At 63.1% G+C, this 449967-nt stretch carries 413 protein-coding genes, 4 tRNA genes, 3 rRNA genes, 6 pseudogenes and 1 riboswitch (2 of these 427 running past the window's edge); of the genes and pseudogenes, 195 read left to right on the forward strand and 231 right to left on the reverse strand.

Annotated elements, in window-relative coordinates:
• From LOY22_RS08915 to gloB, 5 genes are all read right to left on the reverse strand, one after another.
• Window positions 1-185, reverse strand: the 5' end (the start) of a protein-coding gene (locus LOY22_RS08915) for a microcin C ABC transporter permease YejB (protein ID WP_045202116.1). 889 nt of this gene lie to the left of the window's left edge; only the first 185 of its 1074 coding nucleotides appear in the window; its start codon is at window positions 183-185; its stop codon lies off the left edge, out of view.
• Between the two features lies 1 nt (window position 186).
• Window positions 187-2040 carry an extracellular solute-binding protein gene (locus LOY22_RS08920; protein ID WP_093385230.1) on the reverse strand — a complete coding sequence of 618 codons (1854 nt, stop codon included), beginning with the start codon at window positions 2038-2040 and terminating at the stop codon, window positions 187-189.
• The gene (locus LOY22_RS08925; protein WP_195885971.1) at window positions 2037-3866 is read right to left on the reverse strand and encodes an extracellular solute-binding protein; all 1830 of its coding nucleotides are present in this window, start codon (window positions 3864-3866) and stop codon (window positions 2037-2039) included. The genes LOY22_RS08920 and LOY22_RS08925 overlap by 4 nt, the downstream gene beginning before the upstream one ends.
• A gap of 126 nt (window positions 3867-3992) precedes the next feature.
• Window positions 3993-5417 (reverse strand): LysM peptidoglycan-binding domain-containing protein, encoded by a 1425-nt coding sequence (locus LOY22_RS08930; protein WP_093385225.1) that lies wholly within the window; start codon window positions 5415-5417, stop codon window positions 3993-3995.
• A 99-nt stretch (window positions 5418-5516) separates the two neighbouring features.
• On the reverse strand, window positions 5517-6296 hold the full coding sequence (gene gloB / locus LOY22_RS08935) for a hydroxyacylglutathione hydrolase (protein WP_045202110.1): 780 nt from the start codon (window positions 6294-6296) through the stop codon (window positions 5517-5519).
• Between the two features lie 79 nt (window positions 6297-6375).
• Here gloB and LOY22_RS08940 point away from each other — a divergent pair, with 79 nt between their 5' ends.
• The 4 genes from LOY22_RS08940 to LOY22_RS08955 all read left to right on the forward strand — a co-directional run bounded on the left by LOY22_RS08940 (window position 6376) and on the right by LOY22_RS08955 (window position 10801).
• The gene (locus LOY22_RS08940) at window positions 6376-7134 is read left to right on the forward strand and encodes a class I SAM-dependent methyltransferase (protein WP_045202108.1); all 759 of its coding nucleotides are present in this window, start codon (window positions 6376-6378) and stop codon (window positions 7132-7134) included.
• Between the two features lie 51 nt (window positions 7135-7185).
• Window positions 7186-7632, forward strand: coding sequence for a ribonuclease HI (gene rnhA, locus LOY22_RS08945; RefSeq protein ID WP_045202106.1), 447 nt, complete (start codon window positions 7186-7188; stop codon window positions 7630-7632).
• Between the two features lie 37 nt (window positions 7633-7669).
• A complete protein-coding gene (gene dnaQ, locus LOY22_RS08950; RefSeq protein ID WP_082075525.1) occupies window positions 7670-8467 on the forward strand; it encodes a DNA polymerase III subunit epsilon in 798 nt (265 codons plus the stop codon).
• 78 nt (window positions 8468-8545) lie between these two features.
• A complete protein-coding gene (locus tag LOY22_RS08955) occupies window positions 8546-10801 on the forward strand; it encodes an Orn/Lys/Arg decarboxylase N-terminal domain-containing protein (protein WP_258597125.1) in 2256 nt (751 codons plus the stop codon).
• 6 nt (window positions 10802-10807) lie between these two features.
• Here LOY22_RS08955 and LOY22_RS08960 read toward each other — a convergent pair whose 3' ends face one another.
• Window positions 10808-11026, reverse strand: a complete 219-nt coding sequence (locus LOY22_RS08960; protein ID WP_038996154.1) for a hypothetical protein — start codon at window positions 11024-11026, stop codon at window positions 10808-10810.
• 150 nt (window positions 11027-11176) lie between these two features.
• On the opposite strand from LOY22_RS08960, the gene LOY22_RS08965 reads away from it, so the two are divergent.
• Window positions 11177-11731: an NADPH-dependent FMN reductase gene (locus tag LOY22_RS08965; RefSeq protein WP_093385206.1), complete on the forward strand. Its 555-nt coding sequence runs from the start codon at window positions 11177-11179 to the stop codon at window positions 11729-11731.
• 49 nt (window positions 11732-11780) lie between these two features.
• Here LOY22_RS08965 and LOY22_RS08970 read toward each other — a convergent pair whose 3' ends face one another.
• The 3 genes from LOY22_RS08970 to LOY22_RS08980 form a co-directional block, all read right to left on the reverse strand.
• Window positions 11781-17657: an NEL-type E3 ubiquitin ligase domain-containing protein gene (locus tag LOY22_RS08970; RefSeq protein ID WP_258597128.1), complete on the reverse strand. Its 5877-nt coding sequence runs from the start codon at window positions 17655-17657 to the stop codon at window positions 11781-11783.
• Between the two features lie 236 nt (window positions 17658-17893).
• Window positions 17894-18721, reverse strand: a complete 828-nt coding sequence (phnX, locus tag LOY22_RS08975; protein ID WP_258597130.1) for a phosphonoacetaldehyde hydrolase — start codon at window positions 18719-18721, stop codon at window positions 17894-17896.
• 56 nt (window positions 18722-18777) lie between these two features.
• Entirely contained in the window at window positions 18778-19884 is a 1107-nt protein-coding gene (locus tag LOY22_RS08980) for a 2-aminoethylphosphonate--pyruvate transaminase (protein WP_258597132.1), read from the reverse strand.
• Between the two features lie 112 nt (window positions 19885-19996).
• Here LOY22_RS08980 and LOY22_RS08985 point away from each other — a divergent pair, with 112 nt between their 5' ends.
• The 8 genes from LOY22_RS08985 to LOY22_RS09020 all read left to right on the forward strand — a co-directional run bounded on the left by LOY22_RS08985 (window position 19997) and on the right by LOY22_RS09020 (window position 32094).
• A complete protein-coding gene (locus tag LOY22_RS08985; RefSeq protein ID WP_045202095.1) occupies window positions 19997-20860 on the forward strand; it encodes a LysR substrate-binding domain-containing protein in 864 nt (287 codons plus the stop codon).
• 73 nt (window positions 20861-20933) lie between these two features.
• A complete protein-coding gene (locus LOY22_RS08990) occupies window positions 20934-21971 on the forward strand; it encodes an AraC family transcriptional regulator (protein ID WP_093387621.1) in 1038 nt (345 codons plus the stop codon).
• Window positions 21972-22015: 44 nt separating this feature from the next.
• Window positions 22016-26395 carry an NEL-type E3 ubiquitin ligase domain-containing protein gene (locus LOY22_RS08995; RefSeq protein WP_258597135.1) on the forward strand — a complete coding sequence of 1460 codons (4380 nt, stop codon included), beginning with the start codon at window positions 22016-22018 and terminating at the stop codon, window positions 26393-26395.
• 130 nt (window positions 26396-26525) lie between these two features.
• Window positions 26526-28178 (forward strand): AMP-binding protein, encoded by a 1653-nt coding sequence (locus LOY22_RS09000; RefSeq protein ID WP_258597137.1) that lies wholly within the window; start codon window positions 26526-26528, stop codon window positions 28176-28178.
• 12 nt (window positions 28179-28190) lie between these two features.
• Window positions 28191-28958 (forward strand): SDR family NAD(P)-dependent oxidoreductase, encoded by a 768-nt coding sequence (locus LOY22_RS09005; RefSeq protein WP_258597139.1) that lies wholly within the window; start codon window positions 28191-28193, stop codon window positions 28956-28958.
• 18 nt (window positions 28959-28976) lie between these two features.
• Entirely contained in the window at window positions 28977-30170 is a 1194-nt protein-coding gene (locus LOY22_RS09010; RefSeq protein ID WP_093385163.1) for an acetyl-CoA C-acyltransferase, read from the forward strand.
• A gap of 8 nt (window positions 30171-30178) precedes the next feature.
• Entirely contained in the window at window positions 30179-31306 is a 1128-nt protein-coding gene (locus LOY22_RS09015; protein ID WP_093385159.1) for an acyl-CoA dehydrogenase, read from the forward strand.
• Between the two features lie 14 nt (window positions 31307-31320).
• Window positions 31321-32094 (forward strand): enoyl-CoA hydratase, encoded by a 774-nt coding sequence (locus tag LOY22_RS09020; protein ID WP_010224326.1) that lies wholly within the window; start codon window positions 31321-31323, stop codon window positions 32092-32094.
• A 41-nt stretch (window positions 32095-32135) separates the two neighbouring features.
• On the opposite strand, the gene LOY22_RS09025 is transcribed toward LOY22_RS09020, so the two are convergent.
• Entirely contained in the window at window positions 32136-36647 is a 4512-nt protein-coding gene (locus LOY22_RS09025; RefSeq protein ID WP_258597142.1) for a hypothetical protein, read from the reverse strand.
• 201 nt (window positions 36648-36848) lie between these two features.
• Here LOY22_RS09025 and LOY22_RS09030 point away from each other — a divergent pair, with 201 nt between their 5' ends.
• The 7 genes from LOY22_RS09030 (at window position 36849) to LOY22_RS09060 (ending at window position 44272) form a co-directional block, all read left to right on the forward strand.
• Window positions 36849-38369: an aldehyde dehydrogenase family protein gene (locus tag LOY22_RS09030; RefSeq protein ID WP_093385145.1), complete on the forward strand. Its 1521-nt coding sequence runs from the start codon at window positions 36849-36851 to the stop codon at window positions 38367-38369.
• 110 nt (window positions 38370-38479) lie between these two features.
• Entirely contained in the window at window positions 38480-38551 is a 72-nt protein-coding gene (pqqA, locus tag LOY22_RS09035; RefSeq protein WP_009394664.1) for a pyrroloquinoline quinone precursor peptide PqqA, read from the forward strand.
• A 124-nt stretch (window positions 38552-38675) separates the two neighbouring features.
• The gene (gene ercA / locus LOY22_RS09040) at window positions 38676-39839 is read left to right on the forward strand and encodes an alcohol dehydrogenase-like regulatory protein ErcA (RefSeq protein ID WP_045202081.1); all 1164 of its coding nucleotides are present in this window, start codon (window positions 38676-38678) and stop codon (window positions 39837-39839) included.
• Entirely contained in the window at window positions 39823-41490 is a 1668-nt protein-coding gene (locus tag LOY22_RS09045) for a hybrid sensor histidine kinase/response regulator (protein WP_258597144.1), read from the forward strand. Before ercA ends, LOY22_RS09045 begins: the two co-directional genes overlap by 17 nt.
• Window positions 41491-41773: 283 nt before the next feature.
• Window positions 41774-42178: a TraR/DksA C4-type zinc finger protein gene (locus tag LOY22_RS09050; protein WP_045202077.1), complete on the forward strand. Its 405-nt coding sequence runs from the start codon at window positions 41774-41776 to the stop codon at window positions 42176-42178.
• 543 nt (window positions 42179-42721) lie between these two features.
• Window positions 42722-43942 carry a methyl-accepting chemotaxis protein gene (locus tag LOY22_RS09055; RefSeq protein ID WP_408980947.1) on the forward strand — a complete coding sequence of 407 codons (1221 nt, stop codon included), beginning with the start codon at window positions 42722-42724 and terminating at the stop codon, window positions 43940-43942.
• Window positions 43943-44056: 114 nt separating this feature from the next.
• Entirely contained in the window at window positions 44057-44272 is a 216-nt protein-coding gene (locus LOY22_RS09060) for a hypothetical protein (RefSeq protein ID WP_045202073.1), read from the forward strand.
• Between the two features lie 12 nt (window positions 44273-44284).
• Here the strand turns inward: LOY22_RS09060 and LOY22_RS09065 are convergent, their stop codons facing one another.
• Window positions 44285-44494 (reverse strand): hypothetical protein, encoded by a 210-nt coding sequence (locus LOY22_RS09065; RefSeq protein WP_045202071.1) that lies wholly within the window; start codon window positions 44492-44494, stop codon window positions 44285-44287.
• 319 nt (window positions 44495-44813) lie between these two features.
• On the opposite strand from LOY22_RS09065, the gene LOY22_RS09070 reads away from it, so the two are divergent.
• Together LOY22_RS09070 and LOY22_RS09075 are read left to right on the forward strand one after the other, a co-directional pair.
• Window positions 44814-45284: a hypothetical protein gene (locus LOY22_RS09070; protein ID WP_045202070.1), complete on the forward strand. Its 471-nt coding sequence runs from the start codon at window positions 44814-44816 to the stop codon at window positions 45282-45284.
• Window positions 45281-45487, forward strand: a complete 207-nt coding sequence (locus LOY22_RS09075) for a hypothetical protein (protein ID WP_045202068.1) — start codon at window positions 45281-45283, stop codon at window positions 45485-45487. The genes LOY22_RS09070 and LOY22_RS09075 overlap by 4 nt, the downstream gene beginning before the upstream one ends.
• A 2-nt stretch (window positions 45488-45489) precedes the next feature.
• Here the strand turns inward: LOY22_RS09075 and LOY22_RS09080 are convergent, their stop codons facing one another.
• From LOY22_RS09080 to LOY22_RS09110, 7 genes are all read right to left on the reverse strand, one after another.
• Complete coding sequence (locus LOY22_RS09080; protein ID WP_045202065.1) at window positions 45490-45855, reverse strand: Na+/H+ antiporter subunit G; 366 nt, start codon at window positions 45853-45855, stop codon at window positions 45490-45492.
• Entirely contained in the window at window positions 45852-46130 is a 279-nt protein-coding gene (locus LOY22_RS09085) for a K+/H+ antiporter subunit F (RefSeq protein ID WP_038996132.1), read from the reverse strand. The genes LOY22_RS09080 and LOY22_RS09085 overlap by 4 nt, the downstream gene beginning before the upstream one ends.
• Window positions 46127-46615, reverse strand: coding sequence for a Na+/H+ antiporter subunit E (locus LOY22_RS09090; RefSeq protein WP_045202063.1), 489 nt, complete (start codon window positions 46613-46615; stop codon window positions 46127-46129). The genes LOY22_RS09085 and LOY22_RS09090 overlap by 4 nt, the downstream gene beginning before the upstream one ends.
• Entirely contained in the window at window positions 46612-48297 is a 1686-nt protein-coding gene (locus LOY22_RS09095) for a monovalent cation/H+ antiporter subunit D (protein ID WP_045202061.1), read from the reverse strand. Before LOY22_RS09095 ends, LOY22_RS09090 begins: the two co-directional genes overlap by 4 nt.
• Window positions 48294-48638, reverse strand: coding sequence for a Na+/H+ antiporter subunit C (locus LOY22_RS09100; protein WP_010224297.1), 345 nt, complete (start codon window positions 48636-48638; stop codon window positions 48294-48296). Before LOY22_RS09100 ends, LOY22_RS09095 begins: the two co-directional genes overlap by 4 nt.
• Window positions 48638-51553 (reverse strand): monovalent cation/H+ antiporter subunit A, encoded by a 2916-nt coding sequence (locus LOY22_RS09105; protein WP_213601946.1) that lies wholly within the window; start codon window positions 51551-51553, stop codon window positions 48638-48640. Before LOY22_RS09105 ends, LOY22_RS09100 begins: the two co-directional genes overlap by 1 nt.
• 149 nt (window positions 51554-51702) lie before the next feature.
• Window positions 51703-52650, reverse strand: coding sequence for a DMT family transporter (locus LOY22_RS09110; RefSeq protein WP_258597151.1), 948 nt, complete (start codon window positions 52648-52650; stop codon window positions 51703-51705).
• 84 nt (window positions 52651-52734) lie between these two features.
• On the opposite strand from LOY22_RS09110, the gene LOY22_RS09115 reads away from it, so the two are divergent.
• Window positions 52735-53298: a helix-turn-helix domain-containing protein gene (locus tag LOY22_RS09115; protein ID WP_093385117.1), complete on the forward strand. Its 564-nt coding sequence runs from the start codon at window positions 52735-52737 to the stop codon at window positions 53296-53298.
• Window positions 53299-53319: 21 nt separating this feature from the next.
• Here the strand turns inward: LOY22_RS09115 and LOY22_RS09120 are convergent, their stop codons facing one another.
• Window positions 53320-53877, reverse strand: a complete 558-nt coding sequence (locus LOY22_RS09120) for a cysteine hydrolase family protein (RefSeq protein WP_258597154.1) — start codon at window positions 53875-53877, stop codon at window positions 53320-53322.
• 107 nt (window positions 53878-53984) lie between these two features.
• Here LOY22_RS09120 and LOY22_RS09125 point away from each other — a divergent pair, with 107 nt between their 5' ends.
• Window positions 53985-54965, forward strand: coding sequence for a GlxA family transcriptional regulator (locus tag LOY22_RS09125; protein ID WP_258597156.1), 981 nt, complete (start codon window positions 53985-53987; stop codon window positions 54963-54965).
• A 78-nt stretch (window positions 54966-55043) separates the two neighbouring features.
• The gene (locus LOY22_RS09130) at window positions 55044-56468 is read left to right on the forward strand and encodes an FAD/NAD(P)-binding protein (protein WP_093385103.1); all 1425 of its coding nucleotides are present in this window, start codon (window positions 55044-55046) and stop codon (window positions 56466-56468) included.
• Here the strand turns inward: LOY22_RS09130 and soxR are convergent.
• Window positions 56465-56929: a redox-sensitive transcriptional activator SoxR gene (soxR, locus tag LOY22_RS09135; protein WP_093385099.1), complete on the reverse strand. Its 465-nt coding sequence runs from the start codon at window positions 56927-56929 to the stop codon at window positions 56465-56467. The two genes, LOY22_RS09130 and soxR, sit on opposite strands and share 4 nt — an antisense overlap.
• 88 nt (window positions 56930-57017) lie before the next feature.
• Here soxR and LOY22_RS09140 point away from each other — a divergent pair, with 88 nt between their 5' ends.
• Complete coding sequence (locus tag LOY22_RS09140) at window positions 57018-57395, forward strand: antibiotic biosynthesis monooxygenase (RefSeq protein WP_093385094.1); 378 nt, start codon at window positions 57018-57020, stop codon at window positions 57393-57395.
• Here the strand turns inward: LOY22_RS09140 and LOY22_RS09145 are convergent.
• Both LOY22_RS09145 and LOY22_RS09150 read right to left on the reverse strand, forming a co-directional pair.
• Complete coding sequence (locus LOY22_RS09145; RefSeq protein ID WP_045202044.1) at window positions 57378-58148, reverse strand: S9 family peptidase; 771 nt, start codon at window positions 58146-58148, stop codon at window positions 57378-57380. The two genes, LOY22_RS09140 and LOY22_RS09145, sit on opposite strands and share 18 nt — an antisense overlap.
• Window positions 58135-59244, reverse strand: coding sequence for a DUF3182 family protein (locus tag LOY22_RS09150; RefSeq protein ID WP_258597161.1), 1110 nt, complete (start codon window positions 59242-59244; stop codon window positions 58135-58137). The genes LOY22_RS09145 and LOY22_RS09150 overlap by 14 nt, the downstream gene beginning before the upstream one ends.
• Window positions 59245-59464: 220 nt before the next feature.
• Here LOY22_RS09150 and LOY22_RS09155 point away from each other — a divergent pair, with 220 nt between their 5' ends.
• Complete coding sequence (locus tag LOY22_RS09155) at window positions 59465-60625, forward strand: cysteine desulfurase family protein (RefSeq protein WP_213601941.1); 1161 nt, start codon at window positions 59465-59467, stop codon at window positions 60623-60625.
• 56 nt (window positions 60626-60681) lie between these two features.
• Window positions 60682-62493, forward strand: a complete 1812-nt coding sequence (locus LOY22_RS09160; RefSeq protein ID WP_258597164.1) for an aminopeptidase P family protein — start codon at window positions 60682-60684, stop codon at window positions 62491-62493.
• 59 nt (window positions 62494-62552) lie between these two features.
• Here the strand turns inward: LOY22_RS09160 and LOY22_RS09165 are convergent, their stop codons facing one another.
• Both LOY22_RS09165 and rhtA read right to left on the reverse strand, forming a co-directional pair.
• Window positions 62553-62834, reverse strand: a complete 282-nt coding sequence (locus LOY22_RS09165; protein ID WP_045202036.1) for a hypothetical protein — start codon at window positions 62832-62834, stop codon at window positions 62553-62555.
• Between the two features lie 185 nt (window positions 62835-63019).
• Window positions 63020-63907, reverse strand: a complete 888-nt coding sequence (gene rhtA / locus LOY22_RS09170) for a threonine/homoserine exporter RhtA (protein WP_258597166.1) — start codon at window positions 63905-63907, stop codon at window positions 63020-63022.
• A gap of 596 nt (window positions 63908-64503) precedes the next feature.
• Between rhtA and LOY22_RS09175 the strand changes: the two genes are divergently transcribed.
• The 5 genes from LOY22_RS09175 (at window position 64504) to rrf (ending at window position 69650) form a co-directional block, all read left to right on the forward strand.
• Window positions 64504-66040 (forward strand): 16S ribosomal RNA (locus LOY22_RS09175).
• A gap of 85 nt (window positions 66041-66125) precedes the next feature.
• Window positions 66126-66202: transfer RNA gene (locus tag LOY22_RS09180), tRNA-Ile, on the forward strand.
• Between the two features lie 10 nt (window positions 66203-66212).
• Window positions 66213-66288, forward strand: a tRNA-Ala gene (locus tag LOY22_RS09185).
• A gap of 222 nt (window positions 66289-66510) precedes the next feature.
• Window positions 66511-69400 (forward strand): 23S ribosomal RNA (locus tag LOY22_RS09190).
• Window positions 69401-69534: 134 nt separating this feature from the next.
• Window positions 69535-69650: ribosomal RNA gene (gene rrf / locus LOY22_RS09195) — 5S ribosomal RNA — on the forward strand.
• Together the 16S, 23S and 5S rRNA genes with 2 tRNA genes alongside form the textbook arrangement of a ribosomal RNA operon.
• Before the next feature lie 124 nt (window positions 69651-69774).
• Here rrf and queD read toward each other — a convergent pair.
• Together queD and LOY22_RS09205 are read right to left on the reverse strand one after the other, a co-directional pair.
• Window positions 69775-70131, reverse strand: coding sequence for a 6-carboxytetrahydropterin synthase QueD (gene queD, locus LOY22_RS09200; RefSeq protein WP_010226613.1), 357 nt, complete (start codon window positions 70129-70131; stop codon window positions 69775-69777).
• Window positions 70132-70180: 49 nt separating this feature from the next.
• Window positions 70181-71263: a patatin-like phospholipase family protein gene (locus tag LOY22_RS09205; protein ID WP_258597168.1), complete on the reverse strand. Its 1083-nt coding sequence runs from the start codon at window positions 71261-71263 to the stop codon at window positions 70181-70183.
• A 159-nt stretch (window positions 71264-71422) separates the two neighbouring features.
• Here LOY22_RS09205 and LOY22_RS09210 point away from each other — a divergent pair, with 159 nt between their 5' ends.
• From LOY22_RS09210 to LOY22_RS09225, 4 genes are read left to right on the forward strand one after another with little or no spacing between them, the layout of a single operon-like run.
• Window positions 71423-71731: a PepSY domain-containing protein gene (locus tag LOY22_RS09210; RefSeq protein ID WP_093385069.1), complete on the forward strand. Its 309-nt coding sequence runs from the start codon at window positions 71423-71425 to the stop codon at window positions 71729-71731.
• Window positions 71731-72045 carry a PepSY domain-containing protein gene (locus LOY22_RS09215; protein ID WP_093385064.1) on the forward strand — a complete coding sequence of 105 codons (315 nt, stop codon included), beginning with the start codon at window positions 71731-71733 and terminating at the stop codon, window positions 72043-72045. The genes LOY22_RS09210 and LOY22_RS09215 overlap by 1 nt, the downstream gene beginning before the upstream one ends.
• Entirely contained in the window at window positions 72045-72713 is a 669-nt protein-coding gene (locus tag LOY22_RS09220) for a response regulator transcription factor (protein WP_045201340.1), read from the forward strand. The genes LOY22_RS09215 and LOY22_RS09220 overlap by 1 nt, the downstream gene beginning before the upstream one ends.
• Entirely contained in the window at window positions 72710-74029 is a 1320-nt protein-coding gene (locus tag LOY22_RS09225) for a sensor histidine kinase (protein ID WP_093385059.1), read from the forward strand. The genes LOY22_RS09220 and LOY22_RS09225 overlap by 4 nt, the downstream gene beginning before the upstream one ends.
• Window positions 74030-74034: 5 nt before the next feature.
• Here the strand turns inward: LOY22_RS09225 and LOY22_RS09230 are convergent, their stop codons facing one another.
• The 4 genes and pseudogenes from LOY22_RS09230 to LOY22_RS27040 form a co-directional block, all read right to left on the reverse strand.
• Complete coding sequence (locus LOY22_RS09230) at window positions 74035-74886, reverse strand: proline/glycine betaine ABC transporter permease (protein WP_093385054.1); 852 nt, start codon at window positions 74884-74886, stop codon at window positions 74035-74037.
• Window positions 74883-75869: an ABC transporter substrate-binding protein gene (locus LOY22_RS09235; protein WP_093385051.1), complete on the reverse strand. Its 987-nt coding sequence runs from the start codon at window positions 75867-75869 to the stop codon at window positions 74883-74885. The genes LOY22_RS09230 and LOY22_RS09235 overlap by 4 nt, the downstream gene beginning before the upstream one ends.
• A 104-nt stretch (window positions 75870-75973) precedes the next feature.
• The gene (locus LOY22_RS27035; protein ID WP_371128684.1) at window positions 75974-76729 is read right to left on the reverse strand and encodes a methyl-accepting chemotaxis protein; all 756 of its coding nucleotides are present in this window, start codon (window positions 76727-76729) and stop codon (window positions 75974-75976) included.
• 102 nt (window positions 76730-76831) lie between these two features.
• Window positions 76832-78121 (reverse strand): annotated as a pseudogene (locus LOY22_RS27040) (HAMP domain-containing protein); the annotation flags it as partial.
• A 269-nt stretch (window positions 78122-78390) separates the two neighbouring features.
• Here LOY22_RS27040 and LOY22_RS09245 point away from each other — a divergent pair.
• Window positions 78391-79710 carry a Na+/H+ antiporter family protein gene (locus tag LOY22_RS09245; RefSeq protein ID WP_093385043.1) on the forward strand — a complete coding sequence of 440 codons (1320 nt, stop codon included), beginning with the start codon at window positions 78391-78393 and terminating at the stop codon, window positions 79708-79710.
• 26 nt (window positions 79711-79736) lie between these two features.
• On the opposite strand, the gene LOY22_RS09250 is transcribed toward LOY22_RS09245, so the two are convergent.
• The 3 genes from LOY22_RS09250 to LOY22_RS09260 all read right to left on the reverse strand — a co-directional run bounded on the left by LOY22_RS09250 (window position 79737) and on the right by LOY22_RS09260 (window position 84348).
• The gene (locus LOY22_RS09250) at window positions 79737-80741 is read right to left on the reverse strand and encodes a FecR family protein (RefSeq protein ID WP_093385040.1); all 1005 of its coding nucleotides are present in this window, start codon (window positions 80739-80741) and stop codon (window positions 79737-79739) included.
• 190 nt (window positions 80742-80931) lie between these two features.
• Entirely contained in the window at window positions 80932-82701 is a 1770-nt protein-coding gene (locus tag LOY22_RS09255) for an acyl-CoA dehydrogenase C-terminal domain-containing protein (RefSeq protein WP_258597173.1), read from the reverse strand.
• 24 nt (window positions 82702-82725) lie between these two features.
• The gene (locus tag LOY22_RS09260) at window positions 82726-84348 is read right to left on the reverse strand and encodes an acyl-CoA synthetase (RefSeq protein ID WP_045201348.1); all 1623 of its coding nucleotides are present in this window, start codon (window positions 84346-84348) and stop codon (window positions 82726-82728) included.
• 193 nt (window positions 84349-84541) lie between these two features.
• Between LOY22_RS09260 and LOY22_RS09265 the strand changes: the two genes are divergently transcribed.
• Together LOY22_RS09265 and LOY22_RS09270 are read left to right on the forward strand one after the other, a co-directional pair.
• On the forward strand, window positions 84542-86341 hold the full coding sequence (locus LOY22_RS09265; RefSeq protein ID WP_309475570.1) for a PAS domain S-box protein: 1800 nt from the start codon (window positions 84542-84544) through the stop codon (window positions 86339-86341).
• A 1-nt stretch (window position 86342) separates the two neighbouring features.
• Entirely contained in the window at window positions 86343-86957 is a 615-nt protein-coding gene (locus tag LOY22_RS09270; RefSeq protein WP_093385032.1) for a response regulator transcription factor, read from the forward strand.
• Between the two features lie 54 nt (window positions 86958-87011).
• On the opposite strand, the gene LOY22_RS09275 is transcribed toward LOY22_RS09270, so the two are convergent.
• A complete protein-coding gene (locus LOY22_RS09275) occupies window positions 87012-87332 on the reverse strand; it encodes a YqjD family protein (RefSeq protein ID WP_045201351.1) in 321 nt (106 codons plus the stop codon).
• 131 nt (window positions 87333-87463) lie between these two features.
• On the opposite strand from LOY22_RS09275, the gene LOY22_RS09280 reads away from it, so the two are divergent.
• Complete coding sequence (locus LOY22_RS09280) at window positions 87464-87718, forward strand: hypothetical protein (protein WP_045201352.1); 255 nt, start codon at window positions 87464-87466, stop codon at window positions 87716-87718.
• 21 nt (window positions 87719-87739) lie between these two features.
• Here the strand turns inward: LOY22_RS09280 and LOY22_RS09285 are convergent, their stop codons facing one another.
• The 4 genes from LOY22_RS09285 to LOY22_RS09300 form a co-directional block, all read right to left on the reverse strand.
• Window positions 87740-88216 carry an LEA type 2 family protein gene (locus LOY22_RS09285; protein WP_258597176.1) on the reverse strand — a complete coding sequence of 159 codons (477 nt, stop codon included), beginning with the start codon at window positions 88214-88216 and terminating at the stop codon, window positions 87740-87742.
• 74 nt (window positions 88217-88290) lie between these two features.
• On the reverse strand, window positions 88291-89544 hold the full coding sequence (locus tag LOY22_RS09290; RefSeq protein WP_258597178.1) for a HAMP domain-containing sensor histidine kinase: 1254 nt from the start codon (window positions 89542-89544) through the stop codon (window positions 88291-88293).
• On the reverse strand, window positions 89489-90166 hold the full coding sequence (locus tag LOY22_RS09295; RefSeq protein WP_256326751.1) for a response regulator transcription factor: 678 nt from the start codon (window positions 90164-90166) through the stop codon (window positions 89489-89491). Before LOY22_RS09295 ends, LOY22_RS09290 begins: the two co-directional genes overlap by 56 nt.
• The gene (locus LOY22_RS09300; protein ID WP_093385019.1) at window positions 90163-90693 is read right to left on the reverse strand and encodes a heme-binding protein; all 531 of its coding nucleotides are present in this window, start codon (window positions 90691-90693) and stop codon (window positions 90163-90165) included. Before LOY22_RS09300 ends, LOY22_RS09295 begins: the two co-directional genes overlap by 4 nt.
• Window positions 90694-90799: 106 nt before the next feature.
• Between LOY22_RS09300 and LOY22_RS09305 the strand changes: the two genes are divergently transcribed.
• The 7 genes and pseudogenes from LOY22_RS09305 (at window position 90800) to LOY22_RS09335 (ending at window position 98576) form a co-directional block, all read left to right on the forward strand.
• Window positions 90800-91225, forward strand: coding sequence for a GtrA family protein (locus LOY22_RS09305; RefSeq protein ID WP_176794280.1), 426 nt, complete (start codon window positions 90800-90802; stop codon window positions 91223-91225).
• Window positions 91191-92171 (forward strand): glycosyltransferase family 2 protein, encoded by a 981-nt coding sequence (locus LOY22_RS09310; RefSeq protein WP_093385010.1) that lies wholly within the window; start codon window positions 91191-91193, stop codon window positions 92169-92171. Before LOY22_RS09305 ends, LOY22_RS09310 begins: the two co-directional genes overlap by 35 nt.
• Window positions 92168-93601 carry a glycosyltransferase family 39 protein gene (locus LOY22_RS09315; RefSeq protein ID WP_093385006.1) on the forward strand — a complete coding sequence of 478 codons (1434 nt, stop codon included), beginning with the start codon at window positions 92168-92170 and terminating at the stop codon, window positions 93599-93601. The genes LOY22_RS09310 and LOY22_RS09315 overlap by 4 nt, the downstream gene beginning before the upstream one ends.
• Window positions 93598-94530, forward strand: coding sequence for an SdiA-regulated domain-containing protein (locus tag LOY22_RS09320; RefSeq protein ID WP_093385003.1), 933 nt, complete (start codon window positions 93598-93600; stop codon window positions 94528-94530). The genes LOY22_RS09315 and LOY22_RS09320 overlap by 4 nt, the downstream gene beginning before the upstream one ends.
• 101 nt (window positions 94531-94631) lie before the next feature.
• Window positions 94632-95138 (forward strand): annotated as a pseudogene (locus tag LOY22_RS09325) (RNA polymerase sigma factor); the annotation flags it as partial.
• 4 nt (window positions 95139-95142) lie between these two features.
• On the forward strand, window positions 95143-96021 hold the full coding sequence (locus tag LOY22_RS09330; RefSeq protein WP_230090831.1) for a FecR domain-containing protein: 879 nt from the start codon (window positions 95143-95145) through the stop codon (window positions 96019-96021).
• A 119-nt stretch (window positions 96022-96140) separates the two neighbouring features.
• Window positions 96141-98576 (forward strand): TonB-dependent receptor, encoded by a 2436-nt coding sequence (locus LOY22_RS09335; RefSeq protein WP_258597180.1) that lies wholly within the window; start codon window positions 96141-96143, stop codon window positions 98574-98576.
• Window position 98577: 1 nt separating this feature from the next.
• Here the strand turns inward: LOY22_RS09335 and LOY22_RS09340 are convergent, their stop codons facing one another.
• Window positions 98578-99468, reverse strand: a complete 891-nt coding sequence (locus LOY22_RS09340) for a LysR family transcriptional regulator (RefSeq protein WP_258597182.1) — start codon at window positions 99466-99468, stop codon at window positions 98578-98580.
• Between the two features lie 100 nt (window positions 99469-99568).
• On the opposite strand from LOY22_RS09340, the gene LOY22_RS09345 reads away from it, so the two are divergent.
• The 6 genes from LOY22_RS09345 (at window position 99569) to LOY22_RS09370 (ending at window position 105145) form a co-directional block, all read left to right on the forward strand.
• The gene (locus LOY22_RS09345) at window positions 99569-100648 is read left to right on the forward strand and encodes a polyamine ABC transporter substrate-binding protein (RefSeq protein ID WP_258597184.1); all 1080 of its coding nucleotides are present in this window, start codon (window positions 99569-99571) and stop codon (window positions 100646-100648) included.
• 21 nt (window positions 100649-100669) lie between these two features.
• On the forward strand, window positions 100670-101629 hold the full coding sequence (gene speB / locus LOY22_RS09350) for an agmatinase (protein ID WP_045201358.1): 960 nt from the start codon (window positions 100670-100672) through the stop codon (window positions 101627-101629).
• Between the two features lie 152 nt (window positions 101630-101781).
• The gene (locus LOY22_RS09355; RefSeq protein WP_408980948.1) at window positions 101782-102069 is read left to right on the forward strand and encodes a hypothetical protein; all 288 of its coding nucleotides are present in this window, start codon (window positions 101782-101784) and stop codon (window positions 102067-102069) included.
• 30 nt (window positions 102070-102099) lie between these two features.
• Entirely contained in the window at window positions 102100-103248 is a 1149-nt protein-coding gene (locus LOY22_RS09360) for a PQQ-dependent sugar dehydrogenase (RefSeq protein WP_258597188.1), read from the forward strand.
• 183 nt (window positions 103249-103431) lie between these two features.
• Window positions 103432-104550 carry a cell division protein ZapE gene (zapE, locus tag LOY22_RS09365; protein WP_093384982.1) on the forward strand — a complete coding sequence of 373 codons (1119 nt, stop codon included), beginning with the start codon at window positions 103432-103434 and terminating at the stop codon, window positions 104548-104550.
• A 10-nt stretch (window positions 104551-104560) separates the two neighbouring features.
• Window positions 104561-105145 (forward strand): DinB family protein, encoded by a 585-nt coding sequence (locus LOY22_RS09370; protein ID WP_213601912.1) that lies wholly within the window; start codon window positions 104561-104563, stop codon window positions 105143-105145.
• Here the strand turns inward: LOY22_RS09370 and LOY22_RS09375 are convergent.
• The 4 genes from LOY22_RS09375 to LOY22_RS09390 are packed head-to-tail and all read right to left on the reverse strand — an operon-like array spanning window position 105142 to window position 108598.
• Window positions 105142-105576, reverse strand: a complete 435-nt coding sequence (locus tag LOY22_RS09375; protein WP_195883493.1) for a YqaA family protein — start codon at window positions 105574-105576, stop codon at window positions 105142-105144. The two genes, LOY22_RS09370 and LOY22_RS09375, sit on opposite strands and share 4 nt — an antisense overlap.
• A gap of 10 nt (window positions 105577-105586) precedes the next feature.
• On the reverse strand, window positions 105587-106015 hold the full coding sequence (locus LOY22_RS09380; protein ID WP_045201363.1) for a DUF411 domain-containing protein: 429 nt from the start codon (window positions 106013-106015) through the stop codon (window positions 105587-105589).
• A 14-nt stretch (window positions 106016-106029) separates the two neighbouring features.
• Complete coding sequence (locus LOY22_RS09385; RefSeq protein WP_258597193.1) at window positions 106030-106896, reverse strand: copper resistance protein B; 867 nt, start codon at window positions 106894-106896, stop codon at window positions 106030-106032.
• Window positions 106889-108598 carry a copper resistance system multicopper oxidase gene (locus LOY22_RS09390; protein ID WP_258597194.1) on the reverse strand — a complete coding sequence of 570 codons (1710 nt, stop codon included), beginning with the start codon at window positions 108596-108598 and terminating at the stop codon, window positions 106889-106891. Before LOY22_RS09390 ends, LOY22_RS09385 begins: the two co-directional genes overlap by 8 nt.
• Window positions 108599-108754: 156 nt before the next feature.
• Between LOY22_RS09390 and LOY22_RS09395 the strand changes: the two genes are divergently transcribed.
• Together LOY22_RS09395 and LOY22_RS09400 are read left to right on the forward strand one after the other, a co-directional pair.
• Window positions 108755-109930, forward strand: coding sequence for a sterol desaturase family protein (locus LOY22_RS09395; protein WP_256326750.1), 1176 nt, complete (start codon window positions 108755-108757; stop codon window positions 109928-109930).
• A 71-nt stretch (window positions 109931-110001) separates the two neighbouring features.
• Window positions 110002-110748, forward strand: a complete 747-nt coding sequence (locus LOY22_RS09400) for an SDR family oxidoreductase (RefSeq protein WP_045201367.1) — start codon at window positions 110002-110004, stop codon at window positions 110746-110748.
• On the opposite strand, the gene LOY22_RS09405 is transcribed toward LOY22_RS09400, so the two are convergent.
• The 5 genes from LOY22_RS09405 to LOY22_RS09425 all read right to left on the reverse strand — a co-directional run bounded on the left by LOY22_RS09405 (window position 110749) and on the right by LOY22_RS09425 (window position 118156).
• A complete protein-coding gene (locus LOY22_RS09405) occupies window positions 110749-112842 on the reverse strand; it encodes an ATP-binding protein (protein ID WP_213601906.1) in 2094 nt (697 codons plus the stop codon). It abuts the gene before it with no gap.
• 82 nt (window positions 112843-112924) lie between these two features.
• A complete protein-coding gene (locus LOY22_RS09410; protein WP_256326749.1) occupies window positions 112925-114865 on the reverse strand; it encodes a PoNe immunity protein domain-containing protein in 1941 nt (646 codons plus the stop codon).
• A gap of 66 nt (window positions 114866-114931) precedes the next feature.
• Complete coding sequence (gene mapR, locus LOY22_RS09415) at window positions 114932-116341, reverse strand: GntR family transcriptional regulator MpaR (RefSeq protein WP_045201498.1); 1410 nt, start codon at window positions 116339-116341, stop codon at window positions 114932-114934.
• Window positions 116342-116382: 41 nt separating this feature from the next.
• Window positions 116383-117795, reverse strand: coding sequence for a cytochrome c oxidase accessory protein CcoG (ccoG, locus tag LOY22_RS09420; protein WP_045201369.1), 1413 nt, complete (start codon window positions 117793-117795; stop codon window positions 116383-116385).
• Window positions 117796-117916: 121 nt separating this feature from the next.
• A complete protein-coding gene (locus tag LOY22_RS09425; RefSeq protein WP_045201370.1) occupies window positions 117917-118156 on the reverse strand; it encodes a DUF3203 family protein in 240 nt (79 codons plus the stop codon).
• Window positions 118157-118298: 142 nt separating this feature from the next.
• On the opposite strand from LOY22_RS09425, the gene LOY22_RS09430 reads away from it, so the two are divergent.
• Window positions 118299-118823: an MgtC/SapB family protein gene (locus LOY22_RS09430; protein ID WP_258597199.1), complete on the forward strand. Its 525-nt coding sequence runs from the start codon at window positions 118299-118301 to the stop codon at window positions 118821-118823.
• A 536-nt stretch (window positions 118824-119359) separates the two neighbouring features.
• Here the strand turns inward: LOY22_RS09430 and LOY22_RS09435 are convergent.
• The 3 genes from LOY22_RS09435 to LOY22_RS09445 form a co-directional block, all read right to left on the reverse strand.
• Window positions 119360-120259: a hydroxymethylglutaryl-CoA lyase gene (locus LOY22_RS09435; RefSeq protein ID WP_045201372.1), complete on the reverse strand. Its 900-nt coding sequence runs from the start codon at window positions 120257-120259 to the stop codon at window positions 119360-119362.
• Window positions 120260-120278: 19 nt separating this feature from the next.
• Window positions 120279-120680, reverse strand: coding sequence for a MerR family DNA-binding transcriptional regulator (locus LOY22_RS09440; protein ID WP_010226535.1), 402 nt, complete (start codon window positions 120678-120680; stop codon window positions 120279-120281).
• A 95-nt stretch (window positions 120681-120775) separates the two neighbouring features.
• On the reverse strand, window positions 120776-121705 hold the full coding sequence (locus tag LOY22_RS09445; RefSeq protein ID WP_045201373.1) for a LysR family transcriptional regulator: 930 nt from the start codon (window positions 121703-121705) through the stop codon (window positions 120776-120778).
• Window positions 121706-121843: 138 nt separating this feature from the next.
• Here LOY22_RS09445 and LOY22_RS09450 point away from each other — a divergent pair, with 138 nt between their 5' ends.
• The gene (locus tag LOY22_RS09450; RefSeq protein ID WP_093384950.1) at window positions 121844-123073 is read left to right on the forward strand and encodes an acyl-CoA dehydrogenase; all 1230 of its coding nucleotides are present in this window, start codon (window positions 121844-121846) and stop codon (window positions 123071-123073) included.
• Here LOY22_RS09450 and LOY22_RS09455 read toward each other — a convergent pair.
• The 3 genes from LOY22_RS09455 to xthA form a co-directional block, all read right to left on the reverse strand.
• The gene (locus LOY22_RS09455; protein ID WP_213601900.1) at window positions 123067-124089 is read right to left on the reverse strand and encodes a TerC family protein; all 1023 of its coding nucleotides are present in this window, start codon (window positions 124087-124089) and stop codon (window positions 123067-123069) included. The two genes, LOY22_RS09450 and LOY22_RS09455, sit on opposite strands and share 7 nt — an antisense overlap.
• A gap of 165 nt (window positions 124090-124254) precedes the next feature.
• Window positions 124255-125571 carry a substrate-binding domain-containing protein gene (locus tag LOY22_RS09460; protein ID WP_093384943.1) on the reverse strand — a complete coding sequence of 439 codons (1317 nt, stop codon included), beginning with the start codon at window positions 125569-125571 and terminating at the stop codon, window positions 124255-124257.
• 165 nt (window positions 125572-125736) lie between these two features.
• A complete protein-coding gene (xthA, locus tag LOY22_RS09465) occupies window positions 125737-126549 on the reverse strand; it encodes an exodeoxyribonuclease III (RefSeq protein ID WP_123567403.1) in 813 nt (270 codons plus the stop codon).
• A gap of 162 nt (window positions 126550-126711) precedes the next feature.
• On the opposite strand from xthA, the gene LOY22_RS09470 reads away from it, so the two are divergent.
• The 3 genes from LOY22_RS09470 (at window position 126712) to LOY22_RS09480 (ending at window position 132842) form a co-directional block, all read left to right on the forward strand.
• A complete protein-coding gene (locus LOY22_RS09470; protein ID WP_093384937.1) occupies window positions 126712-127362 on the forward strand; it encodes an N-acetyltransferase in 651 nt (216 codons plus the stop codon).
• A 66-nt stretch (window positions 127363-127428) separates the two neighbouring features.
• Window positions 127429-129171, forward strand: coding sequence for an autotransporter assembly complex family protein (locus LOY22_RS09475; protein WP_258597201.1), 1743 nt, complete (start codon window positions 127429-127431; stop codon window positions 129169-129171).
• Window positions 129168-132842: a translocation/assembly module TamB domain-containing protein gene (locus tag LOY22_RS09480; protein WP_258597203.1), complete on the forward strand. Its 3675-nt coding sequence runs from the start codon at window positions 129168-129170 to the stop codon at window positions 132840-132842. The genes LOY22_RS09475 and LOY22_RS09480 overlap by 4 nt, the downstream gene beginning before the upstream one ends.
• Window positions 132843-132854: 12 nt before the next feature.
• Here LOY22_RS09480 and LOY22_RS09485 read toward each other — a convergent pair whose 3' ends face one another.
• The 4 genes and pseudogenes from LOY22_RS09485 to LOY22_RS09500 all read right to left on the reverse strand — a co-directional run bounded on the left by LOY22_RS09485 (window position 132855) and on the right by LOY22_RS09500 (window position 135369).
• Complete coding sequence (locus tag LOY22_RS09485; protein WP_093387610.1) at window positions 132855-133388, reverse strand: DUF2589 domain-containing protein; 534 nt, start codon at window positions 133386-133388, stop codon at window positions 132855-132857.
• Window positions 133389-133492: 104 nt separating this feature from the next.
• A pseudogene (locus LOY22_RS09490) lies at window positions 133493-134146 on the reverse strand (DUF2589 domain-containing protein).
• An 81-nt stretch (window positions 134147-134227) separates the two neighbouring features.
• On the reverse strand, window positions 134228-134608 hold the full coding sequence (locus LOY22_RS09495; protein ID WP_045201382.1) for a Mor transcription activator family protein: 381 nt from the start codon (window positions 134606-134608) through the stop codon (window positions 134228-134230).
• A 299-nt stretch (window positions 134609-134907) separates the two neighbouring features.
• Complete coding sequence (locus LOY22_RS09500) at window positions 134908-135369, reverse strand: hypothetical protein (protein WP_230090834.1); 462 nt, start codon at window positions 135367-135369, stop codon at window positions 134908-134910.
• 158 nt (window positions 135370-135527) lie between these two features.
• Between LOY22_RS09500 and LOY22_RS09505 the strand changes: the two genes are divergently transcribed.
• Complete coding sequence (locus tag LOY22_RS09505; RefSeq protein ID WP_093384931.1) at window positions 135528-135716, forward strand: hypothetical protein; 189 nt, start codon at window positions 135528-135530, stop codon at window positions 135714-135716.
• A 37-nt stretch (window positions 135717-135753) separates the two neighbouring features.
• Here the strand turns inward: LOY22_RS09505 and LOY22_RS09510 are convergent, their stop codons facing one another.
• Window positions 135754-136140: a fe2+ zn2+ uptake regulation protein gene (locus LOY22_RS09510; RefSeq protein ID WP_045201383.1), complete on the reverse strand. Its 387-nt coding sequence runs from the start codon at window positions 136138-136140 to the stop codon at window positions 135754-135756.
• Between the two features lie 243 nt (window positions 136141-136383).
• Here LOY22_RS09510 and LOY22_RS09515 point away from each other — a divergent pair, with 243 nt between their 5' ends.
• Window positions 136384-138675, forward strand: a complete 2292-nt coding sequence (locus LOY22_RS09515; protein WP_258597206.1) for an acylase — start codon at window positions 136384-136386, stop codon at window positions 138673-138675.
• Between the two features lies 1 nt (window position 138676).
• Here LOY22_RS09515 and yegQ read toward each other — a convergent pair whose 3' ends face one another.
• Window positions 138677-139996 (reverse strand): tRNA 5-hydroxyuridine modification protein YegQ, encoded by a 1320-nt coding sequence (gene yegQ / locus LOY22_RS09520; protein ID WP_258597207.1) that lies wholly within the window; start codon window positions 139994-139996, stop codon window positions 138677-138679.
• 122 nt (window positions 139997-140118) lie between these two features.
• Between yegQ and LOY22_RS09525 the strand changes: the two genes are divergently transcribed.
• Window positions 140119-141183 carry an AI-2E family transporter gene (locus tag LOY22_RS09525; RefSeq protein ID WP_093384922.1) on the forward strand — a complete coding sequence of 355 codons (1065 nt, stop codon included), beginning with the start codon at window positions 140119-140121 and terminating at the stop codon, window positions 141181-141183.
• On the opposite strand, the gene LOY22_RS09530 is transcribed toward LOY22_RS09525, so the two are convergent.
• The 24 genes from LOY22_RS09530 to LOY22_RS09645 all read right to left on the reverse strand — a co-directional run bounded on the left by LOY22_RS09530 (window position 141180) and on the right by LOY22_RS09645 (window position 170168).
• Window positions 141180-143234, reverse strand: coding sequence for a TonB-dependent receptor domain-containing protein (locus tag LOY22_RS09530; protein ID WP_258597209.1), 2055 nt, complete (start codon window positions 143232-143234; stop codon window positions 141180-141182). The genes LOY22_RS09525 and LOY22_RS09530 overlap by 4 nt on opposite strands.
• Before the next feature lie 203 nt (window positions 143235-143437).
• Entirely contained in the window at window positions 143438-144907 is a 1470-nt protein-coding gene (gene nuoN / locus LOY22_RS09535) for an NADH-quinone oxidoreductase subunit NuoN (protein WP_045201388.1), read from the reverse strand.
• Between the two features lie 7 nt (window positions 144908-144914).
• A complete protein-coding gene (gene nuoM / locus LOY22_RS09540) occupies window positions 144915-146447 on the reverse strand; it encodes an NADH-quinone oxidoreductase subunit M (protein WP_045201389.1) in 1533 nt (510 codons plus the stop codon).
• 39 nt (window positions 146448-146486) lie between these two features.
• The gene (nuoL, locus tag LOY22_RS09545; RefSeq protein WP_258597211.1) at window positions 146487-148340 is read right to left on the reverse strand and encodes an NADH-quinone oxidoreductase subunit L; all 1854 of its coding nucleotides are present in this window, start codon (window positions 148338-148340) and stop codon (window positions 146487-146489) included.
• A complete protein-coding gene (gene nuoK / locus LOY22_RS09550) occupies window positions 148337-148645 on the reverse strand; it encodes an NADH-quinone oxidoreductase subunit NuoK (RefSeq protein ID WP_028944232.1) in 309 nt (102 codons plus the stop codon). Before nuoK ends, nuoL begins: the two co-directional genes overlap by 4 nt.
• 4 nt (window positions 148646-148649) lie before the next feature.
• On the reverse strand, window positions 148650-149150 hold the full coding sequence (nuoJ, locus tag LOY22_RS09555; RefSeq protein WP_038996050.1) for an NADH-quinone oxidoreductase subunit J: 501 nt from the start codon (window positions 149148-149150) through the stop codon (window positions 148650-148652).
• A 9-nt stretch (window positions 149151-149159) separates the two neighbouring features.
• The gene (gene nuoI, locus LOY22_RS09560; RefSeq protein WP_009400993.1) at window positions 149160-149708 is read right to left on the reverse strand and encodes an NADH-quinone oxidoreductase subunit NuoI; all 549 of its coding nucleotides are present in this window, start codon (window positions 149706-149708) and stop codon (window positions 149160-149162) included.
• An 11-nt stretch (window positions 149709-149719) separates the two neighbouring features.
• Window positions 149720-150727 (reverse strand): NADH-quinone oxidoreductase subunit NuoH, encoded by a 1008-nt coding sequence (nuoH, locus tag LOY22_RS09565; protein WP_038996049.1) that lies wholly within the window; start codon window positions 150725-150727, stop codon window positions 149720-149722.
• Entirely contained in the window at window positions 150724-153438 is a 2715-nt protein-coding gene (gene nuoG / locus LOY22_RS09570) for an NADH-quinone oxidoreductase subunit NuoG (protein WP_258597214.1), read from the reverse strand. Before nuoG ends, nuoH begins: the two co-directional genes overlap by 4 nt.
• A gap of 133 nt (window positions 153439-153571) precedes the next feature.
• Window positions 153572-154945, reverse strand: coding sequence for an NADH-quinone oxidoreductase subunit NuoF (gene nuoF / locus LOY22_RS09575; RefSeq protein WP_045201391.1), 1374 nt, complete (start codon window positions 154943-154945; stop codon window positions 153572-153574).
• Entirely contained in the window at window positions 154942-155439 is a 498-nt protein-coding gene (nuoE, locus tag LOY22_RS09580) for an NADH-quinone oxidoreductase subunit NuoE (RefSeq protein WP_012313767.1), read from the reverse strand. The genes nuoF and nuoE overlap by 4 nt, the downstream gene beginning before the upstream one ends.
• A gap of 2 nt (window positions 155440-155441) precedes the next feature.
• The gene (nuoC, locus tag LOY22_RS09585) at window positions 155442-157223 is read right to left on the reverse strand and encodes an NADH-quinone oxidoreductase subunit C/D (RefSeq protein ID WP_195883506.1); all 1782 of its coding nucleotides are present in this window, start codon (window positions 157221-157223) and stop codon (window positions 155442-155444) included.
• Between the two features lie 78 nt (window positions 157224-157301).
• Window positions 157302-157979 (reverse strand): NADH-quinone oxidoreductase subunit B, encoded by a 678-nt coding sequence (locus LOY22_RS09590; protein WP_010220398.1) that lies wholly within the window; start codon window positions 157977-157979, stop codon window positions 157302-157304.
• Between the two features lie 10 nt (window positions 157980-157989).
• On the reverse strand, window positions 157990-158403 hold the full coding sequence (locus tag LOY22_RS09595) for an NADH-quinone oxidoreductase subunit A (RefSeq protein WP_010220397.1): 414 nt from the start codon (window positions 158401-158403) through the stop codon (window positions 157990-157992).
• Between the two features lie 358 nt (window positions 158404-158761).
• Entirely contained in the window at window positions 158762-159424 is a 663-nt protein-coding gene (locus LOY22_RS09600) for a lysoplasmalogenase (RefSeq protein WP_045201393.1), read from the reverse strand.
• Between the two features lie 184 nt (window positions 159425-159608).
• Complete coding sequence (gene aceA, locus LOY22_RS09605) at window positions 159609-160934, reverse strand: isocitrate lyase (protein ID WP_038996041.1); 1326 nt, start codon at window positions 160932-160934, stop codon at window positions 159609-159611.
• A 488-nt stretch (window positions 160935-161422) separates the two neighbouring features.
• Window positions 161423-162187: a secretin N-terminal domain-containing protein gene (locus tag LOY22_RS09610; RefSeq protein ID WP_093384911.1), complete on the reverse strand. Its 765-nt coding sequence runs from the start codon at window positions 162185-162187 to the stop codon at window positions 161423-161425.
• A gap of 124 nt (window positions 162188-162311) precedes the next feature.
• Entirely contained in the window at window positions 162312-162746 is a 435-nt protein-coding gene (locus LOY22_RS09615; protein WP_038996039.1) for a GNAT family N-acetyltransferase, read from the reverse strand.
• Window positions 162739-163905, reverse strand: coding sequence for a cupin domain-containing protein (locus tag LOY22_RS09620; protein ID WP_045201394.1), 1167 nt, complete (start codon window positions 163903-163905; stop codon window positions 162739-162741). Before LOY22_RS09620 ends, LOY22_RS09615 begins: the two co-directional genes overlap by 8 nt.
• An 82-nt stretch (window positions 163906-163987) precedes the next feature.
• Window positions 163988-165358, reverse strand: coding sequence for an adenylosuccinate lyase (purB, locus tag LOY22_RS09625; RefSeq protein WP_010226761.1), 1371 nt, complete (start codon window positions 165356-165358; stop codon window positions 163988-163990).
• Between the two features lie 179 nt (window positions 165359-165537).
• A complete protein-coding gene (hflD, locus tag LOY22_RS09630) occupies window positions 165538-166158 on the reverse strand; it encodes a high frequency lysogenization protein HflD (RefSeq protein WP_045201395.1) in 621 nt (206 codons plus the stop codon).
• Entirely contained in the window at window positions 166155-167279 is a 1125-nt protein-coding gene (mnmA, locus tag LOY22_RS09635) for a tRNA 2-thiouridine(34) synthase MnmA (protein ID WP_258597221.1), read from the reverse strand. The genes hflD and mnmA overlap by 4 nt, the downstream gene beginning before the upstream one ends.
• A gap of 70 nt (window positions 167280-167349) precedes the next feature.
• Entirely contained in the window at window positions 167350-167784 is a 435-nt protein-coding gene (locus tag LOY22_RS09640) for an NUDIX hydrolase (RefSeq protein ID WP_082075505.1), read from the reverse strand.
• A gap of 158 nt (window positions 167785-167942) precedes the next feature.
• Window positions 167943-170168 (reverse strand): NADP-dependent isocitrate dehydrogenase, encoded by a 2226-nt coding sequence (locus LOY22_RS09645; RefSeq protein ID WP_258597223.1) that lies wholly within the window; start codon window positions 170166-170168, stop codon window positions 167943-167945.
• 414 nt (window positions 170169-170582) lie between these two features.
• Between LOY22_RS09645 and icd the strand changes: the two genes are divergently transcribed.
• Window positions 170583-171839, forward strand: a complete 1257-nt coding sequence (icd, locus tag LOY22_RS09650) for an NADP-dependent isocitrate dehydrogenase (RefSeq protein WP_045201398.1) — start codon at window positions 170583-170585, stop codon at window positions 171837-171839.
• Window positions 171840-171902: 63 nt separating this feature from the next.
• On the opposite strand, the gene cspD is transcribed toward icd, so the two are convergent.
• The gene (gene cspD, locus LOY22_RS09655) at window positions 171903-172157 is read right to left on the reverse strand and encodes a cold shock domain-containing protein CspD (RefSeq protein ID WP_093384904.1); all 255 of its coding nucleotides are present in this window, start codon (window positions 172155-172157) and stop codon (window positions 171903-171905) included.
• Window positions 172158-172382: 225 nt separating this feature from the next.
• Between cspD and clpS the strand changes: the two genes are divergently transcribed.
• Both clpS and clpA read left to right on the forward strand, forming a co-directional pair.
• Window positions 172383-172745 carry an ATP-dependent Clp protease adapter ClpS gene (gene clpS / locus LOY22_RS09660; protein ID WP_009400967.1) on the forward strand — a complete coding sequence of 121 codons (363 nt, stop codon included), beginning with the start codon at window positions 172383-172385 and terminating at the stop codon, window positions 172743-172745.
• Window positions 172746-172775: 30 nt separating this feature from the next.
• Entirely contained in the window at window positions 172776-175046 is a 2271-nt protein-coding gene (gene clpA, locus LOY22_RS09665) for an ATP-dependent Clp protease ATP-binding subunit ClpA (protein ID WP_045201400.1), read from the forward strand.
• A gap of 145 nt (window positions 175047-175191) precedes the next feature.
• Here the strand turns inward: clpA and infA are convergent, their stop codons facing one another.
• The 3 genes from infA to aat all read right to left on the reverse strand — a co-directional run bounded on the left by infA (window position 175192) and on the right by aat (window position 176960).
• Entirely contained in the window at window positions 175192-175410 is a 219-nt protein-coding gene (gene infA / locus LOY22_RS09670) for a translation initiation factor IF-1 (protein WP_002553999.1), read from the reverse strand.
• A gap of 104 nt (window positions 175411-175514) precedes the next feature.
• On the reverse strand, window positions 175515-176222 hold the full coding sequence (locus tag LOY22_RS09675) for an arginyltransferase (protein ID WP_045201401.1): 708 nt from the start codon (window positions 176220-176222) through the stop codon (window positions 175515-175517).
• Window positions 176223-176279: 57 nt separating this feature from the next.
• Entirely contained in the window at window positions 176280-176960 is a 681-nt protein-coding gene (gene aat / locus LOY22_RS09680) for a leucyl/phenylalanyl-tRNA--protein transferase (protein ID WP_093384897.1), read from the reverse strand.
• Between the two features lie 325 nt (window positions 176961-177285).
• Between aat and ftsK the strand changes: the two genes are divergently transcribed.
• From ftsK to cysG, 6 genes are all read left to right on the forward strand, one after another.
• Entirely contained in the window at window positions 177286-179697 is a 2412-nt protein-coding gene (ftsK, locus tag LOY22_RS09685; RefSeq protein WP_045201403.1) for a DNA translocase FtsK, read from the forward strand.
• 63 nt (window positions 179698-179760) lie between these two features.
• Window positions 179761-180384 carry an outer membrane lipoprotein chaperone LolA gene (gene lolA, locus LOY22_RS09690; RefSeq protein WP_045201404.1) on the forward strand — a complete coding sequence of 208 codons (624 nt, stop codon included), beginning with the start codon at window positions 179761-179763 and terminating at the stop codon, window positions 180382-180384.
• An 18-nt stretch (window positions 180385-180402) separates the two neighbouring features.
• Entirely contained in the window at window positions 180403-181728 is a 1326-nt protein-coding gene (locus LOY22_RS09695; RefSeq protein WP_258597230.1) for a replication-associated recombination protein A, read from the forward strand.
• A complete protein-coding gene (crcB, locus tag LOY22_RS09700) occupies window positions 181725-182099 on the forward strand; it encodes a fluoride efflux transporter CrcB (protein ID WP_045201406.1) in 375 nt (124 codons plus the stop codon). The genes LOY22_RS09695 and crcB overlap by 4 nt, the downstream gene beginning before the upstream one ends.
• Window positions 182100-182116: 17 nt before the next feature.
• A complete protein-coding gene (gene serS, locus LOY22_RS09705; protein ID WP_045201407.1) occupies window positions 182117-183397 on the forward strand; it encodes a serine--tRNA ligase in 1281 nt (426 codons plus the stop codon).
• On the forward strand, window positions 183398-184786 hold the full coding sequence (cysG, locus tag LOY22_RS09710) for a siroheme synthase CysG (RefSeq protein WP_093384891.1): 1389 nt from the start codon (window positions 183398-183400) through the stop codon (window positions 184784-184786).
• A gap of 99 nt (window positions 184787-184885) precedes the next feature.
• Here cysG and LOY22_RS09715 read toward each other — a convergent pair whose 3' ends face one another.
• The 8 genes from LOY22_RS09715 to LOY22_RS09750 form a co-directional block, all read right to left on the reverse strand.
• Window positions 184886-185854, reverse strand: a complete 969-nt coding sequence (locus LOY22_RS09715) for a glutathione S-transferase family protein (protein WP_258597233.1) — start codon at window positions 185852-185854, stop codon at window positions 184886-184888.
• 101 nt (window positions 185855-185955) lie between these two features.
• The gene (locus LOY22_RS09720) at window positions 185956-186948 is read right to left on the reverse strand and encodes a glycosyl transferase family protein (RefSeq protein ID WP_195883512.1); all 993 of its coding nucleotides are present in this window, start codon (window positions 186946-186948) and stop codon (window positions 185956-185958) included.
• Window positions 186945-187280: a TusE/DsrC/DsvC family sulfur relay protein gene (locus LOY22_RS09725; RefSeq protein ID WP_258597235.1), complete on the reverse strand. Its 336-nt coding sequence runs from the start codon at window positions 187278-187280 to the stop codon at window positions 186945-186947. The genes LOY22_RS09720 and LOY22_RS09725 overlap by 4 nt, the downstream gene beginning before the upstream one ends.
• On the reverse strand, window positions 187277-187576 hold the full coding sequence (gene tusB, locus LOY22_RS09730) for a sulfurtransferase complex subunit TusB (RefSeq protein ID WP_258597237.1): 300 nt from the start codon (window positions 187574-187576) through the stop codon (window positions 187277-187279). The genes LOY22_RS09725 and tusB overlap by 4 nt, the downstream gene beginning before the upstream one ends.
• Entirely contained in the window at window positions 187576-187935 is a 360-nt protein-coding gene (gene tusC, locus LOY22_RS09735) for a sulfurtransferase complex subunit TusC (RefSeq protein WP_045201413.1), read from the reverse strand. Before tusC ends, tusB begins: the two co-directional genes overlap by 1 nt.
• A 1-nt stretch (window position 187936) precedes the next feature.
• Window positions 187937-188329, reverse strand: coding sequence for a sulfurtransferase complex subunit TusD (tusD, locus tag LOY22_RS09740; RefSeq protein WP_258597239.1), 393 nt, complete (start codon window positions 188327-188329; stop codon window positions 187937-187939).
• A 93-nt stretch (window positions 188330-188422) separates the two neighbouring features.
• A complete protein-coding gene (locus LOY22_RS09745) occupies window positions 188423-189802 on the reverse strand; it encodes a nucleobase:cation symporter-2 family protein (protein ID WP_038996017.1) in 1380 nt (459 codons plus the stop codon).
• A gap of 170 nt (window positions 189803-189972) precedes the next feature.
• On the reverse strand, window positions 189973-190644 hold the full coding sequence (locus LOY22_RS09750) for a Bax inhibitor-1/YccA family protein (RefSeq protein ID WP_045201416.1): 672 nt from the start codon (window positions 190642-190644) through the stop codon (window positions 189973-189975).
• A 121-nt stretch (window positions 190645-190765) separates the two neighbouring features.
• Between LOY22_RS09750 and LOY22_RS09755 the strand changes: the two genes are divergently transcribed.
• A tRNA-Ser gene (locus LOY22_RS09755) sits at window positions 190766-190853 on the forward strand.
• A 496-nt stretch (window positions 190854-191349) separates the two neighbouring features.
• Here the strand turns inward: LOY22_RS09755 and LOY22_RS09760 are convergent.
• On the reverse strand, window positions 191350-191601 hold the full coding sequence (locus LOY22_RS09760; protein WP_093384870.1) for a hypothetical protein: 252 nt from the start codon (window positions 191599-191601) through the stop codon (window positions 191350-191352).
• A gap of 194 nt (window positions 191602-191795) precedes the next feature.
• On the opposite strand from LOY22_RS09760, the gene LOY22_RS09765 reads away from it, so the two are divergent.
• Window positions 191796-192191, forward strand: a complete 396-nt coding sequence (locus LOY22_RS09765; RefSeq protein ID WP_258597241.1) for an SMI1/KNR4 family protein — start codon at window positions 191796-191798, stop codon at window positions 192189-192191.
• 29 nt (window positions 192192-192220) lie between these two features.
• Here the strand turns inward: LOY22_RS09765 and LOY22_RS09770 are convergent, their stop codons facing one another.
• Genes LOY22_RS09770 through LOY22_RS09780 form a run of 3 tightly spaced genes read right to left on the reverse strand, consistent with a single transcriptional unit; the run spans window position 192221 to window position 193702 of the window.
• Window positions 192221-192697 (reverse strand): GNAT family N-acetyltransferase, encoded by a 477-nt coding sequence (locus tag LOY22_RS09770; protein ID WP_258597242.1) that lies wholly within the window; start codon window positions 192695-192697, stop codon window positions 192221-192223.
• A gap of 58 nt (window positions 192698-192755) precedes the next feature.
• The gene (locus LOY22_RS09775; RefSeq protein ID WP_213601853.1) at window positions 192756-193010 is read right to left on the reverse strand and encodes a helix-hairpin-helix domain-containing protein; all 255 of its coding nucleotides are present in this window, start codon (window positions 193008-193010) and stop codon (window positions 192756-192758) included.
• A gap of 35 nt (window positions 193011-193045) precedes the next feature.
• Entirely contained in the window at window positions 193046-193702 is a 657-nt protein-coding gene (locus LOY22_RS09780; RefSeq protein WP_213601851.1) for a histidine phosphatase family protein, read from the reverse strand.
• Window positions 193703-193822: 120 nt separating this feature from the next.
• Here LOY22_RS09780 and LOY22_RS09785 point away from each other — a divergent pair, with 120 nt between their 5' ends.
• Window positions 193823-194005: a hypothetical protein gene (locus LOY22_RS09785; RefSeq protein WP_045201655.1), complete on the forward strand. Its 183-nt coding sequence runs from the start codon at window positions 193823-193825 to the stop codon at window positions 194003-194005.
• 35 nt (window positions 194006-194040) lie between these two features.
• Window positions 194041-194721: a hypothetical protein gene (locus tag LOY22_RS09790; protein ID WP_258597243.1), complete on the forward strand. Its 681-nt coding sequence runs from the start codon at window positions 194041-194043 to the stop codon at window positions 194719-194721.
• Window positions 194722-194816: 95 nt separating this feature from the next.
• Here LOY22_RS09790 and LOY22_RS09795 read toward each other — a convergent pair whose 3' ends face one another.
• Window positions 194817-197249: a membrane-bound PQQ-dependent dehydrogenase, glucose/quinate/shikimate family gene (locus LOY22_RS09795; protein WP_258597245.1), complete on the reverse strand. Its 2433-nt coding sequence runs from the start codon at window positions 197247-197249 to the stop codon at window positions 194817-194819.
• Between the two features lie 307 nt (window positions 197250-197556).
• On the opposite strand from LOY22_RS09795, the gene LOY22_RS09800 reads away from it, so the two are divergent.
• The 3 genes from LOY22_RS09800 to LOY22_RS09810 all read left to right on the forward strand — a co-directional run bounded on the left by LOY22_RS09800 (window position 197557) and on the right by LOY22_RS09810 (window position 199488).
• The gene (locus LOY22_RS09800) at window positions 197557-198555 is read left to right on the forward strand and encodes a hypothetical protein (RefSeq protein ID WP_258597247.1); all 999 of its coding nucleotides are present in this window, start codon (window positions 197557-197559) and stop codon (window positions 198553-198555) included.
• 55 nt (window positions 198556-198610) lie between these two features.
• Entirely contained in the window at window positions 198611-199075 is a 465-nt protein-coding gene (locus LOY22_RS09805; protein ID WP_052676574.1) for a hypothetical protein, read from the forward strand.
• Between the two features lie 80 nt (window positions 199076-199155).
• Complete coding sequence (locus LOY22_RS09810) at window positions 199156-199488, forward strand: hypothetical protein (RefSeq protein ID WP_045201648.1); 333 nt, start codon at window positions 199156-199158, stop codon at window positions 199486-199488.
• On the opposite strand, the gene LOY22_RS09815 is transcribed toward LOY22_RS09810, so the two are convergent.
• The 3 genes from LOY22_RS09815 to LOY22_RS09825 form a co-directional block, all read right to left on the reverse strand.
• Window positions 199485-199820: a hypothetical protein gene (locus LOY22_RS09815; protein ID WP_143013296.1), complete on the reverse strand. Its 336-nt coding sequence runs from the start codon at window positions 199818-199820 to the stop codon at window positions 199485-199487. The genes LOY22_RS09810 and LOY22_RS09815 overlap by 4 nt on opposite strands.
• Window positions 199821-199959: 139 nt before the next feature.
• Window positions 199960-201339: a DUF1329 domain-containing protein gene (locus LOY22_RS09820; protein WP_093384833.1), complete on the reverse strand. Its 1380-nt coding sequence runs from the start codon at window positions 201337-201339 to the stop codon at window positions 199960-199962.
• A gap of 23 nt (window positions 201340-201362) precedes the next feature.
• On the reverse strand, window positions 201363-202940 hold the full coding sequence (locus tag LOY22_RS09825) for a DUF1302 domain-containing protein (RefSeq protein WP_258597251.1): 1578 nt from the start codon (window positions 202938-202940) through the stop codon (window positions 201363-201365).
• Window positions 202941-203197: 257 nt separating this feature from the next.
• On the opposite strand from LOY22_RS09825, the gene LOY22_RS09830 reads away from it, so the two are divergent.
• Together LOY22_RS09830 and LOY22_RS09835 are read left to right on the forward strand one after the other, a co-directional pair.
• Complete coding sequence (locus LOY22_RS09830) at window positions 203198-204934, forward strand: FAD-binding protein (protein ID WP_258597253.1); 1737 nt, start codon at window positions 203198-203200, stop codon at window positions 204932-204934.
• 11 nt (window positions 204935-204945) lie between these two features.
• On the forward strand, window positions 204946-205824 hold the full coding sequence (locus tag LOY22_RS09835) for an SDR family NAD(P)-dependent oxidoreductase (protein WP_258597255.1): 879 nt from the start codon (window positions 204946-204948) through the stop codon (window positions 205822-205824).
• 120 nt (window positions 205825-205944) lie between these two features.
• Here LOY22_RS09835 and LOY22_RS09840 read toward each other — a convergent pair whose 3' ends face one another.
• The 8 genes from LOY22_RS09840 to LOY22_RS09875 all read right to left on the reverse strand — a co-directional run bounded on the left by LOY22_RS09840 (window position 205945) and on the right by LOY22_RS09875 (window position 214137).
• Window positions 205945-206337, reverse strand: a complete 393-nt coding sequence (locus LOY22_RS09840) for a hypothetical protein (protein WP_258597257.1) — start codon at window positions 206335-206337, stop codon at window positions 205945-205947.
• Window positions 206334-207398, reverse strand: a complete 1065-nt coding sequence (locus tag LOY22_RS09845) for a hypothetical protein (RefSeq protein ID WP_258597259.1) — start codon at window positions 207396-207398, stop codon at window positions 206334-206336. Before LOY22_RS09845 ends, LOY22_RS09840 begins: the two co-directional genes overlap by 4 nt.
• 202 nt (window positions 207399-207600) lie before the next feature.
• The gene (locus LOY22_RS09850; RefSeq protein ID WP_258597261.1) at window positions 207601-209172 is read right to left on the reverse strand and encodes a FadD3 family acyl-CoA ligase; all 1572 of its coding nucleotides are present in this window, start codon (window positions 209170-209172) and stop codon (window positions 207601-207603) included.
• 66 nt (window positions 209173-209238) lie between these two features.
• The gene (locus LOY22_RS09855) at window positions 209239-209985 is read right to left on the reverse strand and encodes an SDR family NAD(P)-dependent oxidoreductase (protein WP_093384815.1); all 747 of its coding nucleotides are present in this window, start codon (window positions 209983-209985) and stop codon (window positions 209239-209241) included.
• 99 nt (window positions 209986-210084) lie between these two features.
• A complete protein-coding gene (locus tag LOY22_RS09860) occupies window positions 210085-211170 on the reverse strand; it encodes a ferredoxin--NADP reductase (protein WP_258597263.1) in 1086 nt (361 codons plus the stop codon).
• Between the two features lie 19 nt (window positions 211171-211189).
• On the reverse strand, window positions 211190-211945 hold the full coding sequence (locus LOY22_RS09865) for a glucose 1-dehydrogenase (protein ID WP_093384811.1): 756 nt from the start codon (window positions 211943-211945) through the stop codon (window positions 211190-211192).
• Complete coding sequence (locus LOY22_RS09870) at window positions 211933-213612, reverse strand: FAD-binding protein (RefSeq protein ID WP_258597266.1); 1680 nt, start codon at window positions 213610-213612, stop codon at window positions 211933-211935. Before LOY22_RS09870 ends, LOY22_RS09865 begins: the two co-directional genes overlap by 13 nt.
• Before the next feature lie 9 nt (window positions 213613-213621).
• Window positions 213622-214137, reverse strand: coding sequence for a flavin reductase family protein (locus LOY22_RS09875; protein ID WP_195883615.1), 516 nt, complete (start codon window positions 214135-214137; stop codon window positions 213622-213624).
• A gap of 218 nt (window positions 214138-214355) precedes the next feature.
• Between LOY22_RS09875 and LOY22_RS09880 the strand changes: the two genes are divergently transcribed.
• The 17 genes from LOY22_RS09880 to LOY22_RS09960 all read left to right on the forward strand — a co-directional run bounded on the left by LOY22_RS09880 (window position 214356) and on the right by LOY22_RS09960 (window position 231687).
• A complete protein-coding gene (locus tag LOY22_RS09880; protein WP_258597269.1) occupies window positions 214356-215540 on the forward strand; it encodes a flavin-dependent monooxygenase in 1185 nt (394 codons plus the stop codon).
• 126 nt (window positions 215541-215666) lie between these two features.
• Window positions 215667-216788 (forward strand): LLM class flavin-dependent oxidoreductase, encoded by a 1122-nt coding sequence (locus LOY22_RS09885; RefSeq protein ID WP_045201622.1) that lies wholly within the window; start codon window positions 215667-215669, stop codon window positions 216786-216788.
• Between the two features lie 141 nt (window positions 216789-216929).
• Complete coding sequence (locus LOY22_RS09890; protein WP_093384794.1) at window positions 216930-217829, forward strand: VOC family protein; 900 nt, start codon at window positions 216930-216932, stop codon at window positions 217827-217829.
• A gap of 11 nt (window positions 217830-217840) precedes the next feature.
• On the forward strand, window positions 217841-218722 hold the full coding sequence (locus LOY22_RS09895; protein ID WP_258597795.1) for a CoA transferase subunit A: 882 nt from the start codon (window positions 217841-217843) through the stop codon (window positions 218720-218722).
• Between the two features lie 11 nt (window positions 218723-218733).
• Complete coding sequence (locus LOY22_RS09900; protein WP_093384790.1) at window positions 218734-219537, forward strand: CoA-transferase subunit beta; 804 nt, start codon at window positions 218734-218736, stop codon at window positions 219535-219537.
• 39 nt (window positions 219538-219576) lie between these two features.
• The gene (locus tag LOY22_RS09905) at window positions 219577-220449 is read left to right on the forward strand and encodes an enoyl-CoA hydratase (protein WP_045201616.1); all 873 of its coding nucleotides are present in this window, start codon (window positions 219577-219579) and stop codon (window positions 220447-220449) included.
• A 2-nt stretch (window positions 220450-220451) separates the two neighbouring features.
• Window positions 220452-221519, forward strand: coding sequence for a nitronate monooxygenase family protein (locus tag LOY22_RS09910; RefSeq protein ID WP_258597272.1), 1068 nt, complete (start codon window positions 220452-220454; stop codon window positions 221517-221519).
• Window positions 221520-221530: 11 nt separating this feature from the next.
• Window positions 221531-222286 (forward strand): enoyl-CoA hydratase family protein, encoded by a 756-nt coding sequence (locus tag LOY22_RS09915; protein WP_093384780.1) that lies wholly within the window; start codon window positions 221531-221533, stop codon window positions 222284-222286.
• Window positions 222287-222296: 10 nt separating this feature from the next.
• A complete protein-coding gene (locus LOY22_RS09920; protein ID WP_045201610.1) occupies window positions 222297-223463 on the forward strand; it encodes an acyl-CoA dehydrogenase family protein in 1167 nt (388 codons plus the stop codon).
• A 10-nt stretch (window positions 223464-223473) separates the two neighbouring features.
• Window positions 223474-224520: an acyl-CoA dehydrogenase family protein gene (locus LOY22_RS09925; RefSeq protein WP_258597275.1), complete on the forward strand. Its 1047-nt coding sequence runs from the start codon at window positions 223474-223476 to the stop codon at window positions 224518-224520.
• 24 nt (window positions 224521-224544) lie between these two features.
• Window positions 224545-225693 (forward strand): acetyl-CoA C-acetyltransferase, encoded by a 1149-nt coding sequence (locus tag LOY22_RS09930; protein ID WP_258597277.1) that lies wholly within the window; start codon window positions 224545-224547, stop codon window positions 225691-225693.
• A gap of 30 nt (window positions 225694-225723) precedes the next feature.
• Window positions 225724-226599, forward strand: coding sequence for an SDR family oxidoreductase (locus tag LOY22_RS09935; RefSeq protein WP_195883624.1), 876 nt, complete (start codon window positions 225724-225726; stop codon window positions 226597-226599).
• 244 nt (window positions 226600-226843) lie between these two features.
• Window positions 226844-228016 carry an acyl-CoA dehydrogenase family protein gene (locus LOY22_RS09940; RefSeq protein WP_045201602.1) on the forward strand — a complete coding sequence of 391 codons (1173 nt, stop codon included), beginning with the start codon at window positions 226844-226846 and terminating at the stop codon, window positions 228014-228016.
• Entirely contained in the window at window positions 228013-229200 is a 1188-nt protein-coding gene (locus LOY22_RS09945) for an acyl-CoA dehydrogenase family protein (RefSeq protein ID WP_093384760.1), read from the forward strand. The genes LOY22_RS09940 and LOY22_RS09945 overlap by 4 nt, the downstream gene beginning before the upstream one ends.
• Window positions 229201-229216: 16 nt before the next feature.
• Window positions 229217-229999 (forward strand): SDR family oxidoreductase, encoded by a 783-nt coding sequence (locus LOY22_RS09950; RefSeq protein ID WP_213601818.1) that lies wholly within the window; start codon window positions 229217-229219, stop codon window positions 229997-229999.
• A gap of 2 nt (window positions 230000-230001) precedes the next feature.
• On the forward strand, window positions 230002-230460 hold the full coding sequence (locus LOY22_RS09955; protein ID WP_093384752.1) for a MaoC family dehydratase: 459 nt from the start codon (window positions 230002-230004) through the stop codon (window positions 230458-230460).
• Window positions 230461-230484: 24 nt separating this feature from the next.
• On the forward strand, window positions 230485-231687 hold the full coding sequence (locus LOY22_RS09960) for an acetyl-CoA C-acyltransferase (protein ID WP_258597281.1): 1203 nt from the start codon (window positions 230485-230487) through the stop codon (window positions 231685-231687).
• 142 nt (window positions 231688-231829) lie between these two features.
• Here LOY22_RS09960 and LOY22_RS09965 read toward each other — a convergent pair whose 3' ends face one another.
• The gene (locus tag LOY22_RS09965) at window positions 231830-232603 is read right to left on the reverse strand and encodes an SDR family oxidoreductase (protein ID WP_045201592.1); all 774 of its coding nucleotides are present in this window, start codon (window positions 232601-232603) and stop codon (window positions 231830-231832) included.
• Between the two features lie 154 nt (window positions 232604-232757).
• Here LOY22_RS09965 and LOY22_RS09970 point away from each other — a divergent pair, with 154 nt between their 5' ends.
• Genes LOY22_RS09970 through dmpG form a run of 4 tightly spaced genes read left to right on the forward strand, consistent with a single transcriptional unit; the run spans window position 232758 to window position 236348 of the window.
• Entirely contained in the window at window positions 232758-233585 is an 828-nt protein-coding gene (locus LOY22_RS09970) for an alpha/beta fold hydrolase (RefSeq protein ID WP_213601816.1), read from the forward strand.
• On the forward strand, window positions 233582-234373 hold the full coding sequence (locus LOY22_RS09975; RefSeq protein WP_258597284.1) for a fumarylacetoacetate hydrolase family protein: 792 nt from the start codon (window positions 233582-233584) through the stop codon (window positions 234371-234373). The genes LOY22_RS09970 and LOY22_RS09975 overlap by 4 nt, the downstream gene beginning before the upstream one ends.
• A gap of 18 nt (window positions 234374-234391) precedes the next feature.
• Window positions 234392-235300 carry an acetaldehyde dehydrogenase (acetylating) gene (locus LOY22_RS09980; RefSeq protein WP_045201586.1) on the forward strand — a complete coding sequence of 303 codons (909 nt, stop codon included), beginning with the start codon at window positions 234392-234394 and terminating at the stop codon, window positions 235298-235300.
• A 13-nt stretch (window positions 235301-235313) separates the two neighbouring features.
• Window positions 235314-236348, forward strand: coding sequence for a 4-hydroxy-2-oxovalerate aldolase (gene dmpG, locus LOY22_RS09985; protein WP_045201585.1), 1035 nt, complete (start codon window positions 235314-235316; stop codon window positions 236346-236348).
• Between the two features lie 114 nt (window positions 236349-236462).
• Here dmpG and nudE read toward each other — a convergent pair whose 3' ends face one another.
• The 3 genes from nudE to LOY22_RS10000 all read right to left on the reverse strand — a co-directional run bounded on the left by nudE (window position 236463) and on the right by LOY22_RS10000 (window position 239413).
• Entirely contained in the window at window positions 236463-237020 is a 558-nt protein-coding gene (gene nudE / locus LOY22_RS09990; RefSeq protein WP_093384731.1) for an ADP compounds hydrolase NudE, read from the reverse strand.
• Between the two features lie 87 nt (window positions 237021-237107).
• On the reverse strand, window positions 237108-238238 hold the full coding sequence (locus LOY22_RS09995; RefSeq protein WP_195883632.1) for a helix-turn-helix transcriptional regulator: 1131 nt from the start codon (window positions 238236-238238) through the stop codon (window positions 237108-237110).
• A gap of 131 nt (window positions 238239-238369) precedes the next feature.
• Entirely contained in the window at window positions 238370-239413 is a 1044-nt protein-coding gene (locus LOY22_RS10000; RefSeq protein ID WP_258597289.1) for a Rieske 2Fe-2S domain-containing protein, read from the reverse strand.
• 144 nt (window positions 239414-239557) lie between these two features.
• On the opposite strand from LOY22_RS10000, the gene LOY22_RS10005 reads away from it, so the two are divergent.
• The 3 genes from LOY22_RS10005 (at window position 239558) to LOY22_RS10015 (ending at window position 241578) form a co-directional block, all read left to right on the forward strand.
• The gene (locus tag LOY22_RS10005) at window positions 239558-240394 is read left to right on the forward strand and encodes an SDR family NAD(P)-dependent oxidoreductase (protein WP_093384723.1); all 837 of its coding nucleotides are present in this window, start codon (window positions 239558-239560) and stop codon (window positions 240392-240394) included.
• The gene (locus LOY22_RS10010; RefSeq protein ID WP_258597291.1) at window positions 240381-241307 is read left to right on the forward strand and encodes an alpha/beta hydrolase; all 927 of its coding nucleotides are present in this window, start codon (window positions 240381-240383) and stop codon (window positions 241305-241307) included. Before LOY22_RS10005 ends, LOY22_RS10010 begins: the two co-directional genes overlap by 14 nt.
• A 97-nt stretch (window positions 241308-241404) precedes the next feature.
• On the forward strand, window positions 241405-241578 hold the full coding sequence (locus LOY22_RS10015; protein WP_176794279.1) for a hypothetical protein: 174 nt from the start codon (window positions 241405-241407) through the stop codon (window positions 241576-241578).
• Here the strand turns inward: LOY22_RS10015 and LOY22_RS10020 are convergent.
• From LOY22_RS10020 to LOY22_RS10070, 11 genes are all read right to left on the reverse strand, one after another.
• Window positions 241575-241904: a hypothetical protein gene (locus tag LOY22_RS10020; protein ID WP_093384710.1), complete on the reverse strand. Its 330-nt coding sequence runs from the start codon at window positions 241902-241904 to the stop codon at window positions 241575-241577. The genes LOY22_RS10015 and LOY22_RS10020 overlap by 4 nt on opposite strands.
• Before the next feature lie 80 nt (window positions 241905-241984).
• Window positions 241985-242557 (reverse strand): hypothetical protein, encoded by a 573-nt coding sequence (locus tag LOY22_RS10025; protein WP_093384705.1) that lies wholly within the window; start codon window positions 242555-242557, stop codon window positions 241985-241987.
• A gap of 115 nt (window positions 242558-242672) precedes the next feature.
• A complete protein-coding gene (gene yghU, locus LOY22_RS10030) occupies window positions 242673-243512 on the reverse strand; it encodes a glutathione-dependent disulfide-bond oxidoreductase (RefSeq protein WP_093384701.1) in 840 nt (279 codons plus the stop codon).
• Between the two features lie 102 nt (window positions 243513-243614).
• Window positions 243615-244400 carry a MipA/OmpV family protein gene (locus LOY22_RS10035; protein WP_176794278.1) on the reverse strand — a complete coding sequence of 262 codons (786 nt, stop codon included), beginning with the start codon at window positions 244398-244400 and terminating at the stop codon, window positions 243615-243617.
• A gap of 339 nt (window positions 244401-244739) precedes the next feature.
• Window positions 244740-247868, reverse strand: coding sequence for an efflux RND transporter permease subunit (locus LOY22_RS10040; protein WP_093384696.1), 3129 nt, complete (start codon window positions 247866-247868; stop codon window positions 244740-244742).
• Entirely contained in the window at window positions 247865-249013 is a 1149-nt protein-coding gene (locus tag LOY22_RS10045; RefSeq protein WP_258597294.1) for an efflux RND transporter periplasmic adaptor subunit, read from the reverse strand. Before LOY22_RS10045 ends, LOY22_RS10040 begins: the two co-directional genes overlap by 4 nt.
• Window positions 249014-249091: 78 nt before the next feature.
• Complete coding sequence (locus LOY22_RS10050) at window positions 249092-249691, reverse strand: TetR/AcrR family transcriptional regulator (protein WP_093384682.1); 600 nt, start codon at window positions 249689-249691, stop codon at window positions 249092-249094.
• Between the two features lie 84 nt (window positions 249692-249775).
• Window positions 249776-250891 (reverse strand): agmatine/peptidylarginine deiminase, encoded by a 1116-nt coding sequence (locus LOY22_RS10055; RefSeq protein WP_093384678.1) that lies wholly within the window; start codon window positions 250889-250891, stop codon window positions 249776-249778.
• A gap of 24 nt (window positions 250892-250915) precedes the next feature.
• Window positions 250916-252007 (reverse strand): extracellular solute-binding protein, encoded by a 1092-nt coding sequence (locus LOY22_RS10060; protein WP_258597297.1) that lies wholly within the window; start codon window positions 252005-252007, stop codon window positions 250916-250918.
• The gene (gene aguB / locus LOY22_RS10065) at window positions 252004-252909 is read right to left on the reverse strand and encodes an N-carbamoylputrescine amidase (RefSeq protein ID WP_258597299.1); all 906 of its coding nucleotides are present in this window, start codon (window positions 252907-252909) and stop codon (window positions 252004-252006) included. The genes LOY22_RS10060 and aguB overlap by 4 nt, the downstream gene beginning before the upstream one ends.
• Entirely contained in the window at window positions 252906-253967 is a 1062-nt protein-coding gene (locus tag LOY22_RS10070; protein WP_258597301.1) for an agmatine/peptidylarginine deiminase, read from the reverse strand. Before LOY22_RS10070 ends, aguB begins: the two co-directional genes overlap by 4 nt.
• Window positions 253968-254092: 125 nt before the next feature.
• Here LOY22_RS10070 and LOY22_RS10075 point away from each other — a divergent pair, with 125 nt between their 5' ends.
• Window positions 254093-254986 (forward strand): LysR substrate-binding domain-containing protein, encoded by an 894-nt coding sequence (locus LOY22_RS10075; protein ID WP_258597303.1) that lies wholly within the window; start codon window positions 254093-254095, stop codon window positions 254984-254986.
• Here the strand turns inward: LOY22_RS10075 and LOY22_RS10080 are convergent.
• The 7 genes from LOY22_RS10080 to LOY22_RS10110 form a co-directional block, all read right to left on the reverse strand.
• On the reverse strand, window positions 254958-255632 hold the full coding sequence (locus tag LOY22_RS10080; protein ID WP_258597305.1) for a polysaccharide lyase family 7 protein: 675 nt from the start codon (window positions 255630-255632) through the stop codon (window positions 254958-254960). The genes LOY22_RS10075 and LOY22_RS10080 overlap by 29 nt on opposite strands.
• 159 nt (window positions 255633-255791) lie before the next feature.
• Window positions 255792-257144 carry a glutamine synthetase family protein gene (locus LOY22_RS10085; protein ID WP_258597307.1) on the reverse strand — a complete coding sequence of 451 codons (1353 nt, stop codon included), beginning with the start codon at window positions 257142-257144 and terminating at the stop codon, window positions 255792-255794.
• Window positions 257145-257167: 23 nt separating this feature from the next.
• The gene (locus tag LOY22_RS10090) at window positions 257168-257725 is read right to left on the reverse strand and encodes a helix-turn-helix domain-containing protein (protein WP_093384648.1); all 558 of its coding nucleotides are present in this window, start codon (window positions 257723-257725) and stop codon (window positions 257168-257170) included.
• A 12-nt stretch (window positions 257726-257737) separates the two neighbouring features.
• Entirely contained in the window at window positions 257738-259027 is a 1290-nt protein-coding gene (locus tag LOY22_RS10095) for an FAD-binding oxidoreductase (protein ID WP_258597310.1), read from the reverse strand.
• A gap of 99 nt (window positions 259028-259126) precedes the next feature.
• Window positions 259127-259420 (reverse strand): helix-turn-helix transcriptional regulator, encoded by a 294-nt coding sequence (locus LOY22_RS10100; RefSeq protein WP_045201548.1) that lies wholly within the window; start codon window positions 259418-259420, stop codon window positions 259127-259129.
• 113 nt (window positions 259421-259533) lie between these two features.
• Window positions 259534-260199: a S24 family peptidase gene (locus tag LOY22_RS10105; RefSeq protein ID WP_258597312.1), complete on the reverse strand. Its 666-nt coding sequence runs from the start codon at window positions 260197-260199 to the stop codon at window positions 259534-259536.
• Window positions 260200-260260: 61 nt separating this feature from the next.
• Complete coding sequence (locus tag LOY22_RS10110) at window positions 260261-260716, reverse strand: multidrug/biocide efflux PACE transporter (RefSeq protein ID WP_258597314.1); 456 nt, start codon at window positions 260714-260716, stop codon at window positions 260261-260263.
• Window positions 260717-260935: 219 nt separating this feature from the next.
• On the opposite strand from LOY22_RS10110, the gene LOY22_RS10115 reads away from it, so the two are divergent.
• From LOY22_RS10115 to LOY22_RS10125, 3 genes are all read left to right on the forward strand, one after another.
• The gene (locus tag LOY22_RS10115; protein WP_258597316.1) at window positions 260936-261859 is read left to right on the forward strand and encodes a carbon-nitrogen hydrolase family protein; all 924 of its coding nucleotides are present in this window, start codon (window positions 260936-260938) and stop codon (window positions 261857-261859) included.
• Between the two features lie 177 nt (window positions 261860-262036).
• The gene (locus LOY22_RS10120) at window positions 262037-263350 is read left to right on the forward strand and encodes an MFS transporter (RefSeq protein WP_258597318.1); all 1314 of its coding nucleotides are present in this window, start codon (window positions 262037-262039) and stop codon (window positions 263348-263350) included.
• 31 nt (window positions 263351-263381) lie between these two features.
• Entirely contained in the window at window positions 263382-264884 is a 1503-nt protein-coding gene (locus LOY22_RS10125) for an amino acid racemase (RefSeq protein ID WP_258597319.1), read from the forward strand.
• On the opposite strand, the gene LOY22_RS10130 is transcribed toward LOY22_RS10125, so the two are convergent.
• Window positions 264851-265762 (reverse strand): LysR family transcriptional regulator, encoded by a 912-nt coding sequence (locus LOY22_RS10130; RefSeq protein WP_045201538.1) that lies wholly within the window; start codon window positions 265760-265762, stop codon window positions 264851-264853. The two genes, LOY22_RS10125 and LOY22_RS10130, sit on opposite strands and share 34 nt — an antisense overlap.
• A 118-nt stretch (window positions 265763-265880) precedes the next feature.
• On the opposite strand from LOY22_RS10130, the gene LOY22_RS10135 reads away from it, so the two are divergent.
• Complete coding sequence (locus LOY22_RS10135) at window positions 265881-267095, forward strand: serine hydrolase (RefSeq protein ID WP_401291933.1); 1215 nt, start codon at window positions 265881-265883, stop codon at window positions 267093-267095.
• A gap of 30 nt (window positions 267096-267125) precedes the next feature.
• Window positions 267126-267659 (forward strand): OmpA family protein, encoded by a 534-nt coding sequence (locus LOY22_RS10140; RefSeq protein WP_052676571.1) that lies wholly within the window; start codon window positions 267126-267128, stop codon window positions 267657-267659.
• A gap of 13 nt (window positions 267660-267672) precedes the next feature.
• Here the strand turns inward: LOY22_RS10140 and LOY22_RS10145 are convergent, their stop codons facing one another.
• Window positions 267673-268236 carry a hypothetical protein gene (locus LOY22_RS10145; protein WP_093384588.1) on the reverse strand — a complete coding sequence of 188 codons (564 nt, stop codon included), beginning with the start codon at window positions 268234-268236 and terminating at the stop codon, window positions 267673-267675.
• Window positions 268237-268449: 213 nt separating this feature from the next.
• Between LOY22_RS10145 and LOY22_RS10150 the strand changes: the two genes are divergently transcribed.
• The 3 genes from LOY22_RS10150 to LOY22_RS10160 all read left to right on the forward strand — a co-directional run bounded on the left by LOY22_RS10150 (window position 268450) and on the right by LOY22_RS10160 (window position 272564).
• On the forward strand, window positions 268450-268968 hold the full coding sequence (locus LOY22_RS10150; protein ID WP_045201532.1) for a sigma-70 family RNA polymerase sigma factor: 519 nt from the start codon (window positions 268450-268452) through the stop codon (window positions 268966-268968).
• 71 nt (window positions 268969-269039) lie between these two features.
• On the forward strand, window positions 269040-269990 hold the full coding sequence (locus tag LOY22_RS10155; protein WP_213601785.1) for a FecR family protein: 951 nt from the start codon (window positions 269040-269042) through the stop codon (window positions 269988-269990).
• 147 nt (window positions 269991-270137) lie between these two features.
• Window positions 270138-272564, forward strand: coding sequence for a TonB-dependent receptor (locus LOY22_RS10160; protein ID WP_258597324.1), 2427 nt, complete (start codon window positions 270138-270140; stop codon window positions 272562-272564).
• Between the two features lie 35 nt (window positions 272565-272599).
• Here LOY22_RS10160 and LOY22_RS10165 read toward each other — a convergent pair whose 3' ends face one another.
• On the reverse strand, window positions 272600-272842 hold the full coding sequence (locus tag LOY22_RS10165; RefSeq protein ID WP_258597326.1) for a hypothetical protein: 243 nt from the start codon (window positions 272840-272842) through the stop codon (window positions 272600-272602).
• A gap of 45 nt (window positions 272843-272887) precedes the next feature.
• On the opposite strand from LOY22_RS10165, the gene imm45 reads away from it, so the two are divergent.
• From imm45 to LOY22_RS10195, 6 genes are all read left to right on the forward strand, one after another.
• Window positions 272888-273220: an Imm45 family immunity protein gene (gene imm45 / locus LOY22_RS10170; RefSeq protein ID WP_093384579.1), complete on the forward strand. Its 333-nt coding sequence runs from the start codon at window positions 272888-272890 to the stop codon at window positions 273218-273220.
• Window positions 273221-273548: 328 nt separating this feature from the next.
• On the forward strand, window positions 273549-273911 hold the full coding sequence (locus LOY22_RS10175; protein ID WP_258597797.1) for a DUF6632 domain-containing protein: 363 nt from the start codon (window positions 273549-273551) through the stop codon (window positions 273909-273911).
• 307 nt (window positions 273912-274218) lie between these two features.
• Window positions 274219-274800: a hypothetical protein gene (locus tag LOY22_RS10180; RefSeq protein WP_258597329.1), complete on the forward strand. Its 582-nt coding sequence runs from the start codon at window positions 274219-274221 to the stop codon at window positions 274798-274800.
• 367 nt (window positions 274801-275167) lie between these two features.
• Window positions 275168-275800, forward strand: coding sequence for a DUF2997 domain-containing protein (locus tag LOY22_RS10185; protein WP_258597331.1), 633 nt, complete (start codon window positions 275168-275170; stop codon window positions 275798-275800).
• Window positions 275801-276322 (forward strand): 4Fe-4S single cluster domain-containing protein, encoded by a 522-nt coding sequence (locus LOY22_RS10190; protein WP_010225407.1) that lies wholly within the window; start codon window positions 275801-275803, stop codon window positions 276320-276322.
• A gap of 27 nt (window positions 276323-276349) precedes the next feature.
• A complete protein-coding gene (locus tag LOY22_RS10195; RefSeq protein ID WP_258597333.1) occupies window positions 276350-277960 on the forward strand; it encodes an AAA family ATPase in 1611 nt (536 codons plus the stop codon).
• Window positions 277961-278250: 290 nt separating this feature from the next.
• Here the strand turns inward: LOY22_RS10195 and LOY22_RS10200 are convergent, their stop codons facing one another.
• A complete protein-coding gene (locus LOY22_RS10200) occupies window positions 278251-278628 on the reverse strand; it encodes a DUF4440 domain-containing protein (RefSeq protein WP_093384565.1) in 378 nt (125 codons plus the stop codon).
• A 188-nt stretch (window positions 278629-278816) separates the two neighbouring features.
• Between LOY22_RS10200 and LOY22_RS10205 the strand changes: the two genes are divergently transcribed.
• Both LOY22_RS10205 and LOY22_RS10210 read left to right on the forward strand, forming a co-directional pair.
• The gene (locus tag LOY22_RS10205; RefSeq protein ID WP_093384562.1) at window positions 278817-279257 is read left to right on the forward strand and encodes a hypothetical protein; all 441 of its coding nucleotides are present in this window, start codon (window positions 278817-278819) and stop codon (window positions 279255-279257) included.
• 33 nt (window positions 279258-279290) lie between these two features.
• Window positions 279291-280424 (forward strand): annotated as a pseudogene (locus tag LOY22_RS10210) (aminotransferase class V-fold PLP-dependent enzyme).
• Window positions 280425-280457: 33 nt separating this feature from the next.
• Here LOY22_RS10210 and LOY22_RS10215 read toward each other — a convergent pair.
• Window positions 280458-281636 carry a PLP-dependent aspartate aminotransferase family protein gene (locus tag LOY22_RS10215; protein ID WP_258597336.1) on the reverse strand — a complete coding sequence of 393 codons (1179 nt, stop codon included), beginning with the start codon at window positions 281634-281636 and terminating at the stop codon, window positions 280458-280460.
• The gene (locus LOY22_RS10220) at window positions 281633-283015 is read right to left on the reverse strand and encodes a cystathionine beta-synthase (protein WP_258597338.1); all 1383 of its coding nucleotides are present in this window, start codon (window positions 283013-283015) and stop codon (window positions 281633-281635) included. The genes LOY22_RS10215 and LOY22_RS10220 overlap by 4 nt, the downstream gene beginning before the upstream one ends.
• A 278-nt stretch (window positions 283016-283293) precedes the next feature.
• Between LOY22_RS10220 and LOY22_RS10225 the strand changes: the two genes are divergently transcribed.
• Complete coding sequence (locus LOY22_RS10225) at window positions 283294-283752, forward strand: GNAT family N-acetyltransferase (RefSeq protein ID WP_258597340.1); 459 nt, start codon at window positions 283294-283296, stop codon at window positions 283750-283752.
• A gap of 11 nt (window positions 283753-283763) precedes the next feature.
• On the opposite strand, the gene LOY22_RS10230 is transcribed toward LOY22_RS10225, so the two are convergent.
• The 4 genes from LOY22_RS10230 to LOY22_RS10245 all read right to left on the reverse strand — a co-directional run bounded on the left by LOY22_RS10230 (window position 283764) and on the right by LOY22_RS10245 (window position 288400).
• Window positions 283764-286211: a TonB-dependent receptor gene (locus LOY22_RS10230; RefSeq protein ID WP_258597342.1), complete on the reverse strand. Its 2448-nt coding sequence runs from the start codon at window positions 286209-286211 to the stop codon at window positions 283764-283766.
• 110 nt (window positions 286212-286321) lie between these two features.
• Window positions 286322-287245 (reverse strand): FecR domain-containing protein, encoded by a 924-nt coding sequence (locus tag LOY22_RS10235; protein WP_258597344.1) that lies wholly within the window; start codon window positions 287243-287245, stop codon window positions 286322-286324.
• Window positions 287242-287757 (reverse strand): sigma-70 family RNA polymerase sigma factor, encoded by a 516-nt coding sequence (locus LOY22_RS10240; RefSeq protein WP_045201214.1) that lies wholly within the window; start codon window positions 287755-287757, stop codon window positions 287242-287244. Before LOY22_RS10240 ends, LOY22_RS10235 begins: the two co-directional genes overlap by 4 nt.
• Before the next feature lie 85 nt (window positions 287758-287842).
• Window positions 287843-288400, reverse strand: a complete 558-nt coding sequence (locus LOY22_RS10245; protein ID WP_258597346.1) for a GNAT family N-acetyltransferase — start codon at window positions 288398-288400, stop codon at window positions 287843-287845.
• A gap of 156 nt (window positions 288401-288556) precedes the next feature.
• Here LOY22_RS10245 and LOY22_RS10250 point away from each other — a divergent pair, with 156 nt between their 5' ends.
• On the forward strand, window positions 288557-289444 hold the full coding sequence (locus LOY22_RS10250) for an AraC family transcriptional regulator (protein ID WP_258597348.1): 888 nt from the start codon (window positions 288557-288559) through the stop codon (window positions 289442-289444).
• Window positions 289445-289659: 215 nt separating this feature from the next.
• Here LOY22_RS10250 and LOY22_RS10255 read toward each other — a convergent pair whose 3' ends face one another.
• Both LOY22_RS10255 and LOY22_RS10260 read right to left on the reverse strand, forming a co-directional pair.
• The gene (locus LOY22_RS10255) at window positions 289660-290532 is read right to left on the reverse strand and encodes a universal stress protein (RefSeq protein ID WP_213601766.1); all 873 of its coding nucleotides are present in this window, start codon (window positions 290530-290532) and stop codon (window positions 289660-289662) included.
• A 190-nt stretch (window positions 290533-290722) separates the two neighbouring features.
• Entirely contained in the window at window positions 290723-291064 is a 342-nt protein-coding gene (locus tag LOY22_RS10260) for a DUF3077 domain-containing protein (RefSeq protein ID WP_258597351.1), read from the reverse strand.
• Window positions 291065-291440: 376 nt separating this feature from the next.
• Between LOY22_RS10260 and LOY22_RS10265 the strand changes: the two genes are divergently transcribed.
• A complete protein-coding gene (locus tag LOY22_RS10265) occupies window positions 291441-291683 on the forward strand; it encodes a hypothetical protein (RefSeq protein ID WP_258597353.1) in 243 nt (80 codons plus the stop codon).
• A gap of 204 nt (window positions 291684-291887) precedes the next feature.
• Here LOY22_RS10265 and LOY22_RS10270 read toward each other — a convergent pair whose 3' ends face one another.
• Window positions 291888-292655, reverse strand: a complete 768-nt coding sequence (locus LOY22_RS10270; protein ID WP_258597355.1) for a hypothetical protein — start codon at window positions 292653-292655, stop codon at window positions 291888-291890.
• Window positions 292656-293411: 756 nt separating this feature from the next.
• On the opposite strand from LOY22_RS10270, the gene LOY22_RS10275 reads away from it, so the two are divergent.
• Window positions 293412-294503: a DUF3616 domain-containing protein gene (locus tag LOY22_RS10275; RefSeq protein WP_093384521.1), complete on the forward strand. Its 1092-nt coding sequence runs from the start codon at window positions 293412-293414 to the stop codon at window positions 294501-294503.
• 74 nt (window positions 294504-294577) lie between these two features.
• Complete coding sequence (locus LOY22_RS10280) at window positions 294578-295438, forward strand: LysR family transcriptional regulator (protein ID WP_045201220.1); 861 nt, start codon at window positions 294578-294580, stop codon at window positions 295436-295438.
• 11 nt (window positions 295439-295449) lie between these two features.
• On the opposite strand, the gene LOY22_RS10285 is transcribed toward LOY22_RS10280, so the two are convergent.
• Together LOY22_RS10285 and LOY22_RS10290 are read right to left on the reverse strand one after the other, a co-directional pair.
• Window positions 295450-298707 carry a hypothetical protein gene (locus tag LOY22_RS10285; RefSeq protein WP_258597357.1) on the reverse strand — a complete coding sequence of 1086 codons (3258 nt, stop codon included), beginning with the start codon at window positions 298705-298707 and terminating at the stop codon, window positions 295450-295452.
• A gap of 75 nt (window positions 298708-298782) precedes the next feature.
• Window positions 298783-299415 carry an ankyrin repeat domain-containing protein gene (locus LOY22_RS10290; protein ID WP_371128682.1) on the reverse strand — a complete coding sequence of 211 codons (633 nt, stop codon included), beginning with the start codon at window positions 299413-299415 and terminating at the stop codon, window positions 298783-298785.
• 128 nt (window positions 299416-299543) lie between these two features.
• On the opposite strand from LOY22_RS10290, the gene LOY22_RS10295 reads away from it, so the two are divergent.
• Window positions 299544-300419, forward strand: a complete 876-nt coding sequence (locus LOY22_RS10295) for a LysR substrate-binding domain-containing protein (protein WP_045201224.1) — start codon at window positions 299544-299546, stop codon at window positions 300417-300419.
• Window positions 300420-300435: 16 nt separating this feature from the next.
• Here the strand turns inward: LOY22_RS10295 and LOY22_RS10300 are convergent, their stop codons facing one another.
• Window positions 300436-301614 (reverse strand): diguanylate cyclase, encoded by a 1179-nt coding sequence (locus LOY22_RS10300; RefSeq protein WP_258597359.1) that lies wholly within the window; start codon window positions 301612-301614, stop codon window positions 300436-300438.
• Window positions 301615-301776: 162 nt separating this feature from the next.
• Between LOY22_RS10300 and LOY22_RS10305 the strand changes: the two genes are divergently transcribed.
• Window positions 301777-302367 (forward strand): nucleosidase, encoded by a 591-nt coding sequence (locus LOY22_RS10305; protein WP_195883679.1) that lies wholly within the window; start codon window positions 301777-301779, stop codon window positions 302365-302367.
• Window positions 302368-302518: 151 nt separating this feature from the next.
• Entirely contained in the window at window positions 302519-303352 is an 834-nt protein-coding gene (locus LOY22_RS10310; RefSeq protein WP_258597361.1) for a 5'-nucleotidase, lipoprotein e(P4) family, read from the forward strand.
• A gap of 72 nt (window positions 303353-303424) precedes the next feature.
• Here the strand turns inward: LOY22_RS10310 and LOY22_RS10315 are convergent, their stop codons facing one another.
• From LOY22_RS10315 to LOY22_RS10325, 3 genes are all read right to left on the reverse strand, one after another.
• Window positions 303425-304261 carry a bifunctional allantoicase/(S)-ureidoglycine aminohydrolase gene (locus tag LOY22_RS10315; protein ID WP_045201227.1) on the reverse strand — a complete coding sequence of 279 codons (837 nt, stop codon included), beginning with the start codon at window positions 304259-304261 and terminating at the stop codon, window positions 303425-303427.
• Window positions 304262-304357: 96 nt separating this feature from the next.
• Window positions 304358-305557, reverse strand: a complete 1200-nt coding sequence (locus tag LOY22_RS10320; RefSeq protein ID WP_093384501.1) for an amidohydrolase family protein — start codon at window positions 305555-305557, stop codon at window positions 304358-304360.
• Window positions 305558-305678: 121 nt separating this feature from the next.
• The gene (locus tag LOY22_RS10325; RefSeq protein WP_045201229.1) at window positions 305679-306365 is read right to left on the reverse strand and encodes a GntR family transcriptional regulator; all 687 of its coding nucleotides are present in this window, start codon (window positions 306363-306365) and stop codon (window positions 305679-305681) included.
• Window positions 306366-306880: 515 nt separating this feature from the next.
• Here LOY22_RS10325 and LOY22_RS10330 point away from each other — a divergent pair.
• Together LOY22_RS10330 and LOY22_RS10335 are read left to right on the forward strand one after the other, a co-directional pair.
• Entirely contained in the window at window positions 306881-308398 is a 1518-nt protein-coding gene (locus LOY22_RS10330; RefSeq protein ID WP_258597363.1) for an NCS1 family nucleobase:cation symporter-1, read from the forward strand.
• Window positions 308399-308420: 22 nt separating this feature from the next.
• Window positions 308421-309149, forward strand: a complete 729-nt coding sequence (locus LOY22_RS10335) for an aspartate/glutamate racemase family protein (RefSeq protein ID WP_093384498.1) — start codon at window positions 308421-308423, stop codon at window positions 309147-309149.
• Window positions 309150-309200: 51 nt separating this feature from the next.
• On the opposite strand, the gene LOY22_RS10340 is transcribed toward LOY22_RS10335, so the two are convergent.
• On the reverse strand, window positions 309201-309617 hold the full coding sequence (locus LOY22_RS10340) for a glycine zipper domain-containing protein (protein ID WP_093384495.1): 417 nt from the start codon (window positions 309615-309617) through the stop codon (window positions 309201-309203).
• Window positions 309618-309663: 46 nt separating this feature from the next.
• Window positions 309664-309906, reverse strand: a complete 243-nt coding sequence (locus tag LOY22_RS10345) for a hypothetical protein (protein ID WP_052676555.1) — start codon at window positions 309904-309906, stop codon at window positions 309664-309666.
• Between the two features lie 332 nt (window positions 309907-310238).
• Between LOY22_RS10345 and LOY22_RS10350 the strand changes: the two genes are divergently transcribed.
• From LOY22_RS10350 to LOY22_RS10360, 3 genes are all read left to right on the forward strand, one after another.
• Window positions 310239-310484, forward strand: a complete 246-nt coding sequence (locus tag LOY22_RS10350; protein ID WP_093384492.1) for a DUF6021 family protein — start codon at window positions 310239-310241, stop codon at window positions 310482-310484.
• A gap of 99 nt (window positions 310485-310583) precedes the next feature.
• Window positions 310584-310769 carry a hypothetical protein gene (locus tag LOY22_RS10355; RefSeq protein ID WP_143013292.1) on the forward strand — a complete coding sequence of 62 codons (186 nt, stop codon included), beginning with the start codon at window positions 310584-310586 and terminating at the stop codon, window positions 310767-310769.
• Between the two features lie 3 nt (window positions 310770-310772).
• Window positions 310773-312038: a DUF4303 domain-containing protein gene (locus LOY22_RS10360; protein ID WP_258597366.1), complete on the forward strand. Its 1266-nt coding sequence runs from the start codon at window positions 310773-310775 to the stop codon at window positions 312036-312038.
• Window positions 312039-312202: 164 nt separating this feature from the next.
• Here the strand turns inward: LOY22_RS10360 and LOY22_RS10365 are convergent, their stop codons facing one another.
• From LOY22_RS10365 to LOY22_RS10375, 3 genes are read right to left on the reverse strand one after another with little or no spacing between them, the layout of a single operon-like run.
• A complete protein-coding gene (locus LOY22_RS10365) occupies window positions 312203-312628 on the reverse strand; it encodes a hypothetical protein (RefSeq protein WP_258597368.1) in 426 nt (141 codons plus the stop codon).
• Entirely contained in the window at window positions 312625-313956 is a 1332-nt protein-coding gene (locus LOY22_RS10370) for a cell wall metabolism sensor histidine kinase WalK (protein ID WP_258597370.1), read from the reverse strand. The genes LOY22_RS10365 and LOY22_RS10370 overlap by 4 nt, the downstream gene beginning before the upstream one ends.
• Window positions 313953-314705, reverse strand: coding sequence for a response regulator (locus LOY22_RS10375; protein WP_408980941.1), 753 nt, complete (start codon window positions 314703-314705; stop codon window positions 313953-313955). The genes LOY22_RS10370 and LOY22_RS10375 overlap by 4 nt, the downstream gene beginning before the upstream one ends.
• A 120-nt stretch (window positions 314706-314825) precedes the next feature.
• On the opposite strand from LOY22_RS10375, the gene LOY22_RS10380 reads away from it, so the two are divergent.
• Entirely contained in the window at window positions 314826-315137 is a 312-nt protein-coding gene (locus LOY22_RS10380; protein WP_093384477.1) for a hypothetical protein, read from the forward strand.
• A 2-nt stretch (window positions 315138-315139) separates the two neighbouring features.
• Window positions 315140-315847 carry a DUF3313 domain-containing protein gene (locus tag LOY22_RS10385; RefSeq protein ID WP_093384474.1) on the forward strand — a complete coding sequence of 236 codons (708 nt, stop codon included), beginning with the start codon at window positions 315140-315142 and terminating at the stop codon, window positions 315845-315847.
• Here LOY22_RS10385 and LOY22_RS10390 read toward each other — a convergent pair.
• Complete coding sequence (locus LOY22_RS10390) at window positions 315819-317648, reverse strand: SLC13 family permease (protein ID WP_258597374.1); 1830 nt, start codon at window positions 317646-317648, stop codon at window positions 315819-315821. The two genes, LOY22_RS10385 and LOY22_RS10390, sit on opposite strands and share 29 nt — an antisense overlap.
• Before the next feature lie 139 nt (window positions 317649-317787).
• Between LOY22_RS10390 and LOY22_RS10395 the strand changes: the two genes are divergently transcribed.
• Complete coding sequence (locus tag LOY22_RS10395) at window positions 317788-318186, forward strand: hypothetical protein (RefSeq protein ID WP_258597376.1); 399 nt, start codon at window positions 317788-317790, stop codon at window positions 318184-318186.
• A gap of 1 nt (window position 318187) precedes the next feature.
• Here LOY22_RS10395 and LOY22_RS10400 read toward each other — a convergent pair whose 3' ends face one another.
• Window positions 318188-318607 carry an RDD family protein gene (locus LOY22_RS10400; RefSeq protein WP_258597378.1) on the reverse strand — a complete coding sequence of 140 codons (420 nt, stop codon included), beginning with the start codon at window positions 318605-318607 and terminating at the stop codon, window positions 318188-318190.
• A gap of 199 nt (window positions 318608-318806) precedes the next feature.
• On the opposite strand from LOY22_RS10400, the gene LOY22_RS10405 reads away from it, so the two are divergent.
• The 3 genes from LOY22_RS10405 to LOY22_RS10415 are packed head-to-tail and all read left to right on the forward strand — an operon-like array spanning window position 318807 to window position 321237.
• Window positions 318807-319997 carry an FAD/NAD(P)-binding oxidoreductase gene (locus LOY22_RS10405; RefSeq protein ID WP_258597380.1) on the forward strand — a complete coding sequence of 397 codons (1191 nt, stop codon included), beginning with the start codon at window positions 318807-318809 and terminating at the stop codon, window positions 319995-319997.
• Window positions 319998-320023: 26 nt separating this feature from the next.
• Window positions 320024-320386, forward strand: coding sequence for a DUF1641 domain-containing protein (locus LOY22_RS10410; RefSeq protein ID WP_195883694.1), 363 nt, complete (start codon window positions 320024-320026; stop codon window positions 320384-320386).
• A gap of 26 nt (window positions 320387-320412) precedes the next feature.
• A complete protein-coding gene (locus LOY22_RS10415; protein ID WP_213601731.1) occupies window positions 320413-321237 on the forward strand; it encodes a methyltransferase domain-containing protein in 825 nt (274 codons plus the stop codon).
• 12 nt (window positions 321238-321249) lie between these two features.
• Here the strand turns inward: LOY22_RS10415 and LOY22_RS10420 are convergent, their stop codons facing one another.
• On the reverse strand, window positions 321250-321456 hold the full coding sequence (locus tag LOY22_RS10420; RefSeq protein ID WP_052676556.1) for a YceK/YidQ family lipoprotein: 207 nt from the start codon (window positions 321454-321456) through the stop codon (window positions 321250-321252).
• A 168-nt stretch (window positions 321457-321624) separates the two neighbouring features.
• Between LOY22_RS10420 and LOY22_RS10425 the strand changes: the two genes are divergently transcribed.
• Window positions 321625-321975, forward strand: a complete 351-nt coding sequence (locus LOY22_RS10425; protein ID WP_045201247.1) for a DUF2322 family protein — start codon at window positions 321625-321627, stop codon at window positions 321973-321975.
• A gap of 6 nt (window positions 321976-321981) precedes the next feature.
• Here LOY22_RS10425 and LOY22_RS10430 read toward each other — a convergent pair whose 3' ends face one another.
• The 7 genes from LOY22_RS10430 to LOY22_RS10460 all read right to left on the reverse strand — a co-directional run bounded on the left by LOY22_RS10430 (window position 321982) and on the right by LOY22_RS10460 (window position 330737).
• Complete coding sequence (locus LOY22_RS10430) at window positions 321982-322671, reverse strand: YoaK family protein (protein WP_093384453.1); 690 nt, start codon at window positions 322669-322671, stop codon at window positions 321982-321984.
• Window positions 322672-322702: 31 nt separating this feature from the next.
• The gene (locus tag LOY22_RS10435) at window positions 322703-323785 is read right to left on the reverse strand and encodes a helix-turn-helix transcriptional regulator (RefSeq protein WP_093384448.1); all 1083 of its coding nucleotides are present in this window, start codon (window positions 323783-323785) and stop codon (window positions 322703-322705) included.
• Window positions 323786-324028: 243 nt separating this feature from the next.
• Window positions 324029-325000, reverse strand: coding sequence for a PDR/VanB family oxidoreductase (locus LOY22_RS10440; RefSeq protein ID WP_093384445.1), 972 nt, complete (start codon window positions 324998-325000; stop codon window positions 324029-324031).
• 57 nt (window positions 325001-325057) lie between these two features.
• The gene (locus LOY22_RS10445) at window positions 325058-326506 is read right to left on the reverse strand and encodes an NAD-dependent succinate-semialdehyde dehydrogenase (RefSeq protein ID WP_093384440.1); all 1449 of its coding nucleotides are present in this window, start codon (window positions 326504-326506) and stop codon (window positions 325058-325060) included.
• Window positions 326507-326557: 51 nt separating this feature from the next.
• Window positions 326558-327679: an aromatic ring-hydroxylating dioxygenase subunit alpha gene (locus LOY22_RS10450; RefSeq protein ID WP_045201252.1), complete on the reverse strand. Its 1122-nt coding sequence runs from the start codon at window positions 327677-327679 to the stop codon at window positions 326558-326560.
• Window positions 327680-327850: 171 nt separating this feature from the next.
• The gene (locus LOY22_RS10455) at window positions 327851-329449 is read right to left on the reverse strand and encodes a BCCT family transporter (protein ID WP_052676557.1); all 1599 of its coding nucleotides are present in this window, start codon (window positions 329447-329449) and stop codon (window positions 327851-327853) included.
• Between the two features lie 196 nt (window positions 329450-329645).
• Entirely contained in the window at window positions 329646-330737 is a 1092-nt protein-coding gene (locus tag LOY22_RS10460; protein WP_123567564.1) for a tartrate dehydrogenase, read from the reverse strand.
• 99 nt (window positions 330738-330836) lie between these two features.
• Here LOY22_RS10460 and LOY22_RS10465 point away from each other — a divergent pair, with 99 nt between their 5' ends.
• Window positions 330837-331748 (forward strand): LysR substrate-binding domain-containing protein, encoded by a 912-nt coding sequence (locus LOY22_RS10465; protein ID WP_258597389.1) that lies wholly within the window; start codon window positions 330837-330839, stop codon window positions 331746-331748.
• 60 nt (window positions 331749-331808) lie between these two features.
• Here the strand turns inward: LOY22_RS10465 and LOY22_RS10470 are convergent, their stop codons facing one another.
• The 4 genes from LOY22_RS10470 to lpxO all read right to left on the reverse strand — a co-directional run bounded on the left by LOY22_RS10470 (window position 331809) and on the right by lpxO (window position 336401).
• Window positions 331809-333950, reverse strand: a complete 2142-nt coding sequence (locus tag LOY22_RS10470) for a TonB-dependent siderophore receptor (protein ID WP_258597391.1) — start codon at window positions 333948-333950, stop codon at window positions 331809-331811.
• A gap of 108 nt (window positions 333951-334058) precedes the next feature.
• Window positions 334059-334265: riboswitch (cobalamin riboswitch) on the reverse strand.
• Between the two features lie 76 nt (window positions 334266-334341).
• Window positions 334342-334899 (reverse strand): GNAT family N-acetyltransferase, encoded by a 558-nt coding sequence (locus LOY22_RS10475; RefSeq protein ID WP_045201257.1) that lies wholly within the window; start codon window positions 334897-334899, stop codon window positions 334342-334344.
• A gap of 92 nt (window positions 334900-334991) precedes the next feature.
• Window positions 334992-335336: a carboxymuconolactone decarboxylase family protein gene (locus LOY22_RS10480; RefSeq protein WP_045201258.1), complete on the reverse strand. Its 345-nt coding sequence runs from the start codon at window positions 335334-335336 to the stop codon at window positions 334992-334994.
• Between the two features lie 165 nt (window positions 335337-335501).
• Window positions 335502-336401 (reverse strand): lipid A hydroxylase LpxO, encoded by a 900-nt coding sequence (gene lpxO, locus LOY22_RS10485; RefSeq protein WP_045201333.1) that lies wholly within the window; start codon window positions 336399-336401, stop codon window positions 335502-335504.
• A gap of 245 nt (window positions 336402-336646) precedes the next feature.
• Here lpxO and thpR point away from each other — a divergent pair, with 245 nt between their 5' ends.
• The gene (thpR, locus tag LOY22_RS10490) at window positions 336647-337186 is read left to right on the forward strand and encodes an RNA 2',3'-cyclic phosphodiesterase (RefSeq protein ID WP_093384422.1); all 540 of its coding nucleotides are present in this window, start codon (window positions 336647-336649) and stop codon (window positions 337184-337186) included.
• A 90-nt stretch (window positions 337187-337276) separates the two neighbouring features.
• Here the strand turns inward: thpR and LOY22_RS10495 are convergent, their stop codons facing one another.
• The 3 genes from LOY22_RS10495 to LOY22_RS10505 all read right to left on the reverse strand — a co-directional run bounded on the left by LOY22_RS10495 (window position 337277) and on the right by LOY22_RS10505 (window position 341300).
• Window positions 337277-339727: a TonB-dependent receptor gene (locus LOY22_RS10495; RefSeq protein WP_093384417.1), complete on the reverse strand. Its 2451-nt coding sequence runs from the start codon at window positions 339725-339727 to the stop codon at window positions 337277-337279.
• 86 nt (window positions 339728-339813) lie between these two features.
• Window positions 339814-340797, reverse strand: a complete 984-nt coding sequence (locus LOY22_RS10500; protein ID WP_045201261.1) for a FecR domain-containing protein — start codon at window positions 340795-340797, stop codon at window positions 339814-339816.
• Complete coding sequence (locus LOY22_RS10505; RefSeq protein WP_045201262.1) at window positions 340794-341300, reverse strand: sigma-70 family RNA polymerase sigma factor; 507 nt, start codon at window positions 341298-341300, stop codon at window positions 340794-340796. Before LOY22_RS10505 ends, LOY22_RS10500 begins: the two co-directional genes overlap by 4 nt.
• Before the next feature lie 164 nt (window positions 341301-341464).
• Between LOY22_RS10505 and LOY22_RS10510 the strand changes: the two genes are divergently transcribed.
• Entirely contained in the window at window positions 341465-342358 is an 894-nt protein-coding gene (locus LOY22_RS10510) for a GNAT family N-acetyltransferase (protein ID WP_176794273.1), read from the forward strand.
• A gap of 5 nt (window positions 342359-342363) precedes the next feature.
• On the opposite strand, the gene LOY22_RS10515 is transcribed toward LOY22_RS10510, so the two are convergent.
• Window positions 342364-343569 (reverse strand): NAD(P)/FAD-dependent oxidoreductase, encoded by a 1206-nt coding sequence (locus LOY22_RS10515; protein WP_258597397.1) that lies wholly within the window; start codon window positions 343567-343569, stop codon window positions 342364-342366.
• Between the two features lie 192 nt (window positions 343570-343761).
• Here LOY22_RS10515 and LOY22_RS10520 point away from each other — a divergent pair, with 192 nt between their 5' ends.
• A complete protein-coding gene (locus LOY22_RS10520; protein WP_045201334.1) occupies window positions 343762-344271 on the forward strand; it encodes an Rrf2 family transcriptional regulator in 510 nt (169 codons plus the stop codon).
• A gap of 6 nt (window positions 344272-344277) precedes the next feature.
• On the opposite strand, the gene LOY22_RS10525 is transcribed toward LOY22_RS10520, so the two are convergent.
• Window positions 344278-344877, reverse strand: coding sequence for an NAD(P)H-dependent oxidoreductase (locus LOY22_RS10525; RefSeq protein WP_093384403.1), 600 nt, complete (start codon window positions 344875-344877; stop codon window positions 344278-344280).
• Between the two features lie 89 nt (window positions 344878-344966).
• Between LOY22_RS10525 and LOY22_RS10530 the strand changes: the two genes are divergently transcribed.
• The gene (locus LOY22_RS10530) at window positions 344967-345557 is read left to right on the forward strand and encodes a TetR/AcrR family transcriptional regulator (protein WP_093384399.1); all 591 of its coding nucleotides are present in this window, start codon (window positions 344967-344969) and stop codon (window positions 345555-345557) included.
• A gap of 25 nt (window positions 345558-345582) precedes the next feature.
• Window positions 345583-346278, forward strand: coding sequence for a DUF1963 domain-containing protein (locus tag LOY22_RS10535; RefSeq protein ID WP_195883704.1), 696 nt, complete (start codon window positions 345583-345585; stop codon window positions 346276-346278).
• A gap of 1 nt (window position 346279) precedes the next feature.
• Here the strand turns inward: LOY22_RS10535 and LOY22_RS10540 are convergent, their stop codons facing one another.
• Complete coding sequence (locus tag LOY22_RS10540; RefSeq protein WP_093384391.1) at window positions 346280-346894, reverse strand: cell wall hydrolase; 615 nt, start codon at window positions 346892-346894, stop codon at window positions 346280-346282.
• A 134-nt stretch (window positions 346895-347028) separates the two neighbouring features.
• Here LOY22_RS10540 and LOY22_RS10545 point away from each other — a divergent pair, with 134 nt between their 5' ends.
• Window positions 347029-347880: a CAP domain-containing protein gene (locus LOY22_RS10545; RefSeq protein ID WP_258597399.1), complete on the forward strand. Its 852-nt coding sequence runs from the start codon at window positions 347029-347031 to the stop codon at window positions 347878-347880.
• Between the two features lie 6 nt (window positions 347881-347886).
• On the opposite strand, the gene LOY22_RS10550 is transcribed toward LOY22_RS10545, so the two are convergent.
• The 3 genes from LOY22_RS10550 to argC all read right to left on the reverse strand — a co-directional run bounded on the left by LOY22_RS10550 (window position 347887) and on the right by argC (window position 353151).
• On the reverse strand, window positions 347887-349329 hold the full coding sequence (locus tag LOY22_RS10550) for a SulP family inorganic anion transporter (RefSeq protein ID WP_213601710.1): 1443 nt from the start codon (window positions 349327-349329) through the stop codon (window positions 347887-347889).
• A 58-nt stretch (window positions 349330-349387) separates the two neighbouring features.
• On the reverse strand, window positions 349388-352039 hold the full coding sequence (locus LOY22_RS10555) for an excinuclease ABC subunit UvrA (protein WP_258597401.1): 2652 nt from the start codon (window positions 352037-352039) through the stop codon (window positions 349388-349390).
• A gap of 179 nt (window positions 352040-352218) precedes the next feature.
• Window positions 352219-353151: an N-acetyl-gamma-glutamyl-phosphate reductase gene (gene argC / locus LOY22_RS10560; RefSeq protein ID WP_258597403.1), complete on the reverse strand. Its 933-nt coding sequence runs from the start codon at window positions 353149-353151 to the stop codon at window positions 352219-352221.
• A 111-nt stretch (window positions 353152-353262) separates the two neighbouring features.
• Here argC and LOY22_RS10565 point away from each other — a divergent pair, with 111 nt between their 5' ends.
• On the forward strand, window positions 353263-354150 hold the full coding sequence (locus tag LOY22_RS10565; RefSeq protein WP_093384371.1) for a LysR family transcriptional regulator: 888 nt from the start codon (window positions 353263-353265) through the stop codon (window positions 354148-354150).
• On the opposite strand, the gene LOY22_RS10570 is transcribed toward LOY22_RS10565, so the two are convergent.
• The gene (locus LOY22_RS10570; RefSeq protein WP_258597406.1) at window positions 354147-354869 is read right to left on the reverse strand and encodes a GNAT family N-acetyltransferase; all 723 of its coding nucleotides are present in this window, start codon (window positions 354867-354869) and stop codon (window positions 354147-354149) included. The two genes, LOY22_RS10565 and LOY22_RS10570, sit on opposite strands and share 4 nt — an antisense overlap.
• 158 nt (window positions 354870-355027) lie before the next feature.
• On the opposite strand from LOY22_RS10570, the gene LOY22_RS10575 reads away from it, so the two are divergent.
• Genes LOY22_RS10575 through LOY22_RS10585 form a run of 3 tightly spaced genes read left to right on the forward strand, consistent with a single transcriptional unit; the run spans window position 355028 to window position 358425 of the window.
• On the forward strand, window positions 355028-356371 hold the full coding sequence (locus LOY22_RS10575; RefSeq protein WP_408980942.1) for an iron-containing redox enzyme family protein: 1344 nt from the start codon (window positions 355028-355030) through the stop codon (window positions 356369-356371).
• 12 nt (window positions 356372-356383) lie between these two features.
• The gene (locus LOY22_RS10580; RefSeq protein ID WP_093384359.1) at window positions 356384-357334 is read left to right on the forward strand and encodes a class I SAM-dependent methyltransferase; all 951 of its coding nucleotides are present in this window, start codon (window positions 356384-356386) and stop codon (window positions 357332-357334) included.
• Window positions 357331-358425 carry a carboxylate-amine ligase gene (locus LOY22_RS10585; protein ID WP_213601699.1) on the forward strand — a complete coding sequence of 365 codons (1095 nt, stop codon included), beginning with the start codon at window positions 357331-357333 and terminating at the stop codon, window positions 358423-358425. Before LOY22_RS10580 ends, LOY22_RS10585 begins: the two co-directional genes overlap by 4 nt.
• Window positions 358426-358463: 38 nt before the next feature.
• Here LOY22_RS10585 and LOY22_RS10590 read toward each other — a convergent pair whose 3' ends face one another.
• Together LOY22_RS10590 and LOY22_RS10595 are read right to left on the reverse strand one after the other, a co-directional pair.
• The gene (locus tag LOY22_RS10590; RefSeq protein WP_093384351.1) at window positions 358464-358673 is read right to left on the reverse strand and encodes a 4-oxalocrotonate tautomerase family protein; all 210 of its coding nucleotides are present in this window, start codon (window positions 358671-358673) and stop codon (window positions 358464-358466) included.
• A gap of 19 nt (window positions 358674-358692) precedes the next feature.
• Window positions 358693-359433, reverse strand: a complete 741-nt coding sequence (locus LOY22_RS10595) for an SDR family NAD(P)-dependent oxidoreductase (RefSeq protein WP_213601695.1) — start codon at window positions 359431-359433, stop codon at window positions 358693-358695.
• Between the two features lie 126 nt (window positions 359434-359559).
• On the opposite strand from LOY22_RS10595, the gene LOY22_RS10600 reads away from it, so the two are divergent.
• A complete protein-coding gene (locus tag LOY22_RS10600; RefSeq protein WP_213601693.1) occupies window positions 359560-360471 on the forward strand; it encodes a LysR family transcriptional regulator in 912 nt (303 codons plus the stop codon).
• 4 nt (window positions 360472-360475) lie between these two features.
• Here LOY22_RS10600 and LOY22_RS10605 read toward each other — a convergent pair whose 3' ends face one another.
• From LOY22_RS10605 to LOY22_RS10615, 3 genes are all read right to left on the reverse strand, one after another.
• Complete coding sequence (locus LOY22_RS10605; RefSeq protein WP_045201277.1) at window positions 360476-360658, reverse strand: DUF1289 domain-containing protein; 183 nt, start codon at window positions 360656-360658, stop codon at window positions 360476-360478.
• A 3-nt stretch (window positions 360659-360661) separates the two neighbouring features.
• Window positions 360662-360973, reverse strand: coding sequence for a hypothetical protein (locus LOY22_RS10610; RefSeq protein ID WP_258597411.1), 312 nt, complete (start codon window positions 360971-360973; stop codon window positions 360662-360664).
• A gap of 175 nt (window positions 360974-361148) precedes the next feature.
• Window positions 361149-361484 carry a hypothetical protein gene (locus LOY22_RS10615; protein WP_038994655.1) on the reverse strand — a complete coding sequence of 112 codons (336 nt, stop codon included), beginning with the start codon at window positions 361482-361484 and terminating at the stop codon, window positions 361149-361151.
• Window positions 361485-361635: 151 nt separating this feature from the next.
• On the opposite strand from LOY22_RS10615, the gene LOY22_RS10620 reads away from it, so the two are divergent.
• Window positions 361636-362391: an SDR family oxidoreductase gene (locus tag LOY22_RS10620; protein WP_045201279.1), complete on the forward strand. Its 756-nt coding sequence runs from the start codon at window positions 361636-361638 to the stop codon at window positions 362389-362391.
• Window positions 362392-362416: 25 nt separating this feature from the next.
• On the opposite strand, the gene LOY22_RS10625 is transcribed toward LOY22_RS10620, so the two are convergent.
• Complete coding sequence (locus tag LOY22_RS10625) at window positions 362417-363652, reverse strand: DUF1835 domain-containing protein (protein WP_258597414.1); 1236 nt, start codon at window positions 363650-363652, stop codon at window positions 362417-362419.
• 153 nt (window positions 363653-363805) lie between these two features.
• A complete protein-coding gene (locus tag LOY22_RS10630; protein WP_213601689.1) occupies window positions 363806-364702 on the reverse strand; it encodes a LysR family transcriptional regulator in 897 nt (298 codons plus the stop codon).
• 123 nt (window positions 364703-364825) lie between these two features.
• On the opposite strand from LOY22_RS10630, the gene LOY22_RS10635 reads away from it, so the two are divergent.
• The 10 genes from LOY22_RS10635 to gstA all read left to right on the forward strand — a co-directional run bounded on the left by LOY22_RS10635 (window position 364826) and on the right by gstA (window position 374857).
• The gene (locus LOY22_RS10635; protein ID WP_093387591.1) at window positions 364826-366214 is read left to right on the forward strand and encodes an MFS transporter; all 1389 of its coding nucleotides are present in this window, start codon (window positions 364826-364828) and stop codon (window positions 366212-366214) included.
• Between the two features lie 55 nt (window positions 366215-366269).
• A complete protein-coding gene (locus LOY22_RS10640) occupies window positions 366270-366725 on the forward strand; it encodes a GNAT family N-acetyltransferase (RefSeq protein WP_258597416.1) in 456 nt (151 codons plus the stop codon).
• 87 nt (window positions 366726-366812) lie between these two features.
• Complete coding sequence (locus tag LOY22_RS10645) at window positions 366813-367532, forward strand: GntR family transcriptional regulator (protein ID WP_045201285.1); 720 nt, start codon at window positions 366813-366815, stop codon at window positions 367530-367532.
• Window positions 367529-368317, forward strand: a complete 789-nt coding sequence (locus LOY22_RS10650) for an SDR family oxidoreductase (RefSeq protein ID WP_045201286.1) — start codon at window positions 367529-367531, stop codon at window positions 368315-368317. Before LOY22_RS10645 ends, LOY22_RS10650 begins: the two co-directional genes overlap by 4 nt.
• A 59-nt stretch (window positions 368318-368376) precedes the next feature.
• A complete protein-coding gene (locus LOY22_RS10655) occupies window positions 368377-369309 on the forward strand; it encodes a 3-keto-5-aminohexanoate cleavage protein (protein ID WP_258597418.1) in 933 nt (310 codons plus the stop codon).
• A gap of 72 nt (window positions 369310-369381) precedes the next feature.
• On the forward strand, window positions 369382-370728 hold the full coding sequence (locus LOY22_RS10660; RefSeq protein ID WP_093384303.1) for an MFS transporter: 1347 nt from the start codon (window positions 369382-369384) through the stop codon (window positions 370726-370728).
• A 401-nt stretch (window positions 370729-371129) separates the two neighbouring features.
• Window positions 371130-371999 (forward strand): RNA ligase family protein, encoded by an 870-nt coding sequence (locus LOY22_RS10665; RefSeq protein WP_213601685.1) that lies wholly within the window; start codon window positions 371130-371132, stop codon window positions 371997-371999.
• A gap of 1 nt (window position 372000) precedes the next feature.
• Window positions 372001-373137 carry an AAA family ATPase gene (locus LOY22_RS10670; RefSeq protein ID WP_258597421.1) on the forward strand — a complete coding sequence of 379 codons (1137 nt, stop codon included), beginning with the start codon at window positions 372001-372003 and terminating at the stop codon, window positions 373135-373137.
• A 99-nt stretch (window positions 373138-373236) separates the two neighbouring features.
• On the forward strand, window positions 373237-374148 hold the full coding sequence (locus LOY22_RS10675) for a LysR family transcriptional regulator (RefSeq protein ID WP_195883724.1): 912 nt from the start codon (window positions 373237-373239) through the stop codon (window positions 374146-374148).
• Between the two features lie 97 nt (window positions 374149-374245).
• Window positions 374246-374857, forward strand: a complete 612-nt coding sequence (gene gstA, locus LOY22_RS10680) for a glutathione transferase GstA (RefSeq protein ID WP_258597424.1) — start codon at window positions 374246-374248, stop codon at window positions 374855-374857.
• 4 nt (window positions 374858-374861) lie between these two features.
• Here the strand turns inward: gstA and LOY22_RS10685 are convergent, their stop codons facing one another.
• Together LOY22_RS10685 and LOY22_RS10690 are read right to left on the reverse strand one after the other, a co-directional pair.
• Entirely contained in the window at window positions 374862-375254 is a 393-nt protein-coding gene (locus tag LOY22_RS10685; RefSeq protein WP_213601684.1) for a lysozyme inhibitor LprI family protein, read from the reverse strand.
• A gap of 31 nt (window positions 375255-375285) precedes the next feature.
• Window positions 375286-375711, reverse strand: a complete 426-nt coding sequence (locus tag LOY22_RS10690) for a GFA family protein (RefSeq protein ID WP_093384280.1) — start codon at window positions 375709-375711, stop codon at window positions 375286-375288.
• A gap of 57 nt (window positions 375712-375768) precedes the next feature.
• Here LOY22_RS10690 and LOY22_RS10695 point away from each other — a divergent pair, with 57 nt between their 5' ends.
• Entirely contained in the window at window positions 375769-376239 is a 471-nt protein-coding gene (locus tag LOY22_RS10695) for an NUDIX hydrolase (protein ID WP_093384276.1), read from the forward strand.
• On the opposite strand, the gene LOY22_RS10700 is transcribed toward LOY22_RS10695, so the two are convergent.
• Both LOY22_RS10700 and LOY22_RS10705 read right to left on the reverse strand, forming a co-directional pair.
• Complete coding sequence (locus tag LOY22_RS10700) at window positions 376214-376543, reverse strand: hypothetical protein (RefSeq protein WP_258597426.1); 330 nt, start codon at window positions 376541-376543, stop codon at window positions 376214-376216. The genes LOY22_RS10695 and LOY22_RS10700 overlap by 26 nt on opposite strands.
• A 90-nt stretch (window positions 376544-376633) precedes the next feature.
• Window positions 376634-377059 (reverse strand): SUKH-3 domain-containing protein, encoded by a 426-nt coding sequence (locus LOY22_RS10705; protein WP_213601679.1) that lies wholly within the window; start codon window positions 377057-377059, stop codon window positions 376634-376636.
• A gap of 145 nt (window positions 377060-377204) precedes the next feature.
• On the opposite strand from LOY22_RS10705, the gene LOY22_RS10710 reads away from it, so the two are divergent.
• Together LOY22_RS10710 and LOY22_RS10715 are read left to right on the forward strand one after the other, a co-directional pair.
• Entirely contained in the window at window positions 377205-377618 is a 414-nt protein-coding gene (locus LOY22_RS10710; RefSeq protein ID WP_258597428.1) for a RidA family protein, read from the forward strand.
• Between the two features lie 120 nt (window positions 377619-377738).
• Window positions 377739-378242, forward strand: a complete 504-nt coding sequence (locus LOY22_RS10715) for a GNAT family N-acetyltransferase (RefSeq protein WP_093384263.1) — start codon at window positions 377739-377741, stop codon at window positions 378240-378242.
• A gap of 25 nt (window positions 378243-378267) precedes the next feature.
• Here LOY22_RS10715 and LOY22_RS10720 read toward each other — a convergent pair whose 3' ends face one another.
• Window positions 378268-380250 (reverse strand): hypothetical protein, encoded by a 1983-nt coding sequence (locus tag LOY22_RS10720; RefSeq protein WP_093384259.1) that lies wholly within the window; start codon window positions 380248-380250, stop codon window positions 378268-378270.
• 108 nt (window positions 380251-380358) lie between these two features.
• Window positions 380359-380970 (reverse strand): hypothetical protein, encoded by a 612-nt coding sequence (locus LOY22_RS10725; protein WP_213601671.1) that lies wholly within the window; start codon window positions 380968-380970, stop codon window positions 380359-380361.
• Between the two features lie 203 nt (window positions 380971-381173).
• Here LOY22_RS10725 and katG point away from each other — a divergent pair, with 203 nt between their 5' ends.
• Window positions 381174-383444: a catalase/peroxidase HPI gene (katG, locus tag LOY22_RS10730; protein ID WP_213601669.1), complete on the forward strand. Its 2271-nt coding sequence runs from the start codon at window positions 381174-381176 to the stop codon at window positions 383442-383444.
• Window positions 383445-383537: 93 nt separating this feature from the next.
• Here katG and LOY22_RS10735 read toward each other — a convergent pair whose 3' ends face one another.
• The gene (locus LOY22_RS10735; RefSeq protein WP_258597430.1) at window positions 383538-384092 is read right to left on the reverse strand and encodes a UPF0149 family protein; all 555 of its coding nucleotides are present in this window, start codon (window positions 384090-384092) and stop codon (window positions 383538-383540) included.
• A 93-nt stretch (window positions 384093-384185) separates the two neighbouring features.
• Window positions 384186-385415 carry a hypothetical protein gene (locus tag LOY22_RS10740; protein WP_258597432.1) on the reverse strand — a complete coding sequence of 410 codons (1230 nt, stop codon included), beginning with the start codon at window positions 385413-385415 and terminating at the stop codon, window positions 384186-384188.
• Between the two features lie 333 nt (window positions 385416-385748).
• On the opposite strand from LOY22_RS10740, the gene LOY22_RS10745 reads away from it, so the two are divergent.
• The 4 genes from LOY22_RS10745 (at window position 385749) to LOY22_RS10760 (ending at window position 390780) form a co-directional block, all read left to right on the forward strand.
• Window positions 385749-387461: an amidase gene (locus LOY22_RS10745; RefSeq protein ID WP_093384240.1), complete on the forward strand. Its 1713-nt coding sequence runs from the start codon at window positions 385749-385751 to the stop codon at window positions 387459-387461.
• Between the two features lie 51 nt (window positions 387462-387512).
• On the forward strand, window positions 387513-387893 hold the full coding sequence (locus LOY22_RS10750; RefSeq protein WP_258597434.1) for a RidA family protein: 381 nt from the start codon (window positions 387513-387515) through the stop codon (window positions 387891-387893).
• Between the two features lie 172 nt (window positions 387894-388065).
• Complete coding sequence (locus LOY22_RS10755) at window positions 388066-390063, forward strand: U32 family peptidase (RefSeq protein WP_258597435.1); 1998 nt, start codon at window positions 388066-388068, stop codon at window positions 390061-390063.
• Between the two features lie 87 nt (window positions 390064-390150).
• The gene (locus LOY22_RS10760; RefSeq protein WP_213601658.1) at window positions 390151-390780 is read left to right on the forward strand and encodes a DUF3885 domain-containing protein; all 630 of its coding nucleotides are present in this window, start codon (window positions 390151-390153) and stop codon (window positions 390778-390780) included.
• Between the two features lies 1 nt (window position 390781).
• Here LOY22_RS10760 and LOY22_RS10765 read toward each other — a convergent pair whose 3' ends face one another.
• Together LOY22_RS10765 and LOY22_RS10770 are read right to left on the reverse strand one after the other, a co-directional pair.
• Window positions 390782-391927 carry a hypothetical protein gene (locus LOY22_RS10765; RefSeq protein WP_258597436.1) on the reverse strand — a complete coding sequence of 382 codons (1146 nt, stop codon included), beginning with the start codon at window positions 391925-391927 and terminating at the stop codon, window positions 390782-390784.
• 66 nt (window positions 391928-391993) lie between these two features.
• The gene (locus LOY22_RS10770; RefSeq protein WP_093384220.1) at window positions 391994-393019 is read right to left on the reverse strand and encodes a DUF1176 domain-containing protein; all 1026 of its coding nucleotides are present in this window, start codon (window positions 393017-393019) and stop codon (window positions 391994-391996) included.
• A gap of 141 nt (window positions 393020-393160) precedes the next feature.
• Between LOY22_RS10770 and LOY22_RS10775 the strand changes: the two genes are divergently transcribed.
• Entirely contained in the window at window positions 393161-393334 is a 174-nt protein-coding gene (locus LOY22_RS10775) for a hypothetical protein (protein ID WP_176794272.1), read from the forward strand.
• A gap of 73 nt (window positions 393335-393407) precedes the next feature.
• Here the strand turns inward: LOY22_RS10775 and LOY22_RS10780 are convergent, their stop codons facing one another.
• Window positions 393408-393626 carry a hypothetical protein gene (locus LOY22_RS10780; protein ID WP_093384216.1) on the reverse strand — a complete coding sequence of 73 codons (219 nt, stop codon included), beginning with the start codon at window positions 393624-393626 and terminating at the stop codon, window positions 393408-393410.
• A gap of 282 nt (window positions 393627-393908) precedes the next feature.
• Here LOY22_RS10780 and LOY22_RS10785 point away from each other — a divergent pair, with 282 nt between their 5' ends.
• The 4 genes from LOY22_RS10785 to LOY22_RS10800 all read left to right on the forward strand — a co-directional run bounded on the left by LOY22_RS10785 (window position 393909) and on the right by LOY22_RS10800 (window position 399244).
• Entirely contained in the window at window positions 393909-395162 is a 1254-nt protein-coding gene (locus tag LOY22_RS10785) for an HlyD family secretion protein (protein WP_213601652.1), read from the forward strand.
• Window positions 395163-395206: 44 nt separating this feature from the next.
• Window positions 395207-397342, forward strand: coding sequence for a peptidase domain-containing ABC transporter (locus tag LOY22_RS10790; protein ID WP_408980949.1), 2136 nt, complete (start codon window positions 395207-395209; stop codon window positions 397340-397342).
• Window positions 397339-398703, forward strand: a complete 1365-nt coding sequence (locus LOY22_RS10795) for a TolC family protein (RefSeq protein ID WP_213601648.1) — start codon at window positions 397339-397341, stop codon at window positions 398701-398703. Before LOY22_RS10790 ends, LOY22_RS10795 begins: the two co-directional genes overlap by 4 nt.
• Before the next feature lie 61 nt (window positions 398704-398764).
• Window positions 398765-399244, forward strand: a complete 480-nt coding sequence (locus LOY22_RS10800; RefSeq protein ID WP_093384203.1) for a VOC family protein — start codon at window positions 398765-398767, stop codon at window positions 399242-399244.
• 59 nt (window positions 399245-399303) lie between these two features.
• On the opposite strand, the gene LOY22_RS10805 is transcribed toward LOY22_RS10800, so the two are convergent.
• Together LOY22_RS10805 and LOY22_RS10810 are read right to left on the reverse strand one after the other, a co-directional pair.
• Window positions 399304-401721: a TonB-dependent receptor gene (locus LOY22_RS10805; RefSeq protein ID WP_258597439.1), complete on the reverse strand. Its 2418-nt coding sequence runs from the start codon at window positions 401719-401721 to the stop codon at window positions 399304-399306.
• Between the two features lie 112 nt (window positions 401722-401833).
• Window positions 401834-402961 carry an alkene reductase gene (locus tag LOY22_RS10810; protein WP_258597441.1) on the reverse strand — a complete coding sequence of 376 codons (1128 nt, stop codon included), beginning with the start codon at window positions 402959-402961 and terminating at the stop codon, window positions 401834-401836.
• 139 nt (window positions 402962-403100) lie between these two features.
• Here LOY22_RS10810 and LOY22_RS10815 point away from each other — a divergent pair, with 139 nt between their 5' ends.
• The gene (locus LOY22_RS10815) at window positions 403101-404030 is read left to right on the forward strand and encodes a LysR family transcriptional regulator (protein ID WP_045201313.1); all 930 of its coding nucleotides are present in this window, start codon (window positions 403101-403103) and stop codon (window positions 404028-404030) included.
• A gap of 1 nt (window position 404031) precedes the next feature.
• On the opposite strand, the gene LOY22_RS10820 is transcribed toward LOY22_RS10815, so the two are convergent.
• Window positions 404032-405060 carry a DUF1176 domain-containing protein gene (locus tag LOY22_RS10820; protein WP_258597442.1) on the reverse strand — a complete coding sequence of 343 codons (1029 nt, stop codon included), beginning with the start codon at window positions 405058-405060 and terminating at the stop codon, window positions 404032-404034.
• A gap of 94 nt (window positions 405061-405154) precedes the next feature.
• Here LOY22_RS10820 and LOY22_RS10825 point away from each other — a divergent pair, with 94 nt between their 5' ends.
• Entirely contained in the window at window positions 405155-405658 is a 504-nt protein-coding gene (locus LOY22_RS10825; RefSeq protein ID WP_258597444.1) for a GNAT family N-acetyltransferase, read from the forward strand.
• Here LOY22_RS10825 and LOY22_RS10830 read toward each other — a convergent pair.
• From LOY22_RS10830 to LOY22_RS10870, 9 genes are all read right to left on the reverse strand, one after another.
• Complete coding sequence (locus tag LOY22_RS10830) at window positions 405655-406047, reverse strand: GFA family protein (RefSeq protein WP_093384178.1); 393 nt, start codon at window positions 406045-406047, stop codon at window positions 405655-405657. The genes LOY22_RS10825 and LOY22_RS10830 overlap by 4 nt on opposite strands.
• Window positions 406048-406084: 37 nt before the next feature.
• Window positions 406085-406486 (reverse strand): hypothetical protein, encoded by a 402-nt coding sequence (locus LOY22_RS10835; protein WP_258597446.1) that lies wholly within the window; start codon window positions 406484-406486, stop codon window positions 406085-406087.
• Complete coding sequence (locus LOY22_RS10840; protein WP_258597448.1) at window positions 406483-407490, reverse strand: hypothetical protein; 1008 nt, start codon at window positions 407488-407490, stop codon at window positions 406483-406485. Before LOY22_RS10840 ends, LOY22_RS10835 begins: the two co-directional genes overlap by 4 nt.
• A gap of 277 nt (window positions 407491-407767) precedes the next feature.
• Window positions 407768-408832 (reverse strand): lipocalin-like domain-containing protein, encoded by a 1065-nt coding sequence (locus LOY22_RS10845; protein ID WP_258597450.1) that lies wholly within the window; start codon window positions 408830-408832, stop codon window positions 407768-407770.
• Window positions 408822-411275, reverse strand: a complete 2454-nt coding sequence (locus LOY22_RS10850; RefSeq protein WP_258597451.1) for an ABC transporter permease — start codon at window positions 411273-411275, stop codon at window positions 408822-408824. The genes LOY22_RS10845 and LOY22_RS10850 overlap by 11 nt, the downstream gene beginning before the upstream one ends.
• A complete protein-coding gene (locus LOY22_RS10855; protein WP_093384163.1) occupies window positions 411275-411940 on the reverse strand; it encodes an ABC transporter ATP-binding protein in 666 nt (221 codons plus the stop codon). The genes LOY22_RS10850 and LOY22_RS10855 overlap by 1 nt, the downstream gene beginning before the upstream one ends.
• Before the next feature lie 16 nt (window positions 411941-411956).
• Window positions 411957-412175, reverse strand: coding sequence for a DUF4287 domain-containing protein (locus tag LOY22_RS10860; RefSeq protein WP_258597452.1), 219 nt, complete (start codon window positions 412173-412175; stop codon window positions 411957-411959).
• Between the two features lie 36 nt (window positions 412176-412211).
• On the reverse strand, window positions 412212-412883 hold the full coding sequence (locus tag LOY22_RS10865; protein WP_258597453.1) for a bifunctional 2-polyprenyl-6-hydroxyphenol methylase/3-demethylubiquinol 3-O-methyltransferase UbiG: 672 nt from the start codon (window positions 412881-412883) through the stop codon (window positions 412212-412214).
• A 56-nt stretch (window positions 412884-412939) separates the two neighbouring features.
• Window positions 412940-413554 carry a dihydrofolate reductase family protein gene (locus LOY22_RS10870; RefSeq protein ID WP_093384152.1) on the reverse strand — a complete coding sequence of 205 codons (615 nt, stop codon included), beginning with the start codon at window positions 413552-413554 and terminating at the stop codon, window positions 412940-412942.
• Between the two features lie 187 nt (window positions 413555-413741).
• On the opposite strand from LOY22_RS10870, the pseudogene LOY22_RS10875 reads away from it, so the two are divergent.
• A pseudogene (locus LOY22_RS10875) lies at window positions 413742-414101 on the forward strand (glyoxalase superfamily protein); the annotation flags it as partial.
• A gap of 21 nt (window positions 414102-414122) precedes the next feature.
• On the opposite strand, the gene LOY22_RS10880 reads toward LOY22_RS10875, so the two are convergent.
• The 3 genes from LOY22_RS10880 to LOY22_RS10890 form a co-directional block, all read right to left on the reverse strand.
• Window positions 414123-414953, reverse strand: a complete 831-nt coding sequence (locus tag LOY22_RS10880) for an alpha/beta fold hydrolase (protein ID WP_258597454.1) — start codon at window positions 414951-414953, stop codon at window positions 414123-414125.
• Between the two features lie 45 nt (window positions 414954-414998).
• Window positions 414999-415523, reverse strand: coding sequence for an AAA family ATPase (locus LOY22_RS10885; protein WP_093384146.1), 525 nt, complete (start codon window positions 415521-415523; stop codon window positions 414999-415001).
• 98 nt (window positions 415524-415621) lie between these two features.
• The gene (locus tag LOY22_RS10890; protein ID WP_093384143.1) at window positions 415622-416242 is read right to left on the reverse strand and encodes a hypothetical protein; all 621 of its coding nucleotides are present in this window, start codon (window positions 416240-416242) and stop codon (window positions 415622-415624) included.
• 227 nt (window positions 416243-416469) lie between these two features.
• Between LOY22_RS10890 and LOY22_RS10895 the strand changes: the two genes are divergently transcribed.
• Together LOY22_RS10895 and LOY22_RS10900 are read left to right on the forward strand one after the other, a co-directional pair.
• Window positions 416470-417393, forward strand: a complete 924-nt coding sequence (locus LOY22_RS10895; RefSeq protein WP_258597457.1) for a hypothetical protein — start codon at window positions 416470-416472, stop codon at window positions 417391-417393.
• A gap of 285 nt (window positions 417394-417678) precedes the next feature.
• A pseudogene (locus LOY22_RS10900) lies at window positions 417679-418882 on the forward strand (HPP family protein).
• On the opposite strand, the gene LOY22_RS10905 reads toward LOY22_RS10900, so the two are convergent.
• The 4 genes from LOY22_RS10905 to LOY22_RS10920 all read right to left on the reverse strand — a co-directional run bounded on the left by LOY22_RS10905 (window position 418856) and on the right by LOY22_RS10920 (window position 423687).
• Window positions 418856-419719, reverse strand: a complete 864-nt coding sequence (locus LOY22_RS10905) for a LysR family transcriptional regulator (RefSeq protein ID WP_258597461.1) — start codon at window positions 419717-419719, stop codon at window positions 418856-418858. The pseudogene LOY22_RS10900 and the gene LOY22_RS10905 overlap by 27 nt on opposite strands.
• A gap of 80 nt (window positions 419720-419799) precedes the next feature.
• A complete protein-coding gene (locus LOY22_RS10910) occupies window positions 419800-420630 on the reverse strand; it encodes a nitrilase family protein (protein ID WP_093384109.1) in 831 nt (276 codons plus the stop codon).
• Window positions 420627-422060, reverse strand: a complete 1434-nt coding sequence (locus tag LOY22_RS10915) for a cytosine permease (RefSeq protein ID WP_258597463.1) — start codon at window positions 422058-422060, stop codon at window positions 420627-420629. The genes LOY22_RS10910 and LOY22_RS10915 overlap by 4 nt, the downstream gene beginning before the upstream one ends.
• Before the next feature lie 139 nt (window positions 422061-422199).
• Window positions 422200-423687, reverse strand: a complete 1488-nt coding sequence (locus LOY22_RS10920) for an aldehyde dehydrogenase family protein (protein WP_258597465.1) — start codon at window positions 423685-423687, stop codon at window positions 422200-422202.
• Window positions 423688-423846: 159 nt separating this feature from the next.
• Here LOY22_RS10920 and LOY22_RS10925 point away from each other — a divergent pair, with 159 nt between their 5' ends.
• The 5 genes from LOY22_RS10925 to LOY22_RS10945 all read left to right on the forward strand — a co-directional run bounded on the left by LOY22_RS10925 (window position 423847) and on the right by LOY22_RS10945 (window position 430879).
• Entirely contained in the window at window positions 423847-424791 is a 945-nt protein-coding gene (locus LOY22_RS10925; protein ID WP_045196636.1) for a LysR family transcriptional regulator, read from the forward strand.
• 84 nt (window positions 424792-424875) lie between these two features.
• Window positions 424876-426288 (forward strand): DOPA decarboxylase, encoded by a 1413-nt coding sequence (locus LOY22_RS10930; RefSeq protein ID WP_093384096.1) that lies wholly within the window; start codon window positions 424876-424878, stop codon window positions 426286-426288.
• Between the two features lie 218 nt (window positions 426289-426506).
• The gene (locus tag LOY22_RS10935) at window positions 426507-427676 is read left to right on the forward strand and encodes a p-hydroxyphenylacetate 3-hydroxylase oxygenase component (RefSeq protein WP_093384089.1); all 1170 of its coding nucleotides are present in this window, start codon (window positions 426507-426509) and stop codon (window positions 427674-427676) included.
• A 58-nt stretch (window positions 427677-427734) separates the two neighbouring features.
• Window positions 427735-428682 (forward strand): p-hydroxyphenylacetate 3-hydroxylase reductase component, encoded by a 948-nt coding sequence (locus LOY22_RS10940; RefSeq protein WP_258597467.1) that lies wholly within the window; start codon window positions 427735-427737, stop codon window positions 428680-428682.
• Between the two features lie 103 nt (window positions 428683-428785).
• A complete protein-coding gene (locus LOY22_RS10945) occupies window positions 428786-430879 on the forward strand; it encodes a TonB-dependent siderophore receptor (protein WP_093384077.1) in 2094 nt (697 codons plus the stop codon).
• 9 nt (window positions 430880-430888) lie between these two features.
• On the opposite strand, the gene LOY22_RS10950 is transcribed toward LOY22_RS10945, so the two are convergent.
• Window positions 430889-431281 (reverse strand): VOC family protein, encoded by a 393-nt coding sequence (locus LOY22_RS10950; protein WP_258597469.1) that lies wholly within the window; start codon window positions 431279-431281, stop codon window positions 430889-430891.
• A 98-nt stretch (window positions 431282-431379) separates the two neighbouring features.
• Here LOY22_RS10950 and LOY22_RS10955 point away from each other — a divergent pair, with 98 nt between their 5' ends.
• Complete coding sequence (locus tag LOY22_RS10955; protein ID WP_258597471.1) at window positions 431380-432204, forward strand: bifunctional 2-polyprenyl-6-hydroxyphenol methylase/3-demethylubiquinol 3-O-methyltransferase UbiG; 825 nt, start codon at window positions 431380-431382, stop codon at window positions 432202-432204.
• Between the two features lie 44 nt (window positions 432205-432248).
• Here the strand turns inward: LOY22_RS10955 and LOY22_RS10960 are convergent, their stop codons facing one another.
• Window positions 432249-434189: a DNA topoisomerase III gene (locus LOY22_RS10960; protein ID WP_258597473.1), complete on the reverse strand. Its 1941-nt coding sequence runs from the start codon at window positions 434187-434189 to the stop codon at window positions 432249-432251.
• Between the two features lie 252 nt (window positions 434190-434441).
• Between LOY22_RS10960 and LOY22_RS10965 the strand changes: the two genes are divergently transcribed.
• A complete protein-coding gene (locus LOY22_RS10965) occupies window positions 434442-436292 on the forward strand; it encodes a polyurethanase (protein WP_258597474.1) in 1851 nt (616 codons plus the stop codon).
• A gap of 69 nt (window positions 436293-436361) precedes the next feature.
• Here LOY22_RS10965 and LOY22_RS10970 read toward each other — a convergent pair whose 3' ends face one another.
• Together LOY22_RS10970 and alkB are read right to left on the reverse strand one after the other, a co-directional pair.
• Complete coding sequence (locus LOY22_RS10970; protein WP_258597475.1) at window positions 436362-437639, reverse strand: bifunctional O-acetylhomoserine aminocarboxypropyltransferase/cysteine synthase; 1278 nt, start codon at window positions 437637-437639, stop codon at window positions 436362-436364.
• Between the two features lie 105 nt (window positions 437640-437744).
• On the reverse strand, window positions 437745-438401 hold the full coding sequence (gene alkB, locus LOY22_RS10975; protein ID WP_258597476.1) for a DNA oxidative demethylase AlkB: 657 nt from the start codon (window positions 438399-438401) through the stop codon (window positions 437745-437747).
• Between the two features lie 309 nt (window positions 438402-438710).
• On the opposite strand from alkB, the gene LOY22_RS10980 reads away from it, so the two are divergent.
• Window positions 438711-438784 (forward strand) — tRNA-Cys (locus LOY22_RS10980).
• 64 nt (window positions 438785-438848) lie between these two features.
• The gene (locus LOY22_RS10985) at window positions 438849-439028 is read left to right on the forward strand and encodes a hypothetical protein (RefSeq protein WP_258597477.1); all 180 of its coding nucleotides are present in this window, start codon (window positions 438849-438851) and stop codon (window positions 439026-439028) included.
• Between the two features lie 88 nt (window positions 439029-439116).
• Here LOY22_RS10985 and LOY22_RS10990 read toward each other — a convergent pair whose 3' ends face one another.
• The 3 genes from LOY22_RS10990 to LOY22_RS11000 form a co-directional block, all read right to left on the reverse strand.
• Window positions 439117-439458 carry a hypothetical protein gene (locus LOY22_RS10990; protein WP_258597478.1) on the reverse strand — a complete coding sequence of 114 codons (342 nt, stop codon included), beginning with the start codon at window positions 439456-439458 and terminating at the stop codon, window positions 439117-439119.
• Between the two features lie 50 nt (window positions 439459-439508).
• Window positions 439509-440654 (reverse strand): serine hydrolase domain-containing protein, encoded by a 1146-nt coding sequence (locus LOY22_RS10995; protein ID WP_093384033.1) that lies wholly within the window; start codon window positions 440652-440654, stop codon window positions 439509-439511.
• 73 nt (window positions 440655-440727) lie between these two features.
• Window positions 440728-441795: a fatty acid desaturase gene (locus LOY22_RS11000; RefSeq protein WP_258597479.1), complete on the reverse strand. Its 1068-nt coding sequence runs from the start codon at window positions 441793-441795 to the stop codon at window positions 440728-440730.
• A gap of 289 nt (window positions 441796-442084) precedes the next feature.
• Between LOY22_RS11000 and LOY22_RS11005 the strand changes: the two genes are divergently transcribed.
• Window positions 442085-442648, forward strand: coding sequence for a recombinase family protein (locus LOY22_RS11005; RefSeq protein WP_258597480.1), 564 nt, complete (start codon window positions 442085-442087; stop codon window positions 442646-442648).
• Window positions 442649-442698: 50 nt separating this feature from the next.
• Here LOY22_RS11005 and LOY22_RS11010 read toward each other — a convergent pair whose 3' ends face one another.
• The 4 genes from LOY22_RS11010 to LOY22_RS11025 all read right to left on the reverse strand — a co-directional run bounded on the left by LOY22_RS11010 (window position 442699) and on the right by LOY22_RS11025 (window position 447757).
• On the reverse strand, window positions 442699-445548 hold the full coding sequence (locus tag LOY22_RS11010) for an HD domain-containing phosphohydrolase (RefSeq protein WP_258597481.1): 2850 nt from the start codon (window positions 445546-445548) through the stop codon (window positions 442699-442701).
• Between the two features lie 133 nt (window positions 445549-445681).
• Window positions 445682-446704, reverse strand: coding sequence for a M23 family metallopeptidase (locus tag LOY22_RS11015; RefSeq protein WP_258597482.1), 1023 nt, complete (start codon window positions 446702-446704; stop codon window positions 445682-445684).
• On the reverse strand, window positions 446701-447411 hold the full coding sequence (locus tag LOY22_RS11020) for a molecular chaperone (protein WP_258597483.1): 711 nt from the start codon (window positions 447409-447411) through the stop codon (window positions 446701-446703). The genes LOY22_RS11015 and LOY22_RS11020 overlap by 4 nt, the downstream gene beginning before the upstream one ends.
• Window positions 447412-447571: 160 nt before the next feature.
• Window positions 447572-447757 carry a hypothetical protein gene (locus LOY22_RS11025; RefSeq protein WP_258597484.1) on the reverse strand — a complete coding sequence of 62 codons (186 nt, stop codon included), beginning with the start codon at window positions 447755-447757 and terminating at the stop codon, window positions 447572-447574.
• Between the two features lie 148 nt (window positions 447758-447905).
• Between LOY22_RS11025 and LOY22_RS11030 the strand changes: the two genes are divergently transcribed.
• On the forward strand, window positions 447906-448541 hold the full coding sequence (locus LOY22_RS11030; protein WP_213601605.1) for a TetR/AcrR family transcriptional regulator: 636 nt from the start codon (window positions 447906-447908) through the stop codon (window positions 448539-448541).
• On the opposite strand, the gene LOY22_RS11035 is transcribed toward LOY22_RS11030, so the two are convergent.
• On the reverse strand, window positions 448538-449967 hold the 3' portion of the coding sequence (locus LOY22_RS11035; RefSeq protein ID WP_258597485.1) for an MFS transporter. Its footprint extends 76 nt past the window's final position; the window shows 1430 of its 1506 coding nt (coding positions 77-1506); the start codon falls outside the window, past its right edge; it ends in the stop codon at window positions 448538-448540. The two genes, LOY22_RS11030 and LOY22_RS11035, sit on opposite strands and share 4 nt — an antisense overlap.

Raw genomic sequence — 449967 nt, forward strand, 5'->3', positions numbered from 1 at the left:
GCCACCGAGACTTCGGCACCCCCTCCGGCAATCCGGCTGGTGGCGCCCTCGAAGCCTTCAAGCTTGGCAATCATCTGCTCGACCGGGCCGCCTGGGGCGGCCTGGATGATGATGAAGTTGATGATCAGGATGCCCAGCAGGGTCGGGATGATCAGCAGCAAACGGCGAAAGATATAGGCCAGCATGCTATTTCGCCCCTTCGGCCGCTTGCGCCTCGGGCGCCGGGTTCAGCGGTACCACCGGCTCGACATCCGGCTTGATCCACCAGGTGTTGATGCCGATGTCGTATTTGGGCGACACCTTGGGGTGGCCGATGTGGTTCCAGTAGGCCACGCGCCAGGTCTTGATGTGCCAGTTGGGGATCACGTAGAAGCCCCATTGCAGCACCCGGTCGAGGGCGCGCGAATGCTCGATCAGGCTTTGCCGCGAGTCGGCATTGATCAACTGCTCGACCAGGGTGTCGATGGCCGGGTCTTTAAGGCCGATGAAGTTGCGGCTGCCGGGGTTGTCGGCAGCAGCACTCTGCCAGAACTCGCGTTGCTCGTTGCCCGGCGAGTTGGACTGCGGGTAGCCGCCGACGATCATGTCGAAGTCCCGCGAGCGCAGGCGGTTGATGTACTGCGAAACATCGACCCGGCGAATCACCAGGTCGATGCCCAGGTCGGCGAGGTTGCGCTTGAACGGCAGCAGGATGCGTTCGAACTCGGTCTGGGCCAGGAGAAACTCGATCGACACTGGCTTGCCCTGAGCGTCGACCATCTTGTCGTCGACGATGCGCCAGCCGGCGTCCTGCAGCAGCTTGTAGGCTTTGCGCTGCTGTTCGCGGATCATGCCGCTGCCATCGGTGACCGGGTTGGCGAAGGGCTGGGTGAACACCTGGTCGGGGATCTTGCCGCGCAGCGGTTCGAGAATTTTCAGTTCGGCGGCGTCGGGCAGGCCGGTGGCGGCCATGTCGGAGTTCTCGAAGTAGCTGCGGGTGCGGGTGTAGGCACCGTTGAACAGCTGCTTGTTGGTCCATTCGAAGTCCAGCAGCAGGCTCAGCGCTTCACGTACCCGCACATCCTGGAACAGCGGGCGGCGGATGTTGTAGACGAAGCCCTGCATGCCGGTCGGGTTACCGTTGGGCAGCTCTTCGAGGATCAGGCGTTTCTGCCGTACGGCTGGCACGTCGTAGGCGGTGGCCCAGCTCTTGGCGGCGGTTTCCAGGCGGTAGTCGAACTGGCCGGCCTTGAGCGCTTCGAGGGTGACGGCGCTGTCGCGGTAATAGTCGGTGGTCATCTCGTCGAAGTTGTAAAAGCCGCGATTGACCGCCAGGTCCTTGCCCCAGTAGTCCTTGACCCGCTCGTAGCGAATCGAACGCCCCGGCTTGACCTCGGCGACCTTGTACGGGCCGCTGCCCAGGGGAACTTCGAGGTTGCCCTTGGTGAACTCACGGTTTTCCCAGAAGTGCTTGGGCAACACCGGCAACTGGCCGAGGATCAGCGGCAGCTCGCGGTTGTTGCTGTGCTTGAACTTGAACAATACCCGCTGCGGATCTTCGGCGATCACTTCGGCGACGTCGGCGTAGTAACCGCGGTACAGCGGTGCGCCGTGCTTGATCAGGGTGTTGAAGGTGAACACCACGTCTTCAGCCTGCATCGGCTGGCCGTCATGAAAACGTGCTTCGGGGCGCAGGTAGAAGCGTACCCAGCTGTTGTCCGGAGCTTTCTCGATCTTGCCGGCGACCAGGCCGTACTCGGTGAAGGGCTCATCCAGGCTTTGGGTCATCAGAGTGTCGTAGATCAGGCCGATGTCGTCGGCGGAAACACCCTTGTTGATGAACGGGTTGAGGCTGTCGAAGCCGCCGAAGCCGGCCTGGCGGAAGGTGCCGCCCTTGGGCGCGTCGGGGTTGACGTAGTCGAAGTGCTTGAAGCCTGCCGGGTATTTCGGCGCTTCATCGTAAAGGGTCAGGGCGTGTTGCGGTGCAGCCAGTGCCTGGCCACCGAGGCAGGCCAGCAGCAGTGCGCAGGCCTTCAGGCGCAGGCGGGACATTGGCATCATTGGGCTTTCTCCGAAGGCTTGATCCACCAGCTGTTGAGCCCCAGGGTATAGGGCGGCGTGGCCACAAAGGCAAAGCGATTGCGGTAGGCCAGGCGGTGGTTGTCGAGATACCAGTTGGGAATCATGTAGTACTGCCACAGCAGCACCCGGTCCAGGGCGCGGGCGGCGGCCACTTGGTCTTCACGGCTCTGGGCGGCCAGCAGGGTGTCGAGCAGGTGATCGACCACCGGGTCTTTCACGCCAGCATAGTTCTTGCTGCCCTTGGTCGAGGCCTGGCTTGAGTGAAAGTACAGCCATTGTTCAAGGCCCGGGCTCAGGGTCTGGTTCAGGGTCATCAGAATCATGTCGAAGTCGAACTGGTCCAGGCGTTGTTTGTACTGGGCCCGGTCTACCGTGCGCAAGCGTGCTTCGATGCCAATGCTGGCGAGATTTTCGACATAAGGTTGCAGGATCCGTTCAAGGTTCGGATTGACCAGCAACAGTTCCAGCTTCAAGGGTTGCCCGGCGCTGTTGAGCAGGCGTTGGCCATTGAGCTTCCAGCCGGCCTGGCCAAGCAGCTCGAGGGCTTGGCGCAAGGTCTGGCGGTTGATCCCTCGGCCGTCGGTGTGGCTCACCGAATAGGGCTCGGTGAACAGCGCCGCCGGCAGTTGTTTGCGGTAGGGCGCCAGCAGCAGCCATTCCTTGCCCACCGGCAGGCCGCTGGCGGCGAATTCGCTGTTGGGGTAGTAACTGGTGGCGCGCTGGTAGGCGCTGCTGAACAGGGCGCGGTTGGTCCACTCGAAGTCGAGCATCAGCCCCAGTGCCTGGCGAACCCGCGCATCGCTGAAGGTCGCCCGGCGACTGTTCATGAACAGGCCCTGGGTCTGGGTTGGGATCTTGTGCGGGATCTGTGCCTTGATCACATCGCCGCGGCGCACCGCCGGGAAGTTGTAGCCGTTGGCCCAGTTCTTCGCCTGGTGCTCGATGTAGATGTCGAACTCACCGGCCTTGAAGGCTTCGAAGGCCACTGCGCTGTCGCGATAGAACTCGTACTCGACGCGGTCGACGTTGTACTTGCCGCGGTTCACCGCCAGGTCCTTGCCCCAGTAGTTCTTCACCCGCTCGAACACCAGGCGTCGCCCGGGCTGAACCTGGGTGATGCGGTAGGGGCCACTGCCCAAAGGCGGCTCGAAGGTGGTGGCCTTGAAGTCGCGGCCTTTCCAGTAGTGTGCCGGCAGCACCGGCATCTCGCCCAGGCGCAGGATCAGCAGCGGGTTGCCGGCGCGCTTGAAGACAAAGCGGATGCGTCGCGGGTTGAGGATATCGACGCGTTTGACTTCCTGCAGGTTGGTCCGGTAGATCGGATGGCCTTCCTTGAGCAGGGTGCGATAGGAGAACGCCACGTCGCTGGCGGTAATCGGCTTGCCATCGTGAAAGCGCGCTTCGGGGCGCAGGTTGAACACCACCCAGCTGCGGTCTTCGCTGTACTCGACCGAGCCTGCGATCAGGCCATAGCTTGAAGTAGGCTCATCACCGGAGGGGTCGTACTGGCCGGTGCCGACCATCAGGGTTTCGTTCAGCTCGCTCACCCCGTACTGCAAGAAGTTCGGCGTGGTGACCGGGCTTGAGCCCTTGAAGGTGTAGGGGTTGAGGGTGTCGAAGGTGCCAAATGCCATGGCGCGCAAGGTGCCGCCCTTGGGCGCTTGCGGATTGACCCAGTCGAAGTGGGTGAATTTGGCTGGATACTTGAGCGTGCCGAACTGGGCGTAACCGTGGCTTTCGCTGATTGTTGCGCCCGCGGGAAAGCTCAAGGCCAGGCTGAGTGACAGCAACAGGAGGGGACGTATCAAGTCGAGATCCGATCCAGGCGGCTTGGGCTTTATTCCAGCTACAGTAACAGCTTGTATCGACTGGAAAAAGAGTGCCGCGTGGGGCGGGGCAGGTGGCTCCGGTCAGTGACCGGAGCACGGACCTCAATGGTTGAGGTAGACGGTCAGGGTCTGGCCTGGCTTGAGGGCGTGGCCGCTGCGTGGGTTCCAGCGCTTGAGATGCTGCATCTCGACGTTGAAGCGCTTGGCCACCAGGTACAGCGAGTCGCCTTTGCGCACCTTGTACTGGGTGGATTTCTTCTGGTTCTTGGCGCCAACCGGCTGGGCGTTCTGCATCACCAGGGTCTGGCCGGCCTTGAGGTTCTTGCCGGAAAGCTTGTTCCAGCGCTGCAAGTCCTTGACGCTGACCTTGTTGGCCTTGGCGATGCTGGCCAGGTTGTCGCCACGCTTGACCCGGTAACGGCTGTTACGGGTTGTGGTGGTGCGCGGCGCGGCTTCGGCCATGGCAGCTTCGAACACGGCCTTTTTCGGCTGCAGGGTCAGCAGTTCTTCAGGCTTCATGTTCGACAGCGAAGCGGTCAGCAGTTGCGCCTTGGCGGTCGGCACCAGCAGTTGCTGCGGGCCGTCGACGGTCATGCGCTTCTTGAAGGCCGGGTTGAGCTGGAACAGTTCGTCTTCGTCGATCTCGGCCAGGGCTGCGACCCGTGACAGGTCGAGGCGGTCCTTGATCGCCACGGCTTCGAAGTAGGGCTCGTTGGCAATCGGGTTGAGGTTGACGCCATAGGCTTGCGGCGTCATCACCACCTGCGACAGGGCCAGCAGCTTGGGCACGTAGTCGCGGGTTTCCTGCGGCAGCGGCAGGTTCCAGTAGTCGGTTGGCAGGCCGAGCTTCTCGTTGCGCTCGATGGCGCGGCTGACCGTGCCTTCGCCGGCGTTGTAGGCGGCCAGGGCCAGCAGCCAGTCGCCGTTGAACATGTCGTGCAGGCGGGTCAGGTAGTCCAGCGCGGCGTTGGTCGAGGCGGTGATATCGCGACGGCCATCGTAGAAGCGGGTCTGGCGCAGGTTGAAGTAGCGCCCGGTGGACGGGATGAACTGCCACAGCCCCACCGCATGGGCCCGGGAGTAGGCCATGGGGTTGTAGGCGCTCTCGATCGCCGGCAGCAGCGCCAGCTCCAGCGGCATGTTGCGCTCTTCGAGGCGTTCGACGATGTAGTGGATGTACAGGCTGCCACGGTCGCCGGCGGTTTCGAGGAACGAAGGATTACTGGCGAACCACAGGCGTTGCTGTTCGATGCGCGGGTTGACCGCAACTCCGTCCTGCAGCACGAAGCCCTGGCGCATGCGCTCCCAGACGTCCTGGGGGGCCTGCTCGACGACCGGCTTGACCGGTACGATCAACGGCTTCTGCTTGGCCCGGGCCTGGTAGTTGTGCGCGCGAACGCTGTCGGATTCGTCGACTTGACGGGTGCTCTGGCAGCCCACGAGGGTGGCGGCCAGGGCCAGCGCACTGGCTTGGGCCAGGCGCGTCAGGGCGACGGAATTGAAGGTTCTGCGGCTAGTGGACGACATTGGCTGGGACGAAGTTCCGGGCAAAAATGTCGGGGGATTCTAGAAAGCGGCCCCCCAACGGTCAACCTTTCAGAACTTTCCGTCACCAGCAGCGGCTGTTTAGAACGTATCTTTCCAAGCACGCAACCCAGCAAAAACAGCACTTGGCGTAGGGTTTAAGTGGTCAATCCGTTCGTCTAGTTTTTCTTTAACGGATGTTTCGGTGGTCCGCAGAAAGGGGTTGGTGAGCTTTTCCAGGGCCAGGGTTGATGGCAACGTGATGCGATCTTGTGCCCTAAGCTGGGTAACGTCGGCGAAGCGTTGGGCAATGTGCGGGTTTTCAGGCTCCACCGCCTGGGCGAAGCGCAGGTTGCTCAGGGTGTATTCGTGGGTGCAATACACCAGGGTGGCGGCGGGCAGCGCGGCCAGGCGCTGCAGGGAGTGGTGCATCTGCTCCGGCGTGCCCTCGAACAGGCGCCCGCAACCGGCGGCGAACAGGGTGTCGCCGCAGAACAGCACCGGGGTGGTTGTTTGCGGGCAATAATAGGCAATGTGTCCCAGGGTGTGTCCAGGCACCGCGATAACCTGGAAATCCAGGCCCAGAACGCGCACGCTGGCGTTGTCCTCCAGGGCCTGGTCACGGCCAGGGATGCGCTCGTGGGCCGGGCCGTAGACGGTCGCGCCGGTGTGCGACTTGAGCTGCTCGACGCCACCGACATGATCGTGGTGGTGATGGGTAATGAGGATGTCGCTCAGTTGCCAGCCGGGATGGCGCTCAAGCCAGGCCAGAACCGGCGCGGCATCGCCTGGATCGACCACCGCGCAACGCTGGTTGGCAGCATCTTGCAACAACCAGATGTAGTTATCGTTGAAAGCGGGCAGGGCATCGATCTGTATCATGGTGCGATTCGCCAAACGGTGGACATGGGTGCATCTTAGTAGCTATGCGCGCTGTCGAGAACCTTCAAGGGAGACTGCAATGACCGATCAAGCCTTCGCCCAGGCCGATCCGCAGTGGCTGGAGCTGATCAGCCTGGCCCGCGACTGGTTCGCCGGCCCGTTGGGGCAAATGATGCTCAAAGAAGAGCAACGCCTGCTCGAAGAGGAACTGGGGCGTTACTTCGGCGGTTACCTGGTGCATTACGGCCCCTGCGCCGAAGCACCGCCCAAGGCCCCGCAGGTGCAGCGTAACGTGCGCCTCGGCGCGCCGCTGCCCGGGGTCGAGATCGTCTGTGAAGAACAGGCCTGGCCACTGAGCGAACATGCCGCCGACGTCGTGGTGCTGCAACATGGCCTGGACTTCAGCCTGTCGCCCCATGGCCTGCTGCGCGAGGCCGCCAGCAGTGTGCGCCCGGGTGGTCATTTGCTGATCGTCGGCATCAACCCCTGGAGCAGTTGGGGCGTACGCCGGGTGTTCGCCCATGATGCCTTGCGCAAGGCGCGCTGCATTTCCCCGTCGCGGGTTGGCGACTGGCTCAACCTGCTGGGTTTCGCGCTGGAGAAACGCCGCTTCGGGTGCTATCGTCCGCCGCTCGCATCCCCCGCCTGGCAACAGCGCCTGGCCGGCTGGGAGCGGATCGCCGGTGGCTGGCAGAGTGCCGGTGGCGGTGTCTACCTGCTGGTGGCGCGCAAGATGGTGGTCGGCCTGCGGCCCCTGCGCCTGGAGCGCCGCGAGCCGATGGGCAAACTGCTGCCGCTGCCGATGGCCAAGGTCAACCGGCGCCATTCCGAACCCTGAGTTCCGGGCCCCAAGGGCGCGGGGCCAGATCATTGATGAAAAAGGCTGTAAATGAGCGATAGCGTCGAAATCTTCACCGATGGTGCCTGCAAGGGCAACCCCGGCCCGGGCGGCTGGGGTGTGCTGATGGTGTGCAAGGGCGTCGAAAAGGAGCTGTGGGGCGGCGAACGCGAGACCACCAACAACCGCATGGAACTGATGGCGGCGATCAAGGGCCTGGAAGCGCTCAAGCGCGAGTGCGAAGTGCTGCTGGTCACCGACTCCCAGTACGTGATGAAAGGCATCACCGAGTGGATGGTCAACTGGAAAAAACGCGGCTGGAAAACCGCCGCCAAAGAACCGGTAAAGAACGCCGACCTCTGGCAGTTGCTCGATGAACAGGTGGGCCGGCACAAAGTGACCTGGAAATGGGTCCGCGGGCATATTGGCCATCATGGCAACGAGCGTGCCGATCAACTGGCTAACCGCGGTGTTGACGAGGTCCGTGGTCTGCGTTGACTACACCGGCCGCCACTCGCCCTTGAGCTGAGGTAGAATGGCCGGCTTTTCACCAGACTGTACGCGGCAGGAGACCATCGGCGTGGAGATTCAGAACAACAGGTCGGTCGTCCTCGACACCGAAACCACCGGTATGCCGGTGACTGACGGCCACCGGGTCATCGAGATCGGTTGTGTCGAGCTGATGGGCCGGCGCCTGACCGGGCGCCATTTCCACGTCTACCTGCAGCCGGACCGCGAAAGTGACGAGGGCGCCATTGGCGTCCACGGCATCACCGACTCCTTCCTGCTCGACAAGCCGCGCTTTGCTGAAGTCGCCGATGAATTCTTCGAGTTCATTCAGGGCGCCCAGCTGATCATCCACAACGCGGCGTTCGACGTTGGCTTCATCAACAACGAATTCGCTTTGCTCGGTCAGCACGATCGCGCTGACATCTCCCAGCATTGCACTATCCTCGACACCCTGATGATGGCCCGCTCGCGTCATCCGGGGCAGCGCAACAGCCTCGATGCGTTGTGCAAACGCTATGGTGTCGACAACTCCGGCCGTGAGCTGCACGGCGCACTGCTCGACTCCGAGCTGCTGGCCGACGTCTACCTGAGCATGACCGGTGGCCAGACCAGCCTGTCGCTGGCCGGCCACGGTGCCGATGGCGAAGAGGAGGGCGACGACAACCGCGGCAGCGAAATTCGCCGCCTGCCTGCCAGTCGCCAGCCGGGGCGGATCATTCGCGCCAGCGAGCAGGAGCTCGAGCTGCACATGGCGCGTCTGGAAGCCATCGCCAAGTCCGCCGGTGGCCCGGCGCTGTGGCAGCAGTTGTCCGAAGCAAACTGAGGCAATTTGCCGCGCAGGGGCGCTGGCGACCTTCTACCCTGAGGTGACAGAGCTGTCACCCGGAGGAAGCGCCTGCCCATGTACAAGGACCTCAAGTTCCCCGTCCTCATTGTGCATCGCGACATCAAGGCCGATACGGTCGCTGGCGAGCGTGTTCGCGCAATTGCCCAGGAGCTGGCCCAGGACGGCTTCACCATCCTGCCGGCCGTCGATTACGCCGAAGGCCGCCTGGTCGCCGCCACCCATCACGGCCTGGCGTGCATGCTGATTGCTGCCGAAGGCGCTGGGGAAAACACTCACCTTTTACAGAACATGGTCGAACTGATTCGCCTGGCCCGGGTGCGTGCACCGCACCTGCCGATCTTCGCCCTGGGCGAGCAGGTGACCCTGGAGAATGCCCCTGCCGATGTCATGAGCGAGCTGAACCAGCTGCGCGGCATTCTCTACCTGTTCGAAGACACCGTGCCGTTTCTCGCCCGCCAGGTGGCGCGGGCCGCGCACAGTTATCTGGATGGCTTGCTGCCGCCCTTTTTCAAGGCGCTGGTGCAGCACACCGCGCAATCGAACTACTCATGGCACACCCCCGGCCATGGCGGTGGCGTGGCCTATCGCAAAAGCCCGGTCGGCCAGGCCTTTCACCAGTTCTTCGGCGAGAACACCCTGCGTTCGGACCTGTCGGTGTCGGTCCCTGAGCTGGGCTCGCTGCTCGATCACACCGGGCCGCTGGCGGCCGCCGAGGCGCGGGCGGCAAAGAATTTCAGTGCCGACCATACCTTTTTTGTGATCAATGGCACTTCCACCGCCAACAAGATTGTCTGGCACTCGATGGTCGGTCGAGATGACCTGGTGCTGGTCGACCGCAACTGCCACAAGTCGGTGGTCCACGCGATCATCATGACCGGGGCCATCCCTTTGTACCTGTGCCCGGAGCGCAACGAGCTGGGGATCATCGGGCCGATCCCGCTGAGCGAATTCAGCCAGGCCTCGATTGCCGCCAAGATCCACGCCAACCCCCTGGCCCGTGGCCTTCCGCCCAGGGTCAAGCTGGCGGTGGTGACCAACTCCACCTATGACGGCTTGTGCTACAACGCCGAGCTGATCAAGCAGGAACTGGGCAGCAGTGTCGAGGTGTTGCATTTTGATGAGGCCTGGTATGCCTACGCGGCGTTTCACGAGTTCTTCCGCGGGCGTTACGCCATGGGCACTTCGCGCAGTGCCGACAGCCCGCTGGTGTTCAGCACTCACTCGACCCACAAGCTGCTGGCTGCCTTCAGCCAGGCGTCGATGATCCATGTGCAGGACGGGGGCGCCCGCCAGCTGGACCGCGACCGCTTCAACGAAGCCTTCATGATGCATATTTCCACCTCGCCGCAGTACAGCATCCTCGCCTCGCTGGATGTCTCTTCGGCGATGATGGAAGGCCCGGCCGGGCGCTCCTTGCTGCAGGAAATGTTCGATGAGGCGCTGAGCTTTCGCCGGGCCATGGCCAACCTGCGTGAGCACATGGCCGCTGATGACTGGTGGTTCAGCATCTGGCAGCCGCCGCTGGCGGACGGTGCACGGCGGCTCGCCACCGAAGACTGGCTGTTGCAGCCCCAGGCCGACTGGCACGGTTTCGCTGATGTCAGTGACGATTACGTGCTGCTCGACCCGATCAAGGTCACCCTGGTGATGCCCGGGCTCAGTGCCGGCGGCGCCTTGAGCGAGCATGGCATCCCGGCCGCGGTGGTCAGCAAGTTTCTCTGGGAGCGCGGCTTGGTGGTGGAAAAGACCGGGCTCTACACCTTCCTGGTGCTGTTTTCGATGGGCATCACCAAGGGCAAATGGAGCACATTGCTGACCGAGTTGCTTGAGTTCAAGCGCAACTACGATGCCAACACCCGCCTGCTCGAATGCCTGCCTTGCGTCGCCCAGCTCGATCCAGTGCGTTACCAGGGCCTGGGCCTGCGCGACCTGTGTGACCAGTTGCACGCCTGCTACCGCAGCAATGCCACGGCCAAGCAACTCAAGCGCCTGTTCACGCGTTTGCCGGAAGTGGTGATGAAACCTGCCGATGCCTATGACCGGATGGTGCGCGGGGAGGTCGAGGCGGTGCCGATCGAGCAGTTGCTCGGGCGCATCGCTGCGGTGATGCTGGTGCCCTATCCGCCGGGCATTGCGTTGATCATGCCGGGGGAGCGCTTTACCGAGGCGACCCGTTCGATCATCGACTACCTGGCCTTTGCTGCTGCCTTCGACAGCGGCTTTCCCGGTTTTGTCGCCGATGTCCATGGGTTGCAGCATGAAACCACAGCGCAGGGACGGGTCTATACCGTCGATTGCATCAAGGCCTGAGCGGGCTCAAGGAATGCGGATGATTTCCACGCCACTCTGGACCAGCTCAAAACGGTCTTCACCCAGGTGGTTGACCCGGTCACCGATTGCCAGCTTGTAGGTGGTAATGGGCAGGGATGCGGCGCTTCCGTCGGCCTGCAGGGTGGCTTCCTGGAACTCATGAACGGGATAGATGCGGCCCTCGGCGTCCCGTGCATGAAACTGTCCGACCAGTACTGCTGTCATTTACCGTACAACCTCTGAAGAAATAAGTATCTGTCAGGCATAGACCACTGTTTTGCCTGGTAAGTTTTGCCTGTATGGAAAAAAACTTCAGGGCCGTGCCGGATCATCTATACCTACAACTCCCTTTGTTCATCACATCAGGAATTTGCCATGAGCCAGGTGTATTCAGTCGCCGTCGTCGTCGGCAGCTTGCGCAAGGAATCCCTCAACCGCAAAGTCGCCCGCGCGCTGGCCGAGCTTGCGCCATCCAGCCTCAAGCTGCACATCGTCGAAATTGGCGAGCTGGCCTTGTACAACGAGGATATCGACGTCAATCCGCCGCAGGCCTACAAAACGTTTCGCGAGCAGATTCGCGGCAGTGATGCGCTGCTGTTTGTCACCCCCGAGTACAACCGCTCGGTGCCGGGAGTGTTGAAAAATGCCATCGATGTGGGCTCGCGGCCCTATGGCCAGAGCGCCTGGAGTGGCAAGCCCGGGGCGGTGATCAGTGTGTCGCCGGGGGCGGTGGGCGGCTTTGGTGCCAACCATCACCTGCGCCAGTCGCTGGTGTTCCTTGATGTGCCGTGCATGCAGCAGCCTGAAGCGTACATCGGTGGGGCGGGAACGCTGTTTGACGACAACGGCAAGCTGTCGGAGAAGACCCGGCCGTTCCTGCAGACCTTTATCGACAAGTTCGCCGTGTGGGTCGCGCGCCACCAGAACTGAGGCATTGCACCGGCCACCTTACTCAAGGCTGGCCGGTGCAAAGGCAGGTTCAACGTTGCTGTTGCCCTGCCAGGTTGGTCAGCGCCTCGATCAGGTTGCTTTCGTTGCGCTTGAACTGTTGCTCCAGCGCGGTGATGCGTGCGGCAATCTGGTCGGGGTTGTCATCCGGATAGAGGTCGTACAGCTCCAGTACCTCGGCCTCGTAGGCAGACTTGAGCGCCATGAAACGATCGGCGTGGCTCTCGCGCAGGTAATCCACCCAGAAGTCCCGCCCCCTGGCGAAGTCGAGGAAGGCCTGGCCGCCTTCGCCCTGGCGTACCTGGTTCAACGCAGCATCCAGTTCCCCGGGGCGAATGTTGGCGGCCGTTCGGTACAACATGTTGCTCGGCGGCACCGGCAGGTCCAGCTCACGGGCCCATTGCAGGCGATAGGCCAGGCGCACTTCGGCTTCGTCGCGGCTACCGGCCTGTTCGCGGGCGGCATTGTCCAGAGCCTCCAGCCGGTACAGACGGCGAGTGAGGGCGTACAGGGAACTGCCCCGCTGTTCGGCGGCAACGCCCTGCAGCGATTGACGAATGAACACCTGAATTTCCATCTGGTTGAACGCCAGGCGTATGCCATCGGGGCAAGTGTCGCGCTGCCTGATCTGCTGCAAGGGTTCGGCACCCATGCCGTTGAGGACCAGGCGCAGCTCTGTGTCATTGGCGGCTACCTCGAGCACGCCCCAAACCCGTTCGGTAAGGCCATTGCGGCTACCAGCATCGCGATAGTCGGCGCTGTGCTGCAGATGGCTGATGACCCCCAGCAGGTCGCTGGCGTCTGCGCCGTCTTCGATCTGTTGCCAGATACCTCTGCGTATCGCACTGCGGTCCTCGGCACCGCTTAGCCAGACATCCGCACCGGATTCGGCTTCTTCAGGGGAAGAGGGGGAAGGCTCGCTTGAATAGTGTGGTTCACGCTCCAGGGCACGGATATCGGGCGGCAAGTCCATATAGAAGTCGTAGGCGCGATTGAAACCTTCGGACAAGTGTGCGCGCCGCATGCTCTCGTGGCTCAACGGGTTGCCGGTCAGGGAAATTTCAGTGTGATGTTCTTCAGTGCGTGGGTTCGCGAGAATTCGCTCGGGCAGTTCGCGCAACTGGTTGGCAACCAGCGACAGGCGTTGCATCGGACCGGGCAGCAGCGTCTCCAGCCATTGCGGCCAGGTTTGCAGGCCGACATTGTTGAGGCTCAACTGCTCGATGTTGCGCAATGCAGAGGCATCGGTAATCTCGCCGATAACATTTGCGTCAAGTTGCAGTTGAGTCAGCCCTGGCATGAGTTGCAGCGTTGCCAGCGCCGACTGATCGATGTTCAAGCCCAGGTCGATCAGGCTCAGGTGTTCCAGCATCCGCAATTGCGGCACCGCCGCATTCAAGCTGCCCAGCGGGGTGTCATGCCCTTCGATGTGCAAACTGTCCAGGTAAGGAAAGTCACTGAGAAACTGGTGCAATTCACTGGCATGGGTCCCCACGCGCAGAAGCTGCAGCCTGCGCAGGCGATGATAGAAAAACGCCGGCAATCGCCTGGGGAAGTCGTTCAAGGCAATTGCCTCGACGCGCAAGGCGCCAACGTGGCCATGTGTTGGTTCGTGGCTCCACAAGTCGTGCACCAGGCGGCCCAGGCGGCGCCTGGAGGCAATCTGTTCATCGCGTAGCGGTGCGCCTGAGTGGGACGCTTCGGCCCACTGCACAAAGGCTTCATCCAGCTCCGCACGTTCCTGGGTCATGACATCCAGGATGGCGCGAAGATTCTCTGCAATGGTCAGTTCAAAGCTGAAGCGTCTGCCTTCACCTTCACTCAGACGCATGCGGATCAGGGTGTCCCGCGAAAGCTCGTTGTTCAGTAACGAAACCCGGGTGTGATGCCCGCTACCGATGGGGTTTTCCAGCACGGCGGCGGGTACCGTGGTGATCTGGTTGTCGGCCAGGGAGACTTCGGCAATTGCATTCAGGTTGGCGCTGTCGAGCCACTGTGGCCAGCTGCGAAGGCTGGTGCGGTTCAGTCCCAGGTACTGCAGGTTCAAGCCGCTGAGGTCGATGTTGCCGAGTATGTTGAGGGTGTTGCCGCTCAGATCCAGGCGTTGAAGCTGGCTGAAACCCCGGTAGAGGTTGATTTCGGCCTGGCCGATGTACAACCGGGTATCGATCAGGCTCAGTTCGCGCAGTTGCGGGTAATGTTCCAGCACCGTCTGGCCGATGAAGGGATAGCTGGGTTGGCCAAAGCTCTGGCCGAAAAGCACTGACTTTACCTGGGGGAGGTGTTGGAAGAAGCGGCCCAGTATGTTGCGCTCGTTGTCCAGGTCGATCAGCGGATTGCCCGGCGCAACGTCAGGGTTCACGTTCCACAGTTGCAGCTCCTGCACGCGCTGCTGGATGAAATCGGGCAATTGCGCAGGGAAGTCGATCAGGTAAACGTCTGCGAGTTGCAACGCGGTGGTGGCTTGACTCAGTTCGGGCAGGTTGTTGGCGCGCCAGTGACGCCACAACGCCTCGGCGATGCGTGTGCGGCTGTTCATGCGCGTAGCGCTCAAGGGCGGCATTGAACTGGCGGCATCGGTCCAGTTGGAAAGGTGATTGCGCAGGCTTTGTTGCTCTTCAAGCAGTTGGTCCAGGCGCTGGTCGATGTCCGCACGGCTCCACTGCGCGTCGTAGAACATCTGCAGGATCTGCTCGGGAAAGGCGTGCTCGAATTCAAGCAGACGGATCTTGTCCAGCAGCGTCTCTTCAAGGATGAAGCCCGCCAGCCTGCCGCGTCCGCTCAACGGGAAACCAAGCCTGCCATCGGCCAGGCGCATCGGGGAGCGGGCGCCGGGCTTGAGCGCTTGCATCTTCAGCACGGCTCTCAAGCTGTGCCGGGCCAGTAGCGGTTGCGACTGTACGGCCTGTTTGAGCGCTGCGTGCTGGCTGACGTCGGCAAAGCCCAGGGCACTGCGTTGGGCGTCCGGCAGCGCGTGCAGGACTGTGGCATAAAGGTTGTCACGGCCATGCAATTGGCGTCCGTCGGCCTCGTAGGTGCGGTAGGTGGTGCCATCGCTGACCAGGATCTTGCGAATGGGCGCTTCGCTGCTGCCGATGCTGTCGAGTAGCGCCCCCTGGGTTGAACCCTCGCGGACCTCCAGGCGTACGTCGGTGGACCAGCCGTATAGAGTGCCCAGGGTATGCAGCGCCAGCCGCTCGCTGTCGGAACTGCTGCCAGCGTCCAGATACAGCCCTTCATACGCACGATTCAGACGCAGCTTATGCTGGTAGGCACGGGCTTCTTCGCCAATTCGTACAGGAATGCGCGCATTGACACGCAATTGTTCAAGTTCTGCCGGGCTGGCGTGGCGCAGCAGTTCCTCGACCACCACCGTGGGCAGGCCGCTGAAGGATTGCTGGACCTGCAGCACCGGGCCAGCGTCGGTTTTTTGCAGTGCCTGGTAGCGTTCATTGAACAGTCGGGTTTTGTGGGTTTTTGCCTGGGTCGCCAGTTGTTGCTGTAACTGGCGTTTCGCTGTGGTGAAGTTGGGCTCGCCTGAACCCAGCGGGTGTTGCAGCAGTCCTTCGAGCTCTGCCTTGGTCATTTGCCGCATCAGTGCATCGAGAACGTCATCACCACCGAGCCGCACCTGCAGGGGGCGGGGCAGCGCATTGCCACTTTGGCTGTGGTACTGCGCAAGCACCTTACCCTGCTCATCGAGCACGGTCAGCGCTTGGCCGTTCGGCCAGCCGTGCGCCTCGGCCAGTAGTTGCAGTTGCAGTTGCAGGGCCGGTTCGGCGTGCGGATCTCCTGCCTCCAGTAGCTGGGTGAAGCGGTCAAGCTCATGTTCCAGACGGAAGCGGTGTAGCGTGTCGCTGAACAGGGCGGGTGGGTGCAGGCCTTCGCTCAATGCGTGACGCAGTTGTGCCTGATGGGTTTCGCTGACGCGCATGATGGTGCTGGCGACTTCATCGGAGAACTCGGCGCCGGCATGTCCGAGCCGTCGAAACAGGCGGATGCCTTCCCACTCAAGCGGCTGGTCGGTAACCTGCAGCCAGGCGCCTGCCTGGTTATGGCGCAAAGGCGGCTCGTAGGCGCCCATGCGCCACGGATGTTCCAGCCGGTAGGGCGCGCTGGCAGCGGGCGGCTTGACCGCGTAGGTGCGGCCTTCGAGCACCAGCCATTGTCGGCCCTGGTAGTCGTAGAGCCCGGAGGCATTGGGTTGCAACTCGGCGGGTAGCCTGACGTCTTGGGCGAATGGCTGCAGGTCGGGTTTCCACAGGCGCGTGCTGCCATCGGCCAGTTGCACGCTCTGCATCTGCCTGACCAGCTCAGGGGCTGGTACCGCAGCGCCGCCCCCTGCCGCCGAGAGGCCTCCCAGGGCGGCGATCATCGCCAGGTTTTCGACCACATCCATCAGGTAGCCCCAGGCTTGCTGGCTCTCGCCCCTGGCCAGGCTCTCGATGCCTTCATAGACTTCGTTGCACAGTTGTACGGCGGTGACGGCCAGCATCACCTCGCCGAGCACCGGCACCACGAACGCGGCGATATTGAGCACGTTGAGCGTAGTCTGGACAAAGTACAGCAGCTTGTCTTGCAGCGACTTGTGGTCCTCGGCGGCCGTGGGCACGCCGTGAAACAGGGCATCGTCCTTGAGCTGGGTGATTTTTTGCTGGTACAGCGCGTTGAGCAGGTTGCCGAAAAAGGTACCTTCGCGCAGGTGCAGGCTGGCGTTGCGGTCGAGTTTTTCTTCGTAGTAGCCCGCGGCACTGTTCCAGACCTTGGGATAGAAAGCCTGGTGCAGGCGAGCAAACAACCGCGCGCGCTGGCGTGCAGGTACAAATCGGGCAAAGAACTGCTGGTAGTCCGGCTTCAGAAAGCTGTCACGCAGGGACGCGAAAAAGTGCGCAAGCGAGGGGTACTCCCTGAGCGGGTCGTAGGGGTCATCGGGAATGTAGACCACGACCTTTTCGCTGTGCTGGCTGGCACTGCGGTCTTTACCGAAGACAACGATGGCGCTGAGTTCGACATCCCAGAGTTTGAGAAAGTTACGGGTTATCGTTATCCCGTCCAGGGTTGCCGGTTTGTTTCGAGCGATATCCAGCAATACGCCATGCATCTGCGGGCTGATGGTTTTTTTCAACCGCGCAATGTGCGTATGCAGGAGGAACGTCGATTGCTCGAGCTGTTTGAAGTCGGCGCGCACGTTGGCGCTGGCGGCGTCGGCAGCATCACCAGCAGCGGACTCCGGGTTGAGTACGCGGTGTATCAACTGTTGGTAGGTACCGCCCAGGTCAAGTTCGCGGCACAGGGCAGCAAACTGCTCGGGAACGATTTTCAGCGGCGACTCGTCGGGGTAGCGCCCGGGCCGGTTGAGTGCCGGGTCGGAGTAGTAGATGCGCGAGGCGATCGATGTCCGCCCGCGATCGTCAGTCATGGCGCCCGGCGCGGCTTCCCAGGCTTCGAAGTTCTGCAGGGCACAGGCCAGCAGCGACTGGGTGGCAGCTTTGATCGCGGCACCAGCCTTGACCGCTGGATCCTGCGACAACGTCAGGAAAGAGCCGTCGCTGACCACGCGCCGGGCATGGAACAGATAACTGTTGTGCACATCGACATCCAGGCCGAATCGCTCCTGCAGCTTGGCTTTCAACAAGGGTTCGGCATAGGACTCGATGGCCGGAAGTGCGGCAAGTATCTCGTGGACCCGCTGCTCGTGGCGGCGATGGCGGATATACACCCTTTGCAGCTGTTCCAGTGTCTGCGCATCGGTATGCCGTGCATCAGCCAGCCAGGGCAATGTCTGCACGTCGACCTTGCGTAGCGCAGCATGAGTGGCGGCAGGGGCGCTGATCAGCCACGCGGGTAGCTTGCTTGAGATGGGTGTGAAATCGGTTGGTCGGGTAGGGGAGCTGAGGTCAACAGACATGAATTAAAACCTTCTTCCTTGAGGTGTAGGCACTGAGCGTACGGTGGAAAGCTCAAGGGAAAAAGTTTGAATGTTGGTTGGGAAAGTCGGTGAAAAGATCGTGAATTTGCGGCAATAACGACTATATCTAACACCTTTTGTCACTTGCCCGGGGCGGCATGAGCAAACAGGCAGGTCAAGTTGGGTAACTTGTCCTGCCTGTTTAGATTGCTGGGTCAATCAGCTGTGCAACGTGCTTACACGGCCTGCGGCATTTCCCCACGAGCCAGGCGCTTGTTGATATCAGCGATCACCTCTGGCAGTTCGTTGATGGTGTCGATCAGGTAGTGCGGGCGCGAGCCTGCGAACAACGCATGAATGCGCTTGCGCTCGCTATCGAGGGTGTCCGAGGCCAGGGCGCGGTAGCCTTCGTAGGTCAGGCCCAGGGCGTTGCCCGAGCACACCAGCGCTACCGTCCACATGCCGGCGCGCCGGCCTTCGAGGATGCCTGGCACGGTGTCGTCGACCTTGACGCAGGCAGCGACATCATCGATGCCCAGGGCAATTACGTTGGCCAGGGCCTGGGCCGGCCAGGGGCGGCCGTTCGGGGTTTCGTCGGTGGCCACCACGTGATCGGCGACGTAGCCGTTCTGCGCGGCCAGTGCCACCACCTTGTCCATCACCACTTTCGGATAGCCCGAGCACGAGCCGATCTTCAGACCGTCTTGGCGCAGCCCGGTGAGGGTGTCTAGGGCGCCGGGGATCAGCGCCGAGTGCACGGCGATCTTCTCGATCTGCAGTGGCATGAAGCGCTCATAGATGGCAGTGACGTCCGCGTCGGTCGGCGTGCGGCCGAACACCTTGCGGTAGCGCTCGGCGATCAGCGGCTGGTCACACAGGGTGCGGATATGGTCCCACTTGCCCATGCCCATCGGCCCGCGGGCTTCCTCGATAGACACTTCGACGTCGAACTCGGCGAACGCCTCGACAAAGATCTGGGTTGGGGCAAAGGAGCCAAAATCGACCACGGTGCCGGCCCAGTCGAGGATCGCGGCTTGCAGTTGCGTCGGGGGGTTGTAGTTCATGTTCAGGGTTCCTTGAGCGGGTGGTTGCGCTGATCGGGTAAAAAGGCTTCGGGGTATCAGATGTCCAGCACTTCCATTTCCCGCAGCACCTGAGCCACGGCATCGACCGCGGCCTGCATGCCGTCCGGGCCGACGCAGCCGATGCAGCCGACGCGGAAGGTTTCGACCTGGGTCAACTTGCCCGGGTAGAGGATGAAACCCTTGGCCTTGACCCGCTCGTAGAAGTCCTTGAACTGGTAGCGCGGATCGTTCGGGGCATGGAAGGTGACGATGATCGGCGCCTGAATCTCGGCGGGCAGGAAGCTGCGCAAGCCAATGGCGGCCATGCCGTCGAGCAGGGTCTTGCAGTTGCTGGCATAGCGCTGGTGGCGGGCCGGCAGGCCGCCTTGTTCGTTGTACTGCAGCAAGGCCTCGTGCAGCGCCGCCACCACATGAGTTGGTGGGGTGAAGCGCCACTGGCCGGTCTTGGCCATGTAGACGTGCTGGTCATGCAGGTCCATGGACAGCGACGGCGAGTTGCCTTCGGCGGCGGCCAGCGACTGTTTGTTGGCAAAGACGAAGCCCATGCCAGGCACGCCTTCCAGGCATTTACCGGAGGCGGCGATGAGGGCATCGAATGGCACCTGGCGGGCATCGATCGGCAAGGCGCCGAACGAGCTCATGGCATCGATGATCAGGCGTTTGCCGTGGCCGGCGATAACCGCGGCAATCTCTGCCAGCGGGTTGAGAATACCGGTGCTGGTTTCGCAGTGAATCAGTGCCACGTGGGTAATGCTGCTGTCGGCGCTCAGCAGACGGTCGACGTCAGCGGCAGTGGTCGGCTGGTCTTCGGCGGTTTCGAAGGTGCTGCAGGCGCGACCCAGCACCTTGCAGATCTTTGCCAGGCGCTGGCCGTAGGCGCCGTTGATCAGTACCAGGACCTTGCCGTCGCGGGGCACCAGGGTGCCGATGGCCGCTTCCACGGCAAAGGTGCCGCTGCCTTGCAGGGGCACGCAATGGTGGCTGTCGGCACCGTTGACGATGGCCAGCAGTTGCTCGCAGAGGCTGGCGGTGAGCTGGTTGAAGTCGCGGTCCCATGAACCCCAGTCGACCATCATCGCTTGGCGGGTACGGGCCGAGGTGGTCAGGGGGCCAGGGGTCAGCAGGATAGGGGCGTTACTCATTCCGGTAGTCCTCGCAAGCGGTGGGCTGAATCTACGGGGCCTACGTTGCAATTCCGTGCCTTATCAATCAAATTGTTTGTTGTTATGCCAGTCATAAGCCAGGCCGATAGATATGAACCTGTTCCAGCTCCGCGCCTTCGATGCCGTGGCCCGTGAGGGCAGTTTTACCCGCGCCGCCGCCCGCCTGTTCATCAGCCAGCCGGCGGTGACCGGGCATGTCAAGGCGCTTGAGGAGCACTACCAGATCACCTTGCTGCGCCGCACGGCGCGACGTGTCGAGCTGACCGAGGAGGGCATTCGCCTGGCGGCGATCACCCGCGCGATGTTTGGCCTTGCCGAAGAAGCCCAGGCGATGCTCGAGGCCAACCGCCAGTTGCTCACCGGGCGCCTGGAAGTGGCCGCCGACGGCCCGCACCGGGTCATGCCGATGCTTGCGCAGCTGCGCGCGCGGTATCCGGGGATCACTGTCAACCTGCGTCTGGGCAACGCCCAGGAAACCCTGGCGGCGCTGCTCAGCGAGCATGCCGATGTCGCGGTGATGACCGAGGTCGAGTCGCGCAAGGGCCTGCACCTGCAAAGCCTGGGCGATTCACGGATCTGCGCCTTGCTGCCGGCCGGGCATGCCTGGGCGGCCAGCGCCGAGGAATTGCCCCTTGGCGAGCTGGACCGGCAGATCATGGTACTGCGCGAACCCAGTTCGATTACCCGCCGCACCTTCGATCAGGCCTGCCGCGATGCCCAGGTGCAGCCGCGCGTGCTGCTGGAGCTCGACAGCCGCGAGGCGGTGACTGAAGCGGTAGCGGCCGAGCTGGGCATCGGTATCGTTTCGTCGCTGGAGATCAGCCATGACCCGCGGGTGGTGGCGCGGCCCATCGGCGCAGCGGGGCTGATCAACCAGCACATGATCGGCTGCCTGGAGCGACGCCGCGAACTGCGCCTGATCCAGGCGTTTCTCAGCCTGGCGGCAGCGGTATGAGGCGGGGCTGGTTTTTTCCCGGCGGGCCCCTAAGATGGCGGGCAAACACTACAGGCAAGGCGAACGACTGCTGATGGCGGAGAAAGACACCATCTCCATGCAACTGGTGCGCGAGGCGCTGCTGCAAAGCTGCGCCCCCGGCGCCGCGAGCCAGGCCCTGCTCAGTCGTGTGGGGATCGACCCCGAACAGTTGCAGCAGGCCGATGCGCGGGTGCCCGCCGGGGCCTACGCGCAGCTCTGGCGGCTGCTGGCTCGTCGTTGCCACGATGAGTTCTTCTGCATGGACCCGCGTGGCCTGCGCACGGGCAGCCTGGCCTTTGTGTGCCGCTCGTCCATGGCCCAGCCCACGTTGGGCGCCGGGCTTGAAAGCGCCCTGGCGTTTCTCGGGCTGATGCTCGAGCACCTGCAGCCGGCGCTGGTGCGCCAGCAAAGCCTGGCGGAGATCGTCATCGGCGAGCCCCGGGATGAGCCGCGCCGGGCCTTCACCTACTTCACCTTCTGGATGATTGTGCATGGCGTCGCCTGCTGGCTGGCCGGGCGGCGCATCCCGATCCTGGCCATTGAGCTGCGTTGTGCCGAGCCGCCGTTTTGCGACGATTACCGGGTGATGTTCTCGGAGAACCTGCAGTTTGACCGGCCACGCACGCGGATGATCCTTGCCGCCGATTGCCTGGACCTGCCGCTCAAGCGCACGCCTGAAGAGTTGCAGCGCTTTCTGGCCGAGGCGCCGGCCAATATTCTGGTCAAGTACCGCGACCCGGCGAGCCTGGCGCGGCGGATCAAGGAATCGCTGCGCCAGCTTCCCGCCGGTGATTGGCCGGAAACCGAGGCCCAGGCCCAGCAACTGTGCATATCGGCCTCGACCCTGCGTCGACGCCTGGCCGAGGAGGGCGCCACCTACCAGGGCCTCAAGGACAGTGTACGCAAGGAGCTGGCAATCGCCTGGCTGGCCCAGGAACAGATAAGCTTCGCCGAAATCGCCGAGCGCCTGGGGTTTGCTGACAGCAGCTCGTTCTACAAGGCCTTTCGCAAGTGGTATGGCTGCAATCCGGGCCACTATCGGGCATTGATCGGCCAGGGTGAAACGCCTCTCGCTGCCAGTGATGGTTAAGCGTTTCTAGGCTGGAGGATTGCCATTCCCCCAGGACCTTGAACGTGCCTAACCCTGCCGCCCGATCCCCAGCCACACCGGCTGCGATCACCCAGCCCGGGGTGACCGATGAATTCATCGGTCATATCCTGCCTGACTGGCTTAGAACCGCCTCCGTCGAGCAGATCAATGATTTGCGCGATGATTTCGCAAGGCTTCGGCACAGCCAGCAAGCCGTCCACGCAACCCTCGATGAACTCCAGGCGATTGATGCTTTCGCCCAGCCGTTGCTGGCAGACGCACTGCACGACAAGCTCAACTACCAGGGCAATCTCGATAGCGACCAGTGGCGTGAAGTACTGCGCGACTTCAAGCCTAGCCAGGGTATCGGGCTGCCTAGTGATGATACGATTCTGCTCACCCAGCCCTTGATGCAACGCCTGCTGCAAGGTTTTGGCGCTCGCCAGACAGCCGCCAGCAGCTACTATGCCGGGACAGCGATCGTCACTGCGGGCGAACTCGAGACAGTTTTGCTCGATGCGCCCGAAAAAGTGGCCAGCGTCTGCCGTGAGCTGGATGTGGGCAGGCGTTTCCAGCAGCATCTGGAGGATGTCTTCGCGCCGGCTGAGCAGGACCTGGCCGAGGAAAAGCGCCTGGCCCTGCAAGTGGCTGCGCGCCTCGCTCATTTGCGCGGGCAGATCGATGCGCTGGCCTACCAGATGCTCGAGCAAGTCGTCTCGGGCGCATCCCAGGTCAGCCATGGCGGGTTGGAAGTACGTATTTATCAACTGAGTGCGCTGAACTGCCAGGTCAGCGGTGCGGTGGTTTTCGAAGTGCGCGGCGACCCGCCGCAAGGGGCGCTGCGCTGGACCGAGGCCAGCCTGATTCGCGGGTTGTTGGTGTATTTTCCGACCGACCGGCAGCAGCCTTTGCGCAGTTACCGCTCCTGGTTTGCCTTCAACGTGGCACTGGCTGAGTCGCTCAAGGGGTCCGAGTCGTATCGCGCCTACTTCAGTGCGCTGATCGGTTTGCAGCAACGTGCCGGTTTTGCCCTGTTGCTGGCAACCAGACTCACCGACTCAAGCGTTGACCTGGACCTGGCGGGCACGCTCCTGCGTGGTGATCTGTTCACCGGTCTCTGTCAATTGCAGCTGGCACGGATCAAAGCCGATGCCCGGGTACTGGCGGTGCCGACCGCCGATGTCGACAGTGCGGCGACCCGAGCGTGGCGTTCTGATCTGGCTGCGGCCGGTTGGACGGCACTCAACCTGGTCGGCCTGTTCGTTCCCGCTGTGGGTGGGTTGTTGCTCGGGCATCTTGCACTGCAGACCTTGAGCGAGGTGTTCGAAGGGGCCGAAGACTGGCTGCGTGGGCATCGCGGCGAAGCCCTCGAGCATCTGCTCGGTGTTGCCCAGACTGTGGCGGTGACGGTAGCGCTGGGGGCGGGTATCCATAGTGTCGGCAGAGCGTTCAAGCGCAGCGATTTTGTCCAGTCACTGTTACCGGTCACCCTCGAAAGCAATCAGCCGCGCTTATGGCGCCGGGATCTGCGCCCTTACCAGCTGGGGCGCATTCCCGCCGGCTCGCGCTTGACCGATAGCGGCCTGCACCTGGCCGACGGGCGCAGTTACCTGCCGCTACGCGGCGAAGTTTACGAAGTCCGTCGGGTACCGCAGCAAGGTCCGTGGCGCCTGGTTCATCAGCAACGTGCCGGCGCGTACGGGCCGGTCGTCGAGTTCAACGGCGAACGCGCCTGGCGCTTGCGTGATGAGTGGCCGCTGGCCTGGCAGGGCCAGTCGCATCTGCTCGAACGCCTGTGGCCCGCTGCCGGGCTGATGAGCGTGAGCGAGGTGAGTGCGCTGTTGCAGGTGGCGGCTATCGATGAAGATGAACTGCGCGGGTTACTGGTGGAAAACCGCCGGATGCCGATAGGCCTGCGCGACACCCTTGAGCGCTTCGCCCAGAACCAGCACGGTGTGTCGCTTTCTACACGGTACTTGCCTGACGACCCGCTGCTGGCAACGCTCCAGCGGGACTTCCCCACCTTACCCGACGCCTATGGCCTGGCCTTGCTTGCACAGGCCAGCGATGAAGCGCGCGCACTGCTGGCAGCCCAGGCGCGCGTACCCCTTGAGCTGGCGGAACAGGCGCGGATGCTGGCTCGGGTGGCACAACTGACTCGCGCCCGTGAAGGTCTATACCTTGGCTACGGCGGTTCGCTGGACAGCGCTCACCTGGTGTTCTATGCACTCCGGCGTTTGCCGGGGTGGCCGCAAGAGGTGAACCTGGCGTTGCATGACCGCTTTCCCTACAGCCGTTTGCTCGACCGGCTGAAGCCCGAAGACAGCCCTGGGCTGCACAGGGTCATCGTCCACCAGCAAGGCGTTTACCAGCTCTACGGCGATCAGCCAGATGGCGCTGAGGACGTCGAGCTGAGCGGGGGATTGCTACAGGTGATTGCCGCTTCGTTGAATGATGCCCAGCGTGAAGGCCTGGGATGGCAGGGGCTGCATGCGCTTGGGCAAATGCGCGCGGACCTGATTGCCCAGCTGCCGGTCGCTACCAGCGAACTGGAAGGGGTTCTGGGCCTGGCGCCGGTCCGGCGCTGGTTCAACCCGGGACATCGCCTGGCAGATGGCCGCGTAGGGTATCTGCTGAGTGGCCGAGGGGCTGCTCAGGCGGTGGCGCAAAGCATCAGCAACCGCTTGTGTGCCTTGTTTCCCGGCCTTGATGCCGAGCAGCGCGAAACCTTTATCGCCCGTCTGCGCGAAAGTGGCTCTTCAGTGCTGCTGGCGTTGCAGCGGCTCGAGCAGGAGTATCAGTTGCTCGATCAGACGCTGAGCACCTGGGAGGCCGCAGCACCTGCGCAAGCAAGTGTTAGCGCTACGGTGCTGTTGTCGCCACGCAATCGCGTGGCCGAAGCGCTGCGCCACTGCTGGCGTCGTCAAAGCGAGCCGATCATTGACGCGAACGGGATTCTCCAGGGTTATCGCCTGAGCATTGTTGGCCGGCATATCCCGACCTTTCCCAATCTGCCGGGCGAGATCAGCTTTGCTCATGTGGTCGATGTGGTCATGGTCGGCATGCGTATGCGCAGGCTGCCGGCGTCGTTTTTTCGGGCGTTTTCGAACACTCGCTGGCTGAACCTGAGCAACAACTTTTTTGACCAGTTGCCGTCCGGTCTTGAGCACATGTCGGCGTTGCGCACCCTCAGGCTGGAACATAACCACATCGCCCTGCAGGCCATGGATGTCGATGCACTGGCCCGGTTGAACCAACTGCGCATGCTGGTGCTGGACAACAACCCGCTGCGGCGCAACCTCAACCTGCGGCCTTTGCACCGTTTGCGCGAACTGAGCTTGCGCAACACCGGCATGCAAGCCTTGCCGCGCGGGTTGCTCAGCCGACCGTTCCTGGAGCAGGCCGACTTGCGCAACAATCTGATCGCCACCTTGCCCGAGCGCTTTTTCCATACCCCTGGGGTGATCCGTGACGCCATCTACTTGCAGGGCAACCCCTTGGCGCAGGCGACCTGGCAACGCCTGGCCGAGCTCGATGGCATGCAACTGCCAGAAGAGGATGAGCACGAGCTGCCGGTCGATGCTCGTGCGCTTTGGCTGGCCACCCTGGATGAGCGGGTGTACGAAGTGCGTGCGGGGCAATGGGATGATCTCGCACGGTCAGAGGACAGCGCAGGTTTTCTGCGTCTGCTCGGCGAGCTGACCAGCACTGCGGACTACCGGATGAACCGCGAGGACCTGAGCTGGCGGGTCTGGGCTCTTGTCGAAGAGGCGGTAGACAGCCAGACGCTGCGTTCGACCCTGTTCAAGCTGGCCTCAGCACCGAGGACCTGCGTCGACAGCGTTTCGGATTGCTTCAGTAACCTCGAAGTGGGTTACTTCTTGTGGCAAGCCGAGCAGCAGCCTGGCTCGGAAAACCAGGCCAGCCGCTTGCTTGGGGTGGCCAGGCGCTTGTTTCGCCTTGAGCGTGTCGAGCAGGTTGCCCGGGAGGATATCCATGCGCGTCAGGCCAGCGGCCTGGGCGTCGACGAGGTGGAGGTCAGCCTGGCCTATCGGGTTGGTCTGGCCGAGACCCTGGACCTGCCCGGCCAGCCACGTTACATGCAGTTTGGCGGGGTGGCGGGGGTAACCTCGCGTCAGCTCGACGACGCGGCCAGGACAGTACGCACAGCTGAAGCCGGAGATGAACTGCTGGACTTCATCGCTTCCCGGGATTTCTGGGTCAATTACCTGCGTGACACTTATCCGCAATCGTTCGCGGAGGTTGAAGAGCCCTTCGTCGATCGGCTGCAGGAACTGACCGACATGGCAGGGGGCGACGAGGCTGCAGTGGATGTGCTGGCGGTCGAGCGTGCCGAGAAGGTAGGGGCGTTGATTGTGGCGCTGACCAAGCCTTTGCTTGTCACAAAAGCCGAGGGTCAGTAGTAGCGTCAGGGCCAGCGGCCAAACCAGTCATCCACTTTGACAGCTTTGGCCATTGTCCCGCGCCAGCTCTGGCGCGACTATCTTCAGACCAATCGTTTTATTCCAACAATAACAAACGAGGAGTCTGGCGATGCGTGATTACCGCGCCGCGGCGCAAGGGTTCGACTACCTGCACACCGCTGCGGCTGCCCTGCAAGGCAACCTTGAGGCACTCAATGCCTGCGTCGAGTGCTGCGACCGGCATGTCGGCGGCAATCGTATTGCCCTGAACTGGGAAGGCCGCGACGGCAGCAGCGCGCGCTACAGCTTCGAGCAACTGCAACAGTCTGCCGCGCGCCTGGCCAATGTGCTCAGGGCCCAGGGTGTGGGCGTCGGCGACCGGGTTGCGGGGTTGATGCCGCGTACGGCCGAGCTGCTGATCACGGTACTGGCCACCTGGCGCCTGGGGGCGGTTTATCAGCCGCTGTTTACCGCATTCGGGCCCAAGGCCATCGAGCACCGGCTGGAGCAGTCCGCAGCCAAGGTAGTCGTCACTGAACCGCATAATCGCAGCAAGCTCGACGACGTGCATGGCTGCCCGACGGTCATCTGCGTGGGTGCTGCGCCAGGCTCCGGCGATATCGACTTTCACAGCGCACTGGCGCTGGCCAGTGATCACTGCGAACCGGTGCTGCTGGGGGCCGAGGCACCGTTCCTGCTGATGTTCACCTCCGGCACCACCGGGCCGGCCAAGCCGCTGGAAGTGCCGCTGCGGGCCATCGTCGCCTTCCAGGGCTACATGCGCGATGCCATCGACCTGCGCCCTGAAGACAGCTTCTGGAACCTCGCCGATCCGGGCTGGGCCTACGGGCTTTATTACGCCGTGACCGGTCCGCTTGCCCTGGGCCATGCCACCACGTTTTTCGATGGGCCGTTCAGCGTCGAGAGCACCTGCCGGGTCATCAACAAGTACGCCATCAGCAACCTGGCCGGCTCGCCGACGGCCTACCGCCTGCTGATCGCCGCTGGTAGCGAGTTCAGCGCGCCGATCAAGGGCCGCCTGCGGGTGCTCAGCAGCGCCGGCGAGCCGCTTAATCCGCAGGTGATCCGCTGGTTTGCCGATGAGCTGGGCGTGACCATTCACGACCACTACGGGCAGACCGAACTGGGCATGGTCCTGTGCAACCACCACGGCCTGCAGCACCCGGTGCACCTGGGCTCTGCCGGCTTCGCCGTCCCCGGTCACCGCATCGTCGTGCTCGATGAACAACACAACGAACTGCCGGCCGGGCAGCCGGGCATTCTCGCTGTCGACCGCGAGCAGTCGCCGCTGTGCTGGTTTGCCGGCTACCAGGGTTTGCCGACCAAGGCGTTCGTCGGCAAGTACTACTTGAGCGGCGACACAGTCGAGCTCAACGACGACGGCAGCATCAGCTTTGTCGGCCGCAGCGATGACGTGATCACCACCTCCGGCTACCGGGTCGGCCCGTTCGATGTCGAGAGCGCGCTGATCGAACACCCGGCGGTGATCGAAGCCGCGGTGGTGGGCAAACCGGACCCGGAGCGGACCGAGCTGATCAAGGCATTCGTGGTGCTGGCCAAAGGCCAAGAGCCGAGCGAAGCACTGGCCGAGGCCCTCAAGCAGCACGTGCGTCAGCGCCTGTATGCCCACGCCTACCCACGGGAAATCGAATTTGTCAGCGAGCTGCCCAAGACGCCGAGCGGCAAGCTGCAACGTTTCATCCTGCGCAACCAGGAAATAGCCAAACAACAGGCCGCGCTGGCGTCGACCGCCAGCGCCTGAGGAACCAACATCATGCAGATTGCCAATAACAACTTCATCGTCAGCGGCGCCGCTTCCGGGCTGGGCGCTGCCACCGCGCAGATGCTCATCGAGGCCGGTGCCCAGGTCATGCTGGTCGACCTCAATGCCGAAGCGGTCGCCGCCAAAGCCCGCGAGCTGGGCGCCAGGGCGCACTTCGCGGTGGCCGACATCAGCCAGGAAGCCGCCGCCCAGGCTGCGATCGATGCGGCGGTTGCCGCCTTCGGCAAAATCCACGGGCTGATCAACTGCGCCGGTATCGTCGGCGCCGAGAAGGTCCTGGGCAAGAACGGCCCGCATGGCCTGGAAAGCTTCAGCCGGGTGATCAACGTCAACCTGATCGGCAGCTTCAACCTGCTGCGCCTGGCCGCTGCGGCCATGGCCGAAGGCGAGGCGGGCGCTGACGGCGAGCGCGGGGTAATCATCAACACTGCCTCGATTGCCGCCTATGACGGCCAGATCGGCCAGGCCGCCTATGCCGCCTCCAAGGGCGCGATTGCCAGCCTGACCTTGCCGGCGGCCCGTGAGCTGGCGCGCTTCGGCATCCGCGTGATGACCATCGCCCCGGGCATTTTCGAAACCCCGATGATGGCCGGCATGACCCAGGAAGTGCGCGACTCGCTGGCCGCCGGCGTGCCGTTCCCGCCACGCCTGGGGCGCCCGCAGGAGTACGCCGCGCTGGCCCGCCACATCATTGAAAACAGCATGCTCAACGGTGAGGTGATCCGTCTCGACGGCGCCTTGCGCATGGCCGCCAAGTAATTTCAGGAGCACTCAAACATGACCCTCGCCAATGATCCGATCGTAATTGTCAGCGCCGTGCGCACGCCCATGGGCGGCCTGCAGGGCGAGCTGAAAAGCCTTACCGCTCCGCAACTGGGTGCTGCCGCCATTCGCGCCGCCGTCGAGCGCGCAGGTGTTGCCCCCGACAGCGTCGAACAAGTGCTGTTCGGCTGCGTGCTGCCGGCAGGCCTGGGCCAGGCCCCGGCGCGCCAGGCGGCGTTGGGCGCCGGCCTGAACAAGGGCACCACCTGCACCACCCTCAACAAGATGTGCGGCTCGGGCATGCAGGCGGCAATCATGGCCCACGACCTGCTGCTGGCCGGCAGTGCCGAGGTGGTGGTGGCCGGCGGCATGGAGAGCATGTCCAACGCCCCTTACCTGCTGGACAAAGCCCGCAGCGGTTATCGCATGGGCCATGGCAAGATCATCGACCACATGTTCTTCGACGGTCTGGAAGACGCCTACGACAAGGGCCGGCTGATGGGCACCTTTGCCGAGGACTGCGCCGAAAGCAATGGCTTTACCCGCCAGCAGCAGGACGATTTCGCCATCGCCTCGCTGACCCGTGCCCAGCAAGCGATCAAGGACGGCAGCTTCGCCAGCGAGATCGTCCCGGTCGAAGTCACCGAGGGCAAGACTCAGCGCCTGATCAGCGACGACGAGCAGCCGCCCAAGGCCCGTCTGGACAAGATCCCGCAGCTCAAGCCGGCCTTTCGCGAAGGTGGCACGGTAACCGCGGCCAACTCAAGCTCCATCTCCGATGGCGCGGCGGCGCTGGTGCTGATGCGCCGCTCCCAGGCCGAGAAGCAAGGCTTGAAACCGCTGGCGGTGATCCATGGCCACGCGGCGTTCGCCGACACCCCGGCGCTGTTCCCCAGCGCCCCGATCGGCGCCATCGACAAGCTGATCAAACGCACCGGCTGGAACCTGGCCGAGGTCGATCTGTTCGAAATCAACGAAGCCTTTGCCGTGGTCACCCTGGCGGCGATGAAGCACCTGGACCTGCCCCACGACAAGGTCAACGTGCATGGCGGCGCCTGCGCCCTGGGCCACCCGATCGGCGCTTCCGGCGCGCGCATCCTGGTTACCTTGCTCGCAGCCCTGCGTCAGAAAGGCCTGCATCGCGGCATTGCCGCCATCTGCATTGGCGGCGGTGAAGCCACGGCCATGGCCGTCGAGTGTCTGTACTGAGGTGCACCATGCTAATCAATGACGAACAACAGCAAATCAGCGACGCGGTGCGTCAGTTCGCCCAGGAGCGCCTGCGCCCGTTTGCCGAGCAGTGGGACCGCGAGCACCGCTTCCCCAAAGAAGCCATCCAGGAGATGGCCGAACTGGGCCTGTTCGGCATGCTGGTGCCGGAGCAGTGGGGCGGTAGTGATACCGGCTATGTCGCCTACGCCATGGCCCTGGAAGAAATCGCCGCGGGCGACGGCGCCTGCTCGACGATCATGAGTGTGCACAACTCGGTGGGTTGCGTGCCGATTCTCAAGTTCGGCAGCGAGCAGCAGAAGCAGCAGTTCCTCACCCCGCTGGCCAGCGGCGCGATGCTCGGCGCCTTCGCCCTGACCGAGCCGCAAGCCGGCTCCGATGCCAGCAGCCTGAAGACCCGCGCCCGCCGCGATGGCGATCACTACGTGCTCAACGGCTGCAAGCAGTTCATCACCTCCGGGCAGAACGCCGGGGTGGTGATAGTGTTTGCGGTAACCGACCCCGGGGCCGGCAAGCGCGGCATCAGTGCCTTCATCGTGCCCACCGACTCGCCGGGTTACCAGGTGGCACGGGTCGAGGACAAACTCGGCCAGCACGCCTCCGACACCTGCCAGATCGTCTTTGAAAATCTGCGCGTGCCGGTGGCAAACCGCCTCGGCGAGGAGGGCGAAGGCTACAAGATCGCCCTGGCCAACCTTGAAGGCGGGCGTATCGGCATTGCCTCGCAGTCGGTGGGCATGGCCCGCGCCGCCTTCGAGGTAGCACGTGACTATGCGCGCGAGCGCGAAAGCTTCGGCAAGCCATTGATCGAACACCAGGCCGTGGCTTTTCGCCTGGCCGACATGGCCACCCGCGTTGCCGTGGCTCGGCAGATGGTGCTGCATGCCGCGGCGCTGCGCGATGCCGGGCGTCCGGCGCTGGTCGAAGCGTCGATGGCCAAGCTTTTCGCCTCGGAAATGGCCGAAAAGGTCTGTTCGGATGCCTTGCAGACCCTTGGCGGTTATGGCTATCTGAGCGACTTTCCGCTGGAGCGCATCTACCGCGATGTGCGGGTCTGCCAGATCTACGAAGGCACCAGCGATATTCAGCGCATGGTCATTGCGCGCAATCTTTGAAGGGAGCAGCTTGCATGTCATTTGAAACCATTCTGTTGGACATCCACGGCAAGGTCGGCCTGATCACCCTCAACCGACCGCAGGCGCTCAATGCCCTGAACGCGCAGATCGTCGGCGAGATCAACCAGGCCCTGGACCAGCTCGAAGCCGACCCGAACATCGGTTGCGTGGTGCTGACAGGCTCCGCCAAGGCCTTCGCCGCTGGCGCCGACATCAAGGAAATGGCCGACCTGCGCTACCCGCAGATCTACGTCGATGACCTGTTCAGCGACGCAGACCGCATTGCCAACCGGCGCAAGCCGATCATTGCCGCGGTGTCGGGTTTTGCCCTGGGCGGCGGCTGCGAGCTGGCGATGATGTGCGACTTCATCCTCGCCGCCGACAACGCCAAGTTCGGCCAGCCGGAAATCAATCTCGGTGTGCTGCCGGGCATGGGCGGTACCCAGCGCCTGACCCGCGCCGTGGGCAAGGCCAAGGCCATGGAGCTGTGCCTGAGTGGGCGTCTGATGGGCGCCGAGGAAGCCGAGCGTGCCGGACTGGTGGCGCGTGTGGTGCCGCAAGCCGAGCTGCTGGAAGAAGCGCTGAAGGTGGCGGCGACCATCGCCAGCAAGTCGATCCCGATGACCATGATGGTCAAGGAAAGCGTTAACCGCGCGTTCGAGGTCAACCTGGCCGAGGGCGTGCGCTTCGAGCGCCGGGTATTCCATGCAGCCTTCGCCACCGAAGACCAGAAGGAAGGCATGGCGGCGTTCATCGCCAAGCGTGAGGCGCAGTTCAAGGATCGCTGAGATTGATCGGGCGCTGTTGCCAGCGCCCGTTTTTTACTGCATCACTCCTTGAAGAACCATTGCCGGGCCGCCGCCAGGCTTATCGGCCCGCGGTGCACCAGCTTGTTGCTTTCGACGAACTGCCCGCGGTCATAGCGCTGACTGGCAAGCTTCAGGTGTGCGGCCTTGAAGTCGTCGATTGCGGTGTTTTCGGCCGCGTAGTGAAAGTGCGCATACCACAAGGGTTTGTTGGCGTGTAGCACCACGTATTCATCCAGGTAATCCTGAGCCCAGTCCCGGGTGCTGGCCAGCGGCTTGCGCCTGACCAGGCGCTTGAGTTTCACCTGGCCCTTGCCCAGCAGGTACTCCAGTTCGCGCATGCTCGGCGCTTGCGCCAGGGCCGCCTCTGTCCTCAGTTGCGCGCCGGTCTGCAACAGTTCATTGGCGACGTCATCCAGCAACTTGATCTGCAAGGCAGCATCGGTGTTGTCGGCGGCCTGATCGGTCTGGTTGCTTTGGGTCAGGGCGCGTTCGATGGCTTGACGCTGAGCGAGCAGTGACCGTTGTCGGCGTTCGGCGATCTCCTCAATCTCGACCGGCAGGTAGGTGCTTTTACCCTGGCGCTTGAGGCGCTGGATGTCTTGCCTGGCGAGTGCCGCAAGGCGCATGCCTTCCCTCAGCAAAGCGCTCAGCTCGGCGTCTGCGACCTGTGGCAGTAGCGCTTGTTCGACAGCCAAGGGCTCCCAGCTACCTGTCTGCGGGTCTTCTCGGTAGGACGCGCGGACGCTGTCATCCTGCGGGTTGTGAATGTCGACGATACCTTCACTGTTGCGCCGCTGTTGCCCCAGCAGCACGCCTTCATCGCGGGTTTCGATCAGCCCCGGCACTTGCCGGTGCAATTGACGCAGGCTGCTGCGCTCAAGCAGTGGCTGCGGGTATTCGGCAAGGTCGGCGCGGGTTTCCTTGAGCATCAGTGCCATGTCGGTTTCGAGCCTGGACACCAGGCTGTTGGCGGCTTGCTGCCCGGGCAGCAAACTCTTCAGGTTACCCAGCTGGCGCAGCGCGGTATCGAAGTGGCGCTGGATGTTGTCCAGCACCCGGGCATGAACTTCTATCTCCTCGCGGCTCAGTGCCAGCAAGTTCATGCGTTGCAGCATGCCCTGCTCGATATTGCGCCAACTGTGCTCGAGCCAGTAATCGCTTTCGCTGGAGTCTTCGTCTGTCTCCACCAGCCGCAAGCGATTACTCAGCACTTCGCTGCGCAGGGTGTACCAATACAGCCGCGATGCGGGGCGGATGGCTGGTTCGTCGAGGCTCAGTTCCATCACCTGGATTGTGGGTTGGCGAATGCTGGACAGCTTGTGCAGATGCTCGCGGGTGGCGGTAAGGGTTTGGTGATGGTCGATCAACTTGCCGATCAAGGGATCAACCTGGTCGAGCAGGCTGGTTTGCAATGAATGTTCGTGCGTACCTGCATCAGGCAAGGCGCCTTCGGCGTCTTTCACCGTCTGGACAAAGCGCTGGCGCAACGGTTTGTACAGTTTGCCCAGGGTCGCAATCACGGACAGTTCGCAACGCGCCCGTTCAAACAGGGCTTTTGCCCGCAGGGTTTTGTATTGATTGAGCGGGCGCTTTTCATTGCGCTCGTGCAGTGTCCGCAGGTGTTGTTCAAAGTCCTGTGACAGCGCTTCCATCTTGTCCAGGTAGCCTTGCAGGATGCGCGGGTCAGTGTCGTCGCTGATCTGCCGGGCAAAATTGTGCAGCCGCTGTTGGCTGGCCAGGGCGGCGCTTTGCTGGGTGCGTAATGTCTCATCCAGGTTGTCGATCGACTGCTGCAGGTCGGCAGACGTGAGGCGATTGCGCAGCGGCTGGCCACCGCGCAGGCGCAAACGCAGATCGAGCGTCCAGCGCCGGGCTTCGTCTCTTCTCAGCCATGGTCCGCTAACGATGCGAGGCTGCTTGACGCCGGCATCGTATTGCACGGGGTAGGCGTGAGTACCCTGGGCGAAGTACAGTTGCTCGTTGTGCAGGTAAAGGCCCTGCAGTGCGCCGTTGGCAATGGGGCTACCGAGCATGGAGGGTGCCAGCGGGCTGGCCAGGCGCTCAAGCTGGAGTTTTTGTTGCGTCGTCAGCTGGTGGTCGGGACGTGCCCAACTGAAGTTCAGTTCGGCCTGTGGCGCCGGCAGTACCTGGGTGCTGGGAACTCTGACCGGCTTTGGCCCATCGCCAGGGTGCGCCGGCGTCTCGGGTTTTATGCCCAGGCGGCGGGTGGCGTGCACGAAAAGGACCATGGCGATGTTGACCAGCAAGTCGGCGAACGCTTGGCGATGCTTGCCGGGGCTGGCCTTTTCATCGCTCTCGAGCAGGCGCTTGGCACTGTCGATGACCTGGATCATCCAGGCAACCTTGGCGACGCCACCCTCGAACAAGGGCAGTAAGGTGTTGAACATCAACCATCCCAGTTGCTTCCAGGCGTCCCAGCGCGACTGTGCGCTGCTGGTCGAGTGGCGCCTGGCCCGTTCGACCAGCTCCCGGGCGCTGGCCTGGTAGATCAGCTGGTGTACTTCGCCTTTGGCCAGGGCCATATCCAGACGGGCAGGTGCCGGTGTCTGCAGCCGTTCGAACTCGGCGCCGGGAACAAAGCGGTGGATATGCGGTTCGCGCAGGCCGCCATTGGCATAGATCGGGCGCGTATGTCCGGGCAGGCGCTCGAGCAGGTCATCCTGCAATGGGCCGCTGCAGGCAAAGGCATCGAACAGAGCAATCCGGTCGTGAAACTCCAGCAACGGTTCGCTATGCAATGGGCGATAAAGCACGCAGGGGCCCTGCCTGACGTCACTCGTTTCGATCAGCCAGGCATTGAGCAATGTATCGCCCGTAGCACCGGTTGAGCGCAACAGGGCCACGGGGCGTAGCACCCAAATGCCCGGCTCTGCCAGGCCAAACAGCGCATCCACCGCCTGGCACGCGGCCAGGCTCAGACGCTTGTCACGCAGATGCAGCTCCAGCGCCAGCAGCGGAAGCTGGGTTTTTAGCTGTGTGCAGAACAGCGTTTGCCTGGTTTGAAACTGCGCAGGTTCATCCAGAAGCTGCTGTTGCAAGGTCTGCGGATACATCGCACCCATATCCAGTTCACGTACCAGGGATCGAACATAGTGCTCGCTCATCCACTCCGGCAGTTGGGCACCGTTGACCAGGTGCACGCGCACGGTGCCTGCTGCCAGCACACCGAGGTTGTCGATGGCCAGCTGTGCAAGGGAAAAGCTGACGACCTTGATGGCGCCATCGGTGATCAGGCTGCCCTGCCCGGGGATGGCGCTGGCGATGACCTGGCGATTGCTGATCAACACGTCCTCGGCGTTAAAGCCTGTGCCGGGGTGATCCTGCGCGATCCTCGCGTCCAGGACCTTGCAGGCGAATGCTTCGGCGGTATCGATATCATCGCGCCAGGTTTTGCCGCCAGCAGTTTTGTGTGATTGGGCCTGATCGATCAACAAGGTGCTGTAGCGAATGGCCAGTTCACTGTCGAGCAGCCAGGTCGGCAGCACAAGCGCGATCTTGTTCTGGCGTTCCAGTTCCTCGGCCGTACACAGGTCCAGCATCGAGGTGGAGCGATCAAGGGTGGCATTGAGTGCTTGCGCTTGCTCATGGGTTCTTGAAGCCAGGGCGATGATTTCGATCAAACGCATTTGTTGCTTGAGAAATCCGCCTGCCTGAACTTCGAACGCCGAGGTGCTTGTCGGGGTGAATTGCGTGGGTGGCGCTGCGCTAAGCAACGATCGTGGCCAGCTTCTGGCGAGCATGTCGAGCAAGCCCTGGGGGGACTCGAAGGGCGCCAGCGCACCTACCAGGGTAAACAGGACCGTCACTTGAGGCTTTGGTGGGTCGGGGAAATCCTCGATCAGTAAAGCGCTGGACAGGTCGGCATCAATGACCTGGGCCGAGGTCAGGTCGACTGTCAGTTGCTGGACGCTGTAGCCCTGCAGGTTGGCGTAGCTGCTGCGTTGTTGCGCAGTTGGAAACGCGGTAACGACCCCGGCGCTCGCCGCTTGGTCGGCGCTCAGCGTGCCGGCGCTCAGGGCTATCTCGATAGCGTCTTTCATCAGCCTTTGCAGGTAGCCGGCATACCAGCCCCAGGGTGTTTCACCGCGCTCGTCACTCTGGCTCCAGAACTCGACCAGCGCCTGCAGGAAGGCTTCAAGGATCAACGGGCCACACTCGTTGATCAGCAGCTCTAGGGCGTGCAGGTCGACATCGAGCAGTGCGTCGTGGCCTTGTTGAGGATACCGGCTCAGACAATCTTCGTTGCTGTCCAGGTTCAAGGTACTGCCCAGGCAATAGCGCTCGATCAGCACTTGCGGCAACTGGCGGATATGCACCTGCGCGCCGTGCTGGCTGATCAGATAAAGCGTCAGCGGGTTGTGCTGCAGTGACAGCCCCCGCTGGTCCCAATGCTCAGGCAGAAGCTGCCCGGCCACTTCGAGCAGGGCGGGGCGCTTGACGAAACGCTTGGCTACCGCGCAGCTCAAGGTGGCCTGTTCGGCGATGGACTGATGGGGGGACGAGGCGGTCATCTGGCGAGGCTTCCAAAAAAGGGAGGCTCCATATGACCTGCGCACACGCATGAGCAGGCGGTATTCGGGTAGCACCCAGGCGTTACTACCAATTGACGAGACGGTACCTGCCAAGGGCCGATTCGCGCCTGCCGTGCGCCTGCTTACCATCGAGCCAGCTGCCTGTCATGCCGACAGGCCCGCACCGCACATGAGGTCCCGATGATCTACGCAGCCCCTGGCACCGCTGATGCCCTGATCAGCTTCAAGGCCGTTTACGGTAACTACATCGGCGGCGAATTCGTCGCGCCGCTGACCGGCCAGTACTTCAGCAACGGTTCGCCGGTCAATGGCCAGACGATTGCAGAGTTCCCGCGCTCGGGCGCGGCCGACATCGACCTGGCGCTGGACGCCGCCCATGGCGCCGCCGCTGCCTGGGGCCGCACCTCGGTGCAGGAACGTTCGCGCATCCTGTTGAAAATCGCCGATCGCATCGAGCAGCACCTCGAAGTGCTGGCCCTGAGTGAAACCTGGGACAACGGCAAGGCCATCCGCGAAACCCTGAATGCCGACGTGCCACTGGCCGCCGACCACTTCCGTTACTTCGCCGGCTGCATCCGCGCCCAGGAAGGCAGTGCCGCCGAGATCAACGAGCACACCGCGGCCTACCATTTTCATGAGCCGCTCGGGGTCGTCGGGCAGATCATTCCATGGAACTTCCCGCTGCTGATGGCCGCCTGGAAACTCGCCCCGGCCCTGGCCGCCGGCAACTGCGTGGTGCTCAAGCCGGCCGAGCAGACGCCGCTGTCGATTACCGTGTTCGCCGAACTGGTCGGTGACCTGCTGCCGGCAGGCGTGCTCAACATCGTTCATGGCTTGGGCCGCGAAGCCGGTGAAGCCCTGGCCACCAGCAAGCGTATCGCCAAGATTGCTTTCACCGGCTCCACCCCGGTCGGTTCGCACATCATGAAATGCGCCGCCGAGAACATCATTCCGTCGACCGTCGAGCTGGGCGGCAAGTCGCCGAACATCTTCTTCGAAGACATCATGCAGGCCGAGCCGGCCTTCATCGAGAAAGCCGCCGAAGGCCTGGTGCTGGCGTTTTTCAACCAGGGCGAAGTGTGCACCTGCCCATCGCGGGCGTTGATCCAGGAGTCGATCTACGAGCCGTTCATGGCCCAGGTCCTGAAAAAGATCAGCCAGATCAAGCGCGGCAACCCGCTGGACACCGAGACCATGGTCGGCGCCCAGGCATCCGAGCAGCAATACGACAAGATTCTCTCCTACCTGCAGATCGCCCGCGAAGAGGGCGCCCAGGTGCTGACCGGCGGTGACTGTGAGCGCCTGGGTGGCGACCTTGCCAGCGGCTATTACATCCAGCCGACCTTGCTTAAAGGCCACAACCAGATGCGCGTGTTCCAGGAAGAAATCTTCGGCCCGGTGGTCGGCGTGACCACCTTCAAGGACGAAGCCGAGGCACTGGCAATTGCCAACGACACCGAGTTCGGCCTGGGCGCCGGGGTCTGGACCCGCGACATCAACCGCGCCTACCGCATGGGCCGGGGCATCAAGGCCGGGCGCGTGTGGACCAACTGCTACCACCTGTACCCGGCCCACGCCGCGTTCGGTGGCTACAAGAAATCCGGGGTCGGCCGCGAGACCCACAAGATGATGCTCGACCATTACCAGCAGACCAAAAACCTGCTGGTCAGTTACGACGTCAACCCGCTGGGGTTCTTCTGAGGGCCCGGATAGGCTGAAAGAAACGCTTCCAAAGTAGCATTCGACCCGCACCGGCAACGGTGTATTAATAGGTGCACCGCAATCCTGTGGTGCCAGAAGAGGATGGACCTATGTGGAAAAAGCCTGCGTTCACTGATCTGCGTATCGGTTTTGAAGTGACCATGTACTTCGCCAATCGCTGATCCCTCTTGCGCCGGTCGCTGCTTGCAGCGGTCGGCGCTCCTGTTTCTGCCCGCCGATGGTCTGATTGCAATCGATGCGGGATGCTTTAGGCTGGCGCTATTACAACAAGAACAGAGGCGTCCCATGAGCCCGAAGCTGAGCCAGTTGCGCAAGTTCGTCTCCCCGGAAATCATCTTCGGCGCCGGTTGCCGGCATCATGTCGCCAACTACGCCAAGACCTTCGGCGCGCGCAAGGTCCTGCTGGTCAGTGACCCCGGCGTGATCGCCGCCGGCTGGGTCGGCGATATCGAAGCCAGCCTGCAGGGCCTGGGCATCGATTACTGCCTGTACACCGAGGTATCCCCCAACCCGCGGGTTGAAGAGGTAATGGCCGGCGCCGAGCGCTACCGCAGCGAACAGTGCGACGTGATCGTCGCCGTCGGTGGCGGCAGCCCGATGGATTGCGCCAAGGGCATCGGCATCGTGGTTGCCCATGGCCGGCACATTCTCGAGTTCGAAGGGGTCGACACCATTCGCGTGCCAAGCCCGCCGCTGATCCTGATCCCGACCACCGCCGGTACCTCCGCCGACGTTTCCCAGTTCGTGATCATCTCCAACCAGCAGGAACGCATGAAGTTTTCCATCGTCAGCAAAGCGGTGGTGCCGGATGTGTCGTTGATCGATCCTGAGACCACCCTGAGCATGGACCCGTTCCTCTCCGCCTGTACCGGCATCGATGCCCTGGTGCATGCCATTGAGGCGTTCGTCTCGACCGGTCACGGGCCGCTGACCGACCCCCATGCGCTGGAGGCCATGCGCCTGATCGACGGCAACCTGGTACAGATGATCGCCAACCCCGACGACATCGCCCTGCGCGAGAAGATCATGCTCGGCAGCATGCAGGCGGGGCTGGCGTTCTCTAACGCGATTCTCGGTGCCGTGCATGCCATGTCCCACAGCCTGGGCGGCTTTCTCGACTTGCCCCATGGGCTGTGCAATGCGGTGCTGGTCGAGCATGTGGTGGCGTTCAACTACAGCGCCGCGCCAGAGCGGTTCAAGGTGATTGCGCAAACCCTGGGCATCGATTGCCGGGGCCTGAGCCACAAGCAGATCAGCCAGCGTCTGGTCGAGCACCTGATCGCCCTCAAGCGCGCCGTGGGCTTTCATGAAACTCTCGGCCTGCATGGCGTTGGCCTCAGTGATATTCCATTCCTGTCCCAGCACGCCATGGATGACCCGTGCATCCTCACCAACCCGCGCAGCTCCAGCCAGCGCGACGTCGAGGTGGTGTATGGCGAGGCCCTTTGAACCGGCGGGCGATGCCCTGGCCGGTTTGCTGGGGCTGAGCAACCACACCGTACGCAAGAGTCATTACCCGGAACTGGCGGTGCGCCTGGAAGAGCTGGAAGCCGAGCGCAATCGCTACAAGTGGCTGTTCGAGCACGCCGTGCACGGTATCTTCCAGGCCAGCCTCGAAGATGGCATGCGCGCCGCCAACCCGGCGCTGGCGCGCATGCTCGGGTATGTCGACGCCCAGGCCCTGGTGCTGTCGCGCAACGACCTGGCCAGCCATCTGTTCGCCGGCGGCCAGGATGAACTGCTGGCCATCGCCCAGGTACTGCAGCGCGAGCAGGCGCTGATCGGCTACGAGACCCAGCTACGCCGGCGAGATGGCAGCCATATCGACGTGCTGATGAACCTGCTGCTGCGGCCCGACGAAGAGGGCGTGGTCGAAGGCTTTGTCGCCGACATCACCGAACGCAAGCAGGCCCAGGCGCGCCTGCAGCAACTTAACGACCAGCTCGAGCAGCGGGTCGCCGAGCGCACCAATGAGCTGATCGAGGCGCGCGACGCCGCTCAGGCGGCCAATCGCAGCAAGGACAAGTACCTGGCGGCGGCCAGCCACGACCTACTGCAACCGCTCAATGCCGCCCGGCTGCTGATCTCGACCTTGCGCGAGCGATCGCTAGCGAAGAGTGAACAGCAACTGGTCGAGCGTGCCCACCAGGCCCTTGAAGGCGCGGAGGACCTGCTCACCGACCTGCTGGATATCTCGCGGTTGGACCAGGCGGCGATCAAGCCCGACCTCGAGCTGTACCGCCTGGATGAAGTGCTGGCGCCGCTGGCCTCGGAGTTCCAGCCCGTGGCCGAAGCCGCCGGGCTCAGCCTGCGCCTGCGCAGCGCGCGCCTGGCGGTACGCACCGACCTGCGCCTGCTCACACGGATCCTGCGCAACTTCCTCAGCAATGCCTGCCGCTACACCGAGCACGGAAGCATTCTGCTCGGCGCGCGGCGCCGGGGCGAGTACCTGCGTCTGGAAGTCTGGGACAGCGGCCGTGGCATTGCCGCCGATCGATTGCAGTCGATCTTTCTTGAATTCAACCAGCTGGATGTTGGCCGCGCCGCTGATCGCAAAGGCGTCGGGCTGGGGCTGGCGATTGTCGAGCGGATCGCGCGCATTCTTGATTACCCGGTGCAGGTCCGCTCATGGCCGGGACGCGGCTCGGTGTTCAGCATCGATGTGCCATTGTCGAGTGAGCAGCCCAGTGAGTTGCCGCCATCGACGCTGGTGCTGCCCAGTGTTGGCGACCCATTGCCAGGGCGCCGGCTTTTGGTTCTGGACAATGAACTGAGCATCCAGCAAAGCATGGCCGCGCTGCTGCAGCAATGGGGCTGCGAGGTGCTTACCGCCAGCGACTATGCCAGCGCCCTGGTGGTGCTCGACGGCCGGGCGCCGGAGCTGATCCTGGCAGATTTCCATCTGGACCACGGCGTAACCGGTTGCGAGGTGGTGCGCGATTTGCGTCGCCATTTCGCCTGCAGCATCTTTGCCGTGATGATCACCGCTGACCGCAGCGACCAGAGCCGCCGGGCCATGCAGCGCCTGGGCGCACCCTTGCTGAACAAGCCGGTGAAGCCTGGCAAGTTGCGCGCGGTGTTGAGCCAGTTGCTCGGTTGAGGGGATCTTTGTTACAAGGTTTTTGTCGGAGAATGACCGTTTGTCCCCGGGAAAGCGCCTGCGCCGCGGTTTTTTTGTTATAAACCAGCGCCGGGGGAGGGCCTGCAGGGCCTTTTCGGTCATTTGCACCGTCATTTCTGTTGCCCAGTGTGGATCTCGGCCTTAGACTGCCGCCCCCTGTAAATTGAGTGCCGGATGGTGCTTGAAGAATTCCGCTGCTGGCGAGCTGTTCGCCAGGAGCACCCGATTCGCCTTAATGCACGTATTTTTTATAGAGAAATCAATGACAAAGGAAAAGTTGCTGGCCATGCCGGCCGATGACTACATGAACGCTGAGCAACTGGCTTTTTTCACCTCGCTGCTGCAGCAGATGAAGGTCGAAATCCATGAGCGCATCGAGCAAAGCCGTGTAACCATCGAAAGCCTGGACACGCCTGCCGATCCTGCCGATGCCGCCTCGGTCGAAGAAGAGCGCCATTGGTTGGTCAATACCATCGACCGTGACCAGCGCCTGCTGCCGCAGCTGGAAATGGCCCTGGGCCGCATTGCTGACGAGAGCTTCGGCTGGTGCGACGACAGCGGTGAGCCGATCGGCCTCAAGCGCCTGCTGATCAGCCCGACCACCAAGTACTGCATCGAAGCTCAAGAGCGTCACGAGCAGATCGACAAGCACCAGCGCCAGGCCTGACCCGCGCAGGTGTCACCGCAAACCCCCGCAGAGCGATCTTCGGGGGTTTTGCTTTTCTTGCCCTGTATCAAGGGCACCGGTCTTACACCCAAGGAAGCATGGCTAATGGCCTAATAGTGGCGTTTAATGGCCGCACAACAAGACGTGCTGCGATGGAGCCAAAACATGATGCGAGAAGGATCTCTGCCTGGCGCCGTGGTTGAAGGGCAAGCTGCGCCGTTCGCCGTTGCGCCGTGGTCAGATACGGTTTTGCAAAGCCTGGTGCTGGCAGGGTTGCTGGCAGCTATGGCGTTTGCCGGGCTTTCGTTCTATATCGGCCTGCCGCTGGCCTTGCTGGCGCTGTGGCTACCGCGCTTGCGCAAGGCGACGATTGTCGTGCAGCAAACCCGCGAGCCGCTGGCCGAGCTGACCCGCGACCTGGCCCGAACCACCAGCGACAATGCACTGTCGGCGGCCGGAGTGGCGTTCTCGGTGCAACAGTTGGCCGGCAAGCTGCAATCGCAACTGGATGCCGCTGCGCAGATTGTCAGCAGCGCCGAAGTGATGATTGGCACCGAGAAGGCCACCTCGCAGTTGAGCCAACAGGCCCTGGTCGCTGCCCGCAGTGCTCACGAAAGCAGCGCCGCCGGGCGCACGGTGCTGGCCGAGTCGATCCAGCGCATGCATCACCTGAGCGAGCGGGCTACCGCCAGCCGTGAACTGATCGAGGCGCTGCACCAGCGCAGCGAGGACATTGCCCGGGTTACCCTGGTCATCCAGACCATCGCCAGCCAGACCAATCTGCTGGCCCTCAACGCTGCTATCGAAGCCGCCCGGGCGGGTGACCATGGGCGTGGCTTTGCCGTGGTCGCCGACGAGGTCCGCGGCCTGGCCGGGCGCACCGCCAGCGCTACCGAAGAGGTCGGGCAGATGGTCGCCGATATCCAGCAGCGTACGGCGCAGGTGGTCGAGCAGATTCGCGAACTGTCCGATGACCTGCACAGCGGGGTCGACCAGGTCGAACACACCGGCGAGCAACTGGACAGCATTGCCGGGCTGGCTGCCGGGGTCAAGCAGCAGATCGGCGAGATCGCCGAGGGCACCGAGACCAACCGCCTGCAACTGGACAGCCTGTTCGAGGCCGTGGAGCGCATGCGCAGCGACCTGCAGGTCAGCGACCAGCAAACCCAGCGCCTGGCCCAGGCCGCAGTGCAGCTGGAAGGGCAGGCTGAAAGCATCAGCGAGCGTCTTGCCGAAGTGGGCCTGGATGAATATCACCAGCGTGTTTACGACCTCGCCCGCCAAGGCGCGCAGCGAATTGGCGAACAGTTCGAGAACGATATTGCCCAAGGGCGCATCAGTCTCGAGGACTTGTTCGACCGCCACTACCAGCAAATCCCCGGCACGTCGCCGGCCCGTTTTCGCACCCGCTTTGATCACTATACCGACCAGGTCCTGCCGGCAATCCAGGAGCCGTTGCTCAAGCTGCATGAGGGCCTGGTGTTTGCTATCGCCTGTACCCAGCAGGGCTATGTGCCCACCCACAACACTGCCTTCAATCAGCCGTTGACCGGCGACCCGGCCCTGGATACCGCGCACAATCGCAGCAAGCGCAAGTTCGACGACCGTACCGGCATTCGCTGCGGCAGCCATCAACAGCCGGTGTTGTTGCAAACCTATACCCGCGATACCGGTGAACTGATGCACGACCTGTCGGTACCGATCCTGGTGCAGGGCAGGCATTGGGGAGGCTTGCGTCTGGGCTACCGGCCGCAGCAGGGTTGAGCGGTTTTGTTACCTGCAATGTAAAACAGCTATGCCGGGGATAGCTTTTTCCCTGAGCGCCCAGGTCTTATCATACGCATATCGTTAGGTTGCTAATAAATTCCGGAGGGAATGATGAATAGCCAAGTCGATGTTGCAGTGATGATTGGCAGCGGCGTACCTGCGTCGCTACAGGCGCTGGGCAAGCGCGTGTGCTGGGTGGTGCTGGTCAACGGTGAACGACGAGGCACGGCTTTCGCCAGCCGCAATGAAGCCCAGGAATGCCAGGCGGCCTGGCTGCAGCAGTTGCACGGGGATGACCGGCCCGCCGTTGCGCGTCAGGCCGGTTGAGCCAGGCGCCGGTCAGTTTTCCAGGTGACGGGCCAGGGCACAGGCTTCGGTATGCTCGCGGCGAAAGCCCCTGACGCGTCCGGTGGCCTGTTCGGTGATGTGAAAGAAGCCGATGCCGGCCGGTACTACCACGAAGCGCGGGGTGCTGTTGTGTGAGTGAACAGCATATTCTCTGTAGGAAACGCCTTTAGGCTCTCGACGGAATTCGGTGTTTTCGTGCATATTCGCTTCCCTGTGTTCTGTGGATGATTTCCAGGAGCCCGTCCTGCTAAAGGGCTTGCTCTCATCTATCGCACTTTTGTTGCGGTAGTGCTGTCAGAAAAAGCGTCTCCGTTTAAGGAAATCTGCTGAAAATCTGCAAACTGACTAAAGCTTGCAGTAATGGGTAAACATTCCTGCGGGTTGCTTTGCCAGTCTGCACAGACTTTTCATGCACAAATCCACTAGTCTTTCAGACTTCGAATTGAAGTACCGTTGCCTTGCGGCTGCCTCACAGCCTGCGGGGGGAGCGGCGTGTAATCGGTTTTTGAGGAATTCTTCTTTGGCAGTCAGCAATCTTGATACACATGCCCTGTTCGTTTTGGGCGACCTCAGGGCGAAACTGGTCAAACAGTTTCAATCGCGTTTTGTTTACGTCACCGAACAAAACGCGGAAGGTCTGTACATGGCCGAGATCGATACTGAAACCGCATTGGTGGTGGATGACAAGCAGCGTCTGGAGCTCAAGGTTGGCGATCATTTTCGCGCCGCAGTGTTGCCCAGCCGCGAAGGTGGCAAGCTGGAAATCCGTTTTCGCGAAATCAAACTGACGGTGTATGGCCTGGGTGACTATGCCTTTGTCTCGGTGCCTGAAGGCGAAGGTATTGTCTTCAAGGAAGGCCAGGGCGTGGTGTTGGTATTCGCCGCCCACGAGCAGTTGCAGGAAGGCTTGAGCAAGACCCTCAAGGCCGTGACCCGCAAGGTTGCCAAATGGCAGAAGGGTGAGCTGACCACTTTCAAGGCCAGCGAGTGAGCGCATCCGCCGAGCGCACCAGCCGCGCCGACTTTCATGCCCGGCACCAGGCCCAGGCCCGTGCCCTGGCCGAACAGTGGCTGTCGCAGCGCCCGCAGTTGCAAGGCGCCTGGTTTGCCTGGGTCGCCACTCAGCTCTACCAGTTGAGCCCGCCCGAGTACGCCGCCATGGTCCGCCGCGAGCTGCAGCAGCTCAGCGGCTGAGTTCAGTTGCCGCGGTCGCGGCCACTGCTGACTTCTTCAGGTACATCATGCCCGGCCATGCGCTTGCGAAACAATGCAGCGCGCGCCAGCAGCAGGGTGGTGACCGGCACGGTGATCGACAGCAGGACCGGAATCAGCCAGGCATGCAGCACCGGTGACTCCTTGAGCATCGAGAAGTACAGGATCGAGGCCAGGGCCACGCACCAGGCGCCCAGGGTCGAGGCCAGTGCTGGTGGGTGCATGCGCTGGAAGAAGTCCTTCAGGCGAATCAGGCCGACCGCACCGCTCAGGGCGAACAGGCTGCTGAGTAGCAGTAACACGGCCACCAGCACCTCGACCCACAACGGCAGTTCATTGGCATTGATCATTCGATCACCTCGCCACGCAGAAGGAATTTGGCCAGGGCGAAGGAGCCGACAAAGCCGAACAGCGCGATCAGCAGCGCCCCTTCGAAATAGGTGTCGCTGGCGTAGCGGATACCCAGCACCAGCATCATCAGCATGGCCAGGATATACAGGTAGTCCAGTGCCAGGACCCGGTCCTGCGCCGAAGGGCCGCGAAACAGCCGCCACAGGGTCAGGGCCATGGCCAGGGCGAAGATGAACAGGCTGGCGAGAATGGCATTGGCAAGCAGGCCAGTCATTCGAAGATCTCCATCAGCGGGCGTTCATAGGTGTGCTTGAAGTGCTCGATGAACTGCGCCTCGTCATCCAGATCGAACACATGCAGCAAAAGCACGCTGCGATCCAGTGCCAGCTCCGACCAGATGGTCCCTGGGACCACCGTGGTGATCATCGACAAAGCGGCCAGGCCGTGGGCGTCACGCAGTTCCAGGGGAATGTGCACGAAGCGCGAGCGCGGCGGACGGCGCTTGGCCGACCACACGCCGCGGGCGACCTGCAGGTTGGACACCAGCACATCGACGCCGACCCGCAGGATCAGGCGCACGATGGTGCCCGGGCGGCGAATGCGTACCTGCAGCGGGCGCAGCGGCGCCATCAGTAGCGGCGCAACAACGCCGAGCAGGGCGCCCAGCAGCAGGTTGCCCGGGCTTACCGAGAGGTTCAGCAGCAGCCACAGCAGGCACAGCGACAGCGACAGCAGCGGGGCAGGGAACAGGCGCTTCATGGCTGCACCTCGGTGCTGGCGGCCAGGCTGGTCGGCCCCGGAATCGGTCGGGTGCCGAGCACGGCGCTGACGTATTGCTCGGGGTCCTGCAGGCTGGCGGCGGTGTCCTGGGTGTAGCGCAGCAGCGGCTCGGCGCGCAGGCTGAGCAGCACGCACAAGCCCAGCAGCACCACGATGGGGATGCACTCAAAGCGGCGCAGCAGCGGCGAAGGGCGCTCCTGCGGGGTCCAGAAACGCTGGATGCCAACGCGGGTCATAGCGATCAGCGAAGCCATGCCGGACAGTACCAGCAACGCCACCAACATCCAGCCGGCGACACTCAACGGCTGCTCCGGCGCCACACCCAGCCCTTGCGGGTTGAACAGTGCGCTGATCAGGCTGAGCTTGCCGATAAAGCCCGAAAGCGGCGGCATGCCGATGATCAGCAGGGCGCAGGCGATAAAGCTCAAGCCGAGGAAGGCCATGGTCCAGGGGATCACCTGGCCGATCACCGCTTTCTGTTCGTCATCGAGGTTGATGCCTTTGGGTGGGTGCAGCGACTCGACGGGCGAGGGCAGGCCGTCGCCTTCATCATCCAGGGGAATCTCGTTGGCCGAGCGCGAGCGCTCGATCAGCTCAGCCAGCAAAAACAGCGCGCACAGCGCCAGGGTCGAGCTGACCAGGTAGAACAGCGCGGCGGCGGTCAGGGTTGCCTGGCCGAAGCCGATGGCCGCCAGCAAGGTGCCGGCCGAGACCAGGATGCTCAGGCTGGCCATGCGCTCCAGGCGCTGCGCGGCCAGTATCGATACCGCCGCGCAGCCCAGGGTGGCGAGGCCGCCGTAGATCAGCCAGTCGCCACCAAAGAACGCCGAAGCACCGGCCTGTCCGGAAAACAGCAAGGTCCACAGGCGCAGTACGGTATAGAAGCCGACCTTGGTCATGATCGCGAACAGCGCGGCCACCGGTGCGCTGGCCGACGAATATGCCGGCACCAGCCAGAAGTTCAGTGGCCAGATTCCGGCCTTGGCCAGGAACGCCGTGGCCAGAATCGCCGCGCCGGCGTGTAGCAGGCCGCGATCGGCCTCTGGTACCAGCGGGATTTTCAGGGCCAGGTCGGCCATGTTCAGGGTGCCGGTGACGCCGTAGAGCATCGCCGCACCAATCAAAAACAGTGACGAGGCCAGCAGGTTGATGGCGATGTAGTGCAGGCCGGCCTTGACCCGCGCGCGCCCCGAACCATGCAGCATCAGGCCGTAGGAGGCTGCCAGCAACACTTCAAAGAACACGAACAGGTTGAACAGGTCGGCGGTCAGGAAGGCGCCATACAGGCCCATCAGCTGGATCTGGAACAGCGCGTGGAAGCTGGCGCCGGCGCGGTCCCAGCGGGCCATGGCGAACACCAGGGCGCTGACCCCGACGATGCCGGTGAGTACCAGCATCAGGGCCGATAGACGGTCGACCACCAGCACGATGCCGAACGGCGCCGGCCAGTTACCGGGCAAGTAGACGCCAATCGAGCTGGCCTGGCCCTGACCTTGCACCCATAGCAACAGGGTAATGGCGATACCCAGGCCGAGCAGGCTGGAGATCAGGTTGATGCGCGCCTTGAGCGGTCGGCGTTTTTCCCCGAGCAGCAGCATCAGCGCTGCGGTCAGCAACGGCAGCAGGATGGGTGCGGCGATCAGTTGGTTCATCGCACTCATTCGTTAGGCTCCCGGCCATCGACATGGTCGGTCCCGGTCAGACCGCGCGATGCCAGCAGCACCACCAGGAACAGTGCGGTCATGGCGAAGCTGATGACGATCGCGGTGAGCACCAGGGCCTGGGGCAGCGGGTCGGTGTAGTTGAGCAGATCCTGGGGCACGCCGTCCTTGATGATCGGCTCCTTGCCGATGAACAGACTGCCCATGCTGAAGATGAACAGGTTGACCCCGTACGACAGCAGGCACAGGCCCATGACCACCTGGAAGGTCCGTGGCCGCAGGATCAGCCAGACCCCGGAGGCGGCGAGCACGCCAATGGCGATTGCAATGACTTCTTCCATCAGGCGGCTCCTGCTTGAGTGGGTTTCTGTTGGCTGCCCGGGCGATGACCACGCACCGACTGGTGAGCCAGCGCGGTGAGGATCAGCAGGGTCGAACCGACCACCACGGTGAACACGCCGATATCGAAGAACAGCGCACTGGCCAGGTGGGTGTCACCCAGCAATGGCAAATGCAGGTGCGCGGTGTGGGTGGTCAGGAACGGGTAGCCGAGCAGCATCGCGCCAACCCCGGTGAGGGTCGCGCAGAGCAGCCCGGTGCCCATCCAGCGCAGCGGTCGCAGGCTCATCTGCGCCTCGACCCACTGGGTGCCGGCCACCATGTACTGGAGGATGAATGCCACCGACATTACCAGGCCGGCGACGAAACCGCCGCCTGGCTGGTTGTGGCCGCGCATGAACAGGTACATCGACACCACCAGGGCGATCGGCAGCAGCAGGCGCACCAGCGCCGCCGGCACCATCATGAAACCCAGCGCGGTGTCGGCCGCGTGGCGCGGGTTGACCAGGTCGGTGACCACGTCCGGGGCCAGCAGGCGCTGCTGCGCCGGCAACTGCATGCTCTCCTTGGGCGGGCGGAAGCGTCGCAGCAGGGCGAACACCGCCAGGGCCACGGCCACCAGCACGGTGATCTCGCCGAGGGTATCGAAGCCGCGGAAGTCCACCAGCATGACGTTGACCACGTTGCTGCCGCCACCTTCGGGCAAGGCCCGGCTCAGGTAGAACGAGGAGATGTCGTTGGGGGTCGGGCGGGTCAGCATGGCATAGGACAGCAGCGCCATGCCGCCACCGACGCCGACCGCCAGCAGCAGGTCGCGCAGGCGGCGCAGGCGTGCGCGCTCCTGGGTGCCCGGCAGCGGCGAGACGCCTTCTATCCGCCGTGGCAGCCAGCGCAGGCCGAGCAGGATCAGCACCGTGGTGACCACCTCGACCACCAGTTGGGTCAGGGCCAGGTCCGGGGCCGAGAACCAGACGAAGGTAATGCAGGTCATCAGGCCGCAGACACTGACCATGGTCAGCGCCGCCAGCCGGTGGTACTTGGCCTGCCAGGCAGCGCCCAGGGCGCAGGCAATGGCGATCAGCCAGAGCATGACGAACACACCCGAGCCCGGGATCTTCGGCCGGTCACCCCAGCTCAGGCCGCTGTGCAGCATCGGCAGCAGGCCGGCCAGCAGGGCGATCAGCACCAGCATGAACAGCTGCTTTTGCAGGCGCCGGGTGGTGAACACCCGTTCGAAACGCCGGGCGGTGCGCATGATCAGCACCTGGCCGTGTTCGAACAGGCGCTTGCCGTTGAAGCGCTCGATCAGCGGCGGCGACGGGAAACGCCCGAGCTTGAGCTGGTTGCGCAGCAGCAGGTAAAGGATGATGCCGCCGCTCATGGCGATCAGGCTCATGATCAGCGGCGCGTTCCAGCCGTGCCAGATCGCCAGGCTGTACTCGGGCAGGGTGCCGCCCACCACCGGCAAAGCGGCAGCGGCCAGCAGCGGGCCGACCGATTGCGCCGGGAAGATACCGACCACCAGGCAGGTCATCACCAGCAATTCGACCGGCGCGCGCATCCAGCGCGGCGGCTCGTGGGGCGTGTGCGGCAGGTCGGTGGCCGGCGGGCCGAAGAACACGTCGACGGTAAAGCGCAAGGCATAGGCAACGCTGAAGGTACCGGCTAGGGTGGCGATGACCGGCAAGGCCGCTTCGACCCAGGCGGTGGAGCTGATGAATACGGTTTCGGCGAAGAACATCTCTTTGGACAGGAAGCCGTTCATCAATGGCACCCCGGCCATCGCGGCGCTGGCGACCATGGCCAGGGTCGCGGTGAACGGAATGAGCCGGAACAGACCGCTGAGGCGGCGGATGTCGCGGGTGCCGCTTTCGTGGTCGATGATCCCTGCGGCCATGAACAGCGAGGCCTTGAAGGTGGCATGGTTGAGGATGTGAAACACCGCGGCGACCGCTGCCAGCGGGCTGTTCAGGCCCAGCAGCAGGGTGATCAGGCCTAGGTGGCTGATGGTCGAATAGGCCAGCAGGCCCTTGAGGTCGTTCTGGAACATCGCCGCAAAGGCGCCGAGCACCAGGGTGGCGGCGCCGGCGCCGCTGACGATCCAGAACCATTCCTCGGTGCCGGAGAGCGCCGGCCACAGCCGCGCCAGCAGGAATACCCCGGCCTTGACCATGGTCGCCGAGTGCAGGTAGGCCGAGACCGGGGTGGGCGCCGCCATGGCATGGGGCAGCCAGAAGTGGAAGGGGAATTGCGCGCTTTTGCTCAACGCGCCGAGCAGGATCAGGGGTAACAGGACGGGATACAGGGCATGGTTGCGAATCTGCTCACCGGCAGCGAGGACCTTGTCCAGGTCGTAGCTGCCGACCACATGGCCGAGCAGCAGTACCCCCGCCAGCAGGCATAGGCCACCCGCGCCAGTGACCATCAGGGCCATGTAGGCACCGCGGCGGGCGTCGGCGCGATGGTGCCAGTAGCCGATCAACAGGAACGAGAACAGGCTGGTCAGTTCCCAGAAGAATACAATCTGGATCAGGTTGCCGGAAATCACCAGGCCGAGCATGGCACCCATGAACGCCAGGAAAAAGGCAAAGAAGCGCGGTACTGGGTCTTGCGGCGACATGTAGTAGCGCGCGTACAGCGACACCAGGGTACCGATGCCCAGCACCAGCAAGGAGAACAGCCAGGCGAAGCCGTCCATGCGCAGGACCAGGTTCAGGCCCAGGCTCGGCAGCCACAGGAATTCTTCACGGATCACGCCGCCATGGGCGATCTGCGGGTACATCAAAGCGACCTGGACAGTGCCCACCAGGGCGACCAGTCCGGCCAGCAGCGATTCGCTGTTACGTGCGTTGTGCGGCAAGACAGCCGCCAGGCAGCTGCCGACGAACGGCAGAAGCAGTAGCACTATCAAGGACATAGATTTCTAATCTGCAGGAGTTTGTAAGGGATCATACGTGGCGACTGGTCGATCACCAACCCGCAAGCTGTCGCAGAATCCTACAAGAGCGCTGTATCAATCCTTTTTTTTATAACAGTTTTTTTCAAAGGATAGCCTGCATTTGTCGATCACAGACCCGGTTCGCGTTCTTCGGCGTGGGCCTCGAGAGTCGTCTGCTCTTGGTTACGGCGGCGAAACTTCAGCTCGCTGACCACCACGGCGACGACGATCAGCAAACCCCCAAGCAGGGCCACGCCTGGCAGGCGCTCGCCGGCAATGCGCCCGACGATGCCGGCCCACACCGGTTCACCGGCATAAATCAGCGTGGCACGGGTTGGCGAGACCGATTTCTGTGCCCAGTTCATCGCCACCTGGATCACCGCGCTCATCGCCCCCAGGCCCACGGCGCTGAGCAGCAACAGCCAGGAGAAGTCCGGCAGGCGCTCCTGGGTCGGTACCACCATCATGAACGACAGCGCCGAGGCGGTGGCCAGTTGCACGACGGTTACCCGGCGAACATCCACCTGGCCGGCGTAGCGGCTGATCAGGATGATTTCTGCGGCAATGGCTACGGCGCTGACCAGGGTGGCGATTTCCCCCGGACTGAACTGCAGCGAACCACCACCGGGGCCTGCCAGCAGCATCAGGCCGGCAAACGCCAGGCAGATACCCAGGCTTGGCATCAGGCCCGGGCGGCGGCCCAGCACCAGCCATTGCAGCAAGGGCACGAAGGGTACGTACAGGGCGGTGATGAATGCCGACTGGCTGCTGCTGATGGTTTGCAGGCCAACGGTCTGCAGGCCGTAGCCAAGCATGATCGATACACCGATCAACACCCCGGCCTTGAGTTCGGTAGCGGTCAGGCCCGGCAGCGAGCGGGCCGTCACCAGGCCGACGAACAAGGCCGCGGCGGCAAAGCGCAAACCGACGAAGAACATCGGCCCGCTGACCGTCATCACGTTATGCACCAGCAAAAAGGTGCCGCCCCAGAGCATAGTGATAAACACCAGCACCAGTTCGGCCTTGCTCAGCCGGAAGGAAACGGAAGGGCGTTCAGCGGAGTTCGTTGGGGTCATGGCCTTGCACACGGAAGAGGGTCGACGCACAATTGCGGCGAAAGTGGGCAGTATACTGCGCAACCCCTATTGATGAGCAATATAGTGCACAAAGATTCCCCTCAACGCGCCTCGGTGCTTCAGCATGTCAGCCAGAACATTCGTCGCCTGCGCCATGCTGCCCAGTTGAGCCAGAGTGCCCTGGCGCAAAAGTCCGGGGTCAGCCGGCGCATGCTGGTGGCCATCGAGGCCGGCGAAAAGAATGTCAGTCTGACTACTCTGGATCTGATCGCCGAAGCCCTGCAAGTTGCCTTCAGTGACTTGATCAAGGCGCCGGATAACCGCGACCCGAGCCGCATCAACGAACTGGCCTGGGCCGGTGTGCATCCCGGCAGCAAGGCCGTGCTGCTGGCAAGCTCCGCCGCCACCCGGGAGGTCGAACTCTGGGAGTGGCGCCTGGAACCCGGTGAGGTCTACCCCTGCGAGCCCGATGCCGATGGCTGGAGCGAGCAGTTGTTTGTGTTCGAAGGATGCCTGACCCTGGAGGTCGAAGGGCAGCAACAGCGGCTCAATGCTGGCGAGTTCTTCACCTTTGCCAGCAATCGCCGCTATGCCTATCGCAATGACGGCGAGGTGGCGACCCGCTTCGTGCGCAATGTGGTGATCTGAGCCCGCGGCGGGTCACGGCACTCAGCGCTTGGTGTCGGTCAGGTAGTGTTCGGTGGAAATCACCTGGGCGTAGGCGAAGGCCAGCGATGCCATAAAGGCTGAATGCACCTGCGCCGCCGGCACATTGATGCCGTTGAACTCCAGGGCGCGGGTCGCGCAGGCATCGTGAACCACGGTGACGCCATAGCCGTAATCGGCCGCCGCGCGGCAGACGGCATCGATGCACATGTGGCTCATGCTGCCGATCACCGTGAGTTCGCTGACGTTCTGCTCATCCAGCAACTGCTTGAGCCCGGTACCCAGGAACGAATTGACCCTGTGCTTGAGCAGCACCGGCTCGCCTGCGCGGCTGGCGGCCTTGGGGTGAATCTGCGCACCTTGCGAGCCCGGGGTGAAGAACGGCGCGTCTTCGGACTCGAACTCGTGACGTACATGCACCACCAGGTCGCCGCGGACGCGGGCGGCCTCAAGGATGCTGGCGGCGTTGTCGGCTGCCGCATCGGCACCATCCAGAGTCCATTTGCCGCCGGGGAAGTAATCGTTCTGGATATCGATGACGATCAGTGCCTGCTTGCTCATGTCAAAAGCCTCGTGTTGGGGAGTGGTTGTGGCGTGGTGATAGTTATAGGCTTGGACGATGCGCTTGCGGATTGGCGCGAACGACAAATTGGCGGGAAAAACTGACAATGGCAGCGGCGCAGGACACTCTGGAAATTGGCGTGCTGGTTTATCCCGGCGCGCAACTGGCCGCCGTGCATGGCCTGACCGATCTGTTTGCCGTGGCCAACCGCCTGCGCCTGGAGTTGGGGGCGCTGGAGCGGCCCGCATTGTGCGTCAGCCATTGGAGCGAGGGGCCTGATCAGCAACTGCAGGTAACCTTCGACACGCACCCAGGCAGCCTGCACCCGCTGCGGGCCATGATCATCCCGCCGAGCCTGACCCAGGCGCCCTCGCCCGAACTGCTCGATCGCTACTGTGCCAGCCTGCGTCAATGGCATGCGGACGGCGCGTTGCTGGTGTCGGTTTGCGTCGGGGTGTTCTTCATCGCCGCCAGCGGCCTGCTTGACGGGCGCCCGGCTACCACCCACTGGAATTTCGCGCAATCACTGGCCGAGCGCTTTGCGCAGGTGCAGGTCGAAGCCAACCTGCCGCTGCTCGATGACGGCGACATCATCACCTCGGCCGGGTTGATGGCCTGGACCGATCTGGGCCTGAAACTGGTCGAGCGTTTCCTGGGCGAAACCCTGGCGGCGGAGACTGCGCGGTTCCTGGCGGTCGAACGGGTCAGCGGCGGGCAGCACCCCGGCAGCGTCTTCAGCCCTCGGCTGGACCACGGCGACGAGGCGGTGCTCAAGGTCCAGCACTGGTTGCAGGGCAGTGGTGCGCGTGAGGTGTCGCTGGCGGCCATGGCCACGTGTGCCGGCCTTGAGCAGCGCACTTTCCTGCGCCGGTTTCGCAGCGCCACGGGCCTTAAGCCCACCGAGTACTGCCAGCAGGTCAGGGTCGGGCGGGCTTGCCGCATGCTTGAGTTCACCAACCGCTCAATCGACCAGATCGCCTGGGGTGTCGGCTATCAGGACCCGGGCGCGTTTCGCAAAGTGTTCTTCAAGGTCACCGGCCTTGCCCCCAGCGACTACCGGCGCCGACTCACCGCTGTGGTGGCTTGATCCTACTTTGGTACAGGCCGGGCTGCGCACCTGGCGTTTTGTTGCCTATTATCCGTTGCAAACAAGACGGAGAACGCCATGAGCGCCCCTGAACACCCCAACAACCCTGCGGCTGATGTGCTGATCATCGGCGGTGGCTTGAGCGCAGCGCTGCTCGCGGCGCAGTTGCTGCGCCAAGCCGGCCAGCGCCGTGTACTGGTCGTCGAGCCACGCGATGAACTGGGGCGCGGCGAAGCCTACAGCGCCACGCACCTGGGGCACACCCTCAACGGCAATGCCGCGCGCATGAGTGTCGACCCGGACAACGCCGATGACCTGAGCCAGTGGCTGGGCCAGCACATTGCTGCCGGAGGCTGGCCAGAGTCGGCCGCGCAAGGGGTACCGGTGACAGAGCTGTTTGCGCCTCGCGGGCTGTTTGGCGTGTATGTCCGTCAGCGCCTGGCCGAGGCGCAGGCGGTGGGTGCGCAGCAGGGCTCGTGGCTTGAGCATGTTCAGGCCGAGGCGCTGGACCTGGCGGTGGATGAACTGGGGCTCAGCGTAAGCCTGGCCGACGGTCGGACCTTGCGCGCCAGCCGGGCCGTCCTGGCCACCGGCATGTTTGCCGCCGCGCGTACTCCCCAACGCGGCGACAATGCTTTCAACAGCGCCTGTGTGGACCCCTGGGATATCCAGGCCATGCGGTCGATCAACCCGGACGGCCGGGTGGTCATTATCGGTTCCGGGTTGACCATGGTCGACGCCGTGGTGTCGCTGCAGGCAGCCGGCCATCGCGGCCCGATCGAGGTGTTTTCGCGCCACGGCCTGCTACCTCATGTACGTCGTCAACCGCCGGCATGGGAAGATTTTCTCGCTGCGGACCTGTCACTGCGCAGTCCATTGCAACTGCTGCGGGCCTTGCGCAATCAGTGCCGCTTGGCCCAGCAGCAGGGCATCGACTGGCAGGCGCCCCTGGACACCGTGCGCGTGCATATCGGCAGGCTCTGGAGCCAGGCCAGCGAGCGTCACAAGCGCCAGTTCGTGCGCCATGTGCGGCCCTGGTGGGAGAGCCATCATCATCGATCGCCACCGCCGGGAGCGGCATTGCTGGCGCAGTTGATCGAAGCAGGGCGATTGCGGATTCATGCGGCGTCGTTGCAAGGGGTCGAAACCGGCGCCGACCGCCTGCCGGTGGTCAAGCTGCGCTTTCGCGGGCAAACGCAGGTCGAGCGGATCAGCGCCGACGCCCTGATCAATTCCACCGGTATTGAGTACGACTGGCGCAGGGTGGCCCGGCCCTTGCCGCAGAATTTGCTGCAACGCCGGCTGATCCAGCCGGGGCCGCTGGCCCTGGGCATCGCCGCAAATGCCCAGGGCGCGGTGCAGGATGGCGAGGGCCGCTACAGTTCGCAACTGTTTGCCATGGGCCCGCCGCTGCGCGGGTTGTGGTGGGAGAGCACATCGGTGACCGACGTGGCCTTGCAGGCCAAGGCGCTGGCGCAGCTTCTGGCCGGCACGGGCCGTTAGTCGTCGTGTTCGGCGCCAGGCTCCAGCAGTTGCGGCCCGGGGCCCTGTTCGCCGAGCTGGTCGTCACAGTTGCGCAGCGGGCAGCTTTGCAGCGACATGCAGCCGCAGCCGATGCAGCCGTCGAGCTGGTCGCGCAGCACCATCAGCTTGTCGATGCGCCGGGTCAGGTCCTGGCGCCATTGCTCCGATAGCCGTTGCCAGTCCTTCACGCTCGGTGCACGGCCCACCGGCAGCGTTTGCAACGCGGCATGAATGGTGGCCAAGGGAATACCCAGGCGTTGCGCCATCTTGATCACCGCCACCCGACGCAGGGTTTCGCGCGGGTAGCGGCGCTGGTTGCCGGCGCTGCGGGTGCTGTAGATCAGGCCTTTGCTTTCGTAGAAATGCAGGGCGGTCACGGCCACGCCGCTGCGCGCCGACAATTGGCCGACGCTGAGGGCGCTCTGGGCGGTATCGGGCATGACAGGATTTCTCTTGACCTCTAGTTAACTCGAGGTTTTACCCTGCCTGCCATCGCACCGCAAGTGCAAAGGCAGAGGGAGTAGCTTCATGCTGGTTTCAGACAACAGCCTGTGTTTTACCCAGATGATCGAGTTCGAGGTGGCGCCGGATCGTCAACACGCGCTGGCCCAGGCGCTGGTGCTGCGCAGCGAGTACCTTGCCGTGCAGCACAACGGCCTGGTCGCTGCCAGTATCCAGGCCAGCGATGATGGCAGCCGGGTATTGCAATACCTGCAGTGGCGGTCACGTACTGCCTGGGAGGCTGCTGTCAGCAGTTTCGAGCAGGAGCCGTTCCTGCAACTGATTCGCCAGCACCAGGCCAGAAGCGTGAACTTCAATGCCTTCCAGACCCTCAGCAGCCTGGCGCGTACAGCCGAGCACGGGCTGCACTGCCAACTGCCTATGGACTCAGGAGTACCAGGGTGAATGATGCGGGTAGCGGTCAAGTCGCGCGCCAATGACCATTTCGCTGATCCAGGCACTGAGAATAGAGCTGTAGGCCTTCTGGCTGCGGTCGCTGGACAGCGCGTGGTCGGCGCCGTCGACGATCCGGTGGGTCAGCGAATGGGCACTGACGAAGGCTGAGCGGTAACTCATCAAGGTGCTGTGTGGCACGAAGTCGTCCTGTTCCGACTCCACCAGCAGCACATCGCCGGCAAACTCGGCGCAGGCGCCCAGTGCACGGTTGTCTGCCGGCGCGAGCGGGCGCTGACGGTAGTCGCTCAGACGCTGGCGGTCGAGGGCTTGTTTGGGCAGCTTCCATTCCTCATCCCAGTACAGCGCCGGCACCCGTAATGCCAGCCATTTGACCGGGCGCAAGGCCGTCAGCAGGGTCGCCAGGTAGCCGCCGTAGCTGCTGCCGATCAGGGCGATGGCGCTGCTGTCGACTGCCGGATGACTGACCAGCCGATCATAGGCGCCAACCAGGTCAGCGAGGTTCTGCTCGCGGGTAACGCTCAGGCGCTGGCTTTCGGTCTTCTCGTGGCCACGCAGGTCGAAGGTCATGCACACGCAGCCAAGGCCGGTGATCTGCTTGGCCCTGGCCAGGTCGCGTTGCTGGCTGCCACCCCAGCCGTGCACAAAGAGGATGGCGGGCACCTTGGCACTGGGGCTGACGATGGTTCCGGCGATGCTCTCGCCATCGACCGGAATCTCGATCGCTTCGCTATGGATGGTCATAGTCGCGGATCCGTGCGTATTTGCAGACTCGTCCGAGTTCACTGTCGTCCCCCTGATAGAAAATCGTCGCATCGGCGGGCAGCTCAGGCGCGTCGAAGGCTTCATGGGTGGAGGCGCGCACGCGCATCAGCGCCGGGTCAGCGGCAAACGCCTGCAGCGCCAGTACCTCGGCACTGCTGGCACCACCGATGCGCCAGGATTGTTCGAGCACGCCGCTGCGCAGCTTGCCCTGGCTGTTAAGGCCGCGTGCCACGTCATAGTTGCGCCGTGAGGCAATAAACCCAGGGAAGCTCTGCAGCGCGGCCTGTTCGTAGGTCCTGGCCTGGGTAATGGCCAGGCGCAGGTGATCTTCCAGTTGCAGTTGCAGCAGGTCGTCGTAGTCACCGCGCACCAGCACCAGGTCCGACCCGCCGTAGATCTCCTCGCCCTGATGGTCGCGGGTCAACTGTTGGGTGCCGTAGTAGCTGCAGAGGATGCCGGCGACCAGGGCCTGGCCGACGCTGAAGGTCTGCACCTGGCTGAGGTTCTCCTCCAGGGTCAGGCCCCAGAGGGCTATTTCCTGTTCATCCATGGCGCCCAGTGCCTGTTCCAGGCCTTTCATGTTGTCGATCACGGATTGCCCGCGGCCTGCGGTGGCGCGTACCGGCTTGAGGCGCAGGGGCCCCTCGCGCAACAGCAATTGTGCGGCGCGCAGGGCATCGTCGAGGCTAAAGACGCTGTAGCCACGAAGCAGCGCATCCTGGGCCAGCCGGGCGAAATCATTGCTCCAGCCCAGCGGAAAACGCGCATCGGCCGCAATCGGGTGGGAAATCGCCTTGGTGGCCATAAACGGCTGGCTGACCAGGCCGCCAAACAGATCGGTCGGTGCGCCAATGCCCATTGCCCGATAGCGTTCGGCACCGATCAGGGTTTCAGTGGGCAGGTAGTAGAAGTTCTGTTTTGCCGTCGGCGGCTGGGCAGGGCTGACCACCTCGGTGTGGAACAACTGCGCGAGCCGTTCGGCGAGCTTGAGGTGCACACTGTGTTCGTGTTCGGGTGTACTTTGACGGGTATCCAGCAGCACCACGCCTTGCTTGCGGTCTGTCGATCGGAGCATGGGCAGATCCTCCCTTGCCGGGCTGTACTGAATGTGAAGTCCATGAGTGGCAGAAGTTCAGGGTGAGTGACTGAAGGATGGTTTTTTAGGTTATATAAATATGAAAATTGATAATTTATAGTTCTATTGGTGGCTGGTGCACTATGGCGTTGCACTTTCCCTACACGGATTTAGGCAACGTCTGCTTTGCATGGCGACGACAACCAGAGAGCCTGCTGTCATGAACGATCTTCCGCTGTATTTCGACTACGCCGCCACGACACCGGTCGACGAGCGAGTCATCCAGGCCATGGTCAGCTGTCTGGGCGCCTCGGGCAATTTTGGCAATCCGGCCTCCAGCTCCCATTACTACGGGCAGAACGCGCGCACGGCCGTGGAGAATGCCCGTGCCCAGGTTGCCGGGCTGGTGGGGGCGCAGGCCGGGCAGATCGTCTGGACCTCGGGGGCGACCGAATCGAACAACCTGGCGCTCAAGGGCCTCGCCCAGGGGCGCCAGGGTGGTCACATCATTACCAGCCAGATCGAACACAAGGCGGTGCTCGATACCGTTCGCCAGCTTGAGCAAAACGGATTCGAGCTGACCTTGCTCGCGCCCGACGCCCAGGGCCTGATCACAACCGAAGCGCTTCGCGCAGCCCTGCGCGAAGATACCTTCCTGGTTTCACTGATGCTGGTGAATAACGAGCTGGGGACCGTCAACGATATCCCGGCGCTGGCCGAGGTTGTACGCCAGCATGGCGCCTTGCTGCATGTGGACGCGGCGCAAGGGGCGGGCAAGCTGTCGATCGACCTGGCCCGCTGGCCGGTCGACTTGATGTCCTTTTCCGCGCACAAGGTCTATGGGCCCAAAGGTATTGGCGCCTTGTATGTAGGAGAGCGCGCCAGGCCCTTGCTGCAAGCGCAGATCCACGGCGGCGGGCACGAAGGCGGGCTGCGCTCCGGGACGCTGGCAACGCACCAGATCGTCGGCATGGGCGAGGCGTTTGCCGTGGCCCAGGCGCTGCTTGACGACGAAACCCGGCGCATCGCTCATCTGCAGCAGCGCTTGCTCGATCAGTTGCTGAGCGTGCCCGGGGTGAAGCTCAACGGCAGTGCCGGGCAACGCGTCGCGCATACCCTGAGTCTTACCTTCGGCGGTGACGTTCCCGATTTTTCGACGTTGGCCCAGACCTTGGCATTTTCTTCGACCTCAGCCTGCAATTCGGCGAGCAATGCAGCGTCCCACGTGCTTCTTGCGCTGGGGCTCGAACCGCAGGCCGCGCGCCAGACCCTTCGCCTGAGCCTGGGCCGCTACACCCGGGCAGAAGACATCGACCAGGCAATCCGCGCGATAAAGGCCTCGTTACAATCACAACCCTTCTGGGCGGTTGCCCAGGGCTGAAGCCTGTTCCATTATCAGCGCCTATAACAATGGATGCCGTGGTAGCAGGAGTCAGCATGAACACTCAGTCTTCAACGCAGGAAGCGGTGAATACGCGCCTGGAACGTATTCGTGAAGTGATGCAGCGCGAAGGCGTCGATGCCCTGTTGGTGCCTTCGGCCGACCCGCACCTTTCCGAATACCTGCCCGGTTATTGGCAGGCCAGGCAATGGTTGTCCGGGTTCCATGGCTCGGTCGGCACCTTGATCGTCAGCGCCGACTTCGCCGGCCTGTGGGCGGACAGCCGCTATTGGGAACAGGCAGAAAAGGAACTGGCGGGCACTACCATCGAACTGGTGAAGTTGCTGCCAGGCAAGCCCGGTCCGCTGGACTGGCTGGCCGAGCAGGCCCCTGAAGGCGGCGTGGTTGCGGTCGACGGCGCGGTCATGGCCCTGGCATCTGCACGCCAGCTGGGCGAGCGGCTCAAGGCGCGCAACGTGCGTTTGTTAAGTGATAGGGATCTGCTCGGGCAAATCTGGGCTGACCGCCCGGCGCTGCCGGAAAACCCGGTGTACCAGCACCTGCCGCCCGAAGCCACGGTCAGTCGTGCCGAAAAACTGGCCAACCTGCGTCAGGCCATGGGCGAGCGTGGCGCCGACTGGCACTTCATCGCCACTCTGGACGACATCGCCTGGCTGTTCAACCTGCGCGGCAGTGACGTTTCCTACAATCCGGTGTTCGTCTCCTTTGCCCTGATCAGCCAAGGTCAGGCCACCCTGTTCGTCGCCCTGAACAAGGTCGACGAACATTTGCGTCATGTGCTGGAAGTCGACGGCATCAGTTTGCGCGACTATGCCGAGGTTGCCTCGGCACTGGCCGCGATTCCCGCTGGCGCCAGCCTGCTGATCGACCCGGCGCGAGTTACTAGTGGCCTGTTGGCCAATGCCGCCAATGGCGTTCGCCTGGTAGAAGGGTTGAACCCGACCACGCTGGCCAAGTCGCAGAAAAGCGCAGCCGACCTTGCACATATCCGCAAGGCCATGGAGCAAGATGGCGCGGCGCTGTGCGAATTCTTCGCCTGGTTCGAGGCGGCCCAGGGGCGCGGCGAGCCGATCACCGAGCTAAGCGTGGATGAACAGCTCAGTGCTTCGCGTGCACGTCGCCCGGGGTTCGTCTCGCTGAGCTTCTCGACCATCGCCGCCTTCAATGCCAATGGCGCCATGCCGCATTACCGGGCAACCGACGAATCCCACGCGCGCATTGAAGGCGATGGTCTGTTGCTGATCGATTCCGGCGGACAGTACCTGGGCGGGACTACCGACATCACCCGGATGGTGCCGATAGGCAACCCCTCTGTTGAACAAAAACAGGACTGCACCCGGGTACTCAAAGGTGTCATTGCATTGTCCCGCGCGCGTTTCCCTCGCGGCATCCTGTCGCCACTGCTCGATGCCATAGCCCGTGCGCCCATCTGGGCGGAGCAGGTCGACTACGGTCATGGCACAGGGCATGGTGTCGGCTACTTCATGAATGTGCATGAAGGGCCGCAGGTGATTGCCTATCAGGCCGCCGCCGCGCCACAGACCGCCATGCAGGCGGGAATGATCACCTCGATCGAGCCCGGTACCTATCGTCCCGGCGAGTGGGGCGTGCGTATCGAGAACCTGGTGTTCAACCGTGAGGCGGGCAAAAGCGCGTTTGGCGACTTTCTCGAGTTTGAAACCCTGACGCTGTGTCCGATCGATACCCGCTGCCTGCTGACGCAGCGATTGAGTAGTGAGGAGCGTGACTGGCTCAATGGCTATCACGCAGAGGTACGCAAGCGCCTTTCGCCATTGTTGGAGGGGCCTGCGTTGCGTTGGTTGCAGGTTCGTACGGAATCGATCTGATATCTAGACGGCAGTGACAGCAAGGGCGGCCTGTGGGCTGCCCTTGTTTTTTGATCAGCTTACTTGCAGATGACGATCATGCTGCGGCTGGTGTAGCCAGCAGGGTTGAGGCCAAAAGGATAGTCACCGGGCTCGGCATCGCCGTCACCTGAACGGGCAATGACTTTATAGCCTTTGCTGCCGCAGGAGGCTTCGGCCTTGGCGTAGCATTTGTCCCAAGATGAAGACAGGCCAGAGCAGTTGATGTGCAGGCCTTTCTTGCCTCGTTTGACTTCGGTGCTCGCCGTCGCCGCACACCCCGCGATGGCCAAAATGGCTAGGATGAGCAAAATTCGTTTCATTCCTGTCCTTAATGCGTACCGGGTCTACCGCCCGTGTCTAATTTCCCGTGCTTCGTCCCTGATGCCTCTTCGCGTCCCTGTCTTGTCAATTAGATATCTTTAAGGTTGACGTTATATGACAGCTTAAAGATGGTGGAAGTCCGGCACAATGACCAGCGTCTATTTAAATGCAAATATTTCTCAAATCAGTCAGCGGCAACCAGCGCCGGGCGTTCCTTGCGCAGTGACAGGGTGGCGCCAACTGAGGCGGTAATGATTGCGGCAATAGCCAGCCATTGCGCTACGGTCAGCACTTCGCCCAGGAACAGCAAGCCTGATAGTGCGCCGAACGCGGGTTCGATACTCATCAAGGTGCCGAAGGTCCGGGCGGGCATGCGTGTCAGGGCGACCATTTCCAGGCTGTAGGGCAGGGCTGTGGAGAGTATCGCAACGCCCAGGGCGATAGGCAGCAGTGATGGGGTGAGCAGCGCGCTACCGGCATGGGCTATGCCGATGGGGGCGACGAACAGCGCGGCAATCATCACGCCCAGGGCGGCGGTCTGGATGCCGTTCTCGGCACCGGCCTTTTGCCCATATAGAATGTACAGCGCCCAGCACACGCCGGCGCCCAGTGCGTAGCCTGCGCCAACCAGGTCGATGCTGGCGCTGGTCTGGCCGATCGGAATCAACAGCAGCAAACCAATTACCGCCAGGCCGATCCAGAGAAAATCCACGACCCGTCGCGACGCGTACAGGGCGACGGCTAGCGGGCCGGTAAACTCCAAGGCGACGGCAATGCCCAGTGGCACGGTGCGCAGCGACATATAGAAGAGGAAATTCATCCCGCCCAGGGCCATACCGTAGATGATCACGGTGCGCAGGGTGCTGGCACTGAGCCTGGCGCGCCAGGGGCGCAGCAGCAACAGCATGATGATGCTGGCAAAGATCAGGCGCAGGGTGGTGGTGCCTTGTGCGCCCACTACCGGGAACATGCTCTTGGCCAGCGAGGCCCCGGACTGGATCGAGGCCATGGCGATCAGCAGCAAGCCAATAGGGAAGAGAGTGGCGGCCAGGCTGCGGGGTTGGCTATTCATTGCGGGAGGGCATTCCTTATATAGGTACTAGCGCGGGCAGACTATGATGCGCAAAGGCCCAATAATGAGCAATATACTGCTCATTATTCTTTTGTTCGGGGTTTTCTGAATTAACCCTTGACGTCCGATTTAATCTCTCTATAATTCGCCCCACTTCCGGCGCAGTCTGAACTGAAAGCTCCTTGAGTTTCAAAGAGTTAGCGGTTCCAGGGTCATCCGGAGGGGCTTCGATCGAAAGATCGGCAGCGGTGAAAAAGGCAGTTGACAGCGGTTTGAAACGCTGTAGAATTCGCCTCCCGCTACGAGAGATCGCAGCGAGTCAAGTGTTTGAAGTGAAACGAAAAACTTCAAAATAAACGCTTGACAGGCTCTGAGGAAAGCGTAGAATGCGCGCCTCGGTTGAGACGAAAGGCTCTTAACCAACCGCTCTTTAACAACTGAATCAAGCAATTCGTGTGGGTGCTTGTGAGCTCAGACTGATAGTCAAAAAGATTATCAGCATCACAAGTGGCTACACGAAAATCGAAAGATTTGAAAGTAAGTCATTTGAGATTGCTGAGCCAAGTTTAGGGTTTTCTCAAAACCCAAGCAGTATTGAACTGAAGAGTTTGATCATGGCTCAGATTGAACGCTGGCGGCAGGCCTAACACATGCAAGTCGAGCGGATGAGAGGAGCTTGCTCTTCGATTCAGCGGCGGACGGGTGAGTAATACCTAGGAATCTGCCTGGTAGTGGGGGACAACGTTTCGAAAGGAACGCTAATACCGCATACGTCCTACGGGAGAAAGCAGGGGACCTTCGGGCCTTGCGCTATCAGATGAGCCTAGGTCGGATTAGCTAGTTGGTGAGGTAATGGCTCACCAAGGCGACGATCCGTAACTGGTCTGAGAGGATGATCAGTCACACTGGAACTGAGACACGGTCCAGACTCCTACGGGAGGCAGCAGTGGGGAATATTGGACAATGGGCGAAAGCCTGATCCAGCCATGCCGCGTGTGTGAAGAAGGTCTTCGGATTGTAAAGCACTTTAAGTTGGGAGGAAGGGTACTTACCTAATACGTGAGTATTTTGACGTTACCGACAGAATAAGCACCGGCTAACTCTGTGCCAGCAGCCGCGGTAATACAGAGGGTGCAAGCGTTAATCGGAATTACTGGGCGTAAAGCGCGCGTAGGTGGTTTGTTAAGTTGGATGTGAAATCCCCGGGCTCAACCTGGGAACTGCATCCAAAACTGGCAAGCTAGAGTAGGGCAGAGGGTGGTGGAATTTCCTGTGTAGCGGTGAAATGCGTAGATATAGGAAGGAACACCAGTGGCGAAGGCGACCACCTGGGCTCATACTGACACTGAGGTGCGAAAGCGTGGGGAGCAAACAGGATTAGATACCCTGGTAGTCCACGCCGTAAACGATGTCAACTAGCCGTTGGAATCCTTGAGATTTTAGTGGCGCAGCTAACGCATTAAGTTGACCGCCTGGGGAGTACGGCCGCAAGGTTAAAACTCAAATGAATTGACGGGGGCCCGCACAAGCGGTGGAGCATGTGGTTTAATTCGAAGCAACGCGAAGAACCTTACCAGGCCTTGACATGCAGAGAACTTTCCAGAGATGGATTGGTGCCTTCGGGAACTCTGACACAGGTGCTGCATGGCTGTCGTCAGCTCGTGTCGTGAGATGTTGGGTTAAGTCCCGTAACGAGCGCAACCCTTGTCCTTAGTTACCAGCACGTTATGGTGGGCACTCTAAGGAGACTGCCGGTGACAAACCGGAGGAAGGTGGGGATGACGTCAAGTCATCATGGCCCTTACGGCCTGGGCTACACACGTGCTACAATGGTCGGTACAGAGGGTTGCCAAGCCGCGAGGTGGAGCTAATCTCACAAAACCGATCGTAGTCCGGATCGCAGTCTGCAACTCGACTGCGTGAAGTCGGAATCGCTAGTAATCGCGAATCAGAATGTCGCGGTGAATACGTTCCCGGGCCTTGTACACACCGCCCGTCACACCATGGGAGTGGGTTGCACCAGAAGTAGCTAGTCTAACCTTCGGGAGGACGGTTACCACGGTGTGATTCATGACTGGGGTGAAGTCGTAACAAGGTAGCCGTAGGGGAACCTGCGGCTGGATCACCTCCTTAATCGACAGACATCAGCTGTCTTATGAGCTCCCACACGAATTGCTTGATTCATTGAAGAAGACGATATCGGTAACAGCTCTTAACTGGGTCTGTAGCTCAGTTGGTTAGAGCGCACCCCTGATAAGGGTGAGGTCGGCAGTTCGAATCTGCCCAGACCCACCAGTTTCTTGTTGGGGCCATAGCTCAGCTGGGAGAGCGCCTGCCTTGCACGCAGGAGGTCAGCGGTTCGATCCCGCTTGGCTCCACCACCCCTTGCTACCGTGTCAAAGCTTAGAAATGAATATTCGTATCGAATATTGATTTCTGAACTTTTTCAGAATCGTTCTTTAAAAATTTGGGTATGTGATAGAAAGATAGACTGGACAGCACTTTCACTGGTGTGTGTTCAGGCTAAGGTAAAATTTGTGAGTAATTACAAGTTTTCGGCGAATGTTGTCTTCACAGTATAACCAGATTGCTTGGGGTTATATGGTCAAGTGAAGAAGCGCATACGGTGGATGCCTTGGCAGTCAGAGGCGATGAAAGACGTGGTAGCCTGCGATAAGCTTCGGGGAGTCGGCAAACAGACTTTGATCCGGAGATCTCTGAATGGGGGAACCCACTCAGCATAAGCTGAGTATCTTGTACTGAATACATAGGTGCAAGAGGCGAACCAGGGGAACTGAAACATCTAAGTACCCTGAGGAAAAGAAATCAACCGAGATTCCCTTAGTAGTGGCGAGCGAACGGGGACTAGCCCTTAAGTGGCTTTGAGATTAGCGGAACGCTCTGGAAAGTGCGGCCATAGTGGGTGATAGCCCTGTACGCGAAAATCTCTTAGTCATGAAATCGAGTAGGACGGAGCACGAGAAACTTTGTCTGAATATGGGGGGACCATCCTCCAAGGCTAAATACTACTGACTGACCGATAGTGAACCAGTACCGTGAGGGAAAGGCGAAAAGAACCCCGGAGAGGGGAGTGAAATAGATCCTGAAACCGTATGCGTACAAGCAGTGGGAGCCTACTTGTTAGGTGACTGCGTACCTTTTGTATAATGGGTCAGCGACTTATATTCAGTGGCGAGCTTAACCGAATAGGGGAGGCGTAGCGAAAGCGAGTCTTAATAGGGCGTTTAGTCGCTGGGTATAGACCCGAAACCGGGCGATCTATCCATGGGCAGGTTGAAGGTTAGGTAACACTGACTGGAGGACCGAACCGACTACCGTTGAAAAGTTAGCGGATGACCTGTGGATCGGAGTGAAAGGCTAATCAAGCTCGGAGATAGCTGGTTCTCCTCGAAAGCTATTTAGGTAGCGCCTCATGTATCACTGTAGGGGGTAGAGCACTGTTTCGGCTAGGGGGTCATCCCGACTTACCAAACCGATGCAAACTCCGAATACCTACAAGTGCCGAGCATGGGAGACACACGGCGGGTGCTAACGTCCGTCGTGAAAAGGGAAACAACCCAGACCGTCAGCTAAGGTCCCAAAGTTATGGTTAAGTGGGAAACGATGTGGGAAGGCTTAGACAGCTAGGAGGTTGGCTTAGAAGCAGCCACCCTTTAAAGAAAGCGTAATAGCTCACTAGTCGAGTCGGCCTGCGCGGAAGATGTAACGGGGCTCAAACCATACACCGAAGCTACGGGTATCACTTAGGTGATGCGGTAGAGGAGCGTTCTGTAAGCCTGTGAAGGTGAGTTGAGAAGCTTGCTGGAGGTATCAGAAGTGCGAATGCTGACATGAGTAACGACAATGGGAGTGAAAAACTCCCACGCCGAAAGACCAAGGTTTCCTGCGCAACGTTAATCGACGCAGGGTTAGTCGGTCCCTAAGGCGAGGCTGAAAAGCGTAGTCGATGGAAAACAGGTTAATATTCCTGTACTTCTGGTTATTGCGATGGAGGGACGGAGAAGGCTAGGCCAGCTTGGCGTTGGTTGTCCAAGTTTAAGGTGGTAGGCTGAGATCTTAGGTAAATCCGGGATCTTAAGGCCGAGAGCTGATGACGAGTTGCCATTAGGCGACGAAGTGGTTGATGCCATGCTTCCAAGAAAAGCTTCTAAGCTTCAGATAACCAGGAACCGTACCCCAAACCGACACAGGTGGTTGGGTAGAGAATACCAAGGCGCTTGAGAGAACTCGGGTGAAGGAACTAGGCAAAATGGCACCGTAACTTCGGGAGAAGGTGCGCCGGTGAGGGTGAAGGACTTGCTCCGTAAGCCCATGCCGGTCGAAGATACCAGGCCGCTGCGACTGTTTATTAAAAACACAGCACTCTGCAAACACGAAAGTGGACGTATAGGGTGTGACGCCTGCCCGGTGCCGGAAGGTTAATTGATGGGGTTAGCTAACGCGAAGCTCTTGATCGAAGCCCCGGTAAACGGCGGCCGTAACTATAACGGTCCTAAGGTAGCGAAATTCCTTGTCGGGTAAGTTCCGACCTGCACGAATGGCGTAACGATGGCGGCGCTGTCTCCACCCGAGACTCAGTGAAATTGAAATCGCTGTGAAGATGCAGTGTATCCGCGGCTAGACGGAAAGACCCCGTGAACCTTTACTATAGCTTTGCACTGGACTTTGAATTTGCTTGTGTAGGATAGGTGGGAGGCTTTGAAGCGTGGACGCCAGTTCGCGTGGAGCCATCCTTGAAATACCACCCTGGCAACTTTGAGGTTCTAACTCAGGTCCGTTATCCGGATCGAGGACAGTGTATGGTGGGTAGTTTGACTGGGGCGGTCTCCTCCTAAAGAGTAACGGAGGAGTACGAAGGTGCGCTCAGACCGGTCGGAAATCGGTCGTAGAGTATAAAGGCAAAAGCGCGCTTGACTGCGAGACAGACACGTCGAGCAGGTACGAAAGTAGGTCTTAGTGATCCGGTGGTTCTGTATGGAAGGGCCATCGCTCAACGGATAAAAGGTACTCCGGGGATAACAGGCTGATACCGCCCAAGAGTTCATATCGACGGCGGTGTTTGGCACCTCGATGTCGGCTCATCACATCCTGGGGCTGAAGCCGGTCCCAAGGGTATGGCTGTTCGCCATTTAAAGTGGTACGCGAGCTGGGTTTAGAACGTCGTGAGACAGTTCGGTCCCTATCTGCCGTGGACGTTTGAGATTTGAGAGGGGCTGCTCCTAGTACGAGAGGACCGGAGTGGACGAACCTCTGGTGTTCCGGTTGTCACGCCAGTGGCATTGCCGGGTAGCTATGTTCGGAAGAGATAACCGCTGAAAGCATCTAAGCGGGAAACTTGCCTCAAGATGAGATCTCACTGGAGCCTTGAGCTCCCTGAAGGGCCGTCGAAGACTACGACGTTGATAGGTTGGGTGTGTAAGCGCTGTGAGGCGTTGAGCTAACCAATACTAATTGCCCGTGAGGCTTGACCATATAACACCCAAGCAATTTGAGCGAAAGCCAGATTGCGGTGTTGTGAAGACTGCACAGCCGAAGATTTGTAACTCACAAACATCACATACCCGATTCGCTGGAGTGTCTAACAAGACCTTCTGGCAACAGAATTTCTTGACGACCATAGAGCATTGGAACCACCTGATCCCATCCCGAACTCAGCAGTGAAACGATGCATCGCCGATGGTAGTGTGGGGTTTCCCCATGTGAGAGTAGGTCATCGTCAAGATTAAATTCCGAAACCCCTATCTGCATATGCAGGTAGGGGTTTTGTCTTTTCAGCGCCCAGCTGGATAAAATGCCAGCCAAAAAAAACCACCCCGCAGGGTGGTTTGTTCGCTTCCTTCGCCGACTCAGTCGCCGTAGTACTCGCAACCACTGGTGCAGGTCTCGTGAATGCGCACCTTGGACAGCTCTGGCAGCAGCGGCTTGACCTGGTCCCAGATCCACTTGGCGATCACTTCGCTGGTCGGATTCTCCAGGCCTGGAATGTCGTTCAGGTAGTTATGGTCCAGTTGTTCGTACAGCGGCTTGAAGATCGCCTTGATCTCGGAGAAGTCGCGGATCCAGCCGGTATGTGGATCGAGCGGGCCGGTCAGGTGCAGGGCAACCTTGAACGAATGGCCATGCAGGCGACCGCACTTGTGCCCTTCAGGCACGTGAGGCAGGCGGTGGGCCGATTCGAACGTAAACTCTTTGAAAATTTCCACGATATCTTGACTCTGTAAACCAATGCTGGCTGCCAGTTTACCAGCATGGTTACTTCAGTGGTTGCAGATGCGTGTGCAGCTTGCCGGTTTCTATCAGTTCGAGCAGCTCGTCGCCCAGGCGCTGGCTTTCAGCCATTGCCTTGTGCCAATAACGCTGACGGCTGCCCGCATCGCCCATGAAGCGCTTGAAATCGCTACGATCCGGCAGCTTGCCGTAGGGCAGGCTGGCCAGGTACTGCGGCGAAGGCGCAAGCAGCAGCACATTGCGCAAGCGCTGGGTATCCCCACGGCGCCACGGCAGGGCCTTGTCGAACCAGCCGGGGATGACCCTGTCGGTGAAGTGCGGGTAGAGCACCAGGTCGTCGCCGGAGTAGGGCAAGTCGAGGTGATAGTCCAGCAAGCCGCCATCTCGATAGGTCCCCTGACCGACACCCGGAATATCGCGTACGCCTTGCATGACCATCGGGATCGACCCCGAGGCCAGCAGGCCATGGCGCAAATTGGCAACATCCAGTGGCAGGCAGCGCGAGGGGAAGTCCGTCAGTGGCTGCAATGGCGGAGCGCTGCGGGCGTCGTGCAAGATGATTCGCTCGAAGTGCCGCGACAGGCGTGCACGGCCAATCAGGTTGTCAGCGATGACCGATGACAAGCCCATGCCCAGGCGCGCGTGGTGATCGTCAGCAAGCAGGCCATGGCTTTTGACCACCATGATGTTCAGGCGGTAGCCCGGGCTTGCGAGTATCTGTGCGTCGCGGTTTTCGAGCAGTTTATCGAGCATGCGCTCGCAGCTGCGGCTGACTTCGGCCTGGGTCACGCCCTTGGCAAAGTCCTGTTCGGTGTACAGCTGGCCCAGGCGCTGCAGGGCCTGGGCGGGGTTGGGCAAGCAGGCGCTGGCAAAGCGCCAGGAGCCGATGGATGCGCCGATCAACGCCCGCTCACGAGGTGCGCTGGGCAACCAATGGCCGAACAACGCCAGGTCCAGGCCTTGTATGCCGAGGGCCTTGGGCCCCCCAGCTGCACCCGGCAGCACACCCACATCGGCAGCCTGTAATCCACGCTCGCGGATGCGCTGCAAGGCGCGATTGCCGGCCTTGAGCGTCAGCGCCGGGTACTTGATATGGATTGCACTCATACGGGCCTCGCTGTCTTGAGCCGGTAATTATAAAGAACAGCGCTCCGGAAGTGGGGCAGGGCTGCGCTATCATGTCGCCAGTTGTTTTCAGCTTCAATTAAGTTCGGTTGGGTACTCTAGGCCCCGTAGAAACATTTTTGATCTCAACGGAGAGACACCATGAAAACTTTGACTGCCCTGTTCGCCACTGCTGCCCTTGCCCTGAGCGCCAACGTTGCAATGGCTAAAGATGTACAGCCTGACGAGGTCGTAAAACTGGTCAACGCCAAGACCATCAAGTCTCTGGACGAACTCAAGGCCGCCGCAGTAGCCAAGCACCCAGGCGCAACCGTCACCGATTCCGAGCTGGAAGACGAGTACGGCCGCTACATCTACAAGGTCGAACTGCGTGACGCTCAGAATGTCGAGTGGGATGTCGACATGGATGCCAAGACCGGTGAAATCCTCAAGGATGCCCGGGATAACTAATGACCGTTCGATCGCGAACAGCACAGACACTTCTCATCGCGCTGTTGGCCCTCTGCTCGCTGGCTTCGGCCCGCGACCTCGATCAGGATGAAGCCCTGCAATTGCGTCAGCAGGGCGTGATCCTGCCGCTTGAGCAACTGCTGCAGTCCGCCCTGGGGCGTTACCCCGGGGCGAAACTGCTGGAAGCGGAGCTGGAAGAGAAACACGACAGGTATGAGTACGAGGTCGAATTGCTGACCCCTGAAGGCGTGGTACGCGAGATCAAGCTCGACGCTACCAATGGAGCGCTGCTCAAAGACGAGGAAGATGACTGATGCGCCTGTTACTGGTCGAGGACAACGTGCCGCTGGCGGATGAACTGACCCAGAGCCTGCAACGCCAGGGCTATGCGCTCGACTGGCTGGCCGACGGCAGGGATGCGGTCTACCAGGGCAGCAGCGAACCCTATGACCTGATTATTCTCGACCTCGGCTTGCCTGGCTTGCCGGGGCTTGAGGTGCTGGCCCAGTGGCGGGCATCGGGGCTGGTGACACCGGTGCTGATCCTCACCGCGCGCGGCTCGTGGGCCGAGCGTATCGAGGGGCTCAAGGCCGGTGCCGATGATTACCTGAGCAAGCCGTTTCATCCAGAAGAGCTGCAGCTGCGCATCCAGTCGCTGCTACGCCGTGCCCGCGGCCTGGCCAACCAGCCGACCCTTGAAGCCGCCGGCCTGCAGCTGGACGAAGGCCGCCAGTGCGTCACCCGCGCCGGCGTCGACATCCAGCTCACCGCTGCCGAGTTTCGCCTGTTGCGCTACTTCATGTTGCACCCGCAACAGATCCTGTCGAAAAGCCACCTCGCCGAACACCTCTACGACGGTGAGACCGAGCGCGATTCCAACGTTCTCGAAGTGCACGTCAATCACCTGCGCCGCAAGCTCGGCCGTAGCGTGATCGAAACCCGCCGTGGCCAGGGTTATCGCTATGCCGGGAGCTGCGAGTGAAGTCGATTCAGGCACGCCTGAGCCTTGGCCTGATTGCGGTATTGGTGCTGGTCGGGCTGGCCCTGGCGCAGATCAGCCTGTGGCTGTTCGAGGCTGGCCTGCAGCGCTACCTGGAGACCGGTCTGCGCAAGGAGAGCGAAAACCTGCTGGTGGCCCTGGTACGCGGCCAGACCGGCCTTGAACTGGATGAACGGCGGATTTCCTCGGCCTATAAGCGGCCGTTTTCCGGCTATTACTTTCGCATCGATTTTGACGGCGGCAACTGGCGCTCGCGTTCGTTGTGGGACATGGACATGCCGGCGCCGCAAACCCCGGGGCTGCACGCCGGCCTGGAGCTGGGGCCGGAAGGCCAGCAACTGCTGGTGCTGCGGGCCGATTACCGGCGCCTGGGCCAGGCGATTTCCATCAGCGTCGCCCAGGACTATACCCCGGTGCGCGATGGCTTCAGGCGCATGCAGCAGATCGGCCTGGGGCTGGGCCTGGTCGCACTGTTATTGATCCTGGTACTGCAACGCATCACCGTGACCCGCTCATTGCGGCCGCTGGAGCGCGCCCGCGAACAGATCGCCCAACTGCAGCAAGGCCAGCGTTCGCAGCTCGATACTCAGGTGCCTACCGAGCTTGAGCCCCTGGTCGCACAGATCAACCACTTGCTGGCCCACACCGAAGACAGCCTGCGTCGTTCACGCAATGCCTTGGGCAACCTCGGGCATGCGCTGAAGACACCGTTGGCGGTGCTGCTCAGCCTGGCCTCCAGCGAACGCCTCAAAGACCTGCCGCAAGTCCGTGCCCAGTTGCGCGACCAGCTCGAGCAGATCCAGCAGCGCCTGAGCCGTGAGCTCAATCGCGCGCGGCTGGCTGGCGATGCGTTGCCGGGCGCGCAGTTTGATTGCGATGCCGAGCTGCCCGGGCTGCTGTCGACCCTGGGCATGATCCATGGCGAAGGCCTGGAGTTGAGCAAGCAGGTGCCGCCCGGTTTGCTCCTGCCCTGGGACCGCGAAGACCTGCTCGAACTGCTGGGTAACCTGCTGGACAATGCCTGCAAATGGGCCGACAGCGAGGTGCAGTTGAGCATCGAAGAACAGCCGCAACGCTATTGCCTGTGGATCGATGATGACGGCCCCGGTATTCCGCAGGCGGCTCGTGAACAAGTGCTTGAGCGCGGTACCCGGCTTGACGAGCAGGTCGATGGCCACGGCCTGGGCCTGGGCATCGTGCGCGATATCGTCGAAGCCTGGGGCGGGCAGATGCGTCTGCTTGAGAGCCCGCTGGGTGGCTTGCGGGTCAGCATCGAGCTGCCGCGCAGGGTCAGATAGCATCGCTAGCCCCGCCGCGGTTGCCCATACGCCTGACTGATCCGGTCGATCACCATCGCCAGCGCCACAATCGCCAACCCGGCCTCCACACCCTTGCCGACATTGAGCGTCTGAATTCCTGCCAGCACATCCTCGCCCAAGCCGCGCGCACCAATCATCGAAGCGACCACCACCATCGACAGCGCCATCATCACCGACTGGTTGAGCCCGGCCATGATGCTCGGCAGCGCCAGCGGCAGTTGCACCCGCCGCAGCCGCTGCCAGCGACTGGCGCCCAGGCCGTGGGCCGCCTGGGTCAGGCTCGGGTCGATCTGGCTCAGGCCCAGTTCGGTCAGGCGGATCAACGGCGGCAGGGCGTAGATCAAGGTGGCGAAGATCGCCGGTACCTTGCCCAGGCCGAACAGCATCAGCACCGGGATCAGGTAGACGAAGCTGGGCAGCGTTTGCATGACATCGAGCACCGGCATCAGCAGCTTGCGCGCCAACGGTCGGCTGGCCAGGAGGATGCCGAGCGGGACGCCGATCAATACGCACAGGCCGGTGCTCACCAGCACCAGTGCGCAGGTCTGCAGGAGCTTGTCCCACAGGCCGACCACGCCGATCAGAAACAACAGGCCGCTGAGCACCAGGGCGCGGGTGATGCTGCGGCTGGCGTGCCAGGTCATCAGCGCGACAATCACCAGCAACAGCCACCAGGGCGCCAGGCGCAGCAGGTTCTCGAGGCCAACCAGCACCTGCAGCAAGCCATCGGAAACGTTGCGCAGCTGGTCGCCGTAAGCCAGCACCAACCAATCGACAAAACGGTTAACGGCATCGGCAAAGGAGTAGTGCAGCGCTTCGGGAAAACCTCCACTCACAGGCCTGCCTCGACCTTGCTCGCCACTTCGGCGGGTAGCCAGGCTTTCCAGATACCAGGGTAATCGCGCATGAACCTGAGCGCGGCATCCTTGGGTGACTCGCGCTTTTCGCTCATCTGCGCCAGGGTCTTGTTCAGGGTATCGATGGGCAGGTCGACCTTGGCGAAGAACTCGACCAGTTCGGGATAGTCCTTTTTGAATGGCGCCGAAACACCAATCGACAATTTCGCCGGCAGTGAGCGCGTGCCTTGTGGGTTGGGGTTGCTGGCATCGGTCAGGGTCTTCCAGGCCTGGGCATCGAAAGCGGGTTCTTCCAGGCGCACCAGTTCGTAGCGGCCCATCAGCGGGGTAGGGCTCCAGTAGTAGAACAACACAGGCTTGCCGCGGCGGATCGCCGAGGTGATTTCAGCATCGAGCGCCGCGCCCGAGCCACTGCGAAAGTTCACGTAGTCCTGGTCCAGCCCGTAGGCCTTGAGCTTCTGGCTGTTGACGGTCTCGGAGGTCCAGCCGCTGGGGCTGTTGAGGAAGCGGCCCTTGTCGGGGGACTCAGGGTCCTTGAACACGGCCTTGTACTGTTTGAGGTCGGCCACCGAGCGCAGCTTTGGCGCCAGATCCTTGATCACGTAGGCCGGCACATACCAGCCCTCATCGGCGTTCTTCACCGTATCGCCGATGCTGAACACCTGGCCGGCCTGCTCGGCCTTGATCCAGGCCGGGCTGCGGCCGGCCCATTCCTCACCGATGACCTGGATGTCGTTGCGCGCCAGCGCCACTTCCATGCTCACGGTGCTGCCGGGCAGGGTATCGGTGGGGTAGCCGTAGCCTTTTTCGACAATCAGCCGCAGGATTTCGGTGGTGAGGCTGCCGCTTTCCCAGGTGATGTCGCCAAAGCGAATGGGCGTGGATTTATCGGCGGCGTCGCTTGAGGTGACCAGGCCCAGCGCCAGGAAGGCGCTGGCCAGCAAGGTGGTGATCGGCTTCATTGTGCCTCGCTCGCAGGGTAGGGAGTCCGGCAAGTGTAGTAGACCGATCGCGGGGCAAGCCCGCTCCTACAGATGAATAGGAGCAGGCTTGCCCCGTGAAGTTTTCACACCCGGAACTGATCCATCAGCCCCTGCTGCTGGTTGGCCAGGCTGTTGAGCGACTGGCTGACCCGCGCCGATTCGTTGGCCTGTTCCGACAGCGATTCGGTGACATCACGAATGGTCGCCACGTTGCTGTTGATTTCTTCGGCCACCGCGCTCTGTTCTTCGGCGGCGCTGGCGATCTGCAGGTTCATGTCGCTGATCACCGTGACCGCATTGCCGATCTGCTGCAGGGCGGTGACTGCCTGGCCGACCTGTTCGACGCTGCCCTGGGCCTGGCGATGGCTGCTGTCCATGGCGCCGACCACGTCGCGGGTACCGGCTTGCAGCTGTTCGATGACCTGGCGGGTTTCTTCTACCGACTCCTGGGTCCGGCGCGCCAGGTTGCGCACCTCGTCGGCAACCACGGCAAAACCACGGCCGGCTTCACCGGCACGCGCGGCCTCGATGGCGGCGTTGAGGGCCAGCAGGTTGGTCTGCTCGGCAATCGAGCGGATTACTTCCAGCACCGAACCGATCTTCTCGCTGTTCTCGGCCAGGCCCTCGACCTGGCTCATGGCGGTGCTCATGTCGGCAGCCAGGGTGTCGATGCTGCTGGTGGTACGGTCGATCACCGCCAGGCCCTGGCGGGTCGCCTGGTCGGCGTCGCGGGCGGCCTGGGCGGCTTGCGCAGCGCTGCGGGCGACGTCCTGGGCGGTGGCGCTCATCTCATGGGAAGCGGTGGCCACCTGGTCGACCTGGCGATACTGCTGCTCCATGCCGGCGCTGGTCTGGGTGGCGATGGCCGAAGACTGGTCGGCGGTATCGCGGGCGGCCTGGACCGAGCGCTTGACCTCGGCAATGGTCGGTTGCAGCTTGTCGAGAAAACGGTTGAACCAGCCGGCCAGTTCGCCCAGTTCGTCGCGCTTGTCGTAGGTCAGGCGCCGGGTCAGGTCGCCTTCGCCGCTGGCGATGTCCTTGAGCATCGCCGCCACGCCAAGGATCGGCCGGGTCACGGTGCGCGCCATCAACCAGATCAGCAACAAGCCGACGATGGCCGCCAGCAGGCCCAGGCCCAATTCCATCAGGGTGCCGCTGGTGTTGCGCTGGTCGAGCTCTTGCTTGAGGGCTTCGGCCGGGCCGGTCAGGGCGCTTTCCGGCACGTCGAGCAGCACGCCCCAGGGCTTGCCGCCAGGTATTGGCGCAAACGAGGCCAGCACTTTCAGGCGCTGATTGTGGTGGATGCTGTGCAGCGGCGTGCTGTCGCCGAGCAGGCGGATCAGTTCGGCGCCTTTTTCGCTATCGACCTGGTCAAAGCGCTGGGCCAGCTTGCTGGCGTCCGGGCTGTAGCCGGCCAGCAGGCCCACGGGGCTGAGGATGCCGACCTGGGTCTGGCCCTGGTAGAGGTTGCGGCTGGCCTGTTGGCTCATGGCCTGCAGGCTGTTGAGATTGATGTCGATGGACAGGGTGGCGATGACTTTGTCGGCCGCCTTCAGCGGGAACACGATGCTGGTCATCAGCACCTGCTGGCCGTTGATCTCATAGAAGTAGGGCTCGATCACACAGACCTTGCCGGTGGTGCGCGGGCATACCGACCAGGTGTTGGCCGGCTCGCCGCTGGGGCCGATGCTGGTGTCATTCATGTCGCGTTCGGGCAGCGCCATCGAGGTCAGCTGGCCCGGGGTCGGTTGCGACCAGTACAGGGCGAAGCGGCCTTTCTCGTTGCTGCCCAGGTCTTTCTGGTCGACGAACAACGCGTCCTTGTTGTCCAGCGCGTTGGGCTCGAACACCAGCGACAGGCCGAGCAGCTCGGGGTTGGCCTGCAGGGCCGCGCGCACCTGGCGGGTCATGTCTTCGCGCAGGTCGAAGGCATCGAGGAAGCGTTTTTCGGCCTGCTCGCGCAAAAACAGCACCTGGCGCGAGAAGCCGGCGCCGTACTGGTAGGCGTCCATGAACTGGCGACGGATGTTCAGTGCCTGGACTTCACCCTGGGATTCAATGCGCCCCTGGGCCGCTTCGGTGAGCATCTGCATGCTGCTGGCCTTGACCAGTTGCGTGCTGTGCTCCATGCGATACAGCGAGAGTCCCACCAGCAGGGTGACGATGCCGGCCAGGCACAGGCCGGCCAGCAGGGTGATCTTCCACTGAATGGAAAGTTGTCTGAACGACATGGCGAAGTCCTTTGATCCTGAAAGATTGAGGCTGCCGACTATGTCGGCCGCGATGCCGTTTTCTTTATTCAAACGTTCAATTGAAATGCGTCGTTTTCGTCTATTCAAGCGACACGTTGTCGCAGGTCGCCAAGGCCTTTTTTTGACAAGTGCGGGGGGCTGCTTCAAAGTGTGCGCCCTCCCATAAAAATACCTGTCGTTCGGCCACTGCTCGCGGGCAGTCTGTCGCCGGATCGGTCGCTTTTTGTCTGGTTTCTAGAGGTTACAGAATGAATGCAGTAATTGCCGCGGTCGGCATCATGCTGATATTGAGCCTGTCCCGTGTGCATGTGGTGATTGCCCTGATCATCGGCGCCCTGGCCGGTGGCCTGGTGGGTGGTCTGGGCATCGAAGGCACGCTCAAGGCGTTCAATGGCGGGCTGGGTGGCGGTGCTACGGTGGCGTTGTCGTACGCCTTGCTCGGCGCCTTCGCCGTGGCCATCGCCAAGTCGGGCATGGCCCACGCCCTGGCCGACCGCGCCCTGGCCATGGTCGATCGCCAAGGCCATGGCGAAGGCGGCAAGGTCAAGTGGTTACTGATCGGCCTGCTGCTGGTGGTGGCGATTTCCTCGCAGAACATCCTGCCCATCCACATTGCCTTCATTCCGTTGCTGGTGCCGCCCCTGCTGTACGTGCTGACCAAGCTGCAGATCGACCGGCGCCTGGTGGCCTGTGTGATGACCTTCGGCCTGATCACCCCGTACATGTTCCTGCCAGTGGGTTTCGGCAATATCTTCCTCAATGAAATCCTTCTGGCCAACGTCAGCCGCAGCGGTGTGGATGTCAGCGGCGTCAACGTTACCCATGCCATGGCCATCCCGGCTGCGGGCATGCTCTTCGGCTTGCTGGTGGCGGTGTTCATCAGCTACCGCAAAAAGCGCGTGTACAACCTGGAGAAAATCGAACAGGTCGAGCAGGTGGCGGTCAGCTACAACCCGCTGACCCTGCTGGTGGCGGGCTTTGCCATTGCGGCGGCGTTCATCATCCAGCTGTGGCTGGACTCGATGATTATCGGTGCCATGGCCGGCTTTCTGATCTTCTCGGTGTCGGGCATCGTGCGCTGGAAAGACACCGACGACCTGTTTACCGAAGGCATGAAGATGATGGCCATGATCGGCTTCATCATGATCGCCGCTTCGGGCTTTGCCGAGGTGATGAAGGCCACCGGTGAGGTCAAGACCCTGGTCGAGACCTCGGCGTCCTGGATCAACCACAGCAAGGGCGTCGGCGCACTGCTGATGCTGCTGGTGGGCCTGCTGGTGACCATGGGCATCGGCTCGTCGTTCTCCACCGTGCCGATCCTGGCAGCGATCTTCGTGCCGCTGTGCGTACAGCTGGGCTTTGATCCTGTGGCCACGGTGTGCATCGTCGGTACCGCCGGTGCTCTGGGCGATGCCGGATCACCTGCCTCGGACTCGACCCTGGGGCCGACCTCGGGGCTGAACGTCGACGGCCAGCATCATCATATCTGGGACACTGTGGTACCGACTTTCATCCACTACAACCTGCCGTTGCTGGCGTTCGGTTGGCTGGCGGCGATGATGCTCTAGGGCAGGGCGAGGGCTGAGCGCAAGGCTCAGCCTTTGGCGGGCGGCGGCGAGATGCGGTTGAGCACCATGTTGCCGTTCTTGTTCTGGGTCAGGTACACCGGCAGCACCTTGGGCAGGGTGCTGACCAGGCGCTTGATCTCGCTGGTGTTGTAGATGCCGCTGATGCGGATGCTGCCGGTACCGGTATCGGCCAGCAGCAGCGGTTTTTCCAGGTAGCGGTTGATCATCGGCAGGGCCTGGGCCAGGCTCTGGTTGTCGAGGATCAGCTTGCCCGTACGCCAGGCCAGGCTGTTGTCCTGGTTGGCGGTCTGGTCCAGACGTGGCTCATAGTCGCCGGCCTTGTAGCTGGCCTGCATGCCCGGGCCAAGACGATAGCTGCTGTCGCTGGCGTTGCCGTCACTGCTGACCAGCACCGAGCCTTCGACCAGGGTGACTTTGACCTGGTCATCGTACTTCCACACGTTGAACTGGGTGCCGGTGACCCGCGTCCAGCCATTGGCCGCGTGCACCACGAACGGGTGCTGGCTGTCGTGACGGACCTTGAAGAACGCCTCGCCCCTGACCAGGGTTACCCGGCGCTCATCCTTGTAGTTGGTGAAGCGCAGTTCGGTATTGAGGTTGAGTTCGACTTCACTGCCATCACTGAGCACTACGCGATTGACCCGCTCGCCGGTCTCCAGGGACTGGTATCTATTGGGCAGCCAGCCTTGTTCCCAACCGATCCAGGCGCCGGCTGGCAGGGCGACCAGGGCGATGGCTGCGGCGCTGGCCAACCGTTGCCATTGGCTGCGCTGCGGTCGAGGCAGCGCTACGACGTTGTCCGGGAAACTGCGTGGCAAGTGATCGGCGGTTTGCCAGATCTCGACCATCGCCTGATATTCCTGCAGGTGCAGCGGGTGGGCTTTCAGCCATTGCTCGAACGCGCGTCGCTCGGCGGCGGTACAGTCTTCAGCTTGCAGGCGCAGGCACCACTGTGCGGCGGCATCGGTGATGGCATCGTGTTCGGCGTCGCTGAGACTGGTGTGGTTCATTGAAACTCCCGGTTTTGTCCATTCTACCTTGCAGGGTAGGCGGGCGAGAACCGAGATAATGGCGAATGACTATCAGTTGTAAGATTTTTTACCGTCAAAACCCCGTAAAACCGCGGATCTGACAATGATTACCTACAAAATCACAGACGAAAGGTAGGCCTGCGCCACTGAGCAGCGGCGCAGGTTGTTTTCAGAACTGCGCGGCATCCAGCTCGAACAATGAAGCACTGCCGGCGCGAATGCTCGCGTGCAGCGACAGGGTGCGTGGCAGCAGGCGTTCGAAAAAGAACCCGGCGCTGGCCAACTTGGCACCGTAGAAGGCAGGGTCCTGAACCAGCGCATCGCGGGCGACCGCAGCCATGCGTGACCACATGTAGGCGTAGGCAACGTAGCCGAACAGCTGCAGGTACTCCACAGAGGCCGCGCCGATGGCATTCGGGTCGTGGCGCGCTTGCTCGCACAGCCACTGGCTGATGTTTTCAAGCCGGGCCAGGGCCTCGAGCAATGGTTGACGAAACGGCGGTTCGCTTTCGCTGAACTGGCGAATCTGCGCGGCAAAGGCCGCCAGCGCCTGGCCGGCATCGGCCACCACCTTGCGCCCGAGCAGGTCCAGGGCCTGGATACCGTTGGTGCCTTCGTAGATCTGCGCGATGCGCACATCCCGCACCAGTTGCTCCTGGCCCCATTCGCGAATGTAGCCGTGGCCGCCGAACACCTGCTGGCCGAGCACGCAGCTTTCCAGGCCGTTGTCGGTGAAAAAGGCCTTGGCCACCGGCGTCAGCAAGGCCACCTGGCGTTGCGCCGCGTTGCGTTCATCGGCGTCTTCGGCGTACTTGGCGATATCCAGTTGCTGGCCGACATAGGTGGCGAAGGCGCGCCCGCCTTCGGTGAGGGCGCGCATGGTCAGCAACATGCGCCGCACATCCGGGTGGACGATGATCGGGTCGGCAATCTGCTGCTTGTTCTGGGCGCCGCTGGCCGCGCGGCTTTGCAGGCGCTCACAGGCATAGCGGGCGGCGTTCTGGTACGAGGCCTCGGCGCAGCCAATGCCCTGGATGCCAATCGACAGGCGCTCGTAATTCATCATCGTGAACATCGCCGCCAGGCCGCGATTGGGTTCACCGATCAGGTAGCCGCTGGCGCCGTCGAAGTTCATCACGCAGGTGGCCGAGGCCTTGATGCCCATTTTGTGCTCGAGCGAACCGCAGCTCACCGCGTTGCTGGCGCCCAGGCTGCCGTCGGCATTGACCAGGCGCTTGGGCACCAGGAACAGCGAGATGCCCTTGGGCCCGGCCGGCGCATCCGGCAGCTTGGCCAGCACCAGGTGGATGATGTTCTCGGTCAGGTCCTGGTCGCCGCCGGTGATGAAAATTTTGGTGCCGCTGACCTTGTAGCTGCCATCGGCCTGGGGCTCGGCCTTGCTGCGAATGATCCCCAGGTCAGTGCCGGCATGGGGCTCGGTCAGGCACATGGTGCCGGCCCATTGGCCGCTGTACAGCGCCGGCAGGTAACTGGCCTTGAGTGCTTCGCTGGCGTGGGCGTCGATCGCCAGGCAGCAGCCGGCGCTCAGGGCCGAGTACAGGCTGAAGCTGCAGTTGGCGGCATAGAGCATTTCTTCGAACTGCACCGCGAGCATCTTCGGCATGCCCAGGCCGCCAAACTCAGGATTACCGGCCAGGCCCACCCAGCCACCGTCGCGGTAGGTTTGCCAGGCCTGGCGAAAGCCGTCCGGGGTGCGCACGCCACCGGCCTCGAAGGCCACGCCCTGTTCATCGCCGCTGCGGTTGAGCGGGGCAATCAGCTGGCTGGTGATTTTTGCCGCCTCTTCGAGGATGGCATCGGCGGTGTCGGCATCGACCCGCTCGGCCAGGGTCGGCAGGCGCGCCCACAGCGCCGGGCCATGGAACACTTCATGAAGGACAAAGCGCATGTCGCGCAGGGGAGCATTGAATTCAGGCATGGCAGTTCTCGCTGTCAAAGGGGGTCAGAGCGCCTTGGCCCAGTCGCGCAACAGGTACTTCTGGATCTTGCCGGTGGAGGTCTTCGGCAACTCGCTGAATACCACGGTCTTCGGTAGCTTGAAGCCGGCCAGGTGCTCGCGGCAAAAGGCGATGATCTCGGCTTCGCGGGTGGCCTCGCAGCCGGCCTTGAGGGTGATGTAGGCGCAAGGGGTTTCACCCCACTTTTCATCCGGGCGGGCGACCACGGCGGCTTCGAGGACTGCCGGGTGTTTGTACAGGGTGTCTTCGACTTCAATGGTAGAGATGTTCTCGCCACCGGAAATGATGATGTCCTTGAGCCGGTCCTTGATCTCGACGTAACCGTCGGCATGCCAAACGGCCAGGTCGCCGGTGTGGAACCAGCCGCCTCGGAAGGCCTCGCTGGTGGCTTCGGGGTTTTTCAGGTAGCCCTTCATTACCGTGTTGCCGCGCATGAAGATCTCGCCCAGGGTGTTGCCGTCGCGTTGCACCGGCTCCAGGGTTTGCGGGTCGGCGACCATCAGGCCTTCGAGGGTCGGGTAACGCACGCCCTGGCGCGATTTGATCCGCGCCCGTTCAGCCAGCGGTTGCTCATCCCACTCGGCGTGCCAGGCGCAGACGGTCACCGGGCCATAGACTTCGGTCAGGCCATAGACGTGGGTGACCTTGATGCCCATTTCTTCCACCGCACCAATGACCTTGGCCGGTGGCGCCGCACCGGCAACCATGGCATTGACCGGGTGATCGATCGCTGCCTTGGCCGACTCGGGCATGTTGATCAGCGCATTGAGCACGATCGGCGCGCCGCACAGGTGGCTGACCTGGTGCTCGCGGATCAGGGTAAGAATCTTCTGCGGGTCGACCCGGCGCAGGAACACATGAGTGCCGGCCAGGGCGGTGACGGTCCAGGGGTAGCACCAGCCGTTGCAGTGGAACATCGGCAACGTCCACAGGTACACCGGATGGTTGCCCATGGCCCAGGTCATCTGGTTGCCCAGGGCATTGAGGTAGGCGCCGCGGTGGTGGTAGACCACGCCCTTGGGATTGCCGGTGGTACCGGAGGTGTAGTTCAGCGAGATCGCCTGCCATTCGTCCTCGGGCCAGTGCCAGGCGAACTCGGGGTCGCCTTCAGCCAGAAACGCCTCGTAGTCGAGGTCGCTGACCGCCTGGCCTTCGCCGTATTCCGGGTCATCGACATCGATCACCAGCGGCGGGTATTTCATCAGCGCCAGGGCCGCTTCGATGACCTTGTGAAATTCGCGGTCAGTGATCAGCACCTTGGCTTCGCCGTGCTCGAGCATGAAGGCAATCGCTTCGGCATCCAGGCGCACGTTGAGGGCGTTGAGCACGGCGCCGATCATCGGCACGCCAAAGTGCGCTTCAAGCATGGCCGGAATGTTCGGCAGCATCACCGCCACCGTATCGCCCTGGCCGATACCGCGCCCGGCCAGGGCGCTGGCCAGGCGGCGCGAACGTTCATAGGTCTGTTGCCAGTTACGGCGGATCGCGCCATGAATCACTGCCGGGTACTGGCCATAGACGGCGGCGGTACGCTCGATGAAACTCAAGGGGCTCAAGGCAACATGATTGACAGGGGCGGGCGCCAGGCCCTGGGAGAAAATCGACATGAGGTCGTCCTGTGCAGGAGGCAGCCGCCCATTGGCGAACTGAAACCCCCGATGGCTGATTGTTAGCTCTGTTCAGGTGTCGTGAAGGGCAGGCCCTTCCGCTGTCGCAAGTTTTACGCGAATGGCTATGGTAACTGGAAGATAGACTATAGCAATATGGTATAAATACTATAAAAGCCCAGAGGCACCGTTTTTGGATACTTCGTTTTCCCTGCTGCTGGCCAAGGACCCGCAACCGAGCCTGTTGCTGGATGCCGAGGCTCGTCTGCTGACCAGCAATCCAGCCTTGCAGGCCTTGATGGGCCCCGAGCGTGACGTCGAGCGCTGGCTACCGAGCAACTACCGGGCCCTGGTACGCGCTTGCCTGGAGCAGGGGCGGGCGATCAGCGAGGTCGAGGCGCAGGTGGCCGGGCAGATTCTGCTCTGGACCTTCATCCCCGATGACGCCGGCCAGCAAGTGCTGGCGCGTTGCCGCGACGCCACCCCGGAGCGCCAGGGCGAGCGCGACGCCAGCCAGGCCCGGCGCCTGTACCGGTTGATCACCGAGAACACCACCGACCTGATTTCCCGGCACACGCCCGATGGCCGCTTTATCGATGCTTCGCCTGCCGCCTTGCGCCTGCTCGGTTACTGGCCAGAGGAGCTGCGCGGGGTGCCGGTGCAGTCGCTGTTTCACCCGCAGGATCGCCGGCAAGCGCTGTTGCAGGCGTCCCAGGCGCTGGAGCAGGACGGCTACCAGACCATGACCTGGCGGGTGCGCCACCGTGATGGCCGTTACCTGTGGTTCGAGATCGCCAGCCGCGCCATCCGCGAAACCTACACTGGCGCGGTGGTGGAAATTGTCAGCGTCTCGCGCGACATCAGCGTGCGCATCGAGGCCCAGGAAAACCGCCGGCGCCTGGCCGAGGTGGTCGAAGCCAACACTGACCTGGTGCTGTTCAGCGACCGCGACGGCCGCCTCAGCTACCTCAACCGTTCGGCGCGCCGGGCCCTGGGGCTGCAGGAGGTCGAGCCGCTGCCCGGCTTGCAGGCCTTGCTCGACCCAGCTCTGCAGCAACGCCTGCACAGCGAAGGCTGGCAGCGCGCCGAGCAGCAGGGCGTGTGGCAGGCCGAGGCGCGGCTGGTGCCGCATCAGGGCGGCGCGGCGTTCCCGGTATCGCTGGTGCTGCTGGCCCATCGCGCTGCCGGTGGCGAGCGCTACTACTCGCTGGTGGCCCGCGACATGACCGAGCGGGAACTGCGCGAAAACCAGCAGCGCCGCCATCAGGACGAACTGGCCCACAGCGCCCGGCTGATCACCCTCGGTGAACTGGCTTCGGGGATCGCCCATGAAATCAACCAGCCGCTGGCGGCGGTGGTCAATTACGCCAGCGCCAGCCTGCGCTACCTGCAAGCTGTTGAGCGCGACCCACAGGCGGCGCAACGGGTCGCCCAGGGCTTGCAGCGCATCAACGAACAGGCGACCCATGCCGCCGAGGTGATCAAGCGCTTGCGCGCCTTCCTGCGCAAGGAACCGCGGCGCTTGCAAGCCCTGGAGATTGCCGATGTCGTGGCCGAAGCGGTGCGCCTGTGCGACTGGGAAGCCAGCCGCGACCAGGTGAGCATCGAGCAGCGCGTGGTCGCCGGGCTGCCCGCGGTGTACGCCGACCGGGTGCTGCTCGAACAGGTACTGCTCAACCTGTTGCGCAACGCCATCGATGCCAATCGCGAACAGCACAACGGCCGGGCCTCGGGTATCCTGCTCAGCGCCAAGCTTGAGGCCGGTTGGCTGGCGATCCGCGTCAGCGACCAGGGCCCGGGGGTGGCGGCCGAGCGCCTGGACGGTATCTTCACGCCGTTCAACACCAGCAAGGCGGACGGCCTGGGGCTGGGCTTGAGCATGAGCCGCAGTATCATCGAAGGTTTTGGTGGCACCTTGCAGGCCCAGCCTGGTGAGGCGGGCGGATTGATCTTGTGCTGCCGGCTGGCGCCGGTGGCCAACAGTGGGGAGTGATATGCAGGAACCGCGGGTGTATGTGGTCGACGATGACCAGGGCATGCTCGATTCGACCCTGTGGTTGCTCGAGTCGGTGGGCTTGCAGGCGCTGCCGTTCACCAGTGGCCAGGCCTTTCTTGACGCTTGCGACAGCCATCGGCCGGCGTGCGTGCTGCTGGATGTGCGCATGCCGGGCATGGGCGGTTTGAGCGTGCAGGAAGCGCTGCGCGCCCGCGGCATCGATTTGCCGGTAATCTTCGTCAGCGGCCATGCCGATGTGCCGATCGTGGTGCGCGCCTTCAAGGCCGGGGCCTGCGATTTCATCGAGAAACCCTACAACGACCAACTACTGCTCGACAGCGTTCAGGCCGCCCTTGGCCAGGCGCGTCATGCCGGGCCGCTGGAAGCGGTGCAGGCGCGCATCGACAGCCTCACGCCCCGTGAGCGCGATGTGTTCCTGCCGTTGGTGCGGGGTTTTACCAATCGGGAAATTGCCGAGCAGTTGCAGGTCAGCGTGAAGACCGTCGACCTCTATCGCTCGCGGGTCATGAAGCGCATGCAGGCCGAGCATTTGCCGGCGCTGGTGGGCATGGCGATTGCCTGTGGGCTGGTGCAGCCGTTGAGTTTGCGTTGAGTTCATCGCAGGTCCTGCCTGCTCTTACAGGAGCGAGCAGGACCTGCGATGCGTTTATGGCCTGCGCCCCAGCAGCAAACCGACCACCAGGCCAAAGCCTGCCGAAATCGCTACCGTCTGCCACGGATGGCCGCCGATGTAGTCCTGGGTGGCCTCGACCACCGGCTGCGCCTTGCTGCGCACGCCAGTGACCGCGTCGCGGGCCTGTTTCAGTTTCAGTCCGACCTGGGCGCGCAGGGTTTCGGCTTCTTCGCCAACCAGCGCGGCGCTTTCGCTGAGCAGTTTTTCCGACTCCTCGATCAACGCCTGCAGCTCACTGAACGCCTGGTCCTTGATTTGCTCGGCATCGCTTTGCACGGTGGTTTTCCTGGCCATGGGTGCTTCCTCGTCAGTTGATGGGCATTGAACAGTGGATGCCGGCGGGCGCTGAAAGTTGCAGCGGTTTGCCGGGCATCGGCGGCTACAGTGTAAGATAGCGCCTATTTTCTAGCGGCAGGACACCCCTCATGAGTTTCAATCTGGCCAACAAGAGCTTCGCCGAACGGGCGCAGATCGAGGACGAGAAAGCACGCCTGTTCGAGCTCTGGCAGACCAACCTGGGCAAGGCCAAGGCCGATGCGGCGCGAATCATCGCCGAAAAGCCGCGGCGCAAGGGCAAGTGGGCCGAATGGGTGCGGGCAGAGCTGGACGGCATGTCGCCGCCCGAGTACGCCAACATGGTCCGCAGTGAAGTCAACAAGCTGATGGCCGCGGCCAAGTAAGCCCCCGGGCCCATCACGCCATCACCAGGTGGCGTTGGCTGGCTGTGGCAGGTTGAGCCGGCCGCTGTCACTGAAGCGCCGGGTCCCGAAGGCGCCACCGGCCAGTTTGCCGCGCACCGTGTACGGCAGGCCATCGAGGCTGCGCACCTGGCTCAGGCCCACGGCCTGGCGCAGCACCGAGAACGCGGTGATGCTCACCGGCACTACCAGTACCTGCTCGCTGAAACGCCCGATGCTGCCACTGCGATCGCTGACACCGGCCGCCAGCGGCTGGCCATTGACCTCAAGGTTGAGGGCGATGCCGTTGTAGTCGATTGCGGTTTCGTTGGGGTTCTGCACACGGATCTTCACCGCCATGCGCAGTTCCAGGTCCTGGCCGGGCAGGGGCTCGATGCCGATCACGCTGATGTTCACCGGGTCGCGGGGCTGCAACAGGGCGCAGGCGTTCAGGGTGAAGGTCAGCATTAAAGCTATACACAGGCGCAAGGTATGGCTCATTCGGGCAGTCCTTGAGGTGAACAGTTCGAGCCCATCATAGACAGGCTTTGGCCGGTCAGGGCACTCGCTGCTGATCAGGCGCGGTGAAAGTCCACCCTAGCAATAAAGCGATCGTCTTCGCGCCGGGTGCTCAGGCGCCAGCCGCAATAGGCGCAAAGGCGTTGCACAATATCCAGGCCATAGCCGAAACCCGACAACGCAGTGTGTTCGTCACCCAGGCCGTTTACCAACTGCAGGTGACTGGCCTCGGCTTCGATGTACAGGTAGCGCGCGCCATGCTGCAGGGCATTGCCAATCAGGTTGTTGACCAGCACTTGCAAGACACTGGGGGGCGCTTCGATGCACAGGCGCGGGTCGACGTGCATGACGACGGCTTGGTGCTTGCTGGCGATCAACCCGGCGTGTTTGTGCTCGCACGCTTCCAGCAACGCTCGCAAGGCCACGGCCTGCGCTGGCATGCGTTCATCTTCGCGGCCCAGATAGAGGAACAGCTGCACCATGGTTTCCATCTCGCCGCTGGCCTGCTCAAGGCGGGCCAGGTTGCGCGCGCGTTTTTCTTCGCTGCAGCCGGTCAGGCGCAAGACCGCCAGGCTGTTGCGCATCACTGCCAGTGGCGTGCGCAGTTCGTGACTGGTGTGGCGGGTAAAGGCGCGTTCACGCTCAAGCGCACAGTGCAGGCGTTCAACCAACTGCGACAGCGCGCGGCTGAGGGTGCCGACTTCATCGTGGCGTTCATGTCCGGGCAGTTGAGTGTCCGGCTGCCAACCCCGACTTACGGCATCGGCCAATTGCGTGACCGGTGCGGCGAGGTGGCGGGCACCGATGACCGCCAACAGCGCGCCGGCAATGATCACCAGCCCAGCCACTCCCCAAAGGATACTGAACAACAGGTTGGCATGTCGATCCAGGGAGCTGAGCTGCGACTCGTCCAGTTCGATGTAGAGGTTCTGTCCGGCCGTTGGCAGGTAGATGACCTGTACGTGGGTACGTTCATCGTCCAGTTCATGGCGCCCCAACGGCAGTTCGCGATAGGCATCCGGCAGGCTTTTGTCGTTGCCCCAGTAACTGTGCAGGTAGCTGGTGGCGGGCAACTGGGCTTGGTCCGGGGCGCTTGCATGGTTTTGCTGAAAGCGCGCCACCTCACGATCCAGGTAACTGTTGACGATATGGTCTTCTGTGACTGTGATCGAAGTCCAGACCAGCAGGCTGTAAAGCACGGCGACGATCACCGTAAAGGGCAGCAGGGTATAGAGCGCGCGGGCGAAGAACGATCTAGTCGGGAATAGCAAGGCGATAACCTTTTCCGTGAACGGTTTTGACCAGCTCACGCTCGAATGGCCGGTCCAGGGCCTGGCGCAGGCGATAGATATGGCTGCGTAGCGGGTCACTCTCGGGCAACTCGTCAGGCCACAGGGCATTTTCCAGTTTCTTGCGACTGACGGCGTCAGGCGCTGCTTCGGCCAGCAGTGAAAGCAGGCGGATCGGCACTTCCTGTAGCTCGATGGCGATACCTTGGCGGTAAACCATCTGACGCTTGAGGTCGATCAGCAGCTCGCCGCACTGTAGCTGTTCGGCGTGGGAAGGCAGTTTGCCGCGACGCAGCAGCGCATGCAGGCGGCACACCAGCTCCTGGGGCTCGAACGGCTTGATCAGGTAGTCATCGGCGCCGGCCTCATAGCCGTCGAGCTTGTCGGCCAGGGCATCGCGTGCAGTAAGAAACAGGATTGGCGTCTGGTCCTGGCGCTTGCGCAATGCCTTGCAGGCGCGCAGACCATCGAGCCCGGGCATGGTCACGTCCATGACGATGGCGTCATAGCGCTGCTGCAGGGTGCGCTCCAGGCAGGTTTGGCCATTGAAGGCAAAATCGATGTCAAAGCCGACTTCGCTCAGGTAGTCGGCCAACGAACCGGCCAGGGTGCGGTCGTCTTCGACCAGAAGTATCTCAATCATTGTCCGGTTTCCGTGTTGACCGTCCATTGCGCCCCAATTGCCTTGATGCCGGCTTCGGCACAAAGGCTGTCGAAGTCCTGGCCCAGGGCATTCTGCCCCGGCGCCCCGGCTATGCCAACTGCGCCGATCACCTGGTTATCGAGCAACACTGGCACGCCGCCACTCAAGGTGGTCAGACCGATGGCGTGGAAGGCCAGGCTCAGGCTCTGTTCGTGGTCGTTGGCGTTAGCGATGGTGGACGTTGACGCTCGCCGCGAGGCGGCGGTGCGCGCCTTGCGTTCGCTGGTCTGACGGGAGTGGGCAAAGGCGTCGTCGGACACCAGCAACACCAGCGGCTGGGCCTGGCGGTCGACCACGCTGACAGCCACGGCAAAGCCTTGATGAGCACAGGCTTGCCGGGCGCTGATAGCCAGATTCAGGGCGTCCTCGAAACCCAGGGTCGCTGGCGTGTGGCTCATTGGGCGGGCCTGGCAGGCGCTGATCAACGAAAACATGCCAAGGCACAGGACAGTGCTGGATCGCTTCATCGCATTCTCCTCTGAAAGCGGAGCACGCAACCTAGCGAAGCGGGCGTGACACAGATGTGATCTGCGGTGACATGGAGTTCACCTTCGCCTCCCTAGCATGGCGGCCATGAACACTTGCATTCGCTACCAATCAGCCTTGCTTCGCAGCCTGACTCGCTACTTGGGCGTCGGCACTGTAGCGACCCTGGCTCACCAACTGCTGTTCCTCCTCGGCCTGAGCCTTGATCAGCCTTGGTGGGGCAGTGTCTGCGGCGCTTGCCTGGGCGCGTTGTTGAGTTTTTGGCTCAACCGCCGGTACTGCTTTACCCATCGCGACGGTAAAGCCCTGCAACCGCTGCGCTTTGTCTGCGTTGCCTTGCTGCACAACGGCCTCAATGCCCTGGCGATGTGGCTGATGCTCGATTGCCTAGCAACCCACCCACTGCTTGCCCAGGCGCTGACCACGGCCAGTCTGGCCGTACTTGGGTTTTTCATTCACCGTCATTGGACTTACCACCATGCTGACCTTGCCCCAGCCACCTTTGGGCGTTGAACCGCACCTGAGCATCATTGTTCCCTGTTATCAGGAAGAACAGGTTTTGCAGGCTTTTCATCAACGCATTGACGTTCTGATCAAGCGCCTGCCGGTGTCTTGCGAATTGCTGTACATCAACGATGGCAGCAGTGACGGCTCCCTCGTACTGTTGCGTACGTTTGAGCAACAGCCTGGTGTGCGCTGTCTGCACCTGAGCCGCAACTTCGGCAAGGAGGCCGCCTTGCGCGCGGGCCTCGACCATGCCCGCGGCCAGGCTGTGGTGTTCATCGACGCCGACCTGCAGGATCCGCCGGAGCTGATCGCGCTGATGGTCGAGCACTGGCTGCAGGGTTATGACGTAGTCAACATGCAGCGTTCGCGGCGTGACGGTGATTCGTGGGTGAAGAAGTTCACGGCGGGGATGTATTACCGGATCATGCGCCATCTGGTCGGGCGCGGCCAGCTACCGGCTGAAGTCAGCGATTTTCGTCTGATCGGCCCGGCGCCACTGGCCGCCTTGCGGGCGATGAACGAGCGTGTAGGGCTGTTCAAGGGCCTGGTCGGCTGGGTCGGATTTCGTACCATCGAACTGCCGTATGAGCGTGTGGCCCGAGCCGCCGGCACTAGCAAGTGGGACTATCCTGCGTTGTTGAACCTGGCGCTCGAAGGGGCGTTGGCGTTTTCGCGCAAGCCGCTGCGCTGGTACAGCGTCGCCAGCCTGGTGATTTTGCTGGTGTGCCTGGGCTGGATGCTGGCTGCACTGATCGCTGGCAGTTTCTCCCCGGTGCATCTGCTATTGGGGGTGGGCGGCTTTCTCTGTCTTGGTGTGGCCATGGTGGGCGAGTACCTCGGTGCGACCTTGTTCGAGGTCAAGCGGCGTCCGCACTACCTGCTGCAGGGCGATACTCAGGCAACGGCAAAACCGCCGGTGTCACGTCCCTTCGAGCACCGGAGGCAGGCATGAACGGGTCGCTGCGGGTCTCGGTACTGTGGACGGTGCTGGGCTTGATTCTCTCGTTGCGCCTGGCCGGTCTGGGCGTGTATCCATTGATGGATACGTCCGAAGCACGTTATGGCGAGATGGCGCGCAAGATGCTTGAGCTCAATGACTGGATCACGCCGATGTTCGACTACGGCGTACCCTTCTGGGGCAAGCCGCCGCTGTCGTTCTGGACCCAGGCATTGAGCATGCACTGGCTGGGCATCAATGAGTTTGCCTTGCGTTTGCCGGCCTGGTTGATGCACCTGGTCAGTTGCCTGCTGATCATCCATCTGGGCCGTCGCGAGCGCAGCCTGGCGGTGGGGCTGCTGGCGGCGATCATCTATTCCAGTTGTACCCTCGGGCTGATTGTCAGTGGCGTGGTGCTGACCGATCCAGCGTTGAGCCTGGGGCTGCTGTTGGCGTATCTGGGGTTCTGGTACGGCATCGTTCATGCCGAGCGTAGTGCCGCACGACTTGGCTTTATCGGGCTGGGGTTAGGCTTACTGGCCAAGGGGCCGCTGGTGCTGGTGCTATTCGCTTTGCCGGCGCTGGCCTGGGTCGCCTACCAGCAGCAGTGGCGGCAACTGTGGCGACTGCCGTGGTTCAGCGGTTTGCTGTTGATGTCGCTCGTGGCCATACCCTGGTATGTCCTGGCGGAGCTGAAAAGCCCGGGCTTTCTCGATTATTTTCTGCTGGGGGAGCACTGGAAGCGCTACGTCATCAGCGAGTGGAGCGGTGACCTGTACGGTAATGCCCACGCCAAACCGATGGGAACCATCTGGTTGTATCTGCTGGGTGCCTTGTTTCCCTGGAGCCTGCTGTTACCGCTGCTGTTTTGGCGGCGCAGCGCGGGCGAGGGCAGGGCGTTGCAAGGATTTCTGTGGTGTTGGGCATTGGCTACGCCTGTGTTTTTCAGCCTGGCCGGCAACATTCTCTGGACCTATGTATTACCAGCCCTGCCGGCCTGGGCCTTGCTGCTGGCTGAGGGCCTGACTCGCTGGCGCTTGTCGCGCCGAGCATTCGTCGGCGGCTTTGCCTTGATTTTGCCGGTGCTTGCCCTGCTGCTGCTGCTTGAGGGCAGCCTGGAACAGCGTCCACAGAACCAGCGTGATCTGGTGCTGACCTGGCAGCGTGCAAATGTCGGCCAGCCGGGCCCGCTGTTCTACCTGGGGCGCCGCTCGTATTCAGCTGAGTTCTATAGCGCCGGCAAGGCCCGCCGGATCGATGCGCTGGGCCAACTGCCGACCGGCAGGGTGTTTTACCTGGCCCGACGCTTGCGCGATCTGGATTCAGCGCTGCCCGCTGCGCTGGACTGCACCGAACTGGCCCAGGCCAACGCCAGCCTGCTGCTGCGCTGCCAACCTTTGCCTGAGTCGCTTTCATTCCTCGCTACCGGAAATCCCCATTCATGAGCCGTTTCACCGCTGTATTAGCATTTCACTGGCTGACATTTCGACGTTACCCATTGATCTGGGTGGCGAGCCTGATCGCTTTGGTCATGACGGTACTGGCGTTGTTCGAAGCTGATGACGCCCTGGGCCAGTTGTGGCAAGAACGTATTACCCCGGTTCAGGTTCGCCAGCGCAGTATCTGGCTGCCGGATTATCGGTTTGCCCAGCGGTTGCAGTTGCCCGGTATCGAAGCCAATGCCTCGGATATCGTCTACGTCGCTGAGCGGCGCAGCTATTTCGTAGTGGTCAACAGCCCGGCGCAACTCTACGAGTACACCGAGGACTTCGCGCTCAAAGCGCGCCATGAACTGCACGAGTTTGAAGATCCAGAGGCGCTGGCCTATGACGGCAAGGGGCACCTGTTGATCGGTGAAGAGCGGCGCCAGAGCGTAGTGACGGTCCCGATCGCGCAGTTGGACAGGCCGATTGTGCGCAGTGAACTGGCCACCCTGAGTATTGCCGATCGGGCCGACAACAACCGTGGCCTGGAAGGCATGGCGTTCGACCCGAGCAGCCAGGTGCTGTTCGCTTCACGCGAGCAACGCCCGGTGCGTCTGTTCGAGGTGGCTGGCGTGGTGCAGCCGGAAGCTTCAGTCAGCTACCAGGCTGCGGTTTCGGCGCTTGGCGTGCAGCGCCTGCGCATGGACGATATATCGGCCATGCACTATGACCTGCACACTCGGCACCTGCTGGTGCTCAGTGATCAATCGCGCTTGCTGGCTGAAGTCGATAGCGGCTATGCGCCGATAAGCTTCATGGACCTGGAAGGTGGCTTCAATGGCCTCGACCATAGTGTGCCGCAAGCCGAAGGGGTGACACTGGGGCCGCAGCGGCAGTTGCTGATCGTCAGCGAGCCGAATCTGCTCTATCGCTATCAGTTGGCGGACTAGCCAGGTGGAGCGGAGTTTGACGTTGAAAGTCCAGCAGGTTTTGAAAGATACTGTTTCTCATTAACGTCCGATAATTCCTCTTACTGGCACTCACATTTTCCATGTTGACGTCTCCCGTGTCCGGGCTGCTTGCAAGCTTCCAGGAACATTACGATGACCTGCTGCAGTTCCTGACCCGGCGCATGAGCGACCGCCAGCGGGCCGCCGACGTCGCCCAGGAAACCTACCTGAAACTGGTGAAGATCGAGCAGCAGGACCTGCCGGTGCTGCATGCACGCAGCTTCATCTTTCGCGTGGCCGGCAACCTGGCCATCGATACCTTGCGCCGCGAACAACGCATGAGCAGCAGCCTCGACGACAGCGAAGCGGCGCGTCAGGTGCCATGCCCGGCGCCGGCACCGGAAGCTGCGTTGCTCGCCAGTGAGCGCCTGGAGCTGCTCGATGAAGCCTTGCTGCAACTGTCGGCCAACGCCCGTCAGGCCTTGCTGCTCAACCGCGTCGAAGGCCTGACCCAGGCGCAGATTGCACAACGGCTGGGCGTTTCCGAGAGCATGGTGGCAAAATACATCGGCCAGGCCCTGCGCCATTGCCGCGACTGGCTCAAACACAACCATGACTGACGCCTACGCCATGCCTGCGCCGCAACCGATCAGCGATTTGTCCGATGATGCCCTCGACTGGCAGGTGCTGCTGCATTCGGGCAACGCCAGCGCCGCTGACCGCCAACGCTACCAGCGCTGGTGTGCGCTGAGCCCGGCGCATGCCGAGGCTGCGGGTGAAGCTGAGGCACTGTGGGCAGACCTGGGGCAGACCCGGGCGGCGGCAGAAGTAGCCGCGCCGGCGCCACGTTGGCGGCGCTGGGGCTCGGCCGTGGCCGCCTCGCTGGTGTTGGCGCTGGTCGGCTATGGCGGTGTGCAGCAGGCGCCGGCCCTGCTTGCCGACTACCACACCGGGGTGGGCCAGCAGCAGCGCATCACCCTTGCCGATGGCTCGCAGGTCACCCTCAACAGTGGCAGTGCGCTGTCGGTGGAATTCAGCAGTGGTGAGCGCCGCGTGCTGCTCAAGGCCGGCGAGGCCTTGTTCGAGCCTGCTGCCGACCCGCGGCCGTTCGTGGTCGATGCCGGCGCCGAGCCGGTGCAGGGCAGCGCTGCGGTGTTCAGTGTGCGCCGTGATGGCGTGCGCAATCGCGTGGTGGTAGCCCAGGGCCAGGCGCAGGTAGGCGGGCAGGTGCTGGAAACCTCACCCGACGCCCGCGCGCAAACCGCCTGGCAGCGCGGCAAGCTGATCTTCAACGGCAAGCCGCTGCGCGAAGTGCTGGCCGAACTTGAGCGTTATCAGCACGGGCGCATCGTGCTGTCGGATCAGCAACTGGCGGCGCTGCAGGTCAGCGGGGTGTTTGACCTGAACGACCCTGAAGGCTTGTTGCGCACCCTTGAACAGCGCTATGCGCTGAAGGTTACCTACTTGCCGTGGCTGGCTGTGGTGTACTGACCCGCAGTACTGAAAAAATATTTTCGAATTCCCACTGCAAGTTCTTCTTCGCCCAATCGTCGTAGTGAGACTGATCAGCAATCCATTCTCATTTACAACCATTTGCCTGGAAGAAAACAGTGAAGGGTCCGCTCAAGCCAATCGCCCGTTCCACCGGTTATTTCAAACACGTCCTGCTGGCCTCGACCGCCGTCGCCGCGTTGCTCGGCACCCTGCAGGTGCACGCCGCCGCCCCGGTAAAAGCCGCCAGCACCCAGCAGGAGCGTGAAGTATCCCTGGACTTGCCTGCGCAGAACCTCGACCAGGCACTGACCGCCTTCGCCGACCAGGCCGGCCTGCACCTGTTGTTCACCAGCCAGGATGTGGCGGGCCGGCAAAGCCCGGCGCTCCAGGGCCGTTACAGCATTGCCCAGGCCTTGCAGAGCCTGCTGGCCGGCAGCGGCATGAGCTGGCAGTTCAGCGCGCAGAATACGGTGATCCTGCGCAAGAGCGCGGCGGCGCAAAGCGTCAGCCTCAAGCCCATCGAAGTCAGCGTCGCCTCGCGTACCAGCACTTCGATCAGCGAAATCCCCGGTACTGTCTGGGTGGTCGACCAGCAGCAACTGCGTGAGCAGATCGACAGCGGCGTCAGCCTCAAGGAAGCTATCGGCAAGCTGGTCCCGGGTCTGGACCTGGCGCCGGAAGGGCGTACCAACTACGGGCAGAACATGCGCGGGCGCAATGTCCTGGTGATGATCGACGGCGTCAGCCAGAACAGCTCGCGGGGTTTGTCGCGCCAGTTTGACAGCATCTCGCCGTTCAACGTCGAGCGCGTCGAAGTGCTCTCCGGGGCCAGTGCCATCTACGGCGGCGGCGCCACCGGCGGCATCATCAATATCGTCACCAAGAAGGGCGAAGCAGGCCCGGCGCGCTTTGAAACCCAGCTGGGTGCCAGCAGCGGCTTCAACAACAGCGACGACCTGTCGACCCGCATCGCCCAGTCGATCAGCGGCGGCAACGAGCGCATCAATGCGCGCCTGGGTGTGTCTGCCGAGCAGAACGAAGCCTTCTACGACGGCGCCGGCGAGCAGATCTTCATCGACAACACCCAGACCGACCTGCAGTACAACCGCACCATCGACGTGCTTGGCAGCCTGGGCCTGAAGTTCAACGACGAGCAGAGCCTCGACCTGCTGGCCCAGTACTACGACTCGGGCAACCACGGCAGCACCGGTATCTACTTTCCCAACCTGAACTACAACGGCCCGTCGGATCTGGAAGACGCCGAACTGCGCGGCGGCTACTCCACCGATCTTGAGCCGCGCACCAAGCGCCTGCTGCTCAACGCCAACTACCACCACAGCGATGTGCTCGGCCAGGACTTCTACCTGCAGGCCTCGTACCGCAAGGAAGACGACAACTTCTACCCGTTCCCGTACTACAACACCGGCAAACCGGCGGGCTCCAAAGGCGTGTACTTTGCCGCCTCGCAGCAGAACTTCGAAGTCAGCAGCCTCAAGGCGCTGTTCGCCAAGCAGTGGGACAGCCTCAAGCTGACCTACGGTGTGGACCTGGACCGCGAGCGTTTCAACGCCGACCAGACCACCTTCAATGCCCTGACGTCGTCCGAAAGCGGTGGCCTGGACCTGGATGAAGCCAGCAAGGCAGCACGCTACCCCAGCTACCGGGTCGACGGCATCTCGGCCTACGCCCAGCTGGACTGGAAGGCCACCGATAACCTGACCTTTTCCGGTGGCGCCCGGCGCCAGCAGATGGACGTCGATGTCGGCGACTTCAAGAACGTGCCCGGCGGCAACAACGACTACCAGGTCAACCTGTTCAACTTCGGCGCCATCTACGACTTCAAGAACGGTCACCAGGTCTGGAGCAACTACGGCGAAGGCTTCGACCTGCCGGACCCGGCCAAGTACTACGGCAAGCCGGGTCTGAGCGTCGAGGACAACCCGCTGGCCGGGATCAAGAGCCGCCAAGTGGAGCTGGGCTGGCGCTATGCCGACTTGGACTGGGACGCCCAGGCCGCGGTGTACTACATCTGGTCGGACAAGATCATCACCACCGACATGGCCACTTTGACCATCAATGTCGAAGAGCAGAAAAGCCGCGATTTCGGCTTTGAAGGCGCGTTGACCCGTCACTTCGAAAGCGGCTGGGAAGCCGGTAGCACCCTGCACCTGGTGCGCTCGCAAGAGCAAGACAAAGACGGCGACTGGATCAAGCGCGATGCCCGCTATGCGTCGCTGTCCAAGTCCACCGCCTTCGTCGGCTGGAAGGGCGATGGCCGCAGCGCCCGTTTGCAGGCAAACCACGCCTTCACCCTCAAGGACGATGCCGATCACACGATCAGCGGCTACACCACCTTCGACCTGCTGGGTAGCCAGGACACCGGTTTCGGCACCTTCAGCGCCGGTATCCAGAACCTGCTCGACAAGCAGTACAGCACCGTCTGGGGCCAGCGCGCGACGCTGTTCTATTCGCCGACCTATGGCCCGGCCTATCTCTATGACTACCAGGGCCGTGGCCGCACCTACACCCTGACCTGGTCGCTGGCCTACTGAGTCAGGCGAAGGCGGCCAGCAGGTCGGCTGCGAAGGCCTGCTCGGCATCACTGGCCACCTGGGCGCGGTGGCGCACCAGCACGAACGGCACGGCGAAATCCAGCGCCGGGTCCAGAGCCTGCAACAGGCCGCGCGCGACCCAGGGCTCGGCGTAGTGGCAGGGCAGATAACCGATGTGCCGGCCGGAGAGGATGAAGGCCAGCGCGCCTTCGACCTGCTCGGAACGGGCCGCGCCGCTGGTGCCGTCAAAGGGTTCCTGGCGGCTCTGGAAGCGGTAGGGGTGTTCGACCTGGTCGGCCTGTTGCAAGGCCGCCAGGTTGACCTCGGTTTGCTCGGCCAGCGGATGATGGCTGGCGCAGTACAGGCGCTGGTTTTCTTCGAACAACGGCGTGTAATCGAACGCTGCCTGCTTGCCGGAAAAATAGCCGATGGCCAGGTCCAGACGCTGCTGCAACAGCTGGCGCTCAAGGTCGGCTGGCATGGCGCTGACCAACTCCAGGCGCACCGCCTCGTCACGCTGGCGAAAACGCTCGATGGCCCGCGCCAGGCGCAAGGTCACGATACTTTCCTGGGCCTCGGAAATGCCGATGCGCACCTCGCCGAGCAAGCGTCCGGCGACGCCGTTGGCCTGATGCCGAAACGCCTCGATCTGCACCAGCAGTTCGCGGGTGGCCTTGAGCAGCACTTCACCCTTTGCGGTCAGGCCAAAGCCGCCCTTGCCGCGGCGGCACAGGCGATAGCCCAGGCGGGTTTCCAGGCGCGCCATCTGCTGGCTGATGCTCGGCTGGCTCAAACCCAGCACGCCCTGGGCGGCGCTGAAGCCGCCGGCCTCGACTACAGTGACGAACAGCCGCAGCAGGTGCAGGTCGAGGTCGTGCAGTTGTCCCAGCATCAAACATTGCTCCTGATGAATGTCAGGTTAACTGACTTGCCATTTTAGTAATGTAACCCGGCAGGCATGCTGGCGGCATCCACTGACAAAGGTGCCCGACATGCGTACATCCCTGTGGTTGTTGTCCCTGGCCCTGGCCTTGCCGGTGCAGGCCGAGGAAAAAGTCCTCAACCTGTACAGCTGGGCCGACTACGTCGCGCCCGAGACCTTGCAGCGCTTCGAGCAAGAAACCGGCTACAAGGTGCGCTACGACACCTTCGACACCACCGAAGTGCTGGAAACCAAGTTGCTCACCGGTGGCAGTGGTTATGACGTGGTGGTGCCGTCCGCCAGCCTGTTGGCCCGCGCCCTGACCGCAGGTGCCTTGCAGCCGCTGCACGCCCAGGCCATGCCCGGCTACGCCAACCTCGATCCGGACCTGCTGGCCAAGCTGGCCGAGGTCGACCCTGGCAACCAGTACGCCGTGCCCTACACCTGGGGCACCCTCGGCCTGGGCATGAACCTTGAGGCGGTGCGCCAACGCCTGGGTGATGTGCCGCTGGACAGCCTCGACCTGTTGTTCAAGCCCGAGTACGCCAGCAAGCTCAAGGATTGCGGGATTGCCATGTCCGACTCGCCTCAGGAGGTGATCGGCGTCGCCCTGCATTACCTTGGCAAGGATCCCTACAGCCGTGACAAGGACGACCTGGCGGCCGCCCAGGCGCTGCTCAAGCAACTGCAGCCGTCGATCAGCTACGTCGCCAACGGCCGGCAGATCAACGACCTGGCCAACGGCAGTGTGTGCCTGGCGCTGACCTACAACGGTGATGCAGCCATGGCCGCCGACCAGGCGCACAAGGCCGGCAAGCCGTACCAGGTGATCTACCGCATCCCCCGCGAAGGCACGCTGATCTGGCAGGACAACCTGGTCATGCCCAAGGACGCGCCGCACCCAGAAGCGGCCCGCGCCTTCATCGCCTTCATGTTGCGCCCGGACTCGGTGGCGCCACTGACCAACACGCTGTTCTTCGCCAATGCCAACCAGGCCGCCACGCCTCTGGTGGATGAAGCGGTGCGCGGCGACCCGGACATCTACCCCTCGGCCGAAATACGCGCGCGGCTGTTTGCCGACCGCAGCATGAGCCTCGCCGACATGCGCCAGCGCACCCGCCTGTGGACCACCTTCCGTATCCGCCAATAACAACAAACCAGGAGCCCGACCATGGACCTCGCCCCCGACAACGACCAGGCCATTACCCGCGACAGCCTCTACGGCACCATCGCCGAAAACACCTTTGCCGGTATCACCAGCTTCTCGCGCCGGCGCTACAGCCGCGATTTGCGCGGCGTCGATGTGGTGGTTAGCGGCGTGCCGTTCGACACCGCCACCAGTAACCGCCCGGGTGCGCGCTTCGGCCCGCGGGCGATTCGTGCCGCCTCGGTGCAGCAGGCCTGGGCCCGGCACTGGCCGTGGGAGTTCGACCCCTTCGAGCACCTGGCGGTAATCGACTACGGCGACTGCAACTTCGACTACGGCAGCCCGCACACCGTGCCCGAAAGCATCCAGGCCCATGCCGAGCAGATTCTCGAAGCCGGCTGCGCCATGCTCACCCTGGGCGGCGACCACTTCATCAGCTACCCGCTGCTCAAGGCCCATGCACGCAAACACGGTCCGCTGGCGCTGATTCATTTTGATGCCCACAGCGACACCTGGCCGGACGAGGAGGGCCAGCGTGTCGATCACGGCACCATGTTCTGGCACGCGGCCCGCGAAGGCCTGGTAGACCCGGCGCGCTCGGTGCAGATCGGCCTGCGCACCACCAATGACGATACCCAGGGCTTTGCCGTGCTCGATGCCCGCCAGGTGCATCAACGTGGTACCCAGGCAATCATCGAAGCGATTCGCCAGCGGGTTGGCGAGCAACCGGTGTACCTGACTTTCGACATCGACTGCCTGGACCCGGCCTACGCGCCCGGCACCGGCACCCCGGTGTGTGGCGGCCTGACCACGGTGCAGGCGCTGGAAATCCTCGGTGGGCTGCGCGGCATCAACCTGGTGGGCATGGACCTGGTGGAAGTCGCGCCGGCCTATGACCATGCCGATATCACCGCCCTGGCTGGGGCCACCCTGGCCATGGAGATGCTCTGCCTGTACGCCGCGAAGCATAAGGTCGATGGCTGATCCGGTAACAAAATGAATCACCTGCGGGGCAAATCGAGGTTTCCCGGCGAACCTGTCGCGCCTTAGGCTATCCAACGCTTGGGCGCGCAGGTTTTCGGCGCCGCGTGATGCCGGAGGTGAATACCGTGAACCGATCACTGACGGGCCTGGCCATGGCCCTGTTCTTGAGCTCGCCGCTGCAGGCGGCGCCTGTTGCCGCGCCGTTGCAGCTGGCGGCCAGCAACAACAACCCCTACAACAGCCCGATCATGCGCGCCAACCCCAACAGCCGCCAGGGCAGCGTGCCGGCCACGCCGCCGGTGCGCGGCCCGTCGACCCAGCCCAACCCGCGCCCGCCGACCCTCGAGAACCGTGGTATCGGCAATGGCGAAAACATCCGCCGCGAACAGACCACCCCGCGCCTGGAACCCAGCCGGCCGCCGCGCGCGCCCGCACCCTGAATAACAGGCCCTCCCTGGAAGGAATCGCTGATGTCCCCACGCACCTGGCTACCCACCCTGATGACCGCGGCGCTGCTGCCGCTGCTGGCCCATGCCGCGCCCGAGCGTGACTTCAAGAGCGAGGAGGGCAGCGTCAAGGTCAGCACCCTCGCCGAAGGCCTGCGCAATCCCTGGGCCCTGGCGTTGTTGCCGGACGGCCAGGGCATCCTGGTGACCGAGCGCGCCGGCAACCTGCGCATTGTCAGCCCCGAAGGCAAGGTCGGGCCGCCGCTGGGCGGCGTCCCCGAAGTCTGGGCCAAGGGCCAGGGCGGTTTGCTCGACGTGGTGTTGTCACCGACCTTCAAGCAGGACCGGATGGTCTACCTGTCGTATGCCGAAGGCGGTGGGGAGGGCGGCACGGCCGGTACCGCGGTGGGCCGCGGGCGCTTGTCGGCCGACAGTGCCAAGCTTGAAGACTTCAATGTGATCTTCCGCCAGCAGCCCAAGCTCTCCAGCGGCAACCATTTTGGCTCGCGCCTGGTGTTCGACCGCGACGGCTACCTGTTCATCGCCCTGGGCGAGAACAACCAGCGCCCGACCGCCCAGGACCTCGACAAGCTGCAGGGCAAGGTGGTGCGCATCCTCCCGGATGGCACGGTGCCCAAGGACAACCCGTTCGTCGGCCAGGCCAACGTGCGCCCGGAAATCTGGTCGTTTGGCCACCGCAACCAGCAGGGCGCGGCGCTCAACCCCTGGACCGGCGAGTTGTGGACCAACGAGCATGGGCCCCGTGGTGGCGATGAGATCAATATCCCCAAACCCGGCAAGAACTATGGCTGGCCGATCGCTACCCACGGCATCAACTATTCGCTGATGCCGATCCCGGAGGCCAAGGGCGAGCATGTCGAGGGCATGCTCGACCCGCACCATGTCTGGGAGAAGTCCCCGGCCATCAGCGGCATGGCGTTCTACGACAACCCGCGCTTCAAACCCTGGGATCACAGCCTGTTCATCGGCGCCCTGGCGGCGCAGGAACTGATTCGCCTGGAGCTCAAGGGCGACAAGGTGGTGCATGAAGAGCGCCTGCTCGGCGAGCTCAAGGCGCGGATTCGCGACGTGCGGGTAGGGCCGGATGGGTATCTGTACGTGCTTACCGATGAGACGGATGGGGCGCTGCTCAAAGTCGGGCTGGATCTGTAGAGACCTTGTGGGAGCGGGCCTTGCCCCGCGATCGAGCGCGCAGCGGTGGAATCTCAGACAACATCCGATGTGCTGACTGTACTGGCCTCATCGCGGGGCAAGCTCGCTCCTACCAATGGCGGTACCACTTGCCCCGCGATGCCCCCCGCCGCAGAATGCCCCCTTTTGCGACGGACGCCGCGCATGTCCTGCTTTACCGATCAGTCCCCGCTGACCCGCTACCAGCAGGCCATTGCCAGCCAGGGGTTTGTCAGCGATCCGGCCCAGTTGCAGGCCGCCACCGCCCTGCAAACCTGCTTCGAGGCCCTGCAACGCGGTGAAACCCCGCAGGGCGTGTACCTCTGGGGGCCGGTTGGGCGCGGCAAGACCTGGCTCATGGACCAGTTCCACGCCTGCCTGCAGGTTCCGGCCCGGCGCCAGCATTTTCATCACTTCATGCGCTGGGTGCATCAGCGCCTGTTCCAGCTCAATGGCACCGCCGAGCCCTTGCAGGCCCTGGCCTTGTCCCTGGCCGAAGAAATCCGCGTGCTGTGCTTTGACGAGTTGTTCGTCAACGACATCGGCGATGCGATCATTCTCGGCGGGTTGTTCCAGGTGCTGTTCGAGGCCGGGGTGGTGATCGTGGCCACCTCCAACCAGCCGCCCGGGCAGCTCTACAGCGACGGTTTCAACCGCGAGCGCTTCCTGCCGGCGATTGCCGCCATCGAGCAGCATATGCAGGTGGTGGCGGTGGCGGGTGAGCAAGACCATCGCCTGCATCCGGGCGCGCGGATACAGCGTTACTGGATTACCGAGAAAGGCCAGCCCGCAGCCCTGGCGCAGGTCTTCGAGCAACTGCGCGGTGAGCAAGCGGCGACTGAACAACCCTTGCTGATCGGCTCTCGCCAGCTCAGCGTCGTGCAACGCTGCGAGACGGTGCTCTGGTGCCGCTACGCCGACCTGTGTGAGCAACCCTTCGCCGCCATGGACTTCATGGCCCTGTGCGACCGCTTCCAGGCCATCCTGCTCGGCGAGGTGCCGGCGCTCGGCGCCCGCCAGCGCCCGGCGAAGATCGCCCGCGGCACCGAGGACGGCGCCCGGCGGGTGGTCGCCGGCGACCGCGAGCTACCGCAACTGTCGGTGCATGACGACAGCGTGCGGCGCTTCATCGCCCTGGTCGATGAATGCTACGACCGGCGGATCGCCCTGTACCTGGAAGCCGAGGTCGCCCTGGAAGCGCTCTACACTGAAGGGTATCTGGAGTTCCCGTTCCGGCGTACGCTCAGCCGCTTGCGGGAGATGCAACTGCAACGCTTCTGCTGAGGAATCGATCATGGCCGAGCCTCTTTCGCACCACCTGCTGACCATGGCCTACCAGAACGGCTGGGCCAACCACCGGGTGTACAAGGCCTGCAGGCAACTGAGCCAGGATGAGTTCGTCGCCCCGCGGGCGAGCTTTTTCCCGTCGATCAAGGCGACCCTCAACCACATCCTCACCGTTGACTGGTTCTACCTGCAGGCCCTTGAGTGTGAGCAGCGCGGCGAAGCGCCAGACCCGGACAGCGAGCGTTTTTTCCAGCCCGAGGAGCCTTTTGCCACCTGCCTGGAACTGCACGCCGAACAGTTGCAGGCCGATCACCGCCTGATCGCTTACTGCAGCCAGTTACGTGACGACCAGTTGCAGCGCTATGTGAACATCGTGCGCCCCGACTGGGTGCAGCGCGAACAACGCCTGCGCCTGCTCTCGCACCTATTCGAGCACCAGATCCACCACCGTGGCCAGGTGCACGCGATGCTCAGCGACACCGCGGTGCGCCCACCGCAACTGGATGAATTCTTTTGTGAGGATGAAGCGCACCTGCGCGCCCAGGACTTTGCCGAACTGGGCTGGACCGAGGCGCAGATCTGGGGGCGCTAGTGCTGCATCCAGCCCAGCGTCAGCAGCGCCAGCACCAGGTAACGCCCGGCTTTGGCGAGGGTGACCAGCACTAAAAAGCGCCAGAACGGCTCGCGCATGATCCCGGCAATCAGCGTCAACGGATCGCCGATCACCGGCATCCAGCTCAGCAGCAGCGACCACTGGCCATAACGCTGGTAGCGCTGCTGGGCCTTTGCCAGTTGTGCGGGCTTGAACGGGAACCAGCGCTTGTCGCGCAGGTGCTCGATGCCGCGGCCCAGCAGCCAGTTGACGATCGAACCGAGCACGTTGCCGGCGGTGGCGATCAGCAACAGGCTGATCAGCGCCTCAGGTTCGCGCAGCAGCAGGCCGACCAGCACCGCTTCCGATTGCAGCGGCAGCAAGGTGGCTGCGCCGAAGGCGCTGAGAAACAGCGCCCAATAGCTGAGCATCAAGGCCTGATCAGTAGTTGGCGACCACTTCGTCCTTGCCCTCAAGGGTCAGGCCGATGACCTGGTAGGCGTCCTTGTGGTCGCCCATTTCCATGCCCGGCGAGCCCATGGGCATGCCCGGTACGGCCAGACCCTTGAGGTCGGGACGCTTGCTCAGCAGCTTGATCTGCTCGGCCGGCACATGGCCTTCGACGAACTTGCCGTCGATCACCCCGGTATGGCACGAGGCCAGGCGCGGCTCGACGCCCAGGCGCTGCTTGAGCGCGCTCATGTTCGGCTCGACATGGTCGTTGACCGTGTAGCCGTTGTCGTGCAGGTGCTTGATCCAGTCCTTGCAGCAGCCGCAGTTGGGGTCACGGTAGACATCGATGGTCGGCCCGGCCTGGGCCAGGGTGCTCAGGGCCAGCAGGCCGAAGGCGACGATTTTCTTGCTCAGCATGTACTTCTCCACTTCTAGAAACGCAGGCGAACTCCGGCGACCAGGCGGGTCTGGCCGATATCGCCGTGCTCATCACGGATTTGCTCGGCGTTGTTGCCGTAGGCCCGGTTGACGCTGATGCCCAGGTACGGGGCAAAGCCACGGGTGATTTCGTAGCGCAGGCGCAGGCCAATCTCGCTGTCGGCAAGGCCACTGCCCTGGTCCCGGGTGGCGTCGTTGCGGCCATAGAAATTGGCCTCCAGCGACGGTTCGAGGATCCAGCGATTGCTCAGCAGGATAGCGTAACTGCTCTCCAGGCGCAGCGCGGTTTGCTGACGTTCGCCGGCATACAGGGTGGCTTGCAGCTCCAGCCCGTACAGCGGCGTGCCCTGGATGCCGAAGGCGGCCCAGGTCTGGCCAGTGGCCGGCTTGAAGTCCTGGCGCAGGCCACCGACCAGCTCCCACCAGGGGCTGATGGCATGGCCCCAGAGCGCCTGCAGTTCGGCCTTATGGGTCACGCCCTGTTCGCGTTCGCCTTCGCTGCGCAGCCACAGGCGGTCGACATCGCCGCCGATCCAGGCGTTGGCGTCCCACTTCAGGGCGCTGCTGTTGTCGAAGTTCTGGTATTCCAGTTGCTCGACGATCACCGCCCAGTTCATCTGCCGGTCATGGACCTGATGACCGGGCAGCGGCGGGAAGGCCGCCTGGCGCTCGGCGTCGGTGATCGGACGCAGTGGCGTGCGTGGAGTGCCCGGCGCCATGCTGTGGTTCATGCCTTGATGGTTCATGGCACCGTGGCCCATGGCGGCGTGATCCATCGCCTCGGCACGGGTCTCTTCACTGGCCAGCAGGGCGAGCAGGGCGAAGCCACCGAACAGCGGCCGAAAAATGGGCTTATTCATCGACGCGTACCTCGCGGAACATGCCCATCTCCATGTGGTAGAGCAGGTGGCAATGATAGGCCCAGCGGCCCAGGGCGTCGGCGCTGACCCGGTAGCTACGGCGGCTGCCCGGCGGGATGTCGAGGGTGTGCTTACGCACCTGGAAGCGCCCGTGTTCGTCTTCCAGGTCACTCCACAGGCCATGCAGGTGGATCGGGTGGGCCATCATCGTGTCGTTGACCAGGGTGATGCGCAGGCGCTCGCCGTAGGTCAGGCGCAGCGGCGCGGCGTCGGAGAACTTGATGCCGTTGAACGACCAGGCGAAGCGCTCCATGTGTCCGGTCAGGTGCAGTTCGATTTCCCGTGACGGTTCGCGGCCATCGGGGTCGGCGAAGGTGCTTTTCAGATCGGCGTAGGTCAGCACCCGGCGGCCGTTGTTGCGCAGGCCAATCCCTGGGTCGGCGAGGTTGGGCCTGGGGTTCATGGTCTGCATGTCCACCAGCGGGTTGCCGCTTTCGCTGGCTGGGTGTTGCTGCATGCCGGTCATTTTCGAATGGTCCATGCCGGCCATCTGGCTGTGGTCCATGGCGCCCATCCCGGCCATGGCGCCGTGGCCCATGTCGGCCATGGTCAGGATGGGGCGTGGGTCCGGCTCTGGCACCTCGGCGCTCAGCCCGTTGCTGCGCGCCAGGGTACCGCGGGCGTAGCCGCTGCGGTCCATGCTCTGCGCGTACAGGGTATAGGCGGGCAGGTCGCCGACCCGCACCAGCACGTCATAGGTTTCGGCCACGGCGATGCGCAGTTCATCGACCTCGACCGGCTCTACCGGCTGGCCATCGGCGGCGATCACCGTCAGCTTAAGGCCCGGAATGCGAAAGTCGAAATAGCTCATTGCCGAGCCGTTGATCAGGCGCAGGCGCACAGTGTCGCCGGGCTGGAACAGGCAGGTGAAGTTGCCATCCGGCGGCTGGCCGTTGAGCAGGTAGGTGTAGGTAGCGGCGCTGATGTCGGCAAGGTCGGTGGGGCTCATGCGCATGGCCGCCCAGGCCTTGCGCTCGGCGACGGTTTGCTGCCAGCCATCTCTGGCGACATCGTCGATGAAGTCGCCAACGGTGCGCTTGTGGTAGTTGAAGGCATCGGACTGCTTTTTCAGGGTCGCCATCAGCGCCTCGGGGGCCTGGTCGCTCCAGTCGCTGAGCAGCAGCACGTAGTCGCGCTGGTAGCGATGGGCTTCGGGCTGCCTGGGTTCGATGACGATCGCGCCGTAGACCCCGGCCTGTTCCTGCAGGCCGCAATGGCTGTGATACCAGTAGGTGCCGCTCTGCTCCAGAGTGAAGCGGTAAAGGTACTCGCCACCGGGCTCGATGCCGGCAAAGCTCAAGCCCGGCACACCATCCATGTTGGCCGGGAGGATGATCCCGTGCCAGTGCAGCGAGGTCGACTCGTTCAGGCGGTTGCGCACCCGCAGGGTCACGCTGTCGCCCTCCCGCCAGCGCAGGGTCGGGCCGGGCAGGCTGTTGTTGATGGTCAGCGCCGTACGCGGGCGGCCGGTAACGTTGACCGGGGTCTGGCCGATGAACAGCTCGAAGTGCTCGCCGCTCAACTCGTTGGCAAACACGCCGGGCGCGGCAAACGCCGGCAGGCGCCAGAGGCCGAGGCCGGCCAGGGCGCTGCCGGCGGCGAAGCCCTTGACGAAGGTGCGGCGGGTCGGGTGTCGAAGCATGGCTGCCATTCCAGGGGCGGGGATGGCACGACCTTAGCCAGTGCTGACTGTCAGCAAACTGAGCAGCGCATTACAGATTTGTCAGCTGGCCAGGCAGGTACGCGTTCACTTGTGGCCGCAGGTCGGTATACTCCGCGCCGCACGGAGCCCACCACTATGAAGGATCAGCGATTCATGCAGGCAATCAAGGCCTATTTCAAACGCCACGGCCACGACCCGTTCAAGCTCGGCCAGGGGCGTATCAGCGGCTACCTCTCGGCCGCCCTGGGGCTGCTCAGCCTGCTGGCGGTGTTGTGCTTCCTGTTTCCGCAGTGGCTGACCTTTGCCGAGTTTCGCAAGGTCTACAGCGTGCACTTTGCCCGTACCGCGCTGCTGATCGGATTGATCCTGGCCTTCGCCCTGGGCACCCTGAACATTCTCCTCAACAAGCGCAAGCGCCTGGGCTTTACCGGCATCAGTGCGGCAGGCCTGGCGATGTTTCTCGGCGGCACCAACATCCAGACCGAAACCATCGGCCAGACCCCATACTCGCTGGGCCTGGACTGGTTTGTGCTCGCTCTGCTGGTATCGGCGGTGATCTTCATCCCGCTGGAAAAACTCTACGCCAAGGACCCGCAGCAAAACATCCTGCGCCCGCACTGGCGCACCGACCTCAGCTACTTCTTCGTCAGCCATATGCTGGTGCAGTTCATCCTCATCTTTGTCACCGCCTCGTCCAGCTGGCTGGCCGGCTGGGTGCTGTCCGATACCTTGCAGGCCAAGGTGCAAAGCCTGCCGATCGTGGTGCAGTTCTTGCTCGCGGTGTTCGTCGCCGACCTCGGCCAGTACTGGCTGCACCGCTTGTATCACGTGGTGCCGTGGATGTGGCGCTTTCATGCCGTGCATCATTCGAGCACGCACATGGACTGGCTGGCCGGTTCGCGCATTCATTTCTGCGAGATCCTTCTGACCCGCACCGGGGTGTTGGCGCCGCTGATCCTGCTGGGCTTTTCGCCCCAGGCGATGAACGCTTACGTGATCCTGGTCGGTGTGCAGGCGGTGCTGGCCCATGCCAACGTGCGTATCGACGGCGGCTGGCTCAACTACCTGCTGGTGCTGCCGCGCTATCACCACTGGCACCACGCCCGGCACAAGGATTACATCTACAAGAACTACGCGATCCATACGCCGCTGGTGGACATGCTGTTCGGCACCTTCAAGCTGCCGCCCAAGGAATGGCCGGCGCGATACGGCGTGTTCGGCAAGGACCTGCCTGAAGGTATCGTGCGCCAGCACCTGTACCCGCTGCGCAAGGCCGAACCCAAGGCACCGGTACCGCCACCGGCTGCCTGAAGCGGCTTTGTGCCCGGCCCCTGACTGCGTTAGCCTTGAGGGGTCAACGCCATTGGGGGCAAGGAGTATCCATGGACAAGGTTATCGTGATCACCGGCGCCAGCCGCGGCATTGGCGCTGCCACCGCACGCCTGGCCGCGCGCGCCGGTTACCGTATTTGCATCAATTACCTGCGTGACGACGAAGCCGCCCAGCGGGTGCTGGCCGAGGTGCGTGAACTGGGTGCCGAGGCCATTGCGGTGAAGGCCGACGTCAGTGTCGAGGACGAGATCGTCCAGCTGTTCCAGCGCGTCGATGCCGAGCTGGGCCCGGTCACTGCATTGGTCAACAACGCTGGCACCATCGGCCATCAGAGCCGGGTCGAAGAAGTGTCGGAGTTTCGCCTGCTCAAGCTGATGAAGACCAACGTGGTCGGGCCGATGCTGTGCGCCAAGCACGCGCTGCAGCGTATGTCGACCCGCCATGGCGGGCAGGGCGGCAGCATCGTCAACGTCTCGTCGGTGGCCGCGCGCCTGGGCTCGCCTAACGAATACGTCGACTATGCCGCCTCCAAGGGCGCGCTGGATACCTTCACCGTCGGCCTGGCCAAGGAAGTGGCCGGCGAAGGGGTACGGGTCAATGCCGTGCGCCCGGGTTACATCTTTACCGACTTCCACGCCCTCAGCGGCGACCCGCAGCGGGTCAGCAAGCTTGCGCCGGGCATCCCCATGGGCCGCGGCGGGCAGGCTGAGGAAGTCGCCGAGGCGATCCTCTGGCTGCTGTCAGACCAGGCCTCGTATTCCACCGGCAGCTTTCTGGACCTGGGCGGCGGGCGCTGATCAGCCGATCATTTCCTCGATACGCTGGGCCAGGGTGTCGAGGCTGAACGGCTTGGTCAGCACCCGGGTAGTGGGCTCGAACACGCCGCTGCCGAGCACCGCCTGCTCGGCGTAGCCGGTGATGAACAACACTTTCAATCCGGGCCGCAATTGGCGGGCGGCGGCCACCAGTTGCTGGCCGTTCATGCCGCCGGGCATGCCGACATCGCTGATCAACAAGTCGACGCCGGCGCCATTTTGCAATGCCGCCAGGGCGCTGTGGCCGTCGGCGAATTCTATCCTGGCGCAACCCAGTTCCTCGAGCACTTCGCCGACCAGCATGCGAATGGTTGCTTCGTCATCGACCAGCATCACCGTCATGTCGCGCAGTTCACGTTGCGGGCGGGCCGTTGGTTTCACTTCGCTAAGCGGCAGGCTGGCGCTGTCCAGGCGCGGCAGGTACAGGTGCACGCTGGTGCCCTGGCCAGGTTCCGAATACACCCGCACCTGGCCACCGGACTGACGGACGAAACCATAAACCATCGACAGCCCCAGACCCGTGCCGTGACCCACCGGCTTGGTGGTGAAGAACGGGTCGAAGGCGCGCGCCAGTACCTGGGGCGGCATGCCGCTGCCGTTATCGCTGACGCTTAAGGCCAGGTAGTCACCGGGCTTGAGGTCCAGGTGCGCGGCGACTTGCTCATCGGCTGGCAGATGACGGGTTTCGATGCTGATCCTGCCCCCGCCCGGCATGGCGTCGCGGGCGTTGATGCACAGGTTGAGCAGGGCGTTTTCCAGTTGCGAGGCGTCGATGTTGGCTCGGCAGGATGCGCTGCTGGTAAACACCTCGATGTCGATGTGCGGGCCGACGCTGCGGCGGATCAGCTCAAGCATGCCGCCGACCAGGCGATTGACGTCGATGGTGCGCGGTTCCAGGGTCTGGCGCCGGGAAAAGGCCAGCAGCCGGTGAACCAGGGATGCGGCGCGGTTGCACACATCCTGAGCGGTGCGCAGGTAGGGGGCGATCTGTTCATGGCGCCCGCGCCCGAGCAGGTTGCGCGACAGTTCGAGCGAGCCGCTGATGCCGGTCAGCAGGTTGTTGAAGTCATGGGCGATGCCGCCGGTGAGCTGGCCGACCGCTTCCATTTTCTGCGCCTGGCGCAGGGCTTCTTCAGTCTTGCGCAGGCGTTTTTGCTCGCCGATCCGCTCGCTGATGTCGTAGGCGAACAGGTAAGCGCCGATCAGTTGCCCGTTGCTGTCATGCAGCGGGCTGAACCGCAGTTCGTAGTGGCGATGCTGCTCGCCCTCGCCAAACTCGGCAACCTCGACGAATGCCTCACCCTTGAGTGCCCGATTCCATAGTTGCAGGCCCTGGGCGCAGTCTTCGGCACGGCTGGCCATGAGCGTCGGCAGGCTGTCGCCGACGCTGGGTACTTGCTCGAAAATTCGCTGGAATTCGTCACGCGCGGCGCGGTTGATAGCCAGCCAGCGCATGTCCAGATCGACCACCTGGATTTGCGCCAGGGTCGCCTCGACCACATCGGTGAGAATCTTGCGCTCTGCCAGCGCCTGGGCCACCCGCTGTTCAAGCTCCTGGTTGAGGCGCTTGAGCCCGGATTCGGCACGTTTGCGCGCGGTGACATCCTGGAACAGTACGGCGACCTGCTTGCGGCTGGCCGGCTCCAGGCGAAAGGCGCAGATGTCCAGGTGGCGGCCGGTGGCTACCAGCTCCTGCTCGAAGCGGATCGGATTGCCGCTGTGCAGCACCGGTCCATAGCGGGCAATCCATCCATCGGCCTCATCGGGCACCATCTCTCGCAGCTTCTGCCCGACCACATTGTCGATACCGGCATGCTTGGCGTAGGCAGCGTTGGCTTCGACATGAACGTAGTCGCTGAGCGGGCCGTGGGGGCCGTCGAAGAATTCGATGATGCAAAAGCCTTCGTCCATGGCCTCGAACAGAAAGCGATAACGCTGCTGGGTATCGGCCAGGGCCTGCTGGTCAGGTGCAGGCCGGGCGCGGCTGCGCTCGGCGAGCTGGGCTGTGAGCAGATTGTTCTGCTGCTGCAACTGCTCAAGTTGCTGGCGCAGGGACTGCAGTTCGCTCGACGGCATGCGCGTGTTCCGGCCTGGGGATAGTGGCAAATGTAGCGTCCCGCGCAGCACTCAACAACTGCGCGGCCCCAGGTCAAGCGCTTCAGTGGCCGTGATAGCGCGCGCTGGCCCATTCCCACCAGAGGGCGTTGAGTTCGCAGTAGGGGGCAATGCGCCCGGTGGTTTCGGCGTACAGGTCGTCGCGGTCGAGTTTCGCCGGGATGAAGCCCAGGCTGCGCAGGTCGCGGTCGATCAGCGCCGCGCTGCTGGCCAGGGCCTTGATCGGCTGGCGCGGGTAGGGGCGCGGGTCTTCACCGTAATACACCTTGGCCGGGCCGAAAGGTACGCCCTCCAGGCGAGTATGGCCGAGGTTGTTCAAAAAGCCTTCGGCAATGCTGCCGTCGGCGAAGATCACCTTGTAGGCCGCGCCGGGTACACCGCCGAGCTTGCCGTCGTCCAGGCTCAGCTCCAGCCAGTTGCTGGTGGCTGCCGGGTTGATTTGCTCGCGGCTGAGTTTGCCGCCATCACTGGCCGCTGGATGGGTACTGAACGTTCCGTGCTCGCGCAGGTTATCGACACGTCGCGACTGCGGTTTGCTGGTTTGTGCCGGCACGCGAGCACTGCTGCCCGAGGCTTGCGCCGAGCTGTTGCGCTGCACGGCAAGCCAGGGCATCAGGCGCTCGTCGATGCGTTCGATCAGGTCGTCAAGGTGTTCACCAGCCTGTTCCAGGTCGCTCAGCACCAGGGCCTGGCGCTGCGCGTCGAGGGCCAGGAAGGTCGCACTGGCGCTGACCGCAGCGATGATTTGCGCAAGCTCGCTGCGTAGCAGCTCGGCGTCCAGGCTCTCTTCGAGCAGGGCATCCGGGCTGGTCTTCAGTTTGCAGTTGAGCAGTACGTGGCGCAGCAGGTCATAAAGCTGCTCGGCATGCTTTTGCGGGTCGCGATTGACCAGGCGCAATACCCGTTTGAGCCCGTGGCCAGGGCCTGGGACCCAGCCGAGCAGGGCCAGGGCGAGGTCGAAGAAGGCCTCGTCTTCCTCCTGCTGGTTGGCCGCCAGGTTCAGGGCCAGGATCGCTTCGACGGTGTCGTAGGCACTCAGGGCCTGGGCCAGGTGCGGGATGCTGCCGGCATCGATGGCGTCGGACAAGGTGACGCCGGCGGCCTTGATGTCGTAGGCGAAGTCTTCGTCGCTGTCGTCTTCGTCGTCTTCGTCGATCAGCTCTTCTTCGTCCTCCTCCTGTTCGTCTTCAGCGTCGCCCAGGCACTCCCAGCGGATGCCCTGGTAGGCGGGCAGGCTGCGCGCGTGCGCGAGCAGCTCATGGGGGAAGATCACGTGAAGCAGTTCGCGGGTATCGATGCCGTAGAGCAGGGCCACTGCCGCGGCCTCGAATGACCAGTAGCCGACGTAACCGCTGATATCGTCGCCATGGGTGTCGTACCAGCTGGCGTGCTCAAAGTGCTCGTACCACTGCTCGCAGTAGCCCTGCAGGCGGCTGGCCGCTTGCTCGGGGCTGGTGGCATAGATGGTTTGCACCAACGGCGTGGCGTAGTCCTGGTACCACGCATCGACGTCGTAGCGGTCGGGCAGGACCCGGCTCAGCAGGTCTTCATAGAGGGTGTCTTCTTCGGCATAGCCGCCGTTGTCCATCAGCGTGACGAAGCGTTCGAGCAGGTCCTGGCGACCGAGCAGAATGCACAGGCTGATGACCTGCATGCATTCGTGGTGTTCTTCACTATCGCCCAGATTCAGCGGAGCGACGTTGGCTTGCTCGGTGTACACGGCCATCTTGCGTTGCAGTTGCTCGTACTCGGCGACCAGCGCTTCGAGCAAGGCGGGCAGGGCGTCGATGTCAACGCCGGCGGTATAGCTGATCAGCAGTTTGTCCAGCGCCAGGCCCTTGAGGCTCTTGCCGCTGAACACTGCCTCTTGCTCGTCGGAGTCGGCTTGCAGGCGATTGTCGCGCAGGAATGCACGGCTCTCTTCGTCGTGTTCGAGGAAGCGCTCGTAACGCTGCGGCGTAAGAAAGTGCTGTCGCTTGTGCATGCCATCCATCCCTGGGAAATTCGAGCGCGCAGGGTGCCGCAAGCGCGCTCGAAGTACAACCGCCGATCAGAACGAGCGGACGATCTTGCCCAGGGTTTCCATGGCCTTTTCCGACTGCTCGGTCCAGGGGCTGCCGTAGTTGAGGCGGATGCAGTTGCGAAAGCGCCGGGTCGGCGAAAAGATCGGCCCGGGGGCGATGCTGATGCCTTGCGCCAACGCCATCTGGAACAGCTTGAGCGAGTCCATCTGTTCAGGCAGCTCCAGCCACAGGAAGTAGCCACCGGCCGGATGGCTGACCCGGGTTTGCGCCGGAAAATACCGGGCAATGGCCGCGAGCATCGCCGCCTGTTGCTCTTCCAGGGCATAGCGCAGCCTGCGCAGGTGCCGGTCGTAGCCGCCGTGCTGCAGGTAGTCGGCAATCGCCGCCTGGGCCGGCATCGAGGCGCACAGCGAGGTCATCAGTTTCAGCCGTTCGATCTTCTGCGCGTAACGCCCGGCCGCCACCCAGCCGATGCGGTAGCCGGGGGCCAGGCTCTTGGCGAACGAGCCGCAGTGCATCACCAGGCCGTCGGTGTCGAAGGCCTTGGCCGGTTTCGGCGCTTGCTGGGCGTAATACAGCTCGGCATAGACGTCGTCCTCGATCAGCGGCACTTGATGTTCGCGCAAGAGCTCCACAAGCTGCTGCTTCTTCTCTTCCGGCATGCTCGCGCCCACCGGGTTCTGGAAGTTGGTCATGCACCACACGGCCTTGACCGGGTGCTTGGCCAGGGTTTGCGCCAGCACCCCGAGGTCGATGCCTTCGCGCGGGTGCACGGGGATTTCCACCGCCTTGAGCTTGAGCCGCTCAAGGATCTGCAGGCAGGCATAGAACGCCGGCGCCTCGATGGCCACCAGGTCGCCGGGCTCGGTCACCGCCTGCAGGCACAGGTTCAGGGCCTCCAGCGCGCCGTTGGTGATCAGCAGCTCCTCCATGGGCAGCATCAGGCCGCCGACCATGTAGCGCAGGGCAATTTGCCGGCGTAGCTGCGGGTTGCCCGGCGACAGGTCGGTGACCACCATGCGCGGGTCCATCTCGCGGCTGGCGCTGGCCATGGAGCGGGCCAGGCGCGGCAGCGGGAACAGATGAGGGCTGGGAAAAGCCGAGCCGAAGGCCACGGTTTGCGGGTCCTTGATCGAGTCGAGGATCGAGAACACCAGCTCGCTGACATCCACCTCGGTGGACTCGCTGGCTTGCTCGATGATCTGCGGCTCGCTGAACTGGCGCGGCGCGTGGGCGTTGACGAAGTACCCCGAGCGCGGCCGGGCGCGGATCAGCCCGCGGCGCTCCAGCAGGTAGTAGGCCTGGAATACCGTGGACGGGCTGACGCCGTGGGTCTGGCTGGCATAACGCACCGACGGCACGCGCTGGCCGGGGCCGAGGACCCCGGAGCGGATCAGTTCGGCAATGTCGTCGGCGAATTTCTCGTAGCGTTTCATCATGGCTCGAAAGGTTTCGGATGCTCGGGCAGTGTATGGGATCAGCGGTTCAAAGGCGCAACAAAACGGCTGTGGGCGACGCTGCGCACACCGGGTTCGTCCGTATCGATCAGTTCGAAGCTGATGTCCTGGGAGCTGCTTTGCGGGCGATCGGCCAACATCGCTACCGACACCGGCAAGTCGCTCATTTCCCCGGCCGCCAGGCTGAATTCGGTCCTGCCGTGCAGTTCGAAGCCTTCGGCATCGAGCAGGCGCAGGCGGTAGTGCTGGGATTGCTGGGTCTTGTTGATGACCTTGAGGGTGTAGATGTTCTCGATCTGCCCGGCGTTGTTCTCACGGAACAGGCCACGGTCCTTGATCACGTCCATCGACACCATCGGCCGCTGCTGCAGGGCGATCACCAGGGCGCCGATCATCACCACCAGGGCGGTGACGTAGCCGAGCAGGCGCGGGCGCAGCCAGTTGGTGGTGCCGCCTTGCAGGGTGTGTTCGGACTTGTAGCCGACCAGGCCGCGGGCGTAGCCCATTTTGTCCATGATCGAGTCACAGGCGTCGATACAGGCGGCGCAACCGATGCACTCCATCTGCAGGCCGTCGCGGATGTCGATGCCGGTCGGGCACACCTGCACGCACATATGGCAGTCGATGCAGTCGCCCAGGCCCTTGGCCTTGTGGTCGACTTCCTTCTTGCGCGGGCCGCGGGATTCACCACGGGCCGGGTCGTAGGCGACGGTCAGGGTGTCCTTGTCGAACATCACGCTCTGGAACCGGGCGTACGGGCACATGTGCATGCACACCGCTTCACGCAGCCAGCCGGCGTTGATGTAGGTGGCGCCGGTGAAGAACAGAATCCAGAACAGACTGACACCGCCCAGTTGCAGGGTGAACAGTTCTTCGGCCAGCGGCCGGATCGGCGTGAAGTAGCCGACGAAGGTCAGCCCGGTCAGCAGGCTGATGGCCAGCCACAGGGTGTGCTTGGCCGAACGCCGGGCCAGTTTGTTCAGGCTCCAGGGCGCGGCATCGAGCTTGATGCGCTGGTTGCGCTCACCTTCGGTGACCTTCTCGCACCACATGAAAATCCAGGTCCAGGAACTTTGCGGGCAGGTGTAACCGCACCAGACCCGGCCGGCGAGCACGGTGATGGCAAACAGGCCGAAGGCGCAGATGATCAACAACGCCGAGAGCAGGATGAAGTCCTGCGGCCAGAAGGTGGCGCCGAAGATATGGAACTTGCTGTCGGCCAGGTCCCAAAGCACGGCCTGGCGACCGCCCCAGTTCAGCCAGACGGTGCCAAAGAACAGCAAAAACAGAAAACCCGCGCCAGCCAGGCGCAGGTTACGAAACAAGCCGGTGAAACTACGGGTGTGGATCTGTCGGTCACTGCTGGCAGGCTTCTTCTTGAAGGTGGAAGGCTCAGCAATTTCAACGATCTGGACGGGGATTCTATCGCTCATGGTTCGTCGCTCATCAGGCCTCGATCAGGCCAGAGCACTATGGCGCCCCATCTGTTTGCATAACAGTCTCAGGTATCTGGATAAAAACCGTATCAGATTTACCTTGGAAACTCCGTAGGCCTCAGATTATCGAGCCTTGCTCGGTCTCCTTGAGGTGCCTGCGACCATCCACCGCACCCGCTACAGTGAGGGCATCGGCTTCCTGTTCGGTGATTGGCACGCGCTTGCCTTCGAGCTCGGCAACCGACATGCGCAAGGCCTCGTCGGTGACGATTCGCACCTGCGTGGCCTCGCCCTGGATGTGCATGTCATCGCTGATCAGGGTGCAGCGCTGGTTAGTGGTGTCGATTTCAATAGGCATGGCTTTGTCCTCTTTACTCGGGTCCTATATTTGGGACCGCACGGGTGCAGGGGATGCTGGCAGCAACCGATCAGCGGTCGGCGGCGCACTTGCCGCCAGTGGCGTTGTCCATCGATTAATCCCTACTGCATGGACACAGCCCATGGACGCCTGGTGGCATCAAGTCTGGATCACCCTGGTGGCGGAATTTGCCGACATCACCGATGCCAAGCAGCTTACCCAGGTGACCGTGCGCCTGGTCATGGCGGCGCTGCTGGGCGCCATTCTCGGTTTTGAGCGCGAACTCAAGGGCAAGGCCGCCGGGGTGCGCACCCATATGCTGGTGGCCCTCGGCGCGGCGCTGTTCGTGCTGGTGCCGCGCATGGCCGGGGCCGACGATGCAGCGCTGAGCCGGGTGGTGCAGGGCATCGTCGCCGGTATCGGCTTTTTGGGTGCTGGCACCATTCTCAAGGGCCACGACCAGGATGCCGGGCACGTCAAGGGCCTGACCACGGCTGCGGGCCTGTGGATGACCGCGGCGATCGGTGTGGCGGCGGGCATGGGCCGGGAGGCCACGGCGGTGGTCAGCACGGTGCTGGCGTTGCTGGTATTGGGGGTGATGCCGCTGGTGGTCAATCGCTTCGAGAAGGACGACGAGGACGAAAACGAGGAGGCCAGGAAGCACTGAGGGGAGCCTAGGCTCCCCTCAAAGATTGTTGCGTGCTCTTTTTTTGTTATTGGAGGGCGGCCTGTTGTTGTTTTTGGCGACCGTTGCCTCTGTATCTTTGGCGATCCCCATCCGGGATCAAGAGCAAACGTATTTTTTTGAGCGCTGATCTACCTTCATCATTGCTGATCCAACCGTGACCTGCGCTACCTTGGGTAGTTTTATTGTTCTGTGTCCGGTTGCGGGGCAAGCCCCTGGAAAGCACATCCTCTCCAAAAAAATCTGTTAGCTGCGCCTCTGTCGTGTTGTTCTTGTTATGTCAGAGTCGTTTCGTCTTATTTTTATTGGGTGTGTCGCACTTTTTATTGTTCTTGTACCTGAGATATAGCAGGTGCCGTGCCAACTTTTTAAAACCCAATAAAATCAATGGCTTGAAGATTTTGCGGAAAAATATCCTCGGGAAATTCTGTCGATTTGTTTCCGTGTTACCCGGAATTTCCCTGAAAAGTGCGGGGGCGGTAACACCCGCACGCAGATCAGCCTGTTACCGCTTGTGATTACTGTGCCTGACGGGCGCGAGCCACCCGCGAGCCGCTGGCGCGGCCCAGTACTTCACTGATACGCAAGCCCGCGGCAATCAAGCGCTGCAGGTCGATACCGGTGTCGATACCGAGGCCCTGGAGCATGTACAGCACGTCTTCGCTGGCAACGTTACCGCTGGCGCCCTTGGCATAGGGGCAGCCGCCGAGGCCCGCAACAGAGCTGTCGAACACACTGATGCCTTCAAGCAGGCTGGCATAGACGTTGGCCAGGGCCTGGCCGTAGGTGTCATGAAAGTGTCCGGCCAGCTGGGCGCGTGGCACCTGGGCGCCGACCACTTCGAACAGGCGCCGGGTTGCCCCGGGGGTGCCGGTGCCGATGGTGTCGCCCAGCGACACTTCATAGCAGCCCATGTCGAACAGCTCGCGGGCCACCGGGGCCACTTGCTCGGCGCTGACCTTGCCTTCATAGGGGCAACCCAGCACGCACGAGACATAACCGCGCACCCGCACCCCGTGCTGACGCGCCGCTTCGATGATCGGCACGAAGCGCTGCAGGCTGTCGCTGATCGAGCAGTTGATGTTGCGCTGGGAGAACGCCTCGGAGGCGGCGGCAAAGACGGCCACTTCCTTGACCCCGGCCGCCAGGGCATCTTCAAAACCGCGCAGGTTCGGCGCCAGCGCGGCGTAGGTCACCCCGTTGCGCTGCTGGATATTGGCAAACACCTCGGCGGAGCCGGCCATCTGTGGTACCCACTTGGGGGAAACGAAGCTGCCCACTTCTATATAAGAAAGGCCTGCCGCACTCAGGTCATCGACCAGGCGAACCTTGTCGGCCACGCTGATGGGCTGGGCTTCGTTTTGCAGGCCGTCGCGCGGGCCGACTTCGACCAGGCGGACTTTTTCAGGCAATGACATGGGCAGGATTCCTCAGGGCTCAATGGCTGTTTTTCTGGTTGTTCAAGGTCGCGGCCAGGGCTTGCTCGCAGCGCTCTTCGGCAGTGTCCAGCTCCAGTTGCATCTGCTGGATGTCGAGCAGTTGCTGTTCAAGCTGGGCGCGGCGTTCGGCGATCTTCGCCAGCATGCTGTGCAATTGCTTGAGGTTGCCGCTGGACGGGTCATACAGCTCGATCAGTTCACGGCACTCGGCCAGGGAAAAACCAATGCGCTTGCCGCGCAGGATCAGCTTCAGGCTGACCTTGTCGCGAGCCGAATAGACCCGCTCCAGGCCGCGACGCTCCGGGCTGAGCAGGCCCTGTTCTTCATAGAAGCGAATGGCCCGGGTGGTGATGTCCAGCTCGCGGGACAGGTCGGAGATGCTGTAGGTCTGGCTGCTCATTGCTTGGCTCGGGAAAAGGGCATGGAGCTAAGCTAATTGCAGGTTGACGTATACGTCAAGCAAAGGATTGGTGGGGCTTGCCCCGCCATAGCTCCCTACACCTCAGCCATGGCCGCCCGCTCATCCTGCGCCACCACACCCTGACACAGCTCGATGATCTGTTCGCGCATCCAGCGGTTGGCCGGGTCCTGGTCGGTGCTTTCGTGCCAGTACAGGTGGGTTTCCAGCGGCGGCACGTCCACCGGCAGGTTGACATGGTTGAGCTGGTGGCGGCGGGCGAAGCGCTCCGGCACGGTCATGACCATGTCGGTCTGCTGCAGTACTTGCGAGGCCATCAGGTAATGCTGGGACCGCAGGGCGATCTTGCGCTGCACGCCCATCTTGCCCAGGGCCAGGTCGACATAGCCCAGGCCATTGCGGCGGCTGGAGATATGGATGTGGGTCATGCCCAGGTAGTCATCGAGGCTGAGCTTGTCCTTGAACAGCGGGTGGCCCTGGCGCATGGCGCACACATAGCGGTCTTGCATCAGCTTGACGTGGCGCACTTGCGGGTCGGTGTTGAGCGGCGCATCGACGGCAAAGTCCAGGCGCCCGGCGGCCAGTTCCTTGGTGGTTTCCCGGCGCTTGCACAAGAAGCTTTCGATCACCACCGCCGGCGCCAGGCGTCGCAGGCGCTGGAACAGCAGCGGCAGGATCACCGCCTCGGTGAGGTCGGTCATGCTGATACGAAAGGTCTTGCTGGCCTGCAGCGGGTTGAAGATGCGGCTCTCTTGCACCGACACGCGCAGCAGCGACAGGGCATTGCGCACCGGGCCGATGATGTTCTGCGCCATAGGCGTGGGCACCATGCCCTGGGCGGTGCGCACGAACAGCGGGTCGTTGAAGGTTTCGCGCAGGCGCGCCAGGGCGTTGGACACCGCCGGCTGGGTAATGCCGACGATCTGCCCGGCCCGGGTCAGGTTGGCTTCGGTGTAGATGGCATCGAAGACGATGAACAGATTCAGGTCGACCTTGCTCAGGTTCATGGGCGCTGCTCTTGTTGGTGTTATCCGTGGATCATATATCGGTTATGAATGTTTATACACGCCGAGAATAGGCTAGGTGGATTTTACCGGCTGATCTAGGATCGATAACAGATCCCTTTTCCACTGAAGGTACTGCCCATGGATTTCGCCTATTCACCCAAGGTCCAGGCGCTGCGTGAACGTGTCACGGCGTTCATGGATGCCTATGTCTATCCCGCCGAAGCGGTGTTCGAGCGCCAGGTTGCCGAAGGCGATCGCTGGCAGCCGACCGCGATCATGGAAGAGCTCAAGGCCAAGGCCAAGGCCGAGGGTTTGTGGAACCTGTTTCTGCCGGAGTCGGAGCTGGGCGCGGGCCTGACCAACCTCGAATATGCCCCCCTGGCCGAGATCATGGGCCGCTCGTTGCTCGGCCCCGAGCCGTTCAACTGCTCGGCGCCGGACACCGGCAACATGGAAGTGCTGGTGCGCTACGCCAACGAAGAGCAGAAGCGCCAGTGGCTCGAACCGCTGCTGCGCGGCGACATCCGCTCGGCATTCGCCATGACCGAGCCGGACGTGGCCTCGTCCGACGCCACCAACATGGCCGCCCGCGCCGTGCGTGACGGTGACGAGTGGGTGATCAACGGCCGCAAGTGGTGGACCTCCGGCGCCTGCGACCCGCGCTGCAAGATCATGATCTTCATGGGCCTGAGCAACCCGGAAGGCCCGCGGCACCAGCAGCACTCGATGATCCTCGTGCCTACCGATACCCCCGGGGTAAAGATCGTCCGGCCGCTGCCGGTGTTCGGCTACGACGACGCGCCCCATGGCCACGCCGAAGTGCTGTTCGAGAACGTGCGCGTGCCTTACGAGAACGTGCTGCTCGGCGAGGGCCGCGGTTTCGAGATCGCCCAGGGGCGCCTGGGCCCGGGGCGCATCCACCACTGCATGCGTTCGATCGGCATGGCCGAGCGGGCCCTTGAGCTGATGTGCAAGCGCTCGGTGGAACGTACCGCCTTCGGCCGGCCTCTGGCGCGCCTGGGGGGCAACGTCGACAAGATTGCCGATTCGCGGATGGAAATCGACATGGCCCGGCTGCTGACCCTCAAGGCTGCCTACATGATGGACACCGTCGGTAACAAGGTCGCCCGCAGCGAAATCGCCCAGATCAAGGTGGTGGCGCCGAACGTGGCGCTAAAGGTTATCGACCGGGCGATCCAGATCCACGGCGGCGCCGGTGTCTCGGGCGACTTCCCGCTGGCCTACATGTACGCCATGCAGCGCACCCTGCGCCTGGCCGACGGCCCGGACGAAGTGCACCGTGCGGCGATCGGCAAGTACGAGATCGGCAAGTACGTGCCCAAGGAAATGCTCCGTAGCAGTCATTGATGCTTGCCGTGCAAGTCCGCCTCCTTGTCGGCGGCGGGCTTGCCCTGTGCACGGGTCGAGAACAGCGAAACCAGCACGCCACCGCTGAGCAGGGCAATGGTCACCGCCAGTGACAGCATCGGCGGCACGGCGCCAATCAGGCCGTGGTAGAAGATCTTGCCGCCAATGAACACCAGCACCAGCGCCAGCGCGTACTTGAGGTAGATGAAGCGGTGCATCAGCGCCGCCAGGGCAAAGTACAGCGCCCTTAACCCGAGAATCGCGAAGATGTTCGAGGTGTAGACAATGAACGGGTCCTGGGTGATGGCAAAGATCGCCGGCACGCTGTCGACGGCGAACACCAGGTCGGCCAGCTCGATCAGCACCAGGGCCAGGAACAACGGCGTGGCATAGCGCAGTGCCTTGCTCTGCCCGGGCGGGGTGATGTGCACGAAAAAGCGCGGGCCGTGGATCTCGTCGGTTACCCGCATATGACGCCGGACGAACTTCAGCACCGGGTTGTTGGCCAGGTCCGGGTGGGAATCTTCGCTGGAGAACAGCATCTTTACCCCGGTGAACAGCAGGAAGGCGCCGAACACGTAGAGGATCCACTCGAACTCCTGCACCAGCGCACTGCCCAGGCCGATCATGATCGCCCGCAGCACCACCACGCCGAGAATCCCCCAGAACAGCACCCGGTGCTGATAGCGACGAGGGATGGCGAAGAAGCTGAAGATCATCGCCATGACGAACACGTTGTCCATCGACAACGACTGCTCGATGAGAAAGCCGGTGTAGAACTCCAGGGCCTTCTGCGCGCCCAGCTCGAACCACACCCACACGCCGAACAGCACCCCGACGCTGAAATAGCCGCCATACAGCAGCAGGCTCTCGCGCATTTCGATTGCGTGCAGCTTGCGGTGCAGCACGCCCAGGTCCAGTACCAGCAGGGTCAGGACGATGCCGAGAAAGGCCAGCCAGAACCACAGGCTGGTGCCAAGGAAGTCGTTGTCGAGAAATACCTGTAGAGCTGCCATGAGCCCCTCCTTAATGTCGACGTTGCTGAGCAACAGTGACTCCGACATGGCGGCTTGGCAGCCGTCAGAGGGGCCCGGCGTCACTAGGGACAAGCCTAGACCCGGAGAACCAGGGCGCCCAATCGAGGCTGTAACAATTGATTGCCCCGCCTGGCAGGCAGTGGCTCAGTAGACCCACACCTCGACCCGCCGATTGCGGATCCGCCCTTGTTCGGCGGTGTTCGCCGCCACTGGCAGTTCGTCACCCAGGCCGATTATTTCGCGCAACTCGACACCACTACGAGCCAGTTCCCGGCGCACTGCCATGGCCCGCAGCCGCGAGAGCAGGGCGGCGCGCTGCGGGTCATCCTTGGCATCACCAAAGCCCACCAGCACCACCCTGTTACTCAGTTTGTGCTGCGCCTGCAGGTACTGGACTACCCGCTGCACATCGCGCAGGGCCTTGTTGTCGAGGCTGGCGTTACCCTCCTGGAAGCGGAAGTTGACCGACAGGCGCCGGGCATCATTGGCAAGGCCCAGGTAGCGGCGCGGCATGTCGGTACGGGGCTGAACCTTGATGCTCTGCACCTGCTGGCCGACGAAGCCGCTGCCGGTGACGATGGCCTGGCCCTGGGGGCTTTGGGCGAACTCGACCAAGGCGCGGGCCAGGGGGTTGGCCTGGCCGGGGGGCAAGTAAAAGAACAACCGGCGCGACAGCGGATAGTCTTCGCTGGCCACCAGCGCCGCTGTCGGCAACATGGCCCGGGACTCACCGTCGGCAATCGCCACGACCTTGGCGCCGTGCACCGTGGCCAGGCTGCTGAAGCCGATGGCCTGGCGATCGCCGAGCACCTGGCTGGCCAGTTGCTCCGCCGATTCGAAACGTTTGGTGTGGTCGGCCAGGGCTTGCCGTGCCGGGTCGAGGACCAGCGCTTTGAAGGTCTCGAAGGTGCCGGAGCGGTCATCGCGGGCGTACAGGTTGATCGGGCCGCTGCCGATGCCCAGTTGCTCCCAGCGGTCGATCTGCCCGCAGAAGATCTGCGCCAGCTGGGTGGTGGTCAATTGCGGCAGCGGGTTGTCGGGGTGGACGATCACCGCGACGCCGTCCAGGGCAATGATCTGCTCGGCGGCGGCACTATTAAGGTCGCCCAGCGCTTGCAGCTCGTTCAGTTCGGCTGGCTTGATCGGACGTGAGGAAGCCGCCAGCTCCGCTTGGCCGGATTTGAGTGCAGTGAAGCCAGTACTGGAACCGTGGGCGGCGATGTCGATGCGCAAGGCCTGGCCGTTGCTGTCCAGGGCACGGACCTGAAGCTCGTTGGCGGCGTCGCTGCTGACGATGCTGATGGCGCTGGCGCCTTGCTGCGCGAGCAAACCTGAGACCAGCGCCGGTGCCAGCGCGGCGCCGATGGTGTTGGAACCCTGAATACGCAATTGCGCCTGCGGGTCAGCGGCGCCAATCAGCGGGAGCAGGCAAAGCACAAGCAGGGAGAGGTGGCGCAACATGCCGTCTGGCACTCATGGGCAAAGGGTGTGCCGGGAGATTAAGACAGCCATGTGACCGGGGGATGACAGGCTGTGGCAGGAGCGGGCTTGCCCCGCGATAGCATGCTGCCTGCCAGATCGCATCGCGGGGCAAGCCCGCTCCTACAAAGCCTGTGGGAGCGTTTATCAGTTCAATTCAAGCCAGATCGGCGCATGGTCCGAAGGCTTTTCCATGCCGCGCAAGTCATAGTCGACGCCGGCGTCCTTGATCCGTGGCAACAACGCCTGGGAAGCCATGATCAGGTCGATGCGCAGGCCGCGTTTGGGCTCGTCTTCAAAGCCGCGGCTGCGGTAGTCGAACCAGCTGAAACGGTCGGCGACTTCCGGGTGCAGGTGGCGGAAGCTGTCGACCAGGCCCCAGTTTTTCAGGCGCGCCATCCACTCGCGCTCTTCCGGCAGGAAGCTGCATTTGCCGGTCTTCAGCCAGCGCTTGGCGTTGTCGGCGCCGATGCCGATGTCGCAGTCTTCTGGCGAAATGTTTACATCACCCATTACCAGCAACGGCTGGTCGTTCTGGAACTGGGTTTCCAGCAGTGCCTGCAGATCGCTGTAGAAACGCTGCTTGGCCGGGAACTTGGTCGGGTGGTCGCGGCTTTCGCCCTGGGGGAAGTAGCCGTTCATGATGGTGATCGGCGTGCCATCGGTATCGGCGAAGGTGCCCCAGATGAAGCGCCGTTGGGCGTCTTCTTCATCGCTGCTGAAGCCCTTGTGCAGGCTCAGTGGCGCCTGGCGCGAGAGCAGGGCGACGCCGTAGTGGCCCTTCTGGCCATGAAAATGCACGTGATAACCCAGGGCCTGGACGTCGGCGAGCGGGAACTGCTCGTCGCTGACTTTGGTTTCCTGCAGGCCGATGACGTCGGGCTGGTGCTTTTCGATCAACGCCGCCAACTGGTGGGGCCGGGCGCGCAGGCCATTGATGTTGAACGAGACGATCTTCATGGGCAGCACAATCCTGGTAAAACCCAGGATGCTAGCCGACATCGGCGGCGCCGGCCAGCGTGGCGAGCCACTCGATAGGTTGCTAACCTGTGCCACGAGGTGAACGTTGGCACCGCGAACACCTCAAAGGCAATGAATGCCCATTTCCGGAGGTTCGCCAGCATGCCCGAATCGACTGCCGCACCGGCTGAAGTCCGTCTGCTCGATGGCGGCTACAGCCGCGAGGCGCGCTCCCTGCTGTATCACGCCTATCGCCACGAACCGACCTTTGCCTTTCTGTTCGAGGCCCGGCGTCCGGGGTTCGACCAGCGCATACGCGCCACGGTGCGCGAGCTGGTCAACCAGCATTTTCTCCAGGACCTGCCCGCCATCGGCCTGCTGGTCGAAGACCGGCTGGTCGGCATCGCCCTGATCGCCCCGCCGCAGCGACGCCTGGGCATCACCGAAAGCTGGGCCTGGCGCATGCGCATGGTGCTCAGCACCGGCTTTCGCTGCACCCGCCGCTATTTGGACTACCAGGCCGCACTGATGGCCTGTCTGCCCAGTGATGCGGTGCATGTGTTGCCACTGTTGGGGATCCATCCGCAGTTTCAGGGCAAGCACTACGGCGAACAATTGTTACAGGCTGTGCACGATTGGTGTGCCGTGGATGAGCATTCCGAGGGGGTGGTGCTGGACACCGGCAACGAGCACTACCTGGCGTTCTATCATCGACAGGGCTATCAGGAAATTGGCGAGATCGCTGTAGGACCGGTCCACGAACACGTGTTCTTTCACCCCAATCCGCAGTCGTCGCAACAGGCTTCGGCCTGAATTGCGTAACGGCGAGGAAAACCTCGGGCTCCATGCTGCCGCCAAGCTCTGGTAGCATCCGCGCCTATGACGTATTCAGGACGATTCACCTGCGGTTTGATTCTATGGGTTGCCAGCATCGGCGCGTATGCGCAAAGCGAGCTGGTGGTCCGGGTCAAACCTGCCAATAACGAACTCAAGGCCAATGTCGAAGGCTATATCGGCAGCCTTGGTAAACGCGATGAAGAGGCGCTGCTGCGCTTCAGCCGCGGCGCAGTCGAGCAGGCGCGCAAGGCCTCCCAGGCCCTGGGCTATTACCAGGCGCAGATCGATAGCGAGGTCAAGCCAGCGGCCAAGGCCGACAAGGGCCCGCAACTGGTATTGAGCATCGATCCCGGCGAGCCGGTGCACTTGCGTGATGTGACCATCCGTATCGACGGCCCGGCCAGCGAGCTCAAAGCCTTTCGCATTCCCGACAGCAAGGCGCTGCGCTCAGGCGCGATGCTCAACCATGGCCATTACGAAGACGCCAAGCGCCTGATTCAGAACCAGGCCTCGCGCTATGGCTTTTTCAGCGGCCATTTCGTTCGCCAGCGCCTGGCGGTCGATCCCCAGGCGGGTGTCGCCGACATCGAGCTGATCTACGCCAGCGGCCCGCGCTACCGCCTGGGCAAGGTCAGCTTCGCCGGCGATACACCGCTCGATGAAGACCTGCTGCAACGCATGGTGCCGTTCAAGGCCGACACCCCCTACGATTCCGAGCTGATCGCCGAGCTCAACAACGCCCTGCAATCGAGCGGCTACTTCGAAGGCGTACGGGTCGATGCCGCGCCCACTGCCGCGGTCGAGCAGAGCATCCCGGTGGCTGTCCAACTCGACACCCGCAAGCCACGGACCATGGGCCTGGGCCTGGGTTTTTCGACCGACGTCGGGCCGCGCGGCAAGGCCAATTGGACCCGCCACTGGGTCAACCCGCAAGGCCATAGTTATGGCTGGGAGACCGAGCTGTCGGCGCCGCGGCAGAACGTCGGCCTGTGGTACGACATTCCGCTCGACCCGCCGCTGACCGACAAACTGCGTTTTGCCGGCGGCTACCAGAATGAAGAAATCGCCGGCACCGACACCGTGAGCAAGCTGCTCACGGTCGGCCCGGAATGGCACAGCAAACTGCCCAGCGGCTGGCAGCGGGTCATTTCGCTCAAGTACCAGCGCGAAGAGTACAAACTCGGTGACGACTCGGGCCTGAGCAACCTGCTGATGCCCGGCATCAGCTATTCCTACCTGCGCAGTGACAACCGTATCGACCCGCATAACGGGTACCGCTTGCAGTTCGATGTACAGGCAGCCAAGGAGGGGCTGGTGTCCGACACCAACCTGCTGCACGCCAATGTGTTGCTCAAGGGCCTGACCACCCTCGGCCAGAACCATCGCTTCCTCGGCCGTGTGCAGTTCGGCGGTAGCGCCACCAACAGCTACAAGAATTCCGTTCCGCCGTCGCTGCGCTTCTTCGCAGGTGGTGACCAGAGCGTGCGGGGCTACGATTATCAGACCCTGTCGCCAAAGAACTCCGATGGCGATCGCATCGGCGGCCGTTACCTGGTGGCCGCCAGCGCCGAGTACCAGTATTCGGTTGCCGAGAAATGGCGGGTGGCGACCTTCGTCGACCAGGGCAACTCATTCAACAATCTGGAGCTTCCCAGCCTCAAGACCGGTGTCGGTATCGGTGTGCGCTGGGTGTCTCCGGTCGGGCCGCTGCGTCTGGATCTGGCCCGCGCGCTGGACGACGACGGCGGTTTGCGTTTGCACTTCTCCATGGGGCCGGAACTGTGAGTCGGGTTATCAAATTCATCGTTCTTGGCCTGCTGGCCTTGCTGCTGTTGCTGGTGCTGGGTGTCGGCCTGGTGCTCGGTACTCAGGCCGGCAGCCGCTGGGCACTGGGGCTGGTGCCGGGGCTGCAACTGGATAACTTTCAGGGCCGCCTGGCCGGGCAGTGGCAGGCCGAGCGCTTGCTGTGGGAACAAGGCGGCGATCGCGTCGAGCTGGTCGCGCCGGCATTGGCCTGGTCGCCGGCCTGCCTGCTGCGTATGACCCTGTGCATCGAGCAGCTGCAAGCCGATCAGGTCAACCTGGCCTTCGCCCCTGGCGAGCCGAAGCCCGACAGCGGGCCGTTGCAACTGCCGCAACTCAAGCTGCCGCTGGCCATTGAGCTTGGCAGTGTGCGCATCGGCCAGCTACGCCTGGATGGCAACGAACAGCTCAGCCAGTTGCAACTGGCCGCGCACTGGACCACCGGCGGGCTGCAGATCGACAGCCTGCAACTGCAACGCGATGATCTCAAGCTGAACCTGCAGGGCCTGCTCAAGCCCGAAGCCGATTGGCCGCTGCAGGCCCAGGGGCAGCTGCAGTTGCCCAGTGTCGACGGGCAACCCTGGCAACTGGCGTTGCAGGTCGACGGCGACCTGCAGAAAACCCTCAAGCTCACGGCTGACAGCAGCGGTTATCTGCAAGCGCGCCTGAGCGGCGAGCTGCAGGCACTGGCGCAGAATCTGCCAGCGCAACTGCAGATCAGCAGCGAGGCGTTCAAACCTTCGGCCGCGCTGCCCGACACCTTGCAACTGAACCAGTTGCAACTGAGCGCCAAGGGCAACCTGCAAAACGGCTATCAACTGCTCGGTTCAGCCAGCCTGCCTGCCGAACAGGGCCCGGTGGCGCTCAAGCTGCAAGGCCGGGTTGATGCCAAGGGTGCAGAAGTCAGCGCCCTGGACCTCAGTGCTAGCGCCGAGCAGGCGCTCAAGCTCAAGGCCAAGGCCGACTGGCAGCAAGGCCTGAGCGCAGACGCCAGCATCGACTGGCTGGATTTTCCCTGGCTGCGCCTCTATCCAATGGACCCGGCACCGGAAGTTTCCCTGCGCCGCTTCACCGGCCAGGTGCAATACCGCGATGGCAACTACCAGGGCGAATTCAACGGCGACCTGGACGGCCCGGCAGGCACCTTCAGCCTCAGTAGCCCGTTCAAGGGCGACCTCAAGCAAGTCAGCCTGGCGCAGCTTCAGCTGAGCGCGGGCCAAGGCAAGGCCACCGGCAGTGTCGGCGTGCAGTTTGCCGATGGCGTGGCCTGGGATGCCGCGCTGGAGCTGTCGGCGTTGAACCCTGCGTACTGGCTGGCCGAGTTGCCCGGCACCCTGGCTGGCCCCTTGCGCAGCAAGGGCGAGATGAAAAACGGCGAGTTGCGTCTGGATGCCGAGCTTGACCTCAAGGGTCGACTGCGTGGCCAGCCCGCTGTGCTCAAAGCGCTGGCGCAAGGGGCAGGGCAGCAATGGACCCTGGGCACCCTGGACATCCGCCTGGGCGACAACCACATCAATGGCAGTGGCAGCCTGCAACAGCGTCTGGCCGGTCAGATCGATATCAACCTGCCACGCCTGGGCCAGCTCTGGCCGCAGCTGCAAGGCCAGGTCAAGGGCCGCCTGGAGGTTGCCGGTACCTTGCAGGCCCCCCAAGGCAGCTTCGTTCTGCAGGGCCAGCAACTGGCCCAGGCTGACAATCGCGTGCAGCGCCTGAGCCTGGATGCACGCCTGGACAACGCCCAACGTGCACTCATCGACCTTGAGGCCGGCAGTATTCGCCTGGGCGATACCAGCCTGGGGATGCTCACGGCCAAGGGCAGCGGTGATGTTCGTCAGCAAAAGCTGCAACTGGCCCTGGACGGGCCGCAGCTCAAGCTTGACCTGGGCCTGGATGGGCAACTGGACAAGGGCAACTGGCGCGGGCGCCTGGCAAGCGGCGAAATCCAGGCCGGTGGCCAGGACTGGCGCCTGCAGGCGCCGGCAAAACTGCAGCGCCTGGCCAGCGGCCAGGTGGAGTTCGGCGCCCATTGCTGGCGTTCCGGCCAGGCCAGCCTGTGCGGCGAAGACCAGCGCCTGGCGCCCGAGCCTCGCCTGCGCTATCACCTCAAGCAGTTCCCGCTGCAGAGCCTGGCGCAGTGGCTGCCCAAGGATTTTGCCTGGCAGGGCCTGCTCAATGCCGACATCAACCTCGATGTGCCGGCCAGCGGGCCCAAGGGCACCATCCTCATCGATGCCAGCGGCGGCACCTTGCGCGTGCGTGAAAAGGACCAATGGCTGGACTTCCCCTACCAGACCCTGCGCCTGCAAAGCACCCTGGGCCCGAGGCGCATCGATACCCGCCTGGACTTTCACGGTGACAAGCTCGGCGAGCTGGCGGTCAATACCCGGCTTGACCCGTTGGCAAAGAACAAACCGTTGAGCGGTGACTTCCGCCTCAGCGGCCTGGACCTGGCCATCGGCCGTCCGTTTGCGCCGATGGTCGAGCGTTTGAATGGCCAGCTCAATGGCAGCGGGCGCCTGTCTGGCACTTTGCTGGCGCCTCAGGTCAATGGCAGCCTGAACCTTGTACATGGCGAAATCAGCGGTGCCGAGCTGCCGATCAGCCTTCAGGACCTGCAACTGCAAGCGTTGATCGCCGGCGAACAGGTCCAGCTCAACGGCAGCTGGAAAAGCGGCGAAAGCGGCCAGGGCAGCCTGAACGGGCAGATCGGCTGGGGCCAGGCCCTGGCTGTAAACCTGGCGCTGCAGGGCCAGCGCCTGCCGGTCAACGTCGAACCCTATGCGGCCCTCGAAGTGGCCCCGGACCTGAAAATCAGCCTGATTGACGACAAGCTTGCGGTGACTGGCAAGGTGCTGGTGCCCAAGGGCAAGATCACTGTGCGTGAACTGCCGCCGTCGACGGTCAAGGTCTCCGATGACACGGTGATCCTCGGTCACCAGACCGAGGAGGGCAAAGCGCCGATGGCCATGGCCATGGATATCGACGTGCAGGTGGGCCAGGACAAGCTCTCGTTCAGCGGCTTTGGCCTTACCGCCAACCTGCTCGGGCACGTGCATATCGGCGACAACCTCGATACCCGCGGTGAACTGAGCCTGGCCGATGGTCGCTACCGTGCCTATGGCCAGCGCCTGACCATCCGCCGTGCGCGCTTGCTGTTTGCCGGCCCTATCGATCAGCCGTACCTGGACATCGAGGCAATTCGCAAGACCGATGACGTGATTGCCGGCATCCGCTTGAGCGGCAGCGCCGAGCAGCCCACCACCCAGGTGTTCTCGGAGCCGGCCATGAGCCAGGAGCAGGCCTTGTCCTACCTGGTGCTCGGCCGGCCGCTGGGCACCACTGGCGAAGATAACAACATGCTCGCCGAAGCGGCGCTCGGCCTGGGCCTGGCGGGCAGTGCCGGGATCACCGGCAGCCTGGCCTCGAGCCTGGGCATCGATGACTTCCAGCTCGACACCCAGGGCAGCGGCAACAACACGGCGGTGGTCGCCAGCGGTAACCTGACCGAGCGCTTGAGCCTGCGTTACGGGGTGGGTGTGTTCGAGCCGGCCAACACCATCGCCTTGCGCTACAAGCTCAGCAAGAAGGTTTACCTGGAGGCGGCCAGTGGCCTGGCCAGTTCCCTGGATATCTTTTACAAACGTGATTTCTAGAGGTGCCAATGATCAGCGCACGGTCGCCGCTGCGATGAACTCGTTGCTGTCGATCGTGGGTTGGGCCGGCGTGGACACCCGCTGCGGAGTGATCAGGCTGGTGTACTCCTCGATCAGCCGGTTCAACGCTTCCGGTGGCTCACAGGCCTGGAACTGCATGCGGATCTGTACTTCATCGGGGTCGCGTGCGGCATCGCCGTTGCGTTTGCCCTGGCTGCCGACCGTCACATAGAAGCGTTCGCGCTGCAGGTTTTCACTGGCATCGGTGGTCTCGGTGTTTTGAATCCGTACCGACAGGTCGACCTGCATGCGCTCCAGTGCCAGCCCGCGCGGCGACACCAGCGCGATCAGCGGGATCTGCATAGTGTGCTGGTCATCCATTGCCACTTCGACCATCTTGGCTTTCATCGGCGCGCCAAGCGTCTCGGCGTCGTAGTCGAAAAACTGGTCGAACAGCTTGATGTACTGCTGGGCAATCAGGTGGTTGGTGGCCGCAGCGGCTTCCTGCAGGCCGCGGGTAATATCACAGAGGTCGCTGGCGGTAATGGGGGCGTTCACTGCCGAGGTTTGGTCCAATCGTTCCCACTCCTTGTGCTCGTCAGCAGGCCTCTCGAGCATGAGAGGCCTGGGTTTTTATTTATGCTGCACGATCAGATGGCTGTTTCTTTGCGGCTTTCCTGTTCGTCAGGCATCGGCAGTGCCGAAACCGGCATCGCATCGAGGTTTTGCGCGGTGGCATCGGCCATGACCACAGGCTTGGTCGCCGCGTCGGTGAGAAAGTCGATGACCCGCATCAGCGCCTCGGGTGGGTCCTAGCGGCGTACCTTGGTGTTGAAGGCGTAACGTGCACGGGTATCGGTTTTGCGAGTTTGAGTGGATTTGTGGCTGACCTGGCCTTTGACATTGAGCCTGAATTTGCCCCAGCCCAGCGACGCGCCGAAACTTGCCTCTTTGCCGCTCTCTTCGGTGCTTTCGGCTTGCTGGCTGATGGTCAATTCGAATTCGATGTTGCCTTCTTCGATGACGATGTTGGGGTGAGTGACCGCTGCCAGCAGCGGGATCTGCATCTTCTTCGAGACAGTTCCCTTGTACACCCCTTGTTCATCGGTGATGGTTTCGTCGTAGTCGAATTGAATGGCGACGGCTTTGCCATTCTGGATGCACACGCCCATAAGAAAGTCGGCGTACGACTTGCTTGCCGAAATCTGTGCCTGGATCATCGCCTGCAGAGGTCCCGAGATCATCCGGTCCAGTGGCAAGGCGTTCATTACCGAGCCGATCAGGCCATTGTCGATTGTTGCCATCAGAGATTTCCTTGTCTTGATTGCACATCATTGTGCGGGGTTGCCTTGAATGCCGGAGTTATCGGCTCAAGTCGATGACGCTTAGCGCGGGCAGGGTTCCTGGCGACGGATATTGCCGATCTGGCGCAGGCTCAAGCCGTACTTGTTGGCGAGCATGCTGCGTGACAGACCGTCGGCGCTTTCCTGCTGGATTTGCTGGTTGCGCAGCTGGCGCAGAAAATGGTCAACCTTGGGGATCTCCAGGGCCATGCCGGCGAAGCGCTTGATCAGCGCATCCAGCGCCGGCGCCGGGAGAATTTCCGCCAGTGCGGTGCGTTCGCGGTGCTTGGGAATGTACTTGGGGCGCCCGCCAAAGGCGCAGGTCAGGTTGTAGGCATTCTCGATGCCCAGGCATTCGATCAGCATCTGCAGCGAGTGGGGCAGTTGTTCGATATCGATACGGTTCAGGTCGCTCAGTTCCATGGTGACTTCCTTGTAGGCGATAGTTCGGCACCTTGATGATCCGTGCCAGGCAGCTAGGGCCATTGCAGGCAGCGTCAATGCGACAAATCGCATCTGTCTGTCGTGGCTTGAGCTGGATTCTCGGCTACTGGACGGAAGGCGGGCTAGGCAGCAAGTGGGGCGGCAAGGGAGGGCTTTATGTACGCTTTCTGTAGGACGAACCATGCCGATGGGTGGGAAATGAATTGCGACGTAAGCGCAACGCCTTGATTACCGGGTGCCATGGCGATGGTGACCTTCCTAGGTTGAGCCACCCATGCTTACTCGCAAGGGCGTGCCAGCAACAGGCTGACCTGGCCCAGGTAGGGGGTTGGATGGCTGACGCCCTGTTCGGGGAAACTGCGCCAGTCGACCCACACGCACAGGGCGGTCAACGCCTGCGTGCCAGCCTTGCCGATGACCCTGGGGTGAAAGTCGCGGCGATAGCGCACCTGCGTCTGCTTCAACGGTCGTGCCTGATCGGCGCTGGCCAGGGTGCTGGCTACCAGTGCCGGAATTTGTGCCTGGGGCACATCGAAATGCTCGGTGTGCGGGTTGCTGTGCAGATGCCCGGCCTGTCGGCTGCGTTGCCAGAGTTGTTGCCACTGGCTACTGCCGGCGCTGTGCGCCAATTGTGCAGCCAGTTCCAGCAGCAAAGCCTGAGGTTGGGATTCGGTGGGCAGGGCATGGGCATTGAGGGGGCCGAGCAGCGCCAGGCTGAGCAGCAGGGTTCGCATCGACATGGTGATCCTTGCGTTGGTCTGGGCAGTCGTCCGGGAAGCCATGTTGGCAATGCTGCGGGGCGGGCAGAAGCGGGAAATAGTCCGCTGCCTGCGGGTGACGTTGTATCATGCGCTCGGCCCGCTTCGGGGCTTTTCGCCGATGTCGCAAGGAACTACCCATGACTCAAGGTCAACGCCTGAAATACTCCATCCTGATCTCCCTGCTGGTGCTGGGGATCATGCTCGGACTGTCCTACCTGCAAAAGCAGGGCACCATCAGCGAGCAAGTGTTCCAGTACATCGCCATTGCCGTGGCGGTGGTTGTGGTGGTGGTCAACGGCATCATGCGCCGCAAGGTCAAGCCCTGAGGCGGTAAGCGCGGCCGGCTGCGCGCCGGCCGGTCGCTCAACGGCAGGTGGCTTGCTCCAGTACCGCGCGGGCCTGGGGGTTGAGGCTGTAGCACTTGTCGTTGCCCAGGCTGATCACGCCTTCGGCGCACAAACGCTTGAGCACTTCGCGAACGCTGAGGAACGACAGCGGAATATCCAGCTGTTCGAGCTGGCTGTGGACCCCGCGCACGCCGATACTGCGGCCATCGCGATCGGCCATGTGCAGGGCATCGATGACCTTCAGGCGGATCAGGCTGGTACGCAGGCCAAAGGCCTTGAGCAGCTCGCGGATGTGTTCATTGCCAGGGCGCTCGTGCTCGCCGGCTTCGGTTCTTGCAGTCACCGGTTGGCTCTTTGTGCGTCCAGGGCCAGCGGTTAGCGCTGGCTGTGGCTGGTTGTACATGTGAATGCTCCATTTCTTGGCCTGTCCAGGTAAGCAAAAGTGTTTGCCTACACCTATAAGACGAATGAGCGCGGCAAAACTGCAGTACCTGATGAAAAAAATCTTCAGCCTCACCCTCTAAAGACGTATTGAGCGGCGCAAACCGGTAAATTTATTTGGCGTATTTCGTTCAGTCAGGACGACCTTTCCCCTGATTGAGCTGGAGTGCGCGTGATCAAGCCCTTTCCCTTAGCGACCCTTTGTATGGCCGGGCTGCTTGCCGGCCTGAGCCTGTCCGTCCAGGCGCGCGTGGCGCCGGGTGATGCCAGCGCTGAAATCCGCCGCAGCAGTTACGGCGTGCCGCACATCCTGGCCAGGGACGAGCAGGGTTTGGGGTACGGTATCGGCTATGCCTATGCACAAGACAACCTGTGCCTGCTGGCTAACGAGGTGGTCACCGTCAATGGCGAGCGTTCGCGTTACTTCGGGCCAGAACAGCGCACCTTCGAGCAGCGCGAAAACCTGCCCAGCGACCTGTTTTTCAATTGGCTGAATACGCCAACGGCGGTGTTCGGCTTCTGGCAGGCACAACCGCCGGCCATGCGTGCACGGCTCGAAGGCTATGCCAAGGGCTACAACCGCGCGCTGGCCGAGTTCAAGGCCCAGGGGCAGGGCGTGCAGTGCCTGCAGGCCGAATGGCTACGGCCGATCACCACCCTCGACCTGGTCAAGCTGACTCGCCGCTTGCTGGTCGAAGGCGGTGTCGGCCAGTTCGCCGAAGCACTGGCCGGGGCCACACCGCCGAATGTCGTCGCCCAGTTGCGCCCCGACCTGCGCATCGCCCAGTTGCGCCAGGAGCAGTTTGCTGTCGAGCGCGGCAGCAATGCCGTGGCCATCGGTGCCGAGCGCTCATTCAACGGTCGCGGCATGCTCCTGGCCAACCCGCACTTTCCCTGGGCCGGCGGCATGCGCTTTTATCAGATGCAGCTGACCCTGCCGGGCCAGCTCGATGCCATGGGCGCGGCCCTGCCGGGCTTGCCGCTGATCAACATCGGCTTCAACCAGCACCTGGCCTGGACCCACACGGTCGACACCTCCAAGCACTTCACCCTGTACCGGCTGGAGCTCGACCCCAAGGACCCGACCCGCTACCTGCTCGACGGCAAGTCGCAGGCCTTGACCCAGCAGCGCCTGAACGTGACGGTCAAGGGCGCGGACGGCCAGCTCAAGCCGGTGACCCGTGAGGTCTACAGCTCGGTATTCGGCCCGATCGTGCAATGGCCGGGGCGTCTGGACTGGAACAAGCAGTACGCCTTCAGCCTGCGTGATGCCAACCTCGAAAACACCCGGGTGCTGGCGCAGTGGGATGCGATGAACCGCGCCGACAGCCTGAAAAGCCTGCAAGCTTCGGTGCAGCGCCTGCAGGGCATTCCCTGGGTCAATACCCTGGCGGTGGACGCCAAGGGTCAGGCGCTGTACTTGAATCAGTCGGTGGTGCCGTACGTCGATGCCGCCTTGCTGGCCAGCTGCAGCGACCCGGCCGCCGGGCAGGAGATGATCGTGCTCGACGGTTCGCGCAGTGCCTGCAACTGGAAGGTCGACCCGCAGGCCGCCCAGGCAGGCATCTTCCCCGCGCAACTGCTACCGAGCCTGAGCCGCAAGGACTTCGTCCAGCATTCCAACGACTCGGCCTGGATGGTCAACCCGGCCACACCGTTGCAGGGCTATTCGCCGCTGGTCAGCCGCGAAGACCAACCCTTGGGCCCGCGCAGCCGCTTTGCCCTGCAGCGCCTGGCGAGCCTGAGCGAGAAGGGCAAGATCAGCCCGGCGGACCTGCAGCAGATGGTCATGGACAACCAGGTGTATGTCGCCGAGCTGGTCATGCCCGACCTGCTCAACTGGTGCGCCGCGCAAGCGGCAGATGCCAAGCTCGGCGCGCTGTGTACCAGCCTCAAGGCCTGGGACCTGCGCGCCAACCTCGACAGTGGCCTTGGCCTGGTGCATTTCCAGAACATCTTGCAGGCTTTGCAGGGGCGCAAGGACATCTGGCGTGTTGGTTTCGACGCCGCCGATCCGCAACACACGCCGCGCGGGCTGGCCGTTGATCGCGCCGAGGTGGCCAGCGCCTTGCGTGAGGCAGCCCTGGCTTCAGTTGCGCAGGTAAGCAAGGCCGGTTTCGCCGAGGACGCGCGCTGGGGGCAGATCCAGCAGGCTGCCGACGGCACACCGATCCACGGTGGGCCGGCAAGCCTTGGCGTGTACAACGCAATCCAGAGCGTACCGGTCGCCGCCGACAAGCGCCTGGTAGTCAGCGGTACCAGCTACCTGCAGCTGGTGACCTTCGATGACCAGGGCCCGCATGCACTGGGGATGCTGGCGTTCTCCGAGTCCAGCGAAGCGGGTTCGGCCCATGCCAGCGACCAGACCCGCGCGTTCTCGGCCAAGCAGTGGCAGGTGATTCCGTTCACCGAGGCGCAGATCAAGGCCGATCCGCAGTACCGCTTGCAAGTGATTCGCGAGGTTGAAAGCGCGACGGTGGCCACGTCCGCGCCTTGATTCAGTCAACCAGATCCCTGAGCAGCAAACCGAAGGCCAGGTCTACCTGCTCGGGGATCGGTAAATACACTGTGTGTCCATCCCCCGGTGCTACCTCGATTTCGTCACCCTGGCGATTGCGCAACTGATGCAAGTCGAAGTGGTAGTTGCCCTTGGGTGTCATCAGTTCCAGGTGATCACCCACAGCAAAACGGTTCTTCACCCGCACTTCAGCCAGGCCATTGACCCGCTCGCCGCTCAGTTCGCCGACAAACTGCTGGCGTTCGGACACCGAGTTGCCGCGCTGGTAGTTCTGATATTCGTCATGCACGTGCCGGCGCAGGAAACCTTCGGTATAGCCGCGCTGGGCCAGTGACTCGAGGTTGAGCATCAGGTTGCGATCGAACTCACGCCCGGCTGCCGCGTCATCGATGGCCTGGCGATACACCTGGGCAGTGCGCGCGCAGTAGAAGTGCGACTTGGTCCGGCCCTCGATCTTCAGCGAATGCACGCCCATGCGCGTCAGCCGCTCGACATGTTGCACCGCGCGCAGGTCCTTGGCGTTCATGATGTAGGTGCCGTGCTCGTCTTCGAACGCCGGCATGTCTTCGCCCGGGCGGTTGCTTTCCTGCAGCACGAACACCTGCTCGGTCGGCGCGCCGAGGCCCAGGGTCGGCTGCACTTCGCGAACGATTTCACCGGTGACATTCTCGCTGGCCGCGGTGGCTGTGTATTGCCAGCGGCAGGCGTTGGTGCAACTGCCCTGGTTGGCATCGCGGCGGTTCAGATAACCCGACAGCAGGCAGCGACCGGAGTAGGCCATGCACAGCGCGCCGTGGACGAACACTTCCAGTTCCATCTGCGGCACCTGCTGGCGAATCTCCTCGATCTCTTCCAGCGACAGCTCGCGCGACAGGATTACCCGGGTCAGACCCTGGCTGCGCCAGAACTCGACGCTGGCCCAGTTCACCGTGTTGGCCTGCACCGAGAGGTGAATCGGCATCTGCGGGAAGTGCTGGCGCACCAGCATGATCAGCCCCGGGTCGGACATGATCAGTGCATCCGGGGCCATTTCGATCACTGGCGCCAGGTCCTTGAGGAAGGTCTTGAGCTTGGCGTTGTGCGGGGCAATGTTGACCACCACGTAGAAGCGCTTGCCCTGGGACTGGGCTTCCTTGATGCCCAAGGCAAGGTTGGCGTGGTCGAATTCGTTGTTGCGCACACGCAGGCTGTAGCGCGGCTGCCCGGCATACACGGCATCGGCGCCGTAGGCGAAGGCATAGCGCATGTTCTTCAGTGAGCCGGCGGGGGCGAGCAGTTCGGGTTTGGCGAGAAGGGTCATGATCGGGTCGCGGCAAAAGGCGCGGATGCTACGCCGGCTGCAGCTAGTGTTTATTGATCTGCATCAACGGCACTTTTGGCAATGCCCGGCGCACTAATGAATAGAACGCACAAGGAGCGCACATGAACGAAACCGTCATGCAACACAAGGCGTTACTGGCACTGCTGGTGCTGGTGACCATCGCTTTCATCTGGATTCTCCTGCCGTTCTATGGCGCGGTGTTCTGGGCGGTGATCCTCGGTATCGTCTTCGCCCCGCTGCAGCGCCGCCTGCTGGCGCGCCTGGGCTGGCGGCGCAACCTGGCGGCCGGGCTGACCTTGTTCATCTGCCTCGTGATTGCAATTTTACCGGTGATCATCATCAGTACCCTGCTGGTGCAGGAGGGCGCGGCGCTGTACAAGAACATCGAAAGCGGCGAGCTGGACCTGGCCGGCTACATCGAGCGCTTCAAGAACATCCTCCCGGCCTTTGTGCAGAACTTCCTCGAGCGCATGGGCATGGGCGACCTGGCCGGCCTGCGCGATAAAATCACCAAGGGCGCCATGCAAGGCAGCCAGTTCTTCGCCACCCAGGCTTTCAGCTTCGGCCAGGGGACTTTCGATTTTCTGGTGAGCTTCGGCATCATGCTTTACCTGCTGTATTTCTTCCTGCGTGACGGCGCCGAGCTGGTGCGCAAGATCCGCACCGCGGTGCCGCTGGCCGAACAGCAAAAGCGCCGTCTGCAACTGAAGTTCAACCGCGTGGTACGCGCCACGGTCAAGGGCAACCTGCTGGTAGCGGTGACCCAGGGCGCCCTGGGCGGGATCATCTTCTGGATTCTCGACATCCCCAGCGCCTTGGTCTGGGGCGTGCTGATGGCTTTTCTGTCACTGTTGCCGGCAGTGGGTGCAGGGATCGTCTGGGCGCCGGTGGCGGTGTACTTCGTCGCCACCGGCGCCTTCTGGCAAGGCGCGGTGCTGGCCGCCTTCGGCGTGTTCGTCATCGGCCTGGTGGACAACGTGCTGCGCCCGATCCTGGTGGGCAAGGACACCAAGATGCCCGATTACCTGATCCTGGTCTCGACGCTTGGTGGCCTGGCGGTATTCGGCCTCAACGGTTTTGTCATCGGCCCGCTGATCGCCGCGCTGTTCATGTCCAGCTGGGCGATCTTCGTCTCGACCAAACCGCAGGTGCAACTGCCCAGTTAACGGAAGCTGTAGGACACCCCGGTATAGACCCCGAAGCCTTCGCCCGGTGTCGAGCGGGCAATGTCGGTACCGTTGTCGTTGTAGCCGGGGGTGACGGTGGCGGCATAGCGTTTGTTGGTCAGGTTGCGCAGGTCGAGCCAGGCTTGCCAGTCCTGTTTCGGCGAGTTGTAGCCCAGGGTGGCGCCGAGAATGGCATAGGCATCGGTCGGGTAGCTGTTGGCGTAGTCGACCTGGACCTTGGAGGCCATCTGCGTGTTGATCCCTGCAAACAGGCCGCTGGGCAGGTTGAAGCGCAGTTCGGCCTGGTAGTAGTGCATGGGGATGCCCGGCAGGCGGTTGTCGCCGAAGCTGTCGTCGTCGCGGTAGTGGAAGTCGCTGAAGGTGTAGGCCTGGCGCAGGCTCAGCTTGCCGACCCCGGCGCGCTGCCACAGCAGGCTGTCAAGGCCGGCCTCGATGCCCTGGTGCACGGTCGGGCTGGCGTTGAACTCCTTGGCGGGCTGGCCTGGCACGATCTCCACCGCCAGCAGCTCATGGCGTACGTCCGAGTAATACCAGGCCAGGTCCCAGCGGCCGATGGCCGACTCGCCGCGGGCCCCCAGCTCCAGGGTAGTGGCGGTCTGGTTGTGCATTTCAATCGGTTGCGTGTTGCTGGTCGAGCTCCAGATCAGCGACCACGGGTGCGGCGGCTCCACCGAACGGCTGAGGTTGCCATAGACCTGCAACTGCGGGCTGATGTCGTAGCGCAGGCCCAGGCGCGGGGCGTAGTCCCAGTCGCTCTGGCTGACCTTGCCGCCATTGTCGGGGTAGGTCACCGCGCTCTCGCGGCGGGTGTAGATCGCCGCCAGGCCACTGGTCAGCCACAGGTCGGGGATCAGTTCCAGTTCGTTGCCGACATGCAGGACGCTGTCCGAGCCCTGGTAGGTGAAGTCCCGGGTTTTCGCCCCGAATACGCCATTGACCCGCGAGTATTGCGAAGCGCCGCTGTTGGGCAAGTGCTTGGTGGTGCGCCAGCCGACGGTGGTTTTACTTTCGTGGCCGAACAGCGTGTGGTGGCGCTGATAATTCAGGGTGCCGCTGACGTCGGTGTAGGCGACCTTCAGGCGCATCGGACCTTCGCGCAGGTCCATCGGATAATCGTGATAGACCAGGCCTGCTTCGAGCTGCGAATCGTCATCGAGATAGAAGGTGGTCTTGTTGCCCAGCCAGGTGCTGCCCGGCTGCGGACGGCTGTCGTCGCGGCTCAGGTAGGCCGGGTTGGCCCCGCGCGGATCATGCTTGATCTGCTCCTGGGTCAAGCGCCCGGCCAGGTCATTCTCGGTCTCTCGATAACGCAGGTAGAAGCGGGTCTCCAGGTTCGGATTGAAGCGGTAGCCGACATTGGCGGCGATGCCCTTGCTGCTGCCGCTGCTGTGCCGCTGGTAGCCGTCGTATTCCGAGTCGGTCAGCGCCACGTAGTAGTCCAGGTCGCCCAGGACCTGGCCGGAGCTGATCTGGCGTTTGGCATAGCCGCGACTGCCGAGCTCGTAGCGCAGTTGCAGCGGTGCGGCGTCGCGGCCGGTGTGGGTGATGTAGTCGATAGCGCCGCCCAGCGCCAACGCGCCGCGGTCGAAGCCGTTGGCACCGCGCAGCACTTCGGCGCGGCTCAGCCACAGTGGTTCGAACAGTTCATAGGGCGTGCCGCCCGGGCCGGTCAGCGGCAGGCCGTCGAACATCGTGTACACACCCGAGCCGTGAGCGCCGGGGGCGCGGTTGATACCCGAACCCCGGATCGACAGCTTGATGCCGTCGTTGCCAGCCGACTGGGCGAACACCCCGGGCTGGTAGGCGAGCACATCCTGGTTGCTGGCGACCCGGCCTTGCTCCACCCGTTGCATGTCGATCAGGTTGCTGGCGCCAGGCACCTGCTGCAGGCGTTCGCGAGCATCTTGCAACTCGCTCTGCTCCTGTTCCTGGATCAGCACCTGGCCGAGTTCGATGCTATCGCTGGCCTGCACCGACGCGGCACAGGAGATCAGCAAGGCGAGGGAGGAGCGGGGTAGGGTGGGGTGCATCGATGGGGTTCCAGGACTGAGAGCGGGTATCTGACGTCGCAACTATCAGACGAAGCACAGTCACCGATAGGCAGTGGCATCATCGCGGGGCAGCCCATCCAGTGGGAGCGGCGGTGCGGCGACCCGACTTGCCCCGCGATGAGGGTTTCGGCCTGAAAACAAAACACCCCGCCGAAGCGGGGTGTTTATCAGTGCCTGATCGATCAACCGATCAGTTGCAGGCCTGCATGCTGGACCATGTCCAGCAACGGCTGCGGGTACACGCCCAGGACGAAGGCGAGGATGGCGATGGCCAGCAGCATCACGCCGCCGGTGCGCTGTTCCCAGTTCAGCGGGGCGTCGTGACGACGCAGGTTTGGCTCGATCAGGTACAGGGTGACCATCACGCGCAGGTAGTAGAACACGCCGATGGCACTACCGATCACCAGGGCACCGACCAGCCACCACAGCTGCGACTCGACGCCGGTAGCGATGATGTAGAACTTGCCGATGAAGCCTGCGGTCAGCGGGATACCGGCCAGCGACAGCATCATCACGGTCAGCACCGCGGTCAGGTACGGACGGCGCCAGAACAGGCCGCGGTACTCGTACAGGGCGTCGGCGTCACGACCGTTGTATGGCGAGGACATCAGGGTGATGACGCCGAAGGCACCGAGGCTGGTGATCACGTAGGTGACCAGGTACACGCCGATGGCTTCGACCGCCAGGCCCTTGCTCGCCACCAGGGCGATCAGCAGGTAACCGAAGTGGGCGATCGAGGAGTAGCCGAGCAGGCGCTTGAGGTTGCTCTGGGTCAGCGCCAGCAGGTTACCGATCAGGATCGAGGCCACGGCGATCACCGACAGCACGGTGGTCAATACGCCGCTGCTGGCCGCAGGGGAGATCATGAACAGGCGTACGACGACGGCGAACACCGCGACCTTGCTGGCGGTGGCCAGGAAGGCGGCGACCGGTGCCGGAGCACCTTCGTAGACGTCCGGGGTCCACAGGTGGAACGGCACCAGCGACAGTTTGAACGCCAGGCCGACCAGCATCATGCCCAGGCCCAGCTGGGCGATCATGCTTGGCATGCTGGTGGCCGCCAGGGCCTTGCCAATGCCGTCGAAGCTCAGGCTGCCAGCGTCGGCATACAACAGCGCCATGCCGAACAGCAAGAAGGCGGAACCAGCAGCCGAGAGCACCATGTACTTGATGCCGGCTTCCAGCGAACGCTTGTTGAAGAAGGCATAGGCGACCAGGCCATAGACCGGTACCGAGAGCAGCTCAAGGCCGATGAATAGGCCAGCCAGGTGCTGCGCGCTGACCAGTACCAGACCGCCCAGGGCGGACATCAGGATCAGCAGGTACAGCTCTTCGCGGTTGCCCGGGTAGCCTTTGCCGCCATCACCCAGGTAGGCGTGGGCGAGGGTGACGCAAGCCAGGGTGGCAACCAGGATCAGCGCCATGTACAGGCAGGCGAAGTTGTCGATGGTCAGCAGCGGGGTGACTGCCAGGGGCGCAACCTTCAGCGCCGGGATGATCGACAGCAGGGCCAGGTTCAGGCCCACGGTCGACAGCAGGAAGGTTTGCGAGTGGTTGCGCCGCCAGGCGATCGCCAGCATCACCACGACCGTGGTGATGGTGGTGATCAGCAGCGGCGCAAGCGCGATAAAGTGTTGAATCGTCAGGTCCATAGCGCTCTTACCGGGCCGAAGCGAGTTGAGTGAAAGCGGAACCCAGCCACTGCTGTACACCACTCATGGTGGCGGCAGAAGTGTCCAGGAACGGCTGTGGGTAGACGCCCAGCAGGATCAGCAGGCCAGCCAGGCCCAGCACCATGATCAGTTCGCGGGTGTCCATGCCAGCCAGGACTTCATCGGATTTGGCCGGGCCGAAGTAGGCGCGGTGAATCATGATCAGCGAGTACACCGAACCGAACACCAGGCCGGAAGTAGCGATCACGGTGACCCACGGCGAAGCGACGAAGCTGCCGATCAGGATCAGGAATTCGCCAACGAAGTTACCGGTGCCTGGCAGGCCCAGGGAGGCGGCGGCGAAGAACAGGCTGATGGCCGGCAGGTAGGCGATGCGGTGCCACAGGCCGCCCATCTGACGCATGTCACGGGTATGCAGGCGCTCGTACAGCTGGCCGCTGAGAATAAACAGTGCCGCTGCCGACAGGCCGTGAGCCAGCATCTGGATCACCGCGCCTTGCAGGGCCTGCTGGCTGCCGGAGTAGATCCCGATCAGCACGAAGCCCATGTGCGAAACGCTGGAGAAGGCGATCAGACGCTTGATGTCGGTCTGGGCGAAGGCCAGGAAAGCACCGTAGAAAATCCCGATCAGACCCAGGGTCATGGCGATCGGCGCAAACTCGGCCGAAGCGTTCGGGAACAACGGCAGGGCGAAACGCAGCAGGCCGTAGGCCGCAGTCTTCAGCAAGATACCGGCGAGGTCGACGGAACCTGCGGTCGGTGCCTGGGCGTGAGCGTCAGGCAGCCAGGAGTGGAACGGCACAACCGGCAGCTTGACCGCGAAGGCGATGAAGAAGCCGAGCATCAGCAGGTACTCGGTGCCCGCCGGCAGGTCGGCCTTGAGCAACTGGGTGTAATCGAAGGTGATCACACCGGTGTTGCTGTAGTTGACCAGTACCAGACCAAGGATCGCCACCAGCATGATCAGGCCGCTGGCCTGGGTGAAGATGAAGAACTTGGTGGCGGCGTAGATCCGGGTCTTCTTGCCATCCGAGGAGCTGTGACCCCAGAGCGCGATGAGGAAATACATCGGCACCAGCATCATTTCCCAGAAGAAGAAGAACAGGAACAGGTCCAGGGCCAGGAACACACCGACCACGCCGCCCAGGATCCACATCAGGTTGAGGTGGAAGAAGCCGACGTGGCGAGTGATCTCTTTCCACGAGCACAGTACCGAGAGCACACCGAGCAGGCCGGTGAGCAGGATCATCAGCAGCGACAGGCCATCGAGGGCCAGGTGCAGGCTGATGCCGAAGCGTTCGATCCACAGCACTTTGAATTCGAACGCCCACTCGGGCGCGGCGCCCGGTGCAGGGGCCAGGGTGTAGTCCCCGTTGGCCCACAGCCAGAGGCCGATACCAAGCAGCAGGGACATGGTCAGCAGCGCAATCCAGCGCGGCAGGGTGGCGCCGAAGCGCTCACCCAGCCAGCACAGCAGGCCGCCGATGAAGGGGATCAGGATCAGCCAAGGCAAAATCATGACGGGCTCAATTCCTTTCGCAAAGTCGCAAGGTTCATATCAGACCGCAGCCATAACAACGGCACCGAGCACAAGCACGGCACCTACGGCGATCGAAGCGGTGTACCAGCGCAGCTGACCGGTTTCGGTTTTGCTCATGGCGGCATGACCGCCCTTCGCCATACGCGGAATCAGGCCAATGCTGCGGTCAACCGGATCCTTGCGCAGGATGTGGCTGATCAGCAGGTAAGGTTTGACGAACAGCTTGTCGTAGATCCAGTCGAAGCCCCAGGCGGCGAACCACCAGGCCGACAGCACGCGACCGATGCCGCTGTTGGCAATCGCGGTAACCAGGCGACGCTTGCCCAGGAACAGCATCGCCGCCAGCAGGATACCGGCGATGGCGATAGCGCCCGAGGCGATTTCCAGGCTGTGCTTGGCTTCGCCGCCGGCATGGCCGACGCTCTGCGGCAGCACGCCCGCCAGCGGTGGATGAATCCAGGCACCGACGAAGGTCGACAGCACGATCAGCACGCCCAGCGGCAGCCAGTGGGAAATCCCGTGGCCGGCGTGAGCTTCGGTCTTGGCTTCGCCGTGGAAGGCGATGAAGATCAGGCGGAAGGTGTACAGCGAGGTCATGAAGGCACCGACCAGGCCGGCGTACAGCAGACCGTTGTTGCCGCTGGCGAAGGCTTCCCAGAGGATCTCGTCTTTCGAGTAGAAGCCGGCGGTCAGCAGCGGCAGGGCAGCCAGGGCGGCACCACCGACGATGAAGCTGGCGTAGGCCAGTGGCAGTTTCTTCCACAGGCCGCCCATCTTGAAGATGTTCTGCTCGTGGTGGCAGGCAACGATCACCGCACCGGAAGCAAGGAACAGCAGGGCCTTGAAGAAGGCGTGGGTCATCAGGTGGAAGATCGCGCCTTCCCAGGCACCAACGCCCAGGGCCAGGAACATGTAGCCGATCTGGCTCATGGTCGAGTAGGCGAGGATGCGCTTGATGTCGGTCTGCACCAGGGCGGCAAAGCCGGCCAGCACCAGGGTCACGCCGCCGACCACACCGACCAGGTGCAGCACGTCGGGGGCCAGGGCGAACAGGCCGTGGGTACGGGCAATCAGGTAAACGCCCGCGGTCACCATGGTTGCCGCGTGGATCAGTGCCGAAACCGGGGTAGGGCCGGCCATCGCGTCGGCAAGCCAGGTCTGCAGCGGCAGCTGGGCCGATTTACCGACCGCGCCACCGAGCAGCATCAGGGTTGCCAGGACCATCCAGAAATCACCCGCCTGGAATTTCTGCGGGGCCAGCACCAGCAGTTCCTGAACGTTCAGGGAGCCCAGTTGCTGGAACAGGATGAACAGGCCGATGGCCATGAACACGTCGCCGATTCGGGTGACGATGAAGGCTTTGAGTGCGGCGTTACCGTTGTTGCGGTTGCTGTAGTAGAAACCGATCAACAGGTACGAACACAGGCCCACGCCTTCCCAACCGAAGTAGATGAACAGCAGGTTGTCGCCCAGGATCAGGAACAGCATGCTGGCAATGAACAGGTTGGTGTAGGCGAAGAAGCGCGAGTAACCGGCTTCACCGCGCATGTACCAGGAGGCGAACAGGTGGATCAGGAAGCCGACGCCGACCACCACGCCAAGCATGGTCACCGACAGGCCGTCCAGGTACAGGGTGAAGTTCGGCGCAAAGCCGTCCACCGACATCCACTGCCACAGCAGCTGGCTGTACGCGCCGCCTGCAGGCGGGGCGACATTGAACTGCCAGATCACGTAGGCGGCGACGATGGCCGAGAGGCCCACCGAACCGACGCCAACCAGCGCCGACAGGTTCTCGGACCAGCGGCCGCGCGAGAACGACAGCAGCAGGAAGCCGATCAGGGGGAATACGAACGTCAGAAAGAGAAGGTTCATCCGCGCATCTCACTGGCAGCATCGATATCGAGAGTGTGGAAGCGGCGATACAGCTGCAACAGGATCGCCAGGCCGATACTGGCCTCGGCCGCTGCCAGGCTGATCACCAGGATGAACATGATCTGTCCATCCGGTTGCGCCCAGCGGCTGCCGGCGACGATGAAAGCCAGTGCCGAGGCGTTCATCATGATTTCCAGGCTCATCAACACGAAAAGAATATTGCGGCGCACCATCAGGCCGACAAGGCCGAGGCAGAACAGGATGCCGGCGACGGCCAGGCCATGTTCGAGAGGAATTGCTGGCATGTGATTACTCCTTCGCCTCGTTGCGGCCGAGGTGGAAAGCCGTCACCGCTGCGGCGAGCAGCAGCATCGAGGCCAGTTCCACCACCAGCAGGTAAGGGCCGAACAGGCTGATGCCGACGGCCTTGGCGTCAACCGTGGTGTGGCCGATGCCGGCGCCGCTTTCGCTGGCGAACAGCACGTACAGCAGTTCGACCAGCAGCAGTGCGCCAAGCACCACCGGGCCGAGCCAGATGCCCGGCTTGAGCCAGCCGCGTTCCTGGGCGACCGAAGCCGGCCCGAGGTTGAGCATCATCACCACGAAGACGAACAGCACCATGATGGCGCCAGCGTAGGCGATCACTTCCAGGACACCGGCGAACGGAGCGCCGAGGGCGAAGAAGGTCATCGCCACGGAGATCAGCGAAATGATCAGGTAGAGCAGGGCGTGCACGGGGTTGGTGTTGGTGATCACCCGAAGGGTGGACACCACAGCGACACCGGATGCGAAATAGAAAGCGAATTCCATCTTTCTTCCTTAAGGGAGCAAGCTCTTCACGTTGATCGGCTCGGCTTCGTTCTGCGCGGCGCCTTTCGGCTTGCCGGCAACAGCCATACCTGCAACACGGTAGAAGTTGTAGTCAGGGTTCTTGCCGGGGCCGGAGATCAGCAGATCTTCTTTCTCGTACACCAGGTCCTGACGTTTGAACTCGGCCATCTCGAAATCCGGGGTGAGCTGGATCGCGGTGGTCGGGCAGGCTTCCTCGCAGAGGCCGCAGAAAATGCAACGGGAGAAGTTGATGCGGAAGAACTCCGGGTACCAACGACCGTCTTCTGTTTCGGCTTTCTGCAGCGAGATGCAACCGACCGGGCAAGCCACGGCACACAGGTTGCACGCTACACAGCGCTCTTCGCCATCCGGGTCGCGGGTCAGGACGATGCGGCCACGGTAGCGTGGCGGCAGGTAGACCGGCTCTTCGGGGTACTGCAGGGTGTCACGTTTGCGAAAACCGTGAGAGAACACCATCACCAGGCTGCGCAGCTGGGTGCCAGTGCCCTTAACGATGTCGCCAATATATTTGAACATGGGTCAAATCCTCACTGGGCCGCAACAGCTGGCGTGTTGAGCAACACGAGCGCAGCGGTCACCAGCAAATTGATCAGGGTCAGCGGCAGGCAGAACTTCCAGCTGAAGTCCATCACCTGGTCATAGCGCGGGCGCGGAATAGAGGCGCGCAGCAGGATGAACAGCATGATGAAGAACGCGGTCTTCAGGGCGAACCAGACGAACGACAGTTGCGGCAGGATGCCGAACGGGCCGTGCCAGCCACCGAAGAACAGGGTTACCAGCAGCGCCGAGATCAGGATGATGCCGATGTACTCACCGACGAAGAACATGCCCCATTTCATGCCGGCATATTCAATGTGGTAACCGTCGGCCAGTTCCTGTTCCGCTTCCGGCTGGTCGAACGGGTGACGGTGAGTCACGGCGACGCCAGCGATGAAGAAGGTGCAGAAGCCGAAGAACTGCGGAATGATGAACCACAGGTTCTGGGCCTGGTAGTCAACGATATCGCGCATGTTGAACGAGCCGACCTGGGCAACGATGCCCATCAGCGCCAGGCCCATGAACACTTCGTACGACACGGTCTGGGCCGAGGCCCGCAGGCTGCCAAGCAGGGCGTACTTGTTGTTCGACGACCAGCCGGCGAACAGTACCGCGTATACCGAAAGGCCGGCCATGGCGAAGAAGAACAGCAGGCCGATGTTCAGATCCGCAACACCCCAGGTCGGGGTGATCGGGATGATCGCGAAGGCGATCAGCAAGGCGCTCATGGCCACCACCGGCGCCAGGGTGAAGATCACCTTGTCGACGAAGGGCGGGTTCCAGTCTTCCTTGAAGAACATCTTGAGCATGTCGGCAGCGATCTGGAACATGCCGAACGGGCCGACGCGGTTCGGACCGTAGCGGTCCTGCCACCAGCCCAGCAGGCGCCGCTCGACGAAGCTGAGCAGCGCACCGCAGACCACCACGGCCAGCAAGACCACGATGGCCTTGATGACGGTGATGATCACATCGATCACTTCAGGGGTGAACCAGGTCATTGTGCTGCCTCCTGCAGGCCTTCGACGGATGCACCGAAGATGGCTGGCGGAATGCCGGCCAGGCCTTTCGGCAGGGCAACCAGGCCTGCGCCCAGTTCTTCATTGATGCGCAGCGGCAGACGCAGGGTAACGCCGGCGACGTTGAGGCTGAGCAGGGCGCCGTCGTTGACACCCAGGCGGTCGGCTTCGGACTTGGCCAGGGCCACGTAGGCTTCTGGGATGCGCTCTTGCACCGGGGCTGCGCGCGAGGAGTTCTCTTCGCTGCCGAACAGGTGGTAGAACGGCACCGCTTGCCAGGTGCCACGGGCCGGAGCGAAAGCTGCCGGAACGCTGGCGAACCAGTTGAGCTTGTCGCCCTGGGTTTCGATCAGGCGGGTGCCCGGGTCGCCTGCGCGCAGGTGACCACCGACCTCGTCCTGAAACTTGTTCCAGGCTTGCGGCGAGTTCCAGCCCGGCGACCAGGCGAACGGCACTTGCGAGCGCGGTTCGGCCGAACCCGAGTAACCTTCCATGGAGAAGGCGAACGCGGTGTCCTTGTCTTGCGGGGTACGCGGCTCGTGCACGCTGATGTTGGCGCGCATGGCGGTACGGCCGGAGTAGCGCAGCGGCTCACGCGCAAGCTTCATGCCCTTGATGCGGAACGACGCGGACGGTGCGGCGTTGACGATGCCGGACAGTTGCGGCGCGACCGCGGCGCAGGCGCTGGTGACGTGGTCCAGCTGGGTCCAGTCGACCGGCTTGTTGAGCAGGGTGGCACGCAGGGCGTGCATCCAGCGCCAGCCTTCGTGAACCAGGATGCTGCTGTCCAGGTAGGTTGGGTCGAACACCTGGAAGAAGCGCTGGGCGCGGCCTTCCAGGCTGACCAGGGTGCCGTCGCCTTCGGCGAAGGTCGCCGCCGGCAGCACCAGGTGGGCGCGGTCGGTGGTGGCGGTCTTCTGGTGATCGGCAACGATGACCACCTTGGCGGCGGCCAGGGCAGCGTCGACCTTGGCCGCGGCAACGCGGCTGTACAGGTCGTTTTCGAGCACGACAATGGCGTCGGCCTTGCCTTCGATCACCGCATTCAGCGCGGCATCGATCGACTCGCCACCGAGCATGGCCAGGCCGAGGCTGTTGGCCTCGGGCACCACCAGGCTCAGCGAACCGTTCTTCTCGCGCAGTTTCAGGGCCTTGGCGATGTTGGCCGCGGCTTCGATCAGGGCGTTGGAGGCCAGCGAGGTACCGGCAACCACCAGCGGACGGTTGGCGGCCACCAGGGCGTCGGCGATGCGCTTGGCCAGGGCCAGGGCTTCGGCGTCCAGGCCGTCAACGGCTGGCGCGCTCGGGTCGATGGCGTGAGCCACGGCGAAACCGATGCGGGCGAGGTCGTCCGGCGCGGCGTGTACGCACTCTTCGGCGACGTCATCGAGCTTGGTTTCGGCCAGGCTTGCGATAAACAGCGGGTACATGGCGTGCTGGCCGATGTTCTTCACCGCGGCATCGAGCCACGGCTGAACGCGCATGGCATCGGCCATGGCTTCGGCCTTGCCCTTGACCGACTGGCGCAGGGCCAGGGCCACGCGGGCAGCGGTCTGGGTCAGGTCTTCGCCGAGGACGAACACCGCGTCATGGTCTTCCATGTCGCGCAGGGTCGGCACTGGCAGCGGGCTGTCGTTGAGCACTTGCAGGGCCAGGCGTACGCGGGCCAGCTCAGCGGCTTCCATACCCGAGTAGAAGTGCTCGGCGCCGACCAGCTCACGCAGGCCGTAGTTGCTTTCAAGGCTGGCACGCGGCGAACCGATACCGACGATATTGCGCCCGCGCAGCATGTCCGCGGCCTTGTCCAGAGCGGCATCCAGGCTCAGCTTGGTGCCGTCGGCCAGCAGTGGCTGACGTGGACGGTCTTCACGGTTGACGTAGCCATAGCCGAAACGGCCACGGTCGCAGAGGAAGTACTGGTTGACCGAACCGTTGAAGCGGTTTTCGATCCGGCGCAGTTCGCCGTAGCGCTCACCCGGGCTGATGTTGCAACCGCTGGAGCAGCCATGGCAGATGCTCGGGGCGAACTGCATGTCCCATTTGCGGTTGTAGCGCTCGGAGTGGGTCTTGTCGGTGAACACACCGGTCGGGCAGACCTCGGTGAGGTTGCCGGAGAACTCGCTCTCGAGGGTGCCATCTTCAACGCGACCGAAGTAGACGTTGTCGTGGGCACCGAATACGCCCAGGTCGGTACCGCCGGCGTAGTCCTTGTAGTAACGCACGCAACGGTAGCAGGCGATGCAGCGGTTCATCTCGTGGGCGATGAACGGGCCGAGCTCCTGGTTCTGGTGGGTACGCTTGGTGAAACGGTAGCGGCGCTCGTTGTGGCCGGTCATTACCGTCATGTCTTGCAGGTGGCAGTGACCGCCTTCCTCACAGACCGGGCAGTCGTGCGGGTGGTTGGTCATCAGCCATTCGACGACGCTGGCACGGAATACCTTGGCTTCTTCGTCTTCGATGGAAATCCAGCTGCCATCGGTGGCAGGGGTCATGCAGGACATGACGATGCGACCACGGGTGTCGTTCTCGTCGGTGTACTGCTTGACCGCGCACTGCCGGCAGGCACCGACGCTACCGAGCGCCGGGTGCCAGCAGAAATAGGGGATGTCGAGGCCGAGCGACAGACACGCCTGTAACAGGTTGTCTGCGCCGTTGACTTCGAGCTCTTTGCCGTCTACGTGGATAGTGGCCATGGTTCAAAGTTCTTCGTTGGCCCGCGTCTGCGGGCGTGGCTAATGGAAATCTGTGTGCCTGCAGCCCGCGACAGGTGTCCCCGGGCGAGCTGGGCAGGCAGCGGGCGGCACGGACCGCCCGCGTTGTTATTCGTTATGCGCCGACGACGATCGGCTTCGCCAGGTCCGGGCGCAGGCCGGCAGCGGCAGCAGCCGGTGCCTGGGCGGCAATGCCAGCCTCGAACTCAGGGCGGAAGTACTTGATCGCGCTACCCAGCGGCTCAACGGCGCCCGGTGCGTGGGCACAGAAGGTCTTGCCTGGGCCGAGGAAACCGACCAGACCCAGCAGGGTCTCGATGTCGCCCTGCTGGCCCTGGCCTTTCTCGAGGGCGCGCAGGAGCTTGACGCTCCACGGCAGGCCGTCGCGGCACGGGGTGCAGAAGCCACAGGATTCACGGGCGAAGAACTCTTCCATGTTGCGCAGCAGCGAGACCATGTTGACGCTGTCGTCCACGGCCATGGCCAGGCCGGTACCCATGCGGGTGCCGACCTTGGCAATACCACCGGCGTACATTTGCGCATCCAGGTGCTCGGGCAGCAGGAAACCGGTACCGGCGCCGCCTGGCTGCCAGCACTTGAGCTTGAAGCCATCGCGCATGCCGCCGGCGTAGTCTTCGAACAGCTCGCGGGCCGGGACGCCGAACGGCAGCTCCCACAGGCCCGGGTTCTTGACCTTGCCGGAGAATCCCATCAGCTTGGTGCCGTGGTCTTCGCTGCCTTCGCGGGCCAGCGACTTGTACCAGTCGATGCCGTTGCCGACGATGGCGGGCACGTTGCACAGGGTCTCGACGTTGTTCACGCAGGTCGGCTTGCCCCACACGCCAACGGCGGCAGGGAAGGGCGGCTTGGAGCGCGGGTTGGCGCGGCGGCCTTCGAGGGAGTTGATCAGAGCGGTTTCTTCACCGCAGATGTAGCGCCCGGCACCGGTGTGGACGAACAGCTCGAAGTCGAAGCCGCTGCCAAGGATGTTCTTGCCCAAAAGGCCGGCAGCCTTGGCTTCCTCGACCGCACGGGTGAGGTTGCGCGCTGCGGTGGTGTATTCGCCACGCAGGAAGATGTAGCCGCGGTAGGCCTTCAGCGCGCGGGCGCTGATCAGCATGCCTTCGATCAGCAGATGGGGCTGTTGCTCCATCAGCATGCGGTCTTTCCAGGTGTTGGGCTCCATTTCGTCCGCGTTGCACAGCAGGTAGCGGATGTTCATGGATTCGTCTTTGGGCATCAGGCCCCATTTGACGCCGGTGGGGAAGCCCGCACCGCCACGGCCCTTGAGGCCGGAATCTTTTACGGTCTGGACGATATCGTCCTGGGACATTTGCGCCAGGGCCTTGCGGGCGGCGGCGTAGCCGTCCTTGGCCTGGTACTCGTCGAGCCACAGCGGCTCGCCGTCGTCACGCAGGCGCCAGGTCAGCGGATGGGTTTCAGCCGAACGCGCAATGCGGTTGGCCGGGCCGAAGGAAGTGATGGTCATACGTAACCCTCCAGCAGTTTGGAGACGCCAGCAGGCTGCACGTCGCCAAAGGTGTCGTCGTCGATCATCAGCGCCGGGGCCTTGTCGCAGTTACCCAGGCAGCATACCGGCAGCAGGGTGAAGCGCCCGTCTGCGGTGGTCTGGCCGAGGCCAATGCCCAGCTCGCTCTGGATCTGGCTGACCACCGACTCGTGACCGCCGATGTAGCAGACCATGCTGTCGCAGACGCGGATGATGTGCCGGCCAACCGGTTGACGGAAGATCTGGCTATAGAAAGTGGCCACGCCTTCGACGTCGCTGGCAGGAATGCCGAGCACTTCGCCGATGGCGTAGATGGCGCCGTCCGGCACCCAGCCGCGTTCCTTCTGGACGATCTTCAGGGCTTCGATGGACGCCGCGCGCGGGTCCTCGTAGTGATGCATCTCGTGCTCGATGGCCGAGCGCTCGGTTTCGCTCAGGGCGAAACGGTCGGTTTGGATAAGCGTGCTGTTCATGCTTAGCGGTCCACGTCAGCCATAACGAAGTCGATACTGCCCAGGTACGCAATGAGGTCCGCGACCATGCTGCCGCGGATCACCGAAGGGATCTGCTGCAGGTGCGGGTAGCTCGGGGTACGGATCCGGGTGCGGTAGCTCATGGTGCCGCCGTCGCTCGTCAGGTAGTAACTGTTGATGCCCTTGGTCGCCTCGATCATCTGGAAGGACTCGTTGGCCGGCATCACCGGGCCCCACGAAACCTGCAGGAAGTGAGTGATCAGGGTTTCGATGTGCTGCAGGGTGCGCTCTTTCGGCGGCGGCGTGGTCAGCGGGTGATCCGCCTTGTACGGGCCTTCCGGCATGTTGCGCAGGCACTGGTCGATGATGCGGATACTCTGGCGCATCTCCTCGACACGGACCATGCAGCGATCGTAGGCATCGCCGTTGTGGGCCAGCGGCACTTCGAACTCGAAGTTCTCGTAGCCGGAGTAAGGGCGGGCCTTGCGCAGGTCGAAGTCAAGACCGGTGGAACGCAGGCCGGCACCGGTGACGCCCCATTCCAGGGCCTCTTTGGTGTTGTACTGGGCAACGCCGATGGTCCGGCCCTTGAGGATGCTGTTCTGCAGGGCGGCCTTGGTGTATTCGTCGAGGCGCTTGGGCAGCCAGTCGACGAAGTCTTTCACCAGTTTTTCCCAGCCGCGCGGCAGGTCGTGGGCAACGCCGCCGATGCGGTACCAGGCCGGGTGCAGACGGAAGCCGGTGATGGCTTCGATCACGGTGTAGGCGCGCTGACGGTCGGTGAAGGTGAAGAACACCGGGGTCATGGCGCCGACGTCCTGGATGTAGGTACCCAGGAACAGCAGGTGGCTGGTGATGCGGAAGAACTCGGCGAGCATGATGCGGATCACGTCGACCTTCTGCGGCACCTGGATACCGGCCAGCTTCTCTACCGCCAGCACGTACGGCAGGTTGTTCATCACCCCGCCGAGGTAGTCGATACGGTCGGTGTAGGGGATGAAGCTGTGCCAGGACTGGCGCTCGGCCATCTTCTCGGCGCCACGGTGGTGGTAGCCGATGTCCGGGACGCAGTCGACGATCTCTTCGCCGTCCAGCTGCAGGACGATACGGAAGGCACCGTGGGCCGAAGGGTGGTTCGGGCCGAGGTTGAGGAACATGTAGTCCTCGTTGGCGCCGGAACGCTTCATGCCCCAGGCCTCAGGATTGAAGCGCGCGGCTTCTTCCTCGAGCTGCTGCTTGGCCAGGGTCAGGCTGTACGGATCGAACTCGGTGGCGCGCGCAGGGTAGTCCTTGCGCAGCGGGTGACCTTCCCAGGTCGGCGGCATCATGATCCGGGTCAGGTGCGGGTGGCCGGCAAAGTCGATGCCGAACATGTCCCAGACTTCACGCTCGTACCAGTTGGCGTTGGGCCAGATACCGGTGACGGTCGGCAGGTTGAGGTCACCTTCGCTCAAGGCCACCTTGATCATCACGTCGCTGTTCCGCTCCACCGACAGCAGGTGGTAGAACACACTGAAGTCGGCGCCCGGCAGGCCGCGGCGCTGGGTGCGCAGGCGCTCGTCGACGCCGTGCAGGTCGTAGAGCATGCTGTACGGCTTGGCGACGTGGCGCAGGAAACTCAGCACGTCCTTGAGTTTTTCGCGGGTAACCCAAAGCACCGGCATGCCGGTGCGGGTTTCCTGGGCGACGAACGCTTCGGGGCCGAATTTGTTGTTCAGTTCGACGACCACATCCTGGTCGTCAGCCTTGTAAGGCGGGATATAAATAGCGGTGTCCGCTGTCATGGTCTCGGTCGCTTTCGGTCAACGTAGAGAATGAAGCCAGGCTGCCTGTCGCGCATGCGCAGGCAACAGGTCGCTGGATCAGACTTCGTCGGGGCTGCGCAGGTTGGTGACCTGGATGCGCTGTTCACGGCGTTGCTCTTTCTGCGACGGCATCTCGGCACGGTAAATGCCTTGATCACCGACAACCCAGGAAAGAGGACGACGCTCCTGGCCAATCGACTCCTGCAACAGCATCAGGCCTTGCAGGAAGGCTTCAGGGCGAGGCGGGCAGCCAGGCACGTAGACATCCACGGGGAGGAACTTGTCGACCCCCTGAACGACCGAGTAAATGTCGTACATGCCACCGGAGTTGGCGCACGAACCCATGGAGATGACCCACTTGGGTTCGAGCATCTGCTCGTACAGGCGCTGGATGATCGGCGCCATCTTGATGAAGCAGGTGCCGGCGATGACCATGAAGTCGGCCTGACGCGGCGATGCCCGGATGACTTCGGCGCCGAAGCGGGCAATGTCGTGGGGCGCCGTGAAGGCCGTGGTCATTTCCACGTAGCAGCAGGAGAGGCCGAAGTTGTACGGCCACAGGGAGTTCTTACGCCCCCAGTTGACCGCGCCACTGAGCACATCTTCAAGTTTGCCCATGAAGATGTTCTTGTGGACCTGGTCCTCTAGCAGCGAATCGGAGACGGTTTCCCGCTCTCCGATTGGATATTGCTCGTTGGGAGCATCCGGGTCGATTCTGGTGAGATTGTATTGCATTGCCAAAGCCTCATTGTTTCAGCTTCGCTTGCCGCTTGCGACGACCTTCGGGAGCCCAATCAAGTGCCCCGACGCGCCATAGGTAGACAAGACCTGCCAACAGAATTGCTATGAAAACGAGTGCTTCGACGAATCCGGTCCAGCCGCTTTCGCGGACGGACACAGACCATGCAAAGAGAAAGAGGGCTTCGATATCGAAGATCACGAACAGCATCGCGACCAGATAGAATTTGGCTGACAGGCGCAAGCGGGCGCCGCCAGTGGGCAGCATGCCGGACTCGAAGGGTTCGTTCTTGCTGCGGCCCCAGGCCTTGCTGCCGAGCAGGGCGGACAGACCGAGCATGAAGGCACACAGGCCTACGACACCCAAAAGGAAAATGGCAAAGCCCCAGTTGTGGGCGATGAGTCCTGTCGAATCGGGCATGCTGAAAATCCTTATACAGAGACCAGTCTCTGCGGCTTGAAAAGAAGTAGAGCAGTGACGATATGTCGCAGCGGAATCTATCGCGCTGATTTTATGGGTAAACCCGGTGCAAGTAAAATTTCTGCAGCAAATTTATTCGTAAGATTAAGAACAAAAATCTTTCGTAACAGGCTGCAGGCCACGCAGGCCGGGCATTGCCCCGGGTTCTGTTAATTATGTTTCTTGTAAAACGTAATGAACCAGCAACTTCGTAATGATAATTAATATCATTTGAAGCGGTGCGTTTAGTCCTACTGTTCGAGTCAACTACAAAGTTGTGCAACATGGTCGTCACCCGCAAGTTTCCACACCCTGTGTTTTAACCTGTTTTTTCTTGCCCCGCCGCGCTCTGGATCAAGGCTTTTGCCGGTTGCCTGGTGTAGGCCGAGGCGGCAATCGCCCACTGGCCCAGCCAGTAGGCAATGATGATCAGGTACTGGGCGGCGCCGAACGGGCTGACGAAGCGGTCGATGCCGATCAGGCTGTCGGAAAACACGAAGGACACCGCGCCCAGCGCTGCCAGGCCGCCACAGGCCAGGGCGCGCCAGAGCATGGCGCTGATGGCCAGGGCGTACACGGTGACCGGTATCAGCAGTTCACCCAGGCCGGAGCTGATCAGCAGCCCCAGCAGTAACGCGCCGACAATCGCCGAACCGAGCAGGGCCGCGGGCGCCAGCTGGCGGTTCTCACCCAGGTAGCCGCGCAGGTAGGCCAGGTGCGCGCAGAGAAAGGCCGCCAGGCCAAACACAAACAGGTCGCCCGGTACGGCCAGGAGGATGTCGCCGAGCAAGGAAAAGCCCAGGCCGATGATGATCCAGCGCCGGTAGGGGGTTGGCTCTGCGGTGCTAAGCCAGTAGATCAGCGCCAGCACCGGGATCGGCTTGACCGCCAGCCCCAGCAGTGCATTGGCGCTGGCCAGTGCATATATATAGAAGGCTGCGCCCAGCAGGGCCAGGCAGAGCAGGGTGACAGGGCGGGACATGGCCGATCCTTGGTGTTGTTGTGCACCTAGCATAGCCTGTAGGAGCGGGCTTGACCCGCGATAGCGGTCAATCAGCAACATCGCTATCGCGGGGCAAGCCCGCTCCCACAAAAAACAAAACCCGGGGCCCCATCACAGGCCCCGGGTCTTGCGTGTTACCCGAATGTCAGCAACCGATCAGCGATCAGTGGAACTGCTCTTCTTCAGTCGAACCGGTCAGTGCGGTTACCGAAGACTTGCCACCCTGGATCACGGTGGTCATGTCGTCGAAGTAGCCGGTGCCGACTTCCTGCTGGTGGGCGACGAAGGTGTAGCCTTTCGAGGCGTCAGCGAACTCTTGCTCTTGCAGCTTGACGTAGGCGGTCATGTCGTTGCGGGCGTAGTCGTGCGCCAGGTTGAACATGCCGTGCCACATGTTGTGGATACCGGCCAGGGTGATGAACTGGTGCTTGTAGCCCATGGCCGACAGTTCGCGCTGGAACTTGGCGATGGTGGCGTCGTCCAGGTTCTTCTTCCAGTTGAAGGAAGGCGAGCAGTTGTACGACAGGATCTGGTCCGGGTATTCCTTCTTGATCGCTTCGGCGAAGCGGCGGGCTTCGTCCAGGTCCGGCTTGGCGGTTTCACACCAGATCAGGTCGGCGTATGGCGCGTAGGCCAGGCCGCGGGCGATGGCTTGGTCGAGGCCGGCACGAACCTTGTAGAAGCCTTCCTGGGTACGCTCGCCAACCACGAACGGCTGGTCGTACGGGTCGCAGTCGCTGGTCAAGAGGTCAGCGGCGTTGGCGTCGGTACGGGCCAGGATGATGGTCGGTACGCCGGCAACGTCGGCCGCCAGACGGGCAGCGCTCAGCTTCTGTACGGCTTCCTGGGTAGGAACCAGTACCTTGCCGCCCATGTGGCCGCATTTTTTCACCGAGGCCAGCTGGTCTTCGAAGTGCACGCCGGCGGCGCCTGCTTCGATCATGTTCTTCATCAGCTCGTAGGCGTTCAGTACGCCACCGAAACCGGCTTCGGCGTCAGCCACGATCGGCGCGAAGTAGTCGATGTAGCCTTCGTCGCCCGGGTTCTTGCCGGCTTTCCACTGGATCTGGTCAGCGCGACGGAACGAGTTGTTGATGCGCTTGACCACGGTTGGCACCGAGTCCACCGGGTACAGCGACTGGTCCGGGTACATGGATTCGGCCGAGTTGTTGTCGGCAGCCACTTGCCAGCCGGACAGGTAGATGGCCTGGATACCGGCTTTGACCTGTTGTACAGCCTGGCCGCCGGTCAGGGCGCCCATGCAGTTGACGAAATCTTTTTCTGGACGGAAGGACGGGTGTGCGCCCTGGGTGACCAGCTTCCACAGCTTCTCGGCACCCAGACGGGCCAGGGTGTGCTCAGGCTGGATCGAGCCACGCAGACGAACGACATCAGCGGCGGTGTAGGTACGGGTCACGCCTTTCCAGCGCGGGTTCTCGGCCCAGTCTTTTTCGAGGGCTGCAATTTGCTGTTCGCGTGTCAGTGCCATGGAAATAAACCTCGTCGCATCGGTCTTGGGTAAAAATTCTCGCTCTCTACTGCGCAGATCAGAAGCCTGGCAAAGGTCAGTATGGGCGAAATATGCGACGATCGAACGATGGGGCTCGAAGGGGGAAGTGAGCAGGTGGGCGAGGTTTTCGCTGCAGGGTGGCTCGTGGTTGCCGAACTGCAGTGAACAGTGCTGCCGGGTACCTTTTGATGCGCTTCCGTCCCTCGGGACAACTTCGTTCCAGTCGCAATCTCGTCAAACTGCCTTGTGGGCGGTACAGACACGAGTCGGCTCAGGTGGGTAGGTTAGAGCGCGGCTCGAAAGCCCTTGCCAGGGCCTCTGATTAGCGGGAGCGGGGCCATCATGCCTCGGCGGTTCGGGGTCGTCAAATGTTTTGTAGTGGTTTTTTATCACCACTACATCTTTCGTCTAATGGGACTCCTCAGTCAGTTTCGAGGCCTTTGGTCGAGGCCTTGATTTGTCTGGGTTCAGTCCAAAGCGTCGACTTTTACCCGCAATGTCATGTTTTCACCGCGCTGGGTGCTGTAACTGAGCGTTGAAGCACTGCGTTCGGACTGACTCTGCTGGTTGACCCCGGCCAAGGTGATCCACTCACCGAGCTTGCCGCTGACTTTTGTGTCGGTACTTTGCACCTTCACTACATCAGGACGTTCCTGGCTCATCCGGTCATTGTTGGTACTGATGTTCAGGTGCACGGTGTCGCCAGTAACGCTGGCGGTGACGTAGAAGCCCTGGGTGACGTTGCGGTATTCGGTGTCGCTCTGCACCCGGCCGTAGCCATCGGTACTGGTGCTGGTGATCGGGATGCTCTGGCCGACCTGGATCAGCGCCGGGCTGCCTTCGCTGGCTTGCACCTGTTGCAGGCCGCCTTCGCGGTTGGCGGTGCCGTAGCGGATGACCCGGGCATTGCCGCGGTTGTCCTGGAAGTTGCTGTCGTTGTTGTCGACGCTGATCAGAAGCCTGCGCGGCGCGGTGTCCAGTTGCTGCAGCAGGGTGCGCAGGTCGTCGATGCGTTCGGGTTCGGCGTTGACGATCAGTTTGTTTTCAAAGGCGCTGACGCTGCCGTCCTTGCCGATGAAGGCTTGCGCGGTGGGGAGGATTTCAGCGCTGGTGCGGTGACTCAGCGGCAGGACTTCGGTGGCGGCCAGCGCACTCAGGCTGAACGACAGAAGCAGGGAGGCGAGAAGGGGGCGTAGCGGCATGTCCATGATCTCCGCGGGTGGAGTGGACATGATGGCAAATTTGTAGGGGTTTTGCTGGCTTCATCGCGGGGCAAGTCGAGGCGTCGCACCGCAGCTCCCACCAGGCCCTGTGGGAGCGGCGGTGCGACGCCTCGACTTGCCCCGCGATGGATTATCAGGCCAGCTCGCGCGACTCGCGCACCATGTCCACGTGCGGAATGCCCGCCTCGAGGAACTCTTCGCTGACCACCTTGAAGCCAAGGCGCTCGTAGAACGGCGTGGCATGCACCTGGGCGCTGAGCATCTGCTGTTTGAGGTCGCGGTTCTGTGCTTCGACGATGACCGCTTGCATCAGCGCGTCACCGACCTTCAGCCCGCGCCAGTCCTTGAGCACCGAAACCCGGCCGATCTGGCCGTCAGGCAGCAGGCGCGCGGTGCCGATGGCGTAGTCACCTTCCATGGCGAGGAAATGCACGGCGGTGTTGTCGTCGGCATCCCACTCCAGCTCCGGCGGCACGTTCTGTTCGGCGATGAACACGGCTTCACGAATACGGCGGATGTCAGCGTTGTCTTTTTGCCAGTCGGCGAGACGGACGCGAATCTTATTCATTGGCGAACCCCAGGCTTCCTTGTTTGACCAGTTCGCAGATCAAGGTAATGCCTTGATCGTTTTCAAGCCACTGCTCAAGGTTTTCAATGTGCAACGCGTCGGCGGCGCAGATCAGCTTCAGCAGCTCGCGCAGCTCGCCCGGCAGCAGGCGGCTCTGGCCGCTGGCGAACAGCAGCAGGTTGTCATCGACTTCCGACCAGGCCAGGCGAGCGCTCGGGTTGCGGATCAGGATCGCGCCTTCGGCCAGGCTCTCGATCAGGTCGGCTTCGTCCAGCGGCTCGCCGCTGACCAGCTCCGGATAACGCGGCTCGGTCATGAACTGGCCGAACCAGGTCAGCAGCAGGCGCTCGTCACCCATGTGTTCGGTGAGCAGCTTCTTCAGGCGGTCGAGGGCATCGTGCTGGATCTGGTGCGGGTCGCTGACCGGCTCGGCATCGGCGTCGGTGTAGCGCTCTTCGTCAGGCAGGAACTGGCTGAGGAAGTCGGTGAAGTGGGTCAGCACTTCAGCGGCGCCCGGGGCGCGGAAACCTACCGAGTAGGTCAGGCAGTCATCTTCGGCAATGCCGTAGTGGGCCAGGCGCGGCGGCAGGTAGAGCATGTCGCCGGGCTCCAGGGACCACTCCTCGCTCTGTTCGAATTCAGCCAGGATGCGCAGGTCGGCGTGCTCCAGCAGCGGGCTGTCGCTGTCGCACATCTGGCCGATCTTCCAGTTGCGCTTGCCCTGGCCTTGCAGCAGGAACACGTCGTAGTTGTCGAAGTGCGGGCCGACGCTGCCGCCGGGCGCGGCGTAGCTGATCATCACATCGTCGATGCGCCAGCTTGGCAGGAAGCGAAAGTGCTCGAGCAGCTCGCCGACTTCCGGCACGAACTGATCGACCGCTTGCACCAGCAGGGTCCAGTCGCGCTCGGGCAGGGTGCTGAAGGCGTCTTCTTCGAACGGGCCGCGGCGCAGCTCCCAAGGGCGCTCGCCATGTTCGATGACCAGGCGCGATTCGACTTCTTCTTCCAGGGCCAGGCCGGCCAGTTCGTCGGCATCGATCGGGCTTTCGAAGTCCGGGAAGGCCTGGCGCACCAGCAGGGGTTTCTTCTGCCAGTAGTCGCGCATGAATTCGCGGGCAGTGAGGCCGCCCAGAAGCTGCAGAGGAGTATCAGGATTCATGTGTAACCTATTGAAAAAAAGTAATTTTCTTTCGGTAATAAAAACGCCCGGCTGAGCCGGGCGTTTACGCGCAGGGCGCAGATTAGACGCGTTTGGCTTGAGCCGCGGCATTACCGATGTAGGAGGCTGGCGTCAGCTTCTTCAGCTCGCTGCGAGCCTCTGCAGGCATGTCCAGGCCATCGATGAAGGTCAGCAGCGCTTCGGGGCTGATGCCTTTGCCACGGGTCAGCTCCTTGAGCTTCTCGTAGGGGTTCTCGATGTTGTAGCGGCGCATGACGGTCTGGATCGGCTCGGCGAGCACTTCCCAGCAGGCGTCGAGGTCTTCGGCGATACGCGCTTGGTTGATTTCCAGCTTGCTGATGCCTTTGAGGCTGGCCTCGTAGGCGATCACGCTGTGGGCGAAACCGACGCCCAGGTTGCGCAGCACGGTGGAGTCGGTCAGGTCACGCTGCCAGCGCGACACCGGCAGCTTGCTGGCCAGGTGCTGGAACAGGGCGTTGGCGATACCCAGGTTGCCTTCGGAGTTTTCGAAGTCGATCGGGTTGACCTTGTGCGGCATGGTCGAGGAGCCGATTTCGCCAGCGATGGTGCGCTGCTTGAAGTAGCCCAGGGAGATGTAGCCCCAGACGTCGCGGTCGAAGTCGATCAGGATGGTGTTGAAGCGGGCGATCGCGTCGAACAGCTCGGCGATGTAGTCGTGCGGCTCGATCTGCGTGGTGTAGGGGTTGAACACCAGGCCCAGCTCGTCTTCGATGAAAGCGCGGGCGTTGGCTTCCCAGTCGATTTGCGGGTAGGCCGACAGGTGGGCGTTGTAGTTGCCCACGGCGCCGTTGATTTTGCCCAGCAGCGGCACGGCGGCAACCTGAGCGATCTGGCGCTCCAGACGGTAGACGACGTTGGCCAGCTCTTTACCCAGGGTGGTCGGCGAAGCCGGTTGGCCGTGGGTGCGCGACAGCATCGGCACGTCGGCGAAGCGGTGGGCCAGCTCGCGGATGGCCTGGGCGATCTGGCGCATCAGCGGCAGCAGCACGCTGTCGCGGCCTTCGCGCAGCATCAGGGCGTGGGACAGGTTGTTGATGTCCTCGCTGGTGCAGGCGAAGTGGATGAATTCACTGACCTTGGCCAGCTCCGGCAGCTTGGCAGCCTGCTCCTTGAGCAGGTACTCGATGGCCTTGACGTCGTGGTTGGTGGTGCGCTCGATCTCTTTGACGCGCTCGGCGTGCTCGAGGGCGAACTCATCGGCCAGGCCGTTGAGCAGGGCGTTGGCTTCGGCGGAAAAAGCCGGAACCTCGGCGATTTGCGGGTGGGCGGCCAGGCGCTGGAGCCAGCGAACCTCGACCAGGGCGCGGAAACGGATCAGGCCGTATTCGCTGAAAATAGGGCGCAGGGCCTGGGTTTTGCCGGCGTAGCGGCCGTCAACAGGGGAAACCGCAGTGAGCGAGGAAAGCTGCATGGGGTGTTCTCGGACAGTCAGGCTTTGAAAAGGGCGCATATCATACATGAAAAACGCGCCCGGGTCGGGTGGCTGACAAATGGTCTGCCGGTAATTCTTTGGCTTTTTTGCGGGTCAAGCCCGCTCCCACAGGTTGAAGGAAGCCTCTGTGGGAGCGGGCTTGACCCGCGATGGCTTTATCAGCCACGCAACATCGGATACAGCTCTTTGAGCAGTTTGCGCCGGCTGATCACCAGCTGCCAGCGATGCCCGCCGAGCTGCCGCCACAGGCGCGCGGCGCGGATGCCGGCAAGCAGCAGGGCGCGAATCTTCGAGGCGTTGCTGGGCTGCTGCAGGTGGCGCATGTCGCCGTGCACCTGGATGCGCTGGCGCAGGGTGCTCAGGGTGTCCTGGTACAGGGCGCCGCTGGAAGCGATGACATTTTCATGCACCAGGCCGAAATGCTCGGCCTGGGACTGGATTTGCGGCAGGCGGTTGCCAATCACGTCAAGCATGTCGCCGCGCTTGGCCAGCTGGCGCTCAAGGCCCAGCATCGACAGGGCATAGCGCAGCGGCTCGCGCTGCAGGCTGCCGGGGTCGCGCTCCAGGGCGCTGGCCAGGGCGCGGTAGCCGTCGCGCAGGTTCAGGTCGTCACCGCCGAACACCTCCAGGGTGTCCTTGGGGTCGCGTACCAGCAGGCTGCCGAGCATGCAGCCAAGGTTGGCCTCGCTGGCCTGGCCGGTGCGGGCGATACGGTCGACCAGCACCGCAGCCTGGAACACGCCGCCCAGGGCGATCAACTGCTCTTGCATGGCATTCATGCGCGCGCGCTCCACGGCTCGGCGGTTTCGATCACGCCGCCGCCGAGGCAGATTTCGCCGTCATAGAACACCACCGACTGGCCTGGGGTCACGGCCCGCTGCGGCTCGTCGAACACCGCGCGGTAGCCGCCCGGGGTTTGCTCCAGGGTGCAGTGCTGGTCGCTCTGGCGGTAGCGCACCTTGGCGGTCAGGCGCCGTGGGCTGGAAAGGTCAATCGGGTTGACCCAGAAAATTTCTGAAGCGAGCAGGGCGCGGGAGAACAGCCAGGGGTGTTCGTTGCCCTGGCCGACCACCAGCACGTTGCGGGTCAGGTCTTTTTCCAGTACGTACCACGGCTCGTCGCCGGCGTCTTTCAGGCCGCCGATGCCCAGGCCCTGGCGCTGGCCAATGGTGTGGTACATCAGGCCATGGTGACGACCGATGACTTCGCCGTCGGTGGTCTGGATCTCGCCCGGCTGCGCGGGCAGGTACTGCTTGAGGAAGTCGCTGAAGCGCCGCTCGCCGATAAAGCAGATGCCGGTGGAGTCTTTCTTCTTGGCCGTGGCCAGGCCGTGTTTCTCGGCGATGGCACGGACTTCGGGTTTTTCCAGCTCGCCGACCGGGAACAGCGTGCGGGCGATTTCCTTGCCGCCGACGGCGTGCAGGAAGTAGCTCTGGTCCTTGTTCGGGTCCAGGCCCTTGAGCAGTTCGGTACGGCCATCGACGTCGCGGCGGCGCACGTAGTGACCGGTGGCGATCAGGTCGGCACCGAGCATCAGCGCGTAGTCGAGGAAGGCCTTGAACTTGATTTCGCGGTTGCAGAGGATGTCCGGGTTTGGCGTGCGTCCGGCCTTGTATTCGGCCAGAAAGTGCTCGAAGACGTTATCCCAGTATTCGGCGGCGAAGTTGGCGGTATGCAGTTTGATGCCGATGCGGTCGCACACGGCCTGGGCATCGGCCAGGTCTTCGCGGGCGGTGCAGTATTCGGTGCCGTCGTCCTCTTCCCAGTTCTTCATGAACAGGCCTTCCACCTGGTAGCCCTGCTCCATCAGCAGGAGGGCGGAGACGGAAGAGTCCACGCCGCCGGACATGCCGACGATAACGCGTGTCTTTTCGGGTTCGTAAAGTGCTGGACTGGTCATAGGTACCGGCTGTGTATCTGGAAAAAGACAACGATTCTATCAGGCTGCGGCCTTCAAGGCATCGTTGCTGTCAGTCGCGAATCAACGCCAGGCTGTGCAGCGGGCCGGCCAGGTAATCGTCGATGCAACGGGGCACCAGTTCGCTGCGCCAGCGCTCGGGGTCGGCCAGCAGCTCCTCGCGGCTCAGCCACACGGCGCGCACGATGTCGCTGTCCAGGGCCCGCTCGGGGTGGTGCTTGAGCGCCCGGGCGGCGAAGCAGATGCGCTGGTAGGTCACGCCGTTGCTGGGGGCGGTGTACAGATAGATACCGACCACGCCGGTCAGCTCGACCTCCCAGGCGGTTTCTTCGAGGGTTTCGCGGCGGGCGGCGTCGAGCAGGCTCTCGTTGGCCTCCAGGTGGCCGGCGGGTTGGTTGAAGACGTGCTTGCCGGCCTTGAATTCCTCGACCATGAGGAAGCGGCCCTGGTCTTCGATAATGGTGGCGACGGTGATGTGGGGGCGCACGGTCGATTCTCTCCCTAAGTTGTAAGTTTCAAGCTGCAAGCTACAAGTAAAAGCCGTGCGCGCAAGGCTCTTTCTTGTAGCTTGCAGCTTGAAACTCAAAGCTAAAAAAACCCCGGTGCGTGGCCGGGGTTTTTGTTTACTGCTTCAAGCTGCTTCTCTTACAGTGCGGCAATCGCGCTGTTGAAGGTCTGGCTCGGGCGCATCACCTTGCTGGTCAGCTCGGCATCCGGGTAGTAGTAACCACCGATGTCAGCCGGCTTGCCCTGGATGGCGTTGAGCTCGGCGACGATGGTCGCTTCGTTCTCGGCCAGGGCTTTTGCCAGTGGGGCGAAGCGCGCTTGCAGGGCGGCGTCGTCGCTCTGGGCGGCCAGGGCCTGGGCCCAGTACAGGGTCAGGTAGAAGTGGCTGCCGCGGTTGTCGATACCACCAACCTTGCGCGCCGGGGACTTGTTGGTGTCCAGGAACTGGCCGGTGGCCTGGTCCAGGGTCGCCGCCAGTACCTTGGCTTTCGGGTTGGCGTAGGCGTTGCCCAGGTGCTCCAGGGAGGCGGCCAGGGCCAGGAACTCACCCAGCGAATCCCAGCGCAGGAAGTTTTCTTCAACCAGTTGCTGTACGTGCTTGGGAGCCGAACCGCCGGCGCCGGTTTCGAACAGGCCGCCGTTGTTCATCAGCGGTACGATCGACAGCATCTTGGCGCTGGTGCCCAGCTCCATGATCGGGAACAGGTCGGTCAGGTAGTCGCGCAGCACGTTGCCGGTGACCGAGATGGTGTCCTGGCCAGCGCGGATGCGCTGCAGGGAAACCTTCATCGCCTCGACAGGCGACAGGACGCGGATGTCCAGGCCAGCGGTGTCATGGTCTTTCAGGTACTGCTGGACCTTCTCGATCAGCACGCCGTCGTGGGCACGCTGCGGGTCGAGCCAGAACAGCGCCGGGGTATTGCTGGCGCGGGCACGGTTGACGGCCAGTTTGACCCAGTCCTGGATCGGTGCGTCTTTGGTCTGGCACATGCGGAAGATGTCGCCGGCTTCGACGTCCTGGGACAGCAGCAGGTTGCCCTTGCCGTCAACCACGCGGATCACGCCGTCGGCCTTGGCCTGGAAGGTCTTGTCGTGGGAGCCGTACTCTTCGGCTTTCTGCGCCATCAGGCCAACGTTCGGCACGCTGCCCATGGTGGTCGGATCGAAGGCGCCGTGTTGCTTGCAGTCTTCGATAACGGCCTGGTAGATGGTGGCGTAGCAACGGTCCGGAATCACCGCCTTGGTGTCTTGCAGCTGGCCTTCGGTGTTCCACATCTTGCCCGAGTCACGGATCATCGCCGGCATCGAGGCGTCGACGATAACGTCGCTCGGCACGTGCAGATTGGTGATGCCCTTGTCGGAGTTGACCATGGCCAGGGCCGGGCGAACGTCGTAGACGGCTTTGACGTCAGCTTCGATCTGCGCCTGTTGCTCGGCTGGCAGGGCCTTGATACGGGCGTACAGGTCGCCGATACCGTTGTTCAGGTTGAAGCCGATCTGCGCCAGTACGTCGGCGTGCTTGTTCAGCGCGTCCTGGTAGTACTCGGCAACGATCTGGCCGAACATGATCGGGTCGGAGACCTTCATCATGGTCGCTTTCAGGTGGACCGACAGCAGGACGCCCTTGGCTTTGGCGTCTTCGATCTCGGCGGCGATGAATTTACGCAGCGCCTTGGTGCTCATGACCGCGCAGTCGACGATTTCGCCGGCCTTGACCGCGGTTTTTTCTTTCAGAACGGTGGTGTTGCCATTCTTGTCCAGCAGTTCGATGCGCAGGCTGTCATCGGCTTCGATCAGCGCGGCTTTCTCGCTGCCGTAGAAGTCGCCCTGGCTCATGTGCGCCACGTGGGACTTGGAGTCGGCTGCCCAGGCGCCCATCTTGTGTGGGTGCTTGCGTGCGTAGTTCTTGACCGACAGCGGTGCGCGGCGGTCGGAGTTGCCTTCACGCAGGACCGGGTTGACGGCACTGCCTTTGATGCGGTCGTAGCGCGCCTTGGCTTCTTTCTCGGCATCGCTGGCGGCGGCTTCAGGGTAATCAGGAATGTTGAAGCCCTTGGCTTGCAGTTCCTTGATCGCGGCCTTCAGTTGCGGAACCGAGGCGCTGATGTTCGGCAGCTTGATGATGTTGGCTTCTGGCGTGGTTGCCAGTTGGCCCAGTTCTGCCAGGTGGTCGGCCACTTGCTTGTCGGCGCCGAGCTGTTCAGGGAAGGCAGAAAGGATGCGGCCGGCCAGAGAGATGTCCCGGGTTTCTACGGCGATGTCGGCGGAAGCTGTGAAGGCTTCGATGACGGGGAGCAGTGAATAGGTGGCGAGGGCGGGGGCTTCGTCGGTGAAGGTGTAGATGATCTTGGATCGGGTGGGCATATTCGGGTTAACTCTCTGTTTTGCTGAGCGTGCGCAGAATCTCGAGGTGCGCAGGGTAGGCGCTTCGCTCAGACACATCCATGAGCAGAAGGTCGAAGATTCTGGGCGGTGATGGTGGATTGCATCAGTCGAGTGTCAAACGGCTGAACTGCGGTAACAGCCCAGTCTTGTCGGGGCCGCGGGTCTCGTTTCAGACGGTTCGCCCCCAGTGACCCTTTGGTCACCGGGCGAGTATACCAAAGCCTTGGTCGTATTGATCAAGATCAACCCGTCGCAGGGGCTTTTTTAGACCAAAGATGTAGGCGTTGCTGCCCCATCGCAGGGCATTTGCGCACGAGGTTCCCGTTGCCGTTCAACTGGGGTACGCTCAGGGGATCCAGATGACGAACCACACCAAAAAAAACGGAGTGCAGCATGGGATACCAGAAAATCAAGGTTCCGGCAGTCGGCGACAAAATCACCGTCAATGCGGACCATTCTCTCAATGTTCCTGATAATCCGATCATCCCGTTCATCGAAGGCGACGGCATTGGCGTAGATGTAAGCCCCGTCATGATCAAAGTGGTTGATGCTGCTGTAGAGAAAGCCTATGGGGGCAAGCGCAAGATTTCCTGGATGGAAGTCTACGCCGGTGAAAAAGCCACCCAGGTATACGACCAGGACACCTGGCTGCCCCAGGAAACCCTCGATGCGGTCAAGGACTACGTTGTCTCCATCAAGGGTCCGCTGACCACCCCGGTCGGTGGCGGTATCCGCTCCCTCAACGTGGCCCTGCGCCAGCAACTGGACCTGTATGTCTGCCTGCGCCCGGTGGTGTGGTTCCAGGGCGTGCCCAGCCCGGTGAAAAAGCCGGGCGACGTCGACATGGTGATCTTTCGCGAAAACTCCGAAGACATCTATGCCGGTATCGAATGGAAGGCCGGTTCGCCCGAGGCGACCAAGGTCATCAAGTTCCTCAAAGAAGAAATGGGCGTCACCAAGATCCGTTTCGACCAGGATTGCGGCATCGGCATCAAGCCGGTCTCCAAGGAAGGCACCCAGCGCCTGGTGCGCAAGGCCCTGCAGTATGTGGTGGACAACGACCGCAAGTCGCTGACCATTGTGCACAAGGGCAACATCATGAAGTTCACTGAAGGTGCCTTCAAGGACTGGGGCTACGAAGTGGCCAAGAACGAATTCGGCGCCGAGCTGCTCGATGGCGGCCCGTGGATGAAGTTCAAAAACCCGAAAACCGGCCGTGAAGTCATCGTCAAGGACGCCATCGCCGACGCCATGCTCCAGCAGATCCTGCTGCGCCCGGCCGAATACGACGTGATCGCCACCCTCAACCTCAACGGTGACTACCTGTCCGACGCCCTGGCGGCGGAAGTCGGCGGCATCGGTATCGCTCCGGGTGCCAACCTGTCCGACACCGTGGCAATGTTCGAGGCTACCCACGGCACTGCGCCGAAATACGCCGGCAAGGACCAGGTCAACCCTGGTTCGGTGATTCTCTCGGCCGAGATGATGCTGCGCCACCTGGGCTGGACCGAGGCGGCCGACCTGATCATCAAGGGTACCAACGGCGCCATCGCCGCCAAGACCGTGACCTACGACTTCGAGCGCCTGATGGACGGCGCAACCCTGGTCAGCAGCTCCGGTTTCGGTGAGGCCTTGATCAAGCACATGTAAGCGGCACAAGAAAACCGGCCAGTCCTTGCGGGCTGGCCGGTTTTCTTTTGTCTGATCGCCGGCTCAGGCTTCAGTCGTTTGCGGGCTGGGGGTGGGGGAGGCAGTGGTTGGTGCGGTCGCACTCTCGATTTTGACCGCATGCAAGCCTTTGGGGCCCTGGGTGATCTCGAAGCTGACGGATTGTCCGGCTTTCAGGGTTTTATAACCTTCCATCTGGATAGCCGAGTAATGTGCAAACAGATCCTCTGTTTTCCCGTCTTCATTGATGAAGCCATAGCCCTTGGCGTTGTTGAACCACTTGACTTTACCGCTTGCCATCCTCATATCCCTCTGCAAAGGACTCCATCACTGGAGTATCATCCACTCCATCCGCATATGAACCTGCGAAAATTCTGGTTGACTGCGCGGATCTTTATCGACCACGGTGGGTTCTTATTGGTTGTAACACCGTTTTGCCGATAGTCAAGGTGAGGTGACGGCTGTCCCGCGTCGCCTGTGCGGTCAACCCATAAACCAACCTGTCGAAATGATGAAATTCTTTCCATGCATGCACATAGCCAGATTCGACTAACATTCAATCAGGATCGCCCGCAATCGCATGAGGACGATGGTTCTGGCCTGGCGGTACAGGAGGCCAAACCGGCCCTGCAGGCGCCACCCATGTACAAGGTGGTTTTGTTTAACGATGACTACACACCGATGGATTTCGTCGTCGAAGTGCTCGAGGTGTTTTTTAACCTGAATCGCGAGCTGGCGACCAAGGTCATGCTGGCCGTCCACACAGAAGGACGGGCAGTGTGCGGATTGTTTACCCGTGACATCGCCGAGACCAAGGCCATGCAGGTCAACCAATACGCAAGGGAAAGCCAGCATCCGCTACTCTGTGAAATCGAGAAGGACGGTTAATCGCCGGCCACTTGGGTATGAGGTGAAGCTATGTTAAACCGCGAGCTCGAAGTCACCCTCAATCTGGCCTTCAAGGAGGCACGCTCGAAACGTCATGAGTTCATGACCGTCGAGCACCTGCTGCTGGCACTATTGGATAATGAGGCCGCCGCGACCGTTCTGCGCGCCTGCGGCGCAAACCTCGACAAACTCAAACACGACCTGCAGGAGTTCATTGACTCCACCACGCCGTTGATCCCCGTGCACGACGAGGACCGCGAGACCCAGCCAACCCTGGGCTTCCAGCGTGTATTGCAGCGCGCAGTCTTCCATGTCCAGAGCTCGGGCAAGCGTGAAGTCACCGGTGCCAACGTGCTGGTGGCAATTTTCAGCGAACAGGAAAGCCAGGCCGTGTTCCTGCTTAAACAGCAGAGCGTGGCCCGTATCGACGTGGTCAACTACATCGCCCACGGCATCTCCAAGGTGCCGGGCCATGGTGAACACTCCGAGGGCGAACAAGAAATGCAGGACGAGGACGGCGGCGAAACTTCATCGTCGGGCAATCCCCTGGATGCCTATGCCAGCAACCTCAACGAACAGGCTCGCCAAGGGCGCATCGACCCGCTGGTCGGCCGTGAGCTCGAAGTCGAGCGCGTCGCGCAGATCCTCGCCCGTCGGCGCAAGAACAACCCGCTGCTGGTTGGCGAGGCCGGTGTCGGTAAAACCGCCATCGCCGAAGGCCTGGCCAAGCGCATTGTCGACGGCCAGGTGCCGGACCTGCTGGCACAAAGCGTGGTCTACTCGCTGGACCTGGGCGCGTTGCTGGCCGGGACCAAGTATCGTGGCGACTTCGAGAAGCGCTTCAAGGCGCTGCTCAATGAGCTGCGCAAACGCCCGCAGGCGATCCTGTTCATCGACGAGATCCACACCATCATCGGGGCCGGTGCGGCCTCCGGTGGGGTAATGGACGCCTCCAACCTGCTCAAGCCGCTGCTGTCTTCGGGTGATATCCGTTGCATCGGCTCGACCACCTTCCAGGAATTTCGCGGCATCTTCGAAAAAGACCGGGCCCTGGCGCGGCGCTTCCAGAAGGTTGATGTCAGCGAGCCATCGGTGGAAGACACCGTGGGCATCCTGCGTGGGCTCAAGGGGCGGTTCGAGAGCCACCACAACATCGAGTACAGCGATGAGGCCCTGCGCGCCGCTGCCGAGCTTGCAGCGCGCTACATCAACGACCGGCACATGCCCGACAAGGCCATCGATGTGATCGACGAGGCTGGCGCCTACCAGCGCCTGCAGCCGGTGGAGATGCGCGTCAAGCGTATCGACGTGCCGCAAGTCGAAGATATCGTCGCCAAGATTGCGCGGATTCCGCCAAAACACGTCACCAGTTCCGACAAGGAGCTGCTGCGTAACCTGGAGCGCGACCTCAAGCTGACCGTGTTTGGCCAGGATGCGGCGATCGATTCGCTGGCCACCGCCATCAAGCTGTCCCGCGCCGGTCTCAAGGCGCCAGACAAGCCGGTCGGTTCGTTCCTGTTTGCCGGCCCTACCGGTGTCGGTAAAACCGAAGCGGCGCGTCAGTTGGCCAAGGCCCTGGGTGTCGAGCTGGTACGCTTTGACATGTCCGAGTACATGGAACGTCATACCGTCTCGCGTCTGATCGGTGCGCCTCCGGGCTACGTCGGTTTCGACCAGGGCGGCCTGCTCACCGAAGCCATCACCAAGCAGCCGCACTGCGTGCTGCTGCTCGATGAGATCGAGAAGGCCCACCCGGAAGTCTTCAACCTGCTGCTGCAGGTGATGGACCACGGTACCCTGACCGACAACAACGGGCGCAAGGCGGACTTCCGTAACGTCATCGTCATCATGACCACCAACGCCGGTGCTGAAACCGCTGCGCGAGCTTCGATCGGCTTCACTCATCAAGATCACTCATCCGACGCCATGGAAGTGATCAAGAAGAGCTTCACGCCGGAGTTCCGCAATCGCCTGGACACCATCATCCAGTTTGGCCGCCTCAGCCATGAGACGATCAAGAGCGTGGTGGACAAGTTCCTCATCGAGCTGCAGGCGCAACTGGAAGACAAGCGCGTGTTGCTCGAGGTGAGCGATGCGGCGCGCGGCTGGCTGGCGGCCGGTGGCTACGATGCGCAGATGGGCGCGCGGCCAATGGCGCGGCTGATCCAGGACAAGATCAAACGGCCGCTGGCCGAAGAGATCCTGTTTGGCGAACTGGCCGAGCATGGCGGTGTGGTGCACATCGACATCCGCGATGGCGAACTGGTGTTCGACTTCGAAACCACGGCTGAGATGGCGTAGCGGCCGATCGCGGGGCAAGTCGGGTCGCCGCACCGCCGCTCCCAGATGTAGGGGCGGCGGTGCGGCGACCCGACTTGACCCGCGATGCTTTTCAAAGGCCAACAAAAACGCCCGGCATTTAGCCGGGCGTTTTTGTTGGTGTCGCTTAGCGGGCGCGGTAGGTGATGCGCCCCTTGCTCAGGTCGTAAGGCGTCAGTTCGACGCGGACCTTGTCACCGGTCAGAATACGAATGTAGTTCTTGCGCATCTTTCCGGAGATGTGCGCGGTAACGACGTGCCCATTTTCCAACTCCACACGGAACATGGTGTTGGGCAGGGTGTCGACGACAGTGCCTTCCATTTCGAAGCTGTCTTCTTTCGACATGCAGTAAAGCCCTCGGTGTCCAGTTAATGGCCCGGTGCACAGCTGCGCCAGGCAAAAAAAGTGGCGTGCATTGTGCCCGAAAAATGGCCTTCAAGCCAATGATTTCAGTTCAGCGTCACCCAGCGTTGATTGATCAGCAGCTCGATGGGGCGGTACTGGGTCTTGTAGTTCATCTTTTTGCAGTTTTTGATCCAGTAACCGAGGTAGACCGCGTCCAGGCCCAGGCGCAGGGCTTCGGTGATCTGCCAGAGGATGGCAAAGCGCCCCAGGCTGCGCCGCTCTTCGTCCGGCTCGTAGAAGGTGTATACCGCCGACAGGCCGTTGGGCAGCAGGTCGGTGACCGCCACGGCCAGCAGGCGGCCGTCCAGGCGAAACTCGTAAAAGCGTGAAAACGGCAGATCGCGGACCAGGAAGGTGGAGAACTGGTCGCGGCTTGGCGGGTACATGTCGCCATCGGCGTGGCGCTGCTCGATGTAGCGCCGGTACAGCTCGAAGTATTCCTCCTTGAACGCCGGACGGGCGGGCGTCACGGTGATGTCGGCGTTGCGCTTGAGGATGCGTTTTTGCTGGCGGTTGGGCAAAAAGCGCGCAGCCGGGATCCGCGCCGGCACGCAGGCGTTGCAGTTCTGGCAATGCGGGCGATACAGGTGGTCGCCGCTGCGCCGGAAACCCATTTCCGACAGGTCTGCGTAGACGTTGACATCCATCGGCTGGCTCGGGTCGAGGAACAGCGTGGTGGCTTGCTCGTCTGGCAGGTAGCTGCAGGAATGGGGTTGAGTGGCATAAAACTTCAACCGCGCCAGCTCTGTCATGATCAACCCCTCGGGAGGTGCTTTTGTTTTAAGTGTAAGCCAGCTGGAAAAACTCGCCTAGCAAACCCAGCTGGCGCTGTTGGGCTGGTCGAGATAGCGCTGCAGGTAGTCGGCAAATGTGGCCCGGGCGATGGCGCGGGCGCCGAGGCTGTGCAGGTGGTCGGTAGGCATCTGACAGTCGATCAGGACGAATCCTGCCTGTTGCAGGTGCTCGACCAGCGCCACGAAGCCGACTTTGGAGGCGTTGTCGGCGCGGCTGAACATCGATTCGCCGAAAAACAGCCGGCCCATGGCCAGGCCGTACAGGCCGCCCACCAGCTCGCCATCGCGGCGCACCTCGACCGAATGGGCAAAGCCCTGCCGGTGCAACTGCAGGTAGGCCGCCTGCATGCTGTCGGTGATCCAGGTGCCGTCGGCGTAGGCGCGCGGTGCGGCGCAGGCGTCGATTACCGCGGCAAAGTCCTGGTCGAAGCTGACCTGGTAGTGGCCCTGGCGGATGAACTTGCGCAGCGAGCGCGACACGTGCAATTCGTCGGGGAACAGCACGGTACGCGGGTCGGGCGACCACCAGAGGATCGGCTGGCCGTCCTGGTACCAGGGGAAGCAACCATGGCGATAGGCCTGCACCAGGCGCTCGGCGCTGAGGTCGCCGCCGGCGGCGAGCAGGCCGTTAGGGTCGCGCAGGGCTTTGTCCAGCGGCGGGAAGGTCAGGGTGTCGCGGCTCAGCCAGGTCAGCATCGTGGTCCAATGATGGAGGAGGGGAGGGCGCCCAGCATGGCCTGAAAAAGCCTCGCGGGACAAGCCTACTCCTGCGGCGGTGGTGCCGTCTGGCAACTTGCTTGGGCGTTTGTTGTCACACTTGCACAAAAACACCGCATAAGCCTTTGTCACAAAAGAAAATGCGTGCTCAAATTGCTGTATAGGAAATTGGCCCCCGTTTACGCGTGTTCTGGCGTGCCGCCATGGCGGTAGGCGGGCAGTAATGTTAAAAGTAGTGGTTTGTTGACTGTTCTGTTGGGTCAATCACTGTTGGACGCGCAATGAGCGCAGGAATAGACGCGTTTTGAAGAAATCCACCGCAACACCCAGTCCCTTGCCCGTGCCGCTCTGGCGCCAGCAGCTGCACTATCGGCTCAAGGAAGGTGCGCTGATCGCCGTGGGCGCGCTGTGCCTGTACCTGTGGATGGCCTTGCTGACCTACGACCAGGCCGACCCGGGCTTCAGCCACACCAGCAACGTCGAGCAGGTGCAGAACGCCGCCGGCCGTGCCGGTGCCTACTTCGCCGACATCCTGTTCATGGTCCTGGGCTATTTCGCCTACATCTTCCCCTTGCTGCTGGCGATCAAGACCTGGCAGATCTTCCGCGAACGCCACCAGCCATGGCAGTGGAGCGGCTGGCTGTTCTCCTGGCGCCTGATCGGCCTGGTGTTCCTGGTGCTTTCGGGTGCGGCGCTGGCGCATATCCATTTCCATTCCGCCGCCAGCCTGCCGGCATCGGCCGGTGGCGCGCTGGGCGAAAGCCTTGGCGACCTGGCCAAGAACGCCCTGAACGTGCAGGGCAGCACGCTGATGTTCATCGCCTTGTTCCTGTTCGGCCTGACCGTGTTCACCGACCTGTCGTGGTTCAAGGTCATGGACATCACCGGCAAGATCACCCTCGACCTGTTCGAGCTGTTCCAGGGCGCCGCCAACCGCTGGTGGGAGGCGCGCAACGAGCGCAAGCGCCTGGTGGCGCAGCTGCGTGAGGTCGACGACCAGGTTCATGATGTGGTCGCCCCGGTAGCCCCTGACCGCCGCGAGCAGGCCAAGGCCAAGGAGCGCATCATCGAGCGCGACCAGGCCCTGAGCAAGCATGTTGCCGAGCGCGTGCAGCAACCGGCGCCGGTGATCATGCCGGCCCCGGCCAAGGCGCCGGAGCCGAGCAAGCGCGTGCAGAAAGAAAAACAGGCGCCGCTGTTCGTCGACAGCGCCATCGAAGGCACCTTGCCGCCGATCTCGATCCTCGATCCTGCCGAGAAGAAGCAGGTCAACTACTCGCCAGAGTCCCTGGCCGGGGTTGGCCACCTGCTGGAAATCAAGCTCAAGGAATTCGGCGTCGAAGTCTCGGTAGACTCGATCCACCCAGGCCCGGTGATTACCCGGTACGAAATCCAGCCGGCCGCTGGCGTCAAGGTCAGCCGCATCGCCAACCTGGCCAAGGACCTGGCCCGTTCCCTGGCCGTGACCAGTGTGCGCGTGGTTGAAGTGATCCCTGGCAAGACCACCGTCGGTATCGAGATTCCCAACGAAGACCGGCAGATCGTACGCTTCTCCGAAGTGCTGTCGTCGCCGCAATACGACGAAGCCAAGTCGCCGGTGACCATGGCCCTGGGCCACGACATCGGCGGCAAGCCGGTGATCACCGACCTTGCGAAGATGCCGCACCTGCTGGTGGCCGGTACCACCGGTTCCGGTAAGTCGGTGGGCGTCAACGCCATGATCCTGTCGATCCTGTTCAAGTCGGGCCCGGAAGACGCCAAACTGATCATGATCGACCCGAAAATGCTCGAGCTGTCGATCTACGAAGGCATTCCGCACCTGCTCTGCCCGGTGGTCACCGACATGAAGGACGCCGCCAACGCCCTGCGCTGGAGCGTCGCCGAGATGGAACGGCGCTACAAGCTGATGGCGGCCATGGGCGTGCGTAACCTGGCCGGCTTCAACCGCAAGGTCAAGGATGCCGAAGAGGCCGGCGAGCCGATCTACGACCCGATGTTCAAGCGCGAAAGCATGGACGACGTGCCGCCGCTGCTGAAAACCCTGCCGACCATCGTTGTAGTGGTCGACGAGTTTGCCGACATGATGATGATCGTCGGCAAGAAGGTTGAAGAGCTGATCGCGCGTATCGCCCAGAAGGCCCGTGCCGCCGGTATCCACCTGATTCTCGCCACCCAGCGGCCATCGGTGGACGTGATTACCGGCCTGATCAAGGCCAACATCCCGACGCGGATGGCCTTCCAGGTATCGAGCAAGATCGACTCGCGGACCATCATCGACCAGGGCGGCGCCGAGCAGTTGCTGGGCCACGGTGACATGCTCTACATGCCGCCGGGCACCAGCCTGCCGATTCGCGTGCATGGCGCTTTCGTCTCCGATGACGAGGTGCATCGCGTGGTCGAGGCCTGGAAGCTGCGAGGCGCCCCGGACTACAACGACGACATCCTCAGCGGCGTCGAAGAGGCCGGCAGCGGCTTCGACGGCGGCAGTGGCGGTGGTGACGGCGACGATGCCGAAACCGACGCGCTGTACGATGAAGCCGTGCAGTTCGTGCTGGAAAGCCGCCGGGCCTCCATCTCCGCCGTACAGCGCAAGCTGAAGATCGGCTACAACCGCGCCGCGCGGATGATCGAGGCGATGGAGATGGCCGGTGTGGTCACCGCCATGAACACCAACGGTTCGCGCGAAGTGATTGCCCCCGGGCCGTCCCGCGACTGATGATCCAACCTGCTGGCGGCCAGTGACGGCCGTCGGCCCCTTCATACTGCAACGAGGATTTCCATGCGCCTGATTCGCATGCTGTTGGTTTCCGCTATGGCCCTGTCCAGCGCTTCGGCAATTGCCGCCGAGGCCGATGCGGCGCGCCTGACCCAGTTGCTGGACAAGTCCAAAACCATTAGCGCCAATTTCTCCCAGCTGACCCTCGATGGCACCGGCACCCAGTTGCAGGAAACCACCGGGCAGATGGCCGTGCAGCGCCCGGGCCTGTTCTACTGGCACACCGACGCGCCACAGGAGCAGGTGGTAGTCTCGGACGGCAAGAACGTCACATTGTGGGACCCTGACCTGGAACAGGCTACCATCAAGAAACTTGACCAGCGTTTGACCGAAACCCCGGCACTGCTGCTGTCCGGTGACGTCTCGAAGATCAGTCAGAGCTTCGACATCACCTCCAAGGAGCAGGGCGAGGTCATGGATTTCGTACTCAAGCCGAAAACCAAGGACACCCTGTTCGACTCGCTGCGCCTGTCGTTCCGTCGTGGCCTGGTCAATGACATGCAACTGATCGACAGCGTCGGCCAGCGCACCAACATCCTGTTCACCGGGGTGAAGGCCAACGAGCAGATCCCGGCCAGCAAGTTCAAGTTCGACGTGCCCAAGGGCGCTGATGTGATCAAAGAGTAAGAGGTCAAGCCGCCGTTCATGGACCTGTTTCGTAGCGACCCCGTAGCCCAGCCCCTGGCCGCGCGCCTGCGCCCGGCCAAGCTGGACGAGTACGTTGGCCAGGAGCACCTGCTGGCCCGCGGCAAGCCGCTGCGCGAGGCACTGGAAGCGGGCGCGCTGCACTCGATGATCTTCTGGGGCCCGCCCGGGGTCGGCAAGACCACCCTGGCGCGGCTGCTGGCGCAGTTCTGCGACGCCCACTTCGAGACCGTTTCGGCGGTGTTGGCCGGGGTCAAGGAAATCCGCCACGCGGTGGACATCGCCAAGCAGCAGGCGGGGCAGTACGGGCGCCGGACGATTCTGTTCGTCGATGAAGTGCACCGCTTCAACAAGTCCCAGCAAGATGCCTTTCTGCCCTATGTGGAAGACGGCACGCTGATCTTCATCGGCGCCACCACCGAGAACCCCTCGTTCGAGCTCAACAACGCGCTGCTGTCGCGGGCGCGGGTGTATGTGCTCAAAAGCCTCGATGAAGCGGCGCTGCGCAAGCTGGTCAACCGCGCCCTGACTGAAGAGCGCGGCCTGGGCAAGCGCCAGTTGCGGGTCGGCGACGAAGCCTTCCAGATGCTCATGGCCGCCGCCGATGGCGATGGCCGGCGCATGCTCAACTTTCTTGAAAACGCCTCGGACCTGGCCGAAGACGGCGGCGAAATCGGCGTCGAGCTGCTGCAGAGCCTGCTCGGCGACAGCCGCCGGCGTTTCGACAAGGGCGGCGAAGCCTTCTATGACCAGATCTCGGCGCTGCACAAATCAGTGCGCGGCTCCAACCCCGACGGCGCCCTGTACTGGTTCGCGCGCATGCTCGATGGCGGCTGCGACCCGCTGTACATCGCCCGCCGCGTGGTGCGCATGGCCAGCGAAGACATTGGCAACGCCGACCCCCGCGCCCTGAGCCTGTGCCTGGCGGCCTGGGACGTGCAGGAGCGCCTGGGCAGCCCCGAAGGCGAGCTGGCGGTGGCCCAGGCCATTACCTACCTTGCCTGCGCACCGAAGAGCAACGCAGTGTACATGGGCTTCAAGACCGCCCTGCGCGAAGCCAGCGAGCACGGCTCGCTGGAAGTGCCGCTGCACCTGCGCAACGCGCCCACAAAACTGATGAAGCAACTGGGCTATGGCGATGAATACCGCTACGCCCACGACGAGCCGGATGCCTACGCTGCCGGTGAGGACTACTTCCCCGACAACCTCGCGCCGCGCCACTATTACCAACCGGTGCCGCGCGGCCTGGAACTGAAGATCGGCGAGAAGCTCAGGCACCTGGCCGAACTCGACCGCAACAGCCCGCGGCAGCGGAGAAAACCATGATTGCGCTGATCGCCGCGGTCAGCGCCGGCGGCATCGCCGGTACCTTGCTGCGCTTTGCCACGGCCAATTGGGTCAACGCACACTGGCCACGCCACTTCTATCTCGGTACGCTGGCGGTCAATCTGCTCGGCTGCCTGCTGATCGGCTTGCTCTACGGGCTGTTTTTGCATCGCCCGCTGGTGCCGGTCGAGCTGCGCGCGGGCCTGATCGTCGGCTTTCTCGGCGGTCTGACAACCTTTTCATCCTTTTCACTGGACACCGTGCGCCTGCTCGAAAGCGGGCAGGCGCCGCTGGCCTTCGGGTATGCCGGAGCCAGCGTATTGGGCGGGCTGCTCGCTACCTGGGCCGGCCTGTCTTTGACCAAATTCTGAACCAACGAGAGAACGATATGCTCGATTCCAAACTGTTACGCGGCCAACTTCAGGAAGTGGCGGACCGCCTGGCCTCCCGTGGCTTCAGCCTGGATGTCGCGCGCATCGAGGCCCTGGAAGAACGCCGCAAGGTGGTGCAGACCCGTACCGAACAACTGCAAGCCGAGCGTAACGCCCGTTCCAAATCCATCGGCCAGGCCAAGGCCAAGGGCGAAGACATCGCCCCGCTGATGGCGGACGTCGAGCGCATGGCAGGTGAACTTGCCAGCGGCAAGGTCGAGCTGGACGGCATCCAGGCCGAACTGGATGGCATCCTGCTGGGCATTCCCAACCTGCCGGATGACAGCGTGCCGGTCGGCGCCGATGAAGACCACAACGTCGAAGTGCGTCGTTGGGGCACCCCGCGCGCCTTCGACTTCGAGATCAAGGACCACGTGGCGCTCGGCGAGCTGACCGGCGGCCTGGACTTCGAAACCGCGGCCAAGCTGTCGGGCGCCCGTTTTGCCCTGTTGCGCGGCCCGATCGCGCGCCTGCACCGCGCCCTGGCGCAGTTCATGATCAACCTGCACACCAGCGAGCACGGCTACGAAGAAGCCTACACCCCGTACCTGGTCCAGGCTCCGGCGCTGCAAGGCACCGGCCAGTTGCCCAAGTTCGAGGAAGACCTGTTCAAGATCAGCCGCGACGGCGAAGCCGACTTCTACCTGATCCCGACTGCCGAAGTGTCGCTGACCAACATCGTGGCCGGCGAGATCCTCGACGCCAAGCAACTGCCGATCAAGTTCGTCGCCCACACCCCGTGCTTCCGTAGCGAAGCCGGTGCTTCGGGCCGCGACACCCGCGGTATGATCCGCCAGCACCAGTTCGACAAGGTCGAAATGGTACAGATCGTCGAGCCGGGCAAATCCATGGAAGCCCTCGAAGGCCTGACCGCCAACGCCGAACGCGTCCTGCAGGCCCTGGAGCTGCCATACCGGGTTCTGGCGCTGTGCACCGGCGACATGGGCTTCAGCGCGGTGAAAACCTACGACCTGGAAGTCTGGGTGCCAAGCCAGGACAAGTACCGCGAAATCTCCTCGTGCTCCAACTGTGGCGATTTCCAGGCCCGGCGCATGCAGGCGCGCTGGCGCAATCCGGAAACCGGCAAGCCGGAACTGGTGCACACCCTCAACGGTTCGGGCCTGGCAGTTGGTCGGACCCTGGTGGCGGTGCTCGAGAACTACCAGCAGGCCGACGGTTCGATCCGCGTGCCAGAAGTGCTCAAGCCGTACATGGGTGGCCTGGAGGTCATCGGTTAAATGGAATTCCTGCCGCTGTTCCACAAACTGCGCGGCAGCCGTGTGCTGATCGTCGGCGCAGGCGAGATTGCCCTGCGCAAATCGCGTCTGCTGGCCGACGCCGGGGCTGTACTGCGGGTCGTGGCGCCCGAGATCGAAGCGCAACTGGCCGAGCTTGCCCGGCACAGCGGTGGTGAAATCCTCAGCCGTGGTTACCAGCCTGGCGACCTCGACGGTTGCCAGCTGATCATTGCCGCCACCGACGACCAGGCGCTCAACGCCCAGGTCTCGGCCGATGCCCAGCAGCGCTGCGTACCGGTCAACGTGGTCGATGCACCGGCGCTGTGTTCGGTGATCTTCCCGGCTATTGTCGACCGCTCGCCATTGGTGGTTGCGGTGTCCAGCGGCGGCGATGCGCCGGTGCTGGCGCGGCTGATCCGGGCCAAGCTGGAAACCTGGATTCCCGCCGCCTATGGCGAGCTGGCCGGCCTTGGCGCGCGCTTTCGGCACAAGGTCAAGGCTCTGTACCCGGACGTCAATCAGCGTCGCGGTTTCTGGGAAGATGTCTTCCAGGGCCCGATCGCCGAGCGGCAACTGGCCGGGCAGGGCGCTGAAGCCGAGCGCCTGCTGCAAGCCAAGATCGACGGTGCCACTTACCAGGCGCCGGGTGAGGTGTACCTGGTCGGCGCTGGCCCCGGTGACCCGGACCTGCTGACCTTCCGCGCCTTGCGCCTGATGCAGCAAGCCGACGTGGTGCTCTACGATCGCCTGGTCGCTCCGGCGATCATCGAGCTGTGCCGCCGTGATGCCGAGCGTATCTACGTCGGCAAGCGCCGCGCCGACCACGCCGTGCCGCAAGCGCAGATCAACCAGCAACTGGTCGACCTGGCGCGTCAGGGCAAGCGGGTGCTGCGTCTGAAGGGCGGCGATCCGTTCATCTTCGGCCGTGGCGGCGAAGAGATCGAGGAGCTGGCGGCCCAGGGCATTCCGTTCCAGGTGGTGCCGGGGATTACCGCGGCCAGCGGCTGCTCGGCCTATGCCGGCATCCCGCTGACCCACCGCGATTATGCGCAGTCGGTGCGTTTCGTCACTGGTCACCTCAAGGACGGTACCAGCGACCTGCCCTGGCACGACCTGGTGGCACCGGCGCAGACCTTGGTGTTCTACATGGGCCTGGTGGGCCTGCCGACCATCTGTGCCGAGTTGATTCGTCACGGGCGGGCGGCCGATACCCCGGCGGCCCTGGTGCAGCAGGGCACCACGCCGAACCAGCGGGTGTTCACCGGCACCCTGGCCGACTTGCCCAAGCTTGTGGCCGAGCATGAAGTGCATGCACCGACCCTGGTGATCGTCGGCGAAGTCGTACAGCTGCGCGAGAAACTGGCCTGGTTCGAAGGCGCCCAGCCGTAGCCGCATCGCGGGTCAAGTCGGATCGCCGCACCGCCGCTCCTACAGGTTTTGTGGGAGCGGCGGTGCGACGCCTCGACTTGCCCCGCGATGAATCCACCCTTATTCCCCGGCCTTGCGCCAAATCCCTCGCCCCACCAGCCGCTCCCGGTCATGCCCCAGCTCAAAATCCTGCAACGGCCCCTTGGGCACAATCCCGTTTGGATTGATGGTCTTGTGGCTCATGTAGTAATGCTTCTGGATATGCTCGAAATTCACCGTCTCGGCGATCCCCGGCCACTGGTACAGCTCCCGTAGCCAGTTCGACAGGTTCGGGTAATCGGCAATGCACCGCAGGTTGCACTTGAAGTGCCCGTGGTACACCGCGTCAAAGCGAATCAGCGTGGTGAACAGCCTCCAGTCGGCCTCGGTCAGGTATTCCCCGGCCAGATAGCGCTGGGTGCCCAGCAGCCGCTCCAGATGATCCAGCTCGGCAAACACCTCGTCAAAGGCCTGCTCGTAGGCCGCCTGCGAAGTAGCGAAGCCTGCCCGGTATACGCCGTTGTTGATCGCCGGGTAAATCCGTTCGTTGAGTGCGCCGATCTGCTCGCGCAAGGGTTCGGGATACAGGTCCAGGCGATTGCCGGTCAGCTCGTCGAACGCCGAGTTGAAGATGCGGATGATCTCTGCCGATTCGTTGTTGACGATGCGCTGCTCGTGTTTGTCCCACAGCACCGGCACCGTGACCCGGCCGCTGTAGTGTGGGTCGTCGCGGGTGTAGCGCTGGTGCAGGAAATCCAGGTGCTCAAGCTTGTCGCCGGTCGAGCCCTTGTTCTGGTCAAAAGTCCAGCCATGCTCGGCCATCAGCCAACTGACCACCGATACATCGATCAGGCTCTCAAGGCCCTTGAGCTTGCGAAAGATCAGGGTGCGGTGGGCCCAGGGGCAAGCCAGCGACACGTACAGGTGATAACGCCCGGCTTCGGCGCCGGGCAGGGCGTTGCGCCGCTGCGCGCTTTCGCGCTGGAAGGCGCCGTCTTTGCTGCTTTCATACCACTGGTCGTGCCAGCGTCCGTCGATCAACAGGCCCATGCTGAGCTCCTTGGCGATTCGTTCTGATATAGAACCCAGTGTACGGAGCTGGGTTCGAACGAATAGCGCAAAGTCCGGGCCTGTTTGATCGGCTCAGTCGATCAGTTGCGCTGATCCCAATAGCGTTGGGCCTGGGCGAAGGCTTCCTCGCGGCAATGACCCAGGCCGCGCAAGGCCAGGGCCATGGTTGCGACCACGGCCAGTTCGCCATAGCTATTCTGCTCATCACCGCGCCACACGGCCAGCAACTGCTCGGGCTCCAGGCTCGCCGGTTTGACATGACGCTGGGCGGCCAGGGCCGGCCATTCCTCATCCCAGTCGATGCCATTGGCGGTGCCATACAGGTGGCTGCTGGTGTCCGGGTTGATCTCGATCTCGCCGCCATCACCCTTGACCACGATTGCCGTATCGCCGAGCAGGCGGCTGGCTTCGCGGTGCACTGCCTGGTAGCCGGGGTGGAAGATGCTCTGCAGGCCGCAGCGGGCGTTCAACGGGTTGAGCACCCGGGCCAGGGAGTGAATCGGCGAACGCAGGCCCAGGGTGTTGCGCAGGTCAATCATCCGTTGCAGGCGCGGGGCCCAGTCTTGCAGCGGGATGAACGCAAGCTTGTGGCTGTCCAGCGCTTCAGACACTGCATTCCAGTCCCGGCACAGCGGAATCTGCAGCAGCGCCAGCACTTGCTCGGTGTACAGCCGCCCGGCGGTGTGCGCGCCGCCGCCGTGCAGGAGGATGCGCACGCCATTGGCCGCCAGGCACTTGGCAGCCAGCAGGTACCAGGGCAGGTGGCGTTTTTTGCCGGCGTAACTTGGCCAGTCGAGATCAACCTCAATCGGCGGCGCTTGCAGGCGCTGGCGCAGGGCCTCAGTGAAGCCAGCCAGCTCTTCGGGGCTTTCTTCCTTGTGGCGCAGCAGCATCAGAAAGGCGCCGAGCTGGGTTTCCTCGACCTTGCCATCGAGCAGCATGCCCATGGCCTCGCGGGCTTCCTCGCGGCTCAGGCCACGGGCGCCGCGCTTGCCCTTGCCAAGGATGCGCACGAACTGGGCAAACGGGTGTTCGGCCGGGGTTTCGGTGATCAACGGGCTGTGTTCGGTCATATGCAATTGGTCGGCTTCGGCAGGCCCGCAAGTTTCGCGGCGAGTTTGGCGGGGGTGCCCTTGAACAGGCGGTTCAGGTGCAGGCTGTTGCCTTTGTCCGCGCCCAGCTTGAGCGCGGTGTACTTGATCAGCGGGCGGGTGGCCGGCGACAGCTCGAACTCCTGGTAGAAGTCGCGCAACAGGTTCAGCACTTCCCAGTGTTCGGCGGTCAGCTCAAGCTCTTCATGGGCGGCGAGGGCGCTGGCGACCTCTTCGGACCAATCACCCAGCTCGAGCAGGTAGCCGTCTTTATCCAGGGCGATGTTGCGCTCGCCGACAGTCAGGGTACTCATAGCCAGCTGTTGACCTTGTCATAGTGCAGCGACAGCTCGACGAAGGCCGGGTAGTCGATGGCCTTGGCCAGCTCGCTGACGGCGATGGCACGGGCTTGCAGGTCTTCGTCCAGGGCGAACAGGCGCCCGTCCAGCTGGCTCGCCTGCAGGCTGCGCAGCGGCGCGCTGCCGGGTTGCAGGGCATACACCGCATCACCGCACAGCAACAGGCCGTCGGCGCTGCCGAGCAGGCGCAGGCAGCTGCTCAGGCGGTTATCGCCAAATGGCGAGTGGGAAATCACGTGCAAGGTGCTCATCAGAGGGTCACCACCTGGTCGAAACGGTCGATCAACGCCGCAAGCGCGGCGTCATCCAGCACCTGCACTGGCAGGCTCAGGGCATCGGCAGCAAGGCCGCGCTCTTGCAGGCAGCTAGCGGCGGCAAACAGTTCCTCGACGCCAAACATCGGCAGGGCCTGCAGGTTGGCCGCCAGGTTCTTCTGCTGCAGCTGGGCCGGTTGTTGGCCGGGGGCGAGCTGGAACACGCCATCATCGAGAAACAGCATGCCCAGCGGCAAATCGAAGGCACCGCCGGCCAGGGCGATATCCAGCGCCTCGCGGGCGGACGGCCCGGCCCAGGGTGCCTGGCGGCTGATAATCAGCAAGGACTTGGCCATTTCAATCGCCTCCAAAGCACATCAGCCGATCGGCGCCTTGCGCCGCTTCATGCAACTGGCCCAGCCCCGACAACTCCCACGGCGCCGGCAGGTTGACCGCCGGGCGCTGGTAGCGCTGGGCTTCCTCGGCGTTGAGCACGCCACGGCGCAGGGCGGCGGCGATACACACCACGGCATCGAGCTGCTGCGCGCTGACAAAAGCGCGCCACTCGGCGGGCAGGTCCAGTTCATCCTGGGGCGCCACGACATTGCCCGAGGCGCTGTGCACACCGTCTTGATAGAAAAACAGCCGGACAATCTCATGCCCGCCGGCAACCGCCGCCTGGGCAAAACGCAGGGCGCGGCGCGAGGAGGGCGCATGGGCCGGAGAAAAAACCGCAATGGCGAACTTCATGGAAGGCTCTTTCAGCAAATCTGCGGGAATGATAAAGCAAAAAGCCCGCTCCTGTTGGAGCGGGCTTGACCCACGATGGGGGCAACCTCAATCTCAGGCCTTGTCTTTAGGCTCCGGCAAGAACCAGTTCAGCACCAGGGCACAAATCCCCCCGGTGGCCACCCCCGACTCCAGCACATTACGCAGCGCCGACGGCATATGCGCGAGGAACTCCGGCACCTGCGCCACGCCCAGGCCCAGCGCCAGCGACACGGCAATGATCAGCAGCGCGCGACGGTCCAGGCTGATGCTGGCAAGGATATTGATTCCCGAAGCCGCCACCGCGCCGAACATCACCATCGCCGCCCCCCCGAGCACCGGCTCCGGCACCGCCTGGATCACCCCGGCCACGCTCGGGAACAGGCCAAGAATCACCAGCATCGCCGCAATCCATACGCCAATATGGCGGCTGGCAATGCCGGTCAGCTGAATCACGCCATTGTTCTGGGCAAAGATCGAGCTCGGGAAGGTATTGAACACCCCGGCCAGCAACGAGTTGGCGCCGTTGACCAGCACCCCGCCCTTGATCCGCTGCATCCACAGCGGGCCTTCCACCGGCTGGCGCGAGACCTTGCTGGTCGCGGTCACATCACCAATGGCTTCCAGCGATGTAACCAGGTAAATCACCAGCATCGGAATAAACAGCGCCCAAGAGAAGCCCAGGCCGAAATGCAGGGGTACCGGCACCTGGAACAGCGCGGCTTCGTGCATGCCGGTGAAATTCAGGCGGCCCAGGTAGCCGGCCAGGGCATAGCCCACGGCCAGGGCGATAACGATGGCGCAGCTGCGCATCCACACCACCGGAATACGGTTGAGAATGACGATGATCGCCAGCACCACGCCCGACAGCAGCAGGTTCTCGCCATTGGCAAAGGTACCGTTGCTCATCGCCGCAAAGCCGCCACCCATGCTGATCAGGCCGACCTTGATCAGGGTCAGGCCGATCATCAGCACGACGATCCCGGTCACCAGCGGAGTGATCAGGCGTTTGACGAACGGCAGAATGCGCGAAATGCCCATTTCCACGAACGAACCGGCAATCACCACACCAAAAATCGCCGCCATCACGCCTTCAACCGGCGTGCCTTGCTTGACCATCAGCGCGCCACCGGCGATCAACGGCCCGACAAAGTTGAAACTGGTGCCCTGCACAATCAACAGCCCGGCGCCGAACGGCCCGAAGCGGCGGCACTGCACGAAGGTAGCGATCCCCGAAATCACCAGCGACATCGACACAATCAGGTTGGTATCACGGGCCGAAACCCCCAGCGCCTGGCAGATCAGCAGGCCAGGGGTGACGATCGGCACAATGATCGCCAGCAGATGCTGCAATGCCGCCAGCATCGCAATCAACGGCCGCGGCCGGTCTTCAAGGCCGAGGACCAGTTCATTGGCCTGCGCGGGTGCGCCGGGTCCTTGCTCGATTGAACTCATGGGAGTGCTGCCCCGGAAGAAAAAAGGAGCGCATTCTACGGGGCCGCACTCGTTTACGGTAGTGCGGGAGCTGGCTTTGCCAGCGATGCAAGGCAAAGCCTTGGCAAACCCCGGCCACAAAAAAGCCCGCCGAAGCGGGCTTTCTCTTAAAACATCACACCAACAACCAATCAGTCATCGCGACCCATCAGGCCGAACAGCTGCAGCAGGCTGACGAACAGGTTGTAGATCGATACATACAGGCTGATGGTCGCCATGATGTAGTTACGCTCGCCACCGTGGATGATCGCGCTGGTCTGGAACAGGATGCATACCGACGAGAACAGCACGAAACCGGCGCTGATCGCCAGTTGCAGGCCGCTGATCTGGAAGAAGAAGCTGGCAACCACGGCACCCAGCAGAACGAAGAAGCCTGCAGTGATGAAGCCGCTGAGGAAGCTCATGTCCTTGCGGGAGATCAGCACATAGGCCGACAGACCACCGAACACCAGGGCGGTCATGGCAAATGCCGAGCTGACCACCTCGGCGCCACCGGCCATACCCAGGTAACGGTTGAGGATAGGGCCGAGCAAAAAGCCCATGAAGCCGGTGAGGGCGAAGGTAGACACCAGGCCCCAGACCGAATCACGCAGCTTGTTGGTGAGGAAGAACAGGCCATAGAAGCCGATCAGCACCACGAAAATGTTCGGGTAGCCGACGCGCATCTGCTGCGCCACGTAGGCCATGACGCCACTGAAGGCGAGGGTGATAGCCAGCAACCCGTATGTGTTACGCAGGACGCGGCTGACCTCCTGCTGCTCGACCTGCTGGCCGTGATTGACGGCGTAATCCTGTTCGCGCATGGCGACACTCCTGTGGGTTTGAAACGTTCAGATGCAAAGATCATAACAGAGCCGCGCAAAGCAGCCACATAGAGAGTTTGACAGCTTGTTTCATTTCGGTATTATGGCGCCCGCAATACGAGGAAGCGTGGCCGAGTGGTTTAAGGCAACGGTCTTGAAAACCGTCGATGGGCAACTATCCTAGAGTTCGAATCTCTACGCTTCCGCCATCTTCAAAGCCCTGATTATTCAGGGCTTTTTGCGTTTCTGAGGGTCGAAAAATAGGGCCTCGGGAACACGCTTGGGAATATCGCTTCCAATTCGGCTTGGAATCGCTTCGAAGACGTTCACTATTTTGCCTTCTGTGTGCGCGCCCCCTTCTCCGAAATCATGTCCGTTTCGTTTAGACCAACCTAGCCGGGGTGGCGCGCTTCGTTGAAGTGGGTAATATGCTTCGCTTCCTTCTAGGCGGGAGAGCGGTCATGCGCCAAAGGCTGCAGCAGCTTCGAGAGTGGCTCACACCGCGTAGGCGGCTATGGATGGGCATAGCTCTGATTACAGTCACTATCGCTGTGCCAATTGTCAGTCCAGGAACCACCGTCAGTTGGCTTATCGGACCTGCGAGCGTTTTCTTCGTGGGTGCCTTTATGCCCGCTACGAACGGAAAATGATAAGGCGCTGGCGGGCATCCGGCAGATGGTTTTGGCGGTACCTTGGAATGTGAGTTTACCGGAATGGCAACTGCCTCGAGTCTGTCACCAGAACGGGCTGAATAAAGCCTTCGATGTCACCAGCCAGCCACGATTGTTCTGTTCTTGATAAGTAAAACTTAACGGCTGCGCCCGATTCGTCGGTCGACGCTACTGCGATCAATGTCTGCTGTGGATACTGTGTGCGCCACTGCTGAAACACTGCGTTGATCAACAGCAAGGCCTGTGCAAGATTATCGCCTGTGAGGTAGTTGAATTGACCCAGCATTCAACGCTTGTCTCGTCCGGGCGGAGCGATCGCTGAACAGTTCCAAGTCTTTTCTTGAAAGCGGCGTGAATCGCCTAACGCTACCACTGAAGGCAACTGGCCGATCATCGCTAGAAGGGAACGATTTGCCTCGCAGCATCACCCCGGACTCGCTAGGATGGGCTGAATTCGTATTTTTGCCAGGCGATGAGTAGATGTTCCAAGACTTAAAAAACAATTCCCCGCACAGCAACATGCTAAGCAAACTCCAGCCTGTTGCCTCATCAATGCTTGCCCACCTGATCGAATGCTATCCGTCTCTTCCTTCGGACTACAGCGCCTTCCTGAAGGAATTCGGAAGCGGAGCGGTAGGTGCGGAGCAGCCGCTGTTCATTTTGTATGACGGTCTGCTGGCACCGGATGAAATTTACGATGCTCAAAGCGCCACTGCGCTGGACGGGATTCTGTTGTTCGGCGATGACATGCAGGGCTACTGCGCAGGCTTTGATACCGACAACGCCTGGGAGGTAGTCGAGATTGATCCGCTCGATGGGCAGGCGCATGTAGTTGCCGCCAGTTTTCAGGAGTACTTGTGGGACATGTTGGATTAGCGGCGAGTCCGCCGTAACCTTTGTCCTATTCAAGCGCGAGCGTTGGCGAGAAGCCGATAGCGAACAAAGCGCACGCCATCCAAACAAACTTCCCCATCCGGCTGAAACCCTAACCAAAGCATCCCCTTGACCCGCGTTCTGCTAGGCGCAAGCAAAACGGTAACCGATTCCAGCCCAATCTCCTCAAAGGCTCGCCGAAGGATTTCAGCAAAAATCGCTCTGCCATGGCCCCAGTAATCTGGATGTAAAACCAGCGCCAGGTCCGCATCATCCTCGGTTAACTGCAGACCACCCCAGCCGGCAAACTTCTGATTCACCAAGAAAGCCCACGGGCCATAGCCATTAACCTGCCACTGCGACTCTTTCTCGGCGACCCACGCTGCGCATTTGGCTTCGTCAAAGTCGGGGCGGCCCAAAGGCATGTGGCGCAAGACCCGCGAGTTGTTGTTGAGCTCAATGATGTCGGCGCTGCTGATTTCACAGAGTCGCTTGAATTGCAGGTCCATGCTTTGCCTTTTCCGCAATGTTTGATGCGCGGGTTTGCACTCGCGCAGGCCAACCAATCTAGCCGGCGGGCTTGAAACTAGCAGCCCCTTTCGCAAGCTCAACAGCAGCAGTAATCGCTGCTCGCGCTTGCGGGCTGTTCTTCCAGCAGGTCGAGCCCAGTGCCGCTGAGGCCTGAGCCAGTATGTCACTGACATCCGCCTTGCCCAGTTCTGCCAGCGATTCAATCCCCATCTGTTCGAGCCGGGTAATGACAGTTGGGCCGACGCCCTTGAGGGCGAGCAATGCAGCGCGTTCGTTCGGTAAGAAGGGCATTTGCGAAATCCTTTTCTGGGTAGTCTGGGGTATGTTCAGGTATAGAAACACCGCAACTTGGCTTGAGTCGATGCACAGACCTGTGCCCGAAACTTCGCATCGTCCGAATTCCAGCACAACGCGTAGCCATAACAATTGGGCACGTGGTTGGCAATTTCATACGCCCGCCATTGTGTCATTGCCCGGCCATCCAGTGTATCTGGCGTGTACTCAAGTAACCAGGCAACAGCATTGATGAACTGCCCATGGGAGAACACTGCAATGTCCTGGGCAGGATGTGCGGCAAGTTGTTCCAGGAATGCCTTCGCCCGAGCCACGAAGTCCAGAAACGACTCTGCTCCGGCACCATCCCTGAATGCCGGGTCCGATCTGGCCCAGTACGCTTCAACCCAGTTGCGACGTTGGGCCACTGTCGTGTCGGTACAGCGCGCAGGTTCAAGGTAGGTGAACTCTTGCACAGCCCAGGTTTCGAGCGGCACGGCAGGGAAGGCGGTGGCCGTTGCCTTGGCGGTCGCTTGGGCTCGGAAGAATGGCGAGGCAACAATTAATTGCGGCGCCTGGGTGAACGAATGGGCCACCCGCTGCGCTTGTTCGATTCCCTTTTGAGTAAGGGCAATGCTCGCATGATCGCGACTGGCTTGGCCTGCGTTGGCAGCGCTTTCGCCGTGGCGAATCAGCTTGATGTGCTTCATTGACGACCTGTCTTTTCAACGTGAGTGTTGATTGTCCTGTTGCGCAGCATAACGGCAATCTGGTTTAAGATGGTGCATCATGGCTGACTGCCATGCAGCCATAAAACAAGGAGGTTTGACATGAGCAACCCAAGCAAAAAGCCTTTCATCCTGGCCGGCGCGCCACTGATTGCCATGGGCTCGGGCTTCATTGCCGTGGGGTTATCCGGGCAACCTGCATTTGCTTACACCGGTCTGGGCTTGTTAATACCCGGCATCGTACTGGTTGCGATCGAATTCTATTCGAGACGTCGACGGGCTTGAGTGAGCCGCGACAGCATTCGAAGATAAGGATATCCGTGCAAAACCCACAACCGACCGACCCCGCTGAACGCCCTGCAGCAAACCCGCCCTATACATTGATGAACTGGTCGATCAAGGCGCGCCTGATTGCGCCCAGGGACCTGCGCAATGGCATCCTGGCGATGACCATCGCAGTGCTCGGGGCGGCCGGTATGTTCAGTTGGCTGGGCGCCGACAAGTGGGTCTACGGGCTATGCGCGATGATGTACGTCCTGATGCTGCTGTTATTAACGGTCAGAACCCACCTTTCATTCCAGCTCACCCGCGACGGCATAACCATCAGCAAGTACGTGTGCTCCGATCGCGCCGCCAGGACCACCATCGTCGTGGTTGTGGTAATCGAGGCGCTGTTGATGCTCTGGCTGGCGGTCGCAACCGGCACCTGGTGGCTGTTGCTGACGCCGCTGTTTATCGCTTATATCCTGTTCACTCGCGAGATGGTGCCGCCTTCGCCCGAAGCCTGTGCGAAACATGAACATGGCCCCGGGTGGGAGCAATATCGCTACCTGACCATCGACCGCAAGCGCCGGATCCTGGTCCCGCATATCAGTAACCTGTCCATCGGCTTCGAACTGCGCCTGCCCGACATAGCGATGTTCGAACAGTGCCTGGCGCTGTTGCGTGAGCTGTTACCTGCCGAGGTTGAGTATCTGGAGCGGGATTGGGAATTTGCGTGATCTGTAGCGGGGCGGTTCAAACAGCCGCTCAAATGAACCCCTCAAAAAAACAATCCCCGAATACCGGGGATTATTTTTACGTGGCGCTAAGCAACTTATTGCTTCCCCGTTCCCTCCGGCAACGCATAAGCAATGATGTAGTCGCCAACATCCGGCGAATGGCTCATGCCGCCCGCCGAGATCACCACATATTGCCGGCCGGTGGCCGGCGACTGGTAGATCAACGGCGCTGCTACAGCACCGACCGGCAGGCGGGCTTTCCACACTTCTTTACCGGTGGCCGAATCGAGCGCGCGCAGGTAGTAATCCTGGGTGCCGGCAAAGAACACCAGGCCGGACGCCGTTGAGGTCGGGCCGCCAAGGGTCGGCATGCCCAGCGGGATCGGCAGGTGGGTTTTGATCCCCAGTGGGCCGGTGTCCTGGACAGTGCCCAGCGGCACTTGCCAGACCAGTTTCTGGGTATTCAGGTCGATGGCGCTCATGCTGCCGAACGGCGGGCTGTTGCACGGTACGCCCAGGGGGGATTGCAGAATATCGATTTTCACCCCGCCATAGATGCCGGCAACTTGTGGGCGAATGGTGCCCATGAAGCCAGGCACTTCATCGGTCGAGACTTTGAACTTCTTGGTGTTTTCCTTGGTGACCAGGGCCATGCGCAGTGGCACGCGCATGTCGTTGACGAACATCATGCCGGTGTTTTCGTCGATGGAAATACCACCCCAGTTCATGCCGCCCAACAGGCCCGGCCATTCGATGTAGGGTTTTTCGGTTGGCGGGGTAAAGGGGCCGACGTAGACGGAGTCCTTGAACATGATGCGGCAGTACAGTTGGTCGAAGGTGCTCACGCCCCACATGGACTTTTCAGTCAGTGGCTCGGCACCAATCACCGGCATGCCCACCGAGTGCGGTTGGGTGGGCGCCAGGTGCTCGCCTTCTGCAGCCGGTGCAGTCGGCACCGGGCGCTCCTGCACTTCGGTAACCGGCTGGCCGGTGCGGCGGTCCAGTACGAAGATGTTGCCGGTTTTACTGGTCTGGATCAGCACCGGGGTTTTTTCGCCCTGGGCATTCTTGATGTCGTACAGCACCGGCTGCGATGGCAGGTCGTAGTCCCACACGTCGTGGTGAACGGTCTGGTAAACCCATTTCGCTTTGCCGGTCGAGGCATCGACGGCAACCACGGCCGAGCCGTACTTCTCCTTGGCCTGGTTGCGGTCGCCACCCCAATAGTCGGGCGGGCCGTTGCCGGTTGGCAGGTAGACCAGGTTCAGTTCCTTGTCGAAAGTCGGAACGGTCCAGACGTTAGGGGTTTCCAGCGTGAAGGCGTGATCGGCGGCGGTGGTATCCGCATCCTCAGGCGCGCCGATATCCCAGGCCCACACCAGCGCACCGGTGAGTACGTCAAAGGCCCGCACCGCGCCGGAAGGTTCTTTGCCGACGATGTCGCGGACCCAGCCACCGACCACAGTGAGGTGGCCCATGACCACCGGCAGGGAGGTCGGGTGATAGCGCTTGCTGTTCTCGGTCGGGCCCATGCCTTTTTTCAGGTCGACGAAGCCGTTGTCGCCAAAGTTCGGGCACAGGCTGCCGGTGTGCGCATCGAGGGCAAACAAGCGCGCATCGACAGACGACACCAGAATGCGCTGACGGCATTGTTGCTGAGCGTTGTAGGAGGCTTTGACCTCAGTGCTCAGGCTGTCGTCCTTGTCGATGTCGTAATAGCCCACGCCGCGGCAGGTGACGTGCTCTGCACTGCTGGCGTGCGGGTCGAATTTCCAGATCGGCTTGCCGCTGTCGCCGTCGAGGGCGGTGATCAGGTTTTCCGGGGTGCACGAATACAGCACGTTGCCGATCTGCAGCGGGGTGTTTTCGTCGACACCGGCGCCATTGCCGGTGGTCCTGCGGCCGGTGCGGTAGATCCACGCCACTTGCAGGTCCTTGACGTTGTCTGCGGTGATCTGGCTGAACGGCGCAAAGCGCGTGCCGGATGCACTGCGGCCAAAGAACTCCCAGTTTTCGGGTGCGGAGGCGGGCGCTTTGGGCGCGGGCGCACCGCTGCTGGCGACCGGGTTGGAGATCGCGCCGTGCGGATAGAACGCAGCAACGAAGGTTGCGATCAGCGCCGCAAACACGACAAAACCGCTGCCGTTGGCCAGGCGCCTAGTGTTCGCAGAGGTACCTGGGAACGCAGCACCGACCCACAGGCTCAGGGTCAGGATAATTGCCGGAACCACCAGGCGCGGCAGCAGTTGCCAGTAACTAAACTGGCCCACTTCGTAAAATGCCCAGGCACAGGTTGCAAGGGCGATAATCACGGAAAGGGTAATGCCACTGCGTTTGCGCCAGAAAAACAGTGCCGCCAGCAGTAAGTAGGCAAGGCCGGCGATCAAGTAATAAGTTGATCCTCCCAGTATCACCAGCTTGAGGCCGCCATATAGCAACGCCAGCGATATCACTAGAACCAGCAGGGAAAACAGCACGCTCGCGGTCGTGGCAAACTTCCGGGTTTGCGTTCGAGGGGCATCCGTCATTGTTTATACGTTCCGTTAGTCATAGGCATTGCACGCACGCAGTGCGCAAGGCTCAGGGGGAATTAAGTTGGCAGCATCAACGCCTGATGGGCAGCGCTGGTCAGCTGGGAAGCGGGGCAGGGGCTTGGCCTGGAAACTGATTTCAGTTTAGGCCGAGGGTGTTTGCGGATAAACGCCCGGGGCTGAGAAGCTTTATTGGTGAAACAGTAACAATGGCGTTTGCCGCACAAGCAATAAGCGCTAATGGCGGTTATCATCCGCGCCCGCAGGTGTACTGCGGATGTCTTGGTCAAGGAGCAGGCTTGTAATGAGTCGAAGTGCGGCAGGGAAGCTGATGGTGGGTGCGGGTATCGGGTTGTGTGCACTGCTCGCTGTGGCCTTGTTCAAGGAGCCCAGGGTGGTGCTGGCACAGTTGCAGTTCCAGGGCGGTGCCCATCCTCGCGGTGACGCCGGGCAAGTGCACGAGGTTTACCGCCAGGCCGTCGAGCAGCTGTTGGCCACCCAGCACATCGATACGCAACGGCTGCAGATCGAACTCGATCCCCAGCACAGTGACACCCTTGTGCTGCGCGGCCCTGAGCCTGCCCTGAGCGCCGCGCAACGCCAGGCCCTGGCCGGCCAGTTCGATACCATCCTGCAGGCGCGCAAGGCGGTGGTCTCCAGCGTGCAATTGCAGCTGGACTACAGTCAGGCCAAGCGCCTGAATGCAGCGGGGAGGGAAATCGGCCCGGCGCCTGCCAACGTCGTCGCGATGGGGCGCAAGGTCATACCGCTGTGGTTCGACTTGCCCTACGAAACGAGCCTCGATACCCGCATCAGCGACAGCGAGCGGCGCCATGCCTTTGCCGGTAGCCGCACGGTCAAGGCCGAGGTGAGCTGCCAGCTCGACAGTTTCGTGCAGAGCGCCTTGCCGTTCGTCATTACCGGCTTCAAGGCCGATAGCGCGCAACTGGAAGGCGGCATGGACATTCTCACCCACGACAAGATGACCCTGCGCGTGCCTGCCAGCCTGTACTTTGACGACCGTGACTTGCGCGAGCGCCTCGAGGCGGGAGGGCTGAAGGTCAGCATGGGAAGCCAGATGTCCTACGGCAAGTTTCGCTCGACCTGGCTGACCATTGAGTTCGGATCACTCGGCGAGCACCCCTACCAGCCCTTTGATATGGCCGACGCCGGGCGCCAGGGCCTGCGCGAGATGTGTGGCGACTACGCGTATCAGGCCGGGCGGCCGTTTTCGTTCTACTACGGGGTAGGGCTGGACCGACTGCAAAAGGTCAGTTTTGCACCGCAGGTCGATGCTCGATGATCTAACCTCCTGTATCACGCAGAGCCACAAATGAATGGCGCACGGGAGCAATCGTATGGGCAGTGGATCACAGGCCACCGAGCAAAAATTTCCGTTTCCCAAAGAAGTCGTGCTCGAAGCGCTAGGCGAAGTCCTGCCGAACCTGGGGCTGCAAGCCACGCACGTCGACATGTTCATCGGCAGAATCGATGTGTCGGCGGGCATGTCGGCGTTTTCCTGGGGCGAACGGGTGACCATCGTAGTTGATGATCTGGAGCCGGGCGTTTGCGTTGTAAGAATCGAGTCGTCCTTGAAGGTCGGGGCGAACCTTCCTGGCAATCATCGGCACCATAAAAATTTCTCCAGGATCATTTATGCGCTGAGTGATTACCTTCAGCTCGGGGAGAAAGGAGAGAGAAAATCGAACCGGGCAGTTCTGGATCAACAACTAAGTCGTCGCAGCGAAGCTGCGTCCAGGGTGACGTCGATAGTGTGGGTGTGCCTGATAGCGGGAGTGGTTTCATTTTTCTGGTTTAGTTGAGAGCACTGAGTAAACCAGACTGCCGTGATAGAATTCGCCGCGCTTTACCCACCGTGTCATTGAAAGGACTCAGCAACGCCATGTACTTCCCGATTGAATTCTACAACGCCCTCACTTCGCAGTTCTGGACGCCGCTGCTCGCTGCCGTGCTCACCTGGATTCTGCTCTGGTTTCGTAGCCAGTCCTACGACGGCACCGGCGCCTGGACCCTGGGCTTGATCGTGGTGCTGTGCGCGGTGGCGTTCTTTCCCAATGGCTACCACGCGCTGTTCAACACCGGCCCGACCTTCTACAGCCATGACCGTATTTATGCGCCTGACTACTCGGCAAAGTTCAGCGCCGATGTGCTGCTGACCCTCGCCGGTATGTTGGTGGGCATGCTTGCGCGCAAAATCGTTATCAGCCTGCGCTAATCGCGAAACTTCACCACCTGGTTGCACTTGGGGCACTCGATCAGCTTCTGGGTAAAGACCTCGTGGGGCAGGAAGCCGCGGTGCATCAACAGCCCTTCACCCGGCTTGTACAGGTGGTGCATGGAGGTGTTGCATTCCGGGCAGCGCACGAACAGCGCGGTGAAGAAGAACAGGCAGAGGCTGACGATGGCAAACACTGCGTAGGTCTCGAAGTATCGCGTCGCATCACGGTCGAACAGCACCCAGATCATGTAGAGGCCGCCGGTCCAGATGCTGAGGTTGAGCTCCACCTGCATGGCGATGGCGAGAAAACGGTTCTTGAGGGGTTTCACCAGGATCATCCATTGATCGTTCAAAGGCGGGGCCGCGCGCGGGGATGCGCGGGCAGTACGGCGGCCATTGTACTTCGCCAGCGGCGAAAACGCCTGCTCCCGAGCGCAGCGCTCGGGAGCAGGGCGGCGTGCCTGGGGCTCAGCGGGTACCGAGCTTGCGCAGGTTGCCGGGGGTGAACTCGTCGGCGGCAAAGTTGCTGGCGTTGAGCTTGGCCGGCTTTTGCTCGTCGAGCAGGCGATCGACCAGGTAGGAGCCGGCGATCAGGTCGTGATAGATCCCCAGGCGCGCGTGGAAGCGCTGGATCTCATAGGCATACACCGAGGTCTGCATGTTGGTGCGCCACAGCTGGCCACGGGCGTCGAAGTTGTCGGCCAGGGTAGCCGCCCAGCTGTCTTCATCGATGTAGATCAGGCGCTTGGCATAGATGTGCCGGGCGGATGGCTTGAGGGTTGCCTGCAGCACCCACACCCGGTGTTTTTCATAGCGCATCAGCTCCGGGTTGATATGGCCGCTGGTAGAGAGGATCTGCGCGGTGTTCACCTCGGGGCTGTCGATCTTGTAGTTGTTGTAGGGGATGTAGATTTCCTTCTTGCCGACGATGCTCCAGTCGTAGCGGTCGGTGGCACCGTTGAACAGGCGGTCTTCATCGTAGACGCGAAAGCCGCCGGCACCGGTGGGCGAATCGTAGCCCACGGTCGGCGCCCGGCGTACCCGGCGCTGGCCCGGGGTGTATTGCCAGGCCTGGCGCGGCTGGGCGGCGGCGTTGATGAATTCGTGGCCGACGATGATCTCGCCTTTCTTGCGCACCGGCTCAAGGGTGGTGAGCAAAAAGTCGGTGAACACGCCGTTGACGCTTTGCGCGCTCTGCTTGGGGTCGGACCACAGCGAGTAGATCTTGTAGTTGACCTTCTCCAGGGCCTTGTTGTTGTCGGCATACACCACCACCTGCTGGTAGTTGGCCTCTTCGGTGACCGCCCGTGCCTGCATGTTGTGGTTGAGGATCAGCTCGTTGCCGTTCTTCGGGATCGGGAACGGCGAGGCGCCGAAGGCGTTGAGGGCATCGTTGCCGTCGGCGCTGAGGGTGGCGTTCAGTGCGTTGCGCTTGAGCGCATCTTCGCTGGCCTGGTCGACCCTGAAGTCCCGATGGCTGGGGTAGACCGGGATCTTGAACGAGTTGGGGTAGCGCTTGAACAGCGCCTTCTGGCCGTCGGTGAGGTTGGCGGCGTATTGCTCGACGTTCTGCGCGGTGATGGTGAACAGCGGTTTTTCGTCGGCGTATGGGTCGGGGTAGGGCGTGCCTGGGCCGGCGAATTTCAGATGCGGCGGCAGCCCGCGCCATTTGCCGGTCCAGGCCGGAATACTGCCATCGGCGTTGCCGGCGCGCTCGGCGCCGACCGGGGTCAGGTCCTGGCCCAGGCGCGCGGCATCGTTATTGCTGACATTGGCGTGGGCCAGGCTTGCGCCGAGCAGGGCGGCCGCCAGGGTGGTGCGCAACCAGGGATGCGTGAGAGTAGACATGCGGTGCTCCTCCATCAGGGGCTTCAGAAGCGGTACTTGAAGTTGAGGGCGACGTTGTCGCGGTCGGCCAGGGGCGAGTTGTTGGCGTTACCCAGGTAGGCGTTGTAGAGCGCTTCGACGGTGAAGTTGCCGAGGTAGCGCCAGGTGGTGCCGATGCTTGCGCGCTCATCGCCTTGCCCGGCATTGATCGAGCCGGTCAGGGCGCTGTCGTGCTGGGCGGCGCTGCTGTAGGTGACCGGTACCGACATGTCCCAGCCGCTGAACACGTCGTTGTAGTCGAAGGTCGCCTGTACCGTGTAGCCCCAGGCGTCGCGGTCCAGCACCAGGCTGTCGGTGCCCGGCAGGGTCAGGCCGGGGGCCAGGGTCAGCGGGGTCGAGGCGTCGTTGTCGAGCACGGTGTTGTAGACCAGCTCGCCGACCAGGGTGGTGTTGTCGGCAAAGGCGGTCGGGCCGACCACGTGGATCATCGACACCTGGGCCTGCAGGGTCTGCGCCCGCACCGGGCTTGAGAAACCGTTGTCGACCATCACCGGTGCGCCGTCGCGGTAGCTGACCTCACCGGCGATGCTGGTGTCGCCGAGCACGGTACCGAAGCTTGCGCCGTACTGGTCGATGTTGTCGAAGTAGCGCACGCGGTAGTGGCCCAGGTCGGTCTGGAAGTCCAGCGACGGGTTCTTGTCGTGGTAGCGCGAGTAGTAGAGGCCGAACTCGGTGTTGTTCAGCGACTCGGCGGTGTAGCGCAGGGCCGCGCCGTACTGGCCGCTGTCACTGGGCTCGTCGTCCTTGAGGCGGGTAACGAAGCCTGAGGCGTCGCTGAAACCGCCGCGGTCGATCAGGTCGGTGCTGGAAAAATAGCTGCCGACCCCGAACAGGTCGGTCTTCTCCCACTTGTACTGGTAGTAGGCTTGCAGCTCCAGGGCCTCGGTCAGGCTGAACTGGCCGAACACCTGGCCGACCGGCAGCAGCACTTCCTTGACCTCGACCCCGGGGGTGGTGGCCTTGGTCGCATCGACCGGGCTCTGGGCCGCAGAGATGCCCGGGTAGAACAGGCTTTCACCCCAGCTCACCACCTGATCGCCGACCCGCAGGTTGAGGTTGTGGCCGCTAACGTCCCAGCTGCCGTAGGCATAGGCGTCGAGCAGGCGCAGGTCGTCGCGGTGCTGGTCGATGGTGTCCTGGGAGAAGCGGTCGGCGCGCCGGCAGTTGCCGCTGGCCAGGCAGTTGGAGGCACCGCTGTTGTTGTCGTTGCCCTGGTCGTAGACGTTGTCGTAGAAGCCGGCTGCGCGCACGAACAGGCCGTAGTTGTCCTGCCACTTGAGGTTGGCCTCGGTGAGAAAGCCAACGCGGTTGTTGATCAGGCTGCCGCGGTCAAAGGCGTTGTCGCCATCGTTGCCGTCGGCGTTGGCCACCAGCTTGTGGTCGCGGCCCTCGGTACGCCAGGCCAGGCTGTAGGTGAGGGTGGTGTCCCAGTCGATGCTCAGGTCATCGTTGGCCTGAAAGGTCAGGGCGCTGGCCGGGGTGCCCAGGCCGCCGGCCAGCATCAGCATCCCCAGGCGCACGCAGGTATTGAGTGAAGGTGGGGCGATTGTTGTTTTTATCATGTCGTCCTCATGCCGCGGTCAGACCTGCCCGACCGCTGTATTCAAGGTGGGAGGTGAAGCTGGAGGCGACTATGGAATCCCCTTGGCGGCGCAACATCGTCCAAGCGGACTAAGCGATGCCGCCACGTGCGCCGGACGCTGGCGCTAGTCCCATCGGACGATGTTGGCCCGTGCCGGGCATCGAACAATCAATGACCAATGCCCCCGGCCGACCGCCGGCGCGGCCTGTTGTCCATTGCCCTTTACAAGGTGAGCACATGAACGAAGCCGGGATCGACTGGGACCACTGTTGCGACGTGCTGGTGATCGGTTCGGGGGCCGGCGGCATGACCGCCGCCCTGCGCGTCCATGACCTGGGGCTCAAGGCCCTGGTGATCGAAAAAAGTAGCGAATACGGCGGTACCTCGGCGGTGTCCGGCGGTGGTGTGTGGATCCCCAACAACCCGCGCATCAGCGCCCTGGGCGGGCACGACTCGGCCGAGGAAGCTATCGCTTACCTCGAGGCCGTCACCCAGGGCGAGATCGATGACGGGCGCATCGAAACCTACGTCGAGCAGGGCCGGCGCATGCTCGAATACCTCGCACAACACTCGCGGGTGCGCTTCGAGGCGCAGCCGCACTATGCCGACTACTACCCCGAAGTACCGGGCGGCAAGCCTGGCTACCGCTCCATGGACCCCTTGCCGTTCGACGCGGCGCAACTGGGCGACGAGTTCCTTAAGATGCGCGCGCCGTCACCGGGCACGCTGATGATGGGTCGCATGGCCATGACCATGAAAGAAGCCCAGGTGCTGCTGTGTCGCGGCAAGGGCTGGCTGCGCCTGACCTTGCGGGTGATGTGGCGCTACTGGCGCGACCGCACGGGCCGCAAGCTGTCGAAACGTGATCGCTTCCTGACTCTGGGCAACGCCCTGGTCGGCGCCTTGCGCTGCTCGTTGCTCGACCGTGAGGTGCCGCTGTGGCTCGACTGCGCGCTGGAGCAACTGCTGATCGTCGACGGGCGCATCGGCGGCGCCCAGGTGCGCCGCGACGGCAAGCTGGTGAGGATCAAGGCGCGTCACGGGGTGATCATCGCCGCCGGCGGCTTCGAGCGTAACCAGGCGATGCGCGACCAGTATCACCCGCAGCCCTCGCAAGCGCGCTGGAGCGCGACGCCGCCGCACAACACCGGCGACGGCATTCGCGCCGGCCAGGCCGTGGGCGCGCGCACCGCGCTGATGGAACACAGCTGGTGGGCGCCGACCACCCATGTGCAGGGCGAAGAGAAGCAGCGCGCGCTGTTTGTCGAACGCACCTTGCCCGGCTGCGTGCTGGTCAATGCCGCGGGCCAGCGCTTCGTCAACGAAGCGGCGCCGTACACCGACATCGTCTACGCCATGTACGCCAACAACCGCGAAGGCGCCAGCAGCGTGCCGTGCTGGATGGTCTTCGACGCCAGCTTCCGGCGTAAATACCCCTGTGGCGCGCTGTTGCCGGGCTATGCCCAGCGCGACTGGCAGTTGCCCCGGCACCTGCGCGACTACTTCCACAAGGCCAACAGTCTTGAAGCCCTGGCGACCAGCATCGGGGTCGATGCCGCAGGGCTGGCGCGTACCGTGCAACGCTTCAATGCCATGGCCAGCCTGGGTCGCGACGAAGATTTTGCCAAGGGCGAGTCGTTGTTCGACCGCTATTACGGCGACCCCGGTGTGCAGCCCAACCCGTGCCTGGCGCCGTTGCTGCAGGCACCGTTCTATGCGGTGCGGGTCGATGCCGGCGATATCGGCACCAAGGGCGGCTTGCTCACCGATGTGCATGCGCGGGTGCTGCACGAGGACGGCCAGCCGATCCTCGGCCTGTATGCCATTGGCAACAGCGCCGCATCGATGATGGGCCGTACCTATCCGGGGGCGGGGTCGACCCTCGGCCCGGCCATGACCTTCGGCTACCTGGCCGCCAACCATATCGGCGCGTTAGCCAGTAATCACCAGGCCCAGGCGGCGCTGGTTTCTTGAGGATGCACCCCATGAGTACACAACACAGGCAGGTTGCCGTGGTCACCGGCGCCAGCCGCGGTGTCGGCCAGGGTATCGCCCTGGCCCTCGGCGCGGCCGGCATGACCGTTTACGTTACCGGCCGGGCCCGCGGGCAGGGCGGTTCACATTTGTACGGGCATGCCCTGGACGGCGACCTGCAGGCCACCGCCGAGGCCATCAGCGCGGTGGGCGGGCAAGGTATCGCGGTGACCTGCGATCACGCCGACGATGCCCAGGTGCAGGCGCTGTTCGCCCGGGTCGAGCGCGAATGCGGGCACCTGGATCTGCTGGTCAACAACGCGGCGTTCATCCATGACCAGTTGATCGAACCGGGGCCGTTCTGGAGCAAACCGCTGGCGCTGGCGGGCATCCTCGACGTCGGCCTGCGTTCAGCCTATGTCGCCAGCTACCATGGCGCGCCGCTGTTGCTGCGCAGCCGCCAGGGGCTAGTGTGCTTCACCTCATCGTTTGGCGCTGGCTGCTACATGCATGGGCCGGCTTATGGCGCGCAGAAGGCCGGCTGCGACAAGCTGGCCGCCGACATGGCCATCGATTTCGAAGGCCAGGGCGTCGCCGCCGTGTCGCTATGGTTAGGCCCGCAACTGACCGAGCGCACGCGGATTGCCGGCGAGCAGCATGGTGAGCAGTACAAGGCGTTTCTTGCCGATGCCGAGACCCCGCACTTCAATGGGCGGGTGATTCATGCGCTGCTCAATGACCCGCAGTTGATGCGCTATTCCGGGCAAACCCTGATCACTGCCGAGATAGCCGCTGGGTATGGCATCAGCGAAGCGGGCGGGCGCCAGCCGCCTTCCCATCGCGGCTTGCTCGGCGACCCGCGCCAGCAACATCCGGCGCGGGTGATCTGAGCGGCGGATTACGACCCCTGCGGGGGGCTTGACCCGCGATGAGGCCAGTCCAGCCCGCAAATCAATATTGCCGGAACTACGTCCGCTGCGTGCTTGATTGCCGGCAAGCCCCTCATCCCTTTATCCATTGCTGAGCTTTAGCAATCCTGCGCCTATCATCAGCCATGCAAAGCCAACAATAGACAACCAGGAAGAGATGATCATCTTACGCTTGAGAGGGGCCGGGAATTCTTGCAGTTCACCTGGATCGAACAGCCCTTTGCGGATGCAGAACCCGGGATAAAGCATGGCGCCGCTGACTGTGTTTACCAGATGCCAACGTGACCTCAAGCTGGCGTTGCCAAAATTGGTAGTTCGATTTTGAAGCCGCCAGCTGTTTGGTAGTGCCGAGAGCATGACATTGAAGTCACGGCCGCAGGTGATCTGGATACTCATCGCTAAACCGATGAACGCAAGCGTGAACGGAGAAATCATGAAAGCGACAGCCCACCATGAATACCAGAACCCGCTCATGGCCTTGTTAGTCCAAAAATCACATCCCCCACCCATTCTCCTCCCATTCCAACACCTGCAGCGCCAGCCAACGATCCTCCTCCGACCAGGACAATCCCGCAAACAGCTCCCCCAACGCCTGCTGTCACGGCTGCCACCGTGCCACACGTTAGAAATGCTGCGAGGCTTCCAGCTCGTGCGCCGTAAATACCTCCAAGCAAACCGCCAGTTAAACTACCGGTTTGTGTGTAACGGATGCGCTTACAAGATTCCGTCTCCCCGACCCGACAAGCATCGCGCACCGTCAACCACGACGCCGTCCCACCTAGGCCAATCCCGACATACCCACCATACTTGAGGTAATTGGCCGTCTTCGCCACCTGCTCCAGATGCGTCGCATACCCCGGAATCTGCCCGGCCCCGCCGGCACGGTTCCAGTGGTGTACCAGGCTGCGGGTCGAAATGCCCAGGTCCTTGCGCAAGCTGTCGTAGCTGCCAAGATTCAGCTGCTTGTTCAAAAAGGCACTCTTGAGCTGCGCGTCGAGCTGCAAGTACAGCCGCTGGCGGGCATTGAAAAAGTCCGGGCTGTTCAAGCGGCCGTTGCGGCTGAACTCACGCTGGTGCAGTTGCTCGATGCTGCGCAAGGTTGCTTCGACCTGGCGCAAGCCCTTTTCCAGAATGTCCTTGCCCACGCCCATGGCCTGGCTCGCCCCGGCGGACAGCCCGGCAATCTCGGCCTGATGGCGCATCATGAAATTGGCTTCCTCAACACTCAGCGCAGCCAGGCTTTCGCGCACCTGCGCGGCGGCCGTCATCAGTTCGGCCTCTTCGCGGGTGCAGGCGCTGGTGATGTCCGGGTCACCGATGACGAAGATTTCCCCGGCTTTAAAGCCTGTGGCAAAGGTCGGGTTAAGCCGTTGCAATCGAGCGATCAATTGAGGCCCTTGTTGCGCCGTCAGCAGGGCCAGCACCTGGGTGCCTGACATGCTGCGCGGCACGATGTAGAAGCCTGGCTGCAAGGTGGAACTGGTGGCGGTTATCGCCGGAGCAGGGGATAAAACGGAAGAGGGCGTCCTTGTCATGCGCAGGTTCCTTGGGCAAAGAGGCCCGGAACCTAGCACTGGCATTCACGCCTTGGCGCACCGTCGAACTGATTCGGAAGCGTCCCACAGTAAAATCGGATTCATCGCCCTGTGGGACTGGCAACGCATCAGGTGGTGTCTGGATTACGACCCCTTCTGGCTCAATCGCCGGCCTTGCCGGCGATGGGCTGCACAGCAGCCCTCACACCCAGCCGCGCAACACCTGCTTGGCCACTTTGCCCGTGGCATTGAGCGGCAAGGCTTCGACCACTTGCACCCGCCGCGGCACTTTGTAGTTGGCCATCTGCTCACGGCACCAGGTATTGAACTGCGCCACGTCGATCACCTGTCCAGGCACCGCCAGCAAGAAGGCCATGGCCACTTCCCCCAGGCGTTCATCGGCAATCCCAATCACGGCAGCCTGGGCCACCCCGGGGTACTGCAGCAAGGTCTGTTCGATCTCCGCCGGGTAAACGTTGAAGCCACCGGTGATAAACATGTCCTTGAGCCGGTCGGTGATGCGCAGGTAACCCTGTTCATCCAGCACGCCAATGTCGCCGGTGTGCAGCCAGCCCTCGGCATCCACCGCTTCGAGGCTTGCCTGCGGGTCGTTGAGGTAGCCGTGCATCAGGTTGTAGCCGCGGATCAACACCTCGCCAGGTACGTTGGCCGGCACCCTGGCGCCGCTGCTGTTGACGCAGCGGATCTGAACCCCTGGCATGGCCCGGCCGCTGGTGCTGGCGACCCGCTCGGCGCTGTCGCCGGGGCGGCAGATGCTGGCAAAGCCGCAGGCTTCGGTCAGGCCGTAGGCGGTGACGATGGTGGCAAAGCCCAGCTCCTCGCGCATGCGCCCGATCATCTCCACCGGGATCGCGGCGGCGCCAGTGACGGCGACGCGCAAGGAGCTCAGGTCGTAGTTCTGGCGTTGCGGGTGGGCCAGCAGCGACTGATACAGGGTCGGCGGCCCGGGCAGGATGTTGATGCGCTGGCGCTGCACGCAGTCGAGCAGCGCCTGCACCTCGAACACCTGCTGCGGGATGATGGTACAGCCGCGCATCAACGCTGCCAGCCAGCCGGCCTTGTAGCCAAAGGAATGGAAGAACGGGTTGACGATCAGGTAGCGATCGCCCCGGCGCAGGCCGACGATCTCGCTCCAGTCGCGCACCACCTGCAGATTCTGGCCGTGGGCGGTCATCACGCCCTTGGGCTTGCCGGAGGTGCCGGAGGTAAACAACAGGTCGGACAGGGTCTGCGGCCCGACCTGCTGCTCGCGGGCCTGCAACAGCGCCTGCGGCACTTGCTCGGCGAGGGCCATGAACGCCTCCCAGGCCAGGCCGCCGTGGCGCGGCTCTGCCGGGCGCAGGCTGATCACCTGGCGCAGGGCCGGCAGGGTTTGGTCGGCGAGCATGGCCGGGTAGTCGTTATCCAGAAAGCGGCTGATGCAAAACAGCACGCAGGTGCCGCTCTCGCGCAGGATGTGCCCGGCCTCGCTGCCTTTCATCCGTGTGTTCAACGGCACCAGGGTGGCGCCGATGCTCTGCAGGGCGCCGGCGGCAACGATCCATTCCCACAGGTTGGGCGCCCACACTGCCACCCGGTCGGCCACTTGCACGTCCAGGGCGAGCAGGGCGCGGGCGGCCTGCTGGCGCAACAGCTCGAGCTGGCGGTAGCTGATGCGCTGCCCGCCGTCTTCGATGGCCGGGCTGTCGCCGTAGTCCCGGGCGGCGCGGGCGAACAGTTGGGCGATGGTCTGAGCGTTTTCGACAGGCAGCATGATGCCTCCTCAGGCTGAGGATGAATGAGCAGGGAAAGCGCCGGGCAGGCTGCCCGGCACCGCGGGTCAGGCGCTAGGCGGGGCGAAGCGGCGGCCAGCGGAGAAACCGCCGTCCACGGCAATCATCTGGCCGCTGACGAACGACGCTTCGTCAGAGGCAAGAAACAGCGCGACGTTGGCCACTTCGTCCGGCTGCCCGGAACGGTTGAGCATGTGCTGCGAAGCGAAGAAGGCGTGGAATGCCTGCTGTTCGCGGACCATGCTGGTCATCGGCGTTTCGATCAGGCCCGGGCACAGGCCGTTGACGCGGATGTTGGCGTAGCCGTAGTCGATGGCCATCGAGCGGGTCAGCTGGTTGATGCCGCCCTTGGAGACGTTGTAGGCAACGTTGCCGTCGCAGCCCTGCAGGCCGAAGATCGAACCGATGTTGATGATCGAGCCGCTGCGCTGGGCCTCCATCTGCGCCAGCACGTGCTTGCTGGTGAGCATGCTGCCGGTGAGGTTGATGTCCAGCACCCGCTGCCAGTTGGCGGTGCTGGTCTGGGTCACGCTGCCCTGGTCGGCGACGCCGGCGGCATTGACCAGCACATCAATACGCCCGAAGCGGCTGATGACTTCGCTCATCACCTGCTGCACGCGGGTTTCATCGCGCACATCCAGGCTCATGAACAGGCCGGGGAAGTCCGCCGGCGCCTCGCCAATGTCCAGGCCGACGACCTCGGCGCCTTCGGCAATGAAGCGGCGCACGCACGCCAGGCCGATACCCGATGCGCCGCCGGTAACCACGGCGACCTTGTTGTGCAAACGAGCCATAACTGAACCTCTGTCTTATTGTTGTGGAGCTGCTGGCGCCGAGTCTAACCGCAGTCGGGGCCGCAGTGATCGTCCGATGAGACTAGCGGGCACAGCCCCTCAGCCGGGGAAGCGCAAGCGCACCCGCGCGCCCAGTGGCCGGCTCTGGCAGGCCAGGGTCCAGCCTTGCTCCAACTCGCGGGCGCTGAGCACATCGTTGCGCGAAAGATGCGTTTCACCCTCGAGCACCGTACACATGCAGGCCCCGCAAAAGCCTTCTTCGCACGAAGAGGGCACGTCCAGGCCCGCCGCCCGGCAGCTTTGCAACAGGGTATCGCCGGGCTGGCAACGGATTTCGTGTTGCTCGCCATCGAGCTCGACCAGCAACAGCTCACAGGCCGAGTCGCTGCTGACGGCGCGGGCAACGGCCTCTTGCGCGGCGAGTTGATCCGGGTCGGGCGGCGAGACGAAGCGCTCGACATGGATGCACTCGGCAGCTTCGCCCAGGGCCAGCAGGCTGCGCTCGACGGTGTCCATGAACGGCCCCGGGCCGCAGATGAAGTAGTCGCCGCCGCGCATTTCGCTGACCAGTTGCTGGACCTGGGCGTCGCGCAAAAAGCCCTGCAGTGAATCGAGCAGGTGGATCACCTGCAGGCGCTGCGGGTGATCCTGGCTCAGCTGGCGCAGTTCGTCGCGAAAGATCACCGAGGTTTCGTCGCGGTTGGCATACACCAGCCTGATGGATCGAGCGCCGCTGTGCAGCACCGACTTGAGGATCGACATCACCGGGGTGATACCCGAGCCACCGGCAAACAGCACCAGTGGCCGTGAAGGGTCAGTGGCCAGGCGTTCATCCAGGCAGAAATGCCCGGCCGGTGGCAGCACTTCGAGCCAGTCGCCGACCTGCACCTGCTGGTTCATCCAGTTCGACACCCGCCCGTCGACAACCCGCTTGATGGTCACCTTGGGCCGGGCATCGCACAGCGGCGAGCTGGCCATGGAGTAGCAGCGGGTCAGCAGTTTGCCGGCACAGGGCACGCGAAAGCTCAGGAACTGCCCCGGCTTGTAGCGAAAGCGCTCGTGCAGCTGCGCCGGCACCTCCAGGACCAGCGAGCGCGCATCGGCGGTTTCGTCGATCACCGCGCAAACCTGCAGCCGATAGCTGCCGCTGGCCGACACCAGCGAGTCCTGCCCAAGCGCTTGCATGCCCATGTTCATCTTCGCCTCAAATGCCGCTGATCAATTGCGCGTTGTCCACCCGCAGTTCGGCGCCGTTGACGAAGTTCGATTCGTCGCTGGCCAGAAACAGCACCACGTTGGCGATATCGCGCGGCGCGCACATGCGGTTCATCGGGTCCTGGTCGAGCAGCGCCTGGTCGATCGGCTGGCCACCGGCCAGGGCCTGGGTCATCGGCGTGTTGACGCCGTCCGGGTGCACGCTGTTGCAGCGGATGCGATACCCCTGCTGCTTGCAGTGCAGGGCGATGGAGCGGGTCATCGCCGCCACCGCGCCCTTGGAGGCCGAATAGGCGCAGAACATCGGCATGGCGCCCAGGGCGGCCACCGAGGACATGTTGACGATCGAGCCGCCGCCGCTGTCCTTCATGGCTTCAATGGCATATTTGCAGCCGAGAAAGTAACCGTCGCCGTTGATCGTCTGGACCTTCTGCCAGGTTTCCAGCGAGGTGTCCTCGATGGTGCCGGCAACCAGGATGGCGGCGTTGTTGACCAGTACATCGAGGCGCCCGAAGTGCTCCAGGGTGGTCTTGACCACCTGCTGCCAGTCGCTTTCGCTGGCGATGTCGTGGCGGATGAACAGCGCCTTGCTGCCAATCTGCGCGGCGACTTCGCGACCGGCCTGTTCATTGAGGTCGGTAAGCACCACCCGGGCGCCCTGGCTGGCCAGCAGCAGGGCGTCCTCGCGGCCGATACCGCTGGCGGCGCCGGTGACGATGCAGACTTTGCCTTCTACACGTTGCATGGTTGTTCTCCTGATGGTGCGGGGTTGCGGGCGGCGTGCGCGGCGATATGCGCCGCAGCGCGCCGCCCGGAGTAAATGCAGTCGGCCAGGGACAGGCCGGAGACATATAGGTTGGAGGCCACGCCCACGGCATTGCGCCCGGCGCTGTACAGCCCGGCGATCGGCGCGCCGTGCAGGTCGAGCACCGCGCCGCTGCGCTCGTCGACGCGCAGGCCGCCCAGGGTCAGGGCCGGGCAGGGGAACAGGCGGCTGTCATAGGACAGGTCGAGGGCATACCAGGGGCCGCTGTCCAGCGGGCAGAGCATCGCCGCCGACTTGCCCAGCGGGTCGGCGATTTCGCCTCGGGCCGCGCTGCTGTACTGCGCCACGCTCTGGCGCAGGTTGCCGGCGGGCAAGGCGCAGCGTTCGGCCAGCTGTTCCAGGCTGTGGCCGCGTTTGGCGTTGAACAGCAGGTTGAGCAGCACCGGCAAACGCTGGAAGTTCCACACCTTGCCCGGGCCGACCTGCTTGAGCGCCTGGCACACCAGGGCGCGGTTGAGAATCAGGATGGCCTTGCCGCTCTGTTCTTCAACCATGGCGTGGCCGAGGGTGGCGCCGTACACCTCTTCGTTGCAGTAGCGCAGGCCCAGGCCGTTGACGATCATGCCGCGGGCCCAGGCCAGCGGCGGGTTGATAAAGCGCCAGGCGCTGATCTTGTCCATCCGCGCCAGGCTGGCGCCTGCGCTCTGGCCCAGGAGCAAGCCGCTGCCATCGCAGGCGCTGCTACCCAGCGGCAGGCCGGCCAGGTACTGCGGCGCGTGCCGGGCCACCAGCTCGCGGTTGAAAATAAAACCGCCACAGCTGAGCAGCAGGCCTTTTTCGGCGCGAATCAGGGTGCGCACGGCATGGCGCTGCTCGATCTGTCGCAGGCGCTTGCGCAGCACCTCGGCCAGCGCCGGGGCGTACATCTGCAGGACGCTGACCCAGCGCGCCAGGCGTGCATGGCGGCGGGCGGCGCGGCTATCGGCAGGCAGTTGCCAGGCAACCACACCGAGCACCCGGTCGTGGTTGTCGACCACCAGCTGGCGCACTTCACACTGGCTGCGCAGGCGCACGCCGAGCTTCAGGGCGCTGGCGCGCAGCGGCGCAAACAGGCTGGCACCGGACATGCCCGGGCCTTTGGCGCGGTGCCCGCGAGGGGCGGGTGTGGCTTGCGCGGCGTAGGCCGGCACTGCTTCGTTGCCCGAGTAGTAGAGGTAGTAACGGTCGCTGGGGTAGGAGGTTTTCTGTGGCGGCACGCTGGCTTCGAAGGCCACGCCGTGGCGCTCCAGCCAGGCCAGTTGCTCGACACTGCGCTCGCAGAAGTCGCGCAGGGTGTCGGCCGATACCGCCTCGCCGACTTCCTGGCGCAAATAGTTGAACATCGCCTCGCTGTTGTCCGGGTAGCCGGCGCGCTGCTGGTAGGGCGTGCCGCCACCGGCATAGACCACGCCACCGCTGAGCGCCGTGGCGCCGCCACCGGCGAAGCGGTCCAGGGCCAGCACACTGAGGCCGCTGCTGGCGGCCTCGATGGCGGCGCAGACCCCGGCGCCGCCAAAGCCGACCACCAGCAGCTCGGCCGCGGCGTGCCAGTGCAGCTCTCCCGCATGCTCCACCCGCAGCGGCGCCAATGCGCTCAGGCTGTTCATGGCCCGGCCTCAGCCCGCTGCCGCGATCATGCGCGCAGGCGCTGCGGTGGTGGTGTAGCTGCCGTCCAGGTACACCAGCGGGGTGATGCTGGCGCTGGTGCGGATGCGCAGGATGCGGCCAATGAAAATGGTGTGGGTGCCATAGGTCATGCGCCCGTCTTGGCGGCAAAGAATCGATGACTGCGCGTCGGCCAGAAACGGAATGCCTTCTTCGCTGGTCTGCCAGTCGCCGCGCTCGAAGCGTGCCTCGCCCTTGATCGCGCCGCTGCACAGGTGCGCCAGGTCTTGTTGCTCGACGCCGAGGATGTTCACGCAGAAGTCGGCGCCGTCCGCCAGGGCGGCATGCGGTGAGGCGCTGGTGTTGACGCAGATCAGCAGCGACGGCGGCTCGGTGCTCAGCGAGTCGACCGCAGTGGCGGCCATGGCGAAGCGCTGGGTGCCGTTGCTGGTACTGATGATGGTCACGGACTTGGCCAGGCGGCGCATGGCCTGGAGCATGTCGGCTTTGAGATTGTTGTTGTTCATCGCACGGCCTCTGGTTGGCTTGGAGTGCGATGAATTCTTGCAATCGGTGCAAGGCCCAACATCGTCCGAGGGGACTAGTCGAGCCACGCCGGCGCGGCATGGTCCGTTTGAGGGATGTTGGCCGTCGGGCGCCTTGCTTGAATGCCGGGGCAGAGGCCGGTTGCGCCTCTGCTGCACGCGCGCCCCGGCGGACGGGGTGATCAGAGGAGAACAACAACATGCTCAATCACGACCTGATACGCCAGCGTCTGGCCCAGCGCGCCCGCGAGCTGGTGCCGATCCTGCGTGAACGTGCCGCCCATGCCGCGCAACGTGGCCAGCTACCGGAAGAAACCCTGCGCGATTTCCACGACGCCGGGTTTTTCCGCATCCTTCAGCCGGCGCGCTGGCAAGGCTACGAGCTGCAGCCACGGGACTTTTTCGAGGTGCAGATGACCCTCGCCGAAGGCTGCATGTCCTCGGCCTGGGTGCTGGGGGTGGTGGCCATCCACAACTGGCAACTGGCGCTGTTCGACGACCGCGCCGCCGAGGATGTCTGGGGCCAGGATTCCAGCGTGCTGATTTCGTCGTCCTATATGCCGGTGGGCAAGGTCGAGCGGGTCGAGGGCGGCTTCAAGCTCAGCGGCCGCTGGGGCTTTTCGTCGGGCAGCAAGCATTGCCAGTGGGCCTTCCTTGGCGCCCTGGTGCCGCCGCAAGAGGCGGGCGGGGCGCCGGACTACCGGACCTTCCTGGTGCCGCGCAGCGACTACCAGATCATCGACAACTGGAATGTCATGGGCCTGGAGGCGACCGGCTCCCACGACATCCAGGTGAGCGATGCCTTCGTCCCGGAGTACCGCACCCACCGCGCTGCTGACGGTTTCATGCAGTACAGCCCGGGCAACGCGGTCAACAGCGCGCCGCTGTTCCGCCTGCCGTTCGGGCAGATCTTCGTGCGCGCGGTGTCGTCGTCGGCCATTGGCGCCCTGCAGGGCGCGATCGATCTGTTCGTTGAGCACAACCGCAGCCGGGTCGGGGTCAATGACGGGCGCAAGATGCTCCAGGACCCGGCGGCGCAAACCGCCCTGGCCAATGCCATGGTCTGCGTCGACGAGTGCCGCACGGTGCTGCTGCGCAACTTCGATTTCATGCTCAAGGCCGCCGAGGCCGGCGACGCCCTGGCCATGCAGACGCGGGTGAAGATGCGCTACGACTCGGCGCTGGTCGCCGACAAGTGCGCCAAGGCGGTGGCCGAGCTGATGTTCAACAGCGGCGCCTCGACGATTTTCTGCAGCCACGCCATCAACCGCGCCTTTCGCGACATTCATACCGGCCGCGCCCACGTTGCCAACAACCCGGCCAAGTACGCCTGGAACCTGGGCGGCGTGAGCATGGGCCAGGACAGCAGCGACTTCTTCCTCTGAAGCGCCAGATCACAGAAACCGGCTAGTCCGTTTGCGGGATTCGAGCGGCGCGGCGATCCCCGAGCATGGTGGCAAGGCGCGGGTCCCTGGCGCCGACCGAGCCGTTAACAAGAACAAGGATCAAGCATGAAATTCTCATTGATTTACGAAGCACAGACGGTGGACTCCAGCCGCGAAGGCGACCGCAAGATCTTCGATGACACCGTCGAGCAGGCAGTACTGGCCGACCAGCTCGGTTTCGACACCTTCTGGTGCGTGGAACACACCGCCCTGAGCAACTACTCGCACATGTCGGCGCCAGAAACCATGCTCGCCTTTGTCGCCGGCAAGACCGAGCGCATCGGCATCGGCCATGGCGTGGTGTGCCTGCCGCCGGCGATGAACCACCCGGTCAAGGTCGCCGAGCGCATCGCTACCCTCGACCTGCTGTCCAAGGGGCGGGTGCATTTCGGCGTGGGCAAGGGCGGTACCCAACAGGAGGCCGGCACCTTCGGCTACGACCTGGCGACCCTGCAGCCGCAGATCGATGAAGCCATGTACCTGATCCCGAAAATCTTCGTCCAGGACGAGATCGAGCACCACGGCGACTTCGTGCAGATCCCCAAGCGGCCGATCCATCCCAAGCCGTACCAGGACCCGCACCCGCCGATGTACCTGGCCTGCACCAACACCGAATCGCTGAAGAACGCCGGCGGGCGTGGCATGGGCGCGCTGGTGCTGGGTTTCGGCGGCCCGGAGGAAATCGCCAAGAAGGTCGAGGTGTACCACCAGGCCTGGGACAACCGTGACGCCAAGCAGCAGGTCGGCTTTCGCCCCAACCGCCACATCGCCGCGCTGTGCCCGGCCATCGTCCTCGACGACAACGAACTGGCGCGGCGCATCGGCATCCGTGGCCAGCGCTACTTCATGGAGTCGCTGGGCTACTGGTACGGCGGCGGCGAGCGGCCAGACCCGCAAAAGTGGAAAGACGACACCTACGTCGACGGCAACGGCCAGGCGGTGATCAAGTCGCGCTTTGCCTCCGAGGAAGTCAGCGTCGACTTCTCCGACCCGACCATGGCGATGATGAACCCCAACCATGCCTACGGCACGGTCGAGGACTGCATCGGTTACGTGCAACGCCTGATTGATGCCGGCGCCGACGAGATCCTGTTCATCTGCCAGATGGGCACGGTGCCGCAATGGGCGCAGCTGGAGACCCTGCGCAACATCGGCGAGAAGGTGATTCCGCATTTTCGCAAGCAGTGAGGTGAAAGCATCGCGGGTCAAGCCTGCTCCCACAGACCCGCGAAATTCACCCGATAGCGCTAGTCCCAACAGACGATGCCCGGCCTTGTGCAGCGGGCTTGAATAGCGCTCAACACGTCGATCAACGCGAGGACAACAAGCATGGATATCCGCGGCCTGGGTTACGTCACCCTGCTGTCCACCGACCTGGCGCAATGGCGTCATTACGCAACCCAGGTGCTGGGCATGATGGTGGCCGGCGAGGGCGCTGACAGCGCCCGGCTGTATCTGAAAATGGACGATCGCCCGTACCGCCTCCTGGTGTTGCACAGCGACCAGGACAGCTTCGGCGCCTGTGGCTGGGAGCTGGCCGGCGAGGCCGCCTTCGAGCAGGCAATCGCCGAGCTGCAGCAGGCCGATATCGCCGTCGAGCGCGGCAATGCCGCCCAGGCCGAGCTGCGCAAGGTCCAGGCGGTGGCGCAGTTCTGCGACCCGGACGGCAACCGCCACGAACTGTTCTGGGGCCCGCGCCAGGATTTCGCCCGCTTTGTCTCGCCGGTGGCAGTCAAGGGCTTTGTCACCCATGAGCTGGGCATGGGCCACGTGGTGCTGCCGGCGCCAACCTTTGAGCGCTGCCGTGATTTTTATCAGCGGGTCATGGGCTTTGGCCTCTCGGACCTGATGAAAGTGCGCTTCACCCCTGACCCGGGCGAGCCGGAAAAGCGCATTCATTTTCTGCACTGCAACAATGGCCGTCACCACTCCCTGGCGATCTTCGAATGCCCGGTGCCCCATGGCTGTGTGCACATGATGGTCGAGGTCGACGGCCTCGACGAGGTCGGCCGCGCCCTGGACCGCATGCACGCCCACGGCGTCAAGCTCTCGGCCACCCTTGGCCAGCACACCAACGACCAGATGGTCTCGTTCTACATGAAAACCCCTTCAGGCTTTGACCTGGAGTACGGCTGTGACGGCCTGGTGGTCGACTGGAACCAGCACACCCCCTTCGAAAGCACGGTGGTCAGCCACTGGGGCCACGACTTCAGTGTCGGCCGCCCATGAGGACAACGATGATGGACAAACAAATGACCACGGCGCAGATGGTCGGCCAGCTGCGCGACGGCATGACCCTCGGCATCGGGGGCTGGGGCCCGCGGCGCAAGCCTATGGCGCTGATCCGCGAGATCCTGCGTTCCGACCTCAAGGACCTGACTGTGGTCGCCTACGGCGGTGCCGATGTCGGCATGCTTTGCGCCGCGGGCAAGGTGAAGAAGCTGGTGTTCGCCTTCGTCTCGCTCGATTTCATTCCGCTCGAGCCGTACTTTCGCAAGGCCCGCCAGGACGCCGCCATCGAGGTCATGGAGATCGACGAAGGCATGCTCCTGCTCGGCCTGCGCGCGGCGGCCATGGGCGTGCCGTTCATTCCCACGGCGGTCGGCCTGGGCACCGATGTGCTGCGCCACAACCCGCAAATCAAACTGGTGGCCTCGCCCTATGCCGACGGCAAGGACTGGGTGGCGATGCCGGCGCTTGACCTCGACGCGGCGCTGATCCACGTCGACCGTGCCGATGCCCGCGGGGTCTGCCAGATCAGCGGCCCCGACCACTACATGGACGATCTGTTCGTGCGCGCCGCCCGCCACAGCTACGTGACCTGCGATCAGCTGGTCGACAGCGACTACTTCCACAGTGCGCCGGAGCGCGCGCACCAGGTGTTCTGGGAGCGCAACCTGACCACCGCCGTGGCCCATGTGCCGGGCGGTGCGCACCCCTCGTCATGCGCGCCGCTGTACGGTTTCGATGTGCCGCATTTGAAGGCCTACACCTCCTCGGCCCAGGCCGAGGAGGGCTGGCAGGCCTATGTCGAGCAATTTGTCGCCTGCTCCCACGAGCAGTACCTGGAACAGGTCGGTGGCCTGGGCGCCATCCGCCAGCTTCCCCTGCCGGTTTTCTAAGCGAGTTTTCTATGACCACGCCAGCTACGACGTACAGCCTCGCCGAACTGATGATCTGCGCCGCCTCCGAGGCCTGGCGCGACGACGGTGAAGTCCTGGCCACCGGCATCGGGGTGATCCCGCGCCTGGCCGCCTCCCTGAGCATGCTGACCAGCAACCCGCAGTTGCTGATGACCGATTCCGAAGCCTACATGGTCGCGGAACCTGTGCCTCTCGGCGCACGCAACGGCTATCAACCCAAGCGCGACAGCTGGATGGGTTTTGCACGGATTTTCGACAACGTCTGGGGCGGCAAGCGCCATGCCCTGGTCGGCCCGATCCAGATCGACCGCTTCGGCCAGGCCAACCTCTCGTGCATCGGCGACTATGCCCGGCCCAAGGCGCAGATGCTCGGGGTGCGCGGCCTGCCGGGCAACTCGATCAGCCATGCCAACTCGTTCTTCGTGCCCAGCCACAATCGCCGGGTGTTCGTCGAAGGCGAGGTCGATATGGTCTCCTCGATCGGCTACAACCCCGCGCGCCTGGCCCGAGGCTGGGCGCTGGATGAGGTGGATATCCGCCTGATCGTCACTGACCTGTGCGTCCTCGATTTCCACGGCCCGCAGCACCAGGTACGGATCCGCTCGCTGCACCCGGGGGTGAGTGTCGATGAGGTGCAGGACAACACCGGCTTCGCCTTGCAGGTGGACGCCGATTGCCCGGTTACTGCCGCGCCCAGCGAGGCGCAGTTGCAGCTGATCAGGCGCCTCGACCCGCACAACCTGCGGGCCAGCCAGTTGAAAGACAACCCCGCCGGCCAGCGCAACCTGCGTTGAGCCAGGCCCGGGCAGTACGCCTTGCCGGAGTAGCAATCGATGAGCGAACAGAACAATAACAACCAGGCCGAGGTGGTGCTGTACGAGGTCCGTGGCGCGGTGGCCATGGTCACCATGAACCGCCCGCAGTACCACAATGCGCAGAACTCGCGCATGACCTACGCGCTGGACGCGGCGTTTCGCCGGGCCTGCGCCGACGACGCGGTCAAGGTCATCGTGCTGTGCGGGGCCGGCCGGCATTTTTCCGCCGGTCACGACATCGGCACCCCGGAGCGCGACGTCAACCAGAGCTTCGAGCGCGTCAGCCTGTGGTACGACCACGTCGACAAACCGGGCGGCGAGTTTCTCTATGCCCGCGAGCAGGAGGTGTACCTGGGCATGTGCCGGCGCTGGCGCGAGATGCCCAAGCCGACCATCGCCATGGTCCAGGGCGCGTGCATTGCCGGCGGCCTGATGCTGGCCTGGGTCTGTGACCTGATCGTCGCCAGCGAGGATGCCTACTTCACTGATCCGGTGGTGCGCATGGGCATCCCCGGGGTCGAATACTTTGCCCACGTGCATGAGCTCAACCCGCGGATCGCCAAGGAATTCCTGTTCATGGGCACGCCGATGCCGGCGCCGCGGGCCTACCAGATGGGCATGGTCAACCGCGTGGTGGCGCGCGAGGCCCTGGAGCCGGAAACCCTGGCCATCGCCGAGCGCATCGCGCAAATGCCGCGCCTGGGCCTGCAGCTGAGCAAGCAGGCGGTGAACAACGCCGAGGATTTGATGGGCAAGCGCGCGACCATGGACATGGTCTTCGGCCTGCATCACTTCGCTCACGCCCACAACGAGCTGGTGTCCGGCGACCGCCTGGGCGGTTATGACGCCCGCGCCATGGCCAGTGCCCAGCGCAAGCCGGAGGGGGTGTAAGCATGACGGTCTGCTTGCAAACGCCGCTCACCGAACTGTTGGGCTGTCGCTACCCGATCATCCAGACCGCCATGGGCTGGGTCGCCGAACCGCGCCTGGTGGCGGCCACCGGTAACGCCGGCGGCTTCGGTTTTCTTGCCGGCGCGACCATCGAGCCGGCACGCATGGAAGCGGCGATCGTCGAGACCCGGCGCCTTAGCGACCAGCCGTTCGGGGTCAATTTTCACATGTACCAGGCCAATGCCGCCGACATCGTCGAGCTGGTGCTTCGGCACAAGGTCAAGGCGGTCAGCTACAGCCGTTCGCCGGGCAAGCAGATGATCGCCCGGCTGAAAGATGCCGGCGTGGTCTGCATCCCCACCGTTGGCGCCCTCAAGCATGCGCAAAAGGCGGTGGAAATGGGCGCCGACGCGGTGACCATCCAGGGCGGCGAGGGCGGCGGCCATACCGGCGCGGTGCCGACTTCGCTGCTGCTCGGCCAGGTGGTCGAGGCGCTCAAGGTGCCGGTGGTCGCCGCTGGCGGCTTCAAGGACGGTCAGGGCCTGGTCGCCGCCCTGGCCTATGGCGCCGCCGGCATTGCCATGGGCACACGCTTTTTGATGAGCGCCGAAAGCCCGGTGCCGAGTGCGACCCTGGCCCGCTACCTGGCAGTCAACGACCCGGCGGCAGTGATCGTCAGCCGCGCCATCGACGGCATGCCGCAACGGATGATCCGCAACGAACTGCTCGATGCGCTGGAAGCCAGCGGCGGCCTCAAGCGCTGGTTGCTGGCGCTCAAAAGTGGCCTGGCCTACCGCCGCCACAGCGGCACCAGCCTGGCGCAGTTGCTCGCTAGCGCGCTGAAAATGCGCGGCAGCGGCGAGCTGAGCGCGGCGCAGGCACTGATGGCCGCCAACGCGCCGATGGTGATCCAGAAGGCCATGGTCGACGGCCTGCCCGCCGAGGGTGTACTGCCGGCCGGGCAAGTGGCAGCGAACATTCACAGCCTGCCCAGCTGCGCCGAACTGATCGCGCAGATCGTCGGTGACGCCGAAGCGCGCCTGGGAGAACTGAGCCGCCGTATTTCATGAAGGGGAAGGGCATGAGCACATTTAGCGTCAGTATTGACAACGGCATTGCCGAGCTGGTCTTCGACCGGCCACCGGTGAATGCTTTCGACTGCAAGGGCTGGGCGGCAATCGCCAGCGCCATTGAAGCGCTGGGCAGCGATGCACAGGTGCGGGTGATCGTCATCCGCGCCGAAGGCCGTGGTTTTTGCGCCGGGGTCGATATCAAGGAACTGGCCGCCGACGGCAACCTGATCGTCGCGGTCAACAAGGGCAACTACGACAGCTTCAAGGCCATCCACCGCAACCCGAAACCGGTGATCGTTGCCGTGCACGGCTTTGTCCTTGGTGGCGGCATCGGTATCTGCGGCGCCGCCGACATCGTCGTCGCCGCCGACTGCGCACGCTTTGGCGTGCCCGAGGTGGACCGTGGCGCCATGGGTGGCGGTGCCCACCTGCAGCGCCTGTTCCCGGTGCAGAAGGTCCGTCACATGTACTTCACCGGCGAGATGATCGACGCCGCCGAAGCCTACCGCCTGGGCGCCGTCGAGCGGGTGGTCAAGCGTGAGGCGTTGCGCGACACCGCGCTACAGATCGCCCGCAGCATTGCCGCCAAGAGCCCGGCGATGATCGCCCTGGCCAAGGAGGCGCTTAACGGCATCGAGGACGGCAATCTCGAAGACAAATACCGCTGGGAGCAGGGCTTCACCCTCGAAGCCTACCGCACCCAGGATTCCCAGGAAGCGCGTGACTCGTTCGTCGAGAAGCGCGATGCCCACTTCAACGGCTGAAGGTACTGCGATGGACCTGACTTACACACCGGCGCAACAGGCCTTGCGTGCCGAGGCCCGGGCCTGGCTCGCGGCCAACGTACCGGCGCAAGCGTTGCAATCGTTCGACACCGAGCTCGGTTTTGCCCAGCACCGGGCCTGGGAGGCCCGCCTCAATGAAGGCCGCTGGGGCATGGTCACCTGGCCGACCGAACTCGGCGGGCGCGGTTGCGACCTGATCGAATGGCTGATTTTCGAAGAAGAGTACTACCGCGCCGGGGCGCCGGCACGGGTCAACCAGAACGGCATCTTTCTGCTCGGCCCGACCCTGATGGAATACGGCAGCGAAGCGCAGAAAGCGCGCTTTCTGCCGCGCATGGCCACCGGCCAGGACATCTGGGCCCAGGGCTGGTCGGAGCCGGGCGCAGGTTCCGACATGGCGGCGATCCGCTCCCGCGCCGAGCGGGTTGGCGACCACTATGTGATCAACGGCCAGAAAACCTGGTCGACCCGCGCGGTCTGGGCCGACTGGCTGTTCGGCATCTTTCGCACCGACCCCGATTCCCAGCGCCACCACGGCCTGACCTTCATCCTGTTGCCGCTCGACAGCCCCGGCATCAGCGTACGGCCAATTGCACAGCTCAATGGCTTGCCGGGCTTTGCCGAGATCTTCTTCGACGACGTCAAGGTGCCGGTAGAGAACGCCCTGGGCGGCGAGGGCATGGGCTGGCACGTGGCGATGTCCACCGCAGGTTTCGAGCGCGGATTGATGCTGCGCTCGCCCGCGCGCTTCCAGGAAACCGCCCGGCGCCTGGTGCAGTTGTACCTGGACAACCGTGAAGCTGCCGACCGCGACCCGGCGATTGCCGAGGCGGTGATGCGCGCCTGGCTGGACGCCGAGGCCTACACCCTGGCGACCTACATGAGCGCCTCGAAACTGGGCAAGGGCGGCAAGATCGGCCCGGAATCCTCGACCAACAAGATCTTCTGGTCGGAGCTCGACCAGCGCATGCACGAAACCGCCCTGAGCATCCTTGGCCTGCGCGCCGAACTGCTGCCCGAGGCACCAGCCGCCGGCGATGTCGGCCAGTGGCTGGATGGCTTCCTGTTTGCCCAGGCCGGGCCGATCTATGCCGGCACCAACGAGATCCAGCGCAACATCATCGCCGAGCGCATGCTCGGCATGCCTCGCGCCTGAGGAGCAGACCATGGACTTTAGTTTCAACAGCGATCAATTGCTGTTCCAGGACAACGTGCGCAGTTTTTTGCTCAACGAAGTGCCCCCGGAACGCCTGCGTGAACTGTGCCAAAGCGACAGCGGGCGCTGCGATGCGCTGTGGGGGCAACTGGTAGACCTGGGCCTGAGCGCCATCACCGTGCCGCAAACCTGCGGTGGCATGGGCATGAACGAGCTGGATTTCATCCTCCTGGCCCAGGAGTGCGGTTACGCCGGGCTGCCCGAACCGCTGGTCGAGACCATGCTGGTGGGCGTGCCGCTGCTCGCGGGTGTCGACGCGCCGCGCCGCCAGCATTGGCTGGCGCAGGTTGCCGAGGGCCAGGCGCGCCTGGCGGTGGCCGAGCCGGGCAACCCGCTGGTCAGCGATGCGCATGTGGCCGGGCTGCTGTTGCTGGCCCATGGCGACGAGGTGCATGCCGTGGAGCGCAGCGCAGTCAGCCTGACCCGCAATGTGTCGGTCGACCCCAGCCGCCAGTTGTTCCAGGTGCAGTGGACGCCGAGTGCGTCTACTTGCGTTGCCAGCGCTGAGCAAGGGCGGCAGCTGTGGGCTGATGCCTTCAACCGCGGCGCCCTGGGCAATGCTGCGCAACTGCTGGGGCTGGCCAAGCGCATGGTGGATCTGGCGGTGGACTACAGCTTCGAGCGCAAGCAGTTCGGCAAGCCGGTGGGCTCGTTCCAGGCGGTCAAGCACCTGATGGCCAACGTCGCGGTGCACATCGAATTCGCCAAGGGCCCGCTGTACCGCGCCGCCCATGCCGTCGCCCACAACCTGCCGGGCCAGGCCGTGCAAGTGTCGCACGCCAAGCTTGCCTGCGCCGAAGCAGCGGCGCTGGCGGCGAAGAACGCCATTCAGGTGCATGGCGCCATGGGTTACACCTGGGAGGTCGACCTGCAGCTGTTCATGAAGCGTGCCTGGGCCCTGGACAAATGCTGGGGCGACCGCGGCCTGCACAAGGCGCGGGTGCGTACCGCGCTGTTCGAAAGCGGCCTGGCGATTGGCGCCGGCAGCACCTTCTGATCCTGTTTCCTGTTGAGGTAGAGCATGCCTGAAGCCTATATCGTCGACGCCCTGCGCACCCCCACCGGGCGGCGCAAGGGCGGCCTGAGCCAGATCCACGCCGCCGACCTGGGCGCCCATGTGCTGCGCGCGCTGGTCGAGCGCAACGGCATTCCCGAAGACGACTACGACGACGTGATCTTCGGCTGCGTCGACACCATCGGCCCGCTGGCCGGCGACATCGCCCGTACCAGCTGGCTGGCGGCGGGCCTTTCGCAAGTGGTGCCCGGCACCACCATCGACCGCCAGTGCGGCTCGTCCCAGCAGGCCGTGCACTTTGCCGCGCAGGCGGTGATGAGCGGCACCCAGGACGTGGTGATCGCCGGTGGCGTGCAAACCATGACCCAGATCCCGATTTCCTCGGCCATGACCGCCGCCGAACCCCTGGGCTTTAGCGACCCGTTCAGCGGCTCGACAGGCTGGGTGCGGCGTTACGGCGCGCAGCCACCGACCCAGTTTCGCGCGGCGCAGATGATTGCCGAACACTGGCGGCTGAGCCGCGCCGAGCTGGAAGCCTATGCGCTGGAGTCCCATCGGCGGGCCCTGCATGCCATCGAACAGGGGTACTTCGAGCGCGAGATCGTGCCGCTGGCAGGGGTCGAGCACGACGAAACCCCGCGCCACACCAGCCTGGCGAAAATGGCCGAGCTGGAATACCTGTTTGGCTGCGAGCGGGTCACGGCGGCGGTGTCGAGCCAGACCTGCGACGCCGCCAGTGCGCTGTTGATCGTCTCGGAGGCGGCCTTGAAGCGCTACGGCCTGACGCCGCGGGCGCGCATCCATCACCTCAGCGTGCGCGGCGACGACCCGGTATGGATGCTCACCGCACCGATCCCGGCCACTGCCCATGCGCTCAAGCGTGCCGGCATGACCCTGGCTGACATCGACCGGGTGGAAATCAACGAAGCCTTTGCTTCGGTGGCCATGGCCTGGCTCAAGGAGACCGGCTACCCCCATGCGCAGACCAACGTCAACGGCGGCGCCATTGCCCTTGGCCACCCGCTGGGCGCCACCGGCACGCGGCTGATGTGCAGCCTGCTCCATGAGCTGGAGCGCAGTGGCGGGCGCTATGGCCTGCAGACCATGTGCGAAGGCGGCGGCCAGGCCAACGTGACCATTATCGAGCGCCTTTAGGCGCCAGCAACCACACAGGGGAGAGCGACAATGCACAGCTGCGAGAACCGCGTAGTGATCATCACCGGCGCCGGCGGCGGGCTCGGCCGCGCCTATGCCCAGGCTTTTGCCAGCGAAGGCGCGAAAGTGCTGGTCAACGACATCAACCGCGATGCGGCCCAGGCCGTGGTCGAACAGATCCAGGCGGCAGGCGGCGTGGCCGTGGCCAACAGCGACGACATCACCCGCTATGACGACGCCGGGCTGATCGTGCGCCAGGCCATCGAGACTTTTGGCGGCCTGGATGTGCTGGTCAACAACGCCGGCATCTGCCGCGACCGCATGTTCGCCAGCCTCACCGAGGCCGACTGGGATGCGGTGATGGCCGTGCACCTCAAGGGCCACTTCTGCCTGGCCAGCCATGCCGTGCGCTATTGGCGCGAGCAGGCCAAGGGCGGCGCCAGGCTCACTGCGCGGATCATCAACACCAGCTCCGGCGCCGGTTTGCAGGGCTCGATTGGCCAGGCCAACTATGCCGCGGCCAAGGGCGGGATCGCCTCGCTGACCCTGGTGCAGGCGGCGGAGCTTGGGCGCTACGGCATTACCGCCAACGCCCTGGCCCCGGCGGCGCGTACCGGCATGACCGAAGCGGTGTTTGCCGAGGTGATGAAGCGCCCGGAGCAGGGCTTTGACTACTTTGCTCCGGAGAACGTCGCGCCGCTGGTGGTGTGGTTGGGGTCGGCGGCGTCCCAGGCGGTGACCGGGCAGATGTTCGAAGTCGAGGGTGGCAAGCTGTCGATTGCCGATGGCTGGCGGCGCGGGCCCCAGGTGGACAACCAGGGCCGCTGGGCGCTGGCTGAGGTGGGTGCGGCGGTGCAGCAACTGCTGGCCGAGGCGCTGCCGGCGCAGAAAGTCTATGGCAGTTGATTGAGGTTGTGCGCCGCTTAGGCGGGCCGCGCCATCCGTGAGGGTGGCGCGGCTTTTTTGCGTTACCCGTCTTGAAGGCACTGCCAATCCTGTGGGAGCGGCGGTACGGCGACCCGACTTGACCCGCGATCGGCCGCACCCCAGGCGCATCGGCCATCCGGACTAGGCGAGGCAAACGATTCTGCCGCCCGCGCATCTGGCCACACTCGCCGGTACTTCCGCCAGACGAGTAAAAGGCGCCGCGATGGAATTTGCATTCAGCGACGAGCAGGAAATGATCCGTACTTCGGCCGAGGGCTTTCTCGCCGATGTCTCCCATTGCGCCGCCGTGCGCGCAGCCATGGTCAGCGACAAAGGCTATGACCCGGCACTCTGGCAGCGCCTGTGCACCGAGATGTACTGGCCGGCGATCCACATCCCCGAAGCCTACGGCGGCCTGGGCCTGGGCTTTGTCGAGCTGAACATCCTGCTCGAACAGATGGGCCGGCGGCTGTTCTGTTCGCCGTTTTTCGCCACCGCCTGCCTGGCCACACCCGCTTTGCTGCTGGCCGGCAACCAGGCGCAGAAAAGCACCTGGCTTGCGCCTATCGCCGAGGGCCGTCTTACCGCCACCCTGGCCTTCACCCGCGGCAGCGGCTGGGCCGCGGAGGATATCCAGGCCAGCGCCAGCGCCGAAGGCCAGGGTTTTGTCGTCGATGGCCTGTTCGGCCAGGTGATCGATGGCGACAGCGCCGGGCTGTTGATCGTCGCCGCGCGCACGCCCGGCAGCAGCGGTGAATCTGGCATCAGCCTGTTCGCCGTCGAGGCCGACCGTGACGGTATCGAGCGCCAGTGGCTGCCGACCATGGACCAGACCCGACGCTTGGCGCGTCTTGAGTTCAACCGCGTGTACCTGGGCCCCGAGGCGCTGCTGGGCGAGGTCGGCAACGCCTGGCCGACCTTGCACAAGGTGCTGCAACTGGCCTGCATCGGGCTTGCCGCCGAGCAGGTCGGCGGCGCCCAGCAGGTGCTCGACCTGAGCGTTGCCTACATGCAGGAGCGCCAGCAGTTCGGCCGCCCGATCGCCAGCTTCCAGGCGCTCAAGCACCGCGCCGCCGACATGATGCTGCAGGTCGAATGCGCGCGCTCGGCCAGTTACTACGCCGCCTGTGTCGCCCAGGAAGTGCTCGACCCCGACGGCGACCCGCAGGTGGCCGCCGAGCTGCCGCTGGCCGCCGCCCTGGCCAAGGCGCAGTGCTCGCACAGCTATTTTCACTGTGCGGCGGAGTCGATCCAGCTGCATGGCGGCGTCGGCTTTACCTGGGAATACGACCCGCACCTGTATTTCAAGCGTGCCCGCGCCAGCGAGAGCTACCTCGGCGCGCCGGCCTGGCATCTGCAGCAGATCGCCACGCTGATCATCGGAGAGCAGCCATGAAGCTCAGTTTCAGTGAACAGGACGAGCAGTTTCGCCAGGAGGTCGCCGGCTGGCTGGCCGCCAACCTCTGCGGCGAGTTCGAGCCCCTGCGTTTTCGCGGCGGCCCGGGTGATGAGCACATGTTCCCGCAGCAGCGCAAAGCCTGGGAGCGCAAGCTGGCCGAGGGCCGCTGGACCTGCGTCGGCTGGGCGCCGGAGCATGGTGGCCGGGGCCTGTCGATCAGCCAGCAGGTGATCTTCCACGAAGAATACGCCCGTGCTGGCGGCCCCGGGCGCATGGGCCATATCGGCGAAGGCCTGGCCGGGCCGACCATCGCCGCCTTCGGCAACGACGAGCAAAAGCGCCGCCTGCTGCCCGCTATCGTCAGCGGCACGCAGTTCTGGTGCCAGGGCTACTCGGAACCGGGCGCAGGCTCTGACCTTGCCAACGTCAAGACCCGCGCCAGCCTTGAGGGCGGCAGCTGGGTGATCAACGGCCAGAAGGTCTGGACTTCGCTGGCCCATGAGTCGGACTGGTGCTTTGTGATCGCCCGTACCGAACCTGGCAGCGTCGGCCATCGCGGCCTGTCGTTCCTGCTGGTGCCGATGGCCCAGGCCGGCATCAGCGTGCGGCCGATCGAGCAGATGACCGGCACTTCGGAATTCAACGAAGTGTTCTTCGACAACGCCCGCACCGACGCCGCCAACCTCATCGGGTCGCCTGGCGATGGCTGGAAGATCGCCATGGCCTTGCTCGGTTTTGAGCGCGGGGTTTCGACCCTTGGCCAGCAGATGCAGTTTGCCAACGAACTGAACGAGATCATCGCCATCGCCAAGGCCAACGGCGCAGCCCGCGACCCGCTGCTGCGCCAGCGCCTGGCCGAAGCCTGGTGCGGCTTGCGGATCATGCGCTTCAACTCGCTGCGCATGCTCTCCGGCGCCCAGGACGGCGCGCTGCGCAAGGAGGCGACCATCTACAAGCTGTTCTGGTCCAGCTGGCACGCCAACCTCGGCAAGCTGGCCATGGACGTGCTCGGCCCCGACGCCGAACTGCTCGAGGCCGCGCCCTACCAGTTGACCCGTTTGCAATCGCTGTACCTGTTCAGCCGCGCCGACACCCTGTACGGCGGCAGCAACGAGATCCAGCGCAACATCATCGCCGAGCGCGCCCTGGGCATGCCCAAAGAACCGCGCCTGCGTCCCTGACCCAAGGAGTTAGTCGATGTCCACCCCCAACTATGTAGCGGGCCATGGCCTGTTGCGCGGCAAGTCCGTGCTGATCACTGCGGCGGCAGGTTCCGGGATCGGTTTTTCCGCCGCCTTGCGCGCCGCCGAAGAGGGCTGCCGGGCCCTGATGATCAGTGATATCCACCAAGGCCGGCTGTTTGAAGCCGTGGCAAAGATTCGCCAGGCCACCGGGCTTGCCGAGGTCTTCGGCGTGCTCTGCAACGTCACCGACGAAGCCCAGGTGCAGCACCTGGTGAGCTGCGCCGAGCGCGACCTGCACGGCGTCGATGTGCTGATCAACAACGCCGGCCTCGGTGGTTCGCGGGCGCTGGTGGAAATGCCCGACGAAGAATGGCAGCGGGTCCTCGACGTTACCCTCACCGGCACCATGCGTATGACTCGCGCCATGCTGCCGAAGATGATGGCCCGGCGCGCCGGGGTGATCGTCAACAACGCCTCGGTGCTTGGTTGGCGGGCCCAGAAGGAGCAGTCGCACTACGCCGCAGCCAAGGCCGGGGTCATGGCCCTGACCCGTTGCGCGGCGGTCGAGGCGGCCAGTCACGGCATCCGCATCAATGCGGTCAGCCCGAGCATTGCCCTGCATGATTTTCTCGCCCGCTCGGCGCCCCAGGCAGTGCTCGAGCAACTGGCGGCCAACGAAGCCTTCGGTCGCGCCGCCGAAGTCTGGGAGGTGGCCAACGTGATGATGTTCCTGGCCAGCGACTACAGCTCGTACATGACCGGCGAAGTGCTGTCGGTTTCCAGCCAGAGGGCCTGAGCATGACGCGCCTATTCGACACCCCGCACGCGCTGCAAGACGCCGTCGGTGAAGTCCTGGGGGTCAGCGACTGGCTGCTCATTGACCAGGCGCGCATCGACCTGTTCGCCGAGGCCAGTGGCGATCACCAGTGGATTCATGTCGACCCGCAACGCGCCGCCAGCGGCCCGTTTGGGGCCTGCATCGCCCACGGTTACCTGAGCCTGGCGCTGGTCAACCTGTTCCTGCCGCAGATCGTCGAGGTGCGCGGCATCGCCATGGGCGTCAACTACGGCTGCGAGCGCGTGCGGTTTCCCAGCGTGGTGCCGGTGGGTTCGCGGGTGCGCGGCCACGCCCAGCTGATCAGCGCCGAGCAGGTCAAAGGCGGTGTGCAGGCGCTGATCCGCGTCAGCGTCGAGATCGAGGGCCAGCAGCGCCCGGGTTGTGTGGTCGACACCATCAGCCGTTATTACCCCGCCTGAGTCCAGGCATCGGAGCATGTGAACATGAATGAAGCCGTTATTGTTTCAACCGCGCGCACGCCGATCGGCAAGGCCTTTCGCGGTGCCTTCAACGACACCGAAGCGCCGGCCCTCGGCGGCCATGTGGTGCGCGAGGCCGTGCGGCGCGCGGGGATCGAGGCCGGGCAGGTCGACGATGTGATCATCGGCGCCGCCGCCCAGCAGGGCACCCAGGCCTACAACCTCGGGCGCTTGTGTGCGATTGCCGGCGGCCTGCCGCCGTCGGTAGCCGGAATGGCCGTGGAGCGCCAATGCGCCTCGGGCCTGATGAGCATTGCCCTGGCGGCCAAGGGCATTATCTGCAACGAAATCGACATCGCCGTCGCCGGCGGCCTGGAGTCGATCTCGCTGGTGCAGAACAAGCACAAGAACCTCTACCGCAACCAGTCCGGCGCCGTGCTTGAGCGCGACCCGCAGGCCTATATCCCGATGATCGAAACCGGCGAGATCGTCGCCCAGCGCTATGGCGTGACGCGCCACGAGCAGGATGCCTATGCCCTGCAAAGCCAGTTGCGCACTGCCCAGGCGCAAGCCGCGGGCCTGTTCGACCTGGAGCTGGCGCCGCTGAGCACGCGCAAGGCGATCATCGACAAGGCCAGCGGCGAGACCCGTTACGAGACCGTGACCCTGCTGCACGACGAATGCAATCGCGCCGACACCAGCCTGGCCAGCCTCGCTGCACTGGAGCCGGTGTGGCAGGGCGGGCAGTGGACCGAGGCCGGGCGCTTCATTACCGCCGGCAACGCCTCGCAGCTGTCTGACGGCGCTTCGGCCTCGGTATTGATGAGCGCCAAGCTCGCCGAGCAGCGCGGCCTGGCGCCGCTGGGCATCTATCGCGGCCTGGCGGTGGCCGGTTGCAATGCCGACGAGATGGGTATCGGCCCGGTCTACGCGATTCCCAAACTGCTCAAGCGCCACGGCCTGAAAGTCGAGGACATCGGCCTGTGGGAACTCAACGAAGCCTTCGCCAGCCAGGTCCTGTACTGCCGCGATACCTTAGGCATCGACAACCAGCGTCTGAACGTCAATGGCGGGGCGATTGCCATCGGTCACCCGTTCGGCATGTCGGGGGCGCGCATGGTTGGCCACGCCTTGATCGAGGGCAAGCGCCGCGGCGTACGTTACGTGGTGGTGAGCATGTGTATTGGCGGCGGCATGGGTGCCGCTGCATTGTTCGAGGTGGCTTGAGCATGAACCGTTTTGATGAACACGGCAGGATCCAGACCATGCAAGCCTACTGGAGCGAGGTCAACCTCAGCGTGCGCGAGCCGCAATAGCGCGCAAGCAAGGCTCACACCCGCCAGGGTGTGGCCTTGCGCAGGGGGAGCGCTTACGGCGATTTTGCCGCGTCGAGGAACGCCGGGCGCTCGCCACCGCCATGCACGGCAATGTCGGCGCCACTGACATAACGGGCCAGCGATGAGGCCAGGTACAGGCAACTGTCGCCAATGTCTTCGGGGCTGGCCAGGCGTTGCAGGGGGATGGTCGCGGCCACCTCGGCCAGGTCGCTTTCATCGCCATAGTGCAGGGCCGCCTGCTCGGTGAGGATCAGCCCGGCGGTGACAGCGTTGACCCGAACCTTGGGTGCCCACTCCACCGCCAGCGAGCGGCTCAGGTTGAGCAAGCCGGCCTTGGCCGCGCCGTAGGCGGCGGTGCCGGGGGAAGGGCGGGTGGCGCTGACGCTGCAGATGTTGATGATGCTGCCGCCCTCGGCCTGGGCCTGCATGATGCGGTTGGCCAGCTGGCTGAGGTTCAGCGGCGCCAGCAGGTTGAGGCGGATGATCGATTCGCTGAAGCGCGGCGAGGCGCTGGCGGCTTCGGCATAGGGCGCGCCGCCGGCGTTGTTGACCAGTACATCGAGGCGCCCGAAGCGCTCGACTATAGCCGTCATCATCTGCTGGGCCTGCTCGATGTCACGCACATCGCAGGCCAGGAACAGCGCCTCGCGCCCGCCGCTGGCCGGCAGTGTCGCAGGCGCCTGGCGCCCGCAGATCACCACCTCGGCGCCGCACTCAAGAAAGCGCCGGCTGATGCCGCGGCCCACACCCTTGCCACCACCGGTCACCAGTACCACCTTGCCGCGAAAATCCATTGGGTCGTGCATGCCTGCCTCGTGTTCGCCACAGTAATGAGCTCGATGCTAGGCAGCGCACGGGCAGGGGCCAACGTCCGAAGGGACTAGTAGTCCTGACGGACGATGTTGGCGCCCTGGCCGCTCTGAATAATCCCGGTACAACAACAAGCCGGGAGGACACCTCATGGGCGCATCCGCGCAAGGGCACGTGGTAACGCTGGCCGATGGTCTGCAGCTGCATTACCAGGACGTTGGCACGGGCGAGGCGGTGGTGTTCATCCACGGCAGCGGCCCGGGTGCCAGCGGGCACAGCAACTTCAAACAGAACTACCCGGCATTCGCCGCGGCCGGCTACCGGGTGATCGTCCCCGACTTGCCCGGCTACGGCGCTTCGAGCAAGCCGCAAACGGTCTACAGCCTGGACTTTTTCGTCAGCGCCCTCAGCGGCCTGCTCGATGCCCTGGATATCCAGCGCTGCGTGCTGGTCGGCAATTCCCTGGGTGGCGCCATTGCCATCAAGCTGGCGCTGGACCAGCCTGGGCGGGTCAGCCGCCTGGTGCTGATGGCCCCCGGTGGGCTGATGGACAAGGAGCAGTACTACCTGCAAATGGAAGGCATCCAGAAGATGGGCGCGGCCTTTGCCAACGGCGAGCTCAACGATGCCGCCGGCATGCGCCGCCTGCTCAGCCTGCAGTTGTTCGACCCGGCGCTGATCAGCGATGAAACCGTGGCCGAACGCGTGGCAGTGGTGGGCCAGCAACCGGCCTGCGTGCTGACCAGCATGCAGGTGCCGAACCTGACCTCACGCTTGCCTGAACTGCAGTGCCCGATTCTTGGTTTTTGGGGGATCAACGACAAGTTCTGCCCGGCCTCCGGCGCGCAGACCCTGCTTGCAGCCTGCAGGCGGATCCGCTTTGTGCTGCTCAGCGAATGCGGACACTGGGTGATGGTAGAGCACCGCGAGCTGTTCAACCGTGAATGCCTGGCGTTCCTTGGGGAGGCACGGGCATGAGCGAGCAATTGCGTCGCCAGTATGGCGAAGAGCTGTACCAGGCCCTGTGCAGCGCCAGCACCCTGGCCCCCTTGAGCGAGCGCTGGGAGACCATCAGCATCGAGGATGCCTACCATATCTCGCTCTACAGCATCGAGCGGCGGGTGGCGGCGGGTGACCGCATCGTCGGCAAGAAGATCGGCGTCACCTCGGTGGCGGTGCAGCGCATGCTTAATGTGCACCAGCCGGATTTCGGTTTTATCACCGAGCAGATGGCCTTTGCCGATGGCGCGCAGATTTCCCTCGGCGCCAACCGCCTGATCCAGCCGCGCGCCGAAGGCGAGATCGCCTTCAAGCTCAAGCATGACCTGGTCGGCCCCGGCGTCACCGAGGCCGATGTGCTGGCCGCCACCGAGTACGTGATGCCGTGTTTCGAGATTGTCGATTCGCGCATCCAGGACTGGCGCATCCGCATCCAGGACACCGTCGCCGACAACGCCTCCTGCGGGGTGTTCGTGCTCGGCGACAGCCAGGTCGATCCGCGCCGGCTCGACCTGCCGAACCTGCGCATGCAGGTGTTCAAGAACGGCGAGCTGATCAGCCAAGGCCTCGGCTCGGCGGTGCAAGGCAACCCGCTGACCGCGGTGGCCTGGCTGGCCAACACCCTGGGCGCCTTCGGCATCCCGCTCAAGGCCGGGGAAATCATCCTTTCCGGCTCGCTGGTGCCGCTGGAGCCTGCACGGGCCGGCGACCAGTTTGCCCTGACCATCGACGGCCTGGGCAGCGCCCGGGTGTCGTTCTGTGCGTGACGTGCGAGGTTCAAGCGAATGAGCAAAAAACTGAAAGCGGCGATTATCGGGCCGGGCAACATCGGCACCGACTTGCTGATGAAAATGTGCCGCTCCGAGTGGATCGAACCGGTGTGGATGGTCGGCGTCGACCCGCAGTCCGAAGGCCTCAAGCGCGCTCGCGAGCTGGGCGTGAAGACCACCGCCGACGGCCTGGACGGATTATTGCCACATGTCCTCGACGACGATATCCGCATCGCCTTCGATGCCACCTCGGCCTATGTGCATGCGCATAACAGCCGCAAGCTCAACGAGTTGGGGGTGATCATGGTCGACCTCACGCCGGCGGCCATCGGCCCGTTCTGCGTGCCGCCGGTCAACCTCAAGCAGCACGCGGCGAGCCTGGCGATGAACGTCAACATGGTCACCTGCGGCGGCCAGGCGACCATCCCCATGGTCGCGGCGGTGTCGCGCATCCAGTCGGTGGCCTATGGCGAAATCGTCGCCACGGTGTCGTCCGGCTCGGTGGGCCCGGGCACCCGGCAGAACATCGACGAGTTCACCCGCACCACTGCAGGTGCCGTCGAGCAGATCGGCGGTGCCCGGCGTGGCAAGGCGATCATCGTCATCAACCCGGCCGAACCGCCGCTGATGATGCGCGACACCATCCACTGCCTGACCGACGAAGAGCCCGACCGCGAGGCCATTCGCGCCTCGGTGTTGAGCATGGTCAAGGAGGTGCAGCGCTACGTGCCCGGCTACACCCTGATCAACGGGCCGATTTTCGATGGCCGCAAGGTGTCGATCTTCATCGAGGTCGAAGGCCTCGGCGACTTCCTGCCCAAGTCTGCCGGCAACCTCGACATCATGACCGCTGCCGGTTTGCGCACCGCCGAGATGTTTGCCGAAGAAGCCCACAAGGGCACCCTGCAACTGCCCGTCCGTTGAGTGGAGAACTGCCATGAATCTGCAAGGTAAAAGCGTCCGTCTGCACGACATGAGCCTGCGCGACGGGATGCACGCCAAGCGTCACCAGATCAGCCTGGAACAGATGATCGCAGTGGCCAGCGGCCTGGATGCCGCCGGCGTGCCGCTGATTGAAATCACCCATGGCGATGGCCTGGGTGGCGCGTCGCTGAACTACGGCTTTGCCGCCCACAGCGATGAGGAATACTTCGCCGCGGTAATTCCCACCCTCAAGCAGGCCAAGGTATCGGCCTTGCTGCTGCCGGGGATCGGCACCCTCGATCACCTGAAAATGGCCCATGAGCATGGCGTCTCGACCATCCGCGTGGCCACCCACTGCACCGAGGCGGATGTTTCCGGCCAGCACATCGGCATGGCGGCGAAGATGGGCCTGGATACCGTCGGCTTTCTGATGATGGCGCACAGGGTCAGCGCGCAAAAGCTGCTGGAACAGGCGCGGCTGATGGAAAGCTACGGCGCCAATTGCATCTACTGCACCGATTCGGCGGGCTACATGCTGCCGACTGAAGTCAGCGAGAAGATTGGCGTATTGCGGGCAGGTTTAAGCGCCAGCACCGAAGTCGGTTTTCATGGCCATCACAACCTGGGCATGGCTATTGCCAACTCGCTGGCGGCCATCGAGGCTGGCGCCGTGCGCATCGATGGCTCGGTGGCCGGGCTGGGAGCGGGGGCGGGCAACACGCCGCTGGAAGTGTTCGTCGCCGTGCTGGAGCGCATGGGTGTGAGCAGTGGTGTTGACCTGTACCGGATCATGGACGTCGCCGAGGACCTGGTGGTGCCGATGATGGACCAACCGATCCGCCTCGACCGCGATGCCCTGACCCTGGGCTATGCCGGGGTGTACAGCTCGTTCCTGCTGTTTGCCAAGCGTGCCGAGCTCAAGTACGGCATTGCTGCCCGCGACCTGCTGGTGGAGCTGGGGCGGCGCGGCACGGTGGGCGGTCAGGAAGACATGATCGAAGACCTGGCCCTGACAATGTCGCGGGCGCGAGGGGTGATGCCGACCTGAGGTGCAGTCCTCATCGCGGGTCCCGCACAATTCTGTGGGAGCGGGCTCGGCCCGCGATCGAGCGCGCAGCGGTCGTAATTCAGATAACGCCTTGTTGCGCAGGCTGCACCGGCCTCATCGCGGGTCAAGCCCGCTCCCACAGGCTCCCATGGCCATGAACAACGCGGCAATGGCCCGGGCCTCATGCAACTCGCCACTGGCCACCCGTGCCGGGATCTGCGCCAGCGGCACCTTGATGCATTCCAGCGGCTCCGGCTCGTCACCTTGCAGAGCACAGGGGCTCAGGTCCTGGGCCAGCACCACCCGATAACGATGACACAAATGCCCGGGCGCCAAGGTCAGTTCGCCCAGCTCGGTCAGCCGCGCCGCCCTCAGGCCGACTTCTTCGCACAGCTCGCGCTGGGCCGCCTGCAGGTAGCTTTCATGCGCCTCGGCACCGCCCTTGGGCAGGCCGAGGATGGTGCCCTCTACGCCCACCGCGTACTCGCGCACCAGCAGCACGTGCTCGGGGTCGGGCATCGCCACCAGCATCACCGAGCGGTAGCCGGTGCCGCGCAAGCGTTCGTAGATGCGCCGCTGGCCGTTGCTGAACTGCAGGTGCAGTGCTTCGATCTGGAAATGGCTGCTTTGGGCCAGCAGCTCGGTCTTGAGGATGGTCGGACAGTTGCGCATGTGCAGGCCCCTGGCGGCGGGTGGATACCTGCACTGTGCGCTGTGCCCGGCAACCCGCCATCGTCCAAGCGGACGAGGGCGGGTGCTTCAGCCGAGGGTCGCCACGCTGCGCAAGATCAAGCGCACGAGCATGGTCTGGCGGGTCACGCCGGTCTTGGAAAAGGTCGAACGCAGGTGCGCCCGCGAAGTGTTGCGGCTGATGCCCAGTTCCTCCGAGGCTTCGTCCAGGGTCAGGCCGTTGGCCAGCAGCATCGCCAACTGGGTTTCGGCCGGGGTGAAATCGAACAGCGCCCGGACGATCTCCTGCGGCGCCGAGGATTGCTGCTCGGGGTCGCTGATGAAGATCACCACGGTCGGGCATTGCTTGCCTTCGCTCCAGGTCGACAGCGGCACCGAGCGCACGATGATGCCAAGGTCGGCGCGCCCGGACGGGCGTTGCACGCGCATGGCCTCGACCACCGAGGGGTTGCTGCTTTTTTGCGACAGCAGCGATTGCTTGACCAGCCGGCGGAACTCCTGGGTGTCGCGCGCGGTGCCAACCTGCAGGCCGTCATTGACCAGCTTGATGCCGTCCTTTTCCTGGATCAGCCGCTCGGCAACCTGGTTGGTCTGCAGCACCTTGCCGGTTTCGTCGAGGATGATGGTGCCCACCGCCAGCTGGTCGACGGCGCCGGCGTAGAGGTTGCGTTCGGTCTCGATGCGGTTGAGCTGCATGTGCAGTTTGATCGAGCGTTCCAGGTGCGGGATGAAGCGCGCCAGCAGGGTTTTTTCCTGGTCGCCGAAGGCCTGCTCATCGCGCCCGCGGCTGATGCGGATACGGCACTGGGCGCCGTCGCCGGTATTGATGTCGGCCCCGAGAATATGGAACACGTCCACCGGCTCAAGGAAGTTCTTGTAGAACTCCGATTGCAACAACTCGTCGTTGGAGACGTAGCTGGCGAGGGTCACCACTTCGCGGTTGGGCAGGTCGACGAACGGGTCGAGGGCGAAGAAGTGCTTGTTGTACGAGGCGGTGGTTTCGCTCGAACTGCCGGTGGTGTTGACCATCAGGCCGTCAACGTGGGCGCTGGGCGGGCGTAGAATGAAGGTGACGTATTTGCTCTGTAGCTGCAGGTTGAGCTGGTTGAGGAAGGTGACCCAGGGAATGTTCTCCATCGGCCCTTGATAGAGGTGACCGAGCAAGTCGCTGAATGACTCGAGGGTGAGGCACGGCTGCATAGGGAACTACCATTTTTTATTATTAGCGTTGGCGATGGCAGAGAATAGTCGGCGTTAACGCGTGCACGCAACGCTCCGTACACGCATCCGGACAGGCGTAGCGCACGCCTGTCCAAAGCGCTCGGCAAGGCTCAGGCGCGCTCGCCGTCAAGCACCACGAAACGCTTGCTGTCGGCGGTTTCGGCAGGCAGCAGGTCGACGTCGGTATAGAACTGCTCATACCAGCGCCGCAGCTGGTACACCGGGCCGTCGCCGTCGCACAGCAGCGGGTTGTCGACCCGGGTCTTGCTGTGCCAGATCGCCACGTCTTCGTAGAAAGCCGACTGGGCCTGCTGCACGTAGGCCTTGGCCATGGCCTGGTTCTGCTCCTCGCTCAGGCCGGGGATCTTTTTCACCAGCACGCCGTAGCGCAGGGTGAAGCTGTTGAGGTCGATCGGCACATGGCAGTTGAGCAGGATCGAATGGATCGGCTGGCCGTTCATCGCCCCGGTCATTTCGGTGATCTGGTAGGCCGGGCCGAAGTAGGTGGCCACCGTGCTCAGCTCGCTGTCGCCAGACAGCCGTTCGCTGCGCGCACGCATGACCTGGGTGGCCAGGTGGCCTGCGAAGACGTTGCTGAACTCGGCCACCGGCGCGCCATGCACGGTGCCGAAGTGGGCCATGTCGGCGACGTTGTCGATCAGCTCGCGGCAGTTGGTGTCGATCTGCAGTTCGGCCACTTCCCAGGCGGCCCACTGGTCACTGAAGCAGGCGTCGATGCGCGGGATCACCTGCTCGGCAATCGGCGGGTTGCCTTGCGGGTCGTTCCAGACGAACAGCAGCTGGTTTTCTTCCATGATCGGCCAGCGCTTGACCTTGGCCCGCGGTGGAATGCGCTTGGCGTAGGGAATGTCGTCGCACACGCCATCGGCGCCCCAGCGCCAGCTGTGGAACGGGCAGCGGATCGAGTTGCCTTCGATGCAGCCGGTGCTCAGGTCGGCGCCCATGTGCGGGCAAAAGCCGTCGAGAATGTTCAGCTGGCCGTCTTCACCCTGGAACGCCACCAGGCGGGTGCCAAACACGTCCAGGCGGTGGGCCTTGCCGTCGCGGTAGTGCGCGGCCAGGCCCAGGCAGTGCCAACCACGGGCGTAACGGTCTTCCAGCAGCTTGGCTTCAATGCGGTGCAGGGTGCTCATCTTATTGTTCTCCGGGGTATCACGGGGTGTGCTGTGCGAGTGATTCTGCCGCCCCTGTACCAGCAGGCATCGTCTGAACGGACGATGGCCGGCCGTGGGCTGACGGCTCTACTGGCGCAATCAAGCCAGCAGCAGGAGAACGCAATGAGCAACGAGCAGGGGCGGGTGGCGGTGATTACCGGCGCCGCCAGCGGGATCGGCCGGGGCCTGGCCGAGCATGCGGCAGGGCTGGGCATGCAGCTGGTACTGGCCGATGTCGATGGCCCGGGTTTGCAGGCGCTGAGCGCGCAACTGCAAGGCCAGGGCGTGCAGGCCATTGCCCAGCTGACCGACGTCAGCGATGTGGCCCAGGTCGAGCGCCTGCGTGATGTCGCCCTGGCGCATTTTCAGCGGGTCGACCTGCTGTTCAACAATGCCGGGGTGATGCAGACCGGCTACAGCTGGCAGATCAGCCACGAGCAGTGGCAGCGCATGCTCGCCATCAACCTGCAAGGGGTGATCAATGGCATCCGCAGCTTTGTGCCGCTGATGCTCGAGCAGGGCCACCCGGCCCAGGTGATCAACACCGCGTCGCTCGCCGGCTTGCTCAGCAGTCCGTTGATGGCGCCCTACAACGTCACCAAGCAGGCGGTGGTGGCGTTATCCGAAACCCTCAAATACGAGCTGGACATGCTCGGCGCGCAGGTCTCGGTGGCGGTGCTCTGCCCGGGGCCGGTGGCCAGTGACATCATGGCCTCCAACCAGGCCCGCGAGCAGGCCGACGCCACTTTCAGCGCCGTGCTCGACGAGCACATTCGCCAGGGCATGACGCCCCGCGAGCTGGCCGCCCAGGTATTCGCCGCGCTGGCCGAGCGGCGCTTCTGGATCTTCCCGCACAAAGACTTCAAGCCCGCCCTGGAGCTGCGCTTGCGCAGCATCCTTGAAGAAACCAACCCGCAGTTCCAGATGATCGCCGAAGGAGACGCCCATGCCGCTCGATAAACAGATCGCCGCCGTGCTCGAACAGTTCAGCGTCCAGGGGGAGCCCGACTACCACCGGCTCGATGCCGTGCAGTATCGGCAATATGCCGACCACCTGTTGCCGCCGATCCCTGGCGCGCAGATGGCCGAAGTGCGTGAGCTGCGCGTGGCGGGCGCCGCTGGCGAGCTGGATGCCCGCCTGTACCGGCCGCTGGCGCAAGACAACCTGGCGCTGCTGGTGTTCTTCCACGGCGGCGGCTTTGTCATCGGCACCCTCGATACCCATGACCATCTGTGCCGGGCACTGGCCAGCGCCACTGGCGCGGTGGTGGTGTCGGTGGCCTACCGGCTGGCACCGGAGGCGCGCTTTCCGGCGGCGCCGCTCGATTGCTATGCCGCCACCTGCTGGCTGGTCGAACATGCCGCCAGCCTGGGCGTCGACGGCAGCCGCCTGGCCGTGGCCGGCGACAGCGCCGGGGCCAACCTGGCGATCGCCGTCAGCCGCCTGGCCGCAGAGCGCCAGGGCCCGCAGATTCGCTACCAGTGCCTGTTCTACCCGGTCACCGATGGCCGCTGCGACACCCCGTCGTACCAGGTGTATGGCGAAGGGTATCTGTTGTCGCGGGCGATGATGGCCTGGTTCTGGCGCAGCTACCTGCAACAGCCCGAGCAGGTCGAGGAGCCACTGGCCTCGCCGCTGCTCGCCGAGTCACTGGAGGGTTTACCCGCCACCACCCTGATCACCGCCGAGTACGACCCATTGCGCGACGAAGGCGAAGCCTTTGCCCAACGTTTGCAACAAGCAGGTGTGGCCACCCGCCTGGAGCGTTGCCAGGGCATGGTGCATGGCTTTATCAGCATGAGCGCGTTTGTCGAGGGCGCTGCCTTGGCCCTGGCCGGGGCCGCGGCCGACCTGCGCCGGGCGCTGGGCTGAATGGCGGCGGCCTAGTCCGTTTGGACGAAGCAGGTTGTCGCAGCAGTTTCTAGTCTTGAGCGCACAACGTCTTTTCCTCACCTGTGGTGGAATGGCCATGAAAACAACAAGAACAATTTGCCTTGCCTTGACCGTCTGCGCCTTTGGCGCTGTCTACAGCGCCTTGCTGACCCGCCCGCTGCCGGCGCCGGTGACCATGGCCTATTACTGCCAGCCCAGCTTCCAGCCGTGTTACATCCCGGTGCCGAGCGTCGCCAGGCTGATGCCTTAGGCCTTGTTGCCCAGGGCCAGCAGCGCCCGCTCGCGGCTCAGTGGCTGGAGGACCCCGGGCGAGCCGCTGATGTGCACGTACAGGTAGTGCTGGCCTTGGTCATCGCGCAGTATCCGGTGCACCTGGGTCGTCTCCGGGTGATACTGGCGCTGGGTGCGGTCGAGCAGCACTTCGTGGTGGTCGATGTGCAGGCGGCGCAGCGCCGCTTCGAATTCGCTGTCGACGGCCTCGCGCAGCTTGCGCATGCGGCGTATCGACAGATAGCCAAGGCCGAAGGTCAGCGCAAAGAAGAACAGCGCCTGTAACAGTGATTTGTAGTGCTCCATCCTGGATTTGATTAGCCCTTGATTCTTGTAGTGGACGGCGCTTGTTTGAGGTCTGAGCGCCGCCTGTGGGCGTTAAAGGCTCATGTCGAAGGCATGGATTCGGTAGGGCAGCTCCATGTCCGGGTATCGCCGTCTTTCTCACCCAGTGCCAAGATTTCCAGGCAGCCCGGGTAAGCTGGTTGCTTATCGGCAGGCCCTTCAATGTAGGTGATGGCCTTGGGTGGGTTTTGCAGTTGCTGCTGGCATTGCTGGACCTCGCTGGCAAATCTTTCAAGGGCAGCGGAAGGGGGCTGAGTCGTGATCATGCCTGCTACGGTTTGCCAGTATTCCGAGGCTGCGTAGCCGCTTGCTCGGCAGTGAGAAAGCGGAGAAACAATTGAACCAACTCCGTCGCCTTCGACTTTAAGTGCTTGCATCTTCTGGTGTTGCGCAGGCAGGGCAGGGCCAACCGGAAGCGCTTCCATGGCCTTGATCTCAGCGACATAAGCCTGAACTTTGGTCAGGTAAGCGGCGGCGCTTTCGCGCTGCTGGTTGTACTGGCTTATTTCGTTGGCGTTGGTGCCGGTGACCTTATACTCAGGTTCGTTGTTGCAGCCCGCCAGGAGAGCAGAGGCGCCAAGGGTGATGATTGCGGTGCGTGTGGTGAACTTCATGTTCTTCAGTTATCTCGCTTCAGGGTCGTTTGCTTGACCTGACAGTGGAGCACAATGGCTATCCCTGCCAGTGTTTGTCGCACAGTACTCGCGTTTGACGTCGAATACTGTTGCCTCAGTCCAGGTCCTGCGCCGAATGCCGCTCGGGCACCTGGCTGGCTTCATCGCCCCAGGTGCGGTTGACCCGCAAGCCGCGGACGACCGCCGGGCGCTCGGCAATGGCTTGCGCCCAGCGTTGCACGTGGGTGTAGTCCTGCACGCTGAGGAACTCGCCCGCCGAATACAGCCTGCCCAGCGCCAGTTGGCCGTACCAGGACCAGACGGCGATATCGGCGATGGTGTAGCTGTCGCCGGCCAGGTATTGGCTTTGCGCCAGGCGCTGGTCGAGCACATCCAGTTGGCGCTTGGTTTCCATGCTGAAGCGGTTGATCGGGTATTCGAATTTTTCTGGCGCGTAGGCATAGAAGTGGCCGAAGCCGCCGCCCAGGTAGGGCGCTGCGCCCATCTGCCAGAACAGCCAGTTGAGGGTTTCGGTTCGACCCGCTGGGTCGCGGGGCAGGAACTCGGCGAATTTTTCTGCAAGGTAGAGCAGGATCGAACCCGACTCGAACACCCGCACCGGCGGTTGCACGCTGCGGTCGAGCAGGGCGGGGATCTTCGAGTTGGGGTTGATCTCGACGAAGCCGCTGGAGAACTGCTCGCCTTCGCTGATGCGAATCAGCCAGGCGTCGTACTCGGCGCCGGCATGCCCGAGGGCCAGCAGCTCTTCGAGGAGGATGGTGACCTTGACGCCATTGGGCGTGGCCAGGGAGTACAGTTGCAGCGGCTGCTTGCCCAGCGGCAGGGCCTTGTCGTGGGTCGGGCCGGCCACCGGGCGGTTGATGTTGGCGAACTCGCCGCCCGACGGCGCGTCGTGCTGCCAGACCCGAGGCGGGACGTAGGGTGCCTTGCTCATGCGATGAACCTCCTGGTGTGCTCGAGGGGCTCATGTTCGGGCCTGGCGCGCGCGCTTGTCAAACCGCGCGGCCACTGCTGCCCGGGCGCAAAAGCCAGCGTTCTAGAAGCTGTACTCAAGCACGCTGGCGATCGAGGTTTGTACCCGCCGCTCGACAATCGGGCTGTCGCTCACATGCCCGGAGAGGTTCTGTACATCCAGCAGGGTATGCAGGCGGGTGTTGTCGCTCAGCGGCAGGCTCCAGGTCAGGTTGACGCCCTGGCTGACCAGGCCGCCGTGGGTCTTGTGCGCGGCAAAGCGGCTGTTGGCCGCTTGTTGCGCGCTGACGCCATACCAGGTACGGACGTAGTCGGCGTCACCAAACAGCGCATTGACGTTGCCGCTCAGGCTGCCGAAATCGCCTTCGTACAAGGTGGTGCCGACGCTCAGTTCGAGGGTCTGGTAGGCGGAGCCGGTGTCTTTGTTGCTGTCTTTTTTCAGCGCATGCTCGAACGTTGCACCGAAGGTGACCGGCCCCCAGGTGTAGGAACCTTCCATGCCCAGCAGCGCGCGGGATTTGATCGAACCCATGCCACGCAGGCGGTCGGAACCGCGGTAGCCTTTCTTGCGGTCCTTGCGCTCGGCGCTGGTGCCGATGTAGGTGCTGAAACTGGCGTCGTCCCAATCGTGTTTCCAGCCCAGGCCTTTGTCCCGCAGGAACAAACCATAAGGGCTTTCGATCTCGAAGCCGAGCACCGGTGCCGTAGAGCGCTCACTGCTGCCACTGTAGCGGGGGGCATTGGCGGCGCCGCCTTGCAAGGTGAACTGCCACTCTTGCGCCAATAAGTTCGCTGAGGCGCTCACCAGGCAGAGACCAGTCAACGCAGTGTAGATCCTTGTCGTCTTCATGGGGGTTACAGTGTTCCCGTAAATTTAAGTCTGATCAGGGTACGGGGCTTTGTTGTTAGTATCCGTGAGCAGGATGTAAAACTCTGTTAGTGGCATATTTATTCAATGGCTTTGCAGTTTTTGTAGAACATCCGGCGAAGCCCGAAGAGCAACTTGGAGAACAGCAGTACCCAACGGCTCAATAGCCGATGACAGGCAATAACGTTTGCCCTGGCTGTTACGGGTTTCATCAAAATTAAATAGCGGCTAGATATGCTTATTGGCGCCGCAGGGGACAAATACCGCTATTAACCCGAGGGTGTGCGAATAAAGGAGAAATGCCCGCGCGGCGAAGAGCGCTTAAACTGTCTGATCATTATTTGCCTCTGCCAGTTGCTGTTGTGCCGCCGCCCGGTCTTGCGCAGTCACGTAAGTGAGTTTTGCCAGGCGCGGGGCCAGCCAGTTGTTCAGGTCGTCCATATAGCTGAACACCACCGGTACGAAGACCAGGCTGAGCAAGGTTGAAGTCACCAGCCCGCCGATCACGGCAATTGCCATGGGCGCGCGAAAACCTGCATCGGCGCCGCTGCTGAGGACTGCCGGGAGCATACCGGCGACCATGGCAAGGGTGGTCATGACAATTGGCCTGGCGCGTTCGGCGCCCGACTGCATCAGTGCCAGGTGCCGAGGCATGCCGGCGCGGCGCTTTTCGATGATGAACTCGACCAGCAGAATCGAATTCTTGGTGACGATGCCCATCAGCATCAGCAAACCGATAACCACCGGCAGGTCGATGGCGGCGCCATACAACAGCAGGCCGCCGATGGCCCCGCCGACCGCCAGGGGCAGCGAGACGAGGATGGTCAGCGGCTGCAGGAAGTCACGAAACAGCAGGACCAGTACGGCAAACACCATGAGGATGCCGAAGGTCATGGCCGTGGCGAACTTCTCGAACATTTCATTCATGTACTCGGCGTCGCCATACTCCACCTCGCGCACGCCAAGGGGCAGGTGCTGCAAGGCGGGGGTGGCCTGGATCACTTCCAGCGCCGAGCCGAGGCTTATGCCGGCGAGGTCGGCGTCCACCGAGATGCGCCGCAGCCGGTCGAAGCGTTCGATCCTTGTCGGGCCACTGCCGTAGTCGATGTCGGCGACACTGTGCAGCGCCAGCGTGCCGCCGTTGTCGCTGGCCACCCGCAGGTTGCGCAGGGTGTCGAGGTCGCCTTGCTGTCCCTCGGCCAGTTGCACGCGAATCGGTACTTGCCGGTCGTGGAAGTTGAAGCGCGCTGAATTGGCATTGATATCGCCCAAAGTGGCAATTCGCGCCACGCTGCCGATGGCCTGGGCACTGACGCCAGAGCGGGCGGCCTCATCCAGGCGCGGGCGGATCAACAGCTCCGGACGCGGCAAGGGTTCGTTGACCTGGACATTGGCCAGCCCCTTGATCATGCGCATATCGCTTTGCAGCGCGTAAGCGGCCTGGGACAGTTGCCGGGCGTCGGCACCGACGAGAATCACCGAGATGTCTCGCGCCGCGCTGTCGCTGCGAAAGGCAAAGCGCACATCGGCGAACTCACCGAGGACCGGTCGTAGTGCGTGCTCGAATACCTTCTGACTCATCTCGCGTTGCTCGGGTGGCACCAGGCGCACCAGCAACTGGCCGCTGGCGACATCGGTGGCGCCGGAGGCATCTTCGCCGCCGGCGGTGCTGAAGACGAACATCACCTGCGGCTGCTGGCGCAGTTTCGCGGCCATCTGTTGCAGGGTCCGGTCGGTCTGCGCCAGGGGCGTGCCGGGTGGCAGGGAGACATCGATGCGGCTCAGGCTGGTATCGCTGACCGGCATGAAGCCCGAAGGCAGCAGCGGTACCAGGGCAAAGGAAGCCAGCAGGAAAACCGCCGCGATCACCAGGCTTTTGCGCCGATGCGCCAGTGCCCACTCAAGCAGGCGCAGATAGCGCGCGAGCAAGCCAGAGGGCGCTTGCGTTGCCTGCAACTGATGCTCAGTCGATTTGGGCTTGAGTAAGTAGGCGGCCATCAGCGGCGTCAGCAGCCGTGCCACCAGCAGTGAGCTCAACACCGCTGCCGACACGGTGATGCCAAAGGGGGTGAAATACTGGCCGACAAAGCCGCCGATAAAGCTCACCGGCAGGAACACCGCAACGATGGTCGCGGTAATTGCCACCACGGCGAAGCCGATAGCATCTGAGGCGTCAATGGCGGCCTGGTAGGGGCGCTTGCCCTGGTCCAGGTGCCGCTCGATGTTCTCGATTTCGACAATCGCATCGTCGACCAGGATGCCGATAACCAGGGTCAGGGCCAGCAAGGTGATGCTGTTGAGGCTATAGCCGAACCAGGCCATGGCGGCGAAAGTCGGCAGGATCGACAAGGGCAGGGCGATGGCCGCCACCAGGGTCGCACGCCAGTTGCGCAGGAACAGCAGTACCACCAGCACCGTCAGCAGCGCGCCTTCGATCAGGGTCATGATCGCGGCGTTGTAGCTGGCCAGCGTGTAGTCGACCATCGAGGCGACCTGCTGGACTTCGATGTCCGGGTGATGTTGCTGCAGGCGCTGGAGCGCAGCCTCAACCCCTGCGGCCACCCGGGTATCGCTGGAGCCCTTGGCACGAAACACGGCAAAACCGACCACCTGCTCGCCATTCAGGCGCGCCAGCGAGCGCATTTCACCGGCGCCATCGACCACGCTTGCCAGCTCGTTCAACCGCGCCCAGCGTCCGTCCGGCAGGGCGATTGGCGTGTCGCCCAGGGCTTGCACGGTCAGGGCGCTGCCCAGTGTGCGTATGGATTGCTCGCTGTCGGCGAGAATCGCCCGCCCGCCGGGCACGTTGCTGTTGCTGTGCAGCAGCTGGGTGTTGACCTGGTCGGCCGAGATACCCAGCGCCTCAAGGCGCTCGGGCTTGAGTTCGACCTTGACCTCACGCTCCAGGCCGCCCAGGCGCTGCACTTTTTGCACCCCGGGCACGCCAAGCAGTTCCCGGCCGAGTACATCATCGACAAACCAGGACAGGTCCACGGCATTGCGCGCACTGGATTTGACGGCGTAGTTGAGGATCGCCCCGCCCTCGACATCAATGCGCGTGACCAGCGGCTCTTCGATAGTCTGCGGCAAGTCCGCGCGAATTTGCCCGATGGCATCGCGGATGTCGTTGGCGGCGCGGTCGGGGTCGACACCGAGCTGGAACTCCACGGTGGTGACCGAGATGGCATCGGCGATCGTCGAGGTAATGTGACGGATACCGGCCAGGCCGGACACCGCGCGCTCGACCCGCTGGGTGACCGCATGTTCGAGTTCGCTCGGCGCGGCACCGACCTGGACCACGGCGACGGTGATCACCGGAAAGTCGACCCGTGGGTTGGCGTTGATCGGCAGGTCGGCAAAGGAGATCCAGCCGGCCACGGCCAGCACCAGGAACAATACCAGGGTCGGGATGGGCCGCCGAATGGCCCAGGACGACACCGCCAGGTTCATTGCTCCAGCTCCTGTGCCAGGCTGACCACGTCGCCGTTGCGCACGAAGGCCGAGGCGCTTGCCACCACCCGCTCACCGGCGCCAAGGCCGCTGCTGACCTGCACCCGCAGGCTGTTGCGCTGGCCAAGGACCACGCTACGCACGCTCGCCTGGCCGTGGGCATCAAGGACCATGACGGTGGCGCCGCCATCCTCGGCAAAGGTCACCGCCCGTAGCGGAATGACCACCGCCGCGGCGGTAGTGCCGGTTTCGATCCTGCTACTGGCGAAACTGCCAGCGCGCGCATCGGCCGTTGCCGCGAGGCTGATGCGCACGCGCCCCAGGCGGGTGCCGGCATCCACCTTGGGCGCCAGCAAACGCACCGTGCCGGCTACGCTCTGGTCCATGCCCGCGACCTGCACCTGGACCGCAGTACCGACCCGAATTGCTTGCAACGCACTTTGCGCCAGTTCGCCATCGAGCTCGAGTTGGCCGTCACGGATCAGTTTGAACAGCGGCTCGCTACCGGCCATGGCGCCCAGCCGGGCGTGACGTTCGGAGATGATGCCGTTGACCGGGGCGAGGATGATGGCCTTGTCGCGGCGAGTGCGGGCGTCAGTCAGTTGGGCGATGGCCTGTTGGTGCTCGGCCCGGGCGGCAGCTAACGCGGCGGCGCTGGCGTGGGCCTGGGCGCGCTGTTGGTCGAGTTGCTGGGCGCTGACCGCACCGATACTGCCCAGCTCATTGATTCGCGCAAGGCTGGCCTGTGCCTCGATGTCGAGCGCTTGCTGCTGCTTGATCAGGGCTGCGTTGCGATTGAGGGTGGCCTCGGCCTGGCGTACCTGGGCGTCGAGGGTGTCGGCTTCCAGTTGCGCCAACAGTTGCCCGGCCACCACCGTGTCACCTTCCTCGACCAATACCCTGGCGATGCGCGTGTCTTGCAGTGCGGTCCCGATGGACACCTCGTCGCGGGCTACCAGGCTACCGGTGACAAGGAGGGTCTGGCTCACAGTGCCGGGTTCGGCCAGCACGCTGCTGACCTTGAGCAGGGGCACGGGCGCAGGGGTGATGTCCGCTTGTTCGCTGGCAGGCATCACCAGCACCCAGCCTGCCACCAGCAGTAACAGCAGGCCGGTGATCCACAGACGGGGTTTGTCTCGCAGCACAGATACCATCGCGATCAATCTCGAGTAGGCACAGCAAAGGGGAGGCACAGCGAGCGCAACAGGCTGATATCGGGCGGCCTATGGCTGAATCTGCAGGAACCTGCGGATGATCTTGCGCAGCACCGGTTTATGGGCTTTGGCCTTGAAGCCGGGCTCGAGCACGACGCGGCCGATGCCGCCTTCGGTCAGGGCGATCAGCCAGGTCGCGGCCATCGAGGTATCCAGCGTCGGGTCGATCTGCCCGGCTTCGATGCCACGCTGGAGCAAGGCCTGCAGATCGGCCTTGACCTTGGCGTCATTGACCGCAAGCAGGGCACCGACTTCAGGGTTGCGCAAGGCTTCAGCGGCGACTTCGAGGCTGATTCGGGCGTAGCTGGGGTCGCTGCACAACTCCATCATGGCGATGGCGATGTTCTCGATTGCAGCGAGGCTGTCCTTGGCCTTGGCGTAGTGGGCGATCAGCTCGGCCATGCCATGCTGGTCGTCCTGGGCAATGGCCTCGATGATCGCGTTCTTGCTGGGGAAGTAGTGGAACAGGTTGCCCGGGCTCATGCCCGCAGCGGCGCAGATTTGCGCGGTCGAGGTGGAGTGAAAGCCATTGCGCGCGAAGCATTCGATAGCCGCATCGAGGATCTGCTTGCGTTTGGCGGCGACTTTGTCCGGGTCTACGGTTCTCATGTCTGGCTCATTAGTAGACTGACTGATCGATCTATTATTGGCCTGCCGCTGCACGCCGTCAAGCGAGCAGGGCGACTGGCGGGATTACTGCCGGGTGTCGGGCATGTTCTTGCTGATGCAATGTATGCCGCCGCCGCCCGCAGCAATCGGGTCGATGTTGACCTGCTCGATGGTCCGCCCCGGGTACAACTTGGCCAGCAACTGCTTGCAGTACTGGTCAGCTTTCGGGTCGCCAAACTGCGGGGCAATCACCGCGCCATTGATCGGCAGGTAGTTGATGTAGCCGGCGGCAAACTCCGGGTTGTCGCGGGTAAAGCGGTTGCTGCGCAATTTGCCCGGTGGCGGCAGCAGGTGCACGGTCAAGCGGCGGCCGTCGGCGTCGGTGGCCTGCTTGAGGATTTCCAGGTGCTTGCGGGTGACCCGGTAATCGTAGGAGTCCGGGTCGTTGTCGAGGTTGGCGATCACCACCCCCGGCTCGACGAAGCGCGCGTAGAAGTCAACGTGGGCATCGGTGATGTCCTGGCCCTTGATGCCCGGCAGCCAGATGATCTTGCGCAGGCCAAGGTTGGCTTTAAGCTCGGCCTCGACATCGCTGCGGCTCCAGTCGGGGTTGCGGTTGGCATTGACCCAGCAGCTTTCGGTGATGATCGCCGTGCCGTGGCCGTCCACTTCGATGCCGCCGCCTTCGCCAGTCAGCTCGCTTTGCAGGTAGGGCACGTTCAGGGTTTCGCTCAGCGTTGCCGCCACGCGGCTGTCGTTGCGGTGGCGTTGCTTGTTGCCCCAGCCGTTGAAGTTGAAGTCCATCAGCGCGCTGTTGCCGTCGTCGTCGATGACGAAGCAGCCGCCGTAATCGCGGATCCAGATGTCGTCCAGCGCCATGGGCAGGAACTCGATGTTGTCGCTGCCACATTGCTCGCGTGCATCGGCCAGGTCTTCGGGGCGGCAGAGTACGCTGACCGGCTGGTAGCGGGCGATGGTCCGGGCCAGTTGTGCGATGCAGCTGTTGACCGCGTCCGCCTGGTCTTCCCAGACATTTTCGGCGGCGGCAAACGCCAGGAAGATCCGCCGCTGGGCCTGGTCTTCTTCGGGCATGAACCAGCGCTGGTCAGCGGCCATGGCCAGGCGCAACGGGCCCAGGCCCAGGCCGGCAATGCCGGCGGCGACTGACAGATGCTTGAGAAAGGTACGACGGGGTGTCATCGGTGTGGCTCTCGTAGTGACGGCTCAATGGGCCGAGGAAGTCTTGAGGGTGGTCCAGGTACGCATGCGCGCGCGCATGTCTTTCTGGGTAATGTCCTTGCCCGGGATCAGCCGCGCGTAGGTTTCGTCGCTGACGTAAATGTCCGGGTTGTCACGCATCTGCGGCTCGACCAGCGGCCGTGCCTTGGCGCTGGAGGTGGGGTAGCCGGTGAACGAACTGATGGCGGCCATCTGCTGCGGCTGCATGACGAAGTTGATAAAAGCGTAGGCGTATTCCGGGTGGGCGGCATCGGCGGGAATGGCCATGCTGTCCATCCAGATGGTCGTGCCTTCCACCGGGATGTGGTAGCGGAACTCGACCTTTTTACCGGCGGCATCGGCGGTGCGCTGGGCCTGGATCATGTCGCCGCTGTAACCGAGGGAAATGCAGGTGTCACCATTGACCAGCTGGGTCACCGGCTGCGACTGGAACTTGCGGATGTACGGCTTGATCGCCCCGAGCATCTGCCGGGCGGCGAGCAAATCATCGGCCTTGCCGCTGCGTGGGTCCTTGCCCAGGTAGTGCAGCACCACCGCCAGCACTTCGTCGGGCGAGTCGATCATCGAGATGCCGCAGTCGGCCAGCAGCGCGGCGTTTTCTGGCTTGAACAGCAGGTCGAGGCTGTTGACCGGGGCATTGGCGATGCGCTGCTCGATGGCCGCGCGGTTGTAGGTCAGGCCAATGCTGCCCCAGGTGTAGGGCACGGTACTCTCGCGCGAGTTGGGGTGGCGCTGGTGCAGGCGCTGCAGGCCGGGCTCGATGTCTGCCAGGTGTTCGAGTTTGGCCGGGTCGAGCTTTTGCAGGGCGCCGGCGCGGGCCAGGCGTTCGGCCACGGTGTCGCCGGGGAAAATCAGGTCGTAGCCGCTGTTGCCCGAGAGCAGCTTGGCCTCCAGGGTTTCGCTGCTGTCCATGACGTCATAAATGACCTTGATGCCGGTCTGGGCGGTGAAATCCTTGAGGGTGTCTTCGGCAAAGTAATCGGCCCAGTTGTACAGGCGCAGCACTTTGTCTTCGGCGTTGGCCAGGCTGCAGCCCAGGGCCAGGGAAAGGGCGATCAGGGTTTTCAGGCTGTTCATGCGCCATGCCTCCAGGTGCTGTGTGGGTGACGGCCGTCCAGGCTCAACAGGGTGGCGTACATTTCCGGGCGGCGGTCGCGGTAGATGCCCCAGGTCAGGCGCTCTTCGCGCATGTGCGCCAGGTCCAGCTCGGCCAGCAGCATGCAAGGGCTGTCGCGATCGGCTTCGGCCAGCAGGCGGCCCTTGTGGTCGGTGATGAACGACGATCCATAAAAACGCATGTGCAGCTCGGCATCGCTGCGCGCCACTTCAACGCCGGTGCGGTTGGCGGTGATCACCGGGAGGATGTTGGCGGCGGAGTGGCCGCGCTGGGTCAGTTGCCAATGGTCGCGCGAATCCAGCGCCGCAGCGCCGGGCTCGGAGCCGATGGCGGTGGGAAACAAGAGGATTTCTGCACCTTGCAAGGCCAGGCAGCGGGCGGTCTCGGGGAACCACTGGTCCCAGCAGATGCCCACGCCCAGGCGCCCGACGGCGGTGTCCCAGACCTTGAAACCGGTATCGCCGGGGCTGAAGTATTCCTTTTCCTGGTAGCCGATGGCGTTGGGGATGTGGGTCTTGCGGTAGACGCCGAGCAAGCGCCCGTCGGCATCGGCGACGGTCAGCGAATTGAAGTAGGCATTGCCGGCCTGCTCGAACCAGCTCAGCGGCAATACCACGTTCAGTTCCGCCGCCAGGGCGGCAAAGCGCTGCAACAGCGGGCTGTTTTCATAGGGTTGCGCCAGAGCCAGGTGCTCGTGGCATTGCTCGATGCAGAAGTAGGGCGTGGCGAACAGCTCGGGCAGCAGGATCAGCCTGGCCCCGGCCGCCGCCGCCTCGCGCACCAGCCGCTCGGCGTTATCGAGGTTGTCTTCAAGGTTCCAGCTGCAGGCCAGCTGCAGGCTGGCGACACTCAGCGCGCTCATGGCTTGGCTCCTTTCAGGGGCCAGGCCGGTTGCTGCTGGGTGATGCAATGCACGCCGCCACCGCCATGGGCCAGCTGGTTGATTTGCACCGGTACCACGCTGCGGCCGGGGAAGGCCTGCTGCAGGGTGGCGGCGGCCTGCTGGTCGGCGTCGATACCGTAGGCGGGCATGATCACCGCGTCGTTGCACAGGTAGAAGTTGGTGTAGGAGGCGCAGAACACTTCGGCATCGGTGTCGACCGCAGCGGAAGCTTCGTACAGGTCGATCAGCTCGAAACTGCGGCCACGGGCGTCGGTCGCCAGTTCCAGGGCGCGGCGGTTCTCCTTCGCCACCTGGGCGTAGACCGAGGTTTGATCTTCGGTGGCATCGACCAGCAGCACGCCCGGCCGGGCGAACGCGCAGACGCCGTCGACGTGGCCATCGGTCATGTCGCCAGTGACGTAGTCCGGGTCGCCCGGCAGCCAGATGACCTTGTTCACCCCCAGCAGGCGGACGAAGATTTCTTCCATGTCCTGCTTGCCCAGGCCCGGGTTGCGGTTGGGGTTGAGCAGGACCGATTCGGTGGTGATCAGCGTGCCGTCGCCATCGACATGAATGGCGCCGCCTTCGTTGGCCAGAAAACTGCCGAAGCATGGCAGGCCCAGGCCATTGAGCACGCGCCGGGCCAGGCCTTCATCGAGGTCGTGGGCCGACTTGCCGCCCCAGGCGTTGAAGCGCCAGCTGACCCCGGCCAGGCCTCGCTGCGGGTGGCAGATGAAGCTTGGGCCGGAGTCGCGGCACCAGCTGTCGTTGACGGCGATTTCGATCAGCTCGATGTTGGCCCCGCACAACGCGCGGGCCTGGCTGACGGCGCTGGGGTCGACGACCATTTTCACCGGCTCGAAGCGGGCGATGGCGTTGGCGACCCGGGCGAAATCCACCTGCACAGCCGCCAGGGTGACGCCCCAGGTCGACTCCCACAGGGCCTGGTTGTGCGGCCAGACCATCCAGGTGGCAGCGTGGCGAGCCCATTCGGCGGGCATGAACCAGCCGTTGTTGTTGGCGCTGTCGTTGTGCATTGCAATACCCTTCAGTTAAGTAATTGTTTTCAGCAAGGTTGCCGGGGTGTCCATGCTATAACTGGGGTCTGCACCTGAACAAACGATGGATTTTGCCGATATATGATTAGCTGGGCTTATCAATCATGCTGAAACACTGGCCACCTCTGAACACGCTGCGCGGTTTTGAAGCGGCGGCGCGCCTGGGCAGTTTTCACAAGGCTGCCGAAGAGCTGCACCTGACCCAATCGGCGATCAGCCAGCAGATCCGCAGCCTGGAAAACTACCTGGAGCAACCGCTGTTCTTTCGCGAAGGGCGCAGCGTGTCGCTTACCGATGCCGGCCACGACCTGCTCAGCACCACCCAGGTGATGCTGCAGCAACTGACCGTTGGCATCCGTCGCCTGGAGCAGTACCGCAAGCCCAACCAACTGGTGGTCAACACCACGCCGGCGTTTGCCCGGCACTGGCTGGTGCCGCACCTGGGCGACTTTCATCGGCTGCACCCGGAGGTGGACCTGTGGCTGTTCACCAGCGATGAAATCCCTGACATGACCACCCAGACCATCGACATTGCCGTGCGCGACGACATCAGTGCCCAGGCCGATTGCAGCTTTCACGTGTTGTTGCAGGATCGGCTGTACCCGGCCTGTCACCCGCGCCTGCTGGAGCTCGACGTGGCGCGGCGGACCACCCTGCACGGCGAGCGGGAAATGGACTGGAGCTACTGGCACACCCAGGGTGGCGAGGCTGTGGGGCAGAAGCTGCAGGGCCTGAATTTTTCCGACCCCGGGCAGTTGCTTGACGCTGCCAGCCAGGGCTTGGGCATTGCCCTGGTGAGTGGCTTGCTGGCCGGGCAGGCGCGTGCGCAAGGCAACCTGGTAGCGCTGACCGAGCAGACTGTGCGCGGGCCCAAGTGGGCGTGGCTGGTGCACCGTAACAGTGAAGGGGAGGCCTTGACTGTGAGCTTTTGCCAGTGGCTTGAGCAGTGCCTGGCAGAGGGCTCAGGGCTTAATGGTGACCCAGCGCCAGCGCGCTGATGATGCAGACCGAGCCGTCGCTGGCCGGCGTGCTGTCACTGTAATCAACCTGGTTGTAGACGCCGCCGTGGAAGTTGAAGGTGCGGCTGTTCCAGCTGGCATCCATCTGCAATGGTCCGCTGCTGGCGGTGCTGCCCTTGCAGGTGGCAGCGAGGGTCACCACGCCCTTGGCGGTGACATCGAGAATGATCTCGAACGCGGTGCCCAGCGGCACATTGGCCAGCAGGGTGACGCTGGCCGGGGCGCTCTGGTTGTAGCTTCGGCGAAAGCCGTAAGTGAGCTTGCCCTTGTTCCAGAACACCTTGACCACCGGGCTGTCGTCGTCTTTGACGTGCAGTTGCGAGATCACCACCTTCTGCGCCGCGTTGACCTTGCTCAGGGTCATGCTCTGGTGGTTGTGGTGTTTGCTGGCGCTGGCGAGCGACCAGTAGGTCGGTTCTTTCCATTCGCAGCGGGTGCGGTGGGTGCTTTTGCTCGACGCGCCTTTGGTTGGGGCGGTGAAGCGGACCGAGCCGTCGTCGAGCCTGGCGATGATTTTCGGCAGTTGCGCCAGGGCCTGGGCGCCGGTCAGTTCCAGGGCGGTGGGGTCGCTGGTGGACTTGGGTACCGGGGTGGTGATTGTTAGGCGGTCAATGTTGACGCTCATGGGTTTCTCCTTCGGTTTTCGGTGTGGGCCCTCTCTGAAATGGATGTGGGCTTGAGCTAATAATTAGCTGCAAGCTAAAATTTCGTCAATAGCTAAACTGCGCTCGGCTTCGAGCCCTATCGCGGATCAAGTCGAGACCCGCGATGAGGCCGGCGCAGTCTAGAGAAACCAGCGATACTCCCGCGCATTTACTTCATGCATGAACGCCAGGTGGTCCTGCCTCTTGTTCTCGCAATAGACCATGACGAACTCACTGCCCAACCGCTCATTGACCACCGGGTGATGACGCATGGCCGCCACCGCCGCGAGCATGTCCTTGGGAAAGTCGATGCCGCTGCTGCGGTCTTCGTTGAGCGGCGCAATCGGCTCTTTGCCGGCCTCCAAACCGTGTTCCATGCCACTTAAAATCGCTGCCAGCACCAGGTATGGGTTGGCGTCGGCGCCGGCCAGACGGTGTTCGATGCGCAGGTTGCGTGGGTCCGATTCGGGGATGCGAATGCACGCGTCGCGGTCTTCAAAGCCCCAGCTGGCGCGGCTCGCGGCGTTGACCATGGCGCCGTAGCGGCGCATCGCGTTGTGGTTGGCGGCAAAGATCGGCATGCACTGCGGCAGCAACTCCAGGCAGCCAGCCACGGCATGGCGCAGCGGGCGCTGGTTGTCGGCAGCCAGCAGGTTGTTGCCCTGCTGGTCGTAGAGGCTGACATGCACGTGCATGCCGCTGCCCGGCGCGTCGAGGTAGGGCTTGCTCATGAAGCTGGCGCGCATGCTGTGCTTGAGCGCCACGCCACGGGTGCTGCGGGCGAACAGGGCGGCCCAGTCGGCGGCGCGCAGGCCGTCGTCGCAGTGGCCGAAGTTGATCTCGAACTGTCCGGGGCCCAGTTCTGCGGTAATGACGTTGGCGTCCACGCCTTGCTCGTTGGCGGCCTCGACCATGTCCCGCAGCACGTCGGAGTAGCGCGACAGGCGCTCGATGTGCATGTTCGGCTGGTCATCGGCATCGCCGCTGAACGGGTCGCGGGGGAACTGCGGCAGGCCGTCTTTGAGCGCGCGGTCGAACAGGTAGAACTCAAGCTCAAAGGCCACCACCGGGCGAATGCCGCGCCGTTCCAGGCGTTGCAGCACCCGCGCCAGCACTTCTCGGGGCTCGAACTCAATGGGCGCGGCGGTGCCGTCAGAGCTGATCAGCATCTGCCCCAGCGGCTGGTTCTCCCAGCGCACCGGCTTGAGAGTGCCGGGGATCAGCCGCCGTGGCGCGTCCGGGTCGCCGTCGTTGAAGCAGTAGTCGCCGATCGGGTGCAGGCCGCCCTGAACACCGAGCAGCACGCAGTTCTGCGGCAGTTTCAGGGCGCTGCCGGCGGCGACTTTTTCGAGCATGTCGATCGGGTAGCGCTTGCCATAAAAGTGCCCGGGGATGTCCAGGCTGATCAGGTCGACATAACGCACCTGAGGATGCTCGGCGCGAAATGCGCGTACTTCACTAAGCAGATCAGGGCAGTCTTTTATTGTTGTCATCACGTGCGATCCTGCGCTTGGTTTCAACGGAATACCCAGAGCACCCGGGTACTGTGTTCGGTCAGGTTGGCGTAGCGGAACTGGCTGTGCGGCGGCAGCTGGAAGCTGTCGTTGGCCTGCAGGGTGACCGGCTCTGGGGCGTCATCGAGCCAGAGGCTCAACTCGCCTTCAAGGACAAACCCGCCTTGCTCGGAGCTGTCGTCCAGGTGCCCGTCACCGCTGCTCGCGCCGGGCGCCAGGTGGCTTTCAAGCATCGAGAAACCGCCGTTGAGCTTGGGCGAGACCAGCACGTCGGTGACCCCGGCGGCGTAATACAGGGTGCGCCGTTCGCCGGGGCGGGTGACCCAGTCGACTTGCCGCGGCTTGCTCAGGTTGTAGAAGTAGGTCGTCGGCACGCACAGGGTTTCGCTGATGGCGGTGAGGTCGGCCACGGTCGGGCGCGACAGGCCGCGCTCGACCTGGGACAGAAAGCCCACCGAGCGGTCGATGCGTTCGGCCAGCTCGCCGAGGGTCAGGTTGCGGTGCTTGCGCAGGTCGCGGATGAGGATCGCCAGGCTTTCGATTTCTTCCTGCATGTCCATAAAGGGGCTCTCTCAAATAGTGTCGCGCAGGCGGTACCAGGCTTTGCCGGCAGCTTCCAGCGGCGCGGCGAGCAGGTCGCCACCGGGGAAACGGCCGTTGTCGATGGCCTGGTACAACGCCAGCAAATCGTGGTTGCTAAGGATCGCATCACTCACCGCGCGGGCGCCGGCCAGGGTCGGCAGCACGCCATGCCCGGAGAAGCCCTGCAGCCAGTAGCGCTGGCCCTGGCGGCCGATGTCCGGGGTGCGGCGCAGGCTGCAGTCGATATGGCCGCCCCAGGCGTAGTCGATCGCCACGCCCTGTAGCTGCGGGAAGGCCCGTTCCAGCACCGGGCGGGTGGCGGCGGCAACGTCCTTGGGGATACCGCCCAGGTAGGTACAGCCGCCGCCGAACAGCAGGCGCTGGTCCGGGGTCAGGCGGAAGTAGTCGGGGACGAACTGGTTGTCGATCACGCAGCTGTTGCGCGGCAGCAGCGAACGGGCCAGGGCCGGGTCCAGGGGCGCGGTGGCCACCTGATAGGAGCCCACCGGCAGCAGGCGCTGCGACAGTGGTCGGTCAAGCTGGTCGATGTAGGCGTTGCAGGCCAGCACCAGCACGTCGCTGCGGATTTCGCCTTTTTCAGTGCGGGCGACAAAGCCTGCCGGGGTATCGCGGTAGCTGAGCACCCGGCTTTGCTCGAAGATCCGCCCGCCGGCCGCTTCGATGGCGCTGGCCAGGCCCTGGGCCAGTTTCAGCGGGTTGAGGTGGGCGCCTTCGGCATCGTACAGCGCGGCCTGGTAGCGCGGGCTGCCGATCCATTCGGGCAATTCGTCGCGCTCGATCACCCGCAACTGGTCATAGCCCCATTTAGTTTCGGCTTCGTGCCTGGCCTCGTGGAGCATGGCCACCCGTCGCGGTAGCACCGCCGCCCACAGGCTGCCACGCTGGTAATCGACGGCAAAACCGTGGCGCTCGGGCAATTCACGCAGCTCGCTGGCGGCCCAGCGCATGCTGTCCCACAGGCGCCGTGCGCGTTCCTGGCCAAGGGCCTTTTCCAGCGGCGCCATGTCGCACGACCACCCCAGCAACGCCTGCCCGCCGTTGCGCCCGGACGCCGCCCAGGCCACCCGGCTGGCTTCCACCAGGGTCACCCGCTTGCCGGCGAGCGCCAGGCGCAGGGCGGTGTGCAGGCCGCTGAAGCCGGCGCCAATGATCAGCACCTCGGTGTCCAGGCGTTCCTGCAGGGTAGGGCGCAGAGGGATGGCGGCGGGGTAGGTCTGGGCGTAATAGCTGGCGACATGCTGGGCAGATTGCTTGAACACGACGGACCTCATGAATTTTTATTGGTATTTTTTCATGAAAAACTACCAGATAAATTTCACGAGGCCAAGCGAGGCTCAGCGTTCAATGGCGCGCAGGCTCTAGACCGCAGGTTTGTGATGGTGCCGGTGGCTTGCGATCTCGTCAGCCAGGCGCGGGCTGTAGCTGCGCGTGGGGATGCCGGTGAGGCGTTCAAACATCAGCGCGAACTTGACGTCCAGCGCCCGCTTGCCGGTCATGTAGGCATTCAGGGTGGTGACGCTGACGCCCATCTCGGCGGCCATGCGCCGCTGCGACACCCGCTCTGCCTGGGGTTGCCCGGCTTTGAGTGCAGCAAATGCCCTGCGCATTGCCAGCAGCTCTTCTTCTTCCCACACCCACAGATTACCGCTCATGATTCGATCTCAGTCACACGGATTCGGTCGAGCAATCCGTTGCTGGAATCGCTACATCCTACTGCTGTTGTCTAGTGTCCATTAACCGACCAGAGCGGTCGGTTGTTTTGCCATCATACTCTTCGTGCGTTCCAAACTAGTAGCACCCGGCCATGAATGTGCAGTTTTTCCAGCGCCGCGCCTTCGATCAATACCGGCGGGTACAGCGGATTGTCGGCAATCATCCGCAAGGCGCCATCGGTCAGGCGTTGCAGGCGTTTGACGAACAAGTCGCCGTCGAGGCTGAACACGAAGATGGCATCGCTGCGCACCTCGTGAATGCCACGGTCGACCAGCAGCGGGTCGCCGTCGTTGAAGGTGCCGGCCATGCTGTCGCCATCGCCGCTGATGATTGCCAGGTTGTGCGCGGCAGAAAAACTGATGCCCTGGCCGCGCAGCCAGTCCAGGTGCACGGTCAGGTCGCGGATTACTTCGACATGGGCCGGTGGCGTGTTGCCGTTGCCCATCGAACCGCGGATGTCGAAGTGGGCGATGCTGACGAACTCGCCGCTGGCCGGTACACCAGCCTCGCCCTGTAGCACATCCATCCAGCCGGCAGGCAGGCGCTCGGCCTGCTCGATGCGCCGGGCCACTTCATCGCCGAGGTTTTTTTCTGTGCGCAGCGACAGGATCTGGCTCAGGTGCGCCGGGCTCATGCCCCAGCGCTCGGCACAGCTGGCCTTGCGTTGGGTGCCGAGCAACTGCAGCAGGTTGTGCTTGCGAATCGCGTAGATATCCATGGGGTGCAGAATGCCACTATTTAGCTCGATGCTAAAGAGGGGCCCGGCGTTACTCACGCGATTATTGCACCCGCACTACGCTTGCCGGTGCGCTCAGCAGGCGCTGGCGCAGCAGGTCGTAGGCCCAGTTGTAGGCCATGGTGTAGGGCAGCATGAAGGCGAAGAAACCGATCTCCAGCAAGAACGCCTGCACCAGCGACACGTCGAGCATCAGCGCTGCGATCGGCACGCCGATCAGCACAAAGCCAGTTTCAAAGCCGCCGGCGTGAAGGGCACGGACCTTGACCGTACGCGCGACCCGGCTGACCGGCCAGAGACGGTCGAACGCCGCGTTGTAGAGCATGTTCCAGATCATCGCCACGGTCGACAGCATCACCGCCAGCGCGCCCATTTCCAGCATCGAGCGGTTCAGCAGCCAGGCGCCGATCGGTGCGCAGATCAGCACGGCGATCAGTTCGAAGCCGACGGCGTGGACGATGCGTTCAGCAAAGGATTTGTGGGTGGCTTGCAGTTTCATGACGTCACCTGAAGGTGTGTTTCGGTGAGGCCATTCTCATCGGTTTTTTGCTTATTTGAAAAATAGCTTCCATCGCTAAAAGCGATGGATTGATTGGGTTGCCTGGCTCAAGTGCTGATATCAGTACAGTTGATATCAGATTTAAGTTTTGACGGATTGCTCGATATCAACGCCCAGAGGAGCATGCACACACCATCCATCACCCAAGAATAACGACCCATGACCCTCTCTACTGTGGCAGCACTGCAACTGGGTTCGCACCCCGACGGCAAACAACCAACCCTGGAGGCGATTCTTGCCTACGAGGCTGAAATAAAGGCCGCTGGCGCCCAGCTGGTGGTCATGCCCGAAGCCCTGTTGGGCGGCTATCCGAAAGGCGAAATCTTCGGCACCTACATGGGCTATCGCCTGCCGGAAGGCCGCGAGGCCTTTGAGCGCTATTTTGCCAATGCCATCGATGTGCCGGGCGCCGAAACCGCCGAACTCGCAGCCCTGGCGCAACGTACCGGCGCGCACCTGGTGGTCGGTGTCATCGAGCGCAGTGGCAGCTCGTTGTTCTGTTCGGCGCTGTTCTTCTCGCCGGAGCAGGGCCTGGTGGCCAACCACCGCAAACTCATGCCGACCGGCAGCGAACGGCTGATCTGGGGCCAGGGCGACGGCTCGACCTTGCCGGTGATCGATACCCCGGTGGGCAAGATCGGCGCGGCAATCTGCTGGGAAAACCACATGCCGCTGCTGCGCATGGCGATGTACGCCAAAGGCATCGAGGTGTGGTGTGCACCGACGGTGGACGAGCGCGACAACTGGCAAATCTCCATGCGCCATATCGCCCACGAAGGGCGCTGTTTTCTGGTCAGCGCCTGCCAGTACCAGCCGTCGCCACGCGACCTGGGCACCAGCCTGCCGCACTGGGATGACGACCGTCCGCTGATGCAGGGCAACAGCGTGATCATCGGCCCCATGGGCGAGGTGATTGCCGGGCCATTGAAGCACGGCCCCGGTTTGCTGGTGGTGCAGATCGATTCGGCCGAGCTGGTCAAGGCGCGGTACGACTTTGATGTGGTCGGCCACTATTCGCGCCCGGATGTCTTCACCTTGCTGGTTGATGAACGGGCGAAAAGCTCGGTGAAGTTCCAGCAATAACCCGAAGTGGGCAGGGCGCGCGTGCGCCGGTTGCCCTGATGTTGCTGCACACCTGGCTTCGTCCTGAGGCCAGGTGCCTGTCGATTCCGACACGCTCTGAGGTTGATCGTTGCTTTGAAGTTTCTGCGCTTTGCGTTGCCCTGCACCAATAAGAAAAATACTAGAGGCTTGTCAGAAATGAATAATGGTTCGCACCTGCTGTACCGCAAGATCGCCTGGAAGATATTGCCGCTGCTGTTTGTCAGCTACATCGTTTCTTACCTGGACCGGGTCAATATCGGTTTCGCCGCGTTGCGCATGCAACAGGACCTGAACTTCAGCGATGCGGTCTACGGGCTCGGCGCCGGGGTGTTTTTCCTCGGTTATGTGCTGTTTGAAGTGCCCAGCAACCTGCTGCTGACCCGCATCGGTGCGCGCAAGACCATCATGCGCATCATGATTTCCTGGGGGCTGGTGTCGTCTTGCATGATGTTTGTGCAGACGCCTTTGCAGTTCTACCTGGCGCGGTTTTTCCTCGGGGTGTTCGAAGCCGGGTTCTTCCCGGGCATCATCCTTTACCTGACCTACTGGTTTCCGGTGCGCATGCGCGGCAGCGTGATCGCCGTGTTCATGTCGGCCATTGCCATCGCCGGCATTCTCGGCGGGCCGCTGTCAGGCTGGATCATTCGCGCCATGGAAGGGGTGCATGATTTGCACGGCTGGCAGTGGATGTTCCTGCTCGAAGGGGCGCCGGCGGTCATCCTCGGTATTCTGGCCGGCTTCCTGCTGATCGACCGGCCCGAGCAGGCAACATGGCTGAGCCGCGAAGAGCGCCAGCGCATTGCCGCAGAGGTTGGCACGCCCACCGGCAGCACAAGCCACGCACTCGGTGCGGTGGTACGCGACCCGCGTATCTATGCCCTGGCGCTGGTGTATTTCTCGGTAATGGCCGGGCTCTACATTCTCGGTTTCTGGCTGCCGGGGATGATCAAAAGCTACGGCGTCGACGACCCTTTCCATATCGGCCTGCTGACAGCGGTGCCCTACATCGCCAGCGCCGTCGGCATGATCGTCATCGGCAGGCATTCCGATGCCGTCGGCGAGCGCCGCTGGCACCTGGCAAGCTGCATGCTGGTGGCCGCCTGCGCGTTGATCGCCTGCACCCTGGTGCCGGGCAACCTGGTGCTGGGCCTGGTGACCCTGAGCGTGGCGGCGGTCGGCTTGTATGCCTCGATGCCGTTGTTCTGGACCATCCCCACCCGTTACCTGGGCAGTGAATCAGCTGCCGGCGGCATTGCCCTGATCAACTCCCTGGCGCTGTTTGGCGGCTTCACCAGCCCAACGGTGCTGGGGCTGGTCAAGGCCAGCACCGGCAGCCTGGATATCGGCCTGTACCTGTTCGCCGTCTTGCTGGTGGTCGGCGCTGGCGCGCTGATCCTGGCGCTGCCGGCCCGGCTTATCAAAGAGAGCCCAACGTTGGCGGTGCAGGGTGAAGTCTGCGAATCACTGTGAACCCGACGCAAGCCACCAACAGGTCAAGGCAATGAAGACAAAAGTGCAATCGGATGAAGCTGTCGCGGTACGCAAAATCGGCGTGATCGGCGGCTTGGGGGCGCTGGCCGGGGCAGACCTGTTCTACAAGCTGACCCGCTCGCGCCAGGTGCTGGCCGAGCAGTTCAACTGCCACCTGCTGCTGGAGCAGCAGGCTTTCAGCGATGCCGCGTTGCCCCTTTACGCCGGGGCCAGCATCGCCTCGCGCAAGTTCTATGTCTATGAACTGTGCAAGGCGTTCGAGGCCCGCGGTATCGAGACGGTGATGCTGCCGTGCTTCGCCAGCCATACCTTCCTGGGCGAGATCCAGGAGCAACTGAGCCTGCGCATCCTCGACATGATGGCGGCGCTCAAGCAGCACATTGCCGGCCGGTATGCGCCGGGGACGGTGCTCGGCGTGCTGGCCTCGGATGTGGTTCGCGGGTCCGGGCTGTTCGAGCGCTACCTGGGCGGCGACTATCGCCTCAGCTACCCGTCGGCGGTCGAGCAGGCAGCCTTGATGGCGGCGGTGTACGGCGAGGCTGGCATCAAGCACGGCGGGCTCGACGGCGCGCCGTTCGAGGCCGTACAGCGCCTGGCTGGCGCGCTGCAGGCGCAGGGTGCGGCCGTCATCGTACCGGGCATGACCGAACTGGCCCTGGTCTGCGCGGCCTTGCAGCGTAGCGGCATTGCCATGCTCGACAGCAATGCGATCTATGCCGACTTCGCCGCCAGTGAGCACTACCGGCGCGCCGAGACGCCGTTCAAGCTCGGCGTCGTCGGCGGCGTGGGGCCGGCGGCAACGGTGGACTTCATGGATAAGGTCGTGGCCAACACGCCTGCCGGCAAGGATCAGGACCACATCAAAATGGTGGTCGAGCACAACCCGCAGATTCCCGACCGCACCGCGAACCTGCTCAGGGCTGAAACCGATCCGACCATTGCCCTCTACGCCACCTGCCAGCGCCTGGCGGACGCCGGTGCCGATGCCATCGCCATCCCGTGCAACACCGCTCATGCGTTCGTAGCGCGTATCCAGCCGCACCTTGAGGTGCCGATCGTCAACATGCTCGACGAGACCATCGCCTGCATCGTCGAGCAGCATGGATCGAGCACGCCAGTGGGCTTGCTGGCCACCTCGGGCACGTTGCAAAGCGCTGTCTATCATGAGGCCGCGCGGGCGGCCGGGCTGCAGTTGCTCACCCCGGGGCACGAGTACCAGGCGCTGGTGATGGAGGCGATTTACGGGGCGCGCGGGATCAAGGCCGGGTTTACCGAGGGCATCTGCAAGGAGCAGTTGCTGGTGGTCGCCGAGCACCTGTGCGAGCTGGGTGCCGGGGTGTTGATTCTGGGCTGCACCGAGCTGCCCTTGGTGCTCAGCCCGGTGCCGGCCTTGGCCCTGGGGCGGCACCGGGTGGCGGTGGTTGACCCGACCACCGTGCTGGCCCGCGCGTGCGTGCAACTGGCGCTCGATGCCCGGCCTCAGGACAGGCAGAAGGTGTTGTCCACCAGTTGAATGATCAGCGACTTGACCGTTTGCAGCGTGCTGTCGTGCTTGCTGCCCACCCGCGTGCCGATTTCCAGGTCGTAGGAGGGCAGCGGCACCGGGCAGGGAAAGGTCTGCAGGGTGCTGACCCGTTCCATGGCCCGGGCGGCGTGGGTGGGCACCGTGGTGATCAGCTTCGAGCCCACCAGCAGAAACGGCACTGCGGCAAAGTGCGAGGTCGAGGCGCGGATGCTGCGCTTGTAGCCGGCCGCATTCAGCCCCTCGTCGACGATGCCGACGAAACCGCCCGACGACACCAGCAGGTGCGGTCGCTGGGCGTAGTCCTCGGCGCTGCTGGGGATGCTGTTGTCAGCGTCGGCGATGCACAGGTAGTTGCCGCGGCCCAGGCGGTGGCGGGCAATCAGCGGCGACGACAGCCCGCCGGCAGACACGGCGATATCGATCTGATGATGCATGAGCATGTCCTGCACCAGGCCGCTGTGGGTCTGGCGGAACAGAATGCGCAGGCCGTGCAGTTGTTCATCGATCAGCGCCACCAGGCTTTGCCCCAGGGCGATTTCGCTGTCGTCGGAGAGGCCGATGGTGATGGTCCGGCCCTTGATGTCTTTGCCGGCGACCGACAACGCAAAGGCTTGCCGGCAGCGATTAAGGGCCTCGCCAATCAGCGGCGCCAGCTCGTTGGCGCGCAGGGTCGGGCGCAGGCCACGGCCGGTGCGTTCGAACAACGGGTCGGCGTAAATTTCCCGCAGCCGCGCAAGGGCCGCACTGACCGCAGGCTGGGTCACCCCCAGGCGCAGCGCAGCGCGGCTGGCACCGCCTTCTTCGATCAGGGCGACAAACACTCGCAGTAAGTTCAAGTCGACAGAGTCGATATCAATGCTATGCATATCAGATATCTTGATAGTTGATTGATTTATAGTATAGGCGTACGCACAATCCGCGGACAAATACTTCATCAGCGTATTTGCAGTGGCTGATGAGTTGGGCAGTCGAGTTTGGGAGCGTATGAAAGGTTCAGCAGTAGTTAAGGGGTTGTTGTGTGTATTACTTGCACCGTGGTTAGTGGCCAGTGCGTCTTTTACGGTAAGTGCTGCAGACCTTGTCGCGGCACCGGGCGTCGCCGCCGAATCGTGGATGTTGATGGACTATGAAAGTGGCGAAGTCCTGGCCCAGGGCAATGCCGATGCGCGCATCGACCCTGCCAGCCTGGTGAAGATCATGAGCAGTTATGTGATCGGCGAGGCTCTGCAGTCCGGCGCACTCAGCGCCAGTGACCGGGTGACCATCGAGCACGATGCCTGGGCCGCAGGCAATCCGCACTTGCAGGGTTCTTCGTTGATGTTTCTCAAGCCCGGCGACCGGGTCTCGGTACAAGACCTCAATGCCGGGGTTGTGGTGCAGTCTGGCAATGACGCCTGCATTGCCCTGGCCACTTACATCGCCGGCAGCGAAAACGCCTTTATCGACCTGATGAATGAACAGGCCGGCAAACTTGGCCTGACCAATACCCAGTTCAAGACCGTCCATGGCCTGGCCGCCGAAGGGCAATACAGCAGTGCCCGCGACATGGCGATACTCAGCCGTGCGCTGATTGCCGAGTTGCCGGCGGAGTACGCCTTGTACAAACAAAAGGCCTTCGCCTTCAACAACGTTCAGCAATACAACCGCAACCGCCTGTTGTGGAGTACCAGCCTGGATGTCGACGGTTTAAAGACCGGCAACTCCAGCGCAGGCGGCTACAGCCTGGTCACCTCGGCGCAACGTGACGGGCGCCGCCTGATTGCCGTGGTGATGGGTGCCAAGTCCGATCGGCTGCGCTTTCAGGAGTCGGAAAAACTGCTCAAGTGGGGCTTTCGCGCATTCGAGACGGTGACGCCGATCCAGGCCGACGAGGTGTTCATGAGCAAGCGGGTGTGGTTTGGCCAGACCCGCAACGTCAAGCTCAATGCCGGCGCGCAAGCGACCATCAGCGTGCCCTACGGGCACTCGGCCGAGGTGCAGGCCAGCGCCATCGTCGACACCGCCGAACTTCACGCGCCGTTGCAGGCGGGGCAGGTGGTGGGGGTGGTCAACTTCCAGGTGGGCTCAAAACACGTCGCCAGCAAGCCGCTGGTGGTGATGGAAAGCGTGGAAGAGGGCGGCTGGTTCAGTCGGGCCTGGGACTACCTGTTGCTCAAGGTGTACCAATGGCTGGGCGTGTGCCTGTTGTGCGCGGGCTAGTTGCGATCCTGTAGACGAGAAGAGGGGCCTATGAACCGTTATCTGCGCTGCTTCCTGCCCGTGCTGTTGGTATTGACGGCGACAGGCTGCAGCAACCCTGCAAGCACCAGCGAACACTCGCTGTTCGTCTCGGCGGCCGAGGCCGATGCCAACAACCAGCGCGCCCTGCAAGCGCTGTCGGATGAGCCCGATGTGGCCGGCGGCCTGGTGGTGTATTTCGACACCGACAGCTCGGCGATCGAGCCGCCTTATCAGGCCAGGCTTGCCTATGTGGCCAACTACCTGGTGAGCCATCCCGAGGCCGAAGTCTTTGTCGAGGGCCATACCGATGACATCGGCTCGCCCGAGCAGAACTTCGTCCTGGCCCAGGCGCGTGCCGCGATGATTGCCTATTACCTGGTCAAGTACGGCGCCTTGTATGAACAGGTGAATGTTCACGCCTATGGCGAGCATTCACCGGTGCGCGAGGGCAGTGGCAAGGACGACTTGAAGCTCAACCGCCGGGGCGTGGTGGAGTGGGTCAGCCATGGGCACAGTTTGGGCTATGAGTTTGAGCAACAGTGAGCAGGGTTTGAGTTCAAAGCGCCTTCTTGTTTCTCACGCTCCAGGCCTCGAGGAAACCGTTGGTTGGAAAAACGACGGGGTGTTTATCCATCCTGACCTTCACCGGGACATCCTTGGCGAAGGCGTTGTAGATATAGTGCTGCGCGGCATCGGAGACCGGCAGGAAGATCGACACCTTGGTGCCTGGTTTTTCCTCGCGGCACTCATGCAGCACCTTGATCGGCTGATCGTTGACTTCAATAAAGCCCTCATTGGTCTGCAGCTTCCCGCAGTCGACAAACTGCGTGAAGATCATTTTTGCGCCCTGTTCCGTGGCATTGATGACGGCGTTGTAAACGACAACGCCGTCCTTGAAACCCTCCGAGTTGCTCAGCGCAATCGCACTGTACGGCGCGTCCTTGCTGAACTCGTTGAACAAGGCGTAGCGGTACTTATCGGTGCCGATGGTTTTCGCCAGCTTGCGGCCTTCATCGGTTTGCATGTCAATGACGAAGTGCCCAGCGACAGCCTGGGAGGAAACTGCCGCCAGCAGCAGAATGCCAGGCAGGCAGAGGATTTTTTTTGCGCGTGAGATCATGGAGCAGTTCCTTGCTTCGACTGACAGCCATGATATCAAATTGACGCCATTGCCTTAAGGCTGGGTTTGACTGTCGGCTTTAATCACCAACGTGTCTGCGCGGAACTCCGCTGCAAAACGGGCCGCTGCTCTTAATCCATTTAATAATGCTTCTCAGTTAATGTAGTATTCGCCGCTCTCCGGCGGGGCCGGTTCACCGAAATAGGGCTGAGCATGTCACGCATTGGCACCTCTGATCTGCTAACCAACTTTCATGAGCACTACGCAGAACTGTTGGCGTTCCTGGCTCGGCGGTTGGGTAACGTTGAGCAAGCTGCCGATGTGGCCCAGGATACCTATCTGCGTTTGGTTAACCTGCCGGCGGGCGAACCGATACAGGAGCCTCGCGCGTTTCTGTTCCGCATAGCTGGCAACCTGGCCATTGATCGTATGCGTCGGGAGGGGCGACTCAATGCTTTGCATGCCGATGAATCACAGGCCCTGGAGGTATGCGATCCACGCCCTTCACCAGAGACTGCTCTGATCACAGATGAGGCTTTGGCACAGCTCGATATCGCCATGGACAAGTTGCCAACCAACGCAAGGTTGGCGCTACTGCTCAACCGTCTCGAGGGGCTGACCCATGCGCAGATCGCCATAAGACTCGGCGTTTCCGAAAGCACCGTGGGGAAGTACATTGTTCAAGCTGTACGTCATTGTCGCGACTCGCTGAGCCGGACGCAGTGGAGATGAACCGCTTGCCTTATACGAACGTGCCCCCCCAGACTCTGACGCCTCTTCACACTTCCAAGCTTGAAGAACCCATGACCGACAGTGTTGATCCTTCCGATCTGGAAGACCAGGCCATCGAGATGCTGGTGCATCTGCACTCAGGTCGGGCTACTACAGCCGATCACCTGGCCTATGACAACTGGTGCCAGCGCTCTGCGTTCCATGCTCACGCCGCAAGCAGGGCCGAGGCATTGTGGGGCGCGTTCCCCCTCACACAAAAAGCCCGACAATTCGTTGCTCCGCCCCCCGAGAAGCGTCGTAAACCTGCACGCGCCTTATGGGCAGCCGGCATGGCTGCTTGTGTTGCAATAGTGGTGTTCAGTGCAGCGCTGCAACGCCCCTGGTCAGCGCTCTATGCCGATCATGTGACAGACCCTGGCGAGCGACGGGAATTGCGCCTTGAAGACGGCAGTCGGCTGTGGATGAATGGTGACACCGTGCTGTCGGTGAATTACAGCCATAACCAACGTGGCATCACGCTGTATCAAGGGGAAGCACTCTTCGAAGTTGCCAAGGATTCATCACGGCCTTTCATTGTTCACGCCGCTCAAGGTGATGTACAGGCGATCGGCACACGTTTCGATGTGGATCAGCGCGGCGACACGGTCACCGTCCAGGTGAGCGAAGGGATAGTCCAGCTCAGTTCGGGCGGGGAGACCCTGCGTCTGCCCGCAGGGCAATCCACGGCCTATCGCCAGGGTCTGGCGCCGCAGATGGCGGTGGAAGTCGATGTGCAGGATGTCGCCACCTGGCAGCGAGGCAAATTGATTTTCAATGCGCGGCCGCTGGGTGAGGTGCTCGCCGAACTCGACCGGTACATCCCAGGCGTCCTCTACCTGACGGATGAAACGCTGGCGGCACGGCGTATCAGCGGCACATTCGAAGTGGATGATCCACACGCTGCGCTTAATGCGCTTGAGCAGACGCAGCCACTTCGCATCACTCGGTTGCCGTTACTCACGCTGGTGCGGCCCAAGCGCTGATACAGGGCCAGCATCCCTTCCCGGAGAGCACCTTGCAAAAAAATGAAAATTCTTTGGCAAGGTTCTCCACGTCGTTTCGTCGTAGATACGAAGCGCGAATCATTCACATTAAAGTCGCGCAGCCAACTCTAGGGAAAGGTTGCTTTCATGTTTCATGTCTCCTTACGTACCCGTGCGCATTCGTTGCGCCAGGCAATGGCACTGGCTGCCTTGCTCGGACTGCTGGCACCGGTCGATGTTCATGCCAGGGGCTCCGAAGCCTTCGCTGTCACTCAGCTCTTCAATATCGCTGCCCAGCCACTGGACAGCGCACTAACCCGATTCGCCGATCAAGCCGGCCTGCGCATCATTTTCAATTCCGACGAGGTAAGTGGAATGAACAGCGCTGGGTTGAGCGGGCCCTACAAGGTCAATGAGGCGCTCGATCATCTGCTCAGCGGCAGTGGTTTCGGTTATGCGTTCGTCAATGACAAGACGCTGACCTTGCGCAAGCTATCGACTGATTCGGCAGTGCTGGAGCTGGGCGCTACCGATGTGAATGCACTCAGGCTGGCTTCGACAACTGAGGGGACCGGCGCCTACACCACTGGCCTTACCAACACGGCGACAAGGTTGGGGCTTTCGCCGCGTGAAACGCCTCAGTCCATCAGTGTGGTCACTCGGCAACAGATGGATGACCAGAACATGCAGTCGTTGGAAGACGTTGCAAGGGCAGCGACAGGCATCAGCACGGTTAAAGGGTTCGGCACAGAGCGTCCGCTTTACTACTCGCGAGGGTTCCAGGTCGACGACCTGCAGTTCGATGGCCTGCCGAGCAGCGTCACGGAAAGTTTCTCGATGGACGTCATGTCAGTGAACAACATGGCCATGTATGACCGGGTGGAAATTGTCCGAGGTGCGACAGGCCTGATGCAAGGGGCAGGTAACCCGTCTGCGGCGATAAATATGGTGCGCAAGCGACCGACGCGTGAATACCAACTCAAGGCGGAGCTCGGTGCTGGCTCGTGGGACAACTACCGCACGCAACTCGATGTTGGCGGCCCCCTGAACGCAGAGGGCACCCTGCGTGGCCGTACGGTCCTGATGTACAACAGTCGAAATAGCTACCAGGACTACGCTGACAAGGACAATCAGCTGTTCTACGCCATTGGCGAAGCCGACTTGAGTGAGTCGACCACGATCGCGGTGGGGGCATCTTTCCAGCAGGACAATAACGGCGGCTACGACTGGGGTGGTTTGCCCACCCACCTGGATGGCAGTTCTTACAACTTCTCGCGTTCGAAGTCGTTCGCCGGTAAGTGGGCCCACCTGGACAAGATCAACCGCAACGTTTTTGCCGATATCAAGCACAGCTTCAATGAGGACTGGAACCTCACCGTCGCCACCAATCTGATCTGGTCCAATGCAGATTTTCTCGCTCAGGTTGGGTATCACAGCAAAGACTCCGATTCGACGATGCAGTACTGGCCGAACAGCGCTCGTTACGATGACGAACAGATCAATCTCGACGCGGCGCTCAACGGCGCATTCACCCTGCTGGGGGGCAAGCATGAGGTGGTGATAGGGACCAACATGAGGCGCGACAGGCTGCAGTACGTGACAGGCTCATCAAGCGTGAACCCTATCGTCGACATTCTGGACTTCGACACCTCGCAGTTCCCTGAACCGCACATAGTCGGCAGCCTGACGCCCAGCCGACATGTGCGTAAGGACAAGGGCATATATGCCGCCACCCGCCTCAATCCGCTCGATGATCTGCACGTCATTCTCGGCAGCCGTTTGAGCTGGGTCGATTACGACACCCAAGGCCCATGGGAGACGGACCGCTTCAAGGAAAATCGCAAGGTCATCCCTTACGGCGGCATCGTCTACGACGTCAATGACAACACCTCGGTGTACGCCAGCTATACCGAGATCTATAAGATGCAGGGCAACTACAGCGTCGACAACACATTGCTGGAACCCACGACGGGCAGTAACTACGAAGTCGGCGTGAAAAACGAGCTGTTCGATGGCAGGTTGAATACCGCCCTGGCGCTCTTCCAGGTGGATCAGTCAGGCCTTGCGCAGGTCGTTCCCGATGCTGGACGTGTCTGCGGGCCAACGCGTGATTCGCGGTGCTACACCGAGGGTGCGAAAGTGCGAAACCGCGGGTTCGAGGCAGAGGTTTCAGGCGAGTTGATGCCCGGCTGGAATGCCTTGATGGGCTACACCTACAGTCATCCAAAATACGTCGCTGGTACCAAAAAGGGTGACGCTTATGGCACAGAAAATTCGCCACAGCGACTGTTCAAGGCCGCCACCACCTATCAGCTGCCGGGAAAGTTGGATCAATGGCGAGTGGGGACCAGCGTCTACCATCAGAGCAAGCTGTACCTGAACGATATTTCGCAGAGTGCCTACAACCTTGTCGACCTGAACGCCAACTTGCGAATCGACCAGAACCTGAGCGTTCAATTGAACCTCAACAATGTTTTCGACGAGAAGTACTACACCGCGATTTTTAGTCAAGACACCGGAAACTATTACGGCGAACCCCGCAACGTTGCCATCACCCTACGCTACGAGAATTAGTTGCGAGCCGGAGGTTTCAGAGGGCTTTGTGTGTATCACATCGGCTGCCACTTCAACGGCCTGGTCTTGCGATGAAGGGCGCCTTGCCGCCCACGATCGCGAGCACCGGTCAATAAACCGATTTTCAAGCGGCTGTAGCAGCCGCTTGGAAGAAAGTCACGCTCAGTCGCAACGGATTGCTGTGCTTCGTCAGGGGCGGCTTTTTGCCGATTACTGCCCGTTGCCACCGTCCGCTTTGGGCCGCCCAGCAGGAATTTGAGCCACCAGTTGTCGTACACTGCCCAACGCCTTGGGCTACCTGAACATAAGGAACAGTGAATTTCATGACAACGCTTCTTGAATGCTCAAATGAGGTTTTCAGTCGCGGAACCATATTCAGAGCCAGGGGCTCATACCCGTATGAAGAGGTTGTGGATTTCATGGTTTTCGAAACACTGGACGAGGATCGTCGCTTTGGGCTGATGGTTACCACTGGGTACAAAGCCGGCCTACCGCTGGTTTGGCTGCCTGGGGAAAGCAATGGAGGATGCCTGGGCCTCAGTAGGGATTGGGTTTTGGCCAACTGGGGCAAGTGGATCTATCCGGACTGTGAAATCTCGCAGGTCCTTGTTATTGATGGCTATAAACCTGGCTCGCACGCGGAGTTGTTTGAGTAACCCTCCGAGCCGCCGAGCGGTTGGTGTCGCACCAGTCATGCTTGACTGCAACCGAAGTACGTACAGAGGTGTCAGGGCAACTGCTGCACCAGGTCGTGGGCGACACCAGTGCCAGGCCTGCTGCTGAGCGCTGTGGGTCGGCAGCTGCCGGTCGCAGAGTGACCGCTATCGACCCAAAGCTGTCCTTGGCAGAGAGCACCTAACGGCCAGAAACAGCCGCTGGACGGAGCGAAAGCAAATGAGTAGCTATGCTTGGTCTAAAGCCGGAACTGACTGAGCAAATTGGGCTTTCCGTCCAGGTGTATAAGCCCCTTCAGAGGAGACCGCCATAACCGTCGTCGATCGCCTCAGGTATTTGCGCGTCGTTCTAGTTTTGGCTGGCCTCGCGTGCCTTGCTCTCTACCCACTTATGTTGTTCTGGTCGTCTGGCTGGGCTTGGCACGTCGGTCACTCGGACTACCCGATGATGATCGTTGGCATCTACGCCACACTTGGCGTGTTCTTGATCCTGGCCGCACGTTATCCATTAGCCAATCTGAACCTAATCTGGTTCACTGTGTGGTCTAGCGCCGTACACGGAGGAATCATGGCTGGCGACGTGCCGGCGCTCTTCATCGTGGCGGTTGCCTTGGCCATCTTGACGCCCCGCTCGCAATTCGCCGCTCGGCCCCGGACACACAATGGGGACTAAGAGCAGGTTTGACTGTCAGGATAGAAACTAAAATCGCGTTTCTACGCAATTTTTTGCTCTGGTGATCAACCAACGCTGACAGATTTTACGTAGCCACGCAGCCCTCAAGAATGTGTCCGCGTTTTTTCACCGCCTGGGACTTTTTCTGCCTGGCTACTTCAGACGAACCTTGGCGCGTGATAAACCAAAAATCGTCATGTAGCATAGACCAATGAGTAGTTCTACAGTCATCCCCTCACTACGCGCTTCTGCACCAACTCTAGAAGGTTTGTGAATGATAAAGACTATCCCGATGTGGAAAATGGTAATGGCCACCGAAGGTAAGATAACGGCACTTGTAGTACTGGCATTCGTACCTGTTTTCATCGTTGGCGGTGCGTGGATGTTTCTTGAAGGGTTGCAAAATGGGCAAAATCGCCAGGCTGCAACGGGGTTTTGTTGTGTGGTTTTTTTTGGTGCGTGCGCCCTGCTCTTTGCACCTTCAAAAAAATATATTCCCGGCAAAACATTTCAGGCTTATAGAAATAAAAAACTCAGCTCGCAGACGGCCATTAATTACGGTTACGGAATCATTGTTTTTATTTCCGCAGTTTGTGTGGCCTTTGAACCGAAAGACGCACTAAGCGCAATAGGCTATGGAGCATCAGGCATCGTTAGCCTTTATGCTCTATCAAAAAGCTTAAAATTTCACGCCGATATCGATTTTTCGACAAATGAATATTTGGCAACCGAACTGGGATTTCCTGTCGGGGAGAAAATTCAGGTCAGCTATCAGAATTTTGATGCTAATGACGTTGATGTTGGTAGCAATGCTTTTGCAGCATCAGCGACAAAATTAATTGTAGCGTCGTTTGATGGGCATCTTTGGGAAAGCTGTCACGGGATCTGAATCAGATCTCGCACATTGGCATCATTGGCGATAAAAATCAAAATTACTTCGTCAAATTGCAGTTCAATGATGGAACCGATGCGTTGTTGCGAATTGGACTCTATGCAAAGCTCACATCAAGTCCCATCCTGGTAATAAGAAGGTTGTTGGAAACGATTGATGCAAGTCTCCTGAGTGGTAGTGGTGCATCACAGGCAACCCAAAGACGTCGGGTAGTTGTCAACTCTGGAACTCCAACCGAGCGTTCGAAAAACGTTGCGCCTGCATCCATGGCGCCTGTGCGCAACATTGAGGTTGTCCCTGGCGTATTAAATGCTACCCAGGACGCAGAAGAAGTTGCTCCCGGTCGCAAGCTGGAGCTTTAACAATGTCTCATTGCACAAAGTTTGAATTTTCTTATGTTAATGAAGAAGCCATTGCCAAAGCCTTCGGTAAGTTGGACCTTAGCCCAACGACTGGTCTGGTCTCCATATTTGCCAGCGACTTCAGTAAAAAGGTGTTGAGCAAAATAGGCTATATGGGCAAGCAGCAATTTAGAGCTATTTGTGGCCAAACGGCTGATAAAATCAATCTATTTGTTTGCCAAATTGAGGAGGGCTCCTACAAGCTCCTCATCGAACGAGAAACCATTTCGGTCGGCGATGAAGCAATAATGGCTGATTTGGCTTTTAACTTTCAGAAAGCGTACATCAGCGTAGCCATCGATGAAACTATTAAGCGCATAGACGCATCAGGTGTTCCTGCAAGAGTCAAAGAAACTTCTCAAGGGTTCGAGATTGAATTCGGACCTAACTACGAATACGGCATTCACGTCACCTTTACGGGCGATGAAATTACGGAGGAAGTGCGCGGTGTGAAAGGCGACATTTGCACAAAGCTTACTGAAGAGCTTGAGTCTCTACTCTCTAGTCCTACTGCGGAACTTGTGACTGAATGGAAGCCGGAATATACCGTAGTCCATGAAGAGCAAACCCTTCAAATTCTCAGCGCGAACTTCTAAATGGACATCAATGTACACCATATGGCGTTGAGCAGCGTTAACGGCCCCGGGTTGCGCTTGACATTATGGGTGCAGGGTTGTGCGCTGAATTGTAAGGGGTGCTTCAATCAGAGCACCCACGCTCGCGAAGCGAGTACGCTGATATCTATTGATGAATTGGCACAGAAGATAAATGCACTGGACATCGCTGGAGTTACCCTCTCTGGGGGGGAGCCGCTCGACCAGGCGCCAGCCTTGGAGCAATTAATAAATGCAGTCAATGGCGAGAAAAACTGGATACTTTACACAGGCTATACGCCAAAAGAGATATTCCAGAACGAAGCCATGATTCGTGTTGTTAAAGCCGTAGACTTGACGCTGGCGGGTCGGTATCGGCATAACGCGAGCCATCCCTATCAGCACAAACAGATTATCAAAACCAGCGACAGAGTCGACATTGACTTTTTCCGCACTAGAAGAGTTGTCGAGTTTGTAGTTTCAAATTCTGGCATTACTAAAACCGGTCTTCCGATGAGTGTATAACTCAGTTCAAGCGCAGGGATAACAAGCATGAACCGTACCAAGCAGATAACAGATTACCTCAAAGCGCGCTATGCTATTTTGGTTATTGAAACGTTCGAGGAAGAGCGTGCGCTCAATGAAATTTCTGAAATCGCCAAGACACTTAGCCATCGTTTTTTTGTTTGGAACTCGACGCTGGGTGTCCAGATAAATGGCGTCGTGGCCGGGGATAAAACCTTTGATTTGAAAGTAGCCTTGGACTTTTGCGAAGAAAAGGCGAAGGATGAAGGCAGCAAAAATATATTTGTTTTTTGTGATGCTCATAACTACCTTACCTCAAGTTCAAATCCCGTCTATCGTCGTCGACTTCGAGATTTAGCCATAAATATCCGTTCACGTGGCTATCGAAGCAATTGCATTATCGTGGCGCCCAGCTTTGAAATTGCCAATGATCTTCAAAAGGAAATCACGCTGATTGATTTTCCTTTGCCATCAAGAGATGAAGTTAAGGATCAGATAAATAATTTTGTTAATTCATGGCAAGGCAACAGTAGCGTCAAGATTGATCTTTCCAGCGAAACCAAAGATAAACTAATTGATGCCGCTTTGGGTCTCACGGGATTAGAGATTGACAACAGCTTGTCTCGTTCATTGGTATCCAGCCTGAGTGTAAATGAAAATACCGTAAAAGACCTTCTTTCCGAAAAAAGACAAATTATACGGAAAACAGGTATTTTGGAATATATCGACTCAACGTTAAATCTTGAGGATGTTGGTGGGCTGGCAACGCTTAAGAAGTGGCTTAATTTGCGTAGCCAGTGTTTTGGGCAGATGGCTCAGGAGTTCGGTGTCGGAACCCCGAAGGGTTTGCTCTTAACTGGAGTTCCTGGTTGCGGTAAGTCGCTAACGGCGAAATGTGTATCGTCGTCATGGAACATGCCATTATTGCGTTTGGACATGGGAAAAATTTTCCAAGGGGTGGTTGGCTCTTCAGAATCCAATATTCGTTCCGCCCTACGTACGGCCGAAGCTATTTCGCCCTGCATCCTATGGATCGATGAAATTGAAAAAGGACTTTCCGGCTCTTCCGGAGGCGCATCTGATGGTGGCACGGCCTCACGCGTATTCGGCACATTGTTGACTTGGATGCAAGAAAAAACGGCGCCTGTTTTTGTGTTTGCTACCGCAAACAACATCAACAGCTTACCTCCGGAGTTGTTGAGAAAGGGGCGATTCGACGAAATATTTTTCGTTGACTTCCCGTCGACATTAGAAAGAAAGAAGATTCTTGAAATACACCTCAAGAAGTTGAAACGTGACCCAGAAAAATTTGATTTGGATCGATTGGCTGCTCTAGGAGGTGAGCCGAATTTTGGTAAAAATATTGTGCTCTCTGGTGCCGAAATCGAAGCGTGGGTTGGGGACTCGCTGATTGAAGCGTTCTCACGGCGGATGAATGGCTCCGGTGATGTAAGCGACCTGACTATGGCTGATTTTGAAACTACCATTTCGCGTTTAGTACCAATGAGCAAAATGCGTAAAGACGAGTTTACAAAACTACGTGACTGGGCAAATCAAAATGCAATTAGCGCATCGGCTATGGTTGCCGGTCAGAATGATACGGAAACTCAAATCGGCGGCAGGCAAATTGATTTTTAATCTGCGGCGATTTTTCGGTGGGTAAGGCTTTTCAGCAGAACCGAGTGCGCCCAGGGAAGAAAGGATGACTTTCGTGGCCAACATTTCTTCCCTCGGAACAGAATTCCGAACCGCTAGATTTGGATATCGGTGAGGGGATAGCTGTTGGCTCAAAGCGTGCACGCGCGAACGGTTGCTTCTGGTCGTTTCCTGCCCTCGCCAAAGGCTGCTTTGGGTCGAAAGCTGCCATTCGTGAACGGCCGCTATCGACCCAAAGCGGCCACTCACCCAAGCATGGCACCAATAGCTGATCAAATTTCTGCTGCCCTTGTCGTACCCTGGTGGAATGCCATCTGCCAATCGACTCCCAGCCGGCGCCAGATGGAGCTTCTCAAAGAATCACGGGTGCCGCTCGGGCTATCGACAGTGCACCGATAGGTGGCCAGCACCACCTTTTCGGAGAGGATACGAATCTGAAAATCGGTGATCTGACGCTGGACAAAATCCTGCACCAGCAAAGCGTCGATGGTTTGTGACCGGTTCCAGGCGATACCCTCCGCGCCAAACTCGACGAAGTCCTGAGCCAGCAGGCGGGTCAGCATGTCGCGATCAAGGCGTGTCTTGCGTTCAAGCAGGCTCGCCTCCAGTGCGTGAATAACAGGCTCCAGACATGCCTTCGAAATTTTCATGTAATTGACCTCCGTCTGCGATTCACCATGCCTGCGCGCCACGGCGTGGCGGTAGCGACAGCCTGACTTCGACCGTCGCTATACATAGCCAAACCCCGCAGCGGACCAGGTCAATGGAGCGCATCATCTGGTATCGGTTAGAATCCGCAGCTTATTTCAACAATGCTTGCTACACATAAGGAAGTTCCATGACAAGGATGGCTGCTGTTTTCACTTTACTGAGTTGCATGGCGTCGGCCTCGGCATTGGCGGCGTCTGATTGTCCGTTTCCGCAGGGGATGCAGGCATCCATCGGTGCGTCGAAGGAAGTCATTGCGGCCCGGCAAGCGGGCGTCGCCAAGGATGATTTACTCACCAGGATTTCTCCCGCGGCCGACGGGCAGATGTCCAAGATGCTAAAGAGTATCGTCGACGAGGTTTACGATTATCCGGCACTGCTGCCCGAGGTGTATGCCGCCTTCCGGTTCGAGCACTGCTTTGTTTCGCAGCAGCACGCTGAACAAGTGGCGGCCATGAAGTTTGCCGATGCCTATCCGCTGCTGAAGAAATGCGAACAGATCGACCCGCAAGGGGCTCGACCGCCTTGTGCAATGCGGGTAGTGCATACGTTGACCGGCATTCCCGAGTAATACCACTGATATCTCTGCCAAAGGAGTCACTCCATGTCAAAGCTATATCCCAGTATTGATCCTGAGGGGCTGGTCGAGTACTCGGTGGTCTACACCGACCGCTCGCTCAACCACATGTCGCAGTCATTTCAAGGCGTGATGAACAACATTTCCACGACCCTTAAACAGGTCTACAACGCCCAGGCTGTTGCGGTGGTCCCGGGCAGCGGCACGTTCGGCATGGAAGCGGTTGCGCGACAGTTTGCCAGCGCCCAGCAATGCCTGGTGATACGCAACGGCTGGTTCAGTTTTCGCTGGAGCCAGATCCTTGAGATGGGCAATATCCCGGCGGCCACCACGGTGCTCAAAGCCCGGCCGCTCGACGCGGGCCGCCAGGCGGCCTACGCGCCACCCCCTCTGGACGAAGTGCTGGCAGCCATTGCGACGCACAAGCCACAGGTTGTCTTCGCCCCTCACGTTGAAACCTCCTCAGGGATTATCCTGCCCGATGATTACCTGCGAGCCGTTGGTGATGCCGTGCATGCGGTGGGTGGCCTGTTCGTGCTGGACTGCATCGCCTCAGGCACGATTTGGGTGGATATGCACAAATGCGCAGTCGACCTGCTGATCAGCGCACCGCAAAAAGGCTGGAGCGCTTCCCCTTGCTGCGCCCTGGTGATGTTCAGCGCTTTGGCCCTCGAGCGCATCGAGCAGACGCAAAGCAGCAGCTTTGCCTGCGACCTGAAAAAGTGGCTGCAGATCATGCAGGCTTATGAGCAGGGCGGACATGCCTACCATGCGACCATGCCCAGCGATTCCCTCGCGCGATTCAACGAGGTGATGAAAGAGATGCAAGCCTAGGGGTTCGACAAGCTGCGCGGCGAGCAACAGGCTCTGGGCGATCGGGTGCGCGCAATGTTGACCGGCAAAGGCATCAAAAGCGTGGCCGCCGCCGGCTTTCAGGCCCCTGGCGTGGTGGTGAGCTACACCGATGATGGCGATATCAAGAACGGCAAGAAATTTGCCGTCCAGGGCCTGCAGATCGCTGCCGGCGTGCCGCTGCAATGCGACGAGCCGGCCGACTTCCAGACCTTCCGCATCGGTCTGTTCGGGCTCGAAAAGCTGCACAATATCGAGCGCACGGTCAGCACCCTCGAGCAGGCACTGGACGAGGTGATGGTGAACTAAGCCCGCTCACCCAGCCACCAGCACCCCGACCGCTCAAACCCGCGCCAGCGCCTGGGCCAGGTCAGCGCGCAGGTCGTCGACATCCTCGACCCCCACCGACAAGCGCACCAGGGCATCGCCGATGCCCAGTTGCGCGCGGTTCTCTGCCGGAATGCTGGCGTGGGTCATGATCGCCGGGTGTTCGATCAGGCTTTCGACCCCGCCCAGGCTCTCGGCCAGGGCGAAGATCTGCACCGCTTCAAGAAAGCGCTTGGCGCCGGCCAGGTCGCTGTTCAGGTCAAGGGAGATCATCCCGCCAAAACCACGCATCTGCTGGCGCGCCAGCGCGTGCTGCGGGTGCGAGGCCAGGCCCGGGTAGTAAACCCGCGCCACCTGCGGCTGACGCTCCAGCCATTGCGCAAGCTCCAGGGCATTGCTGCAGTGGCGCTCCATGCGTAGCGCCAGGGTCTTCACCCCGCGCAGGGTGAGGAAGGCGTCGAACGGCCCGGCAATGGCGCCCACCGAGTTCTGCAAAAAGCCCAGGCGCTCGGCCAGCTGCGGGTTGTTGCCGACCACGGCGATGCCGCCGATCACGTCGGAGTGGCCGTTGAGGTACTTGGTGGTCGAGTGCAGGACGATATCGAAGCCCAGCTCCAGCGGGCGCTGCACCCACGGGCTGGCGAAGGTGTTGTCGGCCACGCAGATGATGCCGCGCTGGCGGCAGATGCGCGCGACCGCGGCAAGGTCGGTCAGGCGCAGCAAGGGGTTGCTCGGGGTCTCGACCCAGACCATCCGCGTGTCGGCCTCAAGCGCCGCTTCGAATGCCGAAAGGTCGGCCAGGTCGACGAAGCTGAAGCGGTGCCCGGCGCTGCGCCGGCGCACCCGCTCGAACAGGCGGAAAGTACCGCCGTACAGGTCATTGCCCGAGACCACGTGGGCGCCGGCATCGAGCAGCTCGAGCACGTTGGCGATCGCCGCCAGCCCGGAGGCGAAGGCGAACGCCTGAGTGCCGCCCTCAAGGTCCGCCACGCAGCGCTCCAGGGCCCAGCGCGTGGGGTTGTGCGAGCGGCCGTAGTCCAGGCCCTTGTGCACCCCGGGGCTCTCCTGCAAGTAAGTGGAGTTGGCGTAGATCGGCGGCATCAATGCCCCGGTGGACGGGTCTGGGGCCTGCCCGGCATGGATCACGCGGGTGGCGAAGGCGCGTGGCGCGCCGCTTTCATCGTGCTGGCTCATGGTAAGGACCTGCGTAGGTGATTGAGCAAATCGACACGGGTAATCACGCCGTAAAAGCCGGCAGCGTCTTCAATGATCGCCACCAGCCCACGGTCGAGCTCGGCCTGCAGCTGCGCCAGGCTGGCGCTGGGGGCCAGGGTTTCCAGCTTGAGCTTGGCGGTCATCGCGCTGGCCACGCTCAAGTGAAAGTGCGAAGCGTCCTGGTGCACGCCGAGCAGGATGTCGGACTCATCGATCACCCCGACCAGCTTCTGGCCGTTGACCAGCACCGGCAGTTGCGAGACATCGGCCAGGCGCATGCGCTGGAAGGCGGTGAGCAGGGTGTCGTCGGGGCCGACGCTGATCACCCGGCCATCCTCGAAACGCCGCGCGATCAGGTCGCGCAAGTCGCCATAGTGTTTGCGCGCCAGCAGGCCCTGGTCGGTCATCCACTGGTCGTTGTAGACCTTGGACAGGTAGCGGGTGCCGGTGTCGCAAACAAAACTGACCACCCGCTTCGGTTCGGTTTGCTCGCGGCAGTAGCGCAGCGCTGCCGCCAGCAAGGTGCCGGTCGACGAGCCGCCGAGAATGCCTTCGGCGCGCAGCAGTTGGCGGGCGTGATCGAAGCTTTCTTCATCGCTGATGGAGTAGGCCTGGCGCACGCTGGAAAGGTCGGCAATTGACGGGATGAAGTCCTCGCCGATGCCCTCGACCGCCCAGGAACCGGGAGTGCCGAGGGTGGCGCTGCGGCTGTATTCGGCGACCACCGAACCGACCGGGTCGGCCAGTACCATCGCCAGGTTCGGCTGCAGGCGGCGAAAGAAGCGGGTCAGCCCGGTCAGGGTGCCGGCCGAGCCAACGCCGACGACGATGGCATCGACATCATGCTGGGTTTGCGCCCAGATCTCCGGCGCGGTGCTGCACTCATGGGCCAGCGGGTTGGCCGGGTTGTTGAACTGGTCGGCGAAGAACGCATCGGGAATTTCCTGCGCCAGCCGCGCGGCGACATCCTGGTAATAGTCGGGATGGCCCTTGCCGACGTCGGAGCGGGTGATGTGCACCTCGGCGCCCATGGCCTTGAGGTGCAGGACCTTCTCGGTAGACATCTTGTCGGGCACCACCAACACCACCCGGTAGCCCTTGGCGCGGCCGACCAGGGCCAGGCCCAGGCCGGTGTTGCCGGCGGTGGCCTCGACGATGGTGCCGCCGGGGCGCAGGCGGCCATCGCGCTCGGCGGCGTCGATCATCGCCAGGCCGATGCGGTCTTTGATCGAGCCGCCGGGGTTCTGTGATTCGAGCTTGAGAAACAGCGTGCACAGGCCGGTATCGAAGCGGCTGACACGCACCAGCGGCGTATTGCCGATCAGTTCGAGCACGGCCGGGCGGGAGTCGTTCGCCATGGGGTCACCTCGCAGCGCAGGTAAAGCCTCGCATGGAACATAGGCCCGGATGGCAACCGCCGCAACCGTGTGCAGCCAGCCGGTACATCAGCCGGTGCCCGGATGGCGAGCGCTTAGCGCTCGATCGCGGGTCTAGCCCGCTCCCACAGGCTCAAAGCAGGCTTGGCAGCACTTCTTGGTGGCAAGTGGTCTGCTTGGCAAGGAAAAACTGGATGGTTTAACCAAGCCATTGTCGCGCTATAAATCGCTGCAGTTTCTACCGTCACTAAGGATTGACCATGACCGCAGCACATCCCGTTGTATCGATTCGCCCCGTCACGCAACACGACTTCAAGCAATGGTGCGCGCACTGGGCCCAGTATCAGGCGTTCTACAAGGTCGACATCGGCATGCCGACCACCCAGACCACCTGGGCGCGCTTCTTCGACAGCCGCGAACCCGTGCATTGCGCGGTGGCCGCTGACGGCGAACAGGTCCACGGCTTCGTTCATTTCGTCTTCCATCGCTCGACCTGGGGCCGTAACGACTTCTGCTACCTTGAAGACCTGTACGTCTGCCCCAGCGTGCGCGGCCAGCTGCTCGGCAAGCAGCTGATCGAGTACGTGCAGGGGCAAGCGCGGGAGCACCACTGCGACCGGCTGTACTGGCACACCCAGCAATCCAATCACACTGCCCAACGGCTCTATGACTGGATTGCCGAAAAACCCGGGGTTATCGAGTACCGAATGGCGTTGTAAGCACCTCGATTTCAGAAGCTGTACTTGGTAGAGAGCATCACATTGCGCGGTTCACCGTAGTAGCCGCTGAAGAAGGTGGTGTCCAGGGCGCTGATGTACTTCTTGTCGAACAGGTTGTTGACGTTGAGGGTGGCGCTGAGCTGCTCGCTCAGTTGGTAGCGGGCCATCAGGTTGACCACGGTGAACTGCTGTTGCTTGGCCTTGACCGTGCCCATCGCGGTGCTCGGGGTCACGGTGATGTGAGTGCCACTCTGCCAGTTGGCGCCGCCACCGACGGTCAGGCGGTTGAAGTCGCCGGGCAGGCGGTAGGTGCTCCACAGCTTGAGCATGTTGGCCGGCGCTTCAGTGTTGATGCGCTGGTCGTCGGCGTCTTCGGTGATGCTGTGGTTGTAGCTGGCGGCGAGGTTCCAGTCCGGCAGCAGCTCGCCGTTGGCTTCGATCTCGAAGCCGCGGGTGGTGGCGCCGCTGACGGCCTTGTAGGCCGCCGAGGTGGTGCCGGGGATGACCTGGCCGGGGTCGATCACCGCCAGGTTGTCCTGCTTGATTTCATACGCCGCGATGCTGGTGTTCAGGCGACCCCCGAAGAACTCGCTCTTCAGGCCGATTTCATAGTTGTCGCCTTCGCGCGGCTCGAGGGTCGCCCCGCTGGCGTCGCGCACGCTTTGTGGCTTGTAGATGCTGGTGTAGCTGGCATACACCGAGTGAATGTCGTTGAGGTCGTAGACCACACCGGCGTAGGGCGTGACCACGCCGCTCTCGCGGTACTGGGTGTTACGGTTGCTGTTGGGGGTCAGCACGTATTCCATGTCGTAGTTGTACTTGTAGTCGCTGGCGCGGGCGCCAAGGATGATCGACAGCGCGTCAGTCGGGCGCAGGCGGGTGGCGATGTAGCTGCCGTTCTGGTAGATGCTGGTGTCGCCGTCATACAGCTTGCCGTTGCTGGTGTTCGGCTGTTTGGTGTAGTTGTCCCAGTCGTAGAAATTGACCGAGGTGCCTTCGATGGCGGTGCCGCGCAGGGGCGAGTGGCGGTTTTCGTAGCGGGAGAAGTTGTAGCCGACGATCAGCTCATGCTGGCGGCCGAACAACTGGAAAGGCCCCTGGGCCTGAACATCGACGCCGGTTTGCTTCTGCCAGGTACTGCCGGCGCCACCGTACAGGCGCACCCCGGCGCCGGTGTTGATGTCGGGGAAGCCCCAGCTGGCGGTGGCCAGCTTGTAGTCATCGCGGTTGATGTACATCTGGTTGACGGCCACCTTCAGGCTCCAGTCGTAACCCAGCTTGTGTTCGAGGCTGGCGAAGGTGTTGAGGACATCCTGGGGGTTGCTGCTCCAGCGCGCGGCGCTGTTGGTCGAGCGCGAAAAATCGGTTTGCTGGCCGTTGCTGTAGAACAGCGGGAAGGCCACCGAGGACGAGCCTTGCGGGTTGTTCTTCTGGTAGTCGGCGCCGACCGTAAGCAGGGTGCTGTCGCTCAGGTCCGCTTCAACAATCCCGTAGAAAATCTGCTTTTCCTGGGAGTAGTGGTCGACGTAGCTGTTGTTCTGCTGATAGGCCGCGACCATGCGCCCGCGCAGGTTGCCGGTCGGGGTCAGCGGGCCGGACAGGTCGAGCTCGGTGCGGTACTTGTCCCACGAGCCCAGGCCTGCCGTGAAGTGGCCCTTGAAGTCGGCGGTGGGGCGCTTGCGCACCATGTTGATGGTCGCCGATGGGTCGCCGGCACCGGTCATCAGACCGGTGGCGCCGCGCAGGACTTCGACGCGGTCGTAGATTGCCATGTCGGCAAGGCTTTGCGCCGAGACCTGGCTGACAATGTCGAGTGTGGTGGGAATGCCGTCGAACTGGTAATTGTCGACGCTGTAGCCACGCGCGTAGATGTTGAAGCGCTCGCTGCCCAGGCTCTGCACCGAGAGGCCTGGGGTCTGCTTGAGCACCTCGGTAAGATCGTTGAGGCCCTGATCGTCCATGCGCTGACGGGTGACCACACTGATCGATTGCGGTGTTTCACGCAGCGACAGCGGCAGTTTGGTGGCGGTACTGGTGATGCCGGTGGTGTACGAGCCACTGCCTTCAGTGGTGGCGCCCAGGCCGGCGGCGTTGATGCTGGTGGCGCCGAGTTCCACGGCGGCGCTGCTGTCAGCCTTGGCCAGCACGTAGCGCTTGTCGCCGGCCTGCACCACGCGCAAGCCACTGCCTTGCAGCAGCCTGGCAAAGCCCTGGTCCAGTTCAAAATCGCCCTGCAAACCCGGCGATGACAGCCCGGCCGTGTCTTCGGAACTGAAGGTGATCATCACACCGTTGGCTGCGGCGAACTGGCTCAGCGCCAGCGACAGGCTGCCGGCGGGGATGTCGTAGGCCTGCGCTTTGGCCCAGGCCGGCGTCAGCGCCAGCAGCGAGCCGGACAAGCCCAGGGCAAGTGCCGCGCGGTGGATGCTGCGGCCGAGAAAAGACGGTTGGAAGGACATGCAAAGGTTCCTGTTCGGGTTGGCAGGGGCTGCGTCTGATGCGCACGTGCAGGAAGAGCCGAAACAGGAATGAAAATCTGTTACCCAAACGTTGAAAATATTTTTCACCCTCAGGCCGTGCGGCTTTCCACCCGCACCCAGTAGCGCGTTACCCGGCGCAGTTGCACTGGCAGGGAGGCCTCAAGGTTGGCCAGTACCGCCTCGCTGTCATCCAGCAAAAAGGTGCCGGAAAGGCGCAAATCGGCCACATCGGCGGTGCAGCCCAGGTAGCCATGGCGATAGCGCGAGAGCTCGGCGAGCAGGTCCTGCAGCCGCCAGTCGATCGCCACCAGCAGGCCGCGGGTCCAGGCCGAGGCCTGTGCCGGCGCGCGCTGTAAGGGGCCATTACGGTCGGCGGCGAAGCTCAATGTGTGCCCGGCATCAACGCGCACGGCTTGCGCCGTTGCCAGGCGTGGACGCACCTCGACGGCATGCGCCTCGACGCTCACCCGGGTGACGCCATCACCTTGGCGCACGGTAAAGCGCGTGCCCAGGGCGAGGATGCGGCCTTGGCCGCTCTGCACGCTCAGGGGGCGGGCGTCCTTGGCGGTTTCGACGAGGATTTCGCCCTGGCGCAGGATGATCAACCGTTGCTGCTGATCGAAGCGCACATCGACCCGGGTATCGGTGTCGAGCACCAGCCGGCTGCCATCGGCGAGGCTCAGGCTACGCCGTTGCCCCACCCGCGTGGCGTAGTCCGCGCGCCAGGGCGAAGCCTGGTAACCCTGCCAGCCGAGCACACCGGCACCGAGCAACAGGGCGAAGGTTTTCAGCGTCGCCCGTCGCCCGTGGCGGGCCCGTTCGAGGGTGCTGGAGGCGAGGGCGCTCGGCGCCTGGGTCAGGCGTTGCTGCAGCTGTTCGATACGCTTCCAGGCCGCGGCGTGTTGCGGGTCGGCGGCCAGCCAGGCCTGCCATTGGCTGCGGGTCGCTTCGCTGACGGTGCTCTCGTGCAGGCGCACATACCAGTCCACCGCCTGGGCAAGAATGCGGTTCATGCTTCATCCAGCAGCAGGCAGTGCATCAGTGCACTGGCCAGATGCTTGCGTACCGTCGTCACCGAGACCCCGAGCCGTTCGGCGGTTTTCTCGTAGGTGAGCCCGTCCAGTTGCACGGCGAGGAAGATCTGCCGGGTGCGCGCACCGAGCCCGTCGAGCATGCGGTCGATGGCCATCAGGCTGTCGAAGATCAACGCCCGCGCCTCGGCCGACGGCGCGTGCACCTCGGGGCGCAGCGCCAGGGCTTCAAGGTAGGCTTGTTCGAGGCTGCGGCGCCGGTAGAGGTCAATCACCAGGCCACGGGCAATGGTCGCCAGGTAGCGCCGAGGCTCGAGCAAGGTGCCGGATGTGCGCGCCAGCAGGACGCGCACGAAGGTGTCCTGGGCCAGGTCCGCCGCATCGGCCGAGTTGTTCAGACGCTTGCGCAACCAGCCACGCAGCCAGCCGTTGTAATCCTGGTAAAGCGTCTGCAGGTGCTCATGGCGCTCTGTGTCACAGCCTGGTGTGGACATCCCGCTCTCTCAACGACAACCAATGCGAATAGGAATTTGTCGCGATTGTAAGAGAGACAGAGGCCGCAGGGAAGCGCCGCGGTTTTCAGCGGCCTGCCGGTTGGTGCTGTTCCAGCCACTGCGGGTAAGTGATGCAGCTGATGTGTTCGGTCCGATAGTCCTGCAGGAACGGGTTGTATTTGTTCTCTTCAGTGTGGTGATGGCGAAAGCCGCATTTCGACTGAGCGGTGTACGACTGGCTGTTGTTGGCAAAGTAACCGCACCACAACGTCTTGAGCTTGAGGGTTTCGAAGCCATGGCGCATTAGCTCGCGCACCGCCTCCGGAACCAGGCCCTGGCCCCAGTACGGCACCCCGATCCAGTAGGCGATTTCGCCTTCCTGCTCACTGATCTCGAAGTTGCTGTTGGCGCCGATGAGAATGCCGACGCAACCCACCGCCCGCTGGTTGTCCTTGAGTTGCAGCGCATACACCTCGGGGTGATTGAACACGCTGCGAATGATCTGGGCACTGTGCTCGACACTGGTGTGCGGGGGCCAGCCGGCGATGGGGCCGACGCGCTCGTCGCTGGCGTATTCGTACAAGTCGGCGGCATCGTCGGCGTGCCAGGGGCGCAGCAGCAGCCGTGGTGTTTCCAGTCTCATGTGCGGTTCTCGGGTTGGCTTGATTCAGGTGAGACACGGTAGTGGCAAGCGGCTGATCGGCAAACAGCAGTACCTTGGCATTTTCGGTACTTTTCGAAACTCCATGGCCTGGCGTGATAGGCTCAGGCCTCTTGTACCGGGTTGACGTGGGCCACTATGCAGCACATTCCCAAACTTTATGCGCCTGACGAGCCGCTGCGCCTGGGCGACACCACCCTGGCCGACGGGGTTGGGCTGCCGCTGGCGTTCGGGCATGCCTACATCACGCTGCTGGTGTGCCTGTCGGGACGTGCCTGCTTCACCCTCAACTTCAACGAGCATGCGGTCCGGCGCGGCGATGTGCTGGTGCTGGCCGAAGACAGCATTGCCTTGCTCAAGCGTCGTTCACGCGGCTTCAGGGTGTTTTACTGCCTGATGCCCAAAGGCTTTGCCGCGGAGGTTGCCTACCCGCTGCCCAACCCCTTGTTCATGTTTCTGCATGACCATCCGCACTGCATACCGGCCACGGCAGAGCGGCCGCTGCTGGACGGCTGGCTGGCGCACATGCGCGATATTGCCCGCAGCTGTCCCGGCTACCGGCACATCATGTTGCGCAACCAGCTGCAGACCTTCTTTTTGAAGATTGCCGAACAACTGCCCAGCCTGGAAAAAGGCCGCAGGGAATTTAGCCGCAAGGAGATGCTCAGTTGGCGCTTCTGGGAACTGATCGGCAAAAACTGCCTGCACCACCGCGACGTGAAGTTCTATGCCGACGCGCTCAGCATCACGCCGTTCTACCTGTCACAGCTCACCAGGGCGTTTTTCAACGACAGCCCCAAAGGCCTGATCGACCGGCAAGTGACCCTGGAGATCAAGGCGCTGCTTTCATACAGCGACCTTGCGATCGGGCAGATCGCAGACAGGCTCAACTTTGCTGACGCGTCCTACCTGTGCCGCTACTTCAAGCGCCAAACCGGAGTGTCGCTGACGGGCTATCGTAGGCATGAGCAGCAAGCGGGTGGCGAGGGTTGTGGGAGCGACGGTGCGACGCCTCGACTTCACTGAATTGCGACCGCTGCGCGCCCGATCGCTGGCAAGGCCAGCTCCCACCGGTCCGGTGAATGTAAATCCACTGTGGGAGCGGGCTTGACCCGCGATGAGGCCGGTGAGTCAGCACATCAGTTGTGGCTGAATTGCGACCGCTGCGCGCCCGATCGCTGGCAAGTCCGGCTCCCACCGGTCCGGTGTACGCAGGTCCACTGTGGATGCCGGCCTGCAACCTACAACGACACCAACACATCACACTGCGATTCATTCAGCACATGCTTGGTAACGCTGCCGATCAACAGCTCTTCCAGCGCGCTGTCGCCCTGCTTGCCGATCACGATCAGATCGCAGTCCAGCTCCTGCTCTTTCTCGACAATCCGCCAGGCCGGGTCGCCGTGCACCACGACCTGCCGGGCATCGCCGACCCCTGCAGCTTCGCTCAAGGCCGCCAGTTGCTCCACGGCATCTTTCTTGATGACGTTGCGGTAGTGGGTGAGGGTGTCCTGGTCGATGTGGGCAAAGCGCATGCTGCCTTCAAAGGGCGCTTCATACACATGCAACAGAATGATCTCGGCCTGCGGTGCCAGCTTTTTCGCAAGTTCGATGGCGCGCAGCGAGGAGGGTGAAAAATCCACCGGCACCAGCACGCTGCGGTAAGCGTCGCGCGGCGCCTGCTTGACCACCAGCATCGGGCAGAGCATGCGGTTGAGCATGCGCTGCACGGTCGAGCCCAGCAGGCGCCGGGCCAGGCTCTGGCCCTTGGCCCCACACACCAGCAAGTTGCTGCGTTTGTCCTGCACCACCCGGGTAATTTCAGTCACCACCGAGCCGGGCGCCACCTGCACGCCCGCGCTGATCTCATAGCGCTCGAACAGCATCGTGGCCAGGGCGTGAACATTTTCGCCGGCGGTTTCCAGCACCCGGTTCAGTAAATCTTCATCGGGCACCAGCACCTGCTTCAAACGCTCGTAGGGTGCAGGGTTGGCCACATACAGCAGGTCCAGCGCCGCAGGCTGCGCCTTGCACAGCAGTGCAGCGCGCTCTGCCGCGTTGCGGGCGGAAGAAGACAGGTCGGTGGCGACCAGAACGTGGTTCAGCGGGCTCATGGGGGGGCTCCTTATGCAATGCCGCGCACAGGGATCGATGGCCGAGGCCGGTGTCGATCCATTCCTTGCTTGCAGCCATCGTCTCGCGAACCAGGCCCGGCGGCTTGATTTGGGTCAAAGGAGTAGGGAAGGTAACGCTATAGCTCGGGATAAGCGGGCCGCATCGGCGGCCCAGAACAAGCGCAGGCGATCACTCCACCGCCGCTTGCCCTGCTTGCAGCGAACGGCGTAACAACGCAGCGGTTGCCGAGCGCGCTTCAACCTCATCCAGCAATGAGTCGACCAGCGCGATGCTCATCTCCAGCGACTGCTCAGTGGCCCAAAGCAACCCGCGTACCTCGGCATCGACCCGTTCACAGGCGTGGACGTTGGTCTGGTAGGCGCTTTTGAGCAGGGTGGAGGTGTGGATCAGCGCGTCTTCGGACGAGACGCCGGCACGCACAGCGAACAGCGGATCGTGGCTGCCATTGCAGGAGCCGAAGGTGGTGTTGGTTTGGGGGCTGAGGGGTGGATCGGGGACGGGTTTGGTCATGGTGGTGCTCCTTCGTAGAAAGGATCCGCCACCGCCTGCCGCCAAGCAGGGAAGGGTGACGGACTACGCAAGGTTGGCGGACCGGTACGAAGGAACCCGGCACTTCCGAAGAAGTCCATGCGCAGCCCGCCATAAAGCATCATCGCGGGCATAAAAAAAGCGCCTGCGAGGGTGATTGTGGGGCGCTTTGCGCCTTCGTTCCGGACCGCCAAGCCCGAGTCGCTGAATTTGCAGCGACTGGGGGAGGGTAATGGGGTTGGGGTGGGGATTCAAGTTGGGATTCTTGATGGAGCCTTTTGACCCGTTACAGACATTGCATTGCTGATGGGGGAAACTGGCGCACCAGCTGTGACACAGACTTTGCACGGAGAATGTTGTGGAACTTCATGAACACCTGGATCAGGTCAGAGATGCCGAGACTTTTATGAGTTTTGCCCGGGCCCTGGCGGCAGACAAGTCAACAAGTACTGACTGGGAGAACACGACGATAGAAGCGCTCCTGGAGGGTGCGATTGCATGGGCGGAAAGTAGTGATTTCGGGTTGAGTCCACAACCCATAGAGGCCACTGGAGACTGGCTGAAATCGGCCAGAAGTGGTCGTTTGGTAAAACTGATTTGACCCTATGCGGTTCCAACGTTTGACATGAAAGGCACTGGCCGAATCATAGCCCGTCGGTAATCATCGGAATCAAGATAATCCCGTGCCTTCCGGAAAAGGCCTGCGAATACCGGCCGGTTGGGCTCTCCAACCCTTGCTATGGATAAAGTGGCTACGGTCTGGTATTAGACATCCTGCCGTCTTGGTTATCCACTGCAAATTAAATTAATAAGAATCGACAAGCTCCCGCTCAATTATTGTTCCGACCAACCACACCAACGAAGCCGGGGTGATCCAAAGCATCACAACGACTGTCAATATTCCCATTACACTATAAATATCCTCATAACTTCCTGGGCTAACAAACGACATATATGCTGGGGCCGCAAACATGAAAACCCCCAGGATAATTTCACAAAGTACAATCCCGAACGCGTTACCATGCTCCCTCAAGTGCCGGTAAGAATCGACCAGCCCGCCGCTGGCATCCTTTCTTTTTTTCGCCAAATTCCTATAAAAACTATATAACTTATCTCGCTGCAAAACACACTTTACGACTATAACAATCTGAGAAGTCAGGACGTTGCACGCCAAAAATACCACGGCAGAAAACCAGATATTTGGAAGCCCCTCAAGCGAGCTAACCAAGCTAAATATTAGTGCCAAATTGGCGCACGCTACCAGGCGTATTGCACTTGATACTCTTTCAACACTCAAAAAAGGCAAGGGGCCTTTGGAGATCGAAAATCGACCTGCATGTAATACCAAAATAGGTGCACTCGCCAGATATGAATACACAAGGCCGACACCAAAAAATATCCCGACCTGGACCAGATCAATGGGCTCTCCGGGTTTGACGAATATAAGCGCTGAAAGCGCCTTGTTTTTCTGCACAAGAAAAAACAGGATGATTGCGCCCAACACCGCACCAACGCTGTACCTAAGCGCATAGAACTCCCAAAAACGAGACGAACTTTCCTCACCCTGCTGCATTTTTTCTCCTTACATTGCTAAACCGCTTTACGATGGAGGGCGTGCACAGTTGTGCATTTTCTCCGTGGGGGCGGCGTTGCGCCGCGATGCTTACAGATAGGCTGCAACCACTGGAGGCCAAATGCCAGTTGGCTAGGGAAGAAGAATTCTAAATGGCGTTATGTTGGTTCAATATCGTCAACGATCGTAATCGGTTTCTCGCGGTATTCTTACCGGCTGTACTCTCAAATTCGGATCGGCCACGGGTGTGGTTCACTGTTCCTAAGACATTTAGTCCCGCTGATGACGGCTCTCACACATCACCCGGATGTGCCAAGCATAATCCCAATGCGCTTCAAAACGCCATCATTGCGGCTGGACTGATCCGCAATCTTTCACAGGGGAGTTAGGATCAGAGTCGAGCGGACAACATGCGTGATGGCCGACTGATTCCGGACACTGCCCCGATATCGCTTAGGCAGCCCTTGTTCGAACGTCTCCTAAGGGCAGACTGCAGCCATCCACTACCGGCAGCTATGGGTCGAGTAAAGCCCTTCACAATACGTAGCTTCTCGGCCACTCTAACCAAAAGAGCAGCACCTGCACGCGGGTTACTAGGCCAGCGACCAAGTAACCCGGCACGCATGACGGCGCCCCACGCCCAGCCGCCACAACCAAAAGAAGTGCCGCAGAGTCAGCCCCCCTGCCAACAACCTTGATTCCTACCCAACAGCCACTAGCCTTCACACACCTTCGCATCAACCCAGGCGAGCCCCCATGAACAAGCCAGCCAACACCCTGATGCTGCGCTTTAATCCAGCATCTGCCTCATTGCGCGATGGCCTTTCAGTTGCCCTGCAGATCGGCAACACGCTGTGGCTGGCCAACGACGAAACCACCAGCCTCGAACGCCTGACCATCCAGCCCGCAGTACCCGGTGGGGCGGTGACGTGCGATGAGCACCACTCCTTCCCGCTGATGAAGTATCTGCGCCTGCCCATACCCGATGCAGATGCCGAGATCGATATCGAGGGCCTGGCCTATGCCGCTGACGCGGGTTATCTCTGGGTCGTCGGCTCCCATAGCCTCAAGCGCAAGAAGGCGGACGCCGACAAATCTGCGCAGAAGAACATCAAGCGCCTGTCGACGGTAGAGGCGGATGGCAATCGCTTTCTGTTGGCGCGCCTCCCGGTGGTGCAGCAGAACGACAGTTATGTGCTTGCCGACAAGCTGGATGGCGATGGACGTACGGCGGCGCAGTTGCATGGCAATGCGCTCGGCAACGACCTCACGGCGGAAATTGCCAGGGACGATCAGCTACGCGACTTTTTGCGCATCCCGGGCAAAGACAACGGTTTCGATATCGAGGGCCTGGCCGTCATCGGCTCGCGCCTGCTGTTGGGGCTGCGGGGGCCGGTGCTGCGCGGCTGGAGCGTGCTGCTGGAGATCGAGCCTGAAGCCGATGGCGACTCCACCGACACCCTGGTGCTGAAGAAGATCGGCCCGGACGGGCGCCGCTATCGCAAGCACTTCTTCGCGCTCAACGGCCTGGGGGTGCGCGACCTGTGCAGCAGCGGCGACGAGCTGCTGATTCTGGCAGGGCCGTCCATGGACCTGGATGGCCCGGTCACGGTGTTCCGTTGGCTCGGCGGATTTGCGGCCGATGAAGAGCAGGTGGTGTTTGCCGATCAATTGCAGAGGGTGCTGGAGGTACCGTTCGGCAACGGCGACGATCATGCAGAGGGTATGTGTTTGTTCCAGTCGGCTGAGAAGCAGAGCGAGCTTTTGCTGATCGTCTACGACGCCGCAGCGCAGCGTCGTAAACACGGTGACCGCAGTGTGGAAGGCGACCTGTTTACCCTAAGTTAACGGCGGCTGCGCGGCATTGCGATCGCTTTTTTCGCTACACTATGGCTACCGCCATCGAAAAAACCGATACCCCAATGCGCTACTCCCCAGAAGCCCTGCAAGCCTTCGTCGAAGCCGCCGCCCTCGGCTCGTTCTCCGCCGCCGCGCGCAAGCTGCGCAAAAGCCAGTCCACCGTCAGCGCCGCCATCGCCAACCTCGAAGCCGACCTGGGCGTTACCCTGTTCGACCGCCAGGCCCGGCAACCGCTGCTCACCGAAGCCGGGCGCAAGGTGCTCGGCCATGTGCAGGAGATCCTCGCCGCCAGCGAGCGCCTCGACCAGTTGAGCATTCGCCTGGCGGACAAGGTCGAGCCGCGGCTGACAATCGTGTTTTCCGACATGCATCAGCTCAACCCGGACAACCGGGTGATGCAGCTGTTCGAGCAGCGCTATCAGGACATCGAGCTGGAATGCATGATCGCCGAGGCGGGCGACGTGCTGAACCTGCTGCAGAGTGGCCGCGCACATCTGGGCATGCTCGCGGCGCAACCCGGCTACCCGGCGGATGTGGCCGCGACGCGGCTGGCGGCGCAGGCGCAGATGGGCATTTTCGTCGCCAGCAGCCACCCCTTGGCGCAGCTTGCGCAGCCGACCCAGGCGCACCTGGCCGGGCATCGGCAGTTGTATTTGAATACCTACACCGACAGTGTCAACAAACCCCAGGGGCGGGTGTGGTCGGCGCCGGATTATCTGATGCTGCTGGAGATGACCGAGGAGGGCTTTGGCTGGGCCGAGTTGCCCCACGGCCTGGTCCGTCAGTACGGCCATGGCCAGCTCACCGAGCTCAAGCTGCGTGGCTGGCCGCGGCCGATTGCAGTGGATGTGGCCTGGTCGAAGCTGACCCCGCCGGGGCCGGCGGGGTTGTGGTTGCTCGATCGTCTGTTGGAAAGCAGCTAAGCACTGCAAAGTCAGTCTTTGAAAAAAAGTTTGCGCGCCAGTAGCGGGCTGATGCGATCACGGTAGATGGCGGTTACCGGCATTCCTCGGCTTGCCTGAACCTTTTGCCCACTCAAACCCATGAAGCGCTGCTCGGGCTTTTTGAGGTGAGCGGCCTGGTAGTTGGACTCGGCGCTGCTGGCAGAGCTGTAGTGGAAGTGCGCATAGGCCAGGGGTTTGCCTCGGCGATCCTGTACCGAGAACTCCTGAAGAAAGTCCGTGCCCTTGCCGCCCGATACATCGGTGCGCTCACCCAGGCGGGTGATGACAATCTCGTTTTGCTCCTGCAGAAAGTCTATCCCGGTGGCAGTAGGGGGTAAGGTTTTCAGGCGTTCGATACGCAGGCGTCGCCCCGCACGCTGCAAGCGTCCAGCACTTGAGCGCAGCTGGCTGATGGTTTGCAAGGTGCTTTGATCAGGTGAGTTGGCAATCTGCTTTTCCAGGGCGGTGGCGCAGACTCGTCGGGCTTGGGCTTTGCTTTCCAGCTGTTCTTCGACTTCTATCGGCAGCCCGCGAAAGTGCTCGCCTGCCGCGATCTCGTGCGCTTCCTGCGCGAGCAGCAGGCGGGCTTGGCGTAACTGGGTATGCAGTCGTTTAAGCGCCGCATTGGAAACCGGCGCGCCGCCGCGCAGGTGCAAACGCAGGTCGAGTTGCCAAGTGCCTGCGCTGCCACGGGCGATGTGTGGGCCAGGTGCAGAGGTGTGTGGATCAATGATTCTCCAGGCCTCATCCGCGCCTTGTTCGATGCGAAACCACCCTTGGGGCAGGCGCACGCAGCGTTGCCCCTGATGAATGAACAAGCCTTGTTCATTTTGATCGCTCAACGCGCCATCCAGAGGGTCGATCGGTGCAATGGCCAGAGCACGCAACCGTTCGAGGTTTTGCCGGGAAAGGGCAGGGGAACTCCATCCGCTGAAATCCAGCAAGGTGGCGGTGGGTTGTTGGGGCAAGTTCAGGAGCGAGCGGCGTTTGCGGATGGCATTGCCCAGTTCTCTTGCCGGCTGGGCTTGCCTGGAACCAACCTTGCCTGTGCGCACGCTCTCATGAATGAGCATAAGCGATAGCTGTATCAGCACTTGCACCAGTGCGCTCTTTTGCGCTTGGGAGTCTTGGTTCTGCGCCGCTGTATGCAGTGCATAGACACTGGCATAGAACTGGGCAATCCAGGCGATATCAGCGAGCGGTCCCTCAAGCATAGGCAGCAATACCGACAGCAGCATACCGAGGGTCTGTTCTGCACTTAACCAGTGCTGCTCGGCATTGGAGGTTGTGGCCTGGCGGGCCTGTTCGATGAGCGACCGCGCGTTGGCCTGGTAGACAAGACCCAGTGCATGGCTGGTGATGGGGGCCTGGGCCAACAGGATCGACTCATGCCTCAAGCCAAGCTCGCCGCCAAGGTAGTTGCTGTCCAGCGCAGGGCTCCAGTTGTCACCCCGGCGCAGCGCGGTACGGACCTGCCCTTCGGGCAGGGCGCCGAGCACAGCATCGTGCAATGGCCCAGGTTGTTTCAGGCGCGATAGCAACGCCGCGCGCGAACTGAACTCCATCAGTTGCGGGGTGCATTGGGGGGCGTACAACACCAATAGGCTGGGTGCCGAGCCTGCCGGTTCAATAATGAACAGACCTTGCGCTGGCACGGCCGGGCTTGCGTTGTGGCTCAGTTGCAAGGCCAGGTGAGCGAACTGGATGCTGTCGCTGAGCGGGTCGTTGCCTGGGGCGAAGGCGGCGTGCACGCAGCGACGTGCAGGTTCGCTGAGTGCGCCTTTGCCTTCTGGCCTGGGAGTGATCAGCAGAATCGGCAGCAGGATGCGCAAGCGTTCAACAAACAGTGCTTGTTGCAGGGCAGCCTGCGGCGCGTCGTCCAGCAATGTGCGCTGCAGCAGTGCCGGGTAGGTCTCGCCCACATCAACACGGCTGATCAACTGGCGAAAGTAGGCAGTGGTTGCCCAGGTCGGCAACGCTTTACCCGAGTGCAGGCTGATCTGCGAGCGCTCCAGCGGCAGCGCTTGGGTGTTAAGGGCCGCTACCTCAATCAGCGAGCGCGGCGTTTGCGGATGAGAAGAGCTGCCCGGCGTCAGGTGCAAAGGGTCAAAGAACGGTGGCGTATAGTCGATGACCTGCACGATGAAATCAGCTGCGGGCGGTAGTCCCTGCCCTGGGTGGTCGCGCTTCATCTGCGCATCGAGTACTTTCGCGGTGTAACGCTCCAGGCTGGGCAGGGCGATGGCCTGGCTTGACTGCTCAAGCGCTGCCAGCGCGGCGAGTTGCCGGGCGATCAGTTGCCGGTCGGCAGTACTGGCCTGGTGCATCCAGGCCGGCAGTGGATCGCTCGAATGAGCCGAGGCCGATAGTGACGGTGGACGAAGCCGGCAGAACAGTTCGTTGAGGTTGATCAGCTGGTCGACGTGCTGAGCCAGTGCGGTCGAGGTTTTGAAGTCGCCAGGCACAATGGTCGATAACCCCTGCAGTTGTTGCTCCAGCAACCCCGTGACGAACGCCTCGAAAACATTCTGCTCAGGACGAAATCCCGGGCTGGGACCGCTGAGTTGATCGCTCAAATGAGCTTCAAGCGCATCGGCACTGGGATAAACAACTAGCCCGCTGTTGAGGGTATACAGCATCGCGTTGGCTGAGCGGTCGGTGTGCCTGATGGCGATGCCTTGCTGCGCACCGTCGCTCAGACTTGGCTTGAAGAACACAATGCTGGCCGGCAGTTGCAGCCATTGCGGTTGGCCGTCAGGCAGTTTGCTTGCCTCTGCCTGCATGTCGCCCGCCACAAACAGTGAAGTTCGCTGCAGCAAGTTCAGTGCGTGCTCATCCTGAGCGTTCCAGAAGTCGAGCAGTTGTGACTCAAAGATCCTTGGCAATCGCGGGCCACCGATATCAAGGATTTCGCTGAGGTCCGCTTGGCTGATCAAGGTCGCCCCCGACTCTGTGCCATTGGAGATTTGAGTCACCACGCTATCCACTGGAAGCTCAATAGCCATATTGAGCAGGTAGCGCTGGATTATCAGATCCGCAAGCGGGGTAGAACGCCCGCAGGGCTGTGCGAGATAGAACGGCGCCGGGTCCACCGCTGTCCTCGTGGCGTCGGGGATGAGTGCGTGGACCAGGCTGTTGGCAACGTCCGACAGTGTCGGACGCTGTTGTAGCCGTTGGCTGACGTGCAGCAGGTCCCAGCTTGCGGGGGGGCTTGTAGACGTTGTCGGGGGAGGCGCTGATTGGCTCATGGTGAAACTCCTCGCTCTGGAGTTTCGCAGCCTAATCAGGGGTAGGAGCAGGGCTGGGGTAACTATCTATCGCGCTCAGCTTTTCGCACCCGCCTGTTCCAGCAGCGCCTGCATCTCTTTGTAACCCCGCTGCCGCGCATGGTGCAGCGGCGTCACCCCCTTGCCATCAGCCAAGTTGACATCCGCCCCGGCCTTGATCAGCTCACGCACGATCTCGACATGCCGCTGGCCGCCGTCGCCGAGGATGATGGCTTCGAGCAGGGCGGTCCAGTGCAGTTTGTTGACCTGGTCAACCGCGACACCTGCGGCAATCAGCAGGCGTACTGTTTCGACGTGGCCGCGTTCGGCTGCCGGTATCAGCGCGGTGCCGCCGTAGCGGTTGGTGCTTTTCAGGTCGGCGCCGTGGGCCAGGGTCAGTTTGAGAATGTCGTTGTGGCCACGGGCGCCGGCATACAGGTAGGGGCTGTCTTCTATGGAGTCCTTGGCGTTGACGTCGGCGCCGGCGTCGATCAGCACCTTGGCGGCGTCGATCTGGTTGTTGTGGGTGGCCAGCAGCAGCGGCGTGCGGCCCATTTTGTCGCGGGCTTCCAGCACAGCGCCCTGGTCGAGCAGGCTGCGTACCTGGGCGGCCTGGCCGTTTTCGGCGGCGCTGCGCAGTTGGTTTTCGAGGGTGCCGCCGTCGGCACTGGCAGTCAGCGATGTGAGCATGGCGAACACCATTGCAAGGTGGGTGGACAGGCGTTCAAGGAGCATGGCAGTACCTCCTGGTGGGCGATTGCTCGCGGGGTCGAGCCATGTTAAAAGTCGGGCTCCTTATTTAGAAGTTAAATAAAAGCATGTCTGTCAGTGAAAAATCGAATAGGCCGCTGTTTGATCTTGACCTGTTGCGCGCGGTGGTGATGGTCAGCGACTGCGGCAGCTTCACCACGGCGGCGGCGCGCCTGCATTCAACCCAGTCGACGGTCAGCCAGAAAGTCAGGCGGCTGGAGGAGATGGTCGGGCACAAGCTGCTCGAGCGCGGCAACCGCGACGTGCTGGCCACCGACGCCGGGCAGACGCTGCTCGGTTACGCCCGGCAGATGCTTGCCTACAACGACGAGATGCTTGAGGCGATGTCGGGCGCCACGGTGGCGGTGACCGTGCGCCTGGGCGTGCCGGAAGACTTTGCCGCCGGGCGCACCACCCATCTGCTCTCGACCTTCAACCGCAAACATCCGCAGGTCAAGCTGGAGGTCACCAGCGGCCTGTGCCGCGACCTCAGCGCCAGCTACGACAACGGCGAGCTCGACCTGATTTTGCTCAAGCAGCGGCGCAACAGCCGTGAGGCGGTGGCCTGCTGGCCCGAGAAGCTGCAATGGATCGACAGCGCCAAGAACCCGGCCTTCGACCAGGACCCGGTGCCGCTGGTGACCTTTCCGCCGCGCGGCCTGTACCGCGACGACATGATCGGCGCCATCGAGCGCATGGGCCGCCGTTGGCGCATCAGTTTCACCAGCTCCAGCCTCAGCGGCCTGCAGGCGGCGGTGGCCAACGGCATGGGCATCAGCCTGCTGCCGCTGCGGGCGGTTACCGCCGAGCATTTAAAGCTGACTTCGGAACACGGCTTGCCGTCGATCGATGCCATGGAAGTGGCGATCATTCATCGGCCGACCGCCGATGCCATGGTCAAGGAACTGGCCGCGGAACTGGCGCGCACCCTGGCCAGCGAGTAGGGCGGTTTCGCCAGGCTCACAGCGTATCGGCAGGCTGCGCGGCAGGGCGGTACAGCTGGACGCGGTTGCGGCCCTGGCGCTTGGCCGCGTACAGGGCGTTGTCGGCCATCGACAGCAGGCGCGACAGGTCGTGCTCGCCCGGGCGGCTGGCGCCGACGATGCCGATGCTGACGCTGAGCAGCCCAGGCTCAAGCAGCGGCAATTCATAAAAGCTGCTGCAGATGCGCCGGGCCACGCGCAGCGCCGAGTGCTCGTCGGTGTTGGCCAGCAGGCAGGCGAACTCTTCGCCGCCGATACGGGCGAAGACATCTTCCTCGCGCACGCTCAGGCGGGTCACCTGGCTGAAGGCGATCAACGCCTGGTCGCCGGTCTGGTGGCCGTAGACATCATTGAGGCGCTTGAAATGATCGAGGTCGCACAGCAGCAGGCTCACCGGCTCGCCACGCCGGGCGCAGTCGGCCAGCAGTTCGGCACCGCGCGACATGAAGGCGCGGCGGTTGCCGATATCGGTCAGCGGGTCGGTGTAGGCGGCGGCCTTGAACTTGAGCTCGGTGCGTTCGCGGACCATGGCCAGGGTCACGTAGGCGATGCCGATGGCGTAGAGCATCGACTCGAACAGCATGAACGAGAAAAACCCGGTGCCGTGGCCGTCGCTGGCGATCGCCTGTTCCAGCGATACGCCATGGTCGGCGAAGCTGCGCACGCAGTAGAAGCCGCTGTGGCCCAGCAGCAGGAGCAGGGTTGGCAGGTAGGCGACTTCCAGGCGCTTGCGGTCGCGCCACAGCTCAAGCACCGACAGGCAGCCGTAGCAGGCAGTGAGCATGGAATAGACCGTCACGCGCAGGCCCAGGTCATCGGTAAAGCCTGGCGTCAGCGACCAGGTAAACCAGAACAGGGCGCCAGCGAAAATCCCCGGCAGGTGCGCCGGGCGTCCGCTGAACGCGCGCATGCTGGCCCAGTTCAACGCGGCGCTGAGCAGCAGCACCATGTTGCCCAGCACCAGGGCGATGAAGTCCGGGGCGTTGCCGCGCAGGCTGATCAACGCCGTGCCGCCAGCGGCGAGCAACAGCATGCTGCCCAGGTAGCCGAGGGTTCGCTCGCGCACGCCGCGGCTCCAGGCGTGCAGGGTCAGCAGGCCCATCAGGGCAAAGATGAAAATGGCCACCAGCAACAGGGTCGGGATGCTCAGCAGCAAGGGTATCGCTCTCCGCTCATGGCCGGGTGGCCAACCGGCCAGCGCCGGTTTTCAGCGGCATGCTAGCCGAGCCGGTGTTGCATTGTCAGCATCCGGCTGCCTTGAACTGCGGCTTGGGCTATGCTGATGGCCGATCTGCAGCCCATTCGGAATCTTCGCTCCATGATGCTGACCCAGCAATTTCCCGATATTTCCCTGGCCGACACCCTGTTCGTCTTCGCCCTTGAGGCGGAGGCCGGCGAGCTGTTTACCGAGATGAACACGCTGTTCACCGGCATCGGCAAGGTCAACGCCGCCATTGCCCTGACCAAGGCCATCCAGCAACGCAAGCCCAAACTGATCGTCAACCTCGGTTCGGCCGGCAGCGCCGGCCATGGCAAGGGCGCGCTGGTGTGCTGCACGGGCTTCGTGCAGCGCGACATGGACGTCACGCCGCTGGGTTTTGCCCGCTACGAGACGCCGCTCTCCGACATCCCGGTGCTACTTGAGCATGGCCAGCGCGTTGCGGGCTTGCCGCTGGGCATTTGCGGCAGCGGTGACAGCTTCGAAATCAGTCACGGCGCTGCCCCGTACGACATCGTCGACATGGAGGCCTACGTGCTGGCGCTGATCGCCCGCAACGAAGACATTCCCTTCCTGTGCCTTAAGTACATTTCCGATGACGCTGGCAGCGACGCCGCAGACGACTGGTCGGTGCAGGTGCACCTGGCCGCCGAAGCCTTCAAGCGGGTGCTGTTCAGCCCCCAGGGTTGAGCCTGTGGTGGCGGCCTGAAACCGGCCAAGATGCGCGGGTGCGCCACATTGTTGCGCCTGCGCGTCGCGGCGATTGTGGCGCCTGGCTGCGTGCGGTATGAGTAGCCGACTCCCGCCGCCCAAGAGCGGGAGATCACAAGGAACGCCCCGAATGCCTCAGCTCAAGAACGCGATCTCTCTGGCCTTGCTGTTGCTGGCCACCCCTCTGGTTCACGCGCAAGCCACCACCCCCGAAACCACCGTACGCTCCAACCTGCTGGTCGATGCAGTGGCCTGGCGGCAGACCGCGGCCGAGTTCCGCGCCCTGTACTACCAGGGTTTCAACGTCGCCAAGGCGCGCCTGGACCAGGCCCTGGCCCAGCAGAAGCCGGGCGACAAGAAGCCTGCGATCATCAGCGATATCGACGACACCATCCTCAGCAGCAACACCTACTGGGGCTTTCTGATCGGCCAGGACAAGGAGTTCTTCGATGACGCGGTGTGGGACCGCTGGGTCGCCGCCAATGGCCCGACTCTGACCCCGGGGGCGCTGGAGTTTCTTGAGTATGCCAAGTCGCGCGGCGTGGAGATCTTCTACGTCTCCAGCCGCGACCAGGGCGACAAGACCTACGAGTACGCGCTCAACAACCTGCGCGCGCTCAAGGTGCCGTATGCCGACGAAGCCCACGTGACCATCCTGCGTGAAAGCTCGAACAAGGAGCCGGCCCAGCACAAGATCGCCGAGCAGTACAACGTGCTGCTGATGCTCGGTGACAACCTCAACGACTTCGAGCGCAGCTTCTACGTCGACAAGGTCGAGCAGCGTGCGCAGCTGGTGGACGCCAGCCGCAGCAAGTTTGGCGGCCAGTACATCATCTTCCCCAACCCCACCGACGGCCATTGGCTCAAGGCTATTTTCGGCGAGTCGGAACCGGCCGACACCCCGGCCAACCGGGCCAAATTCCGCGAGGCGGCAGAGCAGGGCGCCTGGAAGCCGGCCAACTGATTGAGCCAGGCCCTGAAACAAAAAATCCCGCAGGCCGAGAGGCCTGCGGGATTTTCAATGCAACCGTGAAACTTAGCGCTGCGGGTTGAGCACCAGGTTCATGTGACGGTTTACATCCTTGTACAGCAGGTAGCGGAACGGGCCCGGGCCGCCGGAGTAGCAAGCCTGCGGGCAGAAAGCGCGCAGCCACATGAAGTCACCGGCCTCGACCTCGACCCAGTCCTGGTTCAGGCGGTAAACGGCTTTACCTTCGAGCACGTACAGACCGTGCTCCATGACGTGGGTCTCGGCGAACGGAATCACACCGCCTGGCTGGAAGGTGACAATGTTGACGTGCATGTCGTGACGCATGTCGGCCATGTCGACGAAGCGGGTGGTGACCCAGGCGCCGTCGGTACCCGGCATCGGGATCGGCGCGATGTCTTTTTCGTTGGTGACGAACGCTTCCGGCAGGGCCAGGCCTTCAACCACCTGGTAGTGCTTGCGGATCCAGTGGAAGGTGACGTTCTTGCCACTGTTGTTGCGCAGGCTCCACTCGGCGGCCGGCGGAATGAAGGCGTAGCCGCCTTCCTTGAGGGTGTACGGCTTGCCTTGCAGGGTGATGTCGATTTCGCCTTCGACCACGAACAATACCGCTTCGGCGTTCTTGTCCAGCTCAGGACGCTCGCTGCCGCCTTCTGGCGCCACTTCGACGATGTACTGCGAGAAGGTCTCGGAGAAGCCGGTCAGCGGGCGGGCGATGACCCACATGCGCATCTTGTCCCAGAACGGCAGGTGGCTGGTGACGATGTCACGCATCACGCCTTTGGGGATGACCGCATAGGCCTCGGTGAACATGGCACGGTCGGTCAGCAGTTCGGTCTGCGCCGGATGGCCGCCGTGGGGAGCGTAGTAATTGGACTTCGACATGGAACACCTTCTGTCGTTGTTGTTCTGGGGTTTTGTGTTGCATCGCCCGTGGGCGATTGTCTTTCTCTGCGGCGCAAGCCGGCAGAAACATGTTTGTTAGCGGGCGCGGACCTCGAACTGCAGGGCCGGCGCTGCCGGCACCAACTGGCCGCGGCGCACCAGGCGGCGCTCGGACGGTGCCGCGGCGACTGCGGCGGCGCCGTTGTCAGCCTTGAGCACGATAAAGGTCGCTTCATTGCCGACCTTCAGACCGTAGTCGCTTTTGCCCAGCACTGCCGCACCGGCGGTGGTGGCCATGGCCAGTGCCACGTTCAAATCTTCATCACTGTAGAAGCCCGAGCGGTAGCCGATCAGCATGGCGCGCTGGAGCATGTCGGCGTTGCCGTAGGGCCACCAGGCATCGCGAATATTGTCGTTGCCGGCGAACACGTTCACCCCGGCGGCGCGCAGGCGCAAGATCGGCGGGAAGCCATGATCGCCCGGAGCGTTGGTCATGATCGCTACCCCGGCCTCGGCGAGGGTGGTGGCGGTACGCGCCACTACCTCGTCGTCGACCTGGCCCAGGGCATAGGCGTGGCTGACCGCGACGCGGCCATTGAGGCCGGCGGCGCGGGTGCGGGCGGCGATCGTTTGCAGTTGTTCGATGCCTTGCAGGCCGGGCTCGTGCAGGTGGATGTCGATCTTCACCGCATGGCGCTCGGCAATGCCGAAGACCACATCGAGCTGACCGTCGGCGTCGCCGTCGAGGGTGGTCGGGTCGATGCCGCCGATCACGTCGGCGCCTTCACGAATTGCCGCTTCCAGCACCTGCGCAGTGCCAGGGCAGGACATCACCCCGGCTTGCGGGAAGGCCACCAGCTCGATATCGACGATGCCGCGCCATTTCTCCCGCGCCTCCAGCACCGCCTGCAGGTTGCGCAGGCCGGTGGTGGCGTCGACGTCGACATGGCTGCGCATGGCCACGGTACCGAACGCTACTGCCTGGCGGATCAGCGCCTCGGCACGTTCGAGCATCGGTGGGGCAGCGGCCAGTTCGCGTTTTTCGATGGCCAGGCGTTCACGCAGGCTGCCCACCGCTTGATGCGGGTGCCAGCGATCGCCGACAAAACTCTTGTCCAGGTGAATGTGGCCGTCGATCAGGCCGGGCAGCACCAGGTGGCCGGCCAGGTCGACGACCTCGGCACCTGCGCTGGGCGCACGTTCGCTGCCCAGGCTGACAATGCGCCCGTCGGCAACCGCAAGGTTGAGCGGGCTGCCATCGGCAGCAACAGCGTTGACGAATACTCGATCGATCATTTTCCAGCCCTTTGCCTGCTACTGATTCACACCCTATAGAAAGACCGCACCTATCCACAAATTAAATATTGGAATCGGTTGCAGTGGCTTTCTGAATGCGAATCCCGGGCCTGAGGCGGGCTCAGCCCAGCAGGTGCTTGAGCGGGTGATAGTCGGCCTTGAGCGTTTGCGTGGCTTTGAGAATCGCCTCTTCGATGCCGCGCAGGTGGGTGCACACCAGCTCGATGGCGGCGGCTTGGTCACCGGCTTCGATAAAGCCCAGCAGGCGCAGGTGCTCGTTGCCGCGACAGGCTTCGTGGCGCTCGTCATCCAGGGTCGAGGCGTACAGCGAGCCGCGCTCGATCAGCTTGCGGAACCAGTCGAGCAATACCGGGTTGTCGAGCACCTCGGCCAGGCGCAGGTGGAATTCGCCCAGCAGGTGGACGTAGCGGCCATGGTCGCCGGCGTCGGCGGCGGCTTCTTCGGCGGCCACATGCTGGTGCAGCGGGGCGAGGATGGCGGGATCGGCGCGGCGGCACAGCTCGGTGACGATGCCGATTTCGATCAGCCGGCGGGTTTCGAACACCGAGCGGATGTCATCGTCGCTGGGCAGCGAGACCCAGGCGCCCTTGTTCAGCTCGGTGGATACCAGGCCGTCGGCTTCCAGTTGCTTGAGGGCGGCGCGCACCGAGGTGCGGCTGACCTTGAACAGCTCGGCCAACGACGACTCGCCCAGCTTCATGCCGGGGCGCAGGGTGCGTTTTCTGATGGCCTCGTGAACCCCTTGGTAGACGCGCTCTACCGTCGATGCGGGGTGTTTTTCCGTCATTACCAGCTCCGATATGCCTTGACCTTATAAGCATGCCGTAAATGAGGGCTGCTGTGCACCACTGATGACCTCATCGCGGGTCAAGCCCGCGCCTACAGAAATCGCATCGAGCTGTAGGAGCGGGCTTGACCCGCGGCAGTTCCTGAATACACAAGTGTGTACTTGAGTATCAAATTTATGGATACAAAAACTAGCCGTAGCGTTACTGGTTTTCTCACCGTAACGCTGTGGGCGATTGACCACTTGATCAGGTTTATTCGCTTTTCGAGTGCTCAGGTGAAAAATTAATTCTCTAAAAATCAATAATTTAAATGTGTTTACAGGATGCACGTTCAACCACTTCGCCACCCATCTGGCACACATATTGTTCGTCGAAAATCGTTAGACAAAAATTGTATGCAATCTTTGTATGCATCGGCGCAGGGCAGCGCCAACACTGCGGTCCCACTCTTCAAATCCAACAATAATTCGCTGCAACACCCTGACTCAGGGGCTGCAGAAGGAGCCCGGGGAACATGCAACTGGATACTTCCAACCCGCTGCAAACCGCCTACCTGCCGCCGCAGGCCGTGCCGCTCGAGCCGGGGGCGCTGAGCCCCAGGCTGCACAATGCCGACCTCGCGCCAACCAAGGCCGAAGGCCGGCGCTGGGGCGGCTACAGCATCTTTGCCTTGTGGACCAACGATGTGCACAACATCGCCAACTATTCCTTCGCCATGGGCCTGTTTGCCCTCGGGTTGTCCGGCTGGCAGATGCTCGCGGCGCTGAGCATCGGCGCCGTGCTGGTGTACTTCTTCATGAACCTTTCGGGCTACATGGGGCAGAAAACCGGTGTGCCGTTCCCGGTGATCAGCCGTATGAGTTTCGGCATTTATGGCGCGCAGTTGCCGGCGATCATCCGCGCGGTGATCGCCATCGCCTGGTTCGGCATCCAGACCTACCTGGCCTCGGTGGTGCTGCGGGTGCTGCTGGTGGCGGTGTCGCCGGACCTCGCACGCTTCGATCAGGACGCGATCCTCGGCCTGTCGAGCCTTGGCTGGGCGAGTTTTATCGCCATCTGGCTGGTGCAGCTGGTGATCCTCACCTTCGGCATGGAGATGGTGCGCAAGTACGAATCCTTCGCCGGGCCGGTGATTCTTTCCACCGTGCTGATCCTGGCGGTGTGGATGTACCTGCGGGTCGATGGCAACCTGGCCTGGTCGGTCGGCGAGCCGCTGACCGGCTGGACGATGTGGACCCAGGTGTTTGCCGGTGGCGCGTTGTGGCTGGCGATTTACGGCACGCTGATCCTCAACTTTTGCGACTTCGCCCGTTCCGCGCCGTGCCGCAAGACCATTCGCGTCGGCAACTTCTGGGGCCTGCCGGTGAACATCCTGGTGTTCGCGGTGATCAGCTTTGTGCTGGCCGGGGCGCAGTTCAGCATCGATGGCCGGGTGATTGACAGCCCGACCCAGATCGTCGCGGCGATCCCCGACAAGGTATTCCTGGTGCTCGGTTGCCTGGCGTTCCTGATCGTCACCGTGGCGGTGAACATCATGGCCAACTTCGTCGCCCCGGCCTTCGTGCTCTCGAGCCTGGCGCCAAGCCGCCTGAACTTTCGCCGCGCAGGCTTGATCAGCGCCACCCTGGCGGTGCTGATCCTGCCCTGGAACCTCTACAACAGCCCACTGGTGATCGTCTACTTCCTTTCCGGCCTGGGCGCGCTGCTGGGGCCGCTGTACGGGATCATCATGGTCGACTACTGGCTGATCCGCAAAGCCCAGGTGCACGTGCCCGACCTCTACAGCGAAGCGGCCAGCGGCACCTATCACTACACCCGCGGGGTCAACTACAAGGCAGTTGCCGCCCTGGTGCCCTCGGCCATTGCCGCCGTGGTGCTGTCGCTGGTACCGGCCTTCAGCGCCCTGACGCCGTTCTCCTGGTTCTTCGGCGCCGCCATTGCCGGCGGCGTGTACTACCTGATCTCTGATCGCAACAAACATTACGTGGACTGTTCCGGCGAGCACTTTGCCGTCGACAGCGCCCAGCACTGAGTTCTGCACAAGGAATACCGCAATGAGAATTCTGGTCGTAAACGTCAACACCACGCAGTCGATCACCGACGCCATCGCCCGCCAGGCGCGTAGCGTGGCCTCGCCGGGCACCGAGATCGTCGGCCTGACCCCGCGCTTTGGCGCCGAATCGGTGGAGGGTAATTTTGAAAGTTACCTGGCGGCGGTGGCCGTGATGGAGCGGGTGCTCAGCTACGACCAGCCGTTCGATGCGGTGATCCAGGCCGGTTACGGCGAACATGGCCGCGAAGGCCTGCAGGAGCTGCTCAATGTACCGGTGGTGGACATCACCGAGGCGGCGGCCAGCGTGGCGATGCTGCTCGGCCATCGCTATTCGGTGGTCACCACCCTGGACCGCACCGTGCCGCTGATCGAAGACCGCCTGAAGCTGGCCGGGCTGGACAGCCGCTGCGCCTCGGTGCGCGCCAGTGGCCTGGCGGTGCTGGAGCTTGAAGAAGATCCGCAGCGGGCCATCGAGTCGGTGGTGCGCGAAGCCGAGGAGGCGGTTAATGTCGACAAGGCCGAGGTGATTTGCCTGGGTTGTGGCGGCATGGTCGGGCTGGAGGAGCGGATCCAGGCGCGTACCGGGGTGCCGGTGGTCGATGGGGTGACGGCGGCGGTGGCGCTGGCGGAGTCGCTGGTGCGCCTGAAGCTGAGTACCTCGAAGGTGCGCACCTACGCCAAGCCGCGGCAGAAGCAGATTCTGGGCTGGCCTCGGGCGATGTTGGAGTGAATGGCCTGGTCCACTTATGAAAAAGGCCCGCATTGTGCGGGCCTTTCTTACTCAGCGGTGTTTGTGCTTACGCTTGTGCTTGTGTTTATGCCCGCTGGAATCGTGACGGTTATCGTCGGCGATGTTGTTGCCCAGGGCGCCGCCGGCCGCGCCACCGAGGCCGGCACCGATGGTCGAGCCGGTGCGCCCGCCCACCTGGTTGCCGATCACCGAGCCACCAGCCGAACCCAGGCCGCCGCCGATCGCAGCTTCGGTGCGGTTGCCCTTGCGTGCGCCGACCGCGCTACCGGCGGCGCCACCGACGCCGGCGCCAATGGCTGCGCCGGTGCTGCCGCCGATCTGCTGGCCGACCACGTTACCCAACGCCCCGCCCAGGCCACCACCAATGGCGGCGGTGCCGTCGCCGGCAGCCATGGCGCCCTGGGAGAGCAGGATACCCAGCGTCAATGCAGGTAATGAGATACGCATGTTGTTAGCCTCAGGAAATACGGGGGTTATGGGAACAGCAGGCAGCTCAGTCGTCATCATCGTCGTCACGGTCGCGACGCCGGTCATGGTCGTAGTTGCGGTAGCGGTCGTCATCGCGGTAGCGCTTGTAGTTGCGATGGTCGTGATCGTCGCGGTCGTCCCAGTCGCGGGAGTAGCGATGGTCACGGTCGCCACGGCGGTAATCGTCGCGGTCGTAATCGTGGTAATAGCAGCCGGAGGCGGCCAGTACGCTGGTGATCACGGCGATTTGCGTCAGCTGTTTCAGCACTGAGGGTCCTTGATCCGCAGGGCGGTAGGGAAGGTACAAACTCAGACTGTGTTTTCGGGATTTTGTTTCCCCATGAGCGTTGTAATTTGCCGCAACAAAAAAGGCCCACCGAGGTGGGCCAAACGTTCTGAAGGGAGGAATTGGAGGATAAATCCGCGGCGGTTAAGCCGTCGTTAAGGCGGGGCCGGGTCTATAATTTTTTCGCGTTGCCCGTCTTGCCCTCTATATCCGTGCTGATGCAGCCCACTGATCAGATCCAATCGCACGATTCTCCCGCGCCGGCCTCCCAATAACACGCCTCTGGCTTCTGGAGGCGCGATCAGGAGGACTTCATGAACAAGCACAGCGACAGCGGCGCAAATTCGTCTGAACACGCCAGCAAAGCGGATGACTTGGGCTTCGACCCGGACTCGCCGGACCTCGATGATCCGCAGGTCGACCCAACCGGGCCGGCCAAGGCGCCTAACCAGCCCCGACCCGACCAGGCCGCCCGGGACAACGACTACAGCCCGGACTTCAAGTCCAGGCCCGAAGACAAACCGCGCAAGGACGCCGACATTGATACCGATGGTGGATAGCAACCGCGCAGTTGACAGGCGCGCGCATCTGCGCCAAGTTGGCCGCCTTCAAGCCTGACCTCGGTCGGGCTTTTGTTTTTTCTGGCAGGGATGTCGATCGTGAAGTTTCTCAAGAAAGCCGTGTGGTTTGTCCTGTGTGTTACCTCCGGGATTGTCATGGGTACCGGGCTGTTCCAGTTCGTCGGGCCTGGCGGCAATACCGACCTGGGCGCGATGCTGGTGATGATCGCGTTCTTCATGGGCTATTTTTTGCGCCCGCAACGCCCGCGGCAAGTGGTGCGCTGAGCCATGGACTGGAAAGCCCTGGAGAACAGCCTGGTCGAGTCGGCCCGGGCCACCCTGGAGGCGCTGCTCGCTGAAGGTGTCGGGCCGCTGTATGGCGCCGCCTTCCATGCCAGCTACCGCGAAGAGGAGCGGGTCATCGACCTGCCGTCGTTTGCCGCCAACAGCCTGGCGGCGCTGGAGGAGGATCATCCGCGGCGCAAGCAGGAGGGCTTCTGGGGCGTGCAGTGGAACCCGGCGGACTGGCGCTGGGACTGGATGCTGGACGATTACGCCAACCCCACCCTGAGTGCCCTCGAAGCGCCGATGCAAGCCTACGCCAATCGCGCCGGGCCGGATGCCTGGACGGCGGCCGAGCAGCGGTTCGTGCAGACCGTAGCGCGCGCTGCCAAGGCGCTCAACCGCATTTACGCTAAAGACCCACGGTTGGCCAAGGACTTCATCGTGTTCTTCCATGATGAATGCGGCGGGCCGCAGCTTGCGGCCAAAAGCCTGACGCCGCGCCAGTTTCTGCTGCACTTCCCCGAGCAGGACGCCACTGGCCAGGAGCGTCGCCGGGTAGCCGCGCTGGCAGAGCAAGAGCAGGTGAGTTATTACCTGCGCTGCCTTGTCCGTCCTATGCCGATTGACGCTGAAGAGGCCTGCCGCTGGCTGATTGCCCGGGGTGCCAGTGCCACGGCGGCGCTGGTGCAGATGCTGCACAAGGGCCCGGAGCGCTGGCGGGCGGCGATGCTCCTGGGGCTTGCCGGGGTCGCCGACCCGGCGGCAATCGCGGCGCTGCGCTTGCAAGTGGTCAACGGCACAGAGCCGAGCACGCGCAGGTGGAGCGCCAACGCGCTGGGTTACCTGGGTGATTTCGACTGGTTGCTGGCGCAGGCTGATGACGCAGCGCTGGCGAGCTTGGCGGTGGCGGGTTGCTGCGCCAATCTTCGGGCCTTTCGGGATCAGGGCGCGCAGGCGCCGGTACTTGACTACCGGCCGCTGGAAACCCTGCTGCAGCGTTACCCGCAGTGCGCAGCGGACGCCGAGGAGGTGATCAAGCCGGGCTCCAGCTACTGCACCATCAGCAACAGCGATATCGACGAAGCTCTGCGCGGCCTGGGGTGCGAGCATGTCGCCATTCGTCGCCATGCCGCCTGTGTGCTCGACAACCGTCGACTGGGCAAGCGCAAGCTGAAAGCGGCCCTGATCGCGCTGCAGGAATGCCTCACTGATGCTGACCCGAAGGTGGCCTACCTGGCTGGCTTGACCTTGGAGTCGCTGCAACGCTGAGACGGGCAACCTGCCTCTGTCTTGGCAGCCACTGGTCCAGCGGACACAGCTCCACTGTGGGGCTTTGCCAGCGTCCTACAGGTCCGGTGTATGCAGATCTATTGTGGGAGCGGTGTATGCAGATCTATTGTGGGAGCAACTGTCTTGATCAGGCTGTTAGCACATCACCTGGCGCCTGCTCGCCTGGCGCCGCAAACACCCAACCATACAAAGGACAGCAACCAGACGTAATACCCATAGGTGTACCCGGTAACGGTGAACTGACCATCCTCGTCATACAGGCTCACCCGTTGCCACTGCAGCGACAACCCGGCCAGCAACGCCAGCAGGGCATAGATCAACCGGCGCCTGTCGCTGCGGGTGCGGTAGGCCGCCAGGAACAAGGGGTTCGCCAGCCAGGCGAAGTAGCCGAACAGCATCGCCGGCAAGCCCAGGATGCAAGCAATGAAGCCGGAATTGATGGCGTGGCTGTACTCCTCGCGCAGCCAGTTGTGCTCCTCGCTGTGCACCGCCGGGAGCACCAGGCTCAGCAGGTACAGAGCAAGAGCCAGGTGACGCCATTGCAGCCGGGGCAGGCGCCATTTGTTCATCGCGGCAACTCGATGCGCGCCACCAGGCCACCGCCCTGGCGGTTGCTCAGGAGCAGTTCGCCGCCTTGTTCACGCACTGCCGAGCGCGCCGACGACAGCCCCAGGCCAACCCCACCGGTATCACGGTTGCGCGAGGACTCCAGGCGAAAGAACGGCATGAACACCTGTTCCAGCGAGGCCTCGGCAATGCCCGGGCCGCGGTCGCGGATTTCGATGATGATGGCCTGGGCGCCGCGGCTCAACTGCACTTCGGGCTCGCGGGCGTACTTCAGGGCATTTTCCACCAGGTTGGTCACGGCGCGCTTCAAACCCAGTGGCCGGCCATGGAACACCAGGTTGGCCGGGCCTTCGAAAGCGATGCCGATCTGCTGGTCGCGGTAGTCGTCGATCAGAGTTTGCAGCAGTTCGGCCAGGTCGAACGGGGTGGTTTCTTCCAGCCGGGTTTCGTCGCGGAAAAAACCCAGCGCGGCATTGATCATGCTTTGCATCTCATCAACGTCACGGAACAGCTTGCGCTGTTGCTCGGGGTCGTCGATGAACTCGCCGCGCAGGCGCATGCGCGTCAAGGGCGCGCGCAAGTCGTGGGAGATGGCGGCGAGCATCTGCGTACGCTCGGCGACGAAGTGCTGGATCTGCGCCTGCATGGTGTTGAAGGCGGTGATCGCCTGGCGCCACTCGTGCGGGCCTTCGAGGCGGATGGGCGGTGCGCGAAAATCACTGCCAAAGCGCCGCGCCGCCCGGGCGAAGCGCTGCAGCGGGCCGGCCAGCTGGCGGGTGCCGACCCAGGCCACCAGCAGCGCGGCAACCAGGGCCAGCACGCCGATGATGGTAAAGCGCATGGCCGAGCTCAGGCCCCAGCTGCGATATGGCGGGGTGAAGGCCAGCCAGCTGCCGTCGCTGATCTGCATGACCAGTTTGTAATGGGCGTCGGCGCTGTCCGCCGGCCAGTCGCTGGGCTGGAATCCCTCAAGCTGGCGTGGGCTGTCGGCCAGCAGGCGCTGCAGCGGCGGGGTTTCTTCGAGGGTAATCCGCGCGCCCGGCCCGGGCAGTTGCAGGTCGGCGCGCTGGCGGCTCCACTGCACCTCGAGCAGCGGGTTGCTGGCGGCCTTGGCCAGGGTCGCGCGCAGTTCCGCCGGTGCGGCTTCGAGGGTGCGGGTGGTGACGGCGATCTGTTCCAGCAGGCCGGTCTGGGTCAACGGCGGGCGCGCCCAGACCCCGGCCATTTGCACGAACAGCACATTGAGCGCCACCGAGGTCAGCATCGCCGCGATGATGGTCAGGGCGATGCGCCGGCTGATGCTGTCGCGGCGCAGGACGAGGCGGATCACGAGCGGCTGACCTTGGCGCTGAACAGGTAACCGCCATTGCGCACGGTGCGGATCAGCTCCGGGCGCTTGCTGTCGGGTTCGATCTTGCGCCGCAGGCGGCTGACCTGCACGTCGATGCTGCGGTCGAACGCCTCGTGCCCCTGGCCGCGGGCGAGGTCGATCAGTTGCTCGCGGGTGAGGATGCGCTGCGGGTGTTCGAGGAATACCAGCAACAGGTCGAACTCTCCGGCCGACAGCGGCACCATCACCCCGTCGGGGGTGCGCAGTTCACGGCGGGTGACGTCCAGCTGCCAGTGGTCGAAATGAATCAGCGGGCGGCTTTCCTCGTTTGTCGGGCGCAGTTGCTCACCGGCCCGGCGCTGCACGGCGCGCAGGCGGGCGAGCAGCTCGCGGGCGTCGAAGGGCTTGCCCAGGTAGTCGTCGGCGCCCAGCTCCAGGCCGACGATGCGGTCACTGAGCTCGTCCATGGCGGTCAGCATGATGATCGGGATGCCGGTGTTGGCGCGCAGTTTCTGGCACAGGCTCAGGCCGCCTTCGCCGGGCAGCATCAGGTCGAGGATGATGATGTCCGGGCGCTGCTGCTCGATCGTCGCCCACATGGCCTCGCCGTTGCCGGCCAGGTCGACGTCATAGCCGTGGCGGACAAAGAACTTCTTCAGCAGGGCACAAATTTCCAGGTCGTCATCGACGATCAGCAGTCTGCTCACGTTGTGGTCCACGGGCCGTGAAAAGTGCGTATCTAAAACCATTCTGCGCTGCCGGTCATTTATTTCAATCTCGTAACATTCCTGCACGGCCGACACAAAGCGGACATCAGCCAGCAAAAGCCCTGGGGCAGGCTGTGGCCAGTTCACTCAAGAGAGTTTTCCATGCCGGCCACCCACCCGACCCAAGACTTTGACAGCAACCAGTCGCTGACCCTCGACCTGCGTACCCAGGAGCTCTGGCGCAACGCGCTGCTCAGCTACCAGGACTCGCGCCTGGGTTTGTCCAGCGACGGCAGGCACATGCTCCTCAGCCATTATTTCGAGCGCTACAGCCCGACCAGCAATCAGTGGATGGAGTACAGCTACAAGATCCCCGTGGGCGAACTGGTGCACTGGATCATGAGCCACGGCGAGCTGCACGTGGACCGCTCGACCAGCACGCCGCGCCCGGCCAATGACGGCTTCGGAGGCTGAGCATGCGCAAGCAATTGATCGTACCGCTGTTGAGCGCCTCGCTGCTGCTGGCCGGTTGCAGCCAGAACAAGGTCAGCCCCAAGGAGTACTCGGGCTTTTTGCGCAACTACGACCAGCTGAGCGAACACAAGACCGCTTCCGGCGACGCCGTGCTGCGCTGGGTCAGCCCCAAGCTGCGCATGGAGCGCTACAGCCAGGTGTACATTGCCCCGAGCCAGTTCTACCCGATGCCCAAGACCAGCCCGCAGATCCCGGCGAGCACCCTGCAGGCGGTAACCCGTTACTACGATGCGGCGCTCAAGCGCGAACTGGGCAAGGTCCTCAACCTGGTCGAGCAGCCCGGCCCGCACACCTTGATCGTGCGCCCGGCGATCACCTCGGTGGGCGCCCATACCCAGGCGCTGCATTTTTATGAATACCTGCCGGTGACCCTGGTGGCCGCCGGAGTCAGCAGCGCCGTCGGTATTCGCGATCTGGACAGCGTGATCGCCACCGAAGCAGCGTTCCTCGACGGCGGCAGCCGCGCGGTGGTTGCCGAGGTGGTGCGCAAGGGCACCGGCCTGCCGCTGGAGAACGACGATCAGGTGATGACCGCCGACAACCTCAAGGTGGTCCTTGATGGCTGGGCGCGGGACTGGCGCCAGGCCGCCGAAACCCTCCAGGCGCAGAAGCGCGGCGCCGTCACAGGGCAAACAGCCAAGGCACCATGATCACGCTGACCACCATCACCAGCAGGGTGAACGGCACCCCGACCTTGACGAAATCGCCGAAGCGATACTGGCCGGGGCCGAGCACCAGGGTGTTGACCGGCGACGATACCGGGGTCATGAACGCCGCCGAGGCGGCCAGGGCGACGATCATCGCAAAGGGGTAGGGCGAGGCGCCCAGTTGCTCGGCGGTGGTCACCGCCACCGGCGCCATCAGTACCGCGGTGGCGGTGTTGGAGATGAACAGGCCGATGATCGCGGTGATGGCGAACAGGCTGGCGAGGATCACATAGGGCCCGGCGCTGCCGAGCATCTGCACCAGGCCGTGCACGGCCAGGGCGATGCCGCCGGTTTTCTGCAGGGCCAGGGCGAACGGCAGCATGCCGACGATCAGCACCAGGCTCTGCCAGTGGATGGCGCGGTAGGCGCTGTTCATGTCGATGCAACGCCCGGCGCCCATCAGCAGGCAGCCGATCAGCGCGGCAATCACGTTGGGCACCACGCCGCTGACCATCAGCCCGACCATCACCGCCAGGCTGATCAGCGCATAGGGCGCGCGGTTGCCGGCCGGGGCGACGTTGTCGATTTCCGCTGGCAGGCTCAGTACCAGGAAGTCCCGCGGCTGGGTCTGCAACTGGCGAATGGCTTTCCAGGTGCCGATCATCAGCAGGGTATCGCCGAGCTTGAGTTTTTCTTCCACCAGTTGATCTTCGATGGCGTTCTGGTCGCGGCGCAGGCCGACCACGTTGAGGCCCCAGCGGCTGCGGAAGGTCAGCTCCAGCAGGCTCTTGCCGATCAATTGCGAGCCCGGCGGCACCGCCACTTCGGCCATGCCCACTTCCTGGGACTGGTCGATGAAGTAGGCGGCCTTGAAGTGCAGCGGTTCCAGCTGCATGCTCTGGCACAGGCTGCGCAGGTCGTCCTTGGGCGCGAACAGGTCGAGCAGCAACACGTCGCCTTCGTGCACCGTGGTGCTCGAATCGGGGCTGAGCACGCGGGTGGTGAACTTGTGCTGGCGCTCGATGCCGACCACGCTGGCGCCGTGTTCGGTGCGCAGTTTCAGTTCGCTCAGGCTGTGGCCGATCAAGGGCGAACCGGGGCGCACGCGCAGGCGCCGTTCGCGGCCGGCGAGCTTGTAGTCGATGATCAGGTCGAGCAGGGTGCGGCGGGTTTGCGCGCTGCCGTCCTTGCGCACTTCGCCGCCCAGCCAGTGGCGGGTCAGGAGCATGTAGCCAACCCCCAGCAACAGCACCACCAGGCCGAACGGGGTAAAGCTGAAGAAGCTGAAACCGCTTTCGCCATGGCGCACCAGTTCACTGTGCACCACCACGTTGGGCGGGGTTGCCACCAGGCTGAGCATGCCGCTGATCAAGCCGGCGAAGGCCAGCGGCATCATCAGCCGGCTGGGTGAGACCTGCATGCGCGCGGCAATGCTCAACACCACCGGAATGAAGATCGCCACCACCCCGGTGGAGCTCATCACCGAGCCCAGGCCGGCGACGCAGACCATCAGCAAGACAATCAGCCGCGCTTCGCTGTTGCCGGCGCGGTCGGCCATCCACTCGCCGATGCGGTAGGCGATGCCGGTGCGCACCAGGCCTTCACCGATCACGAACAGGGCGGCGATCAGCACCACGTTGGGGTCGCTGAAACCGGCCAGGGCTTCCTGCACGCTGATGATGCCCAGCAGCGGCAGGGCGACGATCACCAGCAGGGCGACCACGTCCATGCGTGGCCGGTTGGCGATGAACAGGGCCACGGCGCTGAACAGCAGGCCGAGTACCCAGAGCAGATCGTGGTTCATGCAGTCATCCTGATACCTGAAGGCTGCAAGTCTGGCAGAAAATCAGCGCCAGTTCGTTGATGTGCTGCAGCGTGCGGGGCATTGCCGCGGATCGGTGGTAGAGTGGCCGCCGATTTTTGCTCATTCAAGGAAGAACGTTTTGGACCACAACACCAGCAACTGGAAGGGCACCGCCGTGGCCCTCGGTTTCATTGGCTGCATCACGCTGATCGGCTACATCATCAACTACACCTCGACGATCAATGTCTTTCTGATCTGGGATTTCAAGGCCTACTCCTACATCGCCATTTGCTTCAGCCTGGTGGCCCTGGCGTTGCTGGGCACGTTTTTGCTCAATCACCACAACATCGACACCAACGTCTTCGGCGGCCTGCTGGTGTTGGCGATAGCGGGTATCTCGCAGATGATCTTCGGCGTCGAGCCCTCGGTGATCATGTGCCTGGGCGGGCTGTACGTGGCGGGGGTGATAGGGCTGATGAACGGCATGGCCAACAAGCGTGAAGTCGAAGAAGACGAGGACGCCGACGAGGCTTTGTAAGTTAGCCGGTGCCTGCCTGCTGGCGCAGCACCCTGAGGTCGCGGCTGTCGATCACATAGGTGCGCGCCAGCCAGTCGCCGGGCCGCTGGCAATGGCGCGACTCGGCGCACAGCCAGATGACGATCAGGCCAAAGGCGGCCTCGAGAGGCCGGGTGATGCCGCGCACCAGCGCCTGCAACAGGTTCGGCGGCTGGCCGGCGCGGTTGATCACCATCAGCCCCAGCAGCAGCTTGCCCGGGGTTCGCCCGCGCATCAGGTATTCAAATACCGGGAAGTACAGCAGCTGCATCAGCAGCATGCCGTCTTCGCCACGGCCATAGCCGAGCACGGCCAGCACAAACCAGGCGCCGAGGGCGAACAGGGTATCGAGCAGCCAGGCGCCGATGCGGCGGATGATCAGGGTGGTGCGGGAGACGTGCATGGTGATGGCGCTGATCCTTGCGAGGTGGGGCGATGGTCGCATTCCTGGCGCTTTAACGCACGGCCTGGATTGGCAGCAACCCCCTGATGCGCTCACAATTTTTGCACCAATGGATTAACACTTATAGCCAAGGAGTATTTGCTTATTGTCGCCGGTGCTTTAACCATGTGGATTGGATCCACAGCAGGGATGCGACTCAATGGCCAGGCATATTGTCATTGCGGGTGGCGGCGTCGGCGGTACGATGCTGGCCAATCAACTGGTAAGCAAGCTCTACCCGGAAGTGCTCAGCGAGCAGGTGCGCGTGACCCTGCTGTCCAATTCCGCTCATCACTACTACAAGCCCGCGTTCATGTACGTGGCCTTCAACCAGTTCTTCGAAAACGAGCTCAAGCGCCCGCAGCGCTCGTTGCTGCGCCCGGAAATCGACTTCCAGGTGCAGGAAGTCACCCACTTCGATTTCGCCGGGCAAACCCTGCATACCCGCTCAGGCAAGCGCTACGGCTATGACTTTCTGGTGATCGCCACCGGCTGCGTGCCCGCCCCGGAGCGTATCGAGGGCCTGCAGGAGGCCGGTGACCACTTCTACCAGTACGAGCCGGCGCGGCAACTGGCGCGGCGCCTGGCGAGCATCGAGAAGGGGCGGATTTTCATCACCGTGTCGTTTCCGCAAACCCCCAACGTGCCGCACCAATGCGGCATCGCTCCGGTGGAAACCACCCTGATGCTCGACGACTACCTGCGCCAGCGCGGGGTGCGCGACAAGGTCGAGATCATCTACACCTACCCGAGCACCGCGCAGCTGCTGCGCAATTGCCTGTTCTTGCAGCGGCCCACCGGCGAGATCCTGCCGGGCATTTTCGAGCAGAAGAACATCCGCTTCCAGCGCGGCTTCACCCTCAGCAAGGTCGATCCCGCACAGCGCATTGCCTACTCCGAAGAGGGCGACGCGCAGCCGTTCGACATTCTCATGGCCACGCCGCCAATCCGCGCGGTGGATGCCGTGTTGCACAGCGGCGCCTCGCGCGCGCCGAACAACGAAGGCTGGCTGCCGACCAACCACGAAACCCTGCAGGTCTATGGCCTGGACGGCGTGTATGTGATCGGCGACAGCGTCGACCTGCCGATCAGCAAGGCCGGCGGCGCCTGCCATAACCAGGCACCGATAATCGCCAACAACATCGCCGGCGAAATCCGCCTGGGCAGCACCTGCGCGGTGTACGACGGCAAGGTCCAGGCTGCGGCGCAGATGGGCCTGGGGATGGGCATGCCGCTGTGCTACGACTACCTTCACGACGTGCTGCCGACGCCGCCGACCAAGCTTGGCAGCCTGTTGCGCAATGGATTCAACCGCGGCCTGTACTGGGCCGTGGCCCGTGGAATGCTTTGACCCGACAACGGGAGGAGCCGAGTGTCATGGATGCTATCGATTCACCCGCCGTAGTGAGCGCCAACCCGGGCCTGGACGCCCTGCTGCGCAAACTCCAGCCGCTGCTCGACAGTGGCCGCCTGGACAACGTCGTCGACCTGCTGTCACTGAGCGCCGACCTTGTCGACCTGCTCGATGCGGCCATGGTCGAGAAACTCTCGGGGCTGTTCGAGGAGGCCACGGCCCTGAGCTGGAACCTGGGCAATGCCTTGCGCATGGCCTCGGCGCAAACCCGCAACCAACCCACCCCCAGCCTGTATGGCCTGCTGTTGCTGCTACGAGACCCGCACACCCGTCGAGGGCTTGCCCTGGTACTCAGAGTATTGAATGTCATTGGACGACAGGATTGATCGCACGGAGCTAGAGGACCACCGTCATGCTCGAACCGCGTAAACGCACCACCGCACCCGGCGCCAACAGCGCCTGGGACCCCAAAAGCTACCTGCAGTTTGCCCGCCTGCGCGAACGCCCGGTGCTGGAATTGCTCGACCACCTGCACCTGGACTCACCCGAATGCATCTATGACCTGGGCTGCGGCACCGGCATCGCCACGCGCCTGCTCGCCGAGCGCTGGCCACGGGCCGAGCTGTTCGGCGTCGACAGTTCGGTCGAGATGCTCCAGGAGGCCCTGGCACTGCCGATCAGCGTCAACTGGCTGCATGTCGATGTCAGCCAGTGGCAGGCGCAAAAACCGGCCAACCTGCTGTTCGCTGCCGCCGTGCTGCACTTTATCGAAGACCACGAAAGCCTGTTGCCGCGCTTGCTCGGGCAGTTGCAGGCGGGCGGCTGCCTGGCTGCGCACATGCCCAACTGGCGCGATGCGCCCTGGTACCAGTTGATGCTGCGCGCCCTCAGCGAGCCCGGGCCCAGTGGCCGGCCGTTAGGGACCCTGGAACTGCGCAAGTTCATGGCCGCGCGCAATGTGCTGACGCTGGACAGTTACTATCGCTTGCTGGCGCCGCTGACCCGCGAGCTGGACATCTGGGAGACCGAGCACCTGCAGGTGGTCGAGGGCAATTCGCCGATCTTCGACTGGGTCAAGGTCTCGGCCCTGCGCCCGGTGCTCACTGCCCTGGACGAGGTCGAACGCCAGGCCTTTCTCGACAAGTACCTGAAGCTGTTGCACGCGCACTACCCGCAGGAGGACGACGGCCGCACGCTGTTCCCGTTCAAGCGCACCTTTATTGTCGCCACCCTGTGAATTTGCCCGGCGTCAGCGCCGGGCGATGTCGTAGGGCAGCAGCACTACGTCCAGGGTCACGTCCACCGGCAGCGAGACGATAAAGGCCGCCGGGCAGACCAGGGTTGGCCAGCAGTACTGTAGGTAGGTCGGGGCGAACAGCATCGCCACATTCGAGCGGCTGCCCATGAAGGCGCCATCGGAGGGGCGCTCGGAGTAGTAGCCCGAGCCCCGACCCATGATCGAGCCGCAGGCAGAGAGGGCGAGGGTGCTGCTGAGCAGCAGGCAGGCGAGGGTTCTGATGGTGCGCTTCCTTGGCAGATGAAACCGCTGCTTTATGCGCGCGGGTTGTCTCTTTGACGCCCGGGCAATGCTACAGTCACGTCTTTTTTCTGACGAGGATGAGTCATGCGGGTAGTAATGGCGATGGTCGCTGCAGCGTTGTTGGCCGGGTGTGCGTCTTCGGCCATGGAGGCGGCGCGCGGCCAGGCGCCGACCAAGGCCTTCACCTCGACCAAGGCGGCGGATGTGGTTGCCCAGTGCATCCAGTTCGGCTGGCAGGACGAGGACGTCTTCGGGGTCGATGCCAGCGGCTACCTCGAGCCTGGCAAGCAAGGCGGCTTCACCGTCTACACCCGTGAGGCGGAGTCCTTTGCCGACATCAAGGCCCAGGGCGCCAGCACTGCGGTCAGTTACTACGCCAAGCACAACGACAACGTCGCCCTGCGGCGCATGGCGGCCCTGGCCACCTGCCTGTAAATCTGCCTAGCGCGGCATGTACCTGAGCTGCCAGCGCCGCGGGATCTTCAGCGAGATCACGCCCAGCGCGGCGGCCAGCAGGGCGCTGAACAGCAGTGCGGCCAGATCGAAGGCCTGCTCCAGCAGCACCCCGAGCACGGCGCCGACGAACATCCCGGTCCACGGAATCAACTGCACCCGCCAGCCTTGCCGGCGCTCGCCCAGCAGCGCCCGGCCCAGGCCCCGGCCAAAGCGCGACAGCGCGCCGGTGACATAGGTGAGGCCGATCGGCAGGCCGTTCACCTCTTCAACCACGGCGTTGATCATGCCCATGGCGGTGACGGCCGAGACCAGTGCCGGCAGTTGCAGGGTGCTCGGCAGCAACGCCGCCAACCCCAGCAGCGCAGCGATGATCAGTAGCAGCGGGCACGGGCGGCGGCCGCTCAGGCGCGCGATCACCACGCCCAGGGCATTGCCGACGACAAAGGCCAGCAGCACCGCGCCAATGCGCAAAATCGGCGCCAGCTCACCTGCACCCAGCGATACCGCCAGGCGCGTGGTGTTGCCGCTCATGAACGAGACGAAATCGCCGGTGGCCATGAAGCCGATGGCGTCGGTCATGCCGGCCAGCACCGACAGCGCGGCGACAAAATACAAGCCGACCCTGCCGCGCAGGCGCGCGACCCGGGCAGAAGTGGAGGTGGAACCTGGCAGCATCCTTGGCGCTCCCGATAAGCGATGAGTGGGCTTAGGGTTTTTCTGTCAGCCGTGCTTCGAGCCCGGCGATATGCGCCTGCAGGCGCTCGTGCTCGCAGCGCTCGGCGCTGATGTCCTCGAACACGCTGATCAGGTGCTCCGGCGCACCGTCCCGGCGGCGCTGCAGCGAGGTGCGCGCGCGCACCCAGAGGTACTCGCCGTTCTTGCGGCGCACGCGTTTTTCCACCTCGTAGCGCTCGCTCTGGCCCGCGAGCATGGCCTGCAGCAACTGCAGGTTGGCGGCCAGGTCATCGGGGTGGGTGATCTGCTGGAAGGTCATGCCGTAAAGTTCTTCGGCACGGTAGCCAAGCAGCTCGCAGAGGCTGTTGTTGACCCGCTGCCAGCTGCCGTCGGGGTCGATGTAGGCGAGGGCGCCCCAGGCCAATTCGAAGATCGCCCGGAAGCGCTCTTCACTGTTGCGCAGTTCCTCTTCGGCGACCTTGCGCTCGGTGTTGTCCATGCTGATGCCGACCATCTTCACCGAACGCCCGGCACTGTCGCGCAGCACCGTGGCCCGGGAAGCAATCCAGCGCACCTCGCCGTCGGGGCGGGTGATGCGAAAATCGCATTCGCAGCCACTGCCGTCGGCCACCGCCTGGGCGTACATGGCCTGCATGTGCTCGACGTCTTCGGCCGGCAGGTGGGCCCAGAAGTCTTCGTTGCGATGCACCGGCCAGCCATAGACCTGCTCGACGTTGGGCGAGTAGGTGACTTCGTCGCTGATCAGGTTCCATTCCCAGGTGACGATGCGCGCACCTTCCTGGGCCAGCTTCATGCGCGTTTCGCTTTCCATGATCTGGGCGGTGTAGCGCCGGCGCAGGTCGGTCATCGGCAGCTCGACCACTTGCGGCTGCTGGATGTTCTGCAGGGCTTCTTCGCCGTAGCGCAGCCAGATCCAGTTGACCTTGAGAAAATCGGCCAGCTTGCGCAGGTTGTCGTAGTCGATTTCGCCGCCACGGGTCCATTTGTGTACCGCCGTGCGCGAGATCCCCAGGGCCGTGCCGACGGCTTGCAACGTCAGCTTGTGATGCTCGAGCAGTTCCTTGAGGCGAAAGGCGAAACTGTTTTCCATCATCGGCAGGGTGTCCTGATCGGGGGCCAAGAGCCTGCCAGTATACCTGTGGGGCAGCTTCAAGCTTCAAGCTTCGAGCTGCAAGAGGCGCCAGGGCGTACCTGTCTTGCAGCTTGAGGCTTGAAACCTAGCGCTTGATGCCTACAGATCCAGCACCCCTATGGGGCAGCTTCAAGCTTCGAGCTGCAAGAGGAGCCTGAGCGTACCTGTCTTGCAGCTTGAGGCTTGAAGCTTGGAGCTTGATGCCTACAGATCCAACACCAAGCGTGCCGAGCGGGCCCGCGAGACACAGAGCATCATGCTCTGCTGCGCGGCCTTTTCGTCATCGCTCAGGTATTGGTCAAAGTGCTCGGCCTCGCCTTCAAGGATCGCTGTCTCGCAGGTGCCGCACACGCCTTCGCGGCACAGGCATTCGACCTTGGCGGCCTTGGACTTCTCGATGGCCTGGAGGATGGTCATGCCTTCCTCGACCTGCAGCTCGGTGCCGGAACGGGCCAGCACCACGGTGAAGGCGGCGCCGGTCACCGGGGCGGCGGCGAACTGCTCCCAGTGCACGCGCTGCTCGCCGATGCCGGCCTTGGCGGCGGTGGCGATCACCGCATCGATCAGCGGCTTGGGCCCGCACACATACAGGTGGGCATCGTCAGCCAGGCCCGCGCACAGCGCGGCGAGGTCGAGCTTGCGCTCGAGGCTGTCGATGTAGAAACGGGTGTTGCCGGCATGCGGACCGCTTTCCAGTTGCTGCTGGAAGGCACCGTGCTCCGGGGCGCGGAAGGCGTAGTGCAGCTCGTAATCAGTGGCGCCACCTTCCAGCTCGTGCAACTGGGCCAGGAACGGCGTGATGCCGATGCCGCCGGCAATCAGCACATGGCGCCCGGCGCTGGGGTCGAGGGCGAACAGGTTGTTCGGCGAGGAGATGGTCAGGCGGCTGCCAACCTGCACCTGCTGGTGCATGAACGCCGAGCCGCCCTTGGACTGCTCTTCAAGGCGCACGCCGATCTGGTAGCTGCGGGTGTCGCGCGGATCGCTCATCAGCGAATAGGCGTTGCTGAACTGGCTGCCATCGGCGCCCTGCATCTGCACGATGACATGGCTGCCGCCGGTGAAGGCGGGCATCGGCGCGCCGTCTTCGCGGGCCAGGGTGAAGCGCTTGATCAGCGGCGTTGCCTGTTCGACTTCGGTTACCTGCACGCTGAACATTTCATACTTGTTGGCCATGTTTCACCTCGACTGCAACAGCACGCGGCAGGCCCTGCCGCGTGTCGGAACCTGTGCTCAGACCGCCAGGCACAGGTATTTGATTTCCAGATAATCCTCGATGCCGTACTTGGAGCCTTCACGGCCCAGGCCCGATTGCTTGATGCCACCGAACGGCGCGACCTCGTTGGAGATCAGCCCGGTGTTGACCCCGACCATGCCGTACTCCAGCTGCTCGGCAACCTTGAACACCCGGGCGATATCGCGGCTGTAGAAGTAGGCGGCGAGGCCGTACTGGGTGGCGTTGGCCAGGGCAATGACCTGCTCGTCGCTGCTAAAGCGCACCAGCGCCGCCACCGGGCCGAAGATTTCTTCTTCGAGCAGCTCCATGCCCGGGCCAATGTTGGCCAGCACGGTGGGTTCGAAGAAGTTGCCGCCCAGGGCATGGGCCTTGCCGCCTAGCACCAGCTCGGCGCCTTTGCCGAGCGCGTCGTCGATCAGGCTGCGGACCTTGGCCACCGCCTTGTCGCTGATCAGCGGGCCGATCTGGCTGCCGACGGCGCTGCCATGGCCGACTTCCAGGGCGCGTACGCGTTCGACGAAGCGCTGGGCAAACTGCTCATACACGCTGTCGTGCACGTAGAAGCGGTTGACGCACACGCAGGTCTGCCCGGCGTTGCGGTACTTGGCGACGATGGCGCCTTCGACCGCCGCGTCGATGTCGGCATCGGCGAAGACAATGAACGGCGCGTTGCCGCCCAGTTCCAGGCTGACTTTCTTGATGGTCTCGGCGCACTGGCCCATCAGCAGGCGGCCGATAGGCGTGGAGCCGGTAAAGCTCAGCTTGCGCACGCTCGGGTGGCCGGTGAACTGCGCGCCAATCGCCGGGGCATCGCCGGTGACCACGCTGAATACCCCGGCCGGTACCCCGGCGCGCTCGGCAAGCTCGGCCAGGGCCAGGGCGCAGAACGGTGTTTCGTTGGCCGGCTTGACCACCATGGTGCAGCCAGCGGCCAGGGCCGGGGCGACCTTGCGGGTGATCATCGCCGCCGGGAAGTTCCACGGGGTGATGGCGGTGCACACGCCGATGCCTTGCTTGATCACCAGCAGGCGTTTGTCGTTTGACGGGCTGGGGATCACGTCGCCATAAACGCGCTTGCCTTCTTCGGCGAACCATTCGACGAAGGAGGCGGCGTAGCGGATTTCACCCAGGGCTTCGTGCAGCGGCTTGCCCTGTTCGAAGGTCATCAGCCGGGCGAGGTCCTGTTCGTGTTCGAGCAGCAGTTCGAACCAGCGACGCAGCACCTGGGCGCGTTCCTTGGCGGTGCGCCCGCGCCAGTCGGCCAGGGCCGCCTCGGCGGCTTCGATGGCGCGCAGCGCTTCGTTGCCGGCCATCAGCGGCACGCTGCCGAGCAGCTCGCCGGTGGCCGGGTCGGTTACTGGCAGGCTGCGCCGGTCATCGGCGTCGCACCAGCGCCCGGCAATGTAGGCCTGCTGGCGGAACAGCTTGTTGTCATTGAGTTTCACGCAAGGCACTCCGAAGCGCGCCGCAGGCGGTCAGGCCTGCGGCGGGCGGTATCAGTCGTTGAGGTGGGCGACGGCGATCAGGTTGTGGAAGTGAGCAATGCCGTGCTCGCTCATGCCGCTGCGCTCGCGGTCGGCCATGATCCGGCCCTGGCCACGATAGCCGCGAGACTTGAGGCCTTTCTGCACGCTCTCGACCAGGCGCAGGTCTTCGGGGCGGAACACTTCGCGGTACCAGTCGATGAGCTTTTGCTGCTCTTCGCTGATGTCCTTGTTGAGGAAATAGATGTCGTAGTGCTGCAGGGTGGTTTCGGCATCGACCGGGAACTCGTAGATCACGGTCATGAAGTTGGCTCCTGGCGGCACGTTGAACATGGTGCACGGCCAGGCCCAGAAACCTGCGAAGGAGGGGTCCTTGACGCTTTCGTCGAACTTGAACGACTGCTCCGAAGGTTTCGCCAGGCCGTACTGAAGGGTCCAGTTGCCATGCATGCTGTGGCTGTACTGGCCGACGTCGACCGAGTCGGAGAAGCCCGGGTGGGCCGGGGCGCAGTGGTAGCACTCGAGGTAGTTGTCGACGATCGACTTCCAGTTGGCCGGGGTGTCGCTGACAAAGCGCGCGGCCAGGTGCAGGTCGTCGATCACGCCGCAGGCTTCACGCATGCGCGCTTGCAGGCCGGGCAGCTGGTCTTCGACCGAACCCGCTTGCATGTCCATGTTGATGAAGATGAAGCCTGCGTATTCTTCGACGCGCAGCTGCACCAGGGTCGAGTTCTCTTTGTCGAAGTTGACCACGTTGTCGCAGTTGCGCGCGTGGGCCAGGTCGCCGTCGAGCTTGAAGGTCCAGGCGTGGTACGGGCAGGTGATGACGTTCTTGGCCTTGCCGCTGCCGCTGAGCAACTGGTGGCCACGGTGCGGGCAGACGTTGTAGAAGGCGCGCAGGATGCTGTCGCGACCGCGCACGACGATGATGCTTTCGCCGATCACTTCACGGGTGATGTAGGCGTTGTTCTCGGCCACTTCACTGCGGTGGCCGACGCAGATCCAGCTGCGGGCGAAGATGTTTTCTTTCTCGTGCTCGAACACCGCGGCCTGGGTGTAGAAGCTCGCTGGGATGGTGAACGCCTCTTCGGCGTTGGCGCAGAAATCGGCGGGCAGGCGTTTGAAGTCATTCATGATCGGGGTCTCACAAGCACGGTTTTTAGTTATTGGTTAACGCGTATCTATCAGTTAACAAATCAGGCAAAAAAATTTACTGCTGTTGTAGGAGCGGGCTTGCCCCGCGATCTGGCCTGTACGAGGCTCAGATCGCTATCGCGGGGCAAGCCCGCTCCCACAGGTGTGTGATCAGTGCACTGCGGCGGCGCTGCGCGGGGCTTTTTGCGCCGGTTCTTCACCGGCCATGCGCGCCGCTTCTTCCTCGATGCGGTAGGCCGGGACCTGGCCGTAGTCTTCGATCATCCATTTGAAGAAGCCGTAGATCTTCACCAGCAGGATCACCATGAACGGGATGGCGGTGAGCACCACGGCGGTCTTCATGGTCGACAACGAGGCCTTGGCGAACAGCATGGCCAGCGGCACCAGGGTCAGCACCACGCACCAGAACAGGCGGTGGGTCGGCGTCGGGTCGTCGCCTTCGCGCAGGTTGCGGGTGCTGGTGGCGGCCACGGCATAGGCGGCGGCGTCCATGTGCGAGGCGCAGAAGATCGCCATGATGAACAGGTACACGCCCAGGAACACCTGGCCCCACGGCAAGGCCAGCAGCAGATGGGTCACCGCCGATTCGCCGCCTTGTTCGCTGAGCATCTTCGGCACGTCGACGGCGCCGGTGATGAACTGGTGCATGCTGTAGCTTTCCAGCGCACCGAAGAAGAACCAGCAACCGAAGCTGCCACCGAGCAGCAGGGCCATGACCACTTCCTTGATTTGCCGGCCGCGCGATACGCGGGTCACGAACATGGCCACGCCTGGCGCGTAGGACACCCACCAGAGCCAGTAGAACACCGTCCAGTTGCGGGTAAAGGCACCATCGCCGGCCGGGTCGGTGAACAGGCTCATGTGCACGTAGTTCTGGATCATCAGGCCAATCGAGTTGGCGGTGTTGTTGATGGTGAACTGGGTCGGGCCGACCAGCAGCACCACCAGGGCAAACACCAGGGCGCCGATACAGACCATCTTGCTCAGGCGCTGCAGGCCGCCATCGATACCGATGTAGGAGCTGAGCGAGAACATCACCGCCACCGCACCGATCACCAGCAGTTGCACGGTGAAGGTGTCCGGGGTGCCAGCCAGGTCATGCAGGCCACGGGTCAGGGTCGAGGCGGTGAGCGCCAGCGACACGGTCAGTGCGCCCATCATGGTCAGCAAAAAGATCAGGTCGACGCTGCGCCCGACCGGGCCGGTGGCCTTGAAGCCGGTCACCGCTTCAACGATCGAGGCCAGGTTCAGGCCGCTCTTCTTGCGTACATGAAAGTGATAGGCCATGGCCAGCGAGGCCAAGGCATAGATCGACCAGGCGCTGACGCCCCAGTGGAAGAACGAGTAGCTGATGCTGTACTCGAGCGCCTTGGGGGTAGCGGCGGCGATGTTCAGGCCCGGGGTCTGGTAGTAGTAGGCCCATTCCATCACGCCCCAGTACAGGGTCGAGGAACCCATGCCGGCGCAGATGAACATGAACACCCAGGTGGCGGTGGCGTACTCGGGTTTGCCACTGCCCAGGCGGATGTTGCCGTACTTGCTGAAGGCCAGGTACAGCACCGCCAGCGAGCTGCCGAACACCAGCACCTGGACACTGGTGCCGAAGGTCCGGGTCGACAGTTCGAACAACTGGTTGGCCGCGTGCTCGGCTTCGCCCGGGAAGGCTGCAAGGCCGATGACAGTGAGCAGCACGGCAATCAAACTCACGGTAATCAGGAACACATCTATCTTTTTATTTTTGTGCGACATCATCGTCTCCTGGACGTTGGCGTTCTTAGCTATACCCGGCAGGCACTCCGGGGTGTTGCGGCAGCACTCCCTGCTTCTATGTTAACTAATGGTTAACGTGAATCTTTTGGTTAACAGATTCTGCAGATAATCCGCTTCACCCGCAAGAGCCAAGGGGCCGTTTTGTCAGACAATTCTGACAATCGGCCCATGGTCCTCAACCTTCGATCAGCGCGCTGATGGCTTCGCCGACTTGCTGGGTCGACTTCTGCCCGCCCATGTCGCGGGTGGTGTCGCCGGCGGCAATGACCTGCTCGATGGCCTTGAGGATGTCGTCGTGGGCGGCGCGGTAGCGCGGGTCGGCGCCGTCGTTGCCAAGGAACTCGAGCATCAGCGCACCCGACCAGATCATCGCGATCGGGTTGGCGATGTTCTTGCCGTAGATGTCCGGGGCCGAACCGTGCACCGGTTCGAACAGCGACGGGAATTTGCGCTCGGGGTTGAGGTTGGCCGATGGCGCGATGCCGATGGTGCCGGCGCAGGCCGGGCCGAGGTCGGAGAGGATGTCGCCGAACAGGTTCGAGGCCACCACCACGTCGAAGCGATCCGGCTGCAGCACGAAGCGGGCGCAGAGGATATCAATGTGCTGCTTGTCCCAGGTGATGTCCGGATAATTGGCAGCCATGGCTGCGGTGCGCTCGTCCCAGTAGGGCATGCTCACGGCCATGCCGTTGGACTTGGTCGCCGAGGTCACGTGCTTGCGCTCGCGGGTTTGCGCCACCTCGAAGGCGTACTTGAGGATACGGTCGACACCACGGCGGGTGAACACCGACTCCTGCAGCACGAACTCGTTGGCGGTGCCTTCGAACATGCGCCCGCCCAGGGACGAGTATTCGCCTTCGGTGTTCTCGCGGATCACCACGAAATCGATATCGCCCGGCTCACGGCCAGCCAGCGGGCAGGGCACGCCAGGGAACAGGCGGACCGGGCGGATGTTCACGTACTGGTCGAAGTCGCGGCGAAACTTCAGCAGCGAGCCCCACAGCGAGATGTGGTCCGGGACTTTGTCGGGCCAGCCCACTGCACCGAAATACAGGGCGTCGAAATCCTTGAGCTGCTCGAACCAGTCGTCCGGCATCATCTTGCCGTGGGCCAGGTAGTAGTCGCAGCTGGCCCATTCGAAGAACTCGAAGCTGATGTCCAGGCCATGCTTGCGCGCGGCGGCCTCGACCACGCGGATGCCTTCGGGGAGGACTTCGTTGCCGATGCCGTCACCGGGAATTGCGGCGATTCTGAAAGTCTTGCTCATGAGGGGCGCACTCGTTGTCTAGGGAACAGGTGCGGCTCATGCTATAAGGGCAGGATTCAGAGATAATCTCGTGATTCATGGATTCTTAGTGCACGCATCGTGAATAATCTTCCCAGCCTCGACGACCTCAATATCTTCCTTCAGGTGGCCAAGCGTGCCAGCTTCGCGGCGGTGGCCGAAGAGCTCGGCATGTCGGCCGCGTTCATCAGCAAGCGCATCCGCGTGCTTGAGCAAACCCTTGAAGTGCGCCTGCTGCACCGCACCACCCGGCGGGTGACAGTGAGCGAGGAGGGCGAGCGGGTGTACCAGTGGGCGCAGCAGATTTTCGATGCGGTGCAGCGCATGGGCGATGACATCAGCGCCCAGCACCGCGAGCCGGTGGGCCAGCTGCGGATTGCCAGCAGCCTGGGCCTGGGCCGGCGCTTCGTCGCCCCGGCGCTGTCGGAGCTGGCCGAGCGCTACCCGCGCCTGGATGTACGCCTGGACGTGCATGACCGCCTGGTGGACCTGATCGAAGAGGGCGTCGACCTGGACATCCGCGTCGGCAACGCCATCGCCCCCAACCTGATTGCCAAGCCGCTGGCCCGGAACCGCCGGGTGCTGTGTGCCTCGCCGGCCTACCTGGCCCGGTGCGGCACGCCCGGGGTGCTGGCCGAGCTGGCCAGCCATGATTGCCTGGTGATCAAGGAGCGCGACCACCCGTTTGGTGTCTGGCAGCTGCAAGGGCCCAATGGTGAGGAGAGCGTGCGGGTGACCGGCAGCCTGTCAAGCAACCACGGCGAAGTGGCGCACCAGTGGTGCCTGGATGGCCGCGGGATTTTGCTGCGCTCGTGGTGGGATGTGCACGACAGCCTGGCCGACGGGCGCCTGCTGCAGGTGCTGGCGGAGTATCACCAGCCGGCGGACATCTGGGCGGTGTACACCTCGCCCTTGGCCAGCTCGGCCAAGGTACGGGTGGCGGTGGAGTTTTTTCGTCAGTACTTTGCCGAGCGTTATAGCTTGCCGGATTAGCGGTGCAAGCCCGCTCCCACAGCCTGTGTAGGAGCGGGCTTGCCCCGCGATGGCCTCACCTCAGAACGTGTAATCCAGCGTCGCAAAATACGACCGCGGCTGCCCCATCAACCACTGCTCGCCGCTATGCGCGGTGGCCGCATAACGCCGGTCCAGCAGGTTATTCAACTGCAAGCCCAGGCGCACATCCGGCAGCGCCTGCCAGCCCAGGTTGGCATCGACCACGGTAAAGCCCGGCACGCTCTGGGAGTTGGCGGTGTTGGCATAGCGCTCATCGACATAACGCAGGCCCAGGCCGGCATCGACGTCGTCGCCAAAGCCCTTGCTGACCCACAGGTTGGCGGTGCGCCGTGGCACGTTGCTTGGGCGGTTGCCGGCGCGGGAAACGCTCTGGCCGTTCACTACCTGGTCGAAGTCGTCGTATTTGGCGCGTACCACCGAGGCGTTGGCCGAAACATGCCACTGGTTGGCCAGGGCCAGTTCCAGGGTCGCTTCCAGGCCATCGGAGGTCTGCTGGCCGGCCTGTTCTTTCTGGTGGGTGTCGGGGTTGTCGACCAGCAGCTTCTTCTTGACGATGTGATAAGCCGCCAGGGTCCACTCGCCACGGCCGTCCCAGAACAGCTGCTTGAGGCCGAACTCGGTCTGTTTGGCTTCGGTCAGGTCGAACTGCTGCTGGGTCGGGCTCAGGGTCACCAGGTCGCTGACGCCATCCTCGCTGGTGGAGTACTGGCCGTACAGGCTCAGTTGCTCATTCACCGCGAACACCAGGCCGGCGCGCCAGTTACCGCCATTGAGGCTGCGGTCGCTGCGGGTGTCGTTGACCAGGTTGTTGCGGTCAATGTGGTTCTGGTCGCGACGAATGCCGGTGACCAGCGACCAGCGCTCCGACAACTGGGTGCGGTTCTCGGCGAACAGGGCGAAGGTGCGGGTGGTGCTGTCGGTTTGCGCGCGGGTCGGACTGGCGCTGTGGAAGTAGCCCGGCGCCGGCTGCCACGGGTCGACGAAATCGCCGCCGATGTCGTTGTACGGCGAGTTGCTGTCGATGCCGAAACGAATGCGGTTGTACTCGGCGCCGACCACGGTCTTGCTGGCCAGGCCAAACAGCGAGTGGTCGAAGGTGAAGCTCTGGCGATCGCCGAGCTGTTCCTGGTCGTGCTTGATCTCCAGGTAGCTGCCACGCTCAAGCTGGCCAACGCCGCTGTTCCAGCTGTAGTCCTCGGCGTTGCGCCAGTGCCGGCGGCTTTTGAGGTAGTAGAGCTGGTTGCTGGCGCTGATCGAGTCGCTGATGGTCCAGTCGGTGTTAAAGCGCGTCCACTCGTCGTGGTAGTGCTGGGCCGAATCCTTGAGGTTGTAGTTCTTCTTGCTCAGGCTGTCGCGGTAGTGGCCGTCGATCAGCGGCGTGCCGAAGTAGTTCATCGGTTCGGCGTCGCCGCGCTCGTGGGCCAGGGTGAAGCTCAGGTCGTCGCTGGCATCGAAGCGCAGGGCGGCGCTCATGGCCAGGTTCTTCGAGTCGCCACGGTCGATCCAGCCGTTGCTTTGCTGGCGGTTGAGGGTCACCCGGTAGCTCAGCCGCTCGCTCAGCGAACCGCCGCTGTCCAGGCCCAGTTGCTGGCGGTCGTAAGAGCCGTAGCCCAGGCGCAGGTGGTTGCGGATCTCGCCGGCAAAGGGTTTTTTCGGGATCACGTTGATCACCGCACCCGTGGCCCCTTCGCCGTACAGCACCGAGGCCGGGCCGCGGATCACGTCGATGCGCTCGATCATCCACGGGTCGACCGGAAAGCTCTGGGTGCCGGCGCCGGTGTACATCCGCGCGCCGTCGAACAGGGTCATCACCGAACCGTGGCCACTGAAGCCACGGGCCGACAGCGCCGTATTGCCGTTGCCCGGGGTGGCCACCGAGGTGATGCCCGGCGAGCGCGTCACGGCATCCTGCACGGTGAGGTTGTTGCGCCCGTCGATGGCTTCGCTGCCCAGGCTGCTGGTGCTGGCCGGGGTGTCCATGGCGCTGAGGTTCAGGCGCGAGCCGGCGGGCAGCGGGGTGGCCAGGCTGACGGATTCGTTGTCGCTGCTGCTGGTGATGGCCGTCGAGGGCAGGGCCAGCGCAGAGGGGCTGGGGTCATCGGCGAAAGCTGGCGCAGAGAAGGCCAGGCAGGGGGCCAGGGCATTGGCCGCCAGGGTGTGAAGCTTGGAAGTACGGGACATGTCGTTCCACAGTCAACAGGAAGAATGAATCCCGGAGGGAACAACGCATGGAGGCATGGCGCACGCGCAGGCGGACGCCAACCGGCCTGCGCCCGCCCACCGCGGGGTTGCCAAACAGAAGCTTCAGGCCGGTCTCCGGGCTTGCGAGGGTCATGAAGGCCTTCACCTTCCCATGCCAAGGCACAGTGGTGTTTCGAAGGCTTCGCTCGCTTACCGTTGCGGGGGCAGCGCCGGACTAGTCATTTACATGACGCACCGGCTTCCCGTTTCACCCTGCGCACGGCGGCGCAGGACACCTGAAACTGGCGCGCATCTGAACACCGAAAACCTTTGCAGTCAACGGCTTGGGCAAATGAGCAGATCAGTTCGCCAGCGCATCGCCACTATCGATTCAACGCCCGCGCTTGCGCGACACCACCGCCTCGATGTTCTTGCGCCCGATCAGCATTGGCTGCTTCGGCTCCTCAAGCCACTTGTACATCACCAGGCTGTCCACCAGCCCCAGGCGCGCATGCCGGTAGGCGTTGGGCAAGCGCCCGACGATGGCAAAGCCGAGCTTCTGCCACAAGGCCACCGCCACCTCGTTGCTGGACACCACCGAGTTGAACTGCATGGCCAGGAAACCCAGTTGCCGCGCCAGGCGCTGCGAGTGTTCGCACATCAAGCGCGCCACGCCGCGGCCACGGGCGGCGTCGCAGACCATGTAGCCGCAATTGCTGACATGGTTGCCGGGGCCGGCGGCATTGGCCTTGAGAAAGTAGGAACCGAGCAGCACGCCATCTTCTTCGGCCACCAGGGTCTGCAACGGTGCGTCGAGCCACAGCTGGCGGGCTTGCTCCTGGCTCATGGCCGGGTCGAATGCGTAGGTTTCGCGGGCGCTGACAATGGCCTGGAAGGTCGGCCAGAAGAGCTCGAAGTCAGCGGCGGTCATGGGGCGGATGTGGATCATGGGGTGTCCTGGAAACGGTTCGCCCGCTAGCTTATGCGAAAACGCCAGGAAGTGGGTGAGGCGCGGCGCAGGCCGCGCACTCAGGGTCGGCCTTACTGCCCGGCCTTGCCCACGGCATCCAGTGCCCGCGCCGAGTACACCAGCGCCGCCCCGGCGTTCATGGCCACGGCCACGCCCAGGGCTTCGGCGATTTCCTCGCGGCTCGCGCCGTGCTTGACCGCCTGGGCCGAATGCACGGCGATGCAGCCGTCGCAGCGGGTGGTGACCGCCACGGCCAGCGAGATCAGCTCGCGGGTCTTGGCATCCAGGTGGTTGGTCTTGGCCCCGGCGCCGCTGGCGGTCATGTAGCCGTTGACCGTGTCGGGAGAGAGTTGCTTGAGATCGCCGATGCCGGCCATCAACTGCTTACGGTAGGCATCCCAGTCCATCATGCTCATTGTCTTCACCTTGGTGTGGTTGGCAACTAGAACAGTGAAGCTAGTTTTTTTGCCGGCGGGGCGCCGTTGGTCGATGGTCGGGAAAAGGCAGGACTTTGGGAGGGGGGCATCGCGGGGCAAGCCCGCTCCTACAAGGAGCTGGCTTGCCAGCGACAGCGGTCTGAATCAGATGTAGATGAACACCAGCACCAAGGCCGCCACCACTGCCCATTTCTCCAGGTAGTAGCGGGTGCGGTTGCGTTTTTTCAGGGCCTTGCCACGTTCGCGGATTTTGTAGATGCGGGTGAACAGGCGGTTGATGCCGCCGGTTTTGTCGCCGGCATCGTTCGGCGCCGCCGCGGCTGCCATCACGTTCTTGCTGAACCAGCGGTTGAACGCCGTGGCCCAGCGGTACTTGAGCGGGCGCTCGACGTCGCAGAAGAGGATGATGCGGTTGTGCTCGGTCTGGTTCGAGGCGTAGTGGATGTAGGTCTCGTCGAAAATCACCCCTTCACCATCGCGCCAGGCGTAGTTCTGGCCATCGACACAGATGTAGCAGCCGTCGTCATTGGGCGTATCCAGGCCCAGGTGATAGCGGTACGAGCCGGCATAGGGGTCGCGGTGGCGCACCAGCTTGGAGCCCGGCGGCAGGGTGGCGAACATCGCCGCCTTGACCGTGCCGATGCCCTGCAGCAGCTCGGTGGTGCGCGGGCACAGCTTCATTGCCGAAGGGTGGCTCTCGCCGTACCACTTCAGGTAGAAGCGCTTCCAGCCGCTTTTGAAGAACGAGTTGAAGCCGACGTCGTCGTAGTTCTGCGAACTCTTGATTTCGCCGACGTGCAGCAGTTGCTGGGCTTCGGCGCGAATTTCTTGCCAGTTGTCCTGCAACGGCTTGAGCTCGGGGAACGACTCGACCGGCAGGTACGGTTTGGCCGGCAGCTTGGAGAACAGGTACAGAAAGACGTTGACCGGGGCCAGGAAGCTTGAGTGATCACCCAGCTGGCGGGTGACTTTGTGCCTGACTTTGCCTCTGAAATGAACGTAGGCAATCGAGAAAACAAACAGTAAAACGAAGAAGATTTTCATGGGCGGATACTTGTCGATGTGGCGATGCGCCATGGCATAAGCCGGCCAGCATAAACAATCGTGATCACGGTTTGTAGTAATTGTTACCGGTTATGTGTCCGACCATAGTGCTAGGCGCAAGTGTTTGCGTGAACGATTCAGCGGGTGGCTAACGCAGATAAGTTCGTGAGAATTCCAGTCCTCGCCGCCATGGCGTAACTGGCGGTAGAGTCTCAACAACCCCAAAACGCACAGGATGACGAGGCATGGACCCAGGCAATGGCGATACCGGTGAGCCGTTCAAGCGGCTGTTTTTTGCCCTCGATTGCGCACCGCAACAGCGCCGGGCGATTGCCCGCTGGCGCAGCGAGCTGGAACTGGAAAGCGCGCGACCGGTGCCGTCGGCGAACTTTCACCTGACGTTGATGTTCGTCGGTGTGGCGGGCACTGCGCAGTTACCGGCGATTCTGGCCGGCGCAGCGGGCGTGAAGGTGGCCGGCGAACCCCTGACAGTGGTGCTCGACCGTTTGCAGGTGTGGCGCCCGGCCAAGGCGCTGGTGCTGGTGCCAAGCCAGACGCCGGCGGCGTTGCGCCAGCTGGCGTATGCCCTGCAGCAGGCGATGCTGGCGCTGGGTTTTACCGAGGACCCACGGGACTACCGCCCGCACCTGACACTGGCCCGCGACTACCGTGGCAGTGAGCCCGAAGCGCTGGTGCCGGCAGAATTTATCCTGCGCGCGCGGCACTTCAGCTTGTTCGAATCGCGCAAGGGGCAGTACTGGCCGCTGGCGCAGTGGCCGTTGTAGCGCTGTTGCCTGATTGATGCCCGCTCCCACAGAGATCACCTCAAACCTGTAGGAGCGGGCTTGACCCGCGACAGGGCCAGCACTGACTACCTAGAACTGCGGCGTGTACTTCACGCTGAAGGTGAAGTTGCGCGGGTCGCCGAAGTTGTTGTTGCCGTTGAGCTGGTTGTAGGCAGCGATGTAGTAGTGCTTGTCGAACAGGTTGTTGGCGTTCAGCGCCAGGCCCACTTCCGGCGTCAGCTGGTACGCCAGACGCGCGTTCCACACGGCGTAGCCGGGCACGTCGTAGGTGTGCTCGTAGCCCAGGGTATGGGTTTGCGCGGTAAAGCCCAGACCGGCGCTGGCCTTGCTCCAGTCACCCGGCAGCTGGTAGTTACCCCACATGCGCAACATGTGCTTGGGCGTCCAGGTACTGAACACCTTGCCCTTGTTGTCCGGGTCGTCGAGGTAGGTGGTGGTGTTGTAGGTGTAGCCAGCAAACAGCTGCAGGCCGCTGAGCACTTCGCCGCTGACTTCGGCCTCGATACCCTGGCTGCGCACCTTGCCGGCGGCGGTGGAGCAGTACCAGTCATCGCAGGCAAAGCCTGAGGCAACGTCGGTGATCGCGCGGTTTTCCTGGTCGTAGCGGAACACCGCCAGCGAGGTGTTGACGCGGCCATCGAGCAGTTCGCCCTTGATGCCCATTTCATAGTTGCTGCCAATGATCGGCTTGAGCGCCGCGCCGCCGACTGCACGTTCGGTCTGGGGTACGAAGACGTCGGTGTAGCTGGCATACAGCGACCATTCGCGGCTCAGGTCGTAGATGATGCCGGCGTACGGGGTAACCTCGCCGCTTTCGGTCATGGTGCTGGTCGGGTTGACAGAGACGACACCGGTGCCGCCAAAGTAGTCGCTCGAATCATAGCGGTAGTCGAACCAGCTGACCCGCGAACCGAGTACCAGGGTCAACGGCTCTGCCAGCTTGACCCGCCAGGCGCCATACAGGCCTTTCTGGCGAATGTCGTAGGCGCCGGTCAGGCCCCGCCCGGTGCGTTGTGCCAGCAGGCTTTCGGTGCTGATTTCCGGGCGATGATGGTCGATACCGAAGATGCTGTCGCTGGTGGGATTGAAGGCGCGGGCAAAGCGGTCATCGGTGGTCAGTTTCGAGTAGTTGCCGCCCAGGGTCAGTTCCTGCTCGAAGTTGAAGGCGTCGAACTTGCCCACCAGGTTCATGTCGACACCGACCTTGGTGGAGTCGAAATCGGTGATCCAGTCGGCATAGGTGAGGCCGCTGCCGTCAAGGTTGATGCCGTCGCCGGTGCTTTGTACCCGCTGGTGGGTCGACTTGTTGGTCTCGCTCATGCGAATGGCGCCAACGTGGAATTTCCAGTCGTCGTTGAAGCGGTGCTCGAGGTCGGCGTACAGGGTGGTGACGTCGATCTCCAGGTGGTTCCAGCGCGAGCCGGTGAAGGTCGAGCGCGATACATCCAGACCGCTGCCATCGACATAGCGCGGCAGGCCGCGCAGCATTGGCCGCGACTCGGCATTGGACTGGCTGATCGCCAGGCCCAGGGTGGTGGCCTCGTTCAGGTCAAAGTCCAGCGCGCCGTACAGCGAGTGGGTCTTGCTCCATTCGTAGTCGACGAACGAATCGCTCTGGTCCTCGTCGGCAACGAAGCGCCCGCGCACGGTGCCGGCATCGTTCAACGGGCCGCCGGCGTCCAGTTGCAGGCCGTAGTGGTCCCAGCTGCCGGCCTTGCCGGTGACGGTCACGGTGGGCGCAGCCTGGCCGCGCTTGCGCACCAGGTTGACGGCGCCGCCCGGGCTGCCGGTGCCTTGCAGCAGGCCGGAGGAGCCGCGCAGCACTTCCATGCGGTCGAAGAAGATCAGGTCCTGGGTCGCCCAGTTGCCCAGCGAATAGTTGTTGCGCGGGATCGCCACGCCGTCGTATTGCCAGTCGTCGATCTGAAAACCGCGCGAGGTAATGATCAGGCCCGGGCCCACGCCTTGCAGGCCGACCAGGCCGGTGGTCTGGTTGACCGCGTCCTTGAGGTCGACGATGTTCTGGTCGTCCATCTGCTGGCGGGTCATGACCGTGACCGACTGCGGAATTTCCCGCAGGGTATGGCTGCCCTTGCCAATGGTCGTGGCCCGCGCCGCATAGGAGCCGGTGCCCTCGGTGGTGGCTGGGTCCAGACCGCTGCCGATACCGTTGATATTGGTCGCACCCAGCTCCAGGGCGTTGCCGGCGTCGATGCTCGGCAGCACGCTGAAGTTGCCCTGTTCGGTGACCAGCAACTGCAGGCCGCTGCCGGCCAGGGCCTTTTGCATGGCCTGCACGGCGCTCATCCGGCCGACGATCGCCGGTGCCTGCTTGCCTTGTACCAGCGCCGGGTCCAGGGACACGATGCGCCCGCTCTGGCTGGCGATGGCATTGACGGTGCTGGCCAGGGCGGCGGCGGGCAGGTTGAAGCTCAGGGCCTGTTCCTGGGCCTGGGCGGCGCTGGCCAGCGTGGCCAGGGCCACGGCGACAGGAAGGGCGTGGGACCAAGGGTTGAGCACGGAATTCTCCTGATTATGTTGGCGTGTCAGGAGATAGGTGCAATGAGAAATGAAAACCGGACACAAATACGAGTGATTTGCATAAATTATTTTTGCGCCGGGGTTTTCGCCCCGATCAACGTCAGCCACGGGCTGTAGTGATCGACCGTGAGCGGCAGGGTTTCAGCCAGTGCGGCGAAGGCCCGTTGCGGTTCGTCCAGCGGGAATACCCCTTGCACGCGCAGCCCGCGCACCTCGGGTTCGACCCGGACAAAGCCGCGGTAGTAGGGGCGCAGCGCCTCGACCACCGACTCGAGGGAGTCATCCAGCACGTTCAGGCGCCCACTGAGCCAGTCGGCGCGTTGGCGCTCGCCGTTGCCCAAGGCTTCGATGCGTTCGCCGCCGAGCAGCGCGGCCTGGCCTTCCTGCACGTCCAGCTCGCTGCCGTTGAACAGCCGCGCGCGCACTGAGTGCTCAAGCACCACCAGGCGCGTGGCCTGGGCTTGCTGGCTGACCAGAAAGCGCGTGCCCAGCGCGCGCATTTCGCCCTGAGCGCTGCGCACCCGTAACGGCCGTAGCGGGTCGGCGGCGACCTGGATGATCAGCTCGCCACGGCGCAATATCACCAAGCGCTGCTGGCCATCGAACTGCAAGTCGACGGCGCTGCCGGCATTCAGGCTCAGGCGGCTGCCATCGGCCAGGGTAAAGTCGCGGCGCTCGCCCTTGGCGGTGCGCAAATCGGCCAGCAGCTCCTGGCCGACCTCACTGCGCGCGCCCAGCCACAGGCCGCCGCCGAGCACACCGATACCGACGAAGGCACGCAGCAGCTCGCGCCGCGAGCCGTTGGTTTGCAGCAGCAATTGGCGCGCCTCACCGGCCTGGCCCGGGGCGCGGCGTTCGAAGTTGCGCACGGTCTGGCAGGCGCCACCCAGACGTTCCTGCAAGCGCGCCCAGGCCTGGGCGTGGGCCGGGTCGCTGCCCAGCCACTGGCTGAACTCACTGTGCACCTGGGCGTCGGTGTTGCCCGAACTCAGGCGCACCATCCAGTCGATAGCGGCTTCGGCGCTGGGCTCGAGGCGGCGCTGGCTCATGGCGCCAGCTCGCTGAGGTAGCACTGGCTCAGGGCCTGCTTCATGTAGCGGCTGACCGTGCGCTCGGAGATGTCGAGCTTGCGCGCGATATCGACGTAGCTCATGCCGTCGAGCTGGCTGTAGAGGAAGGTGGCCTTGACGATCATCGGCAGGCCGTCGAGCACCTGGTCGATGCTCACCAGCGCCTCGATCAGCAGCAGTTGCTCTTCGGGGGAGGGCGCCAGGGGCTCGGGCAGCGCCGACAAGCGTTCCAGGTAGGCCAGCTCCAGCTGGCGCCGACGATGGCGGTCGAAGATCAGCCGGCGGGCGATGGTCGACAGGTAGGCGCGCGGCTGCTGGATGCTGGCCGGGTCGACCTGGGCGGCGAGCATCTGGCAGAAGGTCTCGGCGGCGGTGTCTTCGGCGTCGGCGCGGTTGCGCAGGCGCTTATGAATATGCTGCAGGAGCCACCGGTGATGGTCGCTGAAAAAGAAGCCCAGCTTGCGGGTGGAAGAGGTTGGCACCGGTTGGCGTTCCCGAAGGTGTGAGTGTGAATCGTTCTCAATCTTACCTGTGCGGAGAGGCAAGGTGCAATCACCCGCGTCCGGCCCGCTTTACAATTTACCTACAGATTGTTCCTGGCCGCAGTAATAGGGTGGCGGCCAGACAAAAACCAAGAGAAATGCGCATGGACCTGTCGATCGCAGGCCAGCAGTTCAGCCTGCTGGAAAACTTCAAGGACGATACCCGGCTGCGCGCCAGCTTCAACGCCTTGACCCACCAGACCTTCGAATTTGATTTCGAACAGTGGTACCAGGACGGCTATTGGGGCGAAGGCTACCAGCCGTGGGCGTTGGCCCATGACGGGCGCATCGTGGCCAACATCTCGGTCAACCTGATGCATTTTGATGTGCTCGGCGAACCCAGGCGTGGCATCCAGTTGGGCACGGTGATGGTCGCATCGGAGTATCGCGGCCAGGGCCTGAGCCGCGTGTTGCTGGAGCGGGTGCTGGACAGATGGCAGGGCCAGTGCGAACTGGTCTACCTGTTTGCCAACGACACGGTGCTGGATTACTACCCGAAATTCGGTTTTGCGCGGGTGCTCGAACATGAATACAGCGCGGCGCTAACCCCAGCGTACAGGCCTTGCAGCTTCCACCGGGTCGACATGGACGACCTGCTCGAGCGCCAGCGCTTCATCAGCGCGGTTGACAGTGCCGTGCCCGTTGCACGCCTGGCGATGCGCAGCAACCCTGACCAGACGATGTTCTATTGCACGTCGTTTTTCAAAGACTGCGTTCACTACTCGCCAGCGCTGCAGGCCTATGTGGTGATGGAAATCGTCGACGGGGTGATGACGCTCTATGAGGTGTTCGCAAGGCGTGCGCTCGACCTGCAGGCACTGATTGCAGAACTGAGCACACCCCAGACCACCCGGGTGGTGCTGGGGTTTGCGCCGCTGGATAGCAGCGGCTTCGAGGCGCAGCCGCTGGTGTCGGATGACAGCCTGTTCGTGCTCGGCCAGGCCGGTCAATTCATCGAAGACGCCCGGCTGATGTTCCCGTTGCTGTCACACGCCTGAGCCGTTCAGGCCACAACCGGAATCAGCGGATCGGCCGCCGCCAGAGCAACCGCCCGATCGGCCGCCGGCGGGTAGATCCACACCGAGTTGATCTGCTGCTTGAGGGCTTTGGCGTCGTCCTTGATCAGCTTCACCTCACGCTCCCAGCCCTCGGTGTACACCGCGCCCCAGGCCCCCAGGTCCAGGCAGGTGACGTACTTGGGCTGGCGGTATGGCGTCGGCTCGACGCCAAGCAGGTCGGCGGCGACGTTGTTGCCCGAGTGGCGGCCCAGGGCGATGGCGTGCTGGCAGGTCATCAAGGCGTGGTTGCCCAGGTCATCGGTGGCGGCGTAGGCGACGTCACCGGTGGCGAATACATGCTCTTGGCCAATGACCTTGAGGTTGTCATCGACATGCAGGCGGCCATGGCCATCGCGTTGCCCCGGGACTTGTGCGGTGAGGGCGCTGGCGCGCACGCCGACGGTCCAGACCACGGTGGCGGCCTCGATGCGCTGGCCGTCGGCGAGGGTCACGCCGTCGGCATCGACGCCAGCCACCGAGGCATTCAGGCGCCACTCCACCCCCAGCGCCGTGCAGGCTTCGATGATCGCCGGGCTGATGCCTTCGCCCAGGGCGGCGCCGATCTTGTTGCCGCGATCGACGATGATCACCTGCACCTGGGCATCTTCGCCGAGCATCGCACGCAGGCGGGCGGGCATTTCGGTGGCGGTCTCGATGCCGGTGAAGCCGCCGCCGGCCACTACCACGGTATTGCGCGCCTTTGATGCAGGCCGCAGGGCCAGGGCTTCGATGTGCTGCTCCAGGCGGCTGGCCGATTCGATCTGGTCGACGTCGAAGGCGTACTGCTCAAGCCCGGCCAGCGCTGGGCGGACCACACCGCTGCCGCTGGCCATGACCAGCCGATCGTAGCCCAGCACCTGCGGGCGGCCCTGGCCGTCGCGGTAGCCGACGCGCTTTTCGGCCACATCGATCTGGTCCACCGCGCCCTGGATGAAGTTCACCCCCACCGCGGCAAACAGCTCGGCCAGCGGCGCTTTCAACTGCTGCACAGCGGTTTCGTAGAAGCGCGGGCGGATGCGCAGTTCGGCTTGCGGTGCGAGCACGCTGACAGTGACATCGTTGCGCCCGTGCTGGTCCAGCAGGCGGCTGGCGCTGAGTGCGCTCCACATACCGCCGAAGCCGGCGCCGATGATCAGGATGTGCTGTTTCATGTTCTGCTCCGAGAAAAAAGGGCTGTTGTTTGCCGGACGCAGGGTGTTGTTGCCCGCACCGGATAACTGCGACTGTATTGGTCGTAGTTAAATGACGCAAGCATTTTCTTAACGCCTATGCGTTAAGCCTTGGATTTGCTGGTGGTCAGGATGAACTGCTAGTATTGGCGACAAATCAAGTCGGAGATGGTCATGTCCCTGTATAGCGCCGGCGTCGAGTACGGCTTGCACTGCCTGCTGTTTCTGGTCGACGACCTGGGCGAAAGCCGGGAAGCCAGTGTGCGTGACCTGGCCGAGCTGCAGGGGGTGCCCCATGAATACCTGGCCAAGGTCTTTACCAAGCTCGCCAAGGCCAGGCTGGTGGTGGCCACCGAGGGTGTGCGGGGTGGCTTCCGGCTGGCCCGGCCGGCGGATGAAATCACCGTGCTGGATATCGTCACGGCCATCGACGGGCACAAGGCGATCTTTGATTGTCGCGACGTGCGTGACCGCTGCACGCTGTTCGACGGCGCGCCGCCGGCCTGGGCCATCGATGGCACCTGCGCCATTCACGCGGTGATGCTCACCGCACAAAAACGCATGGAAGAAGCCCTGGCCCAGCAGACTATCCTCGACCTGTCGCGGCGCCTGGGGCGCAAGGCACCGGCGGAGTTTTCCACCCAGGTGGTGAAGTGGATCAACGAGCGCCGCGACAGCAAGTAAGGCGCTTCAGGCGGGTTCGGCGACCTCGGCGAACAATCTGCGGCCGTGCTCGAACATGCGCTGCAGGTGGGCGCCGGGGTCGGCGCTTTCCGATTCCAGCAGCAGGGTCGAGCTCACCACGCGGGCGCCGCAATAATCGAAGATGCCGTGATCGATCTGGGTCTTCATCGCCTGCCCGTAGCCATGCTTGCTGAAGGTTGCCGCATCGGCGCCGCCAACGCCCACCAGGTGCACGTTCAAGCGGCCCAGCATTTTTACCATCGGCGCTTCGGTGCTGAAGTCGAACGCCCAGCCATTGCTGAATACCCGGTCGATCCAGCCTTTGAGCAGCGCCGGCATCGACCACCAATACACCGGAAACACCAGCACCAGCGCATCGCTGCGGTCGATGCGCGCCTGCTCTGCCAGCACATCGGCGCCAGGCGCTGCAGTGCGTTGGTGAACCGCGTGGTCGGCGGCGGCGAACACCGGGTTGAAACCTTCGGCGAACAGGTCGGCGAGCTCGGCGCTATGGCCGTTTTGTGCCAGGCCTTCGACCACCTTGGCGGCCAGGCTGTGGGTGAGTGACTGCGGGTCATGATGAGCGACAACAACAAGCGCGTGCATGGCAAGGGCTCCTGCAGATTGCGGGGAAAGGGTGAAACTTGTAAGCTGGGCGTAAGTTACTTTTGGTAAGTTACTTTTGGTAGGTAAGCATGTCAAGCGATCCGCAACCTCGTCGGCGTCTGTCGCGCGAAGACCGTCAGCAACAACTGCTGGAGGTGGCTTGGCGCCTGGTCCGCGAAGAGGGTACCGAGGCGCTGACTCTGGGCCGACTGGCGGAATTGGCCGGGGTTACAAAGCCGGTGGTGTATGACCATTTTGGTACCCGCTCAGGCTTGCTGGCGGCGTTGTACCAGTGTTACGACGAGCGCCAGACTGCGGTGATGGACGCCGCCCTGGCCGCCTGCGAGCCGACGCTTGAGAGCAGCGCTGCAGTGCTTGCCAATTGCTACGTCGACTGCGTGTTGACCCAGGGCCGGGAGATACCCGGAGTGATTGCTGCGCTGGCCAGCTCGCCAGAGCTTGAACAGATCAAGCGCGAGTACGAGGCAGTGTTCATGGAAAAATGCCGGGCGCTGCTGGCGCCGTTCAGTGCCAGCGGCGCGATTGCCGTGGCCGGATTGCGGGCGATGATCGGCGCGGCGGAGGCGTTGTCGCATGCGGCGGCGAATGCTGAAATTAGCGCCGAGCAGGCGCAGCGCGAATTGTTCGAAACCATCAAGGCGATGGTGCTGCGCAGTTAAATTGCATCGCGACAAGGAAGAAAATATGGACATTGAAGCAATCAAACAACGCCTGGCCAAACCCGCCATGCGCTTTTTCGCCGGCGGCTTTCGCCCGACCAACAGCGATGAAGAAAGCTGGCTCGGCCGGGTCTTCCTCTACGGCCCAGACGAAGGCGTACCGACCAACGCCGCTGGCGAGCCCTTGTTGCCCGTGGCCCAGTTCCACCTGCCGAGCCTGCCGTTCAGCAGCCCGCTGCTCAAGGACATCCGCGTTCTCACCCTGTTCGTCGGTTACCCGTTCCCGGATGAATTCGAGCCCATGGGCAACAACTGGCTGATCCGCGAATACCGCGCCGACGACGAGCTGGTGCGCAAGGACCTGCCGGTCGCCAACTCCTTTCTCAAGGCCTTCCCGCTGCGCGCTGAAAAACTCGCCGAGGACTATCCGCTGTGGGACGGCGGGGGTGTGCCGGATGAATTGGTCACCGAGATCGTCAAGCTCGAACAGGCAGGGGATATCGAGTGCTACTACGAGGTCATCACCCACGCCTACGAGCACAAGATTGGCGGCTATCCGTCGTTCTGTCAGTCGGGCGTGGACCCGGGCGACGGCTTTGAGTTCGTCTTCCAGGTCTCATCCGATGCCAAGATCAACCTCAACGTGATCGACAGCGGCAGCCTGATGTTCTTCAAGCACCGCGACAGCGGCGAGTGGACGATCTACTACGACTTCTATTGAGCTAGTGCGACTCGCCGTTGCGCGGCTTGTAGAACAGAAACTCGCTGGTCTCGGCTGTTCGGGCAAAGGTCTTCGACCAGTCGGGGCGCACATGGCGGTCGTGAAAGTACAGGGCGCCACCGGTGCGATCCGGCAGTTGTTTGTTAAGCGCCTTGCGCGCTATTTCCTTGGCCAGGGTGTAGCGCACCTCTTCCTGAACAGCGTCCGAGCGGCCATCGCACCACCAGGAGAACTGGCAGGCGCCGGTCTCCGAGCCCTGCTTGACCACGCCGCAGACCGAATCGGGAAAGCCCGCGTGGCCAACCCGGTTCATCACCACATTGGCCACCGCCTCCATGTCGGCTGATTCGCCGCCCTTGGACTCCCAGTAGATGCTGCGCGCCAGGCAGGTGATGGCATCATCCAGCGCGGCTGCACCAGCCGGGTCGACGGCCTGGACTTCGGTCTTGGTGATGGCTTGGGATTTGGGCGCGGGTGGGGCATCGGGGTTGCTGGCAGCTTTTTGCTCCAGCACCTGGGCTTTTTCTTCGGCCACCTGGGCCTTGGAGTCGGCCGCCAATGTCAGGGCGCTGGAAAACGTCAGTACCAGGCAAGTTGCAATTGTTAGCAGGCGCATGCTCGAACCTTTGATTGGCCTGGGAGTGGAACTTCCCGTTACAGGATCGACCGCAAGGAACTCAAAACATTCCCGCTGTCAGACGACGGGCAACTTCGGGCATCATCTACGCAGTCCGTTCAAGGGAGATTTCCATGCGCGTCACTTCACCTGTTGCACCGCTGGCGTTGTTGTCGCTGGGCCTGGCGTTTAGCGTGACCGCCCAGGCCAGCGACGAGTCGCAGCTGATCGAGTCGATCAACGCCTACCGCAGCCAGGCCCAGCGTTGCGCAGGCCAGGGGTCGATGGAGCTGCCGCCGCTGGCCAGCGACCCGCGCCTGATGCTGCCGGCCAACAGCATGGGCGACCTGCGCGAGGCTTTGGTGCAAAACAGCTACCCGATGGTCAACGTCCAGGCCATCAGCCTGTCCGGGCCGCGCGATGCGCAGGCGGCGATGCAGGCGGTGCGCGAAAGCTTCTGCCAGGTGGTACTCGACCCGCAGTTCGTTGATGTCGGCGTCAGCCGCGAGGGCCGCGACTGGCGCATCGTGCTGGCGCGGCCGCTGCTGGCCGGGCGCCTGGGCGACTGGCAGGCCGAAGGGCAGAAGGTCCTGGAGATGATCAACACAGCGCGTAGCCAGGCCCGCCAGTGCGGCGGCCAAGCGTTCAATGCGACCACGGCGCTGGCCTGGAACACTACCCTGGCCGGCGCCGCCGAAAGCCACACGCGGGCCATGGCCAACAACAACTTCTTCGATCACAAGGACCGCGACGGTCGCACTCCGGGGGATCGCGCCGAGCTTGCCGGGTATGCCGGCCAGCAGGTCGGCGAGAACATCGCCGCCGGCCAGGACACCCCGCGCAAGGTGGTCGATGGCTGGCTGGCCAGCCCCGGCCACTGCGCCAACCTGATGAACCCGCAGTTCAGCGAGCTGGGCGCAGCTTACGCGGTCGACCCCAAAAGCGACGCCGGGATCTACTGGACAGCGATGTTCGGCGCGCCGTAAACCGCCCTAGTGCTCAAGCCCGGCGCGTTTGAGCAATTGCTTGCAGCGTTCGGACAGGTGCACCACGCGCAGGTGCTTGCCGTTGTTGCTATAGCGCTCGCGCAGGGTCTTGAGCGCGGCGATCGCCGAGTAGTCGACAACGTTCAGGTGACGGCAGTCGAGGGTCACCTGGGCCGGGTCATTGGCCGGGTCGAACTGGTTGAGGAACGGCGTGGTCGAGGCGAAGAACAGGGTGCCGTGGACCTTGTACAGCTTGCTGCCGTCGCTTTCGTCGTGGCTGTCGGCATACAGCTCACGGGCCTGTTGCCAGGCAAAATTGAGCGCGGCGATGACGATGCCGCACAGCACCGCAGTGGCAAGGTCGGTAAACACCGTGACCAGGGTCACGGCGATGATCGCCAGCACATCGTTGACCGGCACCTTGTGCAGCACCCGCAACGACGCCCACGAGAAGGTCTGCTGGGCCACCACGAACATCACCCCGACCAGCGCTGCCAGCGGAATGCGCTCGATCAGCGGAGACAGGAACAGCACGAACATCAGGATCATCACCCCGGCAACCACTCCCGACAGCCGCCCTCGGCCGCCGGAGCTCAGGTTGATGGCGGTCTGGCCGATCATCGCGCAACCGCCCATGCCGCCGAACAGCCCGCTGGTCATGTTGGCCACGCCCAGGGCTACGCATTCGCGGTCGGGGTGGCCGCGGGTCTCGGTGATTTCATCGGTGAGGTTCAGGGTCAGCAGGGTTTCCAGCAGGCCGACCAGGGCCATGAGCAGTGCGTAGGGGGCGATGACCTGCAGGGTTTCGAGGTTCCACGGCACCTGCGGCCAGCTCCAGGCCGGCAGGCCGCCGGCGATGTGGGCAAGATCGCCGAGGGTGCGGGTCGGCAGGTCGAGCAGGTAGACGCCGGCACCGACGCCGAGAATGGCGATCAACGCCGGCGGCACGCTGCGGGTCAGGCGCGGCAACAGGTAGACAATCGCCATGGTCAGGGCCACTAGCCCCAGCATCAGGTACAGCGGTGCACCGCTGAGCCAGGCGCCATCGGCCTTGAAGTGCTCAAGCTGGGCCAGGGCAATGATGATCGCCAGGCCGTTGACGAAGCCGAGCATCACCGAATACGGCACCATGCGCACCAGTTTGCCCAGGCGCAGCAGGCCGAAGGCGATCATGATCAGCCCGCCGAGCAGCACCGTCGCCAGCAGGTACTGCACGCCGTGGGTGACCACCAGGGCGACGATGACCACGGCCATGGACCCGGCCGCGCCGGAAATCATCCCCGGGCGCCCGCCGAGCAGGGCGGTCAGGGTGCAGATGATGAAGGCGCCATACAGGCCCATCAACGGGTTGAGGTGCGCCACCAGGGCGAAGGCGATGCACTCGGGCACCAGGGCGAAGGCTGTGGTGAGTCCTGCCAGGACATCGGCGCGTAGCGGGGTTGTTCTCATGACTTACCTGAAGAGCGGCCCGGCAGCGGGGTGCTGCCGGGGCAAAAAGCGCAGGATGCTACGTAATTTGCCGATCGCAAGCCAGCGCCCTGGCGAGGAATCCCGCCGTGTGGCTGTCCTTGCACGCCGCCACCTGCGCTGGCGGCCCGCTGACCACCACCTTGCCGCCGGCGCTACCGGCCCCGGGGCCGATATCGATCACCCAGTCGCTCTGGGCCACCACGCGCATGTCGTGCTCGACCACGATCACCGTGTGCCCGGCCTCGACCAGGCGCTGCAGTTGCACCAGCAAACGGTCGATGTCCTGCGGGTGCAGGCCGGTGGTGGGTTCGTCCAGCACGTAGAGGGTGGCGCCGCGGGCCAGGCGTTGCAGCTCGGTGGCTAGCTTGATGCGCTGGGCTTCGCCGCCCGACAGCTCGGTGGCCGGCTGGCCCAGGCGCAAATAACCCAGGCCGATGTCCTGCAGCACCCGCAGGGCGCGGCTGATCGCTGGCTGTTCGGCAAAGCGCTGGCTGGCCTGGTCGACGGTCAGTTGCAGTACCTGGGCGATGTTCAAGTCTTGCCAGGTGATGGCCAGGGTCTGGGGGTTGTAGCGGTCGCCATGGCAGGTCGGGCAGGGCGCATAGACACTGGGCATGAACAATAGCTCGACGCTGACAAAGCCTTCGCCTTCGCAGGTCTCGCAGCGGCCCTTGGCGACGTTGAACGAGAACTGCCCGGCATCGAAACCTTGCGCCTGTGCATCGGGCGTTGCCGCAAACAGCTTGCGCACGTGATCGAACAGGCCGGTGTAGGTCGCCAGGTTCGAGCGCGGCGTGCGGCCGATGGGCTTCTGGTCCACCGGCACCAGGCGGCGGATATGCTCAAGGCCGGCGCTGATCCAGCCGTCGCTGGTTTGTTCGGGTGGGTCTTCCAGGCTCTGTTCTGCGACGTCCTCCTGGCTGCGGGCCTGGCCCAGGTGCTCGCCGAGCAGGTCGAGCAGCGCCTGGCTGACCAGGCTCGATTTGCCCGAGCCGGAAATCCCGGTGACCGCGCTGAAGCAGCCGAGCGGGAAGGCCACCGCCAGTTGCTCGAGGTTGTTGCGGGTGACGCCTTCAAGTTGCAGCCATGCCTGGGGCGTGCGCGGCGGGCGAACCTGGGGGGGATTTTCGTTGAACAGGTAAGTGCGGGTGCGCGAGGCCTCGACCTTGGCCAGGCCTGCCGGCGGGCCGCTGTACAGCACCTGGCCGCCGTGCTCGCCGGCGTCCGGGCCGACGTCCACCAGCCAGTCGGCGCGGCGCATGGTGTCCAGGTCATGCTCGACCACATACACCGAGTTGCCCGCCTGCTTGAGCCGCTGCAAGGCCGTGAACAGCGCTTCGCTATCAGCCGGATGCAGCCCGGCCGAGGGCTCGTCGAGCACGTAGATCACCCCGAACAGCTGCGAGTTGAGCTGGGTGGCCAGGCGCAGGCGTTGCAGCTCGCCCGACGACAAGGTCGGTGTGCTGCGTTCCAGGTCCAGGTAACCCAGGCCCAGGTCGATCAGGGTGCTGATGCGCTCCAGCAACTCGGCGGCGATGCGCTGCGCGGCCAGGCGTTTTTCCACCGACAGGTTGGGCGTGTGGCGCACATCCGCACCGCCTTCATGGGGGTTGTCGCCGCGGGCGGCGCGTTGCTCGCGGGCCTGTCGGGTTTGCGCGTGGCTGAGCACAGCGCCGGCTTCTTCAGGCTGCTTGAGGTAGTCGGTATTGGCGACGGTCTTGAGCAGTTCGGCCAGGTCAAGCAGTGGCAGGCGCGACAGCTCAGTGATGTCCTTGCCGGCAAAGGTCACCGTCAGCGCCTCGGCTTTCAGACGCTTGCCGGCGCAGGCCGGGCAGGGGCTGGCGCGCATGAAGGCGGACACGCGCTTGCGCATCAGCGCACTTTGCGAATGGGTGAAGGTGTGCAGCACGTAGCGCCGCGCACCGCTGAAGGTGCCCTGGTAGCTGGGTTCGAGTTTGCGCTTGAGCGCCTGGCGGGTTTGCGCCGGGGTCAGGCCGGCGTACACCGGCACTGTCGGGGTTTCTTCGGTGAAGAGGATCCAGTCGCGTTGCGCCTGGGGCAGGTCGCGCCAGGGGGTGTCGACGTCATAGCCGAGGGTCACGAGGATATCGCGCAGGTTCTGCCCCTGCCAGGCCATGGGCCAGGACGCCACCGCCCGTTCGCGGATGCTCAGCGACGGGTCGGGCACCATCGACGCCTCGCTGACATCGAACACCCGGCCCAGGCCATGGCATTCGGCGCAGGCGCCTTGCGGGGTATTGGCCGAGAAGTCTTCGGCGAACAGCATCGGCTGCTCGGCCGGGTAGCTGCCGGCGCGCGAGTAGAGCATACGGATCAGGCTCGACAGGGTGGTGACGCTGCCGACCGACGAGCGCGCGCTGGGCGTGCCGCGTTGCTGCTGCAGGGCCACCGCCGGCGGCAGGCCTTCGATGGAATCCACTGCCGGCACCCCGACCTGATCGATCAAGCGCCGCGCGTAGGGCGCCACCGATTCGAAATAGCGGCGCTGGGCTTCGGCATACAAGGTGGAGAACGCCAGCGACGACTTGCCCGAGCCCGACACCCCGGTGAACACCACCAGCGCATCGCGGGGAATGTCGACGTCGACATTCTTCAGGTTGTGCTCACGGGCGCCGCGCACCCGGACACAACCGGCGGGGTTGGCACTGACTACTGGTTTTGCACACATGACGATATTCTTCCCTGCTGAGCGATCCGCGTAAGTGGCAGACCGCCGAGCATGGCGCCAGTGCCGTCGATTTTCAAACAAATGAGGGGCCGCTTCGCGCTCCATCGCCGGCAAGGCCGGCTGCCACAATAGTCCTGTGTGCACCAGACCTGTGGGAACTGGCCTAGCAGCCCCGTTACTCAGCCCATCGCCGCCAGCATCAGCTCCAGGTTCTGCACCGCCGCCCCCGACGCACCTTTGCCGAGGTTGTCGAACACCGCCGTCAGCAATACCTGGCCGTGCTCTTCATTGGCAAACACCGCCAAGTGCAGGTCGTTGCTGTCGTTGACTGCTTGCGGGTCCAGTTGTACTGCCGAGGCGCCCGACTGCAGCGGCGCCACTTGCACGTAACGGGCGCCGTGATAATGCTCGGCCAGGCACGCCTGCAACCGCGCGGCGCTCACGCCCGCCGGCAGCAACCGGGTCTGCAGGGCGATGGTCAGGACGATGCCCTGGCGGTAGCTGCCATAGCTGGGCACAAACACCGGCCGCTGCGACAAACCGGCATGCTGCTGGATCTCCGGCACATGCTTGTGGTCCAGGTGCAGGCCATACACCAGCACGCCCTGGGCTGTGTGTGCATCGGGCCCTTCATGACGTTCGACCGCCGCCCGGCCGCCACCGGAATAGCCCGATACCGCGTTCACCGTCAGCGGATAGTCCGCTGGCACCAGGCCTGCGCCAATCAATGGCCGCAACAAGGCAATGGCGCCGGTCGGGTAGCAGCCTGGGTTGCTGACCCGCTTGGCCTGGGCAATGCGCTCGGCCTGCTCTTCATCCAGCTCCGGCAAGCCATACACCCAACCCGGGGTGGTGCGGTGCGCGGAGCTGGCGTCGATCACCCGCACCTGCGGGTTGACGATGGCCGCCACCGCTTCACGGGCGGCGTCATCGGGCAGGCACAGGATCGCCACGTCGGCGCTGTTGATGGCTTCGGCGCGCAGGTGCAGGTTCTTGCGCTCGCCCGCCGGCAGGGTCAGCAGGCGCAGGTCGTTGCGAGCGTTGAGGCGGGCGTGGATCTGCAGGCCGGTGGTGCCTTGGTCGCCGTCGATAAAAACCAGGGGCTGGTGCATGGGGGCTCTCGTACATAGGTGACAAATGTGCAGCCATCTTCACCTGCGGCTGGACGAAAGAAAATTTGAATATCATGATGCTCAACTTCATTTTTTCTGAACGATAAGCCCATGCGCGAGATCAGCCTCGACCGGCTGCGTACCCTGGTGGTGATCGCCGACCTCGGCTCCTTTGCCCTGGCGGCGCGGGCGCTCAACCTGGCGCCGCCGACAGTCAGCCTGCACGTTGCCGACCTTGAGGCGCGCATTGGTGCGCCGCTGCTGTCGCGCAAGCGCGGGCAGATCCGCCCCACGGCCATCGGTGAAACCCTGCTAGAACGCGCCCGGCGCCTGCTGGCCGATGCCGAACAGGCGCTCGATGATGTGCAGCGCCAGGTCCAGGGCCTGGCCGGGCGGGTGCGCCTGGGCGCTTCCACCGGTGCCATCGCCCATTTGCTGCCGCAGGCGCTGGATATCCTCGGCGTGCAGCACCCTGGCATTGATGTGCAGGTGCAGGTGCTGACCTCCAGCGAGTCGCTGGCGCGCCTGCACGACGGCAGCCTCGACATCGGCCTGGTGGCGCTGCCGCAAGCAGCGATCAAGGGCCTGCAGATTCGCCCGTGGCGGCGCGATCCGATCATGGCGTTCATTCCCGCCAGCTGGTCACCGCCGGCGCGGATCAGCCCAGCGTGGCTGGCCAGCCGGGCGCTGATTCTCAACGACAGCAGCACCCAGCTGTCGCGGGTGACCAGCGAATGGTTTGCCAGCGCCGGCCTGCAGCCGCCAGCGCGAATCCAGCTCAACTACAACGACGCGGTAAAAAGCCTGGTGGCGGCGGGCTATGGCGCGACCTTGCTGCCCCATGAATCGGCAGCGCCGGAGCATGACCCGCGGATCTGCATGCGCCCGTTGCGCCCGGGCCTGTGGCGGCACCTGGGCATCGCCTGCCGCCAGGGCGAGGTGGAGCAGGGCACCGCCTTGGTGCTGCAGGTGCTGATGAGCCAGGCGGTGAAAAACTAGACCAGCCGCAGCCCGCGCCCGCCCTCCAGCCACGGCCCTTGACCCAGGCGCTCGAGGGCCAGGGCCCGGGCTTTGCGGCTGAGCTGGTCGAGGTGGCGGTCGCGCTGTTTCTCGGCATCGACCATCGCCCGCTTGCCGTGTTGCTTGAGCAGGTAGCTGTGGATCTGCTGCACCTCCAGGGTGCGGTAGATCGGTGCTACGTCGAGCACCGCCGCCATGCCGGCGCTGGGCTCGGCGTGGGTGTTCATCAACACCTGTGGGCCGCGCGCGCCAGTGACCTGAAAGCCCAGGGCCTCGAACACCGGCACCTTGCTGGCGACGCAGCCGAGCTCGGCCTGCGGGTAGCGCGCGGTCATCTGTGCCAGCATGGCCCGGGCAATCCCCTGGCGGCGGTGGCTGGCGTGTACGGCCAGGTAGGCCACAGAACAGGCCTGCGGGTCATCCTTGAGCGGCAGGTACAGCAAAAAGCCCACCACCTGCTCCGGGTCGTCGAGGTCCAGGGCCACAATCAGTTCGACCGGGATGCCGCGCGAGCCGTCCATGGCCTGCAGGTACAGGTGCACTTCGAAGCCGATGCCGTACTGGTACAGGCAGTACAGCGGGTTGCTCGGCGCCAGGGCGACGCTGCTGATGTCGGTCAGGTAGTCGACCACCATCTGCAGGATCTGGCTTTTGATCGGCTCGGCGGGCGGCGCGACGAAGTGGTGGAGGGCGGGCATCGGCAGGGGTGACTCCAGGCAAAAACGGCAATGGCGCGATTCTACCGCGCCGGCCTGCCATCCGTCCCTTTGCCGCGCAGATGATCTGAACTTCAGTTGCGGCGCACCGCTCCCTTGCATAGAGGGCACTTCTCGCCCGACTGCCGAAGGCTGCCGCCATGACCGTGATGACCGCCGCACCCGTGCTTGACCCGCATGTCATCGATAGCCGAGCAGGCCATGCAGCGCGTTATCACGCTCTGTTGCAGGGCGAGCTGAGCGACAGCGCCGCCTGGCTCGGCGAGCAATTGCAACAGGCTGAGGCCTTGCCTGATGAACTGCCGGCCAACCCCGTCGAACTCGGCCAATGGACCGCCGAGCGCGCTGCTGCCGTGGCCGGGCAATACGCCCAGTACCTGGCCGAGCGCAAAGCCGGCGCTGCCCGGCGTTACTTCAGCAACCGCGCCCATGTGCTGTATTTTCTCCAGCACGTCGCCCCGACCAAGGCGGTGGATGGTGCCTGGCTGTTCGGCATGCTCAGGCACTGGGCCGACCCGCGCTACCACGGGCTGATCCGCATCTACCTGGAAGAGCTCGGTGATGGCGACCCGGCCTGCAACCATGTGCTGATCTACCGGCGCCTGCTCAGCGAACTGGGCTGCCATGAGCAGCTGCCGCTGGGCGACGACCGCTACCTGCAAGGTGCGCTGCAACTGGCGCTGGGCTTCAACACCGAGGCGTTCCTGCCCGAAGTGATCGGCTACAACCTGGGCTATGAGCAACTGCCCCTGCATTTGCTGATCAGCGCTTACGAGCTGGACGAACTGGGCATCGACCCGCAGTACTTTCGCCTGCACGTGACCATCGACAACGCCAGCAGCGGCCACGCCTGCAAGGCGGTGCAGGCACTGATGCAACTGTGGCCGGCGCAGGGTGCCAGCGAGTTCTATCGGCGGGTGGCGCGAGGCTATCGGCTCAACGACCTGGGCCCGGGCTCAGCGACGATCATTGCCGAGTTTGACCTCGAAGCCGAGCTGCTGGTCGCCTTCGAGCGCAAGCGCAGTTTTGGCCAGCACATGCATTCCGATTACTGCCGTATCGAAGGACGCACGGTCAACCAGTGGCTGGCCGAGCCCGGCAGCATTGCGGGGTTTCTCGCCGCCCTGCAGGAGAAGGGCTGGATCAAACGCGGCCAGGACCCGGCCGACAGCCGTTTCTGGCAACTGATCGACGGCCCGGCAGCAGCGATGTTCGGCGTCTTCAGCCCCCATGAAAAGCAGCTGCTGCATGACTGGATCGCGCTCAGCTGGCAGCCGCGCCGCCCTCGTCACGGGCCGGCCAAGGCCGAGGTGTCGATGCACGACGAGGCGCTGGTGAGCGCGCTTGAGCGCGAGCTCCATGACCTGCCGCCGCAGGCGCGGATCGCCTACCTGATCAGCGAAATGGCCGGGGCTCGTCACGCCTTGCCCCAGGGCCTGGCGGCGACGCGCAAATACGCGCAGATGACTGGGCTCAATCAGTAACGGAGGCTGACCATGCAATTGACCGAGGCGCAACGCCAGGCCGATCAGGCCTTGCTGCAACTGGGGCGGCGGCTGTTGGCCGATGGCTATCGCTTTACCAGCGTCACGCCCTTGACCCAGTGGCGCAATAACCAGCGTGAGGGTGCAGAACAGTCTCATACCCTGCGCGATATTTTCGGCTGGAACCGGCCCTTTGCGCCCGCGCTGCTGTCAGCGGACGAGCTGGCGCAGCTGCAACGGGCGCAGATCCTCGACGAGCATGAACAGCTGCTGCGCAGCCGGGTACGCTGGTCGAGCCTGCATGATTTGCTCTTCGTTCATTCCGGTTTTCCCACCGACAGCACGGACGCGGTGTTTTTCGGCCCGGACAGCTATCGCTTTGCCCAGTTGATCGAAGCCCACCTGCAGCAGAGTTTCGCCAGCATCAACCACGCCGTGGATATCGGTTGCGGTGCCGGGGTCGGCGCGGTGCTGATCGCCCGTGCCCGCCGGCATGCGCAGGTCAGCGCCGTGGACATCAACCCGCAGGCCCTGCGCCTGACCGCTATCAACGTCGCCCTGGCGGAGCTGGCCAACGTCTCGGTCGAGCACAGCGATGTGCTCCAGGGCATCAGCGGCAGCTTCGACCTGATTGTCGCCAACCCGCCGTACATGCTCGACGCCAGTGAGCGCGCCTACCGGCATGGTGGCGGCGCCCTGGGCGCCGGGCTGTCGCTGCGGATCGTTGAACAAGCCCTGCCACGCCTGGCGCCGGGCGGCACCTTGCTGCTGTACACCGGGGTGGCCATGGTTGATGGTCGCGACCCGTTCCTGACAGCCTTGCAAGCGCCTTTGGCGTCCGCCGACTGGGCCTGGCACTACCATGAACTGGACCCCGACGTGTTCGGCGAACAACTGCTCGAGCCCGGTTACCAGCAGGTCGAACGCATCGGCGCTGTGGCCTTGAGCGTCACCCGCCGATGAACAGCCCCTGCGGCTTTGGCATCGAGGAAGAATACCTGCTGGTCGAGCTGGCCAGCGGGCGCATGCTCGCCGCGCCGTCGGCGGCGCAGATCGACCTGTGCCGCCAGGTGCTTGGCGCACACTTTGCCCAGGAGATGTTCAAGGGCCAGATCGAGGTGGCATCGCCAGTGTTCAGCAGCCTGGCCCAGGCCCGGGAGTTTCTCGCCGGCAGTCGCATGCAACTGGCACAGGTACTGGCCGAGGAAGGCATCGGCCTGTTGAGCGCCGGCAGTCATCCCCTGGGCGGCTGGCGCAAGCAGCAGCCTGCTGACGACGAACACTTTCGCCAGTTGTTCGCCGACTACCAGCAGGTGGCCCGGCGCAGCCTGTTGTGCGGCCTGCATGTGCACGTCGGGGTGCCGCCCGGGCACGACCGCATCCAGCTGATCAACCAGTTGCTACCCTGGTTGCCGCTGCTGTTGCTGCTCAGTACTTCATCGCCGTTCTGGGAAGGCCAGGTGACCGGCTACATGAGCTATCGCCAGGTAGCCTGCGGGGAATGGCCGCACATGGGCCTGCCGGAACGCTTGAGCGACTGGCAGGGATACCAGCGCTACCTGGCCTTGTTGCGACGCACCGGTTCGTTGCGCGAGGGAGATGACGGCTGGTGGGCGATCCGCCCGTCGCGGCGCTTTCCGACGGTGGAGCTGCGCATCGCTGATGCGTGCCCGAACCTTGAAGATGCGCTGTGCATTGCCGGGTTGTTTCGCTGCATGGTCGAGCATTATCTGGCGCAACCACGTACCACCGTGCACCTGAGCCGCGAGGCCCACTGGCTTGCCCGGGAGAACTACTGGCGGGCCATGCGCCATGGCCGCCATGGGCAGTTCATTTGCCTGGAGGATGAAGGGCAGGGTAGCGCCGGGCAGTGGCTGGCGCGGGCGCAAGCGGTGTTTGCCGATGCGCTGCAGGGGGTTGACGGTGATCGCAGCTTTGCCCGGGCGCAGGTGATTGTTGCTCAGGGGAGCAGTGCCGACCGGCAATTGGCGATGGCGCAGCAGGGGATGTTGGCGGTGGTGCAGGGGTTGTTGCAAGAGGTCAAATCGTGTTGACGCCATCGCGGGTCAAGTCGAGGCGTCGCGACAGATGCCTACTTTGTTTTCTCTCGCTGGCGCAGCGTCGTCACCGTCTCGCCACCCACACCCCAGTTGTCGGTGTTCACTTCTTCGATCACGACGAAGGTCGACGACGGTGGCTTGTTCAGCACCCGCTCGAGCATCGCGGTGGTCTGTTCGATCAACTGCTGCTTCTGTTCGCGGGTGACGCCTTCGTCGGTCACGCGAATATGGACATACGGCATGTTCTTTCCCTCTGTGTGTTTACCAGGTTCCCGTCGCCGAACCACCGTCGACGGCCATCACCGTACCGGTGACAAATGTCGAGTCCGTCAGGTATAGCACCGCATCGACCACATCCTTGGGCGAACCGACCTGCCCGGTGGGGGCGAGGGCCTTGAGGGCTTCGCGGGTCTGCGGGTCATCGCCATGCAGCGGGGTATCGATGATCCCCGGGGCCACGGCGTTGACCTGCACCTGTGACGGCGCCAGCTCCAGGGCCAGGGCGCGGACTGCCTGGTTGATGCCGCCCTTGATCAGCACCGGCAGCAGCGCCGGCACCTTGATGTTCGGTTGCAGGGCAATCGAGGCGCTGATGTTGATGATATGCCCGGCGCCGTTGCCGGCCATGTGCCGGGCCGCTGCCTGGGCCGGGTAAAAGAAGCCCTTGAGGTTGGTGTCGACGATGGCTTCGACCTCGGCCTGGGTGTAGTCGCTGACCGGCTTGGCGATGAAGATCCCGGCGTTGTTGACCAGAATATCGACCTTGCCGAACGCGTCGATGGCCTGCTCGAACAGTGTGCGCGCCGTGTGCGGCAGGGCGATATCGCCCTCGACCAGCAGCAGGTTGGCCGGGTTGCCGAGCTTGGTGGCGGCCTCCTGCAGGCGGGCGAGGGTGCGGGCATTGGCGACGACATTGTCGCCGCGCTCAAGGTAAGCCTTGGCGATGGCAAAACCCAGGCCGCTCGAGGCGCCGGTTACGATGACAGTCTTGGCGGTGTGCATGGTCGGTCTCCAGTGGGCCCGGCGGGGTCGCCGGGTAGGTGAGGCAGACTTTAATTTGCAAGCGACTATTGAAAAATGCTGCGCATGGAATTTGAATTGATACTTTGTGTAATCAATTGAGCCGCCATGACCCGCCATTTCGATGACCTTCAACTGGGCAGTATCGAGCTATTTTGCCTGGCTGCCGAAACCAGCAGTTTCACCGGCGCGGCGACCCTGGCCGGGGTCACGCCGGCAGCGGTCAGCCGTTCGGTGGCGCGCCTGGAAGAGCGCCTGGGGGTGCGCCTGTTCGTGCGCACCACCCGGCAGATGCGCCTGACTGAAGGCGGGCGCAATTACCATGAGCAATGCCGTCAGGCCCTGAGCCAGCTGATGGATGCCGAACGTGCGCTTAGCGGCGGCCAGGCCGTGCCGTCGGGGCTGCTGCGCATCAGCGTACCGACACCCTATGCGCACTATCGTTTGCTACCAAGACTGGCCAGGTTTCGCCAGCTGTATCCGCAGGTGCAGATCGACCTTCACGTCAGCAATCGCAACATCGACTTTGCCGACGAAGGCTACGACCTGGCCATTCGTGGCCGCGAGCCTGCCGATTCGCGGCTGATCGCCCGGCGTCTGGAAGACGCCGAGCTGGTGGTCGTGGCAACGCCTGAGTATCTGCGTGCAGCGGGCACACCGCAGACGCCGCACGAGCTGGCCACTCACGAGTGCATTCAGTTCGAACTGCCCAGCAGCGGGCGCAAGGTGCCCTGGTCGTTCATGCTTGAGGGCAAGCGCGTGGAGCTGGAGGTGACTGGCAGCATCACCTGCCTGGAAGACTTCCTGGCCACCGCCACACTGGTCAAAAGCGGTGCGGGGCTGATGCAGGCGTATCGCTTTACCGTGCAGCAGGAACTCGACAGAGGCCAGTTGCAAGAAGTGCTGGCGCCCTATGGCGGCACCTCACGGCCGTTCATTTTGCTCTACCCCCACGCCCGGCATGTGCCGCTGCGGGTGCGGGCCTTTATTGATTTCCTGATTCAGGATGCAGCTGGCTGAAACGCTAGCCCTTGGCTTTTTTCAGGCTTTTCATCCGCTGCTTGGCGCGCTGCACGGCAGCCATTTTTTCCGGGCGTTTCATGCGCTTCCATTTGCGGATGTCGTCCTTGCTGCGGCCGCAGCTCAGGCACAGGTCGCCGCTCAACTGGCACACGGCGATGCAGGGGTTTTCGATGTCCTTGGCCATGTGTCAGCCGCGCTGTTCGATGTCGAACTGCACGTGAGGTGCGAGCGGATGCAATTCGACGTCGGCTTCTTGCAAAGCCAAGGCCGTCAGCTCGATCATCCGCTCACCTTGTCCGCTGGCCAGGGCGTGTTCCTTGGCAGCCCGGGTTTCGAAAACCCAGATCACCTGCAAACTGGAAGGGAAGCGTGTGTAATCGACCCGGTGGGTGAGCCAGGCAAAACCGACGATTTCGGCCTTGGCGGTCTCGCAGGCTTCGGTCAGGGTGGCGACCAGACGGCGGTCAAGCTGCGCCTGTTCGCGTTTGCTCAGTGGCATGGCGGTAAGGGTCTTTGCGGGAGGAGAGGCGATCATACGCTATCTGAGCGCGCCACCCGGAACTGGGCGCAGCGGTGCCGGGTCTTGCGCCAATCCTGTGGGAGCGGGCTTGCCCCGCGATCGAGCGCGAAGCGGTCGTGGTTCAGGCACGCTCCTACACCGGTGGCTGCGGGGCTTACTGAACGTTGTGCAGCTTGACCACATCACCCGAGACACGGGTGGTGTAGCCGGTCAGTACCCAGGCCCAGAACCAGTTTTCCTGGACCTGGGTGTTGATCATCGCGTCGCCGCCCTTGGCCTTGATCGCGGCATTCTGGGCGCGCACGAAGCGGCTGTTCTGACGCACTGGAATGACGCCCAGTACCAGCAGACCGGTGGCGCTGGCTTCGCTGTGGCCGATCACGGTGTACTGGTCAGCGTTGTAGTGCTGGGTTTTCATCGGGGTGCCGGTGCAACCTGCCAGGGCCAGGACGAACAGGCCGCAGGCGACAACTTTGCTCAGGTTTTTCACTGCATAACTCCATGACAATTGGCCCGGGATCCATCTCTCGAGCGGCGCATACTTTACCGGATCAGCCAGGATCACGCTCGTCTGCTGGCGCACGGCCTACCGCTACCCGGCGTAAAATACTGGGTTGCGACCCTCCCGCGGAGCAGCAGCCATGAAAATCGTCGTGATCGGTGGTACCGGCCTGATCGGCACCCAGTTGTGCAACAACCTGCGCGCCAACGGCCACAAGGTGCTCGCCGCCTCGCCCAAGACTGGCGTCGATACCCTCACCGGCGAAGGCCTGGAGCAAGCGCTGCAGGGCACCGATGTAGTGGTCGATGTGGCCAACTCGCCGTCCTTTGACGACGCTGCCGTGCTGGCGTTTTTCCAGAGCTCCGGGCGCAACCTGCTGGCCGCCGAGCAAAAGGCCGAGGTCCGGCACCACATCGCCCTCTCGGTGGTGGGCACCGAGCGCATGCAGGACAGTGGCTACTTTCGCGCCAAGCTGGCCCAGGAAGAGCTGATCAAGGCCTCAGGCAGGCCCTATACCATCCTGCGCGCTACGCAATTTTTCGAGTTCATGGGCGCCATCGCTTATTCCGGTGCCGACGGCAACCGCGTGCGCCTGACCAACGCCGCGTTGCAGCCGGTGGCCTCATCCGACGTGGCCCTGGCCCTGGCCAACCTTGCCGAGCAGGCGCCGGCCAACCGCACTCTCGAAATCGCCGGCCCTGATCGCCTGCCGCTGGCTGATTTCGTGCGCAGCTACCTGCAGCACAATCAAGATGCCCGCGAGGTGATAGCCGACCCCGAGGCCACCTATTTCGGGGCGCCGATCGACGACCGCTCACTGACCCCGGATGAAGGTGCGATCCTTGGCTTGCTGCACTTTCAGACCTGGTTGAAAACCACCGCCGTGCAACGCTGAGCCGTTGCACAGGGACCTGACTTCTTTACCTGCGCCACACCGGCCACAGGTCGCTGCCCAGCGCCCAATGCCCTTGCCCGGGCAGCAGGCGCACACCACCGACCCAGCGCTCGGGGGCCTGCTGCTCAAGCCAGTTGGCCTGGCCCGCCAGCACCTGCTCGCCCAGCGGGGTGAGGCTCAGGGGCCGGCGCGGCCAGTCCAGCTCGGCCTGCGCTTCGATGAGCAGCGGCGTCGGCGAATCGATCAGCGGGCGCAGCAGGGCATGGAACATCATGTCGCCCAGGTAAGGCAGTGGCTCGCGCTTGCCCATCAGTTCGGCAAACACCCGGCCGAACGGCACCTCGCCGAACTCGTTGATGATCTGCAGCGCCAGGCGTTCGCTCAGCGACAGACCGTCGTCCACGCCCGGCAGCTCCTGCAACTGGCGTAGCAGCGCCGGGGCGAGCAAGGGCAGGGCCAGGTCCTGGCGATGGGCCAACTGCGCCCAGGCCAGTGGCGAGGGGGCGCAATACGCCGCCCAGGCCTCGCGCGCCAGTTGCAGCATGGGCCCATCCACTGCCCGGCGCTGCGGCCACAACCAGGCCAATACGTCCGGGGCCAACTGGCCGATGCCGATAAAGCGCTCGACCCCGGGCATTCTGTCAATCTCGATCAGCTTCAGGCGCTGCGGCGGCTTGGCCAAGCCGGCCAGCACGCGGATCAAAAACAGCTGGTCATAGGCATCCGCCTCGCACCAGAGCACCGCGCTGGGGCAGCCGTCGAGGCGGGCCAGGTCGGCGTATTCGGTGTCCATCTTGCGCTGTACTTCGGCGAGCTCCAGGCCATAGGCCTGGCTGATGTAGTCGCTGCGCAGGGCGCGGTAAGGCGCTGTCGGCACGTCACGCACCGGGCCCATCACCAGCGGGTCGCTGAGCATCTGAAAGGCGCCGGTAAAGCCGGCCAGGCGCAGGCTGTGGCTGATGTCGTTGCCGCAGCGCCAATGCTGGGTGGCGGCTTCGTCATCGGCAATAAATTGCGGGTGGCGGGCGGCAAAGTCGATAGCGTCGATATGCGCCTTGAGCTTGGGCCAGCTGGCAAAGCCCAGATCGCGGGCAATCAGCCACTGGGCATCGGCCAGGCGCGGTGAGGCAGGGCCGAGTAGCGCCAGTTGCTCGGGCGCGGTACCGCTGCGCAGGCGCTGCAGCAGCTCCTTGGCGCGCTTGCGTTGTTGTTCAAGATTGATGCGCCCGTCATGGGACGGCGACGACAGTCGAGCAGGCATACGAACTCCTTGTGCGAGCCTTGTCCGCTGTCAGGCCGGGAGTCGTAGACAAAAATGTGGGGTGTACAGCCTGGGCGCAGCCCTTTGCGCGGACGGGTGGCGTGGTTGACGCCGGCTGCGACTATAGGCCCGGCGCCCGGCAAAAGGCAATCGTCAGCTCCAGGCGCGCGGCCAGCACTCCTGCAGCAGGTCGCTGAACACCTTCAGGCGCGGCGAGTGCTGGCGCGACGGCGGGTAGACCAATGCCAGTTCACGCCAGCGCCCGGAAAACGGCTCCAGCACCGGCACCAGACGCCCGTCGGCCAGAGCCTGGCGGGCGACGAAATCCATCACCTGGACAATGCCGAAACCCTGCAGCGCGGCATCGATCAGCGGGTCGCCGACATCGAACAGCAGCTGCCCGCTGACCTGCACGTCGACCCGCTTGCCGTCCCGGACGAACTGCCAGTCGACGCGGCGCCCGAGGTAGGGGTTATGCACCACCAGGCAGTTGTGCCGGGCCAGGTCTTCGAGGGTCTGCGGCATGCCGTGGCGGGCCAGGTAGGCGGGGGAGGCGACGGTCACCCAGTGCATTGGCGCCAGCGGCCGGGCCACCAGGCGCACATCGCTGAGCGGGCCGATGCGCACCGCGGCGTCGAAGCCTTCTTCGGCGAGGTCGACCAGGCGATCGGTCATGGTCGCATCCACCACCAGCTGGGGATGGCGTTGGGTCAGTTCGCCCAGCAGCGGCAGGATGACGATCCGGCCAAAGGCCGAGGGCAGGCTCAGGCGCAGGGTGCCGCTGGGTTCGCAGCGGCGGTCGAGCAGCAGTTGCTCGGCTTCCTCGAAGCCGGCCAGCAAGGGGGCGCAACGCTCGCGCAGTAGCAGGCCGTCGGCGCTCAGGCTGACGCTGCGGGTGTTGCGGTGCAGCAGCTTGACCCCCAGTTGCTCTTCCAGACGGCGGATTGCCCGCGACAAGCCTGACTGGGTCAAGCCGGTGCTGGCGGCTGCGGCGGTAAAACTGCGCAGCTCGGCGACCTTGAGCAGCAGGGCAACGGTGTTCAGATCCATGATTAAAGTCATTACTGAAAGAACTGGCAGCGTATTTATCATGCCTGGCGCATGAAAGACACTGGCGCCTTCTTGCCAAGGATGCCCCGCATGTCGACTCCCACCCCGCGCCACCCTGCATTGATGCTGCTGTTGCTGGCGTGCGCCCAACTGATCATTGCCCTGGACTACACCATTGTTTTCGTCGCCTTGCCGACCATTGGCGAGCACCTGGCCATCGGCCCGCGCCAGTTGCAATGGATCATCAGCGCCTTCGGCGTGGCCTTTGGCGGCTGCCTGCTGCTTGGCGGACGCGCCGCCGACCTGCTCGGCCGCAGGCGCCTGTATCGGCTTGGCCAGGGCTTGTTCGCCATCGCCTCGCTGGCCGGCGGTCTGACCCATCAGGCCGAGATCCTGGTGCTGGCGCGGGCGCTGCAGGGGTTGGCGGGTGCCTTGCTGTTCCCCGCGACCCTGGCGCTGATCAACAGCCAGTACGCCGAAGGTGCGCCGCGCACTCGCGCCCTGGCGATCTGGAGCGCCGCTTCGGCCGCTGGCCTGGCCCTCGGCGCCTTGCTCGGCGGCATCCTCACCCAGTGGTTGGGCTGGCAGGCGGTATTTCTGGTCAATGTGCCGCTGGCGGGGGCTTGCGCCTGGGCCGCCGGCTACTGGATTCCGATCGACCCGCCACGGGCCCAGGGGCGCTCGTTTGATCTGGCCGGTGCCCTGACCATCACCCTCGGCGGCAGCCTGCTGGTGCTGGCGCTGATCGAAGGGCCGAGCTGGGGCTGGCAACGGCCGCTGTTCTGGACCGTGCTGGCGGCCGCACTCATCTGCCTGGCGGTGTTTGTGGTGATCGAAACCCGCAGCCGCGACCCGTTGATGCCGCTGCGCCTGCTGCGCACCCCGGGCCTGCGCGCGGCCATGGGCCTGACCGCAGTGTTCATGGCCAGCTTCAGCGTGCAGTACTACTTCCTGGCCTTGTACTTCCAGCAGGTCTACGGCTACAGCGTGCTTGCCAGCGGCCTGGCGTTTTTGCCGGCGACCCTGGTGTGCACCCTGGGCATCGGCATTGCCGAACGGGCGCTGGCCCGCCTGGGTTTGCGCAGCACCTTGATTATCGGCTTGCTGGCCGGCGGCCTGGGTATCCTCTGGCTCGGCTGGATGTTGCCCGGGGATGGCGCTTTTGCCCGCCTGCTGGCGCCGATTGCCTTGCTCAGCATCGGCCAGGGCATGACCTGGACGGCCATGTGGGTGTGCGCCGGGCAGGGGGTTGCGGCGGCCGAGCAGGGCGTGGCGTCAGGGATGGCGTCTACCGTCCAGCAGATTGGCGGGGCGTTGGGCCTGGCGCTGCTGGTGGGGTTGGCCAACCAGGGGCTCGACGGCTTGAGCGGCGCAGCCTGGCAGCAAGGTTACGCGCTGGGCTTGCAGCGTGCAGTACTGGTCAGCGGCGGGATCGCGCTATTGGGTGTGCTGATCGCCCTGGCGTTGCCTGGCAAGGTTCGCAGCACTTCAACAGAGGCTCAAGGCTGTTAGCCGGCTTTGACACACGGCACACTGGCGTCCCGACCCTGACTCACGGAACGAGCCGATGCCCCTGCACATTCGCCCCGCCACGCCCGCCGACGCCAGCGCCATCAGCGCAGTGATCATCCAGTCCTTGCAGCAGACCAACGCCGCCGATTATTCGGCGGCGCTGATCGCCCAGGTCGAGCAGAGCTTTACTGCAGAGCGAATACTGGCCTTGCTTGAGCAGCGCCAGGTGCTGGTGGCGCTGCTCGACCAGCAGTTGGTTGCCACTGCCAGCTTGCAAGGCAATGTGCTGCGCAGCGTGTTTGTGGCGCCAGGGGTGCAGGGCACCGGCGTGGGTCGCGCGCTGATGCAGGCGCTTGAAAACCTGGCCCGGCAAGCGGGGCAGATGGTGCTGCGGGTGCCGTCATCAATCACTGCAGAGGGGTTTTATGCCCGGCTCGGCTACGCCAAGGTCCGCGAGGTGATGGAGGGGGAGGAGCGGATCATCGTCATGGAGCGCGCTGTGCCGCGTTGAGCACGGGGTTGTCGTCGAATATCATTTGACATATTTGATTTGTGATCACATATTCGTATCACAAGAACGACAACACAGGCTTTTTCCATGACCGACCGTCCCGTCCTGTTGCCGGCCCTGCGCCAGGTGTCCCGCGATACCCTGCAAGACCAGGTCTACCGGCAGATCCGCGAAGCGCTGATGAGCGGGCGTTTTCAGCCCGGGCAGAAGCTGACCATCCGTGGCCTGGCCGAAGCGCTGGGTTCCAGCCCCATGCCGGTGCGTGAAGCACTGCAGCGCCTGAGCGCCGAAAATGCCTTTGAAGTCACTGAAACCTCGCGCCTGCGGGTACGGGTGATGACCACTGAACGCCTGCGCGAAATCCGCGATGCGCGGGTGGCCCTCGAAGGCTTGCTGGCCGAGAAGGCCGTGGCCCATCTGGGCGATGCCGACCTGGCTGAAATCACCGAGCTCTGCGTGCAGATGCAGGCCGCCGCCGACAAGGTCGACGTGCCGGCTTACCTGTGGGGCAACTTTGCCTTTCACCGGCGCATTTATGCCGTGGCCCAGGCTGAACTGACCGTCGCCGCGGTGGAGAATTTCTGGCTGCACATGGGCCCGTGCTTTGCCCTGGTCGCCCCGGACAAAGCCCACCTGCAGCGCTCGATGCAAGCCCACGACCGCATCGTCGCCGCCCTGGCCGACCGCGATGCGGCGGCGGCGCGGGCGGCGGTGACCGACGACATCATGCAGGCCGCCGACTCCCTGGCGCGCCTGCTGGTCAACAACGACCGTGCGCGGTCTGTTTCTGGAGTGAAAAAAGCATGAGCGTTCTCAAGCGTCTGACGCCGTATCCGGGCCTGCGGGTGTTGATTTCCGGCGGCGCCGCCGGTATCGGTGAAGTGCTGGCGGCGGCCTATATCGAAGCCGGGGCCCGGGTGCATGTCTGTGATGTCAGCGAGGCAGCCCTGGCGGCGTTTCGCGACCGCTACCCAGGCAGCGTCGCCACCCGCGCCGACGTCGGCGATGCGGCGCAGATAGAGGCGCTGTTCAAGGTTCAGCGCGAGCAGTTCGGCGGCCTCGATGTGCTGGTCAACAACGCCGGCATCGCCGGGCCTACCGCCGGTATCGACGCCATCAGCGACGACGACTGGCAGCGCACCATCGACATCAACCTGACCGCGCAATACCGCTTCGCCCACCACGCGGTGCCGCTGCTCAAGGACTCGCCCAACGCCCACCTGCTGCACATCGCCTCGGTGGCCGGGCGCCTCGGTTACGCCTGGCGCACGCCGTATGCGGCGACCAAATGGGCCATCGTCGGCCTGATGAAATCCCTGGCTTCGGAGCTTGGCGACAGCGATATCCGCGTCAATGCCTTGCTGCCCGGCATCGTCGAAGGGCCGCGCATGGACGGGGTGATTCGCGCCCGTGCCGCGCAAGTGGGGGTATCCGAGGCGCTGATGCGCGAGGAGTACCTGAAGAAGATTTCCCTCAAGCGCATGGTCACTGCCGAAGACGTCGCCGCCACCGCCTTGTTCCTCTGCTCGCCAGCTGCCCGCAACATCACCGGGCAAGCCATCAGCGTCGATGGCAACGTCGAATACCTCTGAGCTGTACCTGCGCTTTTACCGCACTGCTTTCTCGCCAAGAATAAAAACGGAGAACACGCATGTCCAAGAAACGCCCGGTCATCATCACCTGCGCCGTCACCGGTGCCATCCATACGCCGTCGATGTCGCCGCACCTGCCGATCACCCCGCAACAAATCGCCGACGCCGCCATCGGTGCCGCCGAGGCGGGTGCTTCAATCGTTCACCTGCACGCCCGTGATCCGTTCGACGGCAAGCCCAGCCAGGACGTCGAACTGTTTCGCCAGTTCCTGCCGCAGATCAAGGCGCAGAGCGATGTGGTGATCAACATCACCACCGGCGGCGCGCCGACCATGGGTGTCGAAGAGCGCCTGCAGCCGGTGGCCCAGCTCAAGCCGGAGCTGGCCTCGCTGAACATGGGCTCGATGAATTTCGGCCTGTACGAAATGCTCGAGCGCTTCACCGAGTTCAAGCACGACTGGGAGCGGCCGTACCTGGAAGAGAGCGACGACCGCATCTTTCGCAACACTTTCCGCGACATCACCTACATCCTCAACGCTTGCGCCGAGAACCGCACACGCTTCGAAATCGAGTGCTACGACATCGGTCACCTGTACACCGCCGCGCATTTCCTCCAGCGCGGGCTGCTCAAGGCGCCGTTGTTCATCCAGTCGGTGTTCGGCCTGCGCGGCGGCATCGGTGGCCACCCCGAAGACCTGGCGCACATGCGCCGCACTGCCGACCGCCTGTTTGGCGACAACTACCAGTGGTCGATCCTCGGCGCCGGGCGCAATCAGATCCCCCTGGGCACCATGGGCCTGGCCATGGGCAGCAACGTGCGCGTGGGCCTTGAGGACTCGCTGTGGGACGGCCCGGGCAAGCTGGCGGCGTCCAATGCCGAGCAGGTCAAGCGCATCCGCACGGTGATCGAAGCCCTCGGCGGGCGTGTCGCCAGCCCCGACGAGGCGCGGGAAATGCTCAGCCTCAAAGGCCGCTACGCAGTCGATTTCTAGCTTGCCTGCATGCCCCGGCCGAGCCTGGCCGGGGATGTTCCCATCGCTGTCGTCACACTAGAGATTCGTGCCATGACAATTACAAGATCGCCCGAAGAACTGACTGTGCCCCGTGATCCTGCAACCCTCAACCGGTTGCTGTTCGTCAAACTCATGCCGTTGCTGATCGCCGCCTATGTGCTGAGCTTTCTCGACCGCACCAACATCGCCCTGGCCAAGCATCAACTGGATGTTGACCTGGGCATTTCCGCGGCCGCCTACGGATTGGGCGCCGGGTTGTTTTTCCTTACCTATGCGCTGTCGGAAGTGCCCAGCAACCTGATCATGCACAGGGTCGGCGCACGCTTCTGGATTGCCCGGATCATGGTGACCTGGGGCCTGATTTCCGCCGCCATGGCCTTCGTCCAGGGCGAGACTTCGTTCTACGTGCTGCGCCTGTTGCTGGGCATCGCCGAGGCCGGCTTGTTCCCCGGGGTGATGCTCTACCTGACCTACTGGTTCGGCCGCGAACAGCGCGCCCGCGCTACCGGCTACTTCCTGCTCGGGGTGTGTTTTGCCAACATCATCGGTGGGCCGTTGGGCGCGGCGTTGATGCAGATGGACGGCCTGATGGGCTGGCATGGCTGGCAGTGGATGTTCATGCTCGAAGGCTTGCCGGCGGTGTTCTTCGCCTACGTGGTGTGGAAGAAGCTGCCCGACCGGCCGAGCAAGGCGCCGTGGCTGAGTAGCGCTGAAGCCGAGCAGATCGAACGCCAACTGGCCAGCGAGGCCGAGGAGGGCGCCGGCCACAGCGGGCACTCGCTCAAGCAGTGCCTGACGCCGCAGATCCTGTTGGCGATCTTTGTCTATTTCTGCCACCAGATCACCATCTACACCGTGATCTTTTTCCTGCCGGGGATTATCGGCAAGTACGGCGACCTGAGCGTGCTGCAGATCGGCTTTCTCACCTCCTTGCCGTGGCTGGCGGCAGCGGCCGGGGCGATCGTCCTGCCGCGGTTTGCCAGCACGGCGCAGCGGGCGCGACGGATCCTGGTCAGCGGTTTGCTGACCATGGCCCTGGGCCTGGCCATCGCCTCCCAGGCGGGGCCGGTACTCAGCCTCTTGGGCTTTTGCCTGTCGGCGCTGATGTTCTTTGTGGTCCAGTCGATCATCTTCCTGTATCCGGCCTCGCGCCTCAAAGGTGCGGCGCTGGCGGGCGGCCTGGGCTTCGTCAACTCCTGCGGCTTGCTTGGCGGCTTCTTCGGGCCGTCGCTGATGGGCATGATCGAGCAAAGCACCGGCAATGCCGTGAACGGTTTGAAGTTCATCGCTGTAGTGCTGGTGGTGGCGGCCTTGGCGGCGCTGCGCTTGCGCCAGGGGCATGAGCGTAACCGCGCGAAGGGGGGAGCGCTCAACGACGCGCAGCGCCAATCTGCCTGAGGTTTTCACCGATACATTTGTGGGCGCTGGCTTGCCAGCGATGAGGCCAATGCAGTCAGCACATGAAGTGTTGACTGGATTACGACCGCTGCGCGCTCGATCGCGGGCAAGACCCGCTCCCACAGGATGGGCGCAGTACCTGTAGGAGCGGAGGTGCGGCGACCCGACTTGACCCGCGATGAGGCCATCCCAGACAACACAGCGCTTGACAGCCCACCCCCATCTCGTTTCCAATCCGCCCCCTCAGATCCACCACCCCTCATTATTTAGGTGAAGCCAGTGCCCCACGCCAACCAACACGCCTGATGCCGACGACGGACGTTTAAGCCTGTTGGTGCCTGCCTGCGCACGCACTTTCACCTGCCCGCTGTCGTCGGTTTTCGCCCTTTTGGAGAAGACCCATGACACTCGATATCCGCGAGCTCGCGCAGCTCGACCTGTTCAAGTACCCGCGCACCCCACACCTGCAAAGTTCTCGCCTGCAATCGGGCGATAGCGACCATGACCAACTGCCTTACAGCGAACTGAAGGGCCAGTACCTGGTGGTCGAGGAAAAGCTCGACGGCGCCAATGCCGCGATCAGTTTTTCTGCCGCCGGCGAGCTGTTGCTGCAGTCCCGTGGCCATTACCTGGCCGGCGGTAGCCGCGAGCGCCAGTTCAACCAGTTCAAGCAATGGGCGGCCTGCCATGAACACTGGCTGCTCGAGCACCTGGAAGACCGCTACGTGCTGTTCGGCGAGGTGATGAGCAAGCGCCACAGCGTGTTCTACGACCAGCTCCCGCACCTGTTCTTCGAGTTCGATATCTGGGACCGCGAGGCGCAGGTGTTCCTCTCCACCGCACGGCGCCAGCAGTTGCTTGCAGGCGGCCCGGTGTTGTCGGTACCGGTGCTGTTCGAAGGTATCGCGCCGCCTCGGCTGAAGGACCTGCTCGCCCTGGTCGGCCATTCCCAGGCCAAGTCGCAACGCTGGAAAGACGCGTTTGCCGAGGTCATCGCCCGTCAGCAACTGGACTTTGCCAAGGCCTGGAACCAGGGCGACCGCTCTGACCTGATGGAGGGCCTGTACCTGAAAATCGAAACCGCCGAGCACACCACCGGGCGGATCAAATGGGTGCGCCACGACTTTGTCCAGGCCATCCTCGAAGCCGATGAGCACCACCTGCGCCAGCCCTACATCCCCAACCTGCTGGCCGCCGGTGTCGACCTGTATGCGCCCGAGCCCCAGGTCACCTGGGCCAGCCTGCAGGCCGCCGAACAAGGAGTTGAATGATATGGACATGAACACATTGCGAGCGCTGATGCCCGGCCCCGGCCGCGCGGTCGACTACCCGGCACTGCTCGAGGCGATCCCGTCTCTGCGCGCCTTGGCGGCAACCCCGCAAGACCCGGTCTACCACCAGGAAGGCGACGTCTGGACCCACACCATGATGGTGGTCGATGCCTTGCTCGCCGACCTTGCCTACCAGCGCGCCACCCCAGAGCAGCAATTCGTGCTGTTTTACGCCGCAGTGCTGCACGACATCGCCAAGCCGTCGTGCACGGTGATCGATGAAGTCACCGGCAAGATCGGCCAGCCCGGGCATTCGCGCCGCGGCGCGGTAGATGCGCGCATCCTGTTGTGGCAGGCCGGGGCGCCGTTTGAGCTGCGCGAAAGCATCTGTCGGATCATCAGCGTGCACCAGTTGCCGTTCTTTGCCCTGGCCGGGGACAAGAGCGGGCGTTCGGCCGAGCAGATCCTTCATCGCCTGTCGTGGGAGTTACCGGTGTGGATGCTCTGCGCCGTGGCCAGCGCCGATATGCAGGGCCGCGGCTTTGCCGGCAAGCAGGGGCTGCTCGATGACATCGAAGTATTTCGCCTGCTGGCCGAAGACGAAGGCTGCCTGGATCGACCCAAGGCCTTTGCCGACGATTACACCCGGCGCTGCTACTTTCGCGGTGCCTCGGTGCTGCCGCAGTACAGCCTGTACCGCGAGGTGCAGGGCTCGCAGGTGATCATGCTGGCGGGGCTGCCGGCCAGCGGCAAGGACACCTGGGTCAACCAGCACGCAGCGGATCTGGCCGTGGTGTCGTTCGACGATGCCCGCCAGGAGCTGGGCCTGAGCCATGGTGACAAAGGCCCGGTGGCGCAGTACGCGATCGACAAGGCCAAGACCTTGCTACGGCGCCGTGAGCCCTTCGTGTGGAACAGCACGCACTTGTCGCAACAGATGCGCAAGAAGACCCTCGACCTGCTCTACAGCTATGACGCCGACGTGCGCCTGGTGTACCTGGAGCAGAGCGAGCGCGAGCTGATGCGCCGCAACGCCCGTCGCGACACCACGCTGCGCAACAAGGACATCGAGCGCATGTACTTTCGCTGGGAAGTGCCGACGCCGGTGGAAGCGGATCGGCTTGAGTATCAGGTGTGAATCAGCGGGTATTAATGCCACTGTTGACGGGCTTTGTGCGCTTGACCAACGGCGCTAAGATCGATGTCGATGTAAGGCCATGCAGGGAACAGCACGATCATGATGAACCTGATGCACTGGAAGCTGCTGGTCGCCGTGGCCGATGCCGGCAATGTCTCGCGCGCTGCCGAGGCCTTCGGCATCACCCAGTCTGGCGCCAGCCAGGCGATCAGCCAGATGGAGGCGGCGCTGGGGGTAAAGGTGTTCGTGCGCGAGCGCACGCACACTTGCGTGACGGCGCTGGGCGAGCAGGTGCTGGTGCGTGCCCGGCGCATGGTCGCCGAGCTGGAGTCGATCCAGCACCTGGTCGACGCCAGCCGCGGTTGCCACCTTGGGCGTGTGCGTCTGGCGACCTTCCCGTCGTTGTTCGCCTCGCTGTTGCCACCGCTGTTGCAGGCTTTCAAGCGCCTGCACCCGGGTATCGAGGTGATCTGCCTGGAGGGCACCGACGAGGAGGTCGAAAGCTGGCTGGCTTCGGGGGCTACCGACCTGGGCGTGGTGATGAACCCGCTGCCGAGCCGAGATCCGGTGATGCTTGGGCGTGACCGCTGGGTGGCGGCAATACCGCTCGATCACCCCTTGGCCAGGCGCGGTAGCCTGAGCCCGGTGGAGTTGGCAGAGCTGGTCGATGAGCCGTTCATTGTCGCCACTGGTGGCTGTCATGTGCATGGCCAGAGCCTGGTGCAACAGGCAGGGCTGCACCTGAGCAACGTGCGCCTGACGGTGCGCGACTGGCGCACCGCGTTTGCCCTGGTGGGCGAGGGCATGGGCGTGTCGATCGTGCCGGCCTCAACGTTGCCAAAGGACCCGCGTGCGATGCGCGTGTATGACCTGCATCCGCCGATCTACCGGCGTTTCGGCTTGGTCAGTGCGTCGGCAAACCCGCCGTCGCCTGCGGCCCAGGCGCTGCTCAAGCATGTGCACAAGGCTATGGGCGAAGTTGGGCTTGATGTAGCGGACCACACCGCCTGACATAAGCGCAGCTAATGATCAGGTGGTGAAATTGTAAGTTTACCTGGCGCTGGCGTTTGTTGATCCTGCGCCTCTTGATCCTGTCAGGAGACGCCCGATGAAACTCTATTTCGCCCCCAATGCCTGCTCGCTGGCGCCGCATATCATCCTGCGCGAACTGGGCCTGCCATTCGAGCTGGTACGGGTCAATAACCAGAGCAAACGCTGCGCCGATGGCCGTGATTTTCGCAGCATCAACCCCAAGGGTTACGTGGCCGCGCTGCTGCTTGACAATGGTGAGGTACTGACCGAAGGGCCGGCCATTCTCCAGTACCTGGCCGACCTCAGGCCCGAGGCCGGATTGGCGCCGGCCAACGGCAGCTGGGAGCGCTCGCGGCTGCAGGAGCTGCTCAATTTCATCAGCGCCGAAATCCATGCCGGCAGCGCACCGCTGTTCAATGCCGAGCTGCCGGAGGCGGCCAGGGTGATCTTTGGCGACAAGCTGTTCAAGCGCCTGGGTTATTTGAACGAACTGCTCGGTAGCAATGACTACCTGCAGGGTGCTTTCAGTATCGCCGATGCCTACCTGTTCACTGTGCTGGGCTGGTTGCCGGTGTTTGCCATCGATATAGCGCAATGGCCAGCGCTGGCGGGTTATGTCGAGCGTGTAGCGGCCAGGCCGGCGGTGCAGGCCGCCGTCCACGCAGAGTACGCCAGCGCACCGGTCTGACCCTTCAAGGCATGCCGCTAATCCGCTTCAGGTACTGGACTCTGGCTTGCGTCTGCTTCAACAGGCAATGGGTATGGATGGTGGCGTAGCCGCTGCCGCCAACCGACTCATACGTCTCCAGTTCACAGCTGGCATCACGAAAGGCAATCCAGGTGCGCTGGGCTTTTTTCAGCGCCACGTCCTGGGTCGGGCGCCCGGGTGACGCGCCCTCGTCCTTGAAGCGTGTAACCAGCTCCTGGTAGAGCTGATTCAATTGCCGATCGGATTTTTTCAGCGAGCGCTGCATGCATTCGAGCATCTGCACTTCGGTGTTGGCGCCGGGGCACAGGCTGCTTGCCTGGGCCGGGGTAGCCAACACCATCAGCACGCTGAAACCGGCATAAATCAAGCGATACATGGGGGCGTCCTTGCGTTGAAGTTATTTCAGTCTATTGGTGTTGCGGCCAGGTATCGCCAATCACCAGCCAGCAGGCCTTGGACTGTACATGCACATGTTTTTGCCGGGCAGGCTCGAACGGCGTATCCAGGGTGCCCAGCGCAACGCTGACCCAGTCCGGATACTCGCCACTGGCATTGGCCCAGAACAGGCTCGCGCCGCAGCCTGAACAAAAGCTGCGGCTGACCGTGGGTGATGACTTGAACACCTGCAACATGCCCTGCGGATCGCTGCAGCTCAGGGCCGCAGCCGGCACGCTGGCGTACGTGGCGAAGGCTGCGCCATGGGCTTTGCGGCACTGGCTGCAATGGCAGTGGCTGACGGCTTTCAGCGGGGTGTTGATGCGGTAACTGACAGCGCCGCACAGGCAGCTGCCGTGAAAGTCGCTGGTTGTCGGCGCAGATTTGTCGTTGTTCATCCCTGGAGCCCGGTAGAATTTCGCCCGCGATCATAAACCAAGGACAGGAACACCACGATGCGTGAACGTAAATCAGCCCGGCTGTTAGTCATCAGCCCCTCCCGCAGCGTGTTGCTGTTTCGCTTCGTCCATCGCAACGGCGCGCTGGCCGGTGACGATTACTGGGCAACGCCGGGAGGCGGCGTGGAGGAGGGCGAAAACTTCGAACAGGCCGCCATTCGCGAGCTGCGCGAAGAAACCGGCATCGAGGTCGACGCGGTGGGCGCGCACTTGAGCGAGCGGCGCTTTACCATGCAGCTACCCAGCGGCGAGTGGGTCACGTCGGTCGAGCAGTACTACCTGATCCAGGCGCAAAACCAGCAGCTGTGCCGCCAGGGCTGGACGGCTTCGGAGGTCGAGGTAATGGCCGATCATCGCTGGTGGTCGGCCGAGGAACTGCGGCAAACCACCGACATCGTGTGGCCCGAGCGGCTGATTGAAACCCTTGAGTCGGCCGGGGTGTTCAGCGCCGCGCCAGCGCATGGCTGACGCATTGCTCGTAGTAGGTCTGCTGGATGGCTGCGGGCTTGAGGCGTGACTGGCTGTTGTAGGTCTGTTCGGTGATGCTCATGGCGGTCATGCGCATCCACGGCTTGTTGAACTTACGCACCTGCAGGCGCTTGCGCGCGGCGTACAGGGTCACTCCGGACAGCTTCGACTGCTGCGCGCCGGCGGCAATCTGCGAACCCCAACTGCACATGTAGCGGTCATTGTTGCCCAGGGCCTTGGCTTGGGCACCGAGCGGGAGGGCGAGCAGAAAAAACGCTGCCAGGGTTAATCCATAAGCCCGCATAGCACCTACCTAACTTGCTGAAAAGAAAGCGAGTTTGCCAACGAAGCGGCTAGCAGGGGGCCAGCAATTTGCCTTATTTGCGCCTGAATTTCACAGCAGTTGCGCTTGTGGCTGACGGCCCAGCAGCAGGCTTTCTGCAGCAACGACGAAGGTGCTGCCCAGCAGCCAGAAGGCATCGTGAACCTGGCTCATGAGGTAGCAGGCGCCCTGGCTGTCGACAAACAGCGCGCCATGGCCGTGGTGGACATCGCCGATGCACACCAGGGTGGTGTTGAGCTTGTGTTGCATCCTCACGATGACTTTGTCGTCGTGCAGGGCGGGCTTGGCCCTGAACTCGATGTCGCCGGCAGCGCATTCTTCACCGGCGCCGCAGTGGCCGACGCACAGGCCGTTGAGGCTCAGCAGCAGCGTGGCCGCCGGATGGTTGGTTGGCACACTGGCCGGTAGCGGGTTGTTGGCCGGCCATCCGGCGGCAATGAACAGTGGGCGTAGGGTGTCAGGTAGGTCGATTGGCATGTCTGCTCTCTGGTCGAATCCGTGCGAGGGGCCAGATTAACACGCCAGTCATCATTGCCCCCTGCGCAGCGCTGGCAACATCAGGCTTGACCTCTACTTAAGTCGAGGTTTGATACTCGCCGCTCCCATCATTCGGAGCAGCACCATGACCGCAGCTTTCCACCTGTCCAACCCCGAAGGCCTCTATGATCCCAGCGCCAATGCCTACTCCCATGTGGCTGAAGTCGCCGCCAATGCCCGGCTGCTGTACATCGCCGGGCAGGGTGGTGAAGACCTTGAAGGCCGCTTGTCGAGTGACTTTGCCGAGCAGGCACGCCAGGCCCTGGGCAATCTGCAGATTGCCCTGGCATCCAGAGGCGCAAGCCTGGCCGATGTGTTCAAGCTGACCCTGCTGATCGTCGACCACGACGAGGCCAGGCTGCGAATCTGGGGCAGCGAGGCCCAGCGGGCCTGGGGCAGCAACATGACCCCGACCTGCACGCTGATCCCGGTGCCGCGCCTGGCGCTCGACGGCATGTTGATCGAAATCGACGCGGTCGCCGCGCTAGCTGCCGGGTGACATGTTTTAGCGATGGCATTGGCCCCGGCTTTTGTAAACAATAGCGCCCGCAAAACGCGCTGTTCGTTCACTTATCGAGATACCAATGCCGTCGATTCTTCCGCTGTATGAGGTCCAGCCATGAGCGACCTCACTGTCGAGCTCCTGCAAACCGGCCCCGAGCAGATCGAGCTGATCCGCAACCTCTACCAGTTTTACGCCTACGAGTCGTCGGACTGGGAACAGGAAGACGTCGAGGTCGATGGCCGCTTCTATGTGCATGACGAGCACCTGCAACGCTACTGGCAAGAGCCGCAGTGGAGCGCCAACCTGATCCTGGTCGACGGCTACATCGCCGGCTTCCTGCTGATCGAACGCAGCGAGCTGCCGGACCTCGATGCCCTGGAGCTGGCCGACCTGTTCATCCTCAAGCGCTACCGGCGCAAGGGCATCGCCAGCGCCCTGGCCAGCCAGGTGCTGGCGAGCGGGCAGAACCAGTGGCTGGTGCGTTACTACGACCAGGACGAAACCGCCCATGCCTTCTGGCGCGCGGTGCTCGACAAGTTGCCGCGGCCGGTACGCTCGATCGAACTGGACGACGAGCCGGAGCTGGTGAACTTCCTCGTGACCCGGGCCTTGCACTGACAGCCAGGTCGCAAGGTGCCAACCCTCAGCACTCAGGGTCGGTCAGCGACAGCCAGTCAGGCCGTCTTCCAGCCTTGACCTGTGAAGCAATCGAAGCGGTGAAACTGTCCTCGTTCTTGTACTTCTGCTGCAGACAGCGCAACGCCCGGTACGCCGCGCTGTGTGAGTCAAAGCGGGTCCAGCCGCTGTCGTGGTAAATCCATACCGGTTTGGCGGCATTGTGCAGTCGATGGCCATTGCCGTCGGCTGCAGCAATGGGCGTGGATATCTTCAGGCTCAGGTCGACGGGGTACAAGGGGGTGCCGTCCAGTCCGAGGACATTGAGCGTGCTATCCAGGGGTGCCTGGGTTTCGAAATAGGCTTTGCGTCTTTTTTGGCACAACGTTGAGGTGACGCCGCGCGCTCGTTTTCTATAGGTGTCGATCTGAGCCAGGGTAGCGAATTTTTTACCCAGGTAGAGGTAGCCGGATGCCGGTACACGACAATCGACAATCTCCATTTCCGGGTAAAGGGACTGTTGCGTCTTTGAGTCGTAGATGTTGAAACCCGTGGGAAATGCCAAAGGGTTGGCCGCCGATTCGGCTTCTTTTTTCCAGGTTGTGAAGTAGCGGTGGATGACCGAGTGGCTCAGACCATAAAACAACGAGGCTGACTGCATGCTGGGGAACAGCCGGTTGCACACTTTGTAGTAATGCTGCAGGGTGCGGCCCCTGAGCAGGAAGGGATCGATTTCCGGGTAAGTGGGCGCACCGCTGGCATCGGGCACGTTCAGCCCATGAGGGAAAACCCCGGCCTTGATGTAACGATTGATCTGGCTGGTGAACGCAAAGTAAGTGATGTTCTCACTGTGGCTGGATTGTCCGAAAGCGCTCATGCGGTTTTCGTAAAGAATGCCGTTCAGCAGAACAGGCTTGGACACCAGGTCGATCAGAAACTCGGCGTTTTTGAGGCGAGCAACGTCCAGCAGTCCCTGTTGGCTTTCCTGGAATAGTTTGTTCCCGGAGGCGTCCAGCAGGTTGTAGCCTTGATAAAAAAGGTTGCTCGATACCATTCTTCGAAACAGGGCGGCCAGGTTGGATTCGGTACCGACGCTTTCCTTTGCGGCAGCCTCGCTGATGGTGTGATAAGCATTGCCTCTCACCCAATAGCGGGGGTAGGCGTAACGGGTGTTCCAGGCTTTCTTGTAGCCCTCCATGCGGTTGGCCTGAGTCTGCTCCTGGATAAGCGCCCGGCTGTTTTCCATATACACCGGCCGGTCTTCGTCCAGATAGTTGAAACCTTCCGGAAAAAAGCCTTGCTTGGCCCAGTTGTGATACCAGGCTTTGAATGTGTTGTAGTCCGTGCAATACCCGGATTCGATATCGACTTCCAGGGCGTTGGCGATTTCCAGTGGGCTATGGGCCTGGAAGGCCACTTTGATCCCCGCGTACTTTTTGCCGTTGAACAGCACCGGTTGCCTGGCCTTTTCCCGCAGAAGCTCCAGTACATGCTCGGGCATCTGCAGGCCACTGACCCCTTCGCCTCCGTCGGTCAAGTTGGTCAGGCAACCGCTATTGTTCGAACTGCGCCCCCAATGTGCGATCAGCTTGATTTCAAGGTCATTGGCGTACTCGCTTGAGTGACAGGGAATGATCTGGATGAGTACCTTATCCCTGCCGACCTTGTTGATGGTGTGGATCTTGCGCATGTTTTTGGACGGTGCGTATTTGGCCGTCGTCGCCGCTTCATAGTAGTGAAAGGCGTAGCGTCGCTTGATGCCTTTACCCACATAAAACGGTTGCGGGGCATTGTGCTCGGTATCGAGCTTGTCCGTGCGCCTGAGGATGTAGACATAGGCGCTGTTTGCATCGTCCAGCAGTAATGATGGGAACTTGACTGCGTCCTGGTAGGTGAAGGCCGCAAGCTCACCGATAAGCGGGATGTTGAAGGTTCCTTGTGTCGCTTGAGCCAGGCTTTTGCTGGTGACTGCCGAGCGTTGCGGCAAATTTGCCTGGGTGGCATTACTCATGGGGTTCAAGGTCCTTGCTTGCGGGGTGTACGGCGGATGCAGTGCGCGCTGAGCGGCAAGCTTGCCGGGTTGTCCGGGTAACAGCAAGTTGCCCACCAGGGCTGAAGCTCACACCGACCGTTGTTGCCAGCGCCTGTCCAGGCTTGCCAGCGGATTGCCGAGCCGTTGCGGGGTCTCGCCGGTCAACTGGCACAGCAGCTCGATCAGTGTTTCGCCGTCCAGTACGCCTTGCTCGCGCAGCCGTTCAGCGAGCACCCGCAGCACCGGCCAGTAAGCGCGTAGCAGGCTGTGACAGCGACCCAGGGCCATGGGCCCTGCCTGCGCAACCTGGCGCGCCGGCAGCAGGGCGATCAGTTCATGGGCCCGGCGCAGGTCGCCGGCGCCACTGGTGGTGAGAAAGCGATCATCGGCGCTGTGACGGTAGATTGCCTCGGCCACGGGGCCGGCGAAGCAGTTGAGCAGGTCGCGTTCGATCAGCTCGATCATCGATGGCAGGTGTTCGGCGATGCCTGGCGGCTCGAAGGCGGGCAGGGGCACCAGGTAGTCCGCCTCGACCAGGCCCTTGACCGCCTGCAGGTTGCCGCGCAAATCCACCATCGGCCCGATCAGCGCTTCTGCCCGGGTGCGCACGGTTACCCGCCGGATCGCCAGGCCGTTCCACCAGAAGGCCAGGGCATGGCCGGCTTCGTGGTAGGCGGTGCGACGCGGACGGCTGTTCATGGTCATGACCTCAGGTGAGGCGGCTATCGCTACGATCTGCTCCTTCCCTGGGGTTGGTATAAGAGATTATGGCTATCGGCGGGCAATACTGCGTCTATTTGCTGACTGCCGGGGCCGGGACTAGCCTTGATGATGCGCTGGCGGGTGCCGGCCGGACCTGATGTGGAGATAACTAAAACGCTGGATACAAAGGTAGCTCACCCATGTCTACTGAATCGAAATGCCCGTTCAGTCATGCCGCTGGCGGTGGTACGACGAACCGCGACTGGTGGCCGAACCAACTGAACCTGAAGATCCTCCACCAGCACTCGCCGCAGTCCGATCCCCAAGGCGATGGCTTCAACTATGCCGAGGCCTTCAAGAGCCTGGACTTTCAAGCCCTGAAACAAGACCTGCATGCTTTGATGACCGATTCCCAGGACTGGTGGCCAGCGGATTTCGGTCATTACGGGCCGCTGTTCATCCGCATGGCCTGGCACAGCGCCGGCACCTACCGCACTGGTGATGGCCGTGGCGGCGCAGGCTCCGGACAACAACGCTTCGCGCCGCTCAACAGCTGGCCTGACAACGTCAGCCTGGACAAGGCCCGGCGCCTGCTGTGGCCGATCAAGCAGAAGTATGGCCGGAGCATCTCCTGGGCCGACCTGATCGTGCTCACCGGCAACGTTGCCCTGGAATCCATGGGCTTCAAGACTTTTGGTTTTTCTGGCGGCCGCGCGGATGTCTGGGAGCCGGATGAAGACGTCTACTGGGGCTCGGAAAACAAGTGGCTGGGTGGCGATACCCGCTACGGCAAGGGCCCGCAGCCGATGCAGGAGCCTGGTGAGGGCACCCTGGTGGCCGAGCCCGAGCAGCACGGCAACGAAGAAAGCCGCACCGACCAGGGCCGCAACCTGGAAAACCCCCTGGCCGCGGTGCAAATGGGCCTGATCTACGTCAACCCGGAAGGCCCGGAAGGCAACCCCGACCCGGTCGCCGCCGCCAAGGACATCCGCGAAACCTTCGCACGCATGGCCATGAACGATGAAGAAACCGTGGCCCTGATCGCCGGCGGCCATGCCTTCGGTAAAACCCACGGCGCCGGCCCTGCCGATAACGTCGGCCCGGAACCGGAAGCCGCCGGTCTTGAAGAACAGGGCCTGGGCTGGCGCAACAGCTTTGGCACGGGCAAAGGCGCCGACACCATCACCAGCGGCCTGGAAGTGACCTGGACCACCACGCCAACGCGCTGGAGCAACAACTACCTGGAAAACCTCTTCGGCTTCGACTGGGAACTGACCAAGAGCCCGGCCGGGGCCAACCAGTGGACGCCAAAAAACGGCGCTGGTGCGGGGATCATCCCCGATGCCCACGACCCGAACAAACGGCGCAACCCGACCATGCTCACCACCGACCTGTCGCTGCGCTTCGACCCGATCTACGAGCCGATCTCGCGGCGCTTTCTGGCCAATCCCGAGCAATTGAGCGATGCCTTTGCCCGTGCCTGGTACAAGCTGATCCACCGCGACATGGGCCCGCTGTCGCGTTACCTGGGCCCGGAACTGCCCAGCGAAGAGCTGCTCTGGCAAGACCCGATCCCGGCGCTCGACCATGCCCTGGTCGATGACAGCGACGTGACCGCACTGAAGGCCAGGCTGTTGGCGTCGGGGCTGTCGGTGGCCGAACGGGTGTCCACGGCCTGGGCGGCGGCCTCGACCTTCCGCGGCTCCGACAAGCGCGGCGGGGCCAATGGCGGGCGCCTGCGCCTGGCGCCGCAGAAGTTCTGGCAGGCCAACCAGCCTGAGCAGCTGGCCAAGGTGCTGAGCGTGCTGGAAGGCATCCAGAACGACTTCAACAGTGCCCAGGCCGGTGGCAAGAAAATCTCCCTGGCCGACCTGATCGTGCTGGCAGGCAGCGCCGCGGTCGAGCAGGCGGCCAAGAACGCCGGGGTCGACATCCGCGTGGCGTTTGCCCCGGGGCGCATGGATGCCTCGCAGGAGCAGACCGACGTCGAGTCGTTCGGTTTTCTTGAGCCCAATGCCGATGGTTTTCGCAACTACCTGAAAAACAGCTACCGGGTGCCGGCCGAGGCCTTGCTGATCGACAAAGCGCAACTGCTGACCTTGAGCGCGCCGGAAATGACCGTGCTGGTGGGCGGCCTGCGGGTGCTGGGGGCCAATGCCGGGCAAAGCAAGCACGGCGTCTTCACTCAGCAGCCGGGTACACTGAGCAACGACTTTTTCGTCAACCTGCTGGACATGGGCGTGGAGTGGAAGCCGGTGTCGGCGGCCAACGAAACGTTCGAAGGGCGTGACCGCAAGACCGGCGCGGTGAAATGGACCGGCACCCGGGTCGACCTGGTGTTTGGTTCCAACTCGCAACTGCGGGCGCTGGCGGAGTTCTATGCCAGTCGCGACGCCAAGGAGCAATTCATCAAGGACTTCGTCGCGGCCTGGACGAAAGTGATGAACCTGGACCGGTTCGATCTCAAGTAAGCCTCATCGCGGGTCAGTTCCGCTTCCCTGTGGGAGCGGAACTGACCCGCGATCGAGCGCGCAGCGGTGGTAATGCAGGCACCAAAGAGCCAATCAGCGCTGCGCCAGCCAGTAGTCATGCAGCGCCCGCGCCGCCGGGGCAATCGCCACCACCCGCTGACGATGCAAGGCAACGTCCAGGTTCGCCGGCAGCTCGAATTCATCCTGCTCGGCCCAGCCGGTAATCACCTGCAAGGCCTGCATTTGCGCTTCAGGCAGCACCCGCCAGTTGGCAATGGCGATACCGCGCAAATAACCAAAGCACCATTCTTCCGCCAATGGCAACGGCTGGCCCTGGTGTTCGGTCTGCTCAAGGCGCGGGGCAAATGCCTGCGGCGCTTCAACCAGTTGGGTGGCCAGGCTGTTCAGGTGACGGGCACACAGCTCGACGAAGCGCTGGCAGTCAGCAGCGTTTTGCCATTCCGGCATCTGCCCGCCCCAGATCGCCGGGAACCACTCGCTGATGTCCACCTGCACCGGGCTCGACACCAGCGCAGTGAAGTAGCCGTCGAGCTCCGAGGCGTTGAGCACCGAGTGGTCATCGCCGTACTGCTGCAAAGTGGCGTCGAGGAACGCGAAGTCGGCGGCAGCCAGTGGCAGGTCGTGCATGGGGATCTCCTTGGCCGCTCAGGCGCGGGCAAAAGGCGGGGAGGATGAGGCTTTGTGCAGTGTAAATCCAGCCCCGTTGCTTCAAGTTGGGCCTCACCCCATGGGCGTCAGCTGCTGCAACTGCTCGGCGCTGGGAAAACCGAGGGTGCGAAAGCGTGGCGGGTAGAGCTCGCCGTCTTTGCTCAGCAGCCCGCCCAGCAGTGTTTCAACCTCGTGCCAGGCCACCACCTGGGTCTGGGCCGAGCCGTCTGCCTGGGGCTGGACCAGGATCACCCGGTCGGTTTGCGGCAACGAGGTGAATACGCCCTCGGTCCAGGCCGCGATCGAAAAGCTGCTATTGCCGTTTTCGGCGTCGCTGTAAAGCCTGTGGGTGGCGACGAAGATGTCCTCGGGATGGGCTTCGTGGATCTTGTCGAGAAACTCTTTTTGCGTGCTATAGATGCCGTGGCGCAGCAGCCGCTGCAGGTCGCCCAGGCGCGCTTGCAGGTGCGCGTCCTGCACCTGGAAGGGCACGATGCGGCGGTCGTGATAGGTATAGATCTGGCTCGACTGCGCGCGCCCGTGCTCCAGCGCGTGGAAGCTCAGCTCGACCATCTGCCGCAGATTGTCGGCGTCCTTGTCGCCGGTGACCATCAGCACATCGCGGCTGGGCATCATGAACACCGGCTGGCCCTTGAGCGCCAAGCGCTGCAGCACGTCGGGCAGCAGCACGCGGCTGGTGTCGTAGCCGTCCTTCCAGGCGCCCTGGTACAAACCGGGGAGGATCGCTTCGAAGGCATCGGGGCTGGCGTCGCGCAGGTTGTCCAGGGCAATCGCCAGCGCCTGCTCCAGGCTGATGCCCCAGTCCTGTGGCGGGCCGGCGGTCTGGGTCGAGGTGGTGTCGGGGTAGTCGATGGCCAGCAAGGTCACGCAGTCTTCGCCGAACGGCTGCCAGGCCATGGGGCAGGGCGAGTCCCAGCCTTGATGACGGACCTGATGCAGGCGGATCTCTTCGAGCATGGCCAGGTTGCGGATCACCGGCCGCAACAGCGGCCTAACCTGCTCCAGGGGCTGCACCGCGGTGCTGTTGCGGCTGTCGATCAGGCCGCGCAGGTAGCTGTCGAGCACCTGGGCTTTACGCGCCTTGTCGGCGTTCAGGTAGTCGCGGTAGGCGTTGTGCAGGTTGAAGTAGCTGCTACCGCCGTAGCGCAGGCGAAAGTCGTCGGCCTGATAGTCCAGTGGCTCGGCATAACCGCCGGCGCGCGCGGCCTTGATGAAGGTACGGGCAAAGCCTTCCTCGGTAGGCGTGCGCTTGAACAGCGTGTCGAAAAGTGCCCTGAACATGTGCGAAATCCTCCGTGAACGCGAAGTGCGCATGATGCTCGTGGTGGTGGGAGGGGTAAAGCTGAATATCTGCGCCTCGTCCAGGCCTGGCGGCCGATTTTGCACCTTCGCACGCGGCTGAATGCACCGCTGCCCGCTGGCTCCCCGTTCCGCTGTGGGCAATTTTGGTGCTAAATAGGCCGCTCAGGTAATTCGTCCAGACCCTGCAGCGTCATGCCGTGCAATGAGAACAACTATGCGAACCCATCTTCAAAGCCGTGAAATCCCCGTGCTCCAGACCCCGTGTGGTGCAAGCCTTAACCCAGTCAGCCATCAACCCTCGGCGGTAGCAGCATGATCGAAGTCACAGAGGTTTCCATTGCCCAGCTGCGCGCTGCGCTCGAGTCCGGCCAGACCACCGCGGTGGAGCTGGTCAAGGCCTACCTGGCGCGCATCGACGCCTACGATGGCGCGGACACTGCCACCAAGCTCAATGCTGTAGTGGTGCGCAACCCTGAAGCGCTGAACGAAGCGCAGGCTTCTGACGAACGCCGCGCCCAGGGCCAGACCCTCGGCCCGCTCGACGGCATCCCGTATACCGCCAAGGACAGCTACCTGGTCAAGGGCCTGACCGCCGCCTCCGGCAGCCCGGCCTTCGCCGACCTTGTGGCCTATCGCGACGCCTTCACCATCGAGCGCCTGCGCGCTGCCGGCGCCATCTGCCTGGGCAAGACCAACATGCCGCCGATGGCCAACGGCGGCATGCAGCGCGGCGTTTATGGCCGCGCCGAAAGCCCGTACAACGCCGACTACCTGACCGCACCGTTTGCCTCCGGCTCGTCCAACGGCGCCGGTACTGCCACGGCGGCCAGCTTCGCCGCCTTCGGCCTGGCCGAAGAAACCTGGTCCAGTGGCCGCGGCCCGGCCTCGAACAACGGCCTGTGCGCCTACACGCCCTCGCGTGGGGTGATCTCGGTGCGTGGCAACTGGCCGCTGACGCCGACCATGGACGTGGTGGTGCCCTTTGCCCGGACCATGGCCGACCTGCTCGAAGTGCTCGACATCGTCGTCGCCCAAGACCCGGACAAACGCGGCGACCTGTGGCGCCTGCAGCCCTGGGTGCCAATCCCCAGCGTCGATTCGGTGCGCCCGGCCTCCTACCACGAGCTTGCAGCCGATGCCGCAGCGCTCAAGGGCAAGCGTTTCGGCGTGCCGCGCATGTACATCAATGCCGACCCTGAAGCCGGCACCAGCGAAGCCCCGGGCATCGGTGGCCCGACCGGCCAGCGGATCAACACCCGGCCATCGGTGATCGCCCTCTGGGAGCAGGCGCGCAAGGCCCTGGAAGCGGCCGGTGGCGAAGTCATCGAAGTCGATTTCCCCCTGGTGTCCAACTGCGAAGGCGATCGCCCGGGTGCGCCGACCGTGTTCAATCGCGGCCTGGTGTCCAAGGAGTTCCTTCACCACGAACTGTGGGACCTGACCGCCTGGGCCTTCGATGATTTCCTCCAGGCCAACGGCGACCCCAAGCTCAACCGCCTGGTCGATGTCGACGGGCCGAAGATTTTCCCGCATGATCCGGGTACGCTGCCCAACCGCGAAGGCGACCTGGCCGCGGGCATGGACGAATACGTGCGCATGGCCGAGCGCGGCATCACCCCGTGGGACCAGATCAGCACTGTGCCGGACGGCCTGCGCGGCCTGGAACAGACCCGGCGCATCGACCTCGAAGACTGGATGGATGCGCTCAAACTCGACGTGGTGATCTTTCCGACTGTCGCTGACGTCGGCCCGGCCAATGCCGATGTCGACCCGGCGTCGGCCGACATTGCCTGGAGCAACGGCGTGTGGGTGGCCAACGGCAACCTGGCGATCCGTCACCTGGGCGTGCCGACGGTGACCGTGCCGATGGGCGTGATGGCCGATATCGGCATGCCGGTGGGCTTGACCTTTGCCGGTCGCGCCTACGACGATTCGTCATTGCTGCGCCTGGCGGCTGCCTTCGAGTCGACCGGCTCCCGGCGCCTGGTGCCGCCGCGCACGCCGGCGCTGGCCGGCGGCAAGTAAGCAGAAGGGGCGGGTAACCGCCCTTTTTTATTCCCCAGACACGAGATACCCATGGCTAACCAAGACATCACTTTCATCCCCGACCCGGACGCCGAGTCGATCTCTTCCGACGTCGCCGGTTTCGGCGGCATCCTTGTTTCGACCCAGATCCCCACGCGTGCCGACGGCAGCCTGGAACTGGGCGATATCACCGCCCAGAGCGAATGTACCCTGCAAGCGCTGAAAGTCGCTCTGGAGCGTGCTGGCAGCTCCATGGACCGGGTGTTGCACCTGACCATCTACCTCACCGACATGGCCGAGCGGGCGGCGTTCAACGAGGTCTACCAGCACTTCTTCGCCAAGCCCTGGCCGGTGCGCGCTGCAGTGGGCGTGGCGTCGCTGGCGGTGGAAGGCATGCGTGTGGAAGTGACTGCGATGGCGGCCAAGGCCTGAGTTGTTGCGGTGGCTGGGCTGGCCTCATCGCAACGCCGAACCTGTGGGAGCGGCGGTGCGACGCCTCGACTTGACCCGCGATCGGGCGCACCACCGGGCAGGCTACGGGTGCCGATCGGGCGTTTCGCCGCTACAATGCGCGCCTCGACCGTGACAGCCTGACTAAAAAAACATGTCCCTGCCCAAGCATCACCTGGAATTGCTCAGTCCCGCCCGCGATGTCGCCATCGCCCGCGAGGCCATTCTGCATGGCGCCGACGCTGTGTACCTCGGCGGCCCGAGCTTCGGTGCGCGCCACAATGCCTGCAACGAAGTCAGCGATATCGCCCAGTTGGTGGAGTTCGCCCATCGCTACCACGCGCGGGTGTTCACCACCATCAACACCATTCTCCACGACAACGAGCTGGAGCCGGCGCGCAAGCTGATCCACGAACTGTACGATGCCGGCGTCGACGCGCTGATCGTCCAGGACCTGGGGGTGATGGAGCTGGACATCCCGCCGATCGAGCTGCACGCCAGTACCCAGACCGACATCCGCACCCTGGCCCGGGCCAAGTTCCTCGACCAGGCCGGTTTCTCCCAGTTGGTGCTGGCCCGCGAGCTGAACCTGCAGGAAATCCGCGCCATCGCCGACGAGACCGACGCGGCGATCGAGTTCTTCATCCACGGTGCGCTGTGCGTGGCCTTCTCCGGCCAGTGCAACATCTCCCACGCCCAGACCGGGCGCAGCGCCAACCGTGGCGACTGCTCCCAGGCCTGCCGCCTGCCGTACACCCTCAAGGACGAAAAGGGCGGGGTGATCGCCTACGAGAAGCACCTGCTGTCGATGAAGGACAACAACCAGAGCGCCAACATCCGCGCCCTGGTCGAGGCCGGCGTGCGCTCGTTCAAGATCGAAGGGCGCTACAAGGACATGGGCTATGTGAAGAACATCACCGCCTACTACCGCCAGCGCCTGGACGCCGTGCTCGAAGACCGCCCGGACCTGGCCCGCGCCTCCAGCGGCCGTACCGCGCACTTCTTCCTGCCCGACCCGGACAAAACCTTCCACCGCGGCAGCACCGACTACTTCGTCAGCGAGCGCAAGATCGACATCGGCGCCTTCGACTCGCCGACCTTCACCGGCCTGCCGGTGGGTGTGGTCGAGAAAGTCGGCAAGCGCGACCTGCAGGTGGTCACCCACGAGCCGCTGTCCAACGGCGACGGCCTCAACGTGCTGGTCAAGCGCGAAGTGGTGGGCTTTCGCGCCAACATCGCCGAGCCGAAAGGCGAGTTCGATGAAGACGGCGAAAAACGCTACCGCTACCGCGTCGAGCCCAACGAGATGCCCAAGGGCATGCACCAGCTGCGGCCCAACCACCCGCTGAGCCGCAACCTCGACCACAACTGGCAGCAGGCATTGCAAAAGACCTCGGCCGAGCGCCGTATCGGCCTGGCCTGGGTGGCCAAGCTTGACGAACAGCGCCTGGCCCTGACCGCCACCAGCGAGGAGGGCATCAGTGCCAGCGTCGCCCTGGACGGCCCGTTCGGCCTGGCCAACAAGCCGGAGCAGGCGCTGGAGCAACTGCGCGACCTGCTCGGCCAGCTGGGCACCACCGAGTACCACGCCACCGACGTTCAGCTCGATGCGCCGCAGGCGTACTTTATCCCCAACTCGCAGCTCAAGGCCCTGCGCCGCGAGGTCATCGAAGCGCTGACCGCCGCGCGCATCCAGGCCCACCCGCGCGGTGGCCGCAAGGCCGAGACCAACCCGCCGCCGGTGTACCCGGAGTCGCACCTGTCGTTTTTGGCCAACGTCTACAACCAGAAGGCCCGCGACTTCTATCACCGTCACGGGGTCAAGCTGATCGACGCCGCCTACGAGGCCCACGAAGAGGCGGGCGAAGTGCCGGTGATGATCACCAAGCACTGCCTGCGTTTCTCCTTCAACCTGTGCCCCAAGCAGGCCAAGGGCGTGACCGGCGTGCGCACCAAGGTGGCGCCGATGCAGCTGATTCACGGCGATGAAGTACTGACCCTGAAGTTCGACTGCAAGCCGTGCGAGATGCACGTCATCGGCAAGATGAAAGGCCACATCCTTGGCCTGCCGCAACCGGGCAGCGTGCAGCAGGTGGTCGGGCATATCAGCCCTGAAGACCTGCTCAAGACCATCCCGCGCGCGCCGCATTGAGTGAAACACCGCGGCCAGCACCTTCAGGGTGCTGGCCGCAATGGACTCTGGCCCCAGCTGTGCGGGGCCGACAGCCAGGAAGGTAACGTGAACCTACAACTGCAAATCCAGCATATTTTCAGCGGCCTGGCCTTTGCCCGGCCGCTTTTCTATAACTACCCGCAAGGCCTGCGCTTCGAGCTGGCCGAAGGCGGCAGCGACATCGAACGCTTCCTGCTGGCAGTCAGCAAGGCCACCGCGGTGTGCCGCGACCTGTTTGCCGGTGAGCAAGCGATGGTGGTGTGCCTGCGCGTGCACTCCAACGGTAACGGTTTTGCCCACCGCGACGTGTTGCGCGACTTGCGTGCCGCCGGTATTCGCGTCCCCGCCCGGCGCTCACTGTGGAGCCAGCGGCTGGACCCGGACGACTGGTTCGAAGAGCACCAGCCCGAGTACTGGCTGCACCTCGCCTTTGAGGCGCCACTGTCGTTGCTGCAACCGGTGCTCTGGTGCGCATTGGCCGATAATCCGGGGACCATACGCCCGAGCCCTTGCTGCGGTGTCTACTTGTTCAACCTCAACCAGCGGTTGATGGCCTTGCCCTATGACGATCGGGGTATGGATGTGGTGGGCCCCAACCACGACGTGCTCGCGCTGTTGTACCGCCAGCACCAGCCGTGGCTGCTGGACTACGACCGCGAGCGCATGGACGCAAGCTTCGCCACCGTCCTGCATTGACTCACTGCAGCGACTCGATTTTCCAGCGCCAGCTGCCCAGCGGGTTGTCCTCGCGGGTGCGGACGAACACGCCGTAGTCGACCAGGTAGCTGTAGCCTTCGCGCCAACGGTTGCCGCGAGGGCTCTGCCAGGTGCAGGTCAACGGCTTGGCGCTGCCTTGCAGGGCCGGGTGCAGGGCGCTGGCCGCTTGCGCCTTGCCGACCTGGCAATGGGTGGTGCGGGTAATGCTCGCAGTTTGCCCGGCGTGGCTGCTGGTGTAGCTCAGCTGCGCATGGGCGGGCAGGGTTTGCCAGTCGCCGCTGAATGACAGCGCGGTCAAGCTGTCGCTGGCGTCCTGCTCCTGACCGGTCATGATGTCGATGCCGCGTGCGGCCAGATCGAACAGGCCGCGAAAGCTCAGTTGCAGCTGCTGCGCTATCGTCGGGTCCACAGCCTGTAGCAACACTTGGCCGGAGCGGCTGTCGGTGCTGAGGAATACCTGGCGCGGCCTGTTGACGGCATTGTCGCCGTCGTTGAGGTTGGCGTCGTAGCGATAATCCAGCCGGTGCAGGCTCAGGCGTGGTGTCGGCAGGTCGAGGGCGGCGATGGCGGCAAGCACTTCAGGCCTGGCCCTGGGCGGCAAAAACGGCGGCGGCAACGGTGTACGGGCTTTGAGCGGGGCAAGCTTGGCAAGCTCGGCCGGCGCTTGGCAGGCGGCGTCGAACAACTGCTGATAGTACAAAGGGGCCTGCCGGTAGAACGCGCTGAAGGGCTGCCACTGAAGCCTGGTGCGGTCTACGCGATTGTCGTTGTCGAGGAACACCTGGCTTTGCCGGCTGATGAGTTGGCGCTGGCAATAGAACGCCAGGCGCTCGCGGCTGTGCAGGGCCATCACCGCGTGGCCGTATTGCATCGGATAGCGGTGGCGCTGGATGCCGGTCCAGGCGTAGGTAATGTCGCCCTCATGCTGCAGGCTGTTACGGTCGATCAGCAGCCAGTCCTGATCCTCGTCCAGGTTCAGCACGCGCCAGTCGGGGGCCGGACTCTGGTACTCGGGCAACTGACCGGCACCTGGCGGATCGGCTTGAAAGTGGCTGCAAGCGGCCAGGGTGAGCACAGCCAGGCTCGCAGCAAGCGGCTTGAGGGCAAAACGGGCGAGGGCATCCATGCGCATAGGCTCTTGGGGCAAAGCGCGCAGTGTAGCGAATGCCTGCGCCAAGCTGTATGCCTGGCGCTAGCCCCGGGTACGCCAGATCTGCGGCCAATGGGCAGTATCGACGCTGTCGCACCAGCTCATGCGGCTGAATGCCTTGAGCTGCATCACCGCGCCGTCATAGCGCCAGGTTGCATTGGCGCCGCAGTAGCGCCCGCCCGGCTGCAACTGGTTGAGCTCGCCGCGGGCCGGGTCGAACTTGAAAAAGCCATACATCTCGCCGCCCAGCACATCATGCCTGGGGACCTCGATGTGCAGCGAGGTGGGTTGATAGGGCGCGCTGCGCAAGGCGCGGTAATAGCTGTACATGCAGCCCTGGCTCCCACAGCCGTAGCGCAGGCCTACCAGCACATGGGTCGCGTCCAGCGGCGAGACCTCGGCTTCGGCTTGCCAGTTGTCGTACTCGGGTTCGCTCCATTCATGGCGGGTGATGGCAATGACGGCGTCGGCGATGGCCTTCTGCTCGGCATCGCTCACCCCTGGCGCCGGAGTGAAGGGGGCGAGGGTGGGCGTCGGCGGTGCTGGCGGCAGCTGGCTGTCGGGGCGTGTGCCGGGGTTTACAAAGGCGCTGGGGTGATCGATGCGTCCTTGCACCGAGTCGATGAACAGCAAGGAGGCACTCAGGCCCTGCAGCGATACCGGGTGCTGGCCGTTGCTGGTGTCCAGGGTCAGGGTCTGGCCGTTGCGCAGTTGGCGCAACAAGCGCAACGCGACGTCACCTTTGGCGTGATAACGCATCTGCCCCTGCGAGCCTGGCCGAAACCCCGCTGGCAGCGGGCCGCCGTCGAGCAGCAGCCGGGCGCCGAGCTCGACTCCGGCGTCGCTGAACAGGGTCAGGGTGGTAGTCCCCTGGGCCCCGGCTTCGCGCACCAGCTCAAGGCCCACGCCTTGATCGACGCTGCTCGACACCGCGGTACAGCGCAGGGTGTTGTCGCAGCCCACGACCCATTGCTTGAACTGCTTGAGCACCGGCTCCGGTTCCGGCGCGGCCAGGGCCAGGGCCGGCAGGAGCATCAAGCACAGCCAGTTCCATCTTGGGTCAACCATGGTGTTTCAATCCTGCAGGGTAAGCGAACGTCCGTCCTGGCCGGGCATCATCGCAGAAGCCGGGCCAACTTCAAGCCGTTGCCGATCAGAACTCCAAGGCTGCTGTGCTATCCAACGGGTATGACACGGGAGGTAACTGCAATGACCAGCAACGAGCGCGAGGCGCCCGCCAACGAGACGGACAAGCCTGCTGAAGATGAAGACCTTGCCAACCGGCCGATCACTCCGGCCAATCACCGTACTCAGGCTGAGGCCGCTGAAGAACTTAGCCGCAAGATTGCCGAGATTGAACGCAAGGTCGCTGATGGCAATTAACTATCATCTCTATATATAGAACGAAGGGCCATGACGGCCCTTCGCTTACTTCCAACTCATCTATCCGCTGAGTTTACTTGCACAGGGTGTAACTGCCCTGGTGCGCACCGCCTCTGTACAAGTCAAAGCGGTAGCCGGCACCCGCGCCGAAGTTATAAGAGCCACCGGTCAGTGTCCAGGAGCCGGCGCTGACGGAAAACCCGCCGCTTACCTGGTCCACTTCCTGATCGTCGAGCACCCGCAGGGCAGAGGGTTGCGCGCTGGTCATGTCGATGTTTTGTGCATGGGTCATGTTATCTATACCTCGTTTGCTACAGTGGGTTCGTCCTAGGTTGATCCCCCCAGGAGAGGGCCTGGGCGCAAGGTGTTGCACTATAAAAGTGTGAGATCGATCACAGTTCCAATAACAGTGGCAGGCTGTTTCGATCCCCGGCCAAGTTAGTAATGCCAGCGCTTTAAGTGCAATAGTACAAGTGTGCTAGTGCCTGTCGATTAACTCGCCGTTATGCTGCAACAGGCTCAGGCGATCAGTCTGTTCATGTTATTAACGTTATCCGCCGGGTCATGGATTGGCATGTTATTCAGGAGCGAAGCCGTGCACGCACGGCGTGACAAGGAGTTGGGCAGCGTACTGCTGGTGTCGCCCGTGCCCCTGCGCTGGGCGGCGCTGGCTGCGCTGCTGTTCAGCCTGGTGTTGATCGTGTTCCTGACCTGCGCCACCTACACCCGCCGCGCCACCGTGAGCGGCGTACTGGTGCCCGAGGGCGGGCTGATCAAGGTGTTTGCGCCACAGGCAGGGGTGGTGCAAGGCCTGGCTGCGGTCGAAGGTCAGAGCGTTGAGGCCGGGTCGACACTGATGGCCCTGGGCAGTGACCTGTATGCCGAGGCCGGTGGCGCGCACGTGGCTATCAGCCGCTTGATCAAGCGACGTAACGACAGCCTTACTGAGGAGATTGCCAGCACCCGTGCGCTGCACCTGAAGGAGCTTGAGGGCAAGCGCCGGCGCCTGGCGGTGCTGGAAAGCGAGCAGCAGAAAATCCTCACGCAGATGGACATCAGCCGCCAGCGCCTGGGGTTGGCCCAAGGCATTGCCGCGCGTTATGCCGACCTGCAGCGCCAGGACTACGTGTCGCGCGACCAGTTGCAGGAAAAGCAGGACGCCGTGCTCGAAGTGCGCCTGCGCAGCGAAGAACTGAGCCGTTCGTTGCTGTCGCTGCGCAACGATATCGCCACCTTGCGCGCCGAGCTTGCCGAGTTGCCGTTCAACCAGGGCAAGCAACTGGCCGAGCTTGAGCGGCGCTTGTCGCAAAGCCAGGGCAACCTGCTGGAAAGCGAAGTCAAACGCCAGGTGGTGATTACCGCCCCGGCCAGTGGCGAGGTGACGGCGGTGGGCGTGGTCAACGGCACCCGCGCCGACAGTAACCGGCCGCTGTTGAGCATCGTGCCCAGCGATGCCCAGCTGTACGCCGAACTCTATGTGCCCAGCCGTTCGGCCGGTTTTGTGCGCAGCGGCGATGCCGTGCTGTTGCGCTACCAGGCTTATCCCTACCAGCACTTCGGCCTGGCACGCGGCACGGTAGCGTCGGTGTCGCGCAGCGCGCTGCCAGCCGACGAAATCATGAGCGTGGGCGGCGTCTCCGAGCAGCAGCGCGAGCAAGGCCCGATGTACCGGGTCAGGGTCACCCTTGAACAACAAGCCATGCGCGGACGCGGGCTGAACGAGCGCTTGCGTTCGGGCATGCAACTGGACGCCGACATCCTGCAGGAGAACATGCCCCTCTACGAGTGGCTGCTCGAACCCCTGCGCGGCATAGGGAAACGCCTTTGAACATTCGCCAACCGCTGGCTTTCGGCATCGGCCGCAAGCTGCCCATGGTGCTCCAGGCCGAAGCCGCCGAGTGCGGCCAGGCCTGCCTGGCGATGATCGCCGGCTTTCACGGCCAGCGTCATGACCTGTTCTCGCTGCGCCAGAAGCTGTCGCCGTCGATGAAGGGCGCGACCCTCAAGCAACTGATGGCCATGGCCAGCCAGTTAGGCCTGGCCAGCCGGCCATTGCGCCTGGAACTGCAAGCACTCGGGCAACTGCGCTTGCCCTGTGTGCTGCACTGGAATTTCAACCATTTCGTGGTGCTCAAGGAGGTCGGGCCGCGCGGGGTGACCCTGCACGATCCGGGGCGCGGGGTGTGCAAGCTGTCGTTCGAAGAAGTCTCGGCAGCCTTCACCGGCGTGGCCCTGGAGCTGTGGCCACAGAGCGATTTCCAGCAGGGCGCGGCCAATCCGCCGCTGCGCCTGCGCCAGTTGCTGGGCCGGGTACAGGGCTTTGGCGGGGTGCTCAGCCATGTGCTGTTGCTGGCGGCGGCGCTGGAGCTGTGCATGGTGCTCAGCCCGTTTTTTTTGCAAACGGTGATCGACAAGGTGCTGGTCAGCGCCGATCTCGACCTGCTGGCGGTGCTGGCCATCGGTTTCGGTCTGCTGCTGGTGATGCAGCAAACCCTGGCGCTGGGGCGCTCCTGGGCGTTGATGTACCTGGGCACCCTGCTCAGCGCGCAATGGCAGATTAACGTCTTCAGCCATCTTGTGCGTTTGCCGGTGGCGTTTTTCGAGCGCCGCCACCTGGGCGATATCGTCTCGCGTTTTGGCTCGTTGAAGTCGATCCAGCACACCCTGACCACCTCGTTTGTCGAAGCCTTGCTCGATGGCCTGATGACCCTGGTAACCCTGGGCCTGATGTTCGCTTACAGCCCGCCGCTGGCACTGATCGCGCTGCTGGCCATGGTCATCTATGCCCTGGCCCGCTGGGCCTGGTTCGGCCCGCTGCGCCGCGCCAGCGAAGAGGAGCTGGTGCATGCCGCCCGCCAGCAGAGTTACTTTCTGGAAAGCGTGCGCGGGGTGCGCACCATCAAGTTGTTCGGCCATCAGGAGCAACGCGCCAGCGCCTGGGGCAGCCTGCTGGTCGAAGAAATCAACGCCGGCTTGCGTCCGCAAAAGCTCGCGCTGGCTTACCGCGCTTTCAATGGCCTGCTGTTCGGTCTGGTGACCGTGCTGGTGATCTGGCTCGGTGCCAGGCTGGTGCTCGATGGCCAGTTCAGCGCCGGCATGCTGATTGCCTTCAACGCCTACAAGGAGCAGTTCAACAGTCGCGTAGCCGGGCTGATCGACAAGCTGGTCGATGTGCTGATGCTGCGCCTGCATGGCGAGCGCCTGGCCGATATCCTGCTGCAGGTGCCCGAACCCAGAGCGCCTGAGAAACCTGACGACAACGACGCCGTCGACAGCGTGCCGAGCCTGGAAGTGCGCCAGCTCAAGTTTCGCTATTGCGAGCACGAGCCCTATGTGCTCGATGAAGTGTCGGTGCGCATCGAAGCCGGCGATTCGCTGGCGATCGTCGGCCCCTCGGGAGGCGGCAAGAGCACCTTGCTCAATGTCATGCTCGGCATTCTCAGCCCCAGCAGCGGCAGCGTGTTGCTCGACGGTGTGGCCATCGACAGCCATAACCTGGAGCGGTTGCGGCGGATCAGCGCCACGGTGCTTCAGGATGATGTGCTGTTCGCCGGCTCGATTGCCGACAACATCAGTTTTTTCAGCGCCGAGGCCAACCCGCGCTGGGTCGAGCAGTGCGCGCGCATGGCGGCGGTGCATGACGACATCGCGCAAATGCCCATGGCCTACAACACCCTGGTGGGCGACATGGGCACGGTGCTGTCGGGTGGGCAGAAGCAACGCATCCTGCTGGCCCGGGCGCTGTACCGGCGGCCCAAGCTGCTGTTTCTCGACGAAGCCACCAGCCACCTCGACATCGACCGCGAGGCGGCGGTCAACCAGGCGCTGCAGGCGCTGAACATCACCCGCATCATTGTTGCCCATCGCCCCGATACCATTCGCTCGGCGCGCCGGGTGCTGGCGCTGGACAACGGCCGGGTGGTGTATGACGGGCCGCTGATCGAGGCCGATGAGCAAGCGCCAGCCGAGCCAGATGAACGTGCCTGTGGTACGGCGTCTTCGTCATGAACCGTCACCTGACCAGGCTGTGTCTGGCTGCCTTGCTGCTGGCCTGGACGGTGCTACCGGGCATGGCCGCCGAAGCCCTCGATGCCTGCCCAGGCAGGTTAAGCCCTGCACAGCCACTGGTGTTGTCCAGTGCCGTGGCCATCGCCCTGTGCGCCGATCCGCAAGTGCGCGAAGCCTGGCTGTCACAACTGAGCAGCCAGGCCAGCCTGGATGCCGAGTACTCGGCCTACTGGCCGACTGTGCAAGCCCAGGCCAGCAGCGGGCGGGCGAGCCGCAAGACGCGCTTTGACAACTTTCCCGAGGCTGACTCGACCCTCAACACCCGCACCAACAGCTATGGCCTGAACCTCAACTGGGTGCTCTATGATTTTGGCCTGCGCGCGGCGAAAGTCGAGGGCGCCCGCCAGCTGTTGAACGCGGCCAGCAGCAGTCGGGTGGAGAAAATCCAGGCCACGGTGCTCGCCACCAGCAAGGCCTTCTACCAGGTCCAGGCCAACGCCGCCTTGCTCGCGGCCAAGCGCAGCGCCGAGTCCCTGGCGGCCAGCAGCCTCAAGGCGGCCACCGCCAAGTACCAGGCCGGGGCCGGCGAGCAGAGCGACCGTCTGCAGGCCCAGACGACTCACGACCAGGCGCAGCTTGAACGGGTGCTGGCTGAAGGTGACTACGCGACGGCCCAGGGCGCCCTGGCCAGTGCCCTCGGGCTGTCACCCTCGGCGCCGCTGACACTCACCGCCTTGAACGAGCCGGCGGGGCAGGAGGATGAGTTCATGGCCAGTGTCGATGCCTTGATGGAGCAAGCCCGGGCCCGGCACCCGGCCATCGAAAAGGCCCGCGCCGATTGGTTCGCCACCCGCGCCAGGGCGGATGAAGCGCGTGCCGAGGGGCGGCCCAAGGTGTCGCTGTTCAGCAGCTACCAGCAAGAAGACACGCCGATCGACCAGGTGTCGACACGCCAGCAGATCGAGACCTGGAGCGTGGGCGTGCAGATTACCGTGCCGATCTTCGACGGCTTCCTCAGCCGTCGGCGTGCCCGCGCCGCCGATTATGAAGCCGGCGCCCGCGAGCAGGCCCTGGAGCAGGCCGAACGCAGCGTGGCCCTCAACGTCTGGAAAAGCCGCCAGGCCCTGGATGCGCGCACCCGCGCCCTGGCCATCAGCCGCAGCTTCGTCGCCAGCGCCGGGCAATCCCATCAAGTGGCATTGGGGCGCTACAAGGCTGGGGTGGGCAGCATCATCGAACTGCTCAGGGCGCAGAACGAGCTGGCGCTTGCCGAGCAGCGGCGCGTGGAATCGCTGGTCAACTGGTACACCGCCAGGTTGCAACTGGCGGCGGACCTGGGGCAGTTGAATGGTGCGTTGTGAGTGTGTTCGCTGTCTTTCTGACTAGACTCAACCTGCCATTCACCAACCGTGGAGAACCAGGATGAGCCCTAAAAATACCATCTGCCTCTGGTACGACGGCACCGCGCTGGAGGCTGCGACCTTTTATGCCAAGACCTTCCCCGACAGCAAGGTCGGTGCCGTGCACCGGGCGCCGGGCGACTTTCCCTCGGGTAAAGAGGGCGATGTGCTGACCGTCGAGTTTACCGTGCTGGGCATCCCCTGCGTGGGGCTTAACGGCGGGCCGATGTTCACCCACAGCGAGGCGTTTTCGTTTCAGGTGGCGACCGAGGATCAGGCCGAAACCGATCGTCTGTGGGACGCCATTGTCGGCAATGGCGGCCAGGAAAGCGCCTGTGGCTGGTGCAAGGACAAGTGGGGGCTGTCGTGGCAGATTTCGCCGCGGGTGCTGGTCGAGGCAATTACCAGCACTGACCGTGCCGCCGCCAAGCGCGCCTTCGATGCGATGATGGGCATGCGCAAGATTGATATCGCGGCGATTGCGGCGGCGGTCAGGGGTTGAATTGCCGGAGCTGGCTTGCCAGCTCCCGCACAGATCCTGTTGCAGCAACAGCGTTGCCCTCAGAACCCCAGGGTCGCTGACACCAGGTAGGTGCGCGGGGTCGACAACGTCAGCCCGGCCTCGCTGTCATCCGAGGCGCCCGCCGAAGCCCAGTAGTGCTCATCCAGCACATTCTCGACACTGGCGCGCAGGGTGATGGCCTTGTCATCGACCTTGAAGGCATAGCGCGCCCCCAGGTCGTAACGCTCCCAGCCGTCGATCTGCTTGCTGTTGGCCTGGTCCAGGTACTGCGAGCTTGAGTGGATGCCCCGGGCCGTCAGGGTCAGGCCGGCGAGGGCAGGCACGTCATACTCGGCGCTCAGGCTGAGGTTGTACTCCGGCGTTGCCGGGGCGCGGTTACCGTCGAAGCTGGCGCCGACGGTGTCGGTCAGTTCGCTGTCGATGTACATCACCCCACCGAGCAGGCGAAAGCCCTTGAGCGGCTCGCCGAACACATTGAGTTCAATGCCCTTGTTCTCACGCTTGCCATTGGGTCCGAACACCCGGGTAGTGGCGTTGGTCTCGTAGGCCGGCTGCTTGATGCGAAAGGCGCTGGCGGTCAGGGCGAAGTTGCCCAGGTCGTACTTGGCGCCGACTTCTACCTGGCGGCTAATGAACGGCGCGAAGATCTGGTCTTCGTTGATCGAGGTCGACGGGGCGATCTTGCCCTGGCTCAGGCCTTCCATGTAGTTGGCATACAGCGACAGCTGGTCGCTGAGCTTGAACAGGATGCCGCCCGAGGGCGAGAGCTTCTCTTCGTCGTAGGCGGTGTCGCCCTTGATGCCATCGCTCCAGTCATCGACCTGGACCCGCTGCCAGCGCGCACCCAGGGTCAGCAACAGGCGCTGGTCAAAAAAGCCCAGGGTGTCGGACAACGCCACGCCGCTGAAGCGGTTCTCGGTGTAGACCTTGGGGTCCGAGCGCAGCCGGGTGCCGGGCGTCGGGGTCGGGCGCGGGTTGTAGAGGTTGCTGGGGCCGGCGGCATAGCGCCCGCCGCCGTTCTCGAAGTCCATGTAGAAGTAGTTGGCCGCCAGGTTGAACTCGTGGCTCACCGGGCCGGTTGCGAACCAGCTGCGCAGGCCGGCGGTGGCGGTGCGCACGTTCTCGTCGCGGGTGAAGTCGCGCGGCTGGACGCTGAAGTCGCCGGCATCGTTGGACACCGGTACGTTGTGGCGGAGGAAGTCGTGGTTGCTCTTGCGCGCGCCGACGGCGCCGTAGGCCATCAGCGAGTCATTGAGGTCGAACTCGGCGTTGACTGTGCCGAAGGTGTCGTTGGTGCGCGCCTTGCTCCAGGCCTGGGCGTAGTTGCGGCGCACGTCGCCGGCGTCCGGCACCTTGGCGTTGGCGCCAACGATGACTCGCTCCTGGGGCGCATCGGTGTTGCGCTCGGTATGGCCGACATCGCTCGACAGGCGCAGGCGCTCGCCGCGAAAGTCCAGGCCGAGCACGGCCATTTCGCGGTCGACGCTCTGCTGGTCCCATTCGGTGTCGCCGGCTTGCTTGACGCCATTCAAGCGCAGGCCGAACTTGCCGTCCTCGCCAAAGCGCCGGCCGATGTCGACCGCACCGCCCACCTGGCTGTCGGACGCGTAGTTGCCGGTGAACTCGGTGATCGGCGTGTCGCTGGCGCGCTTGGGCACCACGTTGATGCCACCGCCGACGCTGCCGCGCGGCGAGATGCCGTTGATCAGCTGACTGGGGCCCTTGATGATGTCGACGCGGTCGGCCATTTCCATGTCGATGGAGTAAGTCGGCAGGATGCCGTACAGGCCGTTGTAGGCAACATCGCTATTGAACAGGCTGAAGCCGCGAATGGTGAATTGCTCGAAGCGCCCGCCGGCGGGGTTGGTGGCGCGCACCGACGGGTCGCTGGCGATCAGGTCGCCAAGGGTGCGCGCCTGTTGGCCCTTGATCGCCTCGCTGGTATAGGTGGTCATGCTGAACGGCGTTTCCATGAAGTCCCGCGAGCCCAGCAGGCCTTGCGAGCCCCGGCGCGCAACCTGGCCGCCGGCATAGCGCTGGCCATCATCGTCGCCGCCGCTGTGGGCGCCGAGGATGCTGGTCGGGGCGATCTCCACGGCGTCGCCGCTTTGCGGTGTAGGCACCAGGGTGTAGGCGCCCGCTGTCACCGGCTGCAGTTGCAGGCCCGAGCCCTGCAGCAGCCGGGCAAAGCCTTCATCGACGCTGAAGCTGCCGCTCAAGCCGGCGCTGCGCCGGCCATTGACCAGGCCCGGGTCGACCGACAGGCTGACCCCGGCCTGGGCGGCAAAGCGGGTCAGCGCCGTGCCCAGTTCGCCAGCCGGTACCTGGTAGCTGCGGCTGGCTCCGTCGGCCAGCGCCGCTGGCGGCGCCAACGACGCCAGGCCCAGCACCAGGCACAGGGTAGGGGACGAAAACGAAGACGCCAGGCGCGTTCTGTGGCGTGTCAGTACGGGCATTGTTGCGCTCTCTTTTCGATTCACATGCCCTTGATGACAAGCGAGCGAACAAAAGGGGACAGCGGTATGCGCAAATAATGCCACGCCTGGCCACGGCAGGCCTGCTCGCGCTTCAGGCCGGTGCGTACGGGGCGTAGTCCAGGTAGCCCTTGGCGCCGCCGCCGTAGTAGGTGTCGCGGTCCGGGGTGGTCAACGGCCAGCCGTTTTTCAGCCGGGCGACCAGATCGGGGTTGGCGATGAACGGCTGGCCAAAACCTGCCAGGTCGATCAGGCCGGCGTCAACCAGGTCCTGGGCACGCTCCAGGGTCATGTCGCCGGCCAGGATCAACGCGGTCTGGCGCAGTTGCGCCTTGCAGTCGGCCAGCAGCGCGCGCAGGGCCTGTTCCTGGGCCACGGCGCCTGCGCTGGCGAGGAAGAAGTGGGTCTGGTCCATCACATGCACATAGGCGATACCGCGCGCGCCCATGCCGGCGCAGAGGGCCGAGTAGGTCTCGTCGATTTGCGCGTAGATCGGCATGTCGAACAGCTGGCCGTAAGGCGAGATACGGATGCCGACCTTGTCGGCGCCGATGCGGTTGACCACAGCATCGACCACTTCAAAGACAAAGCGCAGGCGGTTCTCCAGGGTGTCGGCGGCGTAACGGTCGCTGCGGTCGTTGACCAGCGGGTTGAGGAACTGCTCGATCAGGTAGCCGTTGGCGCCGTGGATTTCGACGCCGTCAAAGCCTGCGGCAATGGCGTTGGCCGCGGCCTGGGCGAAGTCTTCGACGACCCGGCCGACTTCTTCGGTGTTCAGCGGGCGCGGCGTCGAGGTCGAGACAAAACCCGGCTCGCCGCTGTCGGTGTAGCCGAAGGCAATCGCGCCCTGGGCGACCTTGCCGGTGGCGCTGACCGGGGCCAGGCCATCGCGCTGGATCGAGGTGTGCGAGACCCGGCCGACATGCCACAGTTGGGCGAAGATCTTGCCGCCGACGCTGTGCACCGAGTCGGTCACCAGCTTCCAGCCGTGGATCTGCTGCTCGCTGAAGATGCCCGGGTTGAACAGATAGCCCTGGCCTTCGCGGGAGATCGGCGTGCCTTCGGAAACGATCAGGCCGGCGGTGCCGCGCTGGGTGTAATGCAGGGCGATCTGTTCGGTGGCGATGTCTTGCGGGGCGCGTGAACGGGTCATCGGCGCCATGACGAAACGGTTGCTCAGCTGCAGTGGGCCGAGGTCATAGGGGGCAAACAGGTCTTTCATGCGTGGGGCCTCTGGGTGGAATGGCGCCATGCTAGGGGCTTGCGAAAACAGCCACAATCAAGGCTAAAGGCAAAACACTATTGCTGTAACAGCAATATGAGCACCTATACTGGACGGATTTCTCGTTCAGGAGCCGCCCATGCACCTCAAGGCCCACCGCTTCTTCGCCATGGTCGCGGTGACCGGTAGTTTCTCTGCCACCGCCCGGCATTTTCAGGTGCCGGCCTCGTCGGTGTCGCGTTTTATCGCGGCGCTGGAGCGCGAGGTCGGGCAGCAGTTGCTGTACCGCAACACCCGCGCGGTGAAGCTGACCGAAGCCGGTGAGCGCTATTACCTCCAGATTCGCGAAGTACTGGAGCTGCTGGATGCTGCCGACGAGTCGATCAGCGGCAAGCCCGGCGACATTCGCGGCCTGGTGCGGATCAACGCGCCGGTGGCTTTTGCCCATCTGCATCTCGTGCGCCTGCTCAATGGCTTGCATGAGCAATACCCGGAACTGACCGTGGAGCTGACCGCCACCGATGCCTACATCGACCCGGTGCAGGAGGGCGCCGACATCACCTTTCGCGTCGGCCATCTGCAGGATTCGGGGCTGATCGGCCGGCAGATCTGCACCCAGCGTTATGTCCTGTGTGCCAGCCCCAGCTACCTTGAAAAACATGGCCAGCCGGGCTGCGCGCAGGACCTGCGCCAGCATAGCTGCCTGGTCTACAAAGGCACCGGCGGTGCGCAGCGCTGGTACTTGCGCCGACCGGGCAGCGACAGCGTCGAGGTGGTCGAGGTGCACGGGCCGCTGCGCAGCAACAATGCCCAGGTGCTGGTGGAAGCGGCCCTGGCCGGGCGCGGCATCGTGTTTTTTCCGACCTGGCTGTTCAGCAAACACAGCTTTACCAGCAAGGCCCTGGTGCAACTGCTGCCCGACTGGCAAGGCGCCGTGGAGGCGACGCCGAGCCAGATCCACTTGTTGTCAGCGCAAAACCGCCTGCGCTCGCAGAAGGTGCGGCGGGTGTGGGACTACTTTCTCGACGCCATCGGCACGCCGCCGTACTGGGACGACCTCGGCGCCTGAGTCAGCCCTTGGCACGCCAGGTCACCGGCCAGTACTCCTCGTTGATGCTGTCGCAGCGCCACATGGTCCGCCGGTCCTTGAGCTGCATGGCCGCACCGTCGTATTGCCAGGTCGAGCTATCACCGCAGTCCTTGCCCATCTCGCGGAAAATCTTCAACTGGCCGCTGACCGGGTTGAAGTTGATCTGCCCATACAGGTCAGGGGAGAAGTGAGCCTCGGGCGCCGCCTTGAGTTCCAGCGGTGTCGCCTGGTACGGCGCCGTGCGCGAGACACGATAGAGGCTGTGGTTGCAGCCGTCCTCGGCGCAGCCGTAACGCAGGCGCACCAGGGCGTGGGCCGGGTCCAGGGGGTAGACCTCGGCCTGGGCCTGCCAGTTCTGATGGGGCGCGGCGCTCAGTTCGTCCTTGGTCAGAGCAATCAGGTAGTCGCCGATGGCCTGTTGCTCGGCGTCGCTCAAGGCCGGGGCCAGGGTAAAGCGCGGCAGTTTGGGAATCGCCGGGGCCGGCGGCACGCGGCTGTCCGCCTGGTAGCCCGGGCGCACGAAGGCGCTGGGGTGGCCGATGCGCCCTTGCACCGAGTCCATCAGCAACAGGGCGGCGCTCAAGCCCTGCAGCGATACCCGGCGCTCGCCAAAGTTGCTGTTGGAGCTCAGGGTGTCGCTGTTGCGCAGCTCGCGCAGTTTTTCGACGGCGGCGTCGCCCTCAAGGTAGTAGTACTCACGGTCGCTCGAGCCGTACTGCCAGGGCTCGGTGGGGCGGCCGTCGAGGTGAAACTCATAGCGCAGGCCGACGTCGTCGTAGCCGATCACACTGACCCGGGTGCTGCCTTTGGCGCCGGCTTCGCGAGCGATGTACAGGCCCATCCCGGGGTTGTCGGTGCTGCCCGACACCGCCGTGCAGCGACGGGTGTTGTCGCAGGCCAGCCGCCAGTCCTGGAATACCCGGGTCAGTGGCACCGGCTCCGGGGTGGCGGCCTGGGTCAGGGCGGGTAACAGGCCAAGGGCCAGCCAGGTCCATCTTGCTGAAAACATCGTGGTCGATCCTGCGGTGTCGATGAAGGGCGGCATGATCGCATCTTGGTGGTAGTCTGGCAGCTGTTCAGGATCAATCAGCCAAGGAAGCCTTGTGATCGCCGTCCGCCCCGTTTTACCCCATGAATGGCCCACTTACCGCGATCTGCGCCTGCAGGCATTGCAGGATTCGCCAGATGCCTTTGGCAGCACCTTCGCCGCCGAGTCGCAACGCAGCGATGAAAACTGGGCCACGCGGATAGCGGCGGCCCATGCCAGCGGCAACGACCGGGCGTTTTTCGCCGTTAACGGCGACGCCCTGTGCGGGATGGTCTGGTGCAAATTGTCCGCGGCCGAGCCGGGTGTGGCCGATATCTACCAGATGTGGGTCGACCCGGCCGCGCGTGGCCTGGGCGCCGGCAGTGCCTTGCTCAAGGCCGCACTGGACTGGGCTGCCAGCGTTGCCGTGCGCCGGGTGGGCCTGGGCGTGACCCTCGCCGACAGCCCGGCGATGCGCTTGTACCAGGCCCATGGCTTTCAGCCGGTCGGCGCCCCGCAGCCATTGCGCGAAGGGTCCAGCCTGATGTCGCAGGGGATGCAGCGACAGCTGGCCGTCTAGTCCTCGAAGCGCCCCGACGGGTCGCGATCTTTTTCGTAGTGGTGGCTGAGCGGGAAGGGTGGCAGCCAGGATTCGCGGCGGGTGGTCCAGCTTTCGTAGGTGGGCGTGAACAGGTTGGGGGCATCCAGCGCGCCGAGGTTGATCTCGACTTCATCGCCTGAGCGGGCGAACACCGACGAGCCGCAACGTGGGCAAAAATAGCGCCCGGCGTAGTCACGGGTTTCGCCTTCGATGCTGACTGCCTCTGCGGGGAAAATCGCCGAAGCGTGAAACAGCGCGCCGTGGTGCTTGCGACAGTCCAGGCAGTGACACAGGCCGACCCGGTAGGGGCGTCCCGAGGCTGCAAAACGCACGTTGGCGCACAGGCAACCGCCGGTGAGTGGGTCCATGGTGGGGCTCCTCATGTGTGTTAGCGGCCCTCGCGGGCTAGGGTTCGCAGATTTTGTACAACCCGAGACTTATGATCATTAACACGAACCCAATAAAGATCAGCCTGCCGGAAACAAGCACGCGACGCTTGAGCTGCCAGGGAAAGTTTTGCACTTGCGCTGCATCGAGCTGGCCTCGGCGAATATGTTTGTGGGGGGAGGCCAGCAAGCCACTTATCATTCCGACCAGTACCCAACGTGACAACAGGCTTGAAGTCCCCCAAACGCGAATCTGCTGCTCAAGCCAAGTGCTGCTTTGCAGCGCTGAAAGCGATCTTTCGAAATCTCGGCCATTTGCGATGCACGCATTCATCACGATCCCAGTCATCATGATGATCCATGGGCCTAGGATCAGTACCATCTGCACTTCCAGGGGCCAGGAACGAGGGTCAATAATCATGGGCCTGTCCAGTTGTAAAATAGTTCTCCAGCAAGATCGCCCGATGTGTTGCCAATCATGCTTCCCACATAAGTGCCCATGCCTACCAGGACTATGCCGCAAACGGCGCCGCCGTGCGGTCCGATGCCTACGCACACCGAAGCGGCGGCCCGGCCGCCTGCGTATGCTCCAGCCAGCCCGCCTCCAAGCCCGCCAGTGAAGCTGCCGGTCTCGGTAAAGCGGATTTTCCTGCATTCTTCTGTCGCTCCAGCGCGACATGCTGCCTGCACGTTTAACCAGGATGCCGTTCCACCCAGCCCGACTCCGACATAACCACCATATTTGAGATACTTCGCCGTCTTTGCCACCTGTTCCAGATGCGTAGCATAGCCAGGAATCTGTCCAGCTCCACCGGCGCGGCTCCAGTGGTGCACCAGGCTTCGGGTCGAAATTCCCAGGCTCTTGCGCAAGCGCTCGTGGTCTCCAAGATTGAGTTGCTTGTTGAGAAAAATGCTCTTCAACTGCGCATCAAGCTGCTGGAAGAGCGCGCGTCGGGCGTTGAAGAATGCCGGGCTGTTGAACCTGCCACTGCGACTGAATTCGCGCTGGTGCAACTGTTCGATACTGCGCAGTGTACCGTCGACCTGTCTTAACCCCTTCTCCAACATATCTTTGCCGATGCCCATCGACAGACTTGCTGTGCCCAGCATGCCGGCGATTTCGGGCAGGTTGCGCATCATGAAGTCTGCTTCCTGGGAAGTGAGCGTTGCCAGGCTTTCGCGTACCTGAGTTGCTGAATTCATCAGTTGGGCTTCTTCGCGAGTACAGGCATTGTCGATGCTCGGGTCGCCAATGACGAAGATCTCACCTGCCTTGAAGCCGCTGGCAAAGGTCGGGTTGAGCCGCTGTAGCCGGGCGATCAATTGCGGTCCATGTGCCGTAGTCAGCGAAGCCACTATCTGACCGTCAGTCATGCTGCGCGGCACGATGTAGAAGCCGGGCTGCAGCAATTCTGAGGAAGACATTATCGAGTGAGCTGGGGAAGGTGTTGAGGGTGGCATCCTTGTCATGCGCAGGTTCCTTGGGCAATGAAGGCCGGAACCTAGCACCGCCGCTCGCGATCTAGCGCACCGCTGGACGGAATCGGAAAGATCCTACAGTGAAAGTGGATTCGGATTGGCGGGCGTACGATGAGACCGGTACAGCCAGCACTTCAGGTGCTGGCCGAATTACGACCGCTTCGCGCTCGATCGCGGGTCAAGCCCGCTCCCACAGGATTGGTGCGAGCCCGCACCTGCAGCATCAGTAACCGGTCATCTCCAGATAGCCCTTGCCGCTCACACTGCCATTAAAGCGCACCGGCCCTTCCCAGTACGGAAAACGCGTCGACATCCACGCTTTGGGCTCCAGTGCATCGACCTGGACATCCACCCCGTGCGCCGGCACCTGCACACGCCAGCGGGTTGGCAGCTTGTGGCCGTTGTTCTGCTTGCTCCAGGCCAGTTCCTGCAGCTGGATCTGCGCACCCTGCAGAGCCTGGGCGTTGCCTTCGGCGCTGATCCAGGTGCCTGCGCGGTAGGGCGCGCCCTGGGCTTCGCGCACGCGAAAGAGCATCAGTTTGGCGCCGCTGTCCAGGTGCAGGGAGAACCAGTCCCAGCCCGACTGCCCAGCCGCCAGGGGTTGGCTGCTCCATTCGCGGTCGAGCCAGGCGTTGCCGGTCACCGCCACGCGCTGGCCGTTGCGTTCGACCTCGCCGCTGACCTGGTAGAACGGCTGGCTGTAATAGTATGAGGCCTGGCCCTTGCCGGATTTTTCGCTGTAGCCCCGAGCGCCGTGCAGCACCAGCGGGCCGTTGCTGATCAGCTTGAGGGTGTAGCTGAAACCCTTGCCATTGGCGCTCATTTGCAGGCGCCCGATGTCGTCGCTGCCTTGTAGCGACCAATCGTTGATCCAGGCGCGAAACGGCTGGGGCTCGACGCCCGCCTGACCGATGCCGCCGCGCGCCAGGGTTTCGGCGTATTGATGGCCGCCGGGGCCGGTGAGCGCGGCGTGGCCCATCCACAGGTTGGGGCTGTTCCAGCCGGTGGTTTCGGTGCCTGGGCGCAGGGCCGAGCGGAACAGCGTCCACTGCGCGCCCCAGTCGCGGCCCTGGGCGTCCTTGAGGTTGGCGGTGACGTACCACCATTCGATGCGAAAGCCGGTGTGCGGCCCGTGATCGAGGGGGAACAGCAGCGGATGATCGCGGGTTACCGGGGTGAAGGCCGCAGCGTCCTGGCCCAACCCGGCAAAGCCTATGGGAGCAGGTGTGGGCTGGTCGCAGCCACCCAGCAGCAACAGGCCGATCATCAGGCAAAGGTCAGGTTTCATCGGCAAACTGCCTCAACAGTTCGCTGGGCTGGCTCCGCGCCAGTTGCCACAAGGGCCAGGCGCTGGCCAGCAGGCTGGTCAACAGGCCAAGCAGCGCCAGCTGTAGCAGTTGCGCGGCAAACACATGCAGCGGCAGGCGCCAGCCGAAAGCCTGAACATTCACCACCGCCACCAGGCACCAGGCCAGCAACAGCCCGAGAGGGATCGCCAGCAGCACCGTCAGACTGCTCAGCATCAGGGTTTGCCCCAGTGACAACCCTACCAGCTGCGTGCGCCGCACACCCAGGGCCCACAGCGGCGCCAACTGGCCCAGGCGGCTCTGGCTCAAGGTCAGCAAGCTGATGAACAGGGCGATGCCCGCCACCCCCAGGGTCAGGCTATTGAGGGCGGTGGTGGCGGCGAAAGTGCGGCTGAAGATTTCAGTCGACCAGCGTTTCAAGCTGGCTTGCTCGACCACGCGGCTGTCGTCCAGGGCGAAGCGTTGTTGCAATTTGTCTTTGAACGTGGCGATGCGCTCGGGCGCAAGATTGAGGCTGATGGTGCTCAGCGTCGCCTGCGGCAGGTGCCCACGCAGCCAGTCGGCATTGACCAGCAGGTGGCCCTTGGGGTTGCCATAGTCGGCATAGATGCCCACCACAGCCATGGTTTGATTGGCCAACTGCAGGTTGTCGCCCAACTGCACGCCCAGGCGCCGGGCCAGTTGCTCGCTGAGCATCAGCGCATTGCCGCTGGCCAGTTGCGCCCAGGCCTGCGGGCTTTGCTCCAGCAATGGCCAGCGCGCGGGGTAGGCGGGGTGATCGATGATGCCCTGGACCTGCACCGGCCACTGCTGCACGCGTATTTCGGCACGCCAACTGGGCAGCAACGTGGTGATTGCCGGTTGCTCGGCGAGCCAGTCAGTGAGTTGCAGGGCCTGAGTCGTGTCCTGCGGTGTGAGGTACAAGTCGGCAGAGAGGCGCTGGTCGAGCCAGCCGCTGAAGGTCTTGCGAAAGCCCTCGGTCATGCTGCCGACGCCGACGCTGGCGGCCAATGCCAGCAGCAGCGCCATCAGCGCCAGGCTCAGTGCCGGAAGCTGCTGACGGCTGTCGGCGACAAACCACTCGGCCAGCGCCCCGCGACACCCGCGTGCCAGCCAGGCCAGCGCGCCGTCGAGCAGGGCGGGCAGCAACAAGGCCGCCGCCAGCAACAGCGCTGCCAGCAGGATCAAGGCACTGGCCAAGCTGTTGCCCCATTGCCAGCAAGCGAGCGCGACCACCAGCAACAGCCCGGCGACCGCTGCCTGACGGCGCAGCCACGGCCCCTGGGCCATGCGCCAGGCCTGCGGCTGGGCCAGGGCCAGCAGCGGCAAACGGGCGGCGCGCAACACGCTGCCGGCTCCGGCCAGCAAGGCACCGAGCACGCTCACGGCGATGCCCGCCAGCCACCACCCGGCTGGCAGGCTCAGTTGCCCGGCCACCTGGGCGCCGTACAGGCCGCGCAAACTGGCGGCGATATCGGGCAGCAACAGCGCGGCCAGCCCATAGCCGCTGGCGGCCCCGGCCAGGCCGCCGAGTACGGCGAAAACTCCCAGTTCCAGGCTCAGGCCGAGCAACAGGGTGTTGAGGCTGATGCCACAGGCACGCAGGTTGCGAATCAGCCCGCGGCGCTGTTCCAGGGCCAGGCCGATGGCGGCGTGGGCGATGAACAGGCCGACGACGAACGCCAGCAGGCCCAGCGCCGTGAGGTTGAGGTGAAAGCTGTCGGTCAGGCGCTGCAGGTCGCCGTCATCGCTGGGCGCTTGCAGGGTCAGGCGCGCGGCGATGTCTGCGGGCAAGGGCCTGGCGTTATCATTCAAAAGCAGTCGCGACAGCTGCCCGGGCGCTTGCAGCAAGGTTTGCGCATGGCCGATATCCACCACGATCACCCCTGGTGCCAACTGCGGCTGCACAACAAACGGCGGCAGTACCTGGCCGTCGCTGGTGGTTGCTTGCCCGTTGGCATTCAGAGGCAGTTGCCGCAGGGTATCGGGGCCGATCCAGGCTTGCCCGGGCTCGCCAATGAATGCCTGCACATCGAAGCCTTGCAACGGCGTGCCGGCGACGGTCATTGCCGTTGGCAGGCTCAGCGGCTCGATACCGATCAGCCGTACCGTCAGCGCTTGTTCCCCGGCAAAGCGCAAGCGACCTTCGAGCAGCGGCGACACCTGCCAGCCGAGCCTGCGCAGTTGCAGGTACAGCGCTTGCTCGAAACGCTCACTGTTGCCGGCTATCAGCTGCGCCTGGGTGGGCCCGGTCAGCACTGCGCTGGCGCGGGCGTAGTCGGCCCGCGCCTGGCTGTTGAGCGCCTGCACCCCGGTCCATAGCGCAGTGGCCAGCCACAAACCGGTAAAGATGCTGAAGAACTGCAATCGGTGGCGCCGCCAGTGGCTCAGCAGCGCCTGCAGGGCAATCAGCAGCGGGCCCATCAGTGCGCCTCGACCTGCACACGCCCGGCGTGCAGCACGCAGCGCTGCTCAAGGCGCGCTGCCAGGCGCGGGCTGTGGGTCACCATCAGCAGGCTGCTGGCAGCTTCGGCGACCAGTTGCAGCATCAACGCCAGCACTTCATCACTGCTGCGCTCGTCGAGGCTGCCGGTGGGTTCATCAGCCAGCACCAGCGCCGGGCGAGCGGCCAGCGCCCGACCGATGGCGACCCGCTGCTGCTGGCCGCCGGAGAGTTGCTCGGGGTAGCGCTGCAACAGGCTGGCCAGACCCAGGCGGGCAGCCAGGTAGTCCAGCCATTGGCGGTCAAACCGCGCCGCCAGCCTGGCCTGAAAGGCAAGATTGGCCGCCACATCGAGGCTGCTGATCAGGTTGTACTGCTGGAACACCAGGCCGATGCCTTGCCGACGCCAGCGCGCCAGGGCTGATTCCGAACGGGCGTCCAGCGCCTGGCCATCGATCAGGATGCGCCCACTATCGGCGCGATCGAGACCGGCGACCAGGTGCAGCAGGGTGCTTTTGCCGCTGCCGGACTCACCCATCAATGCCAGGCTGCTGCCCTGGCCCAGGCGCAAGTCGACGCCCTGCAATACCGGCAGCAGGCCTTGGGCAGTGCTGAACGACTTGTGCAACTGTTCGATGACCAGCATGGGGCGGGTTCTATCCTCAGCTGTTTTTAGCGCTCGCCAAAAAATACGCCACCAGTGCATTGGCATGGCCATGGCCCAAGCCATGCTCGGCCTTGAGCCAGCTGACGATCTCCATGTGCTTCTTGCCGCTGACCGTGCCGATCAGCTCCAGCCAGTGGTTGACGGGCTGGCCGTAAGTCTTCTCGATGGAGGGGAAGTACGACGCTGGCCCTTTTTCTTTTGTCTCTTCGCTCATGGTATGTGGTTCCTGATTAGGTGGGTGGGATGCGCTTCAATCTTTAGGCTCGGCTATCAACAACAATGATTGCGGCAGCGGGCTTTGTGGATGCTGCGGCTCCTGCACGGCGACCAGCTTGAAACCCGCCATGTCCAGTGCAGTGAACCAGCTGGACAAAGTGCGCAGGTACCAGGGCATGGGCTGCCACTGGCCGGCAAAGCCGGCAAAGGTTTCTTGCCGCCAACCGTCCTGATAGTTGCCGGCCGCGGCCGCCCACGGGTGCAGGGTCTGGATCACCAGGGCGCCGCCAGCGGCGAGCAGGGCGTTCATCGCGCCGAGCAGGGGGATGATGTCCTGGTGCAACAGGGCGAAGTTGGCGCAGACCAGCGAGTAGTCGCGGCCGATATCAACCTGTGCGTCTGCCAGCGCTTCATAGCTGGCCAGATACACCTGGGCCGTCCCCGCTGCCCGCGCCGCCTCGACCAGGGTCGGATCGCCGTCCACCCCCACCGCGTCGATGCCGCGCTTGGCCAGTGCGCGCAACAGCCAGCCTTCGCCACAGCCCAGGTCGAGCACGCGTTCGGGCTGGCGGCCGAGCACCGCCAGCAGAATCGCCTGGTCGGTGACTTGCTGGCGGCTTTCGATGGCGCCGCTGCGAACGGCTTCAATCCACGCTTGGGCGTTGTCTTGCCAGCTTTGCAACAGCTCGTTTTCGGGGGCAGGCATTGCGCTCTCCATTCAACATTACCAGCGCTGGCAAGGCCAGCATGCACAGCTGCAGTCTAGGCAAATGAGCCGGTGCGCACCTCCCCGTCAAGCACATAACGGGTAATCAGCACTCCACCTGGCGTGCTGCTCGAATCGGCCAAAGTAAAGGACGCCGCTTGCGCCTGGTCATCGAACAGGCGCTTGCCACGGCCGAGGATGATCGGGTGAATCAACAGCCGCAGTTCATCCACCAGGCCCGCCGTCAGCAATTGACGCACCAGCTCGCCGCTGCCCTGGGTCAACAAGGTGGCGCCGTCCTGCTGTTTGAGGGTACGAATAGCCCCGGCTAGCTCACCCACCAGGGCATGGCTGTTGTGCCAGTCGAGGGTCTCGGGGTGGTGGGTGGCGACATGCTTGGGCACACGGTTGAACAGGTCGGCGATGAACTGATCCGCAGAGTCGGTCTGGTGCGGCCAATAGCCGGCAAAAATGTCGTAGGTGCGCCGCCCCAACAGCAGTTCGAACGGCTGCGAGAACAGCGTCTGCATGGCCTCGCCGAAGGCCTGGTCGGCAAACGGCACGACCCAGCCGCCGTAGCCAAAACCGCCGCTGGTGTCTTCTTGCGGCCCGCCCGGGGCCTGGATTACGCCGTCGAGGCTGGTGAAGGCGGCAACGATGAGTTTGCGCATGAGTGGCTCCTGATGGGGCTGCAGGCGGAACTGCCTGACACTAGTCGAACCGGCGCCGGCGAAATCGACAGCGCTTCGATCATCTGTGTACTATCGCCCCCAGGCTAATGCTGCCCGCCGCTCGCGCCCACACGGCCTCGGCTTCAGGAGAAAAACGATGATTTCAACCGAGCAAGCCAAGCAGACGGCAATCCGCTTCGACAAGCCCATTCCCATCCTGCGCAGCTTTGACGAAGCCAAGGCCCGCGAGTTCTACCTGGATTTCCTCGGTTTCAGCGTTGAGTTCGAGCACCGTTTCGAAGCTGACCTGCCGCTGTACCTGGGCATCAGCCGTGACGGCCTGCAACTGCACCTGTCCGAACATCATGGCGATGCCAGCCCGGGGGCGACGATCTTCGTGCCCACGCACAACATCGAGCAACTGCGCGACGAACTGCAGGCCAAGCGTTATGGCTATGGACGCCCGGATATCGTCGAGCAGGGCTGGGGTAAAGTGCTGGAAGTCTACGACCCGTTTGGCAACCGGATACGCTTCTGCCAGAGCTGATAGAACGGCATTGAGCCGCGATCAACTGCGGATAAAGGCCAGCAGGTCGGCATTGATGATGTCGGCATGGGTGGTAGGCATGCCGTGAGGGAACCCCTTGTAGGTTTTCAGCGTGCCGTTGCCGAGCAGTTTCGCCGACAGCGGCCCGGAGTTGTCGTAGGGCACGATCTGGTCATCATCGCCGTGCATCACCAGCACCTGTACCGTGACCTTCTTCAGGTCCTCGGTGAAATCGGTCTGCGAGAAGGCGACGATACCGTCGTAGTGGGCCTTGGCGCTGCCCATCATGCCCTGGCGCCACCAGTTGAGGATCACCCCTTGCGACGGCTTAGCGCCCGGACGGTTGTAGCCGTAAAACGGCCCGGAAGGGATGTCGTGGTAGAACTGGGCGCGGTTGGCCGCCAGTTGCGCCTGCAGGTCGTCGAATACTGATTTTGGCAGGCCGCCGGGGTTGCTGGCGGTCTGTACCATCAGCGGCGCAACCGCGGCGAGAAGGGCGGCCTTGGCCACCCGCTCCTGGCCATGGCGGGCGATGTAATGGATGACTTCGCCACCGCCGGTCGAATGCCCGACATGCACGGCCTTTTGAACACCCAGGTGCTTGACCAGCGCCGCCACGTCATCGGCGTAATGGTCCATGTCGTGGCCATCCCAGACCTGGCTGGAGCGCCCATGGCCACGGCGGTCGTGGGCGACGACCCGATAACCCTGGGCCAGAAAGAACAACATCTGCGTATCCCAGTCGTCGCTGCAGAGCGGCCAGCCGTGGTGAAAGAAAATCACCTCGGCGTCACGCGGGCCCCAGTCTTTGTAGAAGATCTCAACGCCATCGTTAGTGGTCACGAATGCCATGTTCGCTGCTCCTCTGAGGTGTGGGCGAACCATGAGCATAGGAGATCAGGCTGGAACGTGATTGAAGCCTTCGACAAACGCCGCAATTTGCCGGCTACCGCACAAATGCACCACCGGTACCTGCGGCCCGATGGCTTCACGTACCCTTTCAATCCCCGGGCGATAACCGCGATCGAAGGTCCAGACGAATTTCAGGAAGGTCAGAAACGCCCGGTCCAGCTTTTCGCTGCAGCCGTCGGCGAGGTCAGGGCGCGGGCGGTTCAGCACGCTGCGCTTGATCACCCGCATCAAGCAGGTCAGGCGCGGCGTATCCAGCCAGATCACCAGGTCAGCCTGCGGCAGGCGCAGGTCGAAGGTGCGCCGCGCATAGTTGCCTTCACACACCCAGGCGTCCTGCGACACTGCCTCGCGCACGCGCGAGCGGAACTGCTCGGCATCCGGCTCGACCCAGCCGGGCTCCCAGAACAACCTGTCCAGGTGCACCACCGCCAGGCCCAGTTGCTTGCCCAGGGCGCGGGCGAGGGTGGACTTGCCGCTGCCGGCGTTGCCCAGAATTACGATCCGTTGCATGAGGGACTGCCTTGTCGGAAAAAAGCCGGCGATTGTGCAGGTTTTGTCGGGGCAGTGAAAGTGTATCGGTAGGGATTTTGCAGCTATCCGGGCACTCACTAGCCGGGAGCAGAGGGAATCAGATCGTCTTCAATCCACTTGGCAAGCCGGTGCCGGTTGATAGCGCGCGCCATGTGCGCCAGATAGGCCAACTCTGCAGTGCCGAGGGTCAATCCGTGGGACAGGAGTAGCGCCAGACCCTCAAGCGCATCGTGCTCTTGCTCCATGCAAATGACCGTTTGCCGGGCCGGGGTGAGGCCGTTGTTGGCGACCGATGAAAGGCTTGCACCACACTCGATCAAGCGCTTGGCGCGGTCCGCCCGACCGAACTTGAGCAGCGTCGAGAGTACGGTGAAGCCATCGTCGCTCGCTGCATCGACACTGTTGTTGCTGCTGTACCAGGCCAGCACCCATTCGAACACAGGGTCATCACTGTCCAATGACACCCGGTGCAGCAGGTTATTGCCGCCAAGGCTGTTTTTTTGCAGAAAATCAACGCCATTGGCCGCAAGAAATTCCAGCGCCTGAATGTTTTCAGCCACATAGAACAGAACAGGAGTGCCGTTATAGGATTCGCGGTTCTTGATCGGCGCAAGCAGGCGCTGCATTGCCCTGTTGTCGCCATTGGCCAAGGCGTCAGCGGCTTCAAACAAATCGATTATCAACGCTTCATTAGTCATCGCGGGCTCTGGGTCGAAAAATTGCGGACAAGACCGGCCCCTGGCGATTGCCCTGGTGTGCAGAACACCCGCTGGCGCTGGCCTGATCATGCACTTTGCATGATGGGCATGTTCGCAACGTGCTGCAACCTATTGAATTTATAGCCATTGCCCTTTCAACCGGTTTGGCACAGGGCGTGCACCCGTTGTAGTGAACATTCGATGTTCCTCACGGGAGTTCTACAACAATGATTACAACATCAGAAACCCACTCCACCTCCATCGTCGAAGCGCAAAGCCGCTCCGGCGTGTCATGGGCGGCTATATTTGCCGGCGCGGCGGGCGCCGCGGCGTTGTCGTTGATACTGGTTTTGCTCGGTATCGGGCTGGGCTTCTCGGCAGTTTCGCCGTGGGTTGGCGACGGCATGAGCGCCAAGGGCCTGGGTATCTCGACGATTGTCTGGCTGGCGCTGACGCAGATTATCGCCTCCGGCCTGGGGGGTTACCTGGCAGGCCGTCTGCGGGTCAAATGGGCGAGCGTGCATGGCGATGAGGTGTACTTTCGCGATACCGCCCACGGCTTTCTGGCCTGGGCCGTTGCCACGCTGGTCACGGCAACGCTGGTGGTCGGTTCGGTCAGCAGTATCGTCGCTGGCGGCGTGCAGGCGGGGGCTCAGGTCGCCGCCGGTGCTGCAGGTGGCGTTACTGCGGCAGCGACGGCTGCCAGCGGTTCCCAGGGTAGCGACCCCTATGGTTATTTCGTCGATACCCTGTTCCGTGGCGATGGCACGGTGACGGTCAACGAAGATGCTGCACAAGTAGCGGTGACCCGGATCATGGCGCGCGCGTTGAGCAACGGCGGGCAACTGAGCGGCGAAGACCGCCAGTACCTGGCGCAACTGGTCAGTCAGCGCACCAACCTTGCGCCGGCCCAGGCCGAGCAGCGTGTCGACCAGGTCTTCGCCCAGGCGCGCCAGGCAGTGGACGACGCCAAAAAGGCTGCCCGTGAAGCGGCTGATGCCGCCAGCAAGGCGGCTGCGCTGTCGGCATTGTGGATGTTCATTGCCTTGCTGTGCGGGGCGTTCTTCGCCAGCCTCGCCGCCACTTACGGCGGCCGTCGTCGCGATGCCGTGGTGCTGGTCGATGACTACGTCAGTGCCCAAGTCCGTTGAACCGAGGAGAACTACCATGCGTTCACTACTGTTGTTCATGCTGGGTGTACCGATTCCGGTGATCATCCTGATCGCCCTGTTCATGCATTGATTGCCTGGCGAAGTCGGCGGCCTTGCCGCCGACTCGTGCCATCCCTCAAAAAAACTGCACTCACCCCTCAGTTTTTTGAATTACCACTCGCCAGCCCAACCCCGGCAAAATCCCCGCCCACGCAACACCCAAAAATTCCATCTCCACGGACGGAGCCCATTGGTATTGCCCCCTCGCAATACTCAGCCCAGTCAATTTGGCCGGGCTTTTTTTACTGCCCAGGTGCCCGATCTACCCATGTCTCTGCGCGCTCTGAACAACGGGTTCAACCGGCTGCTGCCGGCCCCTCTGAACATCCCCCCAAAAGAATGGCTACGCGCAGGCGTTGGCGCACTGCTCGGTCTGTTTCTCGCAGGCCTGGCCTGCAGCCTGGCCTTTGGCCCGACAGTGGCGCTGCACCTGCTCGGGCCGCTGGCGGCCTCGGCGGTGCTACTGTTTGCCGTGCACTCCGGGGCGCTGGCGCAGCCCTGGCCGTTTATTGGCAGCTATGCCAGCGCCACCGCGGTGGGCCTGGTGCTGCATCACTGCTTTGGTTCGGCCCTGTGGGTCGCGGCGTTGGCCCTGGGCGTGGCGATTTTGCTCATGTGCCTGCTGCGCTGCCTGCACCCGCCGGGTGGCGGCGTGGCGGTGAGCGTGGTGCTGGCCGACTCGTCGCTGGCGGCGATGGGCGACCAGGTGTTCGAACCGATCATGCTCAATGCCCTGGTGCTGGTGGCCGTGGCGGTGATCTACAACCGCCTGACCGGCGTGCGCTACCCGAAGACCGCCGCAGCGCGCAAAGACCTGCACCACACTGCCGACGTGCTGCCAGGTGAACGGGTCGGCGTCAGTGGTGAAGACCTCGACCAGGCGCTGGAAGAGCTCGGCGAGTTCGTTGACGTCACCCGCGACGAACTCGAACGCATCATCATGGCCACCGAGCAACACGCGCTCAAACGCAGCCTGGGCGGCATTACCGCCGCCTCGGTGATGTCCCGGGACGTGCAACTGGCGACCCCGCAAACCACCTTGCAACAGGCCTGGCAGTTGCTGTCGAGCCACCATCTGCACACCTTGCCGGTACTCGATGACGCCCGGCGCCTGGTGGGGATAGTCAGCCTCACCGACCTGATCGGCCCGGCCATGGCCCAGGGGCGGTGCAGCTGGCGCGCATTGCTCGGGCGCCGGCCCAAGGTGCTGCTGGAGCAGATCATGAGCCGGCCGGTGATTACCGTGCGCAGCGACGAGCCGGCGGTGGCGCTGATTCCGTTGCTCAGCGAGCAGGGGCTGCATTGCTTGCCGGTAATGGACGGCGAAGCGCTGGTGGGGGTGATTACCCAGACCGATCTGATTGCCGGGCTCAAGCGGCAGTTGTTGAGTGAGGTGGCGGCCTCAGATCACCGGATCCCAGCGCTGTGACCAGTCGCTCTCACCGGCGACCACTTCGCGCAGCACCCTGAACGCCTGCTGCAGCGCCTCGCTGTCGCGCTCGCGGGCATACACCAGGTAGGTGGGGTAGGTGAACTCGGGTGCTTGCGGCACGCGTTCGAATACGCCGCTGTCCAGGTAGGCCTGCACCACGCGGGTACGGAAGTAGCCGCTGCCGCCGTGTTCAAGGATGTACTGCAGCGCCAGCGGCCCGAGGTTGAAGCTCAGCGCCGGGCGCGCGCATTCGGGCAGGGCGGCGTCGTGGCGGCGGCGAAAGGTCTGGCCCCAGTCGATGTACACGTAAGGCTCGGGTTTGTCCTTGCGGCGGATGCGGATGAGCTTTTCTTCCATCAGTTGTTCCACCTGCAGGCCCGGGCCGTAGGTGGGCTGGTAGACCAGCACGGCATCGAGCACGCCCATTTCCACTTTGTGCAGCAACGACTCGCCGTCGCTGACTTCGCTGCGAATGGCGTGGCCGGGCATTTCCCGATGCAGGGCGCTGACCCAGCCAAGCACCATGGGGTTGCCGAGGCTGACTTCGCCGCCGATGTGCAACACCTGGTGGCAGCCTTCGGGCAACGGCAGGTCGCGGCGCGCGGCCTCCCAGGTTTGCACCAGCTGGTTGGCATACACCACGAAGGCCTCGCCGTCGGCGGTGAGGCTGGCGCCGCTGCGGCTGCGGATGAACAACCGGCAGGCGAGCTGCTGTTCGAGCTTTTGCACCCGGGCGGTGATGGCCGTCTGGGTGACGTGCAGGCGCTCGGCAGCGGACACCAGGCTGCCGGTGCGGACGATTTCCAGAAAGGTGCGGGCGAGCTCGATATCCATGGGGCAGCCTGGTGTTTGCGGTGGCCTATTCTAGTGGCTTTGCACGGGTTTGGGGCGTGGCTGCACAGCCGCCAGAAAAATCAGTCGTACAACACCGGCTGGCGATCCCGGTGCACATCGTTCAAGGCACTGATGCGCTTGTCCCGCGCCTCGCTCAGGTCGAGGCGGGCGTGGATGATTTGCGTGCCGGCCGGCGCTTCATGCAGCGGTCCGGCCAGCGGGTAGCCGTTGGCATCAACAATCACCGAGCCACCGACCCAATCCACTTCGCGCTCATGGCCGTTGCGGTCACAGGCGGCGATGTACAAGCGGTTGACCGAAGCATTGGCCTGCACCCGTACCACTTCCGCGGGCCGCTCGCCGAGCGGTCGCGGGCCGTCCGGCCAGTTCACCGGCGCGCACAGCAGTTCGGCCCCGGCCAGCGCCGGCAAGCGCACCCACTCGGGAAATTCCAGGTCGTAGCAGATCATCACCGCAATGCGTCCGAAGCGCGTATCGATCACCGGCGGCGGTTGCCCACCGGCGCTGAAAATGCGCTTTTCGTCGTTCCACAAATGCGCCTTGCGGTACACCGCGCGCACGCCGTCGGCATCGACCAGGGCGGCGCTGTTGTACAACTCGTCGCGCTCGGTGCGCTCGCAAAAGCCGCCGACGATGACGATGTCCAGCTCCGCCGCCAGCGCTGCCCACTGGCGCAGGGTTTCGCCGTTGGGGGTTTCGGCCAGGCTCAGGGCTTCGTTGCGGTCGGCGAACACATAGCCGCTTTGCACCAGCTCCGGTAGCACCACCACCTGGGCGCCTTGTCCGGCGGCGCTGCGGACAGCCTGTAGGGCGCGCTCGCGGTTGTATTTAAGTTCGCCGACCTGCGGCGCCAGTTGGCAGCAGGCGACCTGGATCAGGGTTGGACTCATGCGAGGGTTTCCTCAAGCTGGCGCTCGCTGGCCGCTGCCAGGCGTTGTTCGCCAGGCAGGTCGAGCGAGCGGCAGAGCAGGGCGTAGAGACTGCCGGTGACCAGCAGACCAATGACAAAAGCAATGTCGGCACCACCCAGCGCGGCGGCTGCGGGGCCGGTGTAAAAGCTCAAGGCCATGAACGGCACCATCGCCAGCAAACCCAGGCCGTAGGCGATCAGCCCGGGCTTGCCCCAGGCACCGTAGATGCCGTCGGGGTTGAAGATTTCGCTGATCACGTAGTGGCCCTTGCGCACGCAGTAGAAGTCCACCAGGTTGACCGCGGTCCACGGCACCAGGAAGTACAGCATCAGCAGCACGAAGGTGTTGAAGCTGCCCAGGTAGCTCTCGGGGATGGCCAGGGCGACGATAAAGACGATGGTGGCAATCACGCTGATGCCGGCCACGCGGATCTTCAGCGACGGCGTGATCTGCTTGAAGCAGTCGATGGCGCTGATGCTGGTGAGCATGGCGCCGTAGCAGTTGACCGCCATGATGCCCACCAGCGCCGGTACCGAGATCAGCACAGTGAAGGTGCCCAGGCCCGGCAGGAACTGGTTGCCCACTTCGCGCACACTGGCGATGGCGTCAGGCGCTGGCAAGGCCGAGGCGAGAAAGGCGCCCAGGGACATCAGCCACAGGGCCGAGCCGGCCGCGCCCAGGTAGGTCCAGAACACCACTTTCGCCGTCGGCGTGTCGTGGGGCAGGTAGCGCGAGTAGTCGGAGACGTACACCGAATAGCTGATCTGGTAACCGGCGGCCGCCGACAGTTGCACCAGGAATGCGCCCCACGAGAACTGCGGATCCTGCAGGGCGGCGTCGGCCTGCAGGGTCAGCAGGGCGCTGACGGTGAGCACGCCGAACACCAGGATCATCACGTAGGTCAGCCAGCGCTGCACCGTGTGTAGCAAGTCGTGGCCGACCACCGCCAGCAGCACGGCGATGACGATCAGGCCCAGGTACCAGGGCGTGCGTTGGCCGGGCAGCACGGTGTTGATCGCATCGGTGGCGAGGATCACGTTGAAGACGTTGAAACCGATGTAGACGAAGACCACGGCGGCAAACGGCACGATGGCGCCCTTGAGGCCGAATTGGGCGCGCGACTGGATCATCTGCGGCAAGCCCATACGTGGGCCCTGGTTGGCGTGAAAGGCCATGAAGAAGGTGCCAAAGCACACCCCGAGCACGATCGCCAGGATCGAGTACAGCGCCCCCAGGCCCAGGGCCGGGCCGGTGAAACCGGTGACCATGGTGGTGAGCACGAAGTTGCCGGTGAACCAGAACGGCGCCTGGTGCCAGACCTTGCCGTGGCGCTCGCTGCGCGGCACATAGTCGATTGAGCGAACCTCGATGCGCGGGCGTGCAGCCCCCGCCTTGTTGGCGTTGTCCACGGCAGTACCTCGTGTTGTTTTTATGGGGTAACTGGCCGATGGTCCGACAGACGGTGGGTGAGGGGAATCGTTGGTATCAAAAAATTACTTCATGGAATTCAGAAGTAATGGGCTGCGGTGCAGCCCATCGCGGGCAGTGTCAGTAGCGAATCATCACCGACTTCAGCTCGGTGTAATCCTCGATAAACGCCCCGCCAAATTCACGGCCTATGCCTGAAGCCTTTACCCCGCCAAACGGCACGGCCGGGTCGAGCAGGGTATGCATGTTCACCCACACCGTACCGGCCTGCACCTGCGGCACCAGGCGCAAGGCCTTGCTCAGGTCGTTGGTCCACAGGCTGGCACTGAGGCCATAGGGGCTGGCGTTCATCAGCGCGATCAGTTGCTCTTCATCGTCATACGGCAAGAAGGTCGCCACCGGCCCGAAGGTTTCCTCGTTGAGCAGGCTGTCGTCCACCGAATTGGCCAGGATCACCGTCGGCTCGACGTAGCAGCCCGGGCCTTCGAGCAAACGCCCGCCATGGATGATCTGGCTGCCTTCGCTGCGCGCCTTGGCAAACAGTGCGCCGAGCCTGGCCTGGTGCTGCTTGTTGCAGACCGGGCCGAATTCGCTGCTTTCATCCAGCGGTGAGCCGATCTTCAGCTGGGCCAGGCGCTCGCTCAAGGCCCCGGTCACCGCCTCGATCTGCGAGCGATGCAGATAAAAGCGCTCGGCTGCCGCGCAGATCTGCCCGGCGTGCAAAAAGCCCGCTTCGATGATGCCGTCCACCGCCGTGTGCACTGGTACGTCGCGCAGGAATCCGGCCGCATTCTTGCCGCCCAGCTCCAGGGTGGCGCGGGTCAGGTTGGCGGCCATGGCGCTCTGGCCGACGGCCAGGCCAGTGGGCACGGAGCCGGTGAACGAGACCTTGTCGGTGCCCGGGTGCTCGATCAGCGCCTTGCCGGCCAGGCCGGCGCCGGTCACCACGTTCAGTGCGCCTGCGGGCAGGCCGGCGTCGATGGCAAGTTCGGCAATGCGCAGGATGGTCAGCGGGGTGAATTCGCTGGGCTTGATGATGATGCTGCAACCGGTCACCAGTGCCGAACCGAGCTTCCACAAGGCGATCATGGTCGAGAAATTCCACGGCACGATGCCCACCACCACGCCGACTGGCTCGCGCAGGGTAAAGGCGGTGTAGCGCTCGCCGTTGAACGAGGGCAGCGACGGGGTGAGGGTCTGGCCGCTGAGCTTGGTCGCCCAGCCGGCGTAGTAGCGCAAGAAATGCGCGGCCTGATCGACCTCGAAATTGCGCGAAAGGGTGATCAGCTTGCCCGACTGGCAGGTCTCCAGCTGCGCCAGTTCTTCGCGGTGTTGCTCGATCAGGTCGGCAAGCTTGAGCAGCACGCTGGCACGCACGGCGGGGGCGGTTTGTGACCATTGCGCAAAGCCACGGCGCGAGGAGGCGACGGCATCGTCGATGGTCTGCGCGGTGGCTTCGGCCACGCGGCTGATGACCTGGTCACTGGCCGGGTCGATCACCTCCAGGTAGCGGGCATCGGCCTGTGGCTGCTGGCGACCGTCGATAAAGCTGCTGTGCTCGCGTTGCAAAAAAACGCGCACCTGGGGCAAAAGGCTGATGTTGCTCATGGGACGAACCTCAAGGGAAAGCAAAGCCCCGACCCTAGCGCAGCGCCCCGGCAGTGGCTTGACTGAGCCTGCCGCCGGCCATGCACCGGCCTGCCAGGCGCTTTGTAATCTGCAAGGTTTGGCCTTAGGCTGCGGCATCCGCCTGTGCAGGAGCGCCCCTTGAACCCGATTTTCGCCTCCCTGAGCATCGCCCACCTGCGCGCGTTGCAGAGCATGCTGCAGCTGAAGAACCTCAGCCATGCCGCCGAGCGCCTGGGCAGCAGCCAGTCGGTGCTCAGCCGCCAGCTGGCACATATGCGCGAAGCCTTTGACGACCCGCTGCTGGTGCGCCAGGGCCGCGGCTATGTCTTGAGTGAACGCGGCGAAAGCCTGCTGCTGCCGCTGGGCCAGGTGCTGGCCGAGCTCGAGGCCTTGCGCCAACCGCAGGCCTTCGAGCCCAAGCGCTGCGAGCGACGTTTTTGCCTGGCGGCCTCGGACTACATCGCCGAGCACATGCTGCCGCTGCTGGTCAGCACCTTGGAGCGCGAAGCGCCGGGGGTGTCGATCGAGTACCGCACCTGGCAGCCGGGGCAGTATGAACTGCTCGCCAGCGGCGAAGTCGACCTGGCTACCACGCTGTTCGACGATGCTCCGGCCAACCTGCATGGGCGCATGCTCGGTGAAGACCGCGCGGTGTGCCTGATGCACCGCGAGCACCCGTTGGCGGCAAAAACCGAACTGAGCCAGGACGATTACCGCGCCTGGAACCATGTGCGCATTTCCGGCGGTGGCGACAAGGACAGCTTTATCGACCGCCACCTGCGTGAGCAGGGCCTGAGCCGGCGCATCAGCCTGCAGGTGCCGTTCTACTCGGCGGCGGTGCAGGTGGTCGGCAGCAGCCAGGCGCTGGTCACCGTGCCCGAGCACATTGCCCGCCAGCTCAGCCGCCTGCATCCACTGACCTGGCGGCCGTTGGCGTTTGTCGAGCACAGCCAGCGCTACTGGGTGGTCTGGCACCAGCGCCTGCACGGCTCGGCCGAGCACCGCTGGTTGCGCAACCTGGTGTTCGAGCAGTGGCAGCAGTCGCAGTTCGGCGTTCACGGCGGCCATGCGCATTCGCCATAGCAGCTATGCGCGGGGCGGCGTTTTTTGGCGGTCAGCCAGGGCCTAGACTCAGGCCCACTTACCGCCAATAACAGGAGCCGCTGCATGAGCCCGGAAGAATTTCGCAAACATGGCCACCAACTGATCGACCTGATCGCCGACTACCGCCAGGGTGTCGGCGAACTGCCGGTGATGGCCCAGGTCGAGCCCGGTTACCTCAAGGCGGCCTTGCCCGGCTCGGCGCCGGTTCAGGGCGAGCCGTTCGAGAATATTCTCAAGGACGTAGACCAGTTAGTGATGCCCGGCCTGTCGCACTGGCAGCACCCGGACTTTTTCGGCTACTTCCCCTCCAACGGCACCTTGTCGTCGGTGCTTGGCGATTTTCTCAGCACCGGCCTTGGCGTGCTCGGCCTGTCGTGGCAATCGAGCCCGGCCCTGAGCGAGCTGGAGGAAACCACCGTGGACTGGCTGCGGCAGATGGTCGGTTTGTCGGCGCAGTGGAGCGGGGTGATCCAGGACACTGCGTCCACCAGCACCCTGGTCGCCTTGATCAGCGCCCGCGAGCGCAGCAGCGACTACGCCCTGGCCAAGGGCGGCCTGCAGGGGCAGGGCAAGCCGCTGATGATCTACACCAGCGCCCAGGCCCACAGCTCGGTAGACAAGGCCGCGCTGCTGGCAGGCTTTGGCAAGGACAACATCCGCTACATCGACACCGACGACGACTTCGCCATGCGCCCGCAAGCGCTGGCCGCAGCCATCGAACAGGACCTGGCCGACGGCCTGCAACCCTGCGCGGTGGTGGCTACTACCGGCACCACGGCAACCACCGCCCTCGACCCGCTGCAACCGATCGGCCAGATCGCCCGCGAACATGGCTTGTGGCTGCACGTGGACTCGGCCATGGCGGGTTCGGCGATGATCCTGCCGGAATGCCGCTGGATGTGGGACGGTATCGAGCAGGCCGACTCGATTGTAGTCAATGCGCACAAATGGCTCGGTGTGGCTTTCGATTGCTCGCTGTACTTCGTGCGTGATCCGCAGCACCTGATCCGGGTCATGAGCACCAACCCCAGCTACCTGCAGTCGGCGGTCGACAGCAAGGTCAAGAACCTGCGCGACTGGGGTATCCCGCTGGGGCGGCGGTTCCGTGCCCTGAAGCTGTGGTTCATGCTGCGCAGCGAGGGCATCGAGAACCTGCAACAGCGCTTGCGCCGCGACCTGGACAACGCCCAGTGGCTGGCCGAGCAGGTGCGCGGAGCCGAGGGCTGGGAGTTGCTGGCGCCGGTACAGCTGCAGACCTTGTGCATTCGCCATCGAGGTGAGGGCCTGCAGGGTGAGGCGCTGGATGCACATACCCGGCGCTGGGCGGATCAGCTCAATGCCTCGGGGGTAGCCTACGTCACTCCGGCGACCTTGCATGGCCGCTGGATGGTGCGGGTGTCGGTGGGGGCGTTGCCGACCGAGCGTGAGCATGTGGCTGAGCTTTGGCGCAATTTGCAGAACGTCGTGGCGGAGTGAATTTATCGCGGGTCAAGCCCGCTCCCACAGAATTGATGGTGTTCGCTGTGGGAGCGGGCTTGCCCCGCGATGCTTTTAACATCCTATGAAAAGTACAATCTTGCCTATGGAAGTTGCATTTTCCCCCTGAGCCAAGCCTCCCATACTGGCCCCTGCATCCGCCGCCACCTGCCACTTCGCAGGCCCTGGCGGACATCCAATAATAAGCAGGGCCCCTCATGAAAAAGCCAAACCCGCTGCTCGAAGACCTTCGTTCGATTTTGCCTGCCATCGCCGCCAACGCCGCACGTGCCGAGCAGGACCGCAAAGTCCCGGCCGAAAACATCGCCCTGCTGAAAAGCATCGGCCTGCACCGTGCCTTTTTGCCCAAGCCCTACGGCGGCCTGGAAATCTCCCTGCCGCAATTTGCCGACTGCATCGCCTTGCTTGCCGGCGCTTGCGCCAGCACCGCCTGGGCCATGAGCCTGCTGTGCACCCACAGCCATCAGTTGGCGATGTTCCCGGCCAAGCTGCAGGAGGAGATCTGGGGCGACAACCCCGACGCCACCGCCAGCAGCAGTATCGCCCCGTTCGGCAAGGTCGAGGAGGTCGAGGGCGGCTTGCTGTTCAGCGGCGAGATGGGCTGGAGCAGCGGCAGCGACCATGCCGAGTGGGCGATTGTCGGCTGCCGTCGGGCCAATGCCGAAGGCACCCAGGACTACTGCTTTGCCGTGCTGCCGCGCAGCGACTACGAGATTCGCGACGACTGGTTCGCCGCCGGCATGAGGGGTAGCGGCACCAAGACCCTGGTGATCGACAAGGTGTTCGTCCCCGAGCACCGCATCCAGAAAGCCAAGGACATGATGGAAGGCAAGTCGGCAGGCTTTGGCCTGTATCCGGACAGCAAGGTGTTCTACTCGCCGTACCGGCCATATTTCGCCAGCGGCTTCTCGACCGTCAGCCTCGGTATTGCCGAGCGCATGCTCGAAGCCTTCCGCGAAAAGACCAAGAACCGTGTGCGTGCCTATACCGGGGTCAATGTCGGCGCCGCCACACCCGCGCTGATGCGCCTGGCCGAGTCCACCCATCAGGTTGCCGCCGCTCGCGCATTTCTGGAAAAAACCTGGCAGGAACACGCCGAGCACAGCGAACGTCACCAGTACCCGACGCGCGAGACCCTGGCGTTCTGGCGCACCAACCAGGGCTACGCGGTGAAAATGTGCATCCAGGCGGTCGATCGTCTATTCGAAGCCGCTGGCGGCACTGCCTGGTTCGACAGCAACGAAATGCAGCGGCTGTGGCGCGATGCGCACATGACCGGCGCCCATGCCTACACCGACTACGACGTTTGCGCGCAGATTCTCGGCCGCGAGCTGATGGGCCTGGAACCTGATCCAAGCATGGTCTGATAGGCCTCGCCAATAACAACAATGACGGCTGCCGCGCACGGCAGCCGGGGAGTCTTGCATGTCTACCGCAACCGCATCGGCCTTCGACAGCCGCGCCTTTCGCCGTGCCCTGGGCAACTTCGCCACCGGCGTCACCGTGGTCACCGCCGCCGATCCCCAGGGCAACCTGGTCGGCGTCACTGCCAACAGCTTCAACTCGGTATCCCTCGACCCGCCGCTGATTCTCTGGAGCCTGGACAAACGCTCGAGCAGCCTGGCGGTGTTCGAGGCGGCCAGCCATTTTGCCGTGAACATCCTCGCCGCCGACCAGATCGACCTGTCCAACAACTTCGCCAAGCCCAAGGATGACCGTTTTGCCGGTATCAGCTACCAGGCAGGCGAGGGTGGGGCGCCGATCCTCGCCGATTGTTCGGCGTGCTTTCAGTGCGAAACCCAGCAGCTACTCGACGGTGGCGATCACTGGATCATGCTCGGCAAGGTGGTGGCCTTCGATGACTGCGGCCGCTCGCCGTTGCTGTATCACCAGGGCGCCTATTCCATGGTGCTGCCACACACGCGCATGACCCGCCGCGAAGAAGGTCAGCCGCCGAGCAGCCACTTCCAGGGGCGCCTGAGCCATAACCTGTACTACTTGATGACCCAGGCCCTGCGCGCCTACCAGGGCAGCTATCAGCCACGGCAATTGTCCAGCGGCCTGCGAACCAGCGAGGCACGGATGCTTATGGTGCTGGAGAACGACGCCGGGCTGAACCTTGCCGACCTGCAGCGCGAAGTGGCGATGCCGGCGCGGGAAATCGACGAGGCAGTGGCCAACCTCAAGCGCAAGGGCCTGGTGTGCGACAGCGAAGCGGCCGGGCATGTGCGCCTGACCATTACCGGTATCGACCAGACCGAAGGCCTGTGGAGCATCGCCCGCGAGCAGCAGGACAAGGTGTTCGGGCAATTCAGCGAAGAGCAGATCGCGTCCTTCAAGACCGTGTTGCAGGCGGTGATTCGTAGCTGTTGAGGGGGGATCGCGGGGCAAGCCCGCTCCTACAGGGGCTTGCGCTGTGCTGCTTTTATCTTTCTTCTTAAATTGTTATGTTATTACATAAATTTAAGGAGCCCTCATGAACTACCCCGTAGGAAGGTTATCCCTCGGCCTGTCCGCCTCGCTGCTCGCTTTGCCAGCTGCCGCTGCCGATACCGTGTTGCTTGATGCCCTCAACGTCAATGAACGCCACTATGAAGAAAGTGCGAGCGGCCCGGTGCAGGGCTATCGTGCAACTCGTTCGGGCACCGCGACCAAGACCGACACTGACATCCGCGACACCCCGCAAAGTATCGCCGTGGTGCCCAGCCAGGTGCTCGAGGACCTCAACAGCACGCGCATCGACCGCGCCCTGGATTTTGCCGGCGGGGTCAGCCGGCAGAACAACTTCGGCGGCCTGACCTTCCTCAACTACAGCGTGCGTGGCTTCACCACCGGCGAGCTGTACAAGAACGGCTTTGCCGTCAACCGCGGCAGCTACAGCGCCCCCGACACCTCCAACATCGAGCGCATCGAAGTGCTCAAGGGCCCGGCCGCCAGTCTGTACGGGCGCGGCGATCCCGGCGGGTTGGTAAACATCGTCACCAAGCGTCCGCAAGCCGAAGCCTTCACTCGGTTCAAGGCCAGCGCCGGCAGTTGGGACCGTTACCGCAGCAGCCTGGACGTCAACACGCCGCTCAGCGAAGACGGCCGGGTGTTGTCGCGGGTCAATATGGCGGTGGAGGACAACGGCAGCTTTCGCGATTACGTTGGCAGTGAGCGGCGAATCGTCAGCCCGTCGCTGAGCTGGCAGTTGAGCCCCGAGACCCTGCTGTCGATCGACACCGAGTTCTCGCGTACCGAGTCGGTGTTCGACCGCGGCATCCCGGCGGTCAACAACGAACTGGGCTCGGTCAGCCGTTCGACCTTTCTCGGCGAGCCCAACGACGGGCGCATCCGCAATGACAACCAGACCCTCGACCTGACCCTGGAGCACCACCTCAACGACAGTTGGAAGTTGCGCCTGGCCAACCACTACACCCAGGGCCGGCTCAAGGGCAACAGCTCGGAACCGTCGCGAGTGGTCGGCACCAGCATCAGCCGCTTCTACCGCGAGCGCGATTTCGAGTGGAACGACAACATCACCCAGGCCGAACTGCACGGCCAGTTCCAGTTCGCCGGCTGGGAGCACCAGAGCCTGCTGGGCCTTGAGTACGAGAACTACCGCAACAGCCAGAAGTACCCGCAAAGCGCCACTTCGCTCGGCTATGGCCTGGACATCTACAACCCGGTGTATGGCCAGGCGAAACCGGCGCTGATCAACCCTAATGATTTTTTCGAGCGCACCGAGAGCTACGCGCTCAACCTGCAGGACCAGATCGCCTTTACCGAGCGCTTGCGCGCTCTGGTGGGCGTACGCCTGGAGCATATCGAACAAACCGCGCAGAACCGCTCCACGCGCGTCAGCAACACTCAGGAAAAGGACGTCGCCACCCCGCGGGTGGGACTGCTGTACCAGCTCACACCTGAAGTCGGGGTATTCGCCAATGCCTCGACCTCGTTCAAGCCCAACAGTATCGGCACCCAGGGCCAGATCTACAAACCGGAAAAGGGCCTGGGCTATGAAACCGGGCTCAAGCTGGACCTGTTCGACAGCCGCCTGGGGGCGACTGTCGCGCTGTTCCAGATCGACAAGGAAAACGTCATCACCACCGATGCCTTCGGCGACAGCATCGCCGCCGGCAAGGCGCGCAGCCAGGGGCTCGACCTGCAGTTCAGCGGTCAGTTGAGCGAAGCGCTGCGGGTGATCGGCGCCTATGCCTATATCGATGCCGAAGTGACCAAGGGCGATGCCGCCTTGCCCAAGGGCAGCGACTTGCTGGGCATCCCGCAACATAGCGGCAGCCTGATGGCGGTGTATGAGTTTCAGAGCGGACCATTGCTTGGCTCGGACATTGGCGCTGCAGCCAACTACGTCGGCGAGCGTTCCGGCCAGGCCGGCAGCAGCTTTCGTTTACCCAGCTACAGCACGGTCGACCTGCTGGCCCATTACAAAATCAGCGAACAGGCCACGGTGGGCCTGAACCTGAACAACCTGTTCGATCGCAAGTACTACGAGCGCGGCTACAACGCGGCGTGGAACATGCCGGGGGAGCCGCGCAATTTGATGGTCAGCCTGAGCCTGGCGCTGTAACGCCTGCGATCAGATGCCAACCGGCGTGCACAGCTCCACCAGGGTGCCATCGGGGCAGCGCACATACGACAGGGTTTGCCCCCAGGGCTTGGCTTCGGGGGTTTTCAGCTCGATGGCGCCGGCAGCCACGGCGTGGACATGGGCGCTAGCGACATCGTCGGTGACCAGGGCGATTTCCATGCCCAGCGGTTTTGCCGATTCGCTGGCTGCCAGCACACCGCCCGGAAAGTGACTATTGCCGAGGGCCAATGACGCAAAGGCGAGGGTGGTGGCGCCGGTGTCCAGTTCGCCATAGTCGCCGGACTCATGGAGAAAGCGCCGGCTCAAGCCGAAGGCCTGCTCGAAGAAAGCCAGCGAGGCGGCGACATCGGGGACGTAGACGATGGTGTATCCGAGTTTCATCAATGCATTCTTGATTGAGGAGGGTGTGGGCGGTTTATACAGCACTTGCCCAGGCCTTGGGTACGCCGCTAAGGTTGCGGCTGCAAAGGAGCGCCAAGATGACCGACCCGATCGAACTCAACCGTCGCAACTGGGATGAGCGTGCGCCGCTGCATGCCGCCTCCGGCGACTACGAAGTGGAAACATTCGTCGCCGACCCCGCGCACCTGTCCGAAGTGGTGCGTTTCGACCTGCCGCGCCTGGGCGATATTCGCGGCCAGCGCGCGGTGCACCTGCAATGCCATATCGGTACCGACACCTTGTCGTTGTCGCGCTTGGGCGCCGAGGTCAGCGGGCTGGACTTTTCTGCACAGTCCTTGGCCCAGGCGCGGGCCCTGGCGCAGCGTTGTGCAGCGCGGATCGACTATGTCGAGGCGGATGTCTATGCCGCCGACCAGGTGCTGCCAGCCGCGGCCTTCGACCTGGTATACACCGGTATCGGCGCGTTGATCTGGCTGCCGAGCATCGAGCGCTGGGCGCGTACCGTGGCGGCTTTGCTCAAGCCTGGTGGCCGACTGTTTCTGCGCGAGGGTCATCCGATGCTGCTGGCGGTGAACGAGGACCATCAGGACAAGCTGGTCATCGAGTACCCGTACTTCGAGCGCGAGGCGCCGACGGTGTGGGACAGTGGCGAGACCTATGTCGAGACCGACGGGGTGCTGGAGCAGACGGTAACCCACGAATGGAACCATGGCCTGGGCGAGATCATCAGCGCCTTGCTCAAGCATGGGCTGCAGATTACCGCACTGGAAGAACATGACAGCATTCCCTGGGAGGCGCTGCCAGGGCAGATGAGCAAGGACGAAGGCGGCGAGTGGTCGCTGGACAAGGATCGCTGGCGCTTGCCGTTGAGTTATACCTTGCAGGCGGTCAAGCAGGGGTAGGGGTGTTGACCGTGAGGGCCTCTTCGCCGGCAAGGCCAGCAATCTCACTGCGCTTTTGCCTTCGGCTTGCGCGTTCGCTTGCCTGCCGCAGCGCTGCTCTTGCGCTTTTTCTTCCACGGCGTGCCACCGCGCCCGGCCGGGGTCGCCGGGCCGCTGATGGTCAGGCGCAGGCCGGCACAACGCTCCACCTGCTTGCTCATCCATGCCGATTGCTTGGCGACGAACTCTTCAAGGCTCATTTCGCCGCTTTGCACCATGTCCAGCGCCTGCTCCCAGATCGCCGTGGTGCCCGGGTCGGCAATTGCCCGCGGCACCGCATCGATCAGGCTGAAGGCTGCCGGGGTAGCGCTCAGGGCCTTGCCGTTCTTGACCAGGTAACCGCGATCGAGCAGGCCCTGGATGATTCCGGCACGGGTGGCCTCGGTGCCGATGCCGGTGGTGTCCTTGAGCTTTTGCTTGAGGCGCGGGTCGTCCACCAGCTTGGCGACGTTCTTCATGGCCTTGATCAGGTCGCCCTCGGTGAACGGCTTGGGCGGCTGGGTCCAGAGGTCCTTGAGGGTGACCGCGGCCACCGTGCAGTCCTGGCCTTCGCGCAGTAGCGGCAGTACCTGGGCCACCGGCGCCTCACGGCCTTTGGCCGGGGTCAGGGCCTCGGGCAGGGCGCGGCGCCAGCCCGGCTCGACAATCTGCTTGCCCACCGCGCGCAACGCCTGGCCTGCGCAATCGAACTCGGCCTGGGTACGGTCGTATTCGTGGTTGGGCAAAAACTGCGCCAGGTAGCGGGCGCGGATCAGGGTATAGACCGCCTTGTGTTTGCCCGGCAGGCGCGACGGGTCGCTGGCGGCGGCGGTGGGGATGATGCCGTGGTGGGCACTGACCTTGGCATCGTTCCAGGCCCGTGAACGGCGCTGGGCCTGCAGGTGCGGCTGCAGCGGCGCAAGGCTCGCGTCGGCGCGCTGCAAGGCGGCGAGAATGGCCGGCGCCTCGCTGTGCTGGCTTAACGGCAGGTAGCCGCAGTCGCTGCGCGGGTAGGTGATCAGCTTGTGGGTCTCGTACAGGGCCTGGGCGATGTCGAGGGTTTCCTGGGCGCCGAGGCCGAACTTCTTCGAGCACAGCTCCTGCAAGGTACCCAGGTCGAAGGGCAGCGGTGCTGCTTCGCGCACGCGCTCGGTGGCCACTTTGACCACCCGCGCACTGCTGGCCGCGCCGATGGCGGCGGCGGCCTGCCGGGCCAGGGCCTGGTTCAGGCAGCGGCCCTGGTCGTCACAGGCATCTTCGGCGGCGCGCCACTGCGCGGCGAATGGCTCGCCGGCGCTTTGCAGCTGCACGTCGATGGCCCAGTAGGCCACCGGCACGAAGTCAGCGATGCTGCGGTCGCGGTCGACCACCAGGCGCAAGGTCGGCGTTTGCACCCGACCCACAGGCAGTACGCCCTGATAGCCGGACTGGCGACCGAGCAGGGTGAACAGCCGGCTCATGTTCATGCCGATCAGCCAGTCGGCCCGCGAGCGGCCCAGGGCCGAATGGTAGAGGCTGAAGGTTTCGCTACCGGGCTTGAGTGCCGCCAGGGCCTTGCGGATGGAGGCGTCGTCCAGTGCCGACAGCCACAGGCGGTTGATCGGCCCGCGGTAGCGGCAATGCTCGACCAGCTCGCGGGCGATCATCTCGCCTTCGCGGTCGGCGTCGGTGGCGATCACCAGCTCGCGGGCCTCGCCGAGCAGGCGCTTGACCGCCTTGAACTGGCTGGCGGTCTTGGGCTTGACCAGCATCTTCCACTTTTCGGGCACGATCGGCAGGTCGGCCAGCACCCAGCGCTTGTAACGCGCGTCGTAGCTGTCGGGTGGAGCGGTCTCGAGCAAGTGGCCGATGCACCAGGTGACGGTAACCTCGGTGCCGACCCAGCAGCCGTCGCCACGGCGGTTGGCGCCGAGAACCTTGGCGATGTCTTTGGCCTGGGAAGGCTTTTCGCAGAGAAACAGGCGCATGCCGTTCGATCTATGGTGGGTGAAGGCCATAGGATGCGCAGGATTGAGGGGCGTGGCAAGTTTTATCTGTATGGATATACAGCTTGATGTTGCCGGTGCTGACGAAGAATCCCCCGCGCTTTTGGCCAGCTTGCCATCGATGTTGCCATGGACGGGCCAATTGCCCCTGTGGCAGCGTTTGGGTTTGCCCACGGGTGTGTCAACGGACGATGTCGCCAGGGTTACCTGCCACCTGCACAAGGATGTATAGCCATGCCTGTTTTCGATTACCGCCACCTCGACAGCGCCGCTTCCAAAGCCCTCTACAGCGACGCCATGGCGCTGACTCTGTATGCCTACCACGGCATCGACAACGGCTTTGCCGTTGGCTACCAGCAGCACGGTTTTGGCCTCGGTTTACCGGCCACCTTGATCAAGGCCCTGATCGGCGGCACCGACAGCCAGGGCGCGATCCCTGGCATCCCCTGGAACCCCGACGCCGAAGCCCAGGCCCTGGCTGCGGTCAAGGCCGCCGGCTGGACGCCGATCAGCGCCAGCCAGCTGGGTTACCAGGGCACTACGGATTTTCGTGGCACCTTCCATGGTGAAACCCGCGGTTACACCAGTGCCCAGGTCGAGATACTTGGCAAGTACGACGCCGCCGGCCAGTTAAGCGGCCTGGGCATCGCCTTTCGCGGCACCAGCGGGCCGCGGGAAAACCTGATCGGCGACACCATCAGCGATGCCATCCACGACCTGATGGCGGCCTTCGGCCCGGCTGACTTTGCCAAGAACTACGCCGCCAATGCCTTCGGCCGGCTGTTCGATGATGTCGCCCGGTTCGCCCAGGCCAACGGCCTGAGCGGCAGCGACATCACCGTCAGCGGTCACAGCCTCGGTGGCCTTGGTGTCAACAGCCTGGCCGAGCTTAGCAACGACACCTGGGGCGGCTTCTATCAGGACGCCCGCTACGTTGCCTTTGCCTCACCCACCCAGGCCAGCGACAGCAGCAAGGTGCTGAACATCGGCTACGAGAACGACCCGGTGTTCCGCGCGCTCAATGGCTCGAAAACCGACTGGGCAACCTTCGGCGTGCACGATGCGGCCAAGCCTTCGAGCACCGACAACATCGTCAACTTCAACGACCACTATGCCTCCGATGCCTGGAACCTGCTGCCGTACTCGATCGGCAACATCGCCACCTGGCTCTCGCACTTGCCGAGCGCCTACGGCGACGGCCTGGGGCGGGTGCTGGACTCGGCATTCTATGAATGGACGGCCAAGGACTCGACCATTGTCGTCAGCAACCTGTCCGACGTTCGCCGTGGCTCGACCTGGGTCGAGGACCTGAACCGCAACGCCGAAGCGCACAAGGGCAGCACCTTTATCATCGGCTCCGACGCCGGCGACCTGATTCATGGCGGGCGCGGCAATGATTACCTGGAAGGGCGCGCCGGCAACGACACTTTCCGTGACGATGGCGGCTACAACCTGATCGACGGCGGCGCCGGCCACGACACCTTGAAGCTCGGCCAGGCACTGGACAAATTTGATGTCGCCCGTGATGGCAACGGCACCCTGTACCTGCGTGACAGCAGCGGCGGCATCAGCCTGGTCAAGCAGGTCGAAACCCTGGTCAGCAAGGAATCGAGCCTGCTGTTCTTCAGCAAGCAAGTCAGCCACCAGATCGACCCGGCGGGGCTGCTGAGCAGCGGCAAGGTTCACGCCTACGCCGCCAGCCAGAACGGTACGCCAGGCAATGACAGCCTCAAGGCGGGCGCGCAAGGCCAATGGCTGTTTGGCCTGGACGGCAACGACCATCTGCAAGGTGGCCGTGGCAACGACGTGTTGGTCGGTGGCGCCGGCAACGACGTGCTGGTATCGGGCGGTGGCAGCGACACCTTCCTGTTCAGCGGCCACTTCGGCCAGGATCAGGTACAGGGCTTCGACGCCGATGACCGACTGGTATTCATCGGCGTCGAGGGTGGCACGGCGCAACCGGACATTCGCCAGCACCTGAGCCAGGTGGGCAGTGATGCGGTGCTGAGCTTCGGTAGCGATAGCGTGACCCTGGTCGGGGTGTCGGCAGATAGCCTGAGTGCGGCGCAGGTGGTGATCGCTTGAGTCACCGCTGCGCCCGCTAGCCTCAAGCGATCCTGCGCAGTCAGGCCGCGCTGATGTGGTCGGACAGCATCAGCCGCGGCTGGCCTCCAGCGCCTGGCTCAGGTCGGCAATGATGTCATCGCTGTGTTCGATGCCGATCGACAGGCGCACCATGTCCCGCGGCACGCCGGCGCGTTCGAGTTCTTCATCGTTGAGCTGGCGATGGGTGGTGGAGGCCGGGTGGCAGGCCAGGGATTTGGCATCGCCGATATTGACCAGGCGCACCACCAGCTGCAGCGCATCGATAAAGCGCGCACCGGCCTCCTGGCCGCCCTTGATCCCGAACGACAGGATCGAAGCCGGCTTGCCTTCGGTGTAGCGCCGGGCCAATTCGTGCTCGGGGTGATCGGGCAGACCGGCGTACTTCACCCAGGCGACCTGCTCATGGCCTTGCAGATAGTGGGCGACCTTGAGCGCGTTCTCGGTGTGCCGCTCCATGCGCAGGGCCAGGGTTTCCAGGCCTTGCAGAATGAGGAAAGCGTTGAATGGCGACAGCGCCGCGCCGGTGTTGCGCAGCGGCACCACCCGGCAGCGGCCGATAAAGGCCGCAGGGCCAAAGGCTTCGGTGTAGGTCACGCCGTGGTAGGACGGGTCGGGGGTGTTGAGCAGGGCGAAGCGCTCTTTGTTGTCGGCCCAGGGGAACTTGCCCGAGTCGATGACGATGCCACCGATGCTGGTGCCGTGGCCGCCGATGTACTTGGTCAGCGAGTGGACGACGATATCGGCGCCGTGCTCGAACGGCCGGCAGAGGATCGGCGTGGCCACGGTGTTGTCGACGATCAGCGGTACGCCATGGCGGTGGGCGGCATCGGCCAGGGCCTGGAGGTCGACGATATTGCCGGCCGGGTTGCCGATCGACTCGCAGAACACTGCCTTGGTGCGGCTGTCGATCAGCGCTTCGAGGGCGGCGATGTCGTCGTGGGCGGCAAAACGGGTCTGGATGCCGAAGCGCGGCAGGGTATGGGCCAGCAGGTTGTAGGTGCCGCCGTAGAGCTTGGCCACCGAGACGATGTTGTCACCGGCTTCGGCCACGGTCTGGATCGCGTAGGTGATCGCGGCCATGCCCGAGGCCACGGCCAGCGCACCGACGCCGCCTTCCAGCGCCGCCATGCGCTGTTCAAGCACGTCGTTGGTGGGGTTCATGATCCGGCTATAGATGTTGCCGGCGACTTTCAGGTCAAACAGGTCGGCACCGTGCTGGGTGTTGTCGAAGGCAAAAGAGGTGGTCTGGTAGATCGGTACCGCGACGGCCTTGGTGCTCGGGTCGGGGCTGAAGCCCGCGTGGATGGCCAGGGTTTCCAGCTTCATGCAATCGTTCCTTGAAAGTCGGGGGAAGGGGGCTAGAGCATGGAGCGGCCAGGGAGCGACGGTCAAGGCCTGCAGGCGCGGGCTTACTACGCAATTTCGAGCTGCCTAGCCTGCCTTGCGCAAGGTCAGGTTGATCCGCCGGCTGCCCAGCACAGGGTGACTGCCCGGTTTGAGCGGCAGCACGCCATGAAAGCGCAGGCGGTCTGCGCCGCCCCAGACCATCACATCGCCATGGCGCAGGCCGATGCGCTGCGTGGCTTCGCTGCGGCTGTGGCCGCCGAACTGGAACACCGCCGGCAAACCCAGCGACACCGAAACAATCGGCTGGCTGTAATCGCGCTCATCGCGGTCCTGGTGCAGGCTCAGGCGGTTGCCCGGCTGGTAGCAGTTGACCAGGCAGGCATCGGGCTGAAAATTGGCAAAGCCTGCGGCTGCAGCGGCCAGCGCTGCCAGCTCGCTCAACGCCGCTGGCAGCGCTGGCCAGGGCTGCTGGCTGAGTGGGTCGACCGGGCTGTAGCGATAACCGCGGCGATCACTGACCCAGCCCAGCGCCCCGCAGTTGGTCAAACCTACCGCCATGTTCAGGCCACCGGGGGTGACCATGTGCCGAAACGGCGCGCAGGCGATGACCTTGCGCAACTCAGGCAGCAGCGCCTCGACCCAGGCCAGGGCAAAGCCGGGCAACACCACGGCCTGCTTGCCGATCCATTGCGGCTCGGCGGGGCTGGCGGGGTTGAACAGGTCCAGTTCGGTTTGCATCATAAGCAGCAATCTGGGCAGCGGATGGTGTGTAGAGCCTGTATAGTAACGCGCTTTGGCGCCTGTGCTGTCACCCTGTTACTTGCGCGCAAAGCCCGCACTGCAGGGCGCCCGAAGCCCCTCGAAGAAAAAAATAAAACTTTTTGAATTCAAGGGGTTGCCAGAGCAGGGGAATGAGTACATAATTGCGTCCATCGAAAACGAGGCACGAAAAAAGCCTAGCGTTTTCAAGGAGATAGCAGTTTTAGCAAGTTGTTTCCTTAAAGAGTTGTACATGTTTGAGATCGCAGTTTCAGGGTCTCGGGCATTTGAGGCCGAGTAGCAAAGTGGTTATGCTCCGGATTGCAAATCCGTCTACGCCGGTTCGATTCCGACCTCGGCCTCCATTATTGAAAGCCCCGCAGATTAACGTCTGCGGGGTTTTTCTTTGCGCGCAGAAAAGGAGTCAGGATGAGAGATCTAGAGAAATTCGTATCGCTTCAATTCTTGCTTACAGTGGCTTTCATCGCGCTGGGTGGCTACCTACATGGCGCCGGCAAGGTCGGGTTTTGGGGCATGTTCACAATCATGATGTTGCCGAACATCGCTTTTGCTGTGCACCGGCGTGTCCAGCGCCGCAAGAGCGCTTGACGGCCCCGGCCTCTGCCAGGAGTGTCATGGCACAAGCGAGCCGATAATGCCGTCTCGCTCCAGCTCTTCTAAAGAGCAATGCAGTGGCTTACGGTGCGTGCCCGAATTTACCCCGCAGTTCATCCTCGATCTTCTGGCATGCAGCGCTGATTATGCTGCGCCCATTGGCAGGCCCCGTGTAGGACGCTTCGCGTTCGCGGCAGAGGTCAATTGCAGCTTGCGCTTCGGACTGTTCCTTGCTTTCAGGTGAGCTTGCGACAAATGCGCCGAACCCAAGCAAAACAATGCCAAGAACAACAACCGTAATGCCTGTCTTGGCAAAGACGCCTATGGTTTTATTGCTCAGGTCGGCATGGCAATGCCTGCAGCGTCGCGCTTGCGCCTTGATGGTTTCAGCGCAGAAGGGGCATTTTTTTTCGGATGGCTGCAATCTTGATCTCCTTATCAGGGCGGCCATCCTACTCTCAGGCAATCCCTGAATCAAAGCGCCGCATAGACGAGTGATGACAGCCGGCTAGGGCGCGGATCGATCATCGTATGACTGCCCGAGGTGGTGGTGACAAAACCAAAGCTCACTTGCCGTTCGGGATCGGCGAAACTTATCGGGCCGCCAAGCCCGATATGGCCAAAAGTCTGCGGGCCCATGGCGTGGGAGGCCGTCGGGTCGCGTTGCTGCTCAAGCATGCAGCCCAGTCCGTAACGCATTGGTCGCATCCAGACCCGATCCATGCCATGACTGTGTTCTCGCCGGAACTCATTGAGCAGTTCGCGCCCGATGAAGTTGCCTGCCAATAGTGCGCTGTAGAAACCGGCCAGGCCGTGCGCGGTGCCATGCCCGCACACACCCGGTTGCCGATAGGCCCACCAGCGCGGGTCGCTGGTGCGTTTAGGCACCATGCCGGGGTTGGTGAAGGCGAAGGTCGCGATGTGCGTTGGCTGGTTTTTCAGCACGGCGCGCAAGCCTTGCGAGTAAGGGTCACCGACCCGCCCCCTGGCGCTGTCGAAACGGGCGATACGGTGAAAGTGTTTTTCGTCGACGCCAAGGTGAACGTCCAGGCCATGGGGCTGCAGAATCTCTGCGTGGATAAAGTCGCAGGGGTCTCGTCCGTCCACCCGCCGAATCAACTCGCCGAGAATCCAGCCAAAGGTGGTGGTGCCGTAGCCCAGGTCGGTTCCCGCTTCCCACCAAAGCGGCTCGGCGGCCAGAACCCGGACCATATGCTCCCAGTCATACATCATGGCGTTATGGTCGGGGGCGCGTAGCGCCGGCAGGCCTGCGGTGTGGCTCATCACCTGGCGCAAGGTGACCTTTGCCTTGCCATTCTGGGCGAACTCAGGCCAGTAACGGGCAACCGGCGCATCGAGCTCCAGCTTGCCCTGTTCAACCAGCATCAGTACCGCCACCGCGACATAGGGTTTCACCACGCAGAAGGTGTTGGCCAGCGTATCGCGGGTCCAGGGCCTGGTGCCTTCCTGGTCCGCCACGCCGGCCCACAGGTCGACAACCATCTCTCCGTCAATCTGCACGCAGAGCCCGGCCCCGCGCTCCTGCGGATCATCAAACATGTCCTCGAAGGCCTGCCTGACCGCGTCGAACTGACTCGCACATATCCCTTGCGCTTTCATATTTCACACTCCTTGTAGCTGAACACCATTACCGAGGGCCAAAACATTGAGGGCGCAGCGTCGGCCGCCGCCATCAACCTCGCGAGCGAGTTTGAGCGTGGTTCATGGAGAAACGGTTGGCTCGTTTGTAAGTGCCGAAGTCATTGAAGCGCACACCCGCCTCGGCCATGACTTTATGCGCATACGGCGCGGTCATCTGGCGAAGATAAAATGGGTCTCTTACCACGAAATGGTGAATGCTGTGGGTGCTGCCGAAGTTGAAGCAGAACAACTGAAACGGCCACAGCCACCACGGGTTCATTACCTGGGTTTGTTGCAGCGCATTGCGCGGAGCGACATCGCCATAATAGTGCATGTTTGAACTTATAAAAAACAGGCAGAACTGCCGTATCAGGTTCGGCGCGATAAGGATAACCACGACGCTATTAACGACATCCATCAGTGCCAGGGTTGCCGCAGAGCGGTGAACTTCGGCGCCGATGATTGACCCCAGCCACCCATACAGGTGATAGCCGAGAAATACGTACCAGCAGCCCCAGTACAAAAGCCCGAACGGTGTATTGAGGCGAATGATTTTGCCTAACAACCTTACCTTTTGCCGCCATCCCGGTGCGAAGATCGCATTTAAAAATCCAAATATAAATCCATCCATCAGTTTCAACAGCCGCAATACGCCCCACGGGTTGCCACTGGTGGTGATCCATGCTTCGACATCCGAATCCGTGCCGGACTCCTTGTGATGGTGAAAATGCAGGCTGCGCCTTAGCCACGGGCTGGGCATTCCTGGCCGGGCCAGCCAGCACATGAACATCATGGCGTTATGGGCCAGCGGCTGCTTTCTGAAATAAAGGCGATGAATCAGATCATGTTCAATTTCGTGTATGAACGACGTCAACAGCGCGTTGATTAAAATACACGTCCATGCCGGGATAAAACCCTTCAGGTAGAGCCCGCCGGTAACCACCATTCCCACCAGGGAAAATACCATGACACTCGCGCCCAAGGCACTTTGATACTGCAAGATCGGATAACGCTTGCGCAGGTAATTACCATGCTCGGTAATGCGCCGGGTTACATTTTCAATTTTTTCCTGGTCGGTAATTGACTGGTCAGTTTCGACGGTGTTTTCCAAGGCATTCATCCCTGTATCCTCTGTTTACGTCGGGGAATTGCGTGTGCACGGTAAAACAGGCGCATTCGCACTCGCCGCGTGAATGGACGCGGCTCATTCAAGAACTGCGAAATCGACGGTGTGGCAAAAACTTGTTAGGATCATTTCAAGCTTCAAAATGATAAGGTAAGTTTAAGTCTTTGCAACTGTGTATTTTGGGTGGGCTAAGTGTGACAGGCGTTTGTGTAAGGATTTGATGATTTAGTTACAGTTTGTATAAGTTTTGAGTACGGCGTACAGCTAATGCCAAGGAGGCACCATGAGATTGCACCGCATCAAATATCTCCGGCTCTCTCTACAAGACGCCGAGGGCCGCGTAGAGAAAAGAACCAGCCATGATGTATTTGACGCCGTGTTTTGCGATGAACCTACGGACAATGCCGCCAATCGTGCAGGCCTTGAAAAGCTGTTTCGCTACATACAGGGCGGGGATACTGTGGTAGTGGACAGCATAGCATCGCTCAGCTCCAGTACCGAGCAGCTGTGCACGCTGATTCGACAGTTGGTTGAAAAGCAGGTAACGCTGGAGTTTTTGAACGAAAGCCTGGTGTTCCGGCATGACGATCTGGAGGTTGTACGGCCTATTATTTCGGTAATGGAGGCACTTGCAGAGTTTGAACGCGTTGTGGCCAGGGAAAAACAGGCAGCCGGTATTGCCGCTGCCAAAAATCGTGGATCTTACAGTGGGCGCAAGAAGAAACTGTCTGACAATCAGGTTGTAAGTTTAATTGACCGCGCCGGTGCAGGAGAAAGTAAATCCAAATTGGCGCGTGATTTTGATATCAGCCGTCAGACACTTTATCGGTACTTGAAATCGACCTAGCGACTGTCCAGCGCATGGCGGCCTGCGCTGGCGTGCAGCGTTGTTCGCCGCTATATCTGCCGCAGCCAGTGCTCGACATCCACCTTGTCGATCTGCTCGGGCTGCAAGAACCGCTCGGCATACTGGCGATAGACCCCGCTGCTGAGGAACAGCCGCAACAGGTCGCCATCGATGTGCTTGTCGCGGGCCATGAACACCAGGATCTTCACCGACTCGGAGAGGGTCTTGGGCGTCTTGTACGGCCGGTCTGCGGCGGTGAGCGCTTCGAAGATGTCGGCGATCGCCATCACCCGCTCGGCAATGCCCAACTGATCCTTGCCCAACCGACGCGGATAACCACTGCCGTCCATTTTCTCGTGGTGGTTGCCGGCGATGACCGGCACGCGCTTGAGGTGGCGCGGGAACGGCAGGGCGTTGAGCATGACGATGGTCTGCACGATGTGCTCGTTGATCTTGAAGCGTTCCTCGTCGTTCAACGTGCCACGCCGGATCGACAGGTTGTACAGCTCGCCCAGGTTGCTGGCGTTGGCCGGCAGGCGCATGTCGAAGCCCCAATGGTTGCGCGGGTCGTCCTTGAGCACCGGCGGCTTGCGCGCGCCCCAGGGCACCCGGTGCTCTGGACGGTCGGCCAGCAGTGGCTCGTCTACTGGCAGTTGCACCGGCGGTACATCCTTGAAGCGTTCATCTTCCTCGCGGGAAATGCCCAGGCGGTTGTCGAAATGCCGCCGCCAGCGGCGCTGGCCAATTTGCTGCAGTCGCTCGATGTCGGCTTCTTCCATGAACTCGCCACCGGCATTGGCCCTGGCGACGAAGGCGAAGTCTTCCTGTAATTGCGCCTGGCAGTGCGCCAGGGTTGCTTGCAGCCGCTGCGGCGGCTCGCCGTTGGCCAGCCCTTGCCAGTAGGCAAGCTCGGCATCGCGCCAGAGCACCTCGAAGCGCATGCGTACCTCGTGGATTCGGTTGTACAGGGCCTCCAGCTTGGTCGCCTTGTCGACCACATGCTCGGGGCTGGTGATCTTGCCGCAATCGTGAAGCCAGGCGGCGACGCGAAACTCATAGCGCTCGGCCTCGGTCATGCTGAACTCGGCGTAGGGGCCGCTGTCAGCCAGCGCAACCTGGTCGAGCAGCATTTGCGCCAGTTGCGGTACCCGTTCGCAATGGCCGCCGGTGTAAGGACTCTTGGCGTCGATGGCATCGGCCAGCAGCTTGATCATGGCATCCAGCAACTGTTGCTGGGCCTCGACCAACTGGCGGGTTTCGATGGCCACGGCGGCCGCGCCGGACAATTCCTCGACAAAACGCCGGAACGGTTGGCCGACCTCATCGCCCGCCGGCTCATCTTGCAGTTGCAACAGCAAAATGCCGAGCAGCGCCTGGCTGCGGTCCCGGAGCACCACCGCATGGCTGCGTCGGCCCAGCTTCAGGGCGCGTGTCACAGTGCTTGGCAGATCCTCATGCTGGTTTTCGTCGACCGCAAGTTGCGCAGGGTAACCGCTGCCTCGGCAAGCGGCAGCCAGGCGCAGCAGGCCACGCTCGGCGTCGAACAGGTACACCGCGCCAGCGCTTGCCCTGGCGGCGTCCACCAGATGGCTGAGGACGCCGTCGAGCATGCGCTCCAGCTGGGTTTCGCGGCTGAGGGTGAGGGTGATGGCCTGGAAGTTGAGGATGGTTGCGGACATCTGGCTCAGCACCTGACTCAATTCCCGCACCTCGGACACCCGCGATTGCACCCCCACCTCGCGGCTGAAATCAAAACCGGCCAGGCCCCGTACTTGCTCGGCCAGCAGCCGCAGCGAGTGGCCAATGCGCTGGCCAAGCACGCCCCCCAGGAACAGCAGCACGACCATCAGCACCGCCGTCCACAGCACCTGTTCCCAGAGCACCTTGCGCGCGTCGGCAAACAGTTCGTTGCCAGGTACCGCGATCAGCACCTGCAGGTCTTGCCCGGCCAGGGTCGTCAGCGGTATGCGCATGCCGTACCAGGTCTTGCCTTGTACCTGGAACGGTTGCGGCGCAGGGCCCAGGCTCGGGCTGGCATAAAGGTGCTCGAGGCTGGGCACCCCCAGCTCGGCTACGTGTGACAGGCGCACCGCGTCACCTTCTTGCACAATCACCCGCTGCAGGTCCGGGTACGCCACCACGTTGCCCTGCTGGTCGATAACCACCGTCTCGGTGCCGGCGGTCATGCGCAGGTCGCGGCTCTCGCTGGCCAGGTCATCGACCGAGACATCCATGCCGATCACTGCGGCGCCATCGACGCTGCGCTGGGCCAGGGTGATGCCGACCTCGCGGGTGGTGAAGAACACGTAGGGGCGGGTCAGCACGGTGCTGGATTGCCTGAAGGCCTCGACGAACCAGGGGCGCGGGCGGGGGTCGTAGTGATAGTCCGGCTGGGCTTGTGTTTGCAGCAGGGTCAGTTGCCGGTCGTAGAAGCGCCATTCGCCTTGCAGCGCGCCGTCGTCGCCCTTGCTGATGCTCTGCACCAGGAAGCGGCTGCCGGCCGGTGCGCCGAAGTGCTGCATGAGCTGCGGGTCGCGTAGCCGGCGAACGAGGAGAAATTCGCCGCTGGAATAGCCGATGTAGGCGGCGCTGAGCATTTTGTTGGCGTTCAGGCTCTCGATCAGTTGCGGGACCTGCTCCAGGCGCTCGGCCAGAGTGCCTGCGCCAGGGTTGAACGCCAGCAGCCGGATGCTGCTTTGCGCCGGATCGAGCAGGCGCCGCGCCCGTTCGTCGATGGTCTTGCCAAGCTGCAGGGCGGAATCGCCTGCGGCTGCCACCAGCGCCTTCTGGATTGCCCGATTACCCTGCCAGGCGAGCCCTGTGCCCAGCAGCAGCAGGCCCAGCATGATGGCCAGCGCCACCATCCATTGCAGGGAGAAGCTGTGCCTCTGTTCATTCATGGCGGGTGACCTTGCGCTCTTGGCACTTAACGACGGGTAGTCAGGAACTCGAAGCTCAATCGCGAAAAGCTTAGCTGCTAATCCGCACAGGCTGGGATCGGCGCCTGACAATCCCCGTCAGCGGCCTGTTAGCTTACTTATAGAACAGGTCGACGATCACAGAGGCTTCGAACACCCCGGGTTTAGCAGGCTCGCGCCAGATCAGGTCTGCTTTGAAGTCATTTTTGCTCAGCTCACGACCGGTCAGGTCTGCCAATTTGAACCAGGTGTCGAACGGGATTTTCTCGTTGTTATCAACGCGAGCGAGGGAGATTCCTACGGAGCTGTTGTTCGCCGGCACCAACAGATTGTTGATGACGGACCCTCCGCCTGGAGTGGAAGCGAATCGGGCGTTTACTGTGTAGGGTGTGTCGCAGGCGCGTGATAGTCCCAGGCTGAAGTTAGCGCTACTAGCGACGTTTCCGACAGTTGCGGTGCCAGAGAGCGCTCTGCGGAAATTGACGGTGCTTGGCGTTATTGTCAGCTCCGGTGAGCAGGGAATAAAGCGAATGTTGTTGATGCCGGTGACGACATAATTGAGGTTGCTGTTGGGTTTGATGTTTTGGCCGCCGGTGCCATCCAGTTGAAACACTCTATAGTCCGGCCGTGAACCCGCTTGCCCGGAAGAGGGGGTGGCGCCGTATTTTTCAATAAAAATGCTGAAGGTAAGGGTGAACTTGGCATTGTCCCATCCTGTGCAATTGACCCAATTGCAGCCCGTATGAGAAGAGAAGCCTGTGCTGACCTTTCCGCTGCTTGAGGTTATGGCAGTTTTATTGTATCTGATGCCGGCCCGTATACCGTCGCCGATACTGACGCTGGCGGGATTCATATGAAAGTAGATAGTCTCTGCACCGTAATTGTAGTCATCTGCACATTTAACGTTTATTGAGTATAACGACGATTCCCAAATTATCGTGCCGTCCGGAGCGTCTGCGGGAACAGCCAGTGCAGTGCCCAGCGACTCGCTGATGACAGCAGAGTTTGTACCCTCTTCTACACAGGTGAGGGCAAAACTGGTAGCCGGGCTGGCGGATGCGGCCAGCAGCATTATCAAAGCAAACGTTTTCAAGGGCATCATTTTGAGGGTTCGCAAGTAACTGAAGGACGTACTCATTGGATGTTTGCCTCATGCACGTGGCGCAGCCCAATATCATTGATTTCAGTGAAAATTATTTTTGCATCGGCAGGGATGGCGGCGACAGTGCTGCGCAGGAGATGTGTTTCGCCTGGCTTTAATAAGGTGTATTCGTCGAGCGCGGTGCTGCGGTCGCTGCTTTCTATCCGCAAATCCACCAGCGACAGGTGAAAGGCGCAGGTGTTGGTGACTTCGATAGAGTCAACATTCTTTACTTTCCAGCTCAATCCGGCGATACATGAGGAGGATGTGCCTTGCAACCCTGGCGGTCGAAAAAACAGCTTCAACTGTTGGCGGACTGCCATTTGAACGCTGTTTTGCCTGTCGGGCTTAAGGGGGATTTCCATGACGTTTAGCCAGAACAGTGATTCTCTATCTTCCGGTAAGCCTTCGCCCCTGTAGAGTATTCGCAGTACGTCTACTTGCTGCGGATTCAGTTTAATTAGAGGCTGGGCCAAGGCAAAGGGGACATCGCTGCTGTTTTCTTCGGATGAACTGACCCAGGCTTGAAGTGCGACGGTTTGCGACGATACGTTAGTGACGCGGAGGGTGGCTTCGCGGTGTTGGCCTGTATAAATAAGTCGTGTGCCATCGATTTTTATTATGGCCTCAGCGCTGCTACCGACGGCGACCCACAGCAGGATGACTTTAATGAAAGATAAGGGTGTCGAGGAAGTGAAGGCCATTATTGATCTGGCCTCTCGATGAACGCCCAATGGTAATTGGGGTTTTGGGACTTTAGTGTGTTGAGGTATTGAGCAACTAGCGAGTAGTCGCTAGTTGCAGGTTGCGAAGTAAGCGCGCACCCAGAAAGAACGGATATAATACTTGCAAAGCAGGCGGCACCTAACTTATAATTGCTTGCTTGCTTGCTTGCTTGCTTGCTTGCTTGCTTGCTTGCTTGCTTGCTTGCTTGCTTGCTTGCTTGCTTGCTTGCTTGCTTGCTTGCTTGCTTGCTTGCTTGCTTGCTTGCTTGCTTGCTTGCTTGCTTGCTTGCTTGCTTCGCGTTAATTCCGAATTATGTAAGTTCATTGCTAATTCGTACTGACCAGAGTGGAAAGTTCAAATTACCTACGCCACCTGCGAATCGAAATCAGACGATTCTCATTTTGGCCCTATTGGCCAGCGCCATCAGCATTCGCATAAACTACGGGGTCTTTCTTGTCTGCCGGAACCTCTGATGAATCAGCGACGCCTACGCACAGCGCCCCCTAGCAAAGCGGTCAATGAGCCGAGAACCAAGCCGGCCGAGGTACGTCTGGAGGAATTGATGGCGGCGGCGCAACGTTTGTTTCTGGCCAAAGGCGTGGAAGCTACGACCATCAGCGACATCGTCGAGCAGGCACAGGTGGCCAAGGGCACCTTCTATCATTATTTCCCATCCAAGCAGGACATGCTGGTAGCCCTCGGCGAGCGCTACACCCAGGCCTTTCTCGAGCAACTCGAACAGGCGGTGGAGCAGTGCGCCGCTGATGACTGGACCGGCCGCCTGCGCGCCTGGGTGCATGCCAATATCGCTACTTACCTGAAAACCTTCGCGATACACGATATCGTCTACACCAACCATCACCACCATGACCGCAGTAACAAGGCCAGGAACGACATTCTCGACCAGTTGCAGGGCATTCTCGAAGGCGGGCGCGCCGCCGGTGCCTGGGCCTTGCCGCAGCCGCGCATCAGCGCCTTGATGATCTACGCCGCGGTGCATGGGGTCAGCGACGACGCCATCGTCGAGCGTCTCGACGACTGCACGGCGTTCGCCAAATCGGTTGCCGATGCCTGCCTGGCCATGCTCGGCGCTGCCGGCAACGCCTAACCCTGTGCTCTCTCGTTGGTCGCCGACGCGCTGGGCACCGGCAATTGCCGCTGCAGCAACACGGCGCATCCCAGGCTGCACAGCCCGGCAGCCAGCATTGCCAGGTTGAAGCCTGCGGCCATCGCCGTGGCGTAGGCCTGGGCGAACATAGGCGTGGCGCTGCTCAATGGGTGCTCGGCAACCGCTTGTTGCGCCAGGGTCGCAGCATCGTCGACGCCTGCAACCGTCAGCAAACGCGTCAGTTCGGCACTGGCGCGCAAGCTCATCAGGCTGCCAAGCAGGGCGATGCCCAGGCTCATGCCCGTCTGGCGCAGGGCGTTCATGGTTGCCGAAGCAATACCCGCGCGGCTGGCGGGAACCGCGTTCATCACTACCAGGCCGGTGGCGGGTACGGCCAGGCCCATGCCCAGGCCGAGGGTCACAAAGCACAGTAACAATGGCCAATAGGGCGTGTTGGCGCTGAGTAGCGCCATGGCGGTCATCGCCATGCCGATCAGCCCGTAACCCCAGGCCAGCAAGTGTTCCAGGGCGAAATGCCGTTGCAACCGACCGAACATCAACGATAACGCACCGCTGGCGATGAACGTCGGCATCATCCGCAAACCGCTTTCGGTGGCGCTCAGGGCTTGCGCCTGTTGCAGGAACAGTGAAAAGAAAAACAGGCTGCTGTAGCTGGAAAAGCCCAGCACCCATGACGCCAGGTTGCTGACGGCAAAGCGTCGGTCACGAAACAGGTCCAGGGGAACCAACGGCCGCGCTACGCGCTTTTCCACGGCGATCAAGGCCAGCAGCGCGATCAGCGCCAGGCCTATGGCAAGGCTGGGTGCCGGTGCGGCAAAACCCGATTCGCCGGCGCGGATCAGGCCGTAGCTCAACGCGCCCAGGCAGCACACGCTGAGCAACTGGCCCCAGGGGTCGAGTGCGGCCTGTTGCGGGTGGGCTCGCTCGCTGATGCCCCAGGCGCCGAGTAACAGGGCCAGGACGCCCAGCGGCAGGTTGATCAGGAAGATGCTTTGCCAGCCGAAGTGCTGCAGCAGTACACCGCCAAGCAAAGGGCCGAGCACCAGGGCCAGGGCACTGAAGGCTGACCAGCCACCGATGGCGTGGGCGCGGGCCCTGGGCTCGGGGAAGGCCTGGGTGATCAGCGGCATGGCTCCGGGAATCAGCAAGGCGCCAGCGATACCTTGGACCGCCCGCCCGAACAGCAACATCGGCAGCGCCTCGGCCAGGGCACACAGCGCGGAGCCTGCAGTAAACAGTGCAACACCTGTCAGCCAGGCGCGTTTGTGGCCGTAACGGTCTGCCACTGGGCCTGCCGACAGCATGAACGCAGAGAGCGCGACGGCGTAGATGCTGACCACCCATTGCAAGCCGCCAAGATCGGTGGCCAGGGCGTTTTGCAGCGAGGGCAGGGCGAGGTTGACGA

Origin of the sequence: Pseudomonas sp. B21-035, from assembly GCF_024748945.1 — a bacterium.
Classification (GTDB): domain Bacteria; phylum Pseudomonadota; class Gammaproteobacteria; order Pseudomonadales; family Pseudomonadaceae; genus Aquipseudomonas.

Coding starts and splice junctions, on each gene's coding strand:
- LOY22_RS08920 (WP_093385230.1), bottom strand. CDS start 2,040: ATGATGCCAATGTCCCGCCTGCGCCTGAAGGCCTGCGCACTGCTGCTG.
- LOY22_RS08930 (WP_093385225.1), bottom strand. CDS start 5,417: ATGTCGTCCACTAGCCGCAGAACCTTCAATTCCGTCGCCCTGACGCGC.
- gloB (WP_045202110.1), bottom strand. CDS start 6,296: ATGATACAGATCGATGCCCTGCCCGCTTTCAACGATAACTACATCTGG.
- LOY22_RS08940 (WP_045202108.1), top strand. CDS start 6,376: ATGACCGATCAAGCCTTCGCCCAGGCCGATCCGCAGTGGCTGGAGCTG.
- rnhA (WP_045202106.1), top strand. CDS start 7,186: ATGAGCGATAGCGTCGAAATCTTCACCGATGGTGCCTGCAAGGGCAAC.
- dnaQ (WP_082075525.1), top strand. CDS start 7,670: ATGGCCGGCTTTTCACCAGACTGTACGCGGCAGGAGACCATCGGCGTG.
- LOY22_RS08955 (WP_258597125.1), top strand. CDS start 8,546: ATGTACAAGGACCTCAAGTTCCCCGTCCTCATTGTGCATCGCGACATC.
- LOY22_RS08960 (WP_038996154.1), bottom strand. CDS start 11,026: ATGACAGCAGTACTGGTCGGACAGTTTCATGCACGGGACGCCGAGGGC.
- LOY22_RS08965 (WP_093385206.1), top strand. CDS start 11,177: ATGAGCCAGGTGTATTCAGTCGCCGTCGTCGTCGGCAGCTTGCGCAAG.
- LOY22_RS08970 (WP_258597128.1), bottom strand. CDS start 17,657: ATGTCTGTTGACCTCAGCTCCCCTACCCGACCAACCGATTTCACACCC.
- phnX (WP_258597130.1), bottom strand. CDS start 18,721: ATGAACTACAACCCCCCGACGCAACTGCAAGCCGCGATCCTCGACTGG.
- LOY22_RS08980 (WP_258597132.1), bottom strand. CDS start 19,884: ATGAGTAACGCCCCTATCCTGCTGACCCCTGGCCCCCTGACCACCTCG.
- LOY22_RS08985 (WP_045202095.1), top strand. CDS start 19,997: ATGAACCTGTTCCAGCTCCGCGCCTTCGATGCCGTGGCCCGTGAGGGC.
- LOY22_RS08990 (WP_093387621.1), top strand. CDS start 20,934: ATGGCGGAGAAAGACACCATCTCCATGCAACTGGTGCGCGAGGCGCTG.
- LOY22_RS09000 (WP_258597137.1), top strand. CDS start 26,526: ATGCGTGATTACCGCGCCGCGGCGCAAGGGTTCGACTACCTGCACACC.
- LOY22_RS09005 (WP_258597139.1), top strand. CDS start 28,191: ATGCAGATTGCCAATAACAACTTCATCGTCAGCGGCGCCGCTTCCGGG.
- LOY22_RS09010 (WP_093385163.1), top strand. CDS start 28,977: ATGACCCTCGCCAATGATCCGATCGTAATTGTCAGCGCCGTGCGCACG.
- LOY22_RS09015 (WP_093385159.1), top strand. CDS start 30,179: ATGCTAATCAATGACGAACAACAGCAAATCAGCGACGCGGTGCGTCAG.
- LOY22_RS09020 (WP_010224326.1), top strand. CDS start 31,321: ATGTCATTTGAAACCATTCTGTTGGACATCCACGGCAAGGTCGGCCTG.
- LOY22_RS09025 (WP_258597142.1), bottom strand. CDS start 36,647: ATGACCGCCTCGTCCCCCCATCAGTCCATCGCCGAACAGGCCACCTTG.
- LOY22_RS09030 (WP_093385145.1), top strand. CDS start 36,849: ATGATCTACGCAGCCCCTGGCACCGCTGATGCCCTGATCAGCTTCAAG.
- ercA (WP_045202081.1), top strand. CDS start 38,676: ATGAGCCCGAAGCTGAGCCAGTTGCGCAAGTTCGTCTCCCCGGAAATC.
- LOY22_RS09045 (WP_258597144.1), top strand. CDS start 39,823: ATGGCGAGGCCCTTTGAACCGGCGGGCGATGCCCTGGCCGGTTTGCTG.
- LOY22_RS09050 (WP_045202077.1), top strand. CDS start 41,774: ATGACAAAGGAAAAGTTGCTGGCCATGCCGGCCGATGACTACATGAAC.
- LOY22_RS09055 (WP_408980947.1), top strand. CDS start 42,722: ATGATTGGCACCGAGAAGGCCACCTCGCAGTTGAGCCAACAGGCCCTG.
- LOY22_RS09060 (WP_045202073.1), top strand. CDS start 44,057: ATGAATAGCCAAGTCGATGTTGCAGTGATGATTGGCAGCGGCGTACCT.
- LOY22_RS09065 (WP_045202071.1), bottom strand. CDS start 44,494: ATGCACGAAAACACCGAATTCCGTCGAGAGCCTAAAGGCGTTTCCTAC.
- LOY22_RS09080 (WP_045202065.1), bottom strand. CDS start 45,855: ATGATCAATGCCAATGAACTGCCGTTGTGGGTCGAGGTGCTGGTGGCC.
- LOY22_RS09085 (WP_038996132.1), bottom strand. CDS start 46,130: ATGACTGGCCTGCTTGCCAATGCCATTCTCGCCAGCCTGTTCATCTTC.
- LOY22_RS09090 (WP_045202063.1), bottom strand. CDS start 46,615: ATGAAGCGCCTGTTCCCTGCCCCGCTGCTGTCGCTGTCGCTGTGCCTG.
- LOY22_RS09095 (WP_045202061.1), bottom strand. CDS start 48,297: ATGAGTGCGATGAACCAACTGATCGCCGCACCCATCCTGCTGCCGTTG.
- LOY22_RS09100 (WP_010224297.1), bottom strand. CDS start 48,638: ATGGAAGAAGTCATTGCAATCGCCATTGGCGTGCTCGCCGCCTCCGGG.
- LOY22_RS09105 (WP_213601946.1), bottom strand. CDS start 51,553: ATGTCCTTGATAGTGCTACTGCTTCTGCCGTTCGTCGGCAGCTGCCTG.
- LOY22_RS09110 (WP_258597151.1), bottom strand. CDS start 52,650: ATGACCCCAACGAACTCCGCTGAACGCCCTTCCGTTTCCTTCCGGCTG.
- LOY22_RS09120 (WP_258597154.1), bottom strand. CDS start 53,877: ATGAGCAAGCAGGCACTGATCGTCATCGATATCCAGAACGATTACTTC.
- LOY22_RS09125 (WP_258597156.1), top strand. CDS start 53,985: ATGGCAGCGGCGCAGGACACTCTGGAAATTGGCGTGCTGGTTTATCCC.
- LOY22_RS09130 (WP_093385103.1), top strand. CDS start 55,044: ATGAGCGCCCCTGAACACCCCAACAACCCTGCGGCTGATGTGCTGATC.
- soxR (WP_093385099.1), bottom strand. CDS start 56,929: ATGCCCGATACCGCCCAGAGCGCCCTCAGCGTCGGCCAATTGTCGGCG.
- LOY22_RS09140 (WP_093385094.1), top strand. CDS start 57,018: ATGCTGGTTTCAGACAACAGCCTGTGTTTTACCCAGATGATCGAGTTC.
- LOY22_RS09145 (WP_045202044.1), bottom strand. CDS start 58,148: ATGACCATCCATAGCGAAGCGATCGAGATTCCGGTCGATGGCGAGAGC.
- LOY22_RS09150 (WP_258597161.1), bottom strand. CDS start 59,244: ATGCTCCGATCGACAGACCGCAAGCAAGGCGTGGTGCTGCTGGATACC.
- LOY22_RS09155 (WP_213601941.1), top strand. CDS start 59,465: ATGAACGATCTTCCGCTGTATTTCGACTACGCCGCCACGACACCGGTC.
- LOY22_RS09160 (WP_258597164.1), top strand. CDS start 60,682: ATGAACACTCAGTCTTCAACGCAGGAAGCGGTGAATACGCGCCTGGAA.
- LOY22_RS09165 (WP_045202036.1), bottom strand. CDS start 62,834: ATGAAACGAATTTTGCTCATCCTAGCCATTTTGGCCATCGCGGGGTGT.
- rhtA (WP_258597166.1), bottom strand. CDS start 63,907: ATGAATAGCCAACCCCGCAGCCTGGCCGCCACTCTCTTCCCTATTGGC.
- LOY22_RS09205 (WP_258597168.1), bottom strand. CDS start 71,263: ATGAGTGCAATCCATATCAAGTACCCGGCGCTGACGCTCAAGGCCGGC.
- LOY22_RS09210 (WP_093385069.1), top strand. CDS start 71,423: ATGAAAACTTTGACTGCCCTGTTCGCCACTGCTGCCCTTGCCCTGAGC.
- LOY22_RS09215 (WP_093385064.1), top strand. CDS start 71,731: ATGACCGTTCGATCGCGAACAGCACAGACACTTCTCATCGCGCTGTTG.
- LOY22_RS09220 (WP_045201340.1), top strand. CDS start 72,045: ATGCGCCTGTTACTGGTCGAGGACAACGTGCCGCTGGCGGATGAACTG.
- LOY22_RS09235 (WP_093385051.1), bottom strand. CDS start 75,869: ATGAAGCCGATCACCACCTTGCTGGCCAGCGCCTTCCTGGCGCTGGGC.
- LOY22_RS27035 (WP_371128684.1), bottom strand. CDS start 76,729: ATGGAGCAGCAGTATCGCCAGGTCGACCAGGTGGCCACCGCTTCCCAT.
- LOY22_RS09245 (WP_093385043.1), top strand. CDS start 78,391: ATGAATGCAGTAATTGCCGCGGTCGGCATCATGCTGATATTGAGCCTG.
- LOY22_RS09250 (WP_093385040.1), bottom strand. CDS start 80,741: ATGAACCACACCAGTCTCAGCGACGCCGAACACGATGCCATCACCGAT.
- LOY22_RS09255 (WP_258597173.1), bottom strand. CDS start 82,701: ATGCCTGAATTCAATGCTCCCCTGCGCGACATGCGCTTTGTCCTTCAT.
- LOY22_RS09260 (WP_045201348.1), bottom strand. CDS start 84,348: ATGTCGATTTTCTCCCAGGGCCTGGCGCCCGCCCCTGTCAATCATGTT.
- LOY22_RS09270 (WP_093385032.1), top strand. CDS start 86,343: ATGCAGGAACCGCGGGTGTATGTGGTCGACGATGACCAGGGCATGCTC.
- LOY22_RS09275 (WP_045201351.1), bottom strand. CDS start 87,332: ATGGCCAGGAAAACCACCGTGCAAAGCGATGCCGAGCAAATCAAGGAC.
- LOY22_RS09280 (WP_045201352.1), top strand. CDS start 87,464: ATGAGTTTCAATCTGGCCAACAAGAGCTTCGCCGAACGGGCGCAGATC.
- LOY22_RS09285 (WP_258597176.1), bottom strand. CDS start 88,216: ATGAGCCATACCTTGCGCCTGTGTATAGCTTTAATGCTGACCTTCACC.
- LOY22_RS09295 (WP_256326751.1), bottom strand. CDS start 90,166: ATGATTGAGATACTTCTGGTCGAAGACGACCGCACCCTGGCCGGTTCG.
- LOY22_RS09300 (WP_093385019.1), bottom strand. CDS start 90,693: ATGAAGCGATCCAGCACTGTCCTGTGCCTTGGCATGTTTTCGTTGATC.
- LOY22_RS09305 (WP_176794280.1), top strand. CDS start 90,800: ATGAACACTTGCATTCGCTACCAATCAGCCTTGCTTCGCAGCCTGACT.
- LOY22_RS09310 (WP_093385010.1), top strand. CDS start 91,191: ATGCTGACCTTGCCCCAGCCACCTTTGGGCGTTGAACCGCACCTGAGC.
- LOY22_RS09315 (WP_093385006.1), top strand. CDS start 92,168: ATGAACGGGTCGCTGCGGGTCTCGGTACTGTGGACGGTGCTGGGCTTG.
- LOY22_RS09320 (WP_093385003.1), top strand. CDS start 93,598: ATGAGCCGTTTCACCGCTGTATTAGCATTTCACTGGCTGACATTTCGA.
- LOY22_RS09330 (WP_230090831.1), top strand. CDS start 95,143: ATGACTGACGCCTACGCCATGCCTGCGCCGCAACCGATCAGCGATTTG.
- LOY22_RS09340 (WP_258597182.1), bottom strand. CDS start 99,468: ATGCTGGGACAACTGCACGACCTCGACCTGCACCTGCTGCGGCTGTTC.
- LOY22_RS09345 (WP_258597184.1), top strand. CDS start 99,569: ATGCGTACATCCCTGTGGTTGTTGTCCCTGGCCCTGGCCTTGCCGGTG.
- speB (WP_045201358.1), top strand. CDS start 100,670: ATGGACCTCGCCCCCGACAACGACCAGGCCATTACCCGCGACAGCCTC.
- LOY22_RS09355 (WP_408980948.1), top strand. CDS start 101,782: ATGGCCCTGTTCTTGAGCTCGCCGCTGCAGGCGGCGCCTGTTGCCGCG.
- LOY22_RS09360 (WP_258597188.1), top strand. CDS start 102,100: ATGTCCCCACGCACCTGGCTACCCACCCTGATGACCGCGGCGCTGCTG.
- zapE (WP_093384982.1), top strand. CDS start 103,432: ATGTCCTGCTTTACCGATCAGTCCCCGCTGACCCGCTACCAGCAGGCC.
- LOY22_RS09370 (WP_213601912.1), top strand. CDS start 104,561: ATGGCCGAGCCTCTTTCGCACCACCTGCTGACCATGGCCTACCAGAAC.
- LOY22_RS09375 (WP_195883493.1), bottom strand. CDS start 105,576: ATGCTCAGCTATTGGGCGCTGTTTCTCAGCGCCTTCGGCGCAGCCACC.
- LOY22_RS09380 (WP_045201363.1), bottom strand. CDS start 106,015: ATGCTGAGCAAGAAAATCGTCGCCTTCGGCCTGCTGGCCCTGAGCACC.
- LOY22_RS09385 (WP_258597193.1), bottom strand. CDS start 106,896: ATGAATAAGCCCATTTTTCGGCCGCTGTTCGGTGGCTTCGCCCTGCTC.
- LOY22_RS09390 (WP_258597194.1), bottom strand. CDS start 108,598: ATGCTTCGACACCCGACCCGCCGCACCTTCGTCAAGGGCTTCGCCGCC.
- LOY22_RS09395 (WP_256326750.1), top strand. CDS start 108,755: ATGAAGGATCAGCGATTCATGCAGGCAATCAAGGCCTATTTCAAACGC.
- LOY22_RS09400 (WP_045201367.1), top strand. CDS start 110,002: ATGGACAAGGTTATCGTGATCACCGGCGCCAGCCGCGGCATTGGCGCT.
- LOY22_RS09405 (WP_213601906.1), bottom strand. CDS start 112,842: ATGCCGTCGAGCGAACTGCAGTCCCTGCGCCAGCAACTTGAGCAGTTG.
- LOY22_RS09410 (WP_256326749.1), bottom strand. CDS start 114,865: ATGCACAAGCGACAGCACTTTCTTACGCCGCAGCGTTACGAGCGCTTC.
- mapR (WP_045201498.1), bottom strand. CDS start 116,341: ATGAAACGCTACGAGAAATTCGCCGACGACATTGCCGAACTGATCCGC.
- ccoG (WP_045201369.1), bottom strand. CDS start 117,795: ATGAGCGATAGAATCCCCGTCCAGATCGTTGAAATTGCTGAGCCTTCC.
- LOY22_RS09425 (WP_045201370.1), bottom strand. CDS start 118,156: ATGCCTATTGAAATCGACACCACTAACCAGCGCTGCACCCTGATCAGC.
- LOY22_RS09430 (WP_258597199.1), top strand. CDS start 118,299: ATGGACGCCTGGTGGCATCAAGTCTGGATCACCCTGGTGGCGGAATTT.
- LOY22_RS09435 (WP_045201372.1), bottom strand. CDS start 120,259: ATGTCATTGCCTGAAAAAGTCCGCCTGGTCGAAGTCGGCCCGCGCGAC.
- LOY22_RS09440 (WP_010226535.1), bottom strand. CDS start 120,680: ATGAGCAGCCAGACCTACAGCATCTCCGACCTGTCCCGCGAGCTGGAC.
- LOY22_RS09445 (WP_045201373.1), bottom strand. CDS start 121,705: ATGAACCTGAGCAAGGTCGACCTGAATCTGTTCATCGTCTTCGATGCC.
- LOY22_RS09450 (WP_093384950.1), top strand. CDS start 121,844: ATGGATTTCGCCTATTCACCCAAGGTCCAGGCGCTGCGTGAACGTGTC.
- LOY22_RS09455 (WP_213601900.1), bottom strand. CDS start 124,089: ATGGCAGCTCTACAGGTATTTCTCGACAACGACTTCCTTGGCACCAGC.
- LOY22_RS09460 (WP_093384943.1), bottom strand. CDS start 125,571: ATGTTGCGCCACCTCTCCCTGCTTGTGCTTTGCCTGCTCCCGCTGATT.
- xthA (WP_123567403.1), bottom strand. CDS start 126,549: ATGAAGATCGTCTCGTTCAACATCAATGGCCTGCGCGCCCGGCCCCAC.
- LOY22_RS09470 (WP_093384937.1), top strand. CDS start 126,712: ATGCCCGAATCGACTGCCGCACCGGCTGAAGTCCGTCTGCTCGATGGC.
- LOY22_RS09475 (WP_258597201.1), top strand. CDS start 127,429: ATGACGTATTCAGGACGATTCACCTGCGGTTTGATTCTATGGGTTGCC.
- LOY22_RS09495 (WP_045201382.1), bottom strand. CDS start 134,608: ATGGAACTGAGCGACCTGAACCGTATCGATATCGAACAACTGCCCCAC.
- LOY22_RS09500 (WP_230090834.1), bottom strand. CDS start 135,369: ATGTCGATGCGAACCCTGCTGCTCAGCCTGGCGCTGCTCGGCCCCCTC.
- LOY22_RS09505 (WP_093384931.1), top strand. CDS start 135,528: ATGACTCAAGGTCAACGCCTGAAATACTCCATCCTGATCTCCCTGCTG.
- LOY22_RS09510 (WP_045201383.1), bottom strand. CDS start 136,140: ATGTACAACCAGCCACAGCCAGCGCTAACCGCTGGCCCTGGACGCACA.
- LOY22_RS09515 (WP_258597206.1), top strand. CDS start 136,384: ATGGCCGGGCTGCTTGCCGGCCTGAGCCTGTCCGTCCAGGCGCGCGTG.
- yegQ (WP_258597207.1), bottom strand. CDS start 139,996: ATGACCCTTCTCGCCAAACCCGAACTGCTCGCCCCCGCCGGCTCACTG.
- LOY22_RS09525 (WP_093384922.1), top strand. CDS start 140,119: ATGAACGAAACCGTCATGCAACACAAGGCGTTACTGGCACTGCTGGTG.
- LOY22_RS09530 (WP_258597209.1), bottom strand. CDS start 143,234: ATGCACCCCACCCTACCCCGCTCCTCCCTCGCCTTGCTGATCTCCTGT.
- nuoN (WP_045201388.1), bottom strand. CDS start 144,907: ATGGACCTGACGATTCAACACTTTATCGCGCTTGCGCCGCTGCTGATC.
- nuoM (WP_045201389.1), bottom strand. CDS start 146,447: ATGATTTTGCCTTGGCTGATCCTGATCCCCTTCATCGGCGGCCTGCTG.
- nuoL (WP_258597211.1), bottom strand. CDS start 148,340: ATGAACCTTCTCTTTCTGACGTTCGTATTCCCCCTGATCGGCTTCCTG.
- nuoK (WP_028944232.1), bottom strand. CDS start 148,645: ATGCCAGCAATTCCTCTCGAACATGGCCTGGCCGTCGCCGGCATCCTG.
- nuoJ (WP_038996050.1), bottom strand. CDS start 149,150: ATGGAATTCGCTTTCTATTTCGCATCCGGTGTCGCTGTGGTGTCCACC.
- nuoI (WP_009400993.1), bottom strand. CDS start 149,708: ATGTTCAAATATATTGGCGACATCGTTAAGGGCACTGGCACCCAGCTG.
- nuoH (WP_038996049.1), bottom strand. CDS start 150,727: ATGACCTGGTTCACCCCTGAAGTGATCGATGTGATCATCACCGTCATC.
- nuoG (WP_258597214.1), bottom strand. CDS start 153,438: ATGGCCACTATCCACGTAGACGGCAAAGAGCTCGAAGTCAACGGCGCA.
- nuoF (WP_045201391.1), bottom strand. CDS start 154,945: ATGACCATCACTTCCTTCGGCCCGGCCAACCGCATTGCGCGTTCGGCT.
- nuoE (WP_012313767.1), bottom strand. CDS start 155,439: ATGAACAGCACGCTTATCCAAACCGACCGTTTCGCCCTGAGCGAAACC.
- nuoC (WP_195883506.1), bottom strand. CDS start 157,223: ATGACAGCGGACACCGCTATTTATATCCCGCCTTACAAGGCTGACGAC.
- LOY22_RS09590 (WP_010220398.1), bottom strand. CDS start 157,979: ATGCAATACAATCTCACCAGAATCGACCCGGATGCTCCCAACGAGCAA.
- LOY22_RS09595 (WP_010220397.1), bottom strand. CDS start 158,403: ATGCCCGATTCGACAGGACTCATCGCCCACAACTGGGGCTTTGCCATT.
- LOY22_RS09600 (WP_045201393.1), bottom strand. CDS start 159,424: ATGTCCCGCCCTGTCACCCTGCTCTGCCTGGCCCTGCTGGGCGCAGCC.
- aceA (WP_038996041.1), bottom strand. CDS start 160,934: ATGGCACTGACACGCGAACAGCAAATTGCAGCCCTCGAAAAAGACTGG.
- LOY22_RS09610 (WP_093384911.1), bottom strand. CDS start 162,187: ATGTCCACTCCACCCGCGGAGATCATGGACATGCCGCTACGCCCCCTT.
- LOY22_RS09615 (WP_038996039.1), bottom strand. CDS start 162,746: ATGAATAAGATTCGCGTCCGTCTCGCCGACTGGCAAAAAGACAACGCT.
- LOY22_RS09620 (WP_045201394.1), bottom strand. CDS start 163,905: ATGAATCCTGATACTCCTCTGCAGCTTCTGGGCGGCCTCACTGCCCGC.
- purB (WP_010226761.1), bottom strand. CDS start 165,358: ATGCAGCTTTCCTCGCTCACTGCGGTTTCCCCTGTTGACGGCCGCTAC.
- hflD (WP_045201395.1), bottom strand. CDS start 166,158: ATGAATGCCATGCAAGAGCAGTTGATCGCCCTGGGCGGCGTGTTCCAG.
- mnmA (WP_258597221.1), bottom strand. CDS start 167,279: ATGACCAGTCCAGCACTTTACGAACCCGAAAAGACACGCGTTATCGTC.
- LOY22_RS09645 (WP_258597223.1), bottom strand. CDS start 170,168: ATGCCCACCCGATCCAAGATCATCTACACCTTCACCGACGAAGCCCCC.
- icd (WP_045201398.1), top strand. CDS start 170,583: ATGGGATACCAGAAAATCAAGGTTCCGGCAGTCGGCGACAAAATCACC.
- cspD (WP_093384904.1), bottom strand. CDS start 172,157: ATGGCAAGCGGTAAAGTCAAGTGGTTCAACAACGCCAAGGGCTATGGC.
- clpS (WP_009400967.1), top strand. CDS start 172,383: ATGCATGCACATAGCCAGATTCGACTAACATTCAATCAGGATCGCCCG.
- clpA (WP_045201400.1), top strand. CDS start 172,776: ATGTTAAACCGCGAGCTCGAAGTCACCCTCAATCTGGCCTTCAAGGAG.
- infA (WP_002553999.1), bottom strand. CDS start 175,410: ATGTCGAAAGAAGACAGCTTCGAAATGGAAGGCACTGTCGTCGACACC.
- LOY22_RS09675 (WP_045201401.1), bottom strand. CDS start 176,222: ATGACAGAGCTGGCGCGGTTGAAGTTTTATGCCACTCAACCCCATTCC.
- aat (WP_093384897.1), bottom strand. CDS start 176,960: ATGCTGACCTGGCTGAGCCGCGACACCCTGACCTTCCCGCCGCTGGAC.
- lolA (WP_045201404.1), top strand. CDS start 179,761: ATGCGCCTGATTCGCATGCTGTTGGTTTCCGCTATGGCCCTGTCCAGC.
- LOY22_RS09695 (WP_258597230.1), top strand. CDS start 180,403: ATGGACCTGTTTCGTAGCGACCCCGTAGCCCAGCCCCTGGCCGCGCGC.
- crcB (WP_045201406.1), top strand. CDS start 181,725: ATGATTGCGCTGATCGCCGCGGTCAGCGCCGGCGGCATCGCCGGTACC.
- serS (WP_045201407.1), top strand. CDS start 182,117: ATGCTCGATTCCAAACTGTTACGCGGCCAACTTCAGGAAGTGGCGGAC.
- cysG (WP_093384891.1), top strand. CDS start 183,398: ATGGAATTCCTGCCGCTGTTCCACAAACTGCGCGGCAGCCGTGTGCTG.
- LOY22_RS09715 (WP_258597233.1), bottom strand. CDS start 185,854: ATGGGCCTGTTGATCGACGGACGCTGGCACGACCAGTGGTATGAAAGC.
- LOY22_RS09720 (WP_195883512.1), bottom strand. CDS start 186,948: ATGACCGAACACAGCCCGTTGATCACCGAAACCCCGGCCGAACACCCG.
- LOY22_RS09725 (WP_258597235.1), bottom strand. CDS start 187,280: ATGAGTACCCTGACTGTCGGCGAGCGCAACATCGCCCTGGATAAAGAC.
- tusB (WP_258597237.1), bottom strand. CDS start 187,576: ATGAGCACCTTGCACGTGATTTCCCACTCGCCATTTGGCGATAACCGC.
- tusC (WP_045201413.1), bottom strand. CDS start 187,935: ATGGCCAAGTCCTTGCTGATTATCAGCCGCCAGGCACCCTGGGCCGGG.
- tusD (WP_258597239.1), bottom strand. CDS start 188,329: ATGAAGTTCGCCATTGCGGTTTTTTCTCCGGCCCATGCGCCCTCCTCG.
- LOY22_RS09745 (WP_038996017.1), bottom strand. CDS start 189,802: ATGAGTTCAATCGAGCAAGGACCCGGCGCACCCGCGCAGGCCAATGAA.
- LOY22_RS09750 (WP_045201416.1), bottom strand. CDS start 190,644: ATGCGCGAACAGGATTACGCCGTCAATCACGGCCAGCAGGTCGAGCAG.
- LOY22_RS09760 (WP_093384870.1), bottom strand. CDS start 191,601: ATGCTGGGTCAATTCAACTACCTCACAGGCGATAATCTTGCACAGGCC.
- LOY22_RS09765 (WP_258597241.1), top strand. CDS start 191,796: ATGTTCCAAGACTTAAAAAACAATTCCCCGCACAGCAACATGCTAAGC.
- LOY22_RS09770 (WP_258597242.1), bottom strand. CDS start 192,697: ATGGACCTGCAATTCAAGCGACTCTGTGAAATCAGCAGCGCCGACATC.
- LOY22_RS09775 (WP_213601853.1), bottom strand. CDS start 193,010: ATGCCCTTCTTACCGAACGAACGCGCTGCATTGCTCGCCCTCAAGGGC.
- LOY22_RS09780 (WP_213601851.1), bottom strand. CDS start 193,702: ATGAAGCACATCAAGCTGATTCGCCACGGCGAAAGCGCTGCCAACGCA.
- LOY22_RS09785 (WP_045201655.1), top strand. CDS start 193,823: ATGAGCAACCCAAGCAAAAAGCCTTTCATCCTGGCCGGCGCGCCACTG.
- LOY22_RS09795 (WP_258597245.1), bottom strand. CDS start 197,249: ATGACGGATGCCCCTCGAACGCAAACCCGGAAGTTTGCCACGACCGCG.
- LOY22_RS09800 (WP_258597247.1), top strand. CDS start 197,557: ATGAGTCGAAGTGCGGCAGGGAAGCTGATGGTGGGTGCGGGTATCGGG.
- LOY22_RS09805 (WP_052676574.1), top strand. CDS start 198,611: ATGGGCAGTGGATCACAGGCCACCGAGCAAAAATTTCCGTTTCCCAAA.
- LOY22_RS09810 (WP_045201648.1), top strand. CDS start 199,156: ATGTACTTCCCGATTGAATTCTACAACGCCCTCACTTCGCAGTTCTGG.
- LOY22_RS09820 (WP_093384833.1), bottom strand. CDS start 201,339: ATGTCTACTCTCACGCATCCCTGGTTGCGCACCACCCTGGCGGCCGCC.
- LOY22_RS09825 (WP_258597251.1), bottom strand. CDS start 202,940: ATGATAAAAACAACAATCGCCCCACCTTCACTCAATACCTGCGTGCGC.
- LOY22_RS09830 (WP_258597253.1), top strand. CDS start 203,198: ATGAACGAAGCCGGGATCGACTGGGACCACTGTTGCGACGTGCTGGTG.
- LOY22_RS09835 (WP_258597255.1), top strand. CDS start 204,946: ATGAGTACACAACACAGGCAGGTTGCCGTGGTCACCGGCGCCAGCCGC.
- LOY22_RS09840 (WP_258597257.1), bottom strand. CDS start 206,337: ATGAGCGGGTTCTGGTATTCATGGTGGGCTGTCGCTTTCATGATTTCT.
- LOY22_RS09845 (WP_258597259.1), bottom strand. CDS start 207,398: ATGACAAGGACGCCCTCTTCCGTTTTATCCCCTGCTCCGGCGATAACC.
- LOY22_RS09850 (WP_258597261.1), bottom strand. CDS start 209,172: ATGCTGCCTGTCGAAAACGCTCAGACCATCGCCCAACTGTTCGCCCGC.
- LOY22_RS09855 (WP_093384815.1), bottom strand. CDS start 209,985: ATGGCTCGTTTGCACAACAAGGTCGCCGTGGTTACCGGCGGCGCATCG.
- LOY22_RS09860 (WP_258597263.1), bottom strand. CDS start 211,170: ATGCAAGCGCTTGGGCAGGACTCGCTGGTGTCGGCCAGCGGCAGCTAT.
- LOY22_RS09865 (WP_093384811.1), bottom strand. CDS start 211,945: ATGCAACGTGTAGAAGGCAAAGTCTGCATCGTCACCGGCGCCGCCAGC.
- LOY22_RS09870 (WP_258597266.1), bottom strand. CDS start 213,612: ATGAACAGCCTGAGCGCATTGGCGCCGCTGCGGGTGGAGCATGCGGGA.
- LOY22_RS09875 (WP_195883615.1), bottom strand. CDS start 214,137: ATGAACAACAACAATCTCAAAGCCGACATGCTCCAGGCCATGCGCCGC.
- LOY22_RS09880 (WP_258597269.1), top strand. CDS start 214,356: ATGCTCAATCACGACCTGATACGCCAGCGTCTGGCCCAGCGCGCCCGC.
- LOY22_RS09885 (WP_045201622.1), top strand. CDS start 215,667: ATGAAATTCTCATTGATTTACGAAGCACAGACGGTGGACTCCAGCCGC.
- LOY22_RS09890 (WP_093384794.1), top strand. CDS start 216,930: ATGGATATCCGCGGCCTGGGTTACGTCACCCTGCTGTCCACCGACCTG.
- LOY22_RS09895 (WP_258597795.1), top strand. CDS start 217,841: ATGGACAAACAAATGACCACGGCGCAGATGGTCGGCCAGCTGCGCGAC.
- LOY22_RS09900 (WP_093384790.1), top strand. CDS start 218,734: ATGACCACGCCAGCTACGACGTACAGCCTCGCCGAACTGATGATCTGC.
- LOY22_RS09905 (WP_045201616.1), top strand. CDS start 219,577: ATGAGCGAACAGAACAATAACAACCAGGCCGAGGTGGTGCTGTACGAG.
- LOY22_RS09910 (WP_258597272.1), top strand. CDS start 220,452: ATGACGGTCTGCTTGCAAACGCCGCTCACCGAACTGTTGGGCTGTCGC.
- LOY22_RS09915 (WP_093384780.1), top strand. CDS start 221,531: ATGAGCACATTTAGCGTCAGTATTGACAACGGCATTGCCGAGCTGGTC.
- LOY22_RS09920 (WP_045201610.1), top strand. CDS start 222,297: ATGGACCTGACTTACACACCGGCGCAACAGGCCTTGCGTGCCGAGGCC.
- LOY22_RS09925 (WP_258597275.1), top strand. CDS start 223,474: ATGGACTTTAGTTTCAACAGCGATCAATTGCTGTTCCAGGACAACGTG.
- LOY22_RS09930 (WP_258597277.1), top strand. CDS start 224,545: ATGCCTGAAGCCTATATCGTCGACGCCCTGCGCACCCCCACCGGGCGG.
- LOY22_RS09935 (WP_195883624.1), top strand. CDS start 225,724: ATGCACAGCTGCGAGAACCGCGTAGTGATCATCACCGGCGCCGGCGGC.
- LOY22_RS09940 (WP_045201602.1), top strand. CDS start 226,844: ATGGAATTTGCATTCAGCGACGAGCAGGAAATGATCCGTACTTCGGCC.
- LOY22_RS09945 (WP_093384760.1), top strand. CDS start 228,013: ATGAAGCTCAGTTTCAGTGAACAGGACGAGCAGTTTCGCCAGGAGGTC.
- LOY22_RS09950 (WP_213601818.1), top strand. CDS start 229,217: ATGTCCACCCCCAACTATGTAGCGGGCCATGGCCTGTTGCGCGGCAAG.
- LOY22_RS09955 (WP_093384752.1), top strand. CDS start 230,002: ATGACGCGCCTATTCGACACCCCGCACGCGCTGCAAGACGCCGTCGGT.
- LOY22_RS09960 (WP_258597281.1), top strand. CDS start 230,485: ATGAATGAAGCCGTTATTGTTTCAACCGCGCGCACGCCGATCGGCAAG.
- LOY22_RS09965 (WP_045201592.1), bottom strand. CDS start 232,603: ATGCACGACCCAATGGATTTTCGCGGCAAGGTGGTACTGGTGACCGGT.
- LOY22_RS09970 (WP_213601816.1), top strand. CDS start 232,758: ATGGGCGCATCCGCGCAAGGGCACGTGGTAACGCTGGCCGATGGTCTG.
- LOY22_RS09975 (WP_258597284.1), top strand. CDS start 233,582: ATGAGCGAGCAATTGCGTCGCCAGTATGGCGAAGAGCTGTACCAGGCC.
- LOY22_RS09980 (WP_045201586.1), top strand. CDS start 234,392: ATGAGCAAAAAACTGAAAGCGGCGATTATCGGGCCGGGCAACATCGGC.
- dmpG (WP_045201585.1), top strand. CDS start 235,314: ATGAATCTGCAAGGTAAAAGCGTCCGTCTGCACGACATGAGCCTGCGC.
- nudE (WP_093384731.1), bottom strand. CDS start 237,020: ATGCGCAACTGTCCGACCATCCTCAAGACCGAGCTGCTGGCCCAAAGC.
- LOY22_RS09995 (WP_195883632.1), bottom strand. CDS start 238,238: ATGCAGCCGTGCCTCACCCTCGAGTCATTCAGCGACTTGCTCGGTCAC.
- LOY22_RS10000 (WP_258597289.1), bottom strand. CDS start 239,413: ATGAGCACCCTGCACCGCATTGAAGCCAAGCTGCTGGAAGACCGTTAC.
- LOY22_RS10005 (WP_093384723.1), top strand. CDS start 239,558: ATGAGCAACGAGCAGGGGCGGGTGGCGGTGATTACCGGCGCCGCCAGC.
- LOY22_RS10010 (WP_258597291.1), top strand. CDS start 240,381: ATGCCGCTCGATAAACAGATCGCCGCCGTGCTCGAACAGTTCAGCGTC.
- LOY22_RS10015 (WP_176794279.1), top strand. CDS start 241,405: ATGAAAACAACAAGAACAATTTGCCTTGCCTTGACCGTCTGCGCCTTT.
- LOY22_RS10020 (WP_093384710.1), bottom strand. CDS start 241,904: ATGGAGCACTACAAATCACTGTTACAGGCGCTGTTCTTCTTTGCGCTG.
- LOY22_RS10025 (WP_093384705.1), bottom strand. CDS start 242,557: ATGAAGTTCACCACACGCACCGCAATCATCACCCTTGGCGCCTCTGCT.
- yghU (WP_093384701.1), bottom strand. CDS start 243,512: ATGAGCAAGGCACCCTACGTCCCGCCTCGGGTCTGGCAGCACGACGCG.
- LOY22_RS10035 (WP_176794278.1), bottom strand. CDS start 244,400: ATGAAGACGACAAGGATCTACACTGCGTTGACTGGTCTCTGCCTGGTG.
- LOY22_RS10040 (WP_093384696.1), bottom strand. CDS start 247,868: ATGAACCTGGCGGTGTCGTCCTGGGCCATTCGGCGGCCCATCCCGACC.
- LOY22_RS10050 (WP_093384682.1), bottom strand. CDS start 249,691: ATGAGAACCGTAGACCCGGACAAAGTCGCCGCCAAACGCAAGCAGATC.
- LOY22_RS10055 (WP_093384678.1), bottom strand. CDS start 250,891: ATGACACCCCGTCGTACCTTTCTCAAGCATCTGTCAGTCGCCGCCGGC.
- LOY22_RS10060 (WP_258597297.1), bottom strand. CDS start 252,007: ATGAACAGCCTGAAAACCCTGATCGCCCTTTCCCTGGCCCTGGGCTGC.
- aguB (WP_258597299.1), bottom strand. CDS start 252,909: ATGAGCGCGCTGAGTGTCGCCAGCCTGCAGCTGGCCTGCAGCTGGAAC.
- LOY22_RS10070 (WP_258597301.1), bottom strand. CDS start 253,967: ATGCACAACGACAGCGCCAACAACAACGGCTGGTTCATGCCCGCCGAA.
- LOY22_RS10075 (WP_258597303.1), top strand. CDS start 254,093: ATGCTGAAACACTGGCCACCTCTGAACACGCTGCGCGGTTTTGAAGCG.
- LOY22_RS10080 (WP_258597305.1), bottom strand. CDS start 255,632: ATGAGCGTCAACATTGACCGCCTAACAATCACCACCCCGGTACCCAAG.
- LOY22_RS10085 (WP_258597307.1), bottom strand. CDS start 257,144: ATGACAACAATAAAAGACTGCCCTGATCTGCTTAGTGAAGTACGCGCA.
- LOY22_RS10090 (WP_093384648.1), bottom strand. CDS start 257,725: ATGGACATGCAGGAAGAAATCGAAAGCCTGGCGATCCTCATCCGCGAC.
- LOY22_RS10100 (WP_045201548.1), bottom strand. CDS start 259,420: ATGAGCGGTAATCTGTGGGTGTGGGAAGAAGAAGAGCTGCTGGCAATG.
- LOY22_RS10105 (WP_258597312.1), bottom strand. CDS start 260,199: ATGGATATCTACGCGATTCGCAAGCACAACCTGCTGCAGTTGCTCGGC.
- LOY22_RS10110 (WP_258597314.1), bottom strand. CDS start 260,716: ATGAAACTGCAAGCCACCCACAAATCCTTTGCTGAACGCATCGTCCAC.
- LOY22_RS10115 (WP_258597316.1), top strand. CDS start 260,936: ATGACCCTCTCTACTGTGGCAGCACTGCAACTGGGTTCGCACCCCGAC.
- LOY22_RS10120 (WP_258597318.1), top strand. CDS start 262,037: ATGAATAATGGTTCGCACCTGCTGTACCGCAAGATCGCCTGGAAGATA.
- LOY22_RS10125 (WP_258597319.1), top strand. CDS start 263,382: ATGAAGACAAAAGTGCAATCGGATGAAGCTGTCGCGGTACGCAAAATC.
- LOY22_RS10130 (WP_045201538.1), bottom strand. CDS start 265,762: ATGCATAGCATTGATATCGACTCTGTCGACTTGAACTTACTGCGAGTG.
- LOY22_RS10135 (WP_401291933.1), top strand. CDS start 265,881: ATGAAAGGTTCAGCAGTAGTTAAGGGGTTGTTGTGTGTATTACTTGCA.
- LOY22_RS10140 (WP_052676571.1), top strand. CDS start 267,126: ATGAACCGTTATCTGCGCTGCTTCCTGCCCGTGCTGTTGGTATTGACG.
- LOY22_RS10145 (WP_093384588.1), bottom strand. CDS start 268,236: ATGATCTCACGCGCAAAAAAAATCCTCTGCCTGCCTGGCATTCTGCTG.
- LOY22_RS10150 (WP_045201532.1), top strand. CDS start 268,450: ATGTCACGCATTGGCACCTCTGATCTGCTAACCAACTTTCATGAGCAC.
- LOY22_RS10155 (WP_213601785.1), top strand. CDS start 269,040: ATGACCGACAGTGTTGATCCTTCCGATCTGGAAGACCAGGCCATCGAG.
- LOY22_RS10160 (WP_258597324.1), top strand. CDS start 270,138: ATGTTTCATGTCTCCTTACGTACCCGTGCGCATTCGTTGCGCCAGGCA.
- imm45 (WP_093384579.1), top strand. CDS start 272,888: ATGACAACGCTTCTTGAATGCTCAAATGAGGTTTTCAGTCGCGGAACC.
- LOY22_RS10180 (WP_258597329.1), top strand. CDS start 274,219: ATGGCCACCGAAGGTAAGATAACGGCACTTGTAGTACTGGCATTCGTA.
- LOY22_RS10185 (WP_258597331.1), top strand. CDS start 275,168: ATGTCTCATTGCACAAAGTTTGAATTTTCTTATGTTAATGAAGAAGCC.
- LOY22_RS10190 (WP_010225407.1), top strand. CDS start 275,801: ATGGACATCAATGTACACCATATGGCGTTGAGCAGCGTTAACGGCCCC.
- LOY22_RS10195 (WP_258597333.1), top strand. CDS start 276,350: ATGAACCGTACCAAGCAGATAACAGATTACCTCAAAGCGCGCTATGCT.
- LOY22_RS10200 (WP_093384565.1), bottom strand. CDS start 278,628: ATGAAAATTTCGAAGGCATGTCTGGAGCCTGTTATTCACGCACTGGAG.
- LOY22_RS10205 (WP_093384562.1), top strand. CDS start 278,817: ATGACAAGGATGGCTGCTGTTTTCACTTTACTGAGTTGCATGGCGTCG.
- LOY22_RS10215 (WP_258597336.1), bottom strand. CDS start 281,636: ATGAGCCAGCACGATGAAAGCGGCGCGCCACGCGCCTTCGCCACCCGC.
- LOY22_RS10220 (WP_258597338.1), bottom strand. CDS start 283,015: ATGGCGAACGACTCCCGCCCGGCCGTGCTCGAACTGATCGGCAATACG.
- LOY22_RS10225 (WP_258597340.1), top strand. CDS start 283,294: ATGACCGCAGCACATCCCGTTGTATCGATTCGCCCCGTCACGCAACAC.
- LOY22_RS10230 (WP_258597342.1), bottom strand. CDS start 286,211: ATGTCCTTCCAACCGTCTTTTCTCGGCCGCAGCATCCACCGCGCGGCA.
- LOY22_RS10235 (WP_258597344.1), bottom strand. CDS start 287,245: ATGAACCGCATTCTTGCCCAGGCGGTGGACTGGTATGTGCGCCTGCAC.
- LOY22_RS10240 (WP_045201214.1), bottom strand. CDS start 287,757: ATGTCCACACCAGGCTGTGACACAGAGCGCCATGAGCACCTGCAGACG.
- LOY22_RS10245 (WP_258597346.1), bottom strand. CDS start 288,400: ATGAGACTGGAAACACCACGGCTGCTGCTGCGCCCCTGGCACGCCGAC.
- LOY22_RS10250 (WP_258597348.1), top strand. CDS start 288,557: ATGCAGCACATTCCCAAACTTTATGCGCCTGACGAGCCGCTGCGCCTG.
- LOY22_RS10255 (WP_213601766.1), bottom strand. CDS start 290,532: ATGAGCCCGCTGAACCACGTTCTGGTCGCCACCGACCTGTCTTCTTCC.
- LOY22_RS10260 (WP_258597351.1), bottom strand. CDS start 291,064: ATGACCAAACCCGTCCCCGATCCACCCCTCAGCCCCCAAACCAACACC.
- LOY22_RS10270 (WP_258597355.1), bottom strand. CDS start 292,655: ATGCAGCAGGGTGAGGAAAGTTCGTCTCGTTTTTGGGAGTTCTATGCG.
- LOY22_RS10275 (WP_093384521.1), top strand. CDS start 293,412: ATGAACAAGCCAGCCAACACCCTGATGCTGCGCTTTAATCCAGCATCT.
- LOY22_RS10280 (WP_045201220.1), top strand. CDS start 294,578: ATGCGCTACTCCCCAGAAGCCCTGCAAGCCTTCGTCGAAGCCGCCGCC.
- LOY22_RS10285 (WP_258597357.1), bottom strand. CDS start 298,707: ATGAGCCAATCAGCGCCTCCCCCGACAACGTCTACAAGCCCCCCCGCA.
- LOY22_RS10290 (WP_371128682.1), bottom strand. CDS start 299,415: ATGCTCACATCGCTGACTGCCAGTGCCGACGGCGGCACCCTCGAAAAC.
- LOY22_RS10295 (WP_045201224.1), top strand. CDS start 299,544: ATGTCTGTCAGTGAAAAATCGAATAGGCCGCTGTTTGATCTTGACCTG.
- LOY22_RS10305 (WP_195883679.1), top strand. CDS start 301,777: ATGATGCTGACCCAGCAATTTCCCGATATTTCCCTGGCCGACACCCTG.
- LOY22_RS10310 (WP_258597361.1), top strand. CDS start 302,519: ATGCCTCAGCTCAAGAACGCGATCTCTCTGGCCTTGCTGTTGCTGGCC.
- LOY22_RS10315 (WP_045201227.1), bottom strand. CDS start 304,261: ATGTCGAAGTCCAATTACTACGCTCCCCACGGCGGCCATCCGGCGCAG.
- LOY22_RS10320 (WP_093384501.1), bottom strand. CDS start 305,557: ATGATCGATCGAGTATTCGTCAACGCTGTTGCTGCCGATGGCAGCCCG.
- LOY22_RS10325 (WP_045201229.1), bottom strand. CDS start 306,365: ATGACGGAAAAACACCCCGCATCGACGGTAGAGCGCGTCTACCAAGGG.
- LOY22_RS10330 (WP_258597363.1), top strand. CDS start 306,881: ATGCAACTGGATACTTCCAACCCGCTGCAAACCGCCTACCTGCCGCCG.
- LOY22_RS10335 (WP_093384498.1), top strand. CDS start 308,421: ATGAGAATTCTGGTCGTAAACGTCAACACCACGCAGTCGATCACCGAC.
- LOY22_RS10340 (WP_093384495.1), bottom strand. CDS start 309,617: ATGCGTATCTCATTACCTGCATTGACGCTGGGTATCCTGCTCTCCCAG.
- LOY22_RS10350 (WP_093384492.1), top strand. CDS start 310,239: ATGAACAAGCACAGCGACAGCGGCGCAAATTCGTCTGAACACGCCAGC.
- LOY22_RS10360 (WP_258597366.1), top strand. CDS start 310,773: ATGGACTGGAAAGCCCTGGAGAACAGCCTGGTCGAGTCGGCCCGGGCC.
- LOY22_RS10365 (WP_258597368.1), bottom strand. CDS start 312,628: ATGAACAAATGGCGCCTGCCCCGGCTGCAATGGCGTCACCTGGCTCTT.
- LOY22_RS10375 (WP_408980941.1), bottom strand. CDS start 314,705: ATGGTTTTAGATACGCACTTTTCACGGCCCGTGGACCACAACGTGAGC.
- LOY22_RS10380 (WP_093384477.1), top strand. CDS start 314,826: ATGCCGGCCACCCACCCGACCCAAGACTTTGACAGCAACCAGTCGCTG.
- LOY22_RS10385 (WP_093384474.1), top strand. CDS start 315,140: ATGCGCAAGCAATTGATCGTACCGCTGTTGAGCGCCTCGCTGCTGCTG.
- LOY22_RS10390 (WP_258597374.1), bottom strand. CDS start 317,648: ATGAACCACGATCTGCTCTGGGTACTCGGCCTGCTGTTCAGCGCCGTG.
- LOY22_RS10400 (WP_258597378.1), bottom strand. CDS start 318,607: ATGCACGTCTCCCGCACCACCCTGATCATCCGCCGCATCGGCGCCTGG.
- LOY22_RS10405 (WP_258597380.1), top strand. CDS start 318,807: ATGGCCAGGCATATTGTCATTGCGGGTGGCGGCGTCGGCGGTACGATG.
- LOY22_RS10410 (WP_195883694.1), top strand. CDS start 320,024: ATGGATGCTATCGATTCACCCGCCGTAGTGAGCGCCAACCCGGGCCTG.
- LOY22_RS10415 (WP_213601731.1), top strand. CDS start 320,413: ATGCTCGAACCGCGTAAACGCACCACCGCACCCGGCGCCAACAGCGCC.
- LOY22_RS10420 (WP_052676556.1), bottom strand. CDS start 321,456: ATGGGTCGGGGCTCGGGCTACTACTCCGAGCGCCCCTCCGATGGCGCC.
- LOY22_RS10425 (WP_045201247.1), top strand. CDS start 321,625: ATGCGGGTAGTAATGGCGATGGTCGCTGCAGCGTTGTTGGCCGGGTGT.
- LOY22_RS10430 (WP_093384453.1), bottom strand. CDS start 322,671: ATGCTGCCAGGTTCCACCTCCACTTCTGCCCGGGTCGCGCGCCTGCGC.
- LOY22_RS10435 (WP_093384448.1), bottom strand. CDS start 323,785: ATGATGGAAAACAGTTTCGCCTTTCGCCTCAAGGAACTGCTCGAGCAT.
- LOY22_RS10440 (WP_093384445.1), bottom strand. CDS start 325,000: ATGGCCAACAAGTATGAAATGTTCAGCGTGCAGGTAACCGAAGTCGAA.
- LOY22_RS10450 (WP_045201252.1), bottom strand. CDS start 327,679: ATGAATGACTTCAAACGCCTGCCCGCCGATTTCTGCGCCAACGCCGAA.
- LOY22_RS10455 (WP_052676557.1), bottom strand. CDS start 329,449: ATGTCGCACAAAAATAAAAAGATAGATGTGTTCCTGATTACCGTGAGT.
- LOY22_RS10460 (WP_123567564.1), bottom strand. CDS start 330,737: ATGAGCAAGACTTTCAGAATCGCCGCAATTCCCGGTGACGGCATCGGC.
- LOY22_RS10470 (WP_258597391.1), bottom strand. CDS start 333,950: ATGTCCCGTACTTCCAAGCTTCACACCCTGGCGGCCAATGCCCTGGCC.
- LOY22_RS10475 (WP_045201257.1), bottom strand. CDS start 334,899: ATGATCCACATCCGCCCCATGACCGCCGCTGACTTCGAGCTCTTCTGG.
- LOY22_RS10480 (WP_045201258.1), bottom strand. CDS start 335,336: ATGAGCATGATGGACTGGGATGCCTACCGTAAGCAGTTGATGGCCGGC.
- lpxO (WP_045201333.1), bottom strand. CDS start 336,401: ATGAAAATCTTCTTCGTTTTACTGTTTGTTTTCTCGATTGCCTACGTT.
- thpR (WP_093384422.1), top strand. CDS start 336,647: ATGGACCCAGGCAATGGCGATACCGGTGAGCCGTTCAAGCGGCTGTTT.
- LOY22_RS10500 (WP_045201261.1), bottom strand. CDS start 340,797: ATGAGCCAGCGCCGCCTCGAGCCCAGCGCCGAAGCCGCTATCGACTGG.
- LOY22_RS10510 (WP_176794273.1), top strand. CDS start 341,465: ATGGACCTGTCGATCGCAGGCCAGCAGTTCAGCCTGCTGGAAAACTTC.
- LOY22_RS10515 (WP_258597397.1), bottom strand. CDS start 343,569: ATGAAACAGCACATCCTGATCATCGGCGCCGGCTTCGGCGGTATGTGG.
- LOY22_RS10520 (WP_045201334.1), top strand. CDS start 343,762: ATGTCCCTGTATAGCGCCGGCGTCGAGTACGGCTTGCACTGCCTGCTG.
- LOY22_RS10525 (WP_093384403.1), bottom strand. CDS start 344,877: ATGCACGCGCTTGTTGTTGTCGCTCATCATGACCCGCAGTCACTCACC.
- LOY22_RS10530 (WP_093384399.1), top strand. CDS start 344,967: ATGTCAAGCGATCCGCAACCTCGTCGGCGTCTGTCGCGCGAAGACCGT.
- LOY22_RS10535 (WP_195883704.1), top strand. CDS start 345,583: ATGGACATTGAAGCAATCAAACAACGCCTGGCCAAACCCGCCATGCGC.
- LOY22_RS10540 (WP_093384391.1), bottom strand. CDS start 346,894: ATGCGCCTGCTAACAATTGCAACTTGCCTGGTACTGACGTTTTCCAGC.
- LOY22_RS10545 (WP_258597399.1), top strand. CDS start 347,029: ATGCGCGTCACTTCACCTGTTGCACCGCTGGCGTTGTTGTCGCTGGGC.
- LOY22_RS10550 (WP_213601710.1), bottom strand. CDS start 349,329: ATGAGAACAACCCCGCTACGCGCCGATGTCCTGGCAGGACTCACCACA.
- LOY22_RS10555 (WP_258597401.1), bottom strand. CDS start 352,039: ATGTGTGCAAAACCAGTAGTCAGTGCCAACCCCGCCGGTTGTGTCCGG.
- argC (WP_258597403.1), bottom strand. CDS start 353,151: ATGCACCAGCCCCTGGTTTTTATCGACGGCGACCAAGGCACCACCGGC.
- LOY22_RS10565 (WP_093384371.1), top strand. CDS start 353,263: ATGCGCGAGATCAGCCTCGACCGGCTGCGTACCCTGGTGGTGATCGCC.
- LOY22_RS10570 (WP_258597406.1), bottom strand. CDS start 354,869: ATGCCCGCCCTCCACCACTTCGTCGCGCCGCCCGCCGAGCCGATCAAA.
- LOY22_RS10575 (WP_408980942.1), top strand. CDS start 355,028: ATGACCGTGATGACCGCCGCACCCGTGCTTGACCCGCATGTCATCGAT.
- LOY22_RS10580 (WP_093384359.1), top strand. CDS start 356,384: ATGCAATTGACCGAGGCGCAACGCCAGGCCGATCAGGCCTTGCTGCAA.
- LOY22_RS10585 (WP_213601699.1), top strand. CDS start 357,331: ATGAACAGCCCCTGCGGCTTTGGCATCGAGGAAGAATACCTGCTGGTC.
- LOY22_RS10590 (WP_093384351.1), bottom strand. CDS start 358,673: ATGCCGTATGTCCATATTCGCGTGACCGACGAAGGCGTCACCCGCGAA.
- LOY22_RS10595 (WP_213601695.1), bottom strand. CDS start 359,433: ATGCACACCGCCAAGACTGTCATCGTAACCGGCGCCTCGAGCGGCCTG.
- LOY22_RS10600 (WP_213601693.1), top strand. CDS start 359,560: ATGACCCGCCATTTCGATGACCTTCAACTGGGCAGTATCGAGCTATTT.
- LOY22_RS10605 (WP_045201277.1), bottom strand. CDS start 360,658: ATGGCCAAGGACATCGAAAACCCCTGCATCGCCGTGTGCCAGTTGAGC.
- LOY22_RS10610 (WP_258597411.1), bottom strand. CDS start 360,973: ATGCCACTGAGCAAACGCGAACAGGCGCAGCTTGACCGCCGTCTGGTC.
- LOY22_RS10620 (WP_045201279.1), top strand. CDS start 361,636: ATGAAAATCGTCGTGATCGGTGGTACCGGCCTGATCGGCACCCAGTTG.
- LOY22_RS10625 (WP_258597414.1), bottom strand. CDS start 363,652: ATGCCTGCTCGACTGTCGTCGCCGTCCCATGACGGGCGCATCAATCTT.
- LOY22_RS10630 (WP_213601689.1), bottom strand. CDS start 364,702: ATGGATCTGAACACCGTTGCCCTGCTGCTCAAGGTCGCCGAGCTGCGC.
- LOY22_RS10635 (WP_093387591.1), top strand. CDS start 364,826: ATGCTGCTGTTGCTGGCGTGCGCCCAACTGATCATTGCCCTGGACTAC.
- LOY22_RS10640 (WP_258597416.1), top strand. CDS start 366,270: ATGCCCCTGCACATTCGCCCCGCCACGCCCGCCGACGCCAGCGCCATC.
- LOY22_RS10645 (WP_045201285.1), top strand. CDS start 366,813: ATGACCGACCGTCCCGTCCTGTTGCCGGCCCTGCGCCAGGTGTCCCGC.
- LOY22_RS10650 (WP_045201286.1), top strand. CDS start 367,529: ATGAGCGTTCTCAAGCGTCTGACGCCGTATCCGGGCCTGCGGGTGTTG.
- LOY22_RS10655 (WP_258597418.1), top strand. CDS start 368,377: ATGTCCAAGAAACGCCCGGTCATCATCACCTGCGCCGTCACCGGTGCC.
- LOY22_RS10660 (WP_093384303.1), top strand. CDS start 369,382: ATGACAATTACAAGATCGCCCGAAGAACTGACTGTGCCCCGTGATCCT.
- LOY22_RS10665 (WP_213601685.1), top strand. CDS start 371,130: ATGACACTCGATATCCGCGAGCTCGCGCAGCTCGACCTGTTCAAGTAC.
- LOY22_RS10670 (WP_258597421.1), top strand. CDS start 372,001: ATGGACATGAACACATTGCGAGCGCTGATGCCCGGCCCCGGCCGCGCG.
- LOY22_RS10675 (WP_195883724.1), top strand. CDS start 373,237: ATGATGAACCTGATGCACTGGAAGCTGCTGGTCGCCGTGGCCGATGCC.
- gstA (WP_258597424.1), top strand. CDS start 374,246: ATGAAACTCTATTTCGCCCCCAATGCCTGCTCGCTGGCGCCGCATATC.
- LOY22_RS10685 (WP_213601684.1), bottom strand. CDS start 375,254: ATGTATCGCTTGATTTATGCCGGTTTCAGCGTGCTGATGGTGTTGGCT.
- LOY22_RS10690 (WP_093384280.1), bottom strand. CDS start 375,711: ATGAACAACGACAAATCTGCGCCGACAACCAGCGACTTTCACGGCAGC.
- LOY22_RS10695 (WP_093384276.1), top strand. CDS start 375,769: ATGCGTGAACGTAAATCAGCCCGGCTGTTAGTCATCAGCCCCTCCCGC.
- LOY22_RS10700 (WP_258597426.1), bottom strand. CDS start 376,543: ATGCGGGCTTATGGATTAACCCTGGCAGCGTTTTTTCTGCTCGCCCTC.
- LOY22_RS10705 (WP_213601679.1), bottom strand. CDS start 377,059: ATGCCAATCGACCTACCTGACACCCTACGCCCACTGTTCATTGCCGCC.
- LOY22_RS10710 (WP_258597428.1), top strand. CDS start 377,205: ATGACCGCAGCTTTCCACCTGTCCAACCCCGAAGGCCTCTATGATCCC.
- LOY22_RS10715 (WP_093384263.1), top strand. CDS start 377,739: ATGAGCGACCTCACTGTCGAGCTCCTGCAAACCGGCCCCGAGCAGATC.
- LOY22_RS10720 (WP_093384259.1), bottom strand. CDS start 380,250: ATGAGTAATGCCACCCAGGCAAATTTGCCGCAACGCTCGGCAGTCACC.
- LOY22_RS10725 (WP_213601671.1), bottom strand. CDS start 380,970: ATGAACAGCCGTCCGCGTCGCACCGCCTACCACGAAGCCGGCCATGCC.
- katG (WP_213601669.1), top strand. CDS start 381,174: ATGTCTACTGAATCGAAATGCCCGTTCAGTCATGCCGCTGGCGGTGGT.
- LOY22_RS10735 (WP_258597430.1), bottom strand. CDS start 384,092: ATGCACGACCTGCCACTGGCTGCCGCCGACTTCGCGTTCCTCGACGCC.
- LOY22_RS10740 (WP_258597432.1), bottom strand. CDS start 385,415: ATGTTCAGGGCACTTTTCGACACGCTGTTCAAGCGCACGCCTACCGAG.
- LOY22_RS10745 (WP_093384240.1), top strand. CDS start 385,749: ATGATCGAAGTCACAGAGGTTTCCATTGCCCAGCTGCGCGCTGCGCTC.
- LOY22_RS10750 (WP_258597434.1), top strand. CDS start 387,513: ATGGCTAACCAAGACATCACTTTCATCCCCGACCCGGACGCCGAGTCG.
- LOY22_RS10755 (WP_258597435.1), top strand. CDS start 388,066: ATGTCCCTGCCCAAGCATCACCTGGAATTGCTCAGTCCCGCCCGCGAT.
- LOY22_RS10765 (WP_258597436.1), bottom strand. CDS start 391,927: ATGGATGCCCTCGCCCGTTTTGCCCTCAAGCCGCTTGCTGCGAGCCTG.
- LOY22_RS10770 (WP_093384220.1), bottom strand. CDS start 393,019: ATGGTTGACCCAAGATGGAACTGGCTGTGCTTGATGCTCCTGCCGGCC.
- LOY22_RS10775 (WP_176794272.1), top strand. CDS start 393,161: ATGACCAGCAACGAGCGCGAGGCGCCCGCCAACGAGACGGACAAGCCT.
- LOY22_RS10780 (WP_093384216.1), bottom strand. CDS start 393,626: ATGACCCATGCACAAAACATCGACATGACCAGCGCGCAACCCTCTGCC.
- LOY22_RS10785 (WP_213601652.1), top strand. CDS start 393,909: ATGTTATTCAGGAGCGAAGCCGTGCACGCACGGCGTGACAAGGAGTTG.
- LOY22_RS10790 (WP_408980949.1), top strand. CDS start 395,207: ATGGTGCTCCAGGCCGAAGCCGCCGAGTGCGGCCAGGCCTGCCTGGCG.
- LOY22_RS10795 (WP_213601648.1), top strand. CDS start 397,339: ATGAACCGTCACCTGACCAGGCTGTGTCTGGCTGCCTTGCTGCTGGCC.
- LOY22_RS10800 (WP_093384203.1), top strand. CDS start 398,765: ATGAGCCCTAAAAATACCATCTGCCTCTGGTACGACGGCACCGCGCTG.
- LOY22_RS10805 (WP_258597439.1), bottom strand. CDS start 401,721: ATGCCCGTACTGACACGCCACAGAACGCGCCTGGCGTCTTCGTTTTCG.
- LOY22_RS10810 (WP_258597441.1), bottom strand. CDS start 402,961: ATGAAAGACCTGTTTGCCCCCTATGACCTCGGCCCACTGCAGCTGAGC.
- LOY22_RS10815 (WP_045201313.1), top strand. CDS start 403,101: ATGCACCTCAAGGCCCACCGCTTCTTCGCCATGGTCGCGGTGACCGGT.
- LOY22_RS10820 (WP_258597442.1), bottom strand. CDS start 405,060: ATGTTTTCAGCAAGATGGACCTGGCTGGCCCTTGGCCTGTTACCCGCC.
- LOY22_RS10830 (WP_093384178.1), bottom strand. CDS start 406,047: ATGGACCCACTCACCGGCGGTTGCCTGTGCGCCAACGTGCGTTTTGCA.
- LOY22_RS10835 (WP_258597446.1), bottom strand. CDS start 406,486: ATGATTATTGACCCTCGTTCCTGGCCCCTGGAAGTGCAGATGGTACTG.
- LOY22_RS10840 (WP_258597448.1), bottom strand. CDS start 407,490: ATGTCTTCCTCAGAATTGCTGCAGCCCGGCTTCTACATCGTGCCGCGC.
- LOY22_RS10845 (WP_258597450.1), bottom strand. CDS start 408,832: ATGAAACCTGACCTTTGCCTGATGATCGGCCTGTTGCTGCTGGGTGGC.
- LOY22_RS10850 (WP_258597451.1), bottom strand. CDS start 411,275: ATGGGCCCGCTGCTGATTGCCCTGCAGGCGCTGCTGAGCCACTGGCGG.
- LOY22_RS10855 (WP_093384163.1), bottom strand. CDS start 411,940: ATGCTGGTCATCGAACAGTTGCACAAGTCGTTCAGCACTGCCCAAGGC.
- LOY22_RS10860 (WP_258597452.1), bottom strand. CDS start 412,175: ATGAGCGAAGAGACAAAAGAAAAAGGGCCAGCGTCGTACTTCCCCTCC.
- LOY22_RS10865 (WP_258597453.1), bottom strand. CDS start 412,883: ATGCCTGCCCCCGAAAACGAGCTGTTGCAAAGCTGGCAAGACAACGCC.
- LOY22_RS10870 (WP_093384152.1), bottom strand. CDS start 413,554: ATGCGCAAACTCATCGTTGCCGCCTTCACCAGCCTCGACGGCGTAATC.
- LOY22_RS10880 (WP_258597454.1), bottom strand. CDS start 414,953: ATGGCATTCGTGACCACTAACGATGGCGTTGAGATCTTCTACAAAGAC.
- LOY22_RS10885 (WP_093384146.1), bottom strand. CDS start 415,523: ATGCAACGGATCGTAATTCTGGGCAACGCCGGCAGCGGCAAGTCCACC.
- LOY22_RS10890 (WP_093384143.1), bottom strand. CDS start 416,242: ATGACTAATGAAGCGTTGATAATCGATTTGTTTGAAGCCGCTGACGCC.
- LOY22_RS10895 (WP_258597457.1), top strand. CDS start 416,470: ATGATTACAACATCAGAAACCCACTCCACCTCCATCGTCGAAGCGCAA.
- LOY22_RS10905 (WP_258597461.1), bottom strand. CDS start 419,719: ATGGATATCGAGCTCGCCCGCACCTTTCTGGAAATCGTCCGCACCGGC.
- LOY22_RS10910 (WP_093384109.1), bottom strand. CDS start 420,630: ATGAGTCCAACCCTGATCCAGGTCGCCTGCTGCCAACTGGCGCCGCAG.
- LOY22_RS10920 (WP_258597465.1), bottom strand. CDS start 423,687: ATGAGCAACATCAGCCTTTTGCCCCAGGTGCGCGTTTTTTTGCAACGC.
- LOY22_RS10930 (WP_093384096.1), top strand. CDS start 424,876: ATGAGCCCGGAAGAATTTCGCAAACATGGCCACCAACTGATCGACCTG.
- LOY22_RS10935 (WP_093384089.1), top strand. CDS start 426,507: ATGAAAAAGCCAAACCCGCTGCTCGAAGACCTTCGTTCGATTTTGCCT.
- LOY22_RS10940 (WP_258597467.1), top strand. CDS start 427,735: ATGTCTACCGCAACCGCATCGGCCTTCGACAGCCGCGCCTTTCGCCGT.
- LOY22_RS10945 (WP_093384077.1), top strand. CDS start 428,786: ATGAACTACCCCGTAGGAAGGTTATCCCTCGGCCTGTCCGCCTCGCTG.
- LOY22_RS10950 (WP_258597469.1), bottom strand. CDS start 431,281: ATGAAACTCGGATACACCATCGTCTACGTCCCCGATGTCGCCGCCTCG.
- LOY22_RS10955 (WP_258597471.1), top strand. CDS start 431,380: ATGACCGACCCGATCGAACTCAACCGTCGCAACTGGGATGAGCGTGCG.
- LOY22_RS10960 (WP_258597473.1), bottom strand. CDS start 434,189: ATGCGCCTGTTTCTCTGCGAAAAGCCTTCCCAGGCCAAAGACATCGCC.
- LOY22_RS10965 (WP_258597474.1), top strand. CDS start 434,442: ATGCCTGTTTTCGATTACCGCCACCTCGACAGCGCCGCTTCCAAAGCC.
- LOY22_RS10970 (WP_258597475.1), bottom strand. CDS start 437,639: ATGAAGCTGGAAACCCTGGCCATCCACGCGGGCTTCAGCCCCGACCCG.
- alkB (WP_258597476.1), bottom strand. CDS start 438,401: ATGATGCAAACCGAACTGGACCTGTTCAACCCCGCCAGCCCCGCCGAG.
- LOY22_RS10985 (WP_258597477.1), top strand. CDS start 438,849: ATGAGAGATCTAGAGAAATTCGTATCGCTTCAATTCTTGCTTACAGTG.
- LOY22_RS10995 (WP_093384033.1), bottom strand. CDS start 440,654: ATGAAAGCGCAAGGGATATGTGCGAGTCAGTTCGACGCGGTCAGGCAG.
- LOY22_RS11000 (WP_258597479.1), bottom strand. CDS start 441,795: ATGAATGCCTTGGAAAACACCGTCGAAACTGACCAGTCAATTACCGAC.
- LOY22_RS11005 (WP_258597480.1), top strand. CDS start 442,085: ATGAGATTGCACCGCATCAAATATCTCCGGCTCTCTCTACAAGACGCC.
- LOY22_RS11010 (WP_258597481.1), bottom strand. CDS start 445,548: ATGAATGAACAGAGGCACAGCTTCTCCCTGCAATGGATGGTGGCGCTG.
- LOY22_RS11015 (WP_258597482.1), bottom strand. CDS start 446,704: ATGAGTACGTCCTTCAGTTACTTGCGAACCCTCAAAATGATGCCCTTG.
- LOY22_RS11020 (WP_258597483.1), bottom strand. CDS start 447,411: ATGGCCTTCACTTCCTCGACACCCTTATCTTTCATTAAAGTCATCCTG.
- LOY22_RS11025 (WP_258597484.1), bottom strand. CDS start 447,757: ATGAACTTACATAATTCGGAATTAACGCGAAGCAAGCAAGCAAGCAAG.
- LOY22_RS11030 (WP_213601605.1), top strand. CDS start 447,906: ATGAATCAGCGACGCCTACGCACAGCGCCCCCTAGCAAAGCGGTCAAT.